This window comes from Streptomyces sp. NPDC103540, assembly GCF_055584445.1.
Genome location: NZ_JBVJMA010000002.1, coordinates 57,020 through 508,701 on the forward strand (window position 1 = coordinate 57,020; position 451,682 = coordinate 508,701).

The 451,682-nt window shown below is 74.7% G+C and carries 393 protein-coding genes, 4 pseudogenes and 2 riboswitches (2 of these 399 running past the window's edge); of the genes and pseudogenes, 193 read left to right on the forward strand and 204 right to left on the reverse strand.

Features of this window, described 5'->3' with window-relative positions; genetic code table 11:
- A protein-coding gene (locus tag ACZ6ZI_RS04895) for an MFS transporter (RefSeq protein WP_469516024.1) crosses the window boundary here: on the reverse strand, positions 1–1,141 show its 5' portion. Its footprint begins 353 nt before the window's first position; the window shows 1,141 of its 1,494 coding nt (coding positions 1–1,141); the start codon lies at positions 1,139–1,141; its stop codon lies beyond the left edge, outside the window.
- A 91-nt stretch (positions 1,142–1,232) separates the two neighbouring features.
- Between ACZ6ZI_RS04895 and ACZ6ZI_RS04900 the strand changes: the two genes are divergently transcribed.
- The gene (locus ACZ6ZI_RS04900) at positions 1,233–1,607 is read left to right on the forward strand and encodes an ArsR/SmtB family transcription factor (RefSeq protein ID WP_469516027.1); all 375 of its coding nucleotides are present in this window, start codon (positions 1,233–1,235) and stop codon (positions 1,605–1,607) included.
- A gap of 81 nt (positions 1,608–1,688) precedes the next feature.
- On the opposite strand, the gene ACZ6ZI_RS04905 is transcribed toward ACZ6ZI_RS04900, so the two are convergent.
- The gene (locus ACZ6ZI_RS04905) at positions 1,689–2,054 is read right to left on the reverse strand and encodes an iron chaperone (protein WP_469516029.1); all 366 of its coding nucleotides are present in this window, start codon (positions 2,052–2,054) and stop codon (positions 1,689–1,691) included.
- A gap of 184 nt (positions 2,055–2,238) precedes the next feature.
- A complete protein-coding gene (locus tag ACZ6ZI_RS04910; protein WP_469516032.1) occupies positions 2,239–3,621 on the reverse strand; it encodes a DUF3533 domain-containing protein in 1,383 nt (460 codons plus the stop codon).
- A 145-nt stretch (positions 3,622–3,766) separates the two neighbouring features.
- On the opposite strand from ACZ6ZI_RS04910, the gene ACZ6ZI_RS04915 reads away from it, so the two are divergent.
- The 6 genes and pseudogenes from ACZ6ZI_RS04915 to ACZ6ZI_RS04940 all read left to right on the forward strand — a co-directional run bounded on the left by ACZ6ZI_RS04915 (position 3,767) and on the right by ACZ6ZI_RS04940 (position 9,650).
- Positions 3,767–4,423 (forward strand): MerR family transcriptional regulator, encoded by a 657-nt coding sequence (locus ACZ6ZI_RS04915; protein ID WP_469516035.1) that lies wholly within the window; start codon positions 3,767–3,769, stop codon positions 4,421–4,423.
- 101 nt (positions 4,424–4,524) lie between these two features.
- Positions 4,525–4,848 carry a putative quinol monooxygenase gene (locus ACZ6ZI_RS04920; RefSeq protein ID WP_469516039.1) on the forward strand — a complete coding sequence of 108 codons (324 nt, stop codon included), beginning with the start codon at positions 4,525–4,527 and terminating at the stop codon, positions 4,846–4,848.
- Positions 4,849–4,954: 106 nt separating this feature from the next.
- Positions 4,955–5,794: a class II glutamine amidotransferase gene (locus ACZ6ZI_RS04925; RefSeq protein ID WP_469517620.1), complete on the forward strand. Its 840-nt coding sequence runs from the start codon at positions 4,955–4,957 to the stop codon at positions 5,792–5,794.
- 162 nt (positions 5,795–5,956) lie between these two features.
- Positions 5,957–7,354: an MFS transporter gene (locus ACZ6ZI_RS04930; RefSeq protein WP_469516042.1), complete on the forward strand. Its 1,398-nt coding sequence runs from the start codon at positions 5,957–5,959 to the stop codon at positions 7,352–7,354.
- A gap of 99 nt (positions 7,355–7,453) precedes the next feature.
- Positions 7,454–8,199: pseudogene (locus ACZ6ZI_RS04935) on the forward strand (response regulator transcription factor).
- Entirely contained in the window at positions 8,196–9,650 is a 1,455-nt protein-coding gene (locus ACZ6ZI_RS04940) for a sensor histidine kinase (RefSeq protein WP_469516045.1), read from the forward strand. The pseudogene ACZ6ZI_RS04935 and the gene ACZ6ZI_RS04940 overlap by 4 nt, the downstream one beginning before the upstream one ends.
- Before the next feature lie 77 nt (positions 9,651–9,727).
- On the opposite strand, the gene ACZ6ZI_RS04945 is transcribed toward ACZ6ZI_RS04940, so the two are convergent.
- On the reverse strand, positions 9,728–10,696 hold the full coding sequence (locus ACZ6ZI_RS04945; RefSeq protein ID WP_469516049.1) for a TAXI family TRAP transporter solute-binding subunit: 969 nt from the start codon (positions 10,694–10,696) through the stop codon (positions 9,728–9,730).
- A 40-nt stretch (positions 10,697–10,736) separates the two neighbouring features.
- Positions 10,737–11,063: a DUF6968 family protein gene (locus ACZ6ZI_RS04950; protein ID WP_469516052.1), complete on the reverse strand. Its 327-nt coding sequence runs from the start codon at positions 11,061–11,063 to the stop codon at positions 10,737–10,739.
- A 262-nt stretch (positions 11,064–11,325) separates the two neighbouring features.
- Between ACZ6ZI_RS04950 and ACZ6ZI_RS04955 the strand changes: the two genes are divergently transcribed.
- Together ACZ6ZI_RS04955 and ACZ6ZI_RS04960 are read left to right on the forward strand one after the other, a co-directional pair.
- On the forward strand, positions 11,326–11,991 hold the full coding sequence (locus ACZ6ZI_RS04955; RefSeq protein ID WP_469516054.1) for a GPP34 family phosphoprotein: 666 nt from the start codon (positions 11,326–11,328) through the stop codon (positions 11,989–11,991).
- A gap of 76 nt (positions 11,992–12,067) precedes the next feature.
- Complete coding sequence (locus ACZ6ZI_RS04960; RefSeq protein ID WP_469516057.1) at positions 12,068–12,718, forward strand: GNAT family N-acetyltransferase; 651 nt, start codon at positions 12,068–12,070, stop codon at positions 12,716–12,718.
- Positions 12,719–12,738: 20 nt separating this feature from the next.
- Here ACZ6ZI_RS04960 and ACZ6ZI_RS04965 read toward each other — a convergent pair whose 3' ends face one another.
- Positions 12,739–12,966: a hypothetical protein gene (locus tag ACZ6ZI_RS04965; RefSeq protein WP_469516060.1), complete on the reverse strand. Its 228-nt coding sequence runs from the start codon at positions 12,964–12,966 to the stop codon at positions 12,739–12,741.
- A gap of 195 nt (positions 12,967–13,161) precedes the next feature.
- Between ACZ6ZI_RS04965 and ACZ6ZI_RS04970 the strand changes: the two genes are divergently transcribed.
- The 3 genes from ACZ6ZI_RS04970 to ACZ6ZI_RS04980 all read left to right on the forward strand — a co-directional run bounded on the left by ACZ6ZI_RS04970 (position 13,162) and on the right by ACZ6ZI_RS04980 (position 17,792).
- Positions 13,162–14,610 carry a DUF7824 domain-containing protein gene (locus ACZ6ZI_RS04970; RefSeq protein ID WP_469516063.1) on the forward strand — a complete coding sequence of 483 codons (1,449 nt, stop codon included), beginning with the start codon at positions 13,162–13,164 and terminating at the stop codon, positions 14,608–14,610.
- A gap of 133 nt (positions 14,611–14,743) precedes the next feature.
- Entirely contained in the window at positions 14,744–15,577 is an 834-nt protein-coding gene (locus tag ACZ6ZI_RS04975; RefSeq protein WP_469516066.1) for a class I SAM-dependent methyltransferase, read from the forward strand.
- 169 nt (positions 15,578–15,746) lie between these two features.
- Positions 15,747–17,792, forward strand: a complete 2,046-nt coding sequence (locus tag ACZ6ZI_RS04980; protein ID WP_469516070.1) for an NHL repeat-containing protein — start codon at positions 15,747–15,749, stop codon at positions 17,790–17,792.
- A gap of 73 nt (positions 17,793–17,865) precedes the next feature.
- On the opposite strand, the gene ACZ6ZI_RS04985 is transcribed toward ACZ6ZI_RS04980, so the two are convergent.
- The 4 genes from ACZ6ZI_RS04985 to ACZ6ZI_RS05000 all read right to left on the reverse strand — a co-directional run bounded on the left by ACZ6ZI_RS04985 (position 17,866) and on the right by ACZ6ZI_RS05000 (position 22,683).
- Positions 17,866–19,209, reverse strand: coding sequence for a HAMP domain-containing sensor histidine kinase (locus ACZ6ZI_RS04985; RefSeq protein ID WP_469516073.1), 1,344 nt, complete (start codon positions 19,207–19,209; stop codon positions 17,866–17,868).
- Positions 19,209–19,916, reverse strand: coding sequence for a response regulator transcription factor (locus ACZ6ZI_RS04990; RefSeq protein WP_469516077.1), 708 nt, complete (start codon positions 19,914–19,916; stop codon positions 19,209–19,211). The genes ACZ6ZI_RS04985 and ACZ6ZI_RS04990 overlap by 1 nt, the downstream gene beginning before the upstream one ends.
- A gap of 133 nt (positions 19,917–20,049) precedes the next feature.
- Positions 20,050–21,696, reverse strand: a complete 1,647-nt coding sequence (locus ACZ6ZI_RS04995) for an alpha/beta fold hydrolase (protein WP_469516080.1) — start codon at positions 21,694–21,696, stop codon at positions 20,050–20,052.
- Between the two features lie 144 nt (positions 21,697–21,840).
- Positions 21,841–22,683 carry a helix-turn-helix transcriptional regulator gene (locus ACZ6ZI_RS05000; protein ID WP_469516083.1) on the reverse strand — a complete coding sequence of 281 codons (843 nt, stop codon included), beginning with the start codon at positions 22,681–22,683 and terminating at the stop codon, positions 21,841–21,843.
- 156 nt (positions 22,684–22,839) lie between these two features.
- On the opposite strand from ACZ6ZI_RS05000, the gene ACZ6ZI_RS05005 reads away from it, so the two are divergent.
- The gene (locus ACZ6ZI_RS05005; RefSeq protein WP_469516086.1) at positions 22,840–23,598 is read left to right on the forward strand and encodes an SDR family oxidoreductase; all 759 of its coding nucleotides are present in this window, start codon (positions 22,840–22,842) and stop codon (positions 23,596–23,598) included.
- A gap of 34 nt (positions 23,599–23,632) precedes the next feature.
- Here ACZ6ZI_RS05005 and ACZ6ZI_RS05010 read toward each other — a convergent pair whose 3' ends face one another.
- A complete protein-coding gene (locus tag ACZ6ZI_RS05010) occupies positions 23,633–24,139 on the reverse strand; it encodes a DinB family protein (protein WP_469516089.1) in 507 nt (168 codons plus the stop codon).
- A gap of 157 nt (positions 24,140–24,296) precedes the next feature.
- On the opposite strand from ACZ6ZI_RS05010, the gene ACZ6ZI_RS05015 reads away from it, so the two are divergent.
- The 6 genes from ACZ6ZI_RS05015 to ACZ6ZI_RS05040 all read left to right on the forward strand — a co-directional run bounded on the left by ACZ6ZI_RS05015 (position 24,297) and on the right by ACZ6ZI_RS05040 (position 30,534).
- Positions 24,297–25,787, forward strand: coding sequence for an alpha/beta hydrolase (locus tag ACZ6ZI_RS05015; protein ID WP_469516092.1), 1,491 nt, complete (start codon positions 24,297–24,299; stop codon positions 25,785–25,787).
- A gap of 416 nt (positions 25,788–26,203) precedes the next feature.
- Entirely contained in the window at positions 26,204–27,751 is a 1,548-nt protein-coding gene (locus tag ACZ6ZI_RS05020; protein WP_469516095.1) for an ATP-binding protein, read from the forward strand.
- Positions 27,752–27,757: 6 nt separating this feature from the next.
- Positions 27,758–28,165, forward strand: a complete 408-nt coding sequence (locus ACZ6ZI_RS05025) for a roadblock/LC7 domain-containing protein (protein ID WP_363054751.1) — start codon at positions 27,758–27,760, stop codon at positions 28,163–28,165.
- Positions 28,162–28,521, forward strand: coding sequence for a DUF742 domain-containing protein (locus tag ACZ6ZI_RS05030; protein ID WP_363054613.1), 360 nt, complete (start codon positions 28,162–28,164; stop codon positions 28,519–28,521). The genes ACZ6ZI_RS05025 and ACZ6ZI_RS05030 overlap by 4 nt, the downstream gene beginning before the upstream one ends.
- A complete protein-coding gene (locus tag ACZ6ZI_RS05035) occupies positions 28,502–29,122 on the forward strand; it encodes a GTP-binding protein (protein WP_363054614.1) in 621 nt (206 codons plus the stop codon). Before ACZ6ZI_RS05030 ends, ACZ6ZI_RS05035 begins: the two co-directional genes overlap by 20 nt.
- Positions 29,119–30,534, forward strand: coding sequence for a cytochrome P450 (locus ACZ6ZI_RS05040; protein WP_469516101.1), 1,416 nt, complete (start codon positions 29,119–29,121; stop codon positions 30,532–30,534). The genes ACZ6ZI_RS05035 and ACZ6ZI_RS05040 overlap by 4 nt, the downstream gene beginning before the upstream one ends.
- A gap of 75 nt (positions 30,535–30,609) precedes the next feature.
- Here ACZ6ZI_RS05040 and ACZ6ZI_RS05045 read toward each other — a convergent pair whose 3' ends face one another.
- The gene (locus ACZ6ZI_RS05045; RefSeq protein ID WP_469516103.1) at positions 30,610–31,794 is read right to left on the reverse strand and encodes a terpene synthase family protein; all 1,185 of its coding nucleotides are present in this window, start codon (positions 31,792–31,794) and stop codon (positions 30,610–30,612) included.
- A 10-nt stretch (positions 31,795–31,804) separates the two neighbouring features.
- Positions 31,805–32,716, reverse strand: coding sequence for an SAM-dependent methyltransferase (locus tag ACZ6ZI_RS05050; protein WP_469516108.1), 912 nt, complete (start codon positions 32,714–32,716; stop codon positions 31,805–31,807).
- Positions 32,717–33,369: 653 nt separating this feature from the next.
- Between ACZ6ZI_RS05050 and ACZ6ZI_RS05055 the strand changes: the two genes are divergently transcribed.
- Positions 33,370–34,197: a CAP domain-containing protein gene (locus ACZ6ZI_RS05055; RefSeq protein ID WP_469516110.1), complete on the forward strand. Its 828-nt coding sequence runs from the start codon at positions 33,370–33,372 to the stop codon at positions 34,195–34,197.
- A 61-nt stretch (positions 34,198–34,258) separates the two neighbouring features.
- Here ACZ6ZI_RS05055 and ACZ6ZI_RS05060 read toward each other — a convergent pair whose 3' ends face one another.
- Both ACZ6ZI_RS05060 and ACZ6ZI_RS05065 read right to left on the reverse strand, forming a co-directional pair.
- Positions 34,259–34,825 (reverse strand): hypothetical protein, encoded by a 567-nt coding sequence (locus tag ACZ6ZI_RS05060; protein WP_469516113.1) that lies wholly within the window; start codon positions 34,823–34,825, stop codon positions 34,259–34,261.
- A 224-nt stretch (positions 34,826–35,049) separates the two neighbouring features.
- Positions 35,050–35,616 (reverse strand): hypothetical protein, encoded by a 567-nt coding sequence (locus ACZ6ZI_RS05065; protein WP_469516116.1) that lies wholly within the window; start codon positions 35,614–35,616, stop codon positions 35,050–35,052.
- A 223-nt stretch (positions 35,617–35,839) separates the two neighbouring features.
- On the opposite strand from ACZ6ZI_RS05065, the gene ACZ6ZI_RS05070 reads away from it, so the two are divergent.
- From ACZ6ZI_RS05070 to ACZ6ZI_RS05100, 7 genes are all read left to right on the forward strand, one after another.
- Positions 35,840–36,250 (forward strand): rodlin, encoded by a 411-nt coding sequence (locus ACZ6ZI_RS05070; protein WP_469516119.1) that lies wholly within the window; start codon positions 35,840–35,842, stop codon positions 36,248–36,250.
- Between the two features lie 127 nt (positions 36,251–36,377).
- Entirely contained in the window at positions 36,378–36,761 is a 384-nt protein-coding gene (locus ACZ6ZI_RS05075) for a PadR family transcriptional regulator (protein ID WP_469516122.1), read from the forward strand.
- Positions 36,758–37,636 carry a hypothetical protein gene (locus ACZ6ZI_RS05080; protein WP_469516125.1) on the forward strand — a complete coding sequence of 293 codons (879 nt, stop codon included), beginning with the start codon at positions 36,758–36,760 and terminating at the stop codon, positions 37,634–37,636. Before ACZ6ZI_RS05075 ends, ACZ6ZI_RS05080 begins: the two co-directional genes overlap by 4 nt.
- Positions 37,637–37,795: 159 nt before the next feature.
- Entirely contained in the window at positions 37,796–38,725 is a 930-nt protein-coding gene (locus tag ACZ6ZI_RS05085) for a Dyp-type peroxidase (RefSeq protein ID WP_469516128.1), read from the forward strand.
- A gap of 48 nt (positions 38,726–38,773) precedes the next feature.
- Entirely contained in the window at positions 38,774–39,151 is a 378-nt protein-coding gene (locus ACZ6ZI_RS05090; protein WP_469516131.1) for a hypothetical protein, read from the forward strand.
- Positions 39,152–39,225: 74 nt separating this feature from the next.
- A complete protein-coding gene (locus ACZ6ZI_RS05095) occupies positions 39,226–44,016 on the forward strand; it encodes a hypothetical protein (protein WP_469516133.1) in 4,791 nt (1,596 codons plus the stop codon).
- A 116-nt stretch (positions 44,017–44,132) separates the two neighbouring features.
- Positions 44,133–44,789, forward strand: coding sequence for a class I SAM-dependent methyltransferase (locus ACZ6ZI_RS05100; RefSeq protein ID WP_469516136.1), 657 nt, complete (start codon positions 44,133–44,135; stop codon positions 44,787–44,789).
- A 19-nt stretch (positions 44,790–44,808) separates the two neighbouring features.
- On the opposite strand, the gene ACZ6ZI_RS05105 is transcribed toward ACZ6ZI_RS05100, so the two are convergent.
- The 4 genes from ACZ6ZI_RS05105 to ACZ6ZI_RS05120 form a co-directional block, all read right to left on the reverse strand.
- On the reverse strand, positions 44,809–45,288 hold the full coding sequence (locus ACZ6ZI_RS05105; protein WP_469516139.1) for a hypothetical protein: 480 nt from the start codon (positions 45,286–45,288) through the stop codon (positions 44,809–44,811).
- A 2-nt stretch (positions 45,289–45,290) separates the two neighbouring features.
- Positions 45,291–45,881 carry a zinc metalloprotease gene (locus ACZ6ZI_RS05110; protein WP_469516141.1) on the reverse strand — a complete coding sequence of 197 codons (591 nt, stop codon included), beginning with the start codon at positions 45,879–45,881 and terminating at the stop codon, positions 45,291–45,293.
- 153 nt (positions 45,882–46,034) lie between these two features.
- The gene (locus ACZ6ZI_RS05115) at positions 46,035–46,520 is read right to left on the reverse strand and encodes an RICIN domain-containing protein (RefSeq protein WP_469516144.1); all 486 of its coding nucleotides are present in this window, start codon (positions 46,518–46,520) and stop codon (positions 46,035–46,037) included.
- 88 nt (positions 46,521–46,608) lie between these two features.
- Positions 46,609–47,208, reverse strand: coding sequence for a hypothetical protein (locus ACZ6ZI_RS05120; RefSeq protein WP_469516147.1), 600 nt, complete (start codon positions 47,206–47,208; stop codon positions 46,609–46,611).
- Positions 47,209–47,612: 404 nt separating this feature from the next.
- On the opposite strand from ACZ6ZI_RS05120, the gene ACZ6ZI_RS05125 reads away from it, so the two are divergent.
- On the forward strand, positions 47,613–48,485 hold the full coding sequence (locus tag ACZ6ZI_RS05125; protein ID WP_469516150.1) for an RICIN domain-containing protein: 873 nt from the start codon (positions 47,613–47,615) through the stop codon (positions 48,483–48,485).
- Between the two features lie 23 nt (positions 48,486–48,508).
- On the opposite strand, the gene ACZ6ZI_RS05130 is transcribed toward ACZ6ZI_RS05125, so the two are convergent.
- The 7 genes from ACZ6ZI_RS05130 to ACZ6ZI_RS05160 form a co-directional block, all read right to left on the reverse strand.
- Positions 48,509–49,510 carry a glycoside hydrolase family 43 protein gene (locus tag ACZ6ZI_RS05130; RefSeq protein WP_469516155.1) on the reverse strand — a complete coding sequence of 334 codons (1,002 nt, stop codon included), beginning with the start codon at positions 49,508–49,510 and terminating at the stop codon, positions 48,509–48,511.
- 80 nt (positions 49,511–49,590) lie between these two features.
- Entirely contained in the window at positions 49,591–50,037 is a 447-nt protein-coding gene (locus tag ACZ6ZI_RS05135) for an IclR family transcriptional regulator domain-containing protein (RefSeq protein ID WP_469517623.1), read from the reverse strand.
- Positions 50,038–50,062: 25 nt separating this feature from the next.
- Positions 50,063–51,637 (reverse strand): amidase, encoded by a 1,575-nt coding sequence (locus ACZ6ZI_RS05140; RefSeq protein WP_469516158.1) that lies wholly within the window; start codon positions 51,635–51,637, stop codon positions 50,063–50,065.
- Complete coding sequence (locus ACZ6ZI_RS05145; RefSeq protein WP_469516160.1) at positions 51,634–52,857, reverse strand: MAB_1171c family putative transporter; 1,224 nt, start codon at positions 52,855–52,857, stop codon at positions 51,634–51,636. Before ACZ6ZI_RS05145 ends, ACZ6ZI_RS05140 begins: the two co-directional genes overlap by 4 nt.
- A 14-nt stretch (positions 52,858–52,871) precedes the next feature.
- Positions 52,872–53,432, reverse strand: a complete 561-nt coding sequence (locus ACZ6ZI_RS05150; protein ID WP_469516163.1) for a hypothetical protein — start codon at positions 53,430–53,432, stop codon at positions 52,872–52,874.
- Between the two features lie 66 nt (positions 53,433–53,498).
- Positions 53,499–54,041 carry a hypothetical protein gene (locus ACZ6ZI_RS05155; protein WP_469516165.1) on the reverse strand — a complete coding sequence of 181 codons (543 nt, stop codon included), beginning with the start codon at positions 54,039–54,041 and terminating at the stop codon, positions 53,499–53,501.
- Between the two features lie 305 nt (positions 54,042–54,346).
- The gene (locus ACZ6ZI_RS05160) at positions 54,347–55,330 is read right to left on the reverse strand and encodes a helix-turn-helix transcriptional regulator (protein ID WP_469516168.1); all 984 of its coding nucleotides are present in this window, start codon (positions 55,328–55,330) and stop codon (positions 54,347–54,349) included.
- Positions 55,331–55,509: 179 nt separating this feature from the next.
- Between ACZ6ZI_RS05160 and ACZ6ZI_RS05165 the strand changes: the two genes are divergently transcribed.
- The 15 genes from ACZ6ZI_RS05165 (at position 55,510) to ACZ6ZI_RS05235 (ending at position 78,267) form a co-directional block, all read left to right on the forward strand.
- Positions 55,510–59,172 (forward strand): DUF4132 domain-containing protein, encoded by a 3,663-nt coding sequence (locus ACZ6ZI_RS05165; RefSeq protein ID WP_469516172.1) that lies wholly within the window; start codon positions 55,510–55,512, stop codon positions 59,170–59,172.
- Positions 59,169–60,287, forward strand: a complete 1,119-nt coding sequence (locus ACZ6ZI_RS05170; RefSeq protein ID WP_469516175.1) for an ATP-binding protein — start codon at positions 59,169–59,171, stop codon at positions 60,285–60,287. The genes ACZ6ZI_RS05165 and ACZ6ZI_RS05170 overlap by 4 nt, the downstream gene beginning before the upstream one ends.
- Positions 60,288–60,292: 5 nt before the next feature.
- Positions 60,293–62,785, forward strand: coding sequence for a DUF5682 family protein (locus ACZ6ZI_RS05175; protein WP_469516178.1), 2,493 nt, complete (start codon positions 60,293–60,295; stop codon positions 62,783–62,785).
- Positions 62,782–63,978 (forward strand): VWA domain-containing protein, encoded by a 1,197-nt coding sequence (locus ACZ6ZI_RS05180; protein ID WP_469516181.1) that lies wholly within the window; start codon positions 62,782–62,784, stop codon positions 63,976–63,978. Before ACZ6ZI_RS05175 ends, ACZ6ZI_RS05180 begins: the two co-directional genes overlap by 4 nt.
- Positions 63,975–66,473, forward strand: a complete 2,499-nt coding sequence (locus ACZ6ZI_RS05185; RefSeq protein WP_469516184.1) for a hypothetical protein — start codon at positions 63,975–63,977, stop codon at positions 66,471–66,473. Before ACZ6ZI_RS05180 ends, ACZ6ZI_RS05185 begins: the two co-directional genes overlap by 4 nt.
- 33 nt (positions 66,474–66,506) lie before the next feature.
- Positions 66,507–66,647, forward strand: a complete 141-nt coding sequence (locus ACZ6ZI_RS05190) for a hypothetical protein (protein ID WP_469516187.1) — start codon at positions 66,507–66,509, stop codon at positions 66,645–66,647.
- A 112-nt stretch (positions 66,648–66,759) separates the two neighbouring features.
- The gene (locus ACZ6ZI_RS05195; protein ID WP_469516190.1) at positions 66,760–67,629 is read left to right on the forward strand and encodes a polysaccharide deacetylase family protein; all 870 of its coding nucleotides are present in this window, start codon (positions 66,760–66,762) and stop codon (positions 67,627–67,629) included.
- A 156-nt stretch (positions 67,630–67,785) separates the two neighbouring features.
- Complete coding sequence (locus ACZ6ZI_RS05200; protein ID WP_469516193.1) at positions 67,786–68,199, forward strand: rodlin; 414 nt, start codon at positions 67,786–67,788, stop codon at positions 68,197–68,199.
- 119 nt (positions 68,200–68,318) lie between these two features.
- Positions 68,319–69,302 (forward strand): GlxA family transcriptional regulator, encoded by a 984-nt coding sequence (locus ACZ6ZI_RS05205; protein ID WP_469516196.1) that lies wholly within the window; start codon positions 68,319–68,321, stop codon positions 69,300–69,302.
- Between the two features lie 87 nt (positions 69,303–69,389).
- Positions 69,390–69,992 carry an isochorismatase family protein gene (locus ACZ6ZI_RS05210; protein WP_469516200.1) on the forward strand — a complete coding sequence of 201 codons (603 nt, stop codon included), beginning with the start codon at positions 69,390–69,392 and terminating at the stop codon, positions 69,990–69,992.
- Positions 69,993–70,306: 314 nt separating this feature from the next.
- Entirely contained in the window at positions 70,307–70,501 is a 195-nt protein-coding gene (locus ACZ6ZI_RS05215; protein WP_469516203.1) for a thiopeptide-type bacteriocin, read from the forward strand.
- A 131-nt stretch (positions 70,502–70,632) separates the two neighbouring features.
- Positions 70,633–73,338 (forward strand): lantibiotic dehydratase, encoded by a 2,706-nt coding sequence (locus tag ACZ6ZI_RS05220; RefSeq protein WP_469516205.1) that lies wholly within the window; start codon positions 70,633–70,635, stop codon positions 73,336–73,338.
- Entirely contained in the window at positions 73,335–75,293 is a 1,959-nt protein-coding gene (locus ACZ6ZI_RS05225; protein WP_469516209.1) for a hypothetical protein, read from the forward strand. Before ACZ6ZI_RS05220 ends, ACZ6ZI_RS05225 begins: the two co-directional genes overlap by 4 nt.
- Positions 75,290–77,203 carry a TOMM precursor leader peptide-binding protein gene (locus ACZ6ZI_RS05230; protein WP_469516212.1) on the forward strand — a complete coding sequence of 638 codons (1,914 nt, stop codon included), beginning with the start codon at positions 75,290–75,292 and terminating at the stop codon, positions 77,201–77,203. The genes ACZ6ZI_RS05225 and ACZ6ZI_RS05230 overlap by 4 nt, the downstream gene beginning before the upstream one ends.
- A 221-nt stretch (positions 77,204–77,424) precedes the next feature.
- A complete protein-coding gene (locus tag ACZ6ZI_RS05235) occupies positions 77,425–78,267 on the forward strand; it encodes a dienelactone hydrolase family protein (RefSeq protein ID WP_469516215.1) in 843 nt (280 codons plus the stop codon).
- Positions 78,268–78,280: 13 nt separating this feature from the next.
- On the opposite strand, the pseudogene ACZ6ZI_RS05240 reads toward ACZ6ZI_RS05235, so the two are convergent.
- From ACZ6ZI_RS05240 to ACZ6ZI_RS05255, 4 genes and pseudogenes are all read right to left on the reverse strand, one after another.
- Positions 78,281–78,688, reverse strand: a pseudogene (locus ACZ6ZI_RS05240) (DUF2201 family putative metallopeptidase); the annotation flags it as partial.
- Between the two features lie 89 nt (positions 78,689–78,777).
- Positions 78,778–79,587 (reverse strand): peptidoglycan recognition protein family protein, encoded by an 810-nt coding sequence (locus tag ACZ6ZI_RS05245; protein WP_469516223.1) that lies wholly within the window; start codon positions 79,585–79,587, stop codon positions 78,778–78,780.
- Between the two features lie 254 nt (positions 79,588–79,841).
- Positions 79,842–81,032 carry an MFS transporter gene (locus ACZ6ZI_RS05250; RefSeq protein WP_469516226.1) on the reverse strand — a complete coding sequence of 397 codons (1,191 nt, stop codon included), beginning with the start codon at positions 81,030–81,032 and terminating at the stop codon, positions 79,842–79,844.
- 98 nt (positions 81,033–81,130) lie between these two features.
- Entirely contained in the window at positions 81,131–81,541 is a 411-nt protein-coding gene (locus ACZ6ZI_RS05255) for a GNAT family N-acetyltransferase (protein WP_469516228.1), read from the reverse strand.
- Positions 81,542–81,739: 198 nt separating this feature from the next.
- On the opposite strand from ACZ6ZI_RS05255, the gene ACZ6ZI_RS05260 reads away from it, so the two are divergent.
- Together ACZ6ZI_RS05260 and ACZ6ZI_RS05265 are read left to right on the forward strand one after the other, a co-directional pair.
- The gene (locus tag ACZ6ZI_RS05260; RefSeq protein WP_469516231.1) at positions 81,740–83,032 is read left to right on the forward strand and encodes a serine hydrolase domain-containing protein; all 1,293 of its coding nucleotides are present in this window, start codon (positions 81,740–81,742) and stop codon (positions 83,030–83,032) included.
- Between the two features lie 153 nt (positions 83,033–83,185).
- Complete coding sequence (locus ACZ6ZI_RS05265) at positions 83,186–83,812, forward strand: hypothetical protein (protein ID WP_469516234.1); 627 nt, start codon at positions 83,186–83,188, stop codon at positions 83,810–83,812.
- A gap of 104 nt (positions 83,813–83,916) precedes the next feature.
- Here ACZ6ZI_RS05265 and ACZ6ZI_RS05270 read toward each other — a convergent pair whose 3' ends face one another.
- Positions 83,917–84,276 carry a hypothetical protein gene (locus tag ACZ6ZI_RS05270; protein WP_469516237.1) on the reverse strand — a complete coding sequence of 120 codons (360 nt, stop codon included), beginning with the start codon at positions 84,274–84,276 and terminating at the stop codon, positions 83,917–83,919.
- Between the two features lie 245 nt (positions 84,277–84,521).
- Between ACZ6ZI_RS05270 and ACZ6ZI_RS05275 the strand changes: the two genes are divergently transcribed.
- Positions 84,522–84,758 carry a hypothetical protein gene (locus ACZ6ZI_RS05275; RefSeq protein ID WP_363054664.1) on the forward strand — a complete coding sequence of 79 codons (237 nt, stop codon included), beginning with the start codon at positions 84,522–84,524 and terminating at the stop codon, positions 84,756–84,758.
- The gene (locus tag ACZ6ZI_RS05280; protein ID WP_363054665.1) at positions 84,755–85,081 is read left to right on the forward strand and encodes a type II toxin-antitoxin system PemK/MazF family toxin; all 327 of its coding nucleotides are present in this window, start codon (positions 84,755–84,757) and stop codon (positions 85,079–85,081) included. Before ACZ6ZI_RS05275 ends, ACZ6ZI_RS05280 begins: the two co-directional genes overlap by 4 nt.
- 7 nt (positions 85,082–85,088) lie before the next feature.
- Here ACZ6ZI_RS05280 and ACZ6ZI_RS05285 read toward each other — a convergent pair whose 3' ends face one another.
- On the reverse strand, positions 85,089–86,351 hold the full coding sequence (locus ACZ6ZI_RS05285) for a pyroglutamyl peptidase (RefSeq protein ID WP_469516241.1): 1,263 nt from the start codon (positions 86,349–86,351) through the stop codon (positions 85,089–85,091).
- Between the two features lie 311 nt (positions 86,352–86,662).
- Here ACZ6ZI_RS05285 and ACZ6ZI_RS05290 point away from each other — a divergent pair, with 311 nt between their 5' ends.
- Both ACZ6ZI_RS05290 and ACZ6ZI_RS05295 read left to right on the forward strand, forming a co-directional pair.
- Entirely contained in the window at positions 86,663–87,484 is an 822-nt protein-coding gene (locus ACZ6ZI_RS05290) for a PP2C family protein-serine/threonine phosphatase (RefSeq protein WP_469516244.1), read from the forward strand.
- 63 nt (positions 87,485–87,547) lie between these two features.
- Complete coding sequence (locus tag ACZ6ZI_RS05295) at positions 87,548–88,501, forward strand: MASE1 domain-containing protein (protein ID WP_469517625.1); 954 nt, start codon at positions 87,548–87,550, stop codon at positions 88,499–88,501.
- Between the two features lie 27 nt (positions 88,502–88,528).
- Here ACZ6ZI_RS05295 and ACZ6ZI_RS05300 read toward each other — a convergent pair whose 3' ends face one another.
- Complete coding sequence (locus ACZ6ZI_RS05300) at positions 88,529–89,503, reverse strand: aldo/keto reductase (protein ID WP_469517627.1); 975 nt, start codon at positions 89,501–89,503, stop codon at positions 88,529–88,531.
- 156 nt (positions 89,504–89,659) lie between these two features.
- Here ACZ6ZI_RS05300 and ACZ6ZI_RS05305 point away from each other — a divergent pair, with 156 nt between their 5' ends.
- The 3 genes from ACZ6ZI_RS05305 (at position 89,660) to ACZ6ZI_RS05315 (ending at position 91,842) form a co-directional block, all read left to right on the forward strand.
- Positions 89,660–90,433, forward strand: a complete 774-nt coding sequence (locus ACZ6ZI_RS05305) for a dienelactone hydrolase family protein (protein WP_469516247.1) — start codon at positions 89,660–89,662, stop codon at positions 90,431–90,433.
- Positions 90,434–90,523: 90 nt separating this feature from the next.
- The gene (locus tag ACZ6ZI_RS05310; protein ID WP_469516250.1) at positions 90,524–90,982 is read left to right on the forward strand and encodes a MarR family winged helix-turn-helix transcriptional regulator; all 459 of its coding nucleotides are present in this window, start codon (positions 90,524–90,526) and stop codon (positions 90,980–90,982) included.
- Between the two features lie 197 nt (positions 90,983–91,179).
- On the forward strand, positions 91,180–91,842 hold the full coding sequence (locus tag ACZ6ZI_RS05315; RefSeq protein WP_469516252.1) for a hypothetical protein: 663 nt from the start codon (positions 91,180–91,182) through the stop codon (positions 91,840–91,842).
- 80 nt (positions 91,843–91,922) lie between these two features.
- Here the strand turns inward: ACZ6ZI_RS05315 and ACZ6ZI_RS05320 are convergent, their stop codons facing one another.
- From ACZ6ZI_RS05320 to ACZ6ZI_RS05330, 3 genes are read right to left on the reverse strand one after another with little or no spacing between them, the layout of a single operon-like run.
- Positions 91,923–92,489 carry a hypothetical protein gene (locus ACZ6ZI_RS05320; RefSeq protein ID WP_469516255.1) on the reverse strand — a complete coding sequence of 189 codons (567 nt, stop codon included), beginning with the start codon at positions 92,487–92,489 and terminating at the stop codon, positions 91,923–91,925.
- A complete protein-coding gene (locus tag ACZ6ZI_RS05325; RefSeq protein ID WP_469516258.1) occupies positions 92,486–92,863 on the reverse strand; it encodes a hypothetical protein in 378 nt (125 codons plus the stop codon). Before ACZ6ZI_RS05325 ends, ACZ6ZI_RS05320 begins: the two co-directional genes overlap by 4 nt.
- A 52-nt stretch (positions 92,864–92,915) precedes the next feature.
- Positions 92,916–93,149, reverse strand: a complete 234-nt coding sequence (locus ACZ6ZI_RS05330) for a putative antibiotic biosynthesis monooxygenase (protein WP_469516261.1) — start codon at positions 93,147–93,149, stop codon at positions 92,916–92,918.
- Between the two features lie 114 nt (positions 93,150–93,263).
- Between ACZ6ZI_RS05330 and ACZ6ZI_RS05335 the strand changes: the two genes are divergently transcribed.
- Positions 93,264–93,848, forward strand: coding sequence for a TetR/AcrR family transcriptional regulator (locus ACZ6ZI_RS05335; protein WP_469516263.1), 585 nt, complete (start codon positions 93,264–93,266; stop codon positions 93,846–93,848).
- A gap of 64 nt (positions 93,849–93,912) precedes the next feature.
- Here ACZ6ZI_RS05335 and ACZ6ZI_RS05340 read toward each other — a convergent pair whose 3' ends face one another.
- Together ACZ6ZI_RS05340 and ACZ6ZI_RS05345 are read right to left on the reverse strand one after the other, a co-directional pair.
- Positions 93,913–94,437, reverse strand: a complete 525-nt coding sequence (locus ACZ6ZI_RS05340; RefSeq protein WP_469516267.1) for a GNAT family N-acetyltransferase — start codon at positions 94,435–94,437, stop codon at positions 93,913–93,915.
- A gap of 109 nt (positions 94,438–94,546) precedes the next feature.
- Complete coding sequence (locus tag ACZ6ZI_RS05345) at positions 94,547–95,563, reverse strand: MBL fold metallo-hydrolase (RefSeq protein WP_469516270.1); 1,017 nt, start codon at positions 95,561–95,563, stop codon at positions 94,547–94,549.
- A 106-nt stretch (positions 95,564–95,669) separates the two neighbouring features.
- Between ACZ6ZI_RS05345 and ACZ6ZI_RS05350 the strand changes: the two genes are divergently transcribed.
- The 4 genes from ACZ6ZI_RS05350 (at position 95,670) to ACZ6ZI_RS05365 (ending at position 99,504) form a co-directional block, all read left to right on the forward strand.
- Positions 95,670–96,668: an AraC family transcriptional regulator gene (locus ACZ6ZI_RS05350; RefSeq protein ID WP_469516272.1), complete on the forward strand. Its 999-nt coding sequence runs from the start codon at positions 95,670–95,672 to the stop codon at positions 96,666–96,668.
- Between the two features lie 75 nt (positions 96,669–96,743).
- A complete protein-coding gene (locus ACZ6ZI_RS05355) occupies positions 96,744–98,327 on the forward strand; it encodes an alpha/beta hydrolase (RefSeq protein ID WP_469516276.1) in 1,584 nt (527 codons plus the stop codon).
- Between the two features lie 109 nt (positions 98,328–98,436).
- Entirely contained in the window at positions 98,437–98,610 is a 174-nt protein-coding gene (locus ACZ6ZI_RS05360) for a hypothetical protein (RefSeq protein WP_363054681.1), read from the forward strand.
- 99 nt (positions 98,611–98,709) lie between these two features.
- The gene (locus tag ACZ6ZI_RS05365; RefSeq protein ID WP_469516279.1) at positions 98,710–99,504 is read left to right on the forward strand and encodes a 3-hydroxybutyrate dehydrogenase; all 795 of its coding nucleotides are present in this window, start codon (positions 98,710–98,712) and stop codon (positions 99,502–99,504) included.
- Between the two features lie 112 nt (positions 99,505–99,616).
- On the opposite strand, the gene ACZ6ZI_RS05370 is transcribed toward ACZ6ZI_RS05365, so the two are convergent.
- The 4 genes from ACZ6ZI_RS05370 to ACZ6ZI_RS05385 all read right to left on the reverse strand — a co-directional run bounded on the left by ACZ6ZI_RS05370 (position 99,617) and on the right by ACZ6ZI_RS05385 (position 106,837).
- Complete coding sequence (locus ACZ6ZI_RS05370) at positions 99,617–101,170, reverse strand: serine/threonine-protein kinase (RefSeq protein WP_469516281.1); 1,554 nt, start codon at positions 101,168–101,170, stop codon at positions 99,617–99,619.
- Positions 101,171–101,173: 3 nt separating this feature from the next.
- The gene (locus tag ACZ6ZI_RS05375) at positions 101,174–102,007 is read right to left on the reverse strand and encodes a serine/threonine protein kinase (RefSeq protein ID WP_469516285.1); all 834 of its coding nucleotides are present in this window, start codon (positions 102,005–102,007) and stop codon (positions 101,174–101,176) included.
- Positions 102,008–102,168: 161 nt separating this feature from the next.
- A complete protein-coding gene (locus ACZ6ZI_RS05380) occupies positions 102,169–104,817 on the reverse strand; it encodes a SpoIIE family protein phosphatase (protein ID WP_469517629.1) in 2,649 nt (882 codons plus the stop codon).
- Positions 104,818–104,992: 175 nt separating this feature from the next.
- Complete coding sequence (locus ACZ6ZI_RS05385) at positions 104,993–106,837, reverse strand: VanW family protein (protein ID WP_469516288.1); 1,845 nt, start codon at positions 106,835–106,837, stop codon at positions 104,993–104,995.
- A 387-nt stretch (positions 106,838–107,224) separates the two neighbouring features.
- Between ACZ6ZI_RS05385 and ACZ6ZI_RS05390 the strand changes: the two genes are divergently transcribed.
- The 4 genes from ACZ6ZI_RS05390 to ACZ6ZI_RS05405 all read left to right on the forward strand — a co-directional run bounded on the left by ACZ6ZI_RS05390 (position 107,225) and on the right by ACZ6ZI_RS05405 (position 112,555).
- Complete coding sequence (locus ACZ6ZI_RS05390; RefSeq protein ID WP_469516290.1) at positions 107,225–110,263, forward strand: alpha/beta hydrolase; 3,039 nt, start codon at positions 107,225–107,227, stop codon at positions 110,261–110,263.
- A 122-nt stretch (positions 110,264–110,385) separates the two neighbouring features.
- Complete coding sequence (locus tag ACZ6ZI_RS05395) at positions 110,386–110,577, forward strand: hypothetical protein (RefSeq protein ID WP_363054687.1); 192 nt, start codon at positions 110,386–110,388, stop codon at positions 110,575–110,577.
- Between the two features lie 198 nt (positions 110,578–110,775).
- On the forward strand, positions 110,776–111,606 hold the full coding sequence (locus ACZ6ZI_RS05400; protein WP_469516294.1) for a 2OG-Fe(II)-dependent halogenase WelO5 family protein: 831 nt from the start codon (positions 110,776–110,778) through the stop codon (positions 111,604–111,606).
- Between the two features lie 109 nt (positions 111,607–111,715).
- The gene (locus ACZ6ZI_RS05405) at positions 111,716–112,555 is read left to right on the forward strand and encodes a PhzF family phenazine biosynthesis protein (protein ID WP_469516297.1); all 840 of its coding nucleotides are present in this window, start codon (positions 111,716–111,718) and stop codon (positions 112,553–112,555) included.
- Positions 112,556–112,614: 59 nt separating this feature from the next.
- On the opposite strand, the gene ACZ6ZI_RS05410 is transcribed toward ACZ6ZI_RS05405, so the two are convergent.
- On the reverse strand, positions 112,615–113,106 hold the full coding sequence (locus ACZ6ZI_RS05410; protein WP_363054690.1) for a RidA family protein: 492 nt from the start codon (positions 113,104–113,106) through the stop codon (positions 112,615–112,617).
- Positions 113,107–113,178: 72 nt separating this feature from the next.
- On the reverse strand, positions 113,179–115,446 hold the full coding sequence (locus ACZ6ZI_RS05415; RefSeq protein ID WP_469516303.1) for an FUSC family protein: 2,268 nt from the start codon (positions 115,444–115,446) through the stop codon (positions 113,179–113,181).
- A gap of 153 nt (positions 115,447–115,599) precedes the next feature.
- On the opposite strand from ACZ6ZI_RS05415, the gene ACZ6ZI_RS05420 reads away from it, so the two are divergent.
- Both ACZ6ZI_RS05420 and ACZ6ZI_RS05425 read left to right on the forward strand, forming a co-directional pair.
- Positions 115,600–116,271 (forward strand): nucleoside/nucleotide kinase family protein, encoded by a 672-nt coding sequence (locus ACZ6ZI_RS05420; RefSeq protein WP_469516306.1) that lies wholly within the window; start codon positions 115,600–115,602, stop codon positions 116,269–116,271.
- 7 nt (positions 116,272–116,278) lie between these two features.
- Complete coding sequence (locus ACZ6ZI_RS05425; protein ID WP_469516309.1) at positions 116,279–117,655, forward strand: DUF2252 domain-containing protein; 1,377 nt, start codon at positions 116,279–116,281, stop codon at positions 117,653–117,655.
- On the opposite strand, the gene ACZ6ZI_RS05430 is transcribed toward ACZ6ZI_RS05425, so the two are convergent.
- From ACZ6ZI_RS05430 to ACZ6ZI_RS05500, 15 genes are all read right to left on the reverse strand, one after another.
- Complete coding sequence (locus tag ACZ6ZI_RS05430) at positions 117,649–118,749, reverse strand: SagB/ThcOx family dehydrogenase (RefSeq protein WP_469516313.1); 1,101 nt, start codon at positions 118,747–118,749, stop codon at positions 117,649–117,651. The two genes, ACZ6ZI_RS05425 and ACZ6ZI_RS05430, sit on opposite strands and share 7 nt — an antisense overlap.
- 271 nt (positions 118,750–119,020) lie before the next feature.
- On the reverse strand, positions 119,021–120,265 hold the full coding sequence (locus ACZ6ZI_RS05435) for an ATP-grasp domain-containing protein (protein WP_469516315.1): 1,245 nt from the start codon (positions 120,263–120,265) through the stop codon (positions 119,021–119,023).
- Positions 120,266–120,277: 12 nt separating this feature from the next.
- Positions 120,278–121,978, reverse strand: a complete 1,701-nt coding sequence (locus tag ACZ6ZI_RS05440; RefSeq protein ID WP_469516318.1) for a glycoside hydrolase family 13 protein — start codon at positions 121,976–121,978, stop codon at positions 120,278–120,280.
- 47 nt (positions 121,979–122,025) lie between these two features.
- A complete protein-coding gene (locus ACZ6ZI_RS05445) occupies positions 122,026–122,610 on the reverse strand; it encodes a sugar O-acetyltransferase (protein WP_469516321.1) in 585 nt (194 codons plus the stop codon).
- Positions 122,603–123,613, reverse strand: a complete 1,011-nt coding sequence (locus ACZ6ZI_RS05450) for a methyltransferase (RefSeq protein ID WP_469516324.1) — start codon at positions 123,611–123,613, stop codon at positions 122,603–122,605. Before ACZ6ZI_RS05450 ends, ACZ6ZI_RS05445 begins: the two co-directional genes overlap by 8 nt.
- Positions 123,614–123,687: 74 nt before the next feature.
- Positions 123,688–123,825: a hypothetical protein gene (locus ACZ6ZI_RS05455; protein ID WP_469516327.1), complete on the reverse strand. Its 138-nt coding sequence runs from the start codon at positions 123,823–123,825 to the stop codon at positions 123,688–123,690.
- 60 nt (positions 123,826–123,885) lie between these two features.
- Positions 123,886–124,173 (reverse strand): response regulator transcription factor, encoded by a 288-nt coding sequence (locus ACZ6ZI_RS05460; RefSeq protein WP_469516332.1) that lies wholly within the window; start codon positions 124,171–124,173, stop codon positions 123,886–123,888.
- A gap of 113 nt (positions 124,174–124,286) precedes the next feature.
- Positions 124,287–125,003 carry an HAD family hydrolase gene (locus ACZ6ZI_RS05465; protein WP_469516335.1) on the reverse strand — a complete coding sequence of 239 codons (717 nt, stop codon included), beginning with the start codon at positions 125,001–125,003 and terminating at the stop codon, positions 124,287–124,289.
- A gap of 28 nt (positions 125,004–125,031) precedes the next feature.
- Positions 125,032–125,916: an exonuclease/endonuclease/phosphatase family protein gene (locus ACZ6ZI_RS05470; RefSeq protein WP_469516339.1), complete on the reverse strand. Its 885-nt coding sequence runs from the start codon at positions 125,914–125,916 to the stop codon at positions 125,032–125,034.
- A complete protein-coding gene (locus tag ACZ6ZI_RS05475; RefSeq protein WP_469516341.1) occupies positions 125,913–126,680 on the reverse strand; it encodes a DUF1349 domain-containing protein in 768 nt (255 codons plus the stop codon). The genes ACZ6ZI_RS05470 and ACZ6ZI_RS05475 overlap by 4 nt, the downstream gene beginning before the upstream one ends.
- Positions 126,677–127,510, reverse strand: coding sequence for an SDR family oxidoreductase (locus ACZ6ZI_RS05480; protein WP_469516344.1), 834 nt, complete (start codon positions 127,508–127,510; stop codon positions 126,677–126,679). The genes ACZ6ZI_RS05475 and ACZ6ZI_RS05480 overlap by 4 nt, the downstream gene beginning before the upstream one ends.
- Positions 127,507–128,925, reverse strand: coding sequence for a glycosyltransferase (locus tag ACZ6ZI_RS05485; RefSeq protein ID WP_469516347.1), 1,419 nt, complete (start codon positions 128,923–128,925; stop codon positions 127,507–127,509). The genes ACZ6ZI_RS05480 and ACZ6ZI_RS05485 overlap by 4 nt, the downstream gene beginning before the upstream one ends.
- Positions 128,906–130,732, reverse strand: coding sequence for a 1-deoxy-D-xylulose-5-phosphate synthase N-terminal domain-containing protein (locus tag ACZ6ZI_RS05490; protein ID WP_469516350.1), 1,827 nt, complete (start codon positions 130,730–130,732; stop codon positions 128,906–128,908). The genes ACZ6ZI_RS05485 and ACZ6ZI_RS05490 overlap by 20 nt, the downstream gene beginning before the upstream one ends.
- Positions 130,729–132,045 (reverse strand): aminotransferase family protein, encoded by a 1,317-nt coding sequence (locus tag ACZ6ZI_RS05495; protein WP_469516352.1) that lies wholly within the window; start codon positions 132,043–132,045, stop codon positions 130,729–130,731. The genes ACZ6ZI_RS05490 and ACZ6ZI_RS05495 overlap by 4 nt, the downstream gene beginning before the upstream one ends.
- A 192-nt stretch (positions 132,046–132,237) precedes the next feature.
- Positions 132,238–133,368 (reverse strand): phosphotransferase, encoded by a 1,131-nt coding sequence (locus ACZ6ZI_RS05500; RefSeq protein WP_469516357.1) that lies wholly within the window; start codon positions 133,366–133,368, stop codon positions 132,238–132,240.
- A gap of 187 nt (positions 133,369–133,555) precedes the next feature.
- On the opposite strand from ACZ6ZI_RS05500, the gene ACZ6ZI_RS05505 reads away from it, so the two are divergent.
- On the forward strand, positions 133,556–133,906 hold the full coding sequence (locus ACZ6ZI_RS05505; protein WP_469516359.1) for a hypothetical protein: 351 nt from the start codon (positions 133,556–133,558) through the stop codon (positions 133,904–133,906).
- Positions 133,907–133,968: 62 nt separating this feature from the next.
- Here ACZ6ZI_RS05505 and ACZ6ZI_RS05510 read toward each other — a convergent pair whose 3' ends face one another.
- The 3 genes from ACZ6ZI_RS05510 to ACZ6ZI_RS05520 form a co-directional block, all read right to left on the reverse strand.
- Entirely contained in the window at positions 133,969–134,811 is an 843-nt protein-coding gene (locus tag ACZ6ZI_RS05510) for a class I SAM-dependent methyltransferase (protein WP_469516362.1), read from the reverse strand.
- 143 nt (positions 134,812–134,954) lie between these two features.
- Positions 134,955–135,677, reverse strand: a complete 723-nt coding sequence (locus tag ACZ6ZI_RS05515) for a ribonuclease H family protein (RefSeq protein ID WP_469516367.1) — start codon at positions 135,675–135,677, stop codon at positions 134,955–134,957.
- Between the two features lie 53 nt (positions 135,678–135,730).
- On the reverse strand, positions 135,731–136,054 hold the full coding sequence (locus ACZ6ZI_RS05520) for a plasmid stabilization protein (protein ID WP_469516370.1): 324 nt from the start codon (positions 136,052–136,054) through the stop codon (positions 135,731–135,733).
- 254 nt (positions 136,055–136,308) lie between these two features.
- On the opposite strand from ACZ6ZI_RS05520, the gene ACZ6ZI_RS05525 reads away from it, so the two are divergent.
- Positions 136,309–136,515, forward strand: coding sequence for a hypothetical protein (locus ACZ6ZI_RS05525; RefSeq protein ID WP_469516373.1), 207 nt, complete (start codon positions 136,309–136,311; stop codon positions 136,513–136,515).
- A gap of 160 nt (positions 136,516–136,675) precedes the next feature.
- Entirely contained in the window at positions 136,676–136,867 is a 192-nt protein-coding gene (locus ACZ6ZI_RS05530) for a hypothetical protein (protein WP_469516375.1), read from the forward strand.
- A gap of 153 nt (positions 136,868–137,020) precedes the next feature.
- Here the strand turns inward: ACZ6ZI_RS05530 and ACZ6ZI_RS05535 are convergent, their stop codons facing one another.
- Together ACZ6ZI_RS05535 and ACZ6ZI_RS05540 are read right to left on the reverse strand one after the other, a co-directional pair.
- The gene (locus ACZ6ZI_RS05535) at positions 137,021–138,244 is read right to left on the reverse strand and encodes an MFS transporter (protein ID WP_469516378.1); all 1,224 of its coding nucleotides are present in this window, start codon (positions 138,242–138,244) and stop codon (positions 137,021–137,023) included.
- Between the two features lie 123 nt (positions 138,245–138,367).
- Positions 138,368–139,408: a serine hydrolase domain-containing protein gene (locus tag ACZ6ZI_RS05540; protein WP_469516381.1), complete on the reverse strand. Its 1,041-nt coding sequence runs from the start codon at positions 139,406–139,408 to the stop codon at positions 138,368–138,370.
- A 279-nt stretch (positions 139,409–139,687) separates the two neighbouring features.
- Here ACZ6ZI_RS05540 and ACZ6ZI_RS05545 point away from each other — a divergent pair, with 279 nt between their 5' ends.
- From ACZ6ZI_RS05545 to ACZ6ZI_RS05560, 4 genes are all read left to right on the forward strand, one after another.
- Positions 139,688–140,362, forward strand: coding sequence for an ArsR/SmtB family transcription factor (locus ACZ6ZI_RS05545; protein WP_469517632.1), 675 nt, complete (start codon positions 139,688–139,690; stop codon positions 140,360–140,362).
- An 88-nt stretch (positions 140,363–140,450) separates the two neighbouring features.
- Entirely contained in the window at positions 140,451–141,437 is a 987-nt protein-coding gene (locus ACZ6ZI_RS05550) for a DMT family transporter (protein WP_469516385.1), read from the forward strand.
- Positions 141,438–141,693: 256 nt separating this feature from the next.
- On the forward strand, positions 141,694–142,881 hold the full coding sequence (locus tag ACZ6ZI_RS05555) for an alpha/beta hydrolase (RefSeq protein ID WP_469516388.1): 1,188 nt from the start codon (positions 141,694–141,696) through the stop codon (positions 142,879–142,881).
- A 164-nt stretch (positions 142,882–143,045) separates the two neighbouring features.
- The gene (locus tag ACZ6ZI_RS05560) at positions 143,046–143,759 is read left to right on the forward strand and encodes a DUF4232 domain-containing protein (RefSeq protein ID WP_469516391.1); all 714 of its coding nucleotides are present in this window, start codon (positions 143,046–143,048) and stop codon (positions 143,757–143,759) included.
- A gap of 47 nt (positions 143,760–143,806) precedes the next feature.
- Here the strand turns inward: ACZ6ZI_RS05560 and ACZ6ZI_RS05565 are convergent, their stop codons facing one another.
- Positions 143,807–144,529 (reverse strand): hypothetical protein, encoded by a 723-nt coding sequence (locus tag ACZ6ZI_RS05565; protein ID WP_469516395.1) that lies wholly within the window; start codon positions 144,527–144,529, stop codon positions 143,807–143,809.
- 205 nt (positions 144,530–144,734) lie between these two features.
- On the opposite strand from ACZ6ZI_RS05565, the gene ACZ6ZI_RS05570 reads away from it, so the two are divergent.
- The 3 genes from ACZ6ZI_RS05570 (at position 144,735) to ACZ6ZI_RS05580 (ending at position 150,954) form a co-directional block, all read left to right on the forward strand.
- Positions 144,735–145,478, forward strand: a complete 744-nt coding sequence (locus ACZ6ZI_RS05570; protein WP_469516398.1) for an HAD family hydrolase — start codon at positions 144,735–144,737, stop codon at positions 145,476–145,478.
- 160 nt (positions 145,479–145,638) lie between these two features.
- Positions 145,639–149,586, forward strand: a complete 3,948-nt coding sequence (locus ACZ6ZI_RS05575; protein ID WP_469516401.1) for a Pls/PosA family non-ribosomal peptide synthetase — start codon at positions 145,639–145,641, stop codon at positions 149,584–149,586.
- Between the two features lie 36 nt (positions 149,587–149,622).
- A complete protein-coding gene (locus ACZ6ZI_RS05580; RefSeq protein WP_469516404.1) occupies positions 149,623–150,954 on the forward strand; it encodes a M1 family metallopeptidase in 1,332 nt (443 codons plus the stop codon).
- A 122-nt stretch (positions 150,955–151,076) separates the two neighbouring features.
- Here ACZ6ZI_RS05580 and ACZ6ZI_RS05585 read toward each other — a convergent pair whose 3' ends face one another.
- Complete coding sequence (locus ACZ6ZI_RS05585; RefSeq protein WP_469517637.1) at positions 151,077–152,501, reverse strand: amino acid permease; 1,425 nt, start codon at positions 152,499–152,501, stop codon at positions 151,077–151,079.
- Between the two features lie 263 nt (positions 152,502–152,764).
- Positions 152,765–153,745 (reverse strand): hypothetical protein, encoded by a 981-nt coding sequence (locus tag ACZ6ZI_RS05590; protein ID WP_363054726.1) that lies wholly within the window; start codon positions 153,743–153,745, stop codon positions 152,765–152,767.
- Positions 153,746–154,150: 405 nt separating this feature from the next.
- Here ACZ6ZI_RS05590 and ACZ6ZI_RS05595 point away from each other — a divergent pair, with 405 nt between their 5' ends.
- From ACZ6ZI_RS05595 to ACZ6ZI_RS05605, 3 genes are read left to right on the forward strand one after another with little or no spacing between them, the layout of a single operon-like run.
- Positions 154,151–155,587 carry an FGGY family carbohydrate kinase gene (locus ACZ6ZI_RS05595; RefSeq protein WP_469516408.1) on the forward strand — a complete coding sequence of 479 codons (1,437 nt, stop codon included), beginning with the start codon at positions 154,151–154,153 and terminating at the stop codon, positions 155,585–155,587.
- Entirely contained in the window at positions 155,584–157,014 is a 1,431-nt protein-coding gene (locus ACZ6ZI_RS05600) for an FAD-dependent oxidoreductase (RefSeq protein ID WP_469516411.1), read from the forward strand. Before ACZ6ZI_RS05595 ends, ACZ6ZI_RS05600 begins: the two co-directional genes overlap by 4 nt.
- Positions 157,011–158,240 (forward strand): NAD(P)/FAD-dependent oxidoreductase, encoded by a 1,230-nt coding sequence (locus ACZ6ZI_RS05605; protein WP_469516414.1) that lies wholly within the window; start codon positions 157,011–157,013, stop codon positions 158,238–158,240. The genes ACZ6ZI_RS05600 and ACZ6ZI_RS05605 overlap by 4 nt, the downstream gene beginning before the upstream one ends.
- Before the next feature lie 145 nt (positions 158,241–158,385).
- On the opposite strand, the gene ACZ6ZI_RS05610 is transcribed toward ACZ6ZI_RS05605, so the two are convergent.
- On the reverse strand, positions 158,386–159,525 hold the full coding sequence (locus ACZ6ZI_RS05610) for an amidase domain-containing protein (protein WP_363054729.1): 1,140 nt from the start codon (positions 159,523–159,525) through the stop codon (positions 158,386–158,388).
- Positions 159,526–159,779: 254 nt separating this feature from the next.
- Between ACZ6ZI_RS05610 and ACZ6ZI_RS05615 the strand changes: the two genes are divergently transcribed.
- Positions 159,780–161,933 carry a transglycosylase domain-containing protein gene (locus tag ACZ6ZI_RS05615; protein WP_469516417.1) on the forward strand — a complete coding sequence of 718 codons (2,154 nt, stop codon included), beginning with the start codon at positions 159,780–159,782 and terminating at the stop codon, positions 161,931–161,933.
- A 58-nt stretch (positions 161,934–161,991) separates the two neighbouring features.
- Here ACZ6ZI_RS05615 and ACZ6ZI_RS05620 read toward each other — a convergent pair whose 3' ends face one another.
- The 7 genes from ACZ6ZI_RS05620 to ACZ6ZI_RS05650 form a co-directional block, all read right to left on the reverse strand.
- The gene (locus ACZ6ZI_RS05620) at positions 161,992–163,308 is read right to left on the reverse strand and encodes a polysaccharide deacetylase family protein (protein WP_469516420.1); all 1,317 of its coding nucleotides are present in this window, start codon (positions 163,306–163,308) and stop codon (positions 161,992–161,994) included.
- A gap of 157 nt (positions 163,309–163,465) precedes the next feature.
- On the reverse strand, positions 163,466–164,248 hold the full coding sequence (locus ACZ6ZI_RS05625; RefSeq protein ID WP_469516423.1) for an enoyl-CoA hydratase: 783 nt from the start codon (positions 164,246–164,248) through the stop codon (positions 163,466–163,468).
- Positions 164,245–165,159 (reverse strand): 3-hydroxyisobutyrate dehydrogenase, encoded by a 915-nt coding sequence (gene mmsB / locus ACZ6ZI_RS05630; RefSeq protein ID WP_469516425.1) that lies wholly within the window; start codon positions 165,157–165,159, stop codon positions 164,245–164,247. Before mmsB ends, ACZ6ZI_RS05625 begins: the two co-directional genes overlap by 4 nt.
- Positions 165,156–166,247 (reverse strand): enoyl-CoA hydratase/isomerase family protein, encoded by a 1,092-nt coding sequence (locus ACZ6ZI_RS05635; protein WP_469516428.1) that lies wholly within the window; start codon positions 166,245–166,247, stop codon positions 165,156–165,158. The genes mmsB and ACZ6ZI_RS05635 overlap by 4 nt, the downstream gene beginning before the upstream one ends.
- Complete coding sequence (locus tag ACZ6ZI_RS05640) at positions 166,244–167,392, reverse strand: acyl-CoA dehydrogenase family protein (RefSeq protein ID WP_469516432.1); 1,149 nt, start codon at positions 167,390–167,392, stop codon at positions 166,244–166,246. The genes ACZ6ZI_RS05635 and ACZ6ZI_RS05640 overlap by 4 nt, the downstream gene beginning before the upstream one ends.
- Before the next feature lie 4 nt (positions 167,393–167,396).
- Positions 167,397–168,896 (reverse strand): CoA-acylating methylmalonate-semialdehyde dehydrogenase, encoded by a 1,500-nt coding sequence (locus ACZ6ZI_RS05645; protein WP_469516435.1) that lies wholly within the window; start codon positions 168,894–168,896, stop codon positions 167,397–167,399.
- 228 nt (positions 168,897–169,124) lie between these two features.
- A riboswitch (cobalamin riboswitch) is annotated at positions 169,125–169,303 on the reverse strand.
- 92 nt (positions 169,304–169,395) lie between these two features.
- A complete protein-coding gene (locus tag ACZ6ZI_RS05650) occupies positions 169,396–170,847 on the reverse strand; it encodes a short-chain fatty acyl-CoA regulator family protein (protein ID WP_469517640.1) in 1,452 nt (483 codons plus the stop codon).
- A 425-nt stretch (positions 170,848–171,272) separates the two neighbouring features.
- Here ACZ6ZI_RS05650 and aceA point away from each other — a divergent pair, with 425 nt between their 5' ends.
- The 4 genes from aceA to metE all read left to right on the forward strand — a co-directional run bounded on the left by aceA (position 171,273) and on the right by metE (position 178,097).
- The gene (gene aceA / locus ACZ6ZI_RS05655) at positions 171,273–172,559 is read left to right on the forward strand and encodes an isocitrate lyase (protein WP_469516437.1); all 1,287 of its coding nucleotides are present in this window, start codon (positions 171,273–171,275) and stop codon (positions 172,557–172,559) included.
- 119 nt (positions 172,560–172,678) lie between these two features.
- Positions 172,679–174,280, forward strand: a complete 1,602-nt coding sequence (gene aceB, locus ACZ6ZI_RS05660; RefSeq protein ID WP_469516440.1) for a malate synthase A — start codon at positions 172,679–172,681, stop codon at positions 174,278–174,280.
- A complete protein-coding gene (locus ACZ6ZI_RS05665) occupies positions 174,277–175,170 on the forward strand; it encodes a 3-hydroxybutyryl-CoA dehydrogenase (protein WP_469516442.1) in 894 nt (297 codons plus the stop codon). The genes aceB and ACZ6ZI_RS05665 overlap by 4 nt, the downstream gene beginning before the upstream one ends.
- A 207-nt stretch (positions 175,171–175,377) precedes the next feature.
- Positions 175,378–175,603, forward strand: a riboswitch (cobalamin riboswitch).
- 169 nt (positions 175,604–175,772) lie between these two features.
- Positions 175,773–178,097, forward strand: a complete 2,325-nt coding sequence (gene metE, locus ACZ6ZI_RS05670; RefSeq protein ID WP_469516445.1) for a 5-methyltetrahydropteroyltriglutamate--homocysteine S-methyltransferase — start codon at positions 175,773–175,775, stop codon at positions 178,095–178,097.
- Positions 178,098–178,121: 24 nt separating this feature from the next.
- Here the strand turns inward: metE and ACZ6ZI_RS05675 are convergent, their stop codons facing one another.
- Complete coding sequence (locus tag ACZ6ZI_RS05675; RefSeq protein WP_469516448.1) at positions 178,122–179,288, reverse strand: serine hydrolase domain-containing protein; 1,167 nt, start codon at positions 179,286–179,288, stop codon at positions 178,122–178,124.
- A 73-nt stretch (positions 179,289–179,361) separates the two neighbouring features.
- On the opposite strand from ACZ6ZI_RS05675, the gene ACZ6ZI_RS05680 reads away from it, so the two are divergent.
- A complete protein-coding gene (locus ACZ6ZI_RS05680) occupies positions 179,362–180,123 on the forward strand; it encodes a MerR family transcriptional regulator (protein WP_469516451.1) in 762 nt (253 codons plus the stop codon).
- Between the two features lie 133 nt (positions 180,124–180,256).
- Positions 180,257–180,670, forward strand: a complete 414-nt coding sequence (locus tag ACZ6ZI_RS05685) for an ATP-binding protein (RefSeq protein WP_469516454.1) — start codon at positions 180,257–180,259, stop codon at positions 180,668–180,670.
- 59 nt (positions 180,671–180,729) lie between these two features.
- Here the strand turns inward: ACZ6ZI_RS05685 and ACZ6ZI_RS05690 are convergent, their stop codons facing one another.
- The 3 genes from ACZ6ZI_RS05690 to ACZ6ZI_RS05700 are packed head-to-tail and all read right to left on the reverse strand — an operon-like array spanning position 180,730 to position 182,377.
- Entirely contained in the window at positions 180,730–181,464 is a 735-nt protein-coding gene (locus ACZ6ZI_RS05690; RefSeq protein ID WP_469516457.1) for a metallophosphoesterase family protein, read from the reverse strand.
- The gene (locus ACZ6ZI_RS05695) at positions 181,461–181,724 is read right to left on the reverse strand and encodes a hypothetical protein (protein ID WP_469516458.1); all 264 of its coding nucleotides are present in this window, start codon (positions 181,722–181,724) and stop codon (positions 181,461–181,463) included. The genes ACZ6ZI_RS05690 and ACZ6ZI_RS05695 overlap by 4 nt, the downstream gene beginning before the upstream one ends.
- Positions 181,721–182,377 (reverse strand): nucleotidyltransferase family protein, encoded by a 657-nt coding sequence (locus ACZ6ZI_RS05700; RefSeq protein ID WP_469516461.1) that lies wholly within the window; start codon positions 182,375–182,377, stop codon positions 181,721–181,723. Before ACZ6ZI_RS05700 ends, ACZ6ZI_RS05695 begins: the two co-directional genes overlap by 4 nt.
- Positions 182,378–182,652: 275 nt before the next feature.
- Here ACZ6ZI_RS05700 and katG point away from each other — a divergent pair, with 275 nt between their 5' ends.
- Complete coding sequence (gene katG / locus ACZ6ZI_RS05705) at positions 182,653–184,842, forward strand: catalase/peroxidase HPI (RefSeq protein WP_469516464.1); 2,190 nt, start codon at positions 182,653–182,655, stop codon at positions 184,840–184,842.
- A 108-nt stretch (positions 184,843–184,950) separates the two neighbouring features.
- On the opposite strand, the gene ACZ6ZI_RS05710 is transcribed toward katG, so the two are convergent.
- Positions 184,951–185,436, reverse strand: a complete 486-nt coding sequence (locus ACZ6ZI_RS05710) for a DUF5709 domain-containing protein (protein ID WP_469516466.1) — start codon at positions 185,434–185,436, stop codon at positions 184,951–184,953.
- A 270-nt stretch (positions 185,437–185,706) separates the two neighbouring features.
- On the opposite strand from ACZ6ZI_RS05710, the gene ACZ6ZI_RS05715 reads away from it, so the two are divergent.
- Positions 185,707–185,958 (forward strand): isoamylase early set domain-containing protein, encoded by a 252-nt coding sequence (locus ACZ6ZI_RS05715; RefSeq protein WP_469516468.1) that lies wholly within the window; start codon positions 185,707–185,709, stop codon positions 185,956–185,958.
- 6 nt (positions 185,959–185,964) lie between these two features.
- Here ACZ6ZI_RS05715 and ACZ6ZI_RS05720 read toward each other — a convergent pair whose 3' ends face one another.
- The gene (locus tag ACZ6ZI_RS05720) at positions 185,965–186,975 is read right to left on the reverse strand and encodes a LysR family transcriptional regulator (protein WP_469516470.1); all 1,011 of its coding nucleotides are present in this window, start codon (positions 186,973–186,975) and stop codon (positions 185,965–185,967) included.
- 112 nt (positions 186,976–187,087) lie between these two features.
- Here ACZ6ZI_RS05720 and ACZ6ZI_RS05725 point away from each other — a divergent pair, with 112 nt between their 5' ends.
- The 9 genes from ACZ6ZI_RS05725 to ACZ6ZI_RS05765 all read left to right on the forward strand — a co-directional run bounded on the left by ACZ6ZI_RS05725 (position 187,088) and on the right by ACZ6ZI_RS05765 (position 199,057).
- The gene (locus ACZ6ZI_RS05725) at positions 187,088–188,350 is read left to right on the forward strand and encodes an MFS transporter (protein ID WP_469516473.1); all 1,263 of its coding nucleotides are present in this window, start codon (positions 187,088–187,090) and stop codon (positions 188,348–188,350) included.
- Positions 188,351–188,672: 322 nt separating this feature from the next.
- Positions 188,673–189,398, forward strand: a complete 726-nt coding sequence (locus ACZ6ZI_RS05730; RefSeq protein WP_469516476.1) for a HEAT repeat domain-containing protein — start codon at positions 188,673–188,675, stop codon at positions 189,396–189,398.
- Positions 189,399–189,732: 334 nt separating this feature from the next.
- A complete protein-coding gene (locus ACZ6ZI_RS05735) occupies positions 189,733–190,182 on the forward strand; it encodes an SRPBCC family protein (protein WP_469516480.1) in 450 nt (149 codons plus the stop codon).
- A 5-nt stretch (positions 190,183–190,187) separates the two neighbouring features.
- Positions 190,188–191,012 (forward strand): DUF1206 domain-containing protein, encoded by an 825-nt coding sequence (locus ACZ6ZI_RS05740; protein WP_469516483.1) that lies wholly within the window; start codon positions 190,188–190,190, stop codon positions 191,010–191,012.
- A 110-nt stretch (positions 191,013–191,122) separates the two neighbouring features.
- Entirely contained in the window at positions 191,123–191,668 is a 546-nt protein-coding gene (locus ACZ6ZI_RS05745) for a GNAT family N-acetyltransferase (RefSeq protein ID WP_469516486.1), read from the forward strand.
- Between the two features lie 984 nt (positions 191,669–192,652).
- The gene (locus tag ACZ6ZI_RS05750) at positions 192,653–194,008 is read left to right on the forward strand and encodes an MFS transporter (RefSeq protein WP_469516490.1); all 1,356 of its coding nucleotides are present in this window, start codon (positions 192,653–192,655) and stop codon (positions 194,006–194,008) included.
- A gap of 118 nt (positions 194,009–194,126) precedes the next feature.
- On the forward strand, positions 194,127–195,077 hold the full coding sequence (gene surE / locus ACZ6ZI_RS05755; protein ID WP_469516492.1) for a 5'/3'-nucleotidase SurE: 951 nt from the start codon (positions 194,127–194,129) through the stop codon (positions 195,075–195,077).
- Positions 195,078–195,350: 273 nt separating this feature from the next.
- Positions 195,351–197,489, forward strand: coding sequence for a DUF4139 domain-containing protein (locus ACZ6ZI_RS05760; RefSeq protein WP_469516495.1), 2,139 nt, complete (start codon positions 195,351–195,353; stop codon positions 197,487–197,489).
- An 8-nt stretch (positions 197,490–197,497) separates the two neighbouring features.
- Positions 197,498–199,057: a mucoidy inhibitor MuiA family protein gene (locus ACZ6ZI_RS05765; RefSeq protein ID WP_469516499.1), complete on the forward strand. Its 1,560-nt coding sequence runs from the start codon at positions 197,498–197,500 to the stop codon at positions 199,055–199,057.
- A 99-nt stretch (positions 199,058–199,156) separates the two neighbouring features.
- Here ACZ6ZI_RS05765 and ACZ6ZI_RS05770 read toward each other — a convergent pair whose 3' ends face one another.
- Genes ACZ6ZI_RS05770 through ACZ6ZI_RS05780 form a run of 3 tightly spaced genes read right to left on the reverse strand, consistent with a single transcriptional unit; the run spans position 199,157 to position 201,363 of the window.
- The gene (locus ACZ6ZI_RS05770) at positions 199,157–199,732 is read right to left on the reverse strand and encodes a TetR/AcrR family transcriptional regulator (RefSeq protein WP_469516502.1); all 576 of its coding nucleotides are present in this window, start codon (positions 199,730–199,732) and stop codon (positions 199,157–199,159) included.
- Between the two features lie 28 nt (positions 199,733–199,760).
- A complete protein-coding gene (locus ACZ6ZI_RS05775; protein WP_469516505.1) occupies positions 199,761–201,167 on the reverse strand; it encodes an amidase in 1,407 nt (468 codons plus the stop codon).
- Complete coding sequence (locus ACZ6ZI_RS05780; protein ID WP_469516508.1) at positions 201,154–201,363, reverse strand: hypothetical protein; 210 nt, start codon at positions 201,361–201,363, stop codon at positions 201,154–201,156. The genes ACZ6ZI_RS05775 and ACZ6ZI_RS05780 overlap by 14 nt, the downstream gene beginning before the upstream one ends.
- A gap of 159 nt (positions 201,364–201,522) precedes the next feature.
- On the opposite strand from ACZ6ZI_RS05780, the gene ACZ6ZI_RS05785 reads away from it, so the two are divergent.
- On the forward strand, positions 201,523–202,464 hold the full coding sequence (locus tag ACZ6ZI_RS05785) for an MBL fold metallo-hydrolase (RefSeq protein ID WP_469516511.1): 942 nt from the start codon (positions 201,523–201,525) through the stop codon (positions 202,462–202,464).
- A 65-nt stretch (positions 202,465–202,529) separates the two neighbouring features.
- On the opposite strand, the gene ACZ6ZI_RS05790 is transcribed toward ACZ6ZI_RS05785, so the two are convergent.
- From ACZ6ZI_RS05790 to ACZ6ZI_RS05800, 3 genes are all read right to left on the reverse strand, one after another.
- Entirely contained in the window at positions 202,530–202,757 is a 228-nt protein-coding gene (locus ACZ6ZI_RS05790) for a hypothetical protein (protein WP_363059844.1), read from the reverse strand.
- A 441-nt stretch (positions 202,758–203,198) separates the two neighbouring features.
- The gene (locus ACZ6ZI_RS05795; protein WP_469516514.1) at positions 203,199–203,351 is read right to left on the reverse strand and encodes a hypothetical protein; all 153 of its coding nucleotides are present in this window, start codon (positions 203,349–203,351) and stop codon (positions 203,199–203,201) included.
- 147 nt (positions 203,352–203,498) lie between these two features.
- Positions 203,499–204,323, reverse strand: coding sequence for a helix-turn-helix domain-containing protein (locus tag ACZ6ZI_RS05800; protein ID WP_469516518.1), 825 nt, complete (start codon positions 204,321–204,323; stop codon positions 203,499–203,501).
- A gap of 217 nt (positions 204,324–204,540) precedes the next feature.
- On the opposite strand from ACZ6ZI_RS05800, the gene cpt reads away from it, so the two are divergent.
- Both cpt and ACZ6ZI_RS05810 read left to right on the forward strand, forming a co-directional pair.
- A complete protein-coding gene (gene cpt, locus ACZ6ZI_RS05805; protein ID WP_469516521.1) occupies positions 204,541–205,074 on the forward strand; it encodes a chloramphenicol phosphotransferase CPT in 534 nt (177 codons plus the stop codon).
- A gap of 150 nt (positions 205,075–205,224) precedes the next feature.
- Entirely contained in the window at positions 205,225–206,817 is a 1,593-nt protein-coding gene (locus ACZ6ZI_RS05810) for an alpha/beta hydrolase (protein ID WP_469516523.1), read from the forward strand.
- A 112-nt stretch (positions 206,818–206,929) separates the two neighbouring features.
- Here the strand turns inward: ACZ6ZI_RS05810 and ACZ6ZI_RS05815 are convergent, their stop codons facing one another.
- On the reverse strand, positions 206,930–208,408 hold the full coding sequence (locus ACZ6ZI_RS05815; RefSeq protein WP_469516527.1) for an ABC transporter substrate-binding protein: 1,479 nt from the start codon (positions 208,406–208,408) through the stop codon (positions 206,930–206,932).
- Positions 208,409–208,412: 4 nt separating this feature from the next.
- A complete protein-coding gene (locus tag ACZ6ZI_RS05820; protein WP_469516530.1) occupies positions 208,413–210,395 on the reverse strand; it encodes a hypothetical protein in 1,983 nt (660 codons plus the stop codon).
- Between the two features lie 343 nt (positions 210,396–210,738).
- On the opposite strand from ACZ6ZI_RS05820, the gene ACZ6ZI_RS05825 reads away from it, so the two are divergent.
- The 12 genes from ACZ6ZI_RS05825 to ACZ6ZI_RS05880 all read left to right on the forward strand — a co-directional run bounded on the left by ACZ6ZI_RS05825 (position 210,739) and on the right by ACZ6ZI_RS05880 (position 223,061).
- The gene (locus ACZ6ZI_RS05825) at positions 210,739–212,109 is read left to right on the forward strand and encodes an MFS transporter (protein ID WP_469516533.1); all 1,371 of its coding nucleotides are present in this window, start codon (positions 210,739–210,741) and stop codon (positions 212,107–212,109) included.
- 14 nt (positions 212,110–212,123) lie between these two features.
- Positions 212,124–214,022 (forward strand): helix-turn-helix domain-containing protein, encoded by a 1,899-nt coding sequence (locus tag ACZ6ZI_RS05830; RefSeq protein WP_469516537.1) that lies wholly within the window; start codon positions 212,124–212,126, stop codon positions 214,020–214,022.
- Positions 214,023–214,061: 39 nt separating this feature from the next.
- The gene (locus tag ACZ6ZI_RS05835; protein ID WP_469516540.1) at positions 214,062–214,550 is read left to right on the forward strand and encodes a hypothetical protein; all 489 of its coding nucleotides are present in this window, start codon (positions 214,062–214,064) and stop codon (positions 214,548–214,550) included.
- A gap of 217 nt (positions 214,551–214,767) precedes the next feature.
- Complete coding sequence (locus ACZ6ZI_RS05840; protein WP_469516543.1) at positions 214,768–215,265, forward strand: hypothetical protein; 498 nt, start codon at positions 214,768–214,770, stop codon at positions 215,263–215,265.
- Between the two features lie 76 nt (positions 215,266–215,341).
- Positions 215,342–216,451, forward strand: coding sequence for a PLP-dependent cysteine synthase family protein (locus tag ACZ6ZI_RS05845; protein ID WP_469516546.1), 1,110 nt, complete (start codon positions 215,342–215,344; stop codon positions 216,449–216,451).
- A complete protein-coding gene (locus ACZ6ZI_RS05850; protein ID WP_469516548.1) occupies positions 216,448–217,767 on the forward strand; it encodes an MFS transporter in 1,320 nt (439 codons plus the stop codon). The genes ACZ6ZI_RS05845 and ACZ6ZI_RS05850 overlap by 4 nt, the downstream gene beginning before the upstream one ends.
- Positions 217,768–217,921: 154 nt before the next feature.
- Positions 217,922–218,875, forward strand: a complete 954-nt coding sequence (locus tag ACZ6ZI_RS05855; protein WP_469516551.1) for an ABC transporter ATP-binding protein — start codon at positions 217,922–217,924, stop codon at positions 218,873–218,875.
- Positions 218,872–219,879 (forward strand): ABC transporter permease, encoded by a 1,008-nt coding sequence (locus ACZ6ZI_RS05860; protein WP_469516554.1) that lies wholly within the window; start codon positions 218,872–218,874, stop codon positions 219,877–219,879. Before ACZ6ZI_RS05855 ends, ACZ6ZI_RS05860 begins: the two co-directional genes overlap by 4 nt.
- 63 nt (positions 219,880–219,942) lie before the next feature.
- Positions 219,943–220,359: a GntR family transcriptional regulator gene (locus tag ACZ6ZI_RS05865; protein WP_469516557.1), complete on the forward strand. Its 417-nt coding sequence runs from the start codon at positions 219,943–219,945 to the stop codon at positions 220,357–220,359.
- Positions 220,360–220,498: 139 nt separating this feature from the next.
- Positions 220,499–221,389 (forward strand): MetQ/NlpA family ABC transporter substrate-binding protein, encoded by an 891-nt coding sequence (locus ACZ6ZI_RS05870; RefSeq protein WP_469516560.1) that lies wholly within the window; start codon positions 220,499–220,501, stop codon positions 221,387–221,389.
- Positions 221,386–222,402 carry a methionine ABC transporter ATP-binding protein gene (locus ACZ6ZI_RS05875; RefSeq protein WP_469516563.1) on the forward strand — a complete coding sequence of 339 codons (1,017 nt, stop codon included), beginning with the start codon at positions 221,386–221,388 and terminating at the stop codon, positions 222,400–222,402. Before ACZ6ZI_RS05870 ends, ACZ6ZI_RS05875 begins: the two co-directional genes overlap by 4 nt.
- Entirely contained in the window at positions 222,399–223,061 is a 663-nt protein-coding gene (locus tag ACZ6ZI_RS05880) for a methionine ABC transporter permease (RefSeq protein WP_363059902.1), read from the forward strand. The genes ACZ6ZI_RS05875 and ACZ6ZI_RS05880 overlap by 4 nt, the downstream gene beginning before the upstream one ends.
- Positions 223,062–223,138: 77 nt before the next feature.
- On the opposite strand, the gene ACZ6ZI_RS05885 is transcribed toward ACZ6ZI_RS05880, so the two are convergent.
- Together ACZ6ZI_RS05885 and ACZ6ZI_RS05890 are read right to left on the reverse strand one after the other, a co-directional pair.
- Positions 223,139–223,957: a class I SAM-dependent methyltransferase gene (locus ACZ6ZI_RS05885; protein WP_469516568.1), complete on the reverse strand. Its 819-nt coding sequence runs from the start codon at positions 223,955–223,957 to the stop codon at positions 223,139–223,141.
- 96 nt (positions 223,958–224,053) lie between these two features.
- A complete protein-coding gene (locus tag ACZ6ZI_RS05890; protein ID WP_469516571.1) occupies positions 224,054–224,791 on the reverse strand; it encodes an SOS response-associated peptidase in 738 nt (245 codons plus the stop codon).
- Between the two features lie 140 nt (positions 224,792–224,931).
- Between ACZ6ZI_RS05890 and ACZ6ZI_RS05895 the strand changes: the two genes are divergently transcribed.
- Entirely contained in the window at positions 224,932–225,183 is a 252-nt protein-coding gene (locus ACZ6ZI_RS05895) for a hypothetical protein (protein ID WP_363059908.1), read from the forward strand.
- Positions 225,184–225,401: 218 nt separating this feature from the next.
- Entirely contained in the window at positions 225,402–225,902 is a 501-nt protein-coding gene (locus ACZ6ZI_RS05900; protein WP_469516574.1) for a hypothetical protein, read from the forward strand.
- A gap of 73 nt (positions 225,903–225,975) precedes the next feature.
- Here ACZ6ZI_RS05900 and wrbA read toward each other — a convergent pair whose 3' ends face one another.
- Complete coding sequence (wrbA, locus tag ACZ6ZI_RS05905) at positions 225,976–226,590, reverse strand: NAD(P)H:quinone oxidoreductase (protein WP_469516577.1); 615 nt, start codon at positions 226,588–226,590, stop codon at positions 225,976–225,978.
- 174 nt (positions 226,591–226,764) lie between these two features.
- Here wrbA and ACZ6ZI_RS05910 point away from each other — a divergent pair, with 174 nt between their 5' ends.
- Both ACZ6ZI_RS05910 and ACZ6ZI_RS05915 read left to right on the forward strand, forming a co-directional pair.
- Complete coding sequence (locus tag ACZ6ZI_RS05910) at positions 226,765–227,472, forward strand: TetR/AcrR family transcriptional regulator (protein WP_469516579.1); 708 nt, start codon at positions 226,765–226,767, stop codon at positions 227,470–227,472.
- 73 nt (positions 227,473–227,545) lie between these two features.
- Positions 227,546–229,666, forward strand: coding sequence for a SpoIIE family protein phosphatase (locus tag ACZ6ZI_RS05915; protein ID WP_469516582.1), 2,121 nt, complete (start codon positions 227,546–227,548; stop codon positions 229,664–229,666).
- Between the two features lie 4 nt (positions 229,667–229,670).
- On the opposite strand, the gene ACZ6ZI_RS05920 is transcribed toward ACZ6ZI_RS05915, so the two are convergent.
- The 9 genes and pseudogenes from ACZ6ZI_RS05920 to ACZ6ZI_RS05960 form a co-directional block, all read right to left on the reverse strand.
- Entirely contained in the window at positions 229,671–230,846 is a 1,176-nt protein-coding gene (locus ACZ6ZI_RS05920) for a PP2C family protein-serine/threonine phosphatase (protein ID WP_469516584.1), read from the reverse strand.
- A 146-nt stretch (positions 230,847–230,992) separates the two neighbouring features.
- Positions 230,993–233,062 carry a prolyl oligopeptidase family serine peptidase gene (locus ACZ6ZI_RS05925; protein ID WP_469516586.1) on the reverse strand — a complete coding sequence of 690 codons (2,070 nt, stop codon included), beginning with the start codon at positions 233,060–233,062 and terminating at the stop codon, positions 230,993–230,995.
- Between the two features lie 80 nt (positions 233,063–233,142).
- Entirely contained in the window at positions 233,143–234,072 is a 930-nt protein-coding gene (locus tag ACZ6ZI_RS05930; RefSeq protein ID WP_469516588.1) for an oxidoreductase, read from the reverse strand.
- A gap of 81 nt (positions 234,073–234,153) precedes the next feature.
- Positions 234,154–234,516, reverse strand: a complete 363-nt coding sequence (locus tag ACZ6ZI_RS05935) for a PRC-barrel domain containing protein (protein WP_469516590.1) — start codon at positions 234,514–234,516, stop codon at positions 234,154–234,156.
- A 157-nt stretch (positions 234,517–234,673) separates the two neighbouring features.
- Entirely contained in the window at positions 234,674–237,892 is a 3,219-nt protein-coding gene (locus tag ACZ6ZI_RS05940) for a TIM-barrel domain-containing protein (protein ID WP_469516592.1), read from the reverse strand.
- Positions 237,893–238,165: 273 nt separating this feature from the next.
- Entirely contained in the window at positions 238,166–238,942 is a 777-nt protein-coding gene (locus ACZ6ZI_RS05945) for a class I SAM-dependent methyltransferase (protein ID WP_469516594.1), read from the reverse strand.
- Between the two features lie 109 nt (positions 238,943–239,051).
- Positions 239,052–240,005, reverse strand: a complete 954-nt coding sequence (locus ACZ6ZI_RS05950) for a transporter (RefSeq protein ID WP_469516598.1) — start codon at positions 240,003–240,005, stop codon at positions 239,052–239,054.
- Positions 240,002–240,829 (reverse strand): annotated as a pseudogene (locus ACZ6ZI_RS05955) (ABC transporter ATP-binding protein); the annotation flags it as partial. The pseudogene ACZ6ZI_RS05955 and the gene ACZ6ZI_RS05950, both read right to left, overlap by 4 nt.
- A gap of 98 nt (positions 240,830–240,927) precedes the next feature.
- Entirely contained in the window at positions 240,928–241,350 is a 423-nt protein-coding gene (locus tag ACZ6ZI_RS05960) for a GntR family transcriptional regulator (protein ID WP_469517643.1), read from the reverse strand.
- 215 nt (positions 241,351–241,565) lie between these two features.
- Here ACZ6ZI_RS05960 and ACZ6ZI_RS05965 point away from each other — a divergent pair, with 215 nt between their 5' ends.
- Positions 241,566–244,106: a D-alanyl-D-alanine carboxypeptidase family protein gene (locus ACZ6ZI_RS05965; RefSeq protein WP_469516601.1), complete on the forward strand. Its 2,541-nt coding sequence runs from the start codon at positions 241,566–241,568 to the stop codon at positions 244,104–244,106.
- A 14-nt stretch (positions 244,107–244,120) separates the two neighbouring features.
- On the opposite strand, the gene ACZ6ZI_RS05970 is transcribed toward ACZ6ZI_RS05965, so the two are convergent.
- Positions 244,121–244,693, reverse strand: a complete 573-nt coding sequence (locus ACZ6ZI_RS05970; protein ID WP_363059935.1) for a helix-turn-helix domain-containing protein — start codon at positions 244,691–244,693, stop codon at positions 244,121–244,123.
- A gap of 166 nt (positions 244,694–244,859) precedes the next feature.
- On the opposite strand from ACZ6ZI_RS05970, the gene ACZ6ZI_RS05975 reads away from it, so the two are divergent.
- The 4 genes from ACZ6ZI_RS05975 (at position 244,860) to ACZ6ZI_RS05990 (ending at position 248,666) form a co-directional block, all read left to right on the forward strand.
- Positions 244,860–245,639 carry an ABC transporter permease gene (locus ACZ6ZI_RS05975; RefSeq protein WP_469516605.1) on the forward strand — a complete coding sequence of 260 codons (780 nt, stop codon included), beginning with the start codon at positions 244,860–244,862 and terminating at the stop codon, positions 245,637–245,639.
- On the forward strand, positions 245,636–246,352 hold the full coding sequence (locus ACZ6ZI_RS05980) for an ABC transporter ATP-binding protein (RefSeq protein ID WP_469516608.1): 717 nt from the start codon (positions 245,636–245,638) through the stop codon (positions 246,350–246,352). Before ACZ6ZI_RS05975 ends, ACZ6ZI_RS05980 begins: the two co-directional genes overlap by 4 nt.
- A gap of 114 nt (positions 246,353–246,466) precedes the next feature.
- The gene (locus ACZ6ZI_RS05985) at positions 246,467–247,495 is read left to right on the forward strand and encodes an ABC transporter substrate-binding protein (RefSeq protein WP_469516612.1); all 1,029 of its coding nucleotides are present in this window, start codon (positions 246,467–246,469) and stop codon (positions 247,493–247,495) included.
- A 61-nt stretch (positions 247,496–247,556) separates the two neighbouring features.
- A complete protein-coding gene (locus ACZ6ZI_RS05990) occupies positions 247,557–248,666 on the forward strand; it encodes an aryl-sulfate sulfotransferase (RefSeq protein WP_469516616.1) in 1,110 nt (369 codons plus the stop codon).
- A 16-nt stretch (positions 248,667–248,682) separates the two neighbouring features.
- Here the strand turns inward: ACZ6ZI_RS05990 and ACZ6ZI_RS05995 are convergent, their stop codons facing one another.
- Positions 248,683–248,883 (reverse strand): chaplin, encoded by a 201-nt coding sequence (locus tag ACZ6ZI_RS05995; RefSeq protein ID WP_363059945.1) that lies wholly within the window; start codon positions 248,881–248,883, stop codon positions 248,683–248,685.
- A gap of 281 nt (positions 248,884–249,164) precedes the next feature.
- Between ACZ6ZI_RS05995 and ACZ6ZI_RS06000 the strand changes: the two genes are divergently transcribed.
- Positions 249,165–250,760 carry a phospholipase D-like domain-containing protein gene (locus tag ACZ6ZI_RS06000; RefSeq protein WP_469516619.1) on the forward strand — a complete coding sequence of 532 codons (1,596 nt, stop codon included), beginning with the start codon at positions 249,165–249,167 and terminating at the stop codon, positions 250,758–250,760.
- A gap of 80 nt (positions 250,761–250,840) precedes the next feature.
- Here ACZ6ZI_RS06000 and ACZ6ZI_RS06005 read toward each other — a convergent pair whose 3' ends face one another.
- The 6 genes from ACZ6ZI_RS06005 to ACZ6ZI_RS06030 all read right to left on the reverse strand — a co-directional run bounded on the left by ACZ6ZI_RS06005 (position 250,841) and on the right by ACZ6ZI_RS06030 (position 258,025).
- The gene (locus ACZ6ZI_RS06005) at positions 250,841–251,233 is read right to left on the reverse strand and encodes a hypothetical protein (RefSeq protein WP_363059949.1); all 393 of its coding nucleotides are present in this window, start codon (positions 251,231–251,233) and stop codon (positions 250,841–250,843) included.
- Between the two features lie 326 nt (positions 251,234–251,559).
- Positions 251,560–252,477 carry a MurR/RpiR family transcriptional regulator gene (locus ACZ6ZI_RS06010; protein WP_363059951.1) on the reverse strand — a complete coding sequence of 306 codons (918 nt, stop codon included), beginning with the start codon at positions 252,475–252,477 and terminating at the stop codon, positions 251,560–251,562.
- Between the two features lie 125 nt (positions 252,478–252,602).
- Positions 252,603–253,415 (reverse strand): hypothetical protein, encoded by an 813-nt coding sequence (locus ACZ6ZI_RS06015; RefSeq protein ID WP_469516624.1) that lies wholly within the window; start codon positions 253,413–253,415, stop codon positions 252,603–252,605.
- A complete protein-coding gene (locus ACZ6ZI_RS06020) occupies positions 253,415–254,689 on the reverse strand; it encodes a VWA domain-containing protein (RefSeq protein WP_469516627.1) in 1,275 nt (424 codons plus the stop codon). The genes ACZ6ZI_RS06015 and ACZ6ZI_RS06020 overlap by 1 nt, the downstream gene beginning before the upstream one ends.
- Before the next feature lie 144 nt (positions 254,690–254,833).
- A complete protein-coding gene (locus tag ACZ6ZI_RS06025; protein ID WP_469516630.1) occupies positions 254,834–256,036 on the reverse strand; it encodes a cytochrome P450 family protein in 1,203 nt (400 codons plus the stop codon).
- Between the two features lie 84 nt (positions 256,037–256,120).
- Positions 256,121–258,025 carry a HelD family protein gene (locus ACZ6ZI_RS06030; RefSeq protein ID WP_469516633.1) on the reverse strand — a complete coding sequence of 635 codons (1,905 nt, stop codon included), beginning with the start codon at positions 258,023–258,025 and terminating at the stop codon, positions 256,121–256,123.
- Between ACZ6ZI_RS06030 and ACZ6ZI_RS06035 the strand changes: the two genes are divergently transcribed.
- Both ACZ6ZI_RS06035 and ACZ6ZI_RS06040 read left to right on the forward strand, forming a co-directional pair.
- Positions 258,002–258,379: a hypothetical protein gene (locus ACZ6ZI_RS06035; protein ID WP_469516636.1), complete on the forward strand. Its 378-nt coding sequence runs from the start codon at positions 258,002–258,004 to the stop codon at positions 258,377–258,379. The two genes, ACZ6ZI_RS06030 and ACZ6ZI_RS06035, sit on opposite strands and share 24 nt — an antisense overlap.
- A gap of 253 nt (positions 258,380–258,632) precedes the next feature.
- Complete coding sequence (locus ACZ6ZI_RS06040) at positions 258,633–260,486, forward strand: glyoxal oxidase (protein ID WP_469516639.1); 1,854 nt, start codon at positions 258,633–258,635, stop codon at positions 260,484–260,486.
- Between the two features lie 31 nt (positions 260,487–260,517).
- Here the strand turns inward: ACZ6ZI_RS06040 and ACZ6ZI_RS06045 are convergent, their stop codons facing one another.
- Entirely contained in the window at positions 260,518–261,003 is a 486-nt protein-coding gene (locus ACZ6ZI_RS06045) for a MarR family winged helix-turn-helix transcriptional regulator (RefSeq protein ID WP_469517647.1), read from the reverse strand.
- Between the two features lie 108 nt (positions 261,004–261,111).
- On the opposite strand from ACZ6ZI_RS06045, the gene ACZ6ZI_RS06050 reads away from it, so the two are divergent.
- Positions 261,112–262,077 carry a DMT family transporter gene (locus ACZ6ZI_RS06050; protein ID WP_469516642.1) on the forward strand — a complete coding sequence of 322 codons (966 nt, stop codon included), beginning with the start codon at positions 261,112–261,114 and terminating at the stop codon, positions 262,075–262,077.
- A 147-nt stretch (positions 262,078–262,224) separates the two neighbouring features.
- Positions 262,225–262,674 carry an acyl-CoA carboxylase epsilon subunit gene (locus ACZ6ZI_RS06055; RefSeq protein WP_469516646.1) on the forward strand — a complete coding sequence of 150 codons (450 nt, stop codon included), beginning with the start codon at positions 262,225–262,227 and terminating at the stop codon, positions 262,672–262,674.
- 57 nt (positions 262,675–262,731) lie between these two features.
- Here ACZ6ZI_RS06055 and ACZ6ZI_RS06060 read toward each other — a convergent pair whose 3' ends face one another.
- Positions 262,732–264,363 carry an FAD-dependent oxidoreductase gene (locus ACZ6ZI_RS06060; RefSeq protein WP_469516649.1) on the reverse strand — a complete coding sequence of 544 codons (1,632 nt, stop codon included), beginning with the start codon at positions 264,361–264,363 and terminating at the stop codon, positions 262,732–262,734.
- Positions 264,364–264,648: 285 nt separating this feature from the next.
- On the opposite strand from ACZ6ZI_RS06060, the gene ACZ6ZI_RS06065 reads away from it, so the two are divergent.
- The 10 genes from ACZ6ZI_RS06065 to ACZ6ZI_RS06110 all read left to right on the forward strand — a co-directional run bounded on the left by ACZ6ZI_RS06065 (position 264,649) and on the right by ACZ6ZI_RS06110 (position 274,041).
- Entirely contained in the window at positions 264,649–265,746 is a 1,098-nt protein-coding gene (locus ACZ6ZI_RS06065; RefSeq protein ID WP_363059971.1) for a SchA/CurD-like domain-containing protein, read from the forward strand.
- Between the two features lie 167 nt (positions 265,747–265,913).
- Positions 265,914–266,360 carry a cupin domain-containing protein gene (locus ACZ6ZI_RS06070; RefSeq protein WP_363059973.1) on the forward strand — a complete coding sequence of 149 codons (447 nt, stop codon included), beginning with the start codon at positions 265,914–265,916 and terminating at the stop codon, positions 266,358–266,360.
- Positions 266,357–267,628, forward strand: coding sequence for a beta-ketoacyl-[acyl-carrier-protein] synthase family protein (locus tag ACZ6ZI_RS06075; RefSeq protein ID WP_469516653.1), 1,272 nt, complete (start codon positions 266,357–266,359; stop codon positions 267,626–267,628). The genes ACZ6ZI_RS06070 and ACZ6ZI_RS06075 overlap by 4 nt, the downstream gene beginning before the upstream one ends.
- Positions 267,625–268,878 (forward strand): beta-ketoacyl synthase N-terminal-like domain-containing protein, encoded by a 1,254-nt coding sequence (locus ACZ6ZI_RS06080; protein ID WP_469516656.1) that lies wholly within the window; start codon positions 267,625–267,627, stop codon positions 268,876–268,878. Before ACZ6ZI_RS06075 ends, ACZ6ZI_RS06080 begins: the two co-directional genes overlap by 4 nt.
- 75 nt (positions 268,879–268,953) lie before the next feature.
- A complete protein-coding gene (locus tag ACZ6ZI_RS06085; RefSeq protein ID WP_363059979.1) occupies positions 268,954–269,208 on the forward strand; it encodes an acyl carrier protein in 255 nt (84 codons plus the stop codon).
- A gap of 1 nt (position 269,209) precedes the next feature.
- Positions 269,210–269,692 carry an SRPBCC family protein gene (locus ACZ6ZI_RS06090; protein WP_363059981.1) on the forward strand — a complete coding sequence of 161 codons (483 nt, stop codon included), beginning with the start codon at positions 269,210–269,212 and terminating at the stop codon, positions 269,690–269,692.
- A gap of 31 nt (positions 269,693–269,723) precedes the next feature.
- Entirely contained in the window at positions 269,724–270,056 is a 333-nt protein-coding gene (locus ACZ6ZI_RS06095; protein WP_363059983.1) for a TcmI family type II polyketide cyclase, read from the forward strand.
- Between the two features lie 554 nt (positions 270,057–270,610).
- Positions 270,611–272,686, forward strand: a complete 2,076-nt coding sequence (locus ACZ6ZI_RS06100) for an RICIN domain-containing protein (protein WP_469516662.1) — start codon at positions 270,611–270,613, stop codon at positions 272,684–272,686.
- 70 nt (positions 272,687–272,756) lie between these two features.
- Positions 272,757–273,428 carry an LPXTG cell wall anchor domain-containing protein gene (locus ACZ6ZI_RS06105; protein ID WP_469516664.1) on the forward strand — a complete coding sequence of 224 codons (672 nt, stop codon included), beginning with the start codon at positions 272,757–272,759 and terminating at the stop codon, positions 273,426–273,428.
- 88 nt (positions 273,429–273,516) lie between these two features.
- Positions 273,517–274,041 (forward strand): mycothiol transferase, encoded by a 525-nt coding sequence (locus ACZ6ZI_RS06110; RefSeq protein ID WP_469516667.1) that lies wholly within the window; start codon positions 273,517–273,519, stop codon positions 274,039–274,041.
- A gap of 22 nt (positions 274,042–274,063) precedes the next feature.
- Here ACZ6ZI_RS06110 and ACZ6ZI_RS06115 read toward each other — a convergent pair whose 3' ends face one another.
- From ACZ6ZI_RS06115 to ACZ6ZI_RS06155, 9 genes are all read right to left on the reverse strand, one after another.
- A complete protein-coding gene (locus ACZ6ZI_RS06115; protein ID WP_469516669.1) occupies positions 274,064–274,864 on the reverse strand; it encodes a thioesterase II family protein in 801 nt (266 codons plus the stop codon).
- On the reverse strand, positions 274,861–275,718 hold the full coding sequence (fabD, locus tag ACZ6ZI_RS06120) for an ACP S-malonyltransferase (RefSeq protein ID WP_469516672.1): 858 nt from the start codon (positions 275,716–275,718) through the stop codon (positions 274,861–274,863). Before fabD ends, ACZ6ZI_RS06115 begins: the two co-directional genes overlap by 4 nt.
- Positions 275,715–276,266, reverse strand: a complete 552-nt coding sequence (locus tag ACZ6ZI_RS06125; protein WP_469516675.1) for a flavin reductase family protein — start codon at positions 276,264–276,266, stop codon at positions 275,715–275,717. Before ACZ6ZI_RS06125 ends, fabD begins: the two co-directional genes overlap by 4 nt.
- Positions 276,263–277,318: a MupA/Atu3671 family FMN-dependent luciferase-like monooxygenase gene (locus ACZ6ZI_RS06130; RefSeq protein WP_469516678.1), complete on the reverse strand. Its 1,056-nt coding sequence runs from the start codon at positions 277,316–277,318 to the stop codon at positions 276,263–276,265. The genes ACZ6ZI_RS06125 and ACZ6ZI_RS06130 overlap by 4 nt, the downstream gene beginning before the upstream one ends.
- Positions 277,319–277,408: 90 nt before the next feature.
- Complete coding sequence (locus ACZ6ZI_RS06135) at positions 277,409–278,788, reverse strand: MFS transporter (protein WP_469516681.1); 1,380 nt, start codon at positions 278,786–278,788, stop codon at positions 277,409–277,411.
- On the reverse strand, positions 278,785–280,368 hold the full coding sequence (locus ACZ6ZI_RS06140; protein WP_469516684.1) for an amino acid adenylation domain-containing protein: 1,584 nt from the start codon (positions 280,366–280,368) through the stop codon (positions 278,785–278,787). Before ACZ6ZI_RS06140 ends, ACZ6ZI_RS06135 begins: the two co-directional genes overlap by 4 nt.
- A gap of 1 nt (position 280,369) precedes the next feature.
- Positions 280,370–283,894 carry a beta-ketoacyl synthase N-terminal-like domain-containing protein gene (locus ACZ6ZI_RS06145; RefSeq protein ID WP_469516687.1) on the reverse strand — a complete coding sequence of 1,175 codons (3,525 nt, stop codon included), beginning with the start codon at positions 283,892–283,894 and terminating at the stop codon, positions 280,370–280,372.
- Complete coding sequence (locus ACZ6ZI_RS06150; RefSeq protein WP_469516690.1) at positions 283,891–288,846, reverse strand: amino acid adenylation domain-containing protein; 4,956 nt, start codon at positions 288,844–288,846, stop codon at positions 283,891–283,893. Before ACZ6ZI_RS06150 ends, ACZ6ZI_RS06145 begins: the two co-directional genes overlap by 4 nt.
- A 140-nt stretch (positions 288,847–288,986) precedes the next feature.
- Positions 288,987–290,918: a non-ribosomal peptide synthetase gene (locus ACZ6ZI_RS06155; RefSeq protein WP_469516695.1), complete on the reverse strand. Its 1,932-nt coding sequence runs from the start codon at positions 290,916–290,918 to the stop codon at positions 288,987–288,989.
- 129 nt (positions 290,919–291,047) lie between these two features.
- On the opposite strand from ACZ6ZI_RS06155, the gene ACZ6ZI_RS06160 reads away from it, so the two are divergent.
- Entirely contained in the window at positions 291,048–291,788 is a 741-nt protein-coding gene (locus ACZ6ZI_RS06160; RefSeq protein WP_469516698.1) for an SDR family NAD(P)-dependent oxidoreductase, read from the forward strand.
- A 232-nt stretch (positions 291,789–292,020) separates the two neighbouring features.
- Here the strand turns inward: ACZ6ZI_RS06160 and ACZ6ZI_RS06165 are convergent, their stop codons facing one another.
- From ACZ6ZI_RS06165 to ACZ6ZI_RS06175, 3 genes are read right to left on the reverse strand one after another with little or no spacing between them, the layout of a single operon-like run.
- Positions 292,021–292,836 (reverse strand): DUF4097 family beta strand repeat-containing protein, encoded by an 816-nt coding sequence (locus tag ACZ6ZI_RS06165; RefSeq protein ID WP_469516701.1) that lies wholly within the window; start codon positions 292,834–292,836, stop codon positions 292,021–292,023.
- Positions 292,833–293,489 (reverse strand): response regulator transcription factor, encoded by a 657-nt coding sequence (locus tag ACZ6ZI_RS06170; RefSeq protein WP_469516706.1) that lies wholly within the window; start codon positions 293,487–293,489, stop codon positions 292,833–292,835. Before ACZ6ZI_RS06170 ends, ACZ6ZI_RS06165 begins: the two co-directional genes overlap by 4 nt.
- Positions 293,477–294,745, reverse strand: coding sequence for a sensor histidine kinase (locus ACZ6ZI_RS06175; protein WP_469516709.1), 1,269 nt, complete (start codon positions 294,743–294,745; stop codon positions 293,477–293,479). Before ACZ6ZI_RS06175 ends, ACZ6ZI_RS06170 begins: the two co-directional genes overlap by 13 nt.
- A 173-nt stretch (positions 294,746–294,918) precedes the next feature.
- On the opposite strand from ACZ6ZI_RS06175, the gene ACZ6ZI_RS06180 reads away from it, so the two are divergent.
- Positions 294,919–295,332 carry a hypothetical protein gene (locus tag ACZ6ZI_RS06180; RefSeq protein ID WP_469516712.1) on the forward strand — a complete coding sequence of 138 codons (414 nt, stop codon included), beginning with the start codon at positions 294,919–294,921 and terminating at the stop codon, positions 295,330–295,332.
- Positions 295,333–295,407: 75 nt separating this feature from the next.
- Here the strand turns inward: ACZ6ZI_RS06180 and ACZ6ZI_RS06185 are convergent, their stop codons facing one another.
- The gene (locus ACZ6ZI_RS06185; RefSeq protein ID WP_469516715.1) at positions 295,408–295,818 is read right to left on the reverse strand and encodes an organic hydroperoxide resistance protein; all 411 of its coding nucleotides are present in this window, start codon (positions 295,816–295,818) and stop codon (positions 295,408–295,410) included.
- A gap of 138 nt (positions 295,819–295,956) precedes the next feature.
- Here ACZ6ZI_RS06185 and ACZ6ZI_RS06190 point away from each other — a divergent pair, with 138 nt between their 5' ends.
- Positions 295,957–296,430, forward strand: coding sequence for a MarR family winged helix-turn-helix transcriptional regulator (locus ACZ6ZI_RS06190; protein ID WP_363060019.1), 474 nt, complete (start codon positions 295,957–295,959; stop codon positions 296,428–296,430).
- Positions 296,431–296,546: 116 nt separating this feature from the next.
- Here ACZ6ZI_RS06190 and ACZ6ZI_RS06195 read toward each other — a convergent pair whose 3' ends face one another.
- The gene (locus ACZ6ZI_RS06195; protein WP_469516718.1) at positions 296,547–297,002 is read right to left on the reverse strand and encodes a MarR family winged helix-turn-helix transcriptional regulator; all 456 of its coding nucleotides are present in this window, start codon (positions 297,000–297,002) and stop codon (positions 296,547–296,549) included.
- A gap of 171 nt (positions 297,003–297,173) precedes the next feature.
- Here ACZ6ZI_RS06195 and ACZ6ZI_RS06200 point away from each other — a divergent pair, with 171 nt between their 5' ends.
- Positions 297,174–298,676 (forward strand): MFS transporter, encoded by a 1,503-nt coding sequence (locus ACZ6ZI_RS06200; RefSeq protein ID WP_469516721.1) that lies wholly within the window; start codon positions 297,174–297,176, stop codon positions 298,674–298,676.
- Positions 298,677–298,792: 116 nt separating this feature from the next.
- Here the strand turns inward: ACZ6ZI_RS06200 and ACZ6ZI_RS06205 are convergent, their stop codons facing one another.
- Positions 298,793–299,029, reverse strand: coding sequence for a hypothetical protein (locus ACZ6ZI_RS06205; RefSeq protein ID WP_469516726.1), 237 nt, complete (start codon positions 299,027–299,029; stop codon positions 298,793–298,795).
- A gap of 199 nt (positions 299,030–299,228) precedes the next feature.
- On the opposite strand from ACZ6ZI_RS06205, the gene ACZ6ZI_RS06210 reads away from it, so the two are divergent.
- From ACZ6ZI_RS06210 to ACZ6ZI_RS06260, 11 genes are all read left to right on the forward strand, one after another.
- The gene (locus tag ACZ6ZI_RS06210) at positions 299,229–300,083 is read left to right on the forward strand and encodes a DUF4132 domain-containing protein (protein ID WP_469516729.1); all 855 of its coding nucleotides are present in this window, start codon (positions 299,229–299,231) and stop codon (positions 300,081–300,083) included.
- On the forward strand, positions 300,080–305,047 hold the full coding sequence (locus tag ACZ6ZI_RS06215) for a DNA-binding protein (RefSeq protein ID WP_469516732.1): 4,968 nt from the start codon (positions 300,080–300,082) through the stop codon (positions 305,045–305,047). The genes ACZ6ZI_RS06210 and ACZ6ZI_RS06215 overlap by 4 nt, the downstream gene beginning before the upstream one ends.
- A gap of 205 nt (positions 305,048–305,252) precedes the next feature.
- Positions 305,253–306,407 (forward strand): ATP-binding protein, encoded by a 1,155-nt coding sequence (locus tag ACZ6ZI_RS06220; protein ID WP_469516735.1) that lies wholly within the window; start codon positions 305,253–305,255, stop codon positions 306,405–306,407.
- Complete coding sequence (locus tag ACZ6ZI_RS06225) at positions 306,404–310,132, forward strand: DUF5682 family protein (protein ID WP_469516738.1); 3,729 nt, start codon at positions 306,404–306,406, stop codon at positions 310,130–310,132. The genes ACZ6ZI_RS06220 and ACZ6ZI_RS06225 overlap by 4 nt, the downstream gene beginning before the upstream one ends.
- On the forward strand, positions 310,129–312,060 hold the full coding sequence (locus tag ACZ6ZI_RS06230) for a hypothetical protein (RefSeq protein ID WP_469516741.1): 1,932 nt from the start codon (positions 310,129–310,131) through the stop codon (positions 312,058–312,060). Before ACZ6ZI_RS06225 ends, ACZ6ZI_RS06230 begins: the two co-directional genes overlap by 4 nt.
- Before the next feature lie 345 nt (positions 312,061–312,405).
- Positions 312,406–312,780 (forward strand): hypothetical protein, encoded by a 375-nt coding sequence (locus tag ACZ6ZI_RS06235; protein ID WP_469516743.1) that lies wholly within the window; start codon positions 312,406–312,408, stop codon positions 312,778–312,780.
- A 111-nt stretch (positions 312,781–312,891) separates the two neighbouring features.
- Positions 312,892–313,671 (forward strand): HNH endonuclease family protein, encoded by a 780-nt coding sequence (locus ACZ6ZI_RS06240; RefSeq protein WP_469516746.1) that lies wholly within the window; start codon positions 312,892–312,894, stop codon positions 313,669–313,671.
- A complete protein-coding gene (locus tag ACZ6ZI_RS06245; protein WP_469516749.1) occupies positions 313,668–313,973 on the forward strand; it encodes a hypothetical protein in 306 nt (101 codons plus the stop codon). The genes ACZ6ZI_RS06240 and ACZ6ZI_RS06245 overlap by 4 nt, the downstream gene beginning before the upstream one ends.
- A 38-nt stretch (positions 313,974–314,011) precedes the next feature.
- Positions 314,012–314,233, forward strand: a complete 222-nt coding sequence (locus ACZ6ZI_RS06250) for a DUF5302 domain-containing protein (RefSeq protein ID WP_363054048.1) — start codon at positions 314,012–314,014, stop codon at positions 314,231–314,233.
- Positions 314,234–314,353: 120 nt separating this feature from the next.
- Positions 314,354–314,764, forward strand: a complete 411-nt coding sequence (locus ACZ6ZI_RS06255) for a rodlin (protein WP_363054049.1) — start codon at positions 314,354–314,356, stop codon at positions 314,762–314,764.
- 212 nt (positions 314,765–314,976) lie between these two features.
- A complete protein-coding gene (locus ACZ6ZI_RS06260) occupies positions 314,977–315,867 on the forward strand; it encodes a glycoside hydrolase family 19 protein (RefSeq protein WP_469517650.1) in 891 nt (296 codons plus the stop codon).
- A gap of 58 nt (positions 315,868–315,925) precedes the next feature.
- Here ACZ6ZI_RS06260 and ACZ6ZI_RS06265 read toward each other — a convergent pair whose 3' ends face one another.
- The 3 genes from ACZ6ZI_RS06265 to ACZ6ZI_RS06275 form a co-directional block, all read right to left on the reverse strand.
- Positions 315,926–318,730 (reverse strand): helix-turn-helix transcriptional regulator, encoded by a 2,805-nt coding sequence (locus tag ACZ6ZI_RS06265; RefSeq protein WP_469516754.1) that lies wholly within the window; start codon positions 318,728–318,730, stop codon positions 315,926–315,928.
- A 244-nt stretch (positions 318,731–318,974) separates the two neighbouring features.
- Positions 318,975–320,747 carry a S8 family peptidase gene (locus tag ACZ6ZI_RS06270; RefSeq protein WP_469517654.1) on the reverse strand — a complete coding sequence of 591 codons (1,773 nt, stop codon included), beginning with the start codon at positions 320,745–320,747 and terminating at the stop codon, positions 318,975–318,977.
- A 618-nt stretch (positions 320,748–321,365) separates the two neighbouring features.
- Positions 321,366–322,097, reverse strand: a complete 732-nt coding sequence (locus ACZ6ZI_RS06275) for a DUF1838 family protein (protein ID WP_469516757.1) — start codon at positions 322,095–322,097, stop codon at positions 321,366–321,368.
- Positions 322,098–322,245: 148 nt separating this feature from the next.
- On the opposite strand from ACZ6ZI_RS06275, the gene ACZ6ZI_RS06280 reads away from it, so the two are divergent.
- The 3 genes from ACZ6ZI_RS06280 (at position 322,246) to ACZ6ZI_RS06290 (ending at position 324,638) form a co-directional block, all read left to right on the forward strand.
- The gene (locus tag ACZ6ZI_RS06280) at positions 322,246–323,229 is read left to right on the forward strand and encodes a DUF1996 domain-containing protein (RefSeq protein ID WP_469516762.1); all 984 of its coding nucleotides are present in this window, start codon (positions 322,246–322,248) and stop codon (positions 323,227–323,229) included.
- An 84-nt stretch (positions 323,230–323,313) separates the two neighbouring features.
- Positions 323,314–323,916 (forward strand): sigma-70 family RNA polymerase sigma factor, encoded by a 603-nt coding sequence (locus ACZ6ZI_RS06285; protein ID WP_469516765.1) that lies wholly within the window; start codon positions 323,314–323,316, stop codon positions 323,914–323,916.
- On the forward strand, positions 323,913–324,638 hold the full coding sequence (locus ACZ6ZI_RS06290; RefSeq protein ID WP_363054054.1) for a zf-HC2 domain-containing protein: 726 nt from the start codon (positions 323,913–323,915) through the stop codon (positions 324,636–324,638). Before ACZ6ZI_RS06285 ends, ACZ6ZI_RS06290 begins: the two co-directional genes overlap by 4 nt.
- Before the next feature lie 83 nt (positions 324,639–324,721).
- On the opposite strand, the gene ACZ6ZI_RS06295 is transcribed toward ACZ6ZI_RS06290, so the two are convergent.
- The 6 genes from ACZ6ZI_RS06295 to ACZ6ZI_RS06320 are packed head-to-tail and all read right to left on the reverse strand — an operon-like array spanning position 324,722 to position 330,175.
- A complete protein-coding gene (locus ACZ6ZI_RS06295) occupies positions 324,722–325,966 on the reverse strand; it encodes a cytochrome P450 family protein (RefSeq protein WP_469516769.1) in 1,245 nt (414 codons plus the stop codon).
- Positions 325,963–327,192, reverse strand: coding sequence for a cytochrome P450 (locus ACZ6ZI_RS06300; protein ID WP_469516773.1), 1,230 nt, complete (start codon positions 327,190–327,192; stop codon positions 325,963–325,965). Before ACZ6ZI_RS06300 ends, ACZ6ZI_RS06295 begins: the two co-directional genes overlap by 4 nt.
- Entirely contained in the window at positions 327,189–327,836 is a 648-nt protein-coding gene (locus ACZ6ZI_RS06305) for a GTP-binding protein (RefSeq protein ID WP_363054057.1), read from the reverse strand. Before ACZ6ZI_RS06305 ends, ACZ6ZI_RS06300 begins: the two co-directional genes overlap by 4 nt.
- Positions 327,817–328,173, reverse strand: coding sequence for a DUF742 domain-containing protein (locus ACZ6ZI_RS06310; protein WP_363054058.1), 357 nt, complete (start codon positions 328,171–328,173; stop codon positions 327,817–327,819). Before ACZ6ZI_RS06310 ends, ACZ6ZI_RS06305 begins: the two co-directional genes overlap by 20 nt.
- Positions 328,170–328,571 carry a roadblock/LC7 domain-containing protein gene (locus ACZ6ZI_RS06315; RefSeq protein WP_363054059.1) on the reverse strand — a complete coding sequence of 134 codons (402 nt, stop codon included), beginning with the start codon at positions 328,569–328,571 and terminating at the stop codon, positions 328,170–328,172. The genes ACZ6ZI_RS06310 and ACZ6ZI_RS06315 overlap by 4 nt, the downstream gene beginning before the upstream one ends.
- Positions 328,568–330,175 (reverse strand): sensor histidine kinase, encoded by a 1,608-nt coding sequence (locus tag ACZ6ZI_RS06320; RefSeq protein ID WP_469516778.1) that lies wholly within the window; start codon positions 330,173–330,175, stop codon positions 328,568–328,570. The genes ACZ6ZI_RS06315 and ACZ6ZI_RS06320 overlap by 4 nt, the downstream gene beginning before the upstream one ends.
- A 231-nt stretch (positions 330,176–330,406) precedes the next feature.
- On the opposite strand from ACZ6ZI_RS06320, the gene ACZ6ZI_RS06325 reads away from it, so the two are divergent.
- Positions 330,407–331,399, forward strand: a complete 993-nt coding sequence (locus ACZ6ZI_RS06325) for an ATP-grasp domain-containing protein (protein ID WP_469516781.1) — start codon at positions 330,407–330,409, stop codon at positions 331,397–331,399.
- Positions 331,396–332,226, forward strand: a complete 831-nt coding sequence (locus ACZ6ZI_RS06330) for an ATP-grasp domain-containing protein (protein ID WP_469516784.1) — start codon at positions 331,396–331,398, stop codon at positions 332,224–332,226. Before ACZ6ZI_RS06325 ends, ACZ6ZI_RS06330 begins: the two co-directional genes overlap by 4 nt.
- A 121-nt stretch (positions 332,227–332,347) precedes the next feature.
- Here ACZ6ZI_RS06330 and ACZ6ZI_RS06335 read toward each other — a convergent pair whose 3' ends face one another.
- Positions 332,348–333,250, reverse strand: a complete 903-nt coding sequence (locus ACZ6ZI_RS06335) for a DUF2330 domain-containing protein (protein ID WP_469516787.1) — start codon at positions 333,248–333,250, stop codon at positions 332,348–332,350.
- Between the two features lie 64 nt (positions 333,251–333,314).
- Positions 333,315–333,635: pseudogene (locus ACZ6ZI_RS06340) on the reverse strand (hypothetical protein); the annotation flags it as partial.
- Between ACZ6ZI_RS06340 and ACZ6ZI_RS06345 the strand changes: the two are divergent.
- Positions 333,634–334,113 carry a hypothetical protein gene (locus ACZ6ZI_RS06345; protein WP_469516791.1) on the forward strand — a complete coding sequence of 160 codons (480 nt, stop codon included), beginning with the start codon at positions 333,634–333,636 and terminating at the stop codon, positions 334,111–334,113. The pseudogene ACZ6ZI_RS06340 and the gene ACZ6ZI_RS06345 overlap by 2 nt on opposite strands.
- On the opposite strand, the gene ACZ6ZI_RS06350 is transcribed toward ACZ6ZI_RS06345, so the two are convergent.
- From ACZ6ZI_RS06350 to ACZ6ZI_RS06370, 5 genes are all read right to left on the reverse strand, one after another.
- Positions 334,094–334,741, reverse strand: a complete 648-nt coding sequence (locus tag ACZ6ZI_RS06350) for an HAD family hydrolase (protein ID WP_469517657.1) — start codon at positions 334,739–334,741, stop codon at positions 334,094–334,096. The two genes, ACZ6ZI_RS06345 and ACZ6ZI_RS06350, sit on opposite strands and share 20 nt — an antisense overlap.
- 86 nt (positions 334,742–334,827) lie before the next feature.
- Complete coding sequence (locus ACZ6ZI_RS06355) at positions 334,828–335,967, reverse strand: ABC transporter ATP-binding protein (protein WP_469516794.1); 1,140 nt, start codon at positions 335,965–335,967, stop codon at positions 334,828–334,830.
- Between the two features lie 5 nt (positions 335,968–335,972).
- On the reverse strand, positions 335,973–336,884 hold the full coding sequence (locus tag ACZ6ZI_RS06360) for an ABC transporter permease (RefSeq protein ID WP_469516797.1): 912 nt from the start codon (positions 336,882–336,884) through the stop codon (positions 335,973–335,975).
- On the reverse strand, positions 336,872–337,780 hold the full coding sequence (locus ACZ6ZI_RS06365) for an ABC transporter permease (RefSeq protein WP_469516800.1): 909 nt from the start codon (positions 337,778–337,780) through the stop codon (positions 336,872–336,874). The genes ACZ6ZI_RS06360 and ACZ6ZI_RS06365 overlap by 13 nt, the downstream gene beginning before the upstream one ends.
- Positions 337,780–338,985 (reverse strand): ABC transporter substrate-binding protein, encoded by a 1,206-nt coding sequence (locus ACZ6ZI_RS06370; protein ID WP_469516802.1) that lies wholly within the window; start codon positions 338,983–338,985, stop codon positions 337,780–337,782. The genes ACZ6ZI_RS06365 and ACZ6ZI_RS06370 overlap by 1 nt, the downstream gene beginning before the upstream one ends.
- 219 nt (positions 338,986–339,204) lie before the next feature.
- Here ACZ6ZI_RS06370 and ACZ6ZI_RS06375 point away from each other — a divergent pair, with 219 nt between their 5' ends.
- On the forward strand, positions 339,205–339,954 hold the full coding sequence (locus ACZ6ZI_RS06375; protein WP_469516805.1) for a GntR family transcriptional regulator: 750 nt from the start codon (positions 339,205–339,207) through the stop codon (positions 339,952–339,954).
- A gap of 331 nt (positions 339,955–340,285) precedes the next feature.
- Here the strand turns inward: ACZ6ZI_RS06375 and ACZ6ZI_RS06380 are convergent, their stop codons facing one another.
- On the reverse strand, positions 340,286–341,188 hold the full coding sequence (locus ACZ6ZI_RS06380; RefSeq protein WP_469516808.1) for a hypothetical protein: 903 nt from the start codon (positions 341,186–341,188) through the stop codon (positions 340,286–340,288).
- 428 nt (positions 341,189–341,616) lie between these two features.
- Here ACZ6ZI_RS06380 and ACZ6ZI_RS06385 point away from each other — a divergent pair, with 428 nt between their 5' ends.
- Positions 341,617–341,910 carry an STAS domain-containing protein gene (locus ACZ6ZI_RS06385; protein WP_469516811.1) on the forward strand — a complete coding sequence of 98 codons (294 nt, stop codon included), beginning with the start codon at positions 341,617–341,619 and terminating at the stop codon, positions 341,908–341,910.
- A 48-nt stretch (positions 341,911–341,958) separates the two neighbouring features.
- Here ACZ6ZI_RS06385 and ACZ6ZI_RS06390 read toward each other — a convergent pair whose 3' ends face one another.
- Positions 341,959–342,621 carry an ABC transporter ATP-binding protein gene (locus ACZ6ZI_RS06390; RefSeq protein WP_469517660.1) on the reverse strand — a complete coding sequence of 221 codons (663 nt, stop codon included), beginning with the start codon at positions 342,619–342,621 and terminating at the stop codon, positions 341,959–341,961.
- 303 nt (positions 342,622–342,924) lie between these two features.
- Between ACZ6ZI_RS06390 and ACZ6ZI_RS06395 the strand changes: the two genes are divergently transcribed.
- From ACZ6ZI_RS06395 to ACZ6ZI_RS06410, 4 genes are all read left to right on the forward strand, one after another.
- Positions 342,925–346,182, forward strand: coding sequence for an FtsX-like permease family protein (locus ACZ6ZI_RS06395; protein ID WP_469516814.1), 3,258 nt, complete (start codon positions 342,925–342,927; stop codon positions 346,180–346,182).
- Positions 346,179–348,884, forward strand: a complete 2,706-nt coding sequence (locus ACZ6ZI_RS06400) for a hypothetical protein (protein ID WP_469516817.1) — start codon at positions 346,179–346,181, stop codon at positions 348,882–348,884. The genes ACZ6ZI_RS06395 and ACZ6ZI_RS06400 overlap by 4 nt, the downstream gene beginning before the upstream one ends.
- A complete protein-coding gene (locus ACZ6ZI_RS06405; protein WP_469516820.1) occupies positions 348,881–349,867 on the forward strand; it encodes an ABC transporter ATP-binding protein in 987 nt (328 codons plus the stop codon). The genes ACZ6ZI_RS06400 and ACZ6ZI_RS06405 overlap by 4 nt, the downstream gene beginning before the upstream one ends.
- Before the next feature lie 117 nt (positions 349,868–349,984).
- Entirely contained in the window at positions 349,985–351,505 is a 1,521-nt protein-coding gene (locus tag ACZ6ZI_RS06410) for a condensation domain-containing protein (protein WP_469516823.1), read from the forward strand.
- Here ACZ6ZI_RS06410 and ACZ6ZI_RS06415 read toward each other — a convergent pair.
- A complete protein-coding gene (locus ACZ6ZI_RS06415) occupies positions 351,495–352,739 on the reverse strand; it encodes an RNA polymerase sigma factor (protein ID WP_469516827.1) in 1,245 nt (414 codons plus the stop codon). The two genes, ACZ6ZI_RS06410 and ACZ6ZI_RS06415, sit on opposite strands and share 11 nt — an antisense overlap.
- Before the next feature lie 62 nt (positions 352,740–352,801).
- Positions 352,802–353,158 carry a YciI family protein gene (locus ACZ6ZI_RS06420; protein ID WP_363054079.1) on the reverse strand — a complete coding sequence of 119 codons (357 nt, stop codon included), beginning with the start codon at positions 353,156–353,158 and terminating at the stop codon, positions 352,802–352,804.
- A gap of 203 nt (positions 353,159–353,361) precedes the next feature.
- Here ACZ6ZI_RS06420 and ACZ6ZI_RS06425 point away from each other — a divergent pair, with 203 nt between their 5' ends.
- Positions 353,362–353,739 (forward strand): DoxX family protein, encoded by a 378-nt coding sequence (locus ACZ6ZI_RS06425; protein WP_469516830.1) that lies wholly within the window; start codon positions 353,362–353,364, stop codon positions 353,737–353,739.
- Between the two features lie 145 nt (positions 353,740–353,884).
- Here the strand turns inward: ACZ6ZI_RS06425 and ACZ6ZI_RS06430 are convergent, their stop codons facing one another.
- Both ACZ6ZI_RS06430 and ACZ6ZI_RS06435 read right to left on the reverse strand, forming a co-directional pair.
- A complete protein-coding gene (locus ACZ6ZI_RS06430; protein WP_469516834.1) occupies positions 353,885–354,487 on the reverse strand; it encodes a DUF7691 family protein in 603 nt (200 codons plus the stop codon).
- 108 nt (positions 354,488–354,595) lie between these two features.
- Positions 354,596–354,865, reverse strand: coding sequence for a hypothetical protein (locus tag ACZ6ZI_RS06435; protein ID WP_363054082.1), 270 nt, complete (start codon positions 354,863–354,865; stop codon positions 354,596–354,598).
- Positions 354,866–354,999: 134 nt separating this feature from the next.
- Here ACZ6ZI_RS06435 and ACZ6ZI_RS06440 point away from each other — a divergent pair, with 134 nt between their 5' ends.
- The 3 genes from ACZ6ZI_RS06440 (at position 355,000) to ACZ6ZI_RS06450 (ending at position 356,860) form a co-directional block, all read left to right on the forward strand.
- Positions 355,000–355,341 carry a thioredoxin family protein gene (locus ACZ6ZI_RS06440; RefSeq protein ID WP_469516837.1) on the forward strand — a complete coding sequence of 114 codons (342 nt, stop codon included), beginning with the start codon at positions 355,000–355,002 and terminating at the stop codon, positions 355,339–355,341.
- Positions 355,342–355,466: 125 nt separating this feature from the next.
- Positions 355,467–356,654 carry a cytochrome P450 gene (locus ACZ6ZI_RS06445; protein ID WP_469516840.1) on the forward strand — a complete coding sequence of 396 codons (1,188 nt, stop codon included), beginning with the start codon at positions 355,467–355,469 and terminating at the stop codon, positions 356,652–356,654.
- A gap of 5 nt (positions 356,655–356,659) precedes the next feature.
- Positions 356,660–356,860: a ferredoxin gene (locus tag ACZ6ZI_RS06450; protein WP_363054085.1), complete on the forward strand. Its 201-nt coding sequence runs from the start codon at positions 356,660–356,662 to the stop codon at positions 356,858–356,860.
- Positions 356,861–356,929: 69 nt separating this feature from the next.
- Here ACZ6ZI_RS06450 and ACZ6ZI_RS06455 read toward each other — a convergent pair whose 3' ends face one another.
- Both ACZ6ZI_RS06455 and ACZ6ZI_RS06460 read right to left on the reverse strand, forming a co-directional pair.
- On the reverse strand, positions 356,930–357,136 hold the full coding sequence (locus ACZ6ZI_RS06455; protein WP_314253960.1) for a cold-shock protein: 207 nt from the start codon (positions 357,134–357,136) through the stop codon (positions 356,930–356,932).
- A gap of 169 nt (positions 357,137–357,305) precedes the next feature.
- Entirely contained in the window at positions 357,306–357,701 is a 396-nt protein-coding gene (locus ACZ6ZI_RS06460; RefSeq protein ID WP_469516844.1) for an HGxxPAAW family protein, read from the reverse strand.
- A 90-nt stretch (positions 357,702–357,791) separates the two neighbouring features.
- On the opposite strand from ACZ6ZI_RS06460, the gene ACZ6ZI_RS06465 reads away from it, so the two are divergent.
- The 3 genes from ACZ6ZI_RS06465 (at position 357,792) to ACZ6ZI_RS06475 (ending at position 360,716) form a co-directional block, all read left to right on the forward strand.
- Positions 357,792–358,286: a MarR family winged helix-turn-helix transcriptional regulator gene (locus ACZ6ZI_RS06465; protein ID WP_469516847.1), complete on the forward strand. Its 495-nt coding sequence runs from the start codon at positions 357,792–357,794 to the stop codon at positions 358,284–358,286.
- 174 nt (positions 358,287–358,460) lie between these two features.
- On the forward strand, positions 358,461–359,960 hold the full coding sequence (locus ACZ6ZI_RS06470) for a DEAD/DEAH box helicase (protein WP_469516850.1): 1,500 nt from the start codon (positions 358,461–358,463) through the stop codon (positions 359,958–359,960).
- A gap of 276 nt (positions 359,961–360,236) precedes the next feature.
- On the forward strand, positions 360,237–360,716 hold the full coding sequence (locus ACZ6ZI_RS06475; protein WP_469516853.1) for a hypothetical protein: 480 nt from the start codon (positions 360,237–360,239) through the stop codon (positions 360,714–360,716).
- A gap of 234 nt (positions 360,717–360,950) precedes the next feature.
- On the opposite strand, the gene ACZ6ZI_RS06480 is transcribed toward ACZ6ZI_RS06475, so the two are convergent.
- From ACZ6ZI_RS06480 to ACZ6ZI_RS06510, 7 genes are all read right to left on the reverse strand, one after another.
- Entirely contained in the window at positions 360,951–361,889 is a 939-nt protein-coding gene (locus ACZ6ZI_RS06480) for a class I SAM-dependent methyltransferase (protein WP_469516856.1), read from the reverse strand.
- A gap of 127 nt (positions 361,890–362,016) precedes the next feature.
- Positions 362,017–362,952 (reverse strand): TIGR04222 domain-containing membrane protein, encoded by a 936-nt coding sequence (locus ACZ6ZI_RS06485; protein ID WP_469516859.1) that lies wholly within the window; start codon positions 362,950–362,952, stop codon positions 362,017–362,019.
- 104 nt (positions 362,953–363,056) lie between these two features.
- Positions 363,057–363,863, reverse strand: a complete 807-nt coding sequence (locus tag ACZ6ZI_RS06490) for a hypothetical protein (RefSeq protein WP_469516862.1) — start codon at positions 363,861–363,863, stop codon at positions 363,057–363,059.
- 59 nt (positions 363,864–363,922) lie between these two features.
- Positions 363,923–364,567, reverse strand: coding sequence for a GNAT family N-acetyltransferase (locus tag ACZ6ZI_RS06495; protein WP_469516867.1), 645 nt, complete (start codon positions 364,565–364,567; stop codon positions 363,923–363,925).
- Positions 364,568–364,570: 3 nt separating this feature from the next.
- Positions 364,571–365,317 carry an SDR family oxidoreductase gene (locus tag ACZ6ZI_RS06500; RefSeq protein WP_469516870.1) on the reverse strand — a complete coding sequence of 249 codons (747 nt, stop codon included), beginning with the start codon at positions 365,315–365,317 and terminating at the stop codon, positions 364,571–364,573.
- Positions 365,318–365,351: 34 nt separating this feature from the next.
- On the reverse strand, positions 365,352–365,873 hold the full coding sequence (locus ACZ6ZI_RS06505) for an SRPBCC domain-containing protein (RefSeq protein WP_469516873.1): 522 nt from the start codon (positions 365,871–365,873) through the stop codon (positions 365,352–365,354).
- Between the two features lie 103 nt (positions 365,874–365,976).
- The gene (locus tag ACZ6ZI_RS06510) at positions 365,977–366,963 is read right to left on the reverse strand and encodes an NUDIX domain-containing protein (RefSeq protein WP_469516876.1); all 987 of its coding nucleotides are present in this window, start codon (positions 366,961–366,963) and stop codon (positions 365,977–365,979) included.
- A 264-nt stretch (positions 366,964–367,227) separates the two neighbouring features.
- Between ACZ6ZI_RS06510 and ACZ6ZI_RS06515 the strand changes: the two genes are divergently transcribed.
- The 4 genes from ACZ6ZI_RS06515 to ACZ6ZI_RS06530 all read left to right on the forward strand — a co-directional run bounded on the left by ACZ6ZI_RS06515 (position 367,228) and on the right by ACZ6ZI_RS06530 (position 374,590).
- Positions 367,228–368,979: a VanW family protein gene (locus ACZ6ZI_RS06515; RefSeq protein ID WP_469516879.1), complete on the forward strand. Its 1,752-nt coding sequence runs from the start codon at positions 367,228–367,230 to the stop codon at positions 368,977–368,979.
- Between the two features lie 99 nt (positions 368,980–369,078).
- Entirely contained in the window at positions 369,079–369,561 is a 483-nt protein-coding gene (locus ACZ6ZI_RS06520; RefSeq protein ID WP_469516882.1) for a hypothetical protein, read from the forward strand.
- Positions 369,562–369,665: 104 nt separating this feature from the next.
- Positions 369,666–371,693, forward strand: a complete 2,028-nt coding sequence (locus ACZ6ZI_RS06525; RefSeq protein ID WP_469516885.1) for an RNA ligase family protein — start codon at positions 369,666–369,668, stop codon at positions 371,691–371,693.
- A complete protein-coding gene (locus ACZ6ZI_RS06530; RefSeq protein WP_469516888.1) occupies positions 371,693–374,590 on the forward strand; it encodes a poly(A) polymerase in 2,898 nt (965 codons plus the stop codon). The genes ACZ6ZI_RS06525 and ACZ6ZI_RS06530 overlap by 1 nt, the downstream gene beginning before the upstream one ends.
- Positions 374,591–374,628: 38 nt before the next feature.
- Here the strand turns inward: ACZ6ZI_RS06530 and ACZ6ZI_RS06535 are convergent, their stop codons facing one another.
- Together ACZ6ZI_RS06535 and ACZ6ZI_RS06540 are read right to left on the reverse strand one after the other, a co-directional pair.
- Positions 374,629–375,546, reverse strand: a complete 918-nt coding sequence (locus ACZ6ZI_RS06535; protein ID WP_469517664.1) for an NADP-dependent oxidoreductase — start codon at positions 375,544–375,546, stop codon at positions 374,629–374,631.
- Between the two features lie 137 nt (positions 375,547–375,683).
- On the reverse strand, positions 375,684–376,760 hold the full coding sequence (locus ACZ6ZI_RS06540; RefSeq protein ID WP_469516891.1) for an RNA ligase (ATP): 1,077 nt from the start codon (positions 376,758–376,760) through the stop codon (positions 375,684–375,686).
- Positions 376,761–376,917: 157 nt separating this feature from the next.
- Between ACZ6ZI_RS06540 and ACZ6ZI_RS06545 the strand changes: the two genes are divergently transcribed.
- Complete coding sequence (locus ACZ6ZI_RS06545) at positions 376,918–377,661, forward strand: SDR family NAD(P)-dependent oxidoreductase (protein WP_363054102.1); 744 nt, start codon at positions 376,918–376,920, stop codon at positions 377,659–377,661.
- Positions 377,662–377,721: 60 nt separating this feature from the next.
- Here ACZ6ZI_RS06545 and ACZ6ZI_RS06550 read toward each other — a convergent pair whose 3' ends face one another.
- From ACZ6ZI_RS06550 to ACZ6ZI_RS06560, 3 genes are all read right to left on the reverse strand, one after another.
- The gene (locus ACZ6ZI_RS06550) at positions 377,722–378,465 is read right to left on the reverse strand and encodes a peptidoglycan-binding domain-containing protein (RefSeq protein WP_469516896.1); all 744 of its coding nucleotides are present in this window, start codon (positions 378,463–378,465) and stop codon (positions 377,722–377,724) included.
- A gap of 62 nt (positions 378,466–378,527) precedes the next feature.
- Entirely contained in the window at positions 378,528–378,986 is a 459-nt protein-coding gene (locus ACZ6ZI_RS06555; protein ID WP_469516899.1) for a hypothetical protein, read from the reverse strand.
- A gap of 92 nt (positions 378,987–379,078) precedes the next feature.
- A complete protein-coding gene (locus ACZ6ZI_RS06560) occupies positions 379,079–380,401 on the reverse strand; it encodes an MFS transporter (RefSeq protein WP_469516902.1) in 1,323 nt (440 codons plus the stop codon).
- Positions 380,402–380,682: 281 nt separating this feature from the next.
- On the opposite strand from ACZ6ZI_RS06560, the gene ACZ6ZI_RS06565 reads away from it, so the two are divergent.
- The gene (locus ACZ6ZI_RS06565) at positions 380,683–381,138 is read left to right on the forward strand and encodes a hypothetical protein (RefSeq protein WP_469516905.1); all 456 of its coding nucleotides are present in this window, start codon (positions 380,683–380,685) and stop codon (positions 381,136–381,138) included.
- 6 nt (positions 381,139–381,144) lie between these two features.
- Here ACZ6ZI_RS06565 and ACZ6ZI_RS06570 read toward each other — a convergent pair whose 3' ends face one another.
- On the reverse strand, positions 381,145–381,501 hold the full coding sequence (locus ACZ6ZI_RS06570) for a hypothetical protein (RefSeq protein WP_469516908.1): 357 nt from the start codon (positions 381,499–381,501) through the stop codon (positions 381,145–381,147).
- Positions 381,502–381,639: 138 nt separating this feature from the next.
- Here ACZ6ZI_RS06570 and ACZ6ZI_RS06575 point away from each other — a divergent pair, with 138 nt between their 5' ends.
- Positions 381,640–382,107, forward strand: coding sequence for a hypothetical protein (locus ACZ6ZI_RS06575; RefSeq protein WP_469516912.1), 468 nt, complete (start codon positions 381,640–381,642; stop codon positions 382,105–382,107).
- 64 nt (positions 382,108–382,171) lie between these two features.
- Here the strand turns inward: ACZ6ZI_RS06575 and ACZ6ZI_RS06580 are convergent, their stop codons facing one another.
- Entirely contained in the window at positions 382,172–384,184 is a 2,013-nt protein-coding gene (locus tag ACZ6ZI_RS06580) for a heavy metal translocating P-type ATPase (RefSeq protein ID WP_469516915.1), read from the reverse strand.
- Between the two features lie 73 nt (positions 384,185–384,257).
- Here ACZ6ZI_RS06580 and ACZ6ZI_RS06585 point away from each other — a divergent pair, with 73 nt between their 5' ends.
- On the forward strand, positions 384,258–384,587 hold the full coding sequence (locus tag ACZ6ZI_RS06585) for an ArsR/SmtB family transcription factor (protein ID WP_469516918.1): 330 nt from the start codon (positions 384,258–384,260) through the stop codon (positions 384,585–384,587).
- Positions 384,588–384,632: 45 nt separating this feature from the next.
- Here ACZ6ZI_RS06585 and ACZ6ZI_RS06590 read toward each other — a convergent pair whose 3' ends face one another.
- Positions 384,633–387,365, reverse strand: coding sequence for a LamG-like jellyroll fold domain-containing protein (locus ACZ6ZI_RS06590; protein ID WP_469516921.1), 2,733 nt, complete (start codon positions 387,363–387,365; stop codon positions 384,633–384,635).
- 185 nt (positions 387,366–387,550) lie between these two features.
- Here ACZ6ZI_RS06590 and ACZ6ZI_RS06595 point away from each other — a divergent pair, with 185 nt between their 5' ends.
- Positions 387,551–388,279: an HAD family hydrolase gene (locus ACZ6ZI_RS06595; protein ID WP_469516924.1), complete on the forward strand. Its 729-nt coding sequence runs from the start codon at positions 387,551–387,553 to the stop codon at positions 388,277–388,279.
- 15 nt (positions 388,280–388,294) lie between these two features.
- Here the strand turns inward: ACZ6ZI_RS06595 and ACZ6ZI_RS06600 are convergent, their stop codons facing one another.
- On the reverse strand, positions 388,295–390,286 hold the full coding sequence (locus tag ACZ6ZI_RS06600; protein WP_469516927.1) for a glycoside hydrolase family 5 protein: 1,992 nt from the start codon (positions 390,284–390,286) through the stop codon (positions 388,295–388,297).
- A gap of 248 nt (positions 390,287–390,534) precedes the next feature.
- Between ACZ6ZI_RS06600 and ACZ6ZI_RS06605 the strand changes: the two genes are divergently transcribed.
- The 3 genes from ACZ6ZI_RS06605 to ACZ6ZI_RS06615 all read left to right on the forward strand — a co-directional run bounded on the left by ACZ6ZI_RS06605 (position 390,535) and on the right by ACZ6ZI_RS06615 (position 392,119).
- Entirely contained in the window at positions 390,535–390,837 is a 303-nt protein-coding gene (locus ACZ6ZI_RS06605) for a hypothetical protein (RefSeq protein ID WP_363054114.1), read from the forward strand.
- 83 nt (positions 390,838–390,920) lie between these two features.
- Positions 390,921–391,382: a Crp/Fnr family transcriptional regulator gene (locus ACZ6ZI_RS06610; RefSeq protein ID WP_469516931.1), complete on the forward strand. Its 462-nt coding sequence runs from the start codon at positions 390,921–390,923 to the stop codon at positions 391,380–391,382.
- Positions 391,383–391,675: 293 nt separating this feature from the next.
- Positions 391,676–392,119 (forward strand): SSI family serine proteinase inhibitor, encoded by a 444-nt coding sequence (locus ACZ6ZI_RS06615; protein ID WP_469516936.1) that lies wholly within the window; start codon positions 391,676–391,678, stop codon positions 392,117–392,119.
- A 163-nt stretch (positions 392,120–392,282) separates the two neighbouring features.
- On the opposite strand, the gene ACZ6ZI_RS06620 is transcribed toward ACZ6ZI_RS06615, so the two are convergent.
- Together ACZ6ZI_RS06620 and ACZ6ZI_RS06625 are read right to left on the reverse strand one after the other, a co-directional pair.
- Positions 392,283–393,143, reverse strand: coding sequence for a GNAT family N-acetyltransferase (locus ACZ6ZI_RS06620; protein ID WP_469516938.1), 861 nt, complete (start codon positions 393,141–393,143; stop codon positions 392,283–392,285).
- Positions 393,144–393,231: 88 nt separating this feature from the next.
- The gene (locus ACZ6ZI_RS06625) at positions 393,232–393,705 is read right to left on the reverse strand and encodes a hypothetical protein (protein WP_469516943.1); all 474 of its coding nucleotides are present in this window, start codon (positions 393,703–393,705) and stop codon (positions 393,232–393,234) included.
- Between the two features lie 164 nt (positions 393,706–393,869).
- On the opposite strand from ACZ6ZI_RS06625, the gene ACZ6ZI_RS06630 reads away from it, so the two are divergent.
- Complete coding sequence (locus ACZ6ZI_RS06630; RefSeq protein WP_469516945.1) at positions 393,870–394,604, forward strand: SIR2 family NAD-dependent protein deacylase; 735 nt, start codon at positions 393,870–393,872, stop codon at positions 394,602–394,604.
- Between the two features lie 14 nt (positions 394,605–394,618).
- Here the strand turns inward: ACZ6ZI_RS06630 and ACZ6ZI_RS06635 are convergent, their stop codons facing one another.
- The 8 genes from ACZ6ZI_RS06635 to ACZ6ZI_RS06670 form a co-directional block, all read right to left on the reverse strand.
- The gene (locus ACZ6ZI_RS06635; RefSeq protein WP_469516948.1) at positions 394,619–394,753 is read right to left on the reverse strand and encodes a hypothetical protein; all 135 of its coding nucleotides are present in this window, start codon (positions 394,751–394,753) and stop codon (positions 394,619–394,621) included.
- A 44-nt stretch (positions 394,754–394,797) separates the two neighbouring features.
- Positions 394,798–398,358 (reverse strand): bifunctional glycosyltransferase/CDP-glycerol:glycerophosphate glycerophosphotransferase, encoded by a 3,561-nt coding sequence (locus tag ACZ6ZI_RS06640; RefSeq protein ID WP_469516951.1) that lies wholly within the window; start codon positions 398,356–398,358, stop codon positions 394,798–394,800.
- A 187-nt stretch (positions 398,359–398,545) separates the two neighbouring features.
- The gene (locus ACZ6ZI_RS06645) at positions 398,546–398,923 is read right to left on the reverse strand and encodes a hypothetical protein (RefSeq protein ID WP_469516954.1); all 378 of its coding nucleotides are present in this window, start codon (positions 398,921–398,923) and stop codon (positions 398,546–398,548) included.
- Positions 398,924–399,016: 93 nt separating this feature from the next.
- A complete protein-coding gene (locus ACZ6ZI_RS06650; RefSeq protein ID WP_363054289.1) occupies positions 399,017–399,481 on the reverse strand; it encodes a roadblock/LC7 domain-containing protein in 465 nt (154 codons plus the stop codon).
- A gap of 83 nt (positions 399,482–399,564) precedes the next feature.
- Positions 399,565–400,350, reverse strand: a complete 786-nt coding sequence (locus ACZ6ZI_RS06655; RefSeq protein ID WP_469516957.1) for a transcriptional regulator — start codon at positions 400,348–400,350, stop codon at positions 399,565–399,567.
- The gene (locus ACZ6ZI_RS06660; protein ID WP_469516960.1) at positions 400,347–400,760 is read right to left on the reverse strand and encodes a hypothetical protein; all 414 of its coding nucleotides are present in this window, start codon (positions 400,758–400,760) and stop codon (positions 400,347–400,349) included. The genes ACZ6ZI_RS06655 and ACZ6ZI_RS06660 overlap by 4 nt, the downstream gene beginning before the upstream one ends.
- Before the next feature lie 160 nt (positions 400,761–400,920).
- The gene (locus ACZ6ZI_RS06665) at positions 400,921–401,484 is read right to left on the reverse strand and encodes a TetR/AcrR family transcriptional regulator (RefSeq protein WP_469516963.1); all 564 of its coding nucleotides are present in this window, start codon (positions 401,482–401,484) and stop codon (positions 400,921–400,923) included.
- 130 nt (positions 401,485–401,614) lie between these two features.
- A complete protein-coding gene (locus tag ACZ6ZI_RS06670; RefSeq protein WP_469516965.1) occupies positions 401,615–403,582 on the reverse strand; it encodes an APC family permease in 1,968 nt (655 codons plus the stop codon).
- A gap of 150 nt (positions 403,583–403,732) precedes the next feature.
- Between ACZ6ZI_RS06670 and ACZ6ZI_RS06675 the strand changes: the two genes are divergently transcribed.
- Entirely contained in the window at positions 403,733–404,146 is a 414-nt protein-coding gene (locus ACZ6ZI_RS06675) for an SHOCT domain-containing protein (RefSeq protein WP_363054127.1), read from the forward strand.
- 63 nt (positions 404,147–404,209) lie between these two features.
- Here the strand turns inward: ACZ6ZI_RS06675 and ACZ6ZI_RS06680 are convergent, their stop codons facing one another.
- On the reverse strand, positions 404,210–404,665 hold the full coding sequence (locus ACZ6ZI_RS06680) for a (2Fe-2S)-binding protein (protein WP_469516968.1): 456 nt from the start codon (positions 404,663–404,665) through the stop codon (positions 404,210–404,212).
- Positions 404,666–404,709: 44 nt separating this feature from the next.
- Positions 404,710–406,941 carry a xanthine dehydrogenase family protein molybdopterin-binding subunit gene (locus tag ACZ6ZI_RS06685; RefSeq protein WP_469516971.1) on the reverse strand — a complete coding sequence of 744 codons (2,232 nt, stop codon included), beginning with the start codon at positions 406,939–406,941 and terminating at the stop codon, positions 404,710–404,712.
- A 331-nt stretch (positions 406,942–407,272) separates the two neighbouring features.
- On the opposite strand from ACZ6ZI_RS06685, the gene ACZ6ZI_RS06690 reads away from it, so the two are divergent.
- Positions 407,273–407,524 carry an SCO4226 family nickel-binding protein gene (locus tag ACZ6ZI_RS06690; protein ID WP_469516974.1) on the forward strand — a complete coding sequence of 84 codons (252 nt, stop codon included), beginning with the start codon at positions 407,273–407,275 and terminating at the stop codon, positions 407,522–407,524.
- Positions 407,525–407,768: 244 nt separating this feature from the next.
- Positions 407,769–409,193 (forward strand): PP2C family protein-serine/threonine phosphatase, encoded by a 1,425-nt coding sequence (locus ACZ6ZI_RS06695; protein ID WP_469516978.1) that lies wholly within the window; start codon positions 407,769–407,771, stop codon positions 409,191–409,193.
- A gap of 117 nt (positions 409,194–409,310) precedes the next feature.
- Here ACZ6ZI_RS06695 and ACZ6ZI_RS06700 read toward each other — a convergent pair whose 3' ends face one another.
- On the reverse strand, positions 409,311–410,804 hold the full coding sequence (locus tag ACZ6ZI_RS06700) for a DNA-binding protein NsdB (RefSeq protein ID WP_363054132.1): 1,494 nt from the start codon (positions 410,802–410,804) through the stop codon (positions 409,311–409,313).
- A gap of 230 nt (positions 410,805–411,034) precedes the next feature.
- Here ACZ6ZI_RS06700 and ACZ6ZI_RS06705 point away from each other — a divergent pair, with 230 nt between their 5' ends.
- Complete coding sequence (locus ACZ6ZI_RS06705) at positions 411,035–412,159, forward strand: aminoglycoside phosphotransferase family protein (RefSeq protein ID WP_469516982.1); 1,125 nt, start codon at positions 411,035–411,037, stop codon at positions 412,157–412,159.
- Between the two features lie 214 nt (positions 412,160–412,373).
- Entirely contained in the window at positions 412,374–414,152 is a 1,779-nt protein-coding gene (kstD, locus tag ACZ6ZI_RS06710; protein WP_469516986.1) for a 3-oxosteroid 1-dehydrogenase, read from the forward strand.
- 89 nt (positions 414,153–414,241) lie between these two features.
- On the opposite strand, the gene ACZ6ZI_RS06715 is transcribed toward kstD, so the two are convergent.
- The 9 genes from ACZ6ZI_RS06715 to ACZ6ZI_RS06755 form a co-directional block, all read right to left on the reverse strand.
- Positions 414,242–414,742 (reverse strand): hypothetical protein, encoded by a 501-nt coding sequence (locus ACZ6ZI_RS06715; RefSeq protein ID WP_363054136.1) that lies wholly within the window; start codon positions 414,740–414,742, stop codon positions 414,242–414,244.
- 174 nt (positions 414,743–414,916) lie between these two features.
- Positions 414,917–415,765, reverse strand: a complete 849-nt coding sequence (locus ACZ6ZI_RS06720) for a maleylpyruvate isomerase family mycothiol-dependent enzyme (RefSeq protein ID WP_469516989.1) — start codon at positions 415,763–415,765, stop codon at positions 414,917–414,919.
- A 134-nt stretch (positions 415,766–415,899) separates the two neighbouring features.
- Positions 415,900–418,617, reverse strand: coding sequence for an ATP-binding protein (locus ACZ6ZI_RS06725; RefSeq protein ID WP_469516992.1), 2,718 nt, complete (start codon positions 418,615–418,617; stop codon positions 415,900–415,902).
- A 101-nt stretch (positions 418,618–418,718) separates the two neighbouring features.
- Positions 418,719–419,126, reverse strand: a complete 408-nt coding sequence (locus ACZ6ZI_RS06730) for an ACT domain-containing protein (RefSeq protein WP_469516996.1) — start codon at positions 419,124–419,126, stop codon at positions 418,719–418,721.
- An 81-nt stretch (positions 419,127–419,207) separates the two neighbouring features.
- Positions 419,208–419,447: a DUF397 domain-containing protein gene (locus tag ACZ6ZI_RS06735; RefSeq protein ID WP_363054140.1), complete on the reverse strand. Its 240-nt coding sequence runs from the start codon at positions 419,445–419,447 to the stop codon at positions 419,208–419,210.
- Positions 419,448–419,684: 237 nt separating this feature from the next.
- On the reverse strand, positions 419,685–420,860 hold the full coding sequence (locus ACZ6ZI_RS06740; protein ID WP_469517000.1) for a thiolase domain-containing protein: 1,176 nt from the start codon (positions 420,858–420,860) through the stop codon (positions 419,685–419,687).
- A complete protein-coding gene (locus ACZ6ZI_RS06745) occupies positions 420,857–421,927 on the reverse strand; it encodes a thiolase domain-containing protein (RefSeq protein WP_363054142.1) in 1,071 nt (356 codons plus the stop codon). The genes ACZ6ZI_RS06740 and ACZ6ZI_RS06745 overlap by 4 nt, the downstream gene beginning before the upstream one ends.
- The gene (locus ACZ6ZI_RS06750) at positions 421,927–422,889 is read right to left on the reverse strand and encodes a Zn-ribbon domain-containing OB-fold protein (RefSeq protein WP_469517005.1); all 963 of its coding nucleotides are present in this window, start codon (positions 422,887–422,889) and stop codon (positions 421,927–421,929) included. The genes ACZ6ZI_RS06745 and ACZ6ZI_RS06750 overlap by 1 nt, the downstream gene beginning before the upstream one ends.
- 247 nt (positions 422,890–423,136) lie before the next feature.
- Complete coding sequence (locus tag ACZ6ZI_RS06755) at positions 423,137–423,937, reverse strand: crotonase/enoyl-CoA hydratase family protein (protein ID WP_469517007.1); 801 nt, start codon at positions 423,935–423,937, stop codon at positions 423,137–423,139.
- A 174-nt stretch (positions 423,938–424,111) separates the two neighbouring features.
- On the opposite strand from ACZ6ZI_RS06755, the gene ACZ6ZI_RS06760 reads away from it, so the two are divergent.
- Positions 424,112–425,770, forward strand: a complete 1,659-nt coding sequence (locus ACZ6ZI_RS06760) for an acyl-CoA synthetase (RefSeq protein ID WP_469517010.1) — start codon at positions 424,112–424,114, stop codon at positions 425,768–425,770.
- Between the two features lie 91 nt (positions 425,771–425,861).
- Here the strand turns inward: ACZ6ZI_RS06760 and ACZ6ZI_RS06765 are convergent, their stop codons facing one another.
- A complete protein-coding gene (locus ACZ6ZI_RS06765) occupies positions 425,862–426,077 on the reverse strand; it encodes a hypothetical protein (RefSeq protein ID WP_469517014.1) in 216 nt (71 codons plus the stop codon).
- 249 nt (positions 426,078–426,326) lie between these two features.
- On the opposite strand from ACZ6ZI_RS06765, the gene paaK reads away from it, so the two are divergent.
- Both paaK and ACZ6ZI_RS06775 read left to right on the forward strand, forming a co-directional pair.
- Positions 426,327–427,628 carry a phenylacetate--CoA ligase PaaK gene (paaK, locus tag ACZ6ZI_RS06770; protein WP_469517017.1) on the forward strand — a complete coding sequence of 434 codons (1,302 nt, stop codon included), beginning with the start codon at positions 426,327–426,329 and terminating at the stop codon, positions 427,626–427,628.
- A gap of 146 nt (positions 427,629–427,774) precedes the next feature.
- Positions 427,775–428,653, forward strand: a complete 879-nt coding sequence (locus ACZ6ZI_RS06775; RefSeq protein ID WP_469517020.1) for a YhjD/YihY/BrkB family envelope integrity protein — start codon at positions 427,775–427,777, stop codon at positions 428,651–428,653.
- Between the two features lie 7 nt (positions 428,654–428,660).
- Here ACZ6ZI_RS06775 and ACZ6ZI_RS06780 read toward each other — a convergent pair whose 3' ends face one another.
- Both ACZ6ZI_RS06780 and ACZ6ZI_RS06785 read right to left on the reverse strand, forming a co-directional pair.
- Positions 428,661–430,184, reverse strand: a complete 1,524-nt coding sequence (locus ACZ6ZI_RS06780; RefSeq protein ID WP_469517023.1) for a fatty acyl-CoA synthetase — start codon at positions 430,182–430,184, stop codon at positions 428,661–428,663.
- A gap of 72 nt (positions 430,185–430,256) precedes the next feature.
- Positions 430,257–431,390, reverse strand: coding sequence for a calcium:cation antiporter (locus ACZ6ZI_RS06785; RefSeq protein WP_469517025.1), 1,134 nt, complete (start codon positions 431,388–431,390; stop codon positions 430,257–430,259).
- 156 nt (positions 431,391–431,546) lie between these two features.
- Here ACZ6ZI_RS06785 and ACZ6ZI_RS06790 point away from each other — a divergent pair, with 156 nt between their 5' ends.
- Entirely contained in the window at positions 431,547–432,095 is a 549-nt protein-coding gene (locus ACZ6ZI_RS06790) for a DinB family protein (RefSeq protein WP_469517028.1), read from the forward strand.
- A gap of 19 nt (positions 432,096–432,114) precedes the next feature.
- On the opposite strand, the gene ACZ6ZI_RS06795 is transcribed toward ACZ6ZI_RS06790, so the two are convergent.
- Positions 432,115–433,677: an acyl-CoA synthetase gene (locus ACZ6ZI_RS06795; RefSeq protein WP_469517032.1), complete on the reverse strand. Its 1,563-nt coding sequence runs from the start codon at positions 433,675–433,677 to the stop codon at positions 432,115–432,117.
- Positions 433,678–433,708: 31 nt separating this feature from the next.
- On the reverse strand, positions 433,709–434,815 hold the full coding sequence (locus ACZ6ZI_RS06800; RefSeq protein ID WP_469517035.1) for an NAD(P)H-dependent flavin oxidoreductase: 1,107 nt from the start codon (positions 434,813–434,815) through the stop codon (positions 433,709–433,711).
- A gap of 148 nt (positions 434,816–434,963) precedes the next feature.
- Between ACZ6ZI_RS06800 and ACZ6ZI_RS06805 the strand changes: the two genes are divergently transcribed.
- Entirely contained in the window at positions 434,964–436,853 is a 1,890-nt protein-coding gene (locus ACZ6ZI_RS06805) for a serine hydrolase domain-containing protein (RefSeq protein WP_469517038.1), read from the forward strand.
- Between the two features lie 21 nt (positions 436,854–436,874).
- Here the strand turns inward: ACZ6ZI_RS06805 and ACZ6ZI_RS06810 are convergent, their stop codons facing one another.
- The 3 genes from ACZ6ZI_RS06810 to ACZ6ZI_RS06820 form a co-directional block, all read right to left on the reverse strand.
- A complete protein-coding gene (locus tag ACZ6ZI_RS06810) occupies positions 436,875–437,228 on the reverse strand; it encodes a hypothetical protein (RefSeq protein WP_363054155.1) in 354 nt (117 codons plus the stop codon).
- A 154-nt stretch (positions 437,229–437,382) separates the two neighbouring features.
- Positions 437,383–437,760, reverse strand: a complete 378-nt coding sequence (locus ACZ6ZI_RS06815) for a VOC family protein (RefSeq protein ID WP_363054156.1) — start codon at positions 437,758–437,760, stop codon at positions 437,383–437,385.
- A gap of 59 nt (positions 437,761–437,819) precedes the next feature.
- Positions 437,820–438,617 carry a TetR/AcrR family transcriptional regulator gene (locus ACZ6ZI_RS06820; protein WP_469517043.1) on the reverse strand — a complete coding sequence of 266 codons (798 nt, stop codon included), beginning with the start codon at positions 438,615–438,617 and terminating at the stop codon, positions 437,820–437,822.
- 79 nt (positions 438,618–438,696) lie between these two features.
- On the opposite strand from ACZ6ZI_RS06820, the gene ACZ6ZI_RS06825 reads away from it, so the two are divergent.
- The gene (locus tag ACZ6ZI_RS06825) at positions 438,697–439,866 is read left to right on the forward strand and encodes an FAD-dependent monooxygenase (protein WP_469517046.1); all 1,170 of its coding nucleotides are present in this window, start codon (positions 438,697–438,699) and stop codon (positions 439,864–439,866) included.
- Between the two features lie 68 nt (positions 439,867–439,934).
- On the opposite strand, the gene ACZ6ZI_RS06830 is transcribed toward ACZ6ZI_RS06825, so the two are convergent.
- From ACZ6ZI_RS06830 to ACZ6ZI_RS06840, 3 genes are read right to left on the reverse strand one after another with little or no spacing between them, the layout of a single operon-like run.
- A complete protein-coding gene (locus ACZ6ZI_RS06830; RefSeq protein WP_469517049.1) occupies positions 439,935–441,533 on the reverse strand; it encodes a phytoene desaturase family protein in 1,599 nt (532 codons plus the stop codon).
- Positions 441,530–443,707 carry a serine/threonine-protein kinase gene (locus ACZ6ZI_RS06835; protein ID WP_469517052.1) on the reverse strand — a complete coding sequence of 726 codons (2,178 nt, stop codon included), beginning with the start codon at positions 443,705–443,707 and terminating at the stop codon, positions 441,530–441,532. Before ACZ6ZI_RS06835 ends, ACZ6ZI_RS06830 begins: the two co-directional genes overlap by 4 nt.
- Positions 443,689–444,630 carry an oxygenase MpaB family protein gene (locus tag ACZ6ZI_RS06840; RefSeq protein ID WP_469517056.1) on the reverse strand — a complete coding sequence of 314 codons (942 nt, stop codon included), beginning with the start codon at positions 444,628–444,630 and terminating at the stop codon, positions 443,689–443,691. The genes ACZ6ZI_RS06835 and ACZ6ZI_RS06840 overlap by 19 nt, the downstream gene beginning before the upstream one ends.
- A 232-nt stretch (positions 444,631–444,862) precedes the next feature.
- On the opposite strand from ACZ6ZI_RS06840, the gene ACZ6ZI_RS06845 reads away from it, so the two are divergent.
- Positions 444,863–445,540: a class I SAM-dependent methyltransferase gene (locus ACZ6ZI_RS06845; protein ID WP_469517059.1), complete on the forward strand. Its 678-nt coding sequence runs from the start codon at positions 444,863–444,865 to the stop codon at positions 445,538–445,540.
- A gap of 3 nt (positions 445,541–445,543) precedes the next feature.
- On the opposite strand, the gene ACZ6ZI_RS06850 is transcribed toward ACZ6ZI_RS06845, so the two are convergent.
- From ACZ6ZI_RS06850 to ACZ6ZI_RS06860, 3 genes are all read right to left on the reverse strand, one after another.
- The gene (locus ACZ6ZI_RS06850) at positions 445,544–446,734 is read right to left on the reverse strand and encodes an acyl-CoA dehydrogenase family protein (protein WP_469517062.1); all 1,191 of its coding nucleotides are present in this window, start codon (positions 446,732–446,734) and stop codon (positions 445,544–445,546) included.
- Positions 446,735–446,842: 108 nt separating this feature from the next.
- On the reverse strand, positions 446,843–447,688 hold the full coding sequence (locus ACZ6ZI_RS06855; protein WP_469517064.1) for a class II fructose-bisphosphate aldolase: 846 nt from the start codon (positions 447,686–447,688) through the stop codon (positions 446,843–446,845).
- The gene (locus ACZ6ZI_RS06860; protein ID WP_469517067.1) at positions 447,685–448,635 is read right to left on the reverse strand and encodes an SIS domain-containing protein; all 951 of its coding nucleotides are present in this window, start codon (positions 448,633–448,635) and stop codon (positions 447,685–447,687) included. Before ACZ6ZI_RS06860 ends, ACZ6ZI_RS06855 begins: the two co-directional genes overlap by 4 nt.
- Before the next feature lie 186 nt (positions 448,636–448,821).
- Between ACZ6ZI_RS06860 and ACZ6ZI_RS06865 the strand changes: the two genes are divergently transcribed.
- Positions 448,822–449,601 carry a DeoR/GlpR family DNA-binding transcription regulator gene (locus ACZ6ZI_RS06865; RefSeq protein ID WP_469517070.1) on the forward strand — a complete coding sequence of 260 codons (780 nt, stop codon included), beginning with the start codon at positions 448,822–448,824 and terminating at the stop codon, positions 449,599–449,601.
- Positions 449,602–450,652: 1,051 nt separating this feature from the next.
- Here the strand turns inward: ACZ6ZI_RS06865 and ACZ6ZI_RS06870 are convergent.
- Together ACZ6ZI_RS06870 and ACZ6ZI_RS06875 are read right to left on the reverse strand one after the other, a co-directional pair.
- Entirely contained in the window at positions 450,653–451,567 is a 915-nt protein-coding gene (locus ACZ6ZI_RS06870; RefSeq protein WP_363054168.1) for a LysR family transcriptional regulator, read from the reverse strand.
- A 12-nt stretch (positions 451,568–451,579) separates the two neighbouring features.
- Positions 451,580–451,682 carry the end of a glycine C-acetyltransferase gene (locus tag ACZ6ZI_RS06875; protein WP_363054169.1) on the reverse strand. 1,106 nt of this gene lie beyond the right edge of the window, so 103 of the gene's 1,209 nt are visible here — the last part of the coding sequence; the start codon falls outside the window, past its right edge — the gene reads right to left on this strand; the stop codon is at positions 451,580–451,582.

A 451,682-nucleotide genomic window follows, 5' to 3' on the forward strand; every position in this document is an offset into this window, starting at 1 on the left:
CCGCGGAGGCCTCGGGGCCGAAGAGGGTGAGCCCGAGGACGCCGACGACGAGGGCGGCGAGACTCGCGTGGATGACGCCGAGGGCGGGAACGCCCCGGGCCACCAACTTCGCGGCGAGCAGCGGGAAGACCAGCATCGGGGCGGTCAGCAGCAGCATCAGCAGCCCCGCGGCTCCGCTGCCGCGACCGGTCACGGTGGTGAGGTAGCTCGGCAGGTAGGTGAGCATCGTGACGAAGCCGAAGGATCCCGCGACCGGCACCAGGCAGAGCCCCAGGAACCGGCGGTCGCGCAGCAGGCCGAGGTCGAGGAGGGGATGGGCGCGCCGCTTCTCGACGGCGACGAAGACGATCAGCGCGGCAACGGATCCGGCGAACAGGCCGAGCACCCCCGCACTCCCCCAACCCCACTGCGAGCCCTGCACGATGGCCGTGGTCAGGAGCACCATGGCGGCGACGAATACTGCGGCGCCCGGAACGTCGACGGTCGCGGAGCCCGGCGCGGTGGCGGGCACGGCCCGCGCGACGATCGGCAGGGCGAGCAGGACGACGCCCAGCGCGACGGCGTGCAGGGCGAACACCCAGCGCCAGCCGACCGTCTGGAGGAGAGCACCGGACAGGGAGGGCCCGACCGCGATCCCCACGCCCGCGACGGTGCCGAACAGGGCGAAGGCCCTGGCGCGCCGCGGGCCCTCGTACACCGTGGACAGGATCGCGACGCCGCAGGAGAAGACCGCGGCTCCGCCGACGCCGGCCAGGGCGCGGGTCGCGTCCAACAGCAGGACGCCGGGAGCGAGCGCGCCCGCCAGGGAGGCGACGGCGTAGACGGCGACACCGGCCGCGAAGGCCCTGACCCGGCCGACGATGTCGGCGATCGAGCCCCAGACGAGGGTGCAGCAGGCGAAGGCGACGTTGAAGGCGTTCACCACCCACTGCAACGGGGCCTCGCCGGATCCGGTGTCGGCACCGATGTCGGGCAGCGCGACGGCGGTTCCCGAGATGGACATGGGGACGACGAAGACCGCGAGCAGGATGACGGCGAGGGGCAGCAGCGCCGGCTCGGGCGCCGACGGGGTCCGGCGCGCGGTCCCCGCGCCGGACCCCGAGGTGCGCTCGGCGAGGGACTTGGACGTGGGCTTGGGCATGGCGAAGGGACCCCCTGGGAGACGGTTAGGTTCGAGCAAGATCGAACCTGACTCTGACACGGCCCGGAGGTACGATGCAAGTAGAACCTCCATGCTCCGATCGAAGGACGAACCCGTGCCCGACGACGAAGGCCACCCCCGGACCGACGAGATGGACCTGCGCACGGTCCTGCACGCGCTCGCGGACCCGCTGCGCTTCGCGGTGATCGCCCGCTTCCTGGTCGAACCCGAGGACACCGCCCGCACCTGCGCCTACTTCCGGCTGCCGGTGTCCAAGTCGACGACCTCGCACCACTTCAGGGTGATGCGGGAGGCCGGCCTGCTGCGCATGATCGACAACGGCAACAGTCGGACGGCGACCCTGCGCAGGAGGGAGATCGACGCGCGCTTCCCGGGCCTGCTCGACCTGGTGCGCGCCGAGGAACCGCCCGCCGACCGGGACCGGTCGCCAGCGGAGGAGGACTGACGGTCGGACGACGGGCCCCGCGCGGCGCACCGACCACACGGCGGGGCACCGACCGCACGGCGGCGCACCGGCCGCCCCGTGTCAGCAGGCCGCGCCGGGCCCGGCGGCGGTCGCCCTGAGGAGGTCGCGCACCAGGTCGAAGTCGATCCGCTCGGGATTCCTGAAGCGCAGGCAGCCCTTGCCCATGTCCTGTCCGGCCAACCGCTGCGCGAAGGCGTCGCGGACGTCGCCGCGCATGAGGTGGAAGGAGACGTACTGCTTCTGACTGGCGAAGGCGATCTCGGCCGCGCCGTCCCGTTCGTAGACCGGCATGCCGTACGCCATCGCCTCGGTGAAGCCGGGCAGTTCCGCGCGGCACAGGTCCCGCAACCTCCCGAGGACCCGCCGCCGGGGCTCCGGCAGCTCCGCGAGGTATCCGTCCACGTCTTCCGCTTCGCTGCGCGCCACGCCGCGAGCCTACCGAGCCCGCCCCCTCCCCGCCCGCCGGTCCGACCTTCCGGCCGGGCCGTGAGGGCCTGCGAACGACGGACCGCGAACGACGGGCCACGAACGACGGACCGCCCGCCCCGCGCCCCGTGAGGGGCGGGGCGGGCGGTCTGCGGTGTCGAGACGTCCGGGGCGGGCGCCGCGCTCAGGCCTTGGCGGGCGCCACGGCCTCGGCGGACGGCTCGGAGTCCGCGGCCTCGACGGCCTCGGAGGCCTCGACGGCTCCGGCGGCCTCGGGGGCCTGCGCTTCGGCACCGGAGCGCGGGATGCGGTGCAGCCCCCGGCGGTCGTAGAGGCGGGCGACGGCGAAGCCGAAGACCAGGGCGGCCACCAGGGCGACGCCCATCGAGATCCAGGCGCGGGTCAGTCCCGCGTCGGCCTGGGCGCCGTAGTACAGCAGCGAGCGCAGGCCCTCGGTGATCTGGCGCAGCGGCTCGAACTCGGCGAGGCCGCGGAAGAACCCGGGCAGGGCCTGGAGGGGCACGGTGGCACCGGAGGAGGGGACCGCCATCGCGATGAAGACGATGGTGGCCACCAGCATGCCCGGGGTGCCGAAGGCGGCGAAGAGGGCCAGGCCGCCGATGCCGACGACGGCGATGGTGGCGACCGAGTAGAGCCACAGCAGGCCGAGGTGGGAGGCGTCCATGTCGAGGATGGCGACGGTGGAGACCTCGACCAGGGTGCCCATGACCAGCGACAGTCCGAGCATGAGGGTCATGCCGATGGCCAGGGTGCGGACGCGGCTGGTGTGCTGGACGGGTTCGCGCTTGCGGATGGGGCCGAAGTCGGCGTGCAGGTAGCCGAGCGCGGTGTCGACCTGCGAGTTCACGAGGTTGGCGCCGAGCAGGCCGCAGACGACTAGGACGAGGGCGTAGTAGAAGGCGCTCAGGCCCATGGCGCTGCGGGACCCCACGGGGTGGCCGTCGGCGACGGTCACGGTCACCGGGTCGGCCAGCTTCAGCTGCGCGGCGGCGGGGAGCGGGGTCTGCTGCGCGCCGGCCCGCTTCAGGAGTTCCTGGCCGATCCGCTCCGAGGCGGCGTGGGCGGCCTTCTGGGCGGCCTGGGAGGACATCGAGGAGCCGATGCTGCCGGCGGCCTGGTTGGTCAACACGGTCAGGGTCGGTGGGGTGGCCTTGCCCTGCCCGGCGGCCGGCGGGGCGGTGAGGCCGCCGATCGTGGCGGTGAAGTCCTCGGGGATGACGAGGGCGCCGAAGAGCTTGCCCTGACCGAGGCGCTTGTCGGCCTCCGCGCGGCTCACGACCTGCCAGTCGATGCTCTTGTCGTCCTTGGCGGCGTTGCGCACGCCCTCGACGACCTGGTCGCCGAAGTTGACGTGCCGGCCACCCGTGTCGGCGCCCCTGTCGCTGTTGACCACGGCCACGGGCAGGTCGCGCAGGTTCCCTCTGGGGTTGACGTTGCCGCCCACGTAGAGCAGGGCGAACATCATCGACACCACTGCGGCTATGAGGCCCGTACCGATCCACAGCTGGGGTCGGCGGAGCACGGAGGGGGGCGTGGGGTGAGGCATCGACTCTCCGGTGCGGCTGCGTTCCAGTAGCTGGATACTGAAGGTATCCAGCTACTGGATAGTGGCAGTATCTTGTGGAGGTGTCCAATCGCCGACGACGGCGGACGTCGACGGACGTCGGACGCGCGACCAGCAGGGAAGCGGCATGAAGATCTCGGAGCTCAGCCGGCGCACCGGCGTACCGGTCGCCAGCATCAAGTACTTCCGCCGGGAGGGCCTGTTGCCGGCCGGGCGCGCCACGGCGGCGACCCTCGCCGAGTACGGGGAGGAGCACGCGGACCGGCTGCGGCTGATCAAGGCGCTGACCACCCTCGGCGGGCTGTCCATCGCCGCCACGCGCGAGGTGCTCGGAGCCGTCGACCAGGCCCGCACCTCCGAGGGCGCGCTCGGGGCGGTCAGCTACTCCCTTCCGGTTCCGGTGACGGCCCAGCCCTCCGACGACCCCGAGGAGGAGGCCGAGGCCGACGCGGCCGCCGGCGCCGAGGTGGCGGACCTGCTCACCGCCCTGGACTGGCAGGCCCCCGGCACCTCGCCCCACGTGCGGGGGCTCACGACCGCGCTGAGGGAGCTGCGGCGCCTCGACGCGCCCTACGCCCCCGGCGAGCTGGCCGCGTACGCCCGGCTCGCCGAGTCGGTGGCCCGCCTGGACCTGGAGCGGGCGGCCGGCCTGGAGGATCCCGTGGCCCTGGCCGAGCGGGCGGTCATCGTGTTCGCGATCTGCGCGCCGGTCTTCGAGCTGCTGCGCCGCCTCGCCCAGGAGGACCAGGTCCGACGCCGCATCGCGGGCGGCGCCCCCGCCTGATCCCGGTCACGACGTCCCGGTCACGACGTCCCGGTCGGCCGGTGCGGACGGCCGGTCCGACCGACCGGGGCCCCGGCCCGGCGGCTGCGTACAATGCACGAATGATCTTCATTGTGGTGAAATTCTCCGTCAAGCCCGAATACGTCGACCAGTGGCCCGAGAAGGTCGCTCCCTTCACCGCCGCGACCCGCGCCGAGCCCGGGAACCTGTGGTTCGAGTGGTCCCGCAGCCTGGAGGAGCCGGACACCTACGTACTGGTCGAGGCCTTCCGGGACGACGCCGCCGAGGCGCACGTGACCTCCGAGCACTTCCGCGCCGCGCTGGAGACCATGCGGCCCCTGGTCACGCGCACGCCCGAGATCGTCAGCACCACCATCGAGGGCGCGACCGGCTGGAGCCGGATGGGCGAACTGCAGGTCGACTGAGCGCCGACCGGCTGCCGGCCGGTGGCCGACCGAGTGGTTCTGCCGGGGAGGTCGCCCGGGGTTAGCCTCGAAAGAGCCACGAAGGAGCACGAAGGAGATGGTGCTCATGTGCCGCTGGCTGGCCTACCACGGCTCACCCGTGCTCCTCGACACTCTGCTCTACCGACCGGAACACTCGCTGATCAACCAGAGCCTGCACGCCCGGATGGGGCTGGAGGCCACCAACGGCGACGGCTTCGGCGTCGGCTGGTACAGCGCGGACGGCGACGGCACCCCCGCGGTGTTCCGCGACGTCGGGCCCGCCTGGAACAACCGGAACCTGCGGGAGCTGGCGGCGCACGTGCGCTCCCCCCTGTTCCTGGCGCACGTGCGCGCCTCCACGGGTTCGGCGGTCCAGCAGACCAACTGCCATCCCTTCCGCCACGGACGGTGGCTGTGGATGCACAACGGAGCCATCGCGGACTTCAACCGGCTCCAGCGTGACCTGTGCGTGGCGGTGGACCCCGCTCTCTTCCCCTCGATGGAGGGGTCGACGGACTCGGAGGTGATGTTCTACCTCGCGGTGACGTTCGGCCTCGACCAGGACGTGCCGGGCGCGGTGGGGCGCATGGTCGGCTTCGTGGAGGAGCTCGGCGAGGTGCACGGGGTGGCCGAACCGCTCCAGATGACGGTCGCCGTCAGCGACGGGGCGCGGCTGTGGGTCTTCCGGTACTCCAGCCAGGGGAAGTCGCGCAGCCTCTTCTACAGCAACAAGGCCGAGACCGTCCGTCAGCTGTATCCGGAACTCGACTACCTGCGCCACGTCTCCGACGACACCCGCATCGTGGTCTCGGAACCCCTGGGGAACCTGCCGGGCGTCTGGAACGAGCTCCCGGAGGCGAGCTACGCCGTCATCCCCTCCGCTCCCGAGTGCGACTACCTGCCGTTCGAGGTGAGCACGCCCTGAACCGGCGGGGTCCGACCGCCGCCGCGAGGTCGCTTTCTTAACGCGACGTAAGATCTGCGGGCCGCGCGTTGTCCGCCGGCGTCGGCGGGCGCATGCTCTGGGCACTCCCCCATCCCCGGGGCCCTCCCCCTCCCCTGCCGGGGACTTCCCTCCGGAGGCGCCATGCCCTCGTCCGCCGCCGTGCCCGCGACACCGGTCCCCGAAGAGGACCGCAAGAGGCGCCGGCTCGCCCTGATCGGCGGGTCGCTCGGCAACCTCGTCGAGTGGTACGACTGGTTCGTCTACGCCAGCTTCGCGATCTACTTCGCCGACTCCTTCTTCCCCGGCGACAATCCGACGACGCAGCTGATGAACACGGCGGGCATCTTCGCCGTCGGCTTCCTCATGCGTCCCGTGGGCGGCTGGATCCTCGGACGGGCAGCCGACCGGCACGGGCGCAAGAGCGCGCTCACGCTCACGGTCACCATGATGTCGGTGGCCGCCCTGCTGATCGCCGTCGCCCCGACGTACGGTCAGGCCGGCTACTTCGGCGCGCTGGTACTGCTCCTGGCCCGTCTGCTCCAGGGCCTGAGCATCGGCGGCGAGTACGCGGCCAGCGCCACCTACCTCACCGAGGCCTCCGCCCGCGACCGGCGCGGTCTCGGCTCCTCGTTCCAGTACGTGTCCATGACCTGCGGCCAGCTCCTGGGCCTGGGGATCCTCATCACCATGCAACACACGCTCACCACGGACCAGTTGGAGAGCTGGGGCTGGCGCGTGCCGTTCCTGCTCGGGGCGTTGTTCGCGGTCGTGGTCTTCTGGATCCGCCGACGCCTCCAGGAGACCGACGCCTTCCGCGAGGAGTCCTCGCGGGAGGGCGCCGACGACGACGGCGCGCGCGGCACCCTCAAAGTCCTGTGGCAGCACCGGCGGCAGGCCGGGCTGGTCATGGCGCTGACCCTCGGCGGCACGGTGGCCTACTACACCTACACCACCTACCTCACCAAGTACCTGGTCGGCAGCGCCGGCATGGCCAAGACCACCGCCACCCTGGTCAGCTTCACCGCACTGGCGGTCTTCGCCGTGCTCCAGCCCTTCGCCGGGATGCTGTCCGACCGGATCGGCCGCCGCCCCCTGCTGATCACGTTCGCGGTGGGGTGCACCGTCGGCACCTACCCGATCATGTCCGCCCTGGGGACGGCCTCCTCGTACTGGTCCGCGCTGGGGCTGTCGCTGCTCGCCCTGGTCATCGTCACCGGCTACACCTCGATCAACGCCGCCGTGAAGGCCGAGCTGTTCCCGACCCGGGTGCGGGCCCTCGGGGTGGCGCTGCCCTACGCCGTCGCCAACGCGCTGTTCGGCGGCACGGCCGAGTACGTCGCCCTGTGGTTCAAGAGCGGCGGCCACGAGAAGCTGTTCTTCTGGTACGTGTCGGGGTGCGCGCTCGTCTCCCTCGTGACCTACGTGCTGATGCCCGACACCCGTGCCGTCGCCCTCAGCCGCGCGGAGGCGGAGGCCGACGAGCAGGACGCCGGGCACGACCCGCGGGAGCCGGCGAGCGCCGTGGAGGCGGCCCGCTGACCTCCGTCCCGCCACCGGTGCGGCCGTTCCCGTAGGCTGCCGCACCGGAACACCGGGCGAGGCGCCCGGTACGGGGACGGGGACGAGGGGGGACGGGCCGTGCACGCGCTTCTCGTCGAGGACGACGACCGCATGGCCCAGGCCCTGGGCACCGCCCTCACCCAACGGGGCCACACCGTGCGCCGCGTCGACCGCGCCCTGGACGCCCTGCTGCACCTGCGCGAGGCCCAGTTCGTCCTGCTGGACCTCGGACTGCCCGACCTGGACGGGCTCGAACTGCTGCGCCGGCTGCGGACCGTCTGCGACGCGCCGCTGATCGTGGTGACCGCGCGGTGCGAGGAGCGCGACATCGTGCAGGGCCTGCGGGCGGGCGCCGACGACTACGTCGTCAAGCCGTTCCGGATGGCCGAGTTGATGGCCCGCATCGACACCGTGCGCCGCCGCACCGCCCGCCGCACCGACCCCGCGAGCGACGCGGTGGGCGGTCCGGGCGCGGCGGGCTCCGGGCCGGGCAGGGCCCGTACCGTGTGCAGCGGGGACGTCGAGGTGGATCCGGCGGCCGTACCGTCACCGTGGCCGGACGCGAGGTCGCCTTGACGCGGCGGGAGTTCGACGTGCTGGCGTTCCTGGCCGTACGGCCGGACGAGGCGCGCTCCCGGGAGGAGATCCTGGACCGGATCTGGGGTGACGCCTTCCTCGGCAGCTCCCGCTCCCTGGACGTCCACGTGGCGGGCATCCGCGCCAAGACGGGCCGGCCCGACCTGGTGCGGACGGTGCGCGGCTTCGGCTACCGCCTCGGCCGCCCGCGGCCCCCGGCCGGGGACGCGGAGCGCGGGGCGCGGTGAGGCGCAGGCTCCTCGCCGTGCTGCTCGTCCTCATGGGGACGGCCACGCTGCTGCTGTGCGTACCGCTGGCCGAGTCCTACGCGCGCGGGCGGACCGAACACCTGCTGTTGCAACGGCGCTCGGAGGCGGTGCGGTTCGCGGACCTCGCCGAGCGGATGCGCACCCGGGCCGATCGCTGCGAGCTGTCCCGCGAGATCGACCGGTACGCGCAGCTGTACGGGGCCGAGGTGGTCGTCGTCGACACGGCGGGCGCGCCGCTGGCGCGGGCGGGCGGCGACGGCCGTGACGGCGCCGGCCCGGCGGGCGGGGCGACGGGCGGGGCGACGGGTGGCCCGGCGGGTGGAGCGACGGGTGGGGCGGCCCCGTCCGATGCGGTGGCCGAGGCCCGGGACCGCGCCCTCACCGGGCGCTCCACCGACCGGCTGCCGACGATCCGGCCCTGGGGGCCGCGCGAGGTCGTGCTGGCCGAACCGGTGGGCCGGGACGAGCGGGTGAGCGGGGCGGTGCTGTTGACCCTGCCCACCGCCACCGCCCGCGGGGACGTGTCCCTGCGCTGGGGCCTGCTCTGCGCGGGGGCGTTCGCCGCCTTCGCGGCCGCCGCCCTGGTGGCCGTCGGGATCGCCCGCTGGCTGCTGCGCCCCGTGCTCGAACTCGACCGGGCCGTGGAGGAGCTGGCCGCCGGGAGCTTCGGGGCGGCGCGTACGGACGCCGACACCGGTCCGCCCGAACTCCGGCGACTTCGGCGACACTTCGACGGCATGGCGCGGGCCGTCGCCGAATCCATCGGGCGCCAACGCGACTTCGTCGCCGACGCCTCCCACCAGTTGCGCAACCCGTTGGCCACGCTGGTGCTCCGGATGGAGAACGTCGAACCGTACGTCGCCCCGGGGCCGGGCCGCGGCGAGCACGCCCGCGCCCTGGAGGAGGCGGAGCGGCTGGAGGAGCTGCTGGACGGACTGTTGGCCCTCGCCCGGGTGGAGTCGGCCACGGCCGAGCTGCGGGAGCAGGACGTCGTACGGGCGGTACGGGAACGGGTGGCGGCCTGGGAGCCGGTGTTCCACGCCGCCGGACTGGAACTGGCGGTCGGCCCGGTCGCGGAGGACCCGGTGGTGCGGGCGCTGCCCGATGCCGTGGGGCGCGTCCTGGACGCCCTCCTCGACAACGCCGTGAAGTTCGTGCCGCCCGGCGGGCGGGTGGAGGTGTGCGTCGCGCGCGCCGCGTCCGGGGAGGTGGTCGTCCGGGTCCGGGACGACGGGCCGGGCGTGGCACCGGAGCAACTCCCCCTGTTGACACGGCGTTTCGCCAGGGCGCCGGAACACCAGAACGTACGGGGCACCGGCCTGGGGCTGGCCATCGCCGAGGAGATCGCCCGGATCGGCGGCGGCACCCTGAGCGCGGGAGCCGTCGCACCGCACGGGCTGTCCGTCGAACTGCGGCTGCCGCCCCTGTGAGGGATACCGGGCGCCGCCGTCCGGCGGGGCGGGGCGACGGCAGCGGCAGCGGCAGCGGCAGCGGCAGCGGCAGCGGCTCAGTCGTACACGGAGCGGTAGTGGGCGACCGCGCCCGGGTGCAGGGGCACCCGCCCGGTCGAGATGGCGAACCGGGGCTCCAGCCGGGCCCCGGCCGTGACCTCGCCCATCAGCTCGCGCCACCGGTCGAACACCACGCGCAGCAGCCCCCCGACGGCACCGTCCGGTACGTCGCTCCGGGCCAGGAGGTAGTTGCCGACCCCGACGGTGCCCACCGGTTCCGCCGGCCCGTACACCCCGGCGGGCAGGGTGACCGCGCTGTAGACGGGCCCGTAGCGCTCCCGCAGCGGACCGACGCGGTCGTCCAACGAAAGGAACCTCAGGGGGCGTTCGCGGGCCAGTGCGGCGAGGGCCGGGGTGGGTACGCCACCGGCCCAGAACAGCGCGTCGACGGAGCCCTCGCGCAGGGCGGTGACGGATTCGGCGAGTCCCAGGGCCCGCTCCCGGGGGGCTTCGGCGCCGCCCCGCCCGGGGTCGCGCAGGATCCGGCCGGCGACCACCTGGACTCCGGATCCCGCCGCGCCGGCGGCCACCGGACGGCCGGCGAGGGCGCCGACGTCGCGCACCGGGCCGTCGGCCGGCACGAGGAGGTGGGTGTAGTTCACGTAGACGCGGGCCAGCGCCGTCAGGGTGGTGAGGGGCGCCGTGAACGACTCCCGGCCCAGGGCCGCGTCCTCGGCCACGTCGGCCATGGCCAGGGCCAGTTCGACGGAGCCCTCGCGCAGCAGGCGCAGGTTGTCCACACTGGCGGCGGTGGTGACGGGCTCCAGCCGCACCCCCCGCCCGGAGGCGGCGACGGCCCGGGCCAGGGCCTTCCCGAAGGCGTTGTACGGGCCGCCCTCCGGCCCGGTGGCCAGCCGCAACGGCGGCCCGGGAGCCGCGCCGTCGGAGCATCCGGACAGCGCCCCGGCGAGGGCGGCGAGCCCGATGCCCAGGGCCGCGCGACGGCCCGTCCCCGCACGGTTCACGGCGACGCCCCGGTACGGGACGCGGCCCGGTCGTCGGGCGTCAGAGGGAGACCTCGGCCGCGCTCAGGCCGGCCTCGTCGCCCCAGACGAAGGTGAGGTCCCCGGCCTCGGCGAGGTGCCGCAGGCGGATCCTGACGGTCTCCACGGCCAGGGCGAGGGCCTGGAGGCCGTCGACCCCGTGGATCTCCGACACGGAGGATCCGTCCAGCCCCTCGACGCGGCAGGGGCACACCCAGTCGCCGCCCGGGGTCGGATCGGGGCGGGGCGTACCGACCTGGAGCGACACGGGGAACGACGATCCGTCGGGCGCGGTGGCGCGCAGATCGCGTCGGGCGACGATCTCGCCGATGTCCTGGGCTTCGGGCATGGGTTCTCGCTCCTGTGGTGCGTCTGCCACGATCACTGACTCCTCGCCACTCTAGGGGGCGCGAGGACGAAGCCCACGTGGCCGCCCCTTACGGGCGGAGGTCCGCCCCGTACGTCGGCGCGGGGCCGACGGTATGAGACCCGGTCCCGATCGGGCGTCCGGGACCGGGCGGGTCCGCGCGGGCGATACTGCTCGTGGTGGTCGCCCCGCGCCCGGGCCGGTGGCGACACCCCGTTGTCGATGCCTGCGAGGGGAGCCGTTCATGAGCACGGCGAAGGACCTGTTCATCATCGCCATGGAGCCGCGGAGTCAGGATCGCGTGGGGCAGGGCGATCTGTCGCTCGCGCTCGCGGGAGCCGAGCTGATCGACCTCATCGAGGCGCGGGCCGTCACCGTGGACGGCGACCGCATCGTGCCGGGCGAGCCGCCGGCGGACGCGTCGGCGGACGCGGCGGTCCCGGACGACGCCCTCCTCGGCGAGGCGGCTGCGGCTCTGGTCCGCGAGAAGCCGTACGAGCGGATCGAGGACTGGTTGTGGCGTCGGGGCCGCGACCTGTCCACCGCGTACCGGAAGGCGTCGGAGGAGGAGGGGCAGCTGCGCCGCAGGCGCGGCGGCCGGCTGCCCTTCGGCCCCGAGCACCTCGAGGTGGTGGACACGCCCGCCCGCCGCCGGGCCGAGGACCGCAAGGACCGGGGCGAGCCCGTCCTCACCGAACTCGCCTCCGCCGTGGGCGTCGACGGCGCCCGGTCCGCGAGCGGGAGCGAGGAGGAGGGCGGTACGGAGCCGGGCGCGGGCGCGGACCTCGGCGGCGAGGCGGTGACGACCGTGCTGGCCGTCGTCCACGACGCGGTGATGGAGCTGGAGGCGGTGCGCCGGCGGCGCAACATCGAGAACACGGCGTTCGCCAACATCTGGCGCGTGCCCTGAGCCGTCGCGGGAGCCCGCGGCGTGTCCGCGGGCCGTCGGCGGGGGCGGGCGGCGGCGCGCTGTCTACCGTGACGTCATGAACCCACGTAGAGCGCCCGCGACGGGCGGCCGGGAGGGCTACGGGATCAGGTGCGGGCGGCGGGCCGAGTCGGCCGCGATCTCCGCGCTCCTGGCCCGGGCCTTCGCGGACGATCCGGTCATGGGGTGGATGTTTCCCGAGCCGTCCGACCGCGAGCGCCGGATCGCCCGCTTCTTCGCGTTGCTCCAGCGCCAACAGCGGCCCCGGACCGGCGGTGTCCGGGTGGCCGCCACCGGCGGGGGTCGGCTGCTGGGGGCCGCGTTGTGGTCGGGGCCCGGCCGGTGGGCGCCGGCCGCGGTGCGCGAGCTGGCGACGCTGCCGCGCTACGCGTACGTGTTCGGCGTGGCCGGCCTGCGCCGGGCCGCCGACGTGGAGAACCACCTCCACGACGCCCACCCGACGGAGCCGCACTGGTACCTGCCGACCCTGGGGACCGAGCCCTCCGACCGGGGAACGGGCGTCGGCTCCGCCCTGCTGCGGGAGCAACTGGCCCACTGCGACCGGCTCGGCGAGGCCGCCTACCTGGAGTCCAGCAAGCCGTCCAACGTCCCCTTCTACGAGCGGTTCGGCTTCCGCGTGACCGGCGAGATCCGGCTCCCCGACGGCGGGCCGCCCCTGTGGCCCATGTGGCGCGAGCCCGGACACTGATCGGTCCGGCCCGGTCGGACTCAGATGATGTGGACGCGCTCCAGGGTGCCCGCGGCGTCACGGATCATCAGGTCGTGTCCCTTGGCGCGCTCCTGCTCGATGAACCCGAGCAGGAGCACGGCCCGGTTGATGACGTCGGACTTGCTGACGCCACTGGCCGCGACGAGTTCGGACACCACCGTCACGGCCGGCGGGCACAGGGTCACGGAGTAGCGCTCCGTATCGGGGTGGGGAGGCAGTTGGTCCACGGGTTTTCCTTTCCTCTGACTCATCGACGAGGCATCGCCGACGCAACACCGACGCATCACTGACGCATCGCTTCCGCACCAGAATCGCACGCCGATGGTGCGAAAGCGATGCGATTTCACGCGCCCCTCCCCGCACCGTCCGGGGGGGTGGCCGGAGCCCGCCGTCGTGTCAGTGGGTGCGCCTAGCGTGGCGGCATGATCTGGACCACCGCCTCTCAGGACATCCTCCCGACCGTGCCGCCGGTGCGGCGGATCGACGCCGCGCCGGACGGGCTCGCCGAGACCGTCGCGGCGACGGCGGACCACCTCGACTCCTGGACGCCCACCGTGGCGGAGTTCGAGCGCGTCCTCGACGGGCTCGTACGGCAGGCGCACCGTGACCGCGTCGCCCTCGTCGTCGCCCTCTGGGAGGCCGTGGGGCACCGCTACGTCGAGGAGGAGACGCAGGCGCACCGGCTCTTTGGGGTGGACGTCGTGGTGGCCACGCTGCTGTCGCGGGTACCGGGGTACAGCCTGCGGCCCGACCGCGTCCGGCGGTCGAAGGGGCACGAGGAGTGCGCGCAGGGCGGGCTGGAGCTGGTCCTCGCGGCCCGGATGCGCGAGATCGGGTACGCGCTGCTGTGCGGGCACCTCCTGCCGTTCCCGCTGGCGACGCCGACCTGGGACACGGGCGCCCTGGACGCGGCCGAGCTGGTCGAACGGCTCGCGGAGTACCGGCGCTCGGGCGCCCGACCGGGGCCCGTCGACTTCGGGCAGGCCCTGTTGCGGGTGCGCCGCCCCGATCCGGCGGCGGCGCGGGCCGCCGCGCGGCTGGGGACCGACGAGGGCGACCGGCTCGCCGCCTGGCTCGGCCCCGACGGCGGGCCGGGCGTCCCCGTACGCCGCGTCGTCGCACCCGATCCGGGGGCGCACCGGGCCTGGACCCGGGCGGGGACGACCGTGCCGCAGGTCGTCCTCGCCAGTGGTCGCCGTCCCCTCCTGCCGGCGCGGTTCCCGGAGGCCTTCCACTGGCTCGACCGACCGCACGAGGGTTTCACCCGCTGCTACCACTGGCACGCCGGGCACGCGATACGGGCGGCGGTGTTGCCCGAGGACCGGGACACCCAGGCCGGATGGCTGCTCCCCGGCGTGACGCTGGCCGCGACAGCCGGGGACCACGGGGGCTCCTGGATGCTGCCGCACCTCGCCCGCCTCGGCGGGCCCGCCGGGCCGGGGCTGCACGCCGCCGTGGCCGCGGGGCTGGGCGGCAGGTACCCGGACGACCGCGCCCCGGCCGTGGAGGCCCTGCTGGTGCTCGCCGCCCGGGGCGAACTCGACGTCGTGCTCCTCGGTCGCGAACTGGCCGCGATGGTGGCCCTGGGCACCGTCAAGCCCAACCGCCTCGCGGAAGCGGCCCGTTCGGCGGCGGCCTCGGGGGCGTACGCCACCGTGTGGGCGGTCCTCGCCGAGGTGCTGCCGGCGGTGCTGCCCTCGGTGCGGGGTGCGGGCGAGGTCCTGGCCGTGGCCGCCGACTGCGCGGAGCGCAGCGGAGCCAGGGGACCCGTACCGGCCGCGCTGGCCACCGCGGCGGCCCGCTCCGGCTCCTCCAGGACGGTCACCGAGGCCCGCCGCCTGCGGGCCGCGCTCACGGAGCCGCGCCCGTAGGCCGTGTCCGCGCCCGCCGCCGGCGGGGCGGGCCCGTCTCCGCGCGCGACCCCGGACGGGGGCATCTAGGCTCGAAGGGCGACCGCGCACCGTCAGGGGGGACCGTAACGGTGGGGAAGCGGAGGACTGCGTCATGACCGAGGCGAGCGAAGCGGACCGGGCCGACCACGCCCTGAAGGCCAAACACCGGGCGATGTGGGCCCTGGGCGACTATCCGTCCGTGGCCTCGAACGTCGTCGCGGAACTGGGCGACGTGCTGGTGCGGGAGTGCAACGTCCGGCGCGGGGACCGGGTCCTCGACGTCGCGGCCGGCTCCGGGAACGCGGCCATCCCCGCCGCCGCCCTGGGTGCCGACGTCATCGCCTCCGACCTCACCCCCGAGCTGATGGAGGTCGGACGGCGGCTCGCCGAGGAGCGTGGCGCGCGGCTGGAGTGGCGCGAGGCGGACGCCGAGTCGCTGCCTTTCGCGGACGGCGAGTTCGACACGGTGATGTCCTGCGTCGGCGTCATGTTCGCCCCCCACCACCAGCCCGCCGCCGACGAGCTGGTACGGGTCTGTCGCCCGGGCGGGACCATCGGGCTGATCAACTGGACCCCCGAGGGGTTCATCGGGCAGATGTTCAAGACGATGCGCCCCTACGCTCCCCCGCCGCCGCCCGGGGCCCAGCCCCCGCCGCTGTGGGGCGACCCGGAGCACGTGCACACCCTGCTCGGCGACCGGGTCACCGACGTCGACACCGACCGGCGGATGCTGCGCGTCGACCGGTTCGAGCGCCCCGAGGAGTTCCGCGAGTACTTCAAGGAGTGCTACGGGCCGACCATCGCGACGTACCGCGCCATCGCCGAGGACCCCGAGCGGGTGGCCGAACTGGACGGGGCCCTCGCGGACCTGGCCGCCCGACACCTCGACGGCGGGGCCATGGAGTGGGAGTACCTGCTGGTCACCGCGCACAGGACCGCCGCCTGACGCGAGCGAGCGCGCACACGCGCGCACGCCTGCGGCCCCGCCCGCGCCCCGGGCAGGGCCGTACGGGCGGTTCGGGGGCCGCCCGTACGGCGGGGATCGGCCGCGGACGCCCGCGACGGTGTGACGCTGGCCCGAACGTGTGCTGCGGTCGGGAGGAAGCGCTGTGCGGATGGGGATGCGCCGGGGACGTCGTGGGTCGTTGGCGTGGTCGGCCGTGCTGGTCGCGGCGGCCCTCGCCGTCGGGGCGGGGGCGGCCTCGGGCGACCCCCGGCCGGGCGGCGACGAGGGCCCCGGCGAGGCCCACCGGCGCGGCGTGGTCCGGGGCGCGGACGGGCCGCTCGCGGACGCCGAGGTCACCGTGTACGAGGCCGGCACCCGCTTCGGCGAGCGTCCGCGCCGGCTCGGCGCCGGCCGCACCGACGGCGGGGGCCGCTTCGACGTGGCGTACGCGCCGCCCCGCTCGCCGGGCGCGGTGCTGTACCTGACGGCGGACGCCCGCCCGACGCGGGGGCGGGCCGACGTCCGCGTCCCGGAGCCGCTCCCCGTGCGGTTCGCGGCGATGCTGACCGGCGCGCCGCACGGCGCGGAGCGGTCGGTGACCGTCACGGAGCGGACGACGGTCGCGGCCGGGTTCGCCCTGGCCCAGTTCACGCGGGAGGGCGCCTTCGCCGGCCCGTGGCCCGGCCCCCGCAACGCCGCCTCCGTGGCGCACAACCTGGCGGACGTCACCACCGGCGGGATCTCCCCCTTCCTCGCGGCCCCGCCCAACGGGGCGCTGACGTCGACCCTGCGCACGTTCAACTCGCTGGCCGACGCGGTCGCCGCGTGCACGACGACGCGGCGCGGCTGTACGGAGTTGTTCGACGCGGCCCGCGTCCCGGGCGCCGAGCGGCCCCGCGACACCCTCCAGGCGGTGGCGGACATCGCCCGCGCGCCGGGGACGCGGCCCGAGCGGGTCTTCGCCCTGGCGCGCCGCCACCCGGCGTACGGGCCCGCGCTGGACCGGGCCCCGGCGGCGTGGACGCTGGCCCTGCGCTACGAGGGCAACGGCAGGGAACTGGACGGGCCCGGGAACATCGCCTTCGACCGCGCCGGGGACGCCTGGGTCGTCAACAACTACACCTACGGCGCGGACCCCCGCGATCCGGTGTGCGGCGGCAGGCAGCTCCTGCGCCTGCGGCCCGACGGCCGGGACGCCGCCGGCGCCCCCTATTCCGGCGGAGGCCTCTACGGCGCCGGCTACGGGGTGGCCTTCGACCCCACCGGTGACCTGTGGGCGACGAACTTCGGCTTCCAGGGGCGGGGTTGCCCGCTGGACCCGGACCCGCTGTTCCGCAGCGTCTCGCGGTTCGACGCGCGGGGCAGGGCCCTGTCCCCTCCGCAGGGCCTGCGCCGGGGCGACTACGTACAGCCGCAGGGGGCGCTTTCCGGGCGGGACGGCACGCTGTGGGTGGCGAACTGCGGGAGCCGCAGCGTCACGCGGGTTCCCGTCGGGCACCCGGAGCGGGCCCGGAACCTGCCGGTCGGCGGCGGCGCGCTGGTGAAGCCGTTCGGGGTGTCGCTGGACGGACGGGGCCGGGCGTGGGTGACGGGCAACGGCAGCGACAGCGTGGCCGTGTTCGCCCCGGACGGGACGCTGGAGCGGACGGTGACCGGCGGCGGGCTCAGGCGCCCGCTCGGGATCGCCTCGGACAGCCGGGGCAACCAGTGGGTGTCGAACAGCGGCGCCGTGCCGGTGCCCTGTGAGGACGGGACCTCACAGCAGTTGGCGGACGCCGTGGGCCCGGCGGGCGGCCCGCCGGCGGACGGCGCCTCGGTGACGCTGATCGAACCGGACGGGCCGCCGGCGCCGCGCGCGTTCACCACCGGGAGCCTGACGCTGCCGTGGGGGATCGCCGTGGACGGCTCCGACACGGTGTGGGTGGCCGACTTCTCCGGGCAGCGCGTGACGCGACTGTGCGGGGTGCGGACCGAGGCCTGCCCGCCGGGGCACCGGACGGGGCAGCCGATCTCCCCCGCCGACGCCGGCTACGGGTTCGACGGGCTGGCGCGCAACACCGCCGTCCAGGTCGACCCGTCGGGCAACGTGTGGCTGACGAACAACTGGGAGCTGGTCCCGATCCAGACCAATCCCGGCGGGCGTCAGTTGGTGGTGTTCGTCGGTCTGGCCACGCCGGTCCGCACCCCGCTCGTCGGGCTGCCGCGAGGGCTCTGAGAGCCGCCGGGCCCCGGAACGCCGCAGCGCCGCGGGTCGGCGCTCAGCGGGTCGGCGCTCGGCGGTCCGGGGCTCAGCGGTCCGGCGCTCGGCGGTCCGGGGCGTGCGTCGGCAGGTGGAAGCCCACCTCCGCCCCTCCGTCCGGGACGGCGCGGGCGAAGACCGTCCCCCCGTCGGCGGTGACCAGGTCGTGGACGATCGCGAGGCCGAGGCCGGATCCGGCCGTGCCCTGCATGCCGGCGCCGCGGTGGAAGCGGTCGAAGACGGCCCGTTCCTCGCCCGGGGGGATCCCGGGCCCGTGGTCGCGCACCGACAGCCGCCCGTCCGCGACGTGGACGGTGACGGGCGTACCGGCCGGGCTGAACTTGTCCGCGTTGCTCAACAGGTTGTCCACGCAGCGTTGCAGCGCCCGCGAGCGGGCCCGGACGAGGACCGGACCGTCGGCGCCGGCCACGGTGACGGTACGGCCGGTGCGCTGTCGCCACCGTCGGGCGGCGTCCTCGGCCGCGACGGTCAGGTCGAGCGTCCCGGGCTCCTCCCCCGTGTAGCGGTCGGTGGCCAGTTCGACCAGCTCCCGTACGAGGTCGTCGAGGGCGACGGTCTCGGTGACGAGGGTGGCGAGGATCTGCTCCTCGTCCTCGGGGCCGAGCCGTCCCCGGGCCCGTTGCAGGAGTTCGGCACTGCCGCGCACCGAGGTGAGCGGGGTGCGCAGTTCGTGCCCGGCGTCCTGGACGAGCCGCTGCTGCTGGGCGCGGGAGCGGCGCAGCGCCCGCAGCATGGCGTCGAAGCTGTCGGTGAGTTGCCCGATCTCGTCGCCTCCGGCGGGCGGCAGCGGGGTGGAGAGGTCCTGGGTGGTGGTGATGGTGCGGGTGGCCCGTACGAGCCGGCCCACGGGGCGCAGGATCCGGCCGAGGGCGAGCCGGCTCAGGAGTGCCGCGACGCCGATGGCGGCGGCGGTGGTCCAGGTGATCCGCCACAGGAACACCTCCTCGAGGCGGACGGCTCCCTCGTAGCTCTGCGCGACCATCACGGCGCCACCGGCGGGCAGCGGTCGGGTGAGGACGCCGTACTCGGCGCCGTCGACGACGACGTCCTCCCTGCTGCTCCCGGAGCCGGTCCGGGCCACCTCCAGGGCGGCCGGGGCCACGGGCAGCGGGGCGGTCGGGCTCGCGGTCGGTGGTCCGACCCGCTCCGCGCTGCCGTCGGGGCGCACGATCTGCTCCGTGGTACCGGGCCGGAGGGGCGGGACGCGCCCCGCGTCGAGGAGGGCGACGACGGTGTCGGCGCGGTCCACCAGGCCGCGTTCGAGCTCGTCGGCGACGACCTCGCTGACGTTGCGGAACGACAGGAAGGCGGAGAGGGCGATGGCGAACGCGGCGGCCGCCACGACCACACACATGATCTTCGTACGGAGCATCAGGCCGGCCGGATCGTGAAGCCGACGTTGCGCACGGTGTGGATGAGCCGCGGCGAGCCGCACTCCTCCGTCTTGCGCCTCAGGTAGCCGATGTACACGTCGAGGGAGCGGGAGGTGGTGTCGAAGTCGAATCCCCATATCCTTTCGTAGATCCGGGTGCGGGTCAGGACCACCCCCGGGTGGCCCAGCAGGAGTTCCAGCACGTCGAACTCGGTCTTCGTCAGGTCCAGCGGCCGCGCCCCGCGCCGCACCTCGCGGGTGGCCCGGTCCAGCGCCAGGTCCGCCACCGTGAGGAGTTCGTCGGCGCCCGCGGCGGCCGGGGGCTCGGAGCGGCGCAGCAACGCGCGGATGCGGGCGAGGAGTTCCTCGGTGGCGAACGGCTTGGCCAGGTAGTCGTCGGCTCCGGCGTCCAGACCGGCCACGCGGTCGCCGATCTGGTCGCGGGCCGTGAGGACCAGCAGCGGGAGCCGCTCCCCGCGCCGGCGCAGGGTCCGGCACAGGGCCAGGCCGTCCATGCCCGGCATGACCACGTCGACCAGGGCCAGGTCCGGTTCCTCGTGGTCGAGCAGGGCCAGCGCCGCGAGCCCGTCGGGGGCCTGGAGGACGCGGTAGCCCTCGAAGCGCAGGAGTTGGTCGAGGGTGCTGCGTACGCCGGGGTCGTCCTCGACGACCAGGACCGTGCGGCGGGGCGTGATCACGTCTGTCATGTGATCATCCTGGCGCGTGCGCGGCCCGGACCCCGACCGGCACCCGTCCGATCGTCGGATCGGCACGGGGCGGGCGGGGTCGGGGGCGGCCGGGTCGGGCCGGCGGATCAGGAGGGCCGGTCGGGCGGCCGGGTCAGGGGCGGACCGGCTTCACCGCGATCGGCGGGAGGGCGCCGAGGCACGAGGTGTCGCCGGTGCGGCCGGTGCGGATGAACCGGGTGGACACGCCGGTCACGCAGCCGCTCGGCTCCAGCTCCGGCACGTGCCCGACGTTCGCGACGGACAGGAATCGGCTGTCGCGGAACTGTCGGGCCGCCGCACGGCCGTTGGCGTCGGGGGTGTTGGCGTCGAGGTCGCCGGAGAGCACGAGGACGGGCACGTCGGGCAGTCGGGGGTGCGTGGGCTGCGGTCGCTCGGTGTTCTCCCGGGGCCAGCCGAGGCACACGTCGCCGCCGTCGGTCGGTCCCTCCAGGTAGCCGCGCGCTCCGAACCCGCCGAACGCACCGGGCCGGGCGGCGTCGAGGGCGGCGCGGTACTGCCGCCGGCGCTCGGCCGGGGAGGCGTCGACCGACCAGGCCTTGCGGTAGTCGTTGCAGACGACGGCGACGTACGGGGCCTGGTCCTCGGCGGAGGCTCCGGCGTGGTCCTCGCGGACCAGCCGCAGCAGCGGGCCCGTGTCCCCGTTCGCGAAGCGGTCCAGGGCGTGCGGGAGGTCACCGAGGAGCCCGGCGGCGGTCGGGTCCGCGCCGACGCCCCGACTGGCGGCCTCGTAGGCGAGGTTGGCGAGCTTGCCCTCGGTGAGGAGCAGGCGGCGCGGGGCCGCGCCGGCCTCGCCGGGCACCTCCACGTCGAGGGGCCGGGCCCGCAGGCGGGAGGCCGCGGTGGCGAGGTCGCGGACGGCGCGGTCGCCGTCGCAGGCGGGTCGCCCGTCGCCGGGCGCGGGGACCGCGCGACCGCAGACGCGGTGCAGGGCCAGGGAGACGGCCTGCGCGCCGGGGCGGCCCAACGGGTCGAAGGCCAGCGGGTAGGCCCCCGACAGGACGATCGAGCGGACCCGCTCGGGGTGGCGGCTCGCGTAGACCGGCATGAGGTAGGTGCCGTACGAGAGCCCGTAGAGCGTGAGCTTCGGGACGCCGAGGCGCGCCCGGACGGCGTCGATGTCGTCCGCCGTGGCCGCCGAGGTGTACGCCCGTGCCCGGGGGCCGAGTTCGCGGGCGCAGCGGGCCACCGCGTCGCGCTGCTGTTCGCGGGTCCCGAAGCGGTACTCGGCGTCGGTGAGCCCGCAGGGCATCCGCTGCGAGCGGCCCGTGCCCCGGGGGTCGACGAGCAGCAGGTCGTGGTCGTCGAGCAGGTCGTTCAGGGCGCCGGTGAAGTGCTCGGCGCGGTCCACGGCCACCTCGCCGGGGCCGCCCGGGTTGACGGCGACGGTGCCCTTGGCCGGTCCGGCGGCGCGGTGGCGTACGACCGCGTAGGCCACCTCGATGGTGCCGAGGTCGGGTCGGTCGGCCACCATCGGCCGCCTCACGGTGGAGCAGTCCACGCGGTGACCCTCCACCGGCGGGCACCACGCGGGCCGGCCCTCGACCCCGGACGCCGGCCGCGCGGAGGTTCCCGGGAGGCCGTCCTCGGGGGCGGCGGCCCGTGCGACCGCCGTCGTCGAAGCCGTGACGAGGGGCCCGGCGGGGGTCGCCGAGGCCGTCGCGGCCGGCAGGGCCGAGGCCAGCAGCGCGACCACCCCCACAGCCATCGCCGCCCGTCGCATCCCGTTCACCTGTGCCATGCCCGCTCCTCGCCCCTCGTCGTGTGGTGCGCGTGTCGACTCCCGTGTCGTCGACCGCGAACACCACGGTGCGGGGCGTGCCGCACGGCCGCGCAAGAGCGACGGCAAAACCGTGTAAGAAGTGCGGTGGACGTACGTCTCGGCTCAGCGGTCGGCGCCGGCGACCCGGCGGCGGGTCGCGTCGAGGCTGCCCAGCAGGCTGAGGGCGTGGGCGCTGCGGCCCCCGGGTTCGGCGTGGTAGATCACGAGCTGTTGGCCCGGGGCGCCGCGTACGTCGAAGGTCTGGTAGGTCAGCGACAGGCGGCCCACCTCGGGATGGTGGATCTCCTTTTCGGCGCCCGTCTTGGCCCGGACGATCTGCGCGTCCCAGAGGGCGGCGAACTCCGGGCTCGACTCCCGCAGGGCCGCAACGAGTTCCCGCAGCCGCGGGTAGTGCGGGTCGAGGCCGGTGGCCTGGCGCAGGGCGGCCGCGGTGGCCTCGGCCGCGCGCTGCCACGGGATGTGGAAGGTGCGGGCGGCGGGGTCGAGGAAGGTCATGCGGGCGAGGTTGTCCGCCCTCTCGAACGGTGAGAACAGCGCCCTGGCCAGGGGGTTGAGGGCCAGTAGGTCCAGGGCGGGCCCCAGGACGAAGGCCGGTGTGGTCGCGTAGCCGTCGAGGAGTCGGCGCAGCGCGGCGTCGGTCGTCTCGCGCGGTCCGGGTCGGGGGCCGGCGGGTACGGCGTGGGCCAGGCGGTAGAGGTGGTCGCGGGCGTCGTCGTCCATGCGCAGCGCGCCGCACAGGGCCTCGACGACCTGGGGGGAGGGGTTGCGTTCGCGTCCCTGTTCCAGGCGGGCGTAGTAGTCGGTGTTCACTCCGGCCAGGACGGCGACCTCCTCCCTGCGCAGGCCCGGCACGCGGCGGCGTCCGTAGGAGGGCAGTCCGGCCGGGCCGGGGCGGAGGCGGGCGCGGTGGGCGCGCAGGAAGTCGCCGAGTTCGTTGCTGGTCACCGACCCAGGCTAGGGCGGGGGGGCGCGGCGTCGCCTGGGTGCGTCATGCCCCGGCAACACGCGTCCTGGTCGCGGTCCGCGGGGGCGGCGAGGCTTCCCGGCGTGACGGTCGCCCCGCCCGGGGGCGGCCGGTCCACCACCGAGGGGACGAGGAACATGACGCACGACACCACCGACACGGCGCACGACACCGTCAAGTCGATCGCGATCACCGGCGCGAGCAGCGGCATCGGGGAGGCGACGGCGCTGCGGCTGGCCGCGGACGGGCACCGGGTCCTGCTCGGCGCCCGCCGCGAGGACCGCCTGGAGCGGCTGGCGGCGCGGATCGGCGCGGCGGGCGGTACGGCCGTCTTCCAGCGCCTCGACGTCACGGACGCGGCGGACGTACGGGCCTTCGTCGCACGGGCCCGCTCGGCGTTCGGCCGGCTCGACGTCCTCGTCAACAACGCGGGGGTGATGCCCCTTTCGCCGCTGGCGGCGCTCAGGACCGACGAGTGGGACGCGATGATCGACGTCAACGTGCGCGGCGTCCTGCACGGGATCGCCGCCGCCCTGCCCGTGATGCGCGCCCAGGGCGGCGGCCACGTGGTGAACATCGCCTCCGTCGGCGCCCACGAGGTCTCGCCGACGGCCGCGGTGTACTGCGCGACGAAGTTCGCCGTCCGGGCGATCTCCGAAGGACTGCGCCAGGAGTCCGCGGGGGACATCCGGGTCACGGTCGTCTCCCCGGGCGTGACGGAGTCCGAGCTGGCCGACCACATCGGCGATTCGACGGCCCGCAGGGCGATGGTGGCGTACCGCGCGGTGGCGCTCGCGGCCTCGGCGGTCGCGGACGCGATCGCCTACGCGGTGTCCCAGCCGGCGCGGGTGGACGTGAACGAGGTGATCGTCCGCCCGTCACCGGCGGCCCGTTAGGCGCGCCGGTCGCGCCGGTCGCGTTCGCGGAAGACTAGTCTCCGGTCGTGCCGTCGAGCATCTCGCGCAGGATGTCCAGGTGGCCGTTGTGGCGGGCCGTCTCCTCGGTGAGGTGGAGGAGGATCCAGCGCAGGTCGACGTGGAGGCCGCCGCGGACGGGGCGCCGGGCCCGGTCCTCCAGTGCGTGCCCGGTGACCAGTTCGCGGTAGCGGGCGCTCTGTTCGGCGTATTCGTCGAGCAGCCGCGCGAGCGGGAAGTCGACGGCGATCCGCATCTCGCGGTCGGGGTCCTCCTCGGTCCAGGGGCCCTGGTCCTCCTCCCCGAGGAAGACCACCTGGAACCAGTAGTACTCGACCCAGCGGAGGTGGTTGATCACTCCGCTCAGGGTCATCAGCGGTGAGCCCGGCAGCAGGGCCTTGCGGGCGTTCTCCGCGGAGACGCCGTCGCACTTGGCGCGGGCGGTGTCACGGGTGTAGTCGAGGAACGTGGTGAGCTGGGTGCGCTCGTCCCACGCGGGCGGCGTGTCGTCTGTTCTGGTCATCGGGCGAAGCGTCCCCGATCGCCGCCGTCGGTGTCGAGGGATTATCGGGCGCCCCGGCCCGGGCGGGGGCCGCCGGGCGGGCGTCGGGCGCCCGGGCGCGCGCGCCCGTTCCCGGTCGTGCCTATGGTGGGAGGGGGACACTTCCCTGGAGCGTGCCATGCGATGCACGACGGTGTTCTGCGCGGCGGCCTTGACCCTGACGGCCCTCGGCGGGATCCCCGCACCGCCGGGAACGGACGACCCGCGGTTGCTCGGTTTCCACGGTCAGCGGATCGCCTGGGGCCCCTGCCCCTCGACCTATCCGAAGTCCATGCAGTGCGGGAAGCTGAAGGTCCCCCTGGACTACGACCGGCCCGACCGCAGCTCCGTCGAGCTGGCACTGGCCCGGATCCCCGCCACCGGGTCCCCCCGGCTGGGGTCGCTGGTGGTGAACTACGGGGGTCCCGGCGGCAGCGGCGCCGAGGGGACCGCCGCCCCCCGCCGCTTCGCGCGCTGGGCGGACCTCGCGAAGTCCTACGACGTGGTCGGCTTCGACCCGCGCGGGATCGCCGAGAGTTCGCCGATCAGCTGCGACGGCGCCCTCCCGCTCGTGGGCACCGAGTACATGGACGCGACGGCCCTGCTCCGCGCCACCGAGGCCGCGAACCGGGCCTGCGAACGCCACACCGGCCCGATCCTGGAGCACGTCGGGTCGGTCGACGTCGCCCGGGACATGGACCTCCTGCGTTCGGCACTCGGAGAACGGAAGCTGCACTACTTCGGGTTCTCCTACGGCACGCGCCTGGGCGCCGTCTACGCGGCGCAGTTCCCGCAGCGGGTGGGGCGGATGGTCCTGGACGGGGTCGACACGCTCTCCCTGCCCCTGGACGTACAGGCCCTGGACGTGGTGAAGGGGCAGCAGCTCGCCTTCGAGGGCTTCGTCGAGTGGTGCACCCGGCAGCCGGGCTGCGTGTACGCGGGCATGGATCCGGCCGATGCCGTGCGACGGGTCGAGACGTTGGTCGCGGGGCTGGACGCCCACCCGCTGACGACGAAGGACGGCGGGAGGTTCACCGGCCAGTCGCTGGCCTTCGCCATCGAGAACAACCTCTACTCGACGAGGTCCTGGCCGGATCTGGCGCGGGGTCTCACCCGGTTGGTGCGCTCCGGTGACCTCGAACCCCTCGCGGAGAGCGCCGAACCGGAGGCGGACAACGAGGGCGCGGCCCTGACGGTGGTGAACTGCGCCGACTACACCGACCGCGGCGTGGGGGGCGACCCGAAGGCGCTCCAACGCAAGCTCGACGCGCTGCTGCCGGTGTTCCAAAAGGCGTCCCCGATCTTCGGCCGGGGCGAACTCCACGAGATCGAGCTGTGTCACGGGCAGCCGGCGGCGGACCCGTTCGTCGCGGAGATCGACCGGCCGGGAGCGCCGCCGATGCTGCTGGTGGGCGTCCGCAACGACCCGGCGACCCCGTACGTGTGGACCCCGCAGACCGCCCGGCGGCTCGGCTCGGCCGTGGTGATCGACTACGAGGGGCACGGTCACACCGGTTACACGCACTCCGCGTGCGTGAAGGGGTACGTCGACCGGTTCATGGTGACGGGGCGGCTGCCGGCCGGCACGACGGTGTGTCCCGCCGAGGCCGTGGACGCCCAAGGGGGTTGATCCCTCGGGGCGGTCGGGGCGGGCGGGGCGGGCTCCGGGCGGGGAAGGCGGACTCCCGGCGGTGGCGTCCGCCCGGGTGCGTGCCGGACCGCCCCCGGGACTCCCTTGACGGAAAGGGGAGTTGGGGCCGATTCGCCCCACTCTCTCCCCCGCTCGGGGGAACGGCCGAAATCGTTCGTGAAATTCGTTCGAATTCCCGGGCGCGAGAAGAAGCCCACGAGCCCCTCACCTCGGCTTTGAAACAGACGAACGAATATCCCGCCGGTCAACCGGAACCACGCGCCGGATCCCTTGGCGCGTATGCGATCCTCCGGTCCGATGAACTCCGACGGAATTGCCCGTCCGGGGTTTTGGGCGCGGTTATGCTCCCGCCGACCGGTCATAAGATCGCCTCTTTCGACGCTTCGAGGAACTTGATGGCGCAACAAGAGTCCCCACCAGAATCCGCCCGCCACGGTGCGGGAATAGACTGGACGCTGCCCGTGATCGCGGTCGTGGCCGCCGCCTGCCTGGCCGGAGCCCTCCTCTCCGCCGCCGGCGGACCGCGCACCGTCTGGATCGCCGTCGCGGCCGCCTGCACGGGCGCCGCCCTCCTCGAAGCCGTACGCCGCGGCCGCGCCGTGGCCGCCCGGGACGCCGAGATCGCCGCCTACCGCCACGCCCTGGTCCGACAGGAGCAGGAGGTCGTACGCCTCGCGGAGGTGGTGCTCGGCGAGGCGATCGAGCGGCTGCGCAAGGGCGAGTTGCCCGAGGAGGTCCTCAACTCCCTGGGCGGACGCGGCGGTCCGGGCCACCGCTGGGGCGACGACCCGGCGGTCACCCCCCGCTTCAGGATGGCGCTCCAGGCGGTCCTGGCCCGCGTCGTGGACGCCGTCGACAACGAGGAGAGCCTGCGCGACTCGGCGCAGCGCGCCTTCGTCAACATCGCCCGCCGCGTCCAGGCGATCGTCCACCAGCAGGCGCAGGAACTGCGCGACATGGAGGACCGCCACGGCCGCAACCCGGACGTGTTCGGCGACCTGCTGCGCCTGGACCACGGCACGGCCCTCGTCGGCCGGCTCGCCGACTCCATCTCCGTGCTGGGCGGGGCCCGTCCGGGACGCCAGTGGAGCCGGGCCGTCACCCTGTACAGCGTGCTGCGCGGCGCGATGTCGCGCATCATCGACTACCAGCGCGTGGAGCTGCACTCGGTGGCCGAGGTGGCGGTCATCGGGCCCGTGGTGGAGCCGCTGATCCACGCCCTCGCCGAGCTGCTGGACAACGCCACCCGCTACTCGCCCCCGCACACCCGGGTCCACCTGACGGCCGTCGAGGTGCAGTCGGGCATCGCCGTGGAGATCGAGGACGGCGGCCTGAGCATGAGCGAGGAGGCCCGCCGGCGGGCCGAGGACATGCTCGCCCAGGCGCAGAACGGCATCGACCTCAACGACGTCGGCGAGACGCCCCGCCTCGGTCTCGCGGTCGTCGGACGCCTCGCCCAGTCGTACGGGCTCCAGGTGTCCCTGCGCTCGTCCGCGTACGGCGGCGTCCGCGCCGTGGTCATCGTCCCCCAGCACCTGATCACCACGGCCTCGGCCGCGACGGGCCTCGCGCACGGCATCGGCTCCTCGTCGGGCCCCCGGGCCGCCCCCGCCGCCCGGGAACACCCCGCCGAGCAGTCGGTCGCGGCGGCCGTCTCCCGTCCCGCGCCGGCGCCGGCGCCCCTCTCCGGTTGGGACGCGTCCTCCGTCGAGGAGACCGCCCAGGTCGCCGGAATCACCGCCACCGGCCTGCCGCAGCGGCGCCGGAAGAACCGTGCCACCACCCCCGACACCTTCCCCCTGGCCGCGCCGCAGGCGTCCGCCCCGGCGGAGACCGCGCCCGGCATGTGGCTGGAGGCCTTCCACAGCGGGCTGTCCGGTGCCTCCGGTCAGGACGGCGAGGACACCGGGGACACGTCGGGCACTGCGATCAAAGGGACCTAAGCGATGATGACACAGCGAACCAGCAGCATGGACTGGATGCTCAAGGACCTGGCCGCCGGGGTGCCACAGACCCGGCACGTGGTCGTCCTGTCGGCCGACGGGCTGTGCGTGGCGCAGCACGGGGCGGACACCGACACGGCCGACCGGCTGGCGGCGGCCTGCGCGGGACTCCAGAGCCTGGCCGGTGCGGTCGCCGGCGAACTGCCGCATTCCAACGGCCGGATGCGTCTGGTCGTCATCGAGATGGACGGCGGATTCTTCTACCTGATGGCCGCCGGTGACGGCTCCTACCTCGCGGTCCTCGCCGACGAGGGCGTCGACGCCGGGCTGATGGGCTCCCGGATGCGCGACCTCGTGAGCCGGCTCGGAGAGCACCTGAGCACTCCGCCCCGGCACGACGGGTACCCCGCGTGAGTGAACCGCCCGCGACCTGGGAGGACGGCGGCCCCGAGCGGCTGTACGTCATCACCGGCGGCCGCAGCGGACCGTCCGTCTCCACCCAGCTCGACCTCGTGACCCTGGTCGTCGCCAAGGCGACCGCCCGACCGGAGATGCAGCCCGAGCACGCGGTGATCCTGCGGCTGTGCCGCTCTCCGCTGTCGGTGGCCGAGATCGCCGCGTACGCCGCGCTGCCCGTGAGCGCGGTCACCGTGCTGGTCGGGGACATGGTGGCCGCGCGGCACGTCCAGGTGCGCCCGCCCGTCCCCGCAGCCCAGCTACCCGACGTCGCTCTGATCGAGGCAGTGATCAATGGACTTCAGAAGCTCTGACACGGCCGTGGGGCCGCGGAGCGCGGACGTGCTCCCCCAGTCGGTGACGGCTGCCGTGAAGATCGTCATCGTGGGCGGCTTCGGCGTCGGGAAGACGACGATGGTCGGCGCGGTGAGCGAGATCAAACCGCTCACCACCGAGGAGACGATGACCAGGGCCGGCATCGGGGTCGACGACACCCGCGGGGTCTCCCGCAAGACCACGACCACCGTGGCCATGGACTTCGGCCGCATCAGCATCAACGACGAACTGGTCCTGTACCTGTTCGGCACGCCCGGGCAGGAGCGGTTCTGGTTCCTGTGGCGGGGCCTGTTCGAGGGCGCGCTCGGTGCGGTCGTGCTCCTCGACACCCGCCGGTTGGAGATCAGCTTCGACGTCATCGGTCGCCTGGAGGAGCGGGGCGTGCCCTTCGTCGTGGCGGTCAACTCCTTCCCCGACTCCCCCCATCACCCCGTCGAGGAACTCCGCGAGGCCCTCGACCTGCCCCCCGCGGTACCGATCCTCGCCTGCGACGCGCGCAGGCGGGACTCGTGCCGCGACGTCCTGCTGACCCTCATGCGATACCTGCACGCGCAGGCCGCGACCCCGGAGGCACTGTGACCACCAACCCCACCCCGCCGCCCGGGTGCCCGGCACACGGCGCGGGCTTCGCGTCGGGCTCGTACCGGCTCCACGGCCCGGAGGCGGAGGCCGATCCGATGGGCCTCTACGAGAAGCTCCGCGCCGAGTACGGACCGGTGGCGCCCGTGCTCGTCAGCGGGGACCTGCCCGCGTGGCTGGTGCTCGGGCACCGCGAGAACCTCGACGTGGCGCGCACCTCGACGCGGTTCGCCCGTGACCCGCGCGGCTGGCGCGACCTGCGGGAGGGTCGGGTGCCGGCGGACACCCCGCTCGGTCCGATGGTGTCCTGGGTGCCCGTGTGCAACTTCACCGACGGGCCCGTCCACGAGCGGTTGCGCGGAGCGGTGGTGGAGTCCCTCAACCGCTTCGACCGGCGCGGCATCCGCCGGTACGTGACGCGCTTCGCCAACCAGCTCGTGGACCGGATGGCCGGCGACGGCTACGCCGACCTGGTGGCCGCCTTCTCCGACGAGTTGCCGATGCTCGTGATGACGCAGCTGGTGGGGGCTCCCGACGAGCACGGGCCGCGTCTGGTGAAGGCGGCGCGGGACATGTTGCAGGGCACGGAGACGGCCCTGGCGAGCGACCGTTACGTCACCTCCACGCTGGAGCAGTTGGTGGCGCAGCGGAAGGCGGAGCCGGCGCACGACCTGGCCTCGTGGCTGCTGGAGCACTCGGCGCAGCTGACCGACACCGAGGTGCTCATGCACCTGCGGGTCGTGCTGATCGCGGCCTACGAGACCACGGCGAACCTGATCGCGAACACCCTGCGCACCGTGCTGACGGACAAGCGGTTCCGCGCCAGCCTGTCGGGCGGCCACATGACCCTGCCGGACGCCATCGAGCAGGTGCTGTGGGACGATCCGCCGATCAACACGGTCATCGGGCGGTGGGCGACGGGTGACACCGTGCTCGGCGGCCGGGAGATCAAGGCCGGGGACATGATGCTGCTCGGTCTGGCGGCGGGGAACGTGGACCCGCAGATCCGGCCGACCCCCGAGACCTCGGTCCGCGGGAACCGTTCGCACCTGGCGTTCAGCAGCGGGCCGCACGAGTGCCCGGGACAGGACATCGGGCGGGCCATCGCGGACACCGGGATCGAGGTGCTCCTCGACCGGCTGCCCGACATCCAGCTGGCCGTGGGCTCCGAGGAGTTGCGCTGGCGGGGCACGCTGATGTCACGGCACCTGTTGGCGCTGCCGGTGCGCTTCACGCCGCGGCCGGTGCGCACGCCGTACGAGCGGCCGGAGGAGCCCGCCGGGCATCCGGCGCACCCGCCGCAGCCGGCGATCCCGGCGCAACCGCCGCTCGCTCCGCCGCCCGCGCCGCCCGTGGCGGTGGTCCGGCCGCGGCGGGCGTCGTGGTGGCGCAGGCTGTTGCGGCTGCGCTGAGGTCCGGTCGGCCGGGAGGGTCGACGGCGCGCGTGTGGTGCGGGGCCCCGACGGCGGTCGGGGCCCCGCCCGCGTTCACTCGCGCAGGTGCGCCCACCAGCCGGCGATGGCCGGCAGCGGGGGCGGGCCCTGTTCGGGATCGCTCGGCGCGTCGGCGTACCGGATGTCGAACCGCGCCCCCTCGACGGGCAGCGCGTGGCGGTTGCGGGGGGAGGCGTAGCGCGGAGCGCGGTTCTGCCAGGCGAGGGAGCCGGCCACGTAGTGGCCCAGCCCCTCCAGGTGGCGGGCCAGGGCCTCGTCCGCGTCCGCGGCGAGCTGCTCGCGCAGGCGCAGGAACAGGCCCATCACCCGGTCGCGCAGGGCGACCGCGAGGGGGACCGCCTCGGCCGGTGTGCGTCCTTCCCGGTGGGCGATGACGTTGACGAGGTTCACCTCCCGGGGTTCGACGTGGTCGTCCTTGTCGTAGGAGAAGAGGTCGTTGTCGGCGCTGACGACGAAGCCGGCGGCGTCGGTCAGGGCCTGGAGGGCGGGGGCGTGGAGGACGTCCGGGGGCAGGCGGACGCCGCCGGCGACGTCGGACCAGGTGAGGGAGAAGCGCGTGCCGTTGGCCAGGGCTCCCAGGGCGGCGAAGTCGTTCAGGTCGGGCATCCTGCGGTGCTCGGCCTGGGCCGACTGCCAGGCCGCGCCGAGCAGCCAGTCGCGCGTCCCTTCCAGGAAGCGGCGCAGTTCGTACGGGGTGAGCAGGGCGTGGGTGCGCTCCAGGAGGTCCCGGAGCGCACGGGTCATGGGGCCGTCGGGCAGGAGGCCGGCTCCGGGGTTCTCCATGGTGCGCAGCAGGCGGGCGCCGTGTTCGGTGACGGCGGCCGTGGAGACCTCGTCGGCGCCCGAGTCCTGCCAGTCGTCGACGGCGTTCGCCCAGTAGTTCCACTCGACGAACAGGAGGAGGGCCTCCGGGTCCCCCCGCGGGACGATGCGGCAGGAGAAGTCGGCGCTGTGGGTGGCCAGGCCCCAGGCGCGCTCGACGGGGTCGGGGTAGATGTCGAACGCGTCCAGCCAGGCGACGGCGCGGGCTTCGACGCCCTTCGCCTCGGGGTGGACGGCGTCGCGTTCGATGGGGCAGTAGAAGGCGGGCAGTCGTGGGCCGAGGCGCGAGGGCCGCGCCGGCGGCCCGGTCGTCTCGTCGGTGGTCTCGTGGGTGGTCTCGTCGGTCACTGTGCCGGTCGTCTCGTCGGTCACTGTGCCGGTCGTCTCGTCGCTCATGCGCTGATCCTCATCCCCTGAGCCGGAAGCAGAGCAGCCGGGTCTCCACGGCGTGGTCGCGCCACAGGGCGAGGAGGCGGCTCTGGGTCCGCGTCGATTCCCGCAGCCGTTCGGGGCTCCAGCCGCCGACCGCGCCGCCGCCCGCCTGGAGGCGTTCGAGTTCGGCGGTGTTCCACGCCGTGGACTGGGTCCAGAACTCCGCGACCCCGTCGGTGACGTCCTCGTCCCGTGCCAGTTCGAAGCCGGCGGCCTCGGCGGCGATCAGGTACTCCTTGCGGGTGCCGAGTCGTGTTCTGTAGTAGCGGTCGATGAAGCCCCGCCATTGCGGTTCGCACAGGAAGTGTTCCTGGATCCCGAACCAGCCGCCCGGCAGGAGGGCTTCGGCGACGACCTGGAAGAGTCTCGCGCGGTCGGTGTAGCCGCTGCTCTCGTTGGCGTAGGCGGCGTCGTAGGCCTTCTGCTCACGCAGGTCGTGGACGTCCCGCAGGATGGGGACGACCTGGCGGGAGACCCCCGCCCGCCCGGCGAACTCCCGCACGATCGGGACGTGTTCGGGGGCTATGGTCAGACCGGTGACGTACGCGCCGTGCTCCTGCGCCCAGTACAGGGAGCCGCCGCCGAGTCCGCAGCCGATGTCGAGCAGACGGCGCGGGGGCCTCTCGTACGCGCCCCAGGAGCGGGCCGCGTACTCGACTATCGCCTCCTGCGCCTCGGTGATCCGCCGCCTGAGCCGGTCCTGGGGGACGTTCGTCGGCGGGCGGTACCCGCCGGGGAACAGGCCGAGGTGGAAGTGGACGCGTGGGCCGGGGCCGTACTTGTGCAGGATGTCCAGCGTCTTGCGGCTGTAGTAGAGCCGTACCGGATCGTCCGTCCCCACGTCCTGGCCACCGCCTAAGCACGCCGTGGAGGATGAAGCGCTCATATCGAATCCGCCCTTTCCCGATGGAGGGCCGCCGGAGTGCGATGCGTACGCGCGCCGCGCACAACCGGCGCTTTCGCGACACGGGGATCATCGTGGCAGCTCTCCCCGTGCGCCGTCAGCCCGCACGACAAGTCCAATCGTCAAATATCTGTGAAGGTGCTCGACCGCCGGTCCGCGGGCACGTCGGAGCGCAATCCTGTTCGTCGCGCACGCGTTTGCGCGCGGCTCCGAGGGCAGGCGGGATGATCCACGGCCCGGCGCGATCCCGCCGGTGCGGTTCCGTGACATGAGTCACGGCGCGTTCGAGCAACCATGCGGCTCGGAGGCCGCAAAAGCCGGTCGACATTTCACTACTTGTCCGCTTTGGGGTTGACATTCCCCTCACGGCGGGAAACGGAATCGTGACCTTCGGATCCCGCTTCCCCAATCGGACTGGTCACGGCTGATTCTGGTGCCGCATCAGCGGTCGGCCACGCCCCCGCGGGCGACGCCATGCACGATCCTCCGGCCGATTCAAGCCGCGTCGAGGAATTCGGATCCGGCCGAAATCCGGAACTTGCCAGGTCACCGTCGGCCTTCTAAGAATGGCCGCACTCCGGCGCCCCAGGCAGGTCGGACGCCGGGGGCTTCGCGATCACCGAATGAGGTCACGCATGAGGAAGCACCGCAAGAAAACGCACCATAGGAAAATAGCCATCGCCGTTGGCGCCCTGAGCATCGTGGGCCTGCCCACGGCCGCCATGGCGTGCCTCGGCCCGCAGGACACGGGTCCGACGCGGAACGTGAGCCGGCAGGAGAGCCTCTCCTGGCAGGACGCTCCCGTGGGCGCCCCGGGCTTCCCCGACACGGCGGACACGGCGCCGCAGGACGGCCCCTCCCCGCAGGGCGACAACGGGCCGCGGGCCGACGCGGCGCCCGTCGCGCACACCTCCCCCGAACGACCGCCGACCGAGGACGTACGTCCCCCGGCGCCGGTCGCCGAGCAGCCGCAGGCCGCTCCCGCGCCCGCCCGGCCCGCCGAGCCCGCCGGCGAGGCGCCCGCCCCCGAGGCTCCGGCCTCCGAGGCGCCCGTCACCGAGGCACCGGCCGCCGACGCCCCGGCCTCCGAGGCGGCGGCCCGGATCCTCGAACTCGTCAACCAGGAACGCGCCGCCGTCGGCTGCCCCGCGCTCACCGTGAACGCGAAGCTCACCAAGGCCGCCCAGGACCACAGCGCGGACATGGCGGCGAACGGCAACATGTCCCACACCGGCTCCGACGGTTCCGACCCGGGACAGCGCATCACCCGCGCCGGGTACACCTGGCGCACCTACGGTGAGAACGTCGCCTACGGGTACAGCAGCCCCGAGCAGGTCATGCAGGGCTGGATGAACAGCCCCGGCCACAAGCGGAACATCCTCGACTGCTCCTACAAGGAGATCGGCATCGGTCTCGCCCAGCCGAACAACTACTGGACGCAGAACTTCGGCGCCGCGCGCTGAGGCACCGCCACCAAGGCACCACCATCGAGGGAGGGACCGGCCGTGCGGCCCGGTCCCTCCCTCAGTGGCCGGCGGCCGCCTTGACCAGCGCCACGGCCAATCCGATGCCCGCGTCGAGGGCGCCCGCCAGCAGGGCGATCGGGGCGCCGCCGCCCATCCGGACGCCGCCGTACCAGCCCCAGCCGAACAGGCTCGCCACGCTCACCCCCGCCGCCGCGTACAGCGCGGTGGTCAGGTACATCACCCCGAGCCCCGCGGAGCCGATCAGGATCAACGGGCCGATCGCCGACAGCAGCAGGGGGCTGCTCACCCACAGCATGCGGCGCAGTTCCCGGCCGGAGCCGAACCGTCCGTGCACCACCCGGTGGGCCTGGCCGTCGGCGACGAGCGTCGCGAGCCACAGTCCGACCGCGGTCGTCAGCACCGTGGCCGCGGCTCCGGGGGCGGTGGCGTGCTCCGCGACGGACAGGCCGATCACCACGGAGATCATGGTGATGGTCGCGTACAGCCGTTCCTTCAGCCGGTCGGCGTCGGCCCGCGGATCCCGTTCCGGTGCGGTCGCCCGGCCGGTGACCCCGCCCGGACCGCCGGGCGCGGGCCCGACTCCCCCGGTGTCCTCGTGACCCATGGCGTCAGGGTAGGCGCTCCTCCCCGCGGGCCCCGGCCGTTCGCCGTCCGCGTGTCGGCGCGGGCGCGGAGGGCGCGGCCGGATCCGGCGTCGTCAGGGCGTGACGCCGACGGGCCCGGTTCGTTGATCCGGGCGGTCAGCGAAGTGGCCACCGGGCCCCGGGACCTGATCGGTCCCGGGGTCCCGTGCCGTACGGCCCGGCGCGCTCCCGTGGATCAGGTGGATCAGAGGGCGCTCTTGGAGGCGTCGGAGACGACGCACTCCTTGTACTCGCTGCCGTTGCCCTTGCCCAGGTAGGGGGTCGTGGCCTCGGTCTGCTGGGAGGCACCGGCCTTGACCGTGAGCGCCGAGACGCGCGCCGTGGCGGGGATCGCGGTGGGGGCGGCGGTGGCGGTGGAGCTGCCGCGGAACTTCATCGTGATGTTGTAGGTGTAGTCGATCGAACCGGTGTTGGTGACGGTGAGTCGGGCGACCAGGTTCTTGCCGGAGGCGTCCAGCTTGCAGCCGTCGATCCGGATGTCGCGCTCGGCCTTGTTGCGGCTGCCGGAGCCGCCGGGTACGGAGACGCCGCCCGAGCTCGACGACGAGGAGTCGCCGCCGGTCGTGCTCGTACCGCCGGAGGTGTCACCGCTGCCTCCGGTCGTCCCTCCGGAGGTGCTGCCGGAGGAGCCCGATCCGGAGCTCGAACTGCTGCTGCCGCCGCAACTGCCCCCGTGGGAGCCGCGGGCTCCGGTGAGGGCTACGACGGCGATGCCGAAGACGGCTATGGCTCGGACATGGCGAAGCTTCACGTTCAACCCCGTTGAAAAATCAGTGTGCGAAAAGGGCCCGACTTGACGGGCGCACGTCACCCTAGCAGCGGTCCGCGGGTGCTCCGGCCCACCTCCGCGGCGGCCTGTCGGGCGATCTCCCTCGGCCAGGCGGGTGGCGGATCACAACCCGCGCACCCCGCCCGCCGTTGGTCCGAGCGAGCACCGCACGGTGTTCCGCTTCCCCACGACGAACAGGATGACCATGCTCAAGAAGGTTGTCGGCACGGCCGCCGTCGCCGCGTCCGTCCTTGGTGTCAGCGCCGCCGTGGCCGCCCCCGCCATGGCCATCGGCAACGACAACGGGATCAACACCGTCAACGGCAACGGCGCCGTCCAGGCGTACGGCAACCAGAAGACCCACGGCGACCTGAGCCCGCAGCTCGGCCTCGTCCAGGGCAGCCTCAACAAGCCCTGCGTCGGTCTCCCGGCCAAGCTCAACGTCCAGTCGGTGGCGGCCCTGCTCAACATCGGCGTCCAGGACATCAACGTCCTGTCCAACCCGCAGAACCAGCAGTGCGCCGAGAACTCCACCCAGGCCAAGGGCGACGAGCCGCTCTCGCACATCCTGGACAACATCCCGGTCCTCTCCGGCAACGTCTCCGCCGGCAGCTGACCGGAGCGCGGGCGGTGCGGGCGGGGACCGCACGTCCCCGGCCCGCGCCGTCCCACACCTGCCCCGCCACCCGCGCACCATAGGTCGGCCATCGACATATGTCGGACGCCGAGCTATGATGATCATCATGAACGATCAAGCTCTGCGTGAGCCGACCCTGCTCATCCTCACGGCGGTGGCAGACTCCCCCCGACACGGGTACGCCATCGCCCGGGAAGTCGAGGAGATCTCGGAAGGGCGCGTGAAGATGCGCACCGGGACGCTCTACGGGGCCCTGGAGCGGCTCCTCGAACAGCAACTCGTCGTCGTCCACGAGGAACAGGTGGTCGACGGGCGCATGCGCCGCAGCTACGCACTCGCGCCGCGCGGCCGCGAGGTACTGGCCGCCGAGGCCGCCCGCATCGCGCGGACCGCCCGCGAGGCCACCCGGCGCCTGGGGCTCGGCGTGACCGGGATCGTCCCCGGCGCGACCGCGACCGCCTCCTTCTCCGGCGGGGCGGTGCTCGCGTGACCACGCTGCTGAAGCTCTACCCGGCCGCCTTCCGAAGGGAGTTCGGCGAGGAGATGGCGCACGCCTACCGCGAGGCCACCGCCGGAGCGGGCCGCACGGAACGGCTGCGCGAGGCCGCCGACGTGATCGGGCACGCGCTGCGCATGCGGCTCGGCCTCGGTTCGACCGGCCGCGCCGGGCGCCTCGTCGCGGCGGTGGCGCCGTTCGCGGCGGTCGCGCTCGGCGGGTACGCGTCCTGGTGGAGCGGGCTCGCCCTGCGTCCCCTGTCGGTCGTGGCCTTCGAGGACCTCGGCGTGGCCTTCCCGCTGCTCGCGGTGCACCAACTCGTCACGCTGCTCGGCGTCGTGACGGCGCTCACCGGCCGCTGGACGGCGGGCACCTGGACCGCGGCGGCCGGCATCGTCGCGGGGCTCGGCGTCGACGCCGCGCGGGGCAACCCCGGCGGCTTCGGCTTCACGGCGCTGTTCGTCGCCCCGGCCCTGCTCCTGGCCGTGGTGGCGCTGCTCTGCCCGCCCGACCTGCGGCCGGTCGGGCGCGTCCGTACCGTGACCGGGGTGGCGGCCACGACGGTGTGGGCGGCGGCCATGGTGATCGCCCTGGTGGTGCCCTCGCCTTCCTACAACCCGCTCGACGCCCTCCAGACGCTCGTACCGGTCGCCGGCGGACTGCTGCTGGCCGGACGTCAGGCGTTCGCCCGGCTGCGGACCGCGCCGGCGGTGTTCCTCGCGGGGCTGCCGTTCGTCGTGCTCGGGACGATGACCGGGACGCTGAACGTCCTGGCGGCGGGCCCGGCGCTGGGACTGCTCCTCGGCGCCGCGGTCGTGGTGGGCGTACGCGGCAGGCGCGGCGGTCGCGATCCGCTCGCCGGCGCGTAGGGGCGCCGGCGGCGGCGCGGACGGGTTCTTCCGGCGGCGCGGACGGGTTCCATCCGTTCGGTCGGAGTCGGGGTAGGACCGGGCGACGTGGGAAGGCATGGTGGGCCACATCCGCCGGCCACCCGGCCCGCCGCCGGGGCAGACGCCCGAGGAGACGCCGTGCCCGCTCCAACGACCCAGCCCGTGATCGCGCCGCCCGCCCGCGCGGCGCTCTTCCTCGTCCTGAACCTCGCCGAGGGCTCCGAGCGGCTCGTCCGCGAGGTCCTGGCCGACGTACCCGCCCTGGTGCGCTCCATCGGCTTCCGGGTGCCCGGGGAGGAACTCGGCTGTGTGGTGGGCATCGGATCCGACGCCTGGGACAGGCTCTACGGCGCGCCCCGGCCGGCGGAGCTCCATCCCTTCGTCCCGCTGAAGGGGGAACGGCACGCGGCCCCGGCCACGGACGGGGACCTGCTGCTGCACGTCCGGGCGGGCCACGAGGGCACGTGCTTCGAGCTGGCCGCGCTGATCACGCGCCGACTGGGCAGGGCCGCGACGGTGGTGGACGAGACCCGGGGGTTCACCTCCTTCGACCGGCGCAACGTGCTCGGCTTCGCCGACGGCACGGAGAACCCGACGGGCGTGGCCGGCGAGCTCACCGTGTACGTGGGTGAGGAGGACCCCGGCTTCGCGGGCGGCAGCTACGTCCTGGTCCAGAAGTACCTCCACGACGTGGGGGCCTGGGGGGCGTTGCCGGTCGAGGAGCAGCAGCGGGTGATCGGGCGCACCAAGACGGAGGACCTGGAGCTGTCCGAGAAGGACCAGCCGTCGGACTCCCACGTGGCCGTCAACCAGGTCGAGGACGCGGACGGCGAGGAGCTGGAGATCGTCCGCCTGAACATGTCCTTCGGCTCGCTCGCGGCCGAGGAGTTCGGGACGTACTTCATCGGCTACTGCCGTACGCCGTCGGTGGTCGAACGGATGCTGCGGAACATGTTCCTCGGCACCCCGGACGCCGCGTACGACCGGCTGCTCGACTTCTCCACGGCCGTCACCGGCAGCCTCTTCTTCGTCCCCGCGCCCGACTTCCTGGAGGCCCGCGGCGCCTGAGGGCGGGCGGCGGGAACCGGGAGCCGGTGGGCGGCGTCCCTCCGGGGCATGAGCACACCACCGGAGGGAACCGGGCCCGGACCGGGGGCCGCGGGACGCGCCGACCGCGTCGGGCGGCTCCTCGCCGGTCTGGGGGCCGCGGTCGGGGCCCTCGTGTGGGCGCCGCGCGCGGCGTTCGGCATCGACGGCGGGTTCGAGGCGCACGCCCGCGACCTGAGCGTGGTCTTCGTCGACCTGCCGCTCATCCTGCTCGGCGGGGTGCTCGTCCCGTACGTCGCCTGGTCGGCGACCCTGCGGTGGACGCGCGGGCCCCGGCTCGCGGTCCTCGCGGGTCTGGCCGCGACGGCGCTCGGGACCTGGGGACTCCTGGAGGGGTGGACCCCGCGACAGGATCCGGACCCGGGCTACGTCGGGCCGGGGTTGTAGGCCGTGTCGCGCGGCTCCCACCGCTCCCCCGAGGGCGGCGGGCGCTGTCGGCGGGCCGTGCGAGGATCACCGGCATGATCGCCTCGCTCGCCTCCCTGTTGCCCACGGCCGGACCGCACACGTCCACCACCTACGCCGACTGGGTCACGGCCCACGACCCCGGCGCGGCCGGGGCGGCCCGCGAGCTGGTCGAGCGGATGCGCACGGAGTCGGGGCGCTCCCGGACCAGGCCGGGTGCCTTCGTGGACGCCATGGCGGCGTGCGCCCGGCGGCTGCCGCCGGAGCACCTGCCGTGGTTCTGGGACACCGTGGGGCACCGGCTCATCGGATACGGCAGCCGACCGGGCGGGCGGGCCTACGCGGCGGCCCGGGCGGCCGAGGCCGCCCGGGGACTGCCGGTGGATCCCGGCTACCGCCGGGCCAACGCGCTGCTGTTCGCGGCGGGCGGTGCCATGCCGGCCAAGGAGTTCGGGGCGCACCAGAGGTTCCTCGCGGACACGCTGGAGCCGCACGAGGCACACACGGCCCTGGAGGCGTTCCTCACCGCGTGGGCGGCCTCGCCCGCGGACCTGCCGGCGGATCTGGTGCGCCGGGTGCGGGCCTCCGCGAAGGCCGCCGGGCACGGGGAGGACGAGGTGGCCCGGATGGTGGCGGCGGTCCTGTCGGTGACGCGGGGCAAGTCGGTGCCGGACGCGCTGCTGGACGCCGCGCGGCCGGTGCTGACGGGCCGTCCGGTGACCGACGGGGTCGCCGCGGCGCTGGTGGAGGTGTTCCCGGAGGGGGTCACCGACGGCGGCGCCTGGCTCCGGGTGCTGATCGGCTGCGGGGCGACCGGGGCCATGGAGGCCGGGCGGGTGGTACCGCGGGGCGGACTGCACGGCTGGGTCGGCCGCTTCACGCACATGTACCAGTACACGAAGCGGTCCGGCGGCGGGGTGGGGCGTCAGCCGCTGCCGGTCGAGTTCCTCGACCTGGTGGGCCGGTTGGGGCCCCGGCTGCGTGCGGAGGGCACTGCGGTGACGGTGCACACCACCCGGCACCACTACCAGGGCCTCGACGCGGACGTGCTGGACGCCTTCCTCGCGGCCGGGGTGGCCGTCGTCGACCCGGGTCCGGAGGCGTCGATGCGCTTCTGGGGTGAGCGCTCGCGGCGGGACCTCGCCGCGTTGGCCGCCGATCCGGTCTTCGGCGCCCGGCTGGAAGGGAGCGTCCACGCCGACCTGCTGCCCCGAGGGGGGCCCGCGCCTCGGCGCAGGGCCGGATCGGCGGTGACCCTGCTCCCGGGCAACGAGGGCATCGCCCGCGAGGTCGCCGGGCGGGTCGGCAGGCTCGTGGACACCGTCGCCGGCGGTGGCATGGCGGGCGCCGAGGAGGCCGTGGCCGAGCTGGAGAGCGTACTGGACCGGCCGACGGTGACCGCGCTCGGCGGGATCGCCGACGCCCTCGCCGAGGCGGGCGGCCCGGGCGCGCTGCGGCGTTCCCTGGCCGCCGGTCTGCCGCAGGAACTGGCCTGGCCGGCGCTGGAGTCGGTGTACGCGGGGTTCGCGGAGCGGGCCGGGGAACGGAGGGAAGAGGAGCCGGAGAGGGACGCGCGGGAGGGGGACGTGCGGGAGGGCGTCGATCCGCTGCCGGGCGTGGTGGGGGTGACGACGACCTGGCCGGTGCTGACGGTGTTCGGGCGCGACCGGGCGGTCGCCGTCGCCCCCGACGGGGTGCGCGGCTCCTGCCGGTTCACGGTGCCCGACGGCGCCACCATGTTCGCGGTGCACTACGTGGGCGGCTCCTTCCTGGTGAGCTGGAGCCTCGGCCGCAACCCCTACTTCTGCGACACCGCCGTCTGGGCCGATCGGCCCGACGAGCCGTTCACACCGGACGAGAAGAGCGGCCTGGTGCCCTTCGGCGGCAGTCTGGACGGGGCGTACGGCTTCCAGTTCGAGACCGCCGACGGAGGCGGCCGGCACGGCGGGCGCCGGGCGCTGCGCGCCGGGGGCACCGAGGGCATCGACGGGGACGAACTCCAACTCGGCGACGGCACCCGGATCTGGACGAACGCGGTCTTCGGCAGGCGGCCGTGGGAGGTGGTGGACGCGACGACCGGGGAGCCGCGGGGCGCGGAGGCGCTCCCGGACTTCCCCGGTCGCGCCGTACGGGAGGACCCGGCGGCGGAGCCGTCCGAGGCGGGCATGAGCCTCGACGCCGAGGCGCTGCAACTGGCGCCGCTGCCCGCCGCCCTGGCGGACTCCCCGCTGGGCAGCCGCGACGGCCTGGTCGGCACCCGGGTGCTGTTCCGCACCCGGCACCGGGCCAACGCGCCCGACCACTTCCTGGTGGAGAGCGTCGACGGGCGCACGGCCCGGTTCGACATCGACCGTCCGGGGCAGGCCCCGTGGGGGTTGTGGGCACCGCCCGGGGGCGCGGCGCAGGACGTCGTCCTCGCCGAGGCGCGGACCCCCACCGGCGTGCGCGCCTACGCCGCCGACGGGTGCCTGCTGTGGGAGCTCGACGGGCACCGCTCGCCCGCCCACCCCCGGGTGGGGCCGGTCCGGCGGTCCACGGTCTCGGCGGGCGTGGCCCTGCCCCCGGCGTTCTGGTACCTGCTGCGCACCCGGGACGAGGCCGGGTCCCGGGCGCTGCGGGCCGTGACGGCCCGGTCTGCGGACGCCCTGCTCGCGGCGGCCGCCGCGGGGGACGTGCGGGAGCTGCGCGCCGTCGTGGCCCGGGAGTTGCCCGAGGTCACCGACCCGGTGCTGGTCGACGCGGTGGTGGCGGTGGCCGGGCGGGCGGCCCGGGTGGAGGAGCGCCGGACGGCCCTGCACCGGCGCGTCACCCTGCTCGCGCAGGCTCCGCCGGTGGCGCCGCGCCGTGTGGTGCCCGACACCGAACTGGTGCCGGCCCTGTTCGGGCTGCTGTCCGACGGGGACGACGGCCGGTCGTCGGGGCGCGGCCCGGTGGCGGCGCTGCCCTCGACGCTGGTCGCGCTGGCCTGTGACGGTGCCTGCCTGGAGGGCTCGATCGAGGAGGAGGTGCGCCGGCTCTCGCCGCCGACGCCGCCGCACGACTGGTCCGGTTTGCTCGGCTCGATCGACGCCGTGGCCTGGCGGGCCGCCGTGGAGCCCACCCCGGAGGCGGAAAGGGCCGCGTCGGTGGCGCTGCTGGAGACCTGGGCGGCCCTGCCGTTCGCGCGCCCGGGCGGGCGTTGGTGGGTGGGCCGCGCGCCCGCCCCGGTCCTGGACGGTCTGCGGGCGGACGGCGTGCCCGTGGCCTCGGGGGCACCGCGGGCGGGCGGGTCGGTGCACTGGTTCGTCGCTCCCGTCCACGCGGACGCCGCGCTCGACCCGGTGCCCCGGGCGGTCGCGCGGGCGCGGGAGGTCCGTGTCGAGCGGGACGACGCGGCCCGGCTGCGGACGCTGGTCGAGGCGGTCGAGGGGCGCGGGCCCGTGCCCGTGCCGGAGGCGGCGGTGGCCCGGTTCGCCGAACTCACCGGTGTGCGTACGCCGGTGGCCCGGCTCGTGCTGGCCGGTCTCGTCGGCCGCTCCGACCGGGACGAGCACCGCGCCCTGGCGCGCCGGGCGCCGTACCGGGCGACGCCGATGACGGTGGAGGCGTACGACGGGTTCCGGGACCGGCTGGGCGCCGCGGGCCGTCGTGCCGTGCTCGCGGCGGCGCTGCCCGAGGATCCGACGGAGCTGTGGCGGCCCGGCGGGATGGAGGCGGCCGCGGAGCGGATGGCCGGGGTGTGGCGGGAGCTGCTCGGGGCGCTGCCCGTCGTGGACGACGGGGCCGCCGACGCGCTGGAGGCGGATCTGGGGCTGCCCGAGGTGTGGGCACGACGGCTCGCGGGCGGGTACGGGGCCGCCTCGGACGGTGGTGTGGAGGCGGTCGGTTGGGAGCTGGCCACGACCCCGTACCGGGCCGGCGTGGAGGTCCGCCCCGTGCCGCCGGCGGGCGTGGAGGTTCCGTACGGCACCCGGGTGGGGCTGCGGATCGGGGACGTCGCGAGCGCGCTGGTGTGGGCCTGGACCGATCGGCCCGTCGGTGATCCGGCGGTGGCCTCGGCCCGGGACGTGTACGAGCGGCTGCGGGCCGAGCTGGACCGGCCGGAGCTGCTGTGGGAGCTCCCCACCGCGAGGGTCGAGGACACCGAGGAGGGGATCGCGCGGCGCTTCGGGCCGGCGCGGGCGCCGATCGCGCCGGGCCGCCGCCGAGCGGCGGACGCGGCGCCGGCGACTGCGTACGACACGGGTCCGCTGGTGGTGTGCGCGCCCCGCGGCGCGGCCTTCCTGCGCCCGGCCGCCGTGGCCGATCCCCGGGAGTGGCGCCGGGTCCGGGAGGTTCCCGGGCTCGCGGAGGACCTGGAGCGGATCGCGCCGCTGCTGGTCGGGGGCGGGCTGGAGCGGATGATGCTGCGGGCCGGATCGGGTGCGGTGCCGGTCGGGGCGTACGAGGCCGACCCGCGGCGGTCGTGCCCGGAGCTGGTCGAGCGGGTGGCGCGCAGCCTCGGGACGGGTGCGGACGCGGCGGCCCTGTACCTCCAGTTGGCGACGCTGGCGGCGCCGACCGACCGCGACGTGCGGCGGTGGAACGGCTGGTCGACCCGGTGGCACGGTCAGGTGCGGGCCGAGCTGCTCGCGACGGGCGCGGTGGTGGAGGCCAAGCGCGCCCGGGCGGGCCGCACCCTGTTCCTGCCCGGCGAGTGGACCGAGCTGAAGTCTCCGCACCTGCCGGTGGAGACGGCGAAGCTCGCCGCGCACCTGGTCCGGCCGTCGTGGCGGGGCGAGATCCGCTCCCCGTTCGTCCGCGTCCTGCCGACGGCTCCCCTGCACGAGATGTTCGCGCGGGCCTGGGAGCGGGTGTCGGGCACGTAGTCACCGCGGGGTGCGGCGGTACGCGGGCGCGCCCGCGGGGTAGGCCTGCCCTTGGCCCCGGGTGGTCCGGGGCGGGGCGGGGCGAACGGCCCGCGCCCGATGAGGGGGGTGGCGTCGTGCACGACGAGGTGGCCGGGGAGAAGCGGGAGGCCGTGTCGGCGGCCGAGCTGTTCGACGGGCTGGGCATCGCCTACGAACGGGCCTTCGGCAGGATCCCGGCGCAGGTGGAGGCCGTCGACTGGCTCGCCGGGCGGCTGGCGCCGGGGGCGCGGGTGTTGGACGTGGGCAGCGGGACCGGCCGGCCCGTCGCCGACCGGCTGGTGCGCGCGGGGTACGAGGTCACCGGCATCGACGTGTCGACGGTCATGGTCGAGCTGGCGCGCGCACAGGTGCCGGGGGCCCGGTTCGAGCGGGTCGACGTACGGGATTTCGTGCCGGACGGCCCCTACGACGCCGTGTGCGGCTTCTTCCCGCTGCTGATGATGAGCCGGCGGGAGGCGGCGGCCGCGCTGCGGCGGATGGCCGGCTGGCTCGCGCCCGGCGGCCACCTCGTCACGGCCACCGTGCCGGCGGACGTGGACGGGGTGGAGATCGAGTGGATGGGACGACCGGTCCGGGTCTCCAGCTTCTCGACCGACGCCTATCTGCGGCTGCTGCGCGAGGACTGCGGTCTGGAGGTGCTGCACGACTCCGTCTCGCTCTTCCTCCCCGACGGCGGCCCGGCCTCCCCCGAGGAGCACCTGTTCTGCTACGCGCGGCGGCCGGACGCGTGACGTCGACGGGGCGGCGGCGTCAGGGGCGCAGGGCCACCGCCGCGGCGGCGGACTCCCAGGTGGAGAGCTGTTCGGCGTCCACGGGGCGGTGCGGTCCGCCGTAGAGCTGGGCGTGTCCGTTGGCCCGGTCGGCGGCCGGGTTCGTGGCGAACACGTAGGAGTCGCCGACGTGGTAGCGGCCCCAGTCCGGCCCCTCGTCCTGGAACACCTCCACTTCGCCGGAGAGGTCGCCCCGGATGACGTGCCGGACGCGGACCTTCCACGTGGTGGACGGGATCATGTCCACCTCGCGGGGGCCGGTGTCGGCCACGACCGTGCCCGTGAAGATGGCCTCGGCGTCCTGCGCGACCTTCCGCGGATCGGTCACGTCGTACGCGTACAGGGCTTCCGCGTGGCCGCTCGGCTGGACGCCCTGGTAGGCGACCCAGCCCCCGCCGGCCAGCAGGGCGGATCCGGTGGCCGCGCCGGCCACGACGGTCACGACGGTGTGCTGCCTCATGTTCAACCCCACAGCAGGTGGTAGTTCCTGATGTCCCGCTCGGTCGGCGCGGTGCTGCCCGCCGCCTCCAACGCCCGGTAGTCCGCCCACAACAGGGACCGGCCGTCGCGCTCCGACTTGTGGCAGAACCCGAGTGCGTGGCCCAGTTCGTGCGCCGCCGCGCGGCGGCGGTGTTCCGGTGCTCCGTACCGCCGGCCCGTGTCGAGCAGGCCGCGGTTCAGGTAGATGTTGTCGGCGCCGGTGTGCGGCGCCCACTGCGCGAGCCGGTTGGCCCACGAACCGTCGGTGCGGTCGACGTCGCGCCACTGGAGGTCGGCGATGGCGGTGGTGGTGTCGGCGCGCAGTCTCACCCGTGTGAGGGTGCCCGAGGACCACACCCGGTGGGCGTGCCCGATGGCGTCGTCGAAGCGGGTCTCGTCCTCCCACATGATCTCGCTCCCGTCCACCGAGGAGTTGCCCCGCGAGTCCCGGGTCCCGCCGGACACGCAGGCGGCGGGGGCCGCCGCCGGGGCGCCCGCCGCCGGCGCCGGTGCGGGCAGGGCGAGGAGGACCGCGGCGGCCGTCGCCGCGGCGAGCCCCAGGGGAGAGTGCACGTACCGCGCTCCTTCTACGGACGGACAGACGGACGGACGGACGGAAGCCGGGCGGAAGGGGTACGCGCCGGCCGAAGGACGGACCGGCAGTGTCCCACGTCACGGCCCGGCTTCCGGCCGGGGAGGGCGGCGTTCACCCTCCCGGGCCCGCGCTCAGTGCCAGGTCTGGTAGGGGCTGCGCTGGGCGTGCGTGCCGCACGGGAAGGTGCGCAGCTTGTGCTGCGGGCTGTCGTCGAGGCAGAGCCCGCTCTCCTGGTTCTTGAACTCGACGGCCCCGTCCGGGTAGCGGTGCACGAACCAGCTCTGGTCCTTGGCCTTGTCGCACGGCAGGGCGGTGGCCCGGCCCCGGGGGAAGTCGGTCAGGCAGTTGCCCGTCTGGAGGTTGCGCAGCTCGCGGGTGCCGTCGGCCCACTGGTGGACGTTCCACTTCTGGTGCTGGTTGGTGAAGCACGTGTAGGTGCGGGTGCCGTGCTCGCTGTCGTCCAGGCAGGCCGACGTGGCGCCGTTGCGGAAGGTCTGGACGCTGTCGAGCGCTCCCGCGGCGGTGGCCGTGACGCCGGCGCCGGCGGCCAGGGCGCCGGTCAGCAACAGGCAGGTCAGGCCGGCGCGCAGCCGCTTGGGGGTCGGGACGGTGGTCATGTGGCTCTCCTCGGTCGGTGGGATGGTCGGTGGTGGTGACGGGGGGTGTGCGGGGCGGGCGGGTGCGCCGCCCGCCCCGGGAGGTGGGTCAGCCCGTGATGTTGACGGGCCGGTAGGCGTGGTAGCCGTCGCGGCCGTTCACGCCGTAGGAGTGCTGCTTCCAGCGGGTGCCGGCGCCGCCGGCCTGCTCGTAGGACTTGTAGGCGGTGCGCGCGCTGTTGGCCCAGCCGTCGAAGATGACGACGTGGCGGTAGTCGGCGCTGCTGCTGTTCGCCTTGATGACGAGGTCGCCGGGTGCCAGGTCCTTCATCGCGATCCGACGGGTGAAGCCGTTGTTCTTCAGCGCGACGGTGTTGGGTCCCGGCTTGGCCAGGCCCAGTGCCATGGAGACGTATCCGGAGCAGTCCTGCCGGTAGCCGTCCTTCCAGTACTTGGTCTGGCTGTAGGGCACGGGGCGGCCGTTGTTCGCCGTCAGCCAGGTCTTGGCACGTGCCAGTACCTGGGCCCGGGTGATCCGGGGCGCCGCCCGGAAGGTGTCGGGGGCGAGGGGGCCCGCCGGCGCCGCCATCGGAGCGGTGGGCGCCGCGGGGGCGGCGGGGGCGGTGGGCGCCGTCAGCGCGAGGGTTCCGGCGGTCAGGACCGCCGTCAACGCGGCCATGTACCAACGGCGGGTGGAGTTGTGGGTCATGGGATCTCCTGGTTCTCGTGTGTGTGGTGTGTCCGGTGCGGGGTCGAAGGGCGCTCCGCTCCGGCCCCCGGGAGCGGGGTACGGCGGCGCACCGGGGCGGCGTCGGGCCCGCCACGGGTCGTGGAGGAGGTGGCCCGGCGCGTTCTCGGGGCGTGGGGAGGGGAGTCCGGTCCGTCCTGGGACGGCGTTCACGCGGTCGGCGTGGAACACGCGGTGGTGGTCACCGCGGGCCGCCGGACCGGATGGAAAGGAGTCTGCGGGAGCCGGAGCGGGCCCCGCAATGCCATCCCGTTTGCTTCAGCGATGTCGGGATCCCTAAGGTTTTGACCTGCTGGGACATGACCGTCCCGGGACAGGACACGGCCGTTCGGGGGAGCCGCGGACGGCCGGCGAAGGGGGCGACCGTGACGGGCACCGACGATCGACACGCGAGTCCGGCGCAGCGACTGGGAACCGCGCTGAAGGAACTGCAACAGCGCTCCGGGCGCACGCTGCGCTCGCTGGAGTCGGAGTTGAACATCAGCGACTCGTCGCTCTCGCGCTACTTCCTGGGTCGGACGGTGCCGCCGTGGGCGACGGTCCGCGAGCTGTGCCAGGCGCAGGGCGCGGACCCGGACGCGTACCGCACCCTGTGGGAGGCGGCGGACCGGAGCCAGCCGAAGCAGGCGGGCCCCGAGCCGGAACAGAACGTCAGTTCGCGAACGCGATGGTGGTGGTGGACGTTGCTGCGCCGGCGGGCGGAGCTGTGGGCACGCCGCCGCTGGGTGTGGGTGGTCGGGGGCGCCTGTGGCGGTCTGCTGTGCGGGGGCCTGGTGACGGCGTACCTGCTGTGGCCCGCGGAGCCCGCCCCGGGGCAGGGCGCCGCGGGCGGACAGGCCTCGGCCCGGGGGCTCGGACCGGGCGGGTCGCGGCAGCCCGAAGGACCGCGGATCTTCGTCAACCGGGCCACGGGGAGCTGCCTGGACCACAGCCTCGACCAGGGGTTGCGCACCTTCGCGCCCAACGGGATGAGCTACCAGCGGTGGACGGTGCACCCGCTCCCCGACGGCGGCAGCGAGCTGCGCAACCACGCCACGGGCGCCTGCCTGGACGACCACGCCACCGGGCTGCGCGGGGCGACGTGCGCGCGGACGGCTTCCCAGCGGTGGACGGTGACCTCGTTCGCCGACGCGTCGGCTGAGGTCAAGAGCCGGTCCACGGGGACCTGCCTGGCCGACGGCGAGCAGGGGCTCAGGGCGACGCCCTGCGACGGTTCCGACGCCCAGCGGTGGGGCTGAGGGGGCTCGGCGTCCGAGGGGGCTCAGCGCCGGGGCGCTCCGGCCGCCGGGGCCAGGGCGGGGCGGCCGTCCGTGAAGTCGAGGCCGAGGGCGTGCAGGACGCGTCGCCTCCCGTCGTGGCTCCAGCCGTGGAAGAGGATCCGGTCCCGGCCGTCGGGTCCGGTCACGACGTCCTGGCCGCCGGGGCCCCGCACGGCGTGGCCGAGGGACTCGGTGGACATCAGCGGCTCGGGGGCCTTCGCGTAGGGGCCGGTGAGGCGGTCGGACACCGCGTGGCCGGTGGCGTAGCCGTGGTCCCCGTAGAAGCCGGCCGAGTAGAACAGGACGTAGCGGCCGTCGCGTCGCACGAGGGTCGGGGCCTCGACGACCTTCCCCTCCCAGTCGAGGTCCTGGCCGATGAGGACGACGGGGTCGCCCGTGGTCCGCGTGCCGTCGCGGGAGACGGGTTGCAGGTGGATCCGGGTGGGCAGTTCGCAGCAGTTGCCGTCGCTCTTCCACAGCAGGTAGCGGCGGGCGCCCTCCGTGTAACTCGCCGCGTCGATGGCGCCGCCCTGTTCGACGGGGCAGACCAGCGGCTTGTCGCCGGTGGGCCGGAAGGGCCCGTCGGGCGTGGCGGAGAGCGCGACGCCGACGCACTGCCTGCCGCCGGCCCGATCGCGGGCGGTGTAGTGCATGGTGAAGCCGCGGCCGTTGTCGAAGACCTCGGGGGCCCAGACGAGCGTGCGCTCGGGTTCGGCCCAGGCGCCGAGGTCGGGCAGGACGTCCTCCTCGACCGGCGTCCAGTGGACCAGGTCGGTGGAGGTGGCGTGTTGGATGTTGGTCTTCTCGCCGTGGGTGGCGTAGGCGTGGTAGGTCCGGCCGACCTTCACGACGTCGGGGTCGGGGAAGTCACGGTCCAGGACCACCGGGCCCGGCGCCGGATCGGAGGCGGACGCGGGGGCCGACGCGGGGGCGCCGGCGGCGAGGAGGCAGGCGGTCACGACCGCGAGCGAGCGTCCGAGGCGGCGTACGGCGGTGCGGGACATCGGGTTCCTCCCTGTGGTGCGGGGGCCTGGGGCGGCCGTGTCGCCGGTTCAACGCCCGGGGCCACTCCGGGTTTCGGTGTTCACGGCAGCGGGGCCAGGGCCAGGCCGGCGGCGCGCAGGGCCGGGGCGTAGGAGGTGACCTCCTCCAGGGGGACGAGGAAGGTGACGGTGGTGACGCCGACCCCGCCGAGGGGGCGTCTGGCCAGGTCCAGGACGGCGGTGCCGATGCACCGGACGGTCGCCTCGTTCTCCTCGTCGTCGAGCGCGTGGCCCTCCACGCGGGCCAGGGCGCGTGGGGCGTCGAGGGCGTGGCGGGTGGTGAGGGTCCTCGGTGTACGGGCGGGCGGGCAGGCCGGTGGCGGCGACGATCGCGTCGACCTCCTCGTCCGGAAGGTGGGCGAGGAGGCTCTTGCCGACGGCCGTGGAGTGCAGGGGCATCCGGTGCGGACGTCGGAGAGGGCCCCGGGCGCGAACGCCCGGGGCCCTCTTCGGTGCGGATTCGCCCCGCCCCACCCCCGTGGGGGCAGAACGAACCCGGTCTCGGTGGCCCGGTCAGGCGGGCGGCACGGGCGCGGGGAGGCGGCGGGCCAGGTGCCGCGCCACGTCCACGACCGTGCGGTCGGCCAGGTAGGGGCCGATGATCTGGACGGCCAGGGGCAGTCCGGCGGCGGTCCGGCCGGCGGGCAGGACCACGGCGGGCAGCCGGACGTGCCCGGCGAGGTTGAGCCACGCCGTCTGGTCGAAGTACGGACGCTTCGCGCCGTCGACCGTGATGGAACGCTGCGGGACCGGCGTGCCCGTCTGGTCGTCCACGGCCGCGGTCGGCGCGGCCGCGGTGATGAGCACGTCGTGGGTGGTGAAGTAGTCGGCCCAGCGTCCGCGCAGCTTCTCGCGCTCCTCGTTCGCCCGCAGCCAGTCGCGGTGGTGCATGGTGCGCGAGCGCAGGAACAGCGCGCCGGGGTGGTCCGCGGGCAGCTTGTCGGCCGCCGCGACGTCGTCGGCGAAGCCGTCGTCGGTGGCGGTGGCGCTCGTGGTCGCGTACATGAGGCGCTGGAACAGCCTGTCGCTCGCGGCGAGGTCGACGGGTCGGGTGCTGTCGTCGACGGTGGCGCCCGCGGCGCGTACGAGGTCGGCGACGCGGGCCAGCAGGTCGCGGGTTTCCCGGTCGACGTGGCAGTACGGGTCGTCCTGCCACAGGCCGACGCGGTAGCGGCCCAGGTGCTCGTGGCGGGGCGCCGGCAGTTCGATGCGCCAGGCGGCGGCGTCGGCGGGGGCGGGGGCGGCGAGGACGTCCAGGAGGAGGTCGAGGTCGTCGACGTCGCGGGCGATCGGACCGAGGCTCAGCATGTCGGAGTCGGTGATCCAACCGGGCGGGCGGGGGATGTGGCCCCGGGTGGGGACGATGCCGCCGCTGGGGCGCAGCGCGTACACGCCGCAGTAGGCGGCCGGCAGCCGCAGGGAGCCCGCCAGGTCGGAGCCGAGTTCGAGGCTGGTGAGGCCCGCGGCGACGGCCGCCGCGGGGCCCCCGGAGGATCCACCGGCGGTCTTCGTGTGGTCGTGGGGGTTCTTCGTCGTGCCGAACAGCGGGTTCGAGGTCTGGAGGTCCTGGCACATCACCGGCACGTTCGTCTTGCCGACGATGACGGCGCCGGCGGCCCGCAGCCGGGCCACGGCGTCCGCGTCGCGGTCGGGGACGTGGTCGGCGAGGTCGGGCGAACCGCAGGTGGTGCGCAGGCCCTTCGTCTCCAGGGCGTCCTTGACGGTCATGGGCAGGCCGTGGAGCGCGCCGAGCGGCCTGCCGGTGCCGGCGAGGTGGCGGTCGGCGGCGTCGGCCGCCGCGCGGGCCCCGTCGGCGTCGAGGGTGACGACGGCGTCGAGTCCGGGGTTGGTCTTCTCGATGTGCAGCAGGTACCGCTCCACCAGGGCGCGGCTGGTGACGGTGCGCCGGCGCAGCGCGGCGAGCTGGACGTGCGCGGGCTCCAGGTGCAGTCGTTCCACGGGTACGGGGTGCGGGGGCGCCGGTGTGCCCTCGCCCGCGCGGGAGCGACCGGCGGCGGAGGCGGCGGCCATGCCCGCGGCCGCGGCGACGGCCGTGGAGGCGATGAGCAGGGTGCGTCGGAAGATCACGAACGGGCTCCTGAGGTGGTGCCGCGGAGGTCGACGGCGGTGCGGCTCGGGCGCGGGGGGAGGGCGAAGTGGGCGGCGACGCGTTGCAGGTGGAGCAGTTCGTCCTCGGTGGTGGGGAGGGCGAGTTCGGCGTCGGCGTACTCGTCGGGGTGCTCGACGGGGGCGTCGGCGGCGTGCCGTACGAGGGCGTCGCGGATCTGGTCCGCGGTGACGGCGGCCGCGAGTTCGGCCCCGGTGAGGCCTTCGGCGGTGCGCAGGCGCTCGGCCTCCTCGCGGGTGGCGGGGTCGAGGTAGCGGCGCATCAGCTTCTGGCCCTGGCGGATCTCGACCCGGCGGCGCAGCAGGGGGAAGTGGGCGTCCTTGCCGCGCAGCACGTCCTGGAGCTGGCGGGCGGGACGGCGCAGGGTGATGCCGGGGTCGGCCTCGTCGAGCGCGGACCACAGGGCGTTGAGCCGGCGGTAGCGGACGTGCGCGGTGGCCCAGGCGCGGGCGTGGGTGGTGCGCCGGGCCAGGGTGGGGATGAGGTAGCCGATCTGGGTGAGGGTGGCGCCGATGTCGCCGCAGGCCCAGGCGAACCCGTTGAGCCCGGTGACGCCGAAGCCGATCTCGGCCCCGATGATGCCGCTGATGCGGATCCCGCTGTAGCCGAGGGTGATGACGGCTCCGACGGTGACCAGGCGCAGGCTGAAGGCGATGGAGCGGTTCGTGGCGGTGCGGGCGTAGCGCCAACAGGAGCGCGCCAGGTAGATCTCGGCGACGGTGTAGGTGCCGAAGTAGAGCAGGACGTACGCCTGGAAGAAGGGGTCGTGCGCGTAGTAGAGGGAGAAGTCGGTGGGCCGGGTGGTGGCCGGGGTGAGCAGGACGAACAGCACGGCCATGGCCGCGATGACGACGCCCGCGACGCCGAACAGGAGCGCGCCGCGCCTGCGGGCCTCGCGCGGCGGCTTGGACCAGTGCGCGAGGACGTTGCCCTGGAGGGCGAAGACGAGGATCACGCAGCTCTGGGCGAGGGGGACGACGATGTTCGGGACGCCGAGGAGTCCGTCGACGCGTACCCACACCCAGGTCAGGGAGAGGGCGTAGCTGAGCGCGGAGAAGCCGTAGGTGAAGGCGAGGGCGACGAGCGCGGGCTCGCGACGGCTCCTGCCGAGGTCGCGCAGGAGTATGAGGAACCCGGTACCGGCGATGGCCAGACACAGGGGGTGAAGGATGTCTTTCACGGAGTCCTGTTCGGTCAGCGCAGCAGCGTGCGGGTGATGGGGTCGGCTTCCGCCCGGGGTGCGCGGGCGCGGGGGGCGCTCACGTGCTCCTGGAGGAGGGACCCGAGCATCTCGGCCTCGAACTCGTCCGGCTCGGTGTAGCGGGTGCGGCCGAGGACGAGTTGGACGGTGGCGGGGTCGATGTCGGTGATGAGGCCGCCGAGGTTGGCGGTGTCCATCGGGGTGTTGCCGCGGTGGTTCCGGAGCATGTGGCCGAACTCGTGGCCGACGATGATCTCGGCGTGGGCGCGGCTGATGGCGGTGTCGTAGAAGACGTAGTCGGTGTCGCCCGTGGCCAGCCACAGGCCGCAGGGGGCGGAGGCGTCCAGGGAGTCGGGGTCGGTGGGGTCGGAGGCGAAGGGCATCAGGCGGATCGACCGGTCGAGACGTTCCTCCACGAAGGGCACGAGGTCGAGGACGGAGTCGACGGCGGGGAGGTCGAGGCTCTCGACGAACTCCCGCCCCTTGCGCTCGATCTCGTCCGCCGCGCGGTGGGCCTCACGGGCGGTCGCACGGTTACGCCGGCTGAGCCACATGGAGCTTCCCTTCCTCACGGAACCACCGGAGCCGATGGCGGGTCCCACGGTCGGTGCCCGCCGCGGTCACGGCAGGTCCCTCGCGGGCACGCCCGACCCGGCCTGTCCGCCCGCCGCGTCCAGGCCGTCGGACTCTTCGGGCTCGTCGGGCAGGCCTTCTTCCTTGCGTACGGCGTCGAGGGCCGCCAGGACCTTGCGCCGGCCGGCGGCGGAGACGCCCATCGCCCGCAGGGCGATCCGTTCGACCCCGTTCTCCTTCAGCTTGCGCAGGATCTCGAACTGCGTGGCGACCTTCACCGTCACCTCGTCCTCGACGAAGTAGGCGGCCTCCACACCGAAGAACCTGGCGAGCAGGGGGACCATGGTGATGGTCGGCGTGCGCTTGCCGGCCCGCAGGTAGCTCAGGTGCGCGCGGGTGTAACTGTCCTCGCCGTACGACGAGATGGTGCGGGCGACGTGCGCGTTGGTGTACTCCTCCGCGCCCGGCGGACGCACCCGGTCGAACAGGAAGTTCAGGCGGTCACTGAAGGAAGCGCCCGGTCCCGGTACCGGAAACGGAACCGGTCGGGGCGCTTCGGGCCCGTCGAGGCCCTCTTCTGAATCCACCACTGGGTGCTGCTCCCTCTCCTCGGGCGTAACTATAGTTGACGCCCGCTGTCCGTAACTATAGTTGACGCCGCGGTGGCGCCCGGACCCGGATCGGGATGTGGCCGAAAGATCACGGTCGAACGGGGACGGGTCCCGGGCGCCGAGAGCACCGGACGGGGACGGACCGAGGGGTGCGGACGGGGCCGGCACGGCGGCCCGACCCGCGCGCGCGACCGGCGGCGGGTGTGACGGGCCGGACCCCGGGCCGCGGTGGGGCGCGGCGGGGCGGGCGGAGCGGCCGCCCGTGGGGTCCGGGCCCGTCGTCGTCAACCTACGTTCGCGGTCCCGTCGATCGCGAGGGACTCGTGCCCGGGATCGTGGTGTTTTTCTCCGGTGTCCACACCGCTGCCGGTCGAGCCGTCGGCGGGGGGCCGGGCGGCGGGCCGGGCGGTGACGCAGGCACGGTACTCCCCCGGCGAGAGCCCCGTCTCGCGCCGGAAGAAACGGCTGAAGTACGCCGGATCCGCGAAACCGGTGTCCCGGGCGACCTGCCGGATCGTCAGGTCGGTTCGGGAGAGCAGGCGTTTGGCCTCCAGCGTCTGGCGGCGGCGCATCAACCGCCCGGGGGTCTGCCCGGTCGCCTCCTTCACCAGGAAGTGCAGGTGGCCGCTGGAGACCCCGAGCTCCCTCGCGACGGAGGACACCGAGCGTTCGGTCCCGCCCGGGGCGGCGATGAGCCGGGTGAAGGCGCCCGCCAGGTCGACGGCGCGGCGCGCGGGCGCCGGCGGCCGGTCGGTCTCCGGCGCCTCGCAGGCGCGCAGCGCCAGGACGATCAGGATGTGCAGGTAGGCGTTGAGGACCCCGGCGTAGCCCTCGCGCAGGGTGCGGTACTCGTGCCGCATCGCCTCCAGCACGCGCGCGAGGGCGTCCTGTCGCCCGCCGAGCCGCAACCAGGGTCGTTCGGCGAGCCGTTCCAGCGCCGCGGCGTCCTCGGGGTGGGTGAGGAGGAAGTCCTCGTTGAAGAGGATCACCTGTCCCGTGAGCCCTTCGGCGTCCTGCCAGTGGTGGACCTGGCCGGGGGTGATCACGCACAGGTGGGGCGGGTCCAGGACCCGGTGCGTGAGGTCGAGGACGTGCGTGCCCCGTCCGCCGGTGATGTGGAGGATCTCGTAGAAGGCGTGGCGGTGGGGGAAGTCGGCGCGGGCGAGCGGGCCGATCTCGTCGAAGGATCCGATGGCGAAGGGCAGCAGGTGCGGCAGGGGCACCTCCAGGCGGTGCAGGGGCGGTTCGCCCTTCCGGGAGGTGCTCATGGGGTGATCCGTAACGCGTTCATCGGGCCAGTCTGGAACGGCCCCCGCGCGGTGGTACAGGCCACGGACCGGCCATCGGACGACCGGGGGAAGGGGCCGGTCGGGACCCCTGAGACGGGATTGTCAGTACGCGCCGTTACTGTTCCGGCAACTGATCACATGGGGAAAGCGGAGGGGCCGTGCAGCGCTGGGAGTTCGTCGGGGACGCGTCGTCCAAGTTCTGGGAGGGCGGCGTGGAGGGCACTTCGGTGACCCTGCGCTTCGGCCGGACCGGCACCACCGGGCAGTCACAGGTCAAGGAGTTCGCCACCCCCGAGGAGGCCGCGGCCTACTTCGCCAAGGCCGTCGCGACCCGTGAGAAGAAGGGGTACGGACGGGTCGGGGAGGTCGCGCCGCAGGCGCCCGCCGAGGCCGCCCGCGCCGCGGCCGCCGCGCCCGCCGTCGTCGCCGCGCCCGAACCGGCCCCCGGGCCGGCGCCGGACGCGGCGGCCCCCGCGCCCGCCGCCCTCCCCCGGGACGAGGACGTCTTCGTCCTCCCCGAGGCCTGGAAGCGGAACGTCCTTCCGCGCCGGGGCGGGGTGCCCCGTCCCACCGCCCCCGACACCGACGCCGGCGCCCGGACGCGGGCCTGGATCGACGGGGAAATCGGCCACATCACCGACGTACTGGATTGCGCCGACAGCGATCCCGAACTGGTCGAGGCCGCCCGGGCGCACCTGACCGGCGCGAGCGACCCCGTCGGCGCCGCCGTCCTGGCCCGCCTCGCCCGCCCCGGGGTGAAGGGACTCGGCCCGGAGCTGTTCGTGGACGTGTGGGCGCTCGAGCACGGGCTGCCGTTCGCCGCCCGCGCCGCCCTGGAGTACGGGCAGCTGACCCCGGGCTGGTACGGCGACAACGGCAAGGTGACCGTCACCGGCATCGCCCGGAGCCCCGAGAACGGCGGCTGGGGCAGACCCTCCCAGCCGGTGGCGGAGCGCGCCCGCCGCCTGCTCGCGTGCGCCGACGAGGCGGACTACCGGGCGGCCGTCGCCGTACTGGGCGCACAGCGCGGCACCCCGCGCCGGCGCATCCACGTCTCCTTCCTGGTCCCGTCCGAACAGGACTGGGTCACCGAGTGCTGCCTCGACCCGACGACCGCCCGCTACGACTCCCACGCCGAACGCGTCCTGCTCGCCTCCTCGCTCGGCACCGCCGAACAGCTCGCCGCCCTCCTGCCCGGAGGCGGCTTCGACCTCGGCTGGCGGGCCTGGTCCGCGCAGCTGGTCGCGACGACCGCCGACGGCCTCGGCGCGGCCCTCACGCCCCTGGTCATCGACACCCTGAACCGGCGTTGGCTCGACGCCGAGACCGTCCGCGGCCTCTGCGAGGTCCTCGCCGAACTGCCCGGTGACGAGGCCCTCGGGTTCCTGATCGACCGCATCGACGACAAGACCACGCGGGCCGGGCTGGCGACGGCGATCCGCCGCTTCCCGGTGCGCGCGATGCGGCTGCTCGCCGAGGCCGCCCGCGGCACCTCGGCGAACGCCGGCCTGGCCGGCCGGATGCTGCGCACGCACGTCTCCGCCCACCGCGAACTGGCCCTGTCCGCACTGGACGGGCTGCCGGCACCGGCCGCCGCCCTCATCGGTCCGTGGGCCCGCCGCGAGGGGGCCCTGCCGCCGGCCGACCCGGCCGGGCTGCCCGAGGTGTTCACGAGCCCGCCGTGGACGCGGGGCGGGCCGCGCGCCACACCCCGTACGGTCGCCGGGTTGACGGCTCCCGCAGAGCCCCGGATGAGCTGGCGGGACGGGGAGCGCGAACAGTGGGACTCCGTCGACAACGACTTCGTGTCCTGGGCGCGCCACCAAGACCTGGAGCGGCTCGCCGCCGAGCGGCGGGCGGGGCGCCTGGACAACACGTGGGACCTGCTGGCCCTGTTCGGGGCCGGTCCCGCCGACGAGGTCCGTCCGCTCCTCGCCGAATGGGACGGCCCCGACTGGAGCTACGACGGCGCCTCGACCTTCACCCCGCTGATCGCCCGCCACGACACGGCCGCGCTGCGGATGGCCCTCGGCATCGCGGGCCGGCTCCCCGCCACCATGGGCGTGCTGCTCCAGCCCTACGTGGACGTGCGGGTGGCCCGGATGATGGCCGACTGGCTGGTCCGGCTGAAGTCCGGCGGACTGCACGGGCGCGCCTGGCTCGTCCGCCACGCCGGCGACGCCGCCCACCTCCTGGTCCCCGACGCCCTCGGCGCGCCGGGCAAGGCCCGCGAGGCCGCCGAGGCGGCGCTGCGCACGATCGCCGGCGCCCACGGCACGCACACCGTCCGGGAGGCCGCGGCCCGGTACGGCCCCGAGGCCGAGGAGGCCCTCGCGGACCTCCTCGCCATCGACCCGCTGGTGGCCGCGCTGCCGGCCCGCCCGACGACGCCCGGGCCCTGGGCCGATCCCGAGGCGCTGCCCCAGGTGCGGCTCCTCACCGGCGAGGCCCTGCCCTCGGAGGCCACGCGCACCCTGCTGCGCATGCTGGCGTTCGGTACGCCCGGATCCCTCTACCCGGGTGTGGAGCGGGTCCGCGAGATCGCCGACCCGGGCTCGCTCGCGGCCTTCGGGCGGGCGGTGTTCGAGGAGTGGCGCATGGCCGGCATGCCCCCGAAGGACGCCTGGGCCCTGCACCAGCTCGGCGGCCTCGGCGACGACGACACCGTCCGGCTGCTGAGCCCCGTCATCCGTGACTGGCCCGGCCAGGGCGCCCACCACCGGGCCGTGGACGGCCTGGAGGTACTGGCCTCGATCGGCAGCGACGCCGCCCTGCTCAGCCTGCACTCCATAGCCCAGCGGGCGAAGTTCAAGGCCCTCAAGGCCCGGGCCGGCGAGAAGATCGCGGAGGTGGCCGCGGGCCTCGGGCTGACCGGGGAGCAGCTGGCCGACCGCTTGGTGCCCGACTTCGGGCTGGACGCGAACGGTTCCACCGTCGTGGACTACGGCCCGCGCCGCTTCACCGTGGGCTTCGACGAACAGCTGCGCCCCTACGTGGCCGACGCCACCGGCAAGCGCCTGAGGGACCTGCCCAAGCCGGGCGTGAAGGACGACCCCGAGCTGGCGCCCGCCGAACGCAAGCGGTTCGCCGCGCTGAAGAAGGACGTACGGGCGATCGCCGCCGACCAGGTGCGCCGCCTGGAAGCCGCGATGGTCGACGGCCGGACCTGGGACGCCGCGGAGTTCCGGCAGCTGTTCGCCGGGCATCCGCTGGTGTGGCACCTGGCGCGCCGGCTGGTCTGGCGGGCCGAGGACGCCGGGCGGACGGTCCACTTCCGGATCGCGGAGGACCGTACCCTCGCCGACGCCGACGACGAGGCCCTCGTCCTGGGCCCCGACGCCGTCGTGAGCCTGCCGCACCCGCTGAACCTGGCGGCGGACGCCCTCGCCGCGTGGTCGGAGCTCTTCGCCGACTACGAGATCGTGCAGCCGTTCCCCCAGCTGGGCCGGACCGTGCACGCGCTCGCCTCGCACGAGTCGTCGGGCCACCGCCTGACGCGGTTCGAGGGCGTCACCGTGCCCGTCGGCCGGCTGCTCGGCCTCACCAAGCGGGGTTGGGCGCGGGGCGTCCCGCAGGACGCCGGGGTGGAACGGTGGATCTCCCGCCGCCTGGGCAAGGAGCGGTACCTCGTCATCGCCCTGGACATGGGCATCGCCGTGGGCATGGCCGGGGAGTTCCCCGACCAGCGGCTGGAGACGGTCTGGCTGGACACGATGCCCCGCGACTACTGGCGCAGCCAGTCGTACCCGTTGACCTTCGCCGACCTCGACCCGGTCCTGGCCTCGGAGGTCATCGCCGACCTGACGGAGCTGACGGCATGAGCCCCGACCCGCGCGGGACCGCCCGCGACGTCCAGCGCCCGCCCGCCGAGGTCCGCTTCGCCGAGGAGCTGGCGGCGCTGCGGGAGTCCGACGACGCGCCCCGGCCGCCGGGCTGGCGGCTCAGCCTGCGCGCGGCGCTGCGGTTCGTCGCCGGGGATCCGGACACCGGTGTCAGCCGGAAGTTCGTCGGCGACCGTTCCCTCGTCGAACGCGCCCTGGTCGCGCTGGCCACCAACCGCGGCCTGATGCTCGTCGGGGAACCGGGCACGGCCAAGTCCCTGCTGTCCGAGCTGATCGCCGCCGCGGTCAGCGGCGACTCCACGCTCGTGGTCCAGGGCGGCGCGGCCACCACCGAGGACCAGATCAAGTACTCCTGGAACTACGCCCTCCTGGTCTCCGAGGGCCCCTCCGAAAGGTCCCTGGTGCCCGCGCCGGTCCTGCGCGGGATGCGCGAGGGCCGACTGGTCCGGTTCGAGGAGATCACGCGGTGCCCCCTGGAGGTGCAGGACTCGCTGTTGTCCCTGCTGTCCGAGCGGGTGGTCACCATTCCCGAGCTGCCCGGCGGGGCCGGACTGGCCTTCGCCGCGCACGGGTTCAACGTGATCGCCACCGCCAACACGCGCGACCGGGGCGTCAACGAGATGAGCGCCGCGCTCAAGCGCCGCTTCAACTTCGAGACGGTCTTCCCGATCGCGGACCGCGACACCGAGACCGCGCTGGTCGAGGCGGAGGCGAGCGCGCTGCTGCGCGCGTCCGGTGTGGCACTGGCGCCCGACCCCGACGTGATCGAGGTCCTCGTCACCACCTTCCGCGAGCTGCGGGCCGGCGCCGACGGCGGGCCCGGCGGACCGGGCGGCGGCTCGGACCGGATGAACGCCGTGATGAGCACCGCCGAGGCGGTCGCCGTCGCCCACGCGGTCGGCGTACGGGGCTGGTTCCTGCGCGGCGAACCGGGCGACGCCTCCGACCTGGTGACGTGCCTGGCGGGCACCGCCGCCAAGGACAGCCCCGAGGACCTGGCCCGACTGCGCCGCTACCTGGAACAGCGCGCGGCCCGGCGCACCGGGGCGGCCTGGCGGGACCTGTACGCCGCCCGGCACCTGCTGGCGGGGTGAGGGCGGTGAGCACCCCGGTCGCCCACTTCCTCGGCGTCCGCCACCATTCGCCGGCCTGCGCCCGGCTGGTCGCGCGCGCCATCGCCGCGCTGCGTCCGACCCACGTGCTGGTGGAGGGACCCGTCGACCTCAACGACCGGCTCGACGAGCTGCTGCTCGGGCACCGGCTGCCGATCGCCGTGTTCAGCCACCACCGCGACGAGGAGGGCTTCTCCACCACGTGGACGCCCTTCTGCTCCTACTCCCCCGAGTGGGTGGCGCTCACCGAGGGGCGGGCGGCCGGCGCGCTGGTCCGCTTCATCGACCTGCCCGCCTGGCATCCCGCCTGGGCCGGTCGCACCAACCGGTACGCGGACGCCGAGGTGCGCTACGAACGGGCCACGGCCCGGCTGTGCGAGCGGTTCGGGGTGGACTCGCCGGACGCCCTGTGGGACCGGATGTTCGAAGCGGAGGGGTCCGGTGGGGAAGGGGCCGGTGGGGAAGGGGCCGGTGGGCAAGGGGAGTTCCGCGATCCCCCGGCGTCCCCGGGGCACCCGGAGTTCGCGGGGTCCCCGGAGTCCGCCGGGTTCCCGGACGGCGGCTTCGCCGATCGGCTGGCCCTGTACTTCGACGTGGTGCGCGGCGACACCGAGGCCGACGACGCGGACCGGGCGCGCGAGGAGTACATGGCGTCCTGGGTCCGCGCCACCCTGGCGGAGCCGGGCGCCGGGCCCGTGCTCGTCGTCACGGGCGGCTTCCACCGCCCGGCGCTCGTCGCCCTCACGGCGTCGGACGACGCCGGGTCGGAGCCTCCCGAGGTACCCCGACCGGCACCGGGGGCGCTCGCCGGCAGTCACCTCGTCCCGTACTCGTTCCACCGCCTCGACTCCTTCACCGGCTACCAGTCCGGCATGCCCTCGCCGGGCTACCACCAGAACCTCTGGGACCACGGCGCCCGCGCCGCCGGACGGATGCTCGTGGAGGACGTCACGCGGCGGCTGCGCGCCCGGGGGCAGCACGTCTCCACGGCCGCGCTGGTCTCGGCCCGGGCCGGCGCGCAGGGTCTGGCCGCCCTGCGCGGCCACCGCCACCCGGCCCGGCTGGACCTGCTCGACGGGCTCGCCGGCGCCCTCCTCGACGAGGCCGTCGACGCACCCCTGCCCTGGACCCGGCGCGGACCGCTGCGCCCGGGCACCCACCCGGTCCTCGTCGAGATGGTGGCCGCCGGCTGCGGCGAGCGCACCGGCCTGCTCCACCCGGACACTCCCCTCCCGCCGCTCACGCACGACGTCGCCGAGCAGCTCGCGGCCCACGGCCTGGACGCGGACCGGGCCGTGACGCTGCGCCTGACCGAGCCCCGCGGCCTGGCCGCGAGCCGTGTCCTGCACCGGCTGCGGGTGCTCGGCGTCCCCGGCCCGCACCGGACGCGGGGGCCGGTGGACGGTGGCGACCCGGAGTCCGTCGAGCGCTGGGAGCCACGGCCCGGCGGCGACGCCGACGCCGCCGGCCGGCAGGCCGCGCTGGTCGAGGCGGCCGGGTACGGCATGACCCTGGAGGACGCCGCCGCCCGCGCCCTCGCCGAGCGGATCGGGGACGCCGGCCCCGCGCCCGACGCCCTCGCCGCCACCCTCTTCGACGCCGTCACCTGCGGGGCGACGGGCCTCCTCGGTCCGCTCCTCGCGGAGTTGAGGGCCGCCGTGGACCGGGCGGCCGACCCCGGCCCGCTCGGGGCGGCCCTGCACACCGCCCTCGGGTTGTGGCGGCACGACCGGGTGTACGGGGTCGGCGGGGACCCCCTGCTCGGCGCCTTCGTGGACGCGGCCGTCACGCGCGTGCTGTGGCTGGCGGAGGGGTTGCACGGCTCCGGCGGCCCGGACCGGGGACGGCTGCGCGCCCTGACCGGCGTCCGGGACGCCCTGCTGCACGCGGCGCCGCTGGTGTCCCTCGACCGGGCCGCGGTGACGGCCGTGTGCGCCCGGATCGCCGCCGACCCGGCCGCGCCCGCGGACCTGCGCGGCGGCGCCTTCGGGCTGTGCCGCGTCCTCGCCGAGGAAGCGGGCGGCGGCGTCCGAGCGGCCGGTGACCCCGTCGTCGCGGTGCGCGCCGTCGCCGGCACCGCGGCCCTCGGCGACTGGCTGGCCGGGCTGTTCGCGGTGGCCCGGGAGGAGCTGACCGCGCCGGGAGCGGCCGGCCCCGAGGCGCGGGACGCTCCGACCGGCACGCTGCTCGGCGTACTGGACGCGCTGGTCACCGAACAGTCCGAGGAGGAGTTCCTCGCCGGACTCCCCGCCCTGCGCCAGGCCTTCGCCTGGTTCCCGCCCCGCGAACGCGAACGGATCGCGGCCAGGCTCATCGAACGCCGCGGGCTGCGCGGCTCCGCCCGGGGGCTGCTGCGGACCTCGGCCGATCCACTGCTCATCGCCCGGGCCCGGCACCTGGAGGCGGACGTGCGAAGCCTCCTGGACCGCCACGGCCTGGGCGTGACCACGAAGCCGTACGGAACGGGAGCGACCCGATGACCGCGCACGCCTCCACCCCCGACCGCGAACCCGCGCCCGCGCCCGGGCCCGTCGAGTCGACCGCCGGCGTGACCGAGCCCCTGCCCGATCCGGGGCTGGAGCGCTGGCGGCTCATCCTCGGCGCCCCCGCCGAACGGCACACGGGCCCCTGCGACGCCGCCGGCCGGGCCCGTGACTCCGCCCTGGAGTGGTTGTACGGCCGTGACCCCGAGCGGGAGCGGCGGGGCGTGCGCCGGGCCGGCGAGGGGCCCTCGGCCGTGACGGCGGTCGACTGGCTCGACGACGTCCACCGGCTGTTCCCGAGGGAGAGCGTCGAACGCCTCGAACGGGACGCCGTGGAGCGGTACGGGATCCACGAGATCGTCACCGACCCGGCCGTGCTCGAACGCGTACGCCCCAGTCCCGCGCTGCTGCGCGCCGTCCTGCGCACCAAGCACCTGATGAACCCCCGGGTGCTGCGCCTGGCCCGCCGGCTCGTCGAGGCCGTGGTGAAGGAGCTGCTGGCCCGGCTCACCCCGGAGATCCGTCGCTCCTTCACCGGCACCCGCTCGCGCCGGCCGAGCCTCGTCCCCCAGTCCAGGAACTTCGACTTCCACGGCACCGTCCGCGCGAACCTGGCCCACTACCAGCCCGAGCACCGCAGGTTGTCGATCGAGCGGCCCCGCTTCTCCTCCCGTACCCGCCCCCACCTGGAGCGGTGGCAGCTGATCCTCCTCGTCGACCAGTCGGGCTCCATGGCGGGTTCGGTCATCCACTCCGCCGTCACCGCCGCCGCCCTGTGGGGGCTGCCCGGACTGCGCACGCACCTGGTGGCCTTCGACACGGCGGTGGTCGACCTCACCTGTGACGTCACGGATCCGGTGGAACTGCTGATGCGGGTGCAGTTGGGCGGGGGTACCGACATCGCCCGCGCCGTCGACTACGGGGCCGGGCTGATCGACAACCCCCGGCGGGCCATCGTCGTCCTGATCACCGATTTCTACGAGGGCGGCGACCGCCACCGCCTGGTGCGCGGCGTACGACGGCTCGTGGAGCAGGGCAGCACCGTGCTAGGGCTGGCCGCGCTCGACGAGGACGCGGCGCCCGCCTACGACCGGGACCTCGCCCAGGAGATCGCCGACGCCGGAGCGCACGTCGGGGCCATGACCCCGGGCATGCTCGCCGCCTTCGTCGCCGAAAGGATCGGCCGATGACCCCGGGCGCGGTGTCCACGACGGGCTCCGGCGGCGCGGGCCGGCGCGCCGACCTCCTGGCCCTCACCCCGGACACGCTCGCCGCGCTCACCAACCGGGGCCTGGTCAAACGCGCCGCGCGGGAACTCGCCTCGGGCGCCGGCGCCGAGGTCCGCCTCGCGGCCGACGGCACCCTCACGGGGCGCTATCCCGACGGCACCGAGACCGTACTGCCGGCGGGCGCCGGCCTCGACCTGGGCCGGTGCGCCTGCGGCGCGATCGGTACCTGCCGCCACCTGCTCGGCCTGGTCCTCGCCTACCGGGCGGGGAGCGGGGCCGAAGGCCCACGACCCACCGCCGGCGACGACCCGGCGCGGGCGGGGGGCGCGGATCCCGTCGACCCGACCGCCGCTCCGGACGCGCGGTGCGAGGGGGAGACCGGGGCCGACCTCGGGGGCGTCGACGCCCCCGGCCGCGCCGGCGCGCGGGCACCCGAGGCGGTCGCGCCGGGGTCCGTGACCGCGGGTGCCACCGGCCCCACGGACCCGGCCGTTCCCGGAAGTGCCACCGGCCGCACAGGTGCCACCGCCCCCAGGGATGCCACCGTTCCCGCAGGTGCCACCGCCCCCGCCCAGGCCACGGTCCCCGCAGGCCCCACCGGCCGGGCGGGTGCCACCGCCCCCGCCGAGGCCGGCTTTCCCGCAGGTGCGACCGCCCGCACGGGTGCCACCGCCCCTGCCGAGGCCACCGTTCCCACAGGTGCCGGCGCCCCCACGGCTGACGACGTGCCGGGCGGGGCCACGGTCGCGGTGTGGTCCCCCGGTGAGGTGGGCGACGAGGAGCTGACCGCCGCGCTGGGGGCGCGGGCCGTCGCGGCGGCCCGTCGCGTCCTGGCTCGCGGCTACGCGGCGCGGCTCACCCACCCGAGCGCCGGGGCGCCCGAGGCCCGGGCCGAGCTGGCGACCGCCACCGTCCGGTTCACCGTTCCGGGCGCGCTGGGCTACGCCCTGTCCGACGCCCGTCCCGAGCACCGCGGCGAGGCCGTGGTCCTCGCCGTGTGGGCGTTCCGGGCGGCGCTGGCCGCCGACCCTGCGGACCCGCCCGCCGAGGTGCGGGCCGGCGGGCCGAAGGCGCCGCGCCGGGACGCCGCCGAGACGGCGCGGGCCGCCGCCGACCTCGCCGCGGACCTCCTGCTGGACGGGGCGGCGCACGCCGGCCCGGTCGTCGTGGCGGGCCTGCGCCGGGTCCACCGCGACCTGGTCGGCCACGGGCTGCACTGGACCGCCGACGCCGTCGCCGACCTCGCCGAACAGCTCGCCGAGCACTCCTCGCGCGGCGCCGGACACCGGCCCGAACGGTTCGCGGAACTCCTCGCCGAGGTGGCCGCGCGGCAGCGCGCCGACCGGCACGGCACGGGCGAACCGGGCACGACCCCGCTGCGCCGGGTGCGGCTGACCGCGCTCGGCTGCCGGATCACGGGGGACGAGCTCTCCCGTACGGCGCGGGTGTACTTCGCGCACGCCGCCGCCGGCACCACGCTGGTACTGCACCGTCGGTGGGAACTCGCTCCCGACCCGGCGCGGGGCGAGGGGACCGCCCTGACCGGCCCGGAGCTCGCGGGTCGGCGCGTCGCCGGGGCCACCCTCGGGGCGCTGGCCGCCGGGAACGTGGTCAGCGAGACCGCCTCCCGTACCCCCGGGCACACCGTGACGTTCGGTACGTCGCGGGTCGGCGGTACGGGCGTCACCCCGCTCGGGGCGTCCTGGGCCGGCCTGCCCGAGCCCCTGCTCGTACGGGATTTCGCCGCCGAGGCGGACCGGATGCGGACCCGGCCGCCCCGGCCGGTACGGCCCCGGGTGGCCGCCGACGACCTGCGCGTCCTGGTCGCGCACTCCGTGGAGCAACTCGGCTACGACCCGGCCGAGCAGCGCCTGGAGGCCGTGCTGCGCGACGCGGCGGGCCGGCGGGCCGTCCTGGCGGCGCCGTACAACCCGTACGCGCCCGGCGGGCTCGACGCCCTGGCGGGCGCGCTCGCGGCGGCCGGGGACGGCCCCGTCCACGTGAGCGGCTTCGTCCGGCCGGCCGCCGGCTCCGGGCCGGGCGGGAGCGCCGCGCTGCTGGTCGAGCCGCTCGCGGTGCTCCACGGGGCGACGGTGTCGGTCCCCGACCTGGCGCCCGCCGGGACGTCGGCCGCACCGCCGCCGGCGGCGCCGCGCCCCGATCCGGACCCGATCTCCGCCGCGCTGGGCGAGGCCCTCGCCGCCCTGGCCGACACCGCGCACCGGGGCCTGCGCCGGCCGGACCGGGCGGGCCCGGACCGGCTCGACCGGGCCGCGACCGCCCTGGAGCGCACCGGCCTGTCGGCGGCGGCCGCTCTGGTGCGCGCCGTGCCGGCCGCCCTGTCAGGGCACGGCGACGGGGCCGCCGTGGAGTCCTGGACGCGGGCCCACCTGTTCCTGCTGACGGCCTCGGACCTGCACGGCCCGGGGCCTGTGACACTTCCCACCCTCCCTTGACCTGCGAAGAAAGGGTTACCTAACTTCGATTGCGTGACCCCTCACGCCCCCACTGCGCCCTCCGGCTCCGGAAGCGGCACCCCGGGCCCGGTCGACTTCGCCGTCGACCTCGGCGCCCAGGAGGTCCTCCGACGCGCCCAGGGCAGGGGCGCCGGTGGACTCACCGGCCGCTGACCGGCGGTCGGACGAAAATGGCCGATCGGAGGAAGAGGGAGCCCTCGGGGGCTTCCTAGCCTGGATCGGCACCGCGCATCGGGGGGACCGAACGCGAAGGAAGATCGCCTCCATGGGCAGCAGCACCAACAGTTCCGTCGGTTCCGTCCGTCGGCGTCGACTCGGTTCCACCGTCGCGGCCACGACGGCCGCCCTCCTCGGCCTGCTGGCCGCGACCGGCGCCCCGGCGTCGGCCGCGCCGGGCGGCTCCGCCGACCAGGCACCCGACCGGGCGGCGGACCGGACCGCCGCGGGGTCCGAGCGGGCCGGTGCGCCCGCCGCGGCTCCCCGGGCGGCCCGGGAGGCCGGCGCGGCGCCCGCCGCGGCGTCGGTCCCGCTCGACATCACCCGGCTCGCCCAGGGAACGGGCAAGGACATCGCGATCACCATCGACGACGGTCCCGACCCCCGGTGGACCCCGCAGGTGCTGGACGTCCTGCGCGAGAACCACGTCAAGGCCACGTTCTGCATGGTCGGCACCCGCGCGCAGGCCCATCCGGACCTGGTGCGGGCGGTCTCCGCCGACGGCCACAAGCTGTGCGACCACTCCGTCGACCACGACGTCACGATGGACCACAAGCCCGTGGCCTACCAGCGCCAACAGATCCTCGACGGCAAGGCCATGATCCAGAAGGCCGTGCCGGGGGTGTCCGTCGACTACTACCGGGCGCCGGGCGGCGCCTTCACACCCGAGAGCCGTGCCGTGGCGGCCGAGGCGGGCATGCGACCGCTGGGCTGGAGCGTGGACCCGAAGGACTGGAGCCGGCCGGGCCTGGAGGCCATCGTGTCGGCCGTCGAGGCCGACCTGCCCCGGCAGCCGACGGTCCTCTTCCACGACGGCGGCGGCGACCGCAGCGAGACGGTGGCCGCGCTCAAGGAGTACCTGCCGTGGCTCAAGGAGCGTGGCTACACCTTCACCTTCCCGGAGCGCACCGGGCGGTGACCGGTCACACGGTCGGGTTTGCGGGTTGTCGGTCCGGCGGCAACGGCCGTTGCGCGATCGGGTGACGTACCGTCACGCCCCGCGCCCCTCGCCCGTTACGGAGACGAACGCCCCTGCCGGGGGCCCGTTAACGTTCCAGCGAAGGAATATCCGCACATGCTGAAGAAGATGATGGTCACCGCCGCAGCCACCGCCGCCACGATCGGCGCCGGCGCTGCCGTAGCCGCCCCGGCCATGGCCATCGGCAACGACAACGGGATCAACACCGTCAACGGCAACGGCGCCGTCCAGGCGTACGGCAACCAGAAGACCCACGGCGACCAGAGCCCGCAGCTCGGCGCGGTCCAGGGCACCCTGAACAAGCCCTGCATCGGCCTGCCGGTCAAGGTCAACGCCCAGTCGCTGGTCGCGGTCCTCGCCAACGTCGGCGTCCAGGACGTCAACGTCCTCGCCAACCCGCAGAACCAGCAGTGCGCCGAGAACTCCACCCAGGCCAAGGGCGACGAGCCGCTCTCGCACCTCCTCAGCAACATCCCGGTCCTCTCCGGCAACGTCTCGGCCAACAGCTGACCCGACGGTGAGGCCCGTCGCGGGTGTCCGCACGAACACCCGCGGCGGGCCTTCGCCATGTCCGGATGTGACAGAACGGCGTCATTGCGGTCGCGTGCGGCGCACGTGACCATGGACGCATGTCCACGAACCGCCGCGTCGTCATCGCGGTCTTCCCCGATGTCGACCTCCTCGACGTCACCGGTCCCGCCGAGGTGTTCGCCCTGGCCAACCGGGAGACGGACGGGCGGGCCGGGTACCGGGTGGAGCTCGCGGGGCCGACGTCCGGCGTGGTCACCACCTCGGCGGGGGTGCGCCTGCTGACCGACCTCTCGTTCGCGGAGGTGGACGGCGTACTGGACACCCTCCTGGTGCCCGGTGCGGTGGACCCGCACCCGGACGGGCCCGTGGCCCGCATCGACCGGGAGGTGGTGGAGTGGCTGAGGACGGCCGCCCCCCTGGCCCGGCGGGTGGCGTCGGTGTGCGTGGGCGCGCACCTGCTGGCGGCGGCCGGTCTGCTGGACGGCAGGACGGCCACCACGCACTGGTCGACCGCGGCGCAGCTGGCGGCCGACCACCCCGAGGTGACGGTGGACCCGGATCCGATCTTCGTCCGGTCCGGGAACGTGTGGACGGGGGCGGGCATCAGCGCCTGCATGGACCTCGCGCTGGCTCTGGTGGCGGAGGACCTGGGCGAGGAGACGGCCCTCGCCGTGGCCCGACAGTTGGTCATGTACCTGAAGCGCCAGGGTGGCCAGAGCCAGTTCTCGGTCCCGCTGTCCCGCCCTCCGGCGGCCCGCCGGGACATCGACGAACTCCGCATGTTCATCGCGGACCACCTCGACGGCGACCTGTCCGCGGCGGCCCTCGCGGCGCGGATGTGCCTGAGCGAACGCCACTTCGCCCGGGTCTTCCGCGCGGAGACGGGGACCACGCCGGCCGCCTACGTCGAGACGGCGCGGGTGGAGGCGGCCCGCCGCCTGCTGGAGAGCACCGACCAGCCGCTGGACGAGGTGGCCGGGGCCTGCGGGCTCGGCTCGGTGGAGACCCTCCACCGGGCGCTGCGCAAGCGGATCGGGACCGCCCCGGCGGCCTACCGCAGGCGTTTTCGCACCACCGGCTGATCGGGTTCTCCGGCGCCCCGGCCCCGGCCCCGCAACAGCAACAGCAACAGCAACAGCAACAGCAACAGCAACAGCAAGGATATTGTCATGCCCATTTCCAAGACCCTGCGCGACGTGGTCGGCCTCGACGACACGCCGCCCCGGCTCGCCGACAGCACCCTGATACTGATCGACTTCCAGAACACCTACCGGACGGGCGTCATGGCCCTCGAAGGAGCCGAGGAGGCCCTCGCGGCAGGGGCCCGGCTGCTGGCCGCGGCCCGGGCGGCGGGCAGGCCGGTCGTCCACGTCGTCAACGACGGCGGCGTGGGCACCCCGTACGACATCCGGGCCGAGACGGGCGCCATCAGTGCCGAAGTGGCTCCCGTCGAGGGGGAGACCGTCGTCGTCAAGCAGGTCCCCAACGCCTTCCACGACACGGACCTGGAGAAGGTCCTGCGGGAGTTGGGCGCGGGCCCCGACCTCGTCCTGGCCGGGTTCATGACCCACATGTGCGTCACCTTCACCGCCCAGGGCGCCTTCAACCTCGGCTACCGCCCCACCGTGGTCGCCGAGGCCACCGCCACCCGGTCGCTCCCCGCCCCGGACGGGTCCGCCGTACCGGCCGCCACCCTCCAGACTGCGGCGCTGACGACCATCGGCGACCTCTTCGGCCCCGTCGCGCGCACCGTCGAGGAGCTCGTCTCCTAGGCCGGCCGCGGGCCCGGCCGTCCCGCCCCGCCGGACACGGGGGTGGCGGCGGGTCGGGGCGGCCGGGCCGGACGGCCGGGGACCGGGCGGGACAAGAGTTCCGGTGGACGCGGAAGGCGGCGCCACCGGAGTTCTCTCCCGCCCGGTCTTGTCACGCCTCCATTCGGTCAATTTCCTTGAGTTCAGATGGAGTTACACCGGATTGTCCAGAACCGTCCGCTGTGCTCCGCACTCCCCCCGGGCTACGTTCGGCGCGCTGTTCCGTACCACGGCAGCAAGCCATCACAAGTCGTCCCACCACCTTGGGAGTTCTCATGGCAGACATCGACGTGGGCACCACCTTCGACGCCCACGACCTGGACCTCGGCGGCATCACGGTCACCACGATGCGTGACACCTCCGGCGTCTCCTCCTTCGCGGCCAACACCTCCACCTCGGGCTGCGGCTTCCCCACGGCCTGCCAGTGGACCTGCAGCCAGATGCCGCAGCACGCGCCCGGCGTGGTCTGAGCCGCCGCCGTCGCGGCCCGTCGCGGCGCCCCGCCGAGGGGTGTCGCGACGGGCCGTGTCCCCCCTCCTCCCCCTCGCGCCCGACCCCGCCCCTCCCCCGACGGAGTTCGAGCCGGAAAGGACCGGACGCCATGACGCCCCCCGTGCCCGCCGCTCCCGCCGTACGCACGGCCCCGTACGCGCTGGTACGCGCGACGGTGCTCAGCCACCCCGCGCAGTCCCCCGACGCCGCCGTCTTCCGCGCCGGGCTGGAGCGTCTGACGGAGCTGGAGGCGGCGCTGGCGGACCTCCGCCCGCGACTCGCCGACGCCCTCTACGAGAGCCGGGGCGGCCACGCCGACACCTTCCACCGGGACGTCGTCCTCCCCCTGCGTCGCGCCGTGCACAACGCGCGCGAGCCCCGCCCCGCGCTCCTGGACCGGCTCGGCGACCTGCCCGAACGGGTGCCGCCGTTGCGGGAGTGGCTCCTGCTGCGCGAGAGGCTGGACTCGGTCCGCGCCTGGGTCGCCGAGTCGGCGCCCGGCGCCCTCGCCGCGGACCGGGAGGCCCTCGCCGTGCAGTGCCGCGAGCCCGCCTTCGCGCTCGCCGCCTCCTACACCAGCGCCGACCTGCTGGCCGCCGTCGAACGCGCCGCCGGCGGAGCCGGGGTCGGGCCGGACGGCCGCGCGCGCCGGGCCCGCAAGGAGGAACCCGGGGTCCTGCGGCACGCGGTGCGCGCCGCCACCCGCACCAGCCCGCTGTCCTGGTTCACCGCCGTCGGGTGGGGTCCCCTGACCGTCCGCCCGGGCGCCCGCGAGACGGTGGTGGCGGAGTGGGGGGAGGGGAACCTGCTGGGCACGACCCACAACTCCGTCCGCGCCAACCGCACGCTGGTCACCGCCCTGTGCGACGCCCTGACGTCGGATCCGCGCCGACGGGCCCTGCTCCCCCACCGCCTGACGAGCGCCGCCCGTACGGTCGACGGCCGCGCCGTGTTCGCCCGTACGCGCCTGGTCTCCGCCACCGGCCGCGTCGTCCTCGCCGACGAGGACGAGGTCGAGGTGGCGGCGAGCGCGCCGCTGGAGCGCGTGGCCGAGCTGTGCCGCACACCGGTCACCCCGGCGCGGCTGGCGGCCGCCCTGGCCCGGCCCGAGGATCTGGCCGCGGCGTCCGCGTACGTGGAACGGCTCGTGGACACCGGACTGCTGGTGCCCGTACCGCCGGTCGGACCGCAGGATCCCGAACCGCTGGCGGCGCTGGCCGGCTGGCTGCGCTCCCTCGGCGCGGAGGAGGACCGGGCGCTGGCCGGTCTGATCGACGAGGTGGCCGACGCGACGGCGAAGTTCGGCGCCGCCGATCCGGGCGGGCGCACGACCCTGCTGCCCCTGCTGCGCGAACTCTGGAAGGCCCTGCTCGGGGCGGCGGGCCGGCCGCTGCCCGAGGGCGAGCCGGCGCCGATCGTGCTGTCGGAGGACGTGGCGGCCCGCGAGCCGGTGGACACGGAGGGCCTGCTCACCGACGCCGACCACGAGGCGTTGCACGAGGTGGGCGCGCTGGCGGAGTTGTTCGACCTGGGGCACGTCCTGCGGCGCGCCGTGCGCGACCGGTTCGTGGCCCGTCACGGGGTCGGGGGTGTGTGCCACCCGATCTGGGACTTCGCGAAGGAGACCGTCGCCGCGCGCGAGGACACCATACGCACGACGGAGCGAGCCCCGGGCGAGGAGCTCGACCTGGCCGCGCTGCCGACGAGGGCTGCCGAACTGGCGCTCCTGCGGCAGGAGTTCGTACGCGACGCGCACGAGCGGGCAGGGGCCCGGGAGGATCCGGACGCCGATGTGGTGCTGCCCTCCTGGCTGGTCACGGACGTGGCCCGCAGGCTGCCCGGCTGGACGGCGAACCGCCCGTTGTCGTACGCGCACTTCCTGCAACGCGACGGAAGGCGCGGTCTGTTGGCCCTCAATCACCTCTACGGCGGCTGGGGGCGGATCGGCAGCCGGTTCCTCGACCAGCTCGACCCCCGCGCCGCCGGAGCCGTCGGGGAGGAGGTCGCGCGGGAGGTGGGGTCCGGCCGCGGGCGCGGCTCCCGGCCCGCGCAGTTCCGCCTCGTCCGCGGGTTCAACGCCAACCTCCAGCCGCTGTTCCTGCCGGACGAGATCACCTCGGACGAGGTCGGACCCGGCGGTGCCGAGCCGGCGGGGCGCGGGCCGATCTCCGAGTCCGACGTGGAGCTCTTCCACGACGTGGCGAGCGACGAGGTACGCCTGCGCCTGCGGGAGGGCGGCGAGCCGCTGGACGTCTTCTACCCGGGCCTGCTCGTCCCGGACCGGCTGACCACGCGCAGCGCCCCCCTGATCCACGACCATCCGGAGGGCGTCGTGTCCTTCGCCTCGCTGGTCCCCCAGCATGTCAGCCAGGTCCCCGGCGGCGAGTTGGTGCGTACGCCCCGGCTGCGGCACCGGCACGTCGTGCTGCGCCGGCGCCGCTGGAAGCTGGCCGCCGGCACGGTCTCCGAGCTGCGCGCCGCGCTGACCGCCGACGGCGAGGTGCCCTTCGAGGCCGCGGCCCGCTGGCGCTCCCTGCTCGGGGTGCCCGACCAGCTGTTCCTGCATCCGGTGCCCGCTCCTCCCGCCGAGGGGGTCGGGCCCGACGGACGGGCGCCGGACTCCACGACGGTGCCCAAGCCGCAGTTCGTGGACCTGGGAAGCGCCCTGCACCTGCGGTGCCTGGACCGCTGGCTCTCCCGGCATCCCGAGGGCGTGGTGCTGGAGGAGGCGCTGCCGGCGCCGGGCGGGCGGGCCCGGCCCGCGCGCGCCGTGGAACTCGTGGTGGAGACCTACCGGGCGGGGAGCGGATCGTGAGCGACGTACGCACGCACGGCCCGGACACCGCGCCGCCGCGGCGGGCCCCCGACGACCCGGTCGCCCCCGCCCCCGCCCCCGACGCCCCCGACGCTCTCGACGATCTGGCGCGCCGGCGGCTGCGGCCCGGAGTGGGCGTCAGCCCCCTCACGGACGGTCTGCACCTGCGCGGGTGGAGCGGCAGCGTCACGCTGGAGGGGAGCCCGGCGCTCCCCGCGCTGTGGCGGATGGTCGCGGACGCCCTCCTGACCGAGGACGGGCCCCGGGCCCTGGCCGACCGGGTCGCGCCCGGGACACCACTGCGGGGCGCCCTGTGCACGCTGATCGGGCAGTTGCACGGCAACCGCCTGCTGGCCCCGGCCGCGTCCCCGCCCGCCGGGAGCGGCCCGCTCGGCGACTGGCTGTCGCGGTTCGCCGACCGTCCCGCCGAGGCCGCCGCCGCGCTGCGCTCCGTACGGGTGGAGGTGGCCTCGGGCGGGGCCGACGACGGCGCCCTGGCGGCGGCGGTGCTGAGCGCCCTGGAGCGCGCCGGGGTCGCGGCCTTCGAGGCGCCGGCCGAGGAGCCGAGCGGATCCGCGAGCGGGGACGGGATCGGGGACGGGATCGGGATCGGGATCGGGTTCGGGGGCCGGGTGGCGCTGCGGGCCCGCCGGGCCGACGGCACGGAACTCGCGGTAGCGGCGGGCGTCCACCCCTCCGGCGGCTTCGTCACCCCGGTCGGCACCCGCGCCGGGGCCGAGGCGGACGGGGCCGCGCTCGCGGCCCGGACGGCGGGCGCCGCCGGGGAGGACCTCGGCTTCGGCGGCGAGGCGTCGCGCGCGCTCGTCGCGGGCAGCGCCGTCCAACGGCTGTTGTGCGCCCTGGCGGGGCTGCCCGACCCGGGGATCGAGGGCGAGGACTCCGAGCCCCGGCTCCGCCTGCCCTCGGCCCTCGTCGCCTCCGTGGACCCGCTCCGGTCGGACTACCACCCCTGGCTCGCGGGACCCCCCGGATCCGCCGCCCCGGCCCGGCCGCCCGCCACCCTGGCCGACGCCCTGGCGGGGGTGACCGCGCTGACCGACGAACGCCTCGGCGTGCTGGAACCCGCCCTGCCGGGGGCGTTGCCGCAGCTGCCGGTGGCGCTGGTCGCCGGCGCGCTGCCGGACGGCGGCCGACTGACGGCGGGCGGCGCCCGCGCCGACCTCGCGCGGCTGGACGCCCTGTGCCACGTGGCGGAGCTTCGCCTGGCGGGTGCGGTGCCCGGGGTGGTCGTGGGGGCGGGGCCCGGTCACGCGCTCGGCCGGGCGCTGCGCCGTGCGGCGCGGAAGCCGCCCGGGCCGCACGGCCCCGCCGTGCCCTTCGACCCGTACACCGCCGGGCACGCGCAGGCCCGCCACTGGTGGAGCGTGCTGACCCGGCGCCTGGGCGTACGGGCCGGGCTGCGGGTGGTCCGGCTCGACGCGGCAGGCGCCGCGCACCGGGCCGACGTGCACGCGGAGTCGGGTACGGGAGAACGGCTGTTGCTGGGGCGGGCGGTGGAGGCCACGGCCGGCGACGCCGTCGCCTTCGCGGCGCTGGCCGCGCTGGTCCGCGTACAGGCCGGCGCGACGGACGGAGCGGCGGACGGAGCAGCGGACGGAACGGCGGACGGCGGGCAGGCCGGGGAAGGGGCGTCGGCGAACCGTCACACCGCCTCCCCCGGTGGCGAGACCTGCGAGCTCGCCGTGGCCGGGGTGCCACCGGCGCCGTGGGAGGACGAACGGTGGGCGCAGGGCTGGTGGGCCGCGGTCGCCGCGCGCGAACCGGGGCTGCGCGCCGCGCTCCTGGCCCTGACCGGCCTGCGCGTCGCGCCCGCGACCGTCGCCGGGCCGGCCGCCCCGACGACCCTCCTGACCGCGCTGGCCCGCTGCGGGTTCACCGTCCTCGCGACGAGCGCGCCGCACGAAGACGTCGAGACCCCGAGGACGGCGCGATGACCGGCTCCCCGACCGACCGCCACCGCGCCGACGCACTCGACGTGCTCGACGTGCTCGACCTCCGCACGGCGCTGACCACCGTCTCCGGGCGGGCCGTCGTGGTGCTGGACGACTGGACGCCGGCGGACGCCGCCGCGCTGTCGCGGCACGCGCTCGACCACCCCGTGACCCTGGTGCCGGTGCGTCACGACGGCGCGGTCGCCGTGGTCGGCCCCGTACTGCGGCCCGGTGCGCGGGCCTGCGTCTCCTGTACCGAGTACCGGCGGCTCGCCACCATCGGCGGGCGCGTCCCCTGGGACAGCCCCGGGATGCGGCTGACGGGCGGCCCCTCCCCCGCGCTGGCGGACGGCGTCGCGGCGCTGGCCTCGGCGCTGGCGGCCGAGCCCGCCCCGGCGCCCGGGTCCGGTGCGACCGTGGTGGTCGTGCACAGCGGCCGGGGCACCTGGTCGACCCACACCGTCCGTCCCGTCGGCGGCTGCGGGGTGTGCGCCCCGCTCCCCGAGGACGCGGTCGGGGCCGGGGCCGGCTGGTCGCGTCCCGGGTCGCGGCCGCTCCCGGACCCGTCGGTGCTGCGCGGCCCCAACGACCGTACGGGGACGGCCGCCCTGCGGGCGGAGCTGTACGACGAACGGTTCGGGCCGGTCCACCGCGTGACGCGCACCGAGGACTCGGTGCACAGCCTGACGAGCGCGTACGTGACCCTGGGACGGGCCCAGCGCGACGGCGGGTACGGGCGGGCGCTCGACTACGAGGGCAGTGAGCGCGTGGCCCTGTTCGAGGCGGTCGAGCGGCTCACCGGGATGAGCCCGCACGGACGACGGACCGTACTGCGCTCCTCCTACGCCGCGTTGGGGCCGGAGCGTGCGGTGGATCCGGCGCGCCTGGGGTTGCCCGATCCCGCCCACCACGGCCATCCGGGCTCGGCGACGGTGCCCTACACCCCGGACCTGGAGCTGGACTGGGTGCACGCGTGGTCGCTGACGCACGACCGGCCCCTGGCCGTGCCCGAGCACGTGGCGTACTGGGATCCCGCGCCCGGGCGGCCCCGCGTGGTGTACGAGAGCTCCAGCGGCTGCGGTCTGGGCAACAGCCCCGAGGAGGCGGCGCTGTACGGCCTGTTCGAGGTGGCGGAGCGCGACGCGTTCCTGATGGCCTGGTACGCGCGGACCCCGCTGGGCCGGATCGCCCTGCCGGACGAGGACCCGGAGGTGCTGCACCTCGTCGACCGGGCGGAGACGGCCGGCTACGCCCTGACCCTGCTGGACGCGACGAACGACTTCGGCGTCCCGGCGGTCGTCGCGCTCGTCCGGCACGAGGACGTCGGCTCGGCGGCCCCCCAGGTGTTCCTGGCCGCGGGGGCGCACCACGACCCGCGCGCGGCGATCCGCTCCGCCGTGGTGGAGGCGGTCACGAACGTGTTCAACGCCGCCCAGCGGTTGCGGGCGGAGCCCGAGGAGCACGACCCGCGCCGGTTGCGGCGGATGCTGGAACGGCCCGAGCTGGTCGCCTCGTTGTCCGACCACACCGCGCTCTACGGTCTCGCGGAGGCCCGCCCGCGCGTGGACGTCCTGGACGGCGGCGGCCGGGCGAGGCCCTGGCGCGAGGTCTGGCCGGGGGCGCCGGAACCGGTGACGGACCTGTCGTCGCTGCTGTCGGCGACGGTACGCCGGCTCGCGGAGGCCGATCTGGAGGTGCTGGTCGTCGGCCAGGACGAGGCGGGGGTGCGGGAGCGGCTCGGTCTGTACGGGGCCAAGGCGATCGTGCCGGGGGCGTTGCCGATGACGTTCGGGCACGTCAACCGGCGCACCCTGGGGCTGCCCCGGCTGCTGGAGGTCCCCTACCGCCTGGGGCGCGCCCCGCGACCGTTGCGGCACGAGGAACTGGTGCCGCACCCGCACCCGTTCCCCTGAGCGGCCCGGCCCGGGAGCCGTGCGGTCGGACGGCCCGGCCGGCCCGGCAAGGCCCCGTCCCGTCCCCCCGCCGGCCGGTTACCGTGGGGTAGGCCCGTACGGGTGCCCTGCTGTACGGTCCCTCGCACGAGGGGCGCCGGTACGGGGCGCGCCCGCCGTGCGGGGACGAGCGGGGTCGCCGTCCCGGCGCGGGTCCGAGTCGAGGAGTGAGGCGGACGCCCATGGCCGACCACGACCTGTCGGGCTTCGAGCACGACGCCTTCGCCCACGGGGGCGCCACGCGGGCCGTCCTGCGGCGCGGCAGCGGACCGGCGGTGATCGTGATCGCCGAGATACCGGGCATCACCCCGAAGGTGTTGGAGTTCGCGGAGCGGGTCGCCGCCGTCGGGTGCACCGCGGTCCTCCCGGTGCTGTTCGGCACGCCCGGACGCGACCCCCACCCCGGGGCCCACGGCCTGCTGCGGGGCGGGCTCTACACCGCGGCGAGCATGTGGAACGTCTGCGTGAGCCGCGAGTTCACGGTGTTCGCGACCCGACGCGCCTCCCCCGTCGTGACCTGGCTGCGGGCGTTGGCCGCGTCCGAGCACGAGCGGTGCGGCGGACCGGGCGTCGGGGCCGTGGGCATGTGCCTCACCGGCGGGTTCGCCCTCGCCATGGCCGTCGACGACCGGATGCTGGCGCCCGTCCTGTCGCAGCCGTCGCTCCCGCTGGGCCTGACGCGCAGCCGCCGCGCCGGCATCGACATCTCCCCCGAGGACCTCGCCACCGTACGGGGCCGGTGTGAGCGCGAGGGGCTCCAGGTGCTGGGGATGCGCTTCAGGAGCGACCGCCTCTCCCCCGGCGACCGCTTCGGTTTCCTCCGTCGAGAACTCGGCGACGCCTTCGTGGCCGTCGAGTTGGACGACGCCGACGCCAACCCGGACGCCGTGCTGCCCCCGCACTCGGTGCTGACGGAACACCTCGTCGACCGGCCGGGCGAACGCACCCGGGAGGCCCTGGACCAGGTCCTCGACCTCTTCCGCGCCCGCCTCCTCGACGGGAGGCCCGCCCGGGGAACCGTGTAGAAGACCAGGACCGTCAGCCGATGTGCACCACCCGCGCCCACGACGGCGGCTCGTCCGGGACGTGGTCCGGGTCGTCCTCGTCCCACCCGTCGGAGCCCGTGCGGGGTAACAGCCCGACCACCGTCCGGCAGGCCGGTCGGGTCGAAGGCCAGGGCGTCTGGCCGTCGGTCGGCACGACGACCACGTCCGGGCGGGGCCGGGCCCTCGGCGCGGCGGCGAACCCCAGGCGCAGGTCCGTGATCCCGCCGGCCACCAGCGGGATCCCCTCGGCCCGGCGCAGCGGGTGCACGGTGGCGGTCTCGATCACGGCGGCGGGCACGGCGTACTCGCGTGCGCGCGGCCAGAAGGAAGGGACGAGGGGCGGGAGGCGCCGTCCGTCGGGTGAGGGTGCGTCAGCACTCACCTCGTACGGACGGGACCCACGATCCGTGAGAGGCGTCCGGGGTCATGGCGGGGAACGTACGGCGCGCCGCCGGGACCCCGCCAGGGCTCTTTCGACCGTCGGGCGGTTCAGCCGCGCGGGGTCCAGCGTCCCAGTTCGCGGGTGAGGAAGTCCGGCGGGAGGTACTCCGCGGGGCCGGGCCAGGGGTGCCGTTCGGTGGGTTCCTCGGCGGCCGGCCACTGTTGGACGCCGAGCCGCAGGGCGACGTCCTCGCGCAGCTTGGGCAGGAGGGCGTAGAGGCGGTCGCCGGGGCACTGGGTGCTGTTGAAGTCCCGGTGGCCGTGGATCTCCGACGGGGGGATCGCGTACGAGCCGCAGACGTGGGCGCACAGCGACACCAACGCCTCGTACTGGCGGGCCGGGGGCTCCACTCCGGTGTACGTGCCCTCGTTCTCGATGCCGACGGACACGTCGTTCTGTCCGACGCAGTGGGCGGCGCGGACCTGGCGGCGACCGGCGGACAGCTCGGCAAGGCTGTGGTGGCGGCCCTCGGTGATGAAGGCGCCGCGGCTGACGGTGAAGTGCTGGCCGGTGTCGATCCAGCCCTGCATGTCCATGTGGTAGTTCTGGATCGCCCGCGCGAGGGCGAAGGCCCGCTTCTGCGAGTAGTCCTCGGTGTTGGCAGTCGCGGTGTGGTGCACGATGATCCGCCGGGGCCGCTGGGCGAGGACCACGACGTCCTCGGACGGCGGACGGGCGCCCCAGGCCGCGCAGTCGAAGATCACCGGGCCGGCGCGGCGGGCGGCGGCGGCGTCCGCACGTGCGCCCGCGCCCCAGACGCCCGCCACCGCGAGGCCGAACGCGCCGGTGAGGAGCCCGCGGCGGGAGACGGGCGCCCGGACGAGGCCGGACTCCGGGGCCAGGGAACGAACACGCATGGGCAGGGCTCCTTCTGACGGACCGACCGTTCGACGGGGGCGCGGGGCGCGCGGCGCGCGCCGGGCGGGCGCGCGGGGCGCCGAGGGCACAACGACCAGCTGATCATCAGGCAACGCCCCTCGGGGCGGCGCTGCGCCGATCGCGGCCGGCGATCACCCCGACGGCGCAGTCGCGACGGGCCCCGGTTCACCCGGCCGGTGCACTCGGCGCCGGCGCACTCGGCCGGTACGGTGCGCCGGTGCGGCGCGCCGGTTCACTCCCCCGCGGGGACCGGTCGGCGCAGGAGGTAGCCGGCGGCGATCGTCACCAAGGCGGCCATGCACGCGATGAACACGAGTCCGGCGCCTTCGAGCCCGAGCGGGTCGGAGAGCACGCCGACCCCGATCACCGGCACCGAGATGCCGGTGTAGGCGACCACGAACAGGGCCGAGATCACCCCCGCACGGTGGTCGGGCGGGGAGGCCGCGGCCACCGCCGCGAGCGCGCCGCGGAAGGCGAGGCCCTGGCCGATGCCGCCGACCAGCGCGCTCGCCGCCACCAACACCAGGAGCTCCGCGTACAGGGCGCCCGCGAGGAGGGCGAGCCCCGCGAGGAGCAGCGCGCAGCCCAGGGGCAGCGAGCGGCGCACGCCGATCCGGTCGACGACGAGCTGGCCCGCCGTGGAGGCGAAGAAGGCCAGGGCCACGATCGATCCGCTCACGGCGTGGTCGGTGACGTGGAGGGATTGCGCGAGGAAGGCAGGGCTGACCGAGGTGAACACCCCGAACAGGGCGAACCCGACGAACGCGGCGATCGCGGCGGGGGCGAACACGGCCCGTACCCGTTGCGGCAGATCGGGGCGGCGCGGCCGTACGGCGCCGAGGGAGCGGCGCTCGCGCACGGTCTCCGGCAGGCGCAGCAGGACCAGGGCCGAGGCGGCGACCAGGACGAGGTGCACGACGAACGGCAGGTACAGCGGGGCGGGCGCGTACTGCGCGAGGAGCCCCGCGAGCAGGGGACCGCAGCCGAGGCCGCCCATGTTGGCGGCCGTGGCCACGAAGGTGGCCCGTGAGGCGCCGCCGGCCGGCGCGAGTTCCATGACGTAGGCGGTGGCGGCCCCGGTGAACAGTCCGGCGGACAGGCCGGACAGCAGCCGGCCCGCGTACAGCGCGGCGAGGTCGTCCGCGGCGAGGAAGCAGCCGGCCGAGGCGGCGGCGAAGCCGAGTCCGCACAGCAGGACGGGGCGGCGTCCGAGGGTGTCGGAGGCGTTGCCGGCGAGGAGCAGCGCCGCGATGACCCCGAAGGCGTACACGGCGTAGACGATGGTCACGACCAGTTCGGAAAAGTCGAACTTCTGCTGGTAGAGGCCGTAGAGGGGGGTGGGGAGCGTGGTGCCGGCCATGCACACGGCGAACACGGCCCCGGCGAGCACGCACTGCCGCCACCCTCGGCGATCACCGTCCATGCCCCGACCCTAGACCGCCGGGAGCCGGGCTCCCGGGATGGCGCGGCCGGGGCGGTGGGCGGCGGCCGAGGGAGGCGGCCCGGGAGCCGGGCGGCGGGTCAGGCTTCCTCGAGGGCTTCCAGCGTCCAGGCCGATTCGTGGCGGCTGAAGCCGACGCGGGGGTAGTAGCCGGTGGCGGCCGGGGCGGCGAGGAGGATCAGGGCGGCCTGCGGGGCGGCCTCGCGCGTCGCGCGGATCAGGTCGCGGCCCACGCCCCGGCCCTGGAACTCCGCGTCGACGGCGAGGTCGCTCAGGTAGGTGGCGTAGGAGCCGTCGGTGAGGGAGCGGGCGATGCCGATGAGCCGGCCGCCGGCGCGGGCGGTGATGACGAGGTTGGCCCCGGCCAACATCCGCGCGAACCGCCCCTCGTCGTCGATCGGCCTGCGCTCGCCGAGGGTCGACGCCCGGTAGAGGTCGATGACCTCCCGGACGTCGAGGCCTGCTCCGACGACGTGTTCACACTTCCACATGGGAGGACTCCTCGGACGAGCCCGCGGAATGGTCGACTCCGGGGCAGAGGGGGACATCGGGGGACGGGTGGTGACGCACCCTCACATGATCTTACGTAAGCTCTCGGTCGAACCGGTCTTCGCCGTCGACGGTCTCCACAACCGATCCTCGGCGTGCCCGGTATCCGGTATCGCATCAAGTGAGTCGAGGAACCCCCCATGATCGCGTCTTTGAACCGCCGCCTCGCCGTGACCATCGCCCTGTCGGCCGTGATGGCGGGCGCCGTCCCCGCCGGCGCCGCCGTGGCCGCTCCGCTCGCCCCGTCCACCACGTCCTCCGCCCCGACCGACCGCTCGGCGTCCGGCCTTCCGGCTCCGGACCTCGAAGGCCTGGTCAAGGCCCTGGAGAACGCGCGCGCCGCCGGTGCGCCGGGGGCGATGGCCCGCATCAGCGGCCGTGACGGCGTCTGGAACAAGACGGTGGGCGTGCGCGACACGACCACCGGCGCCGCCATGGACACCCGGGCGCGCTTCCGGATCGGCAGCGTCACCAAGACCTTCTCCAGCGTCGTGCTGCTCCAGTTGGTGGCGGAGAAGAAGATCGACCTGGACACCTCGGTCAACCACTACCTGCCGGGGCTGCTGCCGGACGACCGGATCACGGTGCGTCACCTGCTGACCCACCGCAGCGGCCTGGCCGACTACACGAACGCGATGTTCAACGACACCGTTCCCGGCTTCGAGGCCGTCCGCAACAAGGTGTTCACCTACGACGAGCTGCTGAAGCTCTCGCTCGCCGAGCCCCGCACGACCGAACCGGGCGTCTCCTACCAGTACTCGAACGCCAACTTCGTGGTCGTCGGCATGCTCATCGAGAAGGCCTCGGGCCGCCCGGTGGCCAAGGAGTACGAGCGCCGCATCATCAAGCCGCTGAAGCTCCGCGACACCTCCTACGTGCACCCCGACACGAAGATCAAGGGGCTGAACGTCCAGGGGTACCTGACGCCCGACCAGGCCGGTCTCCCGCTGGTCGACTCCACCGAACAGACCGTCTCCTGGGCGCAGTCGGCCGGTGCGATGATCTCCAGCGCGGCCGACCTCAACACCTTCACCTCCGCGCTGGTGACCGGGAAGCTGCTGGCCGCGCCCCAGCTGGACGCGATGCTGACGATGACCCCGACCGACGCGACGAACACCCGCTTCTACGGGCTGGGCCTGCGCCGCTACGACCTGTCGTGCGGGACCTCCGTCTACGGCCACACGGGCACGGTGCAGGGCTTCTACACGTACGCGTTCTCCACCCGTGACGGCAAGCGCAGCCTCGCCGCCCTGGCGAACACCTCGAACCGCGGCGTGGCCAACACCGCGCTCGGCGGCACGCTGGAGGCGGCGTTCTGCGGCAAGAAGCCCGAGCCGAAGGCTCCGTCCGCCGCCAACGCGCGCGGCTTCGCGCTGACCCCGGCCGCGCCGGCGCCGGCCGAGGTCGACCTGCCGGAGCGCAACGCGCGCTGACCCGGTACGGAGGCCGGCGTCACGGGCAACGGGCCCGGGGCGTCGGCCTCTTGTGGTGCGGGAGGCGCGTGTTCAGCATGCGGATCTCGTTACCACCGCCGGACATCGGTTCATATGATGTTCCTTCATTTCCGGATTCATATGGGGGGACCGATGAACACCGCAGAAGGCAACAGAACCGCACACGACCACCGGCCGCGCCGCAGGCGCGGTCGTCGCACCACGAGCGCCCTGGTCCGGGGCCTGATCACCGTCGCGGTGGCGGCCGCGGCCGTCGCCTGCGGCCCGACGGAGGGCGGCGGCGCCGCGCTGTCGGCCGCGTCGGGCCTCCCCTCGGCGAACCCGACGACGCCGCCCCCGCCGACCGCCCCGCCGACCGGCTTCCCCGGCACGACGCCGAGTCCGGGGCCGACCGCGGACCCGACCTCCGTGCCCACCGCGCCGCCGACCGCGCCCCCGACGTCCGGTCCGACGGCCTCGCCGACCCGGCTCCCGTCGATGCCGCCGACGGCCGCCCCGACCGACGGCACGGACCCGAAGCCCACCGTCGCCCCGACCCGGCCGGCGACCACGCCCGCGCCCCAGCCCACCACGAAGTCCCCCAGCCGGCCGCCGACCGAGGCCGGCACCGCCGACTGCGAGATCGTCTCCAACGCCGGGAACTGCTACAACGCGGGCCAGTTCTGCCGCAAGGCCGACGTCGGCCGCTCCACCCACGCCGCCAACGGCCGCCTGATCCACTGCCGTCAGGACGGCGGCCAGGCCCGCTGGGGTTACTAGGTCCTCACCGGTCCCGCCCCCGCGCGAGGCGCGAGGCGGGACCCGGCAACGGCAGGGCGCCGCGCCCCCTCGGGGGACGCGGCGCCCTGTCGTGCACGCGGGTGTCAGCAGGTCTGGTACCCGATGCCGAAGTCGCTGATGTTGCCGCCCGCGTAGGCGTTGAAGTCGATCCGCTTGCCCTTCGGACCGACGCGCGGGCCGTGGCTCTCCCCACCGCCGTGGTGGTAGGCGATGACGTACGGGCACCGGCCGTCGGCCTTGTCGTCCTGGATCCAGCCGTTGAAGTTGCGGCCGTCACAGGTCTGCGCCCAGCCGTGCCCCTCGCTGCGGCTGACGCTGCGGCTGATGCAGTTCTGCGAGCCTTCCTCGCCGGTGGTGCCCGTGGTGCCGGCCGAGGCCGGCAGCGCGGTGGCCAACGCGATGGCGGCGGAAGCCAGGGCCGTGGCGACCAAACGCTTCTTCATGCTTCTGGTTCTCCCTTGTTTCCGGTCACGTACAGGTGGGTCTCAGGTACGCAGGTCCGTACCTGACAGGGAGATGTCTACGGCAGCGGCGGACCCGACGGGGCTGTCAAGGGGGCCCGTGACCTGGGACTGTCTCGTTCCCCGGGGGTCAACGGCCAGGCGGCCGGCCTTGTGCGGGAGGCGGGTAAGGATCAATGACCTGATTAGCACCGGACAGCTGCACCGTGCATCAGTACCGTTCTCCCGTGCCTTCCCTCAACGTCACGTTCGCCGAGCACGAGCTCGCCCTCCTTCGCGAAGCGGCCGCCACGGCCGGGCAGTCATTGGCCCGGTTCGTCCGCGCCGCCGCCCTCGCCGAGGCCTGGGAGCACCATCTGACGGCCGCCTACCAGGACATGCACCGCAACCTGTCCGGGCAGAGCACCCCGCTCGCGGAGCGGGCCACCTATCTGGCGGTCGTCGCCCAGGAGGGAACCCTGTGACGGAGTTCCGCCGGGGCGACGTGCTCGCCATCGGGGACGAGGGGCGCGGCGGGCTGTGGGTGGTGGTGTCGAACGACACCCGCAACGCCCTGCTCGACACGGTCGTCGTCGCGCAGATCGGCACCGGCTCGGACGCGTGGCCTACGTCGGTGCCCTTCGAGGCCGCCGACGAGGCCCTCGTGGAGGGCGTCGGCGGGCACGTACTGGTGGACTTCCTGACCACCGTCCGGCCCGCCGCGCACTACGTGGAGGCGATGCCGATGCGGCTGAGCCCCGCCGCGCTGGAGGCGGTCGGCGAGGCGCTGCGCCTCGCGCTGCCCTGAGGGTCGGTCAGCGGGAGTGGCGCAACACCTCCAGCACCTGGGCCGTGATGGCCTTCTCGTTGCGCTCGAAGTCGGGTCCGGTCAGCGCGGCCGGGTCGGCGGGCAGGCCCGTGAGCACGGGGGTGTGCAGATGGCCTCCCGGCAGGTCCGGGCGCAGCTCCAGGCGCAGGCGGTTGGAGCGGTAGGCGACCTCGTTGGAGAGGTAGCCGCCGCCCCCGCCCGCCACGGCGCGCGATCCCGGGGTGGGGCCGTCCTCCCGGGTCACGGGCCCCGATCCGCCGGCCGGTATCTCGGTGACGACGGTGTTGAGGCGGACCGGGTAGGGGCTCTGGACGGCGGTCATGGCGTCCGCGGGCAGGGTGGTGCGCAGGAACTCGGCGCCGGGGCCCATGCCGGGCGCGGTGACGGGGTGGTCGGTCGTGCCTCCGGAGAGGGCGCCCGTGTTGTCGGGGTAGGGGTCCGCCGAGCGGGAGCGGCCGGCCCAGGCCTCCAGGGTGAACAGGCCGGGGTAGCCCTGGCTGATGCTGGTGATCATGTGTGCGGCGCGGGGGCCGGGGGCCAGGCGGGGGCCGTAGGCGCGCTCGACGATGCCGGCGTCGAAGTCGGCGTAGCGCACGGGCAGGACGACGGCACGGATCTCGGCCGGGGTGCCGTCGGCGAGCGTGACGCGGCGTCCGTTGAGCTGGAGGGCCGCCGACCCGGAGGGGTTGGCCCGGCGCAGTTCGGCGTCCAGCCCGAAGGGGTCGAAGCCGCTGACGAAGATCCGGCGGACGCCGGGGGTGCCGCGGAAGGCGTTGGAGGTGAGCCCGCGGGAGGCGTCCTCGAAGCGGGAGCGCAGGGCCTGGCGGTCGACGGGGAAGGACGGCTGCCAGCGGTCGAGGTCGACGGTCATGGCGAGCCGGGCCCAGTACAGGGGGCGGTCGTCGCCGGTGGGGAGGTCACCGCCGGGCCGGCGTCCCTGGGCCCGGTTCACGGCGGCCTGCCACAGGGCCTCGCCCCAGCTGTCGAGGAGCCGGTCGGCGCCGGCGGGGTCGCGGACGGTGCACAGGGCCGCGGGGAAGCCCCGTACGAAGCCGTCGAGCGCGGCCCGCCGCGGGAGGGCGGCGGTGCGCGGGTCCCGGAGGCGGGCGCGCTCCGGGTCCGTGGCGGCGCCGGTGTCGGCCGCGGCGCGGCAGGCGGGGGCCTGGTCCGCGTGGGCGGTGGTGGGCGGGAGGAGGGCGGAGACGCCGATGAGGGCGGCGGCGAGGGCCGCACGACGTAAGAGCATCATGCAATGTGACATTACATAGAACATCAGTTCCTGTCAGTCGGCTTGCCCTCCTCCTCTTCCTCCCGCCGCCCGTCCCCCGCCCGCCCGTCCTGTTCCGTTCCCTCACGGGGCCGCCGGCCCCCGCACCCACCCGCCCGTCGGACGTACCCGCTGGTGGGGCCGTACCGGCGCGGGCAGGCGTACCACAGCGCCCCGAAATATGATGAGCGCGGGCCTCTCGCGCCGCGAAGGGCGAACGAGCGGGGACACATGGACGCAACGCGCAGTGCCCTTCGGAGCGGAGCGCGCGAAGGCCCGCCCGGGAGCGGTCCGTGACGCCCCGCCGCCCGTCCCGGCCGGGCAGCGCCGACCTGCTCACCATGCTCGGGGAGCTCACCGCCCGGGCCCGGGAGGGAGCCGAGTTCCAGCAGGCGCGGGTGGAACTGGCCGAGGCCCTCCAGCGGGAACTGCTGCCGGCCGGCCTGCCCGTGGTCCCCGGACTGCGCAGCGCCGCCCGCTACTCCCCCGCCCGCCGGGGGTTGGAGATCGGCGGCGACTGGTACGACGGCTTCCGGGTGCCGCCCCACACCGTGGCCTTCTCCATCGGCGACGTCCAGGGGCACGACGTGGCGGCGACCGCGTTCATGGGACAGGTCCGCGTCTGTCTGCGGGCGGTGGCCTCCGTGGTCGACGACCCGGGCGAGGTCCTCGGTCGGGCGAACGAGGTGCTCCTCGCGATGGACTGCGAGCTGTTCGCCACGTGCACCCTGCTCCACGTCGACCCGCGCACGGGAGAGCTGGTGAGCGCCCGGGCCGGTCACGTCCCCACCGTCTGGGCCACGGTCGACGGCCGGTACGGCATCGCCGAGGACACCGGCGGCCCGCCCCTCGGCACCCTGCCCGAGGCCTCGTACGCGGTGACGCGCCGCCGGCTGACCAGCGCCGGGTCGATCGTGCTGCTCACGGACGGGGTCGTCGAGGGCCCCTCCTTCCCCATCGACGTGGGCCTCGAACGGGTGTCGCGCATCGTCCGGGAGGCGGCGGGCGCCGATCCGGACGAGCTGGCCGCCGAGGTGATGAAGGTGGCCGATTCCACCGGGCACGCGGACGACGCCGCCGTCCTCGTCATCGGCCACGAGGCGATGGGGGCCTGAGGGAGCCCGGGTCGCCCCGCGCGTGTCACGTCCTCGCGGACGGCCGCCCTGTTGTCTGATGCTGTGGTGCGCACCCTGGAAGGGCGAGGCCCGTACCGGACCCTCTTGCGGATCCTGGTCGTCGCCGTCCTCTACTACGTCGGCGGGCGCCTCGGGCTGCTCCAGCAGGTGGTCCTCGACGGCGCGGTGGTCACCCCGCTGTGGCCGCCGACCGGGATCGCCCTCGTGTGCCTGCTGCGCTTCGGCGCCGGCATCTGGCCGGGGATCGCCCTGGGCACGTACCTGGCGATCGAGCGGATCAGCACCTTCCAGGCCGCCGACCTCGTCATCGTCGCGGGCAACGTGCTGGCGCCACTGTGCGCGTACGCCCTGCTGCGCCGGGTGGGGTTCCGCCCGGAGCTGGACCGGCTGCGCGACGGCCTGGCCCTGGTGTTCCTGGGCGGGCCGGCCCCGATGCTGATCAGCGCGACCACCGGGGGACTGACGCTGCTGCTCACCGGCAATCTGACGGGGGCGCGGTTCTGGCCCGCCTGGGGCGCCTGGTGGGCGGGCGACACGATGGGGGTGCTGCTCGTCGCCCCGCTGCTGCTGGCCCTGCGCCGGCCCCGGCTGCCGGTGGACCCGTACCGGGCGGCCGAGGCGGTGGCGCTGCTGGTCACGGCCGGCGCCGTGACGGTGGTGACCACGCACAGCTCCCTGTCGCTGCTGTTCCTCGTCTTCCCGCTGCTGATCTGGGCGGCGGTGCGCTTCCAGTCGGCCGGCAGCGCGCCGTGCGCGCTGCTGGTGTCCGTGCTCGCCATCTCGGCGGCGACGGACCGCGACGGCCCCTTCGCGCGGCACACCCTCTTCGAGGTGATGATCAACCTCCAGGCCCTCAACGGGGCGGCGGCGCTGACCGGGCTGCTGCTGTCCGCGATGGTCACGGAGCAGAACCACATCCGTCAGAGGATCGAGCAGGTCTGCGAGGACCTGGCCGAGGTGGTGGCCCGGCTCTCCCCCGACGGACGCGGGCGCTGACGGGCCGCGCCCCCTCGGCCGTGCCCGTCAGGGCAGGCGGCGTCCACGCGCCGCCTGCCACAGGCGGTACCACTCCTCGTGGGTGAGGTCCGGCTCGCGCAGGACCGCGTCGCGGCAGGCGCGGACGCGCGCGGGGTGGGAGGTGCCGATGACGGGAGCGATCCGGGCGGGGTGGCGCATGAGCCACCACAGCAGGACGGTCTCGGGGGTGGTGTCCTTGCGCCGCGCGAGCTCGACGAGCAGTGCGGCGGTGGCCTGTTCGGCGGGGGTCTCCTGGAGGCCGGTGTAGCGGCCCTTGGCGAGCGCGCCCCAGGCCTGGAGGCGGATGCCGTGGTCCACGCAGTGTTCGAGGGTCCCGAAGGGGAAACCGTTGGCCGCGCCGGACGGGGTGTTGAGCAGCACGCCCGCCTCGACCCAGTCGCGGCTGCGCAGGCTCATCTCCAGCTGGTTGGCCACCAGCGGCACGTCGAGGCGGGCCTGGAGGTGGGCGATCTGCGCGGCGCCCGCGTTGGAGACGCCGAAGTGCCGTACGAGGCCCTGGCGGTGCAGGGACATCAGCGCGGCGGCGACGGAATCGGGGTCGGCGAGGGGGTCGGGGCGGTGCAGGAGGAGCACGTCGATCACGTCGGTGCGCAGGCGCGTGAGGCTCTCCTCGACACGGCGGACGATGTGCTCGGGGCGCAGGTCGTACATCTGGGGGTGGTCGGGGCCGGCCAGTCGGATGCCGCACTTGGTCTGGAGGGTGATGCGCTCGCGCAGGCCGGGCGTACGGGCGAGCACCTCGCCGAAGACGGCCTCGGACTTGCCGTGCCGGTAGATGTCGGCGTGGTCGAAGGCCCCGATGCCGATGTCGAGGGCCGCGTGGACGGCCTGTTCGGCGGCGTCGATGTCGTGGGGGGCGTACGGTTCCGGGCCCCAGGTCCCGCCCAGGCCCATGCAGCCGTACAGCAGCCGGTCACCGCTGGTGTCGTCGGCCCGGCCGGCGTGCTCGCTCGTGTTCATGTCAGTCGCCACGGGCCCACCATAGAGGGGCGCGCCCCGGGCGCGCGGCCATCCTGATCGCGCCGGCGGATCACGCCGGCGGGCCGGGCCCGCGCGGTTGCGCCGGCGGCGGAACACCGACCGGACCGGGCCCGACGCTCCGTACAGTGCGATCCCATGACGACGACAACGACGATGCCGGCGACGACGACAACGGCGATGACGACGCGTACGGTCGAGTACCGGGCCGACGGTTTGACGATGATCGGACATCTCGCGCTCCCGGCCGGTGTCGACCGCCGGCCCGCGGTGCTGCTCGGACCGGAGGGGACGGGGCTCAGCGACGTCGAGCGCCACCGGGCCGACGCCCTCGCCGAACTGGGCTATGTGGCCCTGGCCTTCGACCTCCACGGCGGGGGGCGCTACCTGGCCGACCCCGAGGAGATGCTGGCCCGCTGCCTGCCGCTGCTCGCCGATCCCGACCGGATGCGGAACATCGGCCACGCGGCGCTCGACGTGTTGCGCGCCGAGCCGCGCACCGACCCCGACCGGATCGCCGCGATCGGCTACGGCACCGGGGGCGCCATCGGGCTGGAACTCGGTCGCGACGGCGTCGACCTGCGCGCGATCGGCACGCTCAACGCGGTGACCACGGGCCGACCGGGCGAGGCGGCGCGCATCGGCTGCCCGGTGTGGGCCGGGGTCGGGTCGCTGGACCCGATCATGACGCCCGCGCAGCGGGACGCGTTCACCGCCGAGATGGAGGCCGCCGGTGTCGACTGGCGCCTCACCGTCTACGGCGGCGCCCTGCACGCCTTCCACCACCCGCCGGTCGACCATCCCACGGTCCCCGGCGTCGGCCACCACCCGCGGCACGCGCGGCGCGCCTGGCTCGACGTCGTCGGCCTGCTCGCCGAATGCCTGCCCGTGACCGGTGAGCCGGGGGCATGACCCGGGGCGGCCCGCCGCGACCCGCTTGCTTCATAACTCCTTGACTCCTCAAGCTTCTGTCCCGATACTTGAGGGGTCAAGGAGGTTGCGATGAGTGACGCGCTGGACGTATCCCTGCGCTTGGTGAAGGCCCAGACCACCCTGGTCAGGCGGTTCGACTCCCGTTTGGGGTCCCTGTACGGGGTGAGCCTGGCGGATTTCATGACCCTGCTGCACCTGGGGCGCGCGGAAGGGGGCCGGATGCGACGGGTCGACCTCGCACAGGCCCTCGGCCTGACCGCCTCGGGCGTCACCCGGGGCCTGGGGCCGCTGGAACGGATCGGGCTGGTGGTACGGGAGGCGGACGCGCGTGACGCCCGCGTGGCGTACGCGGCACTGACGGACGTCGGGCGCGAGCGGCTGCGCGACTGCCTCAAGGCGGCCGACCAGGTCGCCGCCGAGGTCTTCGGCGCACCCGAGTGGACCGCCGAGGAGGTCGCGGCCCTGGGTGGGCTCCTCACCCGGCTCGGCGGCACGGGCCTGCCCGAGGACCACACCGCCGACGCCTGACGGGCGGACGGAAGCACGGTCGGGGTCCCCGGTGCGTCAACCCGGGGGCCCCGACCGGCGCGCGAAACGGCCGATCAGGGGTCGCTCGTCCGCCATTCGGGGGATGACGCCCCTTCCGTCCCGCGCCCCGTTCCTAGGATGTGGCAGCCGCCCGCCTTCCGGCCCGCGGCATCACACGCGCACGGACGGGGACTTGGATGATGAAGCGGTGGGGCGTACTGGTCGCGGCCGGGGTACTGGCGCTGGGGCCGGCGACCACGGGCGCCGCCCAGGCCGTGACGGGGCCCGCGTCCTGCCCGACGGCGGAGATCTTCGCCACCGACAACACCGCGATCATCACCGACCCCGAGGACCCCCGACTGGACCGGGACCTGCGGCACTTCGCACGGGAGGTGCGCGGGGTGATCCGCGCGCACGGCGCGCGGCCGGGCGCCTCGACCCTGCTGGACGGCGTGTTCTGGTCGGACGAGCTGCACCGGACGACCTACGAGCGCTCGCGCGAGTTCGACGTGGACCGGGTCGGCCGCGAAGGCCTGCACGACATCGCCGAGGTCGTGCGCAAGACGTACGACCAGGAGTCGGTACTGACCTTCCGGTGCCTGCCGCGCACGGCGCCCGACACCGACGCGGTCGAGATCCGGGCCGACGGGGTCAGCGCGACCCGACTGCACGAGGCGCTGGCCGCAGACCCCGAGGCCCGCGAACGCCTCGGCGGCGGCTCGGTGACCCTCGACGGCCGGCTCCTGCTCATCGCCCCCCTGTCCGACCTGCCGTTCGCCCGCGCCTTCACCACGAGGCTCGGAGTCGACTGGAACGAGGCCGAGATCCACTACGGCGACCAGGAGTTCGTGGCCCGCTGACGAGCCCGGACACGAGAACCGGAATACGAGAACCGGATACGAGAAGCCGCCCGCCGCCCTCAGGGCGGCGGGCGGCGTCCTCACGGGCGCGGGCGCTTGAAGTAGTGCCAGGGGAAGGAACCGGGCCCCACGCGCGTCCACCCCTCGGCGGTCAGCCGGCGGCGCTGCCCGACGAGTGCCCGCCGGTGTTCCCAGACCTGGTCGGAGGCCTCCACGACCAGGCGCAAGGGGCCGTAGTCGACCAGGTGCCAGCCGGTGCGCCCCGCCTCTTCGAGGGCGGCCATCTCGGTGAAGGCCGTCACCGGGGTGACGACCCGTCGCTCCGGACCGTCGGCCGGCTCCGCCGCGTCCGCGTCCCGCGGCTGCTTGACCGCGAACCGCTGCTGGGCGGCCTGCCGGCTCACCCCGAGGACCCCGCCGACCGCGTCCCAGCTGTGACCGGCCGCCCGCGCACCCTGGATGGCCTCGCGCAGCAGCCGGCTCGATTCCTCGGCTCCGACGCGGGCGGCGGCCACCAGCCGCAGGTAGCCCTCGGGGTCGTGCTCCAGCGAATCGGCGAGCCCCGCGGGAGATGCCAGGACGGCGCTCGCGATCGACTCGCGGATCCCGTCGGTCTCCTCGGGGCTCAGCAGCTCCCCGCCGGTCACCTGCCGCCGCCGGCGGCAGCGGAGGTGGACGCGGCGGAAGGGGAAGAGGGGGCGGCCGTGGGGCCCAGCGGTTCCAGCGCGTCGAGCAGCTCCTCGTCGCGTCGGGACTCCGCGCTCCGCGCGGCGTCCGCCCCCTCCTCGCCCGGGCGGCCGTCGGACCACTCGGCGCGCACGGAGGCCGTCAGGGCGCCCATGGCGGCGAAGAGGACGATGTCCGCGGCGACCAGGGCGGCGGTCACGCCCACCCCGAGGTCGTCCCCGAGCGTCAGGGCGACGCTGATGAGGCTGACGGCGATGGCCAGGAAGCCGAACACCAGCCTGATCGCCTTGGCGGAGGAGTCGGACTCGGACGCGGACTTCGAAGAGAGGTTCATGGCGTCAAGATTTCCTTGACATAATCTTCTTGTCAAGGGTTTCTTGACGCCGCTACCGGGAGCGGGCGGCGAGGGCCGCGTTCGCCTTCATCAGCGCCGGCACCACCAGGTACACCACGACCGGAATGGCTATCACCGTCAAAACCAGGGTCTGCACGGGCAGCGGAACGTCCCCCAGCAGCGGGCGCAGCAGGGCCAGGGCGATGGTGATCGTCGGATAGACGGCCAGCCAGGTGATCAGCGCGCGGCGGTGGATGGACGGCGCGGCGGGTGCGGGCACGGACACGGCAACTCCCTTGGGCGGGCGGCTGGATCCTGATTTCCAACCAACTGGTTGGAGTCTTGCACAGCGGGCAGCGCAAATCCAACCGATAGGTTGGGAATAACGTAGGATGGCCGCATGGCCTGGGACACCGCACGCACGAAACAACTCCTCCTCGACGCGGCCGTCGAGGAGTTCGCCGAATTCGGGCCGGAGGGTGCGCGCGTCGCCCGGGTGGCCACCCGGGCCGGCGTCAACAAGGAGCGGATCTACCAGTACTTCGGCAACAAGAAGAAGCTGTTCGCCTCGGTGCTGGAGAGCGAGATGGCCAAGCTCGCCGTCTCCGTGCCCCTCACCGCCGAGCAGGCCACCGACCTGGGCGAGTACGCGGGCCGGGCGTACGACTACCACGTGAGCCATCCGCACTTCCTGCGGCTGCTGGCGTGGGAGGGGTTGATGTGCCAGGACCGGGTCGTCGCCGAGTACGAGCGCACCGACCACTACGAGCAGAAGGTCGCCGCCATCTCCGAGGCACAGCGCGCGGGCGCCCTCACCTCGGAGGTGCCGGCCGCGCAGCTCATGCAGACGGTGATCGCGCTCACCAGCAGCTGGTTCACTCTGCCGCAGATCGCCCGCATGCTGGTGCCCGAGGGGCCCGAGGGCGCGGCGGACGTACGGCGCGAGGCCCTGGTGACGCTCGCCCGACGGCTCACCCGGGCCTGAGCCCGCCTCGGCGGCGGGGGGACCCGGGCCGGGGCGATCGCCCCGCGGGGGCGTCCGCCGTCGGTCAGAGGTCGATCCAGTAGCGCCTCTTGGTACCGATCAGCGTCTCCCGCACGTCCTCCAGGACACCCCCGTTGCGCTCGATGGTGCGCGCCGAGGCCTCGTTGTCGGGATCGCACGTGAGCAGGACCCGGTCCATGCCCAGCAGGCGCGCCTCGTACAGGGCCTCCCCCAGCGCCCGGGTGGCGACGCCGCGCCCGCGCGCCGAGGGGCGGACGCTGTAGCCGATGTGGCCGCCCGCGTCGAGGAGGAAGGCGTTCAGGTAGTGCCGCAGGTCGATGGCGCCCAGGTAGGTGTCCCCGTCGGCGATCCACCAGTACGTGGCGTGCACGCGCCCGTGCTCCACCGGCACGCCGCGGTCCCCGTACGCGCGCAGCCGCGCGACCCAGGCCGCGAAGCCCTCGGTGCTGCGCACGTCGTCGTCGAAGCCGACGCCCGACCCGTCCAGGTGCGCGTCGGCCCCCCACTCCTCACGGGCGGCGAGCCAGGAGGAGTGCAGTCGTGTCGTGGGGGCGATCAGCGCGGACATGCCGTGGACGGTAACAGTCGGATGATCGGACTCCGCAATCCGCGCGCCCGCGATCCGGGCCTCGGCGGCCTCGACGGTCTCCACGGCGGGGACGGCGTCGGGAACGGACTCAGGGGCGGGTCGCGGGGCCGGCCCACCGGGCGGGGGCGAATCCGTCGCCGGCGGCCCGGACCTCCAGCGCTCCGGCTCCGCCGAAGTGCGCGGGCAGGACGAGTTCCCCCTCGGCCGCCGCCCGGGTGAGGATCGCGCGGCGCGTGGCGACCGCCTGCCCGGGGTCCATGCAGAAGCAGCTGTTGTGGGTGGGATCGAGCACCTGGACCGGGCTGTGGAGGAGGTCTCCGACGAACACGGCCCGTTCGCCGCCGGAGTCGAGGCGCAGCACGCTCGAACCGGGCGTGTGTCCGGGGGCGGCCTCCAGGGTGAGGTGTTCGGCGATGCGGTGGCGGCCCTCCCACAGGTCCACCAGCCCCGCCCGGTGCAGGGGCGCGACGCTGTCCTCGTAGATCAGCCGGTCGTCGACGCGCACGCCCCCGCCGTAGTCGCCGCGGGGGCCGAAGTGGAGGTCGTCTGCGGCCGGGACCAGGTAGCGGGCACGGGGGAAGGTGGGGACCCACGCGCCGTCCCGGTCCATGGTGTTCCAGCCGACGTGGTCGGCGTGCAGGTGGGTGTTGACGACGACGTCCACGTCCCCCGGGCGGACGCCCGCCCGTGCCAGGGCGCCGAGGAAGTCGCTCTCCCGGTGGTGGAAGTGCGGCTCCCCGGGCCTTTCGCGGCCGGCGCCGACACCGGTGTCGATCAGGACGGTGAGCCCGGCGCCGCGCACCACCCAGCTCTGGAGGGCCATGACGGCCAGGTCGCCCTCGGGTTGCCAGTGGCGCGGGGCGAGCCAGTCCTCGTTGTCCCGCCACAGCCGCTCCGGGGAGTCGGGGACCAGGCCCCGGGCGGGCGCGAAGGGGCCCTGCCATTCGAGGACCCGGATGATCTCCACCTCGCCGAGGCGGAGGTTCCCGCCGCCTTCCCCGGCCTCCGCGGCCTCCGTGTCCTCCGTGGCCCGCGTGGCCCGCTTCGTCGTGCTGTCCGTGGCGCCGTCCGTCGCGCCGTGGTCCGTGTCCGTGTTCCGCGTCATGGCTCGACCCTAGGGAGGCAGGGATGAGCGTCTCAATGCGTCGGGCGATCTGCCGGATACGCGAAACGCTCACTTCCGACGCACACGCACCGGCTAGGGTCCGGGCATGGATGTGGTGAGCGACGCGATCGCGGCCGTACGGGTGGGGCGGCCCTCCTCGGACCGGGTCAGGGTGCACGGGCGCTGGTGCGCGCGCCTGGCCCCGTACGAGGGGGCGGGTTTCCACGTCGTCCTCGAAGGCGGCTGCCGGCTGTTCCCCGACGGCGGCCCTCCCCTCTCCCTGGGTCCGGGGGACGTGGTGCTGCTGCCGCACGGCACGGGGCACGTCATCTCCGACGCCGGCGCGGACCCGGTGGACCTCTCCCGCGCCGTGCCGTACGAGGAGTTCGCCGCCGGCCGCGAAGGGTCGGGGCCGATCGCGGCCGGGGACGGGTCGGCGGTGCTGGAGATGCTGTGCGGGAAGTACCGGCTCGACCGGAGCCGGGCGCACCCGCTGATGGCGGAGCTGCCGGAGGTCGTCCACCTGCCGAGCCGGGCGGGCTCCCACCCGGAACTGCGTTCGGCCGTCGAGCTGTTGGGGCGGGAGCAGGGCGGGCGGCGGCCCGGGTCCCCGGTGGCGGTCACCGCTCTGCTGGACCTCCTCCTCGTCTACATGCTCCGCGCCTGGTTGGCCGAGGGCACGGGCGGCGCCTGGCCGGCGGTCCTGGGCGACCCGGTGGCCGCCGCGGCGCTGCGGGCCCTGCACGCCGACCCGGCCGCGCCGTGGACCGCCGGGCGCCTCGCCTCGGAGGCGGGGGTCTCGCGGCCCACCCTGGCCCGGCGCTTCACCTCCCTGGTCGGGCGCCCGCCGATGGCGTACCTGACCTGGTGGCGGCTGACCCTGGCCGCCGCCGCGCTGCGGGACACCGACGATCCGTTGGCGACCGTCGCGCGGCACGTCGGCTACGGCAGCCCGTACGCGTTCTCGCACGCGTTCACCCGCGCGTTCGGGACGACCCCCGGCCGCTACCGGGCCGCCGGGGGTGGCCCGGTGACCGCTCCCCTCGCCGGGAGCGGCGTCGGGAGCGGCGTCGCCAAGGCCGGACCGGCGGCGGTCGGATCGTAGGACTTGGCGAGAATCCGACCATGGCCTTTACTGTCTGTTTGCCTCATGAAGACCCACCCCGCGCAGGAGCCCCTCATGCCTCAGCCCGCACGTCGTTCCCGTCGCCGGCCCGTACGCCTGGCCGCGCTGGCCGCCGCCTCGCTGGTGGCGGTGCCGGCCCTGGCGGCGTGCGGCGGTGACGCGAAGGGCAAGGCCGACGCGAAGCCCTCGGGCGGCTCCGCGAGTCCCTCCGCCTCCGCGCCGGTCGTCCTGCCCGCCGCGCTGACGGGGCAGAAGCCCCAGTGGGGCGCCTGCGCCGCGCCGTCCGCCGCGCAGGGGGGCGGGAAGGCGCCGGGGAAGGCCTGGGAGTGCGCCACCATGAAGGCGCCGCTGGACTACGCGAAGCCGGCCGGGGAGACCGTCGACGTCGCGCTGATCCGCAAGAAGGCCACCGACGCGAACAAGCGCGTGGGTTCGCTGGTCTACAACTTCGGCGGCCCCGGCGCCTCCGGGGTCCAGCGGCTCCCCCAGTTCGCGGACGAGTACAAGAAGCTGAACGGGGTCTACGACCTGGTGAGCTTCGACCCGCGCGGGGTCGGCGAAACCGCCCGGGTCACCTGCCTCGACGACAAGACGATGGACGAGGCCACCGGCAGCGAGAACCCGCTCGACGACGTCCGGAAGTTCACCGAGGCCTGCAAGCGCAATTCCGCCAAGGTGCTCCCGCACGTGGGCACGGCGGACACGGCCCGCGACATGGACCTCATGCGCCAGGTCCTGGGCGACCAGAAGCTGAACTACTTCGGCATCTCCTACGGCACCCAACTGGGCGGCGTCTACGCGCACCTGTTCCCGAAGAACGTCGGACGCACCGTGTTCGACGCGGTCGTGGACCCGACGGCCGACGACGTGCAGAGCGCCCTCGGCCAGACCAAGGGGTTCCAGCTGGCGCTGGAGCACGCCATGAAGTACTGCCGCGACAAGTACACGGCCAACTGCCCGACCGGGCCGAGCGACGCCGAGGGCACCAAGCGGATCACCGCCCTGCTGGAGAAGCTGAAGACGAAGCCCGCCCCCGCGGACGGCGGACGCAAGCTCACCTCCGACGCGGCGGTCGTCGGCATCATCGCGAGCCTGTACGACAAGGAGGCCTGGGAGTACCTCGTGCAGGGCCTGGGCGAGGTCGACAAGCTCGGCACCGGCACCATCCTGCTGTCCCTCGCGGACAGCTACAGCGGGCGCGGCGACGACGGCCGGTACGACAACTCGGGCGCCGCGCAGGCGGCGATCAGCTGCGTCGACACCAGCCGTCGCCACACGGTGGAGGAGATGAAGGCCCAGGAGCCGGCGTTCCGCGCCGCGTCCGCGGTCTTCGGTCCGGCCACGGTGGAGGGGCTGCTCGGCTGTACCGAGTGGCCGGTCCGCGGCACCACCGAGAAGCCGCAGGTCGCGGCGGCCGGGGCGGCTCCGATCGTGGTCATAGGCAACAGCGGCGACCCGGCCACCCCGGTCGAGGGCGCCAAGCGGATGGCGGACGCGCTCGGCCGGGGCGTCGGTGTGAACGTCACCGTCCAGGGCGAGGGCCACGGCACGTACGCGAAGAACGCGTGCGCGACCAAGGCGGTCGACTCGTTCCTGATCGACGGCGCCGTGCCGGCCGACGGCACGGTCTGCAAGTAAGTCCACCGGCGCCCCCCTCGTACGGATCTTCGTTCGGCCGAGGGGGTGGCGCCTCCTACACTGGTCCCGCCCGGCCGAAGGTGCCGGCCTTCAGGGGAGCGAAGTCCTAGTGAGCAGCAGCAGTACCAGCAGCAGCGACGCGCCGATCTACGCCCAGCTCATACGGGAGCGCGGTGACGTCCCGGGGCAGGTCCGGCGGGAAGCGGAAGACATTCTCCACGCGCTCGCGCAGGTGATGGCGGGTCGGGCGCCGTCCGGGCTGCCGAACTGGCGGTCCTCGTAAGGGCCGTCGGTCCGGTGGCCGCGGCCACCACACGAGACCCCTCGACTGTGGGGGTGGGCCACATCGGCAGCGCCGGTGGGCCTGTCTAACGTTCCCGGCATGACAAGCGGACTCACGGCTCCCGGGGCAACGGCTTCCGCCTCCGCGGGGGCCGATCTGACCGGGCGCGTGGCCCTGGTGACCGGTGGCGGCAGTGGCATCGGGCGGGCCTGCGCGGTGGCGTTGGCCGGTGCCGGGGCCCTCGTGCACGTCGTGGACGTGGACGCGCGGGCCGCCGCCGCGGTGGCGGAGCTGGTCGAGGGGCGGGCCCACGCCGTCGACCTGGCGGACGCGAAGGCCATCGGGACGCTCCCCACCGACGTGGACGTCCTCGTCAACAACGCCGGCCTCCAGCACGTCTCGGCCATCGAGGAGTTCCCGCCCGAGCGGTTCGAGCTCATGCAGCGCGTCATGGTCGGCGCCCCCTTCCTGCTGCTGCGCCGGATCCTGCCGCACATGTACGGGCGCGGCTGGGGCCGGGTCGTGAACATCTCCAGCGCGCACGGCCTGCGGGCCAGTGCCTTCAAGTCCGGCTACGTCACGGCCAAGCACGCGCTGGAGGGGCTGAGCAAGGTCACCGCCCTGGAGGGCGCGGAGCACGGGGTGACGAGCAACTGCGTGAACCCCGGCTACGTCCGCACCCCGTTGGTGGAGCGCCAGATCGAGGCGCAGGCCCTGGCCCACGGGATCCCGGCCGAGCGGGTCGTCTCCGAGGTGCTGCTGCGCGGCTCCGCGATCAAGCGGCTGATCGAGCCCGAGGAGGTCGCGGCGGTCGCCGTCTGGCTGTGCGGGCCGCACACGGGGTACGTGACCGGTTCCTCCCTCCCCATGGACGGCGGCTGGACGGCGGCGTGAGGCCGGTCCGCGGCGCGGCCGCGCGGCCGTCGGGGGCGGCGTACCCGGAACGTCCCGGGGTGACGTCTCCCGTGCGGGTGGGGCAGGTTGGGGGTGCGGGGTTCGCCGGCGGTCAGCACGCGGGGACGGCGGGACGGTCGTGGGCGCGGACCGCCGGCAGCCACGCGACGGACGCCGCCGACCCGCGCGGCAGGCGTACGCGCAGCCACTCGACGGACCGTCGGTCGGCCTCGTCGACGATGGGCATCCCCTCGGGCAGCCGGCACTCGGCGGTCAGGACGTCGCCGTGCCAGACCCGGTGCGCGACCACGTTGCCGGCGGTGTAGGGCCGGTGGGGGTCGACGGCCAGCCCGAGGCTGCACTGCGGGTCCCGGTCGGTACGGTCGCGGCAGCGCGGGTCGGCGTTGAACACCCTTACGCGCCGCTCCCCTTCGGGGCGGGCGGTGTCGTACGCCGCCCAGAGCGCGGCGCCCGTGGCGCAGGCGGCGAGGGCCGCGAGCGCGGCGCGCGGCAGCCGGCGGCGGCGCGGCACCCTCGGGGCGGGCGGCCGAGGGGTCGGGGCGGTCGCGGAGGTGTCGGCGGCCGCGGGGGTGTCGGCGGCCGCGGGGGTGTGGGCCGCGATGCGGGCGCGCAGGCTCTCGGCGGTGTGCGCGGCGCGGGCGGCGTGGGTGGGGGCGAGGCAGTCGGCCACCAGGTCGCGCCAGAAGGGCGGTACCGCGTGGTGGGTGCGCAGCGGGGCGCGGCCTTCGGCGTACTCCTGTACGGCGGCGGCGCGTGCGCCGGGCGTGGCGCCGGGGAAGGGCGAGGCACCGGCGGCGAAGGCCTCGTGGAGCATGACGCCCAGGGCCCAGATGTCGGCGCTCGGCCGGACCTGTACGCCGTGTTCGCCGAGCGGGGCCCTCCACCGCTCGGGCGGCAGGTAGTCGGGGGTGCCCATCGGGGGTGCGTGGCCGTGGGTCCCGCGGTCCCCGGTGAGTTCCGTGGCCAGGCCGAAGTCGGACAGCCTGACGGAGCCGTCGGCCATCAGCAGGACGTTGTCCGGTTTCAGGTCTCCGTGGACCCAGCCGCTGCGGTGCAGGTGGGCCAGGCCCTCGCAGACGTCGGTGAACAGTCGGACCGCGCGGGCCTCGGTGACGCCCGCTTCGAGCAGGGGGCGCAGCGTGCCCGCCGCCCGTTCCATGACCAGGACGAGGGCGCCGTCGAGGAGGGGGCGGTCGGGGGCGTCGAGGACGAGGGATTCCAGCAGGCGGATCAGGCGGGGGTGTCCGGCGCGGCGGCCGAGTTCCACCTCGCGGCGGGCGGTCTCGGCGACCGCGCGGGCCTGGCGCGGGGCGAGGCCCGCGGTCGGCAGGACCTTCAGGGCGACCTCCGCCGGGGCCTGCGCCGGGGCCCGCGCCGGAGTTCCGGCGGCCGGGCGGCCCGCGTAGACGGTGCCCCACCCGCCGGCCGCGATCGGTTCGGTGACCTCCCACGCGCCGATGCGGAAGCCGTGCGGCAGGGGCCGTGCCTGCACGGTGCCGGAGGTGTCCGGGGCGCCCGAGGTGTGCGCGGTCCCGGAGGTCTCCGAGGCGTCCGGGGCCCCGGGTGTGGGCGGGGTGCCCGGGGGGCCCGGTCCGTCCTGCGGTCCCGGCGTGCCCGTGCGGGCCGGCGCGCTCCCCCGGTCCACGGCTCAGCGCGCCGCGGCGCGCGGCGCCCCGCCCGCCTCGGCGCGGGACGGCAGCAGGGCGAGGTGTTCCTCGCGTACGAGGCCGAACCGCAGGGCCAGGCCGACGAGCGCCTCGCGCTTGCCGTTGCGGCGGGCCTCTCGGCGGGCTCCCGGGGCGGCCGGGGCACCGATGCGCATCTTCTCGTCGGCGAGGTAGTCGATCTGCGAGCTGACCGCGCGGGCCGTCAGCGCGGCGCAGCCCGGGTGGTTGCGCAGGCGGGCGACGATCTCGGGGGTGGTGGGCACGGCGAGCGGCGACTCGTCGCGCAGGCGCGGTTCGCACAGGGCGACGAGCACCAGGAAGTAGCGGGCCGTCTCGTCCAGGGAGTACGCCGTCACGGTGGTGCGGCCCCAGGGACCGGCGGCGCCCGCGCCGGAGCGGCCGCCCGCTTCGAGGTAGACGTGGTCGGGCGCGAACACCTGGAAGGAGACGGGTGCGGCGCCGCGGGTGGGCAGGACGACCCGGGAGAACTCGAAGGGGATGGGCGCCCCGGCCCGGCGGGGCGGCACGCGCAGGTACTCCCCGGCGCCCTCCGGGTTCTCCACCAGGTAGCTGTGGGTGTCGCTGTGGTTGCTGAGCTGCCAGTGGTCCTCGGTGACGCGGATCTCCCCCGCCAGCCGCGAGATGGCCGCGTCGTCGAGCCGCAGTTCGACGGGAACGGTCGCGGAGCCGCGTCCGAAGCGGGCCACCTGCCCGGGGCCGAGCCGCAGGGTGACGGCCCCGCCGGCCGGCGTGTCGCCCGGCTCGCCGCCGTGGGCACCGCTGCGCCCCGGCAGGTACACCACCACCCCGCTCATCGCCCCTCCTCGCCCCCGCGCGGCGCCGGCCGTGCGGCGGCGCCCCGTCCCTCGCGCACGCCGAACGTTACACAGCGCGGCGCGGGCGCCCGGCCCGGCTTTGGCCGAATCCCCGCCGGTCCGCCGGGTGCCCCGCGAGGGGCCGGGACGCCCGTGGCGCCTCAGATGGGGTCGACGTCGAGGAAGGCGGAGAGGTCCGGTTCCGGGGCCTCGCGGGTGGAGGCGCCGGTGCCCGGCAGGCCCTGTTCCGCCCAGATGACCTTGCCGTACGGGGTGTAGCGGGTGCCCCAGTGCTCGCTGAGCTGTGCCACGAGGAACAGGCCCCGGCCGCCCTCGTCCGTGGTGGCGGCGTAGCGAAGGTGCGGGGCGATGCTGCTGCCGTCCCAGACCTCGCAGGTCAGATGGTGGTCGTAGAGAAGTCTGACGCGTACCGGCGCGCTGCCGTGGCGCAGGGCGTTGGTGATGAGCTCGCTGAGGATCAGTTCGGTGGCGAAGCCGAGCTCGGACAGGCCCCAGGCGTCGAGCCGACGGGCGGCCGAGTTGCGGATGGCGGCGACGGCGTCCGGCTGGAAGGGGACCTCCCACTGGGCGACCCGGTCGGGGCCCAGGGTGCGGGTGCGGGCGATGAGCAGGGCGACGTCGTCGCCGGGCCGCTCGGGGAGGAGCTTTTCCAGGACGGCGGCGCAGCTCTCCTCGGGGTCGCGGCCGGGGTGGCTGAGGGCCACGCGGAGCATTTCGAGGCCCTCGCCGATGTCCCGCGCGCGTTCCTCGACCAGGCCGTCGGTGTACAGGACGAGCTGGCTGCCCTCGGCGAGGTAGATCTCGGCGGTCTCGAAGGGCATGCCGCCCAGGCCCAGCGGGGGGCCGGTCGGCAGTTCCACGATCTCGGTGGTGCCGTCGGGGGCCACCGTCAGGGGCGGGAGGTGCCCGGCACGGGCCATGGTGCAGTGCTGGGAGACCGGGTCGTAGACGGCGTAGAGGCAGGTGGCGCCGAGGACCCCGCTGCCGTCGGTGTCCTCGGCGTTGCCCTCGCGGTCGTGGTCGATGCGCTGGACGAGGGCGTCGAGGCGGGCCAGGATCTCGTCGGGCGGCAGGTCGAGCGAGGAGAAGTTGTGGACGGCGGTGCGCAGCCGGCCCATGGTGGCGGCGGCGTGCAGGCCGTGGCCGACGACGTCGCCGACGACGAGGGCCACGCGGCTGCCGGGCAGCGGGATCACGTCGAACCAGTCGCCGCCGACGCCGGACTGGGCGGGCAGGTAGAAATGGGCGACGTCGACGGCGCTCTGTTCGGGCAGGGCGCGCGGGAGCAGGCTGCGCTGGAGGGTCTCGGCGAGGGCGTGCTCGCGGGTGTAGCGGCGCGCGTTGTCCATGCTGACGGCGGCGCGGGCGACGAGTTCCTCGGCGAGGGAGAGGTCGTCCTCGTCGAAGGGCTCCGGCTTCTGCGAGCGCCAGAAGTTCACCACGCCGAGGACCACGCCGCGGGCCTTGAGGGGCGCCGCGATCAGCGAGTGGATGCCGTAGTCGACGATGGCCCGGGCGCGGGGCGGGTCCTGGGCGTGCCAGCCGGTGGCCACGGCGAGGTCGGGCACCAGTTCGGCCCGTCCGCCGGCGTAGCCGCGCGCCTGGGGGGTGGAGGGCAGGAAGTCGATGGTCCGGCCGCGCGGGTAGAGGGGGTGGTCGGGGCGGATGCCGCTGACGGCGGTGCGCCGCATGTCGGCGTCGGGCCCCGGCTCGTCGCCCTCCAGGACCCCCTCGGCCAGGTCGACCGTGACGTAGTCGGCGAAGCGGGGGACGGCGACCACGGCGAGTTCCTCGGCCGTGCGGACCACGTCGAGGGTGGTGCCGACGTCGCCACCGGCGTCGTAGAGCAGCTTGAGCCGGCGTCGGGCGGTCTCCGCCCGGCTGGTCAGGATCCGCATCTCGGTGGAGTCGCGGATGGTGACGGCGCAGCCCTCGGGCCGGCCGCGGGGGTGGGTGGGGCGCTGGTTGACGACGAGGAGCCGGTCGCCGGTCTCCAGTACCTCGTCGGTGGTCTCCCGACCGGACAGCAGCAGTTCCGCCATCCGCTGGTCGAGGCACGGGACGTCCCCGATGTGGCGTCCCTCGGCGTCCTCGGGGAGGCCGAGGAGGCGCTTGGCCTCGTCGTTGGCGAGGAGCAGCCGTCCGTCGCCGTCGGTGATGAGCACCCCTTCGCGGACGGCGTGGAGCACCGCGTCGTGGTGTTCGTACATGCGGGTCATCTCGGTGGTGCCGAGGCCGTGGGTCTGGCGCAGCAGGCGGCGACTGATCAGGGCCGTGCCGGCGGTGGCGAGGGCCAGGCCGATCGCGATGGCGAGGAGGATGACGGGCAGCTGGCGGTCGACGACTCCGCTCACGTTCTTGACGGTCAGGCCGGCCGACACCAGGCCCACGACCTTGCCGTCGGGGGCGGTGACGGGGACGACGGCCTGGATCTCCTTGCCCAGGGGGCCCTGGACGCTCTCGGTGTGGACCTGTCCGGCGAGGGAGGGTTCGATGGTGCCGACGAACCGTTTCCCGATGCGGTCGGGCTGCGGGTGGGTGTAGCGGATGCCGTTGGTGTCCATCACGACGATGAAGTCCACGCCCGCGTCCTTGCGCGTCGCCTCGGCGAGGGGCTGGAGGACGGCGGACGGGTCGGCGGTCTTCAGGGCCGGCTGGAGTCCCAGGGAGTGGGCGAAGGTCTGGGCGACCGACACCGAGCGGTTGCGCGCCTCGCGGTCGATGTCGTGCCGCGACTGCAACAGGAGGGCCAGCAGTGCGCCGGCGGCGAGCAACACCACGATCGCCACCTGGAGGACGAAGACCTGTCCGGCGACGCTCCTGGATCTGTTGCCTAGGGGTGACCGCACCGGCGTGCCCGGCACGGGTGGCGAGGAAGGGTCACGAACCAGTTGTAGCACTTCCGGGGGCCCACGGCCCCCGGCGGGCGCACCGCGCGTCGCGCCGGTGACCCGCCGTACGTGGCTAGGCCGTGCGCGGCGCGGCGGCGGTGACGAGGTCCGGGGCGCTGTCGGCCGGCGGCGTGGCCGTCGGGGTCCCGGCCGCCGGCGCCTGGGGCGCGGGCGGGGCGGGGGCCGTCGGGGAGGCGGCCGGCGGGGTGCAGGTGACCTCGTCGCGCGGGGTGTAGTGGGTGGTGGAGTCCTCGCGCTTGACCTCGCGGCCGCCCTGGACGAAGACGCGGCCCACGGTGACGTCGAAGCCTTCCAGCGGGGTCTGCGCCTCGCAGGTCGGGGCGGGGTCGGTGCGCCGGGCGGGCGGGGTGACGTGGGTGCGGGGGCCCTGGGTCGCGCGGATCTCGTCGTACTTCTTGGTGCCGAGGAGGGTGATGGTCAGCGAGGTGTCGGTGGAGGTGGCCTGGACGTAGATCGCGTGGCCGGAGTCGTTGATCCAGCGCAGGTCGAGGGTGCCCCAGGCGACGGTGGCCTCGCGGCCCTCGGGGTAGCGCTCGATGTAGAAGGAGTGGGCGCCGTGCTCGACGATCCCCAGGCCGGCGAAGAACGCGGCGTTGTACATGGTGGTGGCCACGGCGGAGACGCCGCCGCCGGGGGACTTCACGTACCGGCCGTCATTGATCATGATGCCGTCCACGAAGCCGTTCTCCGGGGTGCGCTCGCCGACGGTCCGGTTGAAGCTCCACTCCTCGCCGGGCTTGACCACGGAGCCGTTGATGAGCTCCACGGCCCGGCCGATGTTGGTGGTGCGGTACGGGGCGGCCGGGAACTCGACGGTGAAGGAGGAGACCTTCTCCTTGATCCCCAGGCGCTGGGCGTCGGCGGTGCCCAGATCGGGCCGGACCGTCTCGGTGGCCACCTCGGCGCTGCGGGCGGCCGTTCCCGTCCGGGTGAGCAGGGGCATCACCGCGCGGCCGAGGGCCTGCTCGGTGACGCGTACGCCGGGGCTGCTGTCCTCCTCGACGACGACCCGGCCGTCGGGGCCGACGCCGAGGTCGGCGTCGCGCGGGTCGCTCGCGGCCCGCGCGACGGGGCGGGCCACGGCGGGGTCGGCGAGCAGGCCCTTGGAGTCCAGGGCCGGTACGAGGCGTCCCCGGTCGTCGGTGTTCATCTTCAGATGGGTGCCCAGGACGGCGGCGCTGATGGGTATGCGGGTGCCGGCGACGCTGACCGTGACGGGTCCGGACATCGCGGGGCGCGCGAAGGCGCTCATGGCGCGGTCGGTCTCGGCGGCGCCGACGCGGGGCTCGGTGCGGTCGACGGGCAGGGCGAGGGGGCCGTCACCCGGGCGCAGGTAGCCCTCACGGAGGGTGTCGAGCGCGGGGTCCTTGAGGAGGGTGATGCCGGCCTGGGGGGTGACGGCCTTGGCCGCACCCTTCTCGAAGGTGACCGCGCCGTCGCGGGCGGTGCGCGCGGCGCCGTCGGCGAGGCGGTCGACGGCGGCCCGTGCGGTGCGCTCGTCCATCCGGACCACGGGTTCGACGTCGCGTTCGGCGGAGGTGAAGAGCCTGCCGATGACGGTGGTGGGCGCGTATCCGGTGCGCGCGGCACGGTCGACGGTGGCCCCGGTGTCGAGGGAGAGTCCGAGGCTCGCGGGGGCCGCCCGCTCGACGCGGTCGCCGATCTCCAGGGTCATCGGCGCCGTGGCGACCGGTCCGAGCTCGCGGTCCAGGGTCCGTCGGGCCTCCGCCCGGCTCATGCCGCCGATGTCGACGCCCTGGACCCGGGTGCCGGAGTCGACGTCACCGCCGGTGACGAGGCCGGTGACGTAGAGGCCGCCGAGGCCGAGTACGGCGGCGCCGCCCGCCACCGGGAGGGCGATGCGCCAGTTGACCGTCCGCTTGCCCGCGCGTGCCATGTCTCTCCTGTGACGCCGACCGGTGGACGGTGCGGCGCGGGCCGCGGTGGGCGGCCGTAGACGACGTTTCCAACCACCGATGATTTCGGAATTTCGTCCGATTTGGGGATGAATGTAAGGATTGCCACATCGATGCGTACGACGTACGCCACCCTGCGGCGGGGGGCGTACCGCCGATCCGCGGCGGGGCGTGGCGCAGACCCGCGGCGCGGTGCCCGGCGCGCGGCGCGCGCCCGCCTCGGGCCGGGGCGCGCACCCCGGCGGCATCCCGGGTCGTCCCGTTCTGGCTCCCGCCGGCGTGCCTCGTGCATCATTGAGCCGGCTGCTTCTTCACCTGCGACCGAAATCCATCTGCTTCAACACCCTTTCTGGCTGCGGAGGTTCGCGATGGCGGTACGGACGCGCGTCCACCTCGTGCTGGTGCACGGCCTGTTCTCGTCCGCGAAGGTGTGGAAGGCCTTCGAGTCGCTGATCGCCACCGACCCGGAACTGGCCGACTGGGTCAGCGTCCACCCCTTCGCCTACGACTCCCCGCTGGTGCGGCTGCGTCCGGACCGCCGGGTCGCCGAGACCGACGACATCGCCGACCAGCTCGGCACCTTCCTGGAGACCCGCCTCGCCGACGCCGAGCGGATCGTGCTGGTGACCCACAGCCAGGGCGGACTGATCGTGCAGCGCTTCCTGGCGCGCAAGCTGTGGAACGGCGAGGGCGCCGAACTCGCCCGGATCAAGCACTTCACCATGTTCGCCTGCCCCAACACCGGGTCCGGGTTCTTCCTCACCGTCCGCAAGGCCCTCGTCCTCTGGCGCAACCCCCAGGAACAGCAACTGCGTCCCTTCGACCGGTCCGTGACGGAGGCCCAGCGCACGGTGCTCAGCGCGGTGGTGCACGGCCGCGCCCACACCGACCAGGAGTGCCCCATCCCGGTCCGCGCCTACGGGGGCTCCGCCGACGACATCGTGCCGCCGGTCGTGGCCCGCGGCGTGTTCCCCAAGGGCGGCGTGGTCACCGCCGACCACTTCTCCATCGTGCAGCCCGAGGACCGGTCCGCCCCGTCCTACATGGCCGTGCGCGGCGCCCTGCTGGAGGTGGCCGAGGCGGCGGACACCCCGCCGGCGAAGGCCCCGCCCGCCGGGGACTCCCCCGCGACCCTGGTCCCGCTCGAACCCTCCGCCCTGCCCGCCCGCGGCGGCGCCGGGTCCGACGGCCGCCCCCTGCTGCCCCCGGCCGCCGCGGAGTCCGACCTGCCCTTCCCGGCCCCGCCCTACGCGCGCATGGAGGAGTTCAAGGGACAGGACCGGCAGGACCTCGTCGCCTCCCTGCTGTCCGGGCGGGCCGCCCCGGCGGGACAGCAGGTGCACGTCCTCGCCGGTCTGGGCGGCTCGGGCAAGAGCCGACTGGCCCTGGAGGTCGCCGACCGCGCCCAGCGCGCCGGGCACCGCGTCTGGTGGGTGTCGATGCCCGAACTGAGCCTGCGCATGCGGATGATGGCCCGCGACCTCGGCGCCCCCTCGATGGTGGTCGAACGGGCCTGGATGCTGGGCACCGCCATGGACCTGGTCTGGGAGCTGCTGAACGCCTGCCCCGACCCCTGGCTGCTGGTCTTCGACAACGCCGACGACCCCGCGCGCCTCGGCCCCCGCGACGGCCTGGTCGGCGACGGCACGGGCTGGCTGCGCCGGCCGCGGAACCCCGGCGGCACGGTCCTGGTCACCAGCCGGGTCCGCCGCCCGCAGGCCTGGGGCGACTGGTGCGGGGTCCACCAGGTGCTGCCCCTGCACGAGGACGACGGCGCCGCCATGCTGCTGGAACGCACCGGCGGCCTCGGCGGCACGAACGAGGAGGCGCGCAGGCTCTCCAGGGAGCTGGGCGGCCTGCCGCTCGCCCTGCGGCACGCCGCCGACGTGATCAAGGCGGTGAGCGAGAGCCAGATCTCCCTGGAGGGCGGCATCGCCATCCGGGACTTCGAGACCTTCCGCCGGACCGTCGCCGCCCGGGTCGACACCACCGTGGCCCCGGACACCGCCGACTCCGACGGCGGGGCGCAGCCGCCCGCCACGGGCGGCCAGAGCGGACCCGGCCTCAGCGAGCTGCTGGGGCGCGAGATCGTGGAACAGGTCTGCGGCATAGCCCTGGACCTGCTGAGCAAGCGCGACCTGACCCAGGCCGCACCCCTGCTGAAGGTCCTGGCCTGCCTGAGCATCGCCCCCATCCCCTACCGCCTGCTCCTCGGCGGCCCCGCCCTCTCGCGGTCCCCGCTGTTCCCCGGCACCACCCCCACCCGCACCGGCACGGCGCTCGCGGGCCTGGAGGAGTTCGGGCTGATCGACGCCTACGAGCGCGAGGGCTTCGCGGAACGCGACCTGGCCCACGTACTGACCCTGCACCCGGTGGTCCACGGCGTCCTGCGCGAGGACCGGCAGGTGCGCGAACGGCCGTCCGACTACTACGGGCTCGCCGTGCGGATGGTGCTGTCCACCGTCCACCTGCACAACCCCGACCACCCCGCCAACTGGCCGCTGTGGGCCGCCCTCGCCCCGCACGCCATGGAGGTCTCCCGGGCCTGCCTGCTCGGCGACCCGAGGCCGGCGGACCGCACCGTGCGCACCGAGGCCCTGGAACTGGCCCGGCTCACCGCCCGCTACCTGATCGCCACCGGCCTGCTCGGGCCCGCGTACGACCTCGTCGTGCCCCTCGTCCAGCGCTGCGCCTCCTTCGGCTTCGACGTCGACGACCGCGAGATCCTCGGCCTGCGCCACGAACAGGGCCGCGTCCACCTCGACCGGGAACAGCTGGCCCGCGCCGAGGAGGTGCTGGAACGGGTGGTGGCGGCCCGCACCGCCCTCTTCGGGGAGATCAACGCAGATACCCTCGCCAGCCGGCACAAGCTGGCCCGCGCCATCAACGAACAGGCAGGCCGGGAGGCCGAGGCGGAGGCGATGCTGCGCTCGATCGTCGAGGCCGAGAACAAGGTGCGCGGCCCCGAGCACTACGACACCCTCGTGGTGCGCCACACCCTGGCCCGCACGATGCTCGCGCTCGGCCGCCACGACGAGGCCATGGAGGAGGCCCGGCAGATCCTGGACATCAGCCGCGGCAACCACTGGCCGCCCTCCACGCCCGAGATCCTGCGGGTGCGCGAGACGCTCACGCACGCCCTGCTCCGCCAGAACCGGGCGCAGGAGGCGGAACGGGTCATCCGCGACGCCCTGCGGGACGCCTCCCAGCCCCCGGACTCCAACCTCGTGATGCGCTTCCGCTTCACCTTCGTGCTCGTGCTCCTCGGGATCCGGGGGCGTACGCCCGAAGCGGTGAACGAACTGCGGACGCTGGTCGGCGACCTCGACCGGGTCGTCGCCTCCGAACACCCGCTGTCGGTGCAGGCCAGGGCACTGCTGGCGAAGACGCTGCGCGAGATGCCCTGAAATCCACCGTGTTCGGCGACAGTTGGGCGGAACCGCGCCGGCCGTGGCGGACTTGCGCGTACCCTGACGGTGCATCACCCTGTGTGACGCGTCCCACACCGAACACGCGCGGAGGTCCGCCGATGTCTGCTGTCCCCACCGATACGAACGACGACCAGAACCTGCGATGGGGGGCTCCGGGCAGCGCGCTGGAGGAGGCGCAGGCGGAGGTCGGCAGACGCATCGCGATGGAGGCGCTGGAGGCCGGCCGGCAGGCGCTGGAACTGGACGCGAAGACGGCGTTCCGCGCCACCGGGGCGACGCCCGCCGCCTAGGGCCTGGCGCCGCCCGACGCACCACACCCACACCCACACCCACCCGCATCCACCGCACCTCCGGCGCCTCGCGCCCCACCGGTTCCGCGACGCCGCGCCGTCCGGTCCCGTACCTGCACCCATCGGTTCCGCTCCGTTCTGTTCCGTTCTGTTCCGTTCCGTTCTGTTCTCTGTTCTCGATGACCGGGGGGCGATCGCATGACGCCAGAGCAATCCGCACAGGGCGCTTTACCGGGCCCGCGGCACGACCCGTTCTTCCGCGCCGTGACCGCACCGGCCTTCACCCACGAGGTGCTCGCCGACCTCGCCGCCGGCCGGTGCGCGGCCGTACGGGTGCCCGACTTCCTCTCCCCCGAGCGGTGTCGCGAGGTGCTCGACGCCCTGCGGGGGCGGGAGTTCGACTCGTACGGGCAGGCCCGCGTCGATCCGCCGGTGATGCGGTTCGGGGTGGGCGTCAGCGACCACATGGCGGACGGCGGGGTGGCCGACAGCTACTGGAAGGCGCTCGAAGGGCACCACGAGGCCTGGCAGGGGCTCGGCCTGTCCTTCGACCCCTTCCGCTTCGCCCGCGAGGCACTCGCCGCCCACTGGCCCGCCGGGGCCGCGATCGGCCGCCGGGGCGGACGGGAACTGGGCGCCGGCGTGGCCCGCGAACCCAACCAGGGTTTCCAGGTCCACTTCGACGACGCGCTGCGCGAGTACCGGGGGGACCTGCTGGACATCCCCCTGGTCGGCCAGTTCGCCTTCAACCTGTACCTCAGCGTGCCCCCCGCGGGCGGGGAGACCGTCCTGTGGCGGCACCGCTGGCAGCCCGAGGACGAGGCGTACCGGCTGCCCGCCTCCTACGGGTACGACGAGGCGGTCGTCCGGGGCGCCGAGTCCTTCGAGCTGTCCCCGAGGGTGGGCGAGGCCCTGGTGATCGATCCGCGCTACTTCCACGCGGTCCGCCCCAGCCGCGGGGACCGCCGGATCGCACTGGGGTTCGCCGTGGGGCTCGGCACGTCCGGGCAGCTCCTCACCTGGGCCTGAACCGCGCCCCGGGCGGCCCGCAGCGGCGGGCTTCCGCCGTCGAAGGCGTCAACTGCCGTGTCTGGTGGGACTTTTGACGCCTCGACGGCGGAGCCGATAGGTTCGGCCGATGGACCTCTTGCGTTACGTGGCCTTCAGCACCGACCCGCTGGGCGGGAACCCGGCCGGGGTGGTGCTGGACGCCACCGGCCTCGACGAGGCGACGATGGCCGCCACCGCGGCCGAAGTCGGCTACTCGGAAACGGCCTTCGTCGTACCGCGCCGGGACGGCGCGCTCGACATCCGGTACTTCAGTCCCCAGACCGAGGTGCCCTTCTGCGGCCACGCCACCATCGCCACCGCCGTCGCCCACGCCCGGCGCCACGGCGTGGGCGAGCTGCTGTTGCACACCAAGGCCGGGCCGGTCCCCGTGACCACCTCGGCCGGCCCGGACGGAACGGTCGTCGCCACCCTGGTCAGCGTGGAGCCCCGTACGCGGGCCCTCTCCGACGAGGACCTGGCCGAACTCCTCGCCGCCCTGCGCTGGTCCCCCGCCGACCTCGATCCGGCCCTGCCGCCCCGGGTGGCCTACGCCGGTGCCTGGCATCCGGTGATCGCGGCGGCGAGCCGCGAGCGGCTCTCGGACCTCGACTACGACATGTCCGCCCTCGGGGACCTGATGGCACGGCGGGACTGGGCCACGGTCGCCCTGGTCCTGCGCGAGACGCCGACCGTCTTCCACGCCCGCAACCCCTTCCCGCCCGGCGGGGTGGTCGAGGACCCGGCCACCGGCGCCGCGGCCGCGGCGTTCGGCGGGTACCTGCGCGCGCTCGGGCTCGTCGAGACGCCCGCGGTGCTGCGGATCCACCAGGGCGTGGACATGGGCCGCCCCAGCCTGATCACGGTGGGCGTGCCCGCGGACCCGGCAGCCGGCATCGAGGTCACCGGCACGGCCGTCCCGATCGGCTAGGTGTGTCGTCCGGGCTGGTGGCGCCGCGGGGGGGCGCGTGGGGGCGGGCGGGCGGCGCGTCAGGGCGCGGCTTCGACGGTCGGCCGCAGCTCGGAGACCTGGACGACGATCTCGACCTCCACGGGCGCGTCGAGCGGCAGGATCCCGACGCCGACGGCGCTGCGCGCGTGCCGGCCCGCCTCCCCGAAGACGTCCACGAACAGCTCACTGGCCCCGTCGACCACGCCCGCCTGGCGGGTGAAGCCGGGCGCGGAGGAGACATAGCCGACCACCTTCACCACCCGCACCACCGACTCCAGCGGCGCCACCGAGTCCACCGCCGCGAGCGCCGCCAGGGCGCACTGCCGGCACAGCTCCTTGGCCCGCTCCGGATCCACCTCCGCGCCCACCCGGCCGGTGCGGGTCAACTCCCCGTCGGTCATCGGGATCTGGCCCGCCACGAAAACGAAGCCGCCGCTGCGCACGGCGGGAACGTAGGCCCCCTTCGGCGGACTCACCTCCGGCAGCCGCAGCCCGAGTTGGGCCAGCCGCCCGCGTACGTCAACGCCCATGGCACCCCCTGGTGACCTCGACATCCGGGCCATCGTCCCACCGGGCCGCGCCCCGTACGGCGATATCCGGCCTTACGGGGACGGACGGGGCGCGCTCGTGGTATTCGCCCCGGGCGTGACGCGTGGCGCCTCCGGCGTGCCCTGTGCGAGGCGTTCCAGGTCCAGGAGGAGCGAACGCAGCCAGGCGTCGGCCGCGTAGAAGCCGCCGGTGGCGTCCTCCGCACCGTCGTGGTGGGTCGCCTCCCAGGCCTCGACGCCGGCCAGGCGGAGGGCGGGCGGCGGGGCGCCGCCGAGGGGGTCGAGGGTCGCGGACTGCAACAGCATCCGCCCCGCCACGCGGTCCCCCAGCCGGGTCACGGCCACGGCCGCACGGGGGTCGGGGCCGCGCTTCGAGGTCACGGGCGGCGCGAGCGCGCGTTCCACGCCCCACAGGGTGTGGTGCCCGGTGAGCAGCACCGTCTGCCAGTCGCGCGCGGGCGACTCCTGCCCCGGGGGCTCGCTCTGGAGCTGGGCGAACGCCGACTCGGCCAGGACCAACCAGTGGTGCAGCGTCCCGTACCCCACCGGGCTCTCCCGCGCGGTCGTGCGGGCCGTGCCGGACGCGACGGCGGCGGTGGTGGCCACCACCGTCTCGGCGGCGGCGCGCAGCATCGCGGCGCACGAGCGCCGCACCTCGTCCTGGGCCCCGCGCGGCCAGGCCAGGAGTCCGAAGACGGCGCCGATCGCGCTGCCGATCAGCACGTCCAGCAGCCGGACCTCGGCCAGCCGCCAGGTGGCGGGGGCCAGCTGGGCGAAGACCAGGGCCACCACGATCGCGAACAGGGCCTGCGCCCAGCCGACGCCCTTGACCGGGCCCACGGTGAAGGTGAGGAGCAGCAGGGGGACCATGACGACCGCGTACACGGTGGTGTCCGTACCGACCAGGGCGAGGACCCCGGCGGTGATGAGGGCGCCGATCAGGGTCCCGGTGACGGCCTGGCGGACGGTGGTGCGGGTCGCGACCACGGTCGTGCGGGTCAGGGTCAGGGTCGCGAGCAGCGCCCAGAACCCGTGGGGCAGGGTGGCCATGCCGGCCACGGCCCGGGCGGCGGCCAGGGCGAGGCTGATGCGGACCGCGTTCTGGAAGAAGACGGAGCGGCTGCCCGCGTGCCCGATCAGCCGCCGCCACCACAGGCTCGGGGCCCGCTCGGAGGCGTACGAGAAGCGGTGGGGCGCCACCTCGGAGGCGGCGGCCCGGCCCCGTACGGCCAGCCGCGACGCGCTGGACAGGGCCAGCGCGGCGTCGGCCAGTTCGATCAGGGCCGCGCGGCGGCGCAGCGCCCGCGGGGGCACGTCGCGGGCGGTGGCGCAGGCCAGCAGGGCGCGCGTACGTGCCGTCGCGGCGTCGTCGGCGTCGGCTTCGGCCCTCGCCGCGTCCCGGGAGGGGTCGGCGCCGGCGCCGCGCAGCCGGGCGGCGGTGTCCGACGTCGAGCGGCCGACGGCGCGCAGGATGTCCAGGCCGTCGTCGGCGGGATCCTCGCCGGGTGGCAGGGCGGGCAGCCGCAGCAGCCGGTTGATCAGGGTGCGGGTGGCCAGGCCGGTGTGGGCGAGGGCCCGGGAGCGGACGCCGGGGCCCGCCGGTCGCTCCGCCTCCGGGACCCGCGAGGGCCGCAGCGTCTCGGCGGCGGCGCCCGCCGCGTCCCGGGTGGCCGGGGAGAGCCCGTACGGGGGCCTGCTCAGCTCGCGTGCGCAGCGTTCGGCGGTGAGGGCCGCGCGGGCGGCGAGTTCCCGGTAGGGGACGGTGGGCGGATCGGGCAGCAGCCAGGCCTCGGCGGCGATCAGCAGGACCAGCCCGACGGTCGCCCCGACGAGGCGTTCGCCCAGGGTGTCGGGGGCGTAGGGCGGGAACGACGGCAGGATGTACATCAGCTGGAGGCCGGGCGCGGCGCCCGCCGGCCGGGGCCCCCCGACGGCGACGAAGGCCAGCGCGAAGCCGATGACCAGCATCCCGAGCACCGCGCTCCAGGTGCGGACGGCGAGGAAGGTGCCCGCCGCGATGAGCAGCCAGACCGCCGGGATCAGGCGGACCAGGACCTCGGCGCGCTGTCGGCCGGTGCCCGGGATGCGCGAGAGGCCCGCGAGGGAGACGGCCGCGAACAGCGCGTAGGTGGCGGCGACGGTCTGCCCGAAGCCGTAGAGGAAGAGGTAGAAGCCGGCGCCGGCGGCCAGGGTGACGCGCAGCGAAGTCCGCGCCGCGTGCGCGTAGGCGGCCGGCAGGCGCGGTCGGCGCGGTGCGCCCTTCGCCTGGCCGGGGCGCCCCGGGCGGCCGACCGCCCGGCGGCCGGTACCGGTGGCAGCCATGACACCAGGATCCGGCACCGGCCCCGCACCGGCACCCCGTCGGCGCCGCGCGCGGCCCGGGGCCCCGTGCCCGGGGCCCGTGTGCGGTGCCCGCTCTAGACTCGCGGCATCGGCGCGGGGCGCGGGGTCCGCCGCACGGTCGGAGGAGGACGGATGGGGCGCGCGGATCTGGAACGTCGTGCGGCGGCACTGGCCGGGGCCGGGGGCCGGCGGATCCTCGGCATCGCCGGGGCGCCGGGCGCGGGGAAGTCCACGCTCGCCGGGCGGCTGGCCGCGGCCCTGGGTCCCCGGCGGGCGGTCGTGGTCCCGATGGACGGGTTCCACCTGGCCGGGCGGGAGCTGGCGCGGTTGGGCCGTGCGGAGCGCAAGGGGGCGCCGGACACCTTCGACGTGGCCGGGTACGTGGCGTTGCTGCGGCGGCTGCGGGCCGCGGAAGGCGGCGTGGTGTACGCCCCCGCCTTCGACCGGAAGCTGGAGGAGCCCGTCGCGGGCAGTGTGGCGGTGGACGCGGAGGTCCCGCTCGTGATCACGGAGGGGAACTACCTGCTGCACGGGGACGGCGGATGGCAGGAGGTCCGGCCCCTGCTCGACGAGGTGTGGTTCCTCGCCCCGGACGACGGGCTGCGCGTCGGGCGGCTCGTCGAGCGTCACGTCCGGTACGGCAAGGAGCCCGCGCACGCCGCCGCGTGGGTCGCCCGCTCCGACGAGGCGAACGCGGCCCTGATCGCCCCGGGTCGGGCCCGCGCCGACCTCGTCGTCGACCTCGCCGCCGACCGAGGGGGCCGTACCGCCTCGGACGGCACGGACGCGGGGCCGGTGGTATGACTGGGGCATGGCCCGTCCCGGCTCGCCCGAGGAACGGGCCCGGCGCGGCCGGGCCCGGCGCAAGCGGTTGCCCCGCTCGGGCCACGCGCTGACGCCGCCGCTGGAGGAGCGGCCCGACCCGGTGGCGGTGCTGGCCGCCCAGGCGGTGGACCGGCTGCCGGACCTGGTGCCGCTGCGTTACGCGCGGATGGCGGCGGGACCCTTCCCGTTCCTGCGGGGCGCGGCCGCGGTGATGGCGGCGGATCTGGGCGCGCTGCCGCACACGGGGTTGCGGGTGCAGCTGTGCGGGGACGCGCACCTGCTGAACTTCGGGTTGTTCGCCTCGCCGGAGCGGGCGCTGCTGTTCGACCTGAACGACTTCGACGAGACGCTGCCCGGGCCCTTCGAGTGGGACGTCAAGCGGCTGGCGGCGAGCGTGGCGGTGGCCGCGCGGGAGAACGGGCACGGGGACGGGGCCGCCCGGCGGTCGGCGGAGGTCGCGGCGGCGGCGTACCGGCGCACCATGCGGCGGCTGGCCGGGCTCGGTGAGCTGGCCGTCTGGTACGAGCGGGTGGACACGGCCGAGGTGTTGCCGCTGGTGCGGCGGCGCAATCGGGAGCGGGTCGCCGCGGAGCTGGCGAGGGCCCGCCGGCGCACCAGCCTCCAGGCCCTGCAGAAGCTGACGGAGGAGGTCGACGGGCGGCTGCGGATCCGCAGCGACCCGCCGCTGCTGGAGCCGGCGAAGAGCGTCGACGAGGAGACGGTGGAGCGGGTCTTCGCCGACTACCGCGCCTCGCTGCCGGAGGACCGGCGGTTGTTGCTCGACCGGTTCCGGCTGGAGGACACGGCGCGCAAGGTGGTGGGCGTCGGCAGTGTCGGCACCCGCTGCTTCGTGGTGCTGCTGACCGGCAAGGACGCCGGTGACCCGCTGTTCCTCCAGGTGAAGGAGGCCGGCGCGTCGGTGTTGGAGCCCTGGGCGGGTGCCTCCCGGCGCCGGCACGCCGGGCACCGGGTGGTCGCGGGGCAGCGGCTGCTCCAGGCGGCGAGCGACATCTTCCTCGGCTGGGCGACGGGCCCGCTGGGCCGGCACTTCTACTGGCGCCAGTTGCGCGACATGAAGGGTTCGGCGGAGGTGTCCGACATGGACCCGCTGATGCTGGAGGGGTACGCGCGGTTGTGCGGGCGGACCCTGGCGCGCGCCCACGCCCGCACGGGCGACCGGTTCGCGATCGCCGGCTACCTGGGGGCGGGTGACGGCTTCGACCGTGCGGTGGCGGCGTTCGCCCTCGACTACGCGGACCTGACGCTCGGCGACCACGCGGCGTTGACGGCGGCGCTGACCGACACCGACACCCCGACGGGCGCCGCCCACCCCTCCGCGGCCGACCCGCGGGACGTTCAGTGAAGCTGCGCCCGCCTGAAGGCCTCGAGGCCTGCCGTGTACCGCTCCTCGGGCCGTTCGTCGGGCACTCCGGCCGCGAGGACGTAGAGCGCCGTCTCGGTGATGCCGTCCACGCCGAGGGCCTCTTCGAGCTCGCCGTCGCGGAACGCGGCGGTCTGGAAGGGGCCGAGGCCGAGCGCGGTCGCGGTGAGGGCGAAGGTCTGGCCGAGGTGCCCGGCGTTCATGAGCATCACGCGGTAGGCGCGCGGGGCCCGGTACTTGCTGCTCATGCGGGAGACGACTGCGGTGACGAAGAACGTGACCGGGGCCTGCGCGACGGCCTCCTGGTCGAAGGACAGGTGCGCGGCCCGTTCGCGGGTGAAGCCCTCGTCCAGCAGCTCCAGGGAGTGTTCCAGGACGTTGTAGTGGTAGAGGCCGGGGGTGACGCCCTCGACGTCGAAGACGGCGGCGTAGGCCTCCAGTTCGTGGCGTGAGCCGCCCGCGGCGCTGGTGCGCTTCATGAGGGCGCCGAAGTCGTCGCCGTCGAGGAACTCGCTGGGGCCGAAGACCATGGCGAGCAGGCCCGCCAGGACCGGCAGGGGCAGGGGTTCGCGGCGGAAGCGGCGGTGGGTCCTGCGGCGGTAGAGGGTGCGCACGAAGTCGGCGTCCACGTCCAGGGGGGCCCGGGGAAGGAGGATCCGGTCGGCGTGCGGGAGGGTCTTGAAGAGCGGTGAGCGGGTTCCGGCGCGGAAGTCGGCGTTGACCTCCGGGGAATCGGTGTAGGCGGCGTCCTTGCTGGAGAAGTGCAGTGCGCTCGCCTCGGGGGACCAGCTCCGCCAGTGCTCGGCGAGGTGGGCGTCCCGCGCGGCCGCGTCCTCGTCGTCGGCGACCAGGAAGCCGAAGCCGTGGAGTTCGGCGACGGCGGCCCGGCAGGACTCCGGGTCGTGGTCGGGGAACGCCTTCGCCACTTCGTCGGCGGTCGTCGGGTCCGTGAACGCCGCGAGGATCTCGACCGCCATCGGGGCCAGCGAGACCTCCGTTCCGCTCAGGTGGTTCTGGATGACGAAGGCCCCGTCGCGCCAGTAGCAGACGAGGTTGTGCGCGCGCCGCAGCAGCATGGGTTCTCCCTGAGGACCAGGGGGGCCGGACGGGCCGGCCCCCCGGTCGGTCGTGTCGTCGGATCAGCGCTGGCGGTGGATCTGGAGGGTGCGGGTCTCGGTGGTCTTGGCGGCGAGGTCCATCTTCTTCATGGCGTTCTCCTTCGCATTCCGGTGGTTTCGGCTTTCGGATTTCGTTCGTTCCGTCCGCCGTTCATGTATCCACTGTGCGGCCGGGCGGGATCGGATCCAAGTCACGGGATTTCGGGACCGTTTCCGGTGCGAGCGGAGTTCAATCGACCTCGTAGAAGTCCCTGCCGTCGATGTAACGGACGCTTGCGAGGTCGCGCAGGACGGTTTCCGGCACGTCGTGGCTCAATTCGACGAGCATGGGATAGGTGAGGTCGTTGACGGTCGGTTCGATCGGTTCGCCGGGGGGGACGAATTCCCGCAGCCCCTGGAAACTCTCCAGTTTCTTCAGCTCGCCGATCCCCCGATAGGAGCGCAGGGTGCCGGTGACGGGCGAGATCATGGGGGCCCCGGCGAAGAACCGCCGGACGCGGTAGCGCTCGCGGTAGCGCGCGAGGAAGCGCTCGGGGTCCGTGTACGCGTCCACCGTCCAGGTCAGTTGGGACTCCCCGATGGCCCCGCCGGCGTAGTGCGAGAGGTTGCCGCCGCCCATGCGGGCGGCGACCTCGATGACGCACGGGCCCGTCGGGGTCACCCTGATCTGCACGTGGGAGGGGCCGTGGCGGATGTCCAGGGCGTCGAGCACGCGCGTGCAGTAGTCCACGATCCGGTCGGCCTCCTCGCCCTCGTGGGGCAGCAGGACCATGCCGTCGCAGAGGTCGAGGACGCCGTTGGCGCTGATGTGGGTGGACTTCCAGAGGTCGCACACGTGGTGCCGTCCGTCCCGGCTCACCAGGTTGACGGCGTACTCGGGGCCGGAGAGGTACTCCATGGCCAGGACCAGGTCGTTGGGTGCGGAGAAGACGTCGCGCGTGCCCACCAGGGACTCGTACGCGCGGACCGACTCCTCGGGGGTGTCGCAGTAGTGCACCCCGTCGCTGCCGGCGCTGCTCAGCGGTTTGACCACGACCCGCGCGCCCAGTTCCCGGTGCCAGCGTTCCAGGTCGGCCGCGTTCTCCACGAGCAGTTGGCGGGCGCCTCGCACGCCCGCGGCCTTGATCTTCTCGGCCATGGCGTACTTGTCGCGCCGCGCGGTGCTGCCCGCCGACCCGTTGGTCGGCAGTCCCATGCGTTCGCTGAGCAGGTCCGCGAAGGCGACCCCGTACTCGCTGTCGGGGATGACGGCGACCGGTCGGTAGTGGGCCAGGCGGGCCGTCGTGTCGTCGAGGTCGCCGTGGTGGACGACCTCGTCCGCGAAGTCGGTGAGGTCCACCGACCGGTAGAGCGCGGGGCGTTCGGGCGCGATCCGTACGTGGACGCTCTCGTACCCGGCCGCCCGGAACGCGGCGACGAGGCCGCCGGAGAGGTCGGCGGGGCTGGCTTCGACGAGTGCGACGTAGCCTTTCATCAGGGGGTTCCCTCACTGTTGGGTGCTCGCCGCCGGGGTGGTGCGCAGCCAGACGGCTCCGTGCGGCGCGAGCCGGCGGTCGGTCGGGGCGGGGTCGGTCGGGGCGGGGTCGTCGGTCGGGGCGGTGGAGGCCAGCAGGACCTCGTACGCCCGCGGCAGTTCCACCGGTTCGGCGGAGAAGTTCACGACGCACAGCACCTCGCCGCGACGGAAGGCCAGGACCCGCTCCCCGAGGGTGATCCACTCGAAGGCCTCGCCGCGCAGTCCGGGCAGCGCGGCGCGCAGGCGCAGGGCCCGCCGGTAGAGGTTGAGCATCGACGCCGGGTCGGCGCCCTGGGACTCCACCGTGTGCGGGGCCCAGGAGTCGGGTTGCGGCAGCCAGGTCCGCACGCCGGGCGGGGAGAACCCGTACGGGGGCGCCTGCCCGGACCACGGGAGGGGGACCCGGCAGCCGTCGCGGCCCGGGTTGCGTCCCTCGGATCGGAAGTACATGGGGTCGCGGCGGGCGGCGCGGGGGAGGTCCTCCACCTCCGGCAGGCCCAGTTCCTCGCCCTGGTAGACGTACACCGAGCCGGGCAGGGCGAGGGTGAGCAGGGCCGCGGCGCGGGCGCGCGGGGTGCCCAGGCGCGGATCGGTGGGGACGCCCTCGACCGAGGTCTCGAAGTCGAAGGTGGTGTCGGTCCGGCCGTAGCGGGTCACGGTGCGGGTCACGTCGTGGTTGCACAGCACCCAGCTCGCCGGGGCGCCGGCCCTGCGGCCCGCGGCCAGGGAGGAGTTGACGACCTCCTGCATCCGCTCGCGGTCCCATCCGGTGCGCAGGAAGGCGAAGTTGAAGGCACCGTGCAGTTCGTCGGGGCGCAGGTAGCGGGCGAACTCCTCCTCGTCGCGGCTCCAGATCTCGCCGATGAGGATCCGCCCGTCGGGGTACTCCCCCGCGATCCGGCGCCAGGTCCGGTACACGTCGTGGACCTCGGGGCGGTCCACGTACGGGTGCGGTCCGCCGGCGTCCCGGCACAGGTCGGGCAGGGCGGGGTCCTTGGCGAGCAGGTTCGCCGAGTCGACGCGGACGCCGGCGACGCCGCGGTCGAACCAGAACCGCAGGACGTCCTCGAACTCGGCGCGCACGGCGGGGTGTTCCCAGTTGAGGTCGGGCTGTTCGGGGCTGAACAGGTGCAGGTACCACTCCCCCGGCCGGCCGTCGGCGTCGACGGTCCGGGTCCAGGCGGGGCCGCCGAACTCCGAGCGCCAGTTGTTCGGGGGAAGTTCGCCGCGCTCGCCCCGGCCCGCGCGGAAGTGGAACAGGGCGCGGGCGGGGGCTCCCTCGGGGGCGGCGAGCGCGGCCCGGAAGAGGGCGTGCTCGTGCGAGACGTGGTTGGGGACGACGTCGACGATGACGCGGATGCCCCACACCCGTGCTTCGGCGACGAGCCGTTCCGCTTCGTGGAGCGTGCCGAAGACGGGGTCGACGGTGCGGTAGTCGGCGACGTCGTAGCCGCCGTCGGCCATCGGGGAGGCGTACCAGGGGGTGATCCACAGGGCGTCGACGCCGAGGTCCGCGAGGTGGGGCAGGCGGGCCCGGAGCCCGGCGATGTCGCCGATGCCGTCGCCGTTGCCGTCGGCGAAGCTGCGCGGGTAGACCTGGTAGACGACGGCGTTCCACCACCAGTCGCGCGGGGGCCCCGGGTCCGCGCGCGGGACCGTGTGTGCACGCATCGTCGGGGTTCCCCGCCTTCCGTCTTCCGGGCTGTGCCGTGGTGGTCCTACACGAGGTCCCGGACCACGCGCGCGGGGTTGCCCACCGCGACGACGTGGGGCGGGAGGTCCTTGGTGACGACGCTGCCCGCGCCGACGACGGTCTCGGCCCCGATGGTGACGCCGGGCAGGACGATCACCCCTCCGCCGAGCCAGGCACCGTCCTCGACGGTGATCGGCCGGGCGCTCTCCCACATGCCGCGCCGCAGGTCGGGGGCGTGCGGGTGGTTGGCGGTGTAGAGCTGGCAGCGCGGGCCCATGCGGACGTCGGCTCCGATGGTGATCGGGGCGCAGTCGAGCAGGACCGCGTCGAAGTTGATGCGGGACCGCTCGCCGATCTCGATGAAGAAGCCGAACTCGCACAGGAACCGGGGCATGACGCGCACGCCCGGGCGGACGTCGCCCAGCAGGGCGCGCAGGATGCGGTCCCGTTCGCCCTGGTCCCCCAGCGCGGTGGCGTTGAACCGGTCGAGCAGGTCCTCGCAGCGTTTGCGGTAGGGGCGCAGGGCGGGGTCGCTCGCCAGGTAGGGTTCCCCGCTCGCCATGCGGGCCCTGACCTCCTCGAACGCCGCCGGGTCGGCCGCCTCAGTCATGCGCGTGGCCCTTGACGCCGACGACCATCGACTCCGGCCCCGCGAGGTGCTCCACGCGGATGTCGGTGAATCCGGCCTCGCGCAGCCAGCCGGCGCAGTCGGCTCCGGTGTAGTCGAAGCCCTCGGGGACCTCCATGTGCATGATGAGGCTGAGGATCAGGCCGACGGCGTTGTCGCGGCGGGCGTCGTCGATCAGGGTCTCGTAGACGATCACGGCGCCGCCGGGGGGCAGCGCGTCGTGGGCCTTGCGCAGCAGGAGCCTCTTCTCGGGGAGGCCCCAGTTGTGCAGGACGTGGCCGAGGACGAGGACGTCGGCGCGGGGCAGGTCGTCCTCGAAGAAGTTGCCCTCCCGGAAGGTCTGGCGGTCGGTCAGTCCGTGGGCCTCGGTGTAGGCCCGGAAGCCGTCACGGGCCTGCGGCAGGTCGAACCCGGTCGCGGTGAGGTGCGGGTGGCGGAGCAGGACCCGGGTGGGCAGGGCGCCTTCCGCGGTGCCGATGTCGGCGAGCGAGCGGTACTCCCGCCAGGGGAAGGCCTCGGCGATGGCCTGCGCGGAGTCCAGGCTGAGGGCGGTCATGTCGCGCTGGAAGGCGCGCACGGCCGTCGCGTCGCGGTGGAGCGAGGCGTAGAAGTCGCGACCGGTGCGGGCGCCGCCGAGGGCGGTTCCGGTGCGCAGGACCGCGGTGAGGTCGTCGGCGGTGCCGGCGTTGCGGGCCATGACGCCCTCGCCGAGGTAGGCCTCTTCCCGGGCGGGGTCCAGGTACGCGGCGGCGGCGGGCGAGTTGGCGTAGCGGCCGTCCTCGCGCTCCAGGAGTCCGAGCGCCACGAGGGCGTCGAAGAAGTCCGGGGCGACCCTCGTGTGCACGCCGGTCGCCCCGGCCAGTGCGCCGGTGGCGAGGGGGCCGCCGCGCAGGGCGGGGAAGACGCCGAGTTCGAGGGCGCTCAGCATGGTCTTCGTCTTCCAGTGGGCCCATATGAGATCGAGGACCGGTTGGGCGGACGTCATGCCTGGTACCTCCATGATGCGGGGAATCGGTCGGGGGCCGGGACTCCGGCCCCCGACCGGTGTTTCCCGGTGGATCAGCGCTGGCGGTGGATCTGGAGGGTGCGGGTCTCGGTGGCCTTGGCGGCGAGGTCCATCTTCTTCATGGCGTTCTCCTTCTTCTCGGTTATCCCGATCGGCTCGGGAATCTCTGGTGGATCGAATATCGGGAACAACTCGATTTTCGATCGGACGCGGCTCGCGGATTCCTTTCGGTTCCGTTCGCCGTTTCCTGTTCATACTGTGCCGGTGTCCGACCAGGCGGCCAAGTCACGGGATTTCGGGACCGCCGTCGGGGCCGGAGCATTTCCCTGGGCGGCGCACATGGCGAGAAATGCGAGGTGCATGCGGGTGGTGGCGCCGGTCTTTCCCCGAATGCGCCGGAGGTAGGTGTCGACGGTGTGGACGCTCAGGCCCATGCGGCGGGCTATCTTGCAATAGGTGTGCCCTTCGGCGAGGTGGACGAGGACCTCCCGTTCGCGCCGTGACAGCGTGGAGAGGGATTCCTGAAGGTTGTCGATCATGACGTCGACTCACATCCTTTCGCGCAAGAATGCTCGTGGTCGGTGCTGGTCTGTACGGGACGGTGCCCGGCGGTCCGGGCGGTACCGGGCCGTGCCCGGCGGTCCGGGCGGTGTCAGGGTCGGGCGCGCACGGCCTTCCCGGCCGGCAGCGCGGCGAGGTCGACGGCCCGCAGGTCGGTCAGGACGTGGTCGGCGGCCGTGTGGTCCAGGGCCCGGGTCAGGGCGGTGGGTACGGCCACGACGGTCATGCCGGCGGCGCGGGCCGCCTGGATGCCGGTGAGGGAGTCCTCGACGGCGACGCAGCGTCGCGCCGGCGTGGCCAGGGACGCCGCCGCCGTCAGGTACGCCTCGGGAGCCGGTTTGCGGTGGACGACGTCGTCGCCGGTGACGACGGCGTCGAAGTGGTGCTCGATGTGGTGGTGGCGCAGCCAGCGGCGCACCCACTCCCCGGGGGAGGAGGAGGCGACCGCCAGACGCAGGCCGGCGGACCGGGACCGCTCCAGGGCCCCTCGCACCCCGGGCAGCAGGCGGACGTGCTCGGGGGTCATGAACTCCTCCCACCGGGACTCCAGTTCCCTCCTCAGCCGCGCGTCGTCGAGCGCCGCGCCGGCGCCCGCCCCGGGGCCGAGCCCCTCCCGCAGGAGGGCGAACAGCACGGGGTAGCCCTGCGGCCGGCCGCACACCTCGCGCGCCCACCGCTCCCGCGGCAGGGACAGCCCGTACCGCTCGAACAGGGCTGAGCAGGCGAGGAAGTCGGGGCGTACGGAGTCCACGAGCGTGCCGTCGAGGTCGAAGACGACGGCGTCGTGGTGGCGGGTCCTCTCGGGCACCGGGGTCGCCTGCCTTTCGGGGTACGGGTCACCGGCGGCGGAGCCGGACGGTGACGGGTCGGTGGTCGGAGGCGGGGAGCCGCCCGTCGCGGGGCTCGGGCCACGGGTCGGGAGAGGCGTAGGCGGCCAGCGAGGGCACCAGCGCGGGCGAGAGCAGGAGCAGGTCGATGCGGCGCGCGGCCTCGGTGGGCGGGATCGTCCCGTAGGTCGGCGACCGGTTCCCGAGGTGGGCGCCCGCGTCCACGAGGAGCGGGTCGCCGCGGTCGCCGAGGAGCCGGGTCAGGGGCGCCCGGTCGGAGCGGTCGGTGCCGTCCAGGAGGTGGTCGGCGCGACGGTGGCGGGGCACCCGGCGCCAGTCGGGCTCGGGGTCGCCGGGCGGGAGGCTGTTGGCGTCCAGGCCCACCACGAGCGGGGCCCGCGCCGGGTCGGCGTACCGGCGCAGGTGGTCCGACTCGACGCGCCGCCCGGTGGGGCTGAAGGGGTCGAGGTGGGCCACCAGGAACCGCAGTTCGGTGCTCCAGCCGGGCAGCCGCAGGGTGACCAGGCCGTGCCCGTGCCAGTGCGTCAGCGCGTGCGCGGGCCGTTCGTCGGACACCCGCTCGATGTCACCCTGCCAGAACACGGCCTGGTGGCAGCCGGTCTTCGCGAGGAACAGCTCTCCGTCCATCCCGAAGGCCGCCTTGGCGTCCTCGAACATCGCCCCCTCGTCGCGGTGCCAGCCCCAGCCCTCGGTGGTCAGCAGGACGCGGGGGCGCAGCGCGGTGACGAGGTCGACCTGGGCCCGCCAGCGTTCGTGCCGGCCGGCGAGGCGTTCGATGCCGGCCTCGTACAGGTTCCAGAACATCACCAGGTCGGTCCCGGCATCGCCGGGGGCCGCGGGGTCGGCGGGGGTCACGGGCCCGGCGGCGCTCACCGGCGGTCCGCCAGGGCGACGGGGGCCCAGCGCACGGAGGTGAAACCGGCCGCGCACCCCTCGGAGAAGGGCGCCTGCGCGAACAGGCCGACCCGGACCCGGGGACCGGCGTCGCCGACGAAGGTGCGGACGAACCGCCACGGCTCGTCGGGGTCCTCCCGGCAGAAGACGGCGTGCCGGGCGCCGTCGCGGGTCACGAGCAGCTCGGCGCGGGGACCGGCCAGGGCGGGGCCCGCGGCCTCGTCGGACAGGGGTCGGGAGACGACCGTGACCACCGCCCAGCCGCCCGCCCGGGTGCGCTCCACGCAGACCTTGAACCAGCCGTCGTCGCCGTGGACGACGATGCCGCCCGCGTCGCCGAAGGTCCCGCCCCGGACAGTGACGTCGGTCCACAGCATGTGGTCGCCGGTGAGCGTCCGGCCGAACAGGGGCACGCCGTCGGCCTCGTACCAGCCGGGCATGGCGAACAGGTCGGCGCCGCATTCCGCGCGGACCTCAAGGCCCGCGGCGTCGCGCAGGGCCGTGCCGCCGGGTCCGGTGAAGGACCAGCCCGGGTCGTCGAAGGGGAGGGCGTGCCCGGCCGGCACCGTGGACAGCGGGGCGGGGCGACCGGCACCCGCCTCGGCGGCGTCGTCGGCCTCGTCGAGGGGCGCGGCGTGGACGAAGTACGGTCCGGGGTCGCGGTGTTCCCGGGGCTCCCGGCGCTCGCCCGGTTCGCGGCGCTCGGGACGGTCGGGGACCTCCGGACGGTCGAGGTCGGTCACGGCGCCGACATCCCGCCGTCGACGCTGATGGCCTGGCCGGTGACGCGGGGCGCGGAGGCCAGGTAGAGGACGAGTCCCGCGATGTCCTCGGGGGTCTGGAACTCGCGCTGCGGGACCATCGCGCGCATCCGCTCCCAGCACTCCTCCTCCGTCTCGCCGGGCCGGACGAACTCCGAGAGGAGGTACTGCCACATGTTGGAGCGGACGATGCCGGGACAGACGGCGTTGACGCGGATGTTCTCCTTCGCGACCTCCTGGGCGAGGGCGGCGGTGAAGCCCACGACCCCGAACTTGGCCGCGCAGTAGTGCGCCACCTTCGCGAAGCCCGAACGGCCGGACACGGAGGAGAAGTTGACGATGGAGCCGCCGCCGGAGGCGCGCAGCAGCGGCAGCGCGGCGCGGGAGGAGAGGAACACCCCGTCGAGGTTGCCGGAGACCACGTGCCGGAACTCGGCGAGTTCCATGCTCTCCACGGGGCTGACGTGGGTCACGCCGAAGGCGTTGACAACGGTGTCGAGGCGGCCGGGGCCGTCCGCGATCCCCGCGTAGAGGCGGCGTACGGCCTCCTCGTCGGTGGCGTCGACCTCGGCGGCGGTCACGTCGAGGCCCTTGGCCGTGAGCCGGTCGGCCAGTTCGCGGGCCTCCGTGTATCCGGTGACGGCGGTGGAGCGGTAGTGGTTGAACGTGGACGGCAGCCGGTCGGTGTCGGCGGCGACCACGCGGGCGCCGCGCAGGGCGAACGCCTCGGCGACGGCGGCGCCGATGCCGCGTCCGCCGCCGATGACCAGCGCCACCCGTCCCGTCAGGCTCGTGTCGTCGAGCGTCGTCATGCGGTCTCTCCTGTCGGTGCGGCGCCCGTCGGGGCGGCTTCGAGGGTGTAGGCGAGCGGGGGCAGGACCAGGGCGTCCAGCAGGCGCGGGAAGGCCCGGTAGTCGGCGAGGTTGCGCTCGGGCGCGGCGACGATGCGGCGCAGCGCCGGATCGTCCGCTCCCGTACGGGCGGCCCGCGCGTCCAGCGCGGCCGTCAGGGCCTCGTCGCGGCGGGCGAAGAAGTCCCGGAACAGCCCGGTGGCCGCCGCCGCGTCGCCGGCGGGGCCGGTGCGGGCGGGTACGCGGACGGCCGCGGGCAGGGTGGTGTCGGCGCCTTCGGGGGGCGCGGGCGGGTGGCCTTCGAGGGCCCGCAGGAAGGCGTCGTCCGTGTAGGGCGTGACGGATCGCAGCGCGGCGGGTTCGAAGTCGCGGGCGAGGAGCCGCTCCAGGAGGAGGTCCTCGTCGATCCGGCCGAGCGGCCCGACGCGCCCCATGTCGAAGGTGGTGGCGGTGTCGAGGGCGGTGGGGAGCAGGTTGCGCGCGGGGAGCAGTTCGACGGCCGGGCCGATGTCGGCGGCCAGGACGGGGACCCCGTGGGTCAACGCCTCGACCACGACCCTCCCGAGGGTCTCGCGCGAGGCCGTGCTGGGGAACAGCAGGACGTCGACCGCCTCGAAGAACGCGGTGAGTTCCTCCTGGGCCAGGACGCCCTCCATCCGGACGGCCGTCTCGGGCACGCCCGCGGCGCGCAGGTCGGCGTGGACGCGGGCGCTCTCCCAGCGGGGGTCGTTGGGCTTGCCCGCGCACACCAGGGTCGCGGCGCCGCCGGTGTGCCGGTGGAGCCGGGCGAACACCGACAGGACCTGGTCGAAGTTCTTCGCCAGGGACAGCGCCCCCAGGTAGCCGACGCGCAGGGTCCGGCCGGGCGACGGTACGGGGCGCGCGGCGCGGCGCGGCAGCCGGTCCAGCATGGGGTAGGCCACGGCGGAGCCGGGGCCCGCTCCCCCGCCGGCGCCGCCGCCGGTCACGCGGTCGGTCACGCGGTCGGTGACGGAGTCGAAGTGGCGGGCGAACAGGTCGCGCGTGTAAGCGGTGGGGAAGAGGGCCAGGTCGCCGGAGCGGACCAGCGGCGCGCACAGCTCCTCCTGCGCCCAGTAGCCCGACCAGAGGGCGGTGTGCGCCTCGCGGACGATGCGGAAGTCGCCTCCGGTCACCTCCCGCCAGTGGTGGTAGAGGAAGGCGTACGGACCGCTGCCCGCGTACACCACGTCGTCCCCGCCGAGCCCGGCGACGCAGTCGGGTCCCGAGGTCAGGTCGTGGAGGACGACGGAGCCCCGCCGGGCCAGCAGCCGCGACATCTCGCGGTGCATGAGGACCGCGCCGTCCACGATGCCGTGCGTGTCGGGGGCCCGGTAGTCATGCGTATGCAGGCGCATGGCCGGTTCCCTTCCGCTGATCGGCCAACCGGGCGAGCCGCTCGCGCAGTTGTCCGGGCCCCATGCCGTGCAGCGGGAGCTGCCGGCGGTGGACGCGGGTGTCGATGTCCGCGCGCACCGCGTGGACCTCCAGGGGCAGCAGGTGGCGGGCGCGCAGGCGTTCGCCGAAGCCGCAGTCGGCCCCGTTGTACTCGACGCTCAGGACGTGCCGCGCCCGGCGCAGGACATCGATGTCAGCGGGGTCGAGTCGGGGGGTGAGCGAGGCGCAGTGCAGGTGGGGGACGCCGAGGTCGCGGTTGGCGGCGTCGACGAGCACGCTCGCGTAGCCGAAGGTGACCACGGCGACCTCGGGGTCGTCACCGGCGCCGGGCGGGGTGAGCCACGCGCCGGCGTCGATGTCGGCGGCGCAGTCCCGGGCGGGGGGCTCGAACGCGGCGTCGGTCATGCTGAGCACGTGGGTGGTCGCCGGGTCGGCGGCGAGCCGGTCGAGGCAGGCGTGGAACTCGGCCGCGGTGACGGGCTCGTACACGCGGGTGTTCAGCAACTGGCCCAGCAGGTTCGTGGCGTTGTGGGCGCCGCCCCACGCTCCCCAGCTGCGTCCGGCGAGGACGAGCAGGTTGCGGACGCTGGTGGTGGCCTCGGTGAGCATGCTCAGGGAGTCCATGTAGTACATGGCGTCGGTGGCGACGACCTTGGTGACCTCGTCGGGCAGGGACAGCGTCATGCCGACGGTCAGGGTCTCGGCGAGTCCGGTGTTGGTGTACGGGACGTGGCCGCGCAGCCCGAACCGGGCGGCCATGTCGGGGGTGAAGACGACGGGTTCCTCGCCGGTGCGCTCGCGGTGGTCGGCGAGGAGCCGTCCGGCGGTCGTGGCGAAGGAGACCGGGCCGGGGGTGGCGGGGGCGCGCCCCGCGTCCGCCGGCTTGAAGCTGTGGTCGCCCTTGCGGGTGCGGCAGACCAGGGCGGCCGGGCCGGGTCGGGACAGGAGGTCGCCGACGGCCTGCTCGACGGCGCCGTCGTCGAGGCCGTCGACCTCCGTGAGGGTGCCGAGGTAGGCGGCCAGGTAGCCGGTGTTGAGCGGCTTGGACAGCGGTTCGATGCCCTTGCCGTTGGCGTCGACGACCAGCAGCAGGTTGGCGAGGCCGGCGTCGTGGGCGAAGCGCAACGCCTCGAAGGCGGCGCCCTCGTGGAGTTCGCCGTCGCCGGCGAGGCAGACCACCTTGCGGTGCCCGTCGCCGCGTCGGGTCAGCTCCCAGGCGAGGCTGACGGCCTGGGCCACGCCGACGCCGAGGCTGTAGCGCATGGTGTTGCGAAAGCCCAGGTCGCGGTGGACGACGCCGGTCAGGCCGCCCTGGTGGAGGGTGGTGAGCGGGACGTACGGCAGGGACCCGCGTACGTAGTGTTCCGCGTAGAAGGCGGGCGCGATGTGGCCGCGCCCGACGACGAGTTCGGCCGGGGCGCGGCCGCCCTCGCCGCCGGCGTCGACACCGCCGCCCCCGCCGGGGCCGTCGACGAGGTCGTGGGCGAAGCAGGCGCGGACCAGGGGCAGCGAGGACAGGTTGCTCTGGAGGTTTCCGGAGCCCGCGATCTCGTGCATCCGCAGCAGGACTTCGGCGCTGTCGGCGTAGAGGCGTTCGGGGACGCGGGCCGCCGTCTCGCGCAGGCTCTCCAGGAGGGGGGCGCCGGCGCGGCCGTGGCGTTCCAGTTCGGCGAGCTCGCGCAGGACGACGTCGCGCTCCCGGGCGGTGAGGCGGGGTAACGCCTCGCGGGCGGGGGACGCGAAGCGTGCGTAGGGGGCGTCGGTCACCGGCCGGCCCCGCAGACCTCGTCGAGGGCCTCGCCCAGGATCCCCAGGATCTCGTCCACCTCCGCGGGGGTGGTGACGAAGGCCGGGGCGAGGACCACCCAGTCGTCCTGGCCCCGGATGATCAGCCCCCGGCGCAGGCAGGCGGAGGCCACCCGCTCGCCGAGGCGTTCCCCGTCCGCGACGAGTTTCAGGCCGTACAGCAGGCCGATGGACCGCAGGGTGCCGCGGCCCTCGACGAGCGCGCGCAGCCGGGGCTCGGTGTGGGCGGCGAGGGCGGCGATCCGGTCGAGGTAGCCGCCGTCGCGGAAGTGGGTGACGGCGGCCAGCCCCGCGGCGGCGGCCATCGGGTTGGCGGCGTAGGTGTGGGAGGGGGCGAAGGACACCGGGCCGCCCTTCTTCCCGAGCGTCTCGGCGATGTGACCGCCCATCAGTACGGCGGCCAGCGGGGCGAACCCGCCGGAGATGCCCTTGCCGACGCACAGGATGTCGGGGGTGACGCCGAAGGTCTGCGCGGCGAAGGGGCTGCCGGTGCGGCCGAAGCCGGTGACGATCTCGTCGAAGACCAGCAGGACGCCGTGGCGGTCGCAGACCTCGCGGATCCGGGCGAGGTAGTCGGCGGGGGCGATGGCCATGCCGCGCAGGTGGATGACGGGTTCCATGACGATCGCCGCCACCGAGTCGGGGCCCTCGGCCTCGATGGTCCGCTCGATCATGGCGGCGGCCAGTTCGCCGGAGCGCTCCGCCGGGACGTCCCAGAAGGCCTCCAGGCAGTCCGGCGGCCACACGTGGACGACGCCCGGCAGGCCCGGCCCGAAGCGGGTGACGTCGGGGCGCCCCGTCAGGGACAGGGAGCCGAAGGTGGCGCCGTGGTAGCCGTGGTAGTAGCTGAGGATCTTCACCTTGCCGGGGTTGCCGCGTTCCCGGTGGTGGAGGCGGGACAGGCGGATGGCCGCCTCCACGCTCTCGGAACCGCCGTTGACCAGCTTGGCGGTGGTGATGCCCGGGGGCGCGAGGTCGACCAGGGCGCGGGCGAGCTCCAGGGCCGGCCGGTTGGTGCCGTGCAGCGGCGGGTTGAAGGGCAGGGTGCGCAGCTGGTCGGCGACGGCGCTCACGATGGGCTCGCAGTCGTACCCGAAACAGGTGACGAAGACCCCGGACAGCGCGTCCAGGTAGCCGCGGCCGGTGGTGTCGGTGAGCCGGATGCCCTTGGCGGACTCGAAGAGCAGCGCCTCGGGCGAGTGCGGGACCTCGAACGCGAACGCCGAGAGGTCGGAGGGCCAGGAGGAGAGGGGTTCCGGTCGTACGGCTGTCATGTTCGACTCCTTGACGGACGGGTCCCGCGGGGAGGGCGCGGGAGACGAGGGACCGGTGGTGGAGGTGGTCGGTGGCGGCCGGTGGGGCCGCGGGCGGACGGGGGAGGTACGGAGGCGGTCCGCGCTCGGGCTCGGGGTTCGGGCTCGGGGTTCGCGCCCGGCTCTGCTCGACTCGCCTCGACCCGGGGAGGCTCAGTGCGGCGCCGGGTCGGTGAGCAGGGCGTGGACGGCGAGTCTGCGCGCCGGGGAGAGCAGCTCGAAGTAGGCGAGCCACTGGGGTTCGAGGACGTCCCGGTCGAGGATGTCCTTGGCGATGTCGACGATCACCGGCAGCGAGTGCGCGAGGAGCAGCGGCATGAGGAGCCGCTCGTCGCCGGGGCGCATCAGGCCGCGGCGGTACGCGGAGCGCAGGAGGCCGGCGAGGACCTCGCGGGCGGCGGCCGTGTCGGGGCCGCAGGCGAGGGCCACCGTGTCGGCGGTCCAGGCGAGGTCCAGGAGCGGATCGGCGACCTGGAGGTTGTCGAAGTCGAGCACGGCGCGGACGCGGGCCGGGCCGTCGTGGGTCGCCCCCGGGGTGCGCGCGGGTGTGAGCAGGAAGTGGTGGACGTGCAGGTCCCCGTGGACGACCCGGGGTCGGGTGGGCGCCTGCGGCGCCCCGGGTAACAGCGGCGCCGCGTCGCGCAGTTCGCGCAGCACCCGGGCGGCGGCGCGGTGCCAGGGGTCGTCGCCCGCGCCGCGTTCGGCCGCGGGCAGCAGACGCCCCAGGGCGTCCCGCAGGGCGGTGGGCCAGTGCTCCTCGTCGACGAGGAGCGGCAGGTGTACGTCGGCCAGCTCCGCGGCGACGTCCCGGGGCAGGGCGTCGAGCGCCTCGCGCAGGTCCAGCCCGGTGACGGCGATGGCCTCGGCCTGGGCCTGGGCGCGGCGGCCGCTCGCCCGACCGCCGCCCGCCCGACCGCCGGGAGCGTGGGGCAGCAGCTCGCACGGGACCCCGTCGTGGCGGACGACGGGGCGGCCGTCGGCGGCCCGTACGGCGGGCAGGACGGGCACGGCCAGGCGGGCGCAGTGGGCGAGGACGCGGTCCTTGAGGGCGTCGAAGCGGGCGGGGCGGACGGCTTCGGCGTGCAGCTGCACCTTGAGGACGTGGTCGCGTCCCGGAGCGGCGTCGGGGGCCGTGACCCGCCAGAGTCCCGCCGTGTGGGTGAGCGGGGCCGCGCCGTCGACGGTGAGCGGGCCGATCACGGCGTCGCCCCAGGCCCCGCCCCAGTGGACGGCGAGGACGTGGCGCACCCACTGTGCCGTTCCTGCCGGGGCCGCGTCGTTCATCGGCGGTGCCTTCTTCCTCAGACGTGCGGGTTGGTGCGCGAGGCCGGCCCGCCGGGGCGGAAGGGCTTCTCTCGGCACTGTTCCGCAGCGGGCTAAGGCACGGCTCACGTTTCCCTCGCGCCGTCCTGGTGTCCGCGGCCGGGCGGGGCGTCGATACTGGCCCGACGTCGACGCGAAGGAGCGCACCGTGAACGAGCACGAACAGCGCCTGGCCTCCCTCCTCAACGATCTGCCGGGGCGTCACGACGCCCTGTTCTGGCGCGCGTTCAAGGCAGGCGCCGGCATGGAGCACATACGCGAGAGGATGGCCCTGGCCGTCCGGTCCGCCGAGCGCGGCGACTTCCTTCCGCTCGCCGGACTCGTCCTGGAGACCTTCGACCACGAGGACCGGCCGCAGGGCCTCACGGGGGTGCTGTCGACACGGCTCGGGGGCGACGCGCGTGCCGCGTCCTGGATCGCCGACGTGGTCGCCGCGGCCCGGGGCGTGACGCGGGCCGACCGGCGAAATCCGCTCGAAGCGCTCGCCCGGAAGTGGTAGGGCCCCGGGGCCGGTCCCGGGGCGGGGACCGGGCCCGGCGGGGCGGGGCGGGGCGGGGGTTTCTACGGGCGGGTCGCGGTGATCACGTAGTAGTCGAGGAGCCCTTCCCGCCAGGCCCGCAGGAAGTTCCGCGGCCAGGTGCCCGGTTCCCACTGCTCCGACAGCCAGTGGTCCCAGCCGGGCCAGACCGAGGCGCCGATGGACTCGCAGCGGACGTCGGTCAGGCCCGACCGGTCGAAGGCGGCGGTCAGCTCGGTGGGCGGGCGGGCGATGTCCAGGCCCTTGGCGAAGGTGTCCAGCAACGTGGCCAGCCGGGGCGCGGCCCCGGGGTCCGGGGCGAAGAAGCTGGTCACGACGGCCCTGCCGCCGGGGCGCAGGACGCGGGCGGTCTGCGCGGCGAAGGCGGCGAGGTCGTCGAAGTGCTGGGCGGCCTCCACGCTGTACACGGCGTCGAACCCGCCGTCCTCGAACGGCATCCGCTCCGCCGCGCCGAGCACGAGCCGCAGCCGGTCCGGGTCGGCCGCGTCCGGATCCGCCGGGTCCCGGTCCTCGGCCCGGGCGCGGCGGGCGCGCTCCAGTTGGCTGGGGTGGATGTCCATGCCGGTGATCCGGGCCGGAGCGTACTCGCGCAGGGCGAGGGCGCAGCCGACGGCGAGACCGCAGCCGACCTCCAGCAGTTCGCCGCCCTCGACGACCGGGCCGGCCGCGTCGAGGACGTGTCGGTACAGGTCCTGCTGGCTGCGGACGCGGTCGGCGACCGTGACGGGCCCCTCCAGGTCCGTGGGCCGCCAGTAGCCGAAGTTGATGAAGCCTCCCGCGAAGACGGGGACCGCGCTGAGGTCGGCCGGCCCGTACGTCTCCCGGACCTCGGGCCGCATTCCGTCGGGCCGTTCGGCGTCCGTCATGTGTGCACCTCCGCGCCCAGTCTGGCCGGGGCCGGGGTTCCTGTCGACGGCGCCTCGCGCGGGGGCCCGAGGCGGTCGGGGCGGCGGGCCCGGGCGGTCGGGGCGGAGGCCCGGGCCGGCGGTCTTCGGGCCCGGTCGCCGGGTCAGGGGGTCGCGGCGGCGCCGGCGCAGGCCGGGTGGCCCCAGCTCTTCCCGTTGTTCGCGATCGACTCCCCGGCGGCGTAGGGCTGCCCGCACGCGCAGCGGCCCGGGTACTTCGCCTTGATGGTCCGCGCGGCGCCGCGGCCCGCCGCCGGGCCGGAGGCCGACTTCTTCTTCGTCGCGGCCGAGCCGGAGCGCGTGGCCGCGGTACGGGCCGGCGCGGAGCGGGCGGGCGCGGGCACCGGCGGGTCGGTGTCGCCCAGGGCCGTGCCGGCCGCCTGCTGGGAGACGGCGGCATCGCTCGCGGCCTGGTCGGCGATGGCGTTCAGGTGGTCGCCGTCCTCGCGGTGCGCGGGCACGTAGACGAAGGTCACGTCCCGCTCGGAGAGCAGCCGGTCGATCTCCTCGACAAGCTCCCGGTTGGCCACGGGCTTGCCGGCGGCCGTCTTGAAGCCGTTGCGCTTCCACGCCGGCAGCCACTGGGTGACGGCCTTCATCGCGTACTGCGAGTCCATCCGCACCTCCATGGCGGTGCCGACGGCCACCGCCTCCAACACCTTCTGGAGGGCGGTCAGTTCCCCGACGTTGTTGGTGGCCCGGCCCAAGGGACCGGCCTCCCAGCGTTCGGGGGTTCCGGCGGGGTCGGCGATGACCCAGGCCCAGGCGGCCGGGCCGGGATTGCCCTTGGCCGCTCCGTCACAGGCGGCGATGATGCGTTCAGACATCCCCCGATCATGCCCTACGCGGTGACCGGGTCCGCGCGGGCCGGTGGCGGGGGTCAGTGGCCCAGCGCCCGCTTGAGCTCGTCCTTGCGCATCGAGGAACGGCCGTGGACGCCGCGGCGCCTGGCCTCTTCGTACAGCTGGTCGTACGTGGGCCCCTGGGCCCCGGTGTGGGAGCGGAGCCCGCCGCGCCGGGCGGAGGAGATGTCGTCGAGGGAGGTCCGGCTCGCGGTCTTCGACTCGCCGGCACGGGCCCGTTCCTTGTTGACCGTCCGGGCGGCGATCTCCTTGGCCCGCTCGGGACTCTCGCCCCGCTCCTCGGCGCTCTCCTTGATGTGCTCGTACTGGCGTTCGCGCTTGGGGCTCGATCCGCGCGGCATGACGGCTCCCCGGGTCGGTACGGCCCGGCCGGACGGGGGCGCCGGGCGCCGCCGCCCTCCGGGATCACGGGGCGCCTACCCGCGGCCCGCCGGTGCATGCCCGGCCCGCCGCGGGGCCGCGTCCGGGCCGTGTTTGGGCGGGGCGGAAACGGACAGACGCGGGACGTGCCGCGGTGCCGAACATGGGCTGCACCCCAGCGCGCGCGCCTCCGCGGCACACCAGAGCACCCTCGACCGGTACGACAGGAGACGCCATGACCGGCCACGACGCCCGCCGCACCGACGAAGAGCCCGCGCGCCCGGCCGCGCCGCGGGACCCGGGCACGACCCCGGCCGGCGAACGGGCGGCGGAGGCGGCGGGGAGCGGGGAGAAGGACGGCGCCCGCCGTCCGACCCCCTCCGACCTCGCCCGGCTCACGGTCCGCAAGGCCCGCAGGACACTCGGCGTACCGGAGGTGTAGCGGGGAGGGCCGGGGGGTGGGGCCGTCCGGCGTACCCGGCCGTTCCAAACGCCCTCGCCCGCGTTTCCCCCCGAGTGGCCTACGTCCGTTGGCCCCTCCGGCCGATCTGCCCTCTCATGGACACGGGCCCTTCATTGCGTCCCCCACCGAGAAGGAGGGCATGCCCGTGTACACGATGTACGCCGAACCCGACGCGGATCCCGGCACGATCCTGTGGCACGTCCTCGCCAAGGATCCCGAAGGCACCACCCTGTGCGGCCGCCACGCCGCCCAGGCCGCCGCGGACACCGAGCGGGGCACCGAACGCTACTGCGCCCCCTGCATGGCGGCCTTCCGCGCGGCCGTCCGGTAGCGGGTGACGGGTCCGGGGCCGGCGGTCGGGCGACCGCCGGCCCCGGGCCGTTCGGCCTCCTCGGGCCGTTCGGCGTCGCGACCCGTGCGGCACCGCGACCCGCCAACGGTCGCGGCCCGTCAGCGGTCGCGGCCCGTCAGCGGTCGCGGCCCGTCAGCGGTCGCGGCCCGCCGTGCGCATCCGCCCGTAGGCGTAGACGCAGCCGGCGAGGGCCAGGTCGGACAGCAGCATGAAGCCGATCGCGTACGAGTCCTTCGCGCTGTAGATGGCGCCCATGACCAGCGGGGGGACGAAGCCGCCCAGGCCGCCGACGGCGCCGACGATCCCGGTCACGCTGCCCACCTGGGGTTGGGGGGTGACCTGCGAGACGAGGGCGAAGACGCTGCCGCTCGCGGTGCCGAGACCGGCCGCCATGCACAGCAGGGCGATGGTGCCGACCGGGTCCAGACCCGGGTCGAAGGCCTGGACGATCGCCATGAGCGCCACGAGCAGGAGTCCGCCCGCGGTGACGTAGGCGGGGTGGACCCGGTCCGACAGCCAGCCGCCGAACGGCCGGAAGACCACGGTGACCAGGGCGAACCCGGCCGCCTTGGTACCGGCGTCGGTCGGCGACAGTTCGTACCAGGTCTTCAGGTAGGTGGGCAGGTAGACGCCGAAGGCGACGATCCCGCCGAAGCCGATGCCGTAGAGGGCGGAGAGTTCCCAGGTGACGCGGAGCCGGCCGGCCTGGCGCAGTCGGGCGCCCAGTGACGCGGAGGGCACGGGGCGGTCGGGCCGGTCCTTGAGGAGGAAGGCCGCCAGGACGGCGTAGCCGGCCAGGCCGATGGCGACGACCACGAAGGGCAGGTTCTCGCCGTGCCGGGCGATCCTCGGGGTCAGGTACCCGGAGAGGGCCACGCCCCCCATGCCCATGCCGAACACCCCGAGCGCGAAGCCCCGTCGTGCGGGCGGGAACCAGGAGTTGACGAGCGGGACCCCGATGGCGAAGGTCGTGCCGCCCAGTCCCAGCAGGAAACCGACGACGAGCATGAGCCCGTAGCTGTCGCGGGCCGGGATCAGCAGCAGCACGGGGACGATCGTCAGCGCGGACACCAGCGGGAACATGAGCTTCGCGCCGTAGCGGTCCGTGAGCGCGCCCACGGGGATGCGCCCGAGGGATCCGACGAGGACGGGCACGGCGACGAGCAGGGACTGCTGGAAGGAGTCGAGGCCGAGGCGGTCCTTGTAGTCGCTCGCGAGGGGGGCGATCAGGTCCCACGCCCAGAAGGTGAGCGTGAAGCCGACCGTGGCCACGACGAGGTTGCGGTACGCCGCCGCCGGCACGGGTGGGCTCGTGGGCGGTGGCGCGGGCGTTGCGGCGGTCGTCTCGGAGTCCATGCCCTCAGTCAATGCAGGTCGCCGGCGGTGGGCACGGCGGGATGCTCCGTACGGGGCCGTACGGGACCGCCGGCCCGACCCGGCGTTCGAGGCTCCGCGCCGGAGCGCCGGACGCCCCCGGGGTCATCCGGTCTGGAGGGTCCTCAGCAGGTCGACGGCGGGCCCGTCCACCGCGCGGGCGGTGTTGGCGAGGGCGATGACGCCGACCCCCTTCTCCGGGTCGAAGCCGACGTAGGAGGAGAAGCCGCCGGTGCCCCCGTTGTGCCAGATCTGCAGGTGGGATCCCTGGCGGGGGTGGAGGCGGTGGGACATCCAGCCGAGGTGCACCCGGCCCATGGGGTTCCTGCGGTGCTCCACGGCCCGGCTCGCGCGGATCGCCTCGGCCAGTTCGGCGGGGCCGCCGTCCAACTGGGCCCGTACGAGGGCCACCAGGTCGGTGGCGGTCGAGTGCAGGCCGCCCGCTCCGGCCAGGTCGGCCAGGTTCCACGGCGGTACGGGGCGCCGGCGGCGGTCGTGGCCCCGGGCGGCGCGGGCCGCGCGGGCGGGGTCGAGGGTCACGAGGGTGTCGTCCATGCCCAGCGGGGCGCAGACGTCGCGGACGACGAGGCGCTCGTAGGGGGTGCCCGTGCGGTGGGCCAGGGCCAGGCCGAGGAGGCCGGCGCCGAGGTTCGAGTAGCGGAACCGCTTGCCCGGGGTGGCGCCGAGCCGGGTACGGGCGAGCCCGGAGAGCAGGACGTCGGCGGTGCAGTCGGCGTACGGGTCCGGCTTCGAGGGGTGCAGGAGCGCGGTCAGGAGCATGCCCTTGGGCAGGCGGGGCAGGCCGGAGGTGTGGGTGGCGAGGTGGCGCGGGGTGATGCGGACTCCGTCGCGTTCCGGGACGACCGCGCCCCCGGGCAGCAAGGCGGCGACCGGCTCGTCCGGGTCCACGGCTCCGGTGACGGTCAGGCGGGCCAGGGCGAGGGCGGTGATCACCTTGGTGACGGAACCCACCTCGAACAGGGTGTCGGGGCCGGGAGCGTCCCCGTCGGCGCCGCCCGCGCCGGTACGGCCCGCGCCCCTGATCTCCGCGCGGTCGCCCGCTACGGCGGCGACCACGACGCCGACGCGCCCCTCGGCCAGGCGGTCGGCGGTCTGCTGCACCAGGGTGCCCAGTTCTCGATCCATGGTCGACATCATCGGCGCAGCCGCCCGTGCGGCAGGTCAGCCCTCGTAATGATTTCCGGGCGGGCTCCGTGCGACCTGAGCAGGAGACGGCCCGGACGGCGCGGACCCCGCCCACCGGAAGACGGCCCGGTCAACCATTCGTCGTAGGACGAAGTATTGGGGCACCCTGGAGGGATGAATCACCTCCCCGCCGGGGACCCGGCCGCCTCCCCCGCCCCCGACTCCCCCGCCCCCGACTCCCCCGCCTCCGACGCGCCCGCGCCCGCCGCGCGCCTGGCGATGCTCGCCGGGGCGCTGGCCGACGAGACCCGGGCCGCCATCTGCATGGCCCTGCTCGAAGGGCGCGCCTGGACCGCCGGCGAGCTGGCCCGGATCACCGAGGTCGCGCCGTCCACGGTCAGCGGCCACCTGGTCCGTCTGATGGAGGCGGGCGTCTGCGTGACCGAGCGTCAGGGACGCCACCGCTACGTGCGGATCGCCGACGCCGCCACGGCCCGGCTGATCGACGAGCTGGCCTCGTACGCGATCCCCGACCGGGACGCGGCCCACGCGGAGCCGGTCGTCTCCGCGCCCGACCCGCTCGCGCGCGCCCGCACCTGCTACGACCACTTCGCGGGACGGTTGGGCATGGCGGTGACCGACGCGCTGGAGCGCGACGGCCTGCTGCGCACGGACGGGGCCTTCGAGCTCACCGAGGCCGGACGCCAGTGGTGCGCCCGGGCGGGCGTGGGGCTGACCCAGGCGGGGCGCAGGCCCCTGGCGAGCTCCTGCCTGGACTGGACCGAACGCCGCCGCCACCTGGGCGGACTGGCCGGGGCCCGGCTGTGCGCGCGGTCCCTGGAGGCGGACTGGGTGCGGCGTCCGCCGGGGGGCGGGCGCGGACTCCTGGTGACGGAGGCCGGCGAGCGGGCCTTCGCGGAGCTGCTGGGGATCACCCCGCGGGCGTGGAGCTGAGCGGGGCGCGCGGGGCGCGCCCGGGGAAGGCGAGAGGCGCCGATTATTTCGGTGGACGCCGAAATATGGCGGGGCTAGTCTGGACACCATGACACCCCGCCTCCGCCTGATCCCTCCCCATGTCGTGACCGTCGGCGCCGTCTCCTTCACCGTCCTCGCCTGGGCCTCCGCCTTCGTGTCGATCCGCAGCGCCGGCGCCGCGTACGCGCCCGGGGCACTCGCCCTCGGGCGGCTGCTGACCGCCTCGCTGGTGCTCGCCGTCCTGCTCCTGATCCGCCGCGAGGGCCTGCCGGCACGGGGCGCGTGGCGCGGGATCGTGGTGTCGGGCGTGGTCTGGTTCTTCGGCTACACGGTGATGCTGAACTGGGGCGAGCGCCTGGTGGACGCGGGCACCGCCTCGCTGCTCGTCAACACCGGCCCGATCCTGATGGCCCTGCTCGCGGCCCGGCTGCTCGGCGAGGGGCTGCCGCCGAGGCTGTTGGCGGGCATGGGCGTGTCCTTCGTGGGCGCGGTGGTCGTCGGCCTGTCGATGTCCTCCTCGTCCGGCGCCGAAGGGTCGACGTCGGTCCTCGGGGTCGTGCTCTGCCTGCTGGCGGCGGTGGCGTACGCGACCGGCGTGATCGCGCAGAAGCCCGCGCTGTCCTTCGGCACTCCGCTCCAGATCACCGCGTACAGCTGCCTCGTCGGCACCGTCGTCTGCCTGCCGTTCGCGGGGCAGTTGGTGGCGCAGGTGCCGCGCGCACCGCTGTCCGCGACCCTGAACATGGTCTACCTCGGGGTGGTCCCGACCGCCCTGGCCTTCACCACCTGGACCTACGCCCTGGCCCGCATGCCCGCCGGGAAGCTGGGCGCGACCACGTACGCCGTCCCGGCCATCGTGGTGTTGCTGAGCTGGGCGCTGCTGGGCGAGGTGCCGGCCTGGCTGACGCTGCTGGGCGGCGCCCTGTGCCTGGCCGGGGTTGCCGTCTCCCGCAGGCGGCCGGCTGCGGAGCCCGCCCCGACCGCGCCCGGAGCCTCCCCCGGCGCCGCGCCACCGGCCCCCGACCCGGCACCGGAGCGGCGCGCCGGGGCCTGACGGATCGCGCCGGGGCCGCGCCCCGGGCGCGACGGGACACCGCCCCCGCCGCGGCCCCGGGCGCCCGGGCCCGTGCGCCGCGCGGGCCCTCGACGCGCCCCTTCCACACGGCTTGGCGCACCTCCCGACCCAAGACCCGACCCGGAGCGCCTTGGGACTTCGGCCCCGCACACCCCAACCGGGCCACCCCCTGGTCGAGTTGGTCCAGACCATCTAGGGTGGGCGCGGCCACCCCCACTCCCCCCCGAGGTTCACGATGATCACTCGACGGTCCCTGCTGGCCCTGTCCGGGCTCGCCGGACTCGGCGCGGCCCCCCTGCTCCTGCCCGCCCCTCCCGCCCGGGCCGCGACCATCGGCACCCTCCTGCCGACCCCCACCGGACCCCTGCCGGTCGGCACGACCTCCCTGCACCTGGTCGACCGCGCCCGGCGCGACCCGCTGGCGCCCGACCGTCGCCCCCGCGAGCTCATGGTGCAGCTGTGGTACCCGGCGCGCCGCTCCGCGGGCCGCCCCCGGGCCGCCTACACCACGGACCGGGTCGCCGCCGCGCTCGAAGCGACCCTGCCGCTGACCCCGGGCACCCTGGCCTCCGTACGGCCGCACGCGCGGCTCGGCGCCCCCGCCGCGCCCGGTCCGCTGCCCCTGCTGCTGCTCGGCCACGGCCGTCAGGGCGGACGGTCGAACTGCACGGCCCTGGCCGAGGACCTGGCCTCCCACGGCTACCTGGTGGCCGGCCTCGACCACACCTACGACGCCCGCGTGGTGGAGTTCCCCGACGGCCGCGCCGTCCCCGGCGTCCTGCCCGACGAACCCGCCGACTGGGACGCCCAGGAACGGCTGGAGATCGGGGTGCGCGTCGGCGACCTGCGCTTCGTCGCGAGCGCCCTCACCGGACGACCCGGCGGGCGCCCGTCGCCCGCGCGCGGCCCGGCGCTGCCCGAGGCGGACCCGCGGCGCATCGGCGTCCTGGGGCACTCCATGGGCGGGGCCGCGGCGGCCGAGGCACTGCGCGTTGACCGCCGCTTCCGGGCCGGCCTCGGCCTGGACGGCGCCTTCTTCGGCTCCCCCGTCGCCGACGTGGGCCTGGACCGGCCCTACCTCCTGCTCACCGCGCCGGCCGACCACGACACCTGGCGGCGGTGGCGGGAGCACCCTCGGGGATGGGCGCGCCATCTGGGCCTCGCCGGCACCGGGCACCTGAGCTTCGTCGACCTCCCGCACTTCGCCGTCGCGGGCGGCCTGGACGGCGTCTGGCCGCCGGAACTGTACGCCGAGCTGCTGGGCGCGTCCGCGCCCGGCCGCACCTGCGAGGTGCTGCGGACGTACGCGCGGTCCTTCTTCGACCGCGCGCTGCGCGGCCTGCCGGCGCCCCTGCTCGACGCGCCCGACGCCCGCTACCCGGAGGTCTCCTTCCGCTGGGCGCACGACGGACCCGGACTCTGACGCCGCACCCGCGTCGCCCCGACGGGGGAGGACATCGGGCTGAGGTCATGGGGGTGTCACGGATCCGCCACAGGGCGGTCTCCCCGCGAACCGGACGGGGCGTCCGGTCGTGTCCGTCGGCGCGAGTGCCGGTGTGGAACCGGTCGTGGACCTCGGGAGCACCCATGCAGTACACAGCAGTCGGCCGGCGCGGCGCGGTGGTCGTGGCGACGGCCGCGGCGGTCGCCGCCCTGATGACGGGTTGTACGCCGACCGGGGAGGACGGCGCCACCGCCGGCCCGTCGGCGCCGGCGGGCACGGGGTCGGCCGCGCCGACGGCGTCGGCCCCGCCGACCGCCGGGGGTTCCGGCGGGGGCGGGCAGAAGCCGGGGCCGTCGGCTTCCGCCCCGGCTTCGGCGTCGGTCCCGGCCGGGGGCGGCGCCGGGGGCGCGAAGGCCTGCGCGAGCGGCGCGGTCAAGGTGTCGGAGGGCCGGCAGGCGGAGGTCCGGCCGCCCGGCACGGGCACGGGAGCGGCCGTCGTCTCGGTGACGAACACCTCCGCGCAGCCGTGCACGCTGAACGGCTTCCCCACCGTCGCCGGCGCGGGCAACGGTTCGCCGGACAAGAACCGTCCCCTCGCCGTCACCCGCGACGGCGCGGCGACGACGGTGACCCTGGCCCCGGGCGCCCGCGCCTGGACCAAGCTCACCTTCGTCAACGTGCAGGGCGAGGCGGACGGCTACTGCGTGTCCGGCGCCACCCCCTCCTCCTTCCCGACGCTGGTGCTGGGCCTGCCCGGCGGCGCGGGCGCGCACCAGATCGCGATGGACGACGGGGTCTTCGCCGAGTGCGACGACAAGGTGACCGTCACGGCGTTCTCCTCGACCCGACCCTCCTGATCCGACCCTCCTGATCCGGCGCCCCTGATCCGGCGCCCGCGCGGCGGTCAGCCGGTGAGGATCCAGCCGTGCCGGCCGCCGATGGTCTGCCCCTCGCAGTTCGTCGAGTTGGACTCGAAGAACTCCCGCTGCTTGCCGACCATGCAGCGCATCAGGGGTGCGGTGGCCACGCCGGAGGGCTCGCTCGGGTAGAACCAGCCGAGCCGCGAGACGTACGTCTGCCCCTCGCAGTTGACGTCGTACGAGAGGAAGTTGTCCTTGCGGACGACGCAGTGGTAGATCGGGATCGTGCCCTCGCGCGGGCTCGTGTAGAGCTGCCCGAGGCTGCCTTCGACGGTGTAGCCCGGGGGCACGTTCCAGACGGTGCTGATGTGCTCGCCGCTCGGGCCGATGAGGCGGTTGAGGCTGCGGGTCGGCGTGGTGACCGCCGGCTCTCCGCTACAGGTGGCCTTGATCATGGCCTGGTAGTGGTTGCCGGTCACGTGGACCAGGATCGGCCCCTCCGTCACCCGGCACTGGGAGCCGGAGAACCCGGCATCGGCGGCCTGTCGGTTGAGGTGGTCGTAGGCGGCCGCCTGCGCGATGTTCGGCGGGCCGCCGCCGATGCCCGTCAGGTAGAGCACCACGGGTCCGACGGCGGCCGCCGCCGGGGCGGCGGCCTCGGGCGCCGGGGCGGGGGCCGCGCCGGCCGGTGCGGCGGCGGTCACGGCGGCCGCGAACGCGGCGATGAGAGCGAGGAGGGTCGTACGCGTACGAGACGTGCGGCGCAAGGCTGAACTCCCGGTCGTCGGCCGCGAGGGCCGGTGGGCCCTCGCGGGGCGGATCGACTGTGCGTACCGCCCGATAGGCGGCATCACCGCCATTCCACCCTTGAGGCCCACCCCGGGACCAGACGGTCTTCGGCCGACCCCGAGGGGCGTCCACCGGCCGCCCGAATCGAACGAACTCCCGCCCCCGCCTTCTACGATCTCGACCATGACCACCCTGATCGTCTTCGACATCGACGGCACGCTGCTGCGCAGCGTCGCCGCCCACCAGGCCGCCTTCGTCGCGGCCCTGCACGACAGCGGGCTCACGGACTTCGACACGGCGTGGGCCGGCTACACGCACCACACCGACTCCTGGATCCACCGCGAGGTGTTCCGCAGACATTGGGGCAGACTGCCGGACGCCGCCGAGAGCCGGCGGTTCGCGGACCACCTCCACGCACGCTTCCTGGCCGCCACCCCGGCCGGGGGCATCGAGCCGATACCGGGCGCCACCGGCTTCCTGCGGGCCCTCGCCGCAGACGGCGACTACGCGACGGCCTTCGCCACCGGCGCCCTGCGCGAGGTCACCACCGCCAAGGTGGCGGCGCTGGGCGCCGTCGGCCCCGTCGTCACCGGCAGCGACCACACCTTCCGCGCGCACCTGGTGCGCGAGGCCGTCCGTCGGGCCTCGGACCGGGCCGGCGGCGCCTTCGACCGGGTGGTCTGCGTGGGTGACGGGCCGTGGGACGTACGGGCCGCCCTGGACACCGGCAGCGAGTTCATCGGCATCGGCACGGACACCGCGCCGTTCGGGGACTGGTTCCCGCGCAACCGCCTGTTCGCCTCCTTCGACGACGTCGACCCGGCCTCCGACTTCACCCTGACGCCGCCCCCGGGACGGACCGTCGCCGAACCCGACGCGGACAAGGCCTTCGCCGCCGGCCCGGCCGCCTGCCCCTGCTGGACCTGACCCGGCACCGGCCCTTCCGCGCCACACGGTCCGGTTCACCGGGAAGTTCCCGACCGACGCACTAAACTGACGGGCTGTTTGGTGCCGGATCGGAACAACCCGGGCAGACCCGGACTCCCCCGGCTCCCCGGTCTGGACCGGGACCGAGACGCGAGGGCCGATGGCAGCCACACCTGAGCACGGTGAACTGACTCTGCTCGACGACGGGGACCCGTGCGGGGAACAGGGCAAGTCCGCCCGCTTCACCGCCGGGCCCGCCGCGCCGACCCGCACCCTGATCGACGTCTTCGAGGCGACCGTACGGGCCCACCCCGACGAGCCCGCCCTGGACGACGGCACCGCCCTGCTGACCTACCGGGCCCTCGCCGCCGAGGTCGAACGCGGCCGGCGCGCCCTCGCCGCCGCCGGAGTGGGACTCGGCGACCGGGTCGGCGTACGGGTGCCGTCCGGGACCAACGGGCTGTACGTGGCCGTCCTCGCCGTGCTCGCCGCCGGCGCCGCCTACGTACCGGTGGACGCGGAGGATCCGGACGGGCGGGCCGATCTGGTGTTCGGCGAGGCCGGGGTGCGGGCGGTGGTGGGCCCCGGCGGTCGCGTGGAGCCCACCGGCCGCCCCGGCGCACCCGAACCCGTCCCCGTCTCCGCCGGCGAACCCGCCGCCGCTTCCGGACCCGCCGCGCGGCCCGGACCCGACCACGACGCGTGGATCATCTTCACGTCCGGCTCCACCGGCAGGCCCAAGGGCGTCGCCGTCAGCCATCGCGCAGCCGCCGCCTTCGTGGACGCCGAGGCGCGCCTGTTCCTGGCCGAGGACCCCGTCGGCCCCGGCGACCGGGTCATGGCCGGGCTGTCCGTGGCCTTCGACGCCTCCTGCGAGGAGATGTGGCTGGCCTGGCGGCACGGCGCCTGCCTGGTGCCCGTCCCCCGCTCCCGGGTGCGCGGCGGCGCGGACCTCGGCCCCTGGCTGGTGGAACAGGAGATCACCGTGATCTCCACCGTGCCGACGCTGGCCGCCCTGTGGGAGCCCGAGGCCCTGGACGAGGTACGGCTGCTGATCTTCGGCGGTGAAGCCTGCCCGCCCGAGCTGGCCCGCCGCCTGGTCACCGAGGGGCGCGAGGTCTGGAACACGTACGGCCCCACCGAGGCCACCGTCGTCGCCTGCGCCGCGCTCCTGACCGGCGAGGAACCCGTGCGCATCGGCCTCCCGCTGGCCGGCTGGGAGCTGGTGGTCGTCGACGAGTCCGAGGAACCGGTGCCGATGGGCGGCAGCGGCCGGCTCGTGATCGGCGGCGTCGGTCTGGCCCGCTACCTCGACCCTGACAAGGACGCCGAGAAGTACGCCCCGCTGCCCTCCCTCGGCTGGGAGCGCGCCTACCGCAGCGGCGACCTGGTCCGCGCCGACCCCGAGGGCCTGGTCTTCCTCGGCCGCGGCGACGAACAGATCAAGCTCGGCGGTCGTCGGATCGAGCTCGGGGAGGTGGACGCGGCGCTCCTGGCCCTGCCCGGTGTCACCGGCGCCGCGGCGGCCGTCCGCACGGCGCGCGGCGGCAACCAACTCCTCGTCGGCTACCTGGTCGTACGGGAGGACTGGGACCGCGGCGCGGCGCTCGAACGGCTGCGGGCGGAGCTGCCCGCGGCCCTCGTGCCGCTGCTCGCCCCGGTCGCCGACCTGCCGACCCGCACCTCCGGCAAGGTGGACCGGGACGCGTTGCCCTGGCCGCTGCCCGACCTGGAGTCCGCGCGGCCCGCGGAGCGCCTGTTCGGGACCGAGGCCTGGCTCGCCGAACAGTGGGGCGAGACCCTCGGCGTGAGCGTCACCGGCGCCGACGACGACTTCTTCGCGCTCGGCGGCAACAGCCTCGCCGCCGCGCAGCTCACCACCCGCCTGCGCACGCGCTACCCGGGGGTGGCCGTCGTCGACGTCTACCGCCGGCCCACCCTGCGCAAGCTGGCCCGACGGCTGGAGAAGTCCCTGCGCGACGACGGCGACACCCGTGAGGTCGTCCCCGTGCCGCCGCGCGCCCGTGTGGCGCAGTCGCTGTTGCTGCTCCCGCTGTTCACCCTGGTCGGCGCGCGCTGGACGGTGGCGCTGGTCGCGGCGGGCAACGTACTGCAGCGGTTCGGGCCCCATCCGTGGGCGCCGACCGCCTCGTGGTGGCTCGTCGCCGCCGCGGCCGTGCTCCTCTTCAGCCCGCCGGGGCGCCTCGCGATCGCGGCCGGCGGGGCGCGCCTGCTGCTGCGCGGGGTGACGGCCGGCAGCCACCCGCGCGGGGGGAGCGCGCACCTCAGGCTGTGGACCGCCGAACGCCTGGCCGAGTGCTCCGGCGCGACCTCGCTCACCGGCCCCTGGCTGGAGCGGTACGCGCGGGCGCTCGGCGCCAAGGTGGGCCGTGAGGTGGACCTGCACTCCCTCCCCCCGGTGACGGGGATGCTGACCCTGGGGCGCGGCTGCGCGGTGGAGTCCGAGGTGGACCTGCGCGGGCACTGGTTGGACGGGGACCGGTTGGAGATCGGCCCGGTCAGGGTCGGCGCGGGGGCCGTGGTCGGGACCCGCAGCATCCTCTTCCCCGGGGCGCGGGTGGGCAAGGGGGCCGAGGTCGCCCCCGGTTCCGCCGTGGTGGGGCAGGTGCCGACCGGACAGCGCTGGGGCGGCGCGCCCGCCGCGAAGATCGGCAGGCCGCGGCGCAACCGGCCCGCGGGGCGTCCGCCGCGCGGGGCCCTGTGGCGGGCCGCCTACGGGGCCACCGGCCTCGGCCTCACCGCGCTTCCCGCGCTCGCGGCGCTGCCGACGCTCCTCTTGGTCGGCCGGTTCGTGCCGGCCGGCGCCGGGCCGGCCGGGGCGCTGCGCGGGGCCCTGTCCGCCGTGGTGCCCGGGGCGCTCGTGTTCGGCTGCGCGTACGCGCTCGCGCTGCTGGTCTGCGTACGTCTGCTCAGTCTGGGCCTGCGGACGGGGATCCATCCGACGCACAGCCGGGTCGCCTGGCAGGCGTGGACGGTCATCCAGCTGATGGACCGGTCCCGGGAGACGCTGTTCCCGCTGTACGCGGGGCTGATCACCCCGGTGTGGCTGCGGCTGCTCGGGATGCGGATCGGGCGGGGCGCGGAGGTGTCCACCGTCCTCGCGCTGCCGAGCCTGACCACCGTGGGCGACGGGGCCTTCCTGGCCGACGACACCCTGACGGCCCCCTACGAGCTGGGCGGCGGTTGGATGCGGATCGGGCACTCCGAGATCGGGCGGCGGGCGTTCCTCGGGAACTCCGGCATGACGGCGCCGGGGCGCGCGGTGCCGGACGACGGGCTGGTGGGGGTGTTGTCGGCGACGCCGAAGAAGGCCAAGAAGGGCAGCTCGTACCTGGGGCTGCCGCCGGTCAGGCTGCCGCGTTCGGCGGGCGGCGGAGAGCGGAGCCGGACCTACGATCCGCCCGCGCGGCTGCTGTGGGCGCGGGGTCTGGTGGAGCTGTGCCGGCTGGTCCCGGTGTTCTGCTCGGCGGCCCTGGCCGTGTTGGCCGTGGCCGCGCTGTGCGCGTTGAGCGCGGCGGACGGCGTGGGCGTCGCGGGGGCCGCGCTGTCGTCCGGGGCGGTGCTGCTCGCCGCCGGTGTCCTCGCGTGCGCGGTCTCGGTGGTCGCGAAGTGGGTGCTGGTGGGTCGCCACCGGCCGGGGGAACATCCGCTGTGGAGCGCCTTCGTGTGGCGCAACGAGTTGGCCGACACCTTCGTGGAGGTGTTGGCGGTGCCGTGGCTGGCCGGATCGGCGCCCGCCACTCCCCTGCTGACGCTGTGGCTGCGCGGGCTGGGGGCCCGGATCGGGCGGGGCGTGTGGTGCGAGAGCCACTGGTTGCCCGAGACGGACCTGGTGGAGCTGGGCGACGGGGTGAGCGTGAACCGCGGCTGCGTGTTGCAGACACACCTCTTCCATGACCGGATCTTGAGGACGGATACTGTGGTCCTCCGTGAGGGCGCCACGCTGGGCCCGGGCGGAATCGTCCTGCCCGGGAGTACCGTCGGAGCCCACAGCACCCTGGGTCCCGCCTCCCTCGTGATGGCCGGGGAGTCCGTCCCCGCCGGCACCCGTTGGCTGGGCAACCCGATCAAGGCGTGGCGCACCTGACACGGCCCGAGCACAGCGCGGGGAGCGGAAGCGGCAATGAGCGGCCAGACGACAGCGGCATCCGACCCGTACTTCCCCGCGAACGGTGACGCCCGGTACCGCGTGCACCGCTACGAGATCTCCCTGGAGTACCGTCCCGGCCCCAACCGGCTGGCCGGGACGGCCCGCATCGGCGCCATCGCGGGGCGGGCCCCGCTCGCCGAGTTCCACCTGAACCTGGCCGAATTCAGACTGGGCCGGGTCCTGGTGAACGGCCGCGTCCCGCGCTTCACGCACCGGGGCGGGAAGCTCCGCATCCGGCCGGCGAAGCCGCTGCCCGCCCACGGCGCCTTCACGGTGGAGGTGCACTGGGCGGGCAATCCCCGACCGGTCCGCAGTCCCTGGGGCGGCATCGGCTGGGAGGAGCTGTCCGACGGGGCCCTGGTGGCCAGCCAGCCGGTCGGCGCCCCGTCCTGGTACCCGTGCAACGACCGGCCGGCCGACAAGGCCTCGTACCTGATCTCGGTCAACACGCCCTCCGCCTACACGGTCGTGTCGGGGGGCCGGCTCCTCACCCGCACGACCCGGGCCAGCACCACCACCTGGGTGTACGAGCAGCCGGCGCCCACCTCCAGCTACCTGGTCGGCCTCTCCGTCGGCGTGTACCAGACGGTGCTGCTGGGCGACCCGGGGCTCGACGGCGTCCCCCAGAGCGCCCACGTGCCGGCCCACCTGCTGGCCCGGTTCTCCCGGGACTTCGCCCGGCAGCCGGCGATGATGCGCCTGTTCGAGGAGCTGTTCGGCCCCTACCCCTTCGGGGAGTACGCGGTGGTGGTCACGGACGAGGAGCTGGACGTCCCGGTGGAGGCCCAGGGCCTGTCCACCTTCGGCACCAACCACGTGGACGGCGTACGCGGTTCGGAGCGCCTGATCGCGCACGAACTGGCGCACCAGTGGTTCGGCAACAGCGTGAGCATCGCCGACTGGCGGCACATCTGGCTCAACGAGGGGTTCGCGAAGTACGCCGAATGGCTCTGGTCGGAGCGCTCGGGCGGGCGGACCGCGCACGAGATGGCGCGGGGCGCGCACCGGTTGCTGACCGCGCTGCCGCAGGACCTCGTGCTCGCCGACCCCGGCCGCAAGCTGATGTTCGACGACCGGCTGTACCAGCGCGGGGGCCTGGCGGTGCACGCGGTGCGCTGCGCGCTGGGGGACGGGGCGTTCTTCCGCATGCTGCGCGAGTGGACCACCGTGCACCGGGGCGGGTCGGTGACCACCGCCGGGTTCGCCGGTCACGTGTCGCACTACGCGGACCGGCCGCTGGAGGGGATGCTGCGGGCCTGGCTGCACGAGCCGGCGCTGCCGCCGCTGCCCGCGCCCGGGTCCTGACGGGCCGGGGGTCGACCGTCCGGGGGGCCGACTGTCCGCCGGGGCCGACCGCCCGGGGAACCTCCCGCCCCGGGCCGCCGACGGCGCGTGTCCGTCGGCTCCGGGGCTTCTCAGGGGAGGGGTCAGACGATGCCCTCGGCGATCTCGGCCTGTTCCCGGGCGTTCCCGTACGCGGACGGGGTGCCGTAGGAGCGTCGGGCGACGTACCACCACACGCTGGCGAGGACGAGGACCACGGCCAGGGCGATCACGGCGTAGTTCATGGAGTCGACGGTGACCGGGGACTTCTGCGGCAGGCAGAACAGGACGGTGACGACGGCCACCCAGACGACGGCGGTCCAGCCGATGGGCTTGCTCCAGCGTCCGAGGTTCCACGGTCCGGGGGTGAAGCGGGAGCCGGCGCGCAGGCGCAGGTAGATCGGGATGGCGTAGGCGGGGGTGATCCCGATGACGTTGATGGCGGTCACGGCCCCGTAGGCGGTGGCGGACCAGAGCGACGGCAGGGCGAGGACGCCCGCGACGGCCACGGAGAGCCAGACGGCCGGGACCGGGGTCTGGGTGCGGCTGCTGACCTTGCGCCACACGGACGAGCCGGGCAGGGCGTTGTCACGGCTGAAGGCGAACACCATGCGGCTGGCGGCGGCCACCTCTGCGTTGCCGCAGAAGAGCTGGGCGACGATCACGACGAGGAGGAGGGCGCTGGCGCCGCCCGAGCCGAGGGCGTCGAGGAAGATCTGGGCGGGCGGTACGCCGGTGGCGCTGCCCTGGACGGCCGCGTAGTCCTGGATGGCGAAGGTGAGGCCGGCGAGGAGCGCGAAGCCGGCGACCCAGGAGACCCAGATGGCCCGGACGATGCCCTTGGCGGCGGTGACGGAGGCGTTGGAGGTCTCCTCCGAGAGGTGCGCGGAGGCGTCGTAGCCGGAGAAGGTGTACTGGGCGAGCAGCAGGCCGACCGCGGCCACGTAGAAGGGGTTGGCCCAGCCGGTGTCGTTGACGAACTCGGTGAAGACGAACGAGGCCGACTGGTGCCGGTCGGGGACGAAGGCCAGGGCGCCGACGATCAGGGCCACGCCGCCCAGGTGCCACCAGACGCTGATGGAGTTGAGCACGCTGACGAGGCGGACGCCGAAGAGGTTGAGCGCGGCGTGCAGCAGCAGGATGCACAGGAAGATCAGGAAGGTGGAGCCGGCGGTGGGCTCGAAGCCGAACCGGAGGTTCAGGAAGGCCCCGGTGAACAGGGCGGCGCCGTAGTCGATGCCGGCGATGGCGCCGAGCAGGCCGAGGAGGTTCAGCCAGCCGGTGTACCAGCCCCAGCGACGGCCGCCGAGCCGGTCGGCCATGTAGTAGAGGGCCCCGGAGGTGGGGTAGGCGCTGGTCACCTCGGCGAGGGCGAGGCCCACGCACAGGACGAAGAGGCCCACGCCGATCCAGCCCCACATCATCACGGCCGGGCCGCCGGTGCCCAGGCCGAACCCGTACAGGGTCATGCAGCCGGAGAGGACGGATATGACCGAGAAGCTGATGGCGAAGTTCCCGAACCCGTTCATGCGGCGGGCGAGGACGGGCTGGTAGCCGAGCTCTCTGAGCCGTTCCTCCTCGTCCTTGCGCGGTGGGCCGGTGCGATCGGGGCGAGCGGTGGGGGTGGTGCGGGACACGGGGGTACCTCCGGGGTTCGTGGGGCACGGGGGAACGCGCGGGGGCGCGCGGAACCGGGGGTGGAGCAAGGGGGGTGGAGCAAGGGGGTGTGGAGCGGGGGGGTGGTGGAGCGGGGTGAGCGGGGGTGGTGCCGCCGCAGGGGGTGCGGGGCGGGTCAGGTGCGGTCGGCCAGGCTGCGGGACCTGGAGCGGAGGAACACCTCCTCGGCCAGCGCCTGGTCGGCCGGGTCGCGGGTGCGGTAGGCCCACGGGAGGGTGGTCCAGTAGCGGCCCATCGCGTCGAAGACCCGGGCCGCCTCGTCGAACCGGTGGGCGCCCGCCAGGGCGTGCGCGAGGTGGTTGAGGTCGAGCGGGGAGGCGAGCCCGGGGTCGGCGTACCGGAACCAGGCGTCGAGGGCGTGGTTGGCGTCCCGTACGGCGTCTTCGGCGACCCAGTGCAGGTCGAGCGCGCGCTCCTGGCCGTTCTCGCGCCGGTAGCGCTCGACCCTGACGTAAAGCGGAAGGACGTGCACGGCTGAGCCGAGCGGAGCGGAACCGGTCGCCCAGTGCACGAAGTTGGTGGCACCGGAGAGCGGGCCGGGGTTGTCCGCGTACACGAACTGGAGCATCCGGTGGTAGGCCTCGCGGTTGTGCGGGTCCCGCTTGTCGGCCTGGGCGAGGATGCCCCAGGGGCCCGGGGGCAGCATGAGGCCGGGGGGCGCCTGACGGTGCTCGTCCATCTGCCGGTGCTCGTCGAGCAGGGCCAGGGCCAACAGGCACACCCAGGGCACGGGATCGGCCGGGCTGAGCTCCGCGGCGACCCGGCAGGCGTCCCAGGCCTCCTGCCACAGCTCGTGCGTACGGGCGTGGCGGGCGCGGTGGGCGCGGACGGCCCGTTCGACGGTGACGCGGGTGTGCATCACGGTCGCGGCGACGCTGCGCGGCTCCTCGGTCCGCCACGCGCGGACCACGTCGGATCCGGCGGCGACCGCGGCGAGGACCTGGGTGCGCTGGGTCCACAGGCCCCAGCCCTCGGTCCGCTCCAGGAGGTGCGCCATCGACAGCCAGCGGCCGGTGCGCACGTCCTGGACGGCGAGGCGCAGGTCGTTGTCGTGGCCGGCGGGGTGGTAGACGGGCCGGAATTCGCCGCCCGCCATCACCTCGTCCCGGTCGACGGGTGGCCGCTGCGGGCGGGTCGTGCGGTGGTCGTGGTCATCAGTCCTCGCGTCGCAGGAAGGTCGCGCCCGTTGATCGGCGATCACTATAGAGCGCGTCCGGACGTCCGCGTCCCGATTCCTGTTCGAACGCAAGTATCAAGCCAACGGGGTGATGTGATTCTGAGTCAGTTTGTTCCGCGAGCCGGGACGGATCTTGACGGGGGCGGTCCACTGGGGAAGTCTTCGATCGGCCATCGCCGAAGAACGATCGACTCCGGTCGATCGCGAACACGGTCATGACACGAGACAGCACGGCACGGCACCACGCCGCGCGGCACAGCACGGCACGGTGCCCCGCGGCGCGGGACGGCGCGGTAACACGCGTAACAGCAGGACGGAGTGGTGATGACGGGCCCGGTGCTCGCTGTCGACCAGGGCACCTCGGGAACCAAGGCCCTCGTCCTGTGCCCCGAACGCGGGGTGATCGGCTCCGCCTCCGCCCCCGTACGCCCCCGGTACCTGCCCGGCGGCCGGGTGGAGGTCGACCCCGCGGAACTGCTGCGCTCGGTCGTCGACGCCGGACGCGCCGCGCTGGCGTCGGCCGGTGAACCGGTCGTGGCGGTGGGCCTCGCCAACCAGGGCGAGACCGTGCTCGCCTGGGACCCGGCCGACGGGCAGCCGCTGACCGACGCGATCGTCTGGCAGGACCGCCGCGCCGAGCCCCTGTGCACCGAACTCGCCCCTCACGCGGAGTCGTTGCGCGCCTGGACGGGCCTGCCGTTGGACCCCTATTTCGCCGCGCCCAAGATGGCCTGGATACGCCGCAACCTGACCCGGGACGGCGTGGTCACGACCAGCGACGCGTGGCTCGTCCACCGGCTCACCGGCGCCTACGTCACCGACGCGGCCACCGCGGGACGCACCCAACTCCTCGACCTGGACACGGTCGACTGGTCGGGCGCGGCGCTCGACGTCTTCGACCTCGGCGGCGAGCGACTGCCGCGGATCGTCGACGCGGACGGCCCCGTCGGCACCACCACCGCCTTCGGGCCCCGGATCCCGCTGACCGGGCTCCTCGTCGACCAGCAGGCCGCGCTCCTCGCCCAGAACGTCACCGAGCCCGGCACCGCCAAGTGCACCTACGGGACGGGCGCGTTCCTGCTCGCCCAGAGCGGCCCGCGCCCCCGGCGCAGCGCCGCGGGGCTCGTGGGTTGCGTGGCCTGGCGGCTCGCCGGCCGGACCGACTACTGCCTGGACGGGCAGGTGTACACGGCCGCCTCCGCGGTGCGCTGGCTCACCGACCTCGGCGTGATCTCCGGCGCCGAGGACATCGACGCCGTCGGCGGGGGCGTCCCGGACGCGGGCGGGGTCACCTTCGTGCCCGCCCTCGCCGGGCTCGCGGCCCCCTGGTGGCGCGGCGACGCCCGGGGCTCCGTCACCGGCCTGGGCCTCGACACCACGGCCGGCCACCTGGTCCACGCCCTGTGCGACGGCATCGCCGCCCAGGTCGCGGAACTCGCGGACGCGGTCGCCGCCGATCTGGGCACCCCGCTCTCCGCCCTGCGGGTCGACGGCGGACTGACCCGCTCCGCGCTCCTCATGCAGACCCAGGCCGACCTGCTCGGCATCCCCGTCGAGGTGTCGGCGCTCCCGGACGCGACCGCGCTCGGCGTCGGCGCGGTGGCCCGGCTCGGACTCGACCCCTCGCTGACGGCGCCCGAGGCCCTGCCGCAGTGGAAGCCGTCGGCCGTCTACGAGCCGAGGATCGACGCGGGAGCGGCGGCGCAGCGCCGGGCCCGGTTCCGCACGGCGGTCTCGGCCCTGCTCGACGGCCCCGCGTGAGCGCCACCACCGGGGTCGACACCACCGGGGTCGTCACCACCGGAGGCGACGCCCTGCCGGGCGGCGCGTACGACGTGACGGTCGTCGGCGCCGGCGTGGTCGGGTCGGCCATCGCCCGCGAACTGGCCCGGCTGCCGCTGCGGATCGCCCTGCTCGACGCGCGCGACGACGTGGGCGACGGCACCTCCAAGGCCAACACCGCCATCCTCCACACCGGGTTCGACGCCGTACCCGGTTCCCTGGAGGCCAGGCTCGTCCGCGAGGGCCACGGGATGCTGAGCGCGTACGCCGCCGAGTGCGGCATCCCGGTGGAACCCCTCGGGGCGCTGCTCGTGGCCTGGGACGAGGAGCAGCGGGCCGCGCTGCCGCGCCTCGCGGACAAGGCGGTGAGCAACGGTCACCGCGGGACGCGGATCCTGTCGGCCGAGGAGACGCGGGCCCGCGAACCGGAACTCGGGCCCGGGGTGCTGGGGGCGCTCGACGTGCCGGGCGAGGCCGTCATCTGTCCCTGGACGACCACGCTCGCCTACGCGACGCAGGCGGTGCGAACAGGTGTCGACCTGCATCTCGACTGCCGTGTGGAGAAGGTGGACTTCGACGAGTTACACGTATTGCGCACCAGCCGGGGCACCCTGCGCACCCGGCACCTGGTCAACGCCGCCGGCCTGTACGCCGACGAGGTCGACCGGCTCCTCGGCCACACCGACTTCACCGTGACCCCCCGCCGGGGACAGCTGATCGTCTTCGACTCGCTCGCCCGCCCCCTGGTCCGCCGCATCCTGCTGCCGGTGCCCGGCGCGCTCGGCAAGGGGGTCCTGGTGACCCCCACGGTCCACGGGAAGGTGATGCTCGGTCCGACCGCCGAGGACCTGGACGACAAGACCGCCACCGGCTCGACCGCCGAGGGGATCGCGTCCCTGCGCGAGCGCGGCCGACGGATCCTGCCGGCGCTCCTGGAGGAGGAGGTCACCGCCGTGTACGCCGGTCTGCGGGCCGCCACAGAGCACGACGACTACGCGATCCGGGCCCACCCCGCGCAGCGGTACGTCACCGTCGGCGGGATCCGTTCCACGGGCCTGAGCGCCTCGATGGCCATCGCCGCCCACGTGGTGGAGCTCCTCGCCGACGGCGGCCTGCCGACGAGCGGGGCGCGGGACCTGGAGCCGGTGCGGATGCCGAACCTGGGCGAGGCCTTCCCCCGGCCCTACCGCGACGCCGCGCTGATCGCGGCGGATCCGGAGTACGGCCGGATCGTCTGCCACTGCGAGCGCGTGACCCGCGGGGAGGTGCGCGACGCCCTCGCGGGGACGGTCCCGCCCGGCTCCCCGGCCGGTCTGCGGCGGCGCACCCGGGCGGGGGCCGGGCGCTGCCAGGGCTTCCACTGCGGGGCGGCCGTCCGCGCGCTGTTCGAGGAGGGCCGCCGATGACCCGTAGGGACGTGTCCGTGGACGTGCTGGTGGTTGGCGCCGGGCCCGCCGGGCTGGCCGTGGCCGCCCGTCTCGCGCGGGCGGGCGCCGGACGGGTGGAGGTGCTCGAACGCGAGGAGGAGGCGGGCGGGGCGCCCCGCCACAGCCCGCACGGCGCCTTCGGCGGGCCCGCGTACCCGTGGTCGCCGTTCGCGGCCCCGCCGTTCCCGCGGCTGCGCGGACCGGAGTACGCGCGGCGGGCCGTCGAGACCGCGGTGGACGCCGGGGCCTCGGTCCGCACCGGCGTCGGCGCCACCGGCTGGGCCGGGCCGCTGTGCCTGGAGGCGACGGGCCCGGCGGGCCCCGAGCGGATCACGGCGCGGGCCGTGGTCCTCGCCACGGGTGCCCGGGAACGTCCGCGCGGCGCCCGGCTGGTGCCGGGGACCCGTCCGGCGGGGGTGCTGACCACCGGCGAACTCCAGCGGTCGGTGCACCGGTTCGGCCGGCCCGTGGGCCGGCGGGCCGTGGTGGTGGGCGCCGAGCCGGTGGCCCGCGAGGCGGTGCGCACCCTGCGCGGCTCGGGGACGGAGGTGGTCGCGATGGTCACCCGGCACCCGCGGGCCGGCGCCGCGGCGGGGGTGCCCCTGCTCACCTCGACGACGGTCGGCGAACTGTTCGGGCACGGCCGGCTGTCGGGGGTCGCCGTCCACCACGCGGACGGCCGCACGGGGGTGCTGGCCTGTGACACGGTGGTCTTCACCGGGGACTGGATCCCCGAACACGAACTGGCCCGGCGCGGCGGGGTCGCGATGGACCCCGGCACCCGGGGCCCCGCGGTGGACGCGTCCTTCCGTACCTCGACGCCGGGCGTCTTCGCCGTCGGCGACGCCCTGCACGGCATCGAACGGGCGGCGACCGCCGCCTTCGAGGGCGCCCGCGCCGCGGCGCCCGTACTGGCGCACCTCTCGGGTGCGCCCTGGCCCGAGCCGGGACCGCCGCTGATCGTGCGGGCCCCGTGGGCGTGGGTGGTGCCGAACCGGTTCACGGTCCCCGCCGGGCGGCCCCTGCTGCTGCGCTCCGGGGAGTCGTTGACCGCGCCCGTGGTGACGGCGGAACAGGACGGTCGGCCGTTGTGGCGGCGCCGGATCCCCGGCCGGGTGTCGCCGGCCCGCTCGCTGCGGCTGCCGCCCGGCTGGACGGGGCGCGTCGACCCCGGGGGCGGTCCGGTCGTCCTGGGCATCGGCTGACGGCCCGGAACCGGAGCCGGGAACCGAGCCCGGGAACCCAGCCCGGGAACCGAAGCCGGCATCCGCAGCCGGTCCGAGCCGGTCGAATCCGGGGCCGGCCCCTCCCGCCGCACGCATCGCGGCGGGAGGGGCCGATTTGTACCGATCAGGTGCGGTACGCGAAGTAACGCGCGTCCGGGTAGGACGCGATGATGCTCGCGAGCGACTTCCGGTACGTGTTGGTGGAGTGGTAGGTGAGGTACGGCATGCCCTTGGCGTTGCGGTACGTCACCATCATGGAGTGGTCCTTGGACCCGTCCTTGTTGAAGTCCACCTGGAGGATGTCACCGATGTCCATCTGGTAGACGTTCTCCAGGTTGGCGGCCCGCTGGTTCGACAGCGTGAACCAGGCCCACTCGTTGGCGCCGATCCAGGAGGTGCTCTGGCGGGTGCCGTCGTACCACCAGTTGCGGTAGTCCGAGGACGTACCGGGAACGGGCTTCCAACCGCCGGCCTTCAGCGCCTGGCTGATGAAGTTGGTGCAGTCGCCGCCGTTGCCGCTGAACTTGCGGTACGCCGGGTTGTAGTTGCTCCAGTACTTCTCGGCGTACTTCGCCATGGCGTTGTAGTCGTAGGCGCCGCCGGTCTTCGCCTTGGGCTTCGGCGCGGCCGGGTACTTGGTGGCCGCGGGCGTGCCGTCGGGGTACTGGTTGCCGTCGTCCTTGACGACGTTCACCTTGGCCGCGACGGGCTCGTTGACGGCGACGGGGCCGTTCTCCTGCGACTTGATGGAGGTGAGCTCCCAGCCGCCGCCCTTCTTGCCGGTGAGCGTCAGCTCGTAGCGGGTGCGGAAGTCGGTCGTCTCCGGCTCGTCCCCGGTCACCTTCTTGTAGGTGAGCTTGGTGTCCTCGGTGACCTGGACCGTCGCCTTGCCGCCGGTGACCGTGGCCTTGTCCACGGTCACCTTGGTGTCGGAGCCGGTGTAGGCCTCGCCGAGCTCCGCCAGCCGCGTCTTGCGCGACCGCAGGGCCGACAGCGCGCCGTCCTCGTCCTTCTTGAACTTCGCCGACATACGGGCCTTCGTGGCCGTCTGGGTCACGCCGCGGCGTCCCGGGCGGTCCTCGACGAGAGCCTCGGAGCGCTGCGAGAGCACGTCGTCGGCTATGCGGGCGAAGGCGTCGGTGGTGGCCTTGTCGGCCGCCTTGGGGCCGGAGCCGGCGTTCGCGGAGTAGGCGAGCAGGCTGCCGGTCGTCAAGGCCACGGTCAGGGCGCCGATGGCGGCGGGCCTGAACCTCTTTGGTATCACTGTGTTTCCCCTTGTCACCCGGTTCACACGAACCGGGGGACGGCATCTTCGCACAACCGGGCGACTCTTTCGCCGCGTTCCGCTTCGTCCACGTCCGTCGGACGGTGGTCGGTTCCCGGACAGGACGAATCAATTCCGCTTCATCACGGGGAGTGGCCGCGTCACCACGCGGCGGCATCCGACCACCACCCCGCAGACTTCACAGACATTGCATCTAGGGTGTGCGGGAAAGCACAGCAGAGGGGACATTCGGAGTGGGCGGGCAGGATACGTCGGGAAGAGGGCGCTCGCGGGGCAGGCGGGCGGCCCCCAAGGGCGCCGGCGCGCCCGCGTCGAGCCGCCGCAGGAAGGCCGGTTCGCGCCGCCGCTCCCGGGCCGCCTCCGGTCCCGGCGGCCTTCGGCTCGACCGCCTCGCCGCCCTGCTCGCGCCCGCGACCGCGGTGGCGCGCACCCGACTGCGACGCCTCAGGCCCGCCTACCCGCGGCCGGGCCGCACCGACTGGCGCCGCTGGATACCCTCCTGGCGCCAGTGGCTGGGCGCCTGTCTGTACCTGTTCACGGGGATGGCCTGCTTCACCGCCATCGCGTACGCGGTGACGGACATACCCGACGACCTCAACTCATTCGCCACACAACAGGACAACGTCTACTACTGGGCCGACGGATCCACGATGGCCCGCACCGGTTGGGTCAGCCGCCAGGAGATGCCCCTGGAGAAGGTGCCCGCCAAGGTCCAGGGAGCCGTCCTCGCGGCCGAGAACGCGAGTTTCTACTCGGACCCCGGAGTGTCCCCCTCCGGCGTCCTGCGGGCCGTACGCGCCGCCCTGACCGGCGGCGAGACCCAGGGTGGGTCCACCATCACGCAGCAGTACGTGAAGAACGCCTACCTGAGCCAGGACCGGACCCTGTCGCGGAAGTTCACCGAGCTCCTGCTCGCCGTGAAGATGGACAACCAGAAGGACAAGAAGCAGATCCTCCAGGACTACCTGAACACCAGCTGGTTCGGGCGCGGCACCTACGGCATCCAGCGCGCGTCGCAGGCGTACTACGGCAAGGACGTCTCCCAGCTGAACGCGAGCGAGGGCGCCTTCCTCGCGTCGCTGCTCAAGGGCGCGGGCCTCTACGACCCGGCCGTCGGCCCGAACAACCGCGAGCGGGCGGTCGAGCGGTGGAACTGGATCCTGGACCGCATGGTGGAGACGGGCCACCTCTCCGCCTCCGAGCGCGCCACGTACACGAAGTTCCCGGAGCCCTCGGCCACGAACCTCGCCGGCATCCCGGGCGCCCAGACCGGCTACCTGGTGGAGATGGCCAAGGCCTACGCGGTCAAGGCGGGGCACATCCAGGAGTCCGACTTCGACCTCGGCGGCTACCAGATCTACACCACCTTCGACAAGGCCCGCATGACCGCGCTGACCACCGCGGTCCAGGAGGCGCAGAAGGGCTTCGACGCGGAGAAGCGCCCCGATACGGACAAACACGTCAAGATCGGTGCGGCGAGCGTGGCCCCCGACGGTCGGCTGCTCGCCGTGTACGGCGGCCCCGACTACCTCAAGCAGGGCTTCAACGAGTCGAACGCGACGACGATCCCGGTCGGCACCGCGTTCACGCCGATCGTCTACGCCGCCGCCCTGGAGGAGGGCGTGGTCCGCACCCGCGGCAAGGCCCGTACGCCCGTGTCCCCCACCAGCGTCTACGACGGCAACGACCAGGTGACCGTGCAGACCCCCGAGGGACCGTACTGGGACCGCAGCGGCAAGGTGCTCAAGGGCCACAACGACAACGACCGCAACTGGGGGCAGGTGACCCTGCGCCAGGCCGTCGCGGACTCCGTGAACACGCCCATGCTGCAACTCGGCATGGACGTGGGCCTCGACCGCGTGGAGGCCTTCGCGGAGCGGACCGGTCTGCTGGCGTCCAGCCTCGGTCCGCGCATCCCCATGTTCGTGCTCGGGGAGAACTCGAAGCCGAGCGCGATCCGCATGGCCGGCGCCTACCAGACCTTCGCCGCCGGCGGCATGCACACCGACCCCTACTCGGTGCGCTCGGCCACCCGCGCCGGCGCCGCGGTGCCGCTCGACCCGCCGAAGCCGACGCGGGCCGTGTCGGCCTCCACCGCCCGGGCGGTGACGGACGCCCTGCGCCAGGGCGTCTCCGAGGGTTCGGCGAAGTCGGCGGCCAAGGTCCGTCCGGGCGCCGGCGGCAAGACCGGTACGACGGCGGCCAACACGGCGGGCTGGTTCGTGGCCAACACCGACCAGGAGTCCACGGCCGTGGTCGTCTACCGGATGGCGCTGACCGATCTCCAGGCGCTGCCGCTGACCGGACTGGGCGGCGACGCCCCGGGCACGCTCCCGAGCGAGCGCGCGGTGCGCCTGTGGTCCGACTACGCCAAGGCCGTGAAGTAGGCGTACGGGCCCGGCGCCCGCCGGCTGCGGCGGGCGCCGGGCCCGTACGCCCGCTCCCCTACTTGACCAGCGTCTTCCACTCCGGGGCCTGCGCCGGGTCCAGCAGGCGCAGGCGCGCCAGGACCTGCGGGTCCTGGACGTCGAGCCAGTCGGCCAGCTCGCGGAAGGACACGCACTTCACGTCCTGGCGGGGGCAGACCTCCCGCATCGTCTCCTCGACGGCCTTCATGTAGATGCCGCCGTTCCAGTCCTCGAAGTGGTTGCCGATGAACATCGGCGCGCGGCTGCCGTTGTAGACGCGGTTGAAGCCGTTCATGTACGAGCCGCGGACCTGGGCCTGCCACGCCGAGAACTTCGCCGGGTCGCCCTGGGTGCTTTCGCCGGACTGGTTGTAGAGGAAGTTGAAGTCCATGGAGAGGACCTGCACCTCCTTGCCCTGCAAAGGCACGAGTTGCAGGGGGAAGTTCCATATGTCGTTCTGCTTCGACGGCCAGAGCTGGAAGTCGCCCGAGGAGCTCGCGTCGTAGCGCCAGCCGTACGGCTTGATCGCGGTCAGCAGGTTCTTCTGGCCCTCCAGGCAGGGCGCGCGACCGCCGACCACCTCCCGGTCCGGGTCGAAGGGCAGCGGCGCGGTCTTGGTGAAGCCGGTGTTCGTCTTCCAGTTCTTGATGAACGAGTACGTCTGGTCGATCTCGCTCTTCCACTCCTCGGGGCTCCAGTCCCCGCCGCCCTTGGGGCCGCAGAAGTGCCCGTTGAAGTGGGACCCGATCTCGTTGCCGTCGGTCCAGGCGCCGCGCAGCTGTTCCAGCGTGGTCTTGATGTGCGGGACGGTCGGGTAGGAGATGGCGGCCGCGCCCTGGCCGTGCTGCGGCGGGTTGTAGAGCGACTTCTTGCTCTCGGGCAGCAGGTAGATGCCCGTGAGGAAGAAGGTCATGTGGGCCTTGCTCTCCCGGGCCACCTTGCGGAAGTGCGAGAAGAGGTGGTCGTCGCCCTCCAGCGCGCCGTCCCAGGAGAACACCACGAACTGCGGCGGCTTCTCGCCGGGCTTCAGCCGTTCCGGCTTGAGCCGGCCCGGCTGCGGCCCGGTGTAGGAGGTGGAGCCGTCGCCGAGCACCTTGACCTTGCCGTCCCAGGGCTCCTCGGCGCCCTTGGCCGCGGCGGCCCCGTCGGCCGTTCCGGACCCGAGCTTGGCGTCGCCGCGGGCGGAGTCCGAGGCGCCGCCCCACGCGACGGCGTACGCCCCGGCGGCGGCGCCGCCGAGGGCGAGCACCGCGATGCCGATGCCGAGGCGCCGCCGGTTGCGTGCCTTGCGGCGCACCTTGCGGTCGCTGCGGGATTCCGCCCGGCTGCCCGGAGCGGTGTCGGTATCGGCCATCTCCCTCGTACCCCCTGATCACCGCAGCCGGGCCGCGCGTGGATGGTTCGTACGAATATAGAACGTGTTGGCACCTCACCCGTACGCCGGACCCCTCCCGCACACCTGTTCACAGCCGGTTCACAGCACCGGCGCCGCCGCGCGGCCCGGCGGCGGGTCAGCGGTGCCTGAACTCCGCCGCCCGCTTGTCCACGAAGGCGCTCATGCCCTCCTTCTGGTCGGCGGTGGCGAAGACCGCGTGGAAGAGCCGGCGCTCGAAGCGGACCCCTTCCGCGAGGGTGGTCTCGAAGGCCCGGTTGACGGCCTCCTTGGCCATCATGGCGACCGGCGCCGACATGGCGGCCACCGTCTCGGCCACGGCGAGGGCCTCGGTGAGCAGCTCGTCGGCCGGGACGATCCGGGACACCAGGCCGGCCCGCTCGGCCTCCGCGGCGTCCATGGTGCGGCCGGTGAGACAGAGCTCCATCGCCTTGGCCTTGCCCACGGCGCGGGTCAGGCGCTGTGAGCCGCCGATGCCCGGGATCACCCCGAGCTTGATCTCGGGCTGGCCGAAGACGGCGGTGTCCGCGGCGAGGAGGATGTCGCAGAGCATGGCCAGTTCGCAGCCGCCGCCCAGCGCGTAGCCGGCCACGGCCGCGACGGTGGGGGTGCGCAGGTCGCCGAGGCGGTCCCAGGCGGTGAACCAGTCGCTGAGGTACATGTCCATGTACCCCTGGGGCTGCATCTCCTTGATGTCGGCCCCCGCGGCGAAGGCCCGGGGGGAGCCGGTGATGACGAGACAGCCGATGTCGGGGTCCCGGTCGAGGGCCTCCGCGGCGGCCACGACCTCGTTCATCACCCGGAGGTTCAGGGCGTTGAGGGCCTTCGGCCGGTCGAGGGTGAGCAGCGCGGTGCGGCCCTTGCGCTCGACGGTGATCGTCTCGTGCGGGGACTCGGTCACGGGGTGGTTCCGTTCTGGTCGGTCGCGTCGGGGCGGAGGGTGTGGACGATGCCGGAGAAGTCGAGGTCGGCTCCGGCGCCGGCGGCGAAGGCGGCGTACATCTCGGCGGCGCGCGGGCCGAGGCCCGTGTCGATGCCGGCCGCGCGCAGGGCGTTGGCGGCGAGGCCGAGGTCCTTGGCCATGAGGGGGGCGGCGAAACCGGGCCGGTAGTCGTGGTTGGCGGGGCTGGTGGGCACCGGGCCGGGGACGGGGCAGTTGGTGGTGAGCGCCCAGCACTGGCCGGAGGCGGTGGAGGCGACGTCGTAGAGGGCCTGTGGGGACAGGCCGAGGCTCTCGCCGAGCACGAAGGCCTCTCCGACTGCGATCATCGAGATGCCGAGGATCATGTTGTTGCAGATCTTCGCGGCCTGTCCGGCGCCGGGCCCGCCGCAGTGGACGCTCTTCCTGCCCATGGCGGCGAGGACCGGCTCGGCCCGCGCGTACTCCCGCTCTCCCCCGCCCGCCATGAAGGTGAGGGTGGCGGCCTCGGCGCCGACGACCCCGCCGGAGACGGGCGCGTCCAGCGCCCGGTGCCCGGCGCGGACGGCCGCCTCGTGGGCGGCGCGGGCGTCGGCCACGTCGATGGTGGAGCAGTCCACGAACAGGGTGTCGGGCTTCGCCGCGGCGAGCAGTCCGCCGTCCCCGTAGAGGGAGAGGACGTGTCGGCCGGCCGGCAGCATCGTGATCACCACGTCCGCCTCGGCGACGGCGGCGACGGCGGAGTCCGCCGGCTCCACCCCGGCGGCGACCGCCGTGCTCAGGGCGGCGGGCACGAGGTCGAAGCCGATCACGCGCCGGCCGGAGGCGGCGAGGTTGGCGGCCATCGGGCCGCCCATGTGGCCGAGGCCGATGAAGGCGATGACGGTGGTCACCAGGGCACCTCCTGGGGGGAGTCGGTGGTGGCGAGGCGCAGCTCGCGCTCCGCGTCGAGCGGGTCGAACCAGCGGGCGACGTCCTCGTCGCCGACCGAGGCGAGGTCGGCGGGCGACCAGCGGGGGGCGCGGTCCTTGTCGATGACCTGCGCGCGGATGCCCTCGACCAGGTCGGGCGAGCGCAGGGCCGCGAGGGAGACCCGGTACTCCTGTTCCAGGACCCGCTCCAGCGGGCCGAGCAGGCGGGCCCGGCGCAGGGCGGCGAGGGTGACCTTGAGCGCCGTCGGGGACTTGGCGGCGAGGGTCGAGGCCGCCTCCTCGGCCGCCGGCAGGCCGCTGTCGCGGAGCCGGTCCACGATCTCCTCGACCGTGTCGGCCGCGTAGCAGTGGTCGATCCACGCGCGCCGCTCGGCGAGTTCCCCGGGCGGGGGCTCCGCGACGTGCGGGGCGAGGGCCTCGCGCACCGAGGAGTGCGCGAGCGCCGCGGTCAGGGGGGCGAGCCGGTCGGACGGTACGAAGTGGTCGGCGAGGCCGCACAGCAGCGCGTCGGCGGCGCCGACGGGGGCGCCGGTCAGTGCCAGGTGGGTGCCGAGCTCGCCGGGCGCCAGTGCCAGGAGGTAGGTGCCGCCGACGTCGGGGACGAAACCGATGCCGGTCTCGGGCATGGCGACGCGGGAGCGTTCGGTGACGATCCGGACGCTGCCGTGGGCGGAGACGCCGACGCCGCCGCCCATCACGATGCCGTCCATGAGGGCGACGTAGGGCTTGGGGTAGCGGGCGATGAGGGCGTTGAGCCGGTACTCGTCGCGCCAGAAGTCGGCCGAGGCGGTGCCGCCCGTACGGGCGTCCTCGTGGATCGCGCGGATGTCGCCGCCCGCGCACAGGCCGCGCTCCCCCGCTCCGGAGACCACCACGGTCCGTACGGCGGGGTCGTGCTCCCACGCGTCGAGGGCCTCGGCGATGCGCAGCACCATGGTGTGGTCGAGGGCGTTGAGGGCCTTGGGGCGGTTGAGGACGACATGGGCCGCGTGGCCCTCGACGCGCAGCAGGACGCGCTCTTCCCCGGGCGGGGCGGAGGGGAGGGTCATCGCAGGCTCCCCGTGAGGCCGCGGGCGACGATCACGCGCATGATCTCGTTGGTTCCTTCCAGGATCCGGTGCACCCGCAGGTCGCGGACGATCTTCTCGATGCCGTACTCGCTGAGGTAGCCGTAGCCGCCGTGGAGCTGGAGGGCCTCGTCGGCCACGGTGAAGCCGGTGTCCGTGGCGAACCGCTTGGCCATGGCGCACAGCTGCGCGGCCTGCGGGTCGCCCCGGTCCAGGGCCTCGGCGGCGGTGCGGACCAGCGCGCGGGCGGCGGTCAGTTCGGTGGCCATGTCGGCCAGCCGGAACTGGAGGGCCTGCGCGTCGAGCAGGCGCGCCCCGAAGGCTTCGCGGTCGGCGAGGTGGGCGAGGCTGCGGTCGAGGGCGCTCTGGGCGCCGCCGAGCGAGCAGGCCGCGATGCCCAGCCGGCCGCCGTTGAGGGCGGTCATGGCCATGCGGAAGCCCTCGCCCTCGGCGCCGAGGCGCCGGTCGGAGGGGATCCGGACGCCGTCGAGGACCACCTGTCGGGTGGGCTGCGCGTTCCAGCCCATCTTCTGTTCGTTCGCCCCGAAGGACAGGCCCGCGTCGCCCCGTTCGACGACGAAGGCGGAGATGCCGCGCGGGCCCTCGCCGCCGGTGCGCGCCAGGACCACGTAGACGTCGGAGGAACCGGCGCCGGAGATGAACTGCTTGACGCCGGTCAGGACCCAGTGGTCGCCGTCGCGCTCGGCGCGGGTGCGCAGGGCGCTCGCGTCGGAGCCCGCGCCGGGCTCGGTCAGGCAGTAGCTGCCGAGGGTCCGCGCGGCGCAGAGGTCGGGCAGCCAGCGGGCGCGCTGCTCCGGGTCGCCGTAGTGGTCGATCATCCAGGCGACCATGTTGTGGATGGACAGGTAGCCGGCGATGGAGGGGCAGCCGGTGGCCAGCACTTCGAGGATGACGACGCCGTCGGCGCGCGAGAGTCCGGAGCCGCCGGACTCCTCGCCGACGTAGATCCCGGCGAGTCCGAGGTCGGCCGCCCGGCGCAGGACGTCGACGGGGAAGTGCTTGTCGCGGTCCCAGGCGAGGGCGTGCGGGGCGAGCTGTTCCTGGGCGAAGTCGAGGGTGACCTCGGCCAGGGCGAGCTGGTCCTTGCTGAGCAGGTTCGTGGACACGGCGTCAGCCCATCGTCGGGATGGTGAAGCTCGCGCCCTCCTTGACCCCGGAGGGCCAGCGCGAGGTGACGGTCTTGGTGCGGGTGTAGAAGCGGATCGAGTCCGGCCCGTGCTGGTTCAGGTCCCCGAATCCGGAGCGCTTCCAGCCGCCGAAGGTGTGGTAGGCGACGGGTACCGGGATGGGCACGTTGACGCCGACCATGCCGGTGTTGACGCGGCGGGTGAAGTCGCGGGCGGTGTCGCCGTCGCGGGTGAAGATGGCGACGCCGTTGCCGTACGGGTGCTCGCTGGGCAGGCGCAGCGCCTCCTCGTAGTCGGCGGCCCGTACGACGCACAGCACGGGGCCGAAGATCTCCTCGCGGTGGATCCGCATCCGCGGGGTGACCCGGTCGAAGAGGGTGGCGCCGGCGAAGAAGCCGTTCTCGTGACCCGGCAGGGTGAAGCCGCGTCCGTCCACGACGAGTTCGGCGCCCTCTGTGGCGCCGATGCCGACGTAGCGTTCGACGCGTTCGAGGGCCTCCCGGCTGACGAGGGGCCCGAAGTCCGCGTCCGGGTCGTCGGAGGTGCCGATGCGCAGGGCGGCGATGCGTTCCTTCAGCTTGGCGACCAGCGCGTCGGCGGTCTCCTCGCCGACGGGGACGGCGACGGAGATGGCCATGCAGCGTTCGCCGGCGGAGCCGTAGCCGGCGCCGATGAGGGCGTCGGCGGCCTGGTCGAGGTCGGCGTCCGGCATCACGATCATGTGGTTCTTGGCGCCGCCGAAGCACTGGGCGCGCTTGCCGTGGGCGGCGGCGGTGGCGTAGATGTGCGCGGCGATCGGGGTGGATCCGACGAAGCCGAGCGCCTGGACGCGGGGGTCCTCCAGGAGGGTGTCGACCGCCTCCTTGCCGCCGTTGACGACGTTGAGCACGCCGGGCGGCAGGCCGGCCTCCAGGAAGAGTTCGGCGAGGCGCAGCGGTACGGAGGGGTCGCGCTCGGAGGGCTTGAGGATGAAGGCGTTGCCGCAGGCCAGGGCGGGTGCGGCCTGCCACAGCGGGATCATCGCGGGGAAGTTGAAGGGGGTGATGCCCGCGACCACGCCGAGGGGGGCGCGCAGCGAGTGCACGTCGATGCCGCTGCCGGCGTTGTCGGTGAACTCGCCCTTGAGCAGGTGCGGGATGCCGGCGGCGAACTCGACCACCTCCAGGCCGCGTTGCAGGTCGCCGTGGGCGTCGGCGACGGTCTTGCCGTGCTCGGAGGACAGCAGTCGGGCCAGCGCGTCGCGTTCGGGCTCGACGAGCTGGAGGAAGCGCAGCATGACGCGGGCGCGCCGCTGCGGGTTCCACCGGGCCCATTCGGCCTGCGCCTCCTCGGCGTTGGCGATGGCCGCCTCGGTGTCGGCGCGTCCGGCCAGGGGGACCCTGGCCTGGACGGCCCCGGTGTTGGGGTCGTGGACGTCGGCGAAGAGCCCGGACGTGCCGGTGGTGTGCTTTCCGCCGATGAAGTGGGTGAGTTCACGGACCATCGAAGCCTGCTCTCGTCAGGTGAGGATCCGAGGAGGGCGCGGCGCGGGCGCGGCGGTGCACCGATCGGGGTGCGCGCCGCGGTTCCGACCGCGGGACAGGCGGGGGCGCACGGGCCCCCGTCGAGTCACGAACGCGGGGACAGGGCCTCGCCGTTCGGGTACTCCGCCGGATCGCCCGGGCCGTGGTCACGTACCGGTGCCATGCGTGTCTGCTCCATCCTCGTGGACAACACGGAACACCCCGCGGCCGGTATCCTGACTCCCGGATCGTCACGTGCTCTCCGGCCTTCCCGACGGATGGGTTCCGTCAGTGGCCTGAACCGCTGAAAAGCACGCTCCCCGGTCACAGTGGCGGGACCGCGCCGGATTCACACCGGCTTCCCTGCACCGCGGGCTTGTCAGGAACATATAGTTGGACGTCCTAGTAAGTCCACCCCCTCCCGCTCCGCACGAGCGCTCCTCCACCCGGACGGACCGTGTTCCGGCCTGCGGGCGGGGCTCAGCGCGGGCGGTCCGCCACCCGGTACGGGATGAAGGTGCTGGTGTTCTCGTCGACGGCCAGGGGGCGTCCGAGCGGGGGCACGGCGCGCTGGGGGCAGTCGAGGCGCTCGCAGAGCCGGCAGCCCATGCCGATCGGGGTGTCGGCGGAGGTGTTGTCCAGGTCGAGGCCGTCGGAGTAGACGAGCCGGGCGGCGTGGCGGATCTCGCAGCCGAGCCCGATGGCGAAGGTCTTGCCGGGTTCGCCCCAGCCGCCGCGGTGGCGGGTGACGGCGCGGGCGGTCCACAGGTGGCGCTGCCCGTCGGGCATGGCGGCGACCTGGACGTGGATGCGGCCCGGCGCGGCGAAGGCCTCGTAGACGTTCCAGAGCGGGCAGGTGCCTCCCGCGCGGGAGAAGTGGAATCCGGTCGCGGACTGCCGCTTGGACATGTTCCCGGCCCGGTCGACGCGGACGAAGGAGAAGGGGACCCCCCGCAACCCGGTGCGTTGCAGGGTGCTCAGGCGGTGACAGACGGTCTCGTATCCGATGCCGAAGTGGTCGGTGAGCCGCTCGATGTCGTAGCGGAACTCCTCGGCGGCGGTGTGGAAGGCGCGGTACGGGAGGATCAGCGCGGCCGCGAAGTAGTTGGCGATGCCGATCCGGGCCAGGCCGTGCGCGGTGGAGCCGGCCGGGAAGTCCTGCGAGGCGAGCCGGTCCAGTTCGTCCCCGTACTCCAGCAGGGCCAGCTGCGTGGCCATCCGGAAGGCCTGCTGTCCCGGCCGCAGGCGGGCGGAGAGGTGCAGCACGCGCGCGGACCGCGCGTAGTGGTGCAGCCGCCCGGCGTCGAAGCCGGAACCGGAACCGGAACCCGATCCGGAACCGGTGCGGGAGCCGGAACCCGGGCCCGAGCCCCCGCCCGAGCCCGAGTCCGGCGCCGGGTCGGCGCCGACGGTGACGCGTACGCCGTGCCGGTCCGCGAGTCGGGCGGTGAGGACCCGGACGACCTCGCCGGGGCGGATCCCGACGGCGCGGGCTAGCTCCTCGGCGGCCAGGTCGGTGTCGTGGAGGTAGTTCTGTCGCCGGTAGAAGAACTCGCGGATCTCCTCGTGCGGGGAGAGCGGCCCCCCGGCGTCCCCGTCGCGGCCGTCCGTGACGCCGGCGAGGCCCTCGGCCAGTCGTTGTCCGCGGCGGCCGAGGTCCAGCAGCACCTGGGCGACCGCGGGCATCCGGCCGGCGAGTTCGGCCAGGTCGGACGCGGAGACGCGGGCCGCGGCGACCTCCCCGGCGAGCGCCTCGCGCAGGTCGGCGACCAGCCGGCCGGTGTCGCGTTCGGAGAAGAAGCCGGGGTCGACGCCGAAGGCCTCGGTCAGCCGCAGCAGCACGGGCACGGTCAGGGGCCGGGAGTCGTGCTCCATCTGGTTCAGGTAGGAGGGCGAGATCGCGAGGACCCGGGCCAGATCGGCCTGGCTCATGCGCCGCTCCTCGCGCAGCCGCCTCAGCCGCGCACCCGCGTAGGTCTTCTTGTTCACCGTGCCCCCTGTCCGTCGGCGTCACCCTACGCCGCGATCCGCGCGGGTGGGCCTTGGCAGACTTGGCAAAACAGCCCGGGAAGATTCGCAGAACTTGGCAGACGTCCCTGCTTGATGGCACTCGGTGTCATTGGGAGAGTCGTCCTGCGGCCCGCCGGAACCGGCGGTCAGAACGGAAGCAACGGGCGCGATTCACGCCCTGATATCGACGATCCCGGCAGCTTCCGCCTGATGGTTCGGCACCATTGCTCAGCTCGTTCCTCGCGGGGACGGCGGGCCGCGATCCCAGTTCACGGCACAGAGTGCCAATGCTTCGCATCCTTGACGTGCGGGCGCGGCGCGATCGACTCATGGAGACGGTGACGGTCATGGCAGACACGAACACGACGGCGGCGGCCGAGGGGCTGCGGCGGCGGTGGGCCGACGACCCGCGATGGGCGGGCATCGAGCGGACGTACACCGCCGAGGACGTGGTCCGGCTCTCCGGCAGCGTCCGCGAGGAGCACACCCTGGCCCGGCGCGGCGCCGAACGCCTGTGGCGCCAACTCCACGAGTTGGACTACGTCCACGCCCTCGGCGCCCTCACCGGCGGCCAGGCCGTGCAGCAGGTCCGCGCGGGCCTCCAGGCGATCTACCTCTCCGGCTGGCAGGTGGCGGCCGACGCCAACCAGGCCGGGCACACCTACCCCGACCAGAGCCTCTACCCGGTCAACTCCGTTCCCCAGGTGGTCCGCCGGATCAACAACGCCCTGCTGCGCGCCGACCAGATCGCCACCGCCGAGGGCGGCAGCGACACCGTCGACTGGCTCGCGCCGATCGTCGCCGACGCCGAGGCCGGCTTCGGCGGCCCGCTCAACGCCTTCGAGCTGACCAAGGCCATGATCGCCGCGGGCGCCGCCGGCATCCACTACGAGGACCAGCTCGCCTCCGAGAAGAAGTGCGGCCACCTCGGCGGCAAGGTCCTGGTCCCGACCTCGCAGCACGTCCGCACCCTGAACGCGGCCCGCCTCGCCGCCGACATCGCCGACACCCCGACCCTGATCATCGCCCGTACGGACGCCCTCGCCGCGAACCTGCTGACCAGCGACGTCGACGAGCGCGACGCCCGGTTCACCACCGGCGAGCGCACGGCCGAGGGCTTCTACCGCGTGGAGAACGGCATGGCCCCCGTCATCGCCCGCGGCCTCGCCTACGCCCCGTACGCCGACCTCATCTGGGTGGAGACCGGCACCCCGGACCTCGCCCAGGCCCGCGAGTTCGCCGAGGCCCTCCACGCGGAGTTCCCCGGCAAGATGCTCGCCTACAACTGCTCGCCCTCCTTCAACTGGAAGGCCGCCCTGGACGACGACCAGATCGCCAAGTTCCAGCGCGAACTGGGCGCCATGGGCTACAGGTTCCAGTTCATCACCCTGGCCGGATTCCACTCCCTCAACCACGGCATGTTCGACCTGGCCCGCGGCTACGCCGAGCACGGCATGACCGCCTACGTCGACCTCCAGGAGCGCGAGTTCGCCGCGCAGGAACACGGGTTCACCGCCGTCCGCCACCAGCGCGAGGTCGGCACCGGCTACTTCGACCTCGTCTCCACGGCCGTGAACCCCGCCTCCTCCACCACCGCGCTCACCGGCTCCACCGAAGAGGAGCAGTTCCACTAGGCCGTCTCCGGCCCTGTCGACTCCTCCACGGCCCCTGCCTCACCCTCCGGCGTCGCACGGGGGTCGGGCGAACCTCTCCCCGCCCGCCCCCGTCCCCCGTCCCAGCCCAGGAGCACCCGATGACCACCAGCGCACCGGCCCATCCCCTCCCCCGCGTCCTCGCGGCCCCCGGAGACCGCCACGACGAGATCCTCACCCCCGCCGCCCTGGAGTTCCTCGGCCGGCTCGCCTCGGCCTTCGGCGACCGGCGCGCGGAACTCCTCAAGGAACGCCGCCGCCAGGCCATCCGCCTCGCCTCGGGCTCCCCGCTCGACTTCCCGCTGGTCACCTCGGCGGTACGGGACGACCCCTCGTGGCGGGTCGCCCCGCCGGCGCCCGGGCTGACCGACCGACGGGTGGAGATCACCGGCCCGCCGGAGCGGCGCATGGCCGTCAACGCCCTCAACTCCGGGGCGTGCGTGTGGATGGCCGACTTCGAGGACGCCACCGCCCCCACCTGGGACAACGTGATCGGCGGGCAACTGACCCTCCTCGACGCGATCGAGCGACGGATCGACTTCACCTCCGAGGACGGTCGGGAGTACCGCCTCGCCGACCCCGAACGGCTCGCCACCATCGTCGTCCGGCCGCGTGGCTGGCACCTGGACGAGGAACACCTGTCCTTCGACGGCCGCCCCGTGCCCGCCCCGCTCGTCGACTTCGGCCTCTACTTCTTCCACTGCGCGCGGCGCCAGATCGACGCCGGCCACGGCCCGTACTTCTACCTCCCCAAGCTGGAGAACCGCTACGAGGCCCGCCTGTGGAACGACGTGTTCCTCCTCGCGCAGGAGCTGCTGGGCATCCCCCGGGGCACGATCCGGGCCACCGTCCTCATCGAGACGATCACCGCCGCGTTCGAGATGGAGGAGATCCTCCACGAACTGCGCGAGCACTCCTCCGGCCTCAACGCGGGCCGCTGGGACTACCTGTTCAGCCTGATCAAGACCTTCGGCCACCGCACCGACTTCCTGCTGCCCGACCGGGCCCGGGTGACCATGACCGCCCCCTTCATGCGGGCGTACACCGAGCTGCTCGTGGCGACCTGCCACAAGCGGGGCGCGCACGCCATCGGCGGCATGGCCGCGCAGGTGCCGGCCAAGGACCCGGCGGCCCACGAGGCGGCGCTCGCCAAGGTCCGCCTGGACAAGGAGCGGGAGGCCGAGGACGGCTTCGACGGCTCGTGGGTGGCCCACCCCGCTCTGGTGCCCGTGTGCCGCGAGGTGTTCGACGGGGTGCTCGGCGACCGGCCGCACCAGCTCGACCGCACCCGTGAGGACGTACGGGTGACGGTCTCCGACCTGCTCTGCGTACGACGGATCGGCGGGCCGCCGACCGAGATCGGCGTACGCACCAACATCGCCGTCGCGCTGCGGTACTTCGACGCCTGGCTGCGCGGTCGGGGGGCCGTCGCCCTCGACGGGCTGATGGAGGACGCCGCCACCGCCGAGATCGCCCGCGTCCAGGTCTGGCAGTGGCTGCGCCACCGGGTCGTCGACCGCGAGACGGTGCTGCGCCTGCTGGAGGAGGAACTCACGGCGTTGGGCGCCCAGTACCCGTGGGCGGCGTTGGACGAGGTCCGGGAGCTGTTCGAGCGGACGGCGCTGGCCTGCGAACTGCCGCTGTTCTTCACGCCCGGGGCCTACAGCCGCCACCTCGTGCGGCTCGCGGAGCGTCGGGCGTGAGCGGGGACGTGCGGCGCGTGGGCGTCGTCGGCGGCGGACGGATGGGCGCGGGCATCGCCGAGGTCTGCGCGCGGGCCGGGCTCGACACCGTGCTGTGCGAGGTGGACGCGGTCGCGGCCCGCGCCGCCCGGGAGCGGATCGCCGTCTCCCTCGAACGGGCGGTGCAGCGGGGCGGGCTCGACCGGATCTCCGCCGAGTCGGCGCTCGAACGGGTCACGGCCGTCGCTGACCTCGGCGATCTCGCGGACCGGCAGTTGGTCGTCGAGGCCGTCCCCGAGGACGCCGGGGCGAAGGCGGGGGTGTTCGCCGCGCTCGACAAGGTCGTCGAGGATCCGCGGGCGGTCCTCGCCACGAACACCTCGTCGATCCCCGTGATGCGCCTCGGCATGGCCACCGCCGGTCGCGCCGACCGCGTCGTCGGCCTGCACTTCTTCAACCCCGTGCCGGTCCTGCCGCTCGTGGAGGTCGTGACGACCCTGCACACCGCGCCGGACACCGTCACGGCCGTGACGGACTTCGCGACGCGGACCCTGGGCAAGACGGTGATCCACTCCCGGGACCGTGCGGGCTTCGTCGTCAACGCCCTCTTGGTCCCCTACCTGTTGGCCGCGATCCGGATGACGGAGTCGGGCCACGCCAGTGCCTCGGACGTCGACCTCGGCATGGAGCTGGGCTGCGCCCATCCCATGGGTCCGCTGAAGCTCGCGGACCTGATCGGACTGGACACGGTCGCCGCCATCGCCGAGTCGCTCCACGCCGAGTTCAAGGAACCCCTGTACGCACCGCCGCCGCTGCTGTCGCGGATGGTGGAGGCGGGGCTGCTCGGTCGCAAGACCGGCCGCGGGTTCCACGTGTACGACCGGGTCGAGGAGCCCGGACGGCCGGGCTGAGGGGCCCGGCGCGGGGCCGCCGGCCGAGGGTCCGGCGCGCCGCGGTGCGGGGGCGGGCAGCGGGTGGTGCCGCTGCCCGCCCCGTCCGCGTGCCGCCCCGCCCGCACGGGCGGCGGGACGGCGGCCGCGGCACCGGGATGCCGGGGCCGTGTCTCATCTCACCGTCCGCATGGCGAGACGCGCGCCGCGTGCGCGCACGGCGGACCGTACTCTGACCGGGCAGCTGGTTCGCCCCGTCCGCCAGGCGGGATGCGTCGTAAGAGGGAACCCGGTGGGAATCCGGGACTGCCCCGCAGCGGTGAGCGGGAACGACCGCCGTCATACGCACTGGGACCGGACAACGGTCCTGGGAAGCGACGGCCAGTAGGTGCCCGCCGGGAGACCGGCAGGCGTGCCCGCGAGTCCGAAGACCTGCCCGTTGCCCGCACGCGGACGTATTCCGCGGGCGGACATCCCGGTGACCTCGTGGGCGGGTCGGCGTACACGACGAGCGGCACGTGCGGTGTGTTTCCCCGCGGCGTGGTCCGCGCGTCCTGTCGTCCCTTCGCGTCCGCGTCCCGTCGTCCGGGATGTTGTGGACACATCTCGCGAAGGAGAGTTCCGTGACAGACAGGCCCGCAGCCGAGGCGACACGCGCCACCGTGTACGGCTACCCCCGCCAGGGGCAGGACCGGGAACTGAAGAAGGCCGTCGAGGGCTACTGGAAGGGCCGCGTCACCGCCGAGGCCCTCGGGGAGACCGCCCGCGAACTGCGCCGCTCGAACTGGCGGCAGTTGGCCGAGGCCGGTGTCCACGAGGTGCCCTCCGGGGACTTCTCGTACTACGACCACGTCCTGGACACCAGCGTCATGGTCGGCGCCGTCCCCGCGCGGCACCGCGCGGCCGTCGAGGCCGACGCCCTCGACGGGTACTTCGCGATGGCCCGGGGCACGCAGGACGTCGCCCCGCTCGAAATGACCAAGTGGTTCGACTCGAACTACCACTACCTGGTGCCCGAGCTCGGCCCCGACACCGTCTTCACCGCCGACTCCGCCAAGCAGGTCGCCGAGCTGCGCGAGGCCCTCGCCCTCGGCCACACCGCCCGCCCGGTCCTCGTCGGCCCCGTCACCTACCTGCTGCTGGCCAAGCCCGCACCCGGCGTGGCCGACGACTTCCAGCCGATCACCCTCCTCGACCGGCTGCTGCCCGTCTACGCCGAGGTCCTGGCCGACCTGCGCGGCGCCGGCGCCGAATGGGTCCAGCTGGACGAGCCGGCGCTCGTCCAGGACCGCACCCCGGCCGAACTGAACGCCGCCGCCCGCGCCTACCGCGACCTCGGCGGCGCCGAAGAGCGCCCGAAGTTGCTGGTCGCCTCGTACTTCGGGCGGCTCGGCGACGCCCTGCCCGTCCTGGCCAAGGCGCCGATCGAGGGCCTGGCCCTGGACTTCACCGAGTCGGGCGCCGCCAACCTCGACGACCTCGCGGCGGCCGGCGGACTGCCGGGCAAGCGCCTGGTGGCCGGCGTCGTCAACGGCCGCAACATCTGGATCAACGACTACGAGAGGTCCCTGGCCACCCTCGGCACCCTGCTCGGGCTCGCCGGGCGGGTGGACGTCGCCGCGTCCTGCTCCCTCCTGCACGTCCCGCTGGACGCCGCCGCCGAACGCCAGATCGACCCGCAGATCGCCCGCTGGCTCGCCTTCGCCCGCCAGAAGACGCGGGAGATCACCGTCCTGGCACGCGGCCTCGACCGGGGCACGGACTCCATCGCCGCCGAACTCGCGGCCAACCGGGCCGACCTGGCCTCCCGGGCCGGCTCCGCCCTGACCCACGACCCCGCCGTGCGCGCCCGCACCGCGGCCGTCACCGACGCCGACGGCCGCCGCTCCCAGCCGTACGCGCTGCGGAGCGCGGCCCAGCGCGCCCACCTGGGCCTCCCGCTGCTGCCGACGACGACCATCGGATCCTTCCCGCAGACGAACGAGCTGCGCACCGCGCGCGCCGACCTGCGGGCGGGGCGGATCGACGCCGGCGCCTACGAGGAGCGGATCAAGGACGAGATCCGCGAGGTCCTCGCCTTCCAGGAGAAGGCCGGGATCGACGTCCTCGTCCACGGCGAGCCCGAGCGCAACGACATGGTCCAGTACTTCGCGGAGCAGCTCACCGGCTACCTCGCCACCCGGCACGGCTGGGTGCAGTCCTACGGCACCCGCTACGTCCGGCCGCCGGTGCTGGCCGGCGACATCTCGCGCCCCGAGCCGATGACGGTCCGCTGGACCTCGTACGCCCGGTCGCAGACGACCAAGCCGGTCAAGGGCATGCTGACCGGCCCGGTCACGATGCTCGCCTGGTCCTTCGTGCGCGACGACCAGCCCCTCGGCGACACCGCCCGCCAGGTGGCCCTCGCCCTGCGCGACGAGGTGAACGACCTGGAGGCGGCCGGCACCTCGGTCATCCAGGTCGACGAACCCGCCCTGCGCGAGACCCTGCCCCTGCGGGCCGCCGACCACGCCGACTACCTGGCCTGGGCGACCGAGGCCTTCCGGCTCACCACCGGCGGGGTGCGGCCGGACACCCAGATCCACACGCACATGTGCTACGCGGAGTTCGGCGACGTCGTCGGGGCCATCGACGCACTCGACGCCGACGTCATCAGCCTGGAGGCCGCCCGCTCCCACATGCAGGTGGCGCGCGAACTGGCCGCGCACGGCTACCCGCGTGAGGCCGGACCGGGCGTGTGGGACATCCACTCCCCTCGCGTGCCCGGCGTACCGGAGGCCGCGGCCCTGCTCCGGGCGGGCCTGGAGGCCATCCCCGCCGAGCGGCTGTGGGTCAATCCCGACTGCGGCCTGAAGACCCGCGGTTGGTCGGAGACGCGGGCTTCGCTGGAGAACCTGGTGGCGGCGGCCCGTGAGGTGCGCGCCGAGGTGGCCGCCGAGCGCTCCTGACGGCGCGACCCGCCGCGGGCCCGGTCACACCACCGGGCTCGCGGCGGAGCCGGGGGCGGATGCCGGGGCGGATTCCGGGGCGAACTCGGCCCGGAGCAGTTCGGTGAACGCCGCGATCGGGAAGTTCCAGTCCCCGTTGGCGTTGACCGACACCACGCGTGCTCCGTCCCGGGAGCCGAAGGTGTAGGTCCAGGAGCCGTTGATCGCGCCGCCCATCCCCCACACCGTCACCGCGCCCGGCAGGCTCACCGAGGCGACGCCGAGGCCGTAGGCGGTGTCGGGGATCCACTGCTCGGTGGTGACCGTGGTGAACATCTGCGCCTGCTGCGCGGGCGGCAGCAACCGGCCGGCGAGCAGCGCGGTGAAGAAGCGCAGGAGGTCGCCGGTGGTCGAGACGGCTCCGCCGGCGGCCCAGCCCCAGGACGGGTCGAGTTCCGTCACGTCGTGGACGGTGGCGTCGGGCTCGGGCAGCATCAGCTTCGAGTAGTGCCGTCCGTGGGGTCCCTCGATCACCGACTCGCCGGCGCGCGGCAGGTACGTCGCCGTCAGGCCGAGGGGGCGGGCGATCCGCTCCGCGAACGCGTCGGCGAGCGGAGCGCCCGTCACCCGCTCGATGATCATCCCGGCCAGGAAGTAGTTGGTGTTGGAGTACCCGAAGCGCTCGCCCGGGGCGAAGTGCGGCGGGTGGGCGAGGGCGAGACCGACGAGCTCCTCGGGCCGGTAGACGTCGAAGCGGTGCCGCAGGAACGGCTCGCCCGTGCTCCGCGCCACGATGACGGGGTCGTGGACGTAGTCGAACAACCCGCTGGTGTGGTTGAGCAGGTGCCGGACGGTGATCCCCCGGGCGTCTCGGGCGGCGCCGCGCACCAGGTCGGGCAGCAGGGTCTCCACCGGGTCGTCGAGGTCGATCCGGCCCTCGGCGACGAGTTGCAGCACCACGGTCGCCGTGAACGTCTTGGTGGTGCTCCCGATGCGGAAGCGGTCGTGCGGCAGGCGCTCGCGTCCGGTCGTCGTGTCGGCGACCCCGGCCGTGGCGACCCAGGTGCCGTCTTCGTCCGTGATCTCGGTGAGGATGCCCGGGACCCCGCCGTCGGCCACGGCCCGGTCCAGGACGAGCCGGGCGACGGCGCGGTCGGCGGCGGGGGCAGGGGCAGGGGCGGGGGCGGCGATGTCGTTCGTCGTCGTGTTCATGATTAGATCGTCGGACCCTGACGCAGGGTCAGGGTCAAGCGGCTGCTTCCGTCGATTTTCCGGGGGGAAAGGGATGTTGACGATCGGCCAGGTCGCGACCGCTCTCGGCGTCACCGTGCGGGCGATCCGCCACTACCACCAGAGGGGTCTGCTGCCCGAGCCCGAGCGCGACGCCTCGGGGTACCGGCGCTACGGGGCCGAGGCGGTCGTCGCCCTGGTGCGCATCCGGACCCTGTCGGAGGCCGGGGTCCCGCTGGCCCGCATCGAGGAGCTGATGGGCGCCTCCCCCGAGCGGTTCACGGAGGCGGTCGCGGACATCGACAAGGAGCTGCGGGACCGGATCAGGGAGCTGCGCCTGCGCCGGAGCCGGATCGCCGAGCTGTCCGCGGGCGACGCCCTGTTCCTGCCGGAGGAGGTCGTGCTCCTCCTGGAGCGGCTGCGCCGGATGGGACTCAGCCCGGAATCGGTGCGGACCGAACGCGACACGTGGATCCTGCTGGTGGCGAGGCACCCCGAGCAGGTGCCGGGGTGGGCGCTGCGCAAGCGGGCCCTCTTCGACGACCCCGGCTTCCGACGGCTCTACCTGACGGCCGACGCCGCCGCCGGCTGGGACCGCGACGACCCCCGCCTGGAGGCCCTCGCGGACGAGGTCAACGCCTTCGGCGGGCTGCGGACGCCCGACGCGGACGACGACGGGCCCGTCCTCCCGGCCGTCGACGCGCTGGTCACCGTCACGCTCATGGCGGCCCAGACCGGCAGACCGGTACCGGCCTGGGAACGCCTGGTGGAACTGTGCCGGCTGCGGGCCCGCCCCGACCGGCCCGCGGACGGGTAGCCCGGGGGTGGCGCGGGGGGCGTCCGGACGGGACGTGCCGCGCGACGGCACCGCGCGCGGGGGTATGGGACGGCCGATTCGGGGAACGTGCCTTCGTGTGAGGAGAGGACGGACCTCGTCCAGGAGAGGAGCCATGACTCCCACGCACCGGTCACAGCCCCGGCTGCACCTCGAACTGGACGCCGACTCCCGCGCCGCCACCCGTGCCCGCGAGGCCACGTCCCGGTTCCTGCACCGCGGGACCGGGCGCCCCCGCCCCCTGCCGGCCCCCGTCGAGGACGCGGCCCTGCTGATCGTCACCGAGCTCGTGACGAACGCCGTCCGGCACACGCACGGGCCCTGCACGCTGGACCTGGCGCTGCACGGGGAGGTGCTCGACATCGACGTCACCGACACCAGCCCCGCGCCGCCGGAACCACGGCCGCCGCACCTCGACGGCACCGGCGGATGGGGCTGGATCCTCGTCGGGCACCTCGCCCGCGAGGTCGACGTCCACCCCACGCGGGCGGGGGGCAAGACCGTCCACGCCGCGCTGACCGTGGTCTGAGCGTCATCGGTCCCCTCACGCGAGCGTCGCGCGGTCCCGTCGGGTGGGCGTCGATCCCGTCAGCCGATGCCGTTCGCGGAGAGGCGGTAGACGGCGAAGGCCCGGTCGATCACCGGCATCGCCACGTTGCGCACCCGCACGCCGCCCGCCGTCAGGCCGTGCTCCGTCCCCAGGTGGGCGTGCCCGTGGACGGCGAGGTCGGCGCCCTGCGCGTCCACCGCCTCCGCGAGCAGGTAGCTGCCGAGGAAGGGGTAGATCTCCGGGGGTTCCCCGGCGAGGGTGTCGGGCACCGGCGAGAAGTGCGTCAGGGCGATCAGCAGGTCGCTGCCCGCCTCCCGCAGCTCGCGCAACGACCGGGCGAGCCCGTCGGCGCAGCGTCGGGTGTAGCGGACGAAGTCCTTCATCTCGGGTTCGCCGAATTCACTGGCGCAGCGCCCCGCGAACCCGCCGCCGAAGCCCTTCGTGCCGGCGATCCCCACCGTGGTGCCGTCGACGTCGACGCGTACGCCGTCACCTTCCAGCACCGTCACGCCACCCTCGGTGAGCACCCGGGTGAGCTCCTCCTGCCGGTCGCTCTGGTAGTCGTGGTTGCCGAGCACCGCGATCACGGGAACGGGCAGGTCGGCCACCTCGCCGACCACCACCCGGCCCTCCTCGGGGGTGCCGTGCCGGGTCAGGTCACCCGCGAGGAGCAGCAGGTCCGCGTGGTCCACGAGGGTCTCGAACGCGGGCCTCAACAGGCCCTCGGCGCCCGGGGCGAGGTGGATGTCCCCGACGGCCGCCACGCGGATCACGACAGGTCCTCGGAGTGATCGGGGGGTGCGGAGCCGTTGACGGTGACGTCCTGGTGCCAGGGCACGCCGGTCAGCTCCTCCTCGGCGATGCGCAGCACGGCAGCCCGGCAGCCCGGGCTGTTGACGCGCCCCCAGACCAGGGCGCCGGCGCCGCGGGCCTCGACGCGGACGCCGAGTTCGGAGATCTCCTCCCGCGCCAGGCGCTCCCGTAGGTGCTGGAGCCGGTACTCGATGAGTTCGTTCGATGTCTTCGATGTCACGGTGTGTCCTCCCGGGACGCGGGGCCGACGACCTGGAGTCGTTCGAGGAGGTACAGGAAGGCGTCGGACAGCGGACTGTCGCGATGCCGTTCGTGCATGCGGCGCCAGTCGATCTGTTCCCGGAGCATGCGGGCCATCGGGAGCAGGTCCCCGAAGTCGCAGTAATGCTCGCAGAGCGCGGTGAGCCGGGCGTCCATCAGGTCGGTGGGCGCCAGTACGGGCATCCACACCGAGTCGACGGGGCGGGTCTCGGCCCGGGCGAGCAGCTCGGTGCTGACCGGACGCCGCGCGAGTTCGAAGATCAGGTCGATCTCCTCGCCACCGGACCGCCCCTTGACCAGCCAGTCCTCGGGGGCGCGACGCATCTCGATGCCCCCGTCCTCCAGTGCCTTGACCACCACGGCGGAGTCCTCGGGGCGGACGCAGAAGTCCGTGTCGTGCTGGAAGCGGGCCGGGAGGCCGTGGGCGAACGCGGCCACGCTGCCGGCGAGCGCGAAGGGCCTTCCGGAGGCCTTGAGGAGGGCGGCCACGTGCTTGGTGGTCTCCAGGATCGCCTGGGTGTGGTCGCGCGGCAGCGGACCGGCGCCGTCGGCGCCCGCGGGCCCCGAGGGCGCGATCCCGGCCGACGGCGGGGGAAGCCGCTCGTCCCTCACGGCATGCCCCACGGGGTTCGCGTCATGGGCTGCGCCTTGCCCGCCGGCGCCCGCCCAAACCCGCCGCGCGTCGCGAATTGTCCGATTCCGCCCTGGGATGATCGGTTCTGCTCGGGCGGAGCCGCCCTGCGTGTTCTCATCGCCGCGCGGTCCGCGGTGCGCGACCATACGGACGCCGATACCGGCACGAACCGGTGCCTCTCGCGGGGTTCACCCATCCCGCCGGCGCCGGTGACACCAGCACGGGAAACACCGAGACAGGAAGAAGGGCGGACGTGTCCGGCAGCGAAAGCGAGAACCCAGCGATCCCCTCCCCGACCCCCGCGCCGCCTCGGCCCAGGACGAACCAGGACTGGTGGCCGAACCAGCTGGACCTACAGGTCCTCCACCGGCATTCGCCCCTGTCCGATCCGCTGGGCGCGGAATTCAGCTACGCGGAGCACTTCGCGGACCTCGACGTCGAGGCGCTGAAGCGGGACGTCTTCGAGGTGATGACGAACTCCCAGGACTGGTGGCCCGCCGACTACGGCCACTACGGGCCGCTCTTCATCCGGATGAGCTGGCACTCCGCGGGGACGTACCGCATCGCCGACGGCCGCGGTGGCGGAGGCGCCGGCGCCCAGCGCTTCGCCCCCCTCAACAGCTGGCCGGACAACGCGAGCCTCGACAAGGCGCGGCGCCTGCTGTGGCCGGTCAAGCAGAAGTACGGGCAGAAGATCTCGTGGGCCGACCTGCTGGTCTTCGCCGGGAACTGCGCCATGGAGTCCATGGGGTTCAAGACGTTCGGCTTCGGCTTCGGCCGGGCGGACGTGTGGGAGCCGGACGAGGTCTTCTGGGGACCCGAGGACACCTGGCTCGGCGACGAGCGCTACAGCGGTGACCGGGAACTCACCGGTCCCTTCGGCGCGGTGCAGATGGGACTGATCTACGTCAATCCGGAAGGCCCGAACGGGAATCCGGACCCGATCGCCGCCGCCAAGGACATCCGCGAGACCTTCGCGCGCATGGCGATGGACGACGAGGAGACCGCCGCGCTCATCATCGGCGGACACACGTTCGGGAAGTGCCACGGGGCCGTCGCCTCCGACTACATCGGGCCGGAGCCCGAGGGGTGCCCCGTCGAGGCGCAGGGCCTGGGCTGGCACAACACGTACGGCAGCGGGGCGGGCGTCGACGCGCTCACCAGCGGTCTGGAGGGCGCGTGGACCTCCCAGCCGACGAAGTGGGACAACGGGTACCTCGACAACCTGTTCCGCTACGACTGGAAGCTGACGACGAGCCCCGCCGGGGCGCAGCAGTGGACCCCCACGGACCCGTCGGCCGAGGGCACCGTGCCCGACGCCCACGATCCGTCGAAGCGCCACGCGCCCATGATGCTGACCACGGACCTCTCGCTGAAGATGGACCCGGTGTACGGGCCCATCGCCAAGCGCTTCCACGAGAACCCCGACCAGCTCGCGACGGCCTTCGCGAAGGCCTGGTACAAGCTGCTGCACCGTGACATGGGTCCCCTCTCGCGCTACCTCGGCCCGTGGATCCCCGAACCGCAGCTGTGGCAGGACCCCGTCCCCGCCGTCGACCACCCGCTGGTCGGGGACGCGGAGATCGCGGACCTCAAGGCCCGGATCCTCGCCTCCGGGCTGACCGTCCCCCAGCTGGTGACGACCGCGTGGGCCTCGGCGGCCAGCTTCCGCGGCACCGACCGGCGCGGCGGGGCCAACGGGGCCCGGATCCGGCTCGCGCCGCAGAAGGACTGGGAGGTCAACGACCTGCCGGAGGTCGCCGAGACGGTGCGCGCCCTGGAGGGGATCCGGCGCGACTTCGACGGGGCCCGGGCCGGCGGGGCCGGCATCTCCCTCGCCGACCTGATCGTCCTGGGCGGGTGCGCGGCCGTCGAGCAGGCCGCGAAGAAGGCCGGGCACGAGGTCACGGTCCCGTTCGCGCCGGGGCGCACGGACGCCTCGCAGGAACAGACCGACGTGGAGTCGTTCTCCGTCCTGGAGCCCCGTGCGGACGCCTTCCGCAACTATCTCCGCGCGGACGAGAAGCTGTCTCCGGAGACGCTGCTGCTGGACCGCGCCAACCTGCTGACCCTCACCGCACCCGAGATGACGGTCCTGATCGGCGGCATGCGGGCCCTGAACACCGGCTTCGGCGGTTCCCGGCACGGGGTGCTCACCGACCGCCCGGAGGCCCTGACCACCGACTTCTTCGTCAACCTGCTCGACATGGGCACGGGGTGGAAGGCGTCGACGACGACCGCGAACGTCTTCGAGGGCACCGACCACGCCACGGGCGAGGTCAAGTGGACCGCGACGGCCGCCGACCTCGTCTTCGGGTCGCACTCCCAACTGCGGGCCATCTCGGAGGTCTACGCGTCCGCCGACGCGGGGGCGCGGTTCGTGCGCGACTTCGTCTCCGCGTGGGACAAGGTGATGAACCTGGACCGGTTCGACCTGCGCTGATCCCGGTGGCGGGGCCCGACGCCCCGGCCGGCCGCTCCCCGGCCGGCCGGGGCGTCGGCGCGGCGCGACGCGCCTCGGGCGGGCGCGTCGGGCCCGTCGTCATTCCCCCTACGCTTCGGACCCCTCGCCCGCCTCGGTCCCCTCGGTCTCCTCGGGCAGCTCGATGATGTGCATCGCGGCCTCCTCCGCCGAGGCCGCCCCGCCGTTCACACCCACGTCCTCCGCCACGACGGACACGTGGTACGGGGGGCCGGGCTCGTCCCGGGGCGCCAGCCTGCCGGCCCGTACGGAGCCGGCCTGGGAGGGTTCGCCGGTCTCGTCGGCGCCCTCCTCGTCGCTCTCGTCGTAGGCGTCGGGCTCGGGCAGCTCGCGGGCGAGGCGCTGGTCGAGGCTCTCCCCGGCGTGCCGCCCCGCCGCCGTGGTGGCGGGGTCGTTGACCGCCAGCGGGCGCTCGAACGGCGAGTACCCCGCGTCGAGCGTCTCGTCGAGCCCGGGCTCGTCCAGGGCGTTGTCCATGTCCGGGGCCGCCTCGGACGGCTCGTCGCCCTCGTGCGGTTGGTAGACGTCGTCGCCGTGCGACTCGGTGCTGCTCATGCTGTCTCCCTGTTCGAGGGTCACGTACTGCGGGTGGACTCGGGGAGACGCGTGGCCCGGGGACGGAAGCCTTCCGCGGTCGTCCCCGTCCGGGTCATCCCTACCCGAAGAGGGACGTTTCGCCGCCGAGACCCGCCGCTTCGCACACCTCGCGCGTGCGGACGGGTGACGGGCTCCGCGCACCGGCGCGGCGCGGCGCCGGGCCGTCCGGGGGCGCCAGTATGGACCCTTGGCCCACGCGCCCGAGGCGTGACCCGGAAAGGACCGCTCGTGCTGGATCGTCGACACCGCAAGGACGCCACCGACGTCATCTTCGTCCGACCGGACGGCGCCCCGCCCGGCGCCGTCGGCGTCGTGGGCACCTTCGGCGGCCGGCAGCCCGGCGAGGGGGTCCGGGCCGTGGTCGTCGCCCCGCCCGTCGAGGGGAGGCTTCCCGCCCGCCATCTCACCGCGGGGGACTACTGGTTCGACGACGAGGGCGCGGACGGCCGCGACGACCCCCGCGGCCTGCTGCGCGCCTGACGCGGTTCATCGCGCCCTGAGGGCCGTCCCGTCGCCCGTCCTGTCGGCCCCCTCGACGTGTGCTTCGTCGAGGGGGCCGACGGACGCTTCGTCGAGCGCTTCGTCGAGCGCCAGGGCGAAGGCCCGCGCCTGAGCCGAGGGGTTCAGGCGGGGCCGTACGAGGCCCAGTTCGGAGTCGGACAGGCCCTCGACCGGCACGAAGGCGAGGGACGCGCGCCCCGCGTGGTGGGCCGCCGTGGACCGGCACAGCAGCAGGGCGCCACGACCGGCCGCCGCCAGACCCAGCCCCTCCTGGAGCGTGTCGACGGCCGGCCCGGCCGGTACGGGGCGCCCGCCCGGCGTCACGGCCGGGGCCTGGGCCCGACGCCAGTAGGCGGGGGCGTCGCCGGCGACACCGATCAGCCGGCAGTCCGCCAACTCCTCGGCGGACAGCGACTCCCGGGCGGCGAAGGGGTGTCGCGCGGACACCGCGAGGGTCTGGGGCTGCCGGGAGAACACCGGCCCGAGCAGGAGGTCTTCCTCGGCCACCGGCAGCAGCACCACCGCGCAGTCCACCTCCCCGCGGCGGAGCGCCCCGAAGGGATCGCGGAGCGGGATCTCGACGACGTCGACGGCACAGTCCGGATACCGCCGCGCGAAACGTTCGACCGCCCGGCCGAGATGGTCGTCCACGGCACCCTGGAAGCCGATGCGCAGCTCTCCCCCGGTGCCGCGCGCGTCGGCCCGGGCGGCGGCGACGCCGGCGCGCAGGGCGGCGTACGCGGGGCGCAGGTCGGCCAGGAAGCGCTCCCCCAGCGGGGTCAGGCGCACCCGGCGGCTGGTGCGTTCGACGAGCGGGGCGCCGATGCGGTGCTCCAGGGAGCGCAGCATCTGACTCACCCGGCTCTGCGAGACGTACAGCCGCTCGCCGGTGCGTCCGAAGTGCAGCTCCCGGGAGAGCACGAGGAACACCTCCAGCTCGCGCAGCTCGATGCCGCCGACGTCCACGACGTCTGCGCCGCCCTCGGCCCGGCTCATGGTTCCCCTTCCGCACGGCCGCTCGGCGTGGTCGCCGATCGAGTGGTCCCGCTCATCGAAGCATGAGGAACCGGTCGTTGTTCCCGCAGGTCGGGGCCGGTTGGCTGGTGGCATGACGCAGAGGGACAGAACGACGACGCGAAACGGTACGACGACGGGCGCCCCGGAGGCGCACGAGGTGGAGGCGGGGCGGGGGGCGTCCCGGGGCCGACGGGGGGTGGCGGCGGTCGCGGGCGCGACGTTCACGGTGGTGACCTCCGAGATGCTGCCCGTGGGCCTGCTGACGCCCCTCGGGGAGGCGTTGGAGGTGACGGAGGGCACCGCCGGCCTGACCCTGACCATCACCGGCCTGGTCGGCGCGGTCTCGGCGCCGCTGTTGACCCCCCTGGCGGCCCGGTTCGACCGACGGACGGTGCTGTGCGCGCTGATGGCGGTCCTGGCGGTGGGCAACCTGCTCGCGGCGGGGGCCCCGGACTTCGCGGTGATGGTCGCCGCCCGGGTGCTGGTCGGCATCGGCATGGGGGGCGTCTGGACGATCGCGGCGGGGCTGGCGGTGCGTCTGGTTCCGGCGGAGTCGGTCGGCACCGCGACCGCGTCGATCTTCAGCGGGATCGCGGTGGCCTCGGTGCTCGGCGTCCCCGCCGGCACCTGGCTCGGTGGACTGCTGGGCTGGCGGGCGACGTTCGCGGCCATGGCCGCGCTGTCCCTGGTGGTCGTGGCCGCCTTGGCCCTGCTGCTGCCGGCGCTGCCGGCCGAACCGGGCGTGCGACCCGGCGGTGTGCCGCGGTTGCTCCGGCAGGCACGGGTGCGGGCCGGGCTGGCTGTGGTGGCCCTGCTGGTGACCGGTCACTTCGCCGCCTACACCTACGTACGACCCGCCCTGGAGGAGCTGTCGGGCGCGGACGCCGGCACGATCGGCACCCTGCTGGCCGTGTACGGAGTCGCCGGTGTGGTGGGCAACTTCGCGGCCGGCGCCGGGGTCGGCCGCTCGCCCCGCGCCACCCTGGTGGTGATCGGCGCGGTACTGGCGGGCTCGATCGCGCTCGTACCGCCGCTCGGCCGGACCGTACCGACCGCCGCCGTGCTCCTCGTCCTGTGGGGGCTGTCCTACGGAGGCGTGTCGGTCGCCGCGCAGAGCCGGCTGGCGGCTCCGGCTTCGGCTTCGGCTTCTGGTTCGGCTTCCGCTTCGACCTCGGCTCCGGGTGACCGCGAGGCTCTGTCCGCCCTGTTCGTCGGGGTCTTCAACGCGGCGATCGCCCTGGGTGCGCTGGTCGGCGGTCTGGCCTCCGACGGCGCCGGGGTCACCGCGGCCCTGTGGCTCGGCGGCGGCCTCGCGGCCGCGGCCCTGGCGGTGACGGCGCTCGGGCACGCGTAGTTGGGGTACGGGAAATCCCCGTGGGATCGATCCCGGTCGGCCGGCACACCGCCCCGCGGCCTCGCCGAGGTTCACGGAGAGATCGTCGAGCGGGTACCGCCGCCGGCCACGGCCGCCCCGTACCGGTGGAGTCTCCGACCGCTGCCGGCGGGTGGCCTCACCTGCGGCTTCGTGTGCCTGACAGGGTCAGTCAGGCATCGCTCGGCGGGTCGATGAGCGGCGAGCCCCCTCGGCTCAGCCGAGGGCTCGTGCCGGTCGTGGGTGCGAGGTGCCCGGATTATCGGCTGGTCGTGGTGCATGACATGGGCCAGACTCCGTGGCCATGGACGGCAAGATCGCTCAGCGGGTCGGCGAGCTCGATGCGGATTCGAGCGCAGTGGCACAAGACGCCCAGGGCGCGCTGATCGCCATGGGGCCAGGGGTGCTGGACGCGTTGATCGCGGCAGTGCCTCACCTGGGGGTGTTCGGGCAACTCTGCGCCATCGAAGTCTTCACGGCGCTGAAGGATCCGCGGCCCGGAGACGTGCTGATCGGCCTGCTGGACAGCGAGAACGCCACTGTTCGCCAATGGGCGGCCGACTCCTTGGCGGGCCTGGGGATCAGGCGTGCCGTGCCCGATCTTCAACGAGCCCATGAAGCCTTCCGGCAGCGAGGGGAGGCCCCCGATGACAGCGAAGGAGAGGCGCTTCGCCGGGCGCTGACGGATCTCGGCGCCCGCGCGCTCGTGATCCCGCCCCGTGCCGCCGAGCTGCGGGCCTCGCCGGGGAGCCTGGACCCGGCATGGCCGACGGCCCACCTTGCCGAGGTCATCGAGGATCTTGCCGCTCACGGTCAGGCGGTGCTCTACTTCCAGGTGTGGCGGATCAAGCCGAACCACGGAGCCTTCTGGCATCGGGGTCCGGGCATCGACTGGTACATCGACCGTCAGTCGCCCTGGGATCGGATCGTGGCCGAATGCCGGGACTGGGCACTTCTGGCAGCCGAGGCAACGGACAAGGCTCCCGATCTGGTGGCCACCGTTTCCTGGATCGACGCCTCGGATCTGTGAGGGCCCCCGACCTGATCGACGGATCACGTCAACTCGCCCATGTGTTGACCGCCCGGTGCCGTGCGAGGACCGCGTCGGCTACCCCGGTGCGGCCGGCTTGGGCGAGCATGTCCGACAAGTCCCAGGCCGCGTACCAGGTGTCACCCTCGGGGCGCGCCCGCGCCTGCTCGATCACCCCGCGCACCGCGCTGGGCCGCCGGCCCGCTGCCGACCGGCCGCCCCGGGAGGCCTCCGCATGCCGGGGCCGGGGGCGGGTAGCCGCACCTCGAAGGGTCCCGAGGCGGCGACCGGCACCAGGGGGTGCGGGGCCGCCGACGACACGGAAGGGGTGCGCATGTCGCACGTCGAGGAGTACGTCGAGGTCAACGTCCCGCTCCGCACGGCCTACAACCAGTGGACGCAGTTCGAGGACTTCCCCGCCTTCATGGAGGGCGTCGAACGTATCGACCAGCGCACGGACACCCTCACCCACTGGGTGACGAACGTGAACGGCGTCCGGCGCGAGTTCGACGCCCGGATCACCGAGCAGGTCCCGGACCGCCGCGTCGCGTGGATGACGGTGGACGGCGAGGCGCGACAGGCGGGGCTGGTCACCTTCCAGCCGATCGACGCGGGCACCACCAGGGTGGACCTGCACATGAACTGGGTGCCCGAGGGCATCGCCGAGGCGGCCGCCGACCGGCTCGGGTTCGTCAAGCGCCAGGTCGCGGGCGACCTGAAGAGGTTCAAGCTGTTCATCGAGTCACGCGGGGCCGAGACCGGCGCCTGGCGGGGCGAGGTCTGACCGCCGTGGGTGGCGCGACCGCGACCAGGGGCGTCCGCTCCGCGGCGCCCGGCGGCGGTGCCCGGGAGGCCGCCGCCCGCTGCGGACTGGTGGCGCGGGGGGTGCTGTACGTACTCATCGGGACGCTGGCCCTGCGCGTGGCCTTCGGTGACTCCGGGGCCGCGGAGGCCGACCGGCAGGGAGCGCTCCAGGAACTCTCGGGCACGCCCTTCGGCGGCGTCCTCATCTGGGCCGTCGCCATCGGACTCGTGTGCATGATGCTGTGGCGGCTGTCGGAGGCCGTGTTCGGCGCCGCCGGACAGGACGGCGGCCGCGCGACGAAGCGCCTGGCCTCGGCCGGCCGGACGGTCTTCTACGCCGCCGTCGCCTTCTCCGTCCTGGTGTTCGCGGCGGGCGGCGGCGGCCGTTCCGGGGACGAGCAGTCGCGCGACGTGACGGCCCGGGCCCTGGAGTTGCCCGCCGGACGGTGGCTGGTGGGCGCCGTCGGAGTGGGCATCGCCGTCGCCGGCGTGGTCATCGCGGTCCAGGCGGCCCGCCGGAGCTTCCGAAAGCACATGGCCATGGGAGGGGTCTCGCGGCCGTGGCGGCGGACCGTCGACGTCCTGGGGGTGGCCGGTGGCCTGGCCCGGGGCGCCGTCTTCGCGGCGGTCGGCGGCTTCCTCGTGCACGCGGCGGTGCGCTACGACCCGGCCCGGGCGAAGGGGGTGGACGACACCCTGCGGTCCTTCGCCGGCACCCCGGCGGGCCCGTGGCTGCTGGTCGCGGTCGCCGTCGGGCTGGTGCTGTTCGGGGCGTTCTCCTGGGCGATGGCCCGGTGGCGGGAGGTCTGACACCGGGGCGGTGCGCCGGAGGGTGGTCCGCCGGCGACCCGGCACGGCGACCCGGCACCGGGCGGGTAACCCGATTGCGGCGGGCCGGCCCGGTCGGATAGGAAGCTCGCATGCTCAAAGGTGGAAAGGTCGGGCTCAGGGCCCGGCACGAGGACGACATCCCGATCCTGCGGACGGAGCTCTACGACGACGTGGTCAACTCCTCGCGGGCCGAATCCGGTCCGTGGCGCCCGATCACGCCCGGATCGAAGGACCCGCGGCTGACCGTGGACGCGGAGAATCCGGCGCACGTCCCGTTCTCCGTGATCGACCTGGAACGCGGCACCCTCGTCGGCACCGCGGCGCTGTGGGGCATCGACAACCACAGCCGGGCCGCGCACATCGGCCTGGGGCTGCTGCCGTCCGCCCGGGGCCAGGGCTACGGCACCGACGTGGTCGCGGTGCTGTGCCACTACGGGTTCGTCGTGCGCGGCCTGCACCGGATCCAGATCGAGACCCTCGCGGACAACACCGCGATGCTCCGCTCCGCCGAGCGCAACGGCTTCGTCCGCGAGGGCGTGCTGCGCTCCTCGGCGTGGGTGCTGGGCGAGTTCGTGGACGAGGTGATCCTCGGGCTGCTCGCCCGGGACTGGAAGCAGGACCCGGCGAAGGCCTGAGACGGGGCCCTCGGGGGCGGGGGGGGGGGGCCCCCCGCGGGGGCGGGGCGGCGGGGGGGCCCCCCCCCGCCCCCCCCCCCCCCCCCCCCCCCCCCCCCCCCCCCCCCCCCCCCCGCGCCGTATGCGGGTAACGCGAGTAACCGCCCAGGGCTTCGCGGCGGGTAACGCGAGTAACCCCCCGTGGCCCCGCCGGGGCCACCGGCCCCCGACACCGACGCGCCCACCACCGGCTCGCGGCGGCGTCTTCGTACGCGGACCCGCCCCGCACGGCACCCCGCGACGTGGATCGGCGCGCACACGATCCGGTGCCGTCGACGGTCGCACGGGGAACGGTGCGCGCCCTGCCGCGCCGGGCCGTCGCGGACCGGGCAGGGCGCGGACCGGGCAGGGCGCGGACCGGGCAGGGCGCGGACTCCTCGGCGGTCGGAGTCGACCTGGACACCCTGGCGTTCGAGGCAGTGGGCGGCGCCCGGGTGCCCACCACCGGTAGCCGGCGGGCAGAAGCGGAAGGGCGCGTGGTCGCCCTGCGACCGCGCCGGGCGCGCGGGCACGACGAGCCGGCCGAGGCCGGAAGCTCCGGGAGCGTCGCTCTGACGGCACGGAGTATCGCGGATGCGTCACCGCCGACACAAGGGCAAGAACGACACGCGGCACGATCGCACCGGTCAGGGCTGCCGCTGATTGGTTACACGTGTTCTACGTGCGATTCCTTTCTCGGTCACGATGCACGAATGGGTGTGCGCGAACCCTGGCGGGGGCCGGGAATGGGTGCTACACAGTGACCTAGCGCCGCCGGTGACACGTGTAACAACACCCCGCCGGTACCCCTGCCCGCCCGCGGTCCCGGCCACCCCTGCCGTCCCCGCTCCCGCCCGCACGGCGCCTCCCACCCCTCCCCTCGTTCCGCCCCACCCTCGAAGCGGAACGAGTGCGCCGCCGCCCCGCGCCCCACCACCTCCCCGCTCCGTCCCCGAGGAGTCGTCCATGGCCACGCACGAGCTCACGGGTCCCCTCGACCCCGTCGATCCGATCAACCCGACCGACCCGCCCGCCTCGCCCGCCTCGCCCGCCTCGCCCGCCGTCGGCTGCGATTCCCCCACGGCGGACCCCAGGACCACCGCCGCCACCACCACGCAGCCGGGCGCACCCCGTCAACGCGGGCTCCTGCTCCTGCTGTTGCTCGCCAATTCCGCGATGATGGCCGTGTACATGGGAGTCGGCTCCGTCCTCCTGCCCACCCAGATCGCCGCGATCGCCCCCGACGACAAGGTCGCCGTCCTCGGCATCGTCGGCGGCGTCAGCGCCGTCTTCGCGACCGCCTTCAACCCGATCGCCGGCGCCCTCTCCGACCGCAGCGGCCGCCGCAACCCCTGGATCCTCGGCGGAGCCTTCGGCGCCCTCCTCGCGCTGGCCCTCCTCGGCAACGTCACCACCGCCCTGCTCGTCGGCATCGGCTGGTGCCTGGTCCAGGCGACGATGAACACCTTCCAGGCCGCCGTCACCGCGATCGTGCCCGACCGCGTCCCCGCAGCCCGTCGCGGCACGGCCTCCGCCCTGGTGGGGCTGGGCATGCCCATCGGCGGCACCGCCGGCGTCCTCATCGCCTCGCAGACCGCCGCGCACCCGCGTACCGGCCATCTGGTCCTCGGCGCGATCGTCGCCGCGTCCGCCCTCCTGCTGTCCCTCCTCTGCCGTGACACCGTCCGCGCCGAGCCCGCGCCGCGCACCTCACCGGCCGACCGACTCCGCTCCTTCCTCTCCTCGTTGGCGAACCACGACTTCCGCTGGGCCTTCATCGGCCGTGCCCTGATGGTGTTGGGCTACTTCTCCGTCGTCGGCTACCAGCTGTACATCCTGGGCGACCACATCACGCTGCCCGACGGGCTGACCCCGCCCGCCGCCCTCGCGATCCTGACACCGGTCTCGATGGTCGCCGTGGCGCTGTCCACCGTCATCGGCGGTCTGCTGTCCGACCGTTGGAACCGCCGCAAGGTGTTCGTCGGCGTATCGGCCGCCCTCGCGGGGCTGGTGATGGTGGTCCCCGTCGTCAGCCCGACCTGGACCGGCATGCTCGTCTTCAGCGCGTTGAACGGTCTCGCCTTCGGTTGCTTCATGGCCGTCGACACCGCGCTCGTCACCCTGGTCCTCCCCCGCGCCGAGGACGCGGCGCGGGACATGGGCGTCCTCAACATCGCGAACGCCGGACCCCAGATCGTCGCGCCGTTCGTCGCGTCCGCCGTGGTCACCGCGCTGGGCGGTTACACGCCCCTGTTCCTGGTCGGCGGCGCCCTGTCGCTGATCGGCGCGCTCGCCATCCTGCCGATCCGCGGCGTGCGTTGATCCCTTCCGACTCCGGCGGGTGCGTGCCGAGGGTCGCGCGCCCGCCGGGCCCGTAGCACCACGCGACCCTCACCCCTTCCCCCTCCGCTCCCCCTTTCCTACCTCCAAGGAGCCTTCCGTGAGACACCTCCGCGTACTGCCGCCCGCCGTGTTGCTCGTGTGCACCGCAGCCCTGGTGGGCACCGCCCCCGCGGTCGCCTCGCCCGGGACCGCCGCCGCCCCCGCCTCCACCCCCGCCGCGTCCGCGAGGTCCGCACGGCCGACGGCTCCGCTGCGGATCCTGCTCACCAACGACGACGGCTACGACGCTCCCGGCATCCGCAAGGCCTTCGAACGACTCACGGCCGCCGGGCACGACGTGACCATCGTCGCCCCGCTCACCAATCAGAGCGGTACGGGGACGAAGATCACGAGCGCCCCCACGGTCACGGTGAAGCACCCCGAGCCCAAGGTGTGGGCCGTCGACGGTACTCCCGGCGACTCGGTGTCCTTCGGCCTCGCCGAGGTGTTCGCGGGACGCGCCCCCGACCTGGTGGTGTCCGGCACCAACTTCGGCCCGAACGTGGCCGGTCTCGCCACCCACTCCGGCACCGTCGGCGGCGCCGTCACGGCGCTGGAGTCCGGGGTCCCCGCCATCGCGCTGAGCACGGGCGGCCTCTCGGTGCCCGACCCGGTCACCACCGTCAACGCCATGGGCCCGACGCTCGACTTCGCGGTCAGGCTCATCGACCGGCTGCGGACCCGGGCGCGCTCCGGCCCACTGCTGCCCGAGGGGGTGGGCCTGAACGTGAACCACCCCGTCGTCGGCGCCGACGGCAAGGGGACCGCGGCCGGGGTGTCCACCACCTTCCAGGACCCCCAGACCCTCCTCCGACCGGACTTCGCCGATTCCGGGGACGGCACCTGGAAGGTGGAGGTGAAGGTGGACCTGCGTCCGGCCGCGAAGGGCGGCGACGTGGAGGCGGTGGGCGCCGGCCGGATCGCCGTCAGCCCGATGAGCGCCGACTGGAACACGGGACCCGTCGACCACGTCACCACCGCGGCCCTCCTCGCCGGTCTGCGTCCGTGACCCGGGCGGCCCGAGCGCGCCGGGGCCGGCGCGCGGGGCCCGCCGCGTGACCGGAATCCCGACGGGGCGCGGGAGTTGCCCGGTGTGCCCTCCGCCGCGATCCCGCTCGGTCGGGCCCGCCCGGGGGCGCCGCGTGAGCCCGTAGGCCGGCGCGGACCGTCGCCGGTCGGGCCCGGGCACCGCTCACCGGGGGGTGGGTGGTGCCCGGCCTGGGGGGTCGGGCGGGCGTCGGCGTAGGCTTCGCCCAGGTACGGAGGCGAGGGGGCGGAACGCATGGCGGCCGATGCGGCACAGAGGTGGGACTCGACCCTCGATTCGGTCGTGGTGTACGCGCAGGGGGCGCTGTGTCGTCGCCTGGCCCGGGGCAGGGTGCCGGCGGACGGACGGGTGCGGGTGACGGGGCTGCCCCGTTCCCTGGACCCGGGTTCGCTGCGGGTCAACGTCCTGGGCAGCTCCGTAACACGTGTTACCGAAGCACGCGTCGAGGTGGAGGCCGAGCCGGCCGGCGCGGACGCCCCCGACGCGCTGCGGCGCGAGGTCGAGCGGCTGGACGAGGCGTACGCGGCGGCGCGGGCCCGTCGGGACCGGCAACTGGGCGTGATCGAGGAGGTCCAGGCCCTGCGCCCGGTGCCGCCTCCGCGCAAGCGCGAGGACGCGCGACACCGTCGCACCCCGGTCGACGCCTGGCTGGACCTCGCCGGGTTCGTCGACGAGCGGCTGGAGCGGCTACACGTGCGACTCGGCGAGCTGGAGGAGGCGCTGCGCGCCCTGGAGCACGAGCGCGCCGTCGCGAGCGACCGGCTCGCCCGCGCCTCCACCGACGCGCCCGCCCCGCACGTAGAGACCACCGTCTGCACGGTCGTGACCCTCGACGCCGTCACCGGAACCGACGCGCCCACCGGTACCGGTACCGACGGTGCCGGGCCGGAGCCGGAGCTCGAACTGGAGCTGGAGTACGGGGTGCCGGGCGCCGTCTGGGTGCCGACGTACCGCCTGGGCCACCGTCAGGGCGACGACACCGGACGGCTGGTGCTCCGCGCCTCGGTCGCGCAGCGCACCGGGGAGGACTGGAGCGGCGTGCGCGTCGCCCTGGCCACCGCCGACCTGCGGCGCCGCACCGACCTGCCGAGGCTCCGCTCGGTGCGCGTCGGACGCCGTCAGCCCGACCCCGCGCCGTCCGGCTGGCGCGAGCCCCCCGCCGGGCTCGCGGACCTGTTCGCGGGCTACGCGGCGGCCGGCCCCCGCCCGGGCCCGCTCCCCGGCGGCCCGCTCCCCGGCGGCGCGCCCGTCGCGGCCGGCCCCGTACCGCTCCCCGTGTCCGCTCCCGTGGCGCCGACGCCTCCGCCGGCCCCCCAGGCCTACGGGGCGCCGCCGCCCGCGCCCCGGGCGCCGGGCGCCGCACCCGGCGGGGCCGCGCACTTCGCGCAGCCGGTCCGGGCCCGTACGGGCGCACGGCCCGGCGGCGGCCCCTTCGCGGGCGGCTCCGCGGTGGCCCCGTCCGCACCGTCCGCCCCCTCGGGCCCCGCGCCGGCGGCGCCGCGCCCCGTGGCGCCGCCCATGGGTCCGCCGCGGCCCGGCGACGGCGAACTCGACTACGCCGCCCTCGTGTTGCGCGGCCCCGACGAGCAGGGTGGCCGCCGCGGCCGACTGTTCCCCGGGGCGCCGTTCGACCCGGTGGCCTCGGAGTTCCGTCGCCGCGCCGAGTCGGTGTCGGCGCTCGCGCTGCCCGGACACGCCGTGCGCCCCCGCGAGTCGGCGGGTTCCTTCGACCACCGCTTCGACGCCGCCGCCCGCGCCGACATCCCGTCGGACGGCACGTGGCACACCGTCACCGTCGGCGAGATCCCGGTCGGGCTGCGCACGGAGTACCTGTGCGTGCCGTCCGTGGAGCAGACCGTGTACGCGACGCTGGTCCTCTCCAACGCCACGGACCAGGCCCTCCTCGCGGGCCCCGTGGAGGTCTCGGTCGACGGCGGGTTCCTGTTGACGGCGGCGCTGCCCACGCTCGCGCCCGGCGGTGTCCGCCGGGTGGGGTTGGGTCCGGCCGAGGGCGTCCGGGTCGTCCGTCGTACGAACCTGTACGAGTCGACGTCGGGGCTGCGCAACAACACCACCGTGCTCGACCACCGCGTCCACGTGGAGCTGGCCAACCGGCTCGCGCGGCCGATCACGGTCGAGGTCCGCGAGCGGGTCCCCGTCACCTCCGAGCAGGACGTGCGGATCGAGGAGCGGGCCGACTGGAGGACCCCGGAGACCGCCGGGTCCGAGCACGGCGCGGCGGAGCACCACGCGCCGGGCACCCGCGTCTGGCGGGTGGACCTGCCCGCCGGCGCCACCACCGCCCTCGAAGGCGGCTACGAGATCCGCATCCCGACCGGCAAGGCCCTGGTCGACGGCAACCGCAGGAGCTGAAGAACGCCATGACCACGGCATCCGAACCGATCGCGCTGCCCGTCACCGCCGTCACCTGTCTGGAGGACCGCGCCCACGTCGAGCGTTCCACCGTGCTCGATCTGGAGGCCGGCGTGCAACGGCTGCGGCTGGGGCCGGTCAGCGCACTGGCCGTCGACCGGACCCTCCACGCCGAGTTGACGGCCGATCACCCGGCGAGCGTCCTCGACGTACGGATCGTCCGCGCCTGGACGCCGCGCGGTCCGCAGCCGTCGGCGGACGACTCCACCGTACGCCGTCGCGTGCGCGCCATCGAGGAGGAACGGCTCGCCCTGGACCGGCGGCGCGACCGGCTGCGCGCCCGCCTCGACGCGCTGGGCCGGCTCGCCGCCGATCTGCTGCGGGAGATCGGCGAGGGAGCCGGCCACGGGGAGAGCGAGGCCGAGCGCTGGGCCCGCGAGTTGGACCGGGTGGACGGGGAACGCGACGCGTACGGCGAGCGGCTGCGCGCGGTGGAGGCCGAGTCGGCCGCGCTGGGCGGCGAGCTCTCGGCGGCGCAGCGGGCCCTGGAGCTGGCCGAGGAGCGGCCCGCCGAGCTGGTGGGCCACATCGAGCTGACGGTGGAGTCGGCGGTCGCCGGCCCGGTCGGGCTGGTCGTGGGTCACCTCACGCCGTGTGCCCTGTGGCGGCCCGCCTACCGTGCGGTGCTCGACGGGGACGCGCTGACGCTGGAGACGGAGGCGGTGGTCTGGCAGCGTACGGGCGAGGACTGGTCGGACGTACGGCTGACGTTGTCGACGGCCCGGTCGGCGCTGGCCGGCGATCCGCCGCGGCTGGAGGAGGACCGGCTGACGCTCAAGGAGCGTACGGCCGCCGAACGGCGCACCGTGGACGTCGAGTTGCGCGAGGAGGAGATCGGGGACCTCGGCGCGGCACCGGTCGTGGGTCTGCCGGGCGTGGACGACGGCGGGGAGGCGCGGGTCCTGCACGCGCCCGCGCCGGTGTCGGTGCCGTCGGACGGGCGTGCCCACCGGGTGCCGCTCTCCGCCTTCACGACGGAGGCGGGCAGCGAGTACGCGTGCGCGCCCGAGCTGTCGCCGCTGGTCACGCAGGTGGTGCGGTTCGGCAACCGGTCCGGCCACGCGCTGTTGGCCGGTCCGGTGGACCTGGTGCGCGGCAGCGGGTTCGTAGGCCGCGGCACGCTGGACTTCACCGCTCCGGGCGCGACGGTCGAGTTGGCCTTCGGCAGCCGCGACGACCACCGGGTGGTGCGCTCCGCGGAGGAGACCCGGGAGTCCACGGGCCTCACCCAGCGGACCGTGGTCACGCGCACCGTCCGCTTGCACCTGTCGCGGTTCTCGGCGCCCGGGGAGCGGGACGAGCGGGTGGTCGTCGTGCGGGAGCGGATCCCGGTCTCGGAGGTCTCGGCGGTGGAGGTGCGCCTGCGCGGGGAGGCCTGTTCGCCGGCGCCCGGTGCCGTCGACGGCGAGGGCATCGTCCGCTGGGACGTGCCGCTGCCGCCCGGCGGGCGTCGCACGCTCACCCTGGTCTACGAACTGTCCGCGAGCGCGAAGGTCGTGGGGCTCTGACGCCGCCCCCGGCCCGGGGATCGGCCCGGGGATCGGGCCGGGGATCGGGCCGGGGATCGGGCCGGGGATCGGCCCGGGGATCGGCCCGGGGATCGGGCTTCACCCGTCGGTAGGCCCCTGTGGCCGTGCCAGGCAGGCGTCGACCAGGCGGCGCGCGTACGCGGCGTCCGGCGGGCCCGGCCGGAAGAGGATGCGGTACACGACCGGTGCGACGACGGTGTCGAGCACGGTCTCGACGTCGGGCGCCTCCTCGCCTCGACCGGCCGCCCGTGCCAGCACGACCTCGATCGCATCGGCGGCGTACTGCGAGCACCGGCCGGCGTTGGCGCCGGTCGCGTCGCCCACCAGCGCGTCCCTGAGGTAGGCGCGGCCGACCTCGGAGGCCATCTCCTCGACGAACTGCTCGCCCCAGGCGTGCAGGTCGGCCGCCAGGTCCCCGAGGTCGGCCGGTTCGGCGTCGGGCCGCAGGTGTTCGACGGCGACGTCCGAGAGGAGTTCCTGGAGGTCGCCCCAGCGGCGGTAGACGGTCGACGGGGTGACGCCGGCTCGGCCGGCGATGAGGGGGACCGTGAGCGCGCCGCGGCCCACCTCGGCCTCCAGTTCCCGCACGGCGGTGTGCACCGCCTGCTGGACACGGGCGCTGCGCCCGCCCGGGCGCACCATGGGTCTGGGCATGGGGGCACCTTAACGCAAAGCCGATGCGTCAGTGGGGTTCGGCCTGCCGGCCGGAGCGAGGGGGGCGGAGCGGCTCGGCGCGTTCGTACGCGTGCCCCGTGCGCAGGAGGACCGCCTCGCCGAGCGGCCGTGCCATGAGTTGCATGCCGATGGGCAGGCCCTGGGAATCGTGTCCGACGGGGACGGTCAGGGCGGGCGCGCCGGTGATGTTGGCGGGCGCCGAGAGGCGTACGTAGGCGTCGGAGACGGACTCGACGGTGCCGTCGGGCCAGGTGACGCTCTCCTGTCCGGTCCGTGCGGCGGTCATCGGGACGGTGGGGGCGGCGATCACGTCGACGGTGTCCCACAGGCGCTGCCACGCCTGCCGCATGAGGGTGCGTGCCCGCCGGGCCCGCAGGTGGTCGCCGGCGGGCAGGAGTTCGCCGGCTTCGAGGAGGATGCGGACGTCGGGCGCGTAGAGCTCGGGTACGGCCCGGAGGGTGCGCTCGTGGTAGGCGGTGGCCTCGGGGACCATCAGGCCCCACTGGGTCGCCCGGATGTAGCGGGCCATCGGGATCTCGACGCCGACGAGTTCGGCTCCCAGGTCGGCGAGGCGCGCGACGGCCCGTCGGACGGCGGATTCGACCTGCGGGTCGACGTGGTCGAAGTAGTGGTTGTCCGGTACGCCCACGCGCAGGCCGGTGAGGTCCTCGTCGTCGGGCGGCCGGTGGTCGGCGGCCGGCAGGGGCAGGGAGTCGGGGTCGCGGGGGTCGTGGCCGGCCAGGACCGTGAGGACGAGTGCGGCGTCCTCGACGGTGCGCGCGAGGGGGCCGACGTGGTCGAGCGACCAGGACAGGGGGGTGATCCCGTGGCGGGGGACGAGGCCGAAGGTGGGCTTGAGGCCGACGACTCCGTTGAGGGCGGCCGGTACGCGGATCGAGCCGCCGGTGTCGGTGCCCAGGGCGAAGGTCGCCTGCCCGGCGGCGACGGCGACGGCCGAGCCGCCGCTGGAGCCGCCCGCGACGCGGTGCGCGTGCCAGGCGTTGCGGGTCTGGGGCGTGGTCAGGCCGTAGGCGAACTCGTGGGTGTGGGTCTTCCCCACCAGCACCGCGCCGGCCGCGTCGAGGCGGGCGGCGACGGCGCTGTCGGAGTCGGCGCGGTGTCCGACCCGTACGCGCGAACTCGCGCTGGTCGCCACGCCCGCGGTGTCGATCAGGTCCTTGAGGCCCATGGGAATCCCCTGGAGGGGGCCGGTGTCGCGGCCGGTCGCGAGGTCGCGCTCGACCCGGCGGGCCGAGCGGCGGGCCCGCTCGGCGGTGACCGTCACGTACGCCCCGAGGTGCGCGTCCGTCGCGTCGATCCGGTCGAGTACGGATTCCACCAGTTCGGTGGGTGACAGGCGTCCGGCGCGGATCTCGCGCGCGCAGGCGGCCAGGGACAGTTCATGCGGTCGCATCGTGGTGCCCCTCCCGCGTGGGGTGGGCGGCGGTCGGGGGCGTGTCGCCGAAGTCGAGCTCGCGCAGGACGGAGACGACGGAGTGGATGTGGTCGGCGGTCGCGGCGACGGCCGCGTGGCGGTCGTCCGCCAGGGGGAGCCCGGCGCGGGCGGCCCAGCGGGCCGCCTCCAGGGGGGTGAGGTGGGCAGCGGACACGGTTGCTCGTTCCTGATCGGGGCGGCGTGGAGCGGCAGTTGGGAGCACCGCCACACCAAAGGCTAACTGTTTGCGTTAAAGCCCGCCAGAGATTACGTTGCCCAAACGCAAAGGAATCGCCTTACCGGTCGCCTTACCCGTCACGGAGGACACCCCACAATGAAGACGCCCCCGACCGACCCCGACGCCGCCGTCCCCCTCCCCCACTGGACGGTCGGCGCGATCGCCGTTCACCGGGTGGACGAGGTGCCGCTCCCGCCGGCGACCGGAGCCTGGCTGTTGCCCGCCGCGACCCCGGCCCTCGTCCGCGCACAGGACTGGCTCCGGCCCGACTTCGCCGACCCGGACGGCGTCCCGCTCCTGTCCAGCCACAGCTTCGCGTTCACGGTCGGCGGCCTGCGCGTCCTGGTCGACACGGGAATCGGCAACGGCAAGCGGCGCGCGAACCCGGCGTGGAACGACCTGCGCACCGACTACCCGGAGCGCCTCACCGCCGCGGGATACCCCCCGGAATCCGTCGACCTGGTGATCCTCACCCACCTCCACACCGACCACGTCGGCTGGAACACCCGCGAGGAGGACGGCGCGTGGGTCCCCACCTTCCCCCGCGCCCGCTACCTCGTCTCCCGCACGGAGCGGGAGTTCTGGGCCTCCCACCCGATGGACGCCGCGCGCCGGCAGATGTTCCGCGACTCCGTCCTGCCCGTGGAGGACGCGGGACTCCTCGACCTCGTCGACGTCCCCCCACAGGGCGCCGACATCGCCCCCGGCATCCGCCTGGTCCCCACCCCCGGGCACACGCCCGGCCACGTCGCGGTCCGGATCACCGACACCGACCGCGGCGCGACGGCCCTGATCACCGGGGACTGCGTCCACCATCCCGTGCAGCTGCCGTACCCGCGGATCGGCAGTTGCGTGGACATCGACCCGGCGCTGTCCGAGGCGACGCGACGGACCCTGCTCGCCTCGCTCGCCGGCGGTGACGTCCTGCTCCTGGGCTCCCACTTCCCGCCGCCGACCGCGGGTACCGTCGTCGCCGACGGGCCGGGCCACCGTCTGGTCCCCGTCCCGCCGCGCCCACTGACGGCCGGCCAGAGCTGACGGCCGGTCATGACAGCACGCTGTACGGCCCGTCGCCGGGTCGCACAGCGTGGCTCCTGGTTCGGTCAGCAGTCGTCGCCGTAGCCTCCGCCCCAGTCGTCATCGTCGTCGTACCAACCACCGTGGCCGCCGTGGCCGTGGTCGTCGTCCCAGCCGCCGCCGGTGACGTACGTGGGGGCGTGCGTCGGGGTCGCCGCAGAAGCGGTACCCGCGGCTCCGAGGGCTGCGCCACCGGCCATCAGGACACCGATGGCGGACACCGCGAACAGTCGCTTCACTCTCAGTGCTTGCATGGTGGAACCCTTCTCGCTCGTTGTCGTGCCACTCCGCTCGCGGCGCGAGATCGGTGGTGCCTCCTCACGCCCCTCGCAGAGGAGTGCGCACGGGTGGTGCGGACAGCCGCGTCGATGCGATCAGCGCGTACGCGACGTCAACGCGACCCCGTTGGGCCACGGACCTTTCGAATGGCGCACGCCGTATTTTCAAGCCTCGCGCTTCGGCGCATCACAGCGGGTCGAGGGTGTCACCCGCGGTTGCGGCTCTCAACCACCAATGCTAATCACACGTCGGCGAGCGGGCATCTCGGGCGGGCGATCCGTTCCCCGTCGCCCCCCGCCGACGGTCCGGCCGCCCGTCCCGATCACGGGCACCACCTGCGGTTTCCCGGGCCTCGCCGGAGAAGGGTCGGCGCCCGGTCCCGCGTCGAAACGCGCGCCGCGGCCCGGCGCGACGGGTCAGCGACCGCCCGTGCCACCCCCCTCCCGGCGGTTGCGGCGGCGCCGGCCGAGGGCTCCCGCCAAGCCGATCAGGCCGCCCGTGAGCGCGCCGGCCACCAGGATGCGCAGCAGGTCTTCCATGGAGTGCTCCCCACTCTGGGTCAGGTTCACCGTCGATCGGCCCTCCCCCGGCCCATCGGCCGTCCGGGCGCCTGATCAACTCCGAACGCGGACACTACCGACGTACGGGCGGCCTGGCTTGGACGAATCTGACCTCGGGCCGCACCACGTCACGGCGCACGCCTCACGCCTCACGCCTCACAGGGAGAGGGCCCCCTCCGTCACGCGGGCGGCGGCCATCCGCCCCGGGGTGGTCCCGGCCAGGGCGCGGAACTCGCGGTTCAGGTGCGCCTGGTCGTAGAACCCGCAGGCGGCCGTCGCTCCCGCCGGGTTCGTCCCGACGCGGGTGAGCAGCCCCACCGCCCGGTGGAACCTCAGCACCCGGGCGGAGGTCTTGGGCGTCAGGCCGATCTGTTCGGTGAACCGGCGCACCAGGTGGCCCTGGCTCCAGCCCACTTCGCTCGCGATCCGGGCGATCTGGATCGCCCCGCCCGTGTCGGACAGCAGTCGCCACGCGTGGCCCACCTCGGGAGCCGGCTGCGGGCCGCGCTCGATGCGGGCCGCGAGCACGAGGTCCAGCAGGTCGAAGCGGGTGGCCCAGTCGCCGGTGGCCGCCATGCGCTCGGCCAGCGCCGCCGCTTCGGGCCCGAGGACGTCGCCGAGCGCCACCACCCTGTTGGTCAGCTCCCTCATCGGCACGGCGAACAGCCGGTAGGCGCCCAGCGGTGTCAGTTCGAGCCGGATCGCCTCCTGCCCGCCGGGGTGGTCGCACAGCCGGGGCCCGTCCTCCAGGCCCACGACCAGCGAGCCCGTCACCGGACTGTGCGGGTCCCCGGGCCGGCGGACGTGGGAGAACGGCTCGCCCAGACTGATCACCACGACGGCGCGGCCCGTGGGGACCAGCCGGGCCCGGTAGGGCGTGGCCCCCGGCTCCTCCCAGTAGCCGGCGTAGCTGTGCAGGAACGGGCGGAACCGGGCGGGCCACGGCCGGGTCACCCGCCACCGACCGCCCACCCGGGTCATCTCGATCCCCCGCCCGGCCCCACCGGTACCTCCGGCACTTCCGGTACCTCCGGCCACTGCGTCCGTCCTTCCCCTCGACCCGGCGCCGCCGCCGGAAACCCGCGTGAGGTGGCGACCGCGGTCCCATTAAAGTCAACGCGCGTTCGACCGCGCCATGTCCGAGCACCGCTCACCCGCGAGCGGGCCGACGCGCGACCACGGAAGGCCGGTTCGTCAAGTGAGCACCCACGTCATCGTGTTGAACGGTGGTTCCAGTTCCGGCAAGTCCGGCATCGTCCGCTGTCTGAAGGCCGTCCTCCCCCGGCCGTGGATCAACATGGGCGTGGACGACCTGGTCGACCGGCTCCCGCCCTCCCTGCTCGGCTCGGGCTCGGGCATCTCGATCGGGCAGGGCGGAGAGGTCGTCCTCGGCGACGAGTGGCGCGCCTTGGAGACCGCCTGGACGAAGGGGGTCGCCGCCATGGCCCGGGCCGGCGCGCACGTCATCATCGACGACGTCTTCCTCGACGGCCGCGAAGGCCAGGAGCGGCTGCGCGGCCACCTGGAAGGCCTCGACGTCCTGTGGGTCGGGGTGCGCTGCGATCCCGAGGTCGCGGCGGGCCGGGAGATCGCCCGGGGCGACCGGGCGGCGGGCATGGCCGCGCTCCAGGCCGAGACGGTGCACGCGGGCGTGGTCTACGACGTGGAGGTGGACACCACCCACGCCGAGACGCTCGACTGCGCGCGGGCCATCGCCCGGCACGTGCGCTGACCCGGCTCCGTCGCGCCGAGCGGGACGGGCGCCCCGCCCGGCTCGCGCGCGCCGGCGAACCGCGGTTTCGTGGAGGGAGAGGCGAACGGGCCCGATGCGGCCGCGTCGACCACCGGACCGGGCCCTCGCCCTGACGGAGGGGAGCGGAACATGTCCGCGGCACGTCCCCCGGGCGGTCGACGCCGCCGCGCGGCGGCCCTCACCGCCGCGCTGGCCTGCTGCGTGCTGCTCACCGGGAACGGACCCGCCGGCGCGCCCGAGGCCCCCGCACCGTCCCCCTCACCGACGCCGACGCCCCCGGTGTCCGCGCCGCGCCTGGACTGGAGCCCGTGCAGGCCCGGCAGCCCCTGGGAGTGCGCCACCGCGAAGGTGCCGCTCGACCACGCCGCCCCCGCGGGCCGCACCGTCGACCTGGCCGTCGTCCGACGGCAGGCGGGCGACCCCGACCGTCGCGTCGGCACGCTGTTCGTCAATCCCGGCGGTCCCGGGGGCCCCGGCACCGTGCAGGTGCCGCAGAACTACGACGCCTTCCCCGAGGAGCTGCGGGAACGCTTCGACATCGTCAGCTGGGACCCGCGCGGGATCGGCAACAGCACGGCGGTGAACTGCTTCGACACCCCCGAGGAGGCCAAGGCCTGGGCGGCCCGCCCGCCCGCGGGCTTCCCCGTGGGCGCGCGGGAGCGCAAGGCCTGGACCGACGCCTACGCGGACCTCGGCCGGCGGTGCGAGCGGCGCGACCCGCAGTTGCTGCGTCACGTGTCGACCGCCGACACCGCCCGCGACCTCGACCTGCTCCGCCGCTCGCTCGGCGACCGTCCGCTGAACTACCTCGGCGTCTCCTACGGCACGATCCTCGGTGCCACCTACGCCAACCTCTTCCCCGGCAACGTGCGCGCCATGGTCCTCGACAGCAACATCGCCCCCGATGCCTGGACCGGGGGCGACACCCGGGAGGAGCCCCGCACCACGACCCTCCTGCGCCTGGGCTCCGATCGCACCGCGGCGGCCACCCTGGACCGGTTCCTCTCCCTCTGCGGATCGGCTCCCGCGGCCCGCTGCGCCTTCTCGGCGGGCAGCCCCGAGGCCACCCGCGCCAAGTTCGACCGGCTGATGGAAGGCCTCCGCGAGCACCCGGTGGGGCCGTGGACGTACGCCAGGACGGTCGCCGACACGGTGAACAGCCTCTACATCGTGGACCCCGGCTGGACGGCCCTCGCCGAGCGGCTCCAGGAGCTGTCGCGGGGCCGCGCCCCGAAGCCCCCCGTCCAGCCGCCGCCCCCGGTCGCCGAGCCGAACCCGTACCTCGGTGACGAGCAGGCGGCGGCCGTCTGGTGCGCCGACAGCCCCAACCCGCGCGACCCCGCCGCCTACCACGGCCTGGAGGAGGACAGCGCCCGACGGTACGGCGACCCGGGACGCTTCTGGACCTGGGCGGCGCAGCCCTGCGCCACCTGGCCCGCCCGGGCCGCCGCCGGCTACTCCGGCCCGTGGAACGCGCCCACCCCGCACCCCGTCCTGGTGATCGGCACCCGCTACGACCCCTCCACCCCGTACACGGGCGCTCAGGCCATGGCCCGCGAACTGGCCGACGCCCGCCTGCTGACGAACGACGGGTACGGGCACACCGCCCTGTTCAACAACGGCAGCGCCTGCGTCAACGCGTACGAGAGCCGCTACTTCGTCGACGGAACGCTCCCGCCCCCCGGCACGGTCTGCCGCGCCGACAGGACCCCCTTCTCCTGACGGCCCCGCCCCGCCCCCGCCTTCCACCGGCGCGCCACCGTCCAGGAACGGGTTCGCCGCCGAAGCGCCGCCCGACAGGGGGTCGGGCAGCGGCCCGCCCCGATCGGCGGCGTCACCGCTCCTGCGGCGGCTTGCCCTCCGCCGCCGACACCTCGACGAACTCGACCTGGCCCTTGCGGTCGAGGCGCAGGATCGGGACGGCCTTGTTGCGCGGATTGCCGTTGTTCTGGAAGGAGATGAAGCCGCCGGCCCCGGCCACCTGCTGGGTGCCGTCCATCTGGTGGAACATCCGGGCCACCGCGTCACCGGCGACCTGCCCTTGCCACCGGGCTGCCATCTGGATTCCGTGGGCCGCGGTGAGGACCGCGTCGTGGCCCATCAGCGCCCCGCCGTCCACACGGGGGTCGTGCGGGAACCACTGGTCCAGCAGCCCGCCCGGCTGGAAGTTCTTCGCGGACGGCGCGGACACCGCCTGCGGCGCGGAGCGGTACATGTCGGGGTGGGAAAGGCCCGTGTAGAGCACCTCGATACCTGTCTCGGCGGCGTGGGTGAGCTGCTCGGCGCTCAGGTTGGTCGTGTCGTCCCCGGCGAACACGGTGAACTGCTGGTCGGTGCAGCTGCGGTTGGCGAGCGCGTCGAGGAAGTGGGTGAGGTGCCTGCCGCGGCCCGCGAAGTAGACGAGCTGCGGGCGCTGCTGGCACAGCTGCCCCGGGATGTAGCGCAGTTCGTTCTGCCAGGCGCTGCTGACGGAGGAGTCGTAGGTCATCCGCTCGGAGACGAGCCTGTGCTTGTCGCCCTCCTGGAAGGCCTTGGTGAAGGCCGTGCCGAGGGTCGAGGCGTAGAGGTTTCCCTCCGCCACGTCCTGGAGGACGACGGCGGTGGCGACGCCGCGCCGTTTGAGGTAGCCGGCGGCCGCGTACGCCTCGTCCTCGTTGGTGGGGGCGATCCGCACGAAGCCCTTGATGTTCTGGATGTTCGTGGCGGTCATGGTGGCGCCGACCATGGCGATGCCGTTCTCGGAGAGGCGCTGGATGGCCGCGAGGTTCTCCTTGGTGCTGGGGCCCATGCCGGCCACGGCGACGAGCCGGTCGGGGCCGTCCTTGCGGGCGATCAGCTCGTCGACGGTGTGCTTCCACCGCGCGGACCTGCTGCCCGGGTTGGCGATCAGCAGGCGGATCTTGGGAGTGGCGGCGAGGTCGCCCCGGTTGTGTCGGTACTGGGCGAGGTAGGCGCCCTGGAGTTCGTGGCGGACGCCCTCGGCCGAGTTGCTGTCCTCGGCCGTGGTGGTGAAGGAGGTGAAGTAGGCGACGCTGACGTACGGTTCCTTGTCGGCGTTGGCGAGGACCCTGCCGTTCTCCTCCTCGATCCTCTTGCTGACGGCATCGAGGTGCGGGGCGAAGACGTAGGAGCCGTCGGTCACTCCGACACACTCGTCGTCCGGTCCCTGTTCGACGACTCCGTCCCCGCACCTCGCCTGGCGTTCCTGCAGCCGGCCGGCACCCAGCCAGAACGCGGCGACCAGTACCACGGCGGCCACGGTGGCAAGGGCGACACGGCGTACGACGTGCAGGGGCCATTCGAGTCTGGGCACGCGATCAACCCTCCCAGCCCGCGGTCTGGGGATCACGCCAGTGGCGGTACCGTTCCACTTCGTTGAACAGAGCCACGATGTCGTTCCTCCGAAGTTGGGACAGCTGGGTGTAGCCGTCGGCCATCAGGTCGCCCAGCCGCATGGCCGGGTCGGCGAGCGGATCGCTCCACACCCAGCGGGTGGTCACCAGGGTGTGGATCACGGACTCGGTGTCCACGACGCGCCCGGGGCTGCGTGGGACGAGCCCGGCGAGCAGTTCCAACGGACCGCTGCCGGCGGGTAGTCGGTTCGGCGCGGCGGTGATCGCGTCGAGCTCGGAGATCCACTGCGCGGCCGGTACCGCGATGAAGCGTCGCGCCAGGTGGGCGGTGACCTCCTCGGTCCGTCCGCGGGCGAGCTGGTGGTACATCTCCTGCACCGGTTTGCCCTCGCCGCGGTAGTACTCGGCGAGGAGTTCGTGCACGGCGTCCCACCGGTCCGGACGTGCCGCGAGCCGCCACAGCAGCAGGCGGCGCAGCCAGGGGTGGAGTACGGGAACGACTGCGACCGGCCCGTTCAGCAGCCAGCGGGAACGGACATCGCCGAACAGGGAATCGTCCGGACTGAGCAGCCGGGTGGCGACCGAGAAGTCACGGGCCGCCGCGCATTCGGCGAGCGTGGCGCGCTGGGTCCCGTCGAAGTCGCGCAAGAGGTGCCCGAGGGCGGTGTCGGCGAGGGAGGCGGAGTCCTCCCCGGCGCGCAGCGGCCGGTCCGGCAGTGTGCGCAGCCAGCGGTCCTGCTGGGGGCCCGAATCCCGAGGGGGCCCGGCCTGGCGGAGTACGTCGAGCACCTGGTGGACCGCACGCGGCAGTCCGCCGGTGAGGCGGTGCACGAAGGGGGTGAGCCGGGTCAGCGGGGCCAGGTCGCTGTTGCCGCCGAGCTGGAGTTCTATCCGGATCCGCACCTCGTCCAGGTTGAGGTCACGCAGGCGCAGCGGGTACCACCAGGAGTCCTCGCTGTCGCGAGTCGGCCGATGGGCGTTCCAGTCGGCCAGGGAGGCCCGGTCGGGGCCCCGCAGCTGCCACGGCCAGGACTCGCCGGTGGCCGGGCCCCAGCGGGGCAGCCAGCGGTTGGAACTGGCGACGACGGTCAGCGGGTCACTCGCGTGACCGGCGACGACCGTCTCGTCGTGCCGGGCACGCAGGAGCAGGTCGAGGAATCGGCGGCCGTACTCGGTGTGGGAGTTGTCGAGGAGCAGGAGGTAGGAGCGGGGCATGAAGTTGCGGGCGGTATTGCGTCTGAGGTCCTCCAGGAAGGCCGAGAAGAGGACGAGGTCGAGCCGCTCCTGCTCGTTCTCGTCGCCCTCGTGGCGCCAGAGGTTGAGCTCCACGAGCGCCTCCATGGGGTCCGCGCTGCGGGTCATGGGGTGGCGTCCGTACCAGGTGGCCCCGGCGGTGAGCCGGCTGCCCGGTCTGCCGCCGAACAGTCCGGGCAAGGTGCGGCGGCCACGCCGCAGGGCGTCCTGGAAGAGGGCGTGCGCGGCGGTGGAGGCGCCTTCGGGCATGCCGACCGCGCCCATGGCCACTTCGAAGAAGGCGGCCAGGTAGTCGCCGTGCCGGGCCTCGTTCTCCTCCTGGAACCGGTCGAGCTGCCGCCGCACCGCACGCCGGCCGTCGGGAAGACTGCGCATGCGCAGCTCTTGGTCGGAGGCGAGCAGGCCGAGGCTGAGCAGCGGGAAGTGGGAACGGCCGTAGCGGGGTAGTTTGCGTTCGAGCTGCCGTGCCAGGAGACCGAGGGCGTAACGCGGCAGCAGGGACTGGGCCCCGCCGAAGTTGACGAAGGCGAAGGGGTAGTCGGGCCCGAAGCGCTCCATGAGGGCGCTGTGCGCCTCGCTGGCTCCGCTGCCCGCGGGGCCGAGCAGTACGGTCAGGGGCCGCTCGGCCGCCGGGTCCTCCTTCAGGCACGCGTCGACCAGCGACAGAATGCCGCTGCGGCCTCGCAGGCCCATGCCCGTACCCGGCTCCATCACGCGTGATCCCCCCCGGGACGACGTTTCCGAGAAATAGAGACTGCCATCCCCGGCCACGGTCAGACAGGGGTTTCGGCCACTGGAATCGTTTCCGGCGTGGGTGACGAGCCGATCGGATGCGACGGCCGGTGCCATCGCGTCGTGTCCGCCCGTGGCGGATCTGCCGGGGCACCCGGGTGGAAACGGCCATCGGGGGTCGTGTGGTGGTGCGGCACACAGGACGGCGCCGGATTGTGATGGCCCGCCCCATAGGGCGCCGGCCCCGGGACTTCTACGTTGTGCCACACCCGACGTCCCCCCGGACCCCCTGGAAGTGGTGCACATGGTCTCCCACGGAGCGAGCAGAACCGGCCCGTCTGGCATACGGAAGATCGTCGCCGCCAGTCTCGTCGGGACCACCGTCGAGTGGTACGACTTCTTCCTCTACGGTTCCGCCGCCGCGCTCGTGTTCAACACGCTGTTCTTCCCGGGCAGCGATCCCCTGGTCGGAACCCTGTTGGCGTTCCTGACCTACGCGGTCGGCTTCGCCGCCCGGCCACTGGGCGGGATCGTGTTCGGGCACTACGGCGACCGGATCGGGCGCAAGCGGTTGCTGGTGCTCAGCCTGCTGATGATGGGCGGGGCCACCTTCGCCATCGGTCTGCTGCCCACGCACGCGAGCATCGGGGCCGCGGCGCCCGTCCTGTTGACGGTGTTGCGCCTCGTGCAGGGGTTCGCGCTGGGCGGTGAGTGGGGCGGCGCGGTGCTGCTCGTCGCGGAGCACGGCGACGACCGCAATCGCGGCTTCTGGGCCTCATGGCCGCAGGCCGGCGCCCCCGGCGGGAACCTGCTGGCGACCGGGGTGCTGGCGCTGCTGGCGGCCGTGCAGTCCGACGAGACCTTCCTCGCCTGGGGTTGGCGCGTGCCGTTCCTGCTGTCGGGCGTGCTGGTGGTCATCGGGTTGTGGATCCGCGTCTCGGTCTCCGAGTCCCCGGCGTTCCTGGAGGCGCGGGCGCGGGCCGAGGCCGAGGAGGCGGCCGGGGCGCGGCACAGTCCGCCGGTCGTGGAGGTGCTGCGTACCGGTTGGCGCGCGGTGCTCAGGGCCATCGGGGTCCGGCTGGGCGAGAACGTCTCGTACTACGTCCTGACCGCCTTCCTCCTGGTCTACGTCACCGTCCACCTCGGGCTGCCCAAGAGCGAGGCGCTGAACGCCGTACTGATCGGCTCGGCGGTGCACTTCGTGACGATCCCGCTGTGGGGAGCGCTGTCGGACCGGCTCGGCCGTCGCGCGGTGACCCTCATCGGGTCGGTGGGCATGGCGGGTTGGGCGTTCGTGTTCTTCGCGCTGCTCGACACCCGCTCCTTCCCCGTGATCGCGGTGGCGGTGACCGCGGGACTGCTCCTGCACGGGGCGATGTACGGGCCGCAGGCCGCCTTCATCTCGGAGATGTTCGACACGCGGGTGCGGTACTCGGGCGCGTCCATGGGCTCGCAGCTCGCGTCCATCGTGGGCGGCGCGCTCGCGCCGATCATCGCGGTGGAGTTGCTGAAGGAGTACGACTCCTCCGTGCCGGTGTCCCTGTACCTCTGCGCGACGGCGCTGATCACCACCGTGACCGTGGTGTTCGCCCGTGAGACGCGGGGCCGCAGTCTGTCCGATCCCGCCGATCCCACGGCCCCCGCGGCCCCCGCGGCGGCCCCCGTGTCGGGCTGAGCGGACCCGACCGTATGCTCACCCCCGTGACCGACCCCGGCGTCCTCCTTCACCTGCTCGCGCGCGGCGCGACGGCCGAGGAACTCACCCGGCCGTTGGCGGCGGCCCGCGCCGGCGGCGCGGGCCCCGACGAGGTGGGGGCGCTGGCCGAGGCCACGCGGGTGGCGTTGGAGGTCCACCGGACGCTGGAGCAACACCGCACCCGCGAGGTCGAGTTGACCGCGCTGTTCGACACGGCGGGTGACCTCGCGGCGCTGCGCGACCTGGATTCCGTGCTGCGGGCCATCACGCACCGCGCCAAGGCGTTGCTGCACACCGACGTCGCCTACCTGTCACTGAACGACGAGGCGGCGGGCGACACCTTCATGCGGGTCACCGACGGGTCGGTGTCCGCCGCCTTCCAGCAGCTGCGGCTCGGGATGGGCGAGGGGCTGGGCGGGCTCGTCGCCCAGACCGCCCGCCCCTACGCCACGGGCGACTACCAGGGCGATCCCCGCTTCCGGCACACCCGTACGATCGACGGCGCCGTGGCCGAGGAGGACCTGCACGCCATCCTGGGCGTTCCGTTGCGGTTGGGGTCGAAGGTGATCGGCGTGCTGTTCGCCGCCGATCGCGCCACGCGCGCGTTCACCCCGCGCGAGGTGGCCCTGCTGTCCTCGCTGGCCGACCACGCCGCCATCGCCATCGACGGGGCCCGGCTCCTGGAGGAGACCCGGCGGGCCCTGGCCGAACTGGGCGTGGCCTCGCGCGCGGTCCAGGAGAGCAGCGACGCGCTGCGGCGGGCGGAGGACGCTCACGACCGGCTCACCGCCATCGTGCTGCGCGGCGGGGACGTCGCCGAGGTGGCCGCCGCGATCGGCGCGCTGCTGGGCGGCGGCACGCTCGTCCACGACGCGGACGGTACGGAGCTGGCCCGCGCCGGCGCGCCCCCGCTGCCCCCGCCCGCCGAGGCCGTCGCGGCCTCCCGCTCGGGGGGTCGCGCGGTCCTGCGGGACGACGCGTGGGTGTGCGCGGTGCTCGCGGGGCCGGAGGTGCTGGGCAGCATCACGCTCACGGGCCGCCGGGGGCTCGACGACGCCGACCGGCGGCTGTTCGAGCGGGCCGCCATGGTGACGGCTTTGTTGCTGCTCCTGCGGCGTTCGGTGGCCGCGACCGAGGACCGGATCCGCGGGGAGCTGTTGGGCGATCTGCTGAGCCCGGCGGCCGATCCGGCCGGGTTGGCCGTACGGGCCCGGCGGCTGGGCGTCGACCTCGCCCGCCCGCACGCCCTGTTCGTGCTGCACAGCGACGCCGCGCCGCGCCCCCGCCTGCTCGCCGCGGCGGCGCACCACGCCCGCGAGCGGCGGGGTCTGGCGGGGATCCACCACGACCACGCGGTGCTGCTCACCCCGTCGGCGAGTCCGGGTGCGGACGCCCTGGCCCTGGCCGCGGCGCTGGGCAGGGCGGTGGGCGGGCCGGTGACGGTCGGGGCGGCGGGCGCGGGTCCGGGGCCGGCGGAGCTGCCCCGGGCGCACGCGGAGGCGCTGCGCTGTCTGTCGACGCTGCGGGCGCTGGGCCGTGCGGGCGACGGGAGCACCCTGGCGGACCTCGGCTTCCTCGGGGTGTTGTTGGGCGAGCGGCCGGATCTGGCCCGGTACGTGGAGACGACGCTCGGCCCGCTCCTGGAGTACGACGCGCGGCGCGGCAGCGAGCTGGTACACACGTTGCGGGTGTGGTTCGCGACGGGCATGAGCCAGTCGCGGGCCAAGGACGCGCTGCACGTCCACGTGAACACGGTGGTGCAGCGGCTGGAGCGGATCGGGCGGTTGCTGGGTCCCGACTGGCAGTCTCCGGACCGCGCCCTGGAGCTCCAACTCGCCCTGCGCGTGCACCGGGTGGCCGCGGTCGGCCCCGCGCCGACATTGACCGAATAGCGGCGCTGCGGGTCCGGTGGCGGCGGCTAGGATCACGGTATGGTCACAGCCCGCCGGCATGCCACGGCGCGAGTCCGCCCCGCGGCGGGTCTCCTGCGCGTGCTCGGGGCCGCCCTGATGCTGTGGTGCCTGCTCTGGGCGCACGGGACCGACGCGCACGGCGGCAGCGGCCGTTCGGGGTCGGACCACGGAGCGCCGCCCGCCGCCACCACGGCCGACGGTCCCGGAGCGTACGTCCCCGCCCCCACACCCCCCGCCACCCCCGCCGACGCCCGCACCATCGCCCTCCCCGACGCCCGCACCGCCGCCCCGGCGCCGCTCGACGGTCACGGCGCGGCCCATCCGGTCCACGGGTGCGAGCCGCTGACACCCCGACAGGCCTCACCGGCGGAGGCCGCCCCGTGCGGACCACCGCCCGCGACCCGGACACCGGGGCCCGGGGACCCGTACGCCCACCCGGGCGTCGAGGACGGCGGCCACCCCGCGCCACCACCGCGTTCGCACGCCCCCGTCATCCTGAGGGTGTAGAGCCGCCCCGCGGGCCGACACCGGCCCGCGCTCCATGCCGGCCCGCGCCGTCTCCGCATCAGCGCCACCCCTTCCCCGCACCCTTGTCGCGTTCCCGCGCCGGGCGACCCGCCGCGCCGCTCCCTTCTCTCCCCCGAAGCGGAGTTTTGGGCTGGTTCATCCCTATCCTGGCCTCCAGGTGCCGAACGACCGCGACCCCTTCCCCCACGGAGGAACCGTGTCCCGCCGCCCCCGCCCACGGCCGGTCCGCCGGCGCGTGCCACGGGCCGGCGCGCTGTTGGTCGTACTCCTGGGCACGCTGCTCCTGACCCTCGCGCACTGCCCTCCCCACCTGTTCGGCGACGGCCACCACGGCCACGACGCCACGCACGAGCGGCGGCTCGACCACGCCCGAGCGGCACTCCCCGCGGGGCTCGCGGCCCTCTCCCCCGACCCGCCGTCCGCCGCAGGCGCACCGCGCCCCGCTTCCCCCGAAGGGTCCGCCCCGGAGACGCCGGCGCCGCCCCACCAGGGACACGGCCCGGCCTGTTCCGCCCCCGCCCTGGGGGCGCAGGCCCAGGCGGAGGGCCCGTCCCCCAAGGGTTCGGCCGCGTACGTCCGTCACGACGCGAGCCGAGCGCCCCCCGCTCCCGCGGCGCCGCCCGGCGCCGACGGGCCCCTGATCGACCGCTCCGGCCGCACCACGCTCACCGGCGTGTGTCGGTGGCGCGTCTAGACCGCTCCCGTGGAGCCGTGCCCAACGGCCGACGTCCGAGCGATCCCCTGACGCACCATCAACCGAGAGCGGAAGCATGCACTCCTCGACCACCGACCTGACACCCCCCGCCCGCACCAACCTCTCCGGGCTGGTCGGCAACACCCCCCTGCTGCGCGTGTCCGAGCCCCTCGCCCCCGCCGGCCGCGGCTTCTGGGCCAAGCTCGAAGGCTTCAACCCCGGCGGCATCAAGGACCGGCCCGGCCTCCACATGGTGGAACGGGCACGGGCGCGCGGGGACCTGAAGCCCGGCGGCCGGATCATCGAATCGACCAGCGGCACCCTCGGCCTCGGCCTCGCCCTGGCCGGGATGGTCCACGGACACCCGGTCACGCTGGTCACCGACCCGGGCCTGGAGACCTCCATGACCCGCCTGTTGACCGCGTACGGGGCGCAGGTCAACGTCGTCTCCGAGCCCCATCCGACCGGCGGCTGGCAGCAGGCCCGCCGCGACCGCGTCGAGCGGCTGCTGGACCGGCACCCCGATTCCTGGTGCCCGGACCAGTACAACAACCCGGACAACACCACCGCCTACACCCCGCTCGCCCTCGAACTGGCCACCGAGTTGGGCCACGTCGACGTGCTGGTGTGCAGCGTGGGCACGGGTGGGCACTCGGCCGGCGTCTCCCGGGTGCTGCGCCGCCTCTACCCCGACCTGACGGTGGTGGGGGTGGACACGGTGGGGTCCACCATCTTCGGGCAGCCCGCCCGCACCCGCCTGATGCGCGGGCTGGGGTCGAGCATCTACCCGCGCAACGTCGCCTACGACCAGTTCTCCGAGGTGCACTGGGTGGCCCCGGCGGAGGCCGTCTGGGCCTGCCGGCGCCTCGCGGCCTCGCACTACGCCACCGGCGGCTGGAGCGTGGGCGCGGTCGCGCTGGTGGCGGGCTGGCTGGCGCGCACCCTGCCCGCGGACGCCCGTATCGCGGCGGTCTTCCCCGACGGCCCGCAGCGCTACCTGGGGACCGTCTACGACGACGACTACTGCGCCGCCCACGGCCTGCTGGACGCCCCGCCGGCGGCGGAGCCGGACACGATCGGCCGGCTGGACGAGAAGGAGGTCACCCGCTGGACCCGCTGCGCCCGCGTGGTCGATCCGCTGACGCTCGGCGAGGCGGCGACCGCGCGGCAGGAGCAGACCCGATGAAGGGCACGATCGCGCAGTTCCGTTCGTACGGGCGCGGCGCCCGGTTGTTGATGGTCAACCAGTTCACCATCAACCTGGGCTTCTACATGCTCATGCCCTACCTGGCCACGCACCTGGCCGGCCCGCTGGGGCTCGCCGGCTGGACGGTCGGCCTGATCCTCGGCGTGCGCAACTTCAGCCAGCAGGGCATGTTCCTGATCGGCGGGACGCTCGCCGACCGGCTGGGCTACAAGCCGATGATCATCGCCGGTCTGGTGCTGCGCGTCGCCGGCTTCGCGACGCTCGGCCTGGTCTCCTCCGTGCCGGCGCTCGTCGCCGCCTCCGCGGCGACGGGCCTGGCCGGGGCGCTGTTCAACCCGGCCACCCGGGCGTACCTGGCGGTGGACGCGGGAGAGCGGCGCGTGGAGGCGTTCGCCCTGTTCAACGTCTTCTACCAGGCGGGGATCCTGCTCGGACCGCTGGTGGGCATGGTGCTGACGGGAGTCGACTTCCGCGTCACGTGCCTGGTCGCGGCGGGGATCTTCGCGGTGCTGAGCCTCGTGCAGATCCGGGCCCTGCCCGCCCGTCGGGGGGACGGCGCGGGACCGCGCGGAGCGGGGCCGCGCGAGGAGGGGCCGCGCGAGGGCGTGCTCGCGCAGTGGCGGGGGATCCTGGCCAACCGGCCGTTCCTGCTGTTCTCCGTGGCCATGATCGGCTCGTACGTGATGACCTTCCAGGTGTACCTGGCGCTGCCCCTGGAGGTGCGCCGGCTGGGCGGCGAGGGGGCGTTCGGCACGGCGGCCGTGGCGGCCCTCTTCGCCGTCTCGGGGCTGAGCACCATCCTGTTCCAGACCCGGGTGACCGCCTGGTGCAAGGCCCGGCTGGAGCCCGGACAGGCCCTGTGCCGGGGGCTGCTCGCGATGGGGGTGGCGTTCGTACCGCCGCTGGCGGCGACGGCGGTGCCCGTACCGGACGCGGGGCCGGGGCGGTGGCTGCTCGCGGGCGGGCCGGCCGCGCTGTCGGCGCTGCTGCTCGCCGTGGGCACGATGATCGCGTACCCCTTCGAGATGGACACGATCGTCCGCCTCTGCGGGGACCGCCTCGTCGCGACCCACTACGGGCTCTACAACACCGTGTGCGGGGTGGGCATCGCCCTCGGCAACCTGCTCACGGGCGCGGCGCTGGACACGGCCCGCTCGGCGGGGATGTCCGCGCTCCCGTGGGCGGCGCTGTTCGCGCTGGGCCTCGGCTGCACCGCCGCCGTCCACCGCCTGGACCGTACGGGGCGCCTCGCGCCGCCCGCCCACCGGGCGCGGGCCCGGACGGTGACGGCCTGACCCCGCGGTCGCACTCCGGTTGAACCACCGACCCGAAGGGGCGGGCGACCCGGCCCGCCCCTTCGGCCTTCCCGCGCTCGGTTGACAGGGGCGCGACCCGATGACCATGATTCCACTAGTTATCTAATGGATTGATGGAGCAAGGGGGGAAATCGTGCCCGACATGACCACGTCCGGCCCGACCCGCGTCCGGTGGGCCGTCGAGGCGCGCGGCCTGGGCAAGAGGTACCGCCGCCGCCGGGGATGGGCCCTGCGCGACTGCTCCTTCCGGATCCCGGTCGGACGCGTCACCGCCCTGGTGGGCCCCAACGGGGCGGGCAAGAGCACCCTGCTGTCGCTCGTCACACGGCTCGCCGACCCCACGACCGGCGAGCTGCGCCTCTTCGACGCCCCGGTGGACGCCCCCGGCGTCATGGCCCGCTGGGCCTACCTCGGCCAGGACAAGCCGCTGTTCAAGCAGTTCACGGTGGCGCAGACGCTGCGCCTGGGCCAGGAGCTCAATCCGGGCTGGGACCGGGCGGCGGCCGAGCGGATCGTCCGGGCCGGCCGGATCCCCTTCGACGCCCGGATCAAGGAGCTGTCCGGCGGTCAGCACACGCGCGTGGCGCTGGCCCTCGCCTTCGGCAAACGGCCCGAGCTGTTGCTCCTGGACGAGCCGATGGCGGACCTCGACCCGGTGGCCCGCGACGAGATGGGGGCGCTGCTGCTGTCCGAGGCGGCCGAGCAGGGAACCACCGTCCTGATGTCCTCGCACGTGCTCAGCGAGGTCGAGGACATGTGCGACTACGTGCTCGTACTCAGCGAGGGCCGCGTGCGGATGGCGGGCGACACGGACGAGCTGGTGCCCATGCACTCGGTGGTCGCGGGTGTGACCGGGCCCGACGGGGCGCTGCCCGCCGGTCTCAACGCCCACACGGTGATCGAGAGCCGCGTCTCCGGGCGCCACTTCACCGCCCTCGTGCGGCGCGAGGGAGCGCTCGACCCCGCCTGGGAGCGGTCGGAGCCCGGACTGGAGGAGGTCCTGCTCGCCTACCTCCGTTCGCCCGGCGCCCCCGCCCTGCTGTCCCCCACCGCCGTCCCCGGCCACCGAGAGGAGTCCGCCGCGTGAACGCGACCACGACCACCGCCCCCGACAAGGGCCCCGTCGACCCCTCCGGGCGCGGGCTCTCCCGCGGCGCGGGCCTCCCGCGCGGCCTGGCCTGGCTGGTGCTGCGCCAGCACCGTACGGCGCTCCTCGCCTGCGCGGCGGCGGTCCTGCTGGGATCGGCCTGGATGGTCTACCAGCGCGGCGCGATGCTGGACTCCCTCCAGGCCGCGGGCTGGAACGGCACCGCCACCGAGCTGCGCGACGGCAACCTCGCCAACCGGATCCAGAACACGATCAACTCGTACGGATCCAGCCTGGATTCCCTGCCCCTGCTGCTCGGGGCGTTCCTCGGCGCCCCGCTGATCTCCTCCGACCAGGAGCGCGGAACCGTCCGGCTGGTCACGACGCAGTCCGTGTCCCGGGGGCGCTGGCTGTGCTGGAAGGTGGGCTTCGCGCTGACGCTGGCGGCCCTCACGGTGCTCCCGCTGGGCCTGGTCTACGGCTGGTTCTGGCGGTCGGCCGGACCGTTCGCCCCGCACGACTGGCTGAGCGGCGGGTTGTTCGCGGCCACGGGGCCGATGCCGGTGGCCCAGGCCCTGTTCCACACCGCGCTCGGCATCACGGTCGGCGCGCTGCTGCGCCGGACGGTCCCGGCGATGGCGCTCACCCTCTTCACCTCCTACGCGGTCTCCCTGGTCGCGGAGGTGTACCGGGATCGGGCGGGTACCCCGCGGCGGATCGGCTTCCCGCTGGAGGGCGCGCAGCCGGCCTTCCTGGAGCACGTGGTGCAGGTGGACCAGTGGATCGGCACCGCCTCGGGGAAGCTCTACGGCTGGGGCACGTGCGTGCACGAGCCCTCGCCGGAGGCCTGCCGGGCCTCGCTCGGCATCGTCAACTCGGTGTGGGACTACTACGAACGCGGCCAGATGGCGGGGCTCCAGTGGACCTGGGCCGCCCTGTACCTGACGGTGGCCGCCGCCCTGATCGCCGGGCTGCTGTGGCGGAGCCGTCGCGCACCGCTGTGAGGAGCGTCCGGTTCAACCCCTAGGCTGAAAGTCCACCCACGAAGGATCAAGGAGGCGGGCACCGTGGTCGTGTTTCGCATCGAACGCCGCAGCGGCCTGCCCGCCTACCTCCAGATCGTCAACCAGGTCGAACAGGCCCTGCGGATGGGGGCGTTGACGGAGGGCGACAAGCTGCCCACGGCGGCGCAGGTGGCCGCCACCACGAAGGTCAACCCGAACACGACGCTCAAGGCCTACCGCGAGTTGGAGCGGTCCGGGCTGGTGGAGGTGCGCCAGGGTTCCGGCACCTTCATCACCCGGTCGCTGGCGAGCCCGCGGACGGCTCCGGAGTCCCCGTTGCGGACGCGGCTGGGCGAGTGGATGCGCGAGGCCCGCGAGGAGGGCCTGTCCGCGCGCGAGGTCACCGTCCTGTTCGACACGGTCCTCGGCGAGAGCTACCCGGGCGCGCCGGCCGGTCCGGCGCACACGCCCACGGGCTGACCCGGGGTCCACACCCCCTCTCACCTTCGTTTCATTGCAGGATCGTGAATACGATCTTTCATACCAAGCCATCGCTGAATTTTCGACCTACGGTTCAGAGGTACCTCGCTTCACGCGTTCTTCTATCTCTGGATCCACGATGTCTCCTTCGCTTCCCGCGTCCCCGCGCCGCCGCACCGCGCTCGCCCTCACCACCACCGTCACCGCCCTCGCGCTCCTGGTCTCCGGCTGCGGGCTCGGCGACTCGGACGGCAAGCGGATCCGGGTGGGGGTCTCCGGGGACTCCCCCGAATGGGAGGTCCTCGCCAAGGAGGCCAAGAAGGAGGGGCTCACCGTCGAGACCGTCGTCTTCGACGACTACTCGCTCCCCAACAAGGCGCTCGCCGCCGGCGACATCGAACTCAACGCCTTCCAGCACCTGGTCTTCCTCGCCCAGTCCAACACCGAGAACAAGACCGACATCGCGCCCGTCTCCGCGACGACCGTCGTCCCCCTCGGCCTCTACTCCTCCCGGCACAAGCAGCTCGCCGACCTCCCCGACGGGGCCCGGGTCACCCTGCCCAACGACCCCGCCAACCAGGGCCGGGGCCTGCGCGTCCTGGAACAGGCGAAGGTGATCGAACTCAAGAAGGACGCCGGCCTGTTCGCCACCCCCGACGACATCACCGCCAACCCCAAGCACATCAAGCTCACCCCGGTCAACGCGCAGCAGACCCCCCGCACCCTGGGCGACGCCGACGCCGCGATCATCAACGACGGGGTGGCCGAGCTGGCCGGCATCGACGCCGGTACCGCCCTGTTCAAGGACGACCCCACCAGCCCGCAGTCCGTCCCGTACCTCAACGTCATCGCCGCCCGCGCCGCGCAGAAGGACGACCCGGACTACGCCAGGATCGTCAAGCTGTACGCCTCGAAGGCCGTGCAGGACGAGGTCCGCCGCACCAGCAACGGCACCGCCCACCACGTCGACCTGCCCGCCACCGAGCTGCGCGCCGAACTCGACCGGATCCGGAAGCAGCTGACCAAGTGAGCGCCGCCGTCGAGTTCCGCGACGTGACCAAGGAGTTCCCGGGCGGTGCCCGCGCCGTCGACGGGGTGAGCCTGTCGGTCGACGCGGGCGGCGTGTTCGGCGTCGTCGGACACAGCGGCGCCGGCAAGTCCACCCTGCTGCGCCTGGTCAACCGGCTGGAGGAGCCGACGTCGGGCAGCGTCCTGGTGGAGGGCCGCGACCTCGCCACCCTCGGCGAGCGCGAGCTGCGCCCCGTCCGCCGCGACATCGGCATGATCTTCCAGCAGTTCAACCTCTTCCGTTCGCGCACCGTCCTCGGCAACGTGCTCTACCCGCTGCGCCTGGCCGGCATGGACCGCGCCCGCGCCCGGGAACGCGCCGAGGAGACCCTCGAGTTCGTCGGTCTCGCCGGTCACGGAAAGCGCTACCCCGAGCAACTGTCCGGCGGCCAGCGCCAGCGCGTCGGCGTCGCCCGCGCCCTGGCCACCCGCCCGAAGGTGCTCCTGTGCGACGAGGCCACGTCCGCCCTGGACCCCCGGACCACGGGCGAGGTGCTCGCCCTGCTGCGCCGCGTCAACCGTGAACTGGGCGTCACCATCCTGCTGATCACCCACGAAATGGAGGTCGTCCGCACCCTCTGCGACCGCGTCGCCGTCATGGAGGACGGACGGGTGGTGGAGAGCGGCGAGGTCTACGAGGTGTTCGCGCGCCCGCGCCACCACACCACGGCCGCCTTCGCCCGCTCCGCGCTGCACAGCGCCCCCGACGAGCCCCTGTGGGAACGACTGCGCACCCGCCATGCCGGCCGGCTCGTCACGGTGCCGGTCGTCGACGGCGAACCGGCGATCGACGCCCTGTCGGGCCTGCTGCGCACGCACGGCGTGGACTTCACCTTCGTCCACGGCGGTGTCGGCGAGGTCCGGGGACGCCCCCTGGGCAACGTCACCCTCGAACTGCGCGGCGCCCCCGAGGCCGTGGAGGCCGTGGTCGCCGGGTTGGACGCGCCCGCGCGGCGGGAAGCGGGGGTCCGGTGAAGGCCGACTGGAGCACGTTCTGGCCCAAGGTGGTCGAGGCGACCGGCCAGACCGTCTACATGGTGCTGATCACGCTGGCGCTGTCCACCGTCGCCGGTCTCGCGGTCGGGCTCGCCCTGTACGCCACCCGCAAGGGCGGCGTCCTGCCCAACCGGTTCGTCCACGCGGTGCTGGGCACCTTCATCAACGTCATCCGCCCGGTGCCGTTCATCATCGCGATCGTGGCCCTCGCCCCCGTCACCCGGGCGGTGGTGGGCACCATGATCGGGACGAACGCCGCCATCTTCCCGATGACGATCGTGGCGACCTTCGGGATCGCCCGGATCGTCGAGTCCAACCTGCTGTCCGTCGAGCCCGGCGTCGTCGAGGCGGCCCGCTCCATGGGGGCCGGGCCGCTGCGGATCCTGCTCACGGTGCTGATCCCGGAGGCCCTCGGTCCGCTCGTGCTCGGACTGACCTTCATGCTGGTCGCGCTGATCGACTTCTCGGCGGTGGCCGGCACGGTCGGCGGGGGCGGCGTCGGGAACCTGGCCATGACGTACGGGTACCTGCGCTTCGACACCTCGGTGATGGTGGTGACGGTGCTCGTCCTGATCGTGCTCGTTCAGTCCGCGCAGTTCCTGGGCGACCGCGTCTCGCGCAGGATCCTGCGCCGCTGACGACGCCGACGGGAGCGGGTGGGGTCGGGGGCGTGCGCCCCCGACCCCACCGGTCGTGGCGCGTCGGGCGTGGACCGTCAGGGTCCGTCGGCGGCGAACGCCGTGGTGATCACGAGCGGCGGTCGTTCCCGTTCCGCCGTCCAGGGCCGTCCGCGCACGAGGTCGGGGTCCGCGACCGCCGCCGCCTGCGCCACGGTCGGCCGGTGCTGGACCACGTCCGAGAACCCGGCCCGCTCCAGCAGGGCCGGATGCACGCCCACCGGCCACGCGTGGTTGCGCACCTCCTGCCAGGACCCGTCCGTGCGCAGCAGCCGGACGGTCAGCGGATCGCCCGGCCCGTACGTCGCACCCGGCTCGCCGATCCGCACGGAGGCGTACGCGTGGCCCGCGCAGGCGGGATCGGTGACCAGCAGCACGAACGGGGCGCCGGGCCGCAACAGGCGGCGGACCTCCGTGAACACGGCCAGCAACGCCCCCTCGGTGGGCAGCGAGGCGACGACGTGGCTGCACATCGCCGCGTCCGCGCACCCGTCCGGCAGATCCGTGACCCGCCCGTCCTCGACCAGGTGGTACTCCGCCCGGATCCCCTCCTCCCGACCGGCGGTCCCGGCCAGGGCCAGCATCTGCGGGGAGGTGTCCGCGCCGAGCACCCGCACGCCCAGCGTGCGGGCGGCGTGCCGACCCACCTTGCCCGGGCCGCACCCGTAGTCCAGCAGGACCTGGTCCGCCCGGATCCGGCCGGCCAGGGCCCGCAGGACGAAGGGGTAGCCGAGCAGCCAGTCCGTGGCGCCCTCCACGGCGGCGAAGGCCCGCGCCCCTTCGATCCCGGACCAGGCGACCGCGTCCGGGGCGTCGGCCGGTCCGCGTCCTTCCGGCTCCCGCGCCACATCGTCCACAGCCCCACTATCGACCCGGCGGGCCGTCGGCGCCGCTCGGTGCGGGTCGCGGCGCGGGGCGCCGCCGGGGTCGGGTGCCGGAGTCGGGCGCCGGGGTCAGGCGCCGGCCGCGGCTTCGAGGAGCTCGGGGCCGTTGTTGCGCACGTTGTTGACGGCGGTCGTGACGGCGCGGACCTCCAGCCGGCCTCCGGCGGGGGTGGTGAGGAGGGCGCGCAGGTCGTGGGCGTCCGTCCCGGCGGGGTCGAGCCAGGCGTCGTAGTCGGCGGGGGCGAGGGCGAGGGGCATGCGGGGGTGGACGCGGCCGGCTTCGTCCCTGGCCTCGGTGGTGAGCACGGTGCAGGTGGCCCACCAGGCCGCCGGGTCCCGGTCGTCCTCGACCGCGGGGTCGCGCCAGAACTCGTAGAGGCCGGCCATCGCCATCACCGAGCCGTCCCGCGGGCGGATGAACCAGGGCCGCTTGTAGGCCTTCGCGGTGGCGGTGGCGGGGACGGCCTCCCATTCGTAGAAGCCGTCGGCGGGGAGCAGGCAGCGGCGCGCGGCGAAGGCGCGCCGGTAGGCGGGCTTCTCCGCGACGGTCTCGACCCGGGCGTTGATCATCTTGGCGCCGCCGGCGGCGGTCTTGGACCACGAGGGCACGAGCCCCCACCGCAGGGCCCGCAGGCGGCGTTCCAGGACCCCGGTCTCGCGGTCGGCCCGCTCCAGCACCGCCCACACCGGGTCCGTGGGCGCGACGTTCCAGCTGGGCGGCACCACCGGGTCCGCGCCGCGCGCCGTCACCCCGAACAGGTCGGTGAGGTCCTCGGGGCTGCGGGTGGAGACGTAGCGGCCGCACATGTCTCCAGCCTACGGGCGCGCGGCGCGGGAAGCCGGGAGCGGATCACGCGGGGCTCCCCGGTCGCGGGGCGGGACGTCGCGCGGGGCCGGGCGGTGGGACCTCGGTGGCGGCCGGGGCCTCCCGGACGCAGGGTGGAGGGATGGAGCACGCGCCGATCGTCGTCCACCGCATCTCGCCCTCCGGCGGCCGTCGGGTGACGCTGCGCGTCCAGAACCGCGAGAACGTCCTCGGCGTCGCGCACGCCGACGCCGACGTGATCGAGTTCCTGCGCCGGGCCGAGGTGCCGGACCCCGACGAGCTGGTCCTCGGCGAGCCCTCCCCGCTGGTCGAGTGGCAGGGCGACGCGCCGCACCTCTACGCGCCCGAGCCGACCGACACCGACGTCCCCTGACACCCGGCCGTTCGGCCACCCCGCCGCCCGGCCACCCGCCTGCCTTGCCCCGACCCCCGGCCCGCCCCTGCCGCCGCCCGGCACGCCCCCGCCGAGGGGCCGGGTTCCGGCCAATGCGTGATGTGGCCATGACATCTCAAGACCCCTGTGACACGCTCCGTGCGCACTCCGAACGGCCTCGCACCACACCCCCACAAGGACGTGTCAAGGAGACCGACATGAGGCACTTCGCGAAGCTCTGCACGGCGGCCGCCGCCGTCGCCGCCACCCTGACCGGCGCCACGACGGCCGTCGCGGCGGGCGGCACGGCCGATCAGCGCGTCGACGGCGTCATCGTCGTCGCGGGCAACACCTGCACCTGGACCAACGCCAGGACGAGCGCCGTCCCCCCTGCCGCGCTCACCGTCGACCGCACCACCGTCAACAAGCCCGGCGGAAACCTCGCCTGCGACGGCGGCATCAGCGCCTCCCTCAACAACAACCCGGCGTTCGCCTTCGACGACGGCGCCGCCACCGCCCGGACCGACCTCATCGACATCACCGGGCAGCAGAGCTTCGTCTCCTGCCGCTACAAGGCCACGAACCTGGTCTGGGACCGCGACGGGACCGGCCGCAAGTACGTGAACCGGGCCTTCACCGCCACCAAGACCTCCGGCAGCTTCCTGTGTCCCGGATCGGTGACCACCCCGGCCGGCGGCGCGTCCATGCTGTTCCACTGACCGCCCCCGCCGCCGCCCGTCCGCGCCACCGCCGCCCCGTCCCCCCCGGGCGGCGGTGGCGCGCCGCGTCGCGTCAGATCCGGCCGCCCGCCAGCAGCCGGGCCGTGATCCGGGCCAGGCGCGCGCCCTGGTAGCGGGCGGCTTCGAGGATGTTCTCGCCGGGCGCGCCCGCGAAGGAGGCGTGCGTGGTGCCGTACGGGTTGCCGTTCGCGGCGGAGACGGCCGGGTCGGTGAAACCGGGCGACACGATCAGTGAACCCCAGTGGTGCAGCGTGTTGTAGAGGGCGAGGAGGGTCGACTCGTTGCCCCCGTGCAGGTTGCCGGCGCTGCCGAAGGCGGTGGCCGGCTTGTCGGCGAGGACGCCCTCGGCCCACAGGCCGCCGGTGCCGTCGATGAACTGCTTGAGCTGGGCGGAGACGTTGCCGAAGCGGGTGGGGGTGCCCAGCGCGTAGGCGTCGGCCCACCGCAGGTCGTCGTGGCTCGCGACGGGGAGGTCACGGGTGGCCTCGACGTGCGCGCGCCACTCCGGCCGCGAGTCGATGGCCTCGTCGGGGGCCAGTTCGGCGACGCGCAGCAGGCGGACCTCCGCGCCCTCCTTCTCGGCACCCTCGGCGAGCGCCTCGGCGAGGCGGTGGACGGTGCCGGTCGACGAGTAGTGGACGACGGCGATCCTGGGATTGACGGTCATGACGGGTAACCCTCCCGAAGCGAATGGAAGCGGATGGCTATCCGTTTCCCTGCTCAGAGTGAACCGGATAGCCATCCGGTTCGCAAGCCCTTCCCGCCCCGAAAACGGATCTTGTTCCGGTACGCTCGTCCTCCACAGGGCCCGGGCAGGGCGGGAAGACCACAGGAGGCCGCCATGGCGGATCCGCGCGAGCCGGGCGAGCGACCGGGACACCACGATCGGCGGGAACGGCGGGGCGATCCGCTCCCGCCCCGGGAGCGCCCCCGCGTCGAACTGCCGATGGCCGGCGGACGCCCCGCGCCCGAACGCGCGGACGCCGCGCGCAACCGCCGCCGGATCCTGGACGCGGCCGCCGCGATCGTCGCCGGGCAGGGCCCGGAGGCCCTCACCATGAACGCCGTGGCGCACGCCTCGGGCATCGGCGTCGGCACCGTCTACCGCCGCTTCGGCGACGTCCAACAGCTCATCTACGCCCTCCTCGACGACCGCGAGCTGCGCTTCCAGGAGGCCTTCCTCGGCGGGCCGCCCCCACTGGGCCCCGACGCGCCGCCCGCCGAACGACTGCGGGCCTTCCTGCACGCCCTGACCGACCGCATCGTCGACCAGCGGCAGCTGCTGCTGGCCGGCGAGGTGGCCTCCCCGCTCACCCGGTACGCGAGCGGCCCCTACAGCGCCATGCACACCCACGTGACCACCCTGGTCGGCCGGATCCGCCCCGGAGCCGACGCCGGGCTGCTGGCCCACCTCCTGCTGGCCCCGCTCACCCCGAGCCTCATCTGCCACCTGACCGCGGACCGGGGCCGGACCCCCCGGGAGATCAAGGACGGGCTCGACGAGCTGCTCGCCGCGAGCGGTCTGCGACCGACCCCGGACGGCCCCTGAGGGGGACCGGGTCGCACGCCCGGGTCCGGGGCCTCAGCATGGAGAGAGGTCCGACCGGGTGAGGAGGCCGCCGATGGCCGATGAGCAGCCCGTTCCCCCGGCCGAGGGCCCCGGAACGCGGCCCCCGCCGACCGCCGCGACACCCCTGGCCCAGGCCCTCCCCGTGGGCATCCCGGCCGCCGGCGGGCTGCTGGACGTCCTCGGCGTGGCCGCCGTCGTCCTCGACGCCGAGGGCCGCATCCGGCTGTGGAGCCCGCAGGCCACCACCCTGTACGGCTACACGTCCGAGGAGGCCCTGGGCCGGCCCGCCGCCCGGCTGCTCGTCGCGGAGAGCCACCGGCAGGAGGTGCTCGACCTCTTCGCCCGGGTCATGACGGGCCAGGGCGCCTGGGCCGGCACCTTCCCGGTGCGCCACCGCGACGGACACACCGTCCTGGTGGAGTTCCGCAACATGCGCCTCCAGGCCGACAGCGGTCGCCTCTTCGCCCTCGGACTGGCCTCCGAGCAGGCCACCCTGCGCCGGGTCGAACGCGACCTCGCGCTGTCCCTGCGCCTGGTGGACCAGTCCCCCATCGGCCTCGCCGTCCTCGACACGGACCTGCGCTACGTCCTGGTCAACCCGGCGCTGGAACGCATCAACGGCGTGCCCGCCGCCCGCCACCTCGGGCGTCGGATCGGCGACGTCCTGCCGCTGCTCGACACGGAGGCCGTCGAGGAGCGCATGCGGCAGGTGATGGACACCGGCGTCCCCGTCCTCGACGAGTTCACCACCGGCCGCGTCAACGCGGGCGACGAGGAGGAACACGCCTGGCTGGTGTCGATCTACCGGCTCGACGACCAGGCGTCCCACGTCATCGGCGTCGCCGTCTCGGTGGTCGACGTCACCGAACAGCACCGGGCCGCCGTCTCCGCCGCCCACGCGCGGCGTCGCCTGTCCCTCATCGCGGACGCCTCGGTACGCATCGGGACCACCCTCGACCTGGACATCACCGCCCGCGAGCTGGCCGACGTCGTGGTGCCGGAGGTCGCCGACATCGCCACCGTCGACGTCCTGGACACCATCCTGACCGGCGCCCGGCCCGGCGAGGGGTCCGAGGGCGGAGCCGTGCGCTTCCGGGCCCTGGCCCTGAAGTCGGCGTACCACACGCAGGCCGAGGCGGCGGCCGACCCCGTCGGGGACGTCGCCCTCTACGGACCCGCCCGCCTGGTGGCCCACTGCGCCCGCACCGGGCGCCCGGTCCTCCTCCCGATCGTGCGTCCCGAGGACCTGCCGCGCATCGCCCGCGACCAGGACGCGGCGCGGCTGCTCGGGGAGGCCGGCCTGCACTCGTACCTGGCCGTCCCCCTGATCGCCCGGGGCCAGGTGCTCGGCGCCCTCGACCTCAAACGCGCCCGCAACCCCGTACCGTTCGGCCAGGACGACGTCCTGCTGGCCTCCGAACTCGCCGCGCACGCCGCCGTGTCCATCGACAACGCCCGCTGGTACCAACGCCAGCGGCACACCGCGCTCGCCCTCCAGCGTCACCTGCTGCCCCAGGACCCCCACCCGGCCCCGGGACTGGACATCGCCTACCGCTACCAGCCCGCCGGCGCCGCCGACGAGACCGGCGGCGACTGGTTCGACGTCATCCCCCTCACCGACGACCGCACCGCGCTGGTCGTCGGTGACGTCATGGGCAGCGGCATCAACGCCGCCGCCGCGATGGGACAGCTCCGGGCCACCGCCCGCGCGCTGGGCCGCCTCGGCCTGGAACCGGCGACGGTCCTCACCCACCTGGACGCGGCCACCGCAGACCTCGGGGAGGCGATGGCCACCTGCGTGTACGCCGTCTACGACCCCCGCACCCGCCTGTGCCACATCTCCACCGCCGGCCACCTGCCCCCCGTCCACCTGCGCAGCGGACGCCACCCCCGACTGCTGCGGCTGAAAACGGCCGTTCCGCTCGGCGTCGGCGGGATCCCCTTCGGCACCACCAGCGTCACCCTCGCCCCGGGCGACGAGCTGGTCATGTACACCGACGGGCTCGTCGAGACCCGCGACCAGGACATCGACACCCGGCTGCTGACCCTGACCGACCTCCTCGCCGGGCCCCACCGGCCCATCGAGGAGACCTGCGACCTGCTGCTCTCCGCCCTGCGCCGCCCCGACACCCACGACGACGTGGCCCTCCTCATCGCCCGCACCGACCCCTGAGCGCCTACGGACGCGGCCCCCGCGAGCGGATCCGGGCGGCGAGGACCGCGACGTCGTCCTCCGCGCGGCGCGCGTCGAGCCCCTCGACCACCGCGTCCGCCGCCGCGTCGACGCTCGCGCCCCGGGGCAACCGCAGGGCCGTCAGGCGGGCCAGCGAGGCGTCGATGTCCTCACCCCGGTGCTCGACGAGCCCGTCCGTGTACAGGAGCAGCGTCTCCTCGGCGGCCAGGGGGTGGGCCACCGCCTCGTAACCGCCCAGCCCCGTACCCAGGGGCGGGCCGACGGGCACGTCCAGCAGCCGCCCGGCGCCGTCCGCCGCGAAGACGGCCGGCGGCAGGTGGCCCGCGCTCGCGCAGAGGGCGACGCCGCGCGCCGGGTCGACCCGCACGAGCAGGCAGGTCGCCGGGCGTCGGGCCTCGTCCTCGGCGACCAGGGCGTCGAGCCGGCGCAGCACCCGGTGCGGGGCCAGTTCGGTGGAGGCCACCTCGCGCAGGGTGGAGCGGTAGGCGTTCATGTCCACGGCGGCTTCCAGGCCGTGGCCCATCACGTCGCCGACGACCAGCAGGGTCCGGCCGAAGTGGAGGCGTACGGTCTCGAACCAGTCGCCGCCCACCAGGGTGCTCGGCCCCACCGGCCGGTAGCGGCCCGCGATCAGGAGGTTGGGGTGGGGCCGGCCGGGGTCGGCGACGAGGGCGCGTTGGAGTTTCAGCGCGAGCTGCTCGCCGGCGGCCAGCCGGCGGGCGTGACGGACGTGGACGGCCGCCACCCGGGCCGCGAAGTGCACGGCGGCCGCCTCCCGGTCGTCGAACGCCCGGCCGGTCCGCGCGACGAGGAGGGTCCCGTACGAGGCCCCCTGCCGGGAGAGCGCGACGGACAGGCCGTGGACCGGCGCCCGGCCCGGCCGCAGCGTCCAACTGCGCAAGGGGTGCCCCTCGTCCACCGCCCGTACGGCCGGGCCGCCGCCCGCCGCCGGGGGCCGCAGCAGGGAGGCGGCGCCGGCGACGGCCACCCGCTCGACGCGGCCTGCGGCGGTCAGGTCGACGGCGACCGCGTCGCACAGCGTCCGGAAGAGGAAGGCGGCCAGCTCCCGGCAGGTGGTGCGCTCGTCGTCGGTGGTGCCGATCGCCTCCAGGACCTCGTCCGGAGCCGGTCCCCACGCCCGCCCCTCGCGGTCCGACACATCGCCTCCGCCGGGAGGGCGGCCCCCCGCGGGCCGCCGGTCGCTCCATTCCACCAGCCCCGGCGCGCGAGGCGCGGCAGCACGCCGCGCGCGGCCGGTCCGGATCGGACCCGGACCCCGACGGGGATCCGGATCCGGGCGGGGCCTCACCTCGCGGGGGTGAGGCGCTCCCACAGGAAGCCGTGCACCAGGGCCTCGTTGAAGGCGGTCTGCCGGTGGTCGGTGGCGCCGGCGTGACCGCCGCCCAGGTGCTCGTGGAAGAGGACCGGGTGGCCGTGTTCGCGCAGCCGGGCCGCCATCTTGCGGGCGTGGCCGGGGTGGACCCGGTCGTCGCGGGTCGAGGTGAGCAGCAGCAGAGGCGGGTACGGGTCCCCCTCGGCGCGGATCCGGTGGTAGGGGGAGATCCGCTCCAGGTGGGGCCGGTCGGCGGGGTCGTCGGGATCGCCGTACTCGGCGATCCAGCTGGCCCCGGCCAGCAGCCGGTGGAAGCGGAGCATGTCCAGCAGCGGCACGTGGGCGACGACCGCGCCGAACAGTTCGGGGTGGCGGGTGAGCATGGCGCCCATCAGCAGGCCGCCGTTGCTGCCGCCCTCGATGCCGAGTTGCGCGGGGGTGCTGACCCCGCGCTCGGTGAGGTCGCGGGCGACGGCGGCGAAGTCCTCGAAGGCGCGGACGCGGTGGGCCCCGAGGGCGGCCCGGTGCCAGGGCGGCCCGTACTCGTGGCCTCCCCGGATGCCGGCGACCACGTACGTTCCGCCGCGGGCGAGCCAGGCGCGGCCGGTGACGGCGCTGTACCGCGGGACCATGGAGATCTCGAAGCCGCCGTAGCCGTAGAGCAGGGTGGGGCCGGGGCCGGGCCGGTCCGGGGGGCCGACGACGAAGTACGGGACCCGGGTGCCGTCGGCGGAGGTCGCGAAGTGGCGGTCGACGGTCAGGCCGGCGGTGTCGAAGAGGGCGGGCGCCTGCTTGAGGGTCTCGCCGTCGCCGCGCGCGTCGCCCGCCGTGCCCCGGTGGAGGGTGGAGGGCTGGAGGTATCCGGTGACGTCGAGGAGGTACTCGTCGCTCTCGTCGGGGTCGGTGGCGACGACGGAGGCCGTGGACAGCGGCGGGACGCCGGCCAGGGGTTCGCGGGTCCAGCCGTCGGGTCCGGGCGTGAGGAGTTCCAGCCGGGAGGAGACGTCCGCGCGGGTGCGCAGGATGAGGTGGTTGCGGGTCCAGCTGTAGCCGGCGAGGGCGGTGTGCGGTTCGGGGGTGAAGAGGGCGTGCGGGTCGCGTCCACCCGCCTGGAAGGCGTCGAAGTCGAAGGCGAGGAGGCTGCCGGCGGGCTGCCCGAGCCAGGGCGAGCGGGGGCTGACGAGCAGCCAGCGGCGGTGCACCGAGGCGACCGCGTCGTCCGGCACGTCGATCTTGACGGGGGGTGCGGCGGGGTCCTCGGGGAGGAGGTGGAGCTCTTGGTTCCAGAAGTCGATCTGGCGGGAGACGAAGTCCCGTTCGAAGCCGCGCGTGTGGTCGCGCCAACCGGCGGCGGACAGGTCGGTGGGCCGGCCCTCGTAGACGAGTTCGGCCTGGTCGAGGGGGGTGCCGCGGCGCCAGCGGCGCACCTGGAGGGGGTAGCCGGAGGGGGACAGGGAGCCGGGGCCGAAGTCGGTGCCGATCCACAGGTGGTCGTGGTCGAGCCAGCCGGCGCGGGTCTTGGCCTCGGCGACGGTGAACCCGTCCTCGACGAACGTCAGCCGTTCGAGGTCGAACTCGCGGACCACGCAGGCGTCGGCCCCATCCCGGGAGAGCAGGACGAGGGCGTGGCGGTGGTCGGGGGCGAGGACGCTGCTGCCCGACCAGGCCCACGGCTCCCCCTCGGCCTCGGCCAGCGCGTCCAGGTCGAGGACGATCTCCCAGTCGGGCCGCTCCGTGCGGTACTCCTCCAGGGTGGTGCGCCGCCACAGGCCCCGCAGGTGGTCGCCGTCCTGCCAGAAGTTGTAGAGGTGACGGCCCCGGCGGACGACGTAGGGGATCCGCCCGTCGTCGTCGAGGACCTCGCGGACCTCCCGCTCCAGCGTCTTGAAGTCGGGGGTGCCGGTCAGCGCGGCCACGGTCTCGGCGTTGCGTTCCCGCACCCAGTCGAGGGCGGCCTCGCCGGACACCTCCTCCAACCACAGGTAGGGGTCGTGGTCGGGCGCCGGGACGGCGGCGGGCGTGGCCGAGAGGTCTTCGCTCATCCGCCGATTGTGCCGGACGGCGCCCGGGTGGCCGCCCCCGCCCCGCGGCGTCACGGGAGGGGCGACCGACCCGCGCGGGGTCAGGCGGCGGGCGGCGCCTGGTGCAGCCGCTCCAGGGTGGCGAGGTCTTCCTCGGTGAGGCACAGGGCGCCGGCGGCGACGTTCCCGGCGAGGTGCTCGGGGTCTCCGGTGCCGGGGATGGCGAGGACGTGCGGGCCCCGGCTCAGGGTCCAGGCCAGTCGGACCTGGGCCGGGCTCGCGCCGTGGGCCCGCGCCACCGCCGACAGTTCCGCGTGCTCGGCCGCTCCGGCGCCGGCCTCCCGCGCGGCGGCGGCGATGGAGAAGAAGGGGACGTAGGCGATGCCCTGTTCCCCGCAGGAGCGGACGAACGCGTCCTGGTCGGGCCGCATCCCGATGCCGTAGGGGTTCTGTACGCAGACGACGGGCGCGATGGTCCGCGCCTCGGCGAGCTGCTCGGGGGTGACGTTGGAGACGCCGAGGTGGCGCACGAGTCCGGCGTCGCGCAGTTCCGCCAGGGCGCCGAAGCGGTCGGCGAGGGACTCGGTGCCGAGGACGCGCAGGTTCACGAGGTCGAGGTGGTCGCGGCCCAGCTGGCGCAGGTTCTCCTCGACCTGTCCGCGCAGGGCGTCGGCGGACCGGGCGTGTTCGGCCCAGCGGCCCGAGGGGTCGCGGGTCGGACCGACCTTGGTGGCGATCACGAGGTCGTCGGGGTAGGGCCCGAGGGCGGTCCTGATCAGCTCGTTGGCGGAGCGCAGCGGGGAGAAGTAGTAGGAGGCGGTGTCGATGTGGTTGACGCCGAGCTCCACGGCGCGGCGCAGGACGGCGACGGCCTGGTCCCGGTCGCGGGGGACGGCGTCGTGGACGAGGGCCGGGCCGGTCTGGGGCAGGCGCATCGCGCCGAAGCCGATGCGGTTGACCTCCAGGTCGGCGAGCTTCCAGGTGCCCGACGCGGCGGCGGTGACTTCGGCGGTGATCTTGTCGGATTGCATGGGCGCATGATCGCCCGCGCGCCGGGTCCGTGCCAAAGGCATGGGTGTCGGTCCCGGACGCCCGGGCGCTGAGCGGGTGCCTCACATGTGGGGTCCGGTGTTGGGGTTCGTGTAGTAGTTCTCGATCGCGCTCACGTAGGTGGGCTCGTCCTCGTGCTGATCCTTGCCGAACTCGGGCGTGTCCTTGACGTGGTCGCGGCCGCACGACAGGTGCACCGTCTCGTTCTCGGTGTCCACGCGGGTGATCAGGCCCGCCGGGATCATCACGCGCCGGCCGAAGATCCAGGGGCCGGTGTCCACGACCACGTAGGAGCGGCTCACGTCGTCGGTGTGCTTGTCGATCTTCCCGATGGATCCGTCGACGGCCTCCACCTTGTATCCGACGAGGTCGGTGCCGCGGATGTAGCCGGTGCCCTCGGCGAGGATCCAGATCTCGGTCACCATGGCCGGGCTCCTTTCGTGCGGTTGCCCCCGTACGGCGCCTTACCCGCGAGCGGGATCCGAAACCCGGCGCCGGCCCGGGCCGGGCACCCGTGGGGGAGGTGTCCGGCCCGGCCCCGCCCGTTCCCGGTGGAGACGGGCGGGCGGGTGTCGCGGTGTCTCAGGGGGTGAAGGTCCAGCGCCGGTCCGGTGTGTCCGTGCAGGCGCCGAGGGTCAGACGGGTCCCGTCGACGGTGCCGGAACCGGCCGGAGCGAGGCACCGGCCGACGGTGCGCAGGCTGCCGTCCGGGCCGGGCGACCAGTTCTGCCCCGGGCTCCCGTCGCAGGGCCGGACGACGGCCTTCGCCGGGTCGGCGCCGTCGAGGCAGACGCCCGACAGCCCGGTCAGCCGGCCGTCGGGCCCGAGGGTCCAGCGCTGGTTGGGCCCGCCGTGGCAGGAGTAGAGGGTGGGTTCGGTGCCGGGGGCGGTGGCGCTGTGCGGGAGGTCCACGCAGCGGCCGGAGGCGGCCCCGACGAGGGTGGCGTCGGCCGGGAGGGGGCTCGGTCGGCCGGTGAGGGTGAGTTCGGCGACGCTGGTCCAGGGCCCGCGGCCGCCCGCTTCGGTCAGGGCCTTCAGGCGCACGTAGCGTCCGGCCTTGGGGGCGAGGGGGACGGTCTGGGCCGCGGCGGTGTCGGCGAGGGTGCCGGTGGCCACGGGTGGACCCCAGTCGGTGGTGGTGTCGGACACGGAGATCTCGTAGCGCCCCACGCGGCCGTTGACGCCGCCGTCCTGCCGGGGCAGGTGGCCGAGGCCGTCGACGGAGTGGCGGGCCCCGAGGTCGAGGACGATCTCGTGCGGGAGCGCGGCGGGGGCGCCGGTGGACCAGGCGGTGTGCCAGTGGGTGGCGGGGTCGCCGTCGAAGGCGCGCGCGGCGGAGCCGTTCTCGGCGGTGGTCTCCTGGCTGTCGGCGGAGACGAGGCTCCAGCCGGCGCGGTCGATGGGCGCGGAGCCCGTCGGGACGGGGGTGCCGGCCGGGACGGTGGTGTCGGTGGCGGTCACGGTGAAGGCGCCGGCCTTGGTGCCGGTCTTCACCCACAGGATCCCGGCCCGGTCGGCGGGGTCGTGGAACCAGCCGGTGCCGGCGGCGTCGAGGGCCGCCTTGGTGGCGTGCCGGGTCTGGGGGACGCCGTCGACGGCCAGGGCGGTGGGGGCGGTGGCGACGTGGAGGCTGAACTCGTAGCCCCGTGCGGCCGGTTGCCCGGCGTAGGTGCCGGTGGGGGCGCCGACCGAGACGGTGACGGTGCCCCGGCCGGCGGTGGGGGCGGTGACGTCGACGCGCTGGCGGGCGTAGGCGCCGGTCAGGTGCGCGCGGGTGCGGCCGTCGTCCTCGTAGAGGCTGAAGGTGGAGGTGCCGCGCGGGTGGATGTCGTACGTCAGGGTGGAGACGGGCTTCTCCCCCGTGTGGTTCATCTGCGGCCACATGGGGACGATCGCCCCGCCCTTGACGAACAGCGGCAGGGTGTCGAGGGGCGCCCGGTAACCGTTCAGCCACCCCGGGCCGGTGTACGTCCGACCGGTCCAGTAGTCCGTCCAGGTCCCGGCGGGCAGGTAGATGCCGTCGCGGACGGTGGTGTCGGAGACGACGGGGGCGACGAGGAAGGAGTCGCCGGCCATGAACTGGCCGCTGGTGAGGTTGCCCCGGGCCACCGGGTCGTCGGGGTGTTCGAGGACCATCGCGCGGGTGCTGGGGACGCCGCTCTCGTGGGCGGTGCGGCTCATCGTGTACAGGTACGGCATCAGCCGCATCTTCAGTTGGAGGTACTTGCGGTTGATCGACAGGTACGGTTCGGCGAACCGCCAGGGCTGCTTGTCCTGGTAGCCGGCCTGGGGGTTGGTGGCGCCCCAGCCGGACATGGTCATGAAGGCGGGGGTGAAGGCCTTCCACTGGAGGTCGCGGGCGTACGTCTTCGGGCTGCCGCCGAAGATTCCGTCGACGTCACCGGCGGCGTAGTTGAGGGCGGACAGGCCCGCGCCGGCGAGGGCGGGGACGTGCCAGCGCATGTCGTCCCAGGTGCCGTGGGTGTCGCCGGTCCAGACGACGGCGTTGCGCTGGGTGCCGGCCCAGCCGTCGACGGTCCACACGAAGCGGCGGGCGTCGGAGTTCTTCTCGATGCCGTCGACGGCCTGTCGGACCCCGTCGAAGGCGTACTTGTAGCCGGCTCCGATCCAGGCGACGTCGGTCTTGACCCCCCTGCTGCCGGCCGTGCCCACCTCGTCGGCGATCGAGCCGAGGCCGGTGGAGGTCCACAGGCCGGTCTGGAACCCCTTGGCCTTCAGCGCGTCGACGGTGGACTTCAGGGGCGCGGTGTATCCGCAGCCGTAGCCGTCGTTGGGCAGGAACCAGCCCGAGGGCATGTCGGCGGCCCGGGCGTCGGCGGCGTAGCCGACGACGTCGGGGGTGGTCTGGTGGCGGGCCCGTCCGTGATCGCCCTGGTAGTCGGGGTTGGAGGCGTTGAAGCAGTCGGCGTTGCCGAGTTCGAAGCCCCAGTGGGGGGCGAGGAAGGGCTTGCCGCTCACGTCGGTGTAGGCGTCGAGGACGGATTTGAGCGAGTCGCCGGTGAAGTACCAGGCGTCGAAGCGGTTCTCGTCGTGGGTGAGGGCGGTGGGGGCGCCGAAGGAGTACGAGCCGGGGGCCCAGGTGTTGCGCATGACGCCGTAGCGGTTGGTGGACATGTAGAAGGGCGCCGGGCTGGCGTTGTCGTTCTCGCGCCACCTGTTGTCGACGGCGACCGGCACGGTCTTGTCGCGCAGGGCCCATTCGCCGAGGCGCAGGCCGGTTCCGTAGAACTGCTCGTCGGCGCCGCGCGCGAGGTACTGGGTGGTCTTTCCGCCGCCCCAGGTGGTGGGCCGGGTCTCCCGCCAGACGGGCGTGGAGTCGTCGGCGCGGTAGACGGAGAAGGTGAGGGGCGATTTGTTCACCCGGATGGACAGGGCCCCGGTGGTGATCCGGTAGTACGCTCCCGCGTCCGTCCAGGAGGCCTCGACGGGGCCGAAGTCGGTGGTGGGGGCGAGGTCCTTGCGGGCCGGATCGTCGGTGAAGGAACCGTCGGGCGACAGCCAGAGCCGGAAGATGTCCGCGCGGGCGACGACCACGCGCGCCTTGGCCCCGCTGGTGGTGGCGATGGTGAAGGTGGCGCCCGAGCGGGTGAGGCCGGTCGCCGAGCCGGCCGTGGTCTCGGGCGCGGCGGAGGCCCGCGCCGTGGCGGGCCCGGCGGCGGCGAGGCCGGCGGCCGCGAGCGCGGCGGCGACCAGGGCCGCGAGGCGGGCCCTGCGGCGTAAGCGGGCGGGGCGCGGATGCGGGAGGAAGGGTGGGGGGTCGTGCCGCGTGGTCCATTTCATCGGGCAGCTCCTCGTGCCGGTCCGGATCGCGGGCACACCGCGGCGGCCACACCGCCGTTGGCATGCACCCGGCAAGATAGCGGACCGGCGTACCCGATTTGAAGGAACCTGCTCGAAGTCGTCCGGTACCAAGCAGTTTTGAGCACCCGGGCGAGGGCCTGCGGCCGGTACGGACACGGCCCGACGTGGCCGGTACGGACACGGCCCGGTCGGGGAGCCGCCGCGCGGGCTTCCCGACCGGGCCGTGCCGGCGTACGCGTCCGCCGGCCCCGATCAGCGGACGGTGACGCGGATCTTGGACTGGCCGTGCCCCAACCGCTCCCAGTCGTCCATGAACCGTGCGGTCAAACCGTGTTTGGCGGCCAGGGCGACGAGGGTCTCCGTCCGGTAGTAGAAGTCCTCGCGCAACACGTGGTGCTCTGTCCCCTCGGTGCGGTCGAAGGTGAAGTCGAACCAGCCGCCCGGGGTCAGGATGCGCTCCACGTGGGCCAGGCACTCGTCGATGATCCCGATCGGCGAGTGGGAGAACACGCTGTGCGCGTGGACCACGTCGAAGTGGCGGTCGGGCAGGAAGTCCAGGGTCAGGTCCTGGGTGATGGTCAGGTGCGGCAGCTTGTCCTGGAGACCGCGTCCGACGAGGGTCCGCTTCGCGTCGATGAGGATGTCGGGCGAGATGTCGATGCCGTAGTAGTGGCCCGTGTGGAGGTGCTCGATGAAGCGCCAGCCCGCACGCAGGTTGCCGCAGCCGATGTCGAGCATCCGGTGGGCGGGGGCCAGCCCGTGCTCCGCCAGGTAGTCGAACTGCATCTTGCCGAGCGCCAGCCAGCGGTCGTGGGTCTGACTGCCGACCGCCGCCTCCGGGTTGCGGGCGGTGTCGGACGCCATGACGGCCCGGTAGTAGGCCACGTGGTCGGGGTGCTTGAGGCGCAGCCAGCGGTCGCGGGCGGCCCGACGGACGTACGGGGCGATGCGGGTGGGATTGCCGATCGCGTAGCGGACCTTGTGGGCGACGCCGGTGCGGTCGGCGGTCAGGTTCTTCTTCGTGGCCATGAGGGATCTCCCCTGTGGAACGGGAACGGTGCGGTGGTGGTGGGGGTTGCGGTGCGGTGGCGGTTCGCGGTTGCGGTGGGGGGGCCGGTGCGGTGCGGTCGGTGTGCGGTCAGGCGGTGCGCCTGCGCAGGACGAGCAGGGTCAGGGTCACGAGGACGGCCCCGAGCCCGAGGTAGAGGGCCGTCTCGATCCACTGGAATGTCCAGAAATCGGCACTGGGATACACCTTGTGGTACCGGGCGACGAAATCGTGTTCCGCCATGCACTGCCGCAGCTCCTCGCCGGACGTCTGGCAGACGTTCCAGATGGAGTGCTCGCGCCCGTCGGGCGTCAGGTAGCCGAACTCGCCGGTCGACCAGGCGCTGCCCACCGGCCGTTTGGGCGTCATGCCGGGGGTGATCCGGGTCTCCGGGTCGATCCAGTCGCCGCGGAAGTAGCGGGCCAGGACCATCACCGAGGCGACGGCCGCGAGGGTCACGCCCATGGCGGGCAGCACCCGGCGCGTCGTCAGACCGGCGAGGGTGCCGGCGGCGAGGGCGAACAGGGCGCAGGCCACGGAGGCCGGGCCGGTGGCGTTGTAGATCGGCGCCTCGTGCCAGTAGGGACCGTCGAGGGTGTTGGAGATCGGCGCCCACCACCAGGCGACGAGGGCTCCGACGACGGTGGTGGCGAACACCGTGCACAGCGCCGCGAGGCCGAACCGCGCGGCGAACCAGCCGCGCGGGCCGATGCCCTGGGTCAGGGCCACCTTGAAGGTGCCGCTCTCCATCTCGCGCCCCAGGAGCGGGGCTCCCCAGAACACGCCGATGAAGGCCGGGAGGGCCAGACCGACGGTGCCGAGCAGCCGGATCCCGGTGCTGTTGCCGGTCATGATCTCGAAGGTGGCGGGGCTCTCGCAGCCGCCGTTCCACCCCTTGCAGGGCACCCATCCGTAGGCGTCGATCAGCGCCGTCATCTCGGAGCGGCGGTACGCCACCACCCCCGCGCAGACCAGCAGCAGGACCGCGCCGGTCAGGATCATCGCGCGCTGCTGGCGCCAGGCCAACCACAGGGCGCCCTTCACGCGGCGACCCCCTCGGACGCGGCGGGGTCGGGGACGCGCAGATGTGCCAGCAAGAGGGTTTCCAATGAGGGGGTTTCGGTGATCCAGCGGTCGTCGTCGTCCGTGGGCAGGGCGGCGCCGGGCGCCGCACGGCGTACGAGGGCCGTGACCTGACGGCCGCCGACGGCGGCGTGCACGAGGGTGCTCCGGTCGAAGTCGCGGGGCAGCCCGTCGCGCTCCATCGGATCGGCGCGGCCGGTGATCCGTACGTGCGCGTCGCACAGTTCCTGGACGTCGCCGCTCAGTCGCGGGACTCCGTCCCCCAGCAACAGCACGTGGTCGCAGACGTCCTCCAGCTCGGCCAGCACGTGCGAGGACATGACGATGGCGGTCCCCCGGTCGGCGGCCTCCGTCATCAGGTGGGCCATCACCTCGTGCCGGGCGAGCGGGTCGAGGTCGGCCAGGGGTTCGTCGAGGAGCAGCAGATCGGCCCGCTTGCCGAGGACGAGGGCCAGCGCGACCCGGGTCCGGCTGCCGCCCGAGAGGGAGCCGATCCGTGCGCCGGAGGGGATGTTCCCGGCGCGTACCAGCTTCTCCGCGACGCCCTGGTCCCAGCGGCCCGGGTTGAGCGCGCGCCCCATGCGCAGGGTGTCCGCGACGGTGAAGCGGGCGTGGAGCGGTTTCTCCTGCGCGAGGAAGGCGGTGCTCCGGCGGGCCCGCGCGGTGCCGGGGGCCTCGCCGAAGACCCGTATCTCTCCGCTGGTCGGCCGCATCAGGCCGGCGGCCAGCTGGAGCAGGGTGCTCTTGCCCGCCCCGTTGGGGCCGACGAGGGCGGTGACGCGCCCGGCGGGCAGTTCGAGGTCGCACCCGCGCAGGGCCGCCCGACCGCCGAACTCCCTTCCGAGCCGCGTCGCCCTCAGGGCCGGAGCGTGGGTCGGATCGCTCACGCCGTTTCCTCTCTGGACGGTCCGGGCCCTGGCCCGGAGGTCGTGCTGAAGCTTTCGTCCACGGCCGCCGCGATGAGCGCCGTGATGTCCTCTCGGCCGAGTCCCGCCTCGCGGGCCTGGCTCATCCAGGCGGCGAGGGCGAGGCGCAGCGGCGAATCCGCCGCCGCCTCGGGGCGGGAGAGCGAGCGTCGTACGAAGGTGCCCGAGCCGGGGCGCGGTTCGACGAGGCCCTCGCGCTCCAGCTCCCGGTACGCCTTGAGGACGGTGTTGGGGTTGATCGCGGTGGCCGCGACCACCTCGCGGGCCGTCGGCAGCCGGTCGCCCGGTTCGAGTACACCGAGCCGCAGGGCCTGTTTGACCTGCGTGACGAGCTGCAGATAGGTGGCGACGCCGCTGCGCCGGTCGACCCGGAACTCCATCATCTCCACCTCATTCCACTAACACGTTAGTGGAATAGTGCAGAGTCTCTGGCGACTCGTCAAACCGGGCGGAGTATGACCGAACCGTCACAGCCGTCGGCGAACGGAACGCGCGGGCCGGCGGGGGCATCTAGGTGATCGACGGCCGGTCGACGGCCGTCGACGTGGACGAAGAACCGGCCGGTCCGGGTGTGAAGAGCAAGGTGGGGCGCGGGATGAAGGCGGAGACGGTGACGGGGGCGGGCGTGTCGGGGCGGGAGCCTGAAGGGCCCTCCAGCGTGGAGGGGAAGCACGAGGATCGACGTCCCGACGCCGATCGACCGGACGCCGTCGCGGCGGGCGCGGGAGCGGAAGCGGAAGCGGAAGGGGCGGGGGCCGAGCGGGAGCCGACCCTGCCGACGGCAGCGGACACGGACGCCGCGTCACCCTCGGGCGAGAGCCCGGAGTCCCACGAGAACCCCACCTCCGACACGGAAGCGGAATCCGCCTCCGGGGCCGACCCCGGGGCCGACCCCGAGGCGGGGACCGACCCGGGCGGGCCCGCGCGAGAGCCCGCCCCCGAGGCGGACTCCGCGCCGGAGGAAGCCGCGGAGGCGGCACCCGGCGCGGCGGCTTCCGCCGCCGACGCGGAGCCGACGGCCACCGAGGGCCCTGACGGGGATGCAGAAACGGAATCCGATCCGGCTTCCACGCCGGAGGCGGGGGCGGAGCGCGCGTCGGCGTCCTCGCCGAAGCCGGAAGCGGACTCCGCGGCGATCTCGGCCACCGAGGCGGAGTCGGAAGCGGAGTCCGCGGCGACGGGGGCGGCCGATGCGGAGCCGAAGCCGAAGGCCGGACCGGAGGCGGCCCCGGACCCGGAGTCGGGCGCGGAGCACGACCCGGACGCGGGCGCGCGGTCGGGCGCGGAGCCGGACTCGGAAGCGGGCGCGAGGTCGGGCGCGGACTCGGAAGCGGGCGCGGGCGCGGACGCGGAGCCGGAGCCGGGCGCGGAAGCGGGCGCGAGCACTGCCCCGGGGTCCCGGCGGGACCCGGACGCGGAGCCGGACTCGCAGCCGGAGGCGGACGCGGAGCCGGACGTGGAGCCGGACGCGGAGGCCGCTTCCGCCCCGGCTCCGGCCCCGGCCCCGGCTCCGACTCCGGCACCGGAGCCGGAGGCGGAGGCGGAGGCGGCACGGGCCCCGAAGTGGGCGTCCGAGCCCGAGCCGAAGGGGGACGGGGGCGCGGACGGCGCCCCGGCGGCGGGCGCCGGCACGCGGGGGCGGACCGGTGACGCGGGGCGTGGCCCGGAGCGTGACGCCGAGCGCACGAGCGAGTTCCTCCCCCTGCGCGAACTCGGGCAGCGGCCCGTCCCGAAGCCGGCGCCCGTACGCCCGGCCACGCCCGTACCCGCACCGGCACCCGCACCGGCACCCGCGCCCGCCTTCCACCCGGAGACGACGCGCGAGGCCCCGCTGCCCCCGTTGGAGCTGCTCGCCGAGCTGACCAACACCGCTCCCCCGCCGGAGACCACGCGCCGCACCCTCACCCGCCGCGTGAAGGTGTGGACGCCCCTCGTGCTGCTGCTCGCCGCCGGCGTCGTCGGGGGTCAGATGCTGCGCCCGGTCCCCGAACCGCGCCTCGTCGTCGAGCAGGACGGCCGCACCGTCGACGGCACGACCCCGATACCGTGGCCCGCCAAGGGCCAGGCCGCCGTCCGCGTCCCCGGTTCCGGCGACATCGGCGTCTTCGGGGAGCAGAAGCCGGTGCCGACGGCCAGCGTGGCCAAGGTGATGACCGCGTACGTGGTCCTCAAGGGGCACCCGCTGCGCAAGAACGATCCCGGCCCGAGGATCGAGGTGGACGCCAAGGCCGTGGCGGACGGCACCTCCGAGCACGAGTCCCGCATCGAGGGCCTCACCGCGGGGGCGAAGTACAGCCAGCTGGACATGATCAAGATGTTGATGATCCCGTCGGGCAACAACGTCGCCCGCCTGCTGGCCCGTTGGGACACCGGAACCGACTCCGAGGCCGCGTTCGTCGCGAAGATGAACGCCGCCGCCAAGGAACTCGGGATGACGAACACCACGTACACGGACCCCAGCGGCCTGGACGCCGGCACCGTCAGCACCGCCGTCGACCAACTCAAGCTGGCGGAGGCGGTGATGAAGGAGGAGGCCTTCCGCGCGGTCGTGGCGATGCCGAACGCGACCATCGAGGGGCTGCCCAAGCCGATCAACAACAACAACGACAACCTGCTCCTCGCCCCCGGCCTGAGCATCAAGGGCATCAAGACCGGATCGAGCACCCCGGCCGGCGGCACCCTGATGTGGGCGGCGTACAAGACGGTCGGGGACGAGACCCCGCTGATCCTCGGCACGATGATGGACCAGCACGTCGACGGCCCCGACCCGGACGGCGCGAACAGCCTGACCCTGGTGAAGGAGAACAGCCGCAAGGTCATCGAGGCCGTACGGACGGCCCTCGCCTCGACTCCGGTGATCCGCAAGGGAGAGGTCGTGGGGCACGTCTCCGACGGGCTCGGCGGTACGACCGCGCTGGTCGCGACCAAGGACGTCGCCGCGATCGGGGTCCCGGGCCAGCGACTGCGGCTGACCCTCGGCACGGGCGCCGGCCCCGTGCCGCGCGAGGCCAAGGCGGGCACCGAGGTGGGCGTGTTGACCATCGGCGACGGGGCCGGGGCCAAGGCCGTGCCGGTCGCGGTGGCCTCGGACCTCGTCGGGCCCTCGTTCGGCGCGCGGGTCACGCGCCTGTCCTGACCCGCCCGGGACGCTCAGGCGTTCGCGATGACCAGGAGGGTACGGGCGGCCCGGTCCGGGGTGGGCAGGGTGCAGCGGTGGGGGAGGTCGCCGCGGTGGTGGGCGCTCTGGCCGGCGCGCAGCAGCAGTGGTTCCTCCCCCTCGACCTCCAGGAGGACCTCGCCCTCCAGCACGTAGAGGAAGTCCTCGCCGGGGTGGTGGAACCAGCCGCGCTCGCCCCGGCCCGGTTCGAAGTGGTGCTCGTAGGCCTCCATCAGGCCGCTGCGTCCGCCGGGGATGAGGACCTGGGCGACCTGGCCGCCGGTCTCCGTCACGCGGATCACCTGGGGGTCGCTCTCGTGGCTGACGACGCCGGGCCGGTCCGGCGGGCGCAGGAAGGTGCCGGGGGTGACGTCGAGTGCCTCGGCTATGCGGTAGATCGAACTGAGGCTGGGAGTGGCCAGCCCCCGTTCGAGTTGGCTGAGGAAGGGCTGCGAGAGGCCCGAGCGGTCGGCGAGCACGGCCATGGAGACGCGGCGCGCCGTGCGACAGGCGCGGATCGCCCGGCCTACCTCGATCGCCTCGGGGGTGGGTTCGGGTCGGGACACGCAGGTGAACGTACCTCATCGACCCTCGGGGCCCGGGTGGGCCCGAAACGTTTCGTACTGCTGAAACACCAGCTTCATAAGCGTCGTCAATTATTGACCCTGCTTATGTACGGCATCGCGCCAGTCGGCCGCGCCGTACGCGTACGAGACGAACGAGGAGCCTCGCGTGCACTCCACCCCCACCCCCACGGGCCGGGCCCCGGGTCGGCTCGGCCCCGCCGTCGGCGCGGCCGGCGCGGTGCTCGCGCTCTGGTCCCTGGTCGCCTGGTCCGGCGCGGTGGCCCCGGGGCTGCTGCCCACGCCCGCCGCCACGGCGGCGGCGCTGGTGGACGGCGCCCGCAGCGGGGTGTTGGCCTCGGACCTCGGTGCCAGCCTGGCCCGTGCCGGTCAGGGGTTCGCGATCGGCGCGGTGGCCGGCTCCGCCCTCGGCTTCGCCACCGGCTACCTGCCGAGGCTGTCGGCCGCCGTCACTCCGGTGGTGTCGTTCCTGCGGCCCATCCCCGCCATCGCGCTCGTGCCGCTGGCGACCGCCTGGTTCGGCATCGGCGAGAACGCCAAGCGGCTGCTGATCGCCTACGCCGTCCTCCTCGCGGTCTGGTTGTACGTGCACGACGGGGTCTCGCGCGTGCCGGTGTCGCACCTGCGGGCCGCCCGCTCGCTGGGGGCGCCGCTGCACCGGCGTTTCACCGAGGTCCTGCTGCCGGCGGCGGCGCCCGCGCTGCTGGCGGCCCTGCGCTACGGGGCGTCCGTGGCCCTGCTGGCCCTGGTCGCCGCCGAGTTGGGCGGGGCCGACAGCGGGTTGGCCTACCGGCTCCAGGTGGACGGGCAGTTCCTGCGCGTGGACCGGATGTTCGCGGGGCTGCTCGTCCTCGGGCTGCTGGGCGTGGCCGTGGACGCGCTGCTGGCCGGCATCGGCCGTCGCCTCACGCACTGGAGCGCGTCATGAGCCGCGAGGTACGTCTGGAGGGGCTGATTGTCGGCTACGGCTCGGCCCCGGTGCTGGAGCGCACCGACCTGGTCTTCCCCGCGGGCTCGTTCACGGCGCTGCTGGGTCCCAGCGGGTGCGGGAAGTCCACGGTGCTCAACACCGTGGCCGGGTTCGTACACCCGGCGGCCGGGCGGGTGAGCGCCGGCGGCGAGCCCGTGCGCGGGCCTGGTCCCGACCGGGGCGTGGTCTTCCAGCACTACGCGCTGTTCCCGTGGCGCACCGCGCGGGGCAACGTCGAGTTCGCCCTGAAGCGGCTCGGGCTGACGCGCGGCGAACGCCGCGAACGGGCCCTGGAGCTGCTCGCGGAGGTGGGCCTGGCGCAGGGCGCCGACAAGTACCCCGCGCAGTTGTCCGGTGGCATGCAGCAGCGCGTCGCCCTGGCGCGGGCGTTGGCCGCGCGGCCCGAAGTGCTTTTGATGGACGAGCCGTTCGGGGCGCTGGACGCCCTGACCCGGACCCGGATGCAGGACCTGTTGCGGGAGCTGTGGCGGCGCAGCGGCACCACGGTGCTGTTCGTCACGCACGACATCGACGAGGCGCTGGCCCTGGCCGAGCGGGTCGTGGTCCTCGGCGGCTCCCCCGGGCGGGTGCTGGCCGATCATCCGGTGCCCGCCGGGACGCCCGACCCCGTGCTGCGGGCGGAGATCGCCCGCCACCTCGGTTCCCCCTGACCCACGCCTCACCGCCCTGCCCCGCCCCTTCCCCACTTCCCCCCTTCCCCCTCCCTCACCTCACCCCGCTCTCCCGTCCCGCGAGGCCCTCGCGTCCCCGGAAGGACCCTTCCCATGTCCACAACCCGCTCCACGTCCAGACCCCGCGCGGTGGCAGCCGTGGCGTTGGCCGCCCTGTTCTCCCTGCTCGTCGGCGCCTGCGGCGACGGTTCCGCCGGCGGCTCCGGATCCCCCTCGGGCGCGGGCCGCGCCGCCGTGACCCTGGCCGGCAGCGACCACCTCGGCGGCGCTCCGGTCCACCTGGCACAGGAGCGCGGGCTGTGGTCGGCGGAAGGCCTCGACGCCACCGTGACCACCCTGCCCACCGGCAGGGACGCCCTCAACGCCGTGCTCGGCGGTCAGGCGCGCTTCGGGGTCGTCGGCGACCTGCCGGCCGTCACGGCCGCGCTGACCGGGCGCGACGTACGGATCGTCGCGGACCTGTCGCGCTTCTCTGACTGGCGCCTGCTGACCCGGACCGACCGGGGCATCGGCGGCTTCGACGCGCTGAAGGGCCGCCGGATCGGCGTCCCGCAGGGCACGAACGTCGAGTACGCGCTCTCGCGGATGCTGGCCGCGGGCCGGCTGACGGCGGCGGACGTGACCCTCGTGAACCTGTCCCCGAACCAGGTCCCCGCCGCCCTCGCCCGCGGGGACGTCGACGCCGGCGTCACCTTCCCCAGCTTCTACGAGGCCGCCCGTACCGCCCTCGCCGACCGCTACGCCGAGCTGCCCTTCTCCGGCTACACCGCCCGCACCCTGCTCATCGCCGGGCCCTCGGCGGACGACGCGACGACCACCGCGGTGCTGCGCGCCGTGCTGCGGGCCCAGCAGGCCGCCGCGGCCGACCCGGCCGCCGCCCGCGCGGCCGTCGTCGCCCAGTCGAAGGGCGCCCTCCAGGCCCCGTACGTCGAGGCCTTCCAGCCCCGCTACACCTACGGCGCGAGCCTGTCGCCGGAGCTGGTGACCCAGTTGGCGGACGAGGCCGCCTGGGCCAAGGCCGCGCAGTCCCTGCCCGGTTCCGCCGACGCCTCGGCCCTGCGGGAACGGCTGCGGCCCGGCCCGCTCAAGGCCGCCGACCCCGCCGCCGTCACCGTGTCCTGACCTCCGCCCCGTCCCCGCACCCCATCCCCCTCCCCCCGCCCGCCGATTCGAGGAGTTCCCCATGACCGTCGACCAGAACACCCTGCGCCGCCGGGGCACCGGCCTGCGCGCGCACGATCCCGCCCGGAGCTTCGGCGGGTACACCCTCTACACGCCGATCACCAGTGAGGGCGTGATCCACCTCGTGGACATCGAGGGCCGCTCCGCGCACACCTGGACCTCGCCGCACCCGCCGGGCCGGCAGGCGCAGCTCCTGCCGGACGGCACGCTCTTCTACGCCGCCAAGGACACCTCGGGACCGAGCCTCTTCCCCATCTGGGACGTCTACCACGGCGGCATCCTGCAACTCCTCGCACCCGACTCGACGGTGCTGCGCGAGGTCCGCCACCCGTTCCACCACCACGACGCGACGATCCTGCGCAACGGGAACCTGCTGATCGGCGCGGTGGAGCCGCTGGCACCCGCCGACGCCGCCCGCATCCGCGGCGGCATCCCCGGCTCCGAGGCCCCGGGCGGGGTGATCTACGGGGACGTGGTGTACGAGCTGACCTGGGACGGCGAGATCGTGTGGCGCTGGGCGGCGATCGAGCACCTGGATCCCGAGGAGGTGCCGCTGAACCCGCACTTCGCGCGGGAGCACTGGCCGATGGCGAACACGGTGAACGAACTCGCCGACGGGGGCGTGATCGTGGGCTTCCGCAGCGCGTCCACGACGGTGGCCGTCGACCGGGCCGACGGCGGCGTGCGCTGGCGGATCGGGCCCGACGTGCTGGCGCAGCAGCACCATCCGCACGAACTGCCGGGCGGCACGATCCTGGTGTTCGACAACGGCACCTACCGGGACACGACCTCGGTGCCGTACTCGCGGGTGCTGGAGCTCGACCCGAAGACGGGCGAGGAGGTCTGGTCGTACGAGGACAACCCGCCGCAGAACTTCTTCAGCCCGTACATGTCGAGCGCGCAGCGGCTGCCGAACGGCAACACGTTCATCGCGGAGGGTTCCTTCGGGCGGCTCTTCGAGGTGACGCCCGAGGGGGACGTGGTCTGGGAGTTCGTCGTGCCGGAGTTCGGTTCGTTCGACCGGGGTACGGGGTTGGAGTCCTCGCGCGGCGCCCAGAACTCCGTCTTCCGCGCCCACCGGTACGCGGCCGACCTGATCCCGTGGATCTGATCGGCCGCGGGCGGCGTCAGTTGTTCGAGCCGACCGTGTTGTCGTGGCCCGCGTTGAACACGTCGTCGGCGGCGAACTGGAGCCAGTCGCCGAAGACGATCGTGTAGGAGGGCTGCGGCCGGAAGTCCACGTTCACGTCGGCGCTCGCGGCGCCGGCGCCGCCGAGGACGATGGCGCCGGCGGCCAGAGCGGTGAGGACGGAGCGTACGGAGCGCATGGCTGCACCTTTCACAGGGGGAAGGGAACAGTCCCCGAAGGTAGGGCGGGGTGGGCTCCGTGTCCCCGGCGGCGTTCCGCGCCGCGCCGAGACGCATCCGATCGGACGCATCCGGCCGGCCCCGGGCGGCGGGGCCGGCCGGGGGCCGTCCGCGGCGTGGCCGGAACCGCTCGCTCCAGGTGAACGCCGGTCTACGTACTGGTAACTTGCGCGAGTTGATCAAGGTCGGGCCCCGCTCTCCGGGGTCTTCGACCCGAGCCACCCCCATGCAAGGAACCACATTGGCACGCACCGTGCGCTCGGCGGCCCTCGCCTTCGCGCTCTCCCTCGCCGCACTGCCCACCACCCCGGCCTTCGCCGCCGACGGCTCCCCCACCCCGCACCTCGACGCCATCGAGCGGACCCTGCGTCAGGTCTCTCCCGGCCTGGAGGGTTCGGTCTGGGAGCGCACGTCGGGCAACCGGCTCGGCGCCTCCACCCCGGGCGGCTCGGACTGGCTGCTCCAGACCCCGGGCTGCTGGGGGGACCCGACCTGCGCCGACCGATCCGGTGCGCGCCGGCTCCTCGACAAGACCCGTGAGGACATCGCCCGGGCCCGGCAGAGCGTGGACATATCCACGCTGGCACCGTTCCCCAACGGTGGATTCCAGGACGCGATCGTGGCCGGCCTGAAGGAGTCCGTCCAGCGGGGCAACCGGCTCCAGGTGCGCGTCATGGTCGGCGCCGCGCCGATCTACCACGCCAACGTGGTCCCGTCCTCCTACCGCGACGAGCTGGTCGCCAAGCTGGGCCCGGCCGCCGCGAACATCACCCTCAACGTGGCGTCGATGACGACCTCGAAGACGAGCTTCTCCTGGAACCACTCCAAGCTGGTGGTCGTGGACGGCGCCTCGGTCATCACCGGCGGCATCAACAGCTGGAAGGACGACTACCTCGACACCGCGCACCCGGTGAACGACGTCGACCTCGCGCTGTCGGGTCCGGCGGCCGGTTCGGCCGGCCGCTACCTCGACACCCTCTGGGACTGGACCTGCCGCAACAAGAGCAGCTGGTCGAGCGTCTGGTTCGCCTCCACGAACGGCGCCGGCTGCCTGCCGACCCTGCCCCGCGACCCGGCCCCCGCGGGCGGCGGGAACGTCCCGGCCCTCGCGGTCGGCGGCCTCGGCGTCGGCATCCGCCAGAACGACCCGACCTCGACGTTCCGTCCCACCCTGCCGACGGCGCCCGACACCAAGTGCGGGATCGTCGGCGTGCGCGACCTCACCAACACCGACCGGGACTACGACACCGTCAACCCGGAGGAGAGCGCCCTGCGCGCCCTGGTCTCCGGCGCCACCTCGCACATCGAGATCTCCCAGCAGGACGTGAACGCGACCTGCCCGCCGCTGCCCCGCTACGACGTGCGGCTCTACGACGCGCTCGCCGCGAAGCTCGTGGCCGGTGTGAAGGTCCGCATCGTCGTCAGCGACCCGGCCAACCGCGGCGCGATCGGCAGTGACGGCTACTCCCAGATCAAGTCGCTGTCCGAGGTGAGCGACGCGCTGCGCGGCCGGCTCACGGCGCTGACCGGCGACGAGGGCCGCTCGAAGGCCGCGATGTGCCAGAACCTCCAGCTGGCCACCTTCCGCGCGTCCGAGAAGGCGACGTGGGCCGACGGCAAGCCCTACGCCCAGCACCACAAGCTGGTCTCGGTGGACGGCTCGGCCTTCTACATCGGTTCGAAGAACCTCTACCCGTCCTGGCTCCAGGACTTCGGCTACGTGGTCGAGAGCCCCGAGGCCGCCGGTCAGTTGGCGAACGACCTGCTGGCCCCGCAGTGGAAGTACTCCCAGGCCACCGCGACGTACGACTGGACGCGCGGCCTGTGCCAGGCCTGACGCGAAGGGGCCGTCGGCCCTGACCGACGCCCGGCCCCGGCCTCCGGGCCCGACGTCCGGGCCCGACGGACCCCGTCGGGTCAGCGCCTGCGCTGACCCGGCGGGGTCGCCGACGTCAGGAGGGCCTCGGAGACCAGGCGGACGCCCCGGGACAGCCGGCCGAGCTGGTCGAGTTCGATGGCGTACATCCGGATCGCGTTCTCGATGACGGACTCGGCCACGCCCATGGTCGGCAGGTCGGCGCGGCTGGTGTGCAGGGCCACGCGCACGGCGCGCATCTCGTGCTGGAGTTGCAGCTGCACGTGCCGGGCGAGGAGTGCCGGGTGACGGGTGAGCGTCAGGTAGCCGCCGTAGCGGGCCGGGAGCAGGTCCCGCAGCCAACGGGTCGCCGTGCGTTCCCAGTCGTGCGTGCCGGGGGCCTTGACCTGGAGGGGCCAGTCCGGGCTGCGCGTGAGGGTGGCCGTCTGGGGCATTCTCGTCACTTCCGAGGGGTGTCGAACTCTGATCGAGACACTGCGTGAGGGGGGCGGCCTCGGCCCAGGGGTTGACCGAGGCCGCCAGGGGCGCCGCTACGGGGACCCGAAAGCCTTGACCTGGCACCCCGGTCTCGCCGTGAGGAGGAGCGGCGTACCGGTGTGTCTGTTCGAGGAGGACGTGGGGAGCGCCCTCCTTGGCATCCGTCGGATCCGAGCGCCGCCGTCAGTAAACATATATACCGTCGAGTACGCAAGCGTATGAAAAATTTCATACTCGACGAGGCTGTGAATATCCCTGCCCCGCTTCCGGCGGAGGGCATGCGTCAGAGAAAGAATCCGTGCTGGTCAGCGGCCTGCTCGTACTGTTCGAGCCGGGCCTGCGTCCGTTCCGGATCGGCGTCGGCCATGGCCTGGAGCAGGGCGGCGGAGAGCATTCCGGGGGCAGCGTAGGAGTCGAAGACCAGACGCGAACCGGTACCGGCGGTGAAGGACACGTCGGCCTCGTCCACCAGGGGACCCACCGTCGGGTCGCTGATCAGCACGACGCGCATGCCCGTGCTGCGGGCCGCCCGCAGCGCGGCCAGGGTCTCGTTGGCGTGCCGGGGCATGGCGAAGGCCAGCACCCAGGTCCCGCCGGCCGCCCTGGACTGCAACAGGGCGTCGTAGGCCACGCTGCCGCCCCGCGTCACCAGGCGGACGTCGGGGTGGATGCGCCGGGCCGCGTACGCGAAGTACTCGGCGAGGGAGACCGAGATCCGCAGGCCCAGCACGGTCAAGGGCACCGAGCGGGCGAGGTTGCGGCCGATCTCCAGCACCTGGTTGGTGTCGGCGAGCAGCCGGCGGACGTTCTCCAGGTTCTCGATCTCGGCGTCGACGGCCGCCTGGAGCTCGTTGTGACGGATCTGCTCCCTGCTGTCGGGGGTGCCGGCGACGGCGCTCAGCGCGATGGGCTGGAGGACGTCGCGCAACGCCGGGTAGCCGCTGAACCCCAGGGAGGCCGCGAACCGGGTCACGGAGGGCTGGCTCACCCCCGCCCGCTCGGCGAGCTCGGTGATCGACAGGAAGGCGGCCTCGGTGAGGTGGTCGATCAGGTACTGGGCGATGCGCCGCTGGCCCGGCGAGAGCCGACGGCCGTCGAACAGCGCGAGGAGCCGTTCGGCGGGCGCCCTGACCTGCTCCGGCGCCGCGCCGCTCGGCGTGATCGCGGCCGCCTGCGCGCGTGCCTGCTGCCCCGATGACACCGGAGGGCCTCCTTCTCATGTCACTCGTACTCCAACATAGCCCACGCTCCGTGGTCGGTGATCATTTGTCTCACCGGAGCCGCCGGGGGCCGCCGCGCCCCGACGGACGCGGCGGCCCCGAGGGCTCAGGACCTCGGCGCGGAGCCCGCCGGAAGGCCCCGACCCCGGGTCAGGGAGTACCCCCAGATGCCCGCGAGGGCCGCGAGGACACCGCCGGCCGCCGTCCAGATCCAGCGGTCCGACCACCAGCCGCCGGACCAGCCGTTCTCGGGCGCGCGGGCCTCCCGCTGCGCCTCGGAGGCGGTCGCGATGCCGGGTACCAGCGGCTCGGCCAGGGCGGCGTCCACCGCGCCGGCCCCGCCCGTCTCCTTCACCTCGGCCTCGACGCGCGCGCGGACCGGCAGGCCGAGGTCCTCCTCGTGCGCCCCGGAGACCGTCACGCGCACGTAGTAGCTCCCGGGCAGCGGGTCCGCGGCCCAGGGCTCGGCACCGGAGCGGACCGTGCGCAGCACGCAGGCCAACTCCGCCTCCCGCGCCTCCTTGGGGACCGTCACGCTCTGGTTCCCGTAGGTGCAGGCCTGCCGGCGGCGCAGGCCGTCGTACACGTCCACCCGCCAGGTCTGCGCGCCGTGCCGGACGGCCGACTCGGGCAGGGTCACCGTCGCCCGTACGGTGACGCGGTCGCCGGCGTCGGCCGGCAGCACCCAGTACAGGTAGTCACCGGTGGAGGCGGAGGCGGTGGCCTTCTGGCCCGGCCGGAAGGGGGTCGCGGTGCGGAAGCCGGTGCCGGCCTCCGTCGGGCCGGAGCCGTCCCGGCCGTCGCTCGGCTTCGGGCTCGGCGCCGCGGGGGCGGCGGGGGCCGCCGACGCGACGGCCGCGGGGCCGAGCAGGGCGCCCGCCGCGAGGAGCACGGCGGTCAAGGTGCGTACGCTACGCATCAGTTGGTCCTCCAGACGGAGACGCGCCAGCGCGAGATCCAGCCCCAGACGAGGCCCGCGAGCAGGCCCGCGAGGGTGAGGGCGGCCAGGAGCCACCAGCCGCGGCCGAGTCCGAACGAGGCCACGTCCGAGCCGGAGTCGGGACCGTCGACCAGGTCCACGGTCAGCTCGACGGGCATGCCGGGCGCGGTCTTGACGGCCGGACCGGCCGAGAAGGAGTTGCTGACCTGGAGGCAGACCGTCTCGGGCGCCTCGGCCGCGTCCCCGTCGACTCCGTCGAGCGGGGCCTTCGGGTAACGCAGGCCGGTGGACAGGACGTCGGTCCGGCCGTCGCCCGCCTCGGAGCCGCGGACGATCTCCCGGCCGCGGTCGGTGGTGGCGCGCAGCATGACGCCGTAGTCGTTGTTGACGGCCCGGTCGGCGCCGACGCTGACCGAGGCGCGCAGTTCCTGGCCGGGGCGGACGTCGACCCGGTACCAGCGGTGCTCGCCGAAGGTCTCGCGGTCGCTGTAGAGGCCGGCGCCCAGCTTCGGGGCGTTCTCGCAGCTCTTGGCGCCCTCGGTGGCGACGGGGGTGACGACGGGGTCGGCCGCGCGGTCGACGAGTTGTCTGACCCTGCCGGAGAGTTCGGCGGTGTGCTGCACGGAGGTGTAGGTGCCGCCCGTGGCCTCCGCGATGCAGTTCAACTGGGCGCGGGTCTTGGCGTCGGGGACCAGGCCGAGGGTGTCGACGACGAGGTGGGTGCCCTTGGCCGCGATCTCGCGGGCGATCTCGCACGGGTCCAGCGGGGCGCAGGTGTCCTCGCCGTCCGTGATGAGGACGATCCGGCGGGTGGCGTTGCCGCCCTCCAGGTCCTGGGCCGCGCCGAGCAGCGCGGGACCGATCGGGGTCCAGCCGGTGGGGGCGAGGGTGGCGACGGCCGTCTTGGCCTCGGTGCGGTTGACGGCGCCCACCGGGTACAGCTGCTGGGTGTCCTTGCAGCCGAGGTTGCGGTCGTCACCGGGGTAGGTGGCGCCCAGCGTCCTTATGCCGAGGCGGACTTCGTCGGGCACCGCGTCGAGCACCTCGTTGAAGGCCTGTTTCGCGGCGGCCATCCGGGACTGGCCGTCGATGTCGTTCGCCCGCATCGAGCCGCTGACGTCGAGGACGAGCTCGACCTTCGGCGGCTCCTTCGCCGGTCCGTCGGCAGCTGCGGCGCCCGTCGGGAGGAGCCCTGCGGTCAAGGCGACGAACAGCCCGCAGGCCCCGGCCGCCAGCCGTTTTCTTGTGATCATCGCTGGATCGTATGGAGGTTCGTCCGACAATCCAAAACGGCTCGTGAGGGCTCTCGTTCGCCCTTCGGGACGGCTGGGACGGGTGCGGCGCGCGCCCCTCGCGCGCCGCCCCGCCCGCCGGATCGCGCCCCGTCCCGCCCGTGGTTACCAGCGCACCGGGAGCCGGCTCACGCCGCGCATCAGACTGCCCGGGAGCCAGTCGAGGGGACCGCCGGCCGGGTCCGCCGCGAGGTCCGGGAAGCGTTCCAGCAGGGTCCGGATCGCGATCCGGCCCTCCATGCGGGCCAGGGGGGCGCCGATGCAGAAGTGCAGGCCGTGCCCGAAGGCCAGGTGGCCCTGCGGGGCGCGCCGGATGTCGAACACGTCGGCCTCGGCGAAGCGGGCGGAGTCCCGGTCGGCGCCCGCCAGCGAGACGAGGACGACGGCTCCGGCCGGGATGACGACGCCGCCGATCTCCGCGTCCTCGGCGGCGTAGCGGTAGGTGGCGTTCTGCACGGGCCCGTCGTAGCGGAGCATCTCCTCCACCGCGCCGCCGATGAGCCCGTCGTAGTCGGCGCGCAGCGCGGCGAGTTGCTCGGGGTGTTCGAGCAGGGCGCGCACGCCGTTGCCGATGAGGTTGACGGTGGTCTCGTGGCCGGCGATCAGCAGCAGGAAGGCCATGCCGATCAGTTCGTCGGCGGAGAGCGAGTCGCCGTCCTCGTCGCGGGTGCGGATCAGTGCGCTGAGGAGGTCCTCGCCGGGGGTGTGGGCCTTGGCCTCGACGAGGTCGGCCAGGTAGGCGCTCAGTTGGACGTGCGCCTCGCCGTTGGCGTCCACGGAGCGCGGCGCCACGACCTCGTTGGACCACTGGCGGAAGCGTTCGCGGTCCAGGTCGGGCACGCCGAGCAGCTCGCAGATCACCGTCATCGGCAGCGGGAAGGCGAGGGCTTCGATCAGGTCGGCGGAGCGGCCCGGGCGGGCGGCCATCGCGTCGACGAGTTCCTCGGTGACCTGCCGCACGCGCGGGCGCAGGGCCTCCACCCGGCGTGCGGTGAACTCGCGGGCCACCAGGCGGCGCAGACGGGTGTGGTGGGGCGGGTCGGATTCGAGCATGTTGGAGTTGGCGGCGGTCGGCTCGATGTCCGGGTACAGCCCGGAGGTGCGCCAGTCCTTCAGGATCGCGGGGTGCGTGAGGGCCTGGCGGGCCTCCTCGTGGCCGACGACGAGCCAGTAGGGGCCGCCGTCGGGGGTGACGGAGGTGTCGGGGCCGACCCGGTGGACCGGGCCGGCCGCGCGCAGCGCCGCGTAGAAGGGGTACGGGTCCGCGTTGAATTCCTCGGCGTGGGAACTGATGTCGACTACAGGCATTCGGTCACAGTACGACCGTGAACGCGCGCGGCGGCCGCTCGAACCGGCCACATGACCCACCCGTGGCCGGAGTTCGCCCGTGCGTCAGCCGGTCAGCCCCTCGGGCAGGGGCTCCGCGTGCAGCACCACCAGGTGTTGGGTGGCGCGGGTGAGGGCCACGTAGAGGTCGCTCGGCCGAAGGTGGGCGGGCTCGACCACGACGACCGTGTCGAACTCCAGGCCCTTGGCCCGGCTCGGGTCCAGCAGGACGACCGGCCGGGTGAGGTCGGGGTCGTCTCCCGCCCGGACGCCGGGCAGTTCGGCGGCGATCGCGGGGTGCAGGGGGCGCGGGGCGATGACCGCGAGCCTGCCCCGCTCCGGGGCGACCTCGCGGACGGCCCCGGCGACGGCCGCGGGAAGGTCGTCGGCGGCCCTGACGACGGGGGCGGTACCGGTGGAGCGGACCGAGCGCGGGGGTTCGAAGTCGGGGTGGTGGGCCCGGAGCACGCCGGCGGCGAGCTCCATGATCTCTGCGGGCGTTCGGTAGTTGACCTCGAGCCGGACCCGGTCCCAGCGGTCGGCGGCGTGGGGCTCCAGGATCCGTTCCCAGGAGCCGCAGCCCGCCTCGTCACCGGTCTGGGCGGGGTCGCCGACCAGGGTCATGGAGCGGGTGGGGCAGCGGCGCATGAGCAGCCGCCAGGCCATCTCGGAGAGTTCCTGCGCCTCGTCGACGATGACGTGCCCGAAGGCCCAGGTGCGGTCGGCGGCCGCGCGTTCGGCCGTCGTGCGGTGGTCGGCCTCCTCGTGCCGCTCCGCCATGCGTTCGGCGTCGATGATGTCGTGGGCGGCCAGGTACTCGTTCTCCTGGTCCTCGAACTCGTAGGAGTCGGAACCCCGGCCCAGGTCGAGGACTCCCTGCGCGTACGCGACGCGCTCCAGCCGGGCGCGTTCGGCGGCGGCCCGCTGCGCGCTGTCGTCCACGCCGAGCAGTTCGGCGGCCTCGTCGAGGAGGGGGACGTCGGCGGGGGTCCACTGCCCCGAGGTGCGCCGGATCAGCGCGGCGTCCTCCTCGCCGAGGTGGGTGGGGTCGGCCAGGAAGTCGGCGACGAGCCGCTGGGGGGTGAGGTGGGGCCACAGGACGTCGATGGCGGCGTGCACCTCGCGGCTGGTGGCGATCTCCTTGCCGAGCTGCGCGACGTCGTCCGGGCCGAGCAGGTTGGGCCCTCCGTAGGGGTCGGCGCCGAGCCGGTCGGCGAGCTGCGCGGTCAGCGCGTCGATGACCGAGAACGCGAAGTAGGGGCGGGCGGGGTTGTGCGGCAGGCCGGTGGCGCGGGCCCGGTCGCGGGCCTCGTGGGCGATGGCGCGGTCCAGCAGGAGGGTGCCGTAGCCGTCGTGCTCGATCTCCAGGGCCGGTTCGGGGACGACGGCGCTGTCCTCGCCGCTGCCGGCGGGCACCTCCTCGGGGAGGGTCTGCCGGTCGGCGACGACCCTGGCCAGGACCTCGGCCATGGAGGCGCGTCCCTTGACGGCCGCGGCTCCCGGGCGGTCGGCGCCGGTGGCGCGGACGCCGGGGAAGAGGTCTCCGGGGGCGGCGAGCAGGACGCCGGTCTCGCCGAGGGCGGGCAGCACCTCGCCGATGTAGTCGAGGAAGGAGGGGTTGGGTCCGACGATCAGCACGCCGCGTTTGGCGAGGAGCTCGCGGTGGGCGTAGAGCAGGTAGGCGGCGCGGTGCAGGGCGACGGCGGTCTTGCCGGTGCCCGGGCCGCCCTCCACGACCAGGACTCCCTGATGGGGCGAGCGGATGACGCGGTCCTGTTCGGCCTGGATGGTCCGCACGATGTCGTGCATGCGTCCGGTCCGGGCGGCGTCGAGGGCGGCGAGCAGGACCGCGTCCGCGTCGGCGCCCTCGTACCCGGTGCGCTCGGTGTCGGTGAGGTCGAGGATCTCGTCGTGCAGGGCGGTGACGCGGCGGCCCTGGAGGGTGATGTGGCGGCGACGGCGCAGGCCCATCGGGACGTGGCCCGTCGCGAGGTAGAAGGGGCGGGCGCGCTCGGCACGCCAGTCGAGAACGAGGGGGGTGCGCTCGGCGTCGTCCTGACGGATTCCGATGCGGCCGATGTGGTGGTGGCGGTCGTCGGAGAAATCGAGGCGGCCGAAACAGAGACCGTGTTCGGCCGCGTTCAGGACGGAAAGGAGACCGGACTGTTCCGCGACGAGGACGTCCCTTTCCAGACGCGCCTGGAATCCGCCCGCGCCCTGACGCAGAGCGCTCTGAACAGCGTGTTCGGCATCATCGCGCAGATTTTCGAGACGCTCGTACAGCTCCGTGACGAATTGTTGCTCGTCCTGGAATTCGATGTTTGACAAAGCCGCTCCCTGCGCGATACGATGCACCCGTAAGACTGCCCCACGCCTTCTTCGAAATGAAGTCGTGAACCATCAAATATACGCGCATGCGAGCCCTGGACGTCAATTCGTCCGGGGCTTTTCTCGTGGTAGGGGCGGTCGCCCGGCCGCCTGCGATCCGGTGAAGCCGTCGCGCCGTATCGGGCGATATGTGACGGATCTTCTAGCATGACCTCCCTCCGGTCCGCGCCGCCGCACACCGAGGAGTCGCATGTCCCGAGCACGCCGGACCGCCGCACGCTCCGCCGCGGTCCTCCTCTGCGCCCTGGCCCTCTCCACGACGGCGGCCCTCCCCGCCTCCTGCGACCCGGCCGACGCGGGTCCCGCCCACGCCGACGGCACCCACACCCACGCCGACGCGGCGACGGCCGGCGAGCGCGCGACGCTGGGCGAGGAGCACGCCCGCGCCCACGCCGAACGGCGCCGCGCCGCGCGGGGCACGGGCGGCTACCCGCAGTCCACCCGCACCGCGAGCCTCGCCGCGCTGACCCGCTCCCAGGCACTGGCCAACGAGGCCCACCCTCCCGCGCTGTCGGGCCGGTTCGCGCAGTTCTTCCCCTCCCCCGACTTCGGCGTCCACCTCGCCCAGCTCCCCACCGGCAAGGTGCTCCTCTTCTCCTTCGAACGGGTGGAGGTCGATCCCACCAAGGAGACCGGCCCCACCGACCGGATCGGGCCCACCAACGCGGGCCGCGCCTTCCTGTGGGACCCCGCCCGGGGTACCGGCGCCTCCGCCTTCAAGGAGGTCAGGCCGCCGACCGTGCTGATGCCCGACGGTACGCACGCCCCGCGCCCCGCACCCTTCTTCTGCGCCGGCCACGCCTTCCTGCCCAACGGGATGCTCGCGGTGTTCGGCGGGAACACCGGCGGCAAGGGCGGCAGCGGGGCGCGGCTCTCCTTCGTGTTCGACCCGTGGACCGAGCTCTGGTACCGCAACCGGGACATGGCCGTCGGTCGCTGGTACCCCTCGGCCGTCACCGGCGCCGACGGCCGCCAGATCATCGTGTCGGGCCAGTCCGAGCGCGGCACGGGCACGCCCACCCCCGTGGTGGAGCGCTTTCCCGCGAAGCGACTGCCCGTGCCGTGGCGCCCGTACGACATCCCGCTGGACGTCGCCCCGGAGCGGTTCGGGGCCGACGCGCCGTTCCGCAACGACTACCCGCACCTGTTCTCGCTGCGCGACGGCATGATCTACGGACTGGGCCGGGACGCCGACCAGCAGTGGCTGTTCGACCCCGTCCGCGAGACCCGCCGGGACCTGCCCCGACGCCCCGCCGACTTCCGCGGCTACGGTTCGGCCGTGCCGCTGCCGGCCGGGCTGCGCGGACCGGACTCCGTCCTGGTCCTCGGCGGCGATCCGCTCGACCCGAACACCTACCGGCTTTCCCCCACGGGCTGGACCACCGAGGAACCCCGCGCCTTCGGCCGCACCCAGGACGACACGCTGATCCTGCCGGACGCGACGCTGCTCACCGTCAACGGAGCGCTGAGCACCCGCGACTACGGGCACGGGCCGTTCAACCCGAAGGCCGACCTGAAGTACCGCCACACCGAGCTGCGCGACGCGAACGGGCACTGGAGGCTCGGCCCCGCCCAACGCCTGCCGCGCGGCTACCACTCGAACGCGCTCGTGCTGCCCGACGGCCGGGTGATGGTGACCGGCGACGAACTCCAGCAGATCGCCAACGACCCCGACATCACGGACCCGATGGACGGCAGCATCGAGCTGTACGAGCCCGCGTACCTGCACCGGGGCGGCTCCCGCCCGGCGCTGGACGCGGCGCCCCGGGGCGAACTCGCCCACGACAGCGCCTTCGAGGTCCGCAGCACGACCGCCGCCGCCGTCCGTCGGGCCGTGCTGCTCGCGCCGACGACGGTCACGCACGCCGTGAACACGAGCCAGCGCCACCTGGAGCTGCCCGTGACGGACGTGCGCGGCGACCGGATCGCGCTGCGCACCCCGCCGTCGCCGGCCGACGCGCCGCCCGGCTACTACATGCTGTTCCTGCTGGACGGGCGCGGCGTGCCCAGTACGGCCGCGTGGGTGAAGCTGGGCGTGCGCTGAGGGAGCGCGGCCCCGCCGGGACCGGGCCGCGTCATCGTTTCGGCGGTTCGATCCGGGTCAGCCAGGTGGTGAGCAGCGCCTCCAGGGCGGCGGCCTCGTCCGGCGTCAGGTCGTCGAGGAGCGCCCGCTCGTTGCGCATGTGCTCGGTGAAGGCCCGGTCGATCACCTCGCGGCCCGCCGGGGTGAGGGCGACGACCCGGCCGCGGCCGTCGTCGGCGGCGCGGCGGCGGGCGACGAGTCCGGCCCGCTCCAGCCGGTCGATCCGCTTGGTCATCGCGCCGGTGGTGACCATGGTGTGGGCGGCCAGTTCACCCGGGGCCCGCTCGTAGGGTTCGCCCGCGCGGCGCAGGGCGGCGAGGACGTCGAACTCCCCCTCGCCCAGCCCGTGGCGGCGGTAGACGGGGGTGAGGCGGTCGGTGAGGAGCAGGCCGAGGCGGTGCAGGCGGCCGATCACCGCCTGCGGGCCGACGTCGAGGTCCGGGCGTTCACGGGCCCATTCGGCCTGGATGCGGGCCACGTGGTCCAGCGGGGGACTCGGCTCCCCCGGGGCGGATCCGGCGGGCGTCGGGTGGCTGTTTCGGTTCACCCCTCCAGCATAGCTTCCACGGAAGCTATTATGTCTTCCATGGAAGCCAATATGCGGTGGTCGCTGGTGACCGCGATCGCCCCCGTCGCCTGGGGCGCCAACTACTACGTGACCCGGGCCTTCCTTCCGGAGGGGCACCCGCTCTACGGGGCGGCGATCCGGGCGCTGCCCGCCGGGCTGCTGCTGCTCGCCGTGTGCCGCAGGCTGCCGACCGGGTCCTGGTGGTGGAAGTCGCTGCTGCTGGGGGTGCTCAACATGGGCGGCTTCTTCGCCCTGGTGTACGTGGCCGCGCAGCGGCTGCCGACGAGCGTGGCCGCCACCGTGATGGCGACGGCCCCGCTGGTCCTGATGCTGCTGGCCTGGCCCCTGGTGGGGGAACGGCCGCGGGCACGGCACCTGGCGGGCGCGGGGCTGGGGGTGGGCGGGGTGGCGCTGCTGTTCACCGGCGGCGCCCCGGCCGATCCCCTGGGGGTGGCCGCCTCCGTCGCCGCCATGGCCATCTCCTGCCTGGGGCTGGTCCTCGCCAAGCGGTGGAGCGCCGGCGCCGGGGTCCTCGCCTCGGCCGCCTGGCAACTGCTCGGCGGCGCCCTGGTGCTGTTGCCGCTCGCGGCCCTGGTGGAGGGCGCGCCGCCGGCCCTCGACGGCCGGGCCCTGCTCGGCTTCGCCTACGTCGTCCTGGTGGCGACCGCCCTTGCCTTCAGCGCCTGGTTCGCCGGATTGCGCCGGTTGCCGGCGGCCGCCGTCGGGCTGCTGGGGCTGCTCAACCCGGTGACGGGGGTGCTGCTGGGCACGGTGGTCGCCGGCGAGACCCTGACGGCGCGGCAGCTGTGCGGCCTGCTGCTGACCGTGGGCGGGATCCTGCTGGGGAGCGTCCTCGCGCCCGCTCCGGCCGCCGCGCCGGCCGCGGGCGCCGCCCCGGTGCCGGCGCCCGCGCGACCCGGGCGTGTCGCACGGATGGGTGTGGACGAAGCCCCCCGGCACGACAGGCCCCGGTCCGGCTCGTAGCGTCGTCAGCACGCGGACCCGACGGTCCGAAGGGGCCCGGCGAGCCGTCGTCGACCTGGTGCCGCCGCGGCGGCACTTCGACGAGGACCCGGCAGGGCCAGGGGGGTCGCCCGACGAGAGGCCGAGCCGATGCGCATAGCCGACCCGATGTCCGCCCCCACGTCCGCCTCCCTCGGCACCCGCATATCCGTCGGCGCCACCACCACCCTCGGCCCCGACGGCGCCGTCGCCGCCCCCGTGACCGAGCCGGCGCACCGACCGGCCGCGCGACCGCCGGTCCCACCCACCACCGAGCCCGCCGCCGAACCGGCCGCCGAGCCCCCGGTCGAGGCCCTGACCCGAGCCCCCGTCGAGGCCCCGGTCGACGCGGGCGCCGCCGCGCGGGGCGAACCCGCCCCCGCGACCGGACTGTTCCGGGTCCACCGGGGACACCCCGGCCCCGAGGAGCTGGCCGCCGTCGCGGTCGTGGTCGCCTGCCTCCTCGCCCGGACCACCGGCGCGGGCTCCCGGAGCACCGGTGTCGCGCCGCACCGCCCCCGTCCGCGCTCCCGCGCCGGCGCCCACGGCTGTTGGGCGGGGTGCTGGGCCTGCCGCTGAGGCACCCCGTGAACACCCCTGCCGGCCGGTGCGGATCCCGGCCGGCAGGGGCTTTCCTCAGGACTTGTGCAGCAGCTGCGCCATCGCCTCGCGCAGCGCCCGGTACGGGTCGGCGGCGGCGCCCTCCGCACGCCACGCCACGAATCCGTCCGGCCGGACCAGGACGGCGCCGTCGGCGGGCAACTCGTGGGCCCGCGCCCAGTCGACGTCGTCCACCGGCTTCAGGTCGGCGTCCGCCCCGCTGCCCAGCGTCCAGGTGTCCAGGTGCGCGCCCAGGTCCCGCGCCACCCGCGCCGCCGCCTCCGACCAGGGCGTGCCCGCGCCGCTGAGCAGCGTGAACGAGCGCTCGTAGAGGTCGAGCGTGGAGATCCGCTCCCCCGCCCGGAGCACCCACAGGTGCGGGGCGCGGGTGCCGACGTCGCCCGTGAGCCGCAGCTCCTCGGGGATGATGGGCCGGTCGGGGTCGCCGCCCACGACGGCGCCCTGCGGGTAGCAGTAGCCCATGGCCGTGGTGAGGACCCCGCTGCCGGGGCCACCGCCCATGGTGGGCGGAGGGACGTAGCCGGGGTGGCTGTGTTCGGCGGAACGGGCCGATGCGCGCTCGCTGGTGGCGCGGGCCACGGGGAGCCGCTCGGTCTCGTAGGTGGCCAGGAGCTCCTGACCGGCGGAGCCGTTCAGCACCGCGGCGACCTTCCAGGCCAGGTTGTGCGCGTCCTGGATGCCGGTGTTGGAGCCGAACGCCCCGGTGGGCGACATCTCGTGGGCCGCGTCGCCCACCAGGAAGACCCGGCCGACCCGGTACTGTTCGGCCACCCGTTCGGCCGCGTGCCAGGGAGCCTTCCCGCCCACCTCGACGTCGAGGTCCGGCACGCCGATGGCGTTGCGGATCTGCGCCACGCAGCGTTCCTCGGTGAAGTCCTCCAGGGTCTCGCCCGTCTCCGGGTGCCAGGGGGCGTGGAAGACCCACTGGGTCTCGTTGTCCACCGGCAGCAGCGCCCCGTCGGCGCCGGGCTTCATCAGGTAGCAGACGATGAACCGCAGGTCGCCCAGTTCCTCGGCGAGCCGCTCCGAGCGGAAGACGATGCTGACGTTGTGGAAGAGCTCGCCGCTGCCCGTCTGGCGGACGCCCAGGCCTTCCCGTACGGGGCTGCGCGGACCGTCGGCGGCGATCAGGAAGTCCGCTCGGACGCTGATGTGCTCACCGGTCTCCCGGTTCTTCACCAGCGCGCTCACTCCGTCGGCGTCCTGGTCGAAGCTCATCAGTTCGGTGGAGAAGCGCACGTCGGCGCCCTGCGCGCGGCTCTGCGAGGCCAGCAGCGGCTCGATGTTGTTCTGGCTGCACAGGCACCAGCCGGTCGGGCTGAAGCGGCGCAGGGCGTTGCCCGGGTCGACGGCCTTGATGAGCCACTTGTGTTCGCCGCCGATCAGGGACTGGGTCTGGAGGATGCCCTGATTGGCCTCCAGGGCGGAGGCCTCCTTGCGGATGGCGGGTTCGGCTCCCGCCGTGCGGAACAGTTCCATCGTCCGGGCGTTGATGCCGCGGCCGCGGGGGTGGACGGAGGTACCGGAGTGCTTCTCGACCAGCATGTGTCTGATGCCGTGACGGCTCAGGAACAGCGAGGTGGACAGGCCCACGAGGGAGCCGCCCACGACGAGGACCGGTACGCGAACATCGGCATGCTCTTCCATCAGCTGCGGGCTCCTGTTTCGTGTGGGGGGCAGTGGACGCCTTATGCCCACGATCGGGGTTCAAGCCCTGGCGAGTCGCCTCTTGTCACCCGCTTGATCCGGAGATGTAGCGAGACGTACCCGGGCGGATGACGATGAGCGACAGCGGCGGCCCCTTCGGCCCTGCCGCCCGTGGTTCCCGACCGCGCGGGCCCCGAGGGCCCCGCGCACCCGGGGAGTCGCCGCCGATCGGCGCACGTGAGCGCGTACGCGCCGGCCTTCTTGCCCTCACGAAGGAGTGAGCAGATGACAACCACCCTGTCCGAACGGGTGTCGCAGTCCGCTTTCGACGGCTCCATGCTCCGGGTCGTCCTGCTGATGGACCTGCACGAGGGGGCCCAGCAGCGGTTCTTCGAGGCGTACGAGCAGCTCCGGCACGACATCGCCTCGGTCCCCGGCCACCTCGGCGACCAGCTGTGCCAGTCCTTCGAGAACCCCTCGCAGTGGCTGATCACCAGCGAGTGGGCGAGCGCCCCGCAGTACCTCGCCTGGGTCAACAGCGAGGAGCACGCGGAGCAGGTCCGCCCGCTCGGCGCCTGCGCGCGCTCCATGCGCCCGCTGAAGTTCACCGTCCTGCGCGAGACCGGCAAGCGCTACGAGGCCCCCGCGGCGGCCGTCGGGATCCGGCTCCAGGACTCCCCGCGGCTGGGCGCCGGCGTCGTGCGCCACGCGCTGACCTTCACCGTCAAGCCGGGCAGCGAGGGGAAGGTGGCGCAGATCCTGTCGTCCTACGCCTCCCCCGAGGCCCGGGTCGACGACCACACGCGGCTGTGCCGGACCTCCCTGTTCATGCACGGCAACCGGGTGGTGCGGGCGGTGGAGGTGCAGGGCGACCTGATGGCGGCGCTGCGCCACGTGTCGGAGCAGCCGGAGGTGCGGGCCGTCGAGCACGCCATCAACCCGTACCTGGAGCAGGACCGGGACCTGGCGGACCCGGAGTCCGCCCGGATGTTCTTCATGCGGGCCGCCCTGCCGGCCGTCCACCACCTGGCGGAGCAGGGCAGGCCGCCGCAGGAGGTGCGCCGGCACGCCTTCTTCTACCCGGCGAAGCCCGGCTGCGGCTCGCTGCTCGCCCGCTTCCTGGCCCGCCAGGACGAGGCGGCGGCGAAGCTGCCGACGAGCCCGGTGCTGAGCAGCACCGTCTTCCAGCGGGACGACGTCGTGGTCCGTCTCCTGGACGTGTTCGGGCCGGCCGACGAGCGCTTCGCCGCCGGCTTCGGCATCGAGGGTCCCCGTCAGGCGGCGGTCCTGGACCGTCTGCTGGCCGGGGCGCCCGGCGCGGCCCGGCCGGGCCCGCACCTCATGGACCCGATCACCGACCGCCGGGCTCCGGCGGAGGTCTGATCCGCTTGGTCCGGGACCGCCGAGGCCCCGGACCGGAAGGGCCCCGAACCGGTCGGACCGCACCGGAAGGGCCTGAACCCGAAGGGGGCGGACACCCCGCTCCGTCCCCCTCACCCACCACCGGCAGCCCACGGCCGGGCTCCGCGTACGCCAGGAGGAAGTCAGCGATGACCAAACATCACCCGCGGATCGTCGATCTCGGCGAGACCCAGCCCAACCGCAGGCGCGGAGGTGACCTGCGCGCCGTGCTCACCCCGACCTCGGTGGGTTCGACGAGCGGGTTCATGGGCCTGGCCGTGATGGCCCCCGGCGAGTCGATCGCCGAGCACTACCATCCCTACTCCGAGGAGTTCGTGTACGTGGTCAGCGGCACGCTGGAGGTGGACCTCGACGGCGACGCGCACCCGCTGCGCGCCGACCAGGGTCTGCTCGTCCCGCTCAACGTGCGCCACCGCTTCCGCAACGTCGGCGACACCGAGGCCCGGATGGTCTTCCACCTCGGTCCGCTCGCCCCGCGTCCCGAACTCGGGCACGTCGACACCGAGGAGGCGCCGCACCCTGAGGCCACGGCCTGGGCGGAGCGGCCTCCGGAGCGCTCGGGAGCGGTCTCGTGACCCGCCGGCGAGTGGCCGTCACGGGGGTGGGCGTCGTCGCCCCCGGTGGCATAGGCACCACCGCCTTCTGGGACCTGCTGTCGAACGGCCGTACGGCGACGAGGGGCATCACCCTCTTCGACCCGGCCGGGTTCCGCTCCCGGATAGCCGCCGAGGTGGACTTCGATCCCGCCTCGCACGGTCTGGGGGCCGACGACACGGCCCGGGCGGACCGGTACATCCAGTTCGCGCTGGTCGCCGCCCGCGAGGCGGTGGCCGACGCCGGGCTGGAACTCGACGACGAGGACGCCTGGCGCACGGGGGTCTCCCTCGGCACGGCCGTCGGCGGCACCACGCGGCTGGAGCACGACTACGTGGCCGTGAGCCAGAAGGGCGACTGGTGGGACGTGGACCACCGGCTGTCCTCCCCCTTCCTGCACCGGGCGTTCACGCCCGCGACCCTCGCCTCGGCGGTGGCGGAGCAGACGGGGGCCCGCGGGCCGGTGCAGACCGTCTCGACGGGCTGCACGTCGGGCCTCGACGCCGTCGGGTACGCGGTGCACGCGATCCAGGAGGGTCGGATGGACGTCTGCATAGCCGGCGCCTCGGACTCGCCCGTCTCCCCCATCACGGTGGCCTGCTTCGACGCGATCAAGGCGACCTCGGCGAACAACGACGACCCGGCGCACGCGTCGCGGCCGTTCGACGCCGACCGGGACGGTTTCGTCCTGGGCGAGGGCGGCGCCGTCCTCGTACTGGAGGAGTGGGAGCGTGCCCGGGCCCGCGGGGCGACCATCTACTGCGAGATGGGCGGGTACGCCACCTTCGGCAACGCCCACCACATGACGGGGCTGACGGCCGAGGGCCTGGAGATGGCCCGTGCCATCGAGACGGCCCTGGCGCAGGCCCGGATCGGCGCCGAGGACGTCGACTACGTCAACGCGCACGGTTCCGGCACGAAGCAGAACGACCGCCACGAGACGGCGGCCGTCAAGCGGGTGCTGAAGGACCACGCGTACCGGACGCCGATGACCTCCATCAAGTCGATGGTCGGGCACTCGCTCGGGGCGATCGGCGCGATCGAACTCGCGGCCTGCGTGCTGGCGATGACCCACCAGGTGGTGCCGCCGACCGCGAACTACGAGACCCCCGACCCGGAATGCGACCTCGACTACGTGCCGCGCACGGCCCGCAGCCACACCCTGCGCAGCGTGTTGTCCGTCGGCAGCGGCTTCGGCGGATTCCAGTCCGCCGTGGTCATGACCCAGCCCAAGGAGGTGCGCGCGTGAGCAGCCGCAGAGCCGACACGTCGCCGGCCGTCACGGGCATCGGGGTCGTCGCGCCCAACGGGATCGGCGCCGATGCCTTCTGGAAGGCCACCCAGGCGGGTGACAGCGTCCTGGACCGGGTGACCCGGCAGGGGTGCGAGCACCTTCCGGTGCGGGTGGCGGGCGAGGTACGGGGATTTGAACCCAACTCGCTGGTCGAGGACCGGTTCCTGGTGCAGACGGACCGCTTCAGCCACTACGCGCTGGCCGCGGCCGATCTCGCGCTGGAGCACGCCCGGCTCGGTCGGGCGGACTACGAGGACGACCCGTACGCGGTGGGCGTGGTGACGGCCGCGGGTTCGGGCGGTGGCGAGTTCGGGCAGCGCGAGCTCCAGCGGCTGTGGGGGCAGGGCCCCCGCTTCGTCGGCCCGTACCAGTCCATCGCCTGGTTCTACGCGGCCAGCACCGGCCAGGTGTCCATCCGGCGCGGGTTCAAGGGCCCGTGCGGGGTGGTGGCGAGCGACGAGGCGGGCGGGCTGGACGCCTTCGCCCACGCCGGCCGGGCGATCCGGCAGGGCAGCCGGGCCATGCTGGTCGGTGCGACGGAGGCCCCGCTCGCGCCGTACTCGGTGGTCTGCCAGCTGGGTTACGAGGGGCTGAGCACCTGGGACGACCCGGAGCGGGCCTACCGGCCCTTCACCTCGAAGGCCTGCGGGTTCGTCCCCGCGGAGGGCGGGGCGATGTTCACCGTCGAGGACGCGACCGCCGCCCGGCGGCGCGGAGCGACGGTGCGCGCCCTGGTGGCCGGGCACGCGGCGACGTTCACCGGAACCGGGCTCCGGGAGGAGTCCGGGGAGGGGCTGGCGCACGCGATCCGCGGGGCGTTGCGGGAGGCGGGATGCGCTCCCGAGGAGGTCGACGTGGTGTTCGCGGACGCCCTGGGCACGCCCGAGGCGGACGCGGCCGAGGTGCGGGCCATCCACTCCGCCCTCGGCGGGCACGCGGCCGAGGTGGCCGTGACGGCGCCCAAGACCGGTTTCGGTCGGGCGTACTGCGCGGCCGGCACCCTCGACGTCGCCACGGCCGTGCTGGCCCTGGAGCACGGCGTCGTGCCGCCCACGCCGAACGTCTTCGACGTCTGCCACGACCTGGATCTGGTCACGGGCAGCGCGCGCGTGGCCCCGCTGCGGACCGCGCTCGTCCTGAGCCGGGGCCGGATGGGGTCGAACGCGGCACTCGTCCTGCGCAAGGGGCCCGAACACCCGGCCTAGGGATCGGACCCGGTTGGTCAGGGCCGCGCGCGGGTTCGGCGCGGCCCTCGGGAAGCACGAGAGAGAGAAGGCACCATGTCCGACCGACTGACCATGGAAGAGCTGGCGACCCTCATGAAGACCGCCGGCATCACCGTCGACCCCGGCGAGATGGCGAGCCGGCCCGACTCGCAGTTCGACGAGTACGGCCTCGACTCGCTCGGTCTGCTCGGCATCGTCGGCGAGCTGGAGAACCGGCGGGGCCGTGCGCTGCCCACCGACGCGGACCGCTGCAAGAGCCCGCGCGAGTTCCTCGACCTCGTCAACAACAGCCTCATGACCGGAGCCTGAGATGCCTGGACACACCGACAACGAGATCACCGTCAACGCGCCCGTCGAGCTGGTGTGGGACGTGACGAACGACCTGCCGAACTGGCCGGAGCTGTTCAGCGAGTACGCGTCGATCGAGATCCTGGAGAAGGCCGGGAACACGACGCGCTTCCGCCTCGCCATGCACCCCGACGAGAACGGGGTGGTGTGGAGCTGGGTCTCGGAGCGGACGGTCGACCGCGCGGGCCTCACGGTCAGGGCCCGCCGGGTGGAGACCGGCCCGTTCGCGCACATGGACATCCACTGGGAGTACGGGGAGGCCCCCGGCGGCGGTACCCGGATGCGCTGGGTCCAGGACTTCGCGATGAAGCCGGACGCGCCCATCGACGACGCGGGGATGACCGACCGCATCAACCACAACTCGCGGATCCAGATGGAACTGATCCGGGACAAGATCGAGAAGCTGGAGCGGGACAAGCGCAAGACCGTGACCGGTCGACGCTGAGCCCCCCACGAGACGAAAGGCACGAACTCCGATGCACCAAGCCCTCATCGTGGCGCGCATGGCGCCCGGTTCGGCCCACGACATCGCCGGCCTGTTCGCCGAATCGGACGCGGGTGAACTGCCGCGCCTGGTCGGGGTCAACCGCCGGAGCCTGTTCCAGTTCGGCGACGTGTACATGCATCTGATCGAGTCCGACACCGACCCCGGCCCGGCCATCGCCCGGGTCGCGGGGCACCCGGAGTTCCAGGGGCTGAGCGACCGCCTCGCGGCCTTCGTCAGCCCGCACGACCCCGAGACCTGGCGCAGCCCCAAGGACGCCATGGCCCACCGCTTCTACCGCTGGGAGCGCGAAGTGGGCCGCTAGGTCGTCTCTTTCGGATCTTGCCGATCAAGCCCGCGTCGTTCGGTGCCGTGCATCGCAAGGCAGAGAGGCTCCCGACTACTGGACGTACTCGGGTGCCTCGACAACGCGGCGAGGCGCGGTGCCGAACGACGCGGGTCAGGCAAGATCCGGAAGAGACGGCCTAGCCGGGGTCGTCGGGTGGTCGTGGGCCCGTCGGGGTGCCCTTGCCGTGACCGGAGCGCCGGTCCGCCTGGGCACCCGCGGTCGTGTGCCTCACCGCTCGTGACGGGGGATATTCGGCAGGTAGTTTTTGCGTGAATACCTGACTGAATTCCCGTCAACAAGGTTCCGCCTACTATCTCGATTTGATAACGAGATGGCCGTAAAGGCCTGGACCTTTCCGGTGCGACGCGCGTAACTCCCTTTGTTTGCAACCAAATTGACAGATCATCAAATTCGACCGCCAGGTAACGGATAGATATCCCGAGCCTGGCTCCCGTTTGTCCGAATTCTCCGCGGCTCCCTTCTGGCAAGCTTCCGCGCACCCACTCTCCTGACCAGGACTTGAGGTGCGCATGACACCCCGTTCCACCGCACGACGCTCCGGCGGCCGCAGACGCCGCGAACACCGGCGCAAACCCCGCAGGCTGCTGCTCGTCGCCGCGGCGATGGCCACGGCCGGCCTCATAGCCGGCGGCATCGCCTGGTCCGACCTCGGCGACGACGCCGGGGCGACCACGGCCGTCGCGGCCGGCGCGCCCGACTCCCCCGCCCCCGAACCGGCCGCCGCGCCGGCCCGGGACGAGGAGCCCGCCCCCGTCACGGCCACCCCCGCGAACGAGGGCGCGCGCGGCCTGGTCTACGACGGACTCCAGGCGGCGCCCAAGGGCGACCGTTGCGCCGGCGTCTACCGCACCGGCGCCGGCCACTGCACCCACGGCCCCGACGCCCCGCCCGGGGGCGTGGACATCAAGAAGGACGTCGAGCCCGTCGTCCGGGTCAAGGCCCCGGCCGTCGACCCGGCCGCGGCCGGCGGCGACGGCCCCGCCGCGGAAGGCGCCGGGCGTCCTCAGGACGCGCCCGCCGCCGACGCGCAGAGCGCCAAGTCCGCCGCCGCCCCCGCCCCGCCGACCACCGGTGAGCGCACCCCGGCCGCCGGCCCCGCCGGCCAGACCGTCCAGTGCGACGGCGACGGCACCACCGGCAACCGCGTCCAGGTGGTCTACGTCCACCCGCCCGGCGGCGACCGCTTCGCCGAGTACCAGGCCTCGTTCCGCAAGTGGGCCGCCGACGCCGACGTCATCTACGCGGCCAGCGCCAAGGAGACGGGCGGTGTCCGTCACATCCGCTACGTGACGGCCGCCGACTGCACCCCGGTGGTGCTCAACATCGAGCTCCCGGCCTCCGCGCTCGCCGAGTTCAGCGCCACCAACAGCGCGCTCGCCGCCAAGGGGCTCGACCGCCGCGACCGCAAGTACATGATCTTCGCGGACTCCAAGGTGTACTGCGGCATCGGCACCTTCAACGGCGACGAGCGCCCCGGCCAGAACAACCTGAGCAACTTCGGCCCCTCCTACGGGCGTACCGACTCGGGCTGCTGGGGCGGCCACACCGCCGCGCACGAACTCGGCCACAACCTGGGCGCGGTCAACAACAGCGCGCCCAACACCAGCCGCGGCGCCCACTGCACGGACGAGTGGGACGTGATGTGCTACTCGGACACCCCGTACTACCCGAAGATGCGCAACGTCTGCACCAACCAGGCCGCCGAGAACATCCTGGACTGCAACCACGACGACTACTTCCACACCAGTCCGAAACCGGGCAGCTACCTCGCCACCCACTGGAACATCGCCGACAACCAGTTCCTGATGCGCTCCGCCGGAGGCGGCGGCACCGACCCGGGGCCCGACCCCCGGCCCAGCCCGAAGCCGACGCCCAGCCCCACCAAGTCGCCCACCGGCGGCCCGAAGGTGACGGCCGGCCAGGTCCAGGCCGACTCCGCCGTGCTGAGCTGGCCCAAGGTCGAGGGCGCCGCCTGGTACCAGGTGATGCTGAACGGCAAGCACCTGACGTGGGTCCAGTCCACCAGCCTGCGCGTCTACAACCTGCGTCCCGGCACCGCCTACACGGCCGCCGTCTCGGTCCGTGACGGCTCCGGACGCGACAGCGGCCCCGGAACGGCCGCCTCGTTCCGCACGACCGACGCCGGCGGTGGCGGCACCACCCCGGGGACCCGCTACGTCCTCGGCAACGGCAGCAGCGGCATGGCCGCCGAGATCTGGGGCGGGCGCACCGCCGACGGCACCGTGCTGGTCACCGGCCGGACCAACGGCTACGCGCAGCAACAGTGGTTCTTCGACGACGCCGGCAACGGGCTGGTGCGGATCCGCTCCGCCGTCTCCGGCAAGTGCCTCCAGCCCGGCGGCGCCCCGGCGGCGGGCATGTGGGTCGCCCAGCAGCCCTGCGGCAACGGCGCCGCGCAGACGTGGCGGATGACCTCCCGCGACGGCGGGGTGAACATCACCGACCCGAGCGGCGGCTTCGCCCTGACCGTCGGCAACCGCCCGTACTACGGGAACTGGCTGCTGGAGTTCCAGCGCGCGGACGGTCGTCCGGCGCAGGTCTGGACGGCCCGCAAGGCCGCCTGACCCACCCCGGCGGGCGGTCGCGCCGCGCGGCCGCCCGCCGTACCCCTCCCTCCCACACGCCTGGAGCACCATGACGACACGTCCGCGACTCACCCTTCCCCCGCCCCTGGCCCTCCTCGGCTTCCTGCTGGTGCTGACCGTGCAGGCGTTGGCCCTGGCCCTGGCCGCGGCGGGTCCGGCGCGCGCGCACGGCGACACCCTGAAGGTGGTCATCACCGGCCAGCGCGAGGGCCGCGTCACCGCCGACATCACCTGGGAGAACGACGGGGACCCCGTCGAGGAGGCCGTGGCCGCCACCGTCAACGCGGTCAGCGCCGACAAGAGCCGTACGGTCGGCCCCGGTCGGCTGGTCCGCGACGGCGACCGGCCCGGCGGCTGGACCGCCGCGGAGCCGCTGCCGCCCGGCGCCTGGACGGTGACGGTGGACGTGGGCTTCCCCGCGCTGGGGCACGCGGCCGGCGAGGTGTCCGTCCCGGTGGTCGACCCGGCGCCGACCGCCACCCCGACTCCGACTCCGACTCCGACGGCGACCCCGCCCGCGAGCGGCACTCCGGACGCCTCCCCCGCGCCCGCGTCCCCCGCCGCGACCGCCACCCCGCCCGCCCCCTCCGACACGGCCCCCTCCACGCGGCCGGCCGGCGGCTCCGGGGACGACACCGGATGGTGGACCACCGCCGGGGTGGCCGCGATAGCCCTGGCGGGTGCGGCGGCCGGCGTGTTCCTGCGCCGAAAGCGCCGCTGACGGAGTGTCGGCCCGCGCCCGGGGGCGCGGGCCGCGCAGGCTGGTACCCGTGCCCGACGGGCGGGCGGGAACGGGTCCGGTGACGCGCGTGAAGGCCACGGAAGTGATCGCGGACGGGTTCGGACGCGTCCGGGAGGTCGTCCACGAGGTACTGGACGGGATCGGCGCCGAGGCCCTGAACGCCCGCCCCGACCCGGCCGCCAACTCGATCGCCTGGCTGGTGTGGCACCTGGCCCGGGTCCAGGACGACCACGTCGCCGACGCCGCCGCCCTCCGCCAGGTGTGGCGCGAGGGCGGCTGGGCCGACCGCCTCGGCCTGTCGCTGCCCGTCGCGGCCACCGGCTACGGGCAGAGCGCGCGGCAGGCCGCGGCCGTCCGCGTCGACTCCCCGGAGCCCCTGCTGGGCTACTTCGACGCGGTCCACGAACAGAGCCTGCGCTTCGTGCGCTCCCTGTCCGCCGCCGACCTCGGCCGGGTCGTCGACGCGCGCTGGGACCCGCCCGTCACCCTCGGCGTACGCCTCGTCAGCGTCCTCGCCGACGACCTCCAGCACGCCGGGCAGGCGGCCTACGTCCGCGGCCTCTTCGAGCGCGGCGCCGCGCACGGCTCCTGAGCCCCCGGGACCCCCGGGTGCCTCACCACACGGACAGCAGGCCCGGGGCCGCCGTGTCCACCTCCTCCACGATCCGCCCGACCACCTCGGCGGCCCGCCCGCTCCAGTAGAAGTGGCCCCCGGGGAACCAGTGAGCCCCCACCGTCGTGTCGACGCCGGCGGTCCAGGCGGTCAGCTGCTCCCGGGTGACGACGTGGTCCTCCTCGCCGCCGAACAGTGACACCGGGACCGTCAGTCGGGCGGTGGCGGGCGGACGCGGGGTCCAGGTCTCCACGGCCCGGAAGTCGGCCCGCAGCCGCGGCTCGTAGAGCCGCCACAGGTCGTCGTCCTCCAGGATCGCCGGGGGCAGCCCGCCCATCGCGGCCAGCTCCCGGCGCAGCCGCGCCGCCTCCATCAGGTGCAGCGGCTCCCCCGGCACCGGCTGCTCCCCCTCGAACGGCGACTCGCAGGCGGAGACGCCCAGCCAGACGGGGGCGGGCAGGCCCCGTTCGGCGAGCTGCCGGGACAGTTCGTAGCCGACGAGGGCGCCCATGCTGTGCCCGAAGAGGGCGAAGGGGGCGTCCCGGATCCAGGGGCCCACGTCCTCGCGCAGCCGGGCCGCGAGCCCCTCCACCGTCGTGTGCGGCGCGAGACCGCTGAGCGGGCCGCGGCCGGGGGCCTCCAACAGGACCACGTCCCACTCCTCGGGGAAGCGCTCGACCCAGTCGACGTAGGCCAGGTGCGAGCCGCCCGCGTGGTGCAGGACGAACAGGCGCAGCTCCGGATCGTCCACCGGGCGCGGCCTGATGACGGCGGTGCCGGTCTGCCGGTGCGTCGGGCTCACGCTTCCGCTCCTTCCGCGCGCAGCGCGCGCAGCATCCGGGTCAGCACCTGGCTGTCCCCGATCTCCTTGAACTCGGTGTCGGGATCGGCCTCCAGCAGGCCTTCGACGGTCTCGCGCCAGCGGACGGGGTGGTCGATCTGGCGGGTCAGCACGGCGGCCGGCGGCTCGGTGTCCCCGTAGGGGCGGGCCGTGTGGTTCGCCACGACGGGGAAACGGGGCGCCTCCAGGGCGGCGGCCTCCAGCAGCGGGGCGAAGGCCTCGGCCGCCGGGGTCATGTGCCGGGTGTGGAAGGGGCCGCTGACCTTGAGCCGGCGCACGGTGCGGGCGCCGGCCTCCCGCAGGAGGGCGGCGGCCTCCTCCAGGGCGGCGAGGGGGCCCGCGACGATGGTCTGGTCGGCGGTGTTCCAGTTGGCGACCTCCACGTCGACCAGGCCCGCCCGGCGCAGGAGCAGCCGGATCACCGCCTCGTCGAGGCCGATGACCGCGGCCATGCCGCCGCCGGTGACGCCCGCCATGGCCCGGGCCCGGCCCAGGACCAGGCGCAGGCCGTCGGCGAAGCCGAAGACCCCGGCCGCGTGGAGGGCGTTGTACTCGCCGAGGCTGTGGCCGATGGCCACGTCCGGTGCGGGGGCGTCCTCGCGCGCGGCCTCGTAGGCCAGCGCGTTGACGACGTAGACGGCGGGTTGGGTGAACTCGGTGCGCTCCAGTCGGGCCGGGTCCTCGCACAGGGCGCGGACGGGATGGCCGAGCACCTCGTCGGCCTCGGCGACCCGCTCGGGGAACCGGTCGAACAACGCGGCGCCCATGCCGGGGCGTTGGGAGCCCTGGCCGGGGAACATGAAGACGCGGGTCATGAGAGGGCTCCCGACGGGGTGAAGCGGCTGTCGGCGAAGGTGAGGGCGGGGCGGTCGGAGAGCACCCCGAAGGAGTGGACGCGGCCGAGGAGGAGGGTGTGGTCGCCCGCCGGGTGGGCTTCGGCGACGGCGCAGTCGAACCAGGCGACGCCGCCGAGGAGCAGGGGCGCGCCGGAGTGCGGGGCGGGGCGGTGCGCCCGGCCGGTGAAGGCGGCGTCCCCGGTGGGGCGGGAGCGGTCGGCGAACCACAGGGCGTCCGCCTGCTGTTCCTCGGCCAGGACGGTGACGGCGAAGCTCCAGGCGTCGAGGGCCTGGTCGTGCAGCCGGGAGCCGCGGGCGAGGGAGACCAGGACCATGAAGGGGTCCATGGAGACGGTGGTGAAGGAGTTGACGGTGGTGCCGTGCGGCCGGCCGTCGGCGCCGACGGTGGTGACGACGGTGACCCCGGTGGGGAAGCGGCCGGCGGTGCGGCGGAAGTCCCGGCCGTCGGCGGGAGCGGGGCCGGCGGCCGTGACCGCGTGCGTGGTGGTGGTGTCGGTGGTGGTCATGCGCTGTTCCTCCGCAGTTCGTCGAGGAGCGGCAGGGCGTCGAGGACGGTCTTGGCGGGAGCGCCGAAGTCGATGAGGCAGGCCACCTCGTCGACCCCGGCGCCGGCGAGGCTCCCGACGAGGCGGGCGGCCTTGGGGAGCGTGCCGAGGAGGCCACCGTCCTCGTAGAGCCGGTCGAAGGCGCGGGCGGCGAGGAAGTCGAGGTCCTTGTCGCGCAGCTTCGCGGGGTCGAGGCGGCGGGCGCCGCCGTGGGCCTGGGAGGCGAGCAGCAGGTTGACGGAGGTGCGCAGGTAGCGGGTGAGGGGTTCGCGCACCAGCTCGCGGGTGGCGTCCTCGTCCTCCCCCAGCAGGGTGTGGACCATGCACACGACGTGCCCCCGGTCGCCGGGGACCGCGTCGGGGCGCGCGACGTAGGCCTCGCGGTAGGCGGCGGTCTTCTCGGCGAGGTCGGCCGGATCCTGGCCCAGGAGGTGGGTCAGGACCCCGGCGCCAAGCGCGCCCGCGGCGCGGAACGTCTCGACGCCGCCGGCGCTGGTGATCCACACGGGCAGTTCGGCCTGGACGGGGCGCGGGTAGGAGCGCACGCGGCGCGCGGCGCCGGTCCCGTCGAGGACCTCGGCCTCCTCGCCGCGCCACAGCCCGCGGACCTGCCGGACGGTGTCGACGAGGACCTCGCGTCGGTTCTCGTACGCCTCGGGGCGCAGGGCGAAGTCCGTGGCGTGCCAGCCGGAGGCGAAGGCGAGGCCGACGCGGCCGGCGGAGAGGTGGTCGACGACCGCCCATTCCTCGGCGATCCGCAGCGGGTGGTGCAGGGGCGCGACGACGCTCCCCGCCCGGATGGCGACGCGGCTGGTGGCGGCGGCCAGGGCGGCGCCCGTCACGGCGGGGTTGGGGTAGAGGCCGCCGAAGGGGTGGAAGTGGCGTTCGGGGGTCCACACGGCGGCGAAGTCGTGGGTGTCGGCGAAGCGGGCGCCGTCGAGGACGAGGTCGTAGCGGCCGGCGCCGTCGGGGGCCGGGTCGTCGTTGCCGAAGTAGAACAGGCTGAAGTCCACGGAAGGGTCTCCGAGTTCGTGAGGGTGGCGGAAGGGGCCGGGCACGCGGGCGCTCCGGGGCGCGGTGGCGCCGGCCGCGGCCTCGGCCGGTCAGGCCGTGACGGTGTCCGGCCGCTGCCCGGCCGCCGCGGTGGCCCCGCCGGGGGCGGATGACACCGCCGGGACGGGGACGGGGGCGGGGGCCGGGGGCGCGATCGCGGTCGCGGGCTCGGGCGTGGCCGGGGCGGGTGTGGCTCGGGCGGTCTCGGGCTGTGAGAGGTCGCGGGTGCGGGCCGCCCAGCGGGCCGTGGCCGGGGTCGCCAGGCCCCCCGCGAGCAGCAGCGCGCCGAACAGCAGCCAGCCGGGCGCGCCCCAGCCGATGATCACGGCGGTGGTGAGGATCGGGGTCACCGCGCCGCCGACGCGCTGGGCCAGGTTGAACATGCCCTGGTACTGGCCGTGCGCGTCCTGCGGGGCCAGTTCGTAGGACAGCGCCCAGGAACCCGCCGAGTGCAGCATCTCCCCGCACACGTGCACCACCGCGCCGACCACCAGGCAGACGGCGGCGACCCAGGCGGGCTGCCCGGCGGAGAGGGCGAAGACGGCGCAGCACACCGCGAGCAGGATCCCGGAGCGGCGCATCGCCCGGGCGCCTCCCGTGACGTCCTCCGCCCCCCTGCTCATCCGCACCTGGAACAGGACGCACAGGGCGGTGTTGACGAAGACGAGTGCGGCGAAGATCGAGACGGGCGCGTCCGTGCGCTCGGTGATCCAGATGGGCAGGGCCACGGTCAGCAGCGCGTCGGTGCCGAGGACGAGGACCGCGTTGAGGACGGACACCACCAGGAACGGGCCGTCGCGCAGGACGTTGCGCCGCGGACCGTCGGCGGCCCCCGCCGCGGGGGCCTTCGTACGGGGCAGCCGCAGGCACAGGAGGGCGGCGGCGGTGAACAGGAGGCCCGCGCCGGCCAGCAGCCACCGGTAGAGGGCGCCGGAGTCCCCGGCCAGCGCCAGCCCGCCCAGCAGGGTGCCGACCGCGAGGCCGACGTTGATGACGGACTGGAGGTAGGCGCGGGCGCGGACCCGCTCGGCGGCCGGCACAGCCTCCGCGATGAGGGCGCCGCGCGCGGCGGCGCCGCCCGCGTCGGCCATGGCGGAGAGCGCGACGACGACGAGGAAACCGGTGAAGCCGCCGGTCAGGGCGTAGCAGCAGACGGCCGCGCCCTGGGCCGCTCCGAACAGGACGGAGGTGTTGCGCGAGCCGAGCCGGTCGGAGAGCCGGCCCGCCGGGATGCTGACGAGCATCGCCAGGACGGCGGCGACGGTGAGGCCGAGGCCCACCCGCTCGGAGTCGATGCCGACGGCCCGGATGAAGAAGAGCACGCTCACGGAGAGCAGGAAGCCGTTGGCGACGGTGCGGGCGAGGTTGCTGACGGCCAGGACGCGCACGACGCCCGGCGGCGGTCGCAGGTCGTGCAGGAGCCGGATCATCGGGCCGCTCCCGCCGGCTCGGGGGTGAAGCGGGCCGTCAGGGCGGGCCGGTCGATCTTCCCGTTGGCGTTGAGCGGCAGGGCGTCGAGGTGCTCGTAGCGGCGGGGCACCATGTGGACGGGGATCCGCTTGCGCAGCCACAGCATGACGTCCGTGGCCTTCGCGGGCGTCCCGGTGTGGACGCCGACGAGTTCGGTCTCGTCCGGGCCGGGTACGGCGAGGACGACGGCGTCGGCGACGTGGGGGTGGTCGCGCAGCGCCGCCTCGATCTCGCCGAGTTCGATGCGGTAGCCGCGGACCTTGACCTGGGTGTCGAGGCGGCCGAGGTGGACGAGGGTGCCGTGCTCGTACCGGACGCGGTCGCCGGTGCGGTACCAGTGCCCGGCGGTGAGCGGGCCCTCGCCGCGGTGCTCGACGGCGGGGCGGCCGGTGCCCGGGTCCCAGGACACGAAGCGTCCCGCGTTGTCGGCGGGGTCGAGGTAGCCGTCGAAGCGCTGGGAGCCGCGTACGACCAGTTCCCCCTCCTCGGCGGGCAGCCCGTCCGGGCCGAGGACGGCGTGCTCCAGGAAGGGGTACACGGGGCCGATGGGGATGGTGCCGTTGGAAGTCGAGGTCCAGTCCTCCGGGTTCTCGGGGAGGCGGAACTCGGTGCAGGCGACGGTGAGTTCGGTGGGGCCGTATACGTTGTCGATCCGCGCCTTCGGGGCCGCCTCGTGCCACAGGCGGGCCTGGCGGGTGGTGAGCTGCTCGCCGATGAAGACGGCGTGGCGCAGGTCGGGGGCGAGTCCGGCGGGCAGTTTGCCGAGGCGGGCGGAGACCGAGACCGCGGACGGCACCGAGAACCAGTGGGTGATGCGGCGTTCGACGACGTAGCGCACCGGTTCCAGGAGTTCGGCGCGCTGGGGGACGACGAGGGTGGCGCCGCCGCCCCAGGTGACGAACAGGTCGAAGACGGAGGGGTCGAAGGTGAGGTCGAAGGTGTGCGAGACGCGGGCGCCGGGGCCGACCTCGAAGCGGTCGATGTTGTGCTCGATGTACGGGGCGAGGTTGCGGTGGCGGACCGGGACCCCCTTGGGGCGGCCGGTGGAGCCCGAGGTGAACAGGACGTAGGCGACGTCGTCCGGACCGGTGGTGCGCGGCGGGAGGGCGCGCGGGTCGGTCGCGGGCAGGGCGGCGGTCTCCTCGTCGGTGAGGGTCAGGACGGCGATCAGCTGCTCGGGGGCGGTGAGTTGCGGGGCGCCCGCGCTGTCGGCGAGCAGCACCTCGGCGCCGGCCAGTTCCCACACGGCGCGGTTGCGGGCCACGGGGTAGCCGGGGTTGAGGGGGGTCACGGTGGCGCCCAGGCGCAGGGCGGCGAGGTAGCCGGCGAAGGCGGTCAGGGTGCGGGAGGCGAGCAGGGCGACGCGGGCGGGGGCGGCGCCGCCGTTGGCGCGGAGCACGGCGGCGGCCACGGCGGTGGCGCGTTCGTCGAGCCTGCGGTAGGTCCACGTGTCGCCGTGCACCTCCAGGGCGGGCTCGTCGGGGTAGTCGGCGAGGGAGCGGGCGAACCAGCCGTACAGGGTGGTGTCGGTGAAGGTCATCTCAGCGATCCGTTCCGGTCGACGCGGTGCGGGCGGGGGCGTGCGGGGCGAGGAGTTCGGCGTAGGTCGCGCGGCGGGCGGCGGCGTGGCCGAGGCCGGCGAGGAGGGCCGGGCCGGTGGGGGCCGGGTCGTGGCCGCCGCGCCGCAGCCAGGGGCGCCAGGCCTGGGCCTCGACGGCGCCGCCGGGCGACGCGTGGCGTTCCAGGGCGCGGGTGGCCAGCGGGTCGAGGGCGGTGTTCTCCCGGGCGAGGGCGCGCAGGGCGACCTCACGTTGCCAGCGCCGCCGGGAGACGGGTTCGGTGGTCAGGCCGGCGGCGTCGAGGAGCTCGAACAGGCGCCTTCGGGTGACGGGTTCCGCGTCCACGAGGTGGTAGGCGCGGCCTTCGGAGGCCGGTTGCGGGGCCAGCTCGACGACGGCGCGGGCGGCCAGGTCCACGGGGGCGACCGGCAGGGGCCGGTCGTCCGCCCCTTCGGGCCGCAGGCCGGTGGCGAGGGAGCCGGCGAGCAGCCGCCACAGGGGTTGGTCGGGGTCGCAGGCGCCCGTTCCGTCGGCGCCGAGCAGCAGGCCCGTACGGAAGACCCGTACCCGCAGGCCGTCCCGCTCGGCGCGTTCCGCCAGGCGTTCGGCGACCCAGGCCGCGACGGCCGCGCCCGGTGCCCCGGGGGTGAGCGGTTGTGCGCGGGTCTCCTCGATCGGGGCGTCCGCGCCGAGGCCGGAGCCGCAGGCGTCGAGCGTGGAGAGCAGGACGAGGTCCTCGACCCCGTGACCGCGCATCCAGGCGAGGAGGGCGGCGAACGGGGGAACGGCCCGCTCGCGCAGGGCCGCGTAGGCGCCGCCGGCGTCCGGCACGGCGTTGTGCACGACGCGGGTGACGCGTGCGGCGAGGGCGGCGTCGTAGGGGTACGGGCCGCCGGCGGGGTGGGGCAGGGGGCGCAGCCGCGCCGGGTCGGGTTCGGGCAGGGCGCAGGCGGCGGCGCGTTCGCGCAGCAGGGCGCGGGCCGCGGCCTCGTCGGCGGCCGGGACCACACAGTGGACGAGTCCCTCGCCGGCGCGCAGCAGTTCGTGCAGGACGAAGGTGTCGAGCAGGGTTCCCGTGCCGGTGACGAGGGTGTCGCCGACGCGGGGGCGGGGGGTGGCGGTGCGGGCCGCCGCCGGCGCGGGCGCGCCGAGGTCCAGGCCGAGGTCGGCGTCGACGAGGGCGGCCTCGGTGGGCGCGGGCGCCCCGGCGTCGACACCGGCCGGGCCGGAGGCGGCCGGGCCCGTGGTGGCCGTGCGGACGAGGGCGGCCATCCGGCGGACGGTGGCCTGGGCCCCGCCCGCCCGGTAGACGTCCACGCCGACGCCGAAGGCCCGCTGGACGGCGGCCTCGATGCGCAGGGCGGCGAGGGAGTCCCCGTCGTACAGGCCGAAGGCGCCGTCGGGGCCGAGCCCGGGGTGACCGAGCACCCCGCGCCAGATGCCGAGGAGTTCGCCCTCGACGCCGTCCGCGCCGCCGTCCGCGCCGGCGCCCCCGCCCACCGGTGTCGGGGCCGGCGGAGCCGCCGGTGGGGCCGCGAGGGGCGGCAGGGTGTCGAGGGCCCAGTGGGTGTCCCGGCGGAAGGGGTGGGTGGGCAGGCGGACGCGCCGGCCGGTGTCCCCGGCGAGGGCCTCCCAGTCCACGTCGACCCCGTGGGCCCAGGCGGCGGCGAGGGCCTCCTCGACGGCCTCGTCCCCCGCGTCGCCGGCGGCGTCCAGGGCCAGCGCGTGGTGGCCCGGGCCGCTTTCGCCGTGTCCGAGGAGGAGCGTGAAGCGGTCCGCGCGCCGGGGCCGGCCCGGCCCGGGGTCGACCTCCACCTTCCCCTTCAGGGCTCCGGTCAGCCGCGCCACGAGCCCCGCCGCCCCGCCCGGCGCGGGCGGTACGAGGACCACCTTGCGCAGGGGCCTGGCACCCGGGGCCGGGGCCTCGGCGGGAGCGCGCAGGGCGCGGGCGGCGGCCCGCGGGTCGGCGCCCGGGACGGTGACGACCCTGCGGTGGGGCAGCGCGGTCCGCCCGACGCGCAGGGTGTGCGCGGCGTCGCCGAGGGCGGGGGCGTCCGGTGCGGTGAGGGCGTCGGCGAGCCGGTCCGCCGCCTCGGCGAGCGCGGCGGGGTCGTGGGCGGACAGGACCAGGCGTACGGTCTCCCGCTCCGGGGCGGGGGCGCGCGACGGCGCGGGCGGCGGGCCGAGGACGGCGGTGGCGTTGGTGCCGCCCAGGCCCATGGAGTTGACCAGGACGTAGGGCGCGTCGGCGGTGCGCGTGGGGGCGGCCGAGATCGTGAAGGGGCTCTCGGCGAGGACGCCCGGGTCGCGGGGCCGCTCGAACATCGGGTGCGGCGGCAGTTCTCCGGTCCGGGCCACGGCCACGGCGGCCAGCAGTCCGGCGATGCCGGCGGCCGGTCCGGCGTGCCCGATGTTGGCCTTGACCGAGCCGAGTCCGCAGTAGCCCGTCGGGGGCTCGGCGGTGTCCGGCGCGTCGGTGTCGGACGCGGCGCGGGCCCGCAGGCCGGCGGTCAGCCCGCGCAGTTCGATCCGGTCGCCGAGCGGGGTGCCGGAGCCGTGCGCCTCGACGTAGCGCAGTCGGTCGCCGCGTACGCCCGCCACCTCCAGGGCCCGGGCCACCACGTCCGCGAGCCCGGCGGGGCTGGGCGCGGTGAAGCCCGAGCGGGCGGAACCGTCGTTGCCGACGGCGGTGCCGTGCAGGACGGCGAGGACGGGGTCCCCGTCGCGCTGGGCGTCGGCGAGCCGGCGCAGGGCGACGACGCCGACGCCGGAGCTGAAGGAGGTGCCGGTGGAACGGGCGTCGAAGGGACGGCAGTAGCCGTCGTGGGACTGGAGTCCGCCGGGGCGGTGGCGGTAGCCGAGCAGGGGCTCGTTGACGGAGGCCCCGCCGGCGAGGGCCAGGTCGCATTCGCCGGCCAGCAGGGACAGCGCCGCGTAGTGGACGGCCGTCAGCGAGGAGGAGCAGGCGGTCTGGACGCCGATCGAGGGGCCGCGCAGGCCGAGTTTGTAGGCCACGCGGGACGGCAGGAAGTCGCCGAGCCCGCCCAGGTGGAGGGCCACGTCGTCGACGGCGCCCATGACCCCGTCGGTGAGCGCCCGGGAGGCCTGGAGGGCGGCCATGTAGGTGCTGGGGCTGCCCCCGGCGAAGACCCCGGTGACGAGGCGTCCGCCGCGCGGGGCGTGCCCGGCGGACTCCAGGGCCTGCCAGCAGGCCTCCAGGAAGATCCGCTGCTGCGGGTCGGTGGCGGCGGCCTCGGCCGGCGAGTAGCCGAAGAAGGAGGCCGCGAAGTCCCCGGCCGCCGGGATGCCGGCCGCCCGTGCGACGTAGTCCGGGGCGTCGAGGACCTCCGGGGTCAGTCCGGCGGCGAGCAACCGCTCCCGATCGAGGTCGCGGACGCTGACGTGGCCCTCGGCGAGCCGGCGCCAGAACTCCTCGGGGCTCCAGGCGTCGGGGAGGCGGCAGCCCGCCCCGACGACGGCGATCCTGCGGTCTTCGGGGCCGCTCATGCCGTGTGCTCCCCGGAGCCGGTACGGCTGCCGCCGGTGGGGGCGAGGCCTTCGAGGAAGGCGGCCTGGGCCTCGACGGTGCTGTGCTCGAAGAGGTCGGCGGCGTCCGGTTCGCGGCCCGTCAGCTCGCCGATCCGCTCCAGCAGCACCATGAGGAGCATGGAGTCGCCGCCGGCCTCGAAGAAGTTCACGTCGTGTTCGACGTCGGGGGTGTCGAGCACCTCGGCCCACAGGGCGGCCACGGTGTCGGTCAGGTCGCGCGGACCGTCCGCGGCGGCCGGGGCCGGGTCGGTGGTGGTGGTCTCGGTGAGGGGGGTCTCGGTGAACACGGTTGCCTCCGGGTCGGTGAGCAGCTCTTCGGCGGCGCGGGCCAGGTCCGCGAGGAGGCCCTCGGCGGTGGCCGCGTCGAAGAGCGCGGTGAGGTGGGTGAGCGAGAAGCCGAGCGGGGTGCCCGGGGAGCCGCCGGTGACGGTGAGCTCCAGTTCGTACTTGGCCTTCAGGCGCGGCGGTACGCGGTACCGGGCGCGGGTGGCGGCGGTGGGTGCCGGTGGGGTCGGGGCGGTGTCCGCCGCGCCGAGGTAGACGGGGGTGACGGCGGGCCTGCCGAGGTCGCGGTCGGGGTGCAGGGCGGCGGCGAGGGAGTCGAAGGGGGTGTCGGCGTACCGGTAGGCGGTGAGGGCGGATTCCCGCACCCGCTCCAGGAGCCGGCGTCGGCCGGGGTCGTCGCGGAGGTCGGCGCGGACGAGCAGCGTGTTGACGAACATGCCGACGGTCTCGGCGTGGGCGGCGCCGTCGCGGCCGGCCCACGGGAAGGCGAAGAGGAAGTCGCGGCCGCCGCCCCGGCGGGCGAGGACGGTCGCCAGCAGCGCGCCGGCCAGCATGAACGGGGTGACGCCGAGCGGTGCGGTCAGCTCGGTGAGCCGGCGTGACAGGTCGGCGGGCAGGGTCAGTTCGCACCGGTCGGCTTCGATGGTCTGGGCGGTGCCCCGGGGACGGTCGTACGGGAGGGCGATGTCGGTCGGGGCGCCGCGCAGGGTGTCGAGGTACGCGGCGGGGGCACCGTCCGGGGTCCGCGGTTCGGGCGTCGCGGCGGCCGGGTGGCCGGGGGTGGGAAGGGCGAGCGGCGCCCCGTCGGCGAGGTGGCGGGTCAGGGCGGCGACGTCGCGCAGCAGCAGATCCAGGGACCAGCCGTCCGAGACGATGTGGTGTACGCCGATCACCAGGAGGGTCCGCTCGTCGCCGAGGGCGATCACGGCTCCTCGGGCGGGTGCCTGGCGGGCGAGGTCGAAGGGGGTCCAGCACAGGGCGGCGACCTCCTCCTCGATCCGGGCGGGCGGCCAGTCGGAGCCGTCGAGGAGGACGGCCTCGGGCGCTTCGCCGTCCGTGCGGTAGAAGACCTTGCGGGCCTTGGGGTCGAGGGTGAAGCGGGAGCGCAGGCCGGGGTGGCGGGCCAGGGCCCGGGCGAGGGCCTCGCGGAGCACCTCGCGGTCGAGGGGTCCGTCGATCTCGACCACGCCGGGGGCGAGGTAGGCGGTGCGCAGGTGCGTGATCCGGTCCATCACCCACAGCCGCTGCTGTACGGGGCTGCCCGGGTGCGTGGCGGCGGGGTCGATCGGCCGGACGGCGGTGGCGGACCCGCCGGCCCGGGAGGCGGCGGCGTGCTCCAGGGCCTCGGTGAAGCCCGCGACGGTGGGTGCGGCGAGGAAGGCCCGCAGCGGTACCGCGCTCCCCCAGCGGCGCTCCGCCTCGGCGAGCATGCGGACGGCGAGCAGGGAGTGACCGCCGAGGGTGAAGAAGTCGGCCCCGGGGGCGAGCCGTTCGGGGTCGACGCCCCGCAGGTGGGCGGCCATGAGCGCGGCCACCGGTCGTTGGGCGGGGGTGAGCGCGGTGTCGGGGGCGCTCTCGTGGGGCAGGGGGCGTCCCCGTACGCCGGCGAGGGCCGCGCGGTCCACCTTGTCGTTGGCGGTGCGGGGCAGCGCGTCCACCACGTACACCTTGGCGGGCAGGACCGCGGCGGGCAGCCAGCGCAGCAGCGGGCGCAGCAGTTCCTCGCGGGTGGGGGGCCGACCGCCCAGTTCGACGTGGGCGACGAGGGCGGGCGGGTTCCCGGCGGTGGTGACGGCGGCGGCGGTGACGGCGGGGTGTTCCTCGATCAGGCGGGTGACCTCGCCCGGTTCGATGCGGATGCCGAGGACCTTCAGCTGGTCGTCGGCCCGGCCGAGGTGGACGAGGCGGCCGTCCTCGCGGAGCAGGACCCGGTCGCCGGTGCGGTACATGAGGGAGCCCGGTGTCCCGTACGGGTCGGGCAGGAAGGCGCTCGCGGTCTGTTCGGGCCGGTCGAGGTAGCCGAGGGCGACGCCGGCGCCCGCCACGTACAGCTCGCCGGGGACGCCGGGCGGCAGTTCCTCGCGGCGGGGGCCGAGGACGTACGCGCGGGTGCCGGGCAGGGGGACGCCGATGGCGGGCGGGCGGACGTCGTCGGGGTCGACGGACGCGTGGGTGCTGTTGCAGGAGGCCTCGGTGGGGCCGTAGACGTTGACGATCCGGGTGCCCCAGCGGGCGGCGCAGTCCGCGGCGAGGCGTCGCGGGAGGGCTTCGCCGCCGGAGTAGACGGCGCGCAGGCTGCTCGCGGCGTCGGGATCGCGGTCGTGGTCGGCGCCGGGGTGTTCCCGGTCGGCCTCCAGCATGGCGTGCAGCAGGCTCGGGGTGATCGAGCCGGCGACGGTGGCGCCCCGGGGGCCGCGGATCAGAGCGAGCAGGGCGCGGGCGTCGCGGCGTTCGAGGTCGTCGGCGACGAGGAGTTCGGCGCCGGCGAGGAGGGCCTCCAGGACGTTGTACGGGGCCGGGTCGAAGGCGGTGCCGGCGGTGAGCAGGAGCCGGTCCTCGGGGCCGAGCGCGCAGTCGCGGGCCCACCACAGGGCGGTGTTGAGCAGCCCGCGCTGGGGAATCCGCACGCCCTTGGGGCGGCCGGTGGTGCCGGAGGTGTAGAGGAGCGCGGCGACGTCCTCGGGGCCGACGGCGGCGGGGGTGAAGGGGGCGGAGGCGAAGGGGGCGGAGGTGCCGCCGTCCGACGCGGGCCGGGCGCGGAGTCCGTCGAGGGACAGGGGCTCGACGGCGGTGTCGAGGCCGGCGAGCAGGGCGGCGCCCTCCGCGCAGACCAGGGCCGTGTCGGCGCCGGTCTCGGCGAGGACGAACTCGACGCGGGCGGCGGGGGTGTCCAGGGCGAGGGGCACGAGGGCGGCGCCGGCGCGCAGCACGCCGAGCCAGCCCGCGACGAGCGCGGGGCCGCGCGCGGCGAGGACGGGGACGTGGCGGCCCGGTCCGACGCCGGCCGCGCGCAGCCGCTCGGCGATGGCGCGGGTCCAGGTGTCGAGTTCGCCCAGGGTGAGGGTGCCGTGCGAGCTCCGGACGGCCGTGCGGTCGGCGTCGGCGGTCGTCCCGATCGCGGCGAGGCGTTCCTCCAGGGCCTGGGTGGCCGTGGCGGGTCCGGGGTGTGGGGCGTCGCCGGTGAGGATCCCGTACGGGTGGGCGTGGGCGGGGCGTTCGGTGACGGGCAGCTCCCGCAGGGGGGTGGCGGGGGCGGCCACGGCGGCCGCCAGCAGGGCCCGGTATCCCGTCGTGAAGTGGCGGGCGGTGCTCTCGGTGTAGCGGCCGGTGTCGTAGGTGACGGTGGCGAGGAGGCCGCCGTCGGGGGTGTGCTCCAGGACCAGGGAGAGGTCCTGTTTGGCGGTTCCGGTGGGCAGCAGGGTGGGCGGCTCCCAGGGGTGGCGGCCCTCGGGGTCGGGGGCCGGGGAGTTCTGCAGGACGAAGCCCAGTTCGGCCAGGGCGGCCGGACGGGCGGTCGCGGAGGCGGCCTCGGTGCCGCCGGTCGCGGTGCCGCCGGTCGCGGCGTGCCGGGCCTCCGCCACGGCCGCCGTCAGCCGGTCGAAGGGCAGTTCCTGGTGGGCCAGGACCCGGAAGGCCTCGGCCCGCGAGCGCGCGCACAGCTCCTCGAAGGTGCCGTCGGGGTCGGGGGCGCAGCGCAGCGGCACGGTGTTGACGAAGAAGCCGACGAGGTCGGCGACGGCGGGGTGCGGACGGTTGGCGGCGACGGTGCCGAGCAGGAACTCCGACTGTCCGCTCCAGCGTTGGACGAGGGCCTGGAAGGCGGCGAACAGCACGACGAACGGGGTGACCCGGAGCTCGCGGGCCAGGGTTTCGGCTCCCGTGACCAGCGGGGCGGGCAGGGTGAGGCGGACCTCCTCGCCGCGCCGGTCCCCGTCGGGGACGCGGGCGCGCGGGGGCGCGACGCCGAGCGCGGGGTCGGCGGCGGCCGCGTCGAGCAGGGCGGCGGCGCGTTCCTCGATCCTGCGCGCCGGCTCCGGATCCCGGTCCCCGGCCCGGTCCCAGACGGCGAAGTCGGCGTACTGGACGGTGGGCTCGGGCAGCGTGGGCGACAGTCCGGAGCGGGCCTGGTCGTAGGCCGCGGCGAGGGCTCCGTAGAGGACGGGCAGGGACCAGCCGTCCACGGCGATGTGGTGGACGGTGATCAGGAGGGTTCCGGGGCCCGCCGCCGGGTCGGGATCCTGCCACAGGGTGGCGCGCAGGGGCGCGTCGACGGTGAGGTCGAAGGGGGCGCGGGCGCGTTCGGCGAGTTCGTCGTCCTCGGGCGCGGGGCGGTCGATCACCTCCAGTGCGACGGGCCGGCCGGGGGCGGCGACGAACTGGACGGGCCGGCCGTCGACGGTGCCGTAGGTGGTGCGCAGGACCTCGTGGGCGGTGACGAGGGCGGTCAGCGCGGCGCGCAGGGCGGTCGGGTCGACGCGCTCGCGCCAACGGGTGAGCAGGGGCACGTTGTAGACGGCGGAGGCGGGTGCGCTCCGGTGGATGTACCAGAGGCGTTCCTGCGCGAGGGAGAGCGGGGCGGTGGCGGCCCCCCTGCGTTCGGGGGCGGCGGGGCGTGAGGGTGCCATGGGGGTGGCCTTTCGAGGGCTGCCGGGGTCCGGTGCGCGCGGCGGCGGGCACGTCGGGCGTGCGTCGGCGCGGAGGGGGCCTGGGGGTGCGGGGCCCGAGGAGGACCGGGGTGTCGGTCCCGTGCCCCGGGCGGGGCGGATCACCGTTCGCGCAGGCGCCCGGCGAGGTCGGCGAGGTCCGTGGCGAGCAGCACGTCGGTGGGGGTGAGGGGGACGCCGAGGCGTTCGGAGAGCCGGAAGGCGGTCTGGGTGGCGAGGATGGAGTTGCCGCCGAGGCCGATGAAGTCGTCGTCGGGGGCGATGTCGCGCACGCCGAGGAGGTCGGCCCAGACCTCCGCGATCCGTGCCTCCAGCGGGTCGGCGGGGCGCGCGCCGGTTTCCGGGGCGGGGGCGGCCTCCTGCGCGGGCGTGGCCTCCTGCGCGGGGTCCGCCGACGGCGCGGGGTCCGCCGACGGTGCGGGGGCGGCCTCCTGCGCGGGGGCGGCCGACCGGGCGCCGGCCCCGTCCGGGGTCGCCGGCCGCTCCAGCAGGCGCCGGATGTGGGCGCGGTCGGCCTTGCCGGTGGTGCCGTAGGGCAGTTCGCGCAGGGGCAGCCAGCGGGCGGGGAGCATGTACGAGGGGAGGGTGCGGGCGAGGGCCTCGGCCAGCTCCCGCCCCTGGGCCTCGGCGCCCCCGGGGTGGTCGGGGTCGGCGAGGAAGGCCCCGAGGAGGAGGGCGGTGTGCCCTTCGCCGCTCTTCTCGACGAACGCGGCGCCGGTGCGGCCGGTGGCCGCGGCCGCGCGTTCGACCTCCTCCAACTCGATCCTGAAGCCGCGCAGTTTCACCTGCCGGTCGACGCGGCCGAGGATGTCGTACGTCCCGTCGGGCAGCAGGCGTACGAGGTCGCCGGTGCGGTAGCGGGGGCCGTCGGGGTGCGGGAGGAAGGCGGCGGCGGTGCGTTCGGGGCGGCCCAGGTAGCCGGAGGTCACCGAGGCCCCGGCGACGAGGAGTTCACCGGGCTCGCCGGGAGCCACGGGGTTCAGGTCGGCGTCGACGACGTGCAGTTCGGCCCCGCGCACGGGGTGTCCGATGGGGACGCGGGTGCGGCCGCGCAGGGATTCCTCGGTGCAGTCGAACCAGGTGACCAGCACGGTGGTCTCGGTGGGGCCGTAGATGTTGGTCAGTCGGCCCGGTCCGCCGGCGGCGAGGACGGCGCGGGTCGCGGCGAGGTCCAGGGCCTCGCCGCCGACGAGCAGGCCGCGCAGCGGGGCGAGGGCTCCGGGCGCCTCGCGGGCCACCATGTGGAAGAGCGAGGTGGTGAGCAGGGCGGTGGTGACGCCCTCCTCGGCGAGGAGCGCGGTCCAGCGTTCGAGGTCGAGTTCGACCACGGAGGGCAGGACGACGAGGGTGGCGCCCGCCGTCCACGCTCCCCACACCTCCCAGGTGAAGGCGTCGAAGGCCGGGTTGGCGAGCTGGCCGACCCGGTCGGAGGCCGTGATGTCGCCGTGCACGGGCGCGGTGACGAGGTCCAGGACGGCGCGGTGCGGGACGACCACGCCCTTGGGGGTTCCGGTGGAGCCGGAGGTGTAGCCGACGTGGCAGGGGCCCTCGTCGTCGACGTCCGGGTCGGCGTAGTGGTCCGTCTCGGCGTCGGCGCCGGTGGGGAGCGTCAGGAGCAGGGCGGACTCGGGTGCGCGCAGGGGTCGTTCGCGCCGACTCGGGCCGGTGCCGGTGATGACGGCGCGGACGGCGGCGTCGTCGAGGACGAGTGCGACGCGGTCGGCGGGGGCGTGGCTGTCGAGCGGGAGGTAGGCGGCTCCGGAGCGCGTGACGCCGAGGAGCGCCACGAGGAGGTCGTTGCCCCGGTTCAGTTCGAGGGCGACGAGGTCTCCGGGGCCGATGCCGAGGGCGGTGAGCCGGGCGGCGAGGGCTCCGGAGCGCCGCCAGAGCTGCCGGTAGGTCAGTTCCGTTCCGCCGACGGCCTCCCGCGTCGCCACCGCGTCGGGCGTGAGGCGTACGCGGGCGGCGACGAGGCGGTGGACGCCGCCCTTCGGGCCGTCCGCGCCGGCGGTATGGATCTCGTCCGATCCCATGGCTCCCCCTTTATTCCGGAATTCCGCATAGTGGAAATCTGCTTCCGTCATGCGATACGTTAGGATCCGGACGCCCAATTCGTCAACGGGCGTCCTTCGGAATTCGCCGGATTATCAGCAGGAGGAAAGATGAGCGAGACTCGAGTCGCCCTGATCACCGGTTCTTCTTCGGGAATCGGCGCTTCGATCGCCCGGCGACTGGCCGCCGAGGGAATGCGCGTGGTCGTGAATTCGACCCACAGCGTGAAGGCGGGGGAGGAATTGGCCGCCGCGCTCCCGGAGGCCGTCTACGTCCGGGGCGACGTCTCCGGGGCCGCCGACGCGCGGCGGATCGTGGAGACGGCCGTCGAGACCTACGGCCGGCTGGACGTCCTCGTCAACAACGCGGGCGTCACGCGCTTCGTGCCGCTCGACGACCTGGACGCGATCGACGCCGGCGCCTGGCGGGAGATCCTCGACGTGAACCTGGTCGGGGCCTGGCAGATGATCACCGCAGCAGTTCCCCACCTGCGGGAATCCGGATCCGGCTCCATCGTCAACATCTCGTCGGTCTCCGCGACCCGGGCCCTGGGCAGCTCGATCCCCTACGCCGTCAGCAAGGCCGCGGTCAACCACATGACCCGGCTGCTGGCCTCCCAGCTCGGCCCCTCGATCCGCGTCAACGCCGTCGCGCCGGGCCTGATCGACACCCCCTGGTACGAGGACGCGGAGGAGGTCTGGGAAAGCTCCCGCGACTGGATCACCCAGAACACCCCGCTGCGCCGGGTGGGTACGCCCGAGGACGTCGCGGAGGCGACGCTGTATCTCGTCAACGCGGCCTATACGACCGGGGACGTCCTCACCGTGGACGGCGGTCGCCACATCGTCTGACCGAATGCGGCGGGAATTTCCGCAGCATTCTCCTTTGTATTTCCATTCCCGGGCGGGCCGTAATCCGGCGCACTTTCGACGCCATTACGGTCCGCCCGGACACCAGGAGTCCTCCAGTGCTCCGGAGCGCGGCTGGAGTACCGCTCGACGGCCCCTCGCGCACCGCCCGACCGGGCGGGCGTCGGCCCGGCGGCCGCAGGGCCCGCCCCGCCGTCCGGCCGGACCCCACGGGTCAGGAGGGGGCGCCCCGGGGGGCGACGGTGGCGTGGCCGGCGTCGGCGGCGACGTCCAGGACCCGCGCCGAGGCGGGGTCGCGCAGGGAGTCCGCCACCTCGCAGCGGCCGGCGCCCACCCGCTCCCGGACCCGGTAGCGCGCCTCCCCGGGCAGGTTGAGCACCAATCGGCCCTCCCCCACACGGGCCGTCACCCGCTCGGGCGCGACCTCGAACGTGGCGTCCGCCCGACCGGAGTCGGCACGGATCTCGGCCTGCGGGGAGGCCAACCCGGTGGCCACGAGCCGGCCGGTGCCGACGTAGGCCCGCACGGGGCCCCGCAGCGCGCTCAGCGTCAGCGTGCCGGAGTCCACGTCGGCGTCGAGCGGACCCTCCAGGCCCGTGACGGACACCCGGCCCGAACCCCCCGACACCTTCACCGGGATCCCCGGGGGCACGGTCACCGTCAGCCGGATCGAACAGCCGAGGTCGGCCGAGGCCCCGGCGGGGCCCGCGCAGCGCGGGGTCAGGCGCAGGGTGTCGCCCAGCCGGCTCCGCTCCACCGCGGGCTCCCCGAGCGACCACGCGAAGTCGGCCCGGTAGCCGACCGGGCCGTCGCCGCGCGGGGTCAGGCTCACGTCCGCCGAGCCGGCGACGACCTCCAGGGCCGTGACGGCCCGCCCGCCGCCGTCCCCGTACGCCTCCCCGTACAGGGTCGTCTCGCGTACGGCGCCCGGCGGCCACAGCCACCAGGTCGCGGCGCCGATCACGAGCGCGGCGCCCAGCCACGCGGCGCAGTGCCAGGCGAACCGGCCGGCGGCGCCGCTCGCGGTCACGGTGTGCCGTCCAGGAATCGGAGCACCGCGAGGACGCGACGGTGGGCCTCGGCGGCCGGCGGCAGGTCCAGCTTGGCGAAGATGTTGTTGATGTGCTTGGCCACGGCGCTCTCGCTCACCACGAGTCCGGCGGCGACGGCCGCGTTGGAGCGGCCCTCCGCCATCAGGGCCAGGACCTCGCGCTCGCGCGGCGTGAGCCGCTCCAACGGGTCGGGGCCGCCGCCCCGGCGCAGCAGCAACTGGGCGACGACCTGGGGGTCGAGGGCCGTACCGCCGCCGGCGACGCGCCGCAGGGCGTCGATGAACTCCTCCACGTCGGCCACGCGTTGTTTCAGCAGGTAGCCGATGCCGGCGCCGGAACGCGTCGACAGCAGGTCTGCGGCGTAACGTTCCTCCACGTACTGGGAGAGCAACAGGACCGCCGTGTCGGGGTACTGGCCGCGGATCACGAGCGCGGCGCGCACGCCCTCGTCGGTGAAGCCGGGCGGCATGCGGACGTCCACCAGCGCGAGGTCGGGCCGGTGTTCCTCGACGGCGGCGAGCAGCCCCTCGGCGTCCGCGGTCTCGGCGGCCACCTCGAAGCCGGCCATTTCGAGGACCTTGACCAGACCTATGCGCAGCAGGACGGAGTCCTCGGCGATCACAGCCCGCACGGCAACTCCACGGTGACGAGGGTGGGTCCCCCGAGGGGGCTGTCGATCATTATCGTTCCGTCGACGGACCCCACGCGCTTGCGCAGGCCCACCAGCCCGGTGCCGCCGGCTGGATCCGCGCCGCCGACCCCGTCGTCGGTGACCTCGACGCGCAACACGTCCCCCCGGGCGGCGGCGACGCGGGTGACGCGCACCGAACACCGGCGGGCCCGGGCGTGCTTGGCGACGTTGGCCAGGGCCTCGGAGACCACGAAGTAGGCGACGGCCTCCACGGTGGCCCCCGGCCGCGCGGGCAGGTCGACGACCAACTCGACCGGCAGCGGGGCGCGGGCCGCGATGCCGGAGAGCGCGGCGTCGAGCCCGCGGTCCTCCAGGACGGCCGGGTGCAGCCCGCGCACCAGGTCGTTCAGTTCCTCGATGGCCTCCTTCGCCTCGCGGTGGGCCTCGTCGATGACGGCCCTGGCCTCGGGCGGCAGCCCGGTCAGCGTGGCGCGCGCGATGCCGAGGTTCATCGCGAGGGAGACCAGGCGTTGTTGCGCCCCGTCGTGCAGGTCCCGTTCGATGCGGCGCCGTTCGAGGTCGGCCGCGTCCAGTACGCCGGCCCGGCTCTCGGCCAGGTCCTCGACGCGCCGCAGCAGTTCACGCGACCGGTTGGGGCCCAGGAGGGCGCCCGCCGCGCCCGCGTCGAGCCGGGCCGCGGCCGCCGCCGTCCAGGGGGCGAGGAGCAGGGCCGACACTCCGATCAGCGTCAGCAGGTCGGCACGCGCCGCCCAGGCCTCGGGGTCCCCGGCGCTCCCGTCCTGGGGCAGCGCCCAGGACCAGGCGTACACGCCGGCGCAGACGGTTCCCCCGGCCCACAGGAGGACGAGGACGGCGCCGGCGAGCGCGGCGAGGGGGCTGACCGCCAGGTGGTAGCCGTACTGGCGCCACGTCGCGTCGGAACGCAGCCGTTCCGCGAGTCCGGCGACGGTGTGCCAGGGGTGGGCGCGCGCGACGGGCGGCACGTCGAGGTCGAGCAGCGACCGCAGGCGACTGCGCTGGAGGTCCGTCAGCAGGGGGCGGAGCGCGAGGACGAGCAGCAGCGGGACGACGCCGGGGCCGGGCGCGACCGTCGCCAGGAGGAGGCCAGCCACGAGCGGGAGGGCGGGCGGGATCGCGGCGACCGCGAACGCGGTGTTGCGCCTCGCCCAACGGGACCAGGGGGTGTGCGCCACGATCCAGGTCAAGGTACGTGTCGGCGCGCCGGGTTGTGCCATGCGTCCACGGTATGCGCCCTGGTCAGGGTCATGCCATCACACGGGGACCCGGTCGGGGGTGTACCTGGCACCACCCCGGGTTCGGGCCGCCGGACCACTGATCTTCGCCCGCTCGGCGGGGAGGGTTGGGGGGTGCCCGGGGGACGGACCGTCGGGCCGGAAGGAGTCCCGTCGTGAGCCTCACCACCACCCCGTGCCCGCCGGTTCGCCGCGTCCGCGCCCCGCGCCCGCCGCGCTTCGCCGCGGTGCTGACCGGGGCGGGGGTGGCCCTGCTGCCGTGGATGTGCGTACTGGCGGTGACGATGCCGCAGACGGCTCGGGTGTCCCACTGGGCCACCGCGTGGATCGGTCTGGACGCGATGCTCGCCGTCGGGCTGACGGCCACCGGGTTGCTGCTGCGCGGCCGGGATCCCCGTGCGGCGCCGGCCGCGGCGGCGACGGCCGCGCTGTTGGTGGTGGACGCCTGGTTCGACGTCACGACCTCGATGGGTACGGACGGCCGGGGCGCGGCGCTGGCCATGGCCCTCGCGGCGGAACTGCCCCTGGCCGCCGCGTGCGCCGCGGTGGCCGCGCGACGCACGGCGTGAGGGGGTCAGGGCGGACCCGTCGGGCCGTGCGTCGCGCGTGCTCGGGGCGTCCGGACCACTCGACGACGGTCCGGACTACTCGACGACGAGCTCGACGCGGATGTTGCCGCGGGTGGCCTTGGAGTAGGGGCAGACCTCGTGGGCCTGCTTGACGAGCAGGGCTCCGGTCTCGCCCTCCAGGGACTCGGGGAGCTCGACGCGCAGGGTGACGGCCAGGCCGAAGCCGCCGCCGTCCTGGCCGATGGAGACCTCGGCGGTGACGGAGACCTCGCTGGTGTCGACCTTCGCCTGGCGGCCGACGAGACCCAGGGCGCTGGAGAAGCACGCGGCGTATCCGGCGGCGAAGAGCTGCTCGGGGTTGGTGCCCTGGCCGTTGCCGCCGAGCGCCGGGGGCATGGCGAGCGCGAGGTCGATCTGGCCGTCGGTGCTGACGGCGCGGCCCTCGCGGCCGTTGGCGGTGGCTACGGCGGTGTACAGCGCGTCCATGGGAGGTCCTTCCGGAGGGAGGGGGATGGCGGGAGGGCCGCCGGCCGGTGCGGCCGGACCCTCGACCACAACTAGAGCACACAATTCAATTGTGCACAACTAAATCGCTCACAAGGAGGCTCCGGTACACTGGACGACATGACCGAGCAGCCCGCCGAAACCCTCCGCGACCAGGACTTCCTCCGCCTCGACGGGCAGATCTGCTTCGCGCTCAACGCGGCGAGCCGCGCCTTCGGGGGGCTCTACCGGGTGGTCCTGAAGGATCTGGGACTGACCTACCCCCAGTACCTGGTGATGCTGGTGCTCTGGGAGCACGGCACGCTGCCGGTCAAGCGGCTCGGGGAGCACCTGCGCCTGGACTCGGGCACGCTCTCGCCGCTGCTGAAGCGACTGGAGGCGGCGGGGCTGGTCCGTCGCGAGCGCAGCACCGAGGACGAGCGGTCCGTCCACGCCGTACTGACGGACGAGGGCGCCGCACTGCGGGACCGCGCGGTGGAGGTTCCCCGTCGCATCGCGGCGGCGACGGGCTTCGAGCTGGGCGAGATCCGCGAGCTCCAGGAACGCCTCGGCCGCCTCACGGCCGCCCTCGACGCCGCCGCGCCGCAGGACTGACAGACCCCCGACGTCGCACGCCGGCGCACGGCACCGGCGGGCCTCGCGCGGGAATCAGGCGCCTCGGGAATCGGATGCCGCACATCGGGCGCCGTGGAGATCGGACACCGCGGGAATCAGGCGTCGGAGTCGCGCTCCATGGTGGGGCGCAGCCGCTCCAGCAGGGCGTAGAGGGTGGCGCTCTCCGTCGCGTCCAGGGTGTCGAGCGCGCCGTGCGTGGCCTGCATCTCCTCGCGCACCCGGCGGATGACGTCACGACCGGCGTCGGTCGCCACGACGTTCTTGACCCGGCGGTCCACCGCCGAGGGCTCGCGGCGCACCAGTTCGCGCGCCTCCAGCCGGTCCACGATGCCGGTGACGTTCGAGGCGTCGCAGACGAGCAGGGTCGCGAGGCCGCGCATCGGGACGGGCCCCTCCAGCTGGGCCAGGACCCTGGCCTGCGTCGAGGTCAGTCCGTACCGGGCGGCGGCGGCCGCGAAGTCCCGCCACTGGGCGGTGCCGATCGCGGCGAGGAGCTCCAGCAGCTGGAGCTTCGTGGGGGCCTGCGACGTCCGCGGTGAGGTGGTGCTCATGAGCCCCGAGCCTACTCCGGGTGCTTGACATTATCAATTGTTTACTTGACCACCTTAACTATTGATGTCTACCTTCGAAGAACTTGATGACATCAACCATCTGCGTCCTGAAGCACCCGGGACCCAGTACCCCTTCCCTCCCCCAGCACCCATCGAAGGTCCGGTCAGCCCATGAGTTCCCCCGCATCCGCCCCCTCCGACGCGAGGAGCAGGAACGAGACGGTCATCGTCTTCGCCCTGAGCCTCGCCGCCATGGTCGTGTCGATGATGCAGACCCTTCCCGTACCGATCCTGGGCCTGATCCGCACCGACCTCGGCACCTCGACCGCCAACGTCAGCTGGGTGACCACCGCCACCCTGCTGTCCGCCGCCGTCTTCACCCCGCTCCTCGGCCGCTTCGGCGACCAGCACGGCAAGAAGCCCACCCTGGTCGCCGTCCTCGGCGTGATGGTCGCGGGCTCCGTCGTCGCCGCGCTCGCGACCTCCCTGCCGCTGCTGATCCTGGGCCGCGTGCTCCAGGGCGCCGCGACCGCGATCTTCCCGCTGGCCCTTTCCGTCCTGCGCGAGGAGGTCCGCCCGCAGAAGCTCCCGGGCGCGATGGCGCTGGTCAGCGGCACGCTGGCCTTCGGCAGCGGCCTGGCCCTGGTCGCCACGGGCCTGCTGACGTCCGGCTCGGACGCCGACTACCGCAACGCCTTCTGGATGGCGACCGGCTTCGCGACCCTGGCGCTCCTCGCCGTCGTGTTCCTGGTCCCGGCCACCCGCCACAAGACCGGCGGACGCACCGACTTCCTGGGCGCGCTGACCCTCGGCATCGTCCTGCTGCTGCTCCTGCTGCCCATCTCGCAGGGACACGAGTGGGGCTGGGCCTCGGCCCGTACGCTCGGCGGCTTCGCCGGCGCCGCCGTCATGACCGCGCTGTGGGTGCTGGTCGAGCGCAAGGTGCGCGAGCCCCTCGTCGACATGCGGATGTTCGTCCACCGCCCGGTCCTCATGGCCAACCTGGCCGGCGTCCTCGTCGGCTTCGGGATGTTCGCGAACTTCCTGGGCGTCTCCTACCTCGTCCAGATGCCGCACGCGCTGACCGGCTACGGCTTCGACGCCTCGATCCTGCGCGCCTCCGTGCAGTTCCTGCTGCCCGGCGCCATCGTCTCGCTCCTCGCCTCCCCCGTCGGCGGGCAGTTGGTGCGCCACCGCGGGCCGCGCGTCGCGCTCGGTCTCGCCGCCGCGCTGGGCGCCGTCGGTTTCGCCTGGCTGGCCCTGGACCACTCCCACACCGCGTCGGTGATCGGCGCCGGGATCGTCGTCGGCGCGGCCGTCAGCTTCGGCTACGCGGCCATGCCCGCCGTGATCATGTCCAGCGTCCCGCACCACCAGAGCGGCATCGCCAACGGCATCAACTCGATCTCCCGCTCCACCGGCAGCGCGATCGGCAGCGCGGTCGTCACCACCATCCTGGCGTCGAAGACCATCGAGCACCTCCCCGCCGGCGTGCCGCCGCTGCCCGCCGAGTCCGGCTTCACCCTCACCTTCTGGATCGGGGCCGCGGCCTTCGCCCTGGTCGCCCTGATCGCCCGGTTCGGGCTGCGCGGCCGTCAGGGCCCGCGCGTGGTCGAGCAGTCCGCCCCCGCACCGGCCGCCGAGCCCGTCGCCGAGCCGGCGAAGGTCGGCTGACCCCGCTCCCGCCCGCACGGGCGTACGCCGCCGCCCCCGGACTTCCCGGCCGGGGGCGGCGGCGTACGCGCGAAGGCCTCAGAGGTCCTTGAACTCCACCGGACCGCGGTCCATCGTCACGACCCCGTCGGCATAGAGCATCGGGCGGCTCTCCGAGTCCCGCCGACCCGTACGCCGTCCTGTTGCGGATGGTTGAAGAACACCGGGTCCGCGTCGTCGCGGACCCGGCCGGTCGCCGCCGGCAGCAGGGCCGAGACGTCCACCGCCGCCGACGTTTCCACGGTCACGACGAGCGGTCCGCCGGGCAGCGGATGGTTGCCGCCCTTGCCGAGTTCCACCGATGTCCGTGTCACGGTCCCGCCCCACTTCGCACTCCGAGCTCCCACGACGGGAATCCTCCCCCGAGGATCTGACCGGGGGCTATGCGGAGCCCAGCCGTCCGCGTTGTCGGTGGGGGTCGCTAGTCTCCCGATTACCGCAGCCCGGCAGCGTCGACGCGTTGCTTCGGGCTGCCCACGAACGGTGACGGACAGGGTCGAAGGGGCACGGCTGATGACTTGGCTGGCGTTGGAAGAGGGGTACGAGGTCTCCCTCGTCGAAGGGCGGGTCACCGCCCGGCGGCCCGCGGGGCGGCAGTTGAAGACGTTGCCCAAGGCGTTGCGCGACCACCCCGAGGTGGACCGGCTGCGCCGGCTCTCCGAGTGGCTGGAGCGCCACGAGGCGGCGTGCCTGGCCCAGGTGGACGCCTGGATGGTGTCCTCCCTGCCGGTGCCGACGGAACTCCTGGCCCGGGTCTGGCCCGACGCGGCCTGGCAGGAGGCGCTGCGCGACCTGGCGATCGTCGGCGAGGACCCGGACGAGGTGGGGTTCCTGCGCGACGTGACCGACTCCGGTGAGCTGAAGGTCCTCGACCTGGACGGGGAGACCGTACGTCTCTCCCCGCGCACGGTGACCCTGCCGCACCCGGTGCTGCTGCCGGACCTGGACGACGTACGGGAGTTCGCGGCGGAGCTGGGCCTCACCCAGCGCGTCGAGCAGATCCACCGCGCGACCTGGGTGAAGCCCGACGACGTACGCGCCGGCGCCACCGAGGTGTCGGACTACGCCGGCGGGGAGTACCCCAACCGGCAGGGCCTCGCCGCCCGGGCGACCGGCCTGGGCTACCGGGTCTCCGGCGGCTACGCCTGCCTGCGGATCCGCGACACCGGCCGCGCCGTCGAGGCGGCCGTGTGGATCGGCGAGCCCTACTGGGACGACGAGACCACCACCGGCGCACTGAACTGGAACGACGCGGACGGGCGGGCGGTACGACTCGGCGAGGTCGGACCGGTGGCCTGGTCCGAGGGCATGCGGATGGCCGCGGCACTGTACGCCGGGCGCAAGATCGAGGAGGGCGGGGACGCGTGAGCACCGACAACACGACCGACGGCATCGGGAACACCACCGGCGAGGCGCTGCTGGCGGCGGGCGCGGTCCTGCCCGTCGACGCCGCGGACGGGGGCCCGTCCGCCGTGCCGCTGACCGCGCGGGCCTACCGTCACCCGGCACTCGGCGACGAGCGGGTGGTGGTGCGCCTGGCGGCGGCCGAACTGGGCGCCGCCGAGGACCTCGCGGCCGGGTTCCTGGGCCTCGTACCGCACGGCGAGCCGGCCGTGGTGGGCCTCGGGCGGCGTTCGGCGCTCGGGTTCCCGGAGTGGGTGCTCGTGCACCACCCCGAGGACGGCCACCAGGCCCTCGCGCTCGTCCCCGAGCTCGACCGCCTCTCCCGCCAGGTGAAGACCAAGCCCAAGGCCGCCCTGGACGCCTGCAACGAACTGGCCGAGCGGCTCGCGGCCTCCGTCCCGCACTTCCTGCCCGTCTTCCACGAGCAGGCCGCCCGCGTCTTCCTCGGCGTCGAGAACACCACCTACGCCGCCCAGCTGTTCGGCAAGGCCCGCGCGAGCGAGACCCGGTTCGGCCTCGACATCGACGAGGACCGGCTCGACGCGGTCTTCCTGGAGTTCGCCCTGGCCGGGGCGCTGCCCGTGAAGGTCCTCACCGGGTACGGCAAGGAGCTGTCCCGCCGCGTCACCCCCGCCGAGGCCCTGGATCGCTTCCGGCGGCTGTGCGTGCGCCGCACCGCGGGCGGTCTGGCGCCGTCCGCTCAGGCCACGGTCGAGCTGCGCCGGCTGGCGCGGGCGGCCAAGGTCGACGCCGCGCGGGCCGAACAGGACTACCTCGCGGAGCTGCTGCCGCTGCCCGCCACCCCGAGGGCCGCCACCGGCTGGTGGACCGCGCACCGCGCGTCCCTCGTGGCGCTGGCCCGGCGCGAGCCGTCCGTACGCGGCACCCTGCTGGGGATGATCCCGCAGGGTTCCGGCGGGGCGGGCGAACTGGCGCCGTTCTGGCTGGAGTTGCTGGAGGAGTCCGGCGCGGTCGCGGGCCTCGTCGACGTGGACGCGCCCGAGGGCGAGGCCTCCCCCGACGGCACCTCCGGCTGGCTGGAGCGCTTCCACGCCTCCCGCTTCTCCGGCTGGCGCCGCGCCGGACACGCCCTGGCCGGCCTGCGCCCCCTCGTCGTCCGCTGCGCGCAGCGGCTGCGCGCCGAACTGGCCCTGCCGGGCCGGGAGGAAGGGCTGAAGCTCAACCTCCAGGACGTCAGCCTCGTCGACCTGCTGCTCTCCCTCGACGTGCCCGTGGCCGTCACGGACGCCATGGCCAACGGCACGATGGAGCTGGAGCGGTGGCGCGCCGACCCCGAGCGCCGCGACCTGGCCGCGCTGTGCGCCGACGAGCGGCTGCGGCCCACCTTCTTCCGCACCCTGCGCGGCGGCGACCGCAGCGCGCAGAACGTCGGCCGTGAGACGTTCCGGCTCCTGGCCGGCTCCCCGGGCAGCGCCGACCTGCTCGCCGAGTGGGTGCGCCTCGTCGCCGGCGAGACGCTCGACGCCGGTCTGCCCGAGCTGCCCGCCGCGATCAACCGACTGTCCTGGCTGCCCGACGAGGCCCTGGCCCTGGCTCCGAAGGAGGTCTCCCTCGCGGCCGGCCTCGACCTCGGCTCCGTCCTCGCCCACACCCTGCGCGGCGGCATGTTCGAGGAGTTGGTCTGGCCCGCCTGGGAGGAGGCCGTCTCCGGGATGTCCCCGCGGCGCGGCGACCACCGGTTGACGGTGATGGACGCCTGGCCGCACGTGATCGTGGCCAACTCCTCCCAGGTCCGGGTCATCGGGCCGGACTCCACCGTGCTGACGCACGACCTGCGGGTCCCCTCGGGCGGCCACCGGCAGGTCGGCTTCCACCACACCGACGACGACCTGCTCGTCTTCTGGGCCACCTACGAGGGCGAGGTGCGCGGCTACTGGCTCAGCGCCCCCGACGAGGTCCTGACCCTGGAGTCCTCCGCCACCTACTGGTCGGTGCGCACCGGACACGTCACCCTGCCGCTGCCCGGCGGCGGACGCACCACCGGCCACGGCGTGCTGCACCGCGGCGACAGCCGCGTCCCGGCGGAACGGCCGGTCCTCTCCGACGGCGTCACCCACTGGGTCTGGGAGCGGGGAGCGGAGGGCGAGGAGCCCGGCTGGTACGAGTACGAGCCCGCGGGCGGCGCCCTCGGGCGGCGTTCGCTGCCCGGCTTCCTCGCCGACGCCCTGCGCGACCACCCCGCGGGCAGCACCCTGGCCGACGGCGTCGCCCAGAGCTGGCTGCGCCCGGCGCCGACCGTCGAGGGCTCGGTGCTCGGCGCCCCCGTCGACGGGCTCCTCGGCTGGCGCACGGTGCGCCTGCCGGACGGGCGTTGGCACGGCCGCGACCAGTCCGGGCGGTCCGTGACCACGGCCGAGGGCGCCGCCGCGCCCCGGCACGCCGTGGCGCTGCCCGGCGACGACCGGCTGCGGGCGGTGTCCACGGACGGGCGCTCGCTGGTCATGACCGACCCCGAGGGCGTCGTGAGCGCGCAGCTCGGGCTGAGCCAACGGTCCACCGCGGCGGGCTACTCCGCCGAGGGGGCCGAGCTGCCCCCGCTCGCCTACTGGTACTGCCTGCGGGCGCGGGACCCGCGGGGGTCCGCGGTGCTGCGCGCCATGGACTCCGTACGGGCCGGCGCGCTGCTGAAGGCCGCCGCGGCGCAGGAGAAGGCGGAGCGGGTCCCCGAGGCCGTCGCCGAGGCGCTGCCCGAGATCGGCGAGGGTGCCCTGCTGCGCGGTGTGGTCGACCGGGTGCGCACCGCCCTGCGCCAGCGCAAGGAGCTGGCCCGGGTGGCGGCCGCCCTCGAACCGCGTCCGGTGGTGGCCCCGCAGCCCCGACCGGAGCGCGGGCCGACGGACAGGGACATCGACGCGGGCCTGAGCGGCCTGTTCACCTCGCGCCGGCACGGCTACAGCGCCGAGTCCGACGCCACCTTCCGGTACCTGCGCCTGCTCGCGACGGCCGTCGCGGACACCGCCGCCGAGGCCGTTCCCGGACGGCTGCACGTCGACGTCCCGCACGCCACGTTCAGCGCGTTCCCGTGGACGGAGGTGTTCCTGGAGCGGCCGGCCGCCGTGGCCTACCGCGCCGTCGTCACCGGGGTGACGGACGAACAGCGGGCCGCCCTGTGCCGCACGCTCGCGGAGGTCGACGCCCTCGGCCTCGCCTCCGGCGAGACCGCCTCGGGGCGCTGGCGCCGGATGCGGCTGCGCGTGGAGGGTGAGCTCCTGCGGGGCGTCGACGGGCGCGAACGCGGCCACGGCAGCCGGCACCGTACCGCGCTGCCGCTCGGCGAGGGCGCCGTGCTCGGGGTGACCGACTTCTTCGAGGGGCCCGCCGGGGGGCGGGACTTCAACGCGCTGCTGCACGACCCGAGCGGCCGCTTCGCGGTGCCCGCGCCCTACACCGGCCGCGTCCTGCCCGGGCCGACGGCGGTGCCGGGCGATCCGGAGCGCGGCGCGAACTGGCTGGGCGCGTTCCTCAAGGAGGCGGCCGAGCGGGGTCCGGCGCCGTGGTTCCCGGAGGCCGCCGCCGAGTTCACCCGACTGACCGGGGTGAACGCCACCCTGGCACGGGTGGTCGTGGCGGGTCTGCCGCAGCTGGACACCTACGACCGCGGCTTCCTGACCGCCGAACTGCGGGCGACGCTCGGCATCAAGGCCACGCCCGCCGGGCACGCCCGCGAGGAGCTGAACTCCCTGTCCGCGGACGTGCGCCGGGAGCTGGTGGCGGCGCTGCTGCCGGCCGATCCGGCCCTGCTGTGGACGCGGGGCCCGGACGTGGCCGCGGCCGCGCTGGTGTGGAACGAGCGCGTGGGACGGCGCACGCCGGTGCCCGAGGAGCTGCTCGCCGACGCCGCGAAGGAGGTCCGCGTACCGTGGCCGCCGCACCGGGCGCTGCCCGATCTGCTCGGCCCCGACCTGTCCCCCGTGCTGTCCCGGGACGTCGACCACCCGCTCGCCCGGAACGGGGCGGGTGACGAACCGACCGGTCCGCGCTTCGGCACGCAGACGCTGACCAGCGCCGTGGCCCTCACGGCCTGGCTCGCGCACCGCCTGCCGGCCGGGGACCCCCTGCGGGCCTGCCTGCCGCCGGCCCTCACGGCGGTACGGCGGCGGCTGGCCCACCCGGGGCTGATGCTCGGCGTCGGGCACTGGGTACACGCGGAGAAGTTCCGCGAGGCGGCCGGAACCCCGACGGAGACCGGGGAGGGCTACGAACGCTACGGCGCGGTCGTGCTGCACCCCCGGGGCGGGTACGCCGACACCTCGGTGCTGCCGGCGCGGCTCGACTCGACGGGTTCCGACCCGTACCTGCCGCTGCTGCGCGGGACGGACCAGACGCCGTCCGGGCCGGAGACGGCGCTGCGGCTCGCGCACGATCCGGCGTTCGCGGCGCTGCTCGCCGACCCGGGCGTGCCCGCGGCCGGCGAGGCCGGCGCGGACGGCACCTGGTGGCCGCAGGACCCGGGCCGTTCGGTGCCGGAACTGGTGGCCGAAGCCTCGTCCGCGTACGGGCTGGGCGCGGACGCCGCCTGCCTGTACCTGGCGCTGCTGGCCATGCCCGACCCCACGGACCGCAACACGGCGCGCTGGACCGGTTGGAAGCCGGCGCGACTGAAGGCGGCCCGCGCCGAACTGGCCGCGACCGAGCTGGTGGTGGAGGCCGCGCGGCCCCGGGCCGGACGCTCCTTGTTCCTGCCCGGGGCCTGGGCCGAGCCGCAGGCGCCGGCGCTGCCCGTGGAGACGTGGAAGCTGCCGATGTACGCGATGGCGCCGGGCGGGGCCGCGGTGTTGGGCGCCCTGGTGCCCACGCTGCCCGCCGCGGACCTGTACCGCCGGGCCTGGGCGCGGGTCGTCGAGGGCGACGTGCCGCGCTTCGAGGCGCTCGACGTGAAGCGCGCGCCGGCCCGCCGGCGCCGCTGACCGGAGCGGCCCGGGCGCGGCGGGGGACGGCGGGGACGGCCGGGGCGGTGGGTGTACCCACCGTCCCGCCTCCCGCCGCGCCCCGCCTCACCCGCCTCCCCGCGGCTCCGCTCCTCGCACCGGACCGCACCCCGCGGTGCGCACCCGCACCGCTCCCGACCGACCGCCACCCGACCGACCGCCACCGATCGACCCAGAGGACCCGATGACCGTCACCGAACAGTCCGCCCCCGCACGGCAGGTCATGCCCGCCGAGGAGCGGTACGCCTCCGAGCTCGCCTTCCTCGCCGCCCAGGACACCGGCCCCCGACCGCCCGGCTGGGCGCTCACGCCGCGCGCCGTCGTCACCTTCGTGTGCGGCAGCGGGGGCGAGGAGCTGGCCCTGCCCAAGCGGCGGGCGGGCCTGCCGACGAAGCTGGTGATCGCCCCGAAGTTCGTCGGGGAACGCGCCCTGGTGGAGCGGTGCGTGGTCACCCTCGCCGGCGAGCGCGGCCTGCTGCTGACCGGCGAGCCCGGCACCGCCAAGTCGATGCTGTCCGAGCTGCTCTCCGCCGCCGTGTGCGGGACCAGCGCGCTGACCGTGCAGGGCACGGCCGGCACCACCGAGGACGCCTTCCGGTACGGGTGGAACTACGCGCTGCTCCTCGCGCAGGGCCCCACCTCCCAGGCCCTTGTCGACTCCCCCGTGCTCGCGGCGATGCGGACGGGCCGGGTGGTGCGCGTGGAGGAGATCACCCGCTGCCTGCCCGAGGTGCAGGACGCGCTGGTCTCGATCCTGTCCGACCGCCGGGTCAGCGTTCCGGAACTGACCGCGACCGAGGACTCGACGGTCTCCGCGGCCCCGGGGTTCACGGTCATCGCCACCGCCAACCTGCGCGACCGGGGCGTGTCGGAGATGTCCGCCGCCCTCAAGCGGCGCTTCAACTTCGAGACCGTCGCGCCGATCGCCGACGCCGACGCCGAGGCCACGCTGATCCGGCGGCAGGCCGTGGCGGCGGTGGAGCGGGCCGGCGCGGCCTTCGGGGTGGACGACGCGGTGCTGGACGCGCTCGTCACCGTCTTCCGGGACCTGCGCTCGGGGCGCAGCGCGGAGGGCTGGGACGTGGAGCGGCCCGGTACGGTCATGTCCACCGCCGAGGCCGTGCAGGTGGCCGCCTCGCTCGGGGTGGCGGCGGCGTACCTGCCGGGCGGGGACGTGCTGGACCTGTTGCCGGGGCACCTGCTGGGCGTCGTGCGCAAGGACGACCCGGCCGACCACGGGCGGCTGCTCGGGTACTGGGACGGTCCGGTGCGCCGGCGCGCCGAGGACGGCTCGGCGATGTGGCGCCGGCTGTGGGACCTGCGCGGGAGCCTGCGTTGACGGACACCTCCGGCACCGATCCGCGGGAGGCGGTGGACGCGCTCGCCGCGTCGCGCGCGCCGTACCTGCTGGGGGTGCGCCACCACAGTCCCGCGTTGGCGGCGATGGTTCCGGCGCTGCTCGACGCGGCGGAACCGGACGTGCTGTGCGTGGAGCTGCCCACCGACTTCCAGCGGTGGCTGGTCCACCTGGCCGACCCCGAGACCCTCGCCCCGGTGGCCCTGGCGGGTCCGGGGCGCGGGGGCCTGCCGGCCTTCTACCCGTTCGCCGACTTCTCGCCCGAACTGGCCGCGATCCGCTGGGCGCGGGAGCGGGGCGTGGAGGTGCTCTGCTGCGACCTGCCGCTGACGGACCGGGGTTGGGACGCCGACGGACCGGACGCGGAGCCCGCCCCGGCGGCCGGCCCCGGCGCGGCCCCCGGGATCGACGCGGAGCCGGTCACGGCTCCGGGCGCCGCTCCCGTACCCGCTCCGGCCGGCGCCGCTGCGGTCGTCACCGCGGGCCGGCGCGCGTTCGCCGAGGGGCTCGCCGCCCGCGGCACCGGGCGCGACGGGGACGACCTGTGGGACCGGGCCGTGGAGGTCCTGGCCCCGGGCTGCTCCCCCGAGGCCGTGCGCCGCGCGGCGTTGGGCGTCGGCTGGGCGTTGCGCACGGACACGGGAGCCGTCGCGGCGACGGACCTGGCCCGGGAGGCCCACATGCGGCGGGTGATCACCGCCGCCTCGGCGGGCGGACGCCGGGTCGCGGCCGTGATCGGCGCCTTCCACGCGCCCGCCCTGGCCGTGCCGCCCACCGGCACCGGCACCGGCACCGGCACCGGCACCGACACCGAAACCGACACCGACACCGACACCGACACCGGCAAGGTCCCCGGCCCCCACGCGCACCCGGAGGGGGACGCGGCCCACGCGCCGGACGAGGCGGTCACCTCCTTCGTGGCGTACTCGTACGACCTGCTGGACTCCCGCTCCGGCTACCCCGCCGGAATCCGCGACCCGCTGTGGCAGCAGGCCGTGTTCGAGGCGGGCGGGGACCCGGACCGGCTGCGGGAGGCGGCCTCGGTCGCCGTCACCGCCGTCTGTCGCGAGCTGCGCCGCGCCGGCCACACCGCCGGCACCGGCGAGGCCGCCGAGACCCTGCGCCTGGCCTGCGACCTGGCGGCGCTGCGCGGGCTGCCCGCGCCCGGCCGCGGCGAACTGCTGGAGGCCGTGACGGCGGTCCTCGGCCAGGGTGAACTCCTGGGTCGGGGACGCGCGTTGGCCAAGGCGCTGGAGGCCGCGCTGGTCGGCGCGGGACGTGGCCGCACCACCCCGCACGCCCCGCGCAGCGGCCTCGGCCCCTCCGTCGAGGCGGAGCTGTCCGCGCTGCGGCTGCCGTCGCCCGAGGACCCCGCCCCGCGCGAGGTGCGCCTCGATCCGCTGCGCTCCGCGCTGGACGGGCGGCGCGAGGTGCTGCTGCGGCGCCTGCTGGTGTGCGGCGCCTCGTACGGGGAGCCCGTCGCCGTCGCCGCCACCGGCGACGGCACCGCCCTGGGCAGCAAGTGGCGCCTGTCCTGGACCCCGGCGGTGCCGGCCCGCCTCGACCTGGTGGGGGTCCGCGGCGTCACCGCCGCCCAGGCCGCCGCCGGAACGCTGCGGGACGTGGCGCGCCGCCAGGCGGCCGAGGGCGGCCCGACGGCGGCGCAGATCCTGACCGGGCTGGAGGCCGCCGCGCGGTGCGACCTGCCCGAGCTGGTCGACGTACGGCTGGAGGAGGTGGCGACCGTCCTGCCGGACACGGCCGGCGTGGCCGAACTCCTGGAGGCAGCCGACCTGTTGGAGGGGCTGCGGCGCGGTCACCTCCCCGGCGCCGACGAGGCCTCCCGTGAGCGGGCCGCCGTACTCACCGGCGAGCTGATCGACGCGGCCGTACGGTCCCTGCCCGGACTCGCCGGCAGTGACGACCCGGCCGACGCCCGGTCCCTGGTGGCCCTCGCCGACCGGGTCGCGGCCCGCCGCCTGGGGCTGCGGATGGACGCGTGCCTGACGGAACTCGCCACCGGTGCGAGCCCGTTGATGCGCGGCGCCGCCCTGGCCGTACGCGTGCTGCTGGACCTGGATCCGGCGGCCGGGCTGGGTGCGCGCGTCGCCGCCTGGATCGACGGCGCGACCTCCGCCGACGGGCGGCGCGCCCTGGGCCGTCGGCTGGCCGGTGTCCTGAGCGCGGCCGGCCCCCTCCTGGGGGCCTCCCCGGCCGCCGTCGCCCCGCTGCTGGACCGGGTGGACGACCTGTCCGACGAGGCCTTCCTGGAGCGGCTGCCCGCGCTGCGCGGCGGGTTCGACGCACTGTCCCCGGCCGCCCGCGACCGGCTGTTGGAGACCGTCACGGAGCGGCTCGGGGACCGCGTCGACGTGTCGCTGGACGCCTCGCCCGCGCTGCTGGCGCTGTGGGCCGCCGCCGACGCGGCCGGCCGGGCCGCGCTGAAGGCCCTCCCGCCCGCCGCCGGTCCGGACGCGGGCGCTCCGGACCGCGCCGGGACGCCCGGGGAATCCCCCGCGCCGGCGGGTGCCGGGATCCACGGGTCGCCGGACCCGACCCGCGCGCCGCGCGAGGCAGCTCCCGACGGCCGACGACTCGCCCCCGCGGACCGGTGGCGGCTGCTGCTGGGTCGGCAGCGCGACCGCCTGCCGGCCGGCGCCGGCCGCTACGCCCGCGCCCTCGACGAGCTCTACGGCGCCGGGCGGGGCGAGGGCTCCGGCGACCTCGACCGGGGTGGCGCGGGCGGCGGCGACGGGCCCTCCTTCCCGACGGCCCGGGAGTGGTCGCGGGAACTGGAGTCCCTCTTCGGGGAGGACGTGCGCGAGGAGGTGCTCGCCGACGCGGCCGAGGCGGGCCGCAGCGACGTGCTGGCCCAGCTCGACCCCGCCTCGGTGCGCCCGTCCGTGGAACTGCTCGGCTCCGTGCTCTCGCTGGCCGGGGGCATGCCGGAGCAGCAGCTCTCCCGGCTGCGGCCCCTGGTGCGGCGGCTGGTCGACGAGCTGGCGAAGGAGCTGGCGTCGCGACTGCGCCCGACCCTGTCGGGTCTGGCCACCGCGCGTCCCACGCGCCGTCCCGGCGGGCCGCTCGACCTGGCGCGGACCCTGCGGGCCAACCTGGCGCACACCCGGCGCCTGGACGACGGCCGGGTGGTCGTCGTGCCGGAGCGCCCGGTGTTCGCCACCCGCGCCTCGCGGGAGTCGGACTGGCGGCTGGTCCTGGTGGTCGACGTCTCCGGCTCGATGGAGGCCTCCGTCATCTGGTCGGCGCTGACGGCGGCGGTACTGGGCGGCGTTCCCACGCTGTCCACGCACTTCCTGGCGTTCTCGACGCAGGTCGTGGACCTCACCGACCGGGTGGACGACCCGCTGTCGCTGCTGCTGGAGGTCCGCGTCGGCGGCGGGACGCACATCGCCGGGGCCCTGGCGCACGCCCGGTCCCTGATGACCGTGCCGAGCCGCACGCTGGTCGTGGTGGTCAGCGACTTCGAGGAGGGCGCCCCGCTCGGCGGCCTGCTCGGGGAGGTGCGCGCCCTGGCGGCCTCCGGCGCCCATCTCCTGGGCTGCGCCGCCCTCGACGACGCGGGGACGCCCCGCTACTCGGTGCCGGTGGCGCGGCAGCTCGTGGCGGCCGGCATGCCGGTGGCCGCCCTCAGCCCTCTCGCCCTCGCCCGCTGGGTGGGCGACCGACTCCGTGGGGAGCCCCGTTGAACAGCAACAGCGTCGTGACCGGGGCGGGCACCGGGGTGCTCCCGCCGGTCGCCCCCGAGGTGCTCGCCGAGGCCGTGGAGAACCTCAGTGCCCGCCTGCGCAAGAAGCTCGACGCGGCGGTCGCGGAGTGCGGGGCGCGGGCCGTGGCCGGGGAGGGCGGCGGGGTCGACGTCCGCTTCGGCGAGGACGCGCTGGTCACGCTGCGACCCGGTCCCTCGGGGGTGGTCGCGCGGGCCGAGGAGGCCTCCTGCACCTGCCTGTTGGCCCCGCGCTGTCTGCACCGGGCGGCGGTACTGGGCGCGGCTCCACCCGCTGATCCACCGGCGGATCCGCCGGCGGACGAGGCCGGGTCGCAGCCCTCGGCCGTACCGGGTGCCGAGCCGGCCGCCGCGGGTCCGGGGGCGGCGGGCGAGGACGTGGCGGGAGCCGCACCGGGGTCGAGCGCCACCCCGACCGAGGGGGCGGGGACGGAGCGGGACCCGACGCCGCTCACCCCGGCGCAGGTGCGGGCGGGTGCGGCCCTGTGGGCGGCCGCCGCCGAGGCCCTCGCCGCCGGAGTGAGCGCCGGAGGGGTGGTGGTCCAGGCCGAGTTGCTGCGGGCCGCGCACACCGCGCGCCTGGCGGGGCTGCCCCGCGCGGAGGCCGCGGCCCTGCGCGTCGTACGGGGACTGCGCGGCGCCCGGGAGCGGGCCGCGGGGCAGCGGCTCACGGACCTGGCGGCGGCCTTCGGCGAGTTGCTGCGCACCGCCGCGTGGGCGGCGTCCGGATCCCCCGGCGCCGGGGTGAGCGGCGGCGGTCGCCGGGCCTACGCGGCCGGCGGCAGCCTGCTGGTGCACGGCCTGTGCCGGGAGCCGGTGCTGACCGCGACCGGGTACGGGGGCGTGGTCACCCACCTGCTCGGTGACGACGGCTCCCCGTACACGGTGTCCGACGTACGGCCGGGCGGCCTCGCCCGCGCGCGCGGCGCCGGCGGCGCCTCCGTGGCCCTCGGCGGTGCCGTGCTCGACCACGCGGGGCTCTCGCGCGGGGGGCTGCGCGTCGTCGGCGCGACGGTGTCCGCCGACGGCAGGCTCGGTTCCGGACGGGGCGTACGGGCCACCCCCGTACCGGGGTTGCCCTGGGACCGGGAGCCCGTGGCGGCGCTGTTCGCGCGCCCGGCCGCGGAGGCGGTGGGGGCGGCCCTGGCCGAGGCGGAGGCCGACGCGGGCACGGCCGCCGGGGTGCGGCTGCTGGGCTGCGACGTGGAGGTGGTGGGCGCGGCCGGCGAGCACCTGCTGGTCCGGGAGCTGTCGCCGCGGGGCGCCGTACGCCCCGACGCGCCGCTCCTGCGGCTGCGGGCCGCGCACCCGCACCCGGAGCTGGCGCACATCGCGAACCTGCGCCGGTTGGCGGGGTGTCCGGGACTGGCGGTGCGCGTCCTGGGCCGGCCGGACCTGGACCGGGCGGCGACGCTGAGCCCGCTGGCCGTGGGCCCGGTGCCGGGGGCCGCGTACACGCTGCGGCTGCCGCCGGAGTGGCGGGGGCGGGCGGACCTCGGCTACGACCGCCTCCAGGGCGGCCACGTCGAGGGTCCGGCGCAGGCGGGGCCGGTCGGGCCCGTCGATCCGGGTCCGGATCCGCTGGCCGACTCTCCGCTGTGGCGGGTGCGTCGGCTGTTGGAGGCGGGTGTCGCGGGCGGACGCCGGGCGGTGGCGGAATCGGCCGGGGGGCCGCAGTCCCTGTCGGCGTACGGGCCGCTGCGCCGGGCCGGCTTCGGGGCGGCGGCCGAACTGGTCGGCGCGCTGGTCACCGAGGCGGACCGGCGCTCGCGCGACGGTTTCGGCCGGCTCACCGACCCCTCGGCCGACGGGTACGCCCGCCGCTGGCTGGAGGCGTTCACCCACCTGAGCGCCGCTCAGCGGTCGCTGGTCGCCGCGTCCTGGGCCTGACCCGGCGGCTCCGGCGCACGCGGGGCCGGCGCGCGCTCGGGCGCGTTTTGGCCAACTCCCCCCGGCCCGGCGCACCATCCTCGCGCCGGGCCGGGGCCGCTGCGCGGAGGTGTCGCGGGTGAGCGACGCACCCGGGACCGCGGGCGGGGGCCGGCCGGTTCTCGCCCCCGTGCGCACCTTCGGTCGGGGTTCCTCCGCGGCGGGCCCGTTCGCCGCCCACACTCGAAGCACGACGACCGGGAACGGCCACGAACGGCCACGAACGGCCACGACGGCTCCGGGCGATCAGGGACGGGCCGGTGGCTCCGGGCCGCCGCGGGGCGACTTCGACGGGAAGGGGATCCGATGGCACGGGAGGGACTGCGGCGGGCCGCGGGCGCCGGCCGCGGCCGCGGCCGGATCGTGCGGCGCTCGCCGGCGACGGCCTTCGGGGTGGTCGTGGCGGCGGCCGCGGTCCTCGTCGTCCGGACGGCGTGGGCGGCCTGGGCGACGGTGACCCCGCACTGGCCGACGGCCTTGGCGGCGGCCCTCACGGCGGGCGCGGCGCTCGGGTGGCGGGCCGTCAACGCGGCGGCCGAACAGCACGGCGGGGCAGGGGCACCCGGGGTGGCGGGAACGGGCGGAGTGACGGGTACGGGCGGGGCCCGGCTCGTCGGTGACGTCCGGCGCCGGGGCCCGGTGCGGCCGGCGCGCGACCCGGGGCCGTCGGCAGGACCGTGAACTGCCGCGCGGACGGCGCCCGGTCGGGGGGCGGAGGCCCGGTGCGGGGTTGGATGTCCGGTTATGGGTAGTCTTCAGCGGAACGGTGTCCGAATCTCCTCGGGGCGGGTCATGAATCGTCAGTCAGGTGTGCGTGCCGCGGTGGTGGCCGCGGCGCTGCTGCTCGGGATCGGCGGATGCGGGGGCGCGGGCGCGCCCGGCGAGGGCAAGGCGGACGGCGGGGCGCGGGCCACGCCGTCCGTGAGCGCATCGCCCTCGGCCACGGCCCCGACGGCGGCCCCCGCGCCCGCTCCCGCGCCCTCCGGGGCGGGCGGGAACCCGCCCACGGCCGAGGTGTTGCCCGGCATGGTCGGGGTGGCGGCGGCCAGGGAGCGCCTGGCGGCCCTGAAGGTGGCCGAGCCCGGCACGATGGCCGGCTACAGCCGGGACAGGTTCACGCACTGGGCCGAGCAGGGCGACAGGTGCGACACCCGCGAGACCGTCCTCGCGCGCGACGGGGCGGGCGTCACCCGCGACTCCGAGTGCCGCGCCGTCTCGGGCCGTTGGAAGAGCCTGTACGACGGGGCGGAGATCGACGACGCGAAGAGGCTGGACATCGACCACATGGTGCCGCTCGCCGAGGCCTGGCGCTCGGGGGCCGCCGGATGGGACGCGGCGAAGCGCAAGGCCTTCGCCAACGACCTGAGCGGACCGCAGCTGTTGGCGGTGTCGGCGTCCTCGAACCGTTCCAAGGGCGACCAGAGCCCCGACCTGTGGCAGCCGACGGACGCATCGAGTCGGTGCGTGTACGGACGGGCGTGGACGACGGTGAAGTCCCTGTACGGGCTGACCGTCACCGAGGCGGAGCGGACCGCGCTGACCGGCATGCTCGACACCTGCGCCGCGTCGTGAGCGGGCCCGCGCACTGGCAGGACGAGGTCCTCGCCGGCCCCGGCGGGGCGATGACCGACGAGGTCGGGGTGATCACCGGCCCGCTGACGTTGCGCACGAGCGCCGGTGGGGACGGGCTGGTCCGGCTCGACGTCCAGTACACCGACGCGGACGAGTGGTACACCCTCACCGGATCCCCGGTGCGCCACGGGGACCCGTACGCGCTGCACCGGGCGGCCCTGGCCGCCGTCCGGGCCGGAGGGGGCGCGGAGGTCCCCGCGCCCCCGGGGCCGAACTCCGTGGCCGACCGGGGATCCGACTGACAGACTGGCGTGAAGTGATCACTCCAGGAGGCACGCCGATGACCGACGGTACGGACACCCCGCAGACCGACGCCACGAACGACGACACCCCGAAGGACGAGTCCCCGGCCGAGGAGGCCAAGCGCAGGTTCCGGGAGGCCCTGGCCCGCAACGCCGCGAACAACAGGTCCCAGGAGGCCCACCAGAGCCGGGCGAAGGTGACCGGCACGGGCGCCGGACCCGGCGGGAAGAACAAGAAGGTGCGCCGCAAGACCGGTTGAGCGGCGGGCCGCGCGGGGGAGGCCGTTGGGCCGCACGGGTGACCGGCGATAACCGTTGGCGACGAAGGCAGTTGATCAGGACGTCCCGCCGGGGACAGCTCATGCGACAGAAGGATCAACATGCTCAAGAAGTTCATGGCCACCGCCGCGGTCACCGCATCCGTCATCGGTACGGGTGCCGTCATGGCCTCCCCGGCGATGGCCATCGGCAACGACAACGGCGTGAACACGGTCAACGGCAACAACGCCGCGCAGCTCTACGGCAACCAGGAGACCAAGGGCAACATGAGCCCGCAGCTCAGCGCCGTTCAGGGTTCGCTGAACAAGCTCTGCGTCGGCCTGCCGGCGAAGGTCAACGCCCAGTCGATCCTGGCCGCCGTCAACGTGGGTGTCCAGGACATCAACGTCCTGTCCAACCCGCAGAACCAGCAGTGCGCCGAGAACTCCACCCAGGCCAAGGGCGACGAGTCCCTCTCCCACATCCTGGACAACATCCCGGTGCTGTCGGGCAACCTCTCGGCCGGCAGCTGATCGAGGCGGGATCCGGACCGGCGTGACGGCGAGGCCGTCACGCCGGTCCGGCGTTTCACGAGCGCACCACACCGAAAGCTCTGGTCTATACCTTGACAGGTCCAGACCACTTTCGGTTCAGTGGGCGGTGTTCGTCGCTCCCCCCACCACCCCGCGACAACTCCCCCCACCCCAGGAGTCCTTTCGTGATACGCACGCTACGTCGCCGCGCCCTGTCCCTCGCCGCCACCGCCGCGGTGACCCTCGGCCTGGCCGTCGCCCTGCCCGCCTCCTCCGCCAACGCGGCCCCCGCCTGCGCCTCGGCGTGGACCTCCTCCGCCGTCTACACCGGCGGCACGACCGCCTCGCACAACGGCCGCAACTGGCAGGCGAAGTGGTGGACCCAGGGCGAGACGCCCGGCACCACCGGCCAGTGGGGCGTCTGGTCCGACCAGGGCGCCTGCGGTACCGGGGGCGGCACGGACCCGGGCAACCCGGACCCGTCCGGCTTCGTGGTCAGCGAGACCCAGTTCAACCAGATGTTCCCGAACCGGAACCCCTTCTACACCTACAACGGCCTGGTCTCGGCGCTCTCCGCCTACCCCGGCTTCGCCAAGACCGGCGACGACACCGTCAAGCGGCGCGAGGCGGCGGCCTTCCTCGCGAACGTCTCCCACGAGACGGGCGGCCTCGTGCACATCGTCGAGCAGAACACGGCCAACTACCCGCACTACTGTGACGCCACGCAGCCCTACGGCTGTCCCGCCGGCCAGGCGGCCTACTACGGTCGCGGGCCGATCCAGCTGAGCTGGAACTTCAACTACAAGGCGGCGGGCGACGCCCTCGGCATCAACCTCCTCGCCAACCCCTACCTCGTCGAGCAGGACCCGGCCGTCGCCATGAAGACGGCGCTCTGGTACTGGAACACGCAGAACGGCCCCGGCACCATGACCGCCCACGCGGCGATGGTGAACGGCGCGGGCTTCGGCGAGACGATCCGCTCCATCAACGGGGCCCTGGAGTGCAACGGCGGCAACCCCGCGCAGGTCCAGAGCCGGGTGAACAAGTACCAGGCCTTCACCCAGCTGCTCGGCGTCACCCCGGGCAACAACCTCACCTGCTGACCCCCGGCACCGCCCGCCCCCGGCCCGCGCCGGGGGCGGAACCGGGCGACCGCCCGGCTCAGTGACGGCGCAGGGCCGTGGCGAGCTGGGCCCGGGAGCGGACGTCCAGCTTCTGGTAGATCCGGGTGAGGCGGGCCTCCACCGTCTTCACGCTGACGAACAGCTTCGCCGCCGCCTCCTGGTTGCTGGCACCCGCACCGACGAGCCGCGCGAGCCGCGCCTCCGCCTCGGTGAGGGTGCCGGCGCCGCCGCCACCGCTCCCCCGGTGCGGGGAGGCGGCCTCGGGCGCCGCGTCCCGGGCGAGGGCGATCCAGGGTCGGGCGCCGGCCCGTTCGAAGACCTCGGCGGCGGCGCGCAGCGCCTCCCGGGCGGGTGCGCGGCGCCGCCTGCGGCGTTCCACCCGGGCCAGGGCGAGCAGCGTCCGGCCCTGTTCCAGCGGCAGCCCGAGGTCCGCGAAGAGCCGTACGGTGTCCTCCAGTCGGGCCACGGCCGCCTGCGCGTCCCCCCGCGCCGACAGGGCCAGGCCGCGGGCCCGGTCCAGGGCGGCGAGCACCGTGGTGCGGCCCAGGTCGCGGGCCACGGGGGCGACCCGGTCCAGGAGGGCGACGGCCTCGGCGACGGCGTCGGTGGCGATCAGGGCCTCGGCGAGTTCGCCGTGCCAGCGCAGCACCGACGGGTCCACCACCTGCTGGGCCTCCTCCAGCGCGGCGACCCGGCGCAGGGTGGCGACGGCCTTCGCGGCGTCGCCGGTGGCCAGTTCGACGGTGCCGAGCGCGTACAGGCCGCGGGAGAGGAACACCTGGTCGTGTTCCTCCTCGGAGGCGCGGATGCCCCGGCGCGCGTAGCCCGCGGCGCGGGCGAAGCCGCCGCCGGCCGCCTCGGCGGTCGCGGCCACGTACCAGGCCGGTCCGGGCGACAGGCCCGCCTCGATGGTCAGCTCCAGGGCGCGCCGGGCGTGGGCCGAGCCCAGCGTGCAGTTGCCGCGCCGCAGTTCGACCTCGGTGAGGCTGCGCAGCACCTCGAAGACGTCCTCGGCGGAGCCGGTGCGTTGCACCGCGGGCAGCAGGGTGAGCAGTTGCCCCCGGGCGTCGTCGAGCCGGTCGTCGAACAGGGCGTGGCGGACGGCGAGGTACTGGGGCGCGTTGCGCATGCCGAGGGGGACGTCGGGGATGGGCAGGGCCAGGGCCCGGGCGAGGATGTCCTCGGCGTCGGGGTCTCCGAGGATGCGGCCCATGCGGGCCCGCACGGTCAGGGCCATGGCCTCGGCGACCTGGTCCCCGCCGGCCTGGGCGAGGGCGCCGGCCTCGGCGGCGGCGTCCCGGGAGCGGACGGGGTCTCCGTCGCTGAGGTTGTGCTTCCAGGCGATGCGCAACTGTACGGCGGCGCGCAGCGAGGCGTCCCCCTCGGCGTCGGCGACGGCGCAGGCGATGGTCTCGTCGAGGTGGGCCAGGGCCTGTCCGGCCGCGTCGATGACGGCGAGCCGGGCCCGGACGCGCTGGGCGGGCGTGGCGTCGCGGGAGAGCACGGCGCGGGTGGCGCGCCGGGCGAGGTCGGCGCGGCCGGCCCAGCCGGCGTCCTCGGCGGCGGCGACGAGGCGGGAGAGTTCCTCGCGGGGGTGGGCCCAGGGGGTGCGTTCGGCGGCCAGCAGCCCGAGTTCGGCGGCGAGGTCGCGCCGGCCGCGGCGGCGGCAGGCTGCGGCGGCCTCGGTGATCTCGGCGGCGAGGTCCTCGTCGGCGGTGTCGACGGCGAGCGCGCGGTGGCGCACGGCCTGGACGGGGTCGTCGACGGCGGCGGCGAGCGCGGCGTGTCCGGCGGCGCGTTCGGGCCAGCCGGCGTCGGCGGCCAGGGCGGTGGGCAGGGCGCCGGCGGTGAAGGCGACGGCGCCGTCCTCCCCCACGGTGACCAGCCCGGCCCGTTCGGCCCGCGCGAGTTCGGCTTCGGCGTCGGGGCGTCCGGCGCGGCGCAGCAGGGGGGTGGTGGGTCGGGCGGCGAGGGCCGCGAGGAGCAGGGTGCGGCGGGTCTGTTCGGGGGCTTCGGCGAGGAGGCGGCGGGCGACCTCGCGGGCCTGGCCGGACACGGGCAGGGGGTCGGCGTGGTGGGCGCCGCCCGCCGCGCCGCCGCCCGGTCCGCCGGCGGCTCCGGGGGCTGCGGCGGCTTCGGCGAGGGAGTGGCCGAGGGCGAGGGCCAGGCGCGGGTTGCCGCCGCTGGCCTGGTGGATCCGGCCGGCGAGGCGGGCGGGCAGGCCGTGGCGCAGCAGGAGTTCGGCGACCTCGTCGGCGCCGAGGGCGGGGACGCGGATGGTGGGGGTGCCGGGGCCGCAGAGGGGTTCGGCGACGGGGGCGCCGCCCTGGGCGCATTCGGCGGCGAGGACCCGCACGCGCGGCGGGGTCAGGCGCAGGGCGAAGCGCAGGAGGTCGGTGCTCTCGGCGTCGAGCCACTGGGCGTTGTCGAGGACGAGCAGGACGGGGCCCGGTTCGGCGAGGGTGCGCAGGACCTCGCCGACGGCGAGGCGCAGGGCGACGAGGTCGGGCGCGGAGTCGGGGGCGTCGGCCTCGCGGCGGAGCCGGGCGATGGCGGTGCGCTGGGGGCCGGCGAGCCGGTCGAGGGCGGTGCGCGGGACGGAGGCGAGCAGGGCGGCGGCCGAGGCCTCGGGTATCGGTCGGTCGGCGGCTTCGGGGGCGAGGCGCAGGACGGTTTCGCGCCTTCGGTGGGCGGCGGCCGCGACGGCCCGCGCGACCTCGGTCTTGCCCGCGCCGGCCGGTCCGGTGAGGATGGCGCGGCCGTGCGTGGCCAGGGCCCGCTCGACCGCCTCGATGAGTTCGCCGTGTCCGACCTTGGTGTCAGCGTGCCCCGTCGCCGCCACGCACAGCCACCAGCCTTTCGCGCCCCTGCCCTGTGCTCTTCCTGTGAGAGGCGACAATACGAGGTCGGCCGCCGGACGGACCCGGATTGTGACGCAGAATTCAGTCGCGCGACGGGAATGGTGCCCGGGAACGCCGCGGACCTGCCGGTACGGGAGGTACCGGCAGGTCCGTCGCTGTGTTCGGTCCGTGCGGTCCGCCCGTCGGATCGGACCGGGTGGGGTCCGGTCCGACGGGCGGATCCGGTCAGAAGCCGAGGCTCCAGGAGTCGATCTTGCCGGTGTCGCCGCCGGCGTTGTCGTTCACGCGGAGCTTCCACGTGCCGTTCGCGACCTCGGAGGAGGCGTTGACGGTGTAGGTGGTGTTGATGTTGTCGGTGCTGCCGCCGGCACGGTTGTGCAGGGTGTAGAGCGTGCCGTCGGGGGCGACGAGGTCGACCTTCAGGTCACCGATGTAGGTGTGCGCGATGTTCACGCCGACCTTGAGGGCGGCCGGGGCGTTGCCGGTGACACCGGAGACGGTGATCGGGCTGTCCACGGTCGCGTTGTCGGCGATCGCGAAGTCCGCGGTGTTCTCGAAGGCCGGGGTGGTCGGCGTCGAGGTCACGGCGTTGACGGTGGCGGCGGCGTCGGCGAGGCCGGTGCCGCAGCCGCCGGTGCAGGTGCCGGCGAGCGGGCGGGCGTTGGTCTTGATGGCCGACTCGATCTGCGCCGGGGTCAGCGAGGGCTTCGCGGCGACGAGGAGGGCGGCGAGGCCCGCGACGTGCGGGGCGGCCATGCTGGTGCCCTGGTACGGCTTGTAGATCTCGGCGCCGGGGGTGGTGGTGCCCGCGTTCAGCGTGGAGAGGATGCCGTTCTCGGGGGTGGTGACGGTGCCGGGCGTGTCGGTGGCGCGGCGGGTCTCACCGCCCGGGGCGGCGACGTCGATGATCGAGCCGTAGTTGGAGTAGAAGGAGCGGTCGCCGGTGCGGTTGCTGGCGGCGACGTTGATGACGTTGTTGCAGCTGGCGGGCGAGAAGCCGGCCGCGTCGGCGTTGCTGTTGCCGGCGGCGACCACGACGGTGGTGCCACGGGCGACGGCCGCGTTGATGGCGTTCTGGTAGCTGGTGCCGCAGGTGCCCGAGCCGCCGAGGCTCATGTTGATGACCTTGGCGGGGGTGGCGTTCGCCGGGATGCCGGCGACGGTGCCGCCCGAGGCCCAGGTGATGGCGTCGACGATGTCGGAGGTGGCACCGCCGCACTTGCCGAGGACGCGGACGGGCTGGATCTTCGCGTTGTACGCGATGCCCGCGACGCCCTTGGAGTTGTTGGTGGCGGCCGCGATCGTGCCGGCCACGTGGGTGCCGTGCCACGAGGAGTCGCTCGCCTTGGAGCCGACGCCGCACTCGCCGGCTGCGCTCCAGTCACCTGCGTCGGCCGGGTTGTTGTCGCGGCCGTTGCCGTCACGGGCGGCGGTGGAGCTGGAGATGAAGTCGTAGCCGGCGACCACGTTGGAGGCGAGGTCGGAGTGGGCCACGTAGCCGGTGTCGATGACGGCGACGGTGACGCCGGAACCGGTGGTCTTGTCCCAGGCCGCGGGCACGTTCATGCCGGCGGTGGGCTCGAAGAGGTCCCACTGCTTGGCGTAGTCGGTGTCGTTGGGCGTGGCCAGCGCGTAGGCGCGGGAGTCCGGCTCGACGTAGGCGACGTCCGGGTCGGCGCGGAACTGCGCGATGACGTCGGCGGCCTCGGAGGGGGCGGTCGCACCGCCCAGGTTGACGAGGGCGGCGCCGGTGCCGAGACGGCGGTCGAACTTCGTCTTCTTGCCGGTCTTCTTGCCCTTGGCGACGGCGTCGTCCGCGGCCGCCGTGTTGGACGTGGCCTCGGAGGCGGAGGACTTGTAGCCGACGATGAGGTTCTCGACGGGCGCCGGGGTGCCGGCGGCGGGGGCGGCGGCGGCCGGGAGGGAGGAGGCCGGGTCGTCGGCGGCGGTCACGGCCACGGAGGCGGTGGCGGAGCCGGCGAGCAGGGTGACGGACATGGCCACGACGGATATGAGCCGACGTCGTCTGGTTGCGTGCACGTTGTTCCCCTTCGAAGGCCGATCCGGGCAGGCCGGAGCGGCCGGTCGGTGCAGTGTGGGAGGTGGAACCGGCGGGCCGCGGGCCGGGGGCGGGGTGGTCAGACCCGCTCCGGCACCGCCGCGCGCCACGTCGTCCGGCCGCAACGGCGGGGCTGGACGACGGAATGTACCGGCGGTCCGCGCGACCGCGGCTGCTTCACACCATGTGGGGTTGGTGCGGGGGCAGTTCGGGATGCGGAAGACCGCCGGTGGGCAGACAGTAGGCAACGCGGGAATGAACCCGATACGGGGAAAACCCTTGTCCCTCCCCTGGGGGACGCCTCGAGGGAGGGGTGGGGAACGGGGTTACCGGCGGTCCATCCGGAGGGTTACCGGGGGTCCTGCCGGACGGGACGCCGGGGTCCTGCCGGACGGGGCGGCGCGGGCCTGCGGGGCCGGCGCCGGGTTCCCGGCGGACCGGCGAGCGGGGGCGCGGCGGACCGGCGAGCGGGGTCGGTGGGGAGCCGGGGGCCTGCCGAGCGGCCCGCCGGGCCCGTCCCGCGGGCTTTCGGGGCGGGGCGGTTCCCCGGCCCCGGCCTACCTGGGGTGCAGTTTGCGGAAGTACGTCCAGCTGGACTCGTTCGGCTCGCTCCACTTCTCGGGGGCGTGCGCGAACTCCGGGTGGTGGGCGGCGATGTGGGCGCGGGTCCGCTCGGGGACCTCGGCCCAGGATCCGAGCTTGGCGCCCCGGCAGTGGAAGGTGAGGCCGCCGGGGCGCTGTCCCTGTTCCATCCAGGGCAGCCAGGGGGACATCCGGGTCCACGACATGGTGGCGGGCACGGAGGGGGCCTCGCCGGCGAGCGCGGCGGCGGGCGCGAAGAACTGGAACAGCTCCAGGGCCCGGTAGGTGTCGCCCGCGGATTCCAGCGGGTACCGGTCGACGGGGAGCGGCGAGGGGTAGGCGAGGGGGATCTCCAGGCTGAAGCAGACCTGGTCGCCCAGTTCGGTGCGCGGGACGGGGAAGGGCCGCCACCGCTGGTCGGCGGGGTCGTTCCACACGTGCACGACCGGCTTGTCCTGCCAGTTCTCCAGGATCTCTCCGGTCTCGGGGTCGAGGTAGAAGGCCGCCTCCCGCGACAGCATCCGGTACCCGCCGTCCTCCGCGGCCTCCAGCCGGGCGACGTTGACCCCCTCGAAGCCGAACAGGCGACGGTAGGGCTCCTCGGGCGCCCAGGAGTGCACGGACCCGGACCACCGGAAGGTGACCTCGCTCCCGTCCAGGCTCGCCCGGGTGCGGGCGAACGCGCGCAACGACTCTTCCGGTGTCATGCCCCCACTCTGCTGCCCGCGCCCCACCGGTACAAGCACCCTCCGCGCCAATACCGCGAGCCGGCCGCGGACGCCGGTCGCGGGCGGTTTCGGACCTCGCCGGGCCGCCCGGTTGACCGCGCGGCGGGCAGGGGCGACGGTGACCCCCATGGGGAACGAACACCGACTGCCGGCGCTGCTCGTGTGCCTGGTGCTGAGCACCGGGCTGGCGGCCGCCGCGTGGGGGGCCTCCCGGGCCCCCGGATCCGGCCACGCCTCCGTGGCGGGCGATTTCGTCGACATGGGTCGGGTGCCGCCGGACCCCGGAGCCCCGCCCCCGGTCGGACCGGACGCCTCCACCGGCAGCGTGACGGTGGATTGCGGGCGCAACGAGGAGGGGCACCGCAACGAGGACAACCTCGTCGTCTCCCCCGGCCTGCGCTCGGGCGCCCACCACACGCACGCCTACGTCGGGAACCTGTCCACCGACGCCCTCTCCGGCGACGCCTCCCTGGCCGCCGCCGCGACCAGCTGCGTCGGCGGGGACCGTTCCACCTACTTCTGGCCGGTGCTGCGCCGCTCCGACCGTCCGGGCACCCGCCCGCACGAGCTCGCCGCCGGGCACGGCAACGCGGGCGAGATCCTGCCGGAGGCGGCGGTGGGCGTGGAGTTCCGGGGCAACCCGGTCGGCAAGGTGGTGCCCATGCCCCGCTTCCTGCGCGCCATGACGGGCGACGCCGTCGCGCACACGGCGCGCACGGACGCCGACGTACGGGCCCGTTGGGGCTGTTCGGGCCTGCCCGACCGGTGGACCGTCGCCTACCCGCGCTGTCCGGCGGGCGATCTGGTGACCCGTACGCTCGTCTTTCCCAGCTGCTGGAACGGTCTGGACACCGAGGCCCCCGGCCACCGTTCCCACCTGCGCTTCCCCGACGCGCGCGGGGTGTGCCCGCAGGGCGCCTTCCCGGTGCCCGAACTGCGGCTGAGCCTGGCCTACGCCGTCGCCCCCGGGGTGCCGATCGCCCTCGACTCCTTCCCCGAACAGCGGCACAGTCCGAAGACGGACCACGCGATGTTCGTGAACGTGATGACCGACGAGGCGATGCGCGCCGTGGCGGACTGCCTCAACGAGGGCCGCGCCTGCCGGACCTGAGTGACGGGCGTCACATGAACCGTTCGGGCCCGTACGGCGTGTTCCGACCGCACCACGCGACACGAGGCGGACGGAGAGGGTGAGATGGCCGGACCACTGTGGCCCCGCGCACGGCGGGGCGGGACGGACGAGGCGCTGATCAGGACGGTGTACGAGGAGCACGGCAACGCCCTGCTCGCGTACGCCACCCGGCTCACCGGGGACCGCGCCGCCGCCGAGGACGTCGTCCAGGAGACGCTGATCCGGGCCTGGCGACACGCCGAGGTCCTGGTCAACGGGAAGGGTTCGGTGCGCGGTTGGCTGCTCACCGTGGCCCGCAACATCGTCACCGACCGCTACCGGGCGAAGGCGGCCCGCCCGCCGGAGGTCTCCGGATCCTCGGCCGCTCCGCCGGTGGAGGGGGACCACGCCGACGCGGTGGTGGACTCCATGACCGTGTTGGGCGCCCTGGACCGGCTCACGCCGGAACATCGTGACGTGTTGACGGAGTTGTACTACCGCCAGCGCAGTGTCGCCGAGGCCGCCGACCGGCTCGGGATCCCGGCGGGCACGGTGAAGTCGCGCTCGCACTACGCGCTGAAGGCGCTGCGCGAGGTGTTCACGGACGCGGGCGGGGACACCGTCGGCGACAGACGATCAGGCCGGCCGCCCCAGCAGCCCGGCGGACTGCGGGAGGTGGTGGCGTGAACCGGCAGCGGCACGAGGAGGAACTGCTCGGCCCGTACGTGCTCGGGGTCCTGGACGAGCAGGACGTACGGCGTGTCGAGGAGCACGTCGGCGACTGCGTGCGGTGCCGTGAGGAGGTGGCGGCGTTGAGGGAGATGGAGAGCGTGCTGGGCGAGGTCCCCGAGGAGGCCTTCCTCGACGGGCCCCCGCAGGGCGGTGACCTGCTGCTCCAGCGGACCCTTCGGCAGGTGCGCGGGGAGCGGGTGGCGGCGGCGCGGCGACGGACGGCCCTCGTGGGGCTGGCCGCGGCGGCCTCGCTGGCGTTGGTGTTCTGGGCCGGTGCGCGGCTCGGCGGTCAGGAGGCGGGGCCGGTGGCCCTGGATCCGCCGCCGTCCCCGGGCGTGTCGGCACCCGCCTCGCCGCCGCCGGCCGGGACCCGGGTGGCGTCCGCGACGGACGCGGGCACGGGTACGCGGATGACCGTACGGGTGACGCCGGCGCCGAAGTGGGTGCGGGTGAACGCGGCGGTGACCGGGGTGCCGGCCGGCGAGCGCTGCCGGCTGGTGGTGGTCGGCAAGGACGGTACGCGGACCGTGGCCGGCGGCTGGGTCGTGGGCACGGCGGAGCACGGCGAGGGCAAGGGCGCGTCCCTGGACGGGTCGGCGGCCGTGGACCCGGCGAACGTCAAGGCGGTCGTCGTGGAGAACGAGTCGGGCCGGACCTTCGTCTCCGTACCGGTGTGAAGCGGGTGCCCCGTACGGCCGCCGTGACGGCCGTACGGGGCACCGGGCGCGCCCGGGCGCCCGCTCTCCCGGGCGCCCGTCGCTCAGGCGCTCGCGCCCAGGCGCACCGGGAGGTCGAACAGGTCGTTCTGGGTGAGGATCGGCTTGTTGCGGAGCTCCTCGCGCGAGACGGCCAGGGTCAGGTCCGGGAAGCGGGCGTAGAGCGCGGGGAGGGCGACCAGGGCCTCCAGGCGGGACAGGGCCGCGCCGGGGCACACGTGGGGGCCATGGCCGAAGGAGATGTGGCGGTTGGGCGTGCGCGTGACGTCGAACTCGCCCGCCGTCTCCCCGTGCTGCGCCTCGTCGCGGCCGAGCGCGCCGAAGGAGACGATCAGTCCCTCGCCCTCGGGCAGGATCCGGTCTCCGACCTCGATGTCCTCGGTGGCGAACCGGATCAGGACGTGCGAGGTGGGGGTGGCCCAGCGCAGGGTCTCCTCGATGACGTTCTCCCAGGGCACCTCACCGGCCAGGACGCGGGCGCGCTGCTCGGGGTGGGTCTCCAGGGCGACGACGGCGTTGACGATCAGGCTGATGGTGGTCTCGTGGCCGGCGGCGACCATCAGCTGGAGGGTGTTGGTGATCTCCTCGGTGCTGAGGTGGTCGCCGTCCTCGGAGGCGGCGATCAGCGCGCTGGTGAGGTCGTCGCCGGGGTTCTGCCGCTTGGACTCCACGATCCGGGAGAACAGCGCGCCGAGGTCCGCCATCATCTGCGGGACTTCCTCGGGCAGGGTCTGGGTGGAGAAGAACTTCTCGAAGAGGGCCTTCAGCCGGGGGTGTTCGGCGGCGTCGACGCCCATCAGGTCGCTGATGACGTTCATCGGCAGCGGGTAGGCGAAGCCGGCCTTGAGGTCGACGCTCTGATCGGCGGGCAGGCCGGCGAGCTTGTCGAGCATGTCCGCGGTGAGGGCCTCGATGCCGGCGCGGAGCTTGTCCACCCGGCGCACGGTGAGGGCCTGGGCCACGAGGGTGCGCAGGCGGCGGTGCTCGTCGCCGTCGACGGTGAGCATCGAGCGCCCGGGGTTGGCGAGGCCGATCAGCGGCCAGTCCAGGGGGATCTCGCCGCGCCGCCAGGCGCCCCACACGTTGATGTCCTTGACGACGCGGGGGTCGGTGAGGAGCTTCCTGGCCTCGGCGTGGTGGGTGACGGCGTAGACGCCGACCCCGCCCGGCAGGACGACCGGGACGAGGGGGCCCGCGGCGCGCAGGGCGGCGCTCTCGGCGTCGAGGTCGGCCACGAAGGGGTCGAGGGTGATCGGGGCGGGGCCGCCGTGCTCGATCGGGCAGGTCATCTCAGGGCTCCAAGGGCGGGGGTGGGTGTGTAGGTCACGGGGAGTTCGCTGAGCCCGCGCAGCCAGGGCGAGGGGCGCCGGGTGAGGTCGGCGGCGGGGACGCCGAGGTCCACGTCGGGGAGGCGGTCGAGGAGGACCTCGATGCCGGTCCGCGCGATGACCTCGGCGACCTCCTGTGCCGGGAAGGGGCAGCGGTGTTCACCGTGGCCGAAGGAGAAGAAGGCGTTGTTCCCGCCGGTGAGGGCGCCCGCGTCGGTGCGTACGTGCGGGTCCCCGTTGGCGGCGGCCAGGCCCAGCAGGACCAGGTCGCCGCGGCCGATGCGCTGTCCGCCGAGCGTGGTGTCCCGGGTGGTCCAGCGGCCGGCGACGTTCTGGGTCGGGGTGTCCTCCCAGAGCACTTCGTTCATGGCCTCGCCGACGCTGTGCCGGCCGCCCGCCAGGGAGGCGGCGAAGCGGTCGTCGGTGAGCATCAGGCGCAGCGAGTTGCCGATCCAGTCCGCGGTGGGCTGGTGGCCGGCGGCCATCATCACCATCAGGTCCTGGGCGATCTCGTCGACGGTGAACCCGGCGGTGTTGGCGAGCATCCGCGAGGCGACGTCGTGGCCCGGTTCGGCCGACTTGGCGGCGAGGAGGGCGTACATGGACTCGCCCAGGTGGCGCTGTCCGTCGAGGGCGCCCTCCCGGCCGTTGATCATGTCGTTCATGGCGGTGACGAGGCCGGGGCCCTGCGCGTCGGAGAAGCCGTAGATGCGGGCGAGGACGCGCAGCGGGAGGAGCATCGCGTACTCGCCGACGATGTCGCAGGAGCCCTTGCCGCAGAGCCGGTCGATCAGCTCGTCGGCGAAGCGTTCGGCGTGGCCCTTGAGTTCGAAGGGGTCGACGGATTCGAGGGCCTCGGAGATGACGGCGGCGCGTTGGCGGTGGCGTTCGCCGACGGTGTAGAGGATGGACGGCTGCTTGCGGCCGATCATGGGCAGGAGCGGCCAGTCGGCGGGGATGCGGTCCCACTGGTTCCACAGGTCGGAGTCGCGGGAGAAGAGCTGGGGGTCGCTGGTGACCTGGTGGAGTTCGCGGTAGCCGAGGACCAGCCAGGCCGGGACGTCGCCGTCGAGGACGACCGGGGCGACGGCGCCGTGGTCGCGGCGCATCTCCCGGTACAGCTCGGCGGGTTCGGTCTGGAAGCGGGGGCCGCCGAGGTAGACGGGCCGGGGCTCGGGGGTGGTCACGGGGTGGGCTCCGGGATCGGGTGCGGGACGACGACCGGCTGGTCGGGCCGGTGGCTCTGGAGGTGCTGGAGGTGCTCGACGAGGGAGATGAGCACCTGCTTGCTGGACTCGCGGGAGCGGGCGTCGCAGAACAGCAGGGGTACCTCGGGCGGGAGGTCGAGGGCGGTGCGGACCTGCTCGGGGGTGTGCTCGGGGCCGCCGAAGTCGTTGCAGGCCACGACGAAGGGCGTGCCGTGGTGTTCGAGGCGGTCGATGGCGTACCAGGAGTCGGCCAGGCGGCGGGTGTCGACGAGGACGACGGCGCCGAGGGTTCCGGAGAAGAGCCGGTCCCACAGGAACCAGAAGCGTTCCTGGCCGGGGGCGCCGAAGAGGTAGAGCACGTTGTGCGCGTCGAGGGTGATGCGGCCGAAGTCGAAGGCGACGGTGGTGGCGGTCTTGGCGGCGACGCCCTGGGTGTCGTCGAAGGCCTCCCCCGCCGCGGTCATCGTCTCCTCGGTGTTCAGCGGGCGGATCTCGCTGACCGAGCGGACCATCGTGGTCTTGCCGACGCCGAAACCGCCGACGATCACGATCTTCAGACCGTTGTCGGCGGTGCTGCTGAGGGTCTGACGGGGCCGGTCCGGGTCAGAGGTTGCGGAGTCCAACGAGCACCTGCTCCAGGATGTCGGGGTCGGGAAGGCGGTACGTCGTGGCACGCGGGTGCCGGGCGCTGACGCGTCCGGTGTCGTGCAGGTCGGCCAGCAGGATCCGGACGATCGAGACGGGCAGGCCGAGGTCGGCGGCGATCTCCACCACGGCCGTCGGATAGCGGCACATGCGCAGGATCGCGGCGTGTTCGGACTGCATGCCGGGGACCGGGTCGCATTCGGCGACGATCAGGGTGACCAGGTCGAAGGCGTCGCTGCCGGAACGGGTGCGGCCGCCGGTCAGGGTGTAGAGCCGGTCCGGGGAGTCGTCCCGGCCCGGCCTGCCGCGGCTCATCCCCGGGGCCTGGCGATCAGATGCTCGCTCAGCTGCTCGACCAGTTCGGACATGTTGTGGCCGACGAGGCCCGCGTCGGCGTCCTCGGAGGCCACGAGGGCCAGGTGGGCGCCCTCGCCCGCCTCGACGATGAAGAGGATTCCGCCGTAGAACTCGGCCATGGCCGAGCGGACCCCTCCGGTGCCGTCGCCGAATTCGATGGACGCCCCGTGGGACAGGCTCTGGATGCCGGCGGCGATCGCGGCGAGCTGGTCGGCCTGGTCGACGGAGAGCTCGGGCGTGCGGCACAGCTTGAGTCCGTCGCGGGAGAGCACGAGGGCGTGCCGGGCGCCGGGGGTGCGCTCCAGGAGTCCTTCCAGGAGCCAGCTGAGCGTCTCGTCGGTGGTGGAGCCGGTCATCGAGTGTTGCCTTCCGGGTGCGGGGGGTTCGTGGGCTGCTGCCGCGCGGGCGCGTTGCGCACGGCCTGACGGAAGCTGCCGAAGCGGGCGGCGGACTGGGAGGCGTCGGTGGGGGCGGTCCGGTTGCGGGCCGCCGCCGCGTCGGGCCCCTCGGGGTGGGCCGCGGCCAGGGTCCGGCCGCGCCTGCGCTGGGGCAGTCCGCTCTCGCCGAGCACCGGTTCGTGGCCGGTGGTTTCGGAGTCGTGGCCGGCCCCGGTCGCGGGGGCCTGGGGGTCGGGGGTCCCGCCGGCGCGGCCCGTGTGGGCCGGCTCGGCCTCTTCGTCGGCCTCGGCATCGGCGGCGGGCCGGGTCTGCGCGGCGGGGGCGCCGGGGACCGCGACGGGGACGGGGGCGCGGTGGCCGGCCGCGGCGGGCGCGGTGAGGAGCGCGGGGGCGGGCAGGACCTCGGCCGGGGTCCGGCTGATCAGGTCCTGGGGCAGCATCAGGATGGCGCCGGTGCCGCCGCGGGCGGAGGGCCGGAAGGACACCGTCAGACCGTACTTGTGGGCGAGGCGGCCGACGACGGCGAGACCGAGGCGGGTGCCGGAGAGCCCGGCCAGGTCCAGTGTCTCGGCGGTCACGGCCTGTTCGGCGCGGCGCAGCTGGACGTCGCTCATGACGAGGCCGCTGTCCTCGACGGTGATGACGATGCCGGCGGGCACGTCCTCCACGTACACGTGGACCTCGGCGGTGGGCGGCGAGAAGTTCGCCGCGTTGTCGAGGAGTTCGGCGAGGGCGTGCATGACGCCCTCGGCGGCGTGTCCGGCGACGGCCGCCTCGCTGGTGGAGTGCAGTCGAACGCGCTGGTAGCCGCCGATGCGGCCCATGGCGCCGCGCAGGATGGACTCCATGACGATCGGCTTCGCCCAGCGGCGGCCCGAGCGGGCTCCGGTGAGGACGGCGATGGAGTCGGCGAGGCGGCCGGCCTGGGCGGTGCGGTGGTCGAGGTGGAGCAGGTCGGTGAGGACGTCCTCGTCGGCGTGCCGGTGCTCCATGTCCCGCAGGTCGGCCAGCATTCCGGTGGCGAGCGCCTGCATCCGGCCGGCCGCGTTGGCGGTGGCGGCCATGGCGGCGGCGCGTCCGGAGCGGGCGAGGCGCAGTTCCTCGCCGAGGCGCTCGCGGGTGACCGCCTGGGCGGTGGCGAGGCCGTCGAGTTCGCCGGTGTGGGCGCGGGTCAGCCGCTCCAGTTCGGCGGCGTGGGAGCCCGTCACGTGGTCCAGTTCCGCGCGGTGCCCGGCGGTGAGGCGGGCGTGTTCGGCGGTGTGGGCGGCCGAGTTGCGGGCGGCGTCGGCGGTGAGCCGGGCGATGTGGGCGTCGCGGGCGGCGAGTTCACCGGTCAGGCCGGAGAGTCTGCCGCGCAGCGTCCGGTTGGCGCGTACCGACCAGGTCAGCGCGTAGGCGGCGACCGCGAGCAGCAGCGATCCGGAAGCCGCGAACCAGCCGAGGGGGGTCTGGACGGCCGACGGGGCCGCGGCCACCGCCGCCGTCGACAGAGCGCCGGTGACCGCTGCGGTGATCAGCAGGGCGAGCGCGGAGGGGCGAAGGGGGGAGGGCGACGCCGTCATCAATCAAAGCCTCAAACCGGGCGTAAATGGAAGAGAGGGTTCCTGTGGCAACGAGGCACAACTATAAGAGGATTGTTGATCGTTTCGGAAAGGTCTTGGCGAATCTCACGCTGTGTAACGCCCACTTAGGTTGCTTCTGGCGCGGTTTCGGGGCTATGGCATGGCATCCTGTGACGTCACAACTCGCCGGACGGAATCGGCGGAGGACGTCCGGGAAAGTTGGGGAAGACCATGAGGCTCTGCTTCCTGGTGGAGGAGCACTACCGCCACGACGGCATGCCGAACGAGGTGATCGGGCAGCTGACGGCGTGGGGCCACCGCGTCGACGTGGTCCGTCCCGGCGGCTCCCTGCTCCGCATGGCGGAGGTCGTCACCACGGGCGCGCACGACGCCTGGGTCCTCAAGACCGTCTCCGGCGGCCCCGGCCTGACCCTCCTGGAGGCCGCGGCCGCCGCCGGCGCCACCACCGTCAACGACGCCCGCGCGATCCGGGGCGTACGGGACAAGGCCCTCGCCGCCGCCATCGGGCACGCCCACGGCCTGCCCCAGCCGGCCACGTACGCCCTCGCCCGACCCGAACTCCTCGCGGAGATACCCGAAGGGGAGTACCCCCTCGTCGTCAAGCCGGCCGACGGCAGCTCCGGCCGGGCGGTGCACCTGGTGCCCTCGCCGGACCGGATCGCCGACCTGCTGCCCGCCCTCGCGGGCGAGGGCATGCTCATCGCCCAGCCCTACGTCCCCAACCCGGGCACCGACGTCAAGGTGTACTGCGTCGACGGGGAACTCTTCGCGACCGAGCGCCGCTCCCCGCTGCACCCCGCGTCCGCGGTCCGCGAGCGCCGGGTGCCGCTGCCGCGCGAGGTGGCGGACATCGCCGCCCGGGTGGGCGAGGTGTACGGGCTGGACCTCTACGGGGTGGACGTGCTGCTGGGGCCCGACGGGCCGGTGGTGGTCGACGTGAACGACTTCCCGAGCTTCCGTCAGGTCCCCGACGCGGCGGCGCGGGTGGCGGGCGCCGTCCTGGAACTCGCCCGCCGCGGCGCCGGGCGGACCCCGGTCGGGGCGGTCGGGACGGTCGCACCCGTCGCGGCGACGCCGCTCGCGGCCGCACCGGTTCCGGCGGCAAAGCTTCCGGCCGCACCGCTTCCGGCGCCGCGGGCGTACACCGCCGTGCCGGTCTCCGTACCGGCGCAGGTGCCGGCGGGCGCGGGGGACGGCGCGTGAGGGTCGGCCTGATCACCCCGGATCCCGGACACCCCCTGCTCGCGGCCACCGCCGCGCTCCTGACCGGGGACCGGCACGCGGTGGAGGTGCTCGACCCCCGGGCGGGCGTGGCCGCCGCGGGCTCCGGCGCCCCCGCCGACGTGTACCTGCTGAAGGCGCGCACCCCGTCGGCGCTGGCGTTGGCCCGGGAGCTGGAGCGGCGCGGGGCGCCCGTACTGAACTCGGCGTCGGCGACGGAACGCTGCCAGGACCGCACCGTGATGGCGGAGCTGGCCGAGCGCGCCGGGCTGCCGTTCGCGGCCACCCGCGCCTTCGGGTCGGCGGCGCTGCTGGTGTCGGCGTCCGGGCTGCCGTGGCCGATGGTGGTCAAGAGCCGGCGCAGCCGCAAGGACGACCTCGTGGCGCGGGTCGACGACCCGGCCGGGCTGCGGGAACTGGCGTCCGCCTGGGCCGGGGAACCGGTCGTGGTCCAGGCGTTCGCCCCCAACGACGGCTGGGACCACAAGGTCTGGGTGGTCGGCGACGAGGTCTTCGCGGCCCTGCGCCGTTCCGAACTGGCGCCGGACGACGGCGACCCGGAGCGATCGGGCGTCCGTCTGCCCGACGGGTGGGCGGAGTTGGCCCTGCGGGTCGGCGAGGCCTTCTCCCTGGACGTCTACGGTGTGGACCTGGTCGCCACCGGCACGGGGGCACCCCTGGTCGTCGACGTCAACGCCTTCCCCGGCATCCGCCGCCAGCCCGGAGCGCCCCGGGCCCTCGCACGCCTGGCCCTGGCCCGCGCCGCGGACGCCCGCGGCGCCGGAGCGACGCTGTCGCGTCGGGCGTGAGCGCTCGCCGGTACGGAGGCGCAGGGCCCCCGGGACGGCCGTGAAACCCCCGGGGACGGCCGTGAACCCCTCGGAACCGCCGCAGCGGGGCCACGGGGCGGCGGCCGGACGGCGGAGGAGCTCAGGCGGCGACGGCGGCGCGGGAGCGGCGTCCGCGCACCCGGACCACGCCGGCGGCGGCGACGAGCAGGAGTCCGCCCACCGTCAGCAGCCACACGGGGACGCCGTCGCCGACGGTGAGCAGCTCCTCCCGGTACACGACGCGGCGGAAGGGGGTGTCCTTCGCGGTCGCCCGCAGTTCGTGGTCCCCGTCGATGCGGGCCGGTTCGGGGAAGCGCTGGTCGATCGCGGTGAGGAACGACCGCTTCGGTCCGCCCGTGAGCTCGGCGAGCGCCCCCCGGGTGGTGAGGGACCCCGCGAAGGTGACCTCGGGTCGGTCTCCGCCGATCGGGGACGCGGGTTCCATGCGGTGGTCCGCGAGGACGTACAGGCCGAGGGACTGCGGGCCGGCGGCCATGCGCGAGAGGCGCATCGGGTAGACTGGGCGGTCGCTGTCGAAGCGGATCCGCAGCGGGTCGAGTTCGCCGCGCAGCGGCCGGTCCGACGTGCGGGGGGCGAGGCGGACGGCCACGTACTCCCACCCCCGCTCGACGTAGGGCCGCAGTTCCACGCCGAGCCGGTCGGGCAGCCGGAAGCCGTTGGTCTCCAGCCAGGTGCGCAGGGCGTCGGGGTCGCCGGCGGTCAGCCGGGCCACGTCGAAGGGTCCGAGGCGTTCGCGGCCGACGACCGCGACGCCGGGGCCGGCCGCGCCGGGCATCGGGGCGCCCGCGGTGTCACGGCCGCCGGAGGAGAAGGGCCAGTCGTCGCCCCGGGGCCAGAAGTGGGTACGGGTGCGGCGCTCGGGGCGGACGATCTCGGCGAGCTCGGAGAAGAGCGCGGGGTCGCCGAGCTCCACGGTCGCCCGTCCCGGCACCGGCATGATCCAGGCCGCGCTCCGGGCGTCCCCGGTGACGGTGAACCGCATGACGATCTCCTCGGTCCGACGTCCGACCGTCCCAGCGCACGACGGAGGTCTCGCGGTCGACGCCGATCCGCGAGGCCGCGCCCGGGACCATCGCTCCGCAGCCGCAGGCGTGGGCCGGTGCGACGAGCGCGCCCACCTGGGTCGCGAGCAGTGCGAACAGCAGGGCCAGGGTCTTTCTCATCCTCCACACGGGGTATCGGACGAACGAGGCCCGCATCCGGTTCCGCGGGGCCCCGGGCGCGGCGGTCGGAGGCGACGGACCCCCGGTCGGGTGCGGCGTACCGGGCGGAATCGGGACAGGGCGCCGCCCCGCAACGGGTTCACCCTTGCGAGGGGGTGCCCCGCTCGACCCGGCGTGGGGCCCGCTCCCATACTTGGGCCTCATGAGAGGGACGGACAAGCCCCGCAGCAGCCCCCTGGTGCCCGATTCCGTGGGGGCCGAGATCGCCCGCCACGACTGGGCCGCCCTGGTGTGCGGCTGCGGTCGCCCGGCGGGACATCTCGCGGACATGCTGTGGGACGCCGCAGAGGGGCACCCGGCCGCGTTCCACGCGCTCCAGGGCCACGTGTTCACCGGTACCCGGCTGTGGCCCCCCGCCCCGGCGGCCTGCGGGGTGCTGATGGCGGTGTGGTCGGCCGGGCCGCCCCGGCAGTCGACCCGTGACGCACTGCTGTGGACGCTGCTGTCGCTGCTGAGCGCCGAGGACGACGGGACCGCGTACGAGGCCGGTCTGTACGGGCAGTGCGCCGCCCACGTCCGGGCGGGTCTCCCCCACCTGCGGTCGGGGGTGGGCGCCGCGCCCGGTACGACGACCGCCGCCTACGTGGAGGGCATCCTGGACATCATCGAGCTGTGCGCCTGAGGCCCCCGTCGGCGCGCAGGGCCCCCAGCGTCTCAGGGGTGACCTCCTCCAGGGAGGCCGCGAAGGTACGGGCCGCCGAGGCCGGCACCTCCAGCAGCGAGGGCACCACCAGCACCGCGCAGCCCGCCGCCTCGGCGGAGGCGGCGCCGTCCGGGGAGTCCTCGACGGCCACGCACGCGGCCGGGTCCAGACCCAGCCGGGCGGCGGCCTCCCGATAGGGGTCGGGGTGCGGTTTGGTGCGGGGGGTGTCGTCGGACGAGAGGGTGAAGGCGAAGGGGACGTCGGCGAGCGCCCCGCCCACCACCGCGTCGACCACCACCCTCGGCGATGCGCTGACCAGGGCGAAGGGCACCCCGCGCGCCTCCAGGGCGGCGAGCAGCGCCCGCGCTCCGGGGCGCGGCGGGGAGCCCGCCTCGACCCGGCGGAAGAAGTCCTCGGTGAGCGCGGCCCCGACGGCGTCGGGGTCGCCGTGGCCGGCGACGCGTACGAGGTGCGCGGCGGTGTCGGCGACGGCGCGCCCGACGACCTCGGGGGCGTCCGCCGGTCCCAGGCGGTGATCGAGTCCGGCCGCGACCTTCTCGGTGGTCAGCCACCACAGCACCTCGGTGTCGACGAGGGTGCCGTCCATGTCGAAGAGGACGGCTCGCGGGCCGGCGTCGGGGGCCGCGTCGGGGGCGGCCTCGGGGACGGCGTCGGGGACGGCGTCGGGGACGCTCACGCCGCCGTCCCGACCGGTGCGGCCCCGTCCGCCCGTCCGGGCGCCGCGACCCGTTCCACGACGAGGACGGGTCGGTCGGCCGGCACCGCGGTGGCCCGCGCGCCGGGCGCCAGCGCGCCGGCCTCGCGCGAGGGCACGTCGGCCTTGACCCGGGTGCCGCAGGGCAGGTCCAGGTGGAGGCGGGTGACGGCGCCGAGGAAGGAGGCCGACACGACGGTGGCGGCTCCGTCCGGGTCGGCGGCGACGGTGAGGTTCTCGGGGCGGACGAGGACCTCCACGTCCGGGGTGTGCGGCGTCGGGCCGTCCACGGGCAGGGTGCGGCCGGCGACCTCGACGCGTCCGGTGGCGGTGAGCCGTCCGGGCAGCCGGTTCATGGTGCCGACGAACCCGGCGACGAAGGCCGTCGCGGGGCGTTCGTACAGCTCGGCCGGGGCCGCGCACTGCTCCAGCCGGCCGGCGTTGAGGACGGCGACCCGGTCGGCCATGGACAGGGCCTCCTCCTGGTCGTGCGTGACGAAGACGGTGGTCAGGCCCAGGGAGAGCTGGAGGCGGCGGATCTCCTCGCGCAGGGTGGCCCGTACCTTGGCGTCCAGCGCGGAGAGCGGCTCGTCCAGCAGCAGCACGCGCGGGCGCAGGGCCAGGGCGCGGGCGAGGGCCACGCGCTGTTGCTGACCGCCGGACATCTGGTGCGGGTAGCGGTCGCCGTGTTCGGGCAGTCCGACCAGGTCGAGGAGTTCGGCGGCGCGTTCGCGGCGCCGCGCGGCGGGGACCTTGCGCACGCGCAGGCCGAAGGCCACGTTGTCGCGGGCGCTCAGGTTGGGGAAGAGGCTGTACGACTGGAAGACCATCCCGGCGTCGCGGCGGTGCGCGGGGACGCCGGTGATGTCCCGGCCGTCGACGAGGACCTCGCCGGAGTCCGCGGTCTCGAAGCCCGCGACCACGCGCAGGGCGGTGGTCTTGCCGCAGCCGGACGGGCCGAGCAGGGCGAGGAGTTCGCCGGGCTCCGCGGTCAGGTCGAGGCCGTCAAGGGCGACGGTCGAACCGAACGCGCGGCGCAGGGAGCGGAATTCGACGCGGGCGCCCTCGGGGGACGCGGCCGGCGACGGCTTCCGGGCCGCGGGAAGGGTCGTGGACATGGGGGTCAGGACTCCTTGCGGGAGGTGGTGGGGGCCGGGGAGACCGTGGCGGAGGCGGTTCCGGCCCGCGAGAGGAGGAGCAGCAGCAGCCAGGTCACGAGGAGGCTGAGGATGGACACGGCCACCGACATCCGTGCCTGGGATCCGGAGATCGACACGATCCACACGGCGAAGGGGCGGAAGCCCAGCAGCGAGGCGATGGTGAACTCGCCGAGGACCAGGGCCAGGGTGAGGAAGGCGGCTCCGGCGAGGGAGGACCTGAGGTTGGGGACCAGCACGCGCAGGACGACGTGGGGCCAGCTCGCACCGCAACTGCGTGCGGCCTCGACCAGCGTCGGCACGTCGACGGCGCGCAGTCCGGCGTCGAGGGAGCGGTGCACGAAGGGCAGGGCCAGGACCGTGTAGGCGAGGACGAGGACGACGGGGAAGTCCTCGTTCTGCACGGCGATGAACGTCTGGTAGAGCGGGGTCCGCGAGAGGTGCTCCGGCCCCCAGCGGAGCACGGTGGTGATGCCGGTGACCAGGGCGATGGGCGGCACCACCAGCGGCAGGGTGCACATGACCTCCACGACGGAGCGCAGGCGCGGCGCCCCGAGGCGCACGGCGACCAGGGCGGGGACGGCGAGCAGCAGGGACAGGGCGATGGTGGCCGCGGCCAGGCCGAGGGAGAGCAGGAGGCTCGTGGTGAAGCCCTCGGCCCCGAGGAGCTCGGTGTAGGCGTCGAAGGTGAGGCCCCGGCCGGGGACGTGCACGGTGAACACGAAGGAGGCCAGGAGCGGCAGGAGGAAGTAGGCGCCCGCCAGGGCGAGCACGGCCCCGCGCCACACCCGGGGGCGGGGGCGGGAGCGTGGGCGGCGCGGGGAGCGCGGGCCGCGGCTCGGGGTGGGGGCCGCGGCGGTCGGTGTCATCGCAGCCATCGGGCGCTCCGTCGCTGGAGGGGCAGGTGGATCGCCATGACGAGGCCGGCGATCAGGATCATGTCGAGGCCGAGGGCGAGCGCCACGTTCTCCTGGCCGGTGAGCACGTTGCCCGAGAGGGCGTCCGCGATCTTCAGCGTGACCAGGGGGACGGAGCCGCCGACGAGGGCCGCCGCCGTCGCGTGGGCGGCGAAGGCGGTGCCGAAGAGCAGCACGAACCCGCCGAGCAGGGACGGCGCGAGCACGGGCAGGCCGACGTGGCGCCAGAACTGCCATCCGGTGGCCCCGCTGTTGCGTGCGGCCTCGCGCCACTGCGGGCGCAGGCCGTCCAGGGCCGGGACGATCACCAGCACCATCAGGGGCGTCAGGAAGTACAGGTAGACCACGGTGAGCCCGGTGAAGGAGTACAGGTTCCAGCCGAGGGCGGTGAGGTCGCCGAGGCGGGTGACCACTCCGGAGATGCCGGCGGTCGCGATGAACGCGAAGGCCAGTGGTACGCCGCCGAAGTTGGCGAGTACTCCGGAGGCGGTCAGGGCCGCGCCGCGCAGGGCGGTGGAGCGCGAGGTGACCAGGGCCTGTGCCAGCAGCACGCCGAGCAGTCCGCCCAGGAGCGCGGTCAGGGCGGAGAGCTGGACGCTGCCGACGAGCGAGCCGAGGTAGGGGCCCTGGAGGGAGCGGCCGAGGTGCTCGCCGGTCAGGGCGGTGGCTCTGGTGGCCGCGTCGGTGCGGGTGACGGCGCCGAAGGCGATGGTGGCGAGCGGGACCCCGAAGCAGAGTCCGGTGAAGACGAGGAGGGGGAGGGCGGCGAGCCAGGTGCGGGGGCCGCGCCGCCGGCGGCGCGGGGTGGTGCCGCCGGCGGTCCCCGTCGCGCGGGGGGTGGTGGTGGGGGCGGACATCAGCTGAGGGCCTTGTCCCACTTCTCGGCGAGGGTGGCCTTGGCCTTGTCCAGTTCGGCGGACTCCGGGAAGGTCGGGGTGCCCTGGACCTGCGGGAGCCGGCCGACGGCGGCCTTGTCGGCGGTGCCGTCCTGGGTCATGACGGGCAGCAGCACGGGGCGGGCGTGGCCCTTCAGCCAGATGTTCTGGCCCTCGGCGCTGTAGAGGAACTCCATCCACAGGCGGGCGGCGGCCGGGTTCGGGGCGTCCTTGTTGATGGCCTGCGAGTAGAACTGCGCGTAGACGCCGTCGGTGGGGACCGCGACCTTCCAGTCGACGCCCTTGCCCTTGAACTGCTCGGCGTATCCGGCGTTGAGGTAGTCCCAGTCGATCGAGATGGGCGTCTCGCCCTTCTCGACGGTGGCCGGGGTGGACTCGACGGGGATGAAGTTGCCGGACTTCTTCAACTGGCCGAAGAAGTCGATGCCGGGCTGGATGTCGCCGAAGGAACCCTTGTTGGCGAGGGCCGCCGCGTAGACGCCGCCGAAGGCGGAGCCGGACTTGGTGGGGTTGCCGTTGAGGGCGACCTTGCCCTTGTACTCGGGCTTGAGGAGGTCCGCGAAGGTCTGGGGGCAGGTGGTGACGCGGGCGGCGTCGCAGCCGATGGAGACGTAGCCGCCGTAGTCGTTGTACCAGCGGCCGTCGGCGTCCTTCTGGGAGGCGGGGATCTTGTCCCAGGCGGTGACCCGGTAGGGGGCGAAGAGGTTCTCGGCGGCGCCGCTGCGGGCGAAGGCGATGCCGAGGTCGAGGACGTCGGGGGCGCGGTCCTGTCCCTTGCGGGACTTGACGGCGGCGATCTCGTCGGCGCTGGCGGCGTCCGGGTTCTCGCTGTTGATCTTGATCTTCGGGTACTTCGCCTGGAAGGCCTTCAGCATCTCGCCGTAGTTGGCCCAGTCCGGCGGAAGGGCGATGACGTTGAGCCGGCCCTCCCTCTCGGCGGCCGCGACGAGCGCGTCCATGCCGCCGAGGTCGGCGGCGGAGGCGGCGGTGGCCGGGCGGGCCTTGCCCTGGGCCGAGGCGCCGCCGGCGGCGCCGGCCGGCGCTTGCGCGTCGGGGGCCGCGCCGCACGCGCTGAGCGTGGTCAGGACGGCGGCGCCGAGCAGTACGGCCGCGCCGCGGCGGGCGGTGGAACTGAGCACGGTCTCTCCCGGAGACGAGGGGGTCATGAAGCCGGATCACTTGTCTGGACAAGTTGGCTCCAGTTCGCCCGGGCCCGCTGTACGGACGGTGAACGGCGGCCGACCCGTGGAGCACGACTGGCGGAAGAGACGAGAATGACCGAAAGGGGTCGTGACAGGACCGGTCCGGATGGCCATCGATGATGATCGAGACCGGCGGAGGCCGGACGGTCCGGGGCCGGCAGGTCCCGTCGAGGGGGAGCACGCATGGGTACGGCCCGATATCTGGAGATCGCGGAGGCGCTGCGCGGGGCGATCCTGTCCGGCACCTACCCGGTGGGCGCGCGACTGCCCTCGGAGAGCGACCTGGCGGCGCGCTGGTCCGCCTCGCGCGGCACCGTGCGCCAGGCCGTGGCCACGCTCGCCGCCGAGGGGCTCATCGGCTCCAGCCAGGGCGCGCGCAGGATCGTCCTGCGCCACGAACGCCGCCACAGCTTCGGCGAGTTGAACAGCTTCGCGCAGTGGGCCGAGGGAGTCGGCCACGAGGTGCGCAGCCGCTTCCTGTCCCGTACCCGGCGGCCGGCGACGGCGCGGGAGGCGGAACGGCTCGCCGTGGCGCCCGGTACGGAGGTCCTCGCGGTGCTGCGGCTGCGCACGCTCGACGGGGAGCCGGCGATGGTGGAGCGCACCGCGTACGCCGACTGGGTGGCGGAGGCGGTCGAGGCGCTGGCCCCGGACTGCCGATCGGTCATGGACAGCCTGGCCGCGGAGGCCGGGATCGTGGCCCACTACGGCGAGCACCTCATCGACGCCCTCGCGGCCGGCAGCGAGGACGCCCGACTGCTGGAAATCCGCCGCGGCAGCCCGCTGTTGCGCCAGCGGCACGTCTCGGCCACCCGCACGGGCCGACCGATCGAGTGGTCCGACGACCGCTACCGGGCCGGCAGCGTCACCTTCAGTGTGAGCAACTCGGCGGTAGCCACCCCCTTGGAGCGCCACCCGGCCACCGAACGCTGACGGGACCGGGCCCGGTGGCGGGTGCCGGGCCCGGTCGTGGGCGGCCGGTTCGGCAGCGGGCACCGTCCTCGTCGGCCGGGGCGCCCGGGCCGCTCGCGCGGGGCCGGCCCGGCGTGAAAGCCCGTCCCCCTCGGGGGCACCTCTCGCGCGCGCGTGCCGCACACCGGGCGGGGGCGCGGAGGCCGGCGCGGGCCGGCGGCCTCGTCGGCAAGGGGGCGCGGGCCCCGTTCGGCGGGACGGGCCGTTGCCTTCGGGGCCGCCCTCGCGCCCCGCGCGCCACGCGCACCCGACTCCGGCGACGGGCCCCGGCGGGCCCGGCCTCGGCGCGGGGTCAGACGTCGGTCGTGCCCGCCGCGCGGGCGGCGGCCCGCCGGTGGGCCAGGGCCTCGCCGTGGCGGGACTCGGCCCGTTCCACCGCCTCGTACGCCAGGTCCCGCTCGGCCCGAGCCCGTTCGGACTCCGCCTCCAGGCGGGCCAGGGTCGCGTCCGCCGCGGTGGCCCGGGCCACCGCGGAGCGCCGGACCTCCTCGGCCGTACGCAGTTCCTCCTCGGCTTCGGCGAGGGCCCGCGCGGCGGCGTCGGCGGCCCGCGCGGCGGCCTCGCGAGCCTCCCGGGCCTCGCGGGCCTCCCGGGCCTCGCGCGCGTCGCGGGCATCGCGGGCATCGCGGGCATCGCGCGCGTCGCGGGCCTCGTGGGCATCGGGCGGGGTCCGGCGGCCGGACGGTGGCGGCACAGCGCCCGGGTCGGCCTCCGGGAAGTGCGCCACCGGCTCGGGGACCCTCTCCAGCCGCCCGGAGGCCCATTCCCGCGCCGTGTCGGGATCCGCCAGCACCGCGCGCAGGATCTGCTCCACCTCCTGCTCGACCGTGCCGGACACCTTCGTCCCGGCCTCCTGGGCCAGCCGTACGGCCTCGCGGGCGAGGGCCCCGATGACCACGTGCTGCTGGTGCGAGAGCTCGCGCAACTGCTCGCCGTCCAGGGAGCGGTGCGCCGCGCGCAGGGCCTGGCCGAGCTGGAGGAACTGCTCGACCTCCTCCTCCTTGGCGCGGACGAGGACGTTCGAGGCCCAGGCCGCGAGCGTCGGCCGGCGCAGCGCCGCGATCCGGCGGGCGGCCTCGGGGTCACCGGCCGTCTTCGCCCGCGCGGCGGCCGCCTTGCGCGCCGCCGTGAAACCGGCCGGGTGGGCGGCGTACAGCCCCTCGACCAGCGCGTCCAGATCATCGTGCGCGTCCACGTGCCCACTGTCCGCCATGTCCGCCCGACCGCGGGGGACCACGCGCCCCCGCGCGCGCCGTTCGCCGGACGGGACGCCGGGGCGCCGGCATCGGCACCGGCACGGGGGCATGAGGATCCGGGTGGGTGCGGAAGATCGCCGGAACGGATCAGCGGAGCGCCCCACGCGGGTGAAGTGGCCGCCCGGGCCGGTGTCCGCCCGGGGCGGGGGCCGTTGTGAGGGGTATGAACGCCCGCATACACCCGATAAGCGCACCGGTCCCGCCCTCGGCGGCCCCTTCTCCGGTGGCCGGCGGAGCACAGGCTCCGGGCGGCCCCGCACCGGAGGCACCGGGGTTCCTCGCCCCGTCCGGGCCCTCGGACCGGGCGGCCCCGTCGGCCCCCTCCGCCCCGCCGGACCCGGCGGACCCTCCCTCCCGCATACGGTCCGTGCTCCGCGGCGAGGTCCTCGCCCTCGGCCTGGCCGGGGAGTTCGACCACTTCACCTGCGCCCCCCTGTACGGCCTGCTCGACGAGGCGGCCGCCCGCGGCGCCCGCCGCCTCGTGCTCGACGCGACCCACGTCACCTTCTGCGACTCCGGCCTGCTGCACGTCCTGGAGCGCTGGGCCCGGACCGGAGGTACCTGGGAACCGTCCGGTACCTCCCGGCCGTTCCGGCTCCTCCTGGCCCTCTCGCACCGCCTGCGGCGGGCGTCCGCCGCCGGACGACGGGTGAACGCGTGACCGCCACGCCACCCGCGGCGGACCGCCAAACCGCTCCCGTGCCCTCCCTCAGACGATCCGGCCGTCACGCAACTCCACTACCCTGTCGGCCAGTTGCATCAGTTCCGGATCATGGGTGGCCACCAGGGCGGTGACCGACTCGCTGCGCACCACCGCGCGCAGCAGCCGCATGATCGAGCGACCCGTCTCGGAGTCCAGCTGGCCGGTGGGCTCGTCCGCGATGATCAGGGCGGGCTCATTGGCCAGCGCGCGGGCCACGGCGACGCGTTGCTGCTGCCCCCCGGAGAGTTCCCCGGGCCGCTGGTCCGCGTGGTCGGCGAGGCCCACCAGGGCCAGGAGGGTGCGCACCCTTTCCTCCCGCGCGGCGGCGGGGACCTTGCGCATGCGCAGCGGGACGCCGACGTTCTCGGCGGCGGTGAGCACGGGGATCAGGCCGAACGACTGGAAGACGAAGCCGATCCGCTCGCGGCGCAGGGCGAGCCGGCCGCTCTCGTCCAGGTCGGCCAGGTCGGTGCCGTCGAGTGCGACGGTGCCGCCGGTCGGGGTGTCGAGTCCGCCGACGAGGTTGAGCAGGGTGGTCTTGCCGGAGCCCGACCGGCCCTTGAGGGCGGTGAGTTCGCCCTTGCGGGCCTCGAAGGAGACTCCGCGCAGGGCGTGTACGGCCCGCTCCCCCTCGCCGAAACTGCGGCGCACGTCGCGTACGACGACCATCGCCGGCGCGCCGGCGCCCTCCCCCGCGACCGTGCCGGCGGCCGTGCCGTCCGGCGTTCCGTCGACCGCGGTTCCCGCGGTGTCGCCGGCCGTGCTCGTGTCCCGTTGCTGCGTCATCGTGGCTCCCCCGGCTCCGCCGTCGGCCACGCCGTGGAGGGGCGCCGCCGGGCACGCTCGTACCTTCGTGACCGATTTTGCGCATCTGTCTCATCAATCACGCAAGTACCTTCCGTCGAACGCCCGAATCTGACAGCATCGTCCGCTATCCGGGACCAGTGGTCCGGACGGGGGAGGAAAAGGCACATGATCGGCTTCGTCGTGCGCCGGCTGCGCGGGCGATGGCCGCTCGCCGCCGCGGTGCTGCTCACCGTACTGATCACCACCACCGCGTTGACCGCGCTGCTCGCGTTCACCCGCACCGTCGGCGACGCCGGCACGCGCCGCGCGCTCACCGGCGACGGGGTCGCGCGCACCGCCGTGCTGCTGACCACCGAGCACGACGCGGGTGCCCGCGCCGAGGACGACGCGGCCGTACGGGCCTTCGCGCGCGAGGTGTTCGGTCGCCTGCCCGTCGGCGTAGAGACCGTGCCGCGCGGCCGCTCGTACGGGCTGCCCGGCGCCCGCCCGCCCGGCCGGGACGCCGACCTGACCGTGCTCGCGGGCCTGGACCGCGCGCGCGTACGCCTCCTCGCGGGCCGGTGGCCCGAGGCCGTGGGGCAGCGCCCGGACCGGGTACCGGTGGCCGTGCCCCAGGCGGCCCTGCGGCGGCTGGGGTTGGTCGAGCGGGCCCTGCCCGCCGAGGTGCGGCTGGAGGACCGCTACGGCGGCGCCCCGCTGGAGGTGCTCGTCACCGGCGTGTACCGGGCGACCGAGCCGGAGGCCCCCTACTGGCGGCTCGACCCCCTCGGGGGGCGGGAGTTGCAGATCGGCGCCTTCACCACCTACGGCCCGATGCTGGTCGACGACTCCGTCTTCACGCTCGGCGCAGTCCCCCAGAACGGCCGTGCCGCGCTGCTGACCCCCGACCTGTCCGCGGCCACCCCGGCCGACGTGCGGGAGCTGGGCGAGCGCGCGTCCCGGACCGTCGACGCGAAGGTGCCGTCCGGGTTCGCCGCGCACACCGAGCTGCCGCGGTTCCTGGACGACCTGCGGGCGGCGCAACGGGTGGCCCGCTCCACCCTGCTGGTCGGCGCGCTCCAACTCGCCGTCCTCGCCTCGGCCGCGCTGCTGCTGGTGGCCGGCCTGCTGACGCGGCGCCAGGAGGCCGAGCGGGTGTTGCTGATCGCGCGCGGCGCCTCCCGACGGCGGCTCGGGGCGCTCTCCGCGACCGAGTCCCTCTTCCTCGCCCTGCCGGCGGCGCTCCTCGCCCCGCTGCTGGCCCCGCTCCTGCTGCGGCTGATCGGCGGCCACGGGCCGCTCGCGCGGGTCCCCTTCGACACGGCCCCGCACGCCCTGCTGTGGCCCGCCGCCGCCTGCCTGGCCCTGCTGTGCGTGCTGTTGACGGCGCTGCCCGCCCTGCTGCGCGGCGCGGGCGCCGCCGCCCTGCGGTTCGGCGGGCGCCGGCGGGCCCTGGTGTCGGGAGCGGCCCGCTCCGGCGCGGACCTCGCGCTGGTGGCACTGGCCGTCCTCGCCTACAGCCGGCTCTCCGCGTACAGCGGCGACGGCGCGGACACCGGGCCGGGCGAGGGTCTCGGGGTGGATCCGGTCCTGGTCGCGGCGCCGACCCTGGCGCTGTGCGCGGGCACCCTCCTCGTCCTGCGGCTGCTGCCCCTGGTGGCCCGGCTCGGCGGACGGATCGCCGCCCGCGGTCGGGGGCTCGGTCCCGCGCTCGTCGGCTGGCAGCTCGCCCGCCGGCCCGGGCGGGTCGGCGGCCCCGTCCTGCTGCTCGTCCTCGCCGTGTCCAGCGGGGTCCTCGCCCTGGGCCAACACACCGCCTGGACCGCCTCCCAGCGCGACCAGGCCGACTTCGTCTCCGCCGGCGGACTGCGGATCACCGGCAGCGACCTGCCGCCGCTGGGCCGGGGCGGACGGTACGCGGCCCTGCCCGGCGGCGAGCGCGTCACCCCGGTGATCCGTACCGTGCAGGACCTGCCCGACGGGACCAAGGGGGACCTCCTCGCCGTGGACGCCCCCGCGTTCGCGCGGCGGGTGCCGCTCCGGGCCGACCTGCGCGAAGGGCGCTCCATGGAGGAGCTGTTCACCCCGCTCGCCGGGGGCTCCCCCCGACCGGCCGGCATCGCCCTGCCGGGCCGCCCGCAACGCGTCGACCTCGACGTGAGCGTACGGGCGTCCCTGACGAGCGGGGTCCCGTCCGTCTCCCTGCTGCTGCGCGACCGCCACGGCGTGACCTACCGCTCCCCGCTGGCCGAGCTGCCCGACGGCGGCCGGGCCACCGTCGCGGTGGACCTCACCCCCCTGACGGGCGCCCCGATCGGGTCCGCCGCCGTGCCGCTGGACGTCGCCGGGATCGCCGTGACCTTCGGGGGCGCCGTCCCCACGATCGGCGGGGGCGGCTCCACGGACCCCATCGAGGCCGAACTCACCCTGCACCGGGTGGCGGTGGCCGAGTCCGCCGACGGGCCCGCCGCAGCGGTGACGGCGTCCGCGCCGGCCTGGCACCTGTCCGCGCCGACCCTCCGCGACGGGCGCCCGGCCGCCGCCCTGCCCGGGCCCGACACGGCGGACGGCGGCGCCCTGCTGCGTCTGGCCTACCGTGCCCCGTCCCCCGTCCCGGGCGGCTACCAGACCGTCCTGAGCACGGCCGGGGCGCCGGTGTCCGAGATCCCGGGCCTGGCCACCCACGCCTACCTGAAGGCCATCGGCTCGGCGGTCGGCGACCTGGTGCCGGTCCGCCTCGGCGTCGACACCGTCGCCGTCCGCGTCACGGCGGCCGTGGCCTCCCTGCCGGTGGTCGGGGACACGGCACTGGCGGTGGACCTCGGCGCTGCCGGCCGGCTGATCGCGGCCAAGGAGGGCCACGACCTGCCCCCGCCCGACGAGTGGTGGCTGCCCGCGGCCTCGGCGGACGACCCGTCGCCCGCCCGGGCGGCGCAGGCCCTGCGGGCGCAGGCGGGCCGGCAACAGCTGGTGCTGCGCGAGGAGACGGCCGCCGCCCTGCTCGACGACCCCCTGAGCGCGGGCCCGCAGGCGGCGCTCGGCGCGCTCGCCGCGGCCTGCGCCGTGCTCGCCGCCATCGGGTTCGCCGCGTCCGCGACGGCCGCGGCCCGCGAGCGCGGCCGCGAGTACGCGATCCTGCTCGCGCTGGGCGCCGACCGCGGCGCACTCGGCCGGACGACCGCCGCGGAGAGCGGGCTGCTCGTGGGGCTCGGCACCGCCGTGGGCCTGGGGCTGGGCGTGGCCGTCACCCACCTGGTCGTCCCCCTGGTGGTGCTCGACTCGGGCGCCCGGCGTCCGGTGCCCGAGGTGCTGGTGGACCTGCCCGGCACGCGACTGCTGCTCCTGACCCTCGCCATCGCCGCGCTGCCCCTCCTGTCGGCCGCGCTCGGCGGTCGCGGACGACGCGATGTGGCCGTGCGGCTGCGGCACGTGGAGGAAATGTGACCAGCCCGTCCACCGGGGCCGGCTGGGTGCGGACCCGGCTGCGGGCCGCTCCCGGGCCCGCCGCGCTCGCCGCGCTCCTCGCCTTCGTCTCCGTCCTGCTCGCCACCGCACTGCCCCGGGCCCTGGACCGGGGCGCCGACCAGGCCCTGCGCTCCTTCCTGGGCTCCGCCGGTCCGGCCGCCGGCAGCCTCCACGTCCGCGCCGACGTGAAATCCGGGCCGCTCACCCCCCAGGGGCTGGACTCCACCCTGGAGGTCCTGCGCTCGCGGATCGCGTCCGCCGGGTTCGCCACGGCCCCCGACGGTCCCGTGCACGGCACGACCGGCAACAAGCCGCGCCCGCTGTCCAATCCCGAACTCACCCGGCCCGCCGACGAGATCGACCCCACCCTCCAGCTGCTGTTCCTGCCCGAGGCCCGTTCCCACGCCCGGCTGGTCGCCGGCCGCTGGCCGGACGGCGGCTCCGCCGACGGGCCGGTGCCGGTGGCGATGTCCCAGAGCGCGGCCGACACCCTCGGGGCGAAGCTGGGCACCGTCCTGCGGGCCCGACCCGACGTCGCCGGCCAACTGAACGCCGAGATCGTCGGCCTGTACACCGCCGACGATCCGGACGGGGTCTACTGGACGGGCCTGCTGTGCCCCACCCGGGCCTGCCACCCCGTCGGTCCCGGCTGGGCCACCTCGGCCCTGGTGGGACCCGACGCGCTGGAGCGGATCGGCCCGTGGGGGTCGGGCGCCGTCGACTTCTGGCGGATCCCGGTGGACACCGGGGCGCTGCGCGCCGACCGGTTGTCGGCCACCACCGACGAGATCGCCTCGTACGTCGCCGGCCCGACCGCGTCCGCGCTGGCCCGCGACACCGGGCGGGGGGACCTGCGGATCACCTCGGAGCTGCCGAGGCTGTTCAAGGAGGCCCGGGAGCGCCGGCAGGCCGCCGCACCGCTCGCGGCGATCGGTCCGGCCGGGCTCGCCGGAGTGGCGCTCGTCGTGTTCTTCCTGGCCGCGGCCCTCACGGCGGCCCGCAGGGAGGCGGAGCTGCGGCTGCTGCGCGCCCGGGGCGGCTCCCGCGCCGGGATCGTCCGCCGGGTCCTGGCCGAGAACGCCGTCACGGTGCTGCCCGCCGCGCTGCTCGGGGCCCTGCTGCCCCTCGTGCTGCTGCCGACGCCCCGGACGCTGCCCGCGCTGTGCGCCGCGGGGGCCGTCACGCTGGCCCTCCTCGTGGCCCTTCCGGTACGGGCCTTCGTGCTGGTGTCGCCCGAGCGCGGGCCCGCGCCCCGGCGCCAGCTCGTGGCCGAACTGCTGGTCCTCGCCGCCACGGTGGCGGCGGTGCTCCAGGTCCGCCGCCGGGGGGTGGCGCCCGCGGGCGCGGACCTCGACCCGCTGCTGATCGCCGCGCCCCTGCTGCTCGCCCTGAGCGGCGGCCTGTTGCTGGCCCGTCTGCTGCCCGTCCTGGTCGGGGTGCTGTCCCGGGTGGCGGGGCGGCGGCCCGGTCTGATCGGCTTCCTGGGCCTGGCGCGGGCGGCCCGGGGCGCGGGAGGGCGCGCACGGCCACCCGTACTGCCCCTGATCGCGCTGCTGGCGGCGGTGACCACCGGCGGTTTCGGGGCCACCGTTCTGAGCTCCGTGGAGTCCGCGCGCACGACCGTCGCGCGGGCCGACGTCGGCGGCGACGCCCGGGTCTCGGCGCCGCCGTGGGCCACGGTGCCCCGGGGGTTCGTGGAGGCGGCGGGCGCGCTGCCCGGCGTACGGACCTCCCTCGGGTTGTGGATGGACCACGAGGCGTTCGTCTTCGGCACCGACCGGGGCTTCGCGCAGACCACGGTGATCGTGGCCGACCCCCGGCGCTACGCCGAGCTGGCGCGGGTCGTGGGGCGCGGACAGATCGACCCGGGGCCGCTGTCGGGCCCCGACGCGGGCGCCGACGCCCCGGTGCCCGCCCTGTTCAGCAGGGAACTGGACGGGCAGAGCCCCGACGGGGTCTACCGGCTGCGGCTCGGCAACGGCGAGGAGCTGCGGGCGAGGTCGGCCGGTGTGGTCAAGGGCTCCCCCGCCCTGTCGGGCGACGCGCGGGCGATCGTGGTGCTGCCCGCCGGACCGGTCACCGCCCGGATCGCCGCGACGGCCGGGGCCACGCACTGGTTCGCCCTCGGGTCCGTCGGCGAGGACCGGTTGAAGGCGCTGATGGAGGCCTCCGCGCCGGCCGGGACGGCCGACCGCTACCTGGTCCGCACGAGCGGGGGCGCCGTCGCGGCGCTCGCCTCGGACCCGTTGCAGAGCTCCGCGGAACGGCTGTTCTGGGCCTCGCTCGCGGGCGCCGCGGGCTTCGCGGTGCTGGCCGTGCTGCTCACGCTCGCGCGGACGGGCCCGGACCGGGCCGCCCTGTTGGCGCGGTTGCGGACGATGGGGCTGCGGCCCCGGCAGGGCGTGGCGCTGATCGTCGCGGAGTCCCTGCCGCAGGCGGTGGTGGCTGCCGTCGGCGGCGCCGGCGTCGCGGCCTGCGCCGTGCTGCTGCTCGGCCCGGCCGTGGACCTGTCGACGCTGGTCGGCTCCGGCGTGCCCGTCGGGGTGCGGTTCGCGGCGGCGCCCGTGCTCACGCAGGCGCTCGGCCTGGCCGCGTTGGTGGCCGCGGCCGTGCTCGTCGAGGCGGCGGTGTCCGGCCGGCGTCAGATCACCACCGAGTTGAGAGCGGGAGACCGACCTTGAACACCGAAGCGCCCACGTACGAGGAGCTGCGCCGCCAGGCGCTGGCCGCGGCCGAACCGCGCGTCCGGTCGGCCGACGCGGCCATCGTCTGCGACCGTCTGGTACGGATCTTCAGCACCGCCGGGGTGGAGGTGCAGGCGCTCCAGGGTCTGGAACTGAGCGTGGCCCGGGGTGATCTGGTGGCACTGGTCGGCGCGTCCGGCAGCGGCAAGTCCACGCTGCTCAACATCCTGGCCGGCCTGGACGTCCCCACCGCGGGCCGGGCCTCGGTCGACGGCTACGACCTGCTGGAGATGTCCGCCAAGGACCGGCTTCGCTACCGGCGCGAGGCGGTCGGCTTCGTCTGGCAGCAGACGGCCCGCAACCTGATGCCCTTCCTGACGGCCGCCCAGAACGTCGCCCTGCCCATGCGGTTGAGGGGCGGCGGGCGGCGCGCCGGCGCCCGACACGCGCGGCGGGCGGCCGACCTCCTGGAGGCCCTGGGCATCGGCGACCTCGCCGACCGCCGTCCCGACGGGCTCTCCGGCGGCCAACAGCAGCGCGTCGCGATCGCGGTGGCCATGGCCAACGACCCGGCGGTGCTGCTCGCCGACGAACCGACGGGCGAGCTGGACTCCGAGACCGGCGAGGCCGTCTTCGAGGCGTTCCGTACGGTCAACCGGGAGCTGGGCGCGACCGTGGTGATCGTCACCCACGACCCGATGGTGGCGGGCGAGGTGCGCCGCACGGTGGCCATCCGCGACGGCCGCACCAGCAGCGAGGTGCTGCGGCGCACCGTCACCGACGAGGACGGCACCGAGTCGGTCAGCGAGCGGGAGTACGTGATGTTGGACCGCACGGGGCGGGTGCAGCTGCCGCACAAGTTCCTGGAGGCGCTCGGCATGGAGCACCGGGTCGCCGTCGATCTCGCCGCCGACCGCATCGAGGTCCGTCCCGACGACGTGGACACCGGCCCGGGCCCGGACCGGTCGACCACCGGTTGACGCGCCGGTGACCTTCCGTCCACCGCCTCGACGTGCCGCGGCGGCGCGGGCGTCACTTCCGTGGTCCGGGTGTCGTTAGGCGCTCGGGGTTGACTCGGGGGGCGAAGGGATGACGGAATGCGGCAGTTTCCTCTGGAGATGCACCACCTGGCGCCGGGACGCGTGGTCGAGTGGAGGTTGCGGTCCACGGCCGCGGAGGGCGCGGCGACCGCGACCGCCCCGCTCCCGGTGCCGGCCGCCCGGTCCGGCTCCGACGCTCCGCGACGGTCGGAGGGGGTGGGCAGGAGGGCGTCCTTCAACCAGGACAAGCACTTCACGGTCGCCGAGGAGAGCCGCGGGGCCGACGACCCGGTCGCGTCCTGGTTGGCCGTCACGTTCGAGATCGACGGCCCGCTCGACGAGGAGGCCCTCTCCAGGGCCCTGTTGGGGCTGGTCGGGCGGCACGAGGTGCTGCGGTGCGAGTTCCGCAGGCTGGCCGGCGAGCTGGCGTGCGAACCCCTCGCCGCCGATGAACTTGCCCTGGAACCGGTGCACATGGCCACCTTCGAGGAGGCCGGCGCACTGCGCGAGTTCCTGGTGGAGCGCTTCAAGCGCAGCATCGACACCCTGTCGTGGCCGCTGTTCACGATGGGCGCGGTCCTGCGGCCCGACTCGGCGACGGTCTACCTCGCCTTCGACCACATCGTCTGCGACGGCATGTCGATGCCGATCGTGGTCCGCGAGGTGTGCACGGAGTACGAGGCCCTGCGGCGCGGCGGGCACCCGGAGCAGGCCGATCCGCCCAGCTACCTGGACTTCGCGGAGGAGCAGCGGCGCCGCTACCTGTCCATCGACGTCGCCGACGAACGCCTGGACTACTGGAAGTCGTTCATCGCGCGCAACGGGGAGTTCTTCCCGCGCTTCCCGCTCGACCTGGGCGTCGAGCCGGACCGGATGTACCCGATCGTCAACGAGGCCTCCACCCTCCTGGACGCCGCCGAGGCGGAGGTGTTCGAGAAGGTCTGTCACGAGGTGGACGCGAAGCCCTTCATGGGCGTGCTCGGTTCGGTCGCGGTCTGTCTGCGCGAGGCGGGCGGTCCCGGTGTCTACCGGGGGTTCATGCCGGTCAGCGAGCGCGGGCGCGGTGCGTGGAACGACGCGGTGGGCTGGTTCGTCAACACCATGCCGATCGAGTTCGACGCCTCGCCGGGGCGGGACTTCGCGCAGGTGATGGCTTCGGTGCGGGCCGGGTTCGGGGAGATGATCCGGCACATCGACGTCCCGTTCGTACGGGCCTGGGAGTTGCTGGCGCCCGAGCAGTTCGCCGCGCGCTCGTGGCCGTACCCGGTGAACTTCTTCTCCTACCTGGACATGCGCAAGTGCCCGGGCGCCGAGCACCACGACGCGTGGCGGCCCACGACCCACGTGTGGTCCGCTCGGGCGAACGGCGCCTGTTCCTGGTTCCAGCGGGACGCGGACGGGCTGCACATGAACTCGATCTACGTGGACACGGCGGCCGCGCGGCGCACGATGGGCGACTTCCAGGAGGCGTTGCGGGCGACGGTGCGCGGCATCGCGCGCTCGGGCGGCTTCCGCCGGCCGGTCGCGCTGACGCCTCCGCGCCGGACGCGGGAGAGCGGGGCGCCCGTCAGGGGCTGAGGTCCCGCAAGGCGGCGACGCGGGCCAGCAGCAGGTCGCGTTCCCTGGCGTTGTGGGTGAGGGCCGCCGCCCGTTCGAACTCGGCCCGTGCCTCCGCGCCGCGCCCGAGCCGCTCCAGCAGGTCGCCGCGCACGCTCGGCAGCAGGTGGTAGGAGCGCAGCGCGCTCTCGTCCGCGAGGGCGTCGACCAGGGGCAGGGCCGCACCGGGGCCTTCGGCCATGGAGACGGCGACCGCCCGGTTCAGTTCGACGACCGGGGAGGGGGTCAGCCGGGCGAGGGCGGCGTAGAGGGCGGCGATGGCCTCCCAGTCGGTGTCCTCGTAGCGGACGGCGGTGGCGTGGCAGCCGGCGATGGCGGCCTGGAGGGAGTACGGGCCGGTGCCGGCGCGTCCCAGGGCCCGGGTCCCGCGTCGGATGAGCATGCGGTTCCAGCGGGTGCGGTTCTGGTCGGCGAGGAGCACCGGCTCACCGTCCGGGCCGGTGCGGGTGGCGGTGCGCGAGGCCTGGAACTCCAGCAGCGCGCACAGCCCGTGCGCCTCGGGCTCCCGTGGCGCGAGGGCGGTGAGGAGCCGGGCCAGGCGCAGGGCGTCCTCGCAGAGGGCGGGGCGCAGCAGGTCGTCGCCGGCGGTGGCGGAGTAGCCCTCGTTGAAGATCAGGTAGATGACCTCCAGGACGGAGCCGAGGCGCGCCTCGCGGTCGGCGCCGTAGGGGACCTCGTAGGGCACCGCCGCCTTGGCCAGGGTCCGCTTCGCGCGGACGACGCGTTGGGCGACGGTCGGCTCGACGGTCAGGAAGGCGCGGGCGATCTCCCGGGTGGTGAGGCCGCCGACCAGGCGCAGGGTCAGGGCGATGCGGCCCTCCGTCGACAGGACGGGGTGGCAGGCGGTGAAGACCAGGCGCAGCAGGTCGTCGTCGATGTCGTCGGGGTCAGCCGGGTCGGGCGGGGGCGGTACGTCCTCCAGGGCGCGGCCGACCTCGGCGAGTTTGCGGGCGTAGGTCTCGCGGCGGCGCACGAGGTCGACCGCCCGGTGTCGGGCGGTGGTCATCAGCCAGGCACCGGGCCGTTCGGGGACGCCCGCGTCGGGCCACTGTTCCAGGGCGGCGACGAGGGCGTCCTGGGCGATCTCCTCGGCGATGCCGACGTCCCGCACGATCCGGGCCACGGCGGCGATGATCCGCGCGGACTCGATCCTGAACACCGTTTCGACCGCCCGGGTCGTACTCGCTGCCGTCACGGCCACCCATCAGAGCAGCCGTGACGGAGCGGGGCAAACGCGCCGCCGGGGCGGCGCGTGGCTCACATCGCGGCGATCTCCCTGACCTCGGCGCCGACGTGCCAGCTCTCGGGGTGCGTCTCCAGGAAGCGAGTGGTCCACTCGACGGCCTCGGCCTTGTCCTTGCACTGGAGGAGGGCGTAGCCGCCGACGACCTCCTTGGTCTCGGTGAAGGGACCGTCGGTGAAGGTGGTCCGCCCGCCCGACCAGGTGATCCTGGTGGCCTCGGCGGTGGGGAGCAGGCCGGCGGTGTCGAGCATGACCCCGGCCTTGGTGATCTCCTCCAGGAGGGCGCCCATCCGCTGCTCGAAGTCCGCCGGGAAGTTCTCGGGCGGCAGGTTCTGCTCGTCGATGCGGATCAGGGTCAGGAAGCGCGGCATGGTGACTCCTCGGTCGGTGGGGCGGCGGGGTCCTCCCCGCCTCTCACCCGTACGTCGAACGGGAGACGCCGGGATCGACGGGTCCGGGAAAGATTCTTCGAGGAATTCGCGGACGCGGCCACCGGACGGGCGCCACCGGGCCTGTCCCCCGATAGCTACCCGCGAGTAGGATCGCGCTCCCTGACACTCCGAGAGGACTCCCGATGCCCCGCACCCCTTCCTCCCCGCTGCTCCTCGCCGGTCTGCTGGCCGGCGCGGCCGTGGCGCACGCGGTCGCGCCCAGGCAGTTCGACGCGATCGTCCCCCGCTCCCTGCCGGGCGGCCCGCGGCTGTGGACCTACGCGAGCGGAGCGGCCGAGCTGGCCCTCGCGGTGGGCGTGGCCCATCCGAGGACCCGGCGGGTGGCGGCGGGGGCCACGGCGGCGTTCTTCGTCGGGGTGTTCCCCGCGAACGTCAAGATGGCCGCGGACGCGCGCCGTCGTTCCCCGGGCCACCGGGCGGTGGCCTACGGGCGGCTTCCGTTGCAGGTGCCGCTCGTCCTGTGGGCCCGCGGCGTGAGCCGCTCGGCCGGTTCCGCCTGAGAGCGGCGCCGCGACACCCCGGAGCGCCTCGGGAACCCCTTCTCGCGACTTCCGTACGCGGTGCATCCGAACCGGTGGCCCCGGCGGAAGTGCGGTCAGGAGCCCCCGGTCGCACGTCGGCGGACCGGGGGTTCCGTCGCACGTGTCAGGAACACCAGAAGAACAGGGTGTCCCGGGTGCGCCGGTCGGCCCCGGTGGACTCCCACCGCTCGGCCTCGAAGCGGATGGCCTTCAGGAAGCACCCGACCGTCTGCGCCACCTCCGGATCCACCCGGTCCAGCACGGCCTCGTTGGCCGCGACGAAGGCGGCGGCCCGCTCCGTGGGGAAGGTGCCCATCCAGGGCGTGCCGTCCCCCGCGGACGGCAGGCGCACCGGCGGTCCGGACGTCACGATCTCCCCGATGCCCAGGTCGGCCGGGACGCCGGCGGCGGACATCTCCTCGTCGACGGTGGACAACCACGACGGGCGCGCCCGGTCCCCGAGGTCGTGGGTGTCCGAGAAGTACGCGGAGATGAGCGCGTGCAGGGCGTAGTGGTAGCCGGCGCCCTCCTCGGCGCCGACGTCGCCGTCCAGCAGTTCCTCCAGCGCCCGGGCGGCGGGGACCTCCAGGTGGACGCCGCGGTCGCGCAGCCGCCCGTCGACGGCGGCGCACCTCTCGCGGACGACGGCGAGGGTTCGCTCCTGGTCCGGTGTGCGTTCCACGGCGGTCAGCAGCCTCATCGGCTCGCGCATGCTGCCCGTACTCATGACCAGGTGAACCACGGCCGCGTCCTCTCGCTCCACGATGATGTCCCATGATCCCCGGACGGCGGGCCCGGGACCCCTTCGGACGGTCCGGGCGCGCCCCGGGTACCGCTACCGGCCGTCGCCGGCCCAGTCCCAGTGGTCCGGGTCGTGCGGGCGGCGGCGGTAGTGGGCCCGGCCGCCGGGCCCGTGACGGCCTATCTCGGTGGGCAGGCGCGCCTCCTCGGCCAGGCGGGTGGGGCTCCAGCCCGTGACGTCGAGGAGGAGCCCGTCCAAGGGGCCGCCCACGAGTTCGCCGTAGGCGTGGCCGGGGCGGGGCCCGGGATCGGGATCGTCGTGGTCGGCGCCGTAGACCCGGCGCCGCAGCATCCTGTCGTCCATGGCCCCAGCTTCACAGGAGCCACTGACAACGCCCCGGGGCGCGGGCCGGGACGGGACCGCCGCCGGGTGCGTCCGCGCGGTCGCGAGCGCCTACGCTGGCGCCACCGGCAGTGACGACACGAGGAGCACCACCCATGACCCGGCAGGTACACCGACCGCTGGAGGACGCGGAGTTCGACTTCGTCCTCACGATGAGCCCGGGCCCGGTCCTCGCCCACTTCACCGGCAGCTGGCCCAAGGCGATCGAAACCGGCCGCGCGATGGACGCGCTGCTGGCGGAGCTGGCCGAGGAGTACGGGGCCCGACTGACCGCCGTACGGGTCGACATCACCCGCTGCCCGGCGGCGACCCGCCGCTACGGGGTCACGGGCGCGCCGACGGTGTTGCTGCTGCGCGGCGGTGACGAGCCGGCGGCCCGTCACGAGGGGCCGCTGGGCGCGGAGGAGTTCCGCGCCTTCGTCGACGCGCACCTGTGAGGGGTACCGCACGCCCCCGCGGGTGAACCCGGGCAGGCCGGCCGAAACTGGTGTAGGTGGGATAGGTGCCTTAGGCATGTAATGGAGTCCGGCGAGACGGAACCACCGCTTGTGAGGTGCTTGTGATGCCCGATGCCGTTGCCTTCCCCCAGGACCGGACCTGCCCCTACCACCCGCCGACCGCCTACGGACCCCTCCGGGAGGACCGACCGCTCTCCCGGGTCACCCTCTTCGACGGGCGCTCGGTGTGGGCCGTCACCGGCCACGCCGAGGCGCGCGCGCTGCTCGCCGACGGGCGACTGTCCACGAACCGCGAGAACGACGCCTTCCCCGCCACCAGCAGGCGCCTCAAGGGGATCCGCTTCCGCCGGACCGCGCTCCTCGGGGTGGACGACCCGGAGCACAACGCGCAGCGCCGGATGCTCATCCCGAGCTTCACCCTGAAGCGCACGGCGGCGCTGCGGCCGGCGATCCGGCAGATCGTGGACCGGCTGCTCGACGCGATGGAGGCCGACGGTCCGGGCGCGGAGCTGGTCGGCGCCTTCGCCCTGCCGCTGCCCTCGATGGTGATCTGCGACCTGCTCGGGGTCCCGTACGAGGACCACGAGTTCTTCGAGGAGCAGTCGCGGCGGCTGTTGCGCGGCCCGGAGCTCGCCGACGTCGAGGGGGCGCGGGAGGCGCTGGACGCCTACCTGGAGGGGCTCATCGGACGCAAGCGCTCCACACCGGGGGACGGCCTGCTCGACGAGCTGATCGCGACGCGCCTGGAGACCGGCGAGACGGACGTGCCGGAGCTGGTGGCGCTGGCCCTGATCCTGCTGGTGGCCGGCCACGAGACGACGGCGAACATGATCTCGCTGGGGGCCTTCACCCTGTTGCGGCACCCCGAGCGGCTGGCCGAGCTGCGCGCCGATCCGAAGCTGATGCCGGAGGTGGTGGAGGAGCTGATGCGGTTCCTGTCGATCGCCGACGGTCTGCTGCGCGTGGCCGCGCGGGACATCGAGATCGCGGGCGTGACGATCCGCAAGGACGAGGGGGTGGTCTTCCCGACCTCCGTCATCAACCGCGACGAGGCCGTGTTCGAGGAGCCCGACGCGCTGGACTGGAACCGGCCGAACCGCCACCACCTGGCCTTCGGTTTCGGCATCCACCAGTGCCTGGGGCAGAACCTGGCCCGCGCCGAGATGGAGATCGCCCTCGGCGCCCTCTTCGAGCGGTTCCCGGGGCTGCGGCCGGCGGTGGACCCCGACCGGATCCCGTTCAAACCCGGGGACACCCTCCAGGGCATGCTCGAACTGCCCGTGACGTGGTGAGCGGCGTGCGGATCTCCGTGGACCGGGACCGCTGCGTCGGCGCCGGCCAGTGCGCGCTGACGGCTCCCGGGGTGTTCACGCAGGACGACGACGGTCTCGGCGAGGTCCTGCCCGGGCGGGAGGGAGGGGACGGCGGCCCCCTGGTGCGGGAGGCCGCCCGGGCCTGCCCGGTGTCGGCGATCTCCGTCGTCGAGGCGCGGGCCTGAGGGACCCCGGACGGGACGCGGGAGCCCCCACCGGAGGACCGGTGGGGGCTCCCGTCGGGTGGAGCGCCGTCAGCGGAGCGGCACCACGTTCTCGGCCTGGGGGCCCTTGGGGCCCTGGGTGACGTCGTACTCGACGGACGCGCCCTCGGCCAGCTCCTTGAAGCCGGTGGTCTGGATGGCGGAGAAGTGGACGAACACGTCCGGACCGCCGTCGTCCTGCTGGATGAAGCCGAACCCCTTCTCCGAGTTGAACCACTTCACAGTGCCAGTTGCCATCAGTGCCGATCCTTCTCAACGTTCCACGCGGGCCGCATGCGCAGCCGTCTCGATAGTGCCCACCCGCCCCGCGCGGCACACGCCAGGCGCGGCCAACCGAGGCGCATCGAACATCCGGTCGACGATTCGCCCGTACGACGCACCGCGCACCACGGGGCGCCAGGGGGCGCTACGGGGCGCCGCCCTCCCCGACGGGCGAGGTCGCGGCGACCCGGGAGGCCGGGACGGCGGCGGACACGGGGGCCGGGACGGGGGCGCCGCCGCGCCGCGAGCCCGCGAGCCGACATCCCAGACAGTCGACGTGGCCCGTCCGGGCGGAGGTGTCGCGGGTGCGCCAGTCCCACTGCGACTCGGGCCGCGGCCCGCTGGGCTTGCCCCAACCGGACAGGTGCAGCAGCCAGGTGACGAGGCCGGCCGCGGCGACGAGACCGAGACCGAGCCAGACGCCCGGGGCCCAGGCCGCGCACAGGGCGGCGCCGGCTCCGGCGGTGCCCAGCAGGGCGAGGGTGGTGCCGGTCCAGCCGGCCACGGTGTGGCCGAGGTCGACGTGTCCGTGCGCGCTCATGGTTCTCCCTGGAAGGGCGGGCAGCAGTAGGCTCGGAAGAGGATCTTTTATCTCACGAGCTAAGTAACTTAGATGCTAAGGAGTATTCGCTTGCAGGGCAAGCCCCGCCCCCCGGCCACGGCCGCGGAGGCGATCTCGCGCATGGACCAGTACGTGGCCCTCGGCCTCATCGGCCAGCAGGAGGTGGCGCAGCTCCTCGGGCTGAACGTCACCGACCTGACCTGCCTGGGCCACGTCCTGGGCGCCGGGGACACCCCGCTCGCCGCCGGCGACCTCGCCGCCCTGACCAACCTGACCACCGGGGCCGTCACCGGCGTGCTCAACCGTCTGGAACGCGCCGGGTACGCGCACCGCCAACCCGACCCGGCCGACCGGCGCCGGGTCCGGGTGGTGGCCGACCCGGCCGCGGCCGTCCGGATCTTCTCCGTCTACCAGCCCTTCTACGACCGGCTCGGCGCCGTGTTCGCCGAGTACTCCCCCGACGAGATCGCCGTCATCGCCGACTGGTTCGGGCGGGCGACGGTCGAGATCCGCGCGCACCTGGACCGGCTCCGCTCCGGCGAGCTGGACTCCGCCGCCCCGTAGCCACCGGCGCCGACTGGTAAAATGGCGGGAAACTTGCAGCGCGGGGCGCTTCCGCCCGGTGCGGACACGTACGACGAGCCGGGGCCCGTACCGAAGGGGTACGGGCCCCGGCTCGTCGCCGTTCACCACGCGTGTCCGCGTGCGCGCGCACGCACTCCTCACGGAAGGTTCTGCATGAAGAACCCGTCACCCCACGGGCGTTTCGGCATCAAGGCCGGAGCGAAGGCAGGCAACAAGGCGGGCGCCAAGGGCGCCGGCAAGGCTCCCCGGACCCTCGGGCCCCAGGGCGAGTTCACGATGCCCAAGGCCGTCACCCCGGCGCTGGCGCCGGTCACGGCCTTCGAGGAGCTCGACCTGCCCCCCGAGCTGGTGACGACCATGACCGACCTGGGGGTGGAGCGGCCGTTCCCCATCCAGGCGGCCACGCTCCCCAACTCGCTCGCGGGCCGCGACATCCTCGGCCGCGGACGGACCGGGTCCGGCAAGACCCTGGCCTTCGGGCTGGCCCTCCTGGCCCGCACCGCCGGACGCCGGGCCGAGCCGAAGCGACCGCACGCGCTGGTCCTCGTACCGACGCGCGAACTGGCGCAGCAGGTGACGGAGGCGCTGGAGCCGTATGCGCGGGCGCTGGACCTGCGCATGTGCACCGTGGTCGGCGGACTGTCCATCGGCCGCCAGTCGGGTGCGCTGCGCACCGGCGTGGAGGTCGTCGTGGCCACCCCCGGCCGGCTGAGCGACCTGGTCGGACGGCGTGACGTGCACCTGGAGCGGGTGCGGATCACCGTCCTCGACGAGGCCGACCAGATGTGCGACATGGGCTTCATGCCGCAGGTCACCGAGATCCTGGACCGGACGCACCACGACGGGCAGCGGATGCTGTTCTCGGCGACCCTGGACCGCAACGTCGACCAGCTCGTGCGCAGCTACCTGAAGGACCCGGTCTCGCACTCGGTGGACCCCCAGTCCGCCTCGGTCGGCACCATGGACCACCACGTGCTGCACATCCACTCCGCCGACAAGATCTCGGCGGCCACCGAGATCGCCGCGCGCGAGGGCCGGGTGATCATGTTCCTGGACACCAAGCACGGCGTGGACCAGTTCGTGAAGCACCTGCGGGCCATGGGCGTACGGGCGGAGGGGCTGCACAGCGGCAAGTCCCAGCCGCAGCGCACCCGCACCCTCGGCCAGTTCAAGGACGGCCTGATCACGGTGCTGGTCGCGACGAACGTGGCGGCGCGCGGCATCCACGTCGACGACCTCGACCTCGTCGTCAACGTCGATCCGCCGGCCGACAGCAAGGACTACCTGCACCGGGGCGGACGCACCGCCCGCGCCGGGGAGTCCGGCAAGGTCGTCACCCTCGTCACGCCGAACCAGCGGCGCGACATGGTGCGCCTGATGGCCGACGCCAAGATCCGGCCGACGATCACCCAGGTGCGCTCCGGGGAGGCCGCGCTCTCCCGCATCACCGGCGCCAAGGCTCCCTCGGGCGTCCCCCTCGCCGGCGCCGCGGCCACCGACGCCAAGGGGCGGCCCAGCGGTACCGAGCTGGGCTTCCGCGGCATGGGCACCCGGCCGGGCCGCACCGGCCGGGGCAAGGAGTCCCGCAAGACCATCGAGGCCCGTCAGGCCGCCGAGGCGCGCCGCGCGGCCCGCGTCCGCAAGGGCCTGTAGCGCGGCCGAAGGGGCCCGGGCCCACACGACGACGGCGCGGGCGCCGGTCCCCCCGGAGGGCCGGCGCCCGCGCCGTCGCGCACGCGGAGCGCGCGGGGGCACGGGGGCACGCGGGACGCACGGGGCCCGGGGGCACGGGGGCACGCGGGACGCACGGGGCCCGGTCGGGACCGCGACCGGGCGGATGCCGCGGGCCTACGCCGTCCCGGCGGGCCTGCGCTCGGCCGGGCGTGTGGTCCCGTCGGTGGACCGCCTTCGCTGCCACCCTCGTCGTCCATGGATGTCAGCAGCTTCTACGCCCTCTTCTCCGCCACCTGCTTCACCCTGGTCGGCCTCTGGTGGAACGTCGTGCAGAGCCATGCGGAATGGACGCGCGAACCCGCCCTGCGACGCGTCGTCGGCGGGATCTACCTGTCCTTCCTGCTGCCCGCCCTGATGGGGCTGTTCGCCCAGGTCGGCGGCACCGAGCAGCCGCAGATCTGGCGGGCGGCCTTCATCGTCCTCGCCGTGATCGGCTGCGTGTGCACCCTGCGGCTCCTCTCCCGTTCCCGCGGCGACCGTTTCGTCACCCGGCAGCAGGCCGGAGCCGCCCTGCTCTACGCCCTGGTGGCCGTCGTCGGCGCCTTCCCCGAACTCGCCGGCCACATCGGCCTGCGCCCCATCCAGGCCGAGGCCCTGATGCTGATCGGACTGATCGTCCTGGGTCACGCCCTGGTCTGGAGGTTCATGGCCGGCGAGGGCCGGCAGCAGGCCTAGGGTCTGTCGTCGAACTCCCGTCGTCGCCCGCGGGGCAGACGGGAGTTCGACGACAGGCCCTAGGGTCTGTCGTCGAACTCCTGTCGTCGCCCGGAGGGCGGCCCCGCGGCGTCTGGTGCGTGCTCTCGGCGTGCCGGGCGGAAGCCCGCGTACCGGTCGTACTCGGTCTTTCGCCCGGTACGGCGAGAGCGCGTGCCAGGCGTCGCGGGGCAGACGGGAGTTTGACGACAGACCCTAGCGGCGCCGGCGGCGTCGGGCGACGATCGCGCGGGTGACCAGCGGCGGCAGGAGGTCCTTGGCCAGCCGGCGCCAACGCGCGCCCGGCCGGGGCGGGGCCGGCGGGGCGACGGGCGGGGCCGGAGCGGGTTCCGGTTCGACGGGGGCGCGCAGCGGCTTCGGCTCCGGCGGGGCGCTCACGCCCTCGTCGCCGATGCGCACGAGCGGGCTGCCGTCGATCATGTCCACGCCGTGCCACAGGTCGGTGCGGCCCTCCAGCCAGGCCAGCAGCGCCGCCTGGTGGGGCGCCGGGTCGCCCCAGGTCGCGTACAACTTCGAGGCGGAGACGGCGATCAGGCGCAGTTCGCCCTCGGCGACGGCGGCCCAGACGGCGGCCGCGACGCCGGGGCAGTGGGCGGAGCGGTAGTCGTCGAAGACCACGACGGCGTCCGGGCCGGCGACCACGCGCGAGGAGGCGATGTCCTGGACGACGTGCTCGTGGAGGTGCGAGGCGTCGATGTGGACGAAGCGGCAGCTCCCGGGGCGCACCCGGTCGGTGACGACGGAGGTCGGGGCCTGGACGATCGTCGGCAGGGCCTCGTGGAAGGTCAGGTAGTTCGTCTCGAAGCCTCGCCGGGTGAGCGTGGGGTACGAGTCCCGCATCTCCGCCAGGTTGAAGTCGTCGGGCGCGGGCGAGTCGAAGAGGTCGACGACGGTGAACTCCTCGCCGTCGCGCAGGTATCCGGCGAGGAAGATCGCGCTCTTGCCCATGAACGCCCCGAGTTCCAGCAGGTCGCCGGTGGTGTCGGGGGTGTCGTTCTGGCGGGTCAGGAACCAGTCGAAGAGCACCTGGTCGTACGCCGAGAACCAGCCCTTGACATCGCCGAACGTGCGGGGTGTGGGCGGTGCAGGCTCGGTGTCGGGGGTGGTGACGGGAGCCTGTGAAACATGCGACACGGAGAGTCATCCTCCAGCGGAATGGCATCGGTTCAACGCTGATACCCGGCCGGGTAAGCAGACCATAAGCCCTCGAACCGCCGTATGACGAGAGTTGTTCGATCCCGAGTGCTTCCGCTTCCGGGTTCTACAGGCCTCCCCCGCACCCCCCGCAGCCCCCGCCGCAACCGGAGACCCCGCCGAGGCCCGGCGGGTCGTTGACCGTGTGCGAGGACGAGGACGAGGACGAGGACGACGACGACTTCGAGGCGGGTGCGGGCGGCGGGGGCGGGCCGTCCAGGGCCACGAGCAGGTCGGGGAACCGTCCGCAGCCCCGCAGGCCGGTGCGGGCCACGGCCGCGACGTCCTCCCGGCCGGGGGCGGGGATCCGGTCGCGGGGCGTCGTACGGGGGTCCCAGGCGGTGTCAGCGAGGGTCTCCCGGTACAGCGCGCGGCCCGCGCGGGTGGCGTGGCCGACCTTCATCCACGGGTGACGGCGGTGGCGCGCCACCGCCCAGCAGCCGAGGAGGGCGGCGAAGGAGCCGACCGCCCACGGGACGTCACCGGAGCCGAGGACCGTCCAGACGACGGCCCCGAGGCCCGCGAGGACCGTGGCGGTGGCCGCCCAGGCCTCGTGGTCCATGGCCCGGCCGTAGCGCAGTGTGGCTTCCCGGTCCACGATCAGGCCCTGGGCGTTCAGGCGGTCGGTGACGCGGGTGACCGCCTCCGAGCGGCTCACGGCCGCCCGCGCCTTGGCGGCGGAGCGGGTGGCGCGGGCTTTCTCGCCCGTCGGGTACGCCGCCGCCTGCACCTCCTCGCGCGGCGGGTCCGCCCCGAGGTCGACGTCGTACCGGTCGACGAGCGGGAGGCGTCCGCTCGCACGGAGCACGGCCAAGGCCACCTCGGCCACGGAATCACGGACGGGGCTGCGGAGCCAGGCCAGCTCGTAGACCGTCAACGCGTCGCCCGGCGGGCGGGGTTCGGCGGGCCGGGGCGTGTCCACGGCGCGGCCCGCGCGCCACCGCAGGGCCGCGGTGACCGCGAGCAGGAAGGCCGCGGGAACGAACAGGACGACCAGCCACATGCCTACCCCCCGGTGCCAGTGTCTGAGGCGAGTGTGAGGCCGGCGGGGAGGTCGCGCAACACCCCGCGTGACGCGGCGGGTTCGGAGCGTGGCGGGAGGGTCGTTCAGGCGGCCGCGGCCCGGCGCAGTCGCCCGGTCGCGGCGCCGCGCACGCGGTGGGTCCGTGCCGAGCGGGCGAGCAGGGCCAGCGCGTCGGGTGCGGCGAGCGTGCGCACGGCGGTGCGCTGGCACCAGTCGGAGGCCCCGGCCAGTTCGGCGGGCGACCACGGGGCGCCGGCCTCGACGGCCCGCAGCAGGGTCCACTCGCGCAGTCGACGGGCGGCGAACTCCCGGCCCGTCAGTACGGGTTCCAGGGCCCGGGCCCAGTCGGTGAACTCCGCCCCGGGCCGCAGGCGTGCGGCCCGGCGGTCGAGGTGGGTGACGACGGCGCTCTCGGCCATCACCGGGTCGGGGTCGTCCAGGACGGCGGCCACCGCCGCGGCCTCCGCCGCCTCCCCGGCGGCGCGGGCGACGGCGGCGAGGCGCTCCAGGTGGCGGGCGTAGCGCCACCGGTGGGGCGGTGCGGGCGATCCCGGCCCGACGGCCGCGGCGGCGTCGGGCACGGGGCCGGCGGACGCGGGTCCCACCGGGGCGGATCCGACCGGGGCGGATCCGACCGGGGCGGATCCGACCGGTGCGGGTCCCCCCGGGCCGGATCCGGCGGGCACGGGTCCGGCCGGGGCGGATCCGGCGGGCACGGGTCCCACCCGGGCGGGTCCGGTCGGGGCGGGTCCGGTCGGGGTGCGGCGGACGATCTCGACCCCCGTACCGTCGCCGACCGGCTTGCGGCCGGGTATCAGCGTCCGACCCGCGACCGGGTACGCCGCGGCGCCGCCCGGCGTCCGGCCCGTCTGGTGCTCACGTCTCCCCATACCGTCCATTCCACACGACCGGGGTGAACGGGTGGTGCCCCGGGGCCCCTCCCGGGCGGTCAGCGGCGGGGCAGCAGCAGGGCCTCGGCGCCGACGGGGCGGTATCCGGCCGCCTGGAAGGCGCGGACGCTGCGGGCGTTGCCGGCGGCCTGCTGGGACCAGACCGGGCCGCCGTCCGGCACCAGGTGGCGGGCGGAGAGGGCCAGTGCGCGGCCCAGGCCCTGGTGGCGGGCCGTCTCGTCGACCTCGACGGCCGCCTCCCACCGTCCGGCGACGCCCCGGCCGAGGACCAGCACGCCGCCGTCGGCCGCCCAGACGCGTACGTCGTCCCGGCGGAGGCGTGCGCGGCGCACCCGGGGGTGGTCCGGATCGGATATCCGCCGCAGGTCGAGCGGGGGTCGACCGGGCAGCGCTCCTGCGACGGTGAGCAGGTCGACGCTGTCGGTGGTGCGTCCGGTGCGTTCCAGGAGGGCGGCGAGGAAGCGGGGGTGCAGGGTGGCGGCCAGGCCGTCACAGTCCTGGCGGGCCACGACGGCGCGCACCCAGGCGGGGTCCTCGTCGAGGAACACCACCGAATGCGCGGTGAAGGCGATCACGCCGGCGTCGCGGGCGTTCTCCTGCGGCACGACGGTCGTGGCGCCGTCGGGCGGTGGGAACCGGCCCTCGGCCGCGTCGGCGAGGATCCGGGTGAGGGTCGCGCCCACGGCTCAGACCTGCTCGAAGTGGAAGGACTTGATGAAGCAGTCGCGGGGTTGGCCGACGGCGAACAGGACGCAGTCCAGCAGCGACTGCGCGGTGAGCGGGTCCTTCGCGGTGCGGGGGGCGTCCGTCCAGGCGTCCGACAGCGGGTCGTGGTTGTCGAAGTCCGGCGGGTAGAGGGAGATCACCCGGACGCCGCGGTCGCGCAGGCGCCGGGAGAGGACCTCGGTGAAGCCGGCCTGGGCGCTCTTGGCGGCGTAGAAGGCGTCGTGCGCGTCGGAGCGGTGGTTCCCCTTCTCCCCGCACCCCGAGACCATGGTCACGATGTCCGGCCGCTCCGACTCCAGGAGCAGCGGGAGGAAGGCCTTGGTGACCAGGACGGTGCCGGTGGCCCCGGAGGCGATGGTGTCGACGACGTCCTCGTCGGAGGCGGACAGCAGGTCCGTGCCGTGGTGGTAGCGGGCGCCGTTGTTCAGCAGCACGTCGACGTGGCCGGTGCGGGCGGCGACCGAGGCGGCGAAGGCGCGGACGGACGCGGGGTCCGTCAGCTCGCAGGCGAAGGCGTGGACGCGGTCGGGGTCGTGGCCCCGGTCGACGATCTCGTCGCGCACGCGTTCGGCGGCTTCCGCGGTGCGGGCGGAGAGGTACACCTCGTCGCCCCGGGCGGCGAAGCCGAGGGCGAGGGTCCGCCCGAAGTCGCGTCCGGCCGCGGTGACGACGACCCGCCGGGGTGTCGACGCGTGGTCAGCTGTCAAGTCAACGCTCCTGTCCTGTGGTCCGACCACATGATCACAGGCGCGGTTCCGGCTGGTCGGGGCGGGGGTCGGGCCCGGGTTCGGGCAGCGGGGCGCCGGTCTCCAGCAGGGTCTTGAGGCTGGAGGCGAGCAGGGGCCAGGCCCGTGCGCACATGCCGACGAGGCGGCCGCCGGGGAGGAAGCCCTCGTGGCGGACGGTGAGGCGGGCGAGGGCGTCGCCGACGGGTTGGATCTCGTACGTCACCCGGGTGCGCGGTTCGCGCGCCAGCTCGGCCCGCAGTTCCTCGGCGACCCCGGCGGAGGCGGCCCATTCGGGGGTGAAGTTGTGCCAGGTGTACGAGAGCCGCCGGTCCGGGACGCAGTCGAGGACGACCTGGTCGGGGTCGCTGGTGCGCGCGCCGCGTTCGACCCAGGTCATCGGCGAGCCCACGGCCCAGTCGGTCTCGAAGCTCAGGCCCCAGTAGCGGCGGGTGAACGCGGGCTCGGTCAGGGCCTGCCAGACGCGGTCCGGGTCGGCCTGGACGTAGAGGGTGTAGTCGATCACGGTCTCGGTCATGGCCCCATGCTGCGGGAGCGCCCGCCGCGCGGCCCGGATTGGCCGGGCCGAAAGCGACCGCGCGGGCGGTGCGGTGGGCGCGGTGTACCGGGCGCGGGCGCTGCTACGGGAGTTCCGTGGGCGGGGTCCGGGGCGCCGGGGGCAGTCCGAGGCGGGCGCGGGCGGCGTGCACACAGGCCAGCTCGCGCACCCCGGCCGGCCCCCAGTCGCTGAGCTCGCGGACCTGTTCCGGGGTGGCCAGCAACCGCGCGTACGCGGGGTCGGCGGCCGGCGCGAGGGCGGGGAGGCGCGACGCGGTGCGGGCCAGCGCGCCCCGGGGGGTGGCCCGGTAGCCCACGGGCAGGGCGCCGGGCCGGGGGGCGCCGACGGGGGGCAGGTGGGCGGCGCCGGTGGCGCGGGCGATCAGCAGCAGGACCCGGCCGTCGGGGGCGAAGAGCCAGCCGGAGCGGGTGTGGACGGGCAGGTGCGCGGGGACGGGGCCGGGGTGCCAGGTCCCGTGTTCGGGGACGCGGCGGGTGCGCAGGACCCCGAGACGGTCGAGGGCGGTGGGGTCGGTGGGGCGGCCGTCCTCCAGCAGGGCGGGCCCGGAGCCGTTGACGCGGGCGCGCAGGGCGGACAGGGTCCGGCGGGCGCAGCCGGCGTCCATGAGGGCCGGCAGGTCGGCGGGCTCGGCGAAGTCGATGCCGGTGACCTCCTGCTCGGGCAGGCGGATCGCGTCGATGCGCTCGGGGGGCCAGGTGCCGCCGTCGTAGACGTGGAGGATCTCGCCGGGGAAACCGGTCTCGGGCGGGAAGGCGGTGGTGTCGGAGGGGATCCAGTCGACGGCGAGGCCGCGCGGGTAGCGGCCGACGACGCCGAGTTCCTCGCGCATCTCCCGGGCGGCGGCCGCCGCGGGGGCCTCGCCGGCGTCGACGGCGCCGCCCGGCAGGAGCCGGCCGCCCCGGTAGTCGACGCTCTGCACGAGGACCCGGCCGGCGGTGTCGGTGACCAGGACGACCGCGCCGGCCCAGAGGACGGCGCGCGAGGCCCCGTACTGCGCCGGTGTCATCCGGATGGCCGCGTGCCCGGGGTCGTCGGTCAGTTGCGTCATGCGGAACTCCGTTCGCCGTACGTGGGCCAGCCGCCTGTGCAACAGCGGGCGCGGCCTCGCGGTTACGCGGCCGGCGCGCGCGTCACGCGATTTCGCTTTACCTTCGCTATACCTCCTTATTACCTGGTTATGTCGATCTTGATAGCGTCCGTTCCGCGGACTGGCGGCGTGAAAGCCGCTGGTCCGACCACGTGATCGGCCCCGGTCGACCGGAGCCCCACCCGACCCGACCGCCCGACCGCCCGACCGGGAGAAACGACGGCCATGCGACGCTCAGCCCGCACCGAGACCGACGCGACCACCGGGAAGCGGTGGTCCGCGACGAAGGTCGCCGGGGTGGCGGGCGGGGCCGCGGCGCTGACCCTGGGCGGGCTGTACGCGGCGGGGCTCCTGCTGACCGGTGACGATCTGGCGGCGGGCACGAAGGTCCGCGGGGTCGACATCGGCGGGATGACCCGGGCCGAGGCCCGCCGGACCCTCTCCCGGGAGCTGGGGCCGTCCGCCTCGGCCCCGCTGGACCTGAGGATCGGCGACCGCGTCGAGAAGGCCGGACCGGCCACGCTGGGCCTGTCCCTGGACACCGCCGCGACCGTCGAGCGCGCGGCGCGCTCCGGCGCGGACCCCTTCACGGTGATCGGCCGGCTCTTCGCCTCCGGCGACCCCGACGCGGTCCCCGTGGTCCGCTTCGAGGAGAAGGCCGCCCGCATCACCCTGGAGGCGCTGGGCCGGAAGGGCGGCAAGGGGCCGCGGGACGGCGCCGTCACCTTCGACCAGGGCAGGGCGGTGGCGACGGCCCCGGCCGCCGGCGTCGCCCTCGACCTCGACCGCTCGCTGGAGGCGCTGCGCGCGGCGTACCCGCGGCCCGCCGGTTCCGCGGCGGCGCCGATCGAGCTGCCCGTCGTACGGGCCCTGCCGCGCGTGGGGCAGGAGGAGACCGACCGGGCCCTGCGCGAGTTCGCCCGGCCCGCGATGTCGGGGCCGGTCACCCTCGTGGTCGAAGGCCGGCGGATATCCGTGGCACCCGCCGTGATCGGCCGCCACCTGACGATGGGGGACGACGGCAAGGGCCGGCTGGCGCCGAAGCTGGACGCCAAGGCGCTGCTGGCCGACCCGGCGGTCGGCGCACCGCTGCGGCAGGCCGCGCCCGGCCCGGTCGAGGCGGCCCTGCGGACCGAGAGCGGGCGGGTGGTGGTGGAACGGGACGGCCGGGCCGGCCGGCAGGTCACCGAGGCCGCCCTGGGGGCGGCCGTACTGCCGCTGTTGACCCGGGAGGGCGCGGCGGCCCGCACGGGCGAGGTCGCCACCGAGTCGGTGGCCCCGCGCCTGACCCGGGACTCGGTGGCCCGGCTCGGCATCACGCAGGAGGTGTCCTCCTTCACGGTGGCCTTCGAGCCGGCCGCGTACCGGACGACGAACATAGGCCGCGCCGCCGAGCTGATCAACGGCTCGGTGGTGCTGCCCGGCGAGACGTGGAGCTTCAACCAGCGGGTGGGCGAACGCACGAAGGAGAACGGCTTCGTCGACGGCATCATGATCAACAACGGGCGTTACGAACGGGCCGCCGGAGGCGGGGTCTCCGCCGTCGCCACCACCGTCTTCAACGCGATGTTCTTCGCCGGCGTCAAGCCGGTCGAGTACGGCGCCCACTCCTTCTACATCGAGCGCTATCCGGAGGGCCGCGAGGCCACCGTCGCCTGGGGCAGCCTGGACCTCCGCTTCGCCAACGACTCCGGCAACGCCCTGTACATCCTGGCCGAGGCGAACGACAGCTCCGTCACCATCACCTTCCTCGGGACGAGGAAGTACGACGAGGTCAAGGCCTCGAAGGGGCCGCGCACCCACGTGAAGCCGCCCGCGACGCGCGTCGGCAAGGGTCCCACCTGCGAGCCGCAGACCCCGCTGGAGGGCTTCGACGTGGCGGTCGACCGGATCTTCCTGAAGGGCGGTCAGGAGGTCAAGCGGGAGACGATGAAGACCCGTTACACCCCGCGCGACACCGTGACCTGCGAGTCCTGAGGCGTCCCTGAGGCGCCGGGGGGACGTCCCGGAGGCCGCGCTCACCCTTCCGTGTGATCGGGCGCGCGCCGCACGGCTCCGGTGCGGCAGGGTGGGCGGATGCCGTCGCCCCGCCGGGTCCCTCCGGCCCGACTCCCCCTGCCCCTGCCGCTGTTCCTCGCCGGGCTGATGCTGGCCGCCGGGTGCGTGACCGTAAGACCGGCGCAGCCCGGCCCGCCGGCTCCCGCTCCCGCGGCTCCCGCGCCCCTCGCGCGGGAGCCGCTCGCGCGCGGGCTGCCGTTGGACCCGCTGCCCGACGCCGCCCGACCCGCCGGGGACGCCGACGCCCGGGCAGCGCGCCCGGCGGACCCGCCCCGACCGGACCGACCGGCGCGGCCCGTACGACCGGAGCGACCCGAGCGACCCGAGCGACCGGTCCGCGCCGCGAAGCCGGCGCACCGCGCCCCCGCCGCGAAGCCGCGCACCCGGGAGCCCGTACGCCCCAAGGCCCGCCCGGCGCCGGGGCGTTCGTTCGACATGCGGCCCCTGTGCGAGGCCGCCCGCGGCACGGTCTCCCCGTCCATCGTCGCGCTCTGCCGCTGACGGGAACCGCGTCCGGGCGGCCGGGCGGCACGAAACCGGGTGGAAGCGGACGCCGCCCGTACCTAGAGTGACCGGGCACCCCGTCGTCCACCCGGAGACCTCCCATGCGTACGCACTACCCCCGTACGGCGCACCTGCCGTGGTCGCCCGGTGCCACGGCCGACGACGTGCGGGTCTGCGGGCCGTCGGCGCTGGAGGGGCGCGAGGTGGTCGTCACCGAGAAGCTCGACGGCGAGAACACCACCCTGTACGCGGACGGCCTCCACGCCCGCTCCCTCGACTCCGGCCACCACCCCTCGCGGGCCTGGGTCAAGGGCCTCCAGGGCCGCGTCGGCCCCGGCATCCCCGCCGGATGGCGGGTGTGCGGCGAGAACCTGTACGCCCGTCACTCCCTGGCCTACGAGGACCTCGACAGCTGGTTCTACGGGTTCTCCGTGTGGGACGGCGGGCACTGCCTCGACTGGGACCGCACCGTCGCCTTCCTCGCGCGCCTCGGCATACCCGTTCCCCGCGTGCTCTGGCGCGGGGTCTACGACGAACGCGCCCTGCGCCGGCTGCGCGTGGACACCACCCGGCAGGAGGGGTACGTCGTGCGGACCGCGGCCGGCTTCCGCCGCGAGGACTTCGGCCGGTACGTCGCCAAGTGGGTCCGCGTCGGCCACGTCCGCACCGACAGCCACTGGATGTACGCGCCGGTCGTGCCCAACGGGCTCGGCGCCGCCGCCCCGTTGTGGGCCGTGCGCTCCGGGGCCGAACCGGATGCGGCGGCCCTGTCGGCCGCGCTCGGCACCACCGACCTCCCCGGCCCGGACCGGGACGTCGTCGCCGAGGTCGCGGCCCGGCTGGACGGCGCGGGCCGCGGCGGCGAGGACCGCCTGGAGGGGGTACTGGCCGCCGCCCTGCACCGCGCTCCCCGGGCCGCCCTCGCGGCACGGCTCGCGGCGGGCCCGCTCGGGATGCGGACGGCGCGGCGGGTGGCGGACCTCGTGGGACTGCACCCGGTGCTGCGCCGCCCCCACCCGGACGCGGAACGACGGGCCGGGCTCGTGCGCCTGGCGGCCGCCGCCGACCTGGGCGTCCTGCACACCCTGGCGGCGGTCCTGCCGGACGCCGAACACGGCCACGGCCACGGCCACGGCCACGGCCACGGCCACGACGACGGCTCCACCGCGGCGGAGCGTGCGGAGCAGGTGGAGTGGTCCGCGCTGTACGCGCAGGACGCGGGCCTGCTCGACGCGGACCCCCTGGGCGCGCTGCGGGAGGGGCTGCGCGGGGCGCTCGGCGCGCTGCCGCGCGACGCCGCCGACCGCTGCTGGGCCGAGGCCCGGGCGGCCTTCGCGCGCGGCGGGCTCTCCACCGCCGAGGAGGCGGTGGCCGCGACCTGGCGGTGGCGCGACGCGGACTCCTTCCCGCGCCTGATCCAGCTGTGCGGGCCCTCCGGGAGCGGCAAGTCCACCTTCGCGCGGGGACTGGAGGGCGTCGCCGCGTACGTCGCCCTGGACGACCTGCGGGCGGCCCGGGGCGAACGCGCCGACCAGCGGGCCAACCCGCAGGTGCTGCGCGAGGGCCTGGACCGCCTCGACCGGGCGCTCGCCGCCGGGGGCACGGTGGTGTGGGACGCCACCTCCCTGACCGAGGCGCAGCGCGGGCTCGCCGGCGCGGTCGCGCGCCGACGGGACGCGCTGGTCACCCGGGTGGTGGTGCTGGTCGAGGAGGCCGAGCTGGTTCGGCGCAACGCCGCGCGCCCGCATCCCGTGCCGCAGGCCGTCCTGGCGGCGCAGCTGCGCCGGTTCAGCCCGCCGTACCCGGGTTCGGCGCACCGCACCTGGTACGTGGGCGCGGCCGGCGGGGTCGAGGACACGGCGGGCGCGCTGGGCGCGCACGGCACCCCGGGAACCGGCACCGCCGGGGCGGGCGTCGCGTACACGGGACCCGCCGACCGGGCGCTCGTGTACACGGGACCCGCGAGCGCGGGACGCCCGGACGCGGGACGCCCGGACGCGGGACGCCCGGACGCGGGACGCCCGGACGCGGGAATCAGGGACACGGCGATCGAAGACGCGGGAATCGCGGGGCGCGGGCACCAGGGGGCCCGTCCCGCGGGGCCGCACGGCACGGGGGAGAACGTCTGATGCGTACCAGTGAGCAGCTCTACCACCAGGTCCGTTGGGACCCCCGGTTCGATCCCGCGCGCTTCACCCTGGGCCTGCGCCGGCGCGGAGCCGGCCCCGAGCGGGTGCCGCTGCCCTCGTTCGTGCCCGGGGGCGACATCCCCTGGCACCGGGTGCTGTTCGTCGAGGCCGACGGCGAGCTGGTGTGGGACCGGGCGAGCGGCCTCGACCGCGTCGACGCCACCTCGGCGGGCCGGGTGCGGGCGCGGCGCCTGCTGCGCGCCCCGTTCTTCACTGCGGCCACCCCGCACGCCTGGGACCCGTCGGGCCGGGGCGACTGGCTGCCGCTCGGGCCGGTGCCCGCGCCGGCCGCGCCGCCCGCGCGCGTACGGCTGCTGACCTGGAACACCCTGTGGGACCGCTACGACGCCCCCCTCATCGCCACCGCCCGGCGCAGGCCGATGCTGCTGGACGCGCTGGCGGCGGCCGACGCCGACGTGATCGCCCTCCAGGAGGTGGAGCCCGCGCTGCTGACGATGCTGCTGGCCGCGCCGTGGATCCGGGCCGACTACACCCTGGGGACCGACCCGCGGGGCACGGGCGTCGCCGACAGCGGGCTGGTCGTCCTCAGCCGGCTGCCGGTACGGGAGGCCGGCTGGCACCGGCTCGCCCGGCACAAGGCGGTCACCGCCGTCACCGTGGACACGGCGGCCGGGCCCCTGGTCGTCGCCGCCACGCACCTCTCCAGCGACCACACCACGAACGGGGCCGCCCTCCGCGGGGTCCAACTGGCCCGCATCCGCGACGGACTGGGCGCGCTGGGCGCGGCGGGCGACGTCGGGCTGGCCCTGCTCGGCGACTTCAACGACGGCCGCGGCGACACGGCCGGACCGGCCGCCGCCCTGGGCCTGCGCGACGCCTGGAACGAGGCGCGCGGGGCGGCGGACGAGACTCCGACCTTCGACCCCCGGGTCAACCCGCTGGCCGCGGTGGGCTCGCTCACGGGGCGCGCCGCACGGCTGGACCGGATCCTGCTGGGCTCCGGCGCCGGCGCGCGGGTCGACACGGCCGCGCTGCGCGGGGACTCCCCCGGACCCGACGGGCTGTTCGTCTCCGACCACTTCGCGGTGGAGGCGACCGTGTCCTTCGGTGGACCGCCCGAGGCGCCCGAGCGAGCCGCACGGCTCGACGCGGCGCCGACGGCCCGCACCGCGGTGGCCTGGCTGCCGCCCGAGGACCCGGTGGTCACGCGGCTGCGCGCGGCGCACGACCCGGCCGCCGGGCGGTGGCCCGCGCACGTCAACCTGCTGTTCGGCTTCGTGCCGGAGTCCTCCTTCGAGGAGGCGCTGCCCCTGCTGGCCGAGGTCGCGGCGGGCACCGCGCCCTTCCCCGTCCGATTGGAGGGGGTGCACTCCTTCGGGCACCGGGAGGAGGCCACCCTGTGGTGGGACCCGACGGCGGGCGCGGGCGGCGCGGCCCCGTGGCGGGAGCTGCGGCGGGCCCTCGTCGAACGGTTCCCGGGCTGTACGGGCCGCGCCGGGGAGTGGACCCCGCACCTGACCCTGGGCCGCGTCGGTGACCCGCCGCGGGCGGAGCGGGAGTTCGCCGCCCGTCTCGCCGGCGGCCGGGACGCGCGCGTGGGTTCCCTCGCCGTGCTGGCGCGGCGCGGGGACGGGCCGATGCGGGTGCGGGCGACCGTTGAGCTGGGGACCGGGGTGGTGAGCCGGGTGCGGGAGGAGGCGCCGGTCGGCGCCCCGGCCGCGACGGCGGCCCCGGACCCGCGCGAGGAGCGGACCGCCGAGGAGGTCACGGCCCGGATCGCGGCCGCCCTGCCGGGGGCCTTGGTGCGTACGGTCGGGTCCCGGGCCATGGGGTGCGCCTCGGCCGGAGCCGACCTGGACCTGGTGGCGGTGGTGCCCGGCGGCGTGGTGGACGCCGGAGGCCTGCGGCGCGCACTGGCGCGGGCGCTGCCCGACGCGTCGCGGCTGCGGGAGGTGTCGGGCGCCCGCGTGCCCGGGATGCGGCTGCGCGTGTCGGGACTGGACGTGGACCTGGTGCTGGTCGCCGCCGACGACGCGGACGCGCACCGCGAGCCGGACGGGCCGGCCGCGGTGGCCCTCGCCGCCGTCGGCGACGCGGAGGCCGTGCGCGCCGCCGTCGGCGCGGGGCACGCCGCGTTCGCCCGGCTGGCGCGCGAGGTGAAGGCCTGGGCCCGGGCCCGGGGCCTGGACGGCGCCCCCTTCGGCGGACTGCCGGGCCTGGCCTGGGCGGTGCTGGCGGCGCGGACCGTACGGGAGGCCGGGCCCGGCGCGGATCCCGAGGCGTCGGCGGCGGCGCTGCGGCGGGAGTTCTTCGGGAGCTGGGCCGCCTGGGACTGGACGGTGCCCGTCGCGCTCCCGGGGGCACCGGAGCCGGTCGGCAGGGCCCGGGAAGCGGAACCGGCGCCGGTGACCGTGCTCACCCCGGCCGCGCCGGTGCGCGGCTGCACGGCGCAGGTGGGGCCCGGGACGCGGGACCTTCTGGTGCGGGAGTTGTACCGGGCCTGGGAGCTGCTGGAGGAGGACCCCGAGGACTTCGGGCGGGTCCTGGCGGCCGACGCGCCGCACCGCCGCCACGCGGCCTGGGCGGTGGTGACCGTACGGGGCGGGGCGCCCGGCGCCTTCGAGGAGAACCTCGGTCGGGCGCGCGGCCGGCTGCGCGCCCTGCTCGGCGCGCTCGCGGACGCCGGGATCGAGGACGCGCACGCCTGGCCGCGCCCCTTCGAGCGGACGGACACCCTGGCCCGCTACGCCGTGGGCCTGGGCGCCTGCCCGCCGGACGCCGCCCGCCTGGCCGCCCTCGCCGGCCCGTGGGCGGCCGGCCTGTCGGGGGTCGAGGTCACCCGGGCGGCCTGCGGCGAGGTGCCGGACCTGCCCTGAGCGGACGGCCCGCTCGGGGCGGGCCCGCCGGGCGGGGGTCAGGGCTCGATGACGATCTTCCCGGCGGTGTGGCCCTCCTGGCTGAGCGCGAAGGCCTGCGCGAGGTCGGACAGCGGGAAGGCCGCGGCGACGTCCACGGTGAGCCGGCCGGCGTCGGCCAGGCGGCCCAGCGCCGCGAGGTCCTCCCCGAGGGGGCGCACCCACATCCACTGGCCGCCGGCCCCGAGCACGGTGTGGTCGGCGATGGAGGCGTGCCGGCCGCCGTCGGCGAGGACGGCCAGGGTGACGTCGAGGACGCCGCCGACGAAGTCCGCGACGACGGTGACCCCGTCGGGGGCCAGGGCCCGGACGCGTTCGGCCAGGCCGTCCCCGTACGCGACGGGCTCGCACCCCATCGCGCGCAGCCATTCGTGGTTGCGCGGGGAGGCGGTGCCGATGACCCGCGCGCCGAACGAGCGGGCGATCTGCACGCCGAGGGAGCCGACGCCGCCGGCCGCGCCGTGCACGAGGACGGTGTCGTCGACCCCCGTCCCGAGGCGGGTCAGGAGCTGGTACGCGGTCAGCCCGGCCAGCGGCAGACCGGCCGCCTCCCGCCAGCCGAGCGAGGCCGGTTTGGCTGCGACGGCGCGCACCGGCACGCTGACGTACTCCGCGAAGGTGCCGCCGTGCACGTAGTCCTTGCGGGCGTACGCCATCACCTCGTCGCCGACCGCGAACTCGGGCACGTCGATGCCGACGGTCTCGACGGTGCCGGAGACGTCCCAACCCGGGATCACCGGGTACACGACGTCCATCAGCCCGTCGAGACCGCCCGCCATGATCTTCCAGTCGACCGGGTTGACCGAGGCGCAGCGGACCTTGACGAGGACCTCCCCGGGGGCGACCTTGGGCAGCGGCGTCCGGGTCTCCCGCAGGACCTCCGTCCCGCCGTACGTCTCGTACGTCATCGCCCGCATGGTGTTCTCGGACATCCTCGCGACCTCTCGTGCGCCGTTCGCTCCGCCGCCCTCATCCCACCACGGGCGACCCCCGCCGGCCCGAGAGGCCGGGCGGTCACGGCGCGGCGCGGTCCGCCGCGCCGTGGCCGGGGGGCTCACTCGTACTCGGTGCCGCCCTTGCGGGTGAGGTAGGCCGGGCTGACGGCCTTGGCGATGGCCCGGCCGCCGACCACCGGGCTGTGGCGTTCGGTCACCGGCCGTACGACGACGCCCTCGCGCAGGTGCAGGTCCCGCCCGGAGACGGTCTCCCGGCCGCTCGCCAGGTCGAACACCACCGCGGGGTCGTAGGGGCCGGTGTACAGGCGGGGCACGAGCGGGAGTTCCCCGTCCTCCAGCACCTCGGCCGGGTCCAGCCAGCGCACCTGCCCGTCGATCTCGGCGGACACGTCGAACACGGCGTAGCCGGGCGGGTTCTCGGCGTCGCCCGACCGGGCTCCGTAGCCGAGGTCCTGCACGCCGGTGCCGTAGACCTCGGCGAAGATCCCGACGCGGGTGGCGCCCAGTCGGGCGGCCAGCCGGGCGGCGACCTCGGGGACGCCGTGGCCGCGTACGGCGCGCCAGTAGAGGTTGCGGTCGTCCTCCTTGAGGGCGAGCCCCTTGGAGCCGAAGCCCTTGGAGGAGACGAGGACCCGGTCGCCGTCGGCGAGGTGGGTCGTCAGGCAGGCGGTGCCGTGGAGCTTCTCCGTCAGGGTGACGGGCTCCCCCGGCTCGAAGATCCCCGGGTAGCGCTGGAGGTTCTCCACGTCCACCCACGGCAGCAGGTCGGGCGCGGCCTCGACCTCGCCGTTCATCGTCGTGGGGATCGGCGGGACCCATTTGACGACGCCCAGCGTCGCGGCGAAGTCCGTGCCCTCCTTCGCGGCGAGCGCGAGGTCGATCCCGTCCAGGGCGCGGGGGCGGCACACCAGCCCCTGGGACAGCTCGCCGCGCAGCCGCACGGCTCGGATCCGGTCGCGCTTGCTCCCCGCCAGGCGTCCGGTGAGCCCCAGTTCCTCGATCAACGCGGCGGGCAGCACGGCCTGTTCCGGTATGTAGAGCGCGAACTCGCCGGTGCGGTAGGCGCCCTTGGCGACGACGGCCCGGTAGAGGCCCACCTGGGCGAGTTCCAACGCGTCGGCGTTCGGATGCTCGTGGACGGTCAGTTCCTCTACGGTGACACGGAGGGTGGACATGGGCGGCTCCCCGGATGCGGTGTCCGGACCTGGTGTGCGGACGTGGTGTGCGGACCACTGTCGTGCGCCCCATTTCCGCTGGTCCAGCGGATATCCGGGTGTTAGCCTGCGCCCGCCGGCCCGCACGCCGGTGGGCACTGCGTCGAGGAGGGGCACCATGGCACGTCGTCCGGTCACCGTGGTCACGGGAGGCAGCCGGGGCATCGGCGCCGCGACCTGCGTACGACTGGCGGAGGCGGGCCACGACCTGGTCCTCGGCTACGTCCGCGACGAGGCGGCGGCCGAGGCGACCGCCGAGCGGGTACGGGCGGCCGGGGCGCGGTGCGTGACCGTGCGCGGCGACACCGCCGAGGAGTGCGCGGTGGAGCGGCTGTTCGACATCGCCGGCGCCGAACTCGGCTCGGTCACGGGCCTGGTGAACAACGCCGCCGTGACCGGACCGCTCGGCCGGCTGGCCGACGCCCGCACCGAGGACCTGCGCCGGGTGCTGGACGTGAACCTGTTCGGCTACCTGCTCTGCTGTCGTCGGGCCGCCCGGGACATGGCCGAGGGCGGCGGCGGGGCCATCGTGAACATCTCCTCGACGGCCGCGACCCTCGGCAGCCCCGGGGAATACGTGCACTACGCGGCCACCAAGGCCGCCGTCGACTCGCTCACGATCGGGCTGGCGAGGGAACTGGGCCCGGACCGCATCCGGGTCAACGCGGTGGCCCCGGGGATCATCGAGACCGACATGCACGCGGCGATGGGCGACCCCGACCGGCCGGCGAAGGCGGCGGCCGGCATCCCGCTGGGCCGGCCCGGCCGGCCCGAGGAGGTGGCGGGGGCCGTCGCGTGGCTGCTGTCCGAGGAGGCCACCTACACGACGGGGACGGTGCTGCGGGTGTCCGGCGGGCGGTGACCCGCGCCGCGCCGACCTCCCGCCCGGGGCCCGGGCCCCTGCCCCGTGCCGGGGTCCGGCTCAGCCGAAGGCCGCCCGCGTGGCCGGACCGTAGACGCCCTTCGGGTCGCCCTTGATGTCCCGGTCGCGCTGGAGCTGCGCCACGCCCCGCTCGGTCTGCCGGTCGTAGACCCCGGTCGTCGAGACGTACGTGAACCCCTGACCGTGGAGGCGCTCCTGGAGGGCGCGCACCTCCTCGCCGCTGTCACCGCGCCGCAGGGTCCCGGGGGATCCGGTGGGCGGCTTCGGGGCGGGCGTCGCCGGCCTCGTGGCCGCCGGGGTCGCCGTCGCGGAGGGCGGGGGCGGCGCGGAGGTGGTGGGCGTGGCGGTGACGGAGGCAGCGGTCGGGGTCGACGTCGGGCCGCGCGTGGCCGGCGGGCTCGACACGTCCTCGGAGGCCTCGCCGGCGCCCGGGCCGGGCGCGGGCAGCGCCGGCAGCGACAGACCGGGGTGCGGCGCGGCCCGCGCGGGCTCCGGTTCGGGTCCGCCGAGGACGTACAGCAGGGCGCCCGCCCCGCACAGCGCGAGCAGCGCGAGGGCGACCAGGGGCAACCGGGCGCCCCTGCGGCGCGGCTCCGGCTCCGGTCCGGCAGCGCAGGCGCCGAGGCCGGGCGCGGGAGCGCGTACGGGCGCCGGGGCGTCGGGGCCGAGCGGCCAGGCGGGGGTCGTCACGCGGGCGCCGGGCGCGGGCGGCGGGGTCACGTAGGGGCGCACGAGCAGGGGTTCTTCGGGCGGCGTGGCGCCCTCGCGGAGGTCTGGGGACATGTCGTCTCCCGGCGGGAACGGGGGCCGGCGCGGCGGTGCGGTACCGGCCCCCGTCCGACCGGTCAGGCCCTGCGCCGCCGGGCGACCAGGACCATGCCCGCGCCGGTGAGCAGCACGGCCGCGCCACCGATCGCGAGCGGGACCGCCTTGCCCGCGCCGGTGAGCGCGAGGTCTCCGGAACCGCCCGAGCCGGCGGTTCCGTAGGGGAGCGCCGGGTCACCGGCGGGCCGGGGGCCGATCGTGACGGGCGCCGGCCGGCCGAGGGTCGGGCTCGCCGAGGCGGAGCGGGTCGGCGCGGCGGGCGTCGGGCTGTCGGAGGGGCCGGCCGGTGCCGTGGCGGGGGCGGTCGGGGTGGTGGAGGCCGCGCCGTGGAGCCCCGTGATCCCGGGTCCGCTCGCGCGGGTCGCCGGGGTTCCGGTCGCACGGGCGGCGGGCGCGGCGGCGAGGGTTCCGGCCAGGCCGAGGACCAGCGAACCGCCCACCGCGAGCGCGGTGAGCGGGGAACGGGCGGATATCGGCATCTGGGGGTCTCCGAAGTGCGGCGCAAACGGTGGCTCTTGAGCGGACTCTTTCCGTCCGGGACCGCCCCGTCAAGCCTGATGTCCGATCCATCCTATCCATCCGTTGTGTCCGGACGTACCCGACTGCCGGGCCCCGCATCGCGGTTGGCGCACGGGCGGGCCGGGCCGGCCGGGCGGTGGTCGGGTACCGGGACGTCGGCGCGCCGTCCTCGCGGCCGGCCGGTGACCAGGACGGTGACGGCCGCCGCGAGCATCAGGACGGCTCCGGTGAGCGGGGCGGCGGGGACCGCCAGCCGGTCGACCACGAGACCGCCCAGCAGGGCGCCCGCCGCGATGGCGAAGTTGAACATGGCCACCATCAGGGAGGAGGCGGCCTCGGCGGCCCGGGGCGCGGCCTTCAGCATCCACCCCTGGAGGCTGACGGACACCCCGCCGTAGAACAGCCCCCACAGCAGCAGCAGTCCGCCGCCGGCGAGCACCCCGGGCAGGAGGGCGACGAGCGCCAGGACCGGGGTGAGGGCGAGGCTCACGACGAGCAGGGTGCGGCGGGGGTCGCGCGGTCCGGCGAGGAAGTTGCCCGCGACGCCGGCGATCCCGTAGCCGAGGAGCAGGGTGCTGACGTGGGCGGCGTCGACGCCGGAGACGTCGCGCAGGATGGGGCGGACGAAGGTGTAGGCGGCGAACTGGCCGGTGACCAGCAGGAACGTGACGATCACCCCGGCGCGCACCGCCCGGTCCCGGCGCAGCAGGGCGGGCAGTTCGGGGAGGGTGACCGGCCGGGAGGGCGGCAGCGCCGGCAGCAGCAGGAGCAGGGCGGCCAGGGTGGCGGCGGCGAGGAGGCCGACGGCGGCGAAGGCGGTGCGCCAGCCCGCGAGTTCCCCGAGCAAGGTCCCGGCGGGGACGCCGAGGACGGAGGCGGTGGGGACGCCGCCGAAGATCAGGGCGGTGGCCCGCCCGACGTGGTGTCCGGGCACGAGCCGGACGGCGAGGCCGCCCGCGATCGCCCAGAACCCGCCGACGCCGACGCCGACGAGCAGGCGGGAGACGAGGACCACCGCGAAGTTCGGGGCGAGCGCGGCGGCCAGGTTGGCGGCGGCCACCAGGGCGATGAGTACGCACAGGACGTGGCGGCGGTCGAGGCGGGCGGCACCGACCGTGACCAGCGGGGCGCAGAACCCGGCGACGATCCCGGGCACCGTGACCATCAGGCCCGCGGTGCCGTCGGAGACGGCGAGGGCGGCGCCGACGGGGGTGAGGAGTCCGATGGGCAGCAGTTCGGAGGTGATGAGGCAGAAGATCCCCAGCGAGACGGCCGCCACGGCCGCCCAGCCCTTCAGGGGGGTCGGTGCGGGAAAGGGAGTCGCTGCGGGAAGGGGGGTCGGTGCGGGAACACTGGACGCGGCTGGTTCGGTCATGCTCGGCACTCCGTGTCGGGGGACGGGCGGTGGGCCCGCGGACGGGTGAACGGGACACGGCGGCACCGGGCTCGGGGGGTCGCGCCTCCCCCGTCGCCCGCACTGCCGTGCCGTGCCGATCGCGTTCGTGTCCATGGTGCGACCGTCCGGGGGATTTCCGGGGCCCCCGGGAAGATTCGATTCGGCAACGTCCGCGGACGGGTCCGGGCGCCCCGGACGCCGTCACCCGGACGCGTGAGGGGGCCGCCCGGCCCGCTCCCCGACTACGGCATGGTGGTGCCATGCAGTTACGCCGGGCCGCCCTGCCCCTTTCCCTCCTCGCGCTCCTCGCGGGCGCCGGTTGCGTCTCCGTCGGCCCGCAGTCCTCCGTCCCGGTCCCGGCGCGCGGCTCCGTGCCCCCGCCGGACGCGCCCGAGCCGGCCGCCGACGCGGACCACGTGGACACCCGCCGCCTCGCCGAGGCCCCCGTGGAGGTGCCGGCGGCACTCGGCGACCTGCCCGATCCGGTGCCCCCTCCCCCGGCCCCGACCCCGACGCCCCGGCGGGTCCGGCCGCCGGTGGAACGGCCGGTGCAGCCCGCCGCGCCGCGGCGCGTACGCCCGCCCAAGCCGGCCCCGCCCCGGCCTCCCCGGCCCGCGCTCCCGCCGATGCCGCGCGGGCAGGAGCTGTGCGCGGCGGCGGAGGGCACCCTGCCCCCGTCGGTGGTGGACCTGTGCGTGCGCCAGTACGGCGGCTGACCGGGGTCAGCGGACCCCGGGAGCCGTCGGCGCCGTCGGCCTCCTGACGGCCCGTCGACGCTCGCGCAGGTCCCGTACGGCCGCGCACCGGCGGACGGCGCCGCCGCGGGCCGTCCGCAACCGCCGTACCGTGGCGCGCCCGCGCCGGCCCCACTCGCCGCGCGGCAGCCCGGCCCGCTGACCGCCCGCGGAGATCAGGGCGTTGACCGGGGCGTGCGGGTCGGCGCCCAGCCCCTTGGCCACCAGGACGCCGACCACGAGCGGGGTCAGCGCCACGGCCAGGGCCGAACCGGCGGTGGTCACGTGCCGCATGCGGGGGCGGCGGGTGCCGGCGGCGGGGTGCGGGGTGGCGCTCGATGTCATGCCGTCATTCCAGCCGTCGCGCGGCGCCGGGGCATCGGGTCGGGTACTCAGGCCGTCCGGCACGGGTACTCAGGCCCGGCCGCGCGCCGCGGCGCGGTGTACGGTCCGGCGTACGGGCCGGGAACGGGGTGGTGCGGGGTGTCGGACGGCGGTGAGCGGAGCTTCGAGACGGCGGAGGGGGACGGGCCGCAGGAGGTGTTCACGGGCGCCGGACGCGCGGCGCGGGTGCGCACGGCGTACGAGGGGCTGCTCCAGATCCGCCGGTTGACGGGCGGGGTGGACGTCCCGGCCGCGTGGGAGCTGCGGTTGATGCCGCGCGCGGTGGCCCTCGTACTGGAGGCGGCGGGGTTCGCGCCGTCGGCGGTGGACGCCCGGGGGGTGCGCGGGCGGACGGGGTACCGCGTGGTGCCCGGGGCGCGGGGGGCGGCCGGGGTCGAGGTGACCTGGACCGGGCCGCCGGGCAGCGGCGCCGCCGGGGAGGAGCGGGAACGGCTCACGGCCTGCGCGGCGGAGCTGGAGCGGCACGGCTGGGAGTGCCTGCTGTACCGGGGTCCGCGCGGGCGGCGCTTCCTGGAGGTGGAGGCACCGAGGCCCGCGGCGGGGTGAGGGGGTTGTCCTCCTCGCCCCGCCGCGGGCGGGTGGGGTGTCCGGTCCGGTGCGGACGCCGGTGTCAGATCGCGGTCCGGTCGCGGTGGCGCAGCAGGCGCAGGGCGTTGGCGACGACGACCAGGGTGGATCCCTCGTGGACGAGGACCGCCGGGCCGATGCCCAGGCCGAGCGCGGTCGCGGGGACGAGGACGGCGACGATGCCGAGGCTGATCCACAGGTTCTGCCGGATGACGCGGCTCGCGCGCCGGCTGAGGCCGGTGATGAAGGGCAGCCTGCGCAGGTCGTCCGACATCAGGGCGATGTCGGCGGTCTCCAGGGCCACGGCCGAGCTGGCCGCGCCCATCGCGACCGCGACGGTGGCGCCGGCCATGGCGGGGGCGTCGTTGACCCCGTCGCCGATCATGGCGGTGCGGGCGGTCCGGCGCAGCCGGGTGATCTCGGCGACCTTGTCCTCGGGCATCAGGCCGCCGCGCACCTCGTCCATGCCCACCGCGCGGCCGACCGCGTCGGCCACCCGCTGGTCGTCACCGGACAGCATGACGGTGCGGGTGACGCCCAGCTCGCGCAGGGCGGCCACGGTCCGGGCGGCCTCGGGGCGGGGGGCGTCCATCAGGCCGAGGGTGCCGAGCCAGCGGTCGCCGCTGCGGACCAGCATCGTGGTGCGGCCGGTGCGGGCGAGTTCCTCCGTCCGCGCGCGCAGGGCGGCGGGGACGGGCGGTCCGGTCAGGGTGTCGGCGTAGGCGAGGCTGCCGATGTGGACGGCCCTGCCGTCGAGTTCGGCGGTGACGCCGCGGCCGATGACGGCGCGCAGGTCGCCGGCCTCGGCGGTGGGCGCGGTCGTCAGCAGGGGGGTCGCGTCGCGGACGACGGCCTGGGCGAGGGGGTGGTCGCTGAGCCGCTGGGCGGCGACGGCGGTGCCGAGGAGCTCCTCGCGTGCGGCGCCTTCGGCGGGTTCGACGTCGGTGAGGCGGGGGCGGCCCTCGGTGAGGGTGCCGGTCTTGTCGAAGGCGAGGGTGCGCAGCCGGCCGAACTCCTCCAGCGGGGCTCCCCCCTTGACGAGGACCCCGCCGCGGGCGGCGCGTCCGACGGCGCTGAGCACGGCGGCCGGGGTGGCGACGGCGAGGGCGCACGGGCTGGCGGCGACGAGGACGGCCATGGCGCGGTAGAAGCTGTCGGTGAAGGGCTCCCCGCTCAGCGCGCCGACGAGCAGGAGGACGGCGACGAGGACGAGGACCGCGGGGACGAAGACCTTCTGGAAGCGGTCGGTGAAGCGCTGGGTGGGCGAGGTGCGCTCCTCGGCCTCCTGGACCATCCGTACGACGTGGGCGAGGGTGTTGTCGCGGGCGAGCCGGGTGACGACGACCTCCAGGGAGCCGGCGCCGTTGACGGTGCCCGCGTAGACGCGGCCGGTGTCCTCGACGCCGGCGGGGTCGGCGAGGGCCGCGGCCCGGTCGGGGACGGGGAGCTTGTCGACGGGCACGCTCTCGCCGGTGATGGGGGCCTGGTCCACGCTGCCGGAGCCCGCGGCGACGAAGCCGTCGGCGGGGACGCGGGTGTGCGGACGGACCTGGACGGTGTCCCCCACGACGAGCTCCTCGACGGGAACCTCGACGCCGACGCCGTCACGGCGGACCAGGGCGGTGCGCGGGGCGAGGGCGCCCAGGGCCTCGATGGAGCGCCGGGCGCGGCCCATCGCGTACTCCTCCAGGGCGTGGCCGACGCTGAAGAGGACGAGGAGGACCGCGCCCTCCTCCCAGCGGCCGATGGCGGCGGCCCCGGCGGCGGCGACGAGCATGAGGAAGTCGACCTGGAAGCGGCCCTCGCGCAGGGTGGCGACGGCCTCGCGGAGGGTGAAGAGGCCGCCGAAGACGTAGGCGGCGACGAACAGGGCGAAGGAGGCGGGTCCGCCGTTGCCGGTGAGTTGGAGCGTCAGTCCGGTGAGGTAGACCGTGAGCGCGAGCAGGGCGCTGGCGGCCTCCGCGCGGGCGGCGATCCCGTCGCGCGGGCCGAGTGGACCGCGCGGGCCCTCCGGGCGGTTCGGGCCGGTTCCGTTGGTGACGTTCACGACGTTCATGACATCAATATATCAAGACTTTGAAATATGTGAATGTGTGCACGTCGTGATCCCCTGCCCTAAGGTGACGGCCATGGACGATCCCGCCGTGCTCGCCGAACCCGACGCCGCCGCGGTCGCGGAGGTCATGCAGGGGCTCGCCTCCCCCGCCCGCGTCCGGATCCTGGCCCGCCTGCTGCACTCCCCCTGCTCGGTCGGCGAACTGGCCGAGGCCCTCGACCTCGGCCAGCCCACCGTCTCCAACCACCTGCGCCTGCTGCGCCACCTCGACCTGGTCACCGGCCGACGCGACGGCCGCAACGTGGTCTACGCCCTGCACGACGCGCACGTCGCCGATCTGCTGCGCCAGGTGCTGGCGCACGTGCACCACGGCGATCGGGACCGGTCCGACCCGATCACCTGATCACCTGATCACCTGATCACCCGGTCGGCGATCGCCCGGGGGCGACTACGGCGCTCCGAAGGTGAGCGTCAGCTGCGGCGTCCCCTCGTTCGCCGCCGCCTCCGAGGACCACAGCCACAGCGCGTCCGTACCGGGACTCGTCAGCGCCAGGTCGAGGCCGCCGCCGAGGGCGGCCGCCACCCGCGCCGTGTCCAGTGCGGCGGTGTGCGTCGCGCTGCCGTCCGGGACTCCCGGGAAGGTCCCGAGGGCCGGCGCGCCCACCGCGGGCCGGTTGGCGTACGTCGTCCCGCCCTCCGTCCACGGACCGGTGATCGGCACGACCGAGACGGTGTCCGTGGTGCCGGCGCCGCTCATCGTGCTGGTCTTCACGCCCAGCGCCGCCGACTTCAGCACCGTCCCGGCGGGCGCGGCCGGCAGGGCGAAGCGCAGGTAGCTGCTGTAGAGGGAGGTCCCGCGCACCGCCAGGGAGCCGGAGGTCCCGTAGTTGGTGCCCGGGGCGCCCGCGTTGGCGTACGTGTCCTCGGACGCGGTGACCCGTACGACCGAGTCGGCCGGGGCGGAGGCGAGGGCGTGGTGGTCCCGTACCTGCGCCGCGCTCAGGACGGTCGGGTAGACGGCCGTCTCGTCGAGCCGGCCCGCCCAGTGCTCGCTCAGCGGCCGGTTCGGCCAGCCGCCGAGGCCGTCGCCGCCCGCGCGCCAGTAGCCCGCGAAGTTCTCGTGGGTGGTGACGGCGAGCGTGCCCCGCAGGACGCCGTCCACGTAGAGCGCCATCCCGCCGGGGCCCTGCGTCGCGACGACGTGGTGCCAGGCGTCGTCGTTGTAGGAGCCCGGGGTGGTGATCGTGCGGGTGGCCCCGGTGTACACGCCGAAGACCAGCCTGCCGTCGTCGGTCATGTAGACGTGCTTGTCGTACTGGCTGCTGCCGCCCGCCTGCTGGTTGCCGAAGCCGACCAGCTTGCCGCCCCGGGTGGTGGCCGTCCGGAACCAGGTCTCCACGCTGTAGGCGGAGCCCACGCTCTGCCGGCGGTCCCCGTACACGTGCGCGTCCACCCCGTCGAAGCCGATCGCGGTGCTCGCGCCGGACACCGCGCCCGGCGCCTGCCGCAGGGCCGGCCCGTTCAGGTGCACGCCCGCCTGGTCGCCGCCGTCGGAGGAGTCCGCCACGAAGGGGGTCACCGATTCGTCGTAGCGCCAGTACAGTCGGGCCCCGTCCGCGCGGACCCGGCTCGCGTACGCGTCCGCCGAGGTGGGCACCGTCACGGTCGCCGGCGCCGAGGCGGCGCTGACGTTGCCCGCCCCGTCCGTCGCCGTCACCCGGTAGGTGTGGCCACGGCCCGGCACGGCGGTGGTGTCCGTCCAGGAGGCCTGCGGACGCCTGAAGAACAGCGAGTCCGCCGTGACCGTGCCGATCGGGGTGGCCGCGCCGTCGCGGAAGATCCGGTAGGTGAGCGCGCTGTCGTCATGGTCGAGGCTGGTGCGCCACCGCACCTGCACCTCGCCCGGCCGGAAGCTCGCCGCGCTCGCGACCGGAACCGTGGGCGCGCCCGTGTCGCCCGTGGAGGAGAAGCGCGTCAGGCTCTGCTGCGCCGCTCCGTTGACGGTGGTGAACTCCCCGCCGACCCACAGGTAGCGGGTGCCCGCCTTGGCACCCACGGCCATCACGCGCGGTCCGATGCCCTCGCCGATGCCGTCGTTCGTGTCGGGGGACCACCCCAACTTGCCGACCGAGCCGGTCGGTTGCGCGAGGAGGTGGTGGCGCTGCCCGTCGGGGAACTCGCCGACACCGGAGCAGTCGTGCGCGTGGGAGGCGCTGTAGAGGACGTTCTCGTACGGCAGGACGGCCTGGGTGGCGCCCAGGCAGGTGTCGCGCCAACGCTGGCCGAAGTCGGACAGGTTCAGGGCGATGCGGCCGTCGAAGACCCCGCCGCCGGTGCCCTCGTTGGCGGTGTAGAAGCCGGTGCCGTCGGTGGCGATGTCCTTGACGACCGAGAGGGGCTCAATGAAGCCCGGGTAGGACGTGGTGAGCGCGCCGCTGCCGGCGTCGACCACCGCCAGGGCGTGCGTGTTCGTCCCGTTGACGGTGAAGAAGTCCCCTCCGAGCAGCACCTTCGAGCCGTCGGGGGTCACCTCGACGGCCCGTCCCGGTTCGTCGGCGTCGGCCCGGAAGGGGCGCAGCGCGCCGTCGCCGGCGGCCACGGCCGCGAAGCGCTGCCGGGGTTGGCCCGACACGGTGAGGAAGTCGCCGCCCGCGTAGACGGTGTCGCCGGTGACGGCGAGGGCGCGGACGGTGGCCGCGAACGCCGGGCGGAACCCGGTCCTGACGGTGCAGGAGGCCACGTCGATCGCGGCCAGGCTGGAGACCGGCGTGCCGTTGACGGCGCCGAACGAGCCGCCCGCGTAAAGCGTCTTCTTGTCCGGCGAGAGGGCGAGCGCGCGGACGGTGGCGGTCCCGCTGCCGATGGTGAAGGACAGGGTGCACGAGGTCGGTGCGCCGGTGGCGGCGTCGAGGGCCGCGAAGTTGACCGCCTGGCGCTCGGCGCCGGCGGAGCCCGCGGGCGGTCGGACGGCGGAGAAGGTGCCGCCGACGAACACCGTGCCGCCCGCCTCGGCGAGGGCCCAGACGACCCCGTTGGGCTGCCAGGTGGGCAGCGCGTCCGCCGTGAAGGCGACGGGCGGGGTGAGTGCGGCGGCCTCGGGGACGGGGCCGAGGCCGAGGAACGCGCCGGTGCCGGCCAGGGACAGGGCGAGAGCGACCGCCGGGCCTCTGGATCTACGCATGAACCCCCCAGTTCGGTGTGCGTGGTGCTGCGGGTGCGGCGCGCGGGACGCGCGGGGCACGGACGGGCAGACGGCCGGGAGCCCCGATCGGGCGCACGGCGATCCGTACGGGCGCACCCTAGGACGGATCGCCGGTCCGGTCATCACACTTGACCCATCGGATGCCGAACCGCCTACCCTTGCGCATGATCGTCGCGTCCGGTACCGCCGCCCCGCCCGCCCCGTCCCCCGCGGACGCCCCGTCCCCCGTCGCCGGCGCGGACGCGGGGGCGGTCGGGCTCGTGATCTTCGACTGTGACGGGGTGCTCGTCGACAGCGAACGCATCGCGGCCCGCGTGCAGGTGGAACTCGGGGCGCGGTTCGGCTGGCCCCTGACCGAGGAGGAGGTCGTGCGGCGCTTCATCGGCCGCTCGAACGCCTCCGTCCGGGAGCAGGTGGCCGAGCGCCTCGGCGCCGCCGCGGCCCTGGAGTGGGAGGCCTCCTTCACACAGCTGCACGCGCTCGCCGTGGACGCGGGCCTGTCCCCCGTCGAGGGACTGCCCGAGGCCCTGGACCGGATCTCCTTGCCGACCTGCGTCGCCTCCAGCGGCTCGCACGAGAAGATGCGGCACACGCTGGGCCGTACGGGCCTCTACGAGCGCTTCGCGGGCCGCATCCACAGCGCGAGCGAGGTCCCGCGCGGCAAGCCCGCCCCGGACCTGTTCCTGTACGCCGCCGCCCGGATGGGGGTCGACCCGGCGGCGTGCGTGGTCGTCGAGGACAGCCGTCCGGGGGTCGAGGCGGCCCGAGCGGCGGGGATGCGTTCCCTGGGGTACGCGGGCGGCCTGACCCCCGCCGCGGCCCTCGCCGGGCCGGGGACCACCGTCTTCACGGACATGCGCGACCTCCCCGTGCTGCTCGACGTCGCCCCCTGAGACGGGGCGCCGCCCTCAGGAGGTCGGGAGCGGCCGGCAGAGCAGGGCCGCGGGTACGGGACGGGCCCCGACCCGGCCGGTGAAGGCGATGCCCGCCGCGTACTCGGTGGGCGCGCACTGGCCCTTGTGGTGGCCGAAGGCGAAGTCGGCGCCCACGTCGCCCGCCGGACGGTTGTCGGAGCGGTCGAACCAGACCGTACGGCCGCCGGCCGCCGGCAGCGCCGTACGGGCCGGGGCGCACAGGGCCGCCGAGACGCGCTCGCCGCGCCGGCTGTAGCCGATGAGGAAGGCGTCCGCCGGGCACTGGAGCTTCGTGTACCCGCCCGCCCAGTCCCCGCCCGGCGGGACGTGGGCCTCGTCGCGGACGACGGTGTGCGCCCCGGAAGCGGCGCGCAGGTCCGCGCCGGCGCACAGGCCCCGCCCGCCGGTGTGCGAGAGGCCGACGAGGAGGGCGCCGTCGGGGCAGACGGCCTTGCGGGCGCCGTTGTCCCAGTCGCCGCCGGCGCGGACGCGCAGGGAGGCGTTGTGGTCGCGGTGGTCCGTGGTGAGCTGGTACCAGGCGGGAACCGCGGGCACCGGGCCGGTGCGCGAGGGGGAGGCGCCGAGGGCCGTCCAGGCGGGGGTGCGCCAGTCGGCGGGGTCGAGGACCCCGGTGCGGCGGCCGGCGGCGTCATAGCGCAGCAGGGCCCAGGTGTCGCCGCCCGGGGCGCCCTGGGCGGTGGTGCTCCAGCCGACGAGCGGCCAGTAGGCGAAGTCCGCGTCGGACGCGGTCAACCGGTCGGTGAGGTTCCCGAACCAGGTGCGCGGGGCGGGGGCCCGTTCGTCGGCGCCGATGCCGAACTCGCTGATCCACACGGGTGCGGTGAAGTGGGCGCCGGTCTCGGCGGAGACGAAGAAGGCCTGGTCGTAGAGGGTCTTGTCGAGCTGTTCCCGGGTCATGTCCTGGTAGCGGAGGTCGTGGGTCTCGCCCATGCCGGTCGCGCCGCTGTGGTGGGGGCCGGTGTATCCGTAGAAATGGGCCGAGTAGACCAGCTTGTTCGACACCACGAGGGTGTGGGAGAGGGTCCGGACGGGGGTGAGGGTGGGGCGGCCGTGGGCGAGGCCGTCGACGGGGATGCCGGTCCAGTTGATGCCCTCGACGACGATGAGCAGGTCCGGATTGGCCTCGGTCAGGATCCGGTCGGCGGCCTCCTGGGCCGCGGCGTGCCAGTCGTGGGCGTCGCCCAGGCCCCAGTTGGGGTCGTCCCAGACGTCGCGGCGGACCTCGTTGTAGAGGTCGGCGCCGACCACGCGCGGGTTGTCGCGGTAGCGGCGGGCGAGGAACACCCAGTCGTCGGCCCATCGGGCGGTCGTCCGACCGCTGTTCCAGCGTTCGTTGCCGTCGAGTCCGCAGCACCAACGGGTGGTGACGGTGTGGTTGTTGAGGATGACGGCGAAGCCCTCGGCGGTCAGGGCGGCGACGACGGCGTCGAAGACCTGGAGCGGTGTGCGGCCGCGCAGCTCCGGGTTGGCGGCCACGGCCGCGTCCGGGACGGGCGTGGTGGTGCGCAGCATCTCGTTGGAGAAGGGCAGCCGGACGCTGTTGAGGCCCAGGGCCCGGAAGTCGGCCAGGAGCCGGGGCAGGGGCACGCGGTCCAGGCCGAGCGGGATGCCGTTCGCGTTCTGGCCGCTGTGGTGGTTGGCGGGGTCCGCGAGGTCGCCCGAGCCGTTCCAGGAGCCCTGGGCGCCGTCCCAGTTGCCGGAGCGCAGGCGGAACCGTTCCCCCCGGGCGTCGACGACGTACCGGCCCCGGGTGGAGAGCGGGGGCGTCCAGGCCGGCGCGGCGGCGGGATCGACCCCGGGTCCGGAGGCCGACTCGGAAGCGGCGGGCACGGCAAGGCCCGCGGGTGCGCCTGCGGTGGCGGGTGCCGCTGCCGGCGTGCCGGCGGGTGCGGCCGTGGCGGCGGCCGGGAGGGCCGCGCCCGTCACCAGCAGCGCGGCGATCAGCACCCGTACGAGGCTCTGCATCGGACTCCCCCGGTTCCGGCCGCCCGTCCCGGGCGACTGCGGCGGTCAAGTTACCGGCCGGTCGCCGGGGAGGGAAGGGATCGGACGCCACCGGGCGCGCGCCGGCCGTCGGCGTACGCCGGGGCACGTCAACCCCGGCGGTCGTGCGCCACTCCTGCGCGCCCGCCGGCAGCGCGAAAACCACCCCGCGCCGGCCCGGGCCGCTCTACGGTGCCCTGAAGGGCACGGCACCGACCGGGGTGGGGCTGATGGACGAAGAAGAGGACATGCGGCTGGCGCGGATGACGCCGGAGATCTCCCGCCGCACCCTGGCGATGCTGCGCGGCCTCGCCGGGCTGGAGCCGCCCGAGCAGGTTCCCGAGGACGCGATGCTGGTGGCGGACGCGATCCTCGCCGAGCACGGCACGGACGGGCTGCGCGTGCTGGTCATGACCCTGGCCGCGTGGGCGACGGCGCAGATCGAGAACGTGGCGGAGCTGAGCCGGCGCAGCCACGAGGCGGTGCTCGACGCGATGGAGCTCGCCTGCCTGGAGGCGAACGCGGAGGAGTAGGGCGCGCGGAGTGCCACGTTCGGGCGTCGTTCGGCGACACTGGGGGAAGCAGCAGTTCCGGGGGGTCGTGATCGGAGGCTGTCGTGAGCACACCTTCCCCCATCCGCGTGGCCGCCGTGCTCTCCGCCGAGCACCGCGGACGCCTGATGTCCCACGCCCGTGAGGTCAATTTCCCCGAGGGGACGCGGATCTTCGACGAGGGCGCCCGGGCGGACACGTTCTGGATCGTGCGCTCGGGCACGGTGACCCTGGAGATCCCGGTACCGGGGACCCGCTCCGCCCCGGTGGAGAGCCTCGGGCCCGGGGAGCTCGTGGGCTGGTCGTGGCTCTTCCCGCCCTACGTCTGGCAGCTGAGCGCGGAGGCGATGACGCCGGTGAGGGCCTACGCCTTCGACGCGACGGCCGTCCGGATGCTGATGGACGCCGACCCCGCCTTCGGCTCCGCCCTGGGCCACTGGGTCGGCCGCGTCCTCGCGGTCCGCCTCCAGCAGACCCGCACCCGCCTCCTCGACCTCTACGCGCCCCGCACCGCCGCCACCCGCTGACCCCCGGCCCCGCCGGGCCCACCACCGGTCCCGGACCCGACCCGGACGCGCCCCGCGCGCCCCGGGCCGGGTTCCCGTACGCCCCACCCGCCCCGTGTCGAAGGGTCGCGGGGGAGGTGTTCGGCCGATTCGGCCGGCTGTTCCCCCACAGGTCACGGCGCGCCCACGGCTGCGGACTGCGGTCACTCACTCACGATCGGTGACGAGAAACAGCGGTACGAACGGGCGTTCACGCTCCGGATCGGCAAGACTCCCGTCCGTTATCCGAAACACCGAGCCGAGGAGTGTTCGAAATGCGGTCCATCACCAGGAGTCTGGCGCCGGCTGCCGGCGCCATGGCGCTCACCGCCCTCACCGCGCTGGTCGGGAGCGGGGTGGCAGACGCGGCCCCGTCCGGTACGCGGAGCCTGTACGCGCCGTCCGCGCTCGTGGTGAGCGTGACGGCCGGTGAGAACGCCGTCGAGGGCACCGTCCTGCGTGCCGTGACGCTGGTGTGCGCCCCCAAGCCGGGCGGCACCCACCCCGCCCCGGCCGCCGCCTGCGCCGAACTGCGCGCCAACGGGGCGTCCTTGGAGCCCCTCGTCGCCCCCCGACAGAACGCGGCGTGTACCCGCGAGTGGAACCCGGTCACCGTCACCACGGACGGGGTCTGGCAGGGGCGCCGGCTGAGCTGGTCGCACACCTTCGGCAACCCGTGCGGCCTGCGCAGCAGCTCCGGCGTACTGTTCGGCATCTGAGCGACCGGGGCGGGGCAGGGAACGGGGGCCGGGGCAGGGAACGGGGGCCGGGGCAGGGGCCCGGCCCGCGGGTCCGGGACCGGGCGGCGTCGTGCGACCGCCACCGGGTCCCGGGCCACGCGGACGTCGCGGGTGGCACAGCGCCCCGGCCGGTGGGGCCGGGTCAGCCGAGTTCGAGACTCGCGACCCCGTACATCCCGGGGAGGTCCACCCGCGGGGCCGGGCCCGTGTACATCCGGGCGGCCTCGAAGGTGGGGGTGAGCCCGAGCCGCGCCATCAGGGCGGTGGCGGCCGGGTTCGCGTCGGGGACGTCCACCGCGACCGTCCCGCCCGGGGCGTGGCCGGAGAGCCGCCGCAGCAGGGCGGCGGCCACCTCGGGGGTGTCCGCGTAGAGCGGGCCGATCCGCGAGGCGGCGCTGCACGGCCGGATCACGCCGAGGCCCTCGACCCGTCCGTCCCGGACGGCGGCGAGGGCCGTCCGGCCGGGCAGCGCCGTCCACGCGGACAGGAAGGCGTCGCGGGCCTCGGGGAAGAAGCGGCGGTCGTAGGCGGCGAGGCGGGCGAAGGGGAGCGTGGTCGCGTCCACGATCTCCACGCCCCTCCCCTCCTGCCCGTCCACGTCCCCGGCGGGGCTCGGGACCCCTTCGTGGCGGACGTTGTTCCAGGCCGGGAGGAAGCCGGACCTGCGGTAGTTGTCCTGCTGCTCGACCACCCCGTCCAGGCCGACGAGCCGGCCCTCCAGCCGCTCCATCCCGGCCCGCCAGACCCGGATCCCGTACCCCTTGCCGCGCACCTCGGGGCGGGCGATGTAGAAGCCGACGAAGCCGAAACCGGTGCCGTAGCGGATCGCGGAGATGCAGGCCACGGGCTCCCCGTCGAGCCGGCCGACGAGGAACCCCTCCGGGTCGGCGACCGCGAAGGCGAACCGGTCGCCGTCGCCCGGGTTCCACCCCTCCGCGTCCGCCCAGTCGCGCATCAGCTCCATGTCGGCGGCGCTCGCGCCGGCGATCTCGAATCCCGTCATGCCGCGAGTTGTACCAGAACCGCCGGCCGACGCCGCGCCGGCCACCGTGGGGGGCGACGTGGATCGGCCACCGTCGGGGCGCCCCGTCTCAGCCCGCGCAGATCACGTCGTCGAGCTGGATGGGCCGGGAGTCGAGCCGGACGTAGGCGGTGAAGGTGTCCGTCGCGCCGTCCCCCCAGTGGGTGGTGACGGTCGCCCAGCCGACCCCCGCGGACTGCGCCACCGTGGCCGGTCCGACCTCGATCCGCTCGGGACTCGCGCCACGGGCGCACAGCACGACGTCGAAGTCCGGGTCCGGAGCTCCTTCCTGTTTGTCCTTGATCTGCTGGGAGGTCCGCAGTCTGCGGTCCTCCGGCCTCGGGCCGTGGGTTCCGTAGAACCCGGCCAGGAAGCGGGTGATGTCGTCGGCGGTGTGCCGGTGGTGGACGAAGCGACGCGGCTCGGGGTCCGCCGCCCGCGCGCTCGCCGGGACGGCGGCGACCAGCGGGAACAGCGCGGACAGGGCGGCGAGCGCGGTCACGGCGAGCAGCGGGGCGCCCCGGCGGCGGGAAGAGGAGTACATGTCCGGTTTCTAGCGGTCCCGGCCGGGCCGGCCGTGGGGGGCGCGACGTGGGCTCACTCCGGTGGAGGTCCGGATTCACCGCAGAAACGACCCTTCGGCGGAGGTGGGCGGTGCGGGAACAATGCGGTCGCGGTCGGTCGTCCCCGCTGCGTAGGGTCGCCCGCATGGGGAAGCCACTTGTCGCCGTGTTCAGCGGAGCCGGACTGTCCACCGATTCCGGGATCCCGGACTACCGCGGACCGGCGGGACTGTGGCGTCGGGAGCCCGACGCCGAGAAGCTCGTGACGTACGCGTACTACATGTCCGATCCGGAGGTGCGCCGCCGGTCCTGGCGCATGCGCGCCGAGCTCGCGGCGCTGTCGGCCCGCCCGAACGCCGCCCACCTGGCGGTGGCCGAGCTGGAGCGCGGCGGCACCCCGGTACGGGTGATCACACAGAACGTGGACGGTCTGCACCAGCTCGCCGGGATGCCCGCGCGCAAGGTGTTCGAACTGCACGGCACGGCCCGGTCGGTGGTGTGCACGGCCTGCGACGCCCGCTCCGGAATGGACGAGGCGCTGGCCCGGCTGGCCGCGGGGGACCCCGATCCGGCCTGTCTGTCGTGCGGCGGCATCCTGAAGACGGCCACGGTCATGTTCGGGCAGCGCCTCGACCCTCAGGTGTTGGCGCAGGCGGTGGCGGTGGCCAAGGGCTGCTCGGTGTTCATCGCGGTCGGCAGCACCCTCCAGGTCCAGCCGGCCGCCTCGCTCGCCGGCATGGCGGCCGAGGCGGGGGCCCGGCTGATCATCGTGAACGCGGAGGAGACCCCGTACGACTCCCTGGCCGACGAGGTCGTCCGCGAGCCGATCGGCACGGCCCTGCCGGCGCTGCTGGCCCGCCTCGCGGCCGGGGAGGCCTGAGCGGGCGAGCGCCCTCAGGCGCCCGCGTCGGCGGCCCGGCGCATGGCCGCACCGTCGATCTTCCTCATCGCGTACATGGCCACCGTGGCCCGGGCGGCGCGCCCCGGGTCCGGATCGGAGATGAGGTCGACGGCCTCGGTGGGGAACACCCGCCAGGAGACGCCCCGGATTCACCCGCGGGGGTGAGCGGCGGCTACCCGAGCATCCGGTCCACGACGCGCTCGGCCGCGCGGCCGTCGTCCAGGTCGCAGAACTCGGCACGGAAGGCGGCGCGGGCGGCCGCGTACTCGGCGCCGACCGCGTCGGCGTCGCGTACGGCCTCGATCAGGCTCGCCGAGTCCCGCAACAGCGGGCCGGGAGCCTTCTCCTCCAGGTCGAAGGTGAAGCCGCGCAGGGTGTCGCGGTAGTGCTCCAGGTCGTAGGCGAACAGCAGGATCGGCCGGTCGGTCAGCGCGAAGTCGAAGATCGCGGAGGAGTAGTCCGAGATCAGTACGTCGGCCACGAGCAGCAGGTCGGTGGTGTCGGGCCAGCGCGAGACGTCGACCACGAACCCGTCGCGCACTCCGTCGCGGACCTGCTCGGTGACCTTGTGGTGGGCGCGCACGAGCAGGACGTGGTCCTCACCGAGCGCGCGGCGGGCCTCTTCCAGGTCGATGCGCAGGTCGAGCTTGTAGCCACCGGTCCAGCCCAGCCGGTTCTCACGCCAGGTCGGCAGGTAGAGGACGACCTTCTTGCCCTCGGGCAGACCCAGCCGGCGGCGGACCTCGGCGATCCGGTCGGCGTCGGGGCGCACCAGCGCGTCGGCGCGCGGGCTGCCGGACTCGACGACCTCGCCCCGGTAGCCGAGGGCCCGCCGCAGGACGGGGGTGGCCCAGCTGCCCGGGGAGGCGAGCAGCGTCCACTGGGCGCTGTCGTGCTCCAGGGCCTCCAGGACCTCGGGGCTCGTGTAGTAGTCGTGGTTGAAGTCGTGGCCGATCTGCTTCAGCGGGGTGCCGTGCCAGGTCTGGACGACGGTCTGGCCGGGGCGGCGACGGAAGGTGAGGGGCACGCTGTCGTTGGTGACGTAGTACCGGGCGCGGGCCAGGACGTCCCAGGCCTCCAGGCTGCCGTACTGGACGGCGCGCGCGGTCGGCGGGACCTCGGCGCGGCCGTCGCGGACGAGCCAGACGTGTTCGAGCTTCTCGCCGCGCCGCAGCAGTTCCTCGTGCACGGCGCGGGGCGAGTCGCCGGCGCCGTCGCCCTGGAAGGTGTCGTAGACGACCATGTCCTTGACCGGCAGGGCGCGCTGCGCCGGGTAGGTCACGTCGCGGGCGACGCGCTGGGCGTAGCGGGAGCGGTCGTGCGGGCTGAGCAGCGGGTCGCAGACCAGTGCCATGCGGTCGTGCAGGCGTGCCTCGACGCGCATGCGGCGGCCCAGCACGGTGAGGGAGTGCGGGCCGGAGAAGAGGGCCGGCTGGAGGAGCTGGACGGGGGCGCCGCGGTCGACGCCGAGCAGCCCCGCGGTGGTGCCGCCGTCGCGCACCGGACGGACCGTGGGCCACCAGCGGCCCTGCGGGAGGGTGGTGCGGCCGGCGTACGGCTCGGGGAGCACGGGCTCGAAGGCGGCCTCGAAGCGGTCGCCGTCGCGGGTGATCGGGTAGCCGAACTCGGTGCCGTGGTGGTTGTGCAGGACGAGCTCGTACGCCTCGCCGGCCTCGGCGGCGGGCAGGCGCAGGGTGCCGCGCAGGGTCAGGGTGCCGTCGCGGGTGACGACCTCGTCGACGAGCGGCGGCGTGGGCTGCACCGACAGGACGAGGTGACCGCTCATGCCGCGCTTGGCAAAGACGACGCGGCCGGTCCCGTCGCCGGGGACGGGGGCCACGAGGCCGGTGAAGCCGCCGCGCTCGTCGTGGGCGAGGGGGTGGCGGGTGCCGTCGGCGCGGACCACGGAGAGGTTCCACGGCTCGGGGGTCCACTCCCCCGCCGCGGCGGGCCGCGGCACGGCGGCCAGGTCGGCGAGCGGGACGACGACGCCGAAGGGGACGCGGCCGGCGGCGGGGGCGCCGGTGGTGCGCAGCGGGAGGTCCAGGACGGTGCCGGTGCCGGTGTGCGCGAGGCGCAGGGTGGCGCCGTCGCCGACCTCGGCGGCCAGTTCGCCGGTGAGTTCCAGGGCGTCGTCGCCGACGGGCCGCACGTCCAGGACGCGGGCGCGGACGACCTCGACGTGGACGGTCAGCGTGTTGGAGACGGTCGGCAGGATGCGGACGTCGGGGGTGGCCCAGTAGGCGGGCGGGGTCAGTCCGCTGTCGTGCTCGCCGCCCTTGAGGCGGGCCCGGTGCAGGCCTCCGGCACCGGTGACGGCGACGGAGGTCGACCATATGCCGTCGCGCCACTTGCCGCCCGACTGGAAGACGGTGGGGTCGACGACGGCGGTGAAGCCGGCCCAGTCGGCGTGCCTGAGCGCCAGGTGCGGGGCGTGGACGGTGGCCATCGGGGAGGCGACGGTGCGGGTGCTGACGACGGTACGGCGGCGCTTGCCCTGCTCGCGGAAGATCAGCATCTTGCGGGAGCCGAGGCGGCTCTCGGCGCCCATGTGGCCGGGCAGCGCGTAGCCGCGCAGCAGCAGCTTGCCGTCGCTCCAGGCGGCCTGTTCCAGGCGGCTGACCACGCGGCGCTCGCGCGGGCCGAGGGTGAGGAGCTTGGCGGGGACCGGCGCCTTCAGGAAGGGGTAGTCGGCCTGCGGGCGGGCGAGGCCCTTGACGGGCACGCTGTAGCTGAAGTCGCGCTGGTGGTGCAGGAGGCCGATGAACTCCTCGACGCGGCCCTCGCGCGCCAGGTAGGCCTTGAGCCGGTCGGCGACGGTGAGGTCGTTCCAGGGGTCGGTGCCGATCTCGCGGATCAGGCCGCCGACCTCCTTGACGAAGGCGGCGCGGAAGTCGGGGCCGCCCTCGGGGACGTACTTGTAGATGAGCGGGAGCTCTTCGTTCAGCACGTTGCGGTCGTAGTCGCGCAGGTAGCGGGCGTACTTCTCGCCGGGCTTGCCGAGCAGCGCCTCGCGGACCAGGCGGACGGAGGTGACGCGGTCGACGACGGAGACCGGGTCGGTGGAGCGCTGGGTGATCGAGCGCTCGCCGGTCTCGCGGACCCGCCAGTGGTAGACGACGTCGCCGATGACGTCGACGCTCTTGGCGAAGTAGTGGGCGGGGATGCTGACGGGGGCGTCCTCGTAGAGGATGCCCTCCGGGTAGCGGAAGTCGTGCTCTTCCCAGAAGCCGCGGCGGTAGACCTTGTTCCACGCGGTGCGGTCGGTGACCAGCGCCGGGAACCTGGAGATGTGGGTCTTGAGCTGCGTCTTCGCGAATGCGACGCGGTGGCCCCAGGACTGCTGCATGCCGACGGAGCGGAAACGCTTGACGTTGCCGGCCGCGAAGTCGGAGCCGGTCTCGTCGAGGGCGCCGATCAGGCGCTCGTACGCGTAGGGCGGCATGGTGTCGTCGCTGTCGACGAAGGCGACGTACTCGCTGCCCTCGTCGGCATGCCGGAAGCCGACGTTCCGGGCGGCACCGAGGCCGGCGTTCTTCTGGAGGACCAGCCTGAAGCGCTTGTCACGCTCCGCGAAGGCCTTCGCGATCTCCGCGCTGTTGTCCGTGGATCCGTCGTCGACGATCACGACCTCGAAGTCGTCGAACGTCTGCGCCGCTATGGACTCCAGGCACTCGTCGAGATAGAGCTCGACGTTGTAGACAGGTACGACGATGCTCAGGCGCGGGGGCATGGGTGGCGGGTTCTCCAGCGTTTTTGCTCTGTCGATGGCGTAATGATCAGCTGATTACAGCATCCTACTCTGTAACGGGATCATAAAGTCCGCCCATCCTCGGACATATCACAGAGGCCGCCGGGGCGGACGGCAAAGATTTCAGCCGCCCGCCACCGCGCCGTCACGGCCCTCGTCCGGGCCGCTCTCAGATCTCCAGGTCGGCCTCGATGCGCTTCAGCTGGTGGCGGGCCATGGCCAGGTTGGCGCGCCCGCGGTCCAGCGCGAGGTAGAGGAAGAAGTGGCCGTTGGCCCCCCTTCCCTTCATCAGCCGGATCAGGTGGTACTGAGTACCGAGCGTGATCAGGATGTCCTCGATCTCGTCGTTCAGACCGAGCATCTCCATCGTGCGGACCTTGGCCCGGACCACGTCGGTGTTGCCCGCCGCGGCCACCCCGAGGTCGAGGTCCTTGCCGCCGCCGACGGTGCCGAGCGCCATGCCGCTGCCGTAGTCCACCAGGGCCGCGCCGAGCGCGCCCTCGATGGTGGTCATGGCGTCCTTGAGTGCGGTCTCCACGTTGGCCATGGGGTGTTCCTCTTTCTTCTGTCGGGGTTATCACGATTCACGTGGGTGGGATGTGCTGATGTGCTTCCGTTTGCGATCCGGTAAGTACGGGCGTCAGGGCGCGGGCAGCGCCGGGGGGCGCGGGGGCGCCGGAGGGAGGGCCGGGGGTCGCGCGGGGCCCTGGGGGCCACGGCGCCCCAGGCTGTGCTCGATCAGCTCGGCTATGTGCGTGCTGGAGCGCCGCGCCTCCAGGTGGAGGCGGCCCACGTTGACGCGGGGGCCCGCGATCAGGGTGAGTACCGCCGTATCGCCCGCCGCGTACGTGGCGACGTAGCCGTCCTCGCCGCGCACCAGCAGTTCGCGGAAGCCGCCCTGGCCGGTGCTGTCGCTGAGCCGCTGGGCGACGCCGAGGGCGGCGGCGGTCAGGGCGGCGACGGTCTCGGCCTCGGTGGCGGCGCTGTCCTGGGCGAGCACGAGGCCGTCGGCGCTCGCCGCCAGGGCCCCGGTGAGCTGGGGGACGCGGGCCCGCAGTCGCCGGAGCTCGGCGAGTATCTCGGCTTCCGCCTCGGCGGGCACCATCGCCGTGGTCATGTCGGCCTTTCTCCCTTCGGGCTGCCTCCGCTCGGAACGGTCGGCGAACAGGGCCGGTCGCAGCGGGAGCCTCACAGACTTGCCTCCAGTGCGTCGCGTAGCCGGCGGAGCAGTGCCACGTCCGGGGGTTGGGCGTGCGCCAACCAGTCGGGCACCGGGGGGACCGGCACGGGGGCCGGCGGGTTGTGCGGGGCGTGCGGGGTCTCGACCAGCCCGGCGGCGGCGAGTCTGCGCACGTCGAGCAGGGTGTGGAAGGCGGGGCGGCCCAGGACCCAGGCGAGGTCGGCGGGGGTCCGTACGCCGTCGGCCTGGCCGAGCAGGTTCCGCTGCCGGGCGGTGATCGTCTGCCCGGGGGCGGCCTGCCGGGGCACCACGGGCGAGGTGTCGAGCCGGGGGTAGGGCCAGACCGCGTCCAGCAGCTCCCGGCGGCGGCGGGTCTCGCGTTCGACGGCGTCCGCCGGGACCGAGCGCACGGAGCCGATCCAGTGGGTGGCCCCCCGCCGGAACCGGGAGGGGCCGGAACCCGGCGAGAGGGCGAAGAACGCGGCGTCGAAGATCGCGGCGAGGTGGCAGATCTCCAGTTCGCCCCCGGCGAGCCCACCGCTGTCCACCAGGAAGCGGGCCACCTGACGGCGGGCCCCCGCCTCGTTCACCGCCTCGTTCCAGCGTTCGGGGGCGAGGCCCCCGCCGGTGGTGAGCAGCACGTCCAGTCCCGGGGTGGCGGGGCTCTCCGCGTGGACGATGCGACCGTCCTCCAGGAAGAGGGTTCCCCGGTCGCGGAGCAGGGCGCCGGTGGCGCGTTCGGCGGCGAGCCGGGTCAGCAGGGGCGAGACGGCTATGGTGGCGGAGGCGGTCATCTGAGCACCAGCCCTTCGGCCAGTGCGCGGAGTCTGAGTCGGGCGAGGGCGAGGTTGCCGTCGGTCCGGTCCAGCCACAGGTGGAGGAAGACGCTGCTGTCGAAGCTGGTCTCGACGAATCGGAGCACGTGGTAGCCGGTGCGGGTGGTGACGATCAGGTCCTCGACGGGAGGTCCGGCGAAGGCCGGGTCGTCACCGGCCGCGGATCCGTCCGCCGCCGGGGCGAACGACTCGTACTCGGCCGCCGCCCGCGCCAGTTCGGCCGTCTCGGCGGCCGTGGTCTCGTGGTCGCCCACGGGCGAGTCCCCGGCGGTGCCGAGGGCCAGTCCGCTGCTCCAGTCGACCAGCGCGGCCCCGCGCGCACCGGGCAGGGCCATGGCTTCGAGCAGACATTCGTCGATCCCGGGCACGCGGGCTCCCCTCCCGGCCGGACGTGCGGGGTGCACTGTCGTACGGCGCGACAGGAGGGAACTTACTCAACTTCCACACTGCGAAAAGGCGTTCTGGCATTTTCCGCTGGAACATGCGCGGTAGCACGTGACAGCTTGGCCGGAACCCGATCGTTTCTGATCATCCGGTGGGCCGCTCCGGAAGAAGGCGTTCGACCATCACCTCCAGGAGGTGGTCGACGGGATGGGCTTCGAGCAGGGTGGGCACCGTGAGGTCGTCCACGATCATGCCGAGCATCGCGAAGTAGAGCAGGACGACCCCGTCCCGGTCCCCCGGCAGGCCGGCGTCCAGGTGCCAGGTGACGTTCGCCTCCAGCTCCAGCGCCTGGAAGCGGGCCATCTCCTGCTGGATCTCGGGCCGGCGCGTGGCCTCCAGGCGCAGCTCCAGCATGGCGACGTGCACGCTGCGTTCGCGCCGCATCCGCTCCATGAGCCTGCCGAGCAGCACCTTGGTGTCGAGCGGGCCGGCGAGGTCCTCCGGCTTCGGGGCGAGCCGTTCGCGGGTGCGGTGCAGGATCTGTACGAGGAGCTGGCCGCGGTGGGCGAAGTAGTTGGAGGCGGTTCCCGTCGGCACCGCCGCCTCGGCGTCCACGGCGCGCAGCGTCAGGCCGCGCGAGCCCTCGCGGGCCAGGACCTCGATGGCGGCGTCGAGGAGCGCGGCGCGGCGCTCGGGGTTCTGGCGCATGAAGGATCCCTGGGGTGTGAGGAGGCGCGTGTCCCTGACTACTGCACCCGCAGTAGTCAGGGACACGCTAACCGACGCGCGCGCGGGGCCCCGCGCGGACCGGCCACGCGGGGGGCACGGGGGCCGCCGGCTACGCGGAGGGCGGCGCGTCCGTCGCCGTCCGCGCGGGCTCCTCGGGCCCGGGGTGACGCGCGGACTCCAGCAGGTACGGGACGTCGATCACCGCGACGCCCGGGGTGAACAGCAGCCGCGCCTTGAGGCGGAGCGCGTTCTGGTTGTGCAGGGGCTGCTCCCACCAGTGGCCGACCACGTACTCGGGGATCACCACCGACAGGACGTCCGTGCCCTCGGCCGCCGCCTGCTCCTCCACGTACGCGAGCACCGGGGCGACCACCTCCCGGTAGGGCGAGTGCAGCACCTTGAGCGGGACCCCCGGGTCGTGTTCCGCCCAGGCCTCCCGCAGCCGTGCGGCCTCCTGCTCGTCGGCCGCGACGGAGAGCGCGGTGAGCGTGTGGGGGCGCAACCCCTGCGCGTAGCCGAGTGCCTTGAGGGTGGGGGCGTGGACGGAGGCCACGAGGACGACGACGTGGTGGCGCGCGGGTCGGCGCGGGCGGACCCCGGGGGCGACGGCGACCTGTCGGGCGACCTGGTCGTAGTGGCGACGTACGCCCTTCATGCCGAGGAACAGCGCCGGCATGGCGATGACGACCAGCCAGGCGCCGTGCGTGAACTTGGTGATGAGGACGATGACCAGGACCACGGCGGTCATGCAGGCGCCGACGGCGTTGATGGCGAGCCGGCGGTGGATGTGGACGCGTTCCGCGCGCGGGGTGGCGGGCGAGGCGAGGGCGCGCCGCCAGTGCCGGACCATGCCGGACTGGGAGAGGGTGAAGGAGACGAAGACGCCGATGATGTAGAGCTGGATGAGGCGGGTCAGCTGGGCGTCGAAGGCGACGATCAGGGCGATGGCGGCCAGGGCGAGCAGGATGACGCCGTTGGAGTAGACGAGGCGGTCGCCGCGGTTGAACAGCTGGCGCGGCGCGTAGCGGTCCTTGGCCAGGATCGAGGCGAGCATGGGGAAGCCGTTGAAGGCGGTGTTCGCGGCCAGGATGAGGACGCCCGCGGTGGCGGCCTGGAGCAGGTAGAAGAGGAAGTGCCAGCTGCCGAAGGTGGCCCGGCCGATCTGGGCGAGGGCGGTGGACATCGGGGTGTCGGGGGGCAGCCCCAGTTCGGTCGGATCGGCCGCGACGTGCACCCGGTAGACCATGGCGAGGACGGTGATGCCGCTGAACATCGTCACGGACAGCACGCCCATCGCGGCCAGCGTGTTCGCGGCGTTCCTGGCCTTGGGCTTCTCGAAGGCGGGGACGCCGTTGCTGATGGCCTCGACGCCCGTCAGGGCCGTGCAGCCGGAGGCGAAGGCGCGCAGGGCGAGGAAGACCACGGCGATGCCGGTGTAGACGCCGGTGGCGGTGATGGGGAGCTCCGCGGACTCGGCCCGGATGGTCTCGCCGGTGGCGAGGCGCACGGCGGCGACGGCGAACATGACGTAGATGACGAGCACGAACCCGTAGGTGGGAACCGCGAAGACGCGGCCCGACTCGCGGACGCCGCGCAGGTTCATCAGCGTCAGGAGGACCACGAAGGCCACGGACAGGGCGACTTGGTGCTCGTTCAGGGAGGGCATCGCGGAGGTGATCGCGGCGACCCCGGACACCACCGACACGGCGACGGTCATGACGTAGTCGACGAGGAGGGCGCTGGCCGCGGTCAGGGCGGCGGTGGGCCCGAGGTTCTCCGCGCTGACGACGTAGGCGCCACCGCCGCCGGGGTAGGCGTGACAGGTCTGCCGGTAGGAGGCGATGACGACCACGAGGAGGAAGACGATGGCCGCGGCCGCGTACCAGGCGAGGTGGAGCAGCGCGACCCCGCCGAGGGCCAGGATCAGCAGGATCTCCTCGGTGGCGTAGGCCACGGAGGAGAGCGGGTCGCTGCAGAAGATGGGGAGGGCCAGCCGCTTGGGCAGCAGGGTCTCGCCCAGGCGCGCGGTGTCCAGAGGTTCGCCCACCAGCACGCGTTTCGCGTTGATACGCCTCATTCAGGCATGATCAACCATTCATTCCGGTTTCGCCGGTATTGAGTGCGCCCGTCCGGCCCAGTGGCGATCTTGTATGCCCGCTGGGATGGTGATCACGTCGGCCGCCGCGCACAAGGGGCGCGACGGTCGCCCGAACGAAGGAGCACCGCCGTGGACCGATCCGCCTACCTGGCTTACGACTATCCGGTGCTGGGCGCGTTCTGGACCGTGATGTGGATCTTCCTGTGGGTCATGTGGCTGATCCTGCTGTTCCGGATCATCGTGGACCTCTTCCGCGACCACGAGATGAACGGCTGGGTGAAGGCCGCGTGGCTGTTGTTCCTGCTGCTGATCCCGTTCCTGGGCGTCCTCGTGTACGTCATCGCACGCGGCAAGAACATGGGCAGGCGCGAGATCAAGCACGCGCAGGAACAGCAGGAGGCCTTCAACACCTACATCCGGGAGGCCGCCGGAACCTCGGGCAAGAGCACCGCGGACGAACTCGCCCGCCTCTCCGAACTCAAGGCCAAGGGTGACCTGAGCGAGGCGGAGTTCCAGCAGGCCAAGCAGAAGCTGCTGACCTGACCGCGCCCCGCCTGCCCGCCCGGCCGGCCGGGCGGGCGGGCGGGCACAGGGGCGACGCGGCCGTCACATGCGGGCGGCCGCGTCGCGGATGGCCTCGCGGATGCGGAAGTAGGTCCCGCAGCGGCAGATGTTGGCGATGGCGTCGATGTCCTCGTCCGTCGGCTCGCTCGTCCGCCGCAGCAGCGCGACGGCGGCCATGATCTGCCCCGGCTGGCAGAACCCGCACTGGGAGACGTCCTGCTCCAGCCAGGCCTCCTGCACCGGGTGCAGCCGGTCGCCTTCCGCGAGCCCCTCGATGGTGGTGACCCGCTTGCCCGCGCAGGCGGAGACGGGCACCACGCAGGGGCGGATGTCGGCCCCGTCGAGGTGGCTGGTGCAGGCCTTGCAGACGTCGACCCCGCACCCGTACTTGGGTCCGGTGACGCCCAGCATGTCCCGCAGGACCCACAGCAGCGGCAGGTTGTCGGGGGCGTCGACGGTGACGCTCTCCCCGTTGACGAAGAAGGTGTGCGAGGGCACGGCGATGCTCCAGGTTCGGGGGTCGGGGGCGCGCGCGGGCGGGATCAGCGCGGGTAGGGGGTGAAGTCGACGTCGAAGTCCAGGGGGAAGCTGCGGGGCTTGGAACCGGTGGCCCGGGCCCAGGCGTTGGCGATGGCCCCGACGGCGGCCGGCACCCCCAGCTCACCCGCCCCGCCCGGCTCGGTGCCGGTGGCCGGGAGCACGAAGACCCGTACGTCACGCGGGGTGTCCCGCTGCTGCGCCCAGTGGAACTGGCTGTAACTTCCCTCCAGCGGAAGCCCCTTGTCCAGGTGCAGCCCGGCCCGCAGGGTCGTGGAGATCGCGTCGGTGAGACCGCCGATCATCTGGGCCTCCAGCCCGCGCGGGTTGACGGGCAGGCCCACGTCGACGGCGATGACCGCCTTGGTGACCCGCGCCCGCTCGGGGTCGCGGGTGTCGATCTCCACCAGGCAGGCGGTGCGGGACTTGTACTCCTCGTGGAAGGCGATGCCCTGCGCGCAGCCGGCCGGCATGGCCCTGCCCCACCGCCCCTCCGCGGCCACCTTCTCCAGCACGGCGCGCTGGGCGTCCGTCTTCAGGAAGGCGCGCCGGAAGGCGTACGGGTCCTTGCCGGTGGCGGCGGCCAGCTCGTCGACCACGATCTCCTCGGCGCCCCGGGTGTTGGCCGAATACACCGAACGCCAGGACCCGGTGGGGATGCCGGTCGGCACTTCGGTCAGGGCCTGCGTGGTGAGCCCGAAGTGGTACGGGGACTTGATCGTGGTGAGGAACAGGGTCTGGGCGAGGGTGGCGTTGCCGATGCCCGACGGCAGGCTCGCGGCGGTGGCGGTGATGATCTCCCCGAGGCCGTGCCGGAAATCGGTCTCGGCGGCGGCGACCCGGTGCTCGAAGCTCAGGACCTCGCCGAGGAGGTGGGTGGCCCGGATGCGGTGGTGGGTCGCGGGACGCATCCGGCCGTGGCGGGTGTCGTCCACCCGCGTCCACATCAGGCGCACGGGACGGCGGCAGGCCTTCGAGACCCGGGCCGCCTCCAGGGCCGCGTCGAAGAACAGCCGGCGGCCGAAGGAGCCGCCCGCCTGGACGACGTGCACCTTCACCGCGCCCACGGGCAGGCCCAGCTCGGCGGCGATGGTCTGCCGGGCGACGATGGGGGACTTGAGGCCGGACCAGATCTCGGCCCGGTCCTCGCGCACGTCGGCGATGGCGGAGTTGGTCTCCATCGGGGCGTGGCTGACGAAGGCGAAGTCGAACTCGGCGTCCACGTACGGCGTGAGCAGCGGCGGCAGCAGCGGCGCCGGGTTGGCGGCGCGCAGCTTCGCGCGGACCTGCGCGTCGGAGAGCCGGTCGGCGGGGCCCGGGCCCCATTCGACCCGCAGCGCGGCCTTGGCGTCCATGGCCTGGCCGAAGGTCTCGGCGACGACGGCGACGCCGGTGGGGACGGTCACCACGTGCAGGACCCCGGGCATCGCCCGGACGGCGTCGAGGTTGGTGACGGCCGAGACGGTGCCCCCGAGGGTGGGCGGACGGCGCAGCACGCAGGGCTTGGCGCCCGGTACGTCGAGGTCGAGCGTGTAGCGCTGGGCCCCGGTGACCATGGCGCGGGCGTCGACCCGGCCGGTGGCCCTGCCGATCAGGGTGTGCCGCGCGGCGGGCTTCGGCGATGCCGGGGGTACGAGGAGTCCCGGCGCGGCGGCGGCCGCGGCGAGGGCGCCGTAGTCGGCGGTGCGTCCGTCGGGGGCCCGTACGGAGCCGGCCGCGGTGGTCAGGCCCGCGGCGGGGACCTTCCACCGCGCGGCGGCGGCCGCGACGAGGCGGGCGCGGGCGGTGGCGGCGCACTGGCGGACGGGGCCGTACAGCGAGCGGATGGAGTTGGAGGAGCCGGTGAGCTGGTTGAACAGCAGCTCGGGGCGGGCGTCGTCGAGTTCCACGCGGACGGTGTGCAGGGGTGCGTCGAGTTCCTCCGCGACGAGCATGGCGACGGCGGTGGTGAGGCCCTGGCCGACCTCCTCGCGCGGCAGCCGGAAGCGGATCGTGCCGTCCGGGTCGACGGCGAGGGCGAGCAGGGCGGAGGTGGGGGCGCCGGCCAGGATGAAGAGGTCGCCGAGGTCCACCAGGTCCGCGATGGCGGGCAGGGAGGGGATGGCGGCCGCGGCCGGCTGCGGGGCGAGCGCGTCGGCCCCTGCGCGGGTGACCAGGGCCAGGGTCGGGGCGGCGACCAGGTACGTCAGGAAGGAACGTCTGTCGGGTCCGGCGGTGCCGCCTCGTCGTGTCTTCATCCGTTCCGTCCCCGCCCCTGTTCCGTTGTTCCGTCCCGCCCGCGCGGGCGGCCCCGGCTCGTTACCGACACGTAGGGTAGCGATCACCGGGTGGGGTGGGAAGGGGCATCGCGCCCGCGGGGTCCTTCGTTCGGGGGGTCCCCCTGAAGGAGCAATGACCGCCCCGACGGACGGAAAAGGCCCCGGTGGAGCCCCGTACACCCCGTCCGCGTGCTCGAACGGACCGCCCGTGACGGCCGGTTTCCGGCCGGTCCTGCCGGTCCCCCGCCCGCGTTCGACCGAACCCCCCGCGAGGCGGACGATGGAGTGGACGGAAAGGAGGTGTGGCGAGATGGCCACCTTCATGGATGTGCACACGGGTATGAAGGGCATCACCGCCGACCAGCTGATGGAGGCGCACCGGGCGGACCTGGCGATCGAGGCCGAGGAGGGCGTGCACTTCAAGCAGGCCTGGGCCGACCCCGACTCGGGCACGGTCTACTGCCTGTCCGAGGGACCCTCCGCCGAGGCGGTGCAACGGATCCACGAGCGGACCGGACACCCCGCGGCCGAGATCCACCCGGTGCCGGTGAGCGTCTCCTGACGCCCGCACGCCCGCCCGCCGCGCGGGTCGCGGCACCCGGTCGGGCCCGTGGATGCGGGCCCGACCTCGGCTGACCGGATTCGTTCGCACAGGGACAAGCCGGACGGGGAGGCCCGGGGCATATGCCCCGAGCAAGAACGTTACGGATGTTGCCAAACGCCTTACAGGCCATCGCCCGCTGTGCAACAGTCGTAACCGGTCCTTCTTTCAGACCTGGCCGTGCCGCGCCTGTATCGGAGTCCTCATGCCCTCCCACCTGTACGCGGACCGTCCCGCGCAGCCGCCAGAGCCCGGGTCGGTGGACGCCCTGATCTCGCAGACCCGCCGGCTGCGCGGAGAAGTGGACGCGGTGCGCCGCGACACCGTCGTCGACGACGACGACGCCCAGGGCCGTTGGCAGCGGGCGCTGTGCGACCTGGCCGTCCACCACCTCGACGACCTGGGCCAGCACCTGGGCCAGCTCAAGGAGGGGCTGCCGCCCGTTCCCGACCGGGCGGAACCGCCGCAGGCGCCCCCGGAGTCCGCGCCCGAGGACCGCCAGACCCGCGTCGGCAGCGCCGAGTGGAACCTGCTGACGGACGAGGTCACCTGGTCCGAGGAACTCTTCCAGATCTTCGGCCGCTCCCCCGAGTCCGGCCCGCTCCCCCTCGACGAACTGGGCTCCACCCTGTTCTCCGAGGACCAGCCGCTGCTCACCGCGATGGTGACCGACTGCCTGGTCGACGGGAAGCCGATAGACGGGGAGTTCAGGATCGTCCGGGCCGACGGCCGTGTCCGGACGCTCCACATGAGGGGCGAGCCGGTCCTCGACTCCGACGGCTGCACGGCCTCCATGTGGGCCGTGCTGCGGGACGTGAGCGAACTGCGCAGGAGCCAGCGGGCGGTGCGCGAGTCACGCGACTCGCTCCAACGCCGGCGGGAGATCGCGCAGACGGAGCACCGGCTGGCGGTCGAACTGCAGGAAGCCGTGCTCCCCCCGTGGCGCGGCTCCCTGCGGTTCCCGCACGACCACGCGGGCGCGATGGACGTCGCCGCGCACTACCTCCCCTCCTCGACCAGCGCGCTCATCGGCGGCGACTGGTACGACGCCCTCGAACTCCCCGACGGACGCTCCCTCCTGACGGTCGGCGACCTGACCGGACACGGGGTCACCGCCACCTCCGGGATGGCGATGATGCTCGGCGCCCTGCGCGGGATGGCCATGGCCGGCATCGAGCCGGGCCCCCTGATGGGGTGGCTCAACCAGTTGCTGGAGGCCTCCGTCCAGCCCGCCCTGGGCTCCGCCGTCTGCTGCCGCTACGACCCCGCCCGCCGCGTGCTCACCTGGGCGCAGGCCGGACACCCCGCGCCCCTGCTGTTCCGCCGGGGGCAGGGTCGCGCGCTGCAACCCCCCGAGGGCGTCCTGCTGGGGGCCACCTCCGGGGCGGCGTACGGGCAGGCCGAGGAACGGCTGGAGGAGGGCGACGTACTCGTCCTGTACACCGACGGACTCACCCCGCGCAGCATCGAGTTCAGCCGGGCCGACGCGACCGAGCGGCTCCTCGCCATGGCGCCCCGCCTCACCGTCGCGCGTTCGGCCCGGGACTGCGTGCGGATGGTGACGGAGGAGTTCGGCGAGAGCGAGCGCGAGGACGACGCGTGCGTGCTCGTCGCCCGGATCGGCGGCTGACTCCGGCACGGGCGGACGGTCGGCGGGACGGTTGACCCGTCAGCGGGATTCGAGGGCCGCGCCCCGCGGGGTGCGGCCCTCCTCGTGCTCCGGATGCGGTCTGCCGTCCGGAGCCACTCAGATCACCGCACCCCGCTCCAGCGGCGACGGGCTGTTCGGGAGGGCCTGCTTGATCTCCTCGCGCAGGTCCTCGATGCGCGCGTAGCCGGCGTACTGGCCGGTGAGCCGGTACATCTCGCGCAGTCGGTCCCACGTGCGGTGGGAGGAGGTCTCGTTCATGGAGACCAGCGCGAGCCGGGCGTAGCGGTCGGCCTGTTCCGGGTCGTCCGCGATGAAGCAGGCCGACGCCATCGAGATGTAGTCGAAGATCTGCGAGCGCTGGTAGCCGTCGCCGCGCAGCCGCAGCGCCTCGCGGGCGTGGCGCGCGGCCACCGGCGCCGCCGAGGCGTCGTGGTCGGCGAGGGTCCGGTACGCCAGGGCCTGCATGCCGTGGAGGTCGGCCTCGTCGAAGTGCTGCATCCAGGAGGGCGGCGGGACGTCGCCCTTGTCGGAGACGAACAGGTCCTCGGCCTCGCCCAGCGTGCGGCGCATGGCCTGCCCCTTGCCCATGGCGGCCTGCGCCCAGGCCTCGATGGTGTGCAGCATGGCGCGGGTGCGCGGCAGGGTCTGCTCGCCCGAACCGGACTTCGCGAGCTTCATCAGGTCCAGGGCCTCGCCCGGCTTGCCCAGGTGGACCATCTGGCGGGCGGCCCGGGACAGGGCCTCGCCGGCGCGCGGGCGGTCGCCGCCCTCGCGGGCCGCGTGTGCGGCGATGACGAAGTACTTCTGCGCGGTCGGTTCGAGGCCGACGTCGTGCGACATCCAGCCCGCCAGCACCGCCAGGTTGGCCGCCACCCCCCACAGCCGCCGCTGGAGGTGGTCGGGGTGGTGGTAGGCGAGCATGCCTCCCACCTCGTTGAGCTGGCCGACCACGGCCTTGCGCTGGAGTCCGCCGCCTCTGGAGGCGTCCCAGGCGCGGAAGACCTCGACGGAGCGCTCCAGGGCCTCGATCTCCTGGGAGCCGATGGGGGCGGCCTCGTAGCGGTCGTAACCCGCCGGATCGGCCTGGTAGGAGTCGCCGAAGCGCTGTGCGGGCACGCCCGCGGCGGGGTCGGTGTGCAGCCAGTCGTACATGGCGTTGCTGAGGACTGAGCCGGCGGTGAGCGCGGCTCCCGCGCCCATCAGACCGCGACGGTTGAGCATGAGGTCCATTCCCGTGAATTCGGTGAGGACCGCGGCTGTGCGTTCGGGCGCCCAGGGCACGCCGTCGGGGTTCTCCTTCGCCCCGTCCGGCTGCCTCTTGGTGGTGCGCCGCTGCCGTACGAACCCGAGGTCCTCGATGGTCACGACACGACCGAGCCGCTCGGTGAACAGTGCTGCCAGTACCGTGGGCACCGGCTCGCGCGGGGTCTCCCCCATGTCGATCCAGCGCCGCACCCGCGAGGTGTCGGTGGCCAGCTGGTGGTGGCCCATGGCGGCCGCCTGCCGGTTGACCATCCTCGCCAGTTCGCCCTTGGACCAGCCGGCCAGGCCGAACAGGTCGTTCAGACGGGTGTTTGGACCCTTGCTCACGTCAAGCCCCCAGGTTCTCGGCTGAGTTGACAGTAGCCCCCCGTCAGGTGACCGGGGACTATTCGCCAGGGTTCGCCAGGGCACGCCCGGTGGTTCGCCAGGGACCGCCGGGTGTCAGGTAGGAATGCGCCTCCCCGCCCCGGTCACCGGCGGAACTCCCCAGGGTGAAGTACGGGATCGGCGGGGTGGCGTACGCAACTCGTCGGCGCACGAAGGGAACCGTAAACGCCATGTACGCAGCAACGTCCTCCGTGTCCGCCCCGGTCCGGTCGCACCGCACGCTCCAGGCGGGCGGCGGCCCCTACCTCGAACCCGGACGCCCGACCCCTCCGGTGCAGGGCGCCGTGCGCTCCCGGCGGTTGCCGGGTGCCGGACCGCAGCCGCTGAGCGGAAGACTCGACCTGTCCGGCCCGCAGGGGGCGCAGTTGCGCACCGCGCTCGCGTCGGTCCAGCGGATCTGTCCGGAGTTCGCGCCGGTGCAGGTGCTGCGGCGCAGCGGCCGTTCGGTGCTGCTGGTGGGCACCACGGGTCGGACGACCGTCGTCGCGAAGGTTTTACTGGATCACTCGCCCGAGTGGCGCGAGCGGTACCGGCACGAAATAGCGACGTACCGGGCGTTCGTCCGGCACCGCCCGCCGGTCCGGGTGCCCCGGCTGATCGCCGCGGACCCGGAGAACTGCGTCCTGGTCGTGGAACGGATGGCGGGGCGGGTCGCGGCCCTTCAGCGGCATCCCGTGGAGGCCCCGCCGAGGCCGGACGTGCGGACGGCGCTGGGCGCCGTGTGCCGGGTCAACCAGTGGCGACCGCCGGCGGAGCTGTTCGGCCAGCCGGTGGACTACGCCCGTCGGATCACGCGGGACCACGAGCTGGGGCTGCTGACCGACCGGGACTTCGGCGACCTCCAGAAGCTGCTGCACGGGGTGCGGGTGGCGGGGACTCCGTGGCAGTTCAACCACGGTGACGCGCTGCTGTCGAACCTGTTGCTCTCCCCCGCCGGGCCGGTGCTCCTCGACTGGGAACACGCGGGCTGGTACCTGCCGGGCTACGACCTGGCCACGCTGTGGGCGGTCCTGGGTGACGCGCCGGCGGCACGCGCCCAGATCAGCCGGCTCGCCCAATCGGCGGGCCCGGTGGCCCGGGACGCCTTCCTGGTGAACCTGATGCTGGTGCTGACGAGGGAGATCAGGATGTCCGAGACGGCGGTGCAGCGCTCGATGCTGGCCACCGCCCCCGACCGGCCGTTGCCCGTGGGGGCACTGTCTTGCGGAGAGGAACAGCGCCTGCTGCTGCGCCGCCTGCACGACGACGCCGGGATGGCCCGCAGGGCGGTCCGGGCGGCCGTCGGCACCCGCTGACCCCCTCCTCGCCCGGCGATCCCGTGGCCCGCACACCTCCCGTGCGGGCCACGGGCGTTTTCGCGTGCGCGCGCCACGGCTCCGGGCTCCCGCGCCGCGCTCGCGGGGGTGGCGCGCGGGCCTTGACATCACATGATCCCCCGAACACCTTTTCTGACTCGGCATCAGAATCGCTGGCGCCGTCCCTTCTCCCCCGAGCGGTTGGAGCCTGCCCATGACCGAGAGTCCGGATCGCACCCGCCCCGCCCTGCCGTCCCGTCGGACGGTGCTCGCCGGAACGGGGGCCGGGGTGCTCGCCGCCGGCCTGTTGCCCGGCGCCGTCGCGCGGGCGGCCGACGGCCCGCTCGGCGAGTACGACGTGGTGGTGGTCGGCTCGGGCGCCGCGGGGATGACCGCCGCGCTGACCGCCGCGAAGCGGGGGCTCAGCGTGCTGGTGGTCGAGAAGGCGCCGACCTTCGGCGGTTCGGCCGCCCGCTCGGGGGCCGGCATCTGGCTGCCGAACAATTCGGTGATCCTGGGGGCGGGCGTTCCGGACACCCCGGAGAAGGCGGAGCGGTACCTGGAGGCGGTGGTCGGCCCGGAGGTGCCGGCGGACCGGCGTCGGGCCTTCCTGGCCAACGGGCCCCGGATGCTGGACTTCGTCATGGCGAACAGTCCGCTGAGGTTCCGGTTCATGGACGGCTACAGCGACTACTACCCGAACCTGCCGGGCGGGCTGCCGAACGGCCGCTCCATCGAGCCCGACCAGATCGACGGCAACCTCCTGGGCGCCGAACTGGCCCGGCTGAACCCGGCCTACATGCCGGTTCCGGCCGGGATGGTGGTGTTCAGCCAGGACTACAAGTGGCTCAACCTGGCGGCCGTGAGCGCGCGGGGTCTCGCGGTGTCCACCGAGTGCCTGGCGCGCGGGACGAAGGCCGCCCTGCGCGGGGAGAAACCGCTGACGATGGGTCAGGCCCTGGCCGCGGGGCTGCGGGCGGGCCTGCTGCGGGCCGGCGTTCCGGTGTGGCTGAACAGCCCGCTGGTGGACCTGGTGCGGGAGGCGGGCGCGGTGACCGGGGTCGTGGTGGAGAAGGAGGGCGTACGGGGCGTCGTACGGGCCCGCAAGGGGGTGGTCATCGGCTCGGGCGGGTTCGAACACAACGCGGAGATGCGCGAGCGGTACCAGCAGCAGCCGATCGGCACGCAGTGGTCGGTGGGCGCGAAGGAGAACACCGGGGACGGCATCCGGGCCGGCGAACGGGCGGGCGCGGCGCTGGCGTTGATGGAGGACGCCTGGTGGGGTCCGTCGATCCCGCTGCCCGGGGAGCCGTACTTCTGTCTGGCGGAGCGGACCCTGCCGGGCGGCCTGATCGTGAACCGGGCGGGGACCCGGTTCGTGAACGAGGCCGCGCCGTACAGCGACGTGGTGCACGTGATGTACGAGAAGGACCGCGCGGCGGCGGGTTCGCACATCCCGGCCTGGCTGATCGTGGATCAGAACTACCGCAACAAGTACCTGTTCAAGGACATCCTCCCGATGCTGCCCTTCCCGGAGGCCTGGTTCGATTCGGGGGCGGCGCGGAAGGCCTGGACCTGGGACGCGTTGGCGGGGCAGATCGGGGTGCCGGCGGGTGCCCTGCGGGCCACCCTCAACCGGTTCAACGCGCAGGCGTGGAACGGGACGGACACCGACTTCCACCGGGGGGACACGGCGTACGACCACTACTACACGGACCCCAACGTGCAGCCGAACTCGTGTCTGGCGCCGATCTGGGCGCCCCCGTTCTACGCCTTCCGGATCGTCCCCGGGGACCTCGGCACGAAGGGCGGGATCGTCACGGACGCGCGGGCCCGCGCGCTGCGGGAGGACGGCTCCGTGATCCGCGGCCTGTGGGCGGCGGGGAACGCGAGCGCGGCCGTGATGGGCCACAGCTACGCGGGCGCCGGCTCGACGATCGGGCCCGCGATGACGTTCGGCTACGTGGCGGCGAACGACATCGCGGACGCGTAGCGCCGGATCGGACCGTCTACGGTGGGGCCCCCGCCCGGCGGCGCGGGCGGGATGGCAAACGGCGGCGGGTCGGTGTCCCGGCCCGCCGGTCAGCCCTGCTGGAACAGCTCGGCGGGGAGCGGCTTCAGGAGCGCGTACAGGTCGTCGGTGATCGGCCGGTCCCAGCTGGCGATCGTCACGAGGACGTTGTCGCTGCGGTCGAACTGCACGCAGGAAATCCTGCTCTCGGAGAGCTTGATCTTGCGGACGATGAGGAGGTTGTCGCCCTGCATGACGGGGCAGTCCTCGGCTCCGGTGACCTCGACGTCCTCGTCGTTCTCCAGGGCGGCGAGGAGCTGGGCCACCTCGAAGGGGACCTCGCCGTCGGCGAGGTCGCGGGCCGGGGATCCCTCGGGGAGGTTTCCGATGATCATCGCGGGGCCGCGACCGCCGAAGAGGTCGTAGCGCAGGAAGACGCCTTGGCAGCTGCCGTCGGCGGCGGGCAGCAGCCCGGCCCCGAGGTTGCCCGGCCAGTCCCCCGGGTCCATGGCCAGGACGTCGAAGTCCGGGCCGGCGGGTGTGGCGGCGCGGTGGCGGCGGAGGAAGGACATGCCGCCATGGTACGTGGCCGCGCGGCCTTTCCGACGCGGGGGCCGGCCTGCGCCGCGCGGAACCGGAGGGGCCGCGCGGCGGGCCGGCGGCCCGGCGATCCGTCCGTACGGGGTGCTCATCAAGGCTGCTCCTTACGGGTGGGCGGGGGGCCGGCCCCGCGGCGGACGCCCTGGTCAGACGGGAGGGACCAGTGTGAACCAGTGGTCCGCGAGGGTCGGGGCGCCGGTGAGGCGGAGCCGGTCGGCGGGCAGTCGTTGCCAGAGGAACAGCATCAGGTCGGAGGCGGTGCCCGCGAGCTCCAGGGGGACGGGGCCGTCGTCCGCGGGGGTGGAGCGGACCTCGCCGCCGCGGAACTCCACCGTCCAGAGGTGGGGGCCGTCGGTGCGGCGGAAGCGGTAGCGCTCCCCCGTGCCGGGCGGGGCCTGCGTCCAGCCGCGGCGGGCGGGGGCCATCACCTCGAACGTCTGGGCGACGGCGTCCGCCGCGAGGTCGGGGTCGAAGGGGGCGGGCGGTGCGGTGACCGCTTCGGCGTCCCAGCGGTGGACGGCCTGCTCGATGGTCTGCATCCGCAGCCAGAAGCCGCTGGTGCGCTCGGGGGACCAGCTCCAGACCGGGACGTGCGGACCGAGTCCTTCCAGGGTGTCCGCCAGGTTCCGGGCCGCGGCGGCGGACCAGTCGAGGAGCGGGGCCGGCACGGGCGCCGTGGTGGGGGTCCGCCCGGGCACGGGCCAGTCGGCCATGGCGACGGGGTCGGTGGGGTCGACCGGGAGGTCGTAGAGGGAGGGGTCGGTGGGGTCCGCGGGGGGTTCGGCGAGCCGTTCGCGCAGGACGTGGGTGAGGAAGCGCTGGACGCCGCCGAGGTGCCCGATGAGGTCGGAGACCGACCAGCCGGGGCAGGACGGCACCATCGGCGGTCGACGCCCGGGATCGACCGCCCGCCGGACGGCCTTCTCGAACGCCGCCGCCTCGGCGCGCAAGAGGCCGACGCGGGCGGGGTGGTCCAGGTGTTCCGAGTGATCCATACGGGCACCCTGCCCCGTGGCCGCCGGAGCCGCGCCGGGTTGAGCCGGCGGCGAACGGATGCGAGTCCCAGGGCCTGTCGTCACACTCCTGTCGTCGCCCGGAGGGCGGCCCCGCGGGAGTTTGACGACAGGTTTTAGGGGGTGACGGGGCGCGGGGTGCGGGAGTGTTCGGCGGTCACGGGGGGCGCGTCGTCGGAGGGCAGGGGTCCGCCGAGGCCGATGAGCTGTTCGGTGAGGCCGGCGGTGAGCGCGTCGGCCCCGCAGGTGCGGGCGGTGAGCAGGGCGCGGGTGAGGGTGGGGGCGTCGCGCAGTTCCGTGCCGAGGGCGCCCAGGGCGCGGGCCAGTTCGTAGCCGGCCGGGGAGGACTCCAGCTGGTTGACGGCCTCCCACAGCAGCGGGACTCGGTCCTGCGGTTCGGCGACCTCGGCCGCGACGCGCAGGGCCTGCCCGATCGCGGAGGGCGCCCCGAAGGCGCGGGCCCGGCGGAGGGCTTCGGCGGCGAGCTCGCGGGCCCTGGCGGGGTCCTCGGGGGCCACCGCGCGGGCGAGCAGCAGCCGCCAGGGACACCAGGCCGGGTTCTGGATGCCGCGCGGGGTCAACCGTCGCTCCACGGCCTCCAGTTCGACGGCGGCGGACTTGCGGTCGCCGAGGGCGAGGAGCAGTTCGGCGTAGACCGTCTGGGAGTCGGGGAAGACGACGGCCGCGGGGAAGGGCTCCCCGTACTCGTGTTCCTGGGCCAGTCCCCAGGCCTCGTCGACGCGGCCCCGGGCGATGAGGGTGGTGACGAGGATGGCGATGGCGTACCAGTGCACGGGCGTACGGCGGCCCACGCGTTCGGCGAGTCGCAGGCCGGCGCGGGCGAGTTCCTCGGCCTCGACGAGCCGTCCGCGCCGGTAGCGGATGTAGGCGCGCAGGCTGTAGGCGAAGGAGAGGTGGGCGCCGTGCCAGCCCTGGCGTTCGAACTCGGCGGTGCCGGCCTCGAAGAGTTCCTCGGCGCGGCCGGGCCGGTCCGCGTACATGTGGACCATCGCGGCCAGGACCGGGACCTCGAAGCCCCGGTCGGCGTGGGCCCAGCTGAAGGGGGTCTCCAGGACCCGGTCGGCGTGGTGGAGGACCACGTCGACGTTCTCGCCGCGCAGGCAGGCGTCCCAGGCGCGCAGGCCGATGACGTAGCGCTCGGTGAGGTCGCGGCCGGTGAGGTGGTCGGCGAGTTTGGCCAGGCGGCGGGAGCGGGCCGGGGAGTCGGGTTCGGCGGCGTCGAAGGCGTCCCACATGAACTGTTCGGACTGCAGGCGCAGTCGGGCCCGGGCGTCCTGGGTGTGCGGTATCTCGCGGGCGAGCAGGTCGGAGGCCTCGCGGAGGTGGTCGCTGTGGGCGAGGACCTGGGCGAGGCGGATGACGATGCCCTGGCGCAGGGCCGGGTCCTCGACGGGTTCGGCGAGGGCGGCCCGCAGGTGGTTGACGGTGTTGGCGGGTTCGGTGAGCAGGGAGGCACAGCCGAGTTCGTAGAGGACGGCGGCGCGTTCGTCGAAGTCCGGGGGCTCCTGGAGGGCACGGGCCAGTTGTCTGCGGGCGGCCTCCGGGGCGCCGGAGCGGAGGTTCTCGGCGGCGGCCTCCCGCAGGGTGCGCACCACCCAGGGGTCGCTCTCGGGCTGGGTCTCCAGGAGGTGGCGGGCGGCGGCCGCGGAGCCGAGCCCGGCGTCGACGACGGCGGCCGCGGTCCTGCCGTGGAGGGCGACGCGCAGGGCGTCGGGGATGGCGCGGTAGATGGCGGTGGCGATGAGGGGGTGGACGAACTCCAGTCCGCCCTCCTCCTCGTCCGCGGGGCCGGCCAGGATGCGGGCGGCCCACAGGCGGCGCATGGCGTCTGCGGCCTCCTGGGCGCCGAGTCCGGCGACGCGGGCGGCGATCTCGCGGGGTATGGCGGTGCCGAGGACGGCGCAGGCCCAGGCGAAGCGGACGGTGGAGGGGCCGAGGCTGTGGAGGCGGGCGACGAGGCCGCTGCCGCGCTGTGCGGCGGCGAGGTCGCGCAGGAGCGGGGCGCTGGCCTCGGTGGGGTCGAGGCCCTTGGCCCGGACCTTGGCGGTGAGTTCGACGGCCTCGAAGGGGTTGCCGGTGGTGACGGCCCAGGCCTCGCGGCAGAAGGCGTCCTCGGCGTGGTCCCCGACGGCCTCGCGGACGAGGGTGGACACGGCCGCCGCGCTCAGCGGGGCGAGGGTGAGCGGGCGTCGTCCGGCGCGGCCGGGCAGGGTGCGGAAGGCCTCCGCGTGCGCCGGGAGTTCGTCGGGGCGGTAGGCGACGACGAGGAGCAGCGGCAGGTTTTCGGCGCGCGGGGCGAAGGCGGCGAGCCATTCGAGGGATTCGGGGTCGGCCCAGTGGGCGTCGTCGAGGACGAGGACGACGGGAGGGCGTTGCACGATGAGGTGGGTGAGCACCCAGTCGAGTCCGTCGCGCAGCCCCTGGGGGTCGGGTGCGGCGCCCTGTTCGGGGGCGCACAGGCCGAGGGCGGGGCCGACGATGGAGTACCAGCCGCCGAGGGCGGCGCGCAGGTCGGCCTCGGGGCGGCCGGCGAGCTGGGGTTGGATCAGTTGGCGGGCCACGTGGAAGGGCTGGCTCTGCTCCTGTTCGCCGCCGCGTGCGGCGAGGAGGGTGCAGTTGCGGGCGAGGGTGCGGCGGCGCACTTCCGCGAGGAGCGTGGTCTTGCCCAGTCCGGCCGGGCCGGAGAGCGCGAGCAGCCCTCCGCCGGCCTCGGGCCCGGGCTCGGTGAGCCGGTCCAGGGCCTCGTCGACGGCGACGAGTTCGGCTTCGCGTTCGAAGATCGTGCGCCGTGTGCGGGTCCGTCGATCCGTCATGGCTGGTACCCCCCACGCCTGTTCGGGGCATCAGCGTACGCCCGCGTGCGCGCCGGTGAGGGGTTGAGGTCGGGAAAGATCGGAATGTTTTCCGGATTTCGCTATTCAGTCGAACGGATGGCCAGTCGCTCCAGTACCGCGACCGCCTCGGCGGCCCGTTCCTCGGGCACGAAGAGGTGGTCGTGGTGGTAGCCGGCGATGACGTTGCAGCTGAGGCCGTGGGCGGCGAGTTCGGCGGCGAAGGCGCCGGTGAGGCCGACGGCGTCGAGGGCGGAGTGGACGCGCAGGGTGATCCAGCCCGCGGTGTAGGCGTAGGCGAGGCCGGCGGCGTCGGCCTCCTCCCGGCGCAGGACCAGGGTGCGGCCCTCGGCCTCCAGGACGGTGGCGACGGGGTCGAGCCCGGTCGGCAGGGAGGCGCCGGCGGGGAGGGTGCAGAAGACGTAGCTGCCGTCGTTCAGCTCGGGGCGCATGCCGCTCAGCAGTTTCCGCAGGTCACGTTCTCCGCTCATGCCCCCACCCTACGCGGCGGCCCCGGGGACGGCGGGGCGTGCCCGCCCGGCGGGCCGGGCGGGCACGCCGGGGGGCCGGCGTCAGGTGCGGTCGTACGTGCCCCCGCCGGCGTTCAGGACGAACCTGCGCCACCCGCCCGGTGCGAAGACCAGCGACGGGCCGTCCGGGCGCTCCGCGTTGCGCATCGCGATGAACCCCTCGACGAAGGCGATCTGGACGTCGCCCGCCTCGCCGCTGCCCGGTCGCCAGTCCGCCCCGCTGAGATCGAGCGTCCTGCGGCTCCAGGCGGCGAAGGGTCGCGAAACCATGCTCTCGGCCACGTGCGTGCTCCTCCCGGTACGTCGTCCGGGGGCCCAGGGTAGCCATCGCGGGCGGTGTCGGACAGGGCACGGTGCGTCACCCCGGCGCACGGGGCGTCGGGGTGGCGCACGGCCGCGATCGGGTGGCCGTTCGGGGGCCCTTCGGGTGGTCCTTCGGGTGGTCCTTCGGGTGGCCGCCCGGGCGATCCTTCGGGTGGTCCTTCGGGTGGCCGCCCGGGCGATCCTTCGGGTGGTCCTTCAGGTGGTCGGCGGTTCGGCGCCGACCAGCCACATGGCGAAGAACTGGGCCCCGCCGCCGTAGGCGTGGCCCACGGCCCGGCGGGCGTCCGGGATCTGGTGTTCCCCGGCCCCGCCGCGGACCTGGAGGGCCGCCTCCGCGAAGCGGATCATGCCGGAGGCGCCGATCGGGTTGGTGGACAGGACGCCTCCGGAGGGGTTGACCGGCAGGTCCCCGTCGAGTTCGGTGACCCCGGCCTCGGTGAGCTTCCAGCCCTCGCCCTCCTCGGCGAAACCGAGGTTCTCCAGCCACATGGGCTCGTACCAGGAGAAGGGGACGTACATCTCGACGGCGTCGATCTCCCGGCGCGGGTCGGTGACGCCGGCCTGCCGGTAGACGTCGGCGGCGCAGTCCTTGCCCGCCCGCGGGGAGACGAAGTCCTTGCCGGCGAAGAGCGTCGGTTCGCTGCGCATGGCCCCGCCGTGCAGCCAGGCGGGGGGCCGGGGGGCGCGGGCGGCGCCCGCCCGGTCGGTGAGGACCATCGCGCAGGCCCCGTCGGAGGAGGGGCAGGTCTCGGAGTAGCGGATGGGGTCCCACAGCATGGGCGAGGCCTGGACCTTCTCCAGGGTGATGTCGTGCTCGTGGAGGTGCGCGTAGGGGTTCTTCAGCGCGTTGCGGCGGTCCTTGTAGGCGACGAGCGAGCCGACGGTGTCGGGGGCGCCGGTGCGCCGCATGTACGCGCGCACGTGCGGGGCGAAGAACCCGCCGGCGCCCGCGAGCAGCGGCTGTTGGAAGGGGACGGGCAGGGACAGGCCCCACATGGCGTTGGACTCGGACTGCTTCTCGAAGGCGAGGGTGAGGACGGTGCTGTGGACGCGGGCGGCGACGAGGTTGGAGGCGACCAGTGCCGTGGAACCGCCGACCGAGCCGGCCGTGTGGACGCGGAGCATCGGTTTGCCGACGGCGCCGAGGGCGTCGGCGAGGTACAGCTCCGGCATCATCACGCCCTCGAAGAAGTCGGGGGCCTTGCCGATGACGACGGCGTCGATGTCCGCCCAGGTCAGTTCGGCGTCGGCGAGGGCGCGGGCGGCGGCCTCGCGGACCAGGCCGGCGATGGACACGTCGTGGCGGGCGGCGACGTGTTTGGTCTGGCCGATCCCGACGACGGCGACGGGCTCCTTGCCCGATGTGCTCATGCTCGGTCCCCTTCCAGGACGGCGACCAGGTTCTGCTGGAGGCAGGGGCCGGAGGTGGCGTGGGCGACGGCCCGGTCGGAGGCGCCCCGGTGGATCCGGGCGGCGGCCTCGCCGATGCGGATGAGGCCGGCGGCCATCATCGGGTTGGCGGCGAGCGCCCCGCCGGACGGGTTGACGTCGACCTCGTCGCCGAGGCCGAGGGCCCGGCGCAGGACGACCTCCTGCGAGGTGAACGGGGCGTGCAGTTCGGCCGTGTCCACCGGGGCGTCGAAGAGTCCGGCGCGTTCGGCGGCCAGCCGGGTGGACGGGGAGTCCGTGAGGTCGCGCAGGCCCAGTCCGTGCGCCTCGATGCGGTGGTCGATGCCGGTGATCCACGCGGGGCGCGCGCACAGCCTGCGCGCGGTGTCGCCGGCGGCCAGGACGATCGCGGCCGCGCCGTCGCCGACGGGCGGGCAGTCGCCGGTGCGCAGCGGGGCGACCTCGTGTCCGCCGCGCCGTGGCGCCCCGCGCAGTTGGGCGTGCGGGTTGTCGGCGGCGGCGGCCAGGCTGCGGGCGCCGATGGCGGCGAGGGCGTCCTCGTCGGTGTGGCCGGCGTCGATCAGGGCGCGGGCCTGGAGCGCGGCGAGGGCGACCGCGTCGGGCCACAGGGGGGCGACGTAGTAGGGGTCGAGCTGGCGGGTGAGGACGTCGCGCAGGGAGCCCGGGGAGGACTTCCCGTAGGAGTAGACGAGCGCGGTGTCGGCCTCCCCCGTCTGGATCTTGACCCAGGCCTCGTAGAGGGCCCAGGCTCCGTCCATCTCGACGTGGGACTCGGAGATCGGCGGCCAGGCGCCGACGCCGTCGAGGGTCATGGTGAAGGAGAAGGCGCGGCCGGCGAGGTAATCGCTGGAGCCGGAGCAGGTGAAGCCGATCTCGCCGGCCTTCAGTCCGGTACGGTCCAGCACCTCGTGCAGGACCGGCATGACCATTTCCACTTCGCTGAGTTCGTCGGTGCGGCGCAGGTGGTCGCTCTGCGCGAACGCGACGACGGCGACCTCGCGGGCGGGTCCGGTGGCGGTCGGGGGCATCAGATGAGCTCCTTGTACGCGTCGTAGTCCGCGTCCGGCTCGCCGGTGGGGCGGTAGTGGTCGGGGTGGCGGCCGCCCTCGGTCCACACCGGTTCGACGCGCAGGCCCATGCGGACCCGGTCGTACGGGATGCCGCCGATCCGGGCGTGGAGGGCGAGGTCGGCGCCGTCGAGGGCGATGTGGGCGTAGACGTAGGGGACTTCGATGTCCAGGTTCCTGGCCTTGATGTTGACGATGCAGAAGGTGGTGACGGTGCCGGCCGGTCCGACCTCGACCCGGTCGGTGGTGGCGACGCCGCAGGTGGGGCAGGCGCCGCGGGGAGGGACGTACACCTTGTGGCAGGAGGGGCAGCGCTCACCGACGGTGCGGTGCTCGGCGAGGGCGTTGATGTAGGCGGTCTGGGACCGGCCGGGGCTGTAGGTGTAGTCGAGGCGCGCCTCGGCGACGATGCCGGTGACGGGGTCGGCGAAGCGGCCGTCGTGCGGGGCGGCGGCCCGTCCGGGGGGCTCCTCGGCGTCGGGCTCGAAGCAGGCGATGTCGGTGATGGCGCCGGTGCGTTCGGCGGCCCAGCGGATCCGGACCCGCATGCCGGTGGTGACGGCTTCGGGGCCGGGGGCGTCGAGGGCGTGCAGGATCGCGGTGTCGGCGCCGTCGAGTCGGACCAGGGCCCAGGCGAAGGGGGTGTCGAGGGGCTGGTGGGGGCGGGGGGCGCCGTTCCAGGCCCAGGTGGTGACGGTGCCGGTGGGGGCGACCTCGACGAGTTCGCGGATCTCCTCGGCGGTGACGGGGTCGTACTCGACGGGCGGGACCATCACCCGGCCGTCGCCGGTCCTGACGCCGAGGACGACGCGTTCGCGCAGCCCGGTGAGGAAGGCGCTCTGGACGGGCCCGAGCGAGCGGGTGAAGGGGAACTCTACGACGAGAGGCGCGCGGAGCACCTCGGGTGGGGACGCGGCGGTCACGGTGGTCTCCGATGCTCGATGCGGGTGCCGTGCGGGGGCGGGGCACGTGCGGGGGCGCCGGTGCGGGGCGGTGCCGTGCGGGGGTGCGGGGCGGTGCCGTGCGGGGGGTGCCGGTGCGGGGCCGTGCGGGGGGTGACGGTGCGGGGCGGTCCCCGGCGGGATCGCGCGCGGGGCGGGGGCGGGCGCCGGGACGCGTGCGGGTGCGGGGCGGCCGCGGCGGGCGGCGCGGGGCGGGGCGCGGCGGGCGTCAGGCCCGGCGGTAGACCGGCGGGCGCTTCTCGGCGAAGGCCCGCGCCCCCTCCTTCGCGTCGGCGGTGTCGAAGACGGGCCACCCGCGCGCCAGTTCGGAGGCGAGGCCGTCGGTCTCGGTCATCGCGGCGGTCTCGTACACCGAGGCCTTGACGGCCTCGACGGCCAGCGGCCCGCACGCGTTGATCCGTTCGGCGATCTCCAGGGCGGCCTCCAGGGCCGTCCCCTCGGGCACCACCCGCCCCACCAGGCCGATCCGCGCGGCCTCCTCGGCGTCGTAGGGGCGGCCGGTGAGCAGCATCTCCAGCGCGTGCGTGCGCGGGATCTGGCGGGGCAGGCGGACGGTGGAGCCGCCGATCGGGAACAGGCCCCGCCTGACCTCGAACAGTCCGAAGGTGGCGCCGGCGCCGGCGACGCGGATGTCCGTGCCCTGGAGGATCTCGGTCCCGCCGGCCACGCAGTAGCCCTCCACGGCGGCGATGACCGGCTTGCGCGGCCGGTGGTGGCGCAGCATGGCCTTCCAGTGGAGGTCGGGGTCGGCCTTGAGCCGGTCCCGGTACCGGTCGCCCGCCATGCCCCCGCCGGCGAGCGCCTTGAGGTCCATGCCGGCGCAGAAGTCGCCGCCCGCGCCCGTCAGGACCACGGAGCGGACCGTGTCGTCCGCGTCCGCTTCGAGCCAGCCGTCGTAGAGCCCCACCAGCAGGGGAAGCGAGAGCGCGTTCTTCGCCTCCGGCCTGTTCATGGTGAGTACCAGCGTGGCGCCCCGGCGCTCCACGGTCAGGTGTTCCGTCCCACCCATTGCCGTCCTCCCGTCTCAAGACCTAGAACAGGTTGCAGGAGGGGAGGGTGCAGTTCAAGAGTTTCCTGACACCCAGTCAGATTTCTTGGCGGGCACCCTTCCCACTTCGACCGGGCGGCGCTCTAATGACCGCCGAGGAGACCGGCCATGGGATTTTTCGGGTCAGGAGGAACGGTGGAGTACAACCTTGCCGACCTGTTCGAATCGGTCGTGGACGTGGTCCCCGACCGCGAGGCCCTGGTGTACGTGGACCACCCCGGGACCGGCGCCGAACGCCGCCTGACGTACGCGGAACTGGACGCGGCCGCGAACCGCGTCGCGCACCACCTGACGGACAGCGGGCTGCGGCCGGGCGAGCACGTGGGACTGCACCTCTACAACGGCGTCGAGTACCTCCAGACCGTCCTGGCCTGCCTCAAGGCGCGCCTGGTGCCGGTCAACGTCAACTACCGCTACGTCGAGGAGGAGTTGGTCTACCTCTACAACGACGCCGACCTCGCCGCCCTCGTCTTCGAGGGGGAGTTCACCGAGCGGGTGGCGGCCGCGCTGCCGCAGACGCCCCGGCTGCGCCACCTCGTCCGCGTCGGGTCCGTCCCCGAAGGGGCCCCGGAGCCCGTGCCGGCGCCGGTCGCGTACGCCGACGCCGAGGCGTCCGGCTCCCCCGCGCGCGACTTCCCCCGGCGCAGCCCCGACGACCTCTTCATCATCTACACGGGCGGCACGACCGGGATGCCCAAGGGCGTCATGTGGCGGGCCGAGGACCTCTTCTTCGCGGGCCTCTTCGGCGGCGAGCCCTCGGGCGAACCGGTGAAGCGGCCGGAGGAGCTGGCCGAGCGGGTGGCGGCCCGGGGCGCGGGGCTCACCTTCTTCCCCGCTCCCCCGCTGATGCACGGCACCTCCACGCTGACCTCGTTCATCGCCTTCAACTACGGCCAGCGGGTGGTCATCCACCGCAAGTACGCGCCGGAGGAGGTGCTGCGCACCATAGAGAAGGAGAAGGTGTCGAGCGTCTCCCTGGTGGGCGACGCCATGTTGCGGCCGCTCATCGACGCCCTGAACGGCCCCCTGAAGGGGACGGACCTGTCCTCGCTGTTCAGCGTCTCCTCGTCGGGCGCGATCATGTCGGAGACGGTGCGCGCCGAGTTCCGGCGGCTGGTGCCGAACGTGGTGCTGCTGAACAACTTCGGCTCCTCCGAGTCCGGCTCGAACGGCCGCGCCACCGACGACTCGGGCCCCGAGAAGGGCTTCCGCCTCCAGGTCAACGACCGTACGCAGGTGGTGGACCCGGTGACGCACGAGCCGGTGGCGGTCGGCCGGCCCGGCCGGCTGGCGCAGCGCGGACACGTACCGCTCGGCTACTACAACGACCCGGTCAAGACCGCCGAGACCTTCTTCACCAAGGGGGCGGAGCGGTGGGTGCTGCTGGGCGACATGGCGACCGTCGACGAGGAGGGCATCGTCACGGTCCTGGGGCGGGGCTCGCAGTGCATCAACACGGGCGGCGAGAAGGTCTACCCGGAGGAGGTCGAGCAGGCGCTGAAGTCGCACCCCGACGTGTACGACGCCCTGGTCGCCGGGGTCGCGGACCCGAAGTGGGGCAGCAGCGTGGCGGCGGTGGTCCAGGTCCGGGCGGGGGCCGCGGCGCCCACGCTGGAGGAGGTCCAACGCCACTGCCGCACCCGGCTCGCCGGGTACAAGATCCCGCGCCGGTTGGTGATCGCGCCGGAGATCCAGCGCTCACCGAGCGGAAAGGCCGACTACCGCTGGGCGAAGTCGGTGGCGACGCGGGCCGACGCGGCCGACGCCGCCGACGGGGTCGGCACCGCCGACTGAGGCACCACGGGAGCGGTGCGCGTCCGGGCGGCCGGGGCGCGCACCGCTCGCGCGTGCGGGGACAGCCGGTGCGCGGGCGGCCGGGTGTCGGTCACCGCTGGGCGCGCAGTTCGGCCGCCAGGGCCCGGGTCCAGCCCGCCAGTTCGGTCCGGTCGGCGCCCTGGCCCAGGGCCGCCACCTGTTCGTCGGACAGGCGGTGGGGGCCGGAGTCCTCCAGCAGGTGAGCCGATTCGGCCAGCATCCCGGCCAGCCGACGCGCCTCCGACGCGCTGAGCCGTACGGACACCGCGGGGTCGATGACGGACATCGCAGCCGCCTCCCATCGCGCCTCGGGCGCCGGGTGCCGCGGGCACCCGGGCCGCTGTTCCTTCGACCGTACGCCGCCGCGGACGCGGGCGCCGCTCAAGGCGCCGGGGCCCCTTCGCCGGACCGCCGGCCGCCCCGCCGACACCCTCCGCTCGAACGATCACTCGTACGAGTCATTGATTTGGCCGGCCGAGTCCGGCACTCTACCGAATGAACGTTCGGTTGGCGTGGTTCCCGGTGAGGTGACGACATGGCGGCATACGCGGATCTCCAGGACGAGGGCGAGCGGCTCGGCCCCGACGAGCTGGCGGCCCTCCAGCTCAAGCGGCTGCGGGCCACCCTGCACCGGGTGTACGAGCACGTGCCCTTCCACCGTCGGGCCTTCGACAAGGCGGGCGTGCACCCCGACGACTGCCGCTCCCTGGCGGACCTGGCCCTCTTCCCCTTCACCACCAAGGCCGACCTGCGCGAGGAGTACCCCTTCGGGATGTTCGCCGTGCCCCGCTCCGAGGTGCGCCGCGTCCACGCCTCCAGCGGCACCACCGGCCGACCCACGGTGGTGGGGTACACCGACCGGGACCTGTCCACCTGGGCCGACGTGGTCGCCCGATCGATCCGCGCGGCGGGCGGTCGCCCCGGGCAGCTCGTGCACATCGCCTACGGGTACGGCCTGTTCACCGGCGGGCTGGGCGCGCACTACGGCGCGGAGCGGCTCGGCTGTACGGTCGTGCCGGCCTCCGGTGGCATGACCGACCGCCAGGTCGCCCTGATCCAGGACTTCCGGCCGGAGGTCATCATGGTGACCCCCTCCTACATGCTCACCCTGCTCGACGAGATGGAGCGCCAGGGCATCGATCCGCGCTCGACCTCCCTGCGGACGGGGATATTCGGCGCGGAGCCCTGGACCGAGGCGATGCGCCGGGAGATCGAGGAGCGGCTCGACATGGACGCCGTGGACATCTACGGCCTGTCCGAGGTGATGGGGCCCGGGGTGGCCCAGGAGTTCGCCTCCCACAAGGACGGTCTGCACGTCTGGGAGGACCACTTCTACCCCGAGGTGATCGATCCGCTGACGGGGGCCGTACTGCCGGACGGGGAGCCCGGCGAGCTGGTCTTCACCTCCCTGACCAAGGAGGCCATGCCCGTCGTCCGCTACCGCACCCGGGACCTGACCAGACTGCTGCCGGGTACGGCCAGACCCGCCTTCCGCCGCATGGAGAAGGTGACCGGCCGCACCGACGACATGATCATCCTGCGCGGGGTGAACCTCTACCCGACGCAGATCGAGGAGATCCTCCTGCGCACCCCGGGGCTGGCCCCGCACTTCCAGCTGCGGCTCACCCGCGAGGGTCGGATGGACGCCCTCACCGTGCGGGTGGAGGCCCGGCCCGAGGCCGACGCGGCGCGGCGGGCCGCGGCGGCGACCGAGCTGGTCCGGGCGGTCAAGGAGTCGGTCGGGGTGTCGGTGGGGGTGGAGGTGGTGGACCCGGAGACGTTGGAGCGCTCCCTCGGCAAGATCAAGCGCATCCGGGACCTGCGCGACCCGAGCTAGACCGTCCGTGCCCCCCTGCCCCGGGGCGCGGGGCGCGGTGCGGCAGCGGGGCGGGTCATGCCCGGCGCCCGCCGAAACCACCTCTTCGGCCCCACTTCGGCGCCGCCTGCGGGACCGGGCCGCCCCGCCCGGGTAGTCCATGAGGCGTGACCTCGTACCTCCGGCGGCTCCACGACCGGCTCCAGGGCTCCCACGCGGGGCTGGCCTGGAGCCGCGGCCGGGAGATCGAGCTCATGCACCGGGCGATGGGCTTCGCCGCCCTCGGGTTCCTCACCCTGGTGCCGCTGCTGGTGGTCGTCGCGGCCGCGGCGCCCGGCAGCGGTTCGGGCTTCGGCCGTTGGCTGGGACAGGCCCTTGGGGTGACGGCCTCCTCCCGGGCCCGCGTGGAGATGCTGTTCGGGGCGGCGGACCTGGCGCTGGAGCGGACCACCGCGTTCGGACTGGCCGCCCTGGCCGTGTTCGGGCTGACCTTCGGCTCGGCCGTGCAGACCGGCTACGAGAAGGTGTGGGACCTGCCGACCGCCCGCTGGCACACCATGTGGCGCCACGTGGTGTGGCTGGCCATGCTGGTCTGCTACCTCGCGCTGCTCGTCGGGATCCCCGCCCCGTCCGACGACTGGGTGGGCACGCTCCTGGGCACCACGGGGGACGTGATCGGCACCTGCGTCTTCTTCTGGGGCTCGGGCCGGCTGCTGCTGGGCGGCCGGGTGCGGTGGCGGGCGCTGCTGCCGGGCGCGGTGGCCACCAGCGTCGGCCTGCTCGGCCTGCGGATCTTCTCGCAGCTGGTGTTCTCCCCGCTGATCGCCTCGAACGCCGTCACCTACGGCCCGTTCGGCACGCTGTTGGTCGTGCAGTCCTGGCTGGTCGGCGTCGGCTTCGTGGTCTACGGCGGGGCGCTGGTGGGCCGCCTGGTCCACGAGCACCTCGTGCTGCGCCGGCTGCGGCGCAGCGGGCTCCTTCCCGACCCCCACGGCCCCGTACACGAACCGCCGCGCCCCCCGGACCCGTACGGGGACCCCTTCTGACACCCGGTCAGGAGGAGACGGCCCCGGGTGGTGTCCAGCCGAAGCGGGTGCGGAGCTCGCGCTTGAGGATCTTGCCGCTCGCGTTGCGGGGCAGGGCCTCCACGAACAGGACCCGCTTGGGGGCCTTGAAGTGGGCCAACCTCTCGCGGGTGTAGGCGAGCAGCTCCGCCTCGGTGACCTGACCGCGCGCTACGACCACCGCCGTGACGGCCTCGATCCACCGTTCGTCGGGCAGTCCGACGACCGCGGCCTCCGCCACGGCGGGATGCGTGTACAGCACGTCCTCGACCTGCCGGGAGGCGACGAGGACCCCGCCCGAGTTGATGACGTCCTTCACCCGGTCGACCACCGTGAAGTACCCGTCCGCGTCGCGCACCGCGAGGTCCCCGGAGCGGAACCACCCGTCGCGGAAGGCCCGCTCCGTGGCCTCGGCGTCGTTCCAGTAGCCCCGGCACAGCTGCGGGGAACGGTAGACGACCTCGCCCGGCGTGCCGTCCGCCACCTCGACGCCGGCCTCGTCGACGACGCGCGCCTCCACGTGGCGGACCGGCCGGCCGCAGGAGTCCATCCGCCCCTCGTGTTCGTCGGGCCCCAACACGGTGGCCAGGGGTCCGATCTCGCTCTGCCCGAAGCAGTTGTAGAAGCCGAGGGCGGGCAGGCGGGCACGCAGCCGTTCCAGCACCGGGACGGGCATGATCGAGGCCCCGTAGTACGCCTTGCGCAGGCCCCGCAGGTCGCGGTCCGGGAACCGGTCGTGGTTGGCGAGGGCGATCCACACGGTGGGCGGTGCGAAGAGGCTGTCCGCCTCGCCGGACTCGACCAGGTCGAAGACGGCCTCGGCCACCGGGGCGTCCAGGATCGTGTTGCGGGCGCCGACGGCCAGGTAGGGCAGCAGGAAGACGTGCGTCTGCGCCGAGTGGTACAGCGGGAGCGCGTGCAGGGGCCGGTCGTCCTCCGCGAGGTCGAGGGCGGCGATCGCGCTCTCGTACTCGTGCGCGAGGGCCCGGTGGGTCATCATCGCGCCCTTGGGCAGGGCCGTGGTCCCGGAGGTGTAGAGGAGTTGTACGAGCGCGTCGGGGTCGTTCCCGGTGGCGTCGAAGGGCAGCGGCCGCGCCAGGTGCGAAAGGAAGGAGTCGGGCGCGTCGCGCAGCGGGTGCACGGGCCGGCCCGCGGGCACCCGGGCGGCCAGGTCCGGGTCGGCCAGGACCAGGGCGCTCGCGCAGTCGCCGAGGATGTGCGCGAGGTCCTCGCCGGTGAGGTGCTGGTTCACCGGCACGTGGACGAGTCCGGCGCGGGCGCAGGCGAGGAAGGCGATGAGGTAGGCGTCGGAGTTGTGGGCGAAGGTCGCCACCCGCTCGCCCCGCGCGAGCCCGTGGTGCCCGCGCAGGACGGCGGCCGCGGTGGACACCGCCGCGTCGAGTTCGGCGTACGTCCAGGTCCGGTCGCGGTAGCGGACGGCGACGCGGTCGGGCACCCGCCGCGCGCTGTCCCGTACGAGTCCGTCGACCGTGTTGTTCCGCACCGGCGTCATGGTGGCGATCCTCGCCCGACCCTCCCCGCGAGGTCAACGACCCCGCGCCGGCCGGTGGCGGTGGGCGGCCCGTCAGGGGCTGACGGCGAGGAAGAGGTAGGCGGCCAGGAGGACGAGGTGGACGCCGCCCTGGAGGAGGGTGGCGCGGCCGGGGACGAGGGTCAGGGCGCCGACGACCACGGTCAGGGCGAGGAGCACCATGTGGATGGCCCCGAGGCCCAGGAGCAGGGGTCCGGTGAGCCAGATGGACGCGAGGGCGATGGCGGGGATGGTCAGGCCGATGCTGGCGATGGCGGAGCCGTAGGCCAGGTTGAGGCTGGTCTGGACCCGGTCGCGGCGGGCGGCGCGGACGGCGGCGAGGGTTTCGGGGAGCAGGACGAGCAGGGCGATGATCACGCCCACGACGGCGTGGGGCAGACCCGCGTTCGCGACGCCCTTCTCGATGGTCGGGGAGACGGCCTTGGCGTCGCCGACGACGGCGACGAGCGCGACGAGCAGCAGGCCGAGGCTGATCAGGGCGGCGCGGGAGGTGGGGGGTGCGGCGTGGTCGTGCTCGTCGTCCCCGCCGGCGGCGACGTCGGCGGCCCGTTCGCGGTCGCGCTCGGTGGCCACGGGCAGGAAGTAGTCCCGGTGACGGACCGTCTGGACGGTCACGAACAGGCCGTAGAGGGCGAGCGAGGTGACGGCGGCGAAGGTCAGTTGGGCGGTGGAGAACTCGGGCCCGGGCTTGCTGGTGGTGAAGGTGGGCAGGACGAGGCTCAGGACGGCCAGTGTGGCGACCGTGGCGAGGGCGGCGCCGGAACCCTCGGCGTTGAAGACCGCCACCCGGTTGCGCAGGGCGCCGACGAGCAGGGACAGGCCGACGATTCCGTTGCAGGTGATCATGACGGCGGCGAAGACGGTGTCCCGGGCGAGGGAGGCGGTCTTGTCGCCGCCGTCGGCCATCAGGGTGACGATCAGGGCCACTTCGATGACGGTGACGGCCACGGCGAGGACGAGCGAGCCGAAGGGTTCGCCGACCCGGTGGGCGACGACCTCCGCGTGGTGGACGGCCGCGAGGACCGCGCCCGCCAGGCACAGGGAGACCAGGACCACCGCGAGTCCGGGCAGATCACGTCCCCAGCTGAAGGCGAGGGCGACCAGCGCCACCACGGGGACCAGGACGGTCCAGTCGGTCAGGGGGGATCTGTGGGTTGCCGTACTCATATGTGCAAAGTTGCCAGAAGTCTTCCGCCCGTGCGTTATTCGGCACGATTCGACCCCATTGACGTGGCACTTCTCACGAAACCGCCGGGCGTGGCGGGGGGGTTCCGCGGCGGCGGGGGGTTACGCCGCGCCGCCGGCCGGGGTCATGATCCTGCGATGGACGACACGACGCGGCGGGCGGAGATCTTCGGCGGGGCCCCGGACGACCCGCGTTTCACCGGGCCCGCGACCGGGGCGGAGCGGCCCCTGCTGATCTCCGTCCTCGCGGCGCAGCGCGCGACGCTGGAGTTGAAGTGCGCGGGCGTGGCGCGGCCGGCGCGGCGTTCCGTGGAGCCGTCGACGCTCTCGCTGCTCGGGCTGGTGCGGCACCTGGCGGACATGGAGCGCCGCTGGTTCCGGCGGGTACTCGCCGGTCAGGACGTCGGTCCGCTCTTCTCCGGCCCGACCGATCCCGACGGCGACTTCGACGGCGCGCGCGACGATCCCCGGGTCGTGGCCGGGGCGTGGGAGGCGTGGCGCGCGGAGGTGGACTTCGCGGAGCGCTTCGCGCGCCGGGCACCGGACCTGGACGTCGAGGGGTACGACGCGTGGCGCGGGACGGTGTCGCTGCGCTGGGTGCTGATCCACATGGTGGAGGAGTACGCGCGGCACAACGGCCACGCCGACCTGCTGCGGGAGCGGATCGACGGGGCCGTCGGGCTGTGAGGCGGAGCGGGCGCCGGGTTCACACCGCGCGGTCGCGGCCCTCCCAGTGGGGGTCGCGCAGCCGGCGCTTGTAGAGCTTGCCGTTGGGGTCGCGGGGCATGGTGGCGATGAAGTCGACGGACTTGGGGCGCTTGTAGCCGGCGAGCCGGCGTTCGCAGTGGTGGAGGATCTCGGCGGCCAGGGCCTCGCCCGCCTCGAACCCCTCGGCGGGTTCGACGACGGCCTTGACCTCCTCGCCCCAGGAGTCGTGCGGGATGCCGAAGGCGGCGGCGTCCGCGACGGCGGGGTGGGTGAGCAGGGCCGACTCGATCTCGGCGGGGTAGATGTTGACGCCGCCCGAGATGATCATGTCGATCTTGCGGTCGCGCAGGAAGAGGTAGCCCTCCTCGTCGAGCAGGCCGAGGTCGCCCACGGTGAAGAAGTCGCCGATGCGGTTGCCCCGCGTCTTGGCCTCGTCCTTGTGGTAGCTGAAGGCGCCGGTGTTCATCTTGATGTAGACGGTGCCGAGTTCGCCGGGGGGCAGTCGCCTGCCGTCGTCGTCGAAGACGGCCAGTTCGCTGATCGGCCAGGCCTTCCCGACGGTTCCGGGGCGCTTCAGCCATTCCTCGGCGGTGGCGAAGGCGCCGCCGCCCTCGCTGGCCGCGTAGTACTCCTCCACGCAGCGGCCCCACCAGTCGATCATCGCCCGCTTGACGTGGTCGGGGCAGGGGGCGGCGCCGTGGATGGCGTGCCGCATCGAGGAGACGTCGTAGGCCTCCTTGGTCCGCTGCGGGAGGGCGAGCAGGCGGTGGAACTGGGTGGGGACCATGTGGGTGTGGGTGCAGGAGTGCCGGTCGATCAGGCGCAGCATCTCCTCGGGGTCCCACTTGTCCATGAGGACCAGCGGGTGGCCGATGTTCAGGGACGCGCCCGCGAACTGGAGCACGGCCGTGTGGTAGAGCGGCGAGCAGACGAGGTGGACGTTGTCCTCGAAGGGGCGGATGCCGAAGATGCCGAGGAATCCGCCGAGGTGCGTGTCCTCCGGGAGCCGGCCGGTCAGGGGGCGGCGGATGCCGCGCGGACGGCCGGTGGTGCCGGAGGTGTAGTTCATGACCCAGCCGAGGGTGCGGTCGGCGGGGGGCGTCGCGGACTGCCCGTCGAGGAGGGCGGAGTACGGGGCAAATCCGGGGACCGGCCCGACGCAGTAGCGGCCCGCCTCGGGCAGGCCCGCCTCGTCGGCGGCGGCGCGGGCGGCCTCGGCGAAGCGTTCGTGGGCGATGAGGACCTTGGCTCCGGAGTCGGAGACGATCCAGGCGATCTCGGGGCCGACGAGGTGGTGGTTGACGGGGACGAGGTAGAAGCCGGCCTGGGAGGCGGCGAGGTAGGCGGTGAAGAACTCGACGCCGTTGGGCAGGACGACGGCGAAGGCGTCGCCGCGCTCCAGTCCGGCGGCGCGCAGGCCGTGGACGAGGCGGTTGACGTCGGCGTGCAGTCGACCGGCCGACCATTCCTCGCCTTCGGGGGTGACGAGGACGGTGCGGTGGGGGTCGGCGGTCGCCTGCGCCCAGAAGCCGGTGGGGTGGGTGTGCTGCGGTTGGCTCATGTCGGTCGCGGTCCTCCCTCGGGTCCGGGGCTCAGGCCCGGCCGGCGATGCGGTTGATGCGGTCGATGGCGCGCTCGAAGCCGGCGGTGAGTTCGTCGAAGACGGCCCGGACGGGGCGTTCGGCGTTCATCCGGCCGACGATCTGTCCGACGGGGGTGCCGAGCAGCGGCGCGACCTCGTACTTCTGGATGCGGGAGACGGCCTCGGCGACCAGCAGGCCCTGGAGCGGCATCGGGAGCGCTCCGGGGCCCTGGGGGTCGTCCCAGGCGTCGGTCCACTCGGTGCGCAGTTGGCGGGCGGGTTTGCCGGTCAGGGCGCGGGAGCGGACGGTGTCGCCGGATCCGGCGGCGAGGAGCTTGGCGGTGAGGGCGCGGGAGTGGAGGTCGGCTTCGGTGGTGGTGAGCCACAGGGAGCCGAGCCAGACGCCCTCGGCGCCGAGGGCGAGGCCGGCCGCGATCTGTTCGCCGCTGCCGATGCCGCCGGCCGCGAGGACGGGCAGGGGCGCGACGGCCTCGACGATCTCGGGGACGAGGACCATGGTGGCGATGTCCCCGGTGTGGCCGCCGGCCTCGTGGCCCTGGGCGACGACGACGTCGATGCCGGCCTCGGCGTGGCGGCGGGCGTGTTCGGCGCTGCCGGCGAGGGCGGCGACGAGGACCCCGTGGTCGTGGGCGCGGGCGATGACGTCGGCCGGCGGGGAACCGAGGGCGTTCGCCAGGAGTTTGACGGGATAGTCGAAGGCGACGTCGAGCTGCTTGCGCGCGACCTGTTCCATCCAGCCGGTGATGCGCCAGCCCGAGGCCTCCCCCTCGGGGAGTTCGGGTACGCCGTACCGGGCGAGGGTCTCGCGGACGAAGGCGCGGTGCGCGGCCGGGATCATCGCCTCGATCTCGGCCTCGCCGACACCGTCGACGGCCTTCTTGGCCGGCATGACGACGTCGAGGCCGTAGGGCTTGCCGTCGGTGTGCGCCTGCATCCAGTCGAGGTCGCGCCCCAGGTCGTCGGGGGCGGTGTAGCGGACGGCCCCGAGGACGCCGAGCCCTCCCGCGCGGGTGATGGCCGCGGCGACCGCCGGGAAGGGCGTGAAGCCGAAGATGGCGTGCTCGACTCCCAGTTTCTTGCTCAGCTCCGTCTCCATGGGCGTGAGGATGCCGCAGGGCGGCGGGGTAGGGAAGGGGTTTTCTGATGCCGCGTCAGATTCTTTGACGGCCGGGCGGTGCGGAGGGTGCGCGGCGGGCGGGCAGATACCCAGTAGCGTGCGCGGGCAGGGACAGGAGGGCCGGGACATGGGTGACGACGGGGCCGTGGCGGGTGGCGCGGGAGCGGGGCGCGGGCTGAGCCGAAGGCGGCTCGGGGCGCGACTGTTGGCACTCGGCGGGGTGCTCGCGCTGAACGCCGCGCTGCCCGGCCGGCCGGCCGGGGCGGCCGGGGGACGTGGGGCCGGGCGCGGCGGGTACGGAGCGGGCGGGGGCGGTCGGGCGGGCGGGGCCGGCGGGAACCCGGCCGAGCGGCGGGCCCTCCAGGGGCTGCGCCTGCGCTACGGTTCCGCGCGCCAGGCCGGGCTGGTGGAACGGCACCTGGAGGCGGTGGCCGAGGAGGCCCGGCGCTTCCTGGACCCCTCCCCCGAACACCCCTACTACGCCGGGGCGGTGGTCCTCGCCGGGCGCGGTCGCACGGTGGCCCTGCACCGGGCCATGGGCGACGCGGTGCGCTACGCGGACTACGACCGGCGGACCGACCGGCCCACGGAGTTCCCGGCCGCCGAGCGGATCGCGGCCGCCGAGGACACGGTGTTCGACCTGGCCTCGCTGAGCAAGCTGTTCACCGCCATCCTCGCCGTGCAGCAGATGGAGCGGGGGCGGCTGGAGCTGGAGGCGCCGGTGCGCCGGTACCTGCCGGAGTTCACCGGCGGCGGCAAGGAGGCGATCACGGTACGCCAACTGCTCACGCACACGTCGGGGTTGCGCTCGTGGGCCCCCTTCTACCAGGAGACGACGCGCGAGGGACGGCTGCGCCTGCTGTGGTCCGTGCGCCCTCAGGAGACCCCCGGGTCGGTGTACCGGTACTCCGACCTGAACCTCATCGCCCTGCAACTGCTCCTGGAACGGATCACCGCTCGCACGTTGGACGCCCTGCTCCACGACGAGATCACCGCTCCGCTCGGGATGCACCGCACGCGGTACAACCCCCCGTTCTCCTGGCGCCGCGTGACCGCCGCCACCGAGGTGCAGCGCCCTCCGTGGTCGGGGCTGGACCGGGGCCTCGTGTGGGGCGAGGTGCACGACGAGAACGCCCACGCCCTCGGTGGCGTCGCGGGTCACGCGGGCGTGTTCGGCACCGCCTGGGACCTGGCCGTCCTCTCCCGCACCCTCCTCGACGGAGGGGTCTACGCGGGCCGGCGCATCCTCGGCCCCGCCTCCGTCGAGCTGCTTTTCACCGACTACAACACCGCCTTCCCCGGAGACGACCACGGGCTGGGCTTCGAGCTCTACCAGCACTGGTACATGGGCGCGATGGCCACCCCGCACTCCGCAGGCCACACCGGGTTCACCGGGACCTCGCTGGTCCTGGACCCCTCCACCGACTCCTTCCTGATCCTGCTCGGCAACTCCGTCCACCCCGTGCGGACCTGGCGGGCCGGCAGCGCGCCCCGGGTCGCGACCGGCAACCGCTTCGCCCGCGCCGTGCCCGTGCGGACGCGGCACGGCGGCCCGGCCTGGTTCTCGGGGATGGAGACCGGCGGATCGGGGACCCTCACGCTGCCCCCGCTCACCCCGGCCGGCGCCCGGGCCCGGCTGCGCTGCGCCGTGTGGTGGGACACCGTGCCCGAGGCGGGCGCCCTCCACCTGGAGGCCTCGCCGGACGGGATCGCCTGGGAGCCCGTGCCGTTCACCACCGTCCGCGCCACGGGCGGCGCCCCGGAGCAGTGGCCGCGCGGGCGCGTCGGCGGCTGGTCGGGCCGCGTCTGGCACCGCCTCGAAGCCCCCCTGCCCGACTGGGCGGGCCGGCGGGTCACCCTGCGGTTCCGGCACGCCTCGACCGGCCGGTACGTCGGGCGGGGGATCTACGTGGACGTCGTACGGGTGGCCGAGCCGTCCGCGCTCCTCTTCGCCGAGGACCGCCCCGCGGACGCCGCCCGCGTCGAGGCGACGGGCTGGACCCGCTCGACGGACTGAGCGACGGTGCGCGCGGGCGGTTCAGCGGAAGGTGTGGACCAGCTCGATCTCGCCGACGATGTGGGCGTTGAACGCGTCGAGCTCCTCGGCGGGCACCCACAGCTCCAGGATCGTCCGCCCTCCGACCTGTTGGACCGGATAGCGGCTCAGGAACGCGGAGTCGACCTCGAAGCGGGTGACGTGGCCGACGCCGCTGCGCGGGACGTTCCAGTCCCGGGCGATCCGGATCGCGTAGTCCTCGTTGAGGACCGGGTAGAAGATCGGCTGGTCCGGCAGCCGGGGCGGCCAGGCGCGCCGCTCCAGCGCGCGGACCAGCTCCCACTCCCGGGGGCCGGTGGGGCGCCAGAGGGTCGTCGTGTCCTGGGGGCCGGTCATGGCGTGCTCTCGCTCGTGTTCGGGGATCGGGGACCCTGCGCTCGGGGCAGGGGCGCCTCGGCGCCCGGACGCCGGCGCGGCGGCGGGTCAGGCGCCCGACCCTAGTGCGGCCCCGGCCCCCTCGGCCACGCATTTCCGCGCCGGCGCTCCGGCCTCAGTGGCGGACCAGACAGAACGGATGCCCCGCGGGATCGGCGTAGACGTCCCAACCGCGCTCCTCGGGGCCCTCGTCCAGCAGGGTCGCGCCGAGCGCGAGCACCTGCTCCCGGGCCCGGCCGAGGTCGCCCACGCCGAAGTCCAGGTGGAACTGCTGGGGGTGGGCGGGGTCGGGCCAACGCGGCGGGCGGTGGTCCGCGACCCGCTGGAAGGCCAGGACGGACCCGCCCGGGGTGTGCACGGTGGACCACTCCTCGTCCACCGACCACCGCCGGTCGGGGCGGTCGACCTCACCTCCCGACAGGGCGGCGTAGAAGGCGGCGAGCGCGCGCGGGTCGGGACAGTCGAGGACGACGCACTGGAGTTCGGCGATCATGCGCCGAGCCTATGCCGGAGCGGCCGGCGCGGCACGGGAGCCCCTCCGCCGCGATCGGGCTAGTCGAGGGCGGCGTCGATCATCCGCCGGACCGTGGCGGTGAGTTCGGCCGGGTCCGGGGCGGGGCGGGAGCGGGCGAGGGCGCCCGCGAGGCGGTCGTAGAGCAGGCCGTCGGTCCAGGCCGCGATCAGTTCGGCGGAACCCTGGGGGTCGCGCGCGCCCAGGGCGGCGAGGACCGCGGCGGCGCGGGCGCGGGCGCCGAGGCCGGCGCGGTGCAGTTCGGGCTCCAGTTCCGGGTTGCGGGCCGCTTCCAGGCTCAGCTCGAAGCGCGCGAGTTGGCGCTCGCGGCCCGCGGTGAGCCACCGGTGCAGCAGCGCGGCGAAGGCCGCCGCGGCGGCGTCCCGGTCGAGCGGGACCCCGGCGGACGCCCCGGCGGCATCGGACGAGGCGGGGTCGACGGGCGGGCCGGACGGACCCGGCGGTACGGGCGGTACGGGCGGTACGGGCGGTACGGGCGGGTCGGCGTCGAGGTCTTCGAGGTCCAGCTCCGCCAACCGCCGGTAGCAGGCGCCGATCAGCGCGGTGCGGGTGCGGAAGTAGTACGAGGTGCTGCCGGCGGCGAGCCCCGCCGCGCCGTCCACGGCACGGTGCGTCAGGCCGCGGAGGCCGGCGGCGGCGACGAGGGCGATGGCGGTGTCCGCGATCAGGGTCCGCCGGTCGACGGGCGGGGGCGCCGCGTCCCCGCCCTCCGCCGGCGCGGCACGGGCCGTCGCGGCGTCGGCGTGCGCCCGCCCCGCGGTGTCGGGGTGGGACTTCCGGGGGCCGGACGGGGTGGAGGGGGTCGAGGGGCTGGACATGCCCTCACTCTACAGCTGTAGAGTGAAACGCATCGCCTCTACGGATGTAGAGGGTCGTGCGTCCATCGAGGAGCCCGCCATGTCGCCACGTCAACGCCACGCCGTCATCGCCGGTGCCGGGATCGGCGGCCTCACCGCCGCCGTGGCCCTGCACCACCGCGGCTGGCGGGTCACCGTGTGCGAGCGCGCCGCCGCCCCGACGGCGGTCGGCGCCGGCATCGTCCTCGCCCCCAACGCCCTGCGCGCCCTCGACGCCATCGGCTTCGACCTCGCCGCCCTCGACGACACCGGCGCCGGAGCCCACCCCGTCCCCGCCGCCATGGGCCTGCGCCGCCCGTCGGGCACCCGGCTCAGCCGCACCGACACCGCCGCCCTGACCGCCCGCTACGGCAGACCCCCGCTCGCCGTCCACCGGGCCGCCCTCACCGCGGCCCTGAGCGGCGCCCTGCCCGAGGGCGCGATCGCCTACGACCGCGCCGTCACGGACGTGGGGTCGACCGGGGACGGAGCCGTCGTGCGCACCACCGCGGGGGAACTCGCCGCCGACGCCGTGATCGCCGCCGACGGCATCCACAGCCCGCTGCGCACCCGCTTCTTCCCCGACCACCCCGGCCTGCGCCACAGCGGGGAGACCGCCTGGCGCACCGTCCTGCCGGTGACGGTGACGGAGGGCTGCGAGACCTGGGGTCGGGGCGAGCGCTTCGGCATGGTCCCGCTCGCCGACGGCCGGGCCTACGTCTACGCCACCGCCGTCGTCCCCGAGGGGTACCGCCCGGCGGACCTCCGGGCCGAGCTGCTGCGCCGGTACGGGACCTGGCACGACCCCATTCCCGCGCTGCTGGAGCGGATCGACCCGGAGCGGGTGCTCCAGCACGACCTGTACGACCTGGCCGGCCCGCTCCCCCGCCTGAACCACGGGCGGATCGCCTGGATCGGCGACGCCGCGCACGCCATGACCCCCAACCTGGGGCAGGGCGGCTGCCAGGCGGTCGAGGACGCGGCCGTCCTGGCCCACCTGCTGGACGGGGAGGCCGGCGAGGACGTACCGGCCGCCCTCGCCGCCTACAGCCGGGCCCGCCTCGCCCGTACGGACGCCATCCGCGTCCGCGCCCGGCGCGCGGGCCGCGTCGCCGCCGTCTCCCACCCCCTGGCCGCCGCCGCCCGTGACCTCGCGCTGCGCGCCACCCCCGCCCGTGTCGCGCGCGGGGCCATGGACGACCTGTTCGACGGGTTCGCCCTGCCGCGCTGAGTCCCGCGCCCCGCGCCCCCGCGAACCCCGCGCCCCGCGCCCCGCCGGCCGCCGGTGCCCGCCTGCCGTCAGAGCCCCAGCGCCGCCATCGCCGCGTTGTGCCCGGGCACGCCGCTGACCCCGCCGCCGCGCGCCGCTCCGGCCCCGCACAGCAGCACGGTGGGGTGCGCGGTCTCGACGCCCCAGCGACCGGATCCGCCGTCCTGCGCGTAGGGCCAGGACAGGTCCCGGTGGAAGATGTGACCGCCGGGCAGGCGCAGTTCGCGTTCCAGGTCCAGCGGGGTCTTGGCCTCGATGCAGGGGCGGCCGTCGGCGTCGAAGGCCAGGCAGTCGGTGAGGGGTTCGGCCAGGTGCGCGTCCAGTTGGGCGAGGGTGGCCGTCAGCAGCACCTCGCGCGTCTGCCGGTTGTCCTGGGCGAACAGCCGCGCAGGGGTGTGCAGTCCGAACAGGGTCAGGGTCTGGTGGCCCCCCGCGGCGAGGTCGGGGCCGAGGATCGAGGGGTCGGCCAGGGAGTGGCAGTAGATCTCCGACGGCGGCGCGGACGGCAGCTCGCCGGCCGCCGCCTCGGCGTGGGCGCGGCGCAGTTGTTCGTAGCCCTCCGCGATGTGGAAGGTCCCGCCGAACGCCTCCCGGGGGTCCACCGAGGTGTCGCGGAGCCGGGGCAGCCGCCGCAGCAGCATGTTGACCTTGAGCTGGGCGCCCTCGGGCGCCGGGGCGGAGTCGTCCGGCGCCTCGCCCAGGAGTTCGGCCAGCGCCCGCGGGGAGGCGCCGACGAGGACGGTGCGGCCCGTGACGGAGCCCTCGCCCGTCGCCGTACGGAAGGTGACCTCGACGGGCGCCGTCCCGTCCGGGTGCAGCCGCAGCGCCTCGTGTCCGGTGACGATCTCGGCGCCCGCCGCGCGCGCCGCGTCGGCCAGGGCGTCGGTGAGCGCGCCCATGCCGCCGACGGGCACGTCCCAGTCCCCGGTGCCGCCGCCGATCACGTGGTAGAGGAAGCAGCGGTTCTGGGCCAGGGAGGGGTCGTGGGCGTCCGCGAACGTCCCGATGAGCCCGTCGGTGAGGACCACGCCCCGCACCAGGTCGTCGGCGAAGCGTTCCTCCACCGCCCGCCCGAGCGGCTCCTCGAAGAGCATCCGCCAGGTGTCCTCGTCGTCGACCCTGGCCCGCAGTTCCGCGCGGGTGGGCAGGGGCTCGGTGAGGGTGGGGAAGACCTTGCGGGCCAGGCGCCCGGTGGCCCCGTAGAACTCCCGCCAGCTCTCGTACTCCCGCTCCGATCCGGTCAGTCGGGCGAAGGACTCCCGGGTCCTGGCCTCCCCGCCGCCGACGAGCAGCCCGCCGGGCCGGCCGCCGGGGCCGGCGGGGGTGTAGGGCGTGTACGAGGACACCGTGCGGCGGCGGACCCGGAAGCGCAGCCCCAGGTCCCGGACGATCTTGTCGGGGAGCAGCGAGACCAGGTAGGAGTACCGCGACAGGCGGGCGTCGACCCCGGCGAAGGGGCGGGTGGAGACGGCGGCCCCGCCGGTGCGGCCGAGCCGCTCCAGGACCAGCACCGAACGGCCCGCCCGGGCCAGGTACGCGGCGGCGACCAGCCCGTTGTGGCCGCCCCCCACGATCACCGCGTCGTACACGTCGTGCGCGAAACCCCGGGAGCCCGTGACGGTTGTCATGGCTCTTGGTAACACACCTGGCCCAGTCGCTCCAGACAGTGTGCCTCGTCGGCGTGGGCGAGGACGGTGTCGGGGTGCTCGTCGCCCAGCGAGCGCTCGCGGATGCCCGACAGGTCGCGGTAGATGGGCAGCGCCTCGTCCCAGCGGCCCAGCCGGCCCAGCCCGACGGCCAGTTCGCGGCGGCTGACCAGGGTGTCCGCGTGCTCGGCGCCCAGGGACCGGGCGCGGGCCGCGCCGACCGCGCGGGCCTCCTCCACGGCCTCCTCCCACCGCTCCAGGCGGCCCAGGTTCACGCCGAGGACGTGGCGGGCGCGCAGGGTCTCCGGGTCCGCGGCGCCGTAGGCCCGGGTGCGGTCGCGGACCAGGGACCGGAAGAGGTCCAGCGCCTCGGCGGCGCGGCCGGTGCGGCCGAGGGCGATGCCGGTCTCGTAGCGGGCGGCGAGGACGTCGGGGTGGTCGCGGCCGAGGATCCGTTCGCGTACGGCGGCCACGTGGCGGAAGCCGGCCAGGGCCTCCTGCCAGCGGCCGAGCCGGCCGAGGGCGTAGGCGGCCTCGTAGCGGGTGTGGAGGGTGTCCACGTGTTCGGCGCCGAGGACGGCGGCCCGGTCGGCGGCGACCTCCGCGGCGGTGGCGTACGCCTCGGCGTGCCGGCCGAGGGCGCCCAGCGCGCAGGCCAGGTTGTGGCGACAGCGCAGGGTGTCGGGGTGGCGCGGACCCGTGGTGCGGACGCGGGCGGCGAGGACGGCCTCGTACCGCTCGTGGGCCTCGCCGTGGCGGCCGAGCCGGCTCAGTTCGTACGCCTCCTCCTGGCGGGCGGCCAGGGTGTCCGCGTGGTCGGGGCCCAGCACCTTCGCCCGCCCGTGCGCGACGGCCGCGTAGACGGCCAGGGCCTCCTCGGGCCGGCCGGAGCGGCTGAGGGCGAAGGCCCGGGTGTGTCCGGCGGCGAGGGCGTCGGGGCGCTCGACCCCGCCGGCGAACGAGACGGTGCCCAGCCCGTGCACGACGGTGAGGCGGGGGTCCTCGGCGGGCGCGGGGCGGACGATCCGCTGCGCCCCGGAGGCGCCCGGCGCGTACGTTCCGGTGCCCGAGTACGGGGTGGTGCGCGGGTCGGGCCCGGCGGCGGCCGTCGCGGGTGCGGTGGTCGGGCGGGCGGTGGTCGGGCGGGCGGTCGTCGCGCGGCCCGAGGTCCAGGAGCCGGTGAGCACGGCCCAGGCGCCGCTCGCGGGCCGGGCGTCGATGCCGGCCTTGCGTCCGGCGGTCATGCCGGCGGCCCACGCGGGCAGCGGCGGGTGCGCGCCGATCGGCCCGCCCGCGCCGAAGCGCGCCTCGGCCAGGCGCCGGTGCACGTGGCGGGCGTCGCCGGGACGGTCCTCGGGGCGCTTGGCCAGCAGTTCCAGGACGATCCGCTCGAAGTGCTCGGGCAGCTCGGGCCGGTGTTCGCGCGGCGGGACGGGGGCGCTGTCGCGGTGGCCGACGAGCACGGACCAGGAGTCTCCGAGGTCGAAGGGCGGGGCTCCGGTGGCGATCTCGTAGAGGACGCAGCCGAGGGAGTAGAGGTCGCTGCGGTGGTCGACCTCACCGCCCGCGATCTGCTCGGGCGACATGTAGTGCGGGGTGCCCATGGCCATGCCGCCGCCGGTGAGCTTGGCGGTGAAGCCGATGTCGTGGGCGAGGCGGGCGATGCCGAAGTCGCAGATCTTCACGGTGCCGTCGGTGAGCCGCATGATGTTGGCCGGCTTCAGGTCCCGGTGGACGACGCCCTGGTCGTGGGTGTAGCCGAGGGCGGCCGCCATCTGCTCGGCGATGTCCAGGACCACGTCGACGGGCAACGGACGGGCCTCGTTGTCCTCCATCAGCTGGCTGAGGTTGCGGCCTTCGAGCAGCTCCATCACCAGGTACAGGGGCCCGCCGCCGGCGCTGTCGTCCCCGAAGTCGTGCACGACGGTGACGCCCCGGTGCTGGAGCGAGGCGGCGACCCGCGCCTCGCGCCGGAAGCGCTCGCGCAGGACCTGGGTGAAATGGGCGTCCTGTTCGGACCCGATCGGTTTGAGGCATTTCACCGCGACCTGCCGCCCGAGCGACTCGTCGCGGGCACGCCACACCTCGCCCATACCGCCGCGCCCGATCAGATCGAGTGACCGGTACCGGCCCTGGATCAGTCTGGACTCCGCCATGTCTTGAAGCCGCCCCCGTCGTCGTGCCGCGCCCTCCCCAGGCGGTCCAGTATGGCCGCTGACGTACGCAGTGTGTACGCCGACGGGCGGCTGTCGGGGCCCATGCGGCGTATCGCCTTCAAGATGTGACCTGGAGGCAGTTGCCAGCGTAGACCTGCGGGAATGCTGCGCAACACGCGACCGGTGAGGCGCAGCCGCCGGGTGACCTCCGCCGGGGGCGGCGCGGGGCGCCCGTAGAGGCGGTGCGCCCAGCCGGGGAGGGTGTCGTAGGCGAGCGCGGAGACCGGGCCCCACAGCAGGTTTCGGCCAGGGACCAGGAGGCGGTGGACGGGCGGGGCGCGCAGGAAGTCGTCGACGGCGCGGGCGTCGGCGCCGGCGGCGAGGCCGGGAAGAACCTCCTCGAAGTAGGCCTCCAGCCGCCGCGTGTCGGCCGGCACGTCGGCCGGATCGAGACCGACGAGGCGGGCGTTGACCCGGTTCTCGTCGACGTAGCGGTCCGCCCGGTCCGGGGTGAGGGGGACGCCGGAGCGCAGCAGTACGTGCAGGAAGCTGTCGATCTGCGCGCAGTGCACCCACATGAGGAGTTCGGGGTCGTCCACGGAGAACCGCTCCCCGGTCCCGGGGTCGACGGCGGACAGCTTTCGGTGGATCGCACGAACCCGGGCGCCGGCCCGTTCGGCGGCCTCGGTGGTCCCGTAGGTGAGGGTGCCCACGAAGTCGGCGGTGCGCAGCAGCCGACCCCAGGCGTCGCGCCGGAAGTCGGAGTTCGCGACCACCCCGCGCACGGCGCGCGGGTGCAGGGCCTGGAGGTAGAGCGCGCGGATCCCGGCGATCCACATCACCGGGTCGCCGTGGCACTGCCAGGTGACCGATCCCGGGCCGTACAGCCCCGGATCCGCGCCCTCGTACGGAGTTCCGCCCATCGCCCGCCTCCCGGCCGGAGCCTACTTGGGAGGGGGACCGTTTCATCCATGTACGCGCGCACGAGGGTTTCGGTCGAAGCCCCAACCCCGCGGAAGTCGGCGTACGGCCCGTCGCCGGTGGATGCGGGATGACGAGGGGCACCCGCCGGCGGGGCGGCGTACGCACGCTCCCACCGGCCGTAACATCCTTTTCACCACCACCCGTTACAGCTCACGAGGCGAGGCGACGACGATGCGGACACGCGACCGGGACGGCATGTCCGTGGACGTCCACCACGGCGCCCTGGACGAAGGCCACTTCGCCTCCCGGCGACCCGACACCCGCATCGCGCGGTTCGTCGCCGAGGCCCTCGACGGCGCGGGCCGGGTCCTCACCGTCGGCGCCGACGCCGAGGAGCTGCCCTTCGCCGACGGCGAGTTCGACGGGGCGATGACCCTCTTCGACGTCCACGAGTGGAGCGACACGGCCGCCGGCCTGCGCGAGATGCGCCGCGTCACCCGGGGCCCGGTGGTGGTGCTGACCCGCGACCCGAAGCTGGTCCGCGACTTCTGGCTGGGCGCGTACGCCCCCGAGGTCCTCGACGTCGAGGCGCGCCGCCACCCGCCCGTCGAGGAGGTGGCCGCGGCCCTCGGCGGCACGGCCACCGTACTGAGCGTGCCGATCCCCCTGGACTGCACCGACGACTTCGACGAGGCCTACTACGGCCGCCCCGAACTCCTCCTGGACCCCGCCGCCCGCCGGGCCGGTTCGGCCTGGAGCTTCGTCGACGACGGCGTCCGCGAACGCTTCGACGCGAGCCTGCGCCGCGACCTCGCCTCCGGCGCCTGGGACGCCCGCTTCGGCCGGCTGCGCACGCGGCCCTCGTACGACGGCTCCCTCGTCCTGGTCCGGTCCACGCTCCCCGGGTGACGTTCAGCGGCGGACGCGGGGCATGCCCAGGCCGATCCAGGAGATGATCTCGCGCTGGATCTCGTTGTTGCCGCCGCCGAAGGTGAAGATCACCGCGCTGCGGTAGCCGCGTTCGAGTTCGCCGTGCAGGACCGCGCCCGCCGAACCGTCCTTCAGGGAACCGGCCGAGCCGACCACCTCCATCAGCCAGGCGTACGCGTCCCTGCGCGCCTCGGAGCCGTAGACCTTGACGGCGGAGGCGTCCTGCGGCGTGAGCGTGCCGGACTGGACGGCGTTGACCATCTGCCAGTTGAGCAGCTTCATCGCGTCGAGGCGGGCGTGCGTGCGGGCCAGGCGGCCGCGCACCCACGGCAGGTCGATCACCCGGCGGCCGTCGGCGAGCTTGGTGCGCGCGGCCCAGCGCTGGACGTCGTGCAGGGCGCGGATCGCCATCGTGCCGTGGGCGGCGAGGGTGACCCGCTCGTGGTTCAACTGGTTGGTGATCAGGCGCCAGCCCTTGTTCTCTTGGCCGACGCGACGGCTCGCGGGGACCCGGATGTCCTCGTAGTGGCTGGCCGTGGTGTCGTGCGAGGCGAGGGTGTTGATGAGGGTGCAGGAGTAGCCCGGGTCGGAGGTCGGCACCAGGAGCATGGTGATGCCCTTGTGCGCGGGGGCGTCGGGATCGGTGCGCACGGCGAGCCACACCCAGTCGGCGGTGTCGCCGTTGGTGGTCCAGATCTTCTGGCCGTTGACGACGTAGGTGCCGTCCTCCTCGCCGCCCTCGCGCACGGCCTTGCACTTGAGCGCGGCCAGGTCGGTGCCGGCGTCGGGCTCGCTGTAGCCGATCGCGAAGTCGATCTCCCCGGAGAGGATCCGGGGGAGGAAGTACGCCTTCTGTTCCTCGGTGCCGAACTGCATGATGGTCGGTCCGACGGTGTTCAGCGCCATCAGCGGGAGCGGGACGACGGCCTGCGCGGCCTCGTCGAAGAAGATGAACTGGTCCATGGGCGACATCCCGCGCCCGCCGTACTCCACGGGCCAGCCGACGCCGAGCCAGCCGTCGGCGCCGAGGCGGCGGATGGTCTCCCGGTAGAAGCGCTTCTGCGCCGCCGGGTCCTCGTAGCGGGCGTAGACGTCCTCCGGGACCAGCTCGGCGAAATAGGCGCGCAGTTCGGCGCGCAACTGCTGCTGCTCAGGCGTGTATTCGAGGTGCACGGCCCCTCCGAAGGTGTCGCGGTCCGGCCCGGTCGCCGGCGTGGCGGCGGTCAGAGTAGAACGCGTTGCAAAAATCCGGAAGGGCGTGCGCACGGTCGGACGCCGTCCCTAGTCGCTCCGCTCCAGGGCGGTGATCATGGCCGCGGCGGTGCTCGCCATGGCCGTCCGGGCGGCCGTGAGGTACGGGCGGGGGTCCGCCGGGGTGAGGTGGGCGCGGATCGCGTCGGTCATCGCCACGTTGAGCGCCGTACCGATGTTGACCTTCCGGATGCCGCCCGCCACGGCGGCCGCGAGCTCCGCGTCCGGCAGCCCCGAGGAACCGTGCAACACCAGCGGCACGTCCACGGACTTGGCCAGGCGGGCCAGGAGCGCGTGGTCGAGGGCGGCCGTCCGGCTGGTCATCGCGTGACTGCTCCCGACGGCCACGGCCAGGGCGTCCACCCCGGAGTCGGCGACGAACCGGCGCGCCTCGTCGGGATCGGTCCGGGCCCCCGGAGCGTGCGGGTCCAGGGGCGCCTCGCCGTTCTTCCCGCCGACCTCGCCGAGCTCCGCCTCGATCCACAGGCCGTTGACGTGGGCCCAGTCGGCGGCGGAGCGGGTGGCCTCCAGGTTCTCGGCGTAGGGCAGGTGCGCGGCGTCGTACATGACGGAACCGAAGCCGGCGTCGACGGCACGCCGCAACAGGTCGGGGCTCTTGACGTGGTCCAGGTGCAGTCCCACGGGGACCCCCGCGGCCTCGGCGCAGGCGGCGGCCGCCCGCGCGATGGGCAGCACGGCGCCGCCCCTGAACCGCACCGCGTTCTCGCTGAGTTGCAGGATCACCGGCAGGCCCACCCGCTCGGCCCCCTCGACCACGGCCTCGGCGTGCTCCAGGGTGATGATGTTGAAGGCGGCGACCGCCCGGCCGCCCGCGGCGGCTTCGGCGACCAGGGTTCCGGCGGAGGCCAGGCTCATCGGACCGCCTCCTCGGCGGCGGCGAGGCCGGCGGCGTGACCGGCGGCGTGACCGGCGGTGTGACCGGGCGTCAGGATCACCGAACGGGTGAGGTTGCGGGGCGCGTCCGGATCCAGCCGCCGGTGCGCGGCGACCGCGACGGCGAACCGGTGCACCCGGACCAGCTCGGCGAGCGGGTCGAGCGCGCCGGCCACCCACGCGGCCCCGGTGCCGAGGACCTGCTCGGCGATCCCGTCCGGCGCCGCGTCGAGCGACCACGTCACCGAGCCGGGCCCGGTGACGCTGACCGGTCCGTGCCGGTACTCCATGGCCGGGTACGACTCGGCCCAGGACAGGGAGGCCTCGCGCATCTTGAGGGCGGCCTCGTGCGCCAAACCGACGCTCCAACCCCGCCCGAGGAAGGTGAACTGGCTCAGGCCCTCCGGCGCGAGCGGCAGCGGCTCGGCCAGCGCGGTCCGCGCGTCGGCCACCACCGCCGGGGTGTGCGCGCCCACGTGGGCGCGCAGCAGGGTGAGGGCGGTGGTCGCGAAACGGGTCTGGACGACGGACTCCTCGTCGGCGAAGTCCAGCACCACCAGGTCGTCGGCGAGACCCGTCACGGGCGTGTCCGGGTCCCCGATGACCGCGGTGGTCGGGGTGCCGGCCTCCCGCAGCGCCGCCAGCAGGTCGAGGACCTCGGTCGTGGTCCCGGACCGGGTCAGCGCCACCACCCGGTCGTAGCGGCGGCGGTGCGGGAACTCCGAGGCGGGGAAGGCGTCCGTCTCGCCGTGGCCGGCGTCCTCCCGCAACGCCGCGGCCGCCTGGGCCATGTAGTACGAGGTCCCGCAACCGACGATCGCGGTCCGCTCCCCCGGCTCCGGCAACACCGCCCGGCGGGCCGGGGCCAGTTCGGCGGCCCGTTCCCAGCTCTCGGGCTGCGTGGACAACTCGTACGCGACGTGACTCATGCGGGCTCCCTGCGCGTTGGGTGCGTAAGCGTGTGAGCGTGTGTGGCAGTACATCCCTACGGCGTGCGTGTTCCTGCAAGGTAGCGGGCGGTTTCGCGCAACTTCAAGCATCTACGGGTCGACGCCCTGGGTTAGTCTCGACGCCAGGGCCTCGGACGTGCCCGCAACACGCACGGGAGGGGTGCCATGACCCGCAAGGAACGCTGGCAGAGACTGCTGGACCTGCTGGTGGAGCGGGGCGGGCTGGAGGTGGAGGCGGCGGCGGCGTCCCTCGGCGTGTCCGCCGCGACGATCCGCCGCGACCTCGACCAACTCGCCGAGCAGCAGCTCCTGGTGCGCACGCGCGGTGGGGCGGCCCCGCACGGCGTGTCCTACGAACTCCCCCTGCGCTACCGCACGTCCCGCCGGGCCGCCGAGAAGCACCGCATCAGTGAGGCCGTCGCGGCCCTGATCGCCCCGGGCGAGGTGATCGGCCTGACCGGGGGCACCACCACCACGGAGGTCGCCCGCGCCCTGGCCGCCCGACCGGACCTCGCGACGGGCTCCCCCGCCCTGACCGTCGTCACCAACGCCCTCAACATCGCGGGGGAACTGGTGATCCGGCCCCAGTTCAAGATCGTCCTGTCGGGCGGGGTCGCCCGCCCGCAGTCCTACGAACTCACCGGCCCGCTGGCCCAGGAGACGCTGGGCCGGCTCACCGTGGACACGGCCGTGGTCGGCGTCGACGCCTTCGACCCGGAGGACGGCGCGGCGACCCGCCACGAGGACGAGGCCGCCGTGAACAGCCTCCTGTGCGCGCGGGCCCGCCGCGTGGTCGTCGCGGCCGACTCCACCAAGCTCGGCATCCGCGCCTTCGCCCGCATCTGCCCCACCTCGACGGTGCACACCCTGGTGACGGACACCGGCCTCTCGGCCCCCTTGGCGGCGGGGTTCGAGGCGGCGGGGGTGGAAGTGATCCGGGTCTGAGGGGCGGGGCGGGGTGGGGGGCTACCCCGGCCGGGCGGGTCGGGGTCGGGGGTGGGGGTGGGGCAAGGCGGTACTCCCCGGGGCGGTATCGGGGAGGTGCTGGGGGTTTCCCGTCAGTCTCATCGTCTCTCCGGGGCGGGCCGGGCCCTCAAGGGCGCTCACTTCGTTCGCGTCACTGCGTGATGGCCTTCGGCCACCCTTGACCGCCCGTCCCGCCCCGGACATACGAAGACTGTCGGGAAACCCCCGAAAGAACGGCCACGGGGCAGGAGCAGGGACGCCCCCGCATCAACGACCCTCGACCCCCCGGGCGAGGAGGCCAGGCAGGTATCCCCCCTTCACAGCCCCTTTCGGCACCAAGCCGATGGCCTACCCGCACGAAAAGTCGACGAGACCGTCCCCGGGAACACCCAAGCGCGACAGATCGCTACGCGCTCCTCAATTCTCGGCGTCCGCCGGCCGTCTTGGGTCGCTGTCCGCCATCTCTTCGCGTCTGTTCGTCCTCTCGTGTAGGCGGCAACGCCGGCCGACCGTCGGACGCCGAGACGTCGGGAGCACGTAGCGATCCGATGCGCGCAACCGCTTCCCGGACCTCTGTGATCGTCCTGGAGTGCAGATATCGACCCCAGACGGCCGGCGGACGCCGAGACCAGAGGAGCGCGTAGCGATCCGGCGCGCTCAGGTGCTCCGCAGGACGGTCTCGTCGACTTTTCGTGCAGGTAGGCCGTGGGCTCGGTCCCGAAAGGGGCTGTGAGTGCCCGGATGCCCGGTGGGCCCGTGGGATGGCCCCTCGCTGGTCACTGACACGGCCGCCCTCCCCCTTCCCTGCCCCGTGACCGTTCTTTCGGGGGTTTCCCGACAGTCTTCGTATGTCCGGGGCGGGACGGGCGGTCAAGGGTGGCCGAAGGCCATCACGCAGTGACGCGAACGAAGTGAGCGCCCTTGAGGGCCCGGCCCGCACCGGAGAGACGATGAGACTGACGGGAAACCCCCAGCCCGTTCCCGACACCGCCCCGGGGAGTACCGCCTTGCCCCACCCCCGCCCCGCCCCTCAATGCCCCGGGACCCGCTCCGCCTCCGTCACCAGCGCCGACAGGACCGGGGCGATCAGCGGGTGGGACGCTGCCCCGCGGCGCGTGGCGGCGAAGACGCGGCGGGTCGCGGCCGGGCCCGTGACCGGGCGGACCGTGACCTCCTTGAGGTCCATGCCCCGCAGGGCCGAGCGCGGGACCAGGGCCACCCCCGCCCCCGCTCCGACCAGGGCCGTCACGGCCCGGAAGTCGTCGGAGGAGTGCGCGAAGCGGGGCTGGAAGCCCGCCAGTTCGCAGGCCAGGAGGGTCACGTCGTGGCACGGGTTGCCCGGGTACTGGCCCACCCAGTCGGAGTCGGAGAGGTCCGCCAGCGCCACCGCCGGGAGGTCGGCGAGGCGGTGTGCGGAGGGCAGGACCGCGTCGAAGGGCTCCGCGTAGAGCGGCAGGACCGACAGGCGGGCGTCGTCGGCGCCCGGACCGCCTCGGTACTCGACGGCGAGCGCGACGTCCGCCTCCCCGTCCAGCAGCATCGGCAGGCTCTGGTCGCCCTCCGCGTCGCGGACCCGCAGCCGGATGCCCGGGTGCTCCACGGCGAGGCGGGCGATGGCAGGGGCCAGCACCTCGGCGATGCCGGTGGCGAAGGCGGCGACGGTGACCTCGCCGGCCGTTCCGCCCGCGTACGCCGCGAGTTCCGCCTCGGCGCGCTCCAGTTGGGCCAGTACCTCGTGGGCGTGGCCCAGCAGGATCTCACCGGCCGCGGTGAGTCGTACGCCCCGGCCGCTGCGGGTGAGCAGGGCGTGGCCGGTCTCCTGTTCCAGAGCGGCGAGCTGCTGGGAGACGGCGGACGGGGTGAGGTACAGGGCTGCGGCCGCGGCGGTCACCGTACGGTGGTCCGCCACGGCCCGCAGGATGCGCAGCCGGCGGGGGTCGATCACCCCTCCATTGTCTCAGCCTGCGGATGTTCCCAGCGCCGCGCGGGCGTCGACGAAGGCGGCGACGGCGCGCTCGACGTCGGCGGTGGAGTGTGCGGCCGAGAGCTGGACGCGGATG

Coding starts and splice junctions, on each gene's coding strand:
- ACZ6ZI_RS04900 (WP_469516027.1), top strand. CDS start 1,233: ATGCTCCGATCGAAGGACGAACCCGTGCCCGACGACGAAGGCCACCCC.
- ACZ6ZI_RS04910 (WP_469516032.1), bottom strand. CDS start 3,621: ATGCCTCACCCCACGCCCCCCTCCGTGCTCCGCCGACCCCAGCTGTGG.
- ACZ6ZI_RS04915 (WP_469516035.1), top strand. CDS start 3,767: ATGAAGATCTCGGAGCTCAGCCGGCGCACCGGCGTACCGGTCGCCAGC.
- ACZ6ZI_RS04920 (WP_469516039.1), top strand. CDS start 4,525: ATGATCTTCATTGTGGTGAAATTCTCCGTCAAGCCCGAATACGTCGAC.
- ACZ6ZI_RS04925 (WP_469517620.1), top strand. CDS start 4,955: ATGTGCCGCTGGCTGGCCTACCACGGCTCACCCGTGCTCCTCGACACT.
- ACZ6ZI_RS04930 (WP_469516042.1), top strand. CDS start 5,957: ATGCCCTCGTCCGCCGCCGTGCCCGCGACACCGGTCCCCGAAGAGGAC.
- ACZ6ZI_RS04950 (WP_469516052.1), bottom strand. CDS start 11,063: ATGCCCGAAGCCCAGGACATCGGCGAGATCGTCGCCCGACGCGATCTG.
- ACZ6ZI_RS04955 (WP_469516054.1), top strand. CDS start 11,326: ATGAGCACGGCGAAGGACCTGTTCATCATCGCCATGGAGCCGCGGAGT.
- ACZ6ZI_RS04960 (WP_469516057.1), top strand. CDS start 12,068: ATGAACCCACGTAGAGCGCCCGCGACGGGCGGCCGGGAGGGCTACGGG.
- ACZ6ZI_RS04970 (WP_469516063.1), top strand. CDS start 13,162: ATGATCTGGACCACCGCCTCTCAGGACATCCTCCCGACCGTGCCGCCG.
- ACZ6ZI_RS04975 (WP_469516066.1), top strand. CDS start 14,744: ATGACCGAGGCGAGCGAAGCGGACCGGGCCGACCACGCCCTGAAGGCC.
- ACZ6ZI_RS04980 (WP_469516070.1), top strand. CDS start 15,747: ATGGGGATGCGCCGGGGACGTCGTGGGTCGTTGGCGTGGTCGGCCGTG.
- ACZ6ZI_RS04985 (WP_469516073.1), bottom strand. CDS start 19,209: ATGCTCCGTACGAAGATCATGTGTGTGGTCGTGGCGGCCGCCGCGTTC.
- ACZ6ZI_RS04990 (WP_469516077.1), bottom strand. CDS start 19,916: ATGACAGACGTGATCACGCCCCGCCGCACGGTCCTGGTCGTCGAGGAC.
- ACZ6ZI_RS04995 (WP_469516080.1), bottom strand. CDS start 21,696: ATGGCACAGGTGAACGGGATGCGACGGGCGGCGATGGCTGTGGGGGTG.
- ACZ6ZI_RS05005 (WP_469516086.1), top strand. CDS start 22,840: ATGACGCACGACACCACCGACACGGCGCACGACACCGTCAAGTCGATC.
- ACZ6ZI_RS05010 (WP_469516089.1), bottom strand. CDS start 24,139: ATGACCAGAACAGACGACACGCCGCCCGCGTGGGACGAGCGCACCCAG.
- ACZ6ZI_RS05015 (WP_469516092.1), top strand. CDS start 24,297: ATGCGATGCACGACGGTGTTCTGCGCGGCGGCCTTGACCCTGACGGCC.
- ACZ6ZI_RS05020 (WP_469516095.1), top strand. CDS start 26,204: ATGGCGCAACAAGAGTCCCCACCAGAATCCGCCCGCCACGGTGCGGGA.
- ACZ6ZI_RS05025 (WP_363054751.1), top strand. CDS start 27,758: ATGACACAGCGAACCAGCAGCATGGACTGGATGCTCAAGGACCTGGCC.
- ACZ6ZI_RS05035 (WP_363054614.1), top strand. CDS start 28,502: ATGGACTTCAGAAGCTCTGACACGGCCGTGGGGCCGCGGAGCGCGGAC.
- ACZ6ZI_RS05045 (WP_469516103.1), bottom strand. CDS start 31,794: ATGAGCGACGAGACGACCGGCACAGTGACCGACGAGACGACCGGCACA.
- ACZ6ZI_RS05050 (WP_469516108.1), bottom strand. CDS start 32,716: ATGAGCGCTTCATCCTCCACGGCGTGCTTAGGCGGTGGCCAGGACGTG.
- ACZ6ZI_RS05055 (WP_469516110.1), top strand. CDS start 33,370: ATGAGGAAGCACCGCAAGAAAACGCACCATAGGAAAATAGCCATCGCC.
- ACZ6ZI_RS05060 (WP_469516113.1), bottom strand. CDS start 34,825: ATGGGTCACGAGGACACCGGGGGAGTCGGGCCCGCGCCCGGCGGTCCG.
- ACZ6ZI_RS05070 (WP_469516119.1), top strand. CDS start 35,840: ATGCTCAAGAAGGTTGTCGGCACGGCCGCCGTCGCCGCGTCCGTCCTT.
- ACZ6ZI_RS05075 (WP_469516122.1), top strand. CDS start 36,378: ATGAACGATCAAGCTCTGCGTGAGCCGACCCTGCTCATCCTCACGGCG.
- ACZ6ZI_RS05090 (WP_469516131.1), top strand. CDS start 38,774: ATGAGCACACCACCGGAGGGAACCGGGCCCGGACCGGGGGCCGCGGGA.
- ACZ6ZI_RS05095 (WP_469516133.1), top strand. CDS start 39,226: ATGATCGCCTCGCTCGCCTCCCTGTTGCCCACGGCCGGACCGCACACG.
- ACZ6ZI_RS05105 (WP_469516139.1), bottom strand. CDS start 45,288: ATGAGGCAGCACACCGTCGTGACCGTCGTGGCCGGCGCGGCCACCGGA.
- ACZ6ZI_RS05115 (WP_469516144.1), bottom strand. CDS start 46,520: ATGACCACCGTCCCGACCCCCAAGCGGCTGCGCGCCGGCCTGACCTGC.
- ACZ6ZI_RS05120 (WP_469516147.1), bottom strand. CDS start 47,208: ATGACCCACAACTCCACCCGCCGTTGGTACATGGCCGCGTTGACGGCG.
- ACZ6ZI_RS05130 (WP_469516155.1), bottom strand. CDS start 49,510: ATGTCCCGCACCGCCGTACGCCGCCTCGGACGCTCGCTCGCGGTCGTG.
- ACZ6ZI_RS05150 (WP_469516163.1), bottom strand. CDS start 53,432: ATGTGGCTCAGCCGGCGTAACCGTGCGACCGCCCGTGAGGCCCACCGC.
- ACZ6ZI_RS05160 (WP_469516168.1), bottom strand. CDS start 55,330: ATGAGCACCTCCCGGAAGGGCGAACCGCCCCTGCACCGCCTGGAGGTG.
- ACZ6ZI_RS05170 (WP_469516175.1), top strand. CDS start 59,169: ATGAGCCCCGACCCGCGCGGGACCGCCCGCGACGTCCAGCGCCCGCCC.
- ACZ6ZI_RS05180 (WP_469516181.1), top strand. CDS start 62,782: ATGACCGCGCACGCCTCCACCCCCGACCGCGAACCCGCGCCCGCGCCC.
- ACZ6ZI_RS05185 (WP_469516184.1), top strand. CDS start 63,975: ATGACCCCGGGCGCGGTGTCCACGACGGGCTCCGGCGGCGCGGGCCGG.
- ACZ6ZI_RS05195 (WP_469516190.1), top strand. CDS start 66,760: ATGGGCAGCAGCACCAACAGTTCCGTCGGTTCCGTCCGTCGGCGTCGA.
- ACZ6ZI_RS05200 (WP_469516193.1), top strand. CDS start 67,786: ATGCTGAAGAAGATGATGGTCACCGCCGCAGCCACCGCCGCCACGATC.
- ACZ6ZI_RS05205 (WP_469516196.1), top strand. CDS start 68,319: ATGTCCACGAACCGCCGCGTCGTCATCGCGGTCTTCCCCGATGTCGAC.
- ACZ6ZI_RS05210 (WP_469516200.1), top strand. CDS start 69,390: ATGCCCATTTCCAAGACCCTGCGCGACGTGGTCGGCCTCGACGACACG.
- ACZ6ZI_RS05215 (WP_469516203.1), top strand. CDS start 70,307: ATGGCAGACATCGACGTGGGCACCACCTTCGACGCCCACGACCTGGAC.
- ACZ6ZI_RS05220 (WP_469516205.1), top strand. CDS start 70,633: ATGACGCCCCCCGTGCCCGCCGCTCCCGCCGTACGCACGGCCCCGTAC.
- ACZ6ZI_RS05230 (WP_469516212.1), top strand. CDS start 75,290: ATGACCGGCTCCCCGACCGACCGCCACCGCGCCGACGCACTCGACGTG.
- ACZ6ZI_RS05235 (WP_469516215.1), top strand. CDS start 77,425: ATGGCCGACCACGACCTGTCGGGCTTCGAGCACGACGCCTTCGCCCAC.
- ACZ6ZI_RS05245 (WP_469516223.1), bottom strand. CDS start 79,587: ATGCGTGTTCGTTCCCTGGCCCCGGAGTCCGGCCTCGTCCGGGCGCCC.
- ACZ6ZI_RS05250 (WP_469516226.1), bottom strand. CDS start 81,032: ATGGACGGTGATCGCCGAGGGTGGCGGCAGTGCGTGCTCGCCGGGGCC.
- ACZ6ZI_RS05255 (WP_469516228.1), bottom strand. CDS start 81,541: ATGTGGAAGTGTGAACACGTCGTCGGAGCAGGCCTCGACGTCCGGGAG.
- ACZ6ZI_RS05260 (WP_469516231.1), top strand. CDS start 81,740: ATGATCGCGTCTTTGAACCGCCGCCTCGCCGTGACCATCGCCCTGTCG.
- ACZ6ZI_RS05265 (WP_469516234.1), top strand. CDS start 83,186: ATGAACACCGCAGAAGGCAACAGAACCGCACACGACCACCGGCCGCGC.
- ACZ6ZI_RS05270 (WP_469516237.1), bottom strand. CDS start 84,276: ATGAAGAAGCGTTTGGTCGCCACGGCCCTGGCTTCCGCCGCCATCGCG.
- ACZ6ZI_RS05285 (WP_469516241.1), bottom strand. CDS start 86,351: ATGATGCTCTTACGTCGTGCGGCCCTCGCCGCCGCCCTCATCGGCGTC.
- ACZ6ZI_RS05300 (WP_469517627.1), bottom strand. CDS start 89,503: ATGAACACGAGCGAGCACGCCGGCCGGGCCGACGACACCAGCGGTGAC.
- ACZ6ZI_RS05305 (WP_469516247.1), top strand. CDS start 89,660: ATGACGACGACAACGACGATGCCGGCGACGACGACAACGGCGATGACG.
- ACZ6ZI_RS05310 (WP_469516250.1), top strand. CDS start 90,524: ATGAGTGACGCGCTGGACGTATCCCTGCGCTTGGTGAAGGCCCAGACC.
- ACZ6ZI_RS05315 (WP_469516252.1), top strand. CDS start 91,180: ATGATGAAGCGGTGGGGCGTACTGGTCGCGGCCGGGGTACTGGCGCTG.
- ACZ6ZI_RS05325 (WP_469516258.1), bottom strand. CDS start 92,863: ATGAACCTCTCTTCGAAGTCCGCGTCCGAGTCCGACTCCTCCGCCAAG.
- ACZ6ZI_RS05335 (WP_469516263.1), top strand. CDS start 93,264: ATGGCCTGGGACACCGCACGCACGAAACAACTCCTCCTCGACGCGGCC.
- ACZ6ZI_RS05340 (WP_469516267.1), bottom strand. CDS start 94,437: ATGTCCGCGCTGATCGCCCCCACGACACGACTGCACTCCTCCTGGCTC.
- ACZ6ZI_RS05345 (WP_469516270.1), bottom strand. CDS start 95,563: ATGACGCGGAACACGGACACGGACCACGGCGCGACGGACGGCGCCACG.
- ACZ6ZI_RS05350 (WP_469516272.1), top strand. CDS start 95,670: ATGGATGTGGTGAGCGACGCGATCGCGGCCGTACGGGTGGGGCGGCCC.
- ACZ6ZI_RS05355 (WP_469516276.1), top strand. CDS start 96,744: ATGCCTCAGCCCGCACGTCGTTCCCGTCGCCGGCCCGTACGCCTGGCC.
- ACZ6ZI_RS05365 (WP_469516279.1), top strand. CDS start 98,710: ATGACAAGCGGACTCACGGCTCCCGGGGCAACGGCTTCCGCCTCCGCG.
- ACZ6ZI_RS05375 (WP_469516285.1), bottom strand. CDS start 102,007: ATGAGCGGGGTGGTGGTGTACCTGCCGGGGCGCAGCGGTGCCCACGGC.
- ACZ6ZI_RS05385 (WP_469516288.1), bottom strand. CDS start 106,837: ATGGCACGCGCGGGCAAGCGGACGGTCAACTGGCGCATCGCCCTCCCG.
- ACZ6ZI_RS05390 (WP_469516290.1), top strand. CDS start 107,225: ATGGCGGTACGGACGCGCGTCCACCTCGTGCTGGTGCACGGCCTGTTC.
- ACZ6ZI_RS05395 (WP_363054687.1), top strand. CDS start 110,386: ATGTCTGCTGTCCCCACCGATACGAACGACGACCAGAACCTGCGATGG.
- ACZ6ZI_RS05400 (WP_469516294.1), top strand. CDS start 110,776: ATGACGCCAGAGCAATCCGCACAGGGCGCTTTACCGGGCCCGCGGCAC.
- ACZ6ZI_RS05405 (WP_469516297.1), top strand. CDS start 111,716: ATGGACCTCTTGCGTTACGTGGCCTTCAGCACCGACCCGCTGGGCGGG.
- ACZ6ZI_RS05410 (WP_363054690.1), bottom strand. CDS start 113,106: ATGGGCGTTGACGTACGCGGGCGGCTGGCCCAACTCGGGCTGCGGCTG.
- ACZ6ZI_RS05415 (WP_469516303.1), bottom strand. CDS start 115,446: ATGGCTGCCACCGGTACCGGCCGCCGGGCGGTCGGCCGCCCGGGGCGC.
- ACZ6ZI_RS05420 (WP_469516306.1), top strand. CDS start 115,600: ATGGGGCGCGCGGATCTGGAACGTCGTGCGGCGGCACTGGCCGGGGCC.
- ACZ6ZI_RS05425 (WP_469516309.1), top strand. CDS start 116,279: ATGGCCCGTCCCGGCTCGCCCGAGGAACGGGCCCGGCGCGGCCGGGCC.
- ACZ6ZI_RS05430 (WP_469516313.1), bottom strand. CDS start 118,749: ATGCTGCTGCGGCGCGCGCACAACCTCGTCTGCTACTGGCGCGACGGG.
- ACZ6ZI_RS05435 (WP_469516315.1), bottom strand. CDS start 120,265: ATGAAAGGCTACGTCGCACTCGTCGAAGCCAGCCCCGCCGACCTCTCC.
- ACZ6ZI_RS05440 (WP_469516318.1), bottom strand. CDS start 121,978: ATGCGTGCACACACGGTCCCGCGCGCGGACCCGGGGCCCCCGCGCGAC.
- ACZ6ZI_RS05445 (WP_469516321.1), bottom strand. CDS start 122,610: ATGACTGAGGCGGCCGACCCGGCGGCGTTCGAGGAGGTCAGGGCCCGC.
- ACZ6ZI_RS05450 (WP_469516324.1), bottom strand. CDS start 123,613: ATGACGTCCGCCCAACCGGTCCTCGATCTCATATGGGCCCACTGGAAG.
- ACZ6ZI_RS05460 (WP_469516332.1), bottom strand. CDS start 124,173: ATGATCGACAACCTTCAGGAATCCCTCTCCACGCTGTCACGGCGCGAA.
- ACZ6ZI_RS05480 (WP_469516344.1), bottom strand. CDS start 127,510: ATGACGACGCTCGACGACACGAGCCTGACGGGACGGGTGGCGCTGGTC.
- ACZ6ZI_RS05485 (WP_469516347.1), bottom strand. CDS start 128,925: ATGCGCCTGCATACGCATGACTACCGGGCCCCCGACACGCACGGCATC.
- ACZ6ZI_RS05495 (WP_469516352.1), bottom strand. CDS start 132,045: ATGACAGCCGTACGACCGGAACCCCTCTCCTCCTGGCCCTCCGACCTC.
- ACZ6ZI_RS05500 (WP_469516357.1), bottom strand. CDS start 133,368: ATGAACGACGCGGCCCCGGCAGGAACGGCACAGTGGGTGCGCCACGTC.
- ACZ6ZI_RS05510 (WP_469516362.1), bottom strand. CDS start 134,811: ATGACGGACGCCGAACGGCCCGACGGAATGCGGCCCGAGGTCCGGGAG.
- ACZ6ZI_RS05515 (WP_469516367.1), bottom strand. CDS start 135,677: ATGTCTGAACGCATCATCGCCGCCTGTGACGGAGCGGCCAAGGGCAAT.
- ACZ6ZI_RS05520 (WP_469516370.1), bottom strand. CDS start 136,054: ATGCCGCGCGGATCGAGCCCCAAGCGCGAACGCCAGTACGAGCACATC.
- ACZ6ZI_RS05525 (WP_469516373.1), top strand. CDS start 136,309: ATGACCGGCCACGACGCCCGCCGCACCGACGAAGAGCCCGCGCGCCCG.
- ACZ6ZI_RS05530 (WP_469516375.1), top strand. CDS start 136,676: ATGCCCGTGTACACGATGTACGCCGAACCCGACGCGGATCCCGGCACG.
- ACZ6ZI_RS05535 (WP_469516378.1), bottom strand. CDS start 138,244: ATGGACTCCGAGACGACCGCCGCAACGCCCGCGCCACCGCCCACGAGC.
- ACZ6ZI_RS05540 (WP_469516381.1), bottom strand. CDS start 139,408: ATGGATCGAGAACTGGGCACCCTGGTGCAGCAGACCGCCGACCGCCTG.
- ACZ6ZI_RS05545 (WP_469517632.1), top strand. CDS start 139,688: ATGCTCGCCGGGGCGCTGGCCGACGAGACCCGGGCCGCCATCTGCATG.
- ACZ6ZI_RS05550 (WP_469516385.1), top strand. CDS start 140,451: ATGACACCCCGCCTCCGCCTGATCCCTCCCCATGTCGTGACCGTCGGC.
- ACZ6ZI_RS05555 (WP_469516388.1), top strand. CDS start 141,694: ATGATCACTCGACGGTCCCTGCTGGCCCTGTCCGGGCTCGCCGGACTC.
- ACZ6ZI_RS05560 (WP_469516391.1), top strand. CDS start 143,046: ATGCAGTACACAGCAGTCGGCCGGCGCGGCGCGGTGGTCGTGGCGACG.
- ACZ6ZI_RS05570 (WP_469516398.1), top strand. CDS start 144,735: ATGACCACCCTGATCGTCTTCGACATCGACGGCACGCTGCTGCGCAGC.
- ACZ6ZI_RS05575 (WP_469516401.1), top strand. CDS start 145,639: ATGGCAGCCACACCTGAGCACGGTGAACTGACTCTGCTCGACGACGGG.
- ACZ6ZI_RS05580 (WP_469516404.1), top strand. CDS start 149,623: ATGAGCGGCCAGACGACAGCGGCATCCGACCCGTACTTCCCCGCGAAC.
- ACZ6ZI_RS05585 (WP_469517637.1), bottom strand. CDS start 152,501: ATGAACGGGTTCGGGAACTTCGCCATCAGCTTCTCGGTCATATCCGTC.
- ACZ6ZI_RS05590 (WP_363054726.1), bottom strand. CDS start 153,745: ATGGCGGGCGGCGAATTCCGGCCCGTCTACCACCCCGCCGGCCACGAC.
- ACZ6ZI_RS05595 (WP_469516408.1), top strand. CDS start 154,151: ATGACGGGCCCGGTGCTCGCTGTCGACCAGGGCACCTCGGGAACCAAG.
- ACZ6ZI_RS05605 (WP_469516414.1), top strand. CDS start 157,011: ATGACCCGTAGGGACGTGTCCGTGGACGTGCTGGTGGTTGGCGCCGGG.
- ACZ6ZI_RS05620 (WP_469516420.1), bottom strand. CDS start 163,308: ATGGCCGATACCGACACCGCTCCGGGCAGCCGGGCGGAATCCCGCAGC.
- ACZ6ZI_RS05635 (WP_469516428.1), bottom strand. CDS start 166,247: ATGACCCTCCCCTCCGCCCCGCCCGGGGAAGAGCGCGTCCTGCTGCGC.
- ACZ6ZI_RS05645 (WP_469516435.1), bottom strand. CDS start 168,896: ATGGTCCGTGAACTCACCCACTTCATCGGCGGAAAGCACACCACCGGC.
- ACZ6ZI_RS05650 (WP_469517640.1), bottom strand. CDS start 170,847: ATGAGCCAGGCCGATCTGGCCCGGGTCCTCGCGATCTCGCCCTCCTAC.
- aceA (WP_469516437.1), top strand. CDS start 171,273: ATGGCAGACACGAACACGACGGCGGCGGCCGAGGGGCTGCGGCGGCGG.
- aceB (WP_469516440.1), top strand. CDS start 172,679: ATGACCACCAGCGCACCGGCCCATCCCCTCCCCCGCGTCCTCGCGGCC.
- ACZ6ZI_RS05675 (WP_469516448.1), bottom strand. CDS start 179,288: ATGAACACGACGACGAACGACATCGCCGCCCCCGCCCCTGCCCCTGCC.
- ACZ6ZI_RS05680 (WP_469516451.1), top strand. CDS start 179,362: ATGTTGACGATCGGCCAGGTCGCGACCGCTCTCGGCGTCACCGTGCGG.
- ACZ6ZI_RS05685 (WP_469516454.1), top strand. CDS start 180,257: ATGACTCCCACGCACCGGTCACAGCCCCGGCTGCACCTCGAACTGGAC.
- ACZ6ZI_RS05710 (WP_469516466.1), bottom strand. CDS start 185,436: ATGAGCAGCACCGAGTCGCACGGCGACGACGTCTACCAACCGCACGAG.
- ACZ6ZI_RS05720 (WP_469516470.1), bottom strand. CDS start 186,975: ATGAGCCGGGCCGAGGGCGGCGCAGACGTCGTGGACGTCGGCGGCATC.
- ACZ6ZI_RS05725 (WP_469516473.1), top strand. CDS start 187,088: ATGACGCAGAGGGACAGAACGACGACGCGAAACGGTACGACGACGGGC.
- ACZ6ZI_RS05730 (WP_469516476.1), top strand. CDS start 188,673: ATGGACGGCAAGATCGCTCAGCGGGTCGGCGAGCTCGATGCGGATTCG.
- ACZ6ZI_RS05735 (WP_469516480.1), top strand. CDS start 189,733: ATGTCGCACGTCGAGGAGTACGTCGAGGTCAACGTCCCGCTCCGCACG.
- ACZ6ZI_RS05745 (WP_469516486.1), top strand. CDS start 191,123: ATGCTCAAAGGTGGAAAGGTCGGGCTCAGGGCCCGGCACGAGGACGAC.
- ACZ6ZI_RS05750 (WP_469516490.1), top strand. CDS start 192,653: ATGGCCACGCACGAGCTCACGGGTCCCCTCGACCCCGTCGATCCGATC.
- ACZ6ZI_RS05760 (WP_469516495.1), top strand. CDS start 195,351: ATGGCGGCCGATGCGGCACAGAGGTGGGACTCGACCCTCGATTCGGTC.
- ACZ6ZI_RS05765 (WP_469516499.1), top strand. CDS start 197,498: ATGACCACGGCATCCGAACCGATCGCGCTGCCCGTCACCGCCGTCACC.
- ACZ6ZI_RS05770 (WP_469516502.1), bottom strand. CDS start 199,732: ATGCCCAGACCCATGGTGCGCCCGGGCGGGCGCAGCGCCCGTGTCCAG.
- ACZ6ZI_RS05775 (WP_469516505.1), bottom strand. CDS start 201,167: ATGCGACCGCATGAACTGTCCCTGGCCGCCTGCGCGCGCGAGATCCGC.
- ACZ6ZI_RS05785 (WP_469516511.1), top strand. CDS start 201,523: ATGAAGACGCCCCCGACCGACCCCGACGCCGCCGTCCCCCTCCCCCAC.
- ACZ6ZI_RS05790 (WP_363059844.1), bottom strand. CDS start 202,757: ATGCAAGCACTGAGAGTGAAGCGACTGTTCGCGGTGTCCGCCATCGGT.
- ACZ6ZI_RS05800 (WP_469516518.1), bottom strand. CDS start 204,323: ATGACCCGGGTGGGCGGTCGGTGGCGGGTGACCCGGCCGTGGCCCGCC.
- ACZ6ZI_RS05810 (WP_469516523.1), top strand. CDS start 205,225: ATGTCCGCGGCACGTCCCCCGGGCGGTCGACGCCGCCGCGCGGCGGCC.
- ACZ6ZI_RS05820 (WP_469516530.1), bottom strand. CDS start 210,395: ATGGGCCTGCGAGGCCGCAGCGGCATTCTGTCGCTGGTCGACGCGTGC.
- ACZ6ZI_RS05825 (WP_469516533.1), top strand. CDS start 210,739: ATGGTCTCCCACGGAGCGAGCAGAACCGGCCCGTCTGGCATACGGAAG.
- ACZ6ZI_RS05830 (WP_469516537.1), top strand. CDS start 212,124: ATGCTCACCCCCGTGACCGACCCCGGCGTCCTCCTTCACCTGCTCGCG.
- ACZ6ZI_RS05835 (WP_469516540.1), top strand. CDS start 214,062: ATGGTCACAGCCCGCCGGCATGCCACGGCGCGAGTCCGCCCCGCGGCG.
- ACZ6ZI_RS05845 (WP_469516546.1), top strand. CDS start 215,342: ATGCACTCCTCGACCACCGACCTGACACCCCCCGCCCGCACCAACCTC.
- ACZ6ZI_RS05850 (WP_469516548.1), top strand. CDS start 216,448: ATGAAGGGCACGATCGCGCAGTTCCGTTCGTACGGGCGCGGCGCCCGG.
- ACZ6ZI_RS05870 (WP_469516560.1), top strand. CDS start 220,499: ATGTCTCCTTCGCTTCCCGCGTCCCCGCGCCGCCGCACCGCGCTCGCC.
- ACZ6ZI_RS05890 (WP_469516571.1), bottom strand. CDS start 224,791: ATGTGCGGCCGCTACGTCTCCACCCGCAGCCCCGAGGACCTCACCGAC.
- ACZ6ZI_RS05895 (WP_363059908.1), top strand. CDS start 224,932: ATGGAGCACGCGCCGATCGTCGTCCACCGCATCTCGCCCTCCGGCGGC.
- ACZ6ZI_RS05900 (WP_469516574.1), top strand. CDS start 225,402: ATGAGGCACTTCGCGAAGCTCTGCACGGCGGCCGCCGCCGTCGCCGCC.
- wrbA (WP_469516577.1), bottom strand. CDS start 226,590: ATGACCGTCAATCCCAGGATCGCCGTCGTCCACTACTCGTCGACCGGC.
- ACZ6ZI_RS05910 (WP_469516579.1), top strand. CDS start 226,765: ATGGCGGATCCGCGCGAGCCGGGCGAGCGACCGGGACACCACGATCGG.
- ACZ6ZI_RS05915 (WP_469516582.1), top strand. CDS start 227,546: ATGGCCGATGAGCAGCCCGTTCCCCCGGCCGAGGGCCCCGGAACGCGG.
- ACZ6ZI_RS05925 (WP_469516586.1), bottom strand. CDS start 233,062: ATGAGCGAAGACCTCTCGGCCACGCCCGCCGCCGTCCCGGCGCCCGAC.
- ACZ6ZI_RS05930 (WP_469516588.1), bottom strand. CDS start 234,072: ATGCAATCCGACAAGATCACCGCCGAAGTCACCGCCGCCGCGTCGGGC.
- ACZ6ZI_RS05935 (WP_469516590.1), bottom strand. CDS start 234,516: ATGGTGACCGAGATCTGGATCCTCGCCGAGGGCACCGGCTACATCCGC.
- ACZ6ZI_RS05940 (WP_469516592.1), bottom strand. CDS start 237,892: ATGAAATGGACCACGCGGCACGACCCCCCACCCTTCCTCCCGCATCCG.
- ACZ6ZI_RS05945 (WP_469516594.1), bottom strand. CDS start 238,942: ATGGCCACGAAGAAGAACCTGACCGCCGACCGCACCGGCGTCGCCCAC.
- ACZ6ZI_RS05960 (WP_469517643.1), bottom strand. CDS start 241,350: ATGGAGTTCCGGGTCGACCGGCGCAGCGGCGTCGCCACCTATCTGCAG.
- ACZ6ZI_RS05965 (WP_469516601.1), top strand. CDS start 241,566: ATGAAGGCGGAGACGGTGACGGGGGCGGGCGTGTCGGGGCGGGAGCCT.
- ACZ6ZI_RS05980 (WP_469516608.1), top strand. CDS start 245,636: ATGAGCCGCGAGGTACGTCTGGAGGGGCTGATTGTCGGCTACGGCTCG.
- ACZ6ZI_RS05985 (WP_469516612.1), top strand. CDS start 246,467: ATGTCCACAACCCGCTCCACGTCCAGACCCCGCGCGGTGGCAGCCGTG.
- ACZ6ZI_RS05990 (WP_469516616.1), top strand. CDS start 247,557: ATGACCGTCGACCAGAACACCCTGCGCCGCCGGGGCACCGGCCTGCGC.
- ACZ6ZI_RS05995 (WP_363059945.1), bottom strand. CDS start 248,883: ATGCGCTCCGTACGCTCCGTCCTCACCGCTCTGGCCGCCGGCGCCATC.
- ACZ6ZI_RS06005 (WP_363059949.1), bottom strand. CDS start 251,233: ATGCCCCAGACGGCCACCCTCACGCGCAGCCCGGACTGGCCCCTCCAG.
- ACZ6ZI_RS06015 (WP_469516624.1), bottom strand. CDS start 253,415: ATGCGTAGCGTACGCACCTTGACCGCCGTGCTCCTCGCGGCGGGCGCC.
- ACZ6ZI_RS06020 (WP_469516627.1), bottom strand. CDS start 254,689: ATGATCACAAGAAAACGGCTGGCGGCCGGGGCCTGCGGGCTGTTCGTC.
- ACZ6ZI_RS06025 (WP_469516630.1), bottom strand. CDS start 256,036: ATGCCTGTAGTCGACATCAGTTCCCACGCCGAGGAATTCAACGCGGAC.
- ACZ6ZI_RS06030 (WP_469516633.1), bottom strand. CDS start 258,025: ATGGGCCTGCGCCGTCGCCGCCACATCACCCTCCAGGGCCGCCGCGTC.
- ACZ6ZI_RS06040 (WP_469516639.1), top strand. CDS start 258,633: ATGTCCCGAGCACGCCGGACCGCCGCACGCTCCGCCGCGGTCCTCCTC.
- ACZ6ZI_RS06050 (WP_469516642.1), top strand. CDS start 261,112: ATGGAAGCCAATATGCGGTGGTCGCTGGTGACCGCGATCGCCCCCGTC.
- ACZ6ZI_RS06055 (WP_469516646.1), top strand. CDS start 262,225: ATGTCCGCCCCCACGTCCGCCTCCCTCGGCACCCGCATATCCGTCGGC.
- ACZ6ZI_RS06060 (WP_469516649.1), bottom strand. CDS start 264,363: ATGGAAGAGCATGCCGATGTTCGCGTACCGGTCCTCGTCGTGGGCGGC.
- ACZ6ZI_RS06065 (WP_363059971.1), top strand. CDS start 264,649: ATGACAACCACCCTGTCCGAACGGGTGTCGCAGTCCGCTTTCGACGGC.
- ACZ6ZI_RS06070 (WP_363059973.1), top strand. CDS start 265,914: ATGACCAAACATCACCCGCGGATCGTCGATCTCGGCGAGACCCAGCCC.
- ACZ6ZI_RS06085 (WP_363059979.1), top strand. CDS start 268,954: ATGTCCGACCGACTGACCATGGAAGAGCTGGCGACCCTCATGAAGACC.
- ACZ6ZI_RS06090 (WP_363059981.1), top strand. CDS start 269,210: ATGCCTGGACACACCGACAACGAGATCACCGTCAACGCGCCCGTCGAG.
- ACZ6ZI_RS06095 (WP_363059983.1), top strand. CDS start 269,724: ATGCACCAAGCCCTCATCGTGGCGCGCATGGCGCCCGGTTCGGCCCAC.
- ACZ6ZI_RS06100 (WP_469516662.1), top strand. CDS start 270,611: ATGACACCCCGTTCCACCGCACGACGCTCCGGCGGCCGCAGACGCCGC.
- ACZ6ZI_RS06105 (WP_469516664.1), top strand. CDS start 272,757: ATGACGACACGTCCGCGACTCACCCTTCCCCCGCCCCTGGCCCTCCTC.
- fabD (WP_469516672.1), bottom strand. CDS start 275,718: ATGACCCGCGTCTTCATGTTCCCCGGCCAGGGCTCCCAACGCCCCGGC.
- ACZ6ZI_RS06125 (WP_469516675.1), bottom strand. CDS start 276,266: ATGACCACCACCGACACCACCACCACGCACGCGGTCACGGCCGCCGGC.
- ACZ6ZI_RS06135 (WP_469516681.1), bottom strand. CDS start 278,788: ATGATCCGGCTCCTGCACGACCTGCGACCGCCGCCGGGCGTCGTGCGC.
- ACZ6ZI_RS06140 (WP_469516684.1), bottom strand. CDS start 280,368: ATGACCTTCACCGACACCACCCTGTACGGCTGGTTCGCCCGCTCCCTC.
- ACZ6ZI_RS06145 (WP_469516687.1), bottom strand. CDS start 283,894: ATGAGCGGCCCCGAAGACCGCAGGATCGCCGTCGTCGGGGCGGGCTGC.
- ACZ6ZI_RS06150 (WP_469516690.1), bottom strand. CDS start 288,846: ATGGCACCCTCACGCCCCGCCGCCCCCGAACGCAGGGGGGCCGCCACC.
- ACZ6ZI_RS06155 (WP_469516695.1), bottom strand. CDS start 290,918: ATGGGATCGGACGAGATCCATACCGCCGGCGCGGACGGCCCGAAGGGC.
- ACZ6ZI_RS06160 (WP_469516698.1), top strand. CDS start 291,048: ATGAGCGAGACTCGAGTCGCCCTGATCACCGGTTCTTCTTCGGGAATC.
- ACZ6ZI_RS06175 (WP_469516709.1), bottom strand. CDS start 294,745: ATGGCACAACCCGGCGCGCCGACACGTACCTTGACCTGGATCGTGGCG.
- ACZ6ZI_RS06185 (WP_469516715.1), bottom strand. CDS start 295,818: ATGGACGCGCTGTACACCGCCGTAGCCACCGCCAACGGCCGCGAGGGC.
- ACZ6ZI_RS06190 (WP_363060019.1), top strand. CDS start 295,957: ATGACCGAGCAGCCCGCCGAAACCCTCCGCGACCAGGACTTCCTCCGC.
- ACZ6ZI_RS06195 (WP_469516718.1), bottom strand. CDS start 297,002: ATGAGCACCACCTCACCGCGGACGTCGCAGGCCCCCACGAAGCTCCAG.
- ACZ6ZI_RS06200 (WP_469516721.1), top strand. CDS start 297,174: ATGAGTTCCCCCGCATCCGCCCCCTCCGACGCGAGGAGCAGGAACGAG.
- ACZ6ZI_RS06210 (WP_469516729.1), top strand. CDS start 299,229: ATGACTTGGCTGGCGTTGGAAGAGGGGTACGAGGTCTCCCTCGTCGAA.
- ACZ6ZI_RS06220 (WP_469516735.1), top strand. CDS start 305,253: ATGACCGTCACCGAACAGTCCGCCCCCGCACGGCAGGTCATGCCCGCC.
- ACZ6ZI_RS06235 (WP_469516743.1), top strand. CDS start 312,406: ATGGCACGGGAGGGACTGCGGCGGGCCGCGGGCGCCGGCCGCGGCCGC.
- ACZ6ZI_RS06240 (WP_469516746.1), top strand. CDS start 312,892: ATGAATCGTCAGTCAGGTGTGCGTGCCGCGGTGGTGGCCGCGGCGCTG.
- ACZ6ZI_RS06250 (WP_363054048.1), top strand. CDS start 314,012: ATGACCGACGGTACGGACACCCCGCAGACCGACGCCACGAACGACGAC.
- ACZ6ZI_RS06255 (WP_363054049.1), top strand. CDS start 314,354: ATGCTCAAGAAGTTCATGGCCACCGCCGCGGTCACCGCATCCGTCATC.
- ACZ6ZI_RS06270 (WP_469517654.1), bottom strand. CDS start 320,747: ATGTCCGTCACCCTGCTCGCCGGCTCCGCCACCGCCTCCGTGGCCGTG.
- ACZ6ZI_RS06275 (WP_469516757.1), bottom strand. CDS start 322,097: ATGACACCGGAAGAGTCGTTGCGCGCGTTCGCCCGCACCCGGGCGAGC.
- ACZ6ZI_RS06280 (WP_469516762.1), top strand. CDS start 322,246: ATGGGGAACGAACACCGACTGCCGGCGCTGCTCGTGTGCCTGGTGCTG.
- ACZ6ZI_RS06285 (WP_469516765.1), top strand. CDS start 323,314: ATGGCCGGACCACTGTGGCCCCGCGCACGGCGGGGCGGGACGGACGAG.
- ACZ6ZI_RS06295 (WP_469516769.1), bottom strand. CDS start 325,966: ATGACCTGCCCGATCGAGCACGGCGGCCCCGCCCCGATCACCCTCGAC.
- ACZ6ZI_RS06310 (WP_363054058.1), bottom strand. CDS start 328,173: ATGAGCCGCGGCAGGCCGGGCCGGGACGACTCCCCGGACCGGCTCTAC.
- ACZ6ZI_RS06315 (WP_363054059.1), bottom strand. CDS start 328,571: ATGACCGGCTCCACCACCGACGAGACGCTCAGCTGGCTCCTGGAAGGA.
- ACZ6ZI_RS06320 (WP_469516778.1), bottom strand. CDS start 330,175: ATGACGGCGTCGCCCTCCCCCCTTCGCCCCTCCGCGCTCGCCCTGCTG.
- ACZ6ZI_RS06325 (WP_469516781.1), top strand. CDS start 330,407: ATGAGGCTCTGCTTCCTGGTGGAGGAGCACTACCGCCACGACGGCATG.
- ACZ6ZI_RS06335 (WP_469516787.1), bottom strand. CDS start 333,250: ATGCGGTTCACCGTCACCGGGGACGCCCGGAGCGCGGCCTGGATCATG.
- ACZ6ZI_RS06345 (WP_469516791.1), top strand. CDS start 333,634: ATGAGAGGGACGGACAAGCCCCGCAGCAGCCCCCTGGTGCCCGATTCC.
- ACZ6ZI_RS06350 (WP_469517657.1), bottom strand. CDS start 334,741: ATGGACGGCACCCTCGTCGACACCGAGGTGCTGTGGTGGCTGACCACC.
- ACZ6ZI_RS06355 (WP_469516794.1), bottom strand. CDS start 335,967: ATGTCCACGACCCTTCCCGCGGCCCGGAAGCCGTCGCCGGCCGCGTCC.
- ACZ6ZI_RS06360 (WP_469516797.1), bottom strand. CDS start 336,884: ATGGCTGCGATGACACCGACCGCCGCGGCCCCCACCCCGAGCCGCGGC.
- ACZ6ZI_RS06365 (WP_469516800.1), bottom strand. CDS start 337,780: ATGTCCGCCCCCACCACCACCCCCCGCGCGACGGGGACCGCCGGCGGC.
- ACZ6ZI_RS06370 (WP_469516802.1), bottom strand. CDS start 338,985: ATGACCCCCTCGTCTCCGGGAGAGACCGTGCTCAGTTCCACCGCCCGC.
- ACZ6ZI_RS06375 (WP_469516805.1), top strand. CDS start 339,205: ATGGGTACGGCCCGATATCTGGAGATCGCGGAGGCGCTGCGCGGGGCG.
- ACZ6ZI_RS06390 (WP_469517660.1), bottom strand. CDS start 342,621: ATGGTCGTCGTACGCGACGTGCGCCGCAGTTTCGGCGAGGGGGAGCGG.
- ACZ6ZI_RS06395 (WP_469516814.1), top strand. CDS start 342,925: ATGATCGGCTTCGTCGTGCGCCGGCTGCGCGGGCGATGGCCGCTCGCC.
- ACZ6ZI_RS06410 (WP_469516823.1), top strand. CDS start 349,985: ATGCGGCAGTTTCCTCTGGAGATGCACCACCTGGCGCCGGGACGCGTG.
- ACZ6ZI_RS06420 (WP_363054079.1), bottom strand. CDS start 353,158: ATGCCGCGCTTCCTGACCCTGATCCGCATCGACGAGCAGAACCTGCCG.
- ACZ6ZI_RS06425 (WP_469516830.1), top strand. CDS start 353,362: ATGCCCCGCACCCCTTCCTCCCCGCTGCTCCTCGCCGGTCTGCTGGCC.
- ACZ6ZI_RS06430 (WP_469516834.1), bottom strand. CDS start 354,487: ATGAGTACGGGCAGCATGCGCGAGCCGATGAGGCTGCTGACCGCCGTG.
- ACZ6ZI_RS06435 (WP_363054082.1), bottom strand. CDS start 354,865: ATGGACGACAGGATGCTGCGGCGCCGGGTCTACGGCGCCGACCACGAC.
- ACZ6ZI_RS06440 (WP_469516837.1), top strand. CDS start 355,000: ATGACCCGGCAGGTACACCGACCGCTGGAGGACGCGGAGTTCGACTTC.
- ACZ6ZI_RS06445 (WP_469516840.1), top strand. CDS start 355,467: ATGCCCGATGCCGTTGCCTTCCCCCAGGACCGGACCTGCCCCTACCAC.
- ACZ6ZI_RS06455 (WP_314253960.1), bottom strand. CDS start 357,136: ATGGCAACTGGCACTGTGAAGTGGTTCAACTCGGAGAAGGGGTTCGGC.
- ACZ6ZI_RS06460 (WP_469516844.1), bottom strand. CDS start 357,701: ATGAGCGCGCACGGACACGTCGACCTCGGCCACACCGTGGCCGGCTGG.
- ACZ6ZI_RS06470 (WP_469516850.1), top strand. CDS start 358,461: ATGAAGAACCCGTCACCCCACGGGCGTTTCGGCATCAAGGCCGGAGCG.
- ACZ6ZI_RS06475 (WP_469516853.1), top strand. CDS start 360,237: ATGGATGTCAGCAGCTTCTACGCCCTCTTCTCCGCCACCTGCTTCACC.
- ACZ6ZI_RS06485 (WP_469516859.1), bottom strand. CDS start 362,952: ATGTGGCTGGTCGTCCTGTTCGTTCCCGCGGCCTTCCTGCTCGCGGTC.
- ACZ6ZI_RS06490 (WP_469516862.1), bottom strand. CDS start 363,863: ATGGGGAGACGTGAGCACCAGACGGGCCGGACGCCGGGCGGCGCCGCG.
- ACZ6ZI_RS06505 (WP_469516873.1), bottom strand. CDS start 365,873: ATGACCGAGACCGTGATCGACTACACCCTCTACGTCCAGGCCGACCCG.
- ACZ6ZI_RS06510 (WP_469516876.1), bottom strand. CDS start 366,963: ATGACGCAACTGACCGACGACCCCGGGCACGCGGCCATCCGGATGACA.
- ACZ6ZI_RS06515 (WP_469516879.1), top strand. CDS start 367,228: ATGCGACGCTCAGCCCGCACCGAGACCGACGCGACCACCGGGAAGCGG.
- ACZ6ZI_RS06520 (WP_469516882.1), top strand. CDS start 369,079: ATGCCGTCGCCCCGCCGGGTCCCTCCGGCCCGACTCCCCCTGCCCCTG.
- ACZ6ZI_RS06525 (WP_469516885.1), top strand. CDS start 369,666: ATGCGTACGCACTACCCCCGTACGGCGCACCTGCCGTGGTCGCCCGGT.
- ACZ6ZI_RS06530 (WP_469516888.1), top strand. CDS start 371,693: ATGCGTACCAGTGAGCAGCTCTACCACCAGGTCCGTTGGGACCCCCGG.
- ACZ6ZI_RS06535 (WP_469517664.1), bottom strand. CDS start 375,546: ATGCGGGCGATGACGTACGAGACGTACGGCGGGACGGAGGTCCTGCGG.
- ACZ6ZI_RS06540 (WP_469516891.1), bottom strand. CDS start 376,760: ATGTCCACCCTCCGTGTCACCGTAGAGGAACTGACCGTCCACGAGCAT.
- ACZ6ZI_RS06545 (WP_363054102.1), top strand. CDS start 376,918: ATGGCACGTCGTCCGGTCACCGTGGTCACGGGAGGCAGCCGGGGCATC.
- ACZ6ZI_RS06550 (WP_469516896.1), bottom strand. CDS start 378,465: ATGTCCCCAGACCTCCGCGAGGGCGCCACGCCGCCCGAAGAACCCCTG.
- ACZ6ZI_RS06555 (WP_469516899.1), bottom strand. CDS start 378,986: ATGCCGATATCCGCCCGTTCCCCGCTCACCGCGCTCGCGGTGGGCGGT.
- ACZ6ZI_RS06560 (WP_469516902.1), bottom strand. CDS start 380,401: ATGACCGAACCAGCCGCGTCCAGTGTTCCCGCACCGACCCCCCTTCCC.
- ACZ6ZI_RS06565 (WP_469516905.1), top strand. CDS start 380,683: ATGCAGTTACGCCGGGCCGCCCTGCCCCTTTCCCTCCTCGCGCTCCTC.
- ACZ6ZI_RS06570 (WP_469516908.1), bottom strand. CDS start 381,501: ATGACATCGAGCGCCACCCCGCACCCCGCCGCCGGCACCCGCCGCCCC.
- ACZ6ZI_RS06580 (WP_469516915.1), bottom strand. CDS start 384,184: ATGAACGTCGTGAACGTCACCAACGGAACCGGCCCGAACCGCCCGGAG.
- ACZ6ZI_RS06585 (WP_469516918.1), top strand. CDS start 384,258: ATGGACGATCCCGCCGTGCTCGCCGAACCCGACGCCGCCGCGGTCGCG.
- ACZ6ZI_RS06590 (WP_469516921.1), bottom strand. CDS start 387,365: ATGCGTAGATCCAGAGGCCCGGCGGTCGCTCTCGCCCTGTCCCTGGCC.
- ACZ6ZI_RS06595 (WP_469516924.1), top strand. CDS start 387,551: ATGATCGTCGCGTCCGGTACCGCCGCCCCGCCCGCCCCGTCCCCCGCG.
- ACZ6ZI_RS06600 (WP_469516927.1), bottom strand. CDS start 390,286: ATGCAGAGCCTCGTACGGGTGCTGATCGCCGCGCTGCTGGTGACGGGC.
- ACZ6ZI_RS06605 (WP_363054114.1), top strand. CDS start 390,535: ATGGACGAAGAAGAGGACATGCGGCTGGCGCGGATGACGCCGGAGATC.
- ACZ6ZI_RS06615 (WP_469516936.1), top strand. CDS start 391,676: ATGCGGTCCATCACCAGGAGTCTGGCGCCGGCTGCCGGCGCCATGGCG.
- ACZ6ZI_RS06620 (WP_469516938.1), bottom strand. CDS start 393,143: ATGACGGGATTCGAGATCGCCGGCGCGAGCGCCGCCGACATGGAGCTG.
- ACZ6ZI_RS06625 (WP_469516943.1), bottom strand. CDS start 393,705: ATGTACTCCTCTTCCCGCCGCCGGGGCGCCCCGCTGCTCGCCGTGACC.
- ACZ6ZI_RS06630 (WP_469516945.1), top strand. CDS start 393,870: ATGGGGAAGCCACTTGTCGCCGTGTTCAGCGGAGCCGGACTGTCCACC.
- ACZ6ZI_RS06640 (WP_469516951.1), bottom strand. CDS start 398,358: ATGCCCCCGCGCCTGAGCATCGTCGTACCTGTCTACAACGTCGAGCTC.
- ACZ6ZI_RS06645 (WP_469516954.1), bottom strand. CDS start 398,923: ATGGCCAACGTGGAGACCGCACTCAAGGACGCCATGACCACCATCGAG.
- ACZ6ZI_RS06650 (WP_363054289.1), bottom strand. CDS start 399,481: ATGGTGCCCGCCGAGGCGGAAGCCGAGATACTCGCCGAGCTCCGGCGA.
- ACZ6ZI_RS06655 (WP_469516957.1), bottom strand. CDS start 400,350: ATGACCGCCTCCGCCACCATAGCCGTCTCGCCCCTGCTGACCCGGCTC.
- ACZ6ZI_RS06665 (WP_469516963.1), bottom strand. CDS start 401,484: ATGCGCCAGAACCCCGAGCGCCGCGCCGCGCTCCTCGACGCCGCCATC.
- ACZ6ZI_RS06670 (WP_469516965.1), bottom strand. CDS start 403,582: ATGAGGCGTATCAACGCGAAACGCGTGCTGGTGGGCGAACCTCTGGAC.
- ACZ6ZI_RS06685 (WP_469516971.1), bottom strand. CDS start 406,941: ATGAAGACACGACGAGGCGGCACCGCCGGACCCGACAGACGTTCCTTC.
- ACZ6ZI_RS06690 (WP_469516974.1), top strand. CDS start 407,273: ATGGCCACCTTCATGGATGTGCACACGGGTATGAAGGGCATCACCGCC.
- ACZ6ZI_RS06695 (WP_469516978.1), top strand. CDS start 407,769: ATGCCCTCCCACCTGTACGCGGACCGTCCCGCGCAGCCGCCAGAGCCC.
- ACZ6ZI_RS06705 (WP_469516982.1), top strand. CDS start 411,035: ATGTACGCAGCAACGTCCTCCGTGTCCGCCCCGGTCCGGTCGCACCGC.
- kstD (WP_469516986.1), top strand. CDS start 412,374: ATGACCGAGAGTCCGGATCGCACCCGCCCCGCCCTGCCGTCCCGTCGG.
- ACZ6ZI_RS06715 (WP_363054136.1), bottom strand. CDS start 414,742: ATGTCCTTCCTCCGCCGCCACCGCGCCGCCACACCCGCCGGCCCGGAC.
- ACZ6ZI_RS06720 (WP_469516989.1), bottom strand. CDS start 415,765: ATGGATCACTCGGAACACCTGGACCACCCCGCCCGCGTCGGCCTCTTG.
- ACZ6ZI_RS06725 (WP_469516992.1), bottom strand. CDS start 418,617: ATGACGGATCGACGGACCCGCACACGGCGCACGATCTTCGAACGCGAA.
- ACZ6ZI_RS06730 (WP_469516996.1), bottom strand. CDS start 419,126: ATGAGCGGAGAACGTGACCTGCGGAAACTGCTGAGCGGCATGCGCCCC.
- ACZ6ZI_RS06740 (WP_469517000.1), bottom strand. CDS start 420,860: ATGAGCACATCGGGCAAGGAGCCCGTCGCCGTCGTCGGGATCGGCCAG.
- ACZ6ZI_RS06745 (WP_363054142.1), bottom strand. CDS start 421,927: ATGCCCCCGACCGCCACCGGACCCGCCCGCGAGGTCGCCGTCGTCGCG.
- ACZ6ZI_RS06755 (WP_469517007.1), bottom strand. CDS start 423,937: ATGGGTGGGACGGAACACCTGACCGTGGAGCGCCGGGGCGCCACGCTG.
- ACZ6ZI_RS06765 (WP_469517014.1), bottom strand. CDS start 426,077: ATGTCCGTCATCGACCCCGCGGTGTCCGTACGGCTCAGCGCGTCGGAG.
- paaK (WP_469517017.1), top strand. CDS start 426,327: ATGGCGGCATACGCGGATCTCCAGGACGAGGGCGAGCGGCTCGGCCCC.
- ACZ6ZI_RS06780 (WP_469517023.1), bottom strand. CDS start 430,184: ATGACGCCGGTGCGGAACAACACGGTCGACGGACTCGTACGGGACAGC.
- ACZ6ZI_RS06785 (WP_469517025.1), bottom strand. CDS start 431,390: ATGAGTACGGCAACCCACAGATCCCCCCTGACCGACTGGACCGTCCTG.
- ACZ6ZI_RS06790 (WP_469517028.1), top strand. CDS start 431,547: ATGGACGACACGACGCGGCGGGCGGAGATCTTCGGCGGGGCCCCGGAC.
- ACZ6ZI_RS06795 (WP_469517032.1), bottom strand. CDS start 433,677: ATGAGCCAACCGCAGCACACCCACCCCACCGGCTTCTGGGCGCAGGCG.
- ACZ6ZI_RS06800 (WP_469517035.1), bottom strand. CDS start 434,815: ATGGAGACGGAGCTGAGCAAGAAACTGGGAGTCGAGCACGCCATCTTC.
- ACZ6ZI_RS06805 (WP_469517038.1), top strand. CDS start 434,964: ATGGGTGACGACGGGGCCGTGGCGGGTGGCGCGGGAGCGGGGCGCGGG.
- ACZ6ZI_RS06810 (WP_363054155.1), bottom strand. CDS start 437,228: ATGACCGGCCCCCAGGACACGACGACCCTCTGGCGCCCCACCGGCCCC.
- ACZ6ZI_RS06815 (WP_363054156.1), bottom strand. CDS start 437,760: ATGATCGCCGAACTCCAGTGCGTCGTCCTCGACTGTCCCGACCCGCGC.
- ACZ6ZI_RS06820 (WP_469517043.1), bottom strand. CDS start 438,617: ATGTCCAGCCCCTCGACCCCCTCCACCCCGTCCGGCCCCCGGAAGTCC.
- ACZ6ZI_RS06825 (WP_469517046.1), top strand. CDS start 438,697: ATGTCGCCACGTCAACGCCACGCCGTCATCGCCGGTGCCGGGATCGGC.
- ACZ6ZI_RS06830 (WP_469517049.1), bottom strand. CDS start 441,533: ATGACAACCGTCACGGGCTCCCGGGGTTTCGCGCACGACGTGTACGAC.
- ACZ6ZI_RS06835 (WP_469517052.1), bottom strand. CDS start 443,707: ATGGCGGAGTCCAGACTGATCCAGGGCCGGTACCGGTCACTCGATCTG.
- ACZ6ZI_RS06840 (WP_469517056.1), bottom strand. CDS start 444,630: ATGGGCGGAACTCCGTACGAGGGCGCGGATCCGGGGCTGTACGGCCCG.
- ACZ6ZI_RS06845 (WP_469517059.1), top strand. CDS start 444,863: ATGCGGACACGCGACCGGGACGGCATGTCCGTGGACGTCCACCACGGC.
- ACZ6ZI_RS06855 (WP_469517064.1), bottom strand. CDS start 447,688: ATGAGCCTGGCCTCCGCCGGAACCCTGGTCGCCGAAGCCGCCGCGGGC.
- ACZ6ZI_RS06860 (WP_469517067.1), bottom strand. CDS start 448,635: ATGAGTCACGTCGCGTACGAGTTGTCCACGCAGCCCGAGAGCTGGGAA.
- ACZ6ZI_RS06865 (WP_469517070.1), top strand. CDS start 448,822: ATGACCCGCAAGGAACGCTGGCAGAGACTGCTGGACCTGCTGGTGGAG.